The organism is Corynebacterium zhongnanshanii, from assembly GCF_014490575.1.
GTDB classification, from domain to species: domain Bacteria; phylum Actinomycetota; class Actinomycetes; order Mycobacteriales; family Mycobacteriaceae; genus Corynebacterium; species Corynebacterium zhongnanshanii.
Genome location: NZ_CP061033.1, coordinates 1,037,827 through 1,499,199, shown reverse-complemented (window position 1 = coordinate 1,499,199; position 461,373 = coordinate 1,037,827). Strand labels below are relative to the sequence as shown.

Annotated in this window: 401 protein-coding genes, 11 tRNA genes and 2 pseudogenes (2 of these 414 cut by a window edge); 280 read left to right on the top strand and 134 right to left on the bottom strand. The window is 61.5% G+C overall.

Features of this window, described 5'->3' with window-relative positions; translation table 11 throughout:
* On the top strand, nucleotides 1–393 hold the 3' portion of the coding sequence (gene mfd / locus IAU67_RS06720; RefSeq protein WP_151841921.1) for a transcription-repair coupling factor. It extends 3,321 nt beyond the left edge of the window; the window shows 393 of its 3,714 coding nt (coding positions 3,322–3,714); its start codon lies off the left edge, out of view; its stop codon occupies nucleotides 391–393.
* A gap of 27 nt (nucleotides 394–420) precedes the next feature.
* On the top strand, nucleotides 421–1,770 hold the full coding sequence (locus tag IAU67_RS06715; RefSeq protein ID WP_151841920.1) for a MazG nucleotide pyrophosphohydrolase domain-containing protein: 1,350 nt from the start codon (nucleotides 421–423) through the stop codon (nucleotides 1,768–1,770).
* Here IAU67_RS06715 and IAU67_RS06710 read toward each other — a convergent pair.
* The 3 genes from IAU67_RS06710 to IAU67_RS06700 are packed head-to-tail and all read right to left on the bottom strand — an operon-like array spanning nucleotide 1,767 to nucleotide 4,349.
* On the bottom strand, nucleotides 1,767–2,663 hold the full coding sequence (locus tag IAU67_RS06710) for a metal ABC transporter permease (RefSeq protein WP_225723470.1): 897 nt from the start codon (nucleotides 2,661–2,663) through the stop codon (nucleotides 1,767–1,769). The genes IAU67_RS06715 and IAU67_RS06710 overlap by 4 nt on opposite strands.
* A gap of 3 nt (nucleotides 2,664–2,666) precedes the next feature.
* On the bottom strand, nucleotides 2,667–3,434 hold the full coding sequence (locus IAU67_RS06705; RefSeq protein WP_151841919.1) for a metal ABC transporter ATP-binding protein: 768 nt from the start codon (nucleotides 3,432–3,434) through the stop codon (nucleotides 2,667–2,669).
* A gap of 12 nt (nucleotides 3,435–3,446) precedes the next feature.
* Nucleotides 3,447–4,349 carry a metal ABC transporter solute-binding protein, Zn/Mn family gene (locus tag IAU67_RS06700; protein WP_151841918.1) on the bottom strand — a complete coding sequence of 301 codons (903 nt, stop codon included), beginning with the start codon at nucleotides 4,347–4,349 and terminating at the stop codon, nucleotides 3,447–3,449.
* 220 nt (nucleotides 4,350–4,569) lie between these two features.
* Here IAU67_RS06700 and IAU67_RS06695 point away from each other — a divergent pair, with 220 nt between their 5' ends.
* The 9 genes from IAU67_RS06695 (at nucleotide 4,570) to IAU67_RS06655 (ending at nucleotide 12,777) form a co-directional block, all read left to right on the top strand.
* Nucleotides 4,570–5,316 carry a metal-dependent transcriptional regulator gene (locus IAU67_RS06695; RefSeq protein WP_151841917.1) on the top strand — a complete coding sequence of 249 codons (747 nt, stop codon included), beginning with the start codon at nucleotides 4,570–4,572 and terminating at the stop codon, nucleotides 5,314–5,316.
* Complete coding sequence (locus IAU67_RS06690) at nucleotides 5,309–6,145, top strand: lysozyme family protein (RefSeq protein ID WP_151841916.1); 837 nt, start codon at nucleotides 5,309–5,311, stop codon at nucleotides 6,143–6,145. Before IAU67_RS06695 ends, IAU67_RS06690 begins: the two co-directional genes overlap by 8 nt.
* Before the next feature lie 55 nt (nucleotides 6,146–6,200).
* On the top strand, nucleotides 6,201–7,478 hold the full coding sequence (gene eno / locus IAU67_RS06685; RefSeq protein WP_151841915.1) for a phosphopyruvate hydratase: 1,278 nt from the start codon (nucleotides 6,201–6,203) through the stop codon (nucleotides 7,476–7,478).
* An 86-nt stretch (nucleotides 7,479–7,564) separates the two neighbouring features.
* Nucleotides 7,565–8,341: an FtsB family cell division protein gene (locus IAU67_RS06680; RefSeq protein ID WP_225723469.1), complete on the top strand. Its 777-nt coding sequence runs from the start codon at nucleotides 7,565–7,567 to the stop codon at nucleotides 8,339–8,341.
* Between the two features lie 59 nt (nucleotides 8,342–8,400).
* A complete protein-coding gene (locus tag IAU67_RS06675; protein ID WP_151841914.1) occupies nucleotides 8,401–8,973 on the top strand; it encodes a DUF501 domain-containing protein in 573 nt (190 codons plus the stop codon).
* Between the two features lie 55 nt (nucleotides 8,974–9,028).
* Nucleotides 9,029–10,006 carry a Ppx/GppA phosphatase family protein gene (locus tag IAU67_RS06670; RefSeq protein WP_151841913.1) on the top strand — a complete coding sequence of 326 codons (978 nt, stop codon included), beginning with the start codon at nucleotides 9,029–9,031 and terminating at the stop codon, nucleotides 10,004–10,006.
* A 122-nt stretch (nucleotides 10,007–10,128) separates the two neighbouring features.
* A tRNA-Leu gene (locus IAU67_RS06665) sits at nucleotides 10,129–10,202 on the top strand.
* Between the two features lie 43 nt (nucleotides 10,203–10,245).
* A complete protein-coding gene (locus IAU67_RS06660; RefSeq protein ID WP_151841912.1) occupies nucleotides 10,246–12,015 on the top strand; it encodes a bifunctional ADP-dependent NAD(P)H-hydrate dehydratase/NAD(P)H-hydrate epimerase in 1,770 nt (589 codons plus the stop codon).
* Nucleotides 12,016–12,030: 15 nt separating this feature from the next.
* Entirely contained in the window at nucleotides 12,031–12,777 is a 747-nt protein-coding gene (locus IAU67_RS06655; protein ID WP_151841911.1) for an SDR family oxidoreductase, read from the top strand.
* Nucleotides 12,778–12,847: 70 nt separating this feature from the next.
* Here IAU67_RS06655 and IAU67_RS06650 read toward each other — a convergent pair whose 3' ends face one another.
* Together IAU67_RS06650 and IAU67_RS06645 are read right to left on the bottom strand one after the other, a co-directional pair.
* Nucleotides 12,848–13,735 (bottom strand): class I SAM-dependent methyltransferase, encoded by an 888-nt coding sequence (locus tag IAU67_RS06650; protein ID WP_151841910.1) that lies wholly within the window; start codon nucleotides 13,733–13,735, stop codon nucleotides 12,848–12,850.
* Nucleotides 13,736–13,834: 99 nt separating this feature from the next.
* Entirely contained in the window at nucleotides 13,835–15,433 is a 1,599-nt protein-coding gene (locus tag IAU67_RS06645) for a succinic semialdehyde dehydrogenase (protein ID WP_151841909.1), read from the bottom strand.
* 244 nt (nucleotides 15,434–15,677) lie between these two features.
* On the opposite strand from IAU67_RS06645, the gene IAU67_RS06640 reads away from it, so the two are divergent.
* Both IAU67_RS06640 and IAU67_RS06635 read left to right on the top strand, forming a co-directional pair.
* Complete coding sequence (locus tag IAU67_RS06640) at nucleotides 15,678–16,565, top strand: Bax inhibitor-1/YccA family protein (RefSeq protein ID WP_151841908.1); 888 nt, start codon at nucleotides 15,678–15,680, stop codon at nucleotides 16,563–16,565.
* Nucleotides 16,566–16,969: 404 nt separating this feature from the next.
* The gene (locus IAU67_RS06635) at nucleotides 16,970–18,175 is read left to right on the top strand and encodes a hypothetical protein (protein WP_151841907.1); all 1,206 of its coding nucleotides are present in this window, start codon (nucleotides 16,970–16,972) and stop codon (nucleotides 18,173–18,175) included.
* Between the two features lie 654 nt (nucleotides 18,176–18,829).
* On the opposite strand, the gene IAU67_RS09975 is transcribed toward IAU67_RS06635, so the two are convergent.
* The 3 genes from IAU67_RS09975 to IAU67_RS06615 form a co-directional block, all read right to left on the bottom strand.
* On the bottom strand, nucleotides 18,830–21,676 hold the full coding sequence (locus IAU67_RS09975) for an ATP-dependent RNA helicase (RefSeq protein WP_225723468.1): 2,847 nt from the start codon (nucleotides 21,674–21,676) through the stop codon (nucleotides 18,830–18,832).
* A gap of 180 nt (nucleotides 21,677–21,856) precedes the next feature.
* Complete coding sequence (gene greA, locus IAU67_RS06620) at nucleotides 21,857–22,378, bottom strand: transcription elongation factor GreA (protein WP_151841906.1); 522 nt, start codon at nucleotides 22,376–22,378, stop codon at nucleotides 21,857–21,859.
* Nucleotides 22,379–22,454: 76 nt separating this feature from the next.
* Nucleotides 22,455–22,934, bottom strand: coding sequence for a DUF4307 domain-containing protein (locus IAU67_RS06615; RefSeq protein ID WP_151841905.1), 480 nt, complete (start codon nucleotides 22,932–22,934; stop codon nucleotides 22,455–22,457).
* Between the two features lie 238 nt (nucleotides 22,935–23,172).
* Between IAU67_RS06615 and mca the strand changes: the two genes are divergently transcribed.
* From mca to IAU67_RS06600, 3 genes are read left to right on the top strand one after another with little or no spacing between them, the layout of a single operon-like run.
* Nucleotides 23,173–24,051 carry a mycothiol conjugate amidase Mca gene (mca, locus tag IAU67_RS06610; protein ID WP_370451972.1) on the top strand — a complete coding sequence of 293 codons (879 nt, stop codon included), beginning with the start codon at nucleotides 23,173–23,175 and terminating at the stop codon, nucleotides 24,049–24,051.
* On the top strand, nucleotides 24,048–24,494 hold the full coding sequence (locus tag IAU67_RS06605; protein WP_225723467.1) for a hypothetical protein: 447 nt from the start codon (nucleotides 24,048–24,050) through the stop codon (nucleotides 24,492–24,494). The genes mca and IAU67_RS06605 overlap by 4 nt, the downstream gene beginning before the upstream one ends.
* A gap of 32 nt (nucleotides 24,495–24,526) precedes the next feature.
* The gene (locus tag IAU67_RS06600) at nucleotides 24,527–25,324 is read left to right on the top strand and encodes an isoprenyl transferase (RefSeq protein ID WP_151842416.1); all 798 of its coding nucleotides are present in this window, start codon (nucleotides 24,527–24,529) and stop codon (nucleotides 25,322–25,324) included.
* A gap of 10 nt (nucleotides 25,325–25,334) precedes the next feature.
* Here IAU67_RS06600 and coaA read toward each other — a convergent pair whose 3' ends face one another.
* Complete coding sequence (gene coaA / locus IAU67_RS06595) at nucleotides 25,335–26,324, bottom strand: type I pantothenate kinase (protein ID WP_151841903.1); 990 nt, start codon at nucleotides 26,322–26,324, stop codon at nucleotides 25,335–25,337.
* Nucleotides 26,325–26,433: 109 nt separating this feature from the next.
* Between coaA and glyA the strand changes: the two genes are divergently transcribed.
* Genes glyA through IAU67_RS06580 form a run of 3 tightly spaced genes read left to right on the top strand, consistent with a single transcriptional unit; the run spans nucleotide 26,434 to nucleotide 29,195 of the window.
* Complete coding sequence (gene glyA / locus IAU67_RS06590; RefSeq protein ID WP_151841902.1) at nucleotides 26,434–27,735, top strand: serine hydroxymethyltransferase; 1,302 nt, start codon at nucleotides 26,434–26,436, stop codon at nucleotides 27,733–27,735.
* Between the two features lies 1 nt (nucleotide 27,736).
* Nucleotides 27,737–28,366, top strand: coding sequence for an isochorismatase family protein (locus IAU67_RS06585; protein ID WP_151841901.1), 630 nt, complete (start codon nucleotides 27,737–27,739; stop codon nucleotides 28,364–28,366).
* 10 nt (nucleotides 28,367–28,376) lie between these two features.
* Nucleotides 28,377–29,195 (top strand): enoyl-CoA hydratase/isomerase family protein, encoded by an 819-nt coding sequence (locus IAU67_RS06580; RefSeq protein WP_151841900.1) that lies wholly within the window; start codon nucleotides 28,377–28,379, stop codon nucleotides 29,193–29,195.
* Nucleotides 29,196–29,287: 92 nt separating this feature from the next.
* Here the strand turns inward: IAU67_RS06580 and IAU67_RS06575 are convergent, their stop codons facing one another.
* The 7 genes from IAU67_RS06575 to IAU67_RS10085 form a co-directional block, all read right to left on the bottom strand.
* The gene (locus IAU67_RS06575; protein WP_151841899.1) at nucleotides 29,288–31,477 is read right to left on the bottom strand and encodes an ATP-binding cassette domain-containing protein; all 2,190 of its coding nucleotides are present in this window, start codon (nucleotides 31,475–31,477) and stop codon (nucleotides 29,288–29,290) included.
* Between the two features lie 70 nt (nucleotides 31,478–31,547).
* Nucleotides 31,548–32,276 carry a molybdate ABC transporter substrate-binding protein gene (gene modA, locus IAU67_RS06570; RefSeq protein WP_225723466.1) on the bottom strand — a complete coding sequence of 243 codons (729 nt, stop codon included), beginning with the start codon at nucleotides 32,274–32,276 and terminating at the stop codon, nucleotides 31,548–31,550.
* A gap of 88 nt (nucleotides 32,277–32,364) precedes the next feature.
* Complete coding sequence (gene moaC / locus IAU67_RS06565) at nucleotides 32,365–32,835, bottom strand: cyclic pyranopterin monophosphate synthase MoaC (protein WP_151841898.1); 471 nt, start codon at nucleotides 32,833–32,835, stop codon at nucleotides 32,365–32,367.
* Between the two features lie 17 nt (nucleotides 32,836–32,852).
* The gene (locus tag IAU67_RS06560) at nucleotides 32,853–34,256 is read right to left on the bottom strand and encodes a molybdopterin molybdotransferase MoeA (RefSeq protein WP_187767875.1); all 1,404 of its coding nucleotides are present in this window, start codon (nucleotides 34,254–34,256) and stop codon (nucleotides 32,853–32,855) included.
* A gap of 57 nt (nucleotides 34,257–34,313) precedes the next feature.
* On the bottom strand, nucleotides 34,314–35,441 hold the full coding sequence (gene moaA / locus IAU67_RS06555) for a GTP 3',8-cyclase MoaA (protein ID WP_151841896.1): 1,128 nt from the start codon (nucleotides 35,439–35,441) through the stop codon (nucleotides 34,314–34,316).
* On the bottom strand, nucleotides 35,438–36,604 hold the full coding sequence (locus tag IAU67_RS06550; RefSeq protein ID WP_151841895.1) for a ThiF family adenylyltransferase: 1,167 nt from the start codon (nucleotides 36,602–36,604) through the stop codon (nucleotides 35,438–35,440). The genes moaA and IAU67_RS06550 overlap by 4 nt, the downstream gene beginning before the upstream one ends.
* Nucleotides 36,601–37,572: a molybdenum cofactor biosynthesis protein MoaE gene (locus IAU67_RS10085; protein ID WP_151841894.1), complete on the bottom strand. Its 972-nt coding sequence runs from the start codon at nucleotides 37,570–37,572 to the stop codon at nucleotides 36,601–36,603. Before IAU67_RS10085 ends, IAU67_RS06550 begins: the two co-directional genes overlap by 4 nt.
* A 139-nt stretch (nucleotides 37,573–37,711) precedes the next feature.
* Between IAU67_RS10085 and IAU67_RS06540 the strand changes: the two genes are divergently transcribed.
* On the top strand, nucleotides 37,712–37,969 hold the full coding sequence (locus IAU67_RS06540) for a MoaD/ThiS family protein (protein WP_151842414.1): 258 nt from the start codon (nucleotides 37,712–37,714) through the stop codon (nucleotides 37,967–37,969).
* 189 nt (nucleotides 37,970–38,158) lie between these two features.
* Here IAU67_RS06540 and IAU67_RS06535 read toward each other — a convergent pair whose 3' ends face one another.
* Nucleotides 38,159–39,334 carry an acyl-CoA dehydrogenase family protein gene (locus IAU67_RS06535; RefSeq protein ID WP_151841893.1) on the bottom strand — a complete coding sequence of 392 codons (1,176 nt, stop codon included), beginning with the start codon at nucleotides 39,332–39,334 and terminating at the stop codon, nucleotides 38,159–38,161.
* A gap of 734 nt (nucleotides 39,335–40,068) precedes the next feature.
* The gene (locus IAU67_RS06530; RefSeq protein ID WP_187767991.1) at nucleotides 40,069–40,395 is read right to left on the bottom strand and encodes a DUF5997 family protein; all 327 of its coding nucleotides are present in this window, start codon (nucleotides 40,393–40,395) and stop codon (nucleotides 40,069–40,071) included.
* A 122-nt stretch (nucleotides 40,396–40,517) separates the two neighbouring features.
* Here IAU67_RS06530 and IAU67_RS06525 point away from each other — a divergent pair, with 122 nt between their 5' ends.
* The 3 genes from IAU67_RS06525 to IAU67_RS06515 all read left to right on the top strand — a co-directional run bounded on the left by IAU67_RS06525 (nucleotide 40,518) and on the right by IAU67_RS06515 (nucleotide 42,675).
* Nucleotides 40,518–41,276: a LysR family transcriptional regulator substrate-binding protein gene (locus IAU67_RS06525; protein ID WP_187767874.1), complete on the top strand. Its 759-nt coding sequence runs from the start codon at nucleotides 40,518–40,520 to the stop codon at nucleotides 41,274–41,276.
* Between the two features lie 145 nt (nucleotides 41,277–41,421).
* Nucleotides 41,422–42,000 carry an LGFP repeat-containing protein gene (locus IAU67_RS06520; protein WP_151841891.1) on the top strand — a complete coding sequence of 193 codons (579 nt, stop codon included), beginning with the start codon at nucleotides 41,422–41,424 and terminating at the stop codon, nucleotides 41,998–42,000.
* 78 nt (nucleotides 42,001–42,078) lie between these two features.
* Nucleotides 42,079–42,675 (top strand): GNAT family N-acetyltransferase, encoded by a 597-nt coding sequence (locus IAU67_RS06515; protein ID WP_225723465.1) that lies wholly within the window; start codon nucleotides 42,079–42,081, stop codon nucleotides 42,673–42,675.
* Nucleotides 42,676–42,717: 42 nt separating this feature from the next.
* Here IAU67_RS06515 and IAU67_RS06510 read toward each other — a convergent pair whose 3' ends face one another.
* The 3 genes from IAU67_RS06510 to glpX all read right to left on the bottom strand — a co-directional run bounded on the left by IAU67_RS06510 (nucleotide 42,718) and on the right by glpX (nucleotide 46,896).
* A complete protein-coding gene (locus IAU67_RS06510) occupies nucleotides 42,718–44,232 on the bottom strand; it encodes an MDR family MFS transporter (RefSeq protein WP_225723464.1) in 1,515 nt (504 codons plus the stop codon).
* A gap of 140 nt (nucleotides 44,233–44,372) precedes the next feature.
* Nucleotides 44,373–45,773 carry a class II fumarate hydratase gene (locus tag IAU67_RS06505; protein ID WP_151841890.1) on the bottom strand — a complete coding sequence of 467 codons (1,401 nt, stop codon included), beginning with the start codon at nucleotides 45,771–45,773 and terminating at the stop codon, nucleotides 44,373–44,375.
* 157 nt (nucleotides 45,774–45,930) lie between these two features.
* Nucleotides 45,931–46,896, bottom strand: coding sequence for a class II fructose-bisphosphatase (gene glpX / locus IAU67_RS06500; protein WP_225723513.1), 966 nt, complete (start codon nucleotides 46,894–46,896; stop codon nucleotides 45,931–45,933).
* A gap of 229 nt (nucleotides 46,897–47,125) precedes the next feature.
* On the opposite strand from glpX, the gene IAU67_RS06495 reads away from it, so the two are divergent.
* A complete protein-coding gene (locus tag IAU67_RS06495; protein WP_151841888.1) occupies nucleotides 47,126–47,755 on the top strand; it encodes a DUF4245 domain-containing protein in 630 nt (209 codons plus the stop codon).
* Here IAU67_RS06495 and IAU67_RS06490 read toward each other — a convergent pair.
* Both IAU67_RS06490 and xseA read right to left on the bottom strand, forming a co-directional pair.
* Nucleotides 47,752–48,069 (bottom strand): exodeoxyribonuclease VII small subunit, encoded by a 318-nt coding sequence (locus tag IAU67_RS06490; RefSeq protein WP_151841887.1) that lies wholly within the window; start codon nucleotides 48,067–48,069, stop codon nucleotides 47,752–47,754. The two genes, IAU67_RS06495 and IAU67_RS06490, sit on opposite strands and share 4 nt — an antisense overlap.
* 39 nt (nucleotides 48,070–48,108) lie before the next feature.
* A complete protein-coding gene (xseA, locus tag IAU67_RS06485; RefSeq protein ID WP_225723463.1) occupies nucleotides 48,109–49,434 on the bottom strand; it encodes an exodeoxyribonuclease VII large subunit in 1,326 nt (441 codons plus the stop codon).
* 62 nt (nucleotides 49,435–49,496) lie between these two features.
* Here xseA and IAU67_RS06480 point away from each other — a divergent pair, with 62 nt between their 5' ends.
* Nucleotides 49,497–50,483, top strand: coding sequence for a 4-hydroxy-3-methylbut-2-enyl diphosphate reductase (locus IAU67_RS06480; protein WP_151841886.1), 987 nt, complete (start codon nucleotides 49,497–49,499; stop codon nucleotides 50,481–50,483).
* A gap of 13 nt (nucleotides 50,484–50,496) precedes the next feature.
* Here the strand turns inward: IAU67_RS06480 and IAU67_RS06475 are convergent, their stop codons facing one another.
* The 4 genes from IAU67_RS06475 to IAU67_RS06460 all read right to left on the bottom strand — a co-directional run bounded on the left by IAU67_RS06475 (nucleotide 50,497) and on the right by IAU67_RS06460 (nucleotide 54,916).
* Complete coding sequence (locus IAU67_RS06475) at nucleotides 50,497–51,390, bottom strand: DUF6542 domain-containing protein (protein WP_151841885.1); 894 nt, start codon at nucleotides 51,388–51,390, stop codon at nucleotides 50,497–50,499.
* A gap of 20 nt (nucleotides 51,391–51,410) precedes the next feature.
* A complete protein-coding gene (locus IAU67_RS06470) occupies nucleotides 51,411–52,946 on the bottom strand; it encodes an AI-2E family transporter (RefSeq protein WP_187767872.1) in 1,536 nt (511 codons plus the stop codon).
* Between the two features lie 117 nt (nucleotides 52,947–53,063).
* Complete coding sequence (metS, locus tag IAU67_RS06465) at nucleotides 53,064–53,228, bottom strand: methionine/alanine import NSS transporter subunit MetS (RefSeq protein ID WP_151841883.1); 165 nt, start codon at nucleotides 53,226–53,228, stop codon at nucleotides 53,064–53,066.
* A 17-nt stretch (nucleotides 53,229–53,245) separates the two neighbouring features.
* On the bottom strand, nucleotides 53,246–54,916 hold the full coding sequence (locus IAU67_RS06460) for a sodium-dependent transporter (RefSeq protein ID WP_151841882.1): 1,671 nt from the start codon (nucleotides 54,914–54,916) through the stop codon (nucleotides 53,246–53,248).
* Between the two features lie 233 nt (nucleotides 54,917–55,149).
* On the opposite strand from IAU67_RS06460, the gene ychF reads away from it, so the two are divergent.
* Nucleotides 55,150–56,235: a redox-regulated ATPase YchF gene (gene ychF, locus IAU67_RS06455; protein WP_151841881.1), complete on the top strand. Its 1,086-nt coding sequence runs from the start codon at nucleotides 55,150–55,152 to the stop codon at nucleotides 56,233–56,235.
* A 20-nt stretch (nucleotides 56,236–56,255) separates the two neighbouring features.
* Here ychF and IAU67_RS06450 read toward each other — a convergent pair whose 3' ends face one another.
* Entirely contained in the window at nucleotides 56,256–56,660 is a 405-nt protein-coding gene (locus tag IAU67_RS06450; RefSeq protein ID WP_151841880.1) for a hypothetical protein, read from the bottom strand.
* A gap of 94 nt (nucleotides 56,661–56,754) precedes the next feature.
* Here IAU67_RS06450 and IAU67_RS06445 point away from each other — a divergent pair, with 94 nt between their 5' ends.
* Nucleotides 56,755–57,261 (top strand): 2'-5' RNA ligase family protein, encoded by a 507-nt coding sequence (locus IAU67_RS06445; RefSeq protein WP_151841879.1) that lies wholly within the window; start codon nucleotides 56,755–56,757, stop codon nucleotides 57,259–57,261.
* On the opposite strand, the gene IAU67_RS06440 is transcribed toward IAU67_RS06445, so the two are convergent.
* From IAU67_RS06440 to thiC, 7 genes are read right to left on the bottom strand one after another with little or no spacing between them, the layout of a single operon-like run.
* Nucleotides 57,258–58,136, bottom strand: coding sequence for a bifunctional hydroxymethylpyrimidine kinase/phosphomethylpyrimidine kinase (locus IAU67_RS06440; RefSeq protein ID WP_151841878.1), 879 nt, complete (start codon nucleotides 58,134–58,136; stop codon nucleotides 57,258–57,260). The two genes, IAU67_RS06445 and IAU67_RS06440, sit on opposite strands and share 4 nt — an antisense overlap.
* Complete coding sequence (locus IAU67_RS06435; RefSeq protein WP_151841877.1) at nucleotides 58,133–59,338, bottom strand: ThiF family adenylyltransferase; 1,206 nt, start codon at nucleotides 59,336–59,338, stop codon at nucleotides 58,133–58,135. The genes IAU67_RS06440 and IAU67_RS06435 overlap by 4 nt, the downstream gene beginning before the upstream one ends.
* Nucleotides 59,338–60,120 carry a thiazole synthase gene (locus tag IAU67_RS06430; RefSeq protein ID WP_151841876.1) on the bottom strand — a complete coding sequence of 261 codons (783 nt, stop codon included), beginning with the start codon at nucleotides 60,118–60,120 and terminating at the stop codon, nucleotides 59,338–59,340. The genes IAU67_RS06435 and IAU67_RS06430 overlap by 1 nt, the downstream gene beginning before the upstream one ends.
* Nucleotides 60,121–60,126: 6 nt before the next feature.
* Entirely contained in the window at nucleotides 60,127–60,327 is a 201-nt protein-coding gene (gene thiS / locus IAU67_RS06425) for a sulfur carrier protein ThiS (RefSeq protein ID WP_151841875.1), read from the bottom strand.
* The gene (gene thiO / locus IAU67_RS06420) at nucleotides 60,324–61,451 is read right to left on the bottom strand and encodes a glycine oxidase ThiO (protein ID WP_151841874.1); all 1,128 of its coding nucleotides are present in this window, start codon (nucleotides 61,449–61,451) and stop codon (nucleotides 60,324–60,326) included. The genes thiS and thiO overlap by 4 nt, the downstream gene beginning before the upstream one ends.
* A gap of 12 nt (nucleotides 61,452–61,463) precedes the next feature.
* Nucleotides 61,464–62,279, bottom strand: a complete 816-nt coding sequence (locus IAU67_RS06415; protein WP_151841873.1) for a thiamine phosphate synthase — start codon at nucleotides 62,277–62,279, stop codon at nucleotides 61,464–61,466.
* Entirely contained in the window at nucleotides 62,260–64,080 is a 1,821-nt protein-coding gene (thiC, locus tag IAU67_RS06410) for a phosphomethylpyrimidine synthase ThiC (RefSeq protein WP_151841872.1), read from the bottom strand. The genes IAU67_RS06415 and thiC overlap by 20 nt, the downstream gene beginning before the upstream one ends.
* A 321-nt stretch (nucleotides 64,081–64,401) precedes the next feature.
* Between thiC and IAU67_RS06405 the strand changes: the two genes are divergently transcribed.
* The 3 genes from IAU67_RS06405 to IAU67_RS06395 all read left to right on the top strand — a co-directional run bounded on the left by IAU67_RS06405 (nucleotide 64,402) and on the right by IAU67_RS06395 (nucleotide 67,294).
* A complete protein-coding gene (locus IAU67_RS06405) occupies nucleotides 64,402–65,151 on the top strand; it encodes a sulfite exporter TauE/SafE family protein (protein ID WP_151841871.1) in 750 nt (249 codons plus the stop codon).
* A gap of 96 nt (nucleotides 65,152–65,247) precedes the next feature.
* Entirely contained in the window at nucleotides 65,248–65,901 is a 654-nt protein-coding gene (locus IAU67_RS06400) for a hypothetical protein (protein ID WP_151841870.1), read from the top strand.
* Between the two features lie 784 nt (nucleotides 65,902–66,685).
* Entirely contained in the window at nucleotides 66,686–67,294 is a 609-nt protein-coding gene (locus IAU67_RS06395) for a hypothetical protein (protein ID WP_151841869.1), read from the top strand.
* Between the two features lie 209 nt (nucleotides 67,295–67,503).
* Here the strand turns inward: IAU67_RS06395 and IAU67_RS06390 are convergent, their stop codons facing one another.
* From IAU67_RS06390 to IAU67_RS06375, 4 genes are all read right to left on the bottom strand, one after another.
* Nucleotides 67,504–68,379, bottom strand: coding sequence for a patatin-like phospholipase family protein (locus IAU67_RS06390; RefSeq protein ID WP_151841868.1), 876 nt, complete (start codon nucleotides 68,377–68,379; stop codon nucleotides 67,504–67,506).
* 22 nt (nucleotides 68,380–68,401) lie between these two features.
* Nucleotides 68,402–69,310 carry a DUF808 domain-containing protein gene (locus IAU67_RS06385; protein ID WP_151841867.1) on the bottom strand — a complete coding sequence of 303 codons (909 nt, stop codon included), beginning with the start codon at nucleotides 69,308–69,310 and terminating at the stop codon, nucleotides 68,402–68,404.
* A 63-nt stretch (nucleotides 69,311–69,373) separates the two neighbouring features.
* Entirely contained in the window at nucleotides 69,374–71,125 is a 1,752-nt protein-coding gene (locus tag IAU67_RS06380; RefSeq protein WP_151841866.1) for a hypothetical protein, read from the bottom strand.
* A gap of 84 nt (nucleotides 71,126–71,209) precedes the next feature.
* Nucleotides 71,210–71,833, bottom strand: a complete 624-nt coding sequence (locus IAU67_RS06375; RefSeq protein WP_151841865.1) for a DUF4232 domain-containing protein — start codon at nucleotides 71,831–71,833, stop codon at nucleotides 71,210–71,212.
* A gap of 288 nt (nucleotides 71,834–72,121) precedes the next feature.
* On the opposite strand from IAU67_RS06375, the gene IAU67_RS06370 reads away from it, so the two are divergent.
* Nucleotides 72,122–73,291, top strand: coding sequence for an acyl-CoA dehydrogenase family protein (locus IAU67_RS06370; protein WP_151841864.1), 1,170 nt, complete (start codon nucleotides 72,122–72,124; stop codon nucleotides 73,289–73,291).
* A gap of 86 nt (nucleotides 73,292–73,377) precedes the next feature.
* On the opposite strand, the gene IAU67_RS06365 is transcribed toward IAU67_RS06370, so the two are convergent.
* On the bottom strand, nucleotides 73,378–73,812 hold the full coding sequence (locus IAU67_RS06365; RefSeq protein ID WP_151841863.1) for a hypothetical protein: 435 nt from the start codon (nucleotides 73,810–73,812) through the stop codon (nucleotides 73,378–73,380).
* A gap of 244 nt (nucleotides 73,813–74,056) precedes the next feature.
* On the opposite strand from IAU67_RS06365, the gene IAU67_RS06360 reads away from it, so the two are divergent.
* The 5 genes from IAU67_RS06360 to IAU67_RS06340 all read left to right on the top strand — a co-directional run bounded on the left by IAU67_RS06360 (nucleotide 74,057) and on the right by IAU67_RS06340 (nucleotide 78,442).
* Nucleotides 74,057–74,473, top strand: coding sequence for a DUF3151 domain-containing protein (locus IAU67_RS06360; protein ID WP_151841862.1), 417 nt, complete (start codon nucleotides 74,057–74,059; stop codon nucleotides 74,471–74,473).
* A gap of 447 nt (nucleotides 74,474–74,920) precedes the next feature.
* A complete protein-coding gene (locus IAU67_RS06355) occupies nucleotides 74,921–75,994 on the top strand; it encodes an LGFP repeat-containing protein (protein ID WP_225723462.1) in 1,074 nt (357 codons plus the stop codon).
* Nucleotides 75,991–76,350, top strand: a complete 360-nt coding sequence (locus tag IAU67_RS06350; protein ID WP_151841860.1) for a hypothetical protein — start codon at nucleotides 75,991–75,993, stop codon at nucleotides 76,348–76,350. Before IAU67_RS06355 ends, IAU67_RS06350 begins: the two co-directional genes overlap by 4 nt.
* Before the next feature lie 3 nt (nucleotides 76,351–76,353).
* Nucleotides 76,354–76,746, top strand: a complete 393-nt coding sequence (locus IAU67_RS06345) for a hypothetical protein (RefSeq protein WP_151841859.1) — start codon at nucleotides 76,354–76,356, stop codon at nucleotides 76,744–76,746.
* A gap of 1,189 nt (nucleotides 76,747–77,935) precedes the next feature.
* Nucleotides 77,936–78,442, top strand: coding sequence for an RsmD family RNA methyltransferase (locus IAU67_RS06340; RefSeq protein ID WP_151841858.1), 507 nt, complete (start codon nucleotides 77,936–77,938; stop codon nucleotides 78,440–78,442).
* A 90-nt stretch (nucleotides 78,443–78,532) separates the two neighbouring features.
* Here IAU67_RS06340 and IAU67_RS06335 read toward each other — a convergent pair whose 3' ends face one another.
* Entirely contained in the window at nucleotides 78,533–79,219 is a 687-nt protein-coding gene (locus tag IAU67_RS06335) for an Rv1157c family protein (protein WP_151841857.1), read from the bottom strand.
* Nucleotides 79,220–79,502: 283 nt separating this feature from the next.
* On the opposite strand from IAU67_RS06335, the gene typA reads away from it, so the two are divergent.
* The 6 genes from typA to IAU67_RS06305 all read left to right on the top strand — a co-directional run bounded on the left by typA (nucleotide 79,503) and on the right by IAU67_RS06305 (nucleotide 87,164).
* Nucleotides 79,503–81,419, top strand: a complete 1,917-nt coding sequence (typA, locus tag IAU67_RS06330; RefSeq protein ID WP_151841856.1) for a translational GTPase TypA — start codon at nucleotides 79,503–79,505, stop codon at nucleotides 81,417–81,419.
* A 61-nt stretch (nucleotides 81,420–81,480) separates the two neighbouring features.
* Nucleotides 81,481–83,307 carry an ABC transporter substrate-binding protein gene (locus tag IAU67_RS06325; RefSeq protein ID WP_151841855.1) on the top strand — a complete coding sequence of 609 codons (1,827 nt, stop codon included), beginning with the start codon at nucleotides 81,481–81,483 and terminating at the stop codon, nucleotides 83,305–83,307.
* Nucleotides 83,291–84,226: an N-acetyl-1-D-myo-inositol-2-amino-2-deoxy-alpha-D-glucopyranoside deacetylase gene (gene mshB / locus IAU67_RS06320; protein WP_151841854.1), complete on the top strand. Its 936-nt coding sequence runs from the start codon at nucleotides 83,291–83,293 to the stop codon at nucleotides 84,224–84,226. Before IAU67_RS06325 ends, mshB begins: the two co-directional genes overlap by 17 nt.
* Before the next feature lie 498 nt (nucleotides 84,227–84,724).
* Nucleotides 84,725–85,048 (top strand): ferredoxin, encoded by a 324-nt coding sequence (gene fdxA, locus IAU67_RS06315; protein ID WP_151841852.1) that lies wholly within the window; start codon nucleotides 84,725–84,727, stop codon nucleotides 85,046–85,048.
* A gap of 100 nt (nucleotides 85,049–85,148) precedes the next feature.
* Nucleotides 85,149–86,297 (top strand): succinyldiaminopimelate transaminase, encoded by a 1,149-nt coding sequence (gene dapC / locus IAU67_RS06310; protein WP_151841851.1) that lies wholly within the window; start codon nucleotides 85,149–85,151, stop codon nucleotides 86,295–86,297.
* 3 nt (nucleotides 86,298–86,300) lie between these two features.
* A complete protein-coding gene (locus IAU67_RS06305) occupies nucleotides 86,301–87,164 on the top strand; it encodes a pseudouridine synthase (RefSeq protein ID WP_151841850.1) in 864 nt (287 codons plus the stop codon).
* 459 nt (nucleotides 87,165–87,623) lie between these two features.
* Here the strand turns inward: IAU67_RS06305 and dapD are convergent, their stop codons facing one another.
* Nucleotides 87,624–88,580, bottom strand: coding sequence for a 2,3,4,5-tetrahydropyridine-2,6-dicarboxylate N-succinyltransferase (gene dapD, locus IAU67_RS06300; protein ID WP_151841849.1), 957 nt, complete (start codon nucleotides 88,578–88,580; stop codon nucleotides 87,624–87,626).
* 21 nt (nucleotides 88,581–88,601) lie between these two features.
* Nucleotides 88,602–89,987: an amino acid permease gene (locus IAU67_RS06295; RefSeq protein ID WP_187767871.1), complete on the bottom strand. Its 1,386-nt coding sequence runs from the start codon at nucleotides 89,985–89,987 to the stop codon at nucleotides 88,602–88,604.
* Between the two features lie 39 nt (nucleotides 89,988–90,026).
* On the opposite strand from IAU67_RS06295, the gene dapE reads away from it, so the two are divergent.
* The 5 genes from dapE to IAU67_RS06270 all read left to right on the top strand — a co-directional run bounded on the left by dapE (nucleotide 90,027) and on the right by IAU67_RS06270 (nucleotide 95,014).
* A complete protein-coding gene (dapE, locus tag IAU67_RS06290; RefSeq protein ID WP_151841847.1) occupies nucleotides 90,027–91,190 on the top strand; it encodes a succinyl-diaminopimelate desuccinylase in 1,164 nt (387 codons plus the stop codon).
* Nucleotides 91,191–91,265: 75 nt separating this feature from the next.
* Entirely contained in the window at nucleotides 91,266–92,225 is a 960-nt protein-coding gene (locus IAU67_RS06285) for an LOG family protein (RefSeq protein WP_151841846.1), read from the top strand.
* A gap of 38 nt (nucleotides 92,226–92,263) precedes the next feature.
* Complete coding sequence (locus tag IAU67_RS06280; protein ID WP_151841845.1) at nucleotides 92,264–92,566, top strand: DivIVA domain-containing protein; 303 nt, start codon at nucleotides 92,264–92,266, stop codon at nucleotides 92,564–92,566.
* A gap of 19 nt (nucleotides 92,567–92,585) precedes the next feature.
* Complete coding sequence (locus tag IAU67_RS06275) at nucleotides 92,586–94,058, top strand: leucyl aminopeptidase family protein (protein ID WP_151841844.1); 1,473 nt, start codon at nucleotides 92,586–92,588, stop codon at nucleotides 94,056–94,058.
* Nucleotides 94,059–94,132: 74 nt separating this feature from the next.
* Nucleotides 94,133–95,014 carry a methyltransferase domain-containing protein gene (locus tag IAU67_RS06270; RefSeq protein WP_151842410.1) on the top strand — a complete coding sequence of 294 codons (882 nt, stop codon included), beginning with the start codon at nucleotides 94,133–94,135 and terminating at the stop codon, nucleotides 95,012–95,014.
* 35 nt (nucleotides 95,015–95,049) lie between these two features.
* On the opposite strand, the gene IAU67_RS06265 is transcribed toward IAU67_RS06270, so the two are convergent.
* Nucleotides 95,050–96,510 (bottom strand): GH32 C-terminal domain-containing protein, encoded by a 1,461-nt coding sequence (locus IAU67_RS06265; protein WP_225723461.1) that lies wholly within the window; start codon nucleotides 96,508–96,510, stop codon nucleotides 95,050–95,052.
* 44 nt (nucleotides 96,511–96,554) lie between these two features.
* Nucleotides 96,555–97,283, bottom strand: a complete 729-nt coding sequence (locus IAU67_RS06260; protein ID WP_225723460.1) for an O-methyltransferase — start codon at nucleotides 97,281–97,283, stop codon at nucleotides 96,555–96,557.
* Nucleotides 97,284–97,484: 201 nt separating this feature from the next.
* Between IAU67_RS06260 and sigE the strand changes: the two genes are divergently transcribed.
* The 3 genes and pseudogenes from sigE to tatB form a co-directional block, all read left to right on the top strand.
* A complete protein-coding gene (sigE, locus tag IAU67_RS06255) occupies nucleotides 97,485–98,141 on the top strand; it encodes an RNA polymerase sigma factor SigE (protein ID WP_151841843.1) in 657 nt (218 codons plus the stop codon).
* Nucleotides 98,142–98,228: 87 nt separating this feature from the next.
* A complete protein-coding gene (locus IAU67_RS06250) occupies nucleotides 98,229–98,591 on the top strand; it encodes a zf-HC2 domain-containing protein (protein ID WP_151841842.1) in 363 nt (120 codons plus the stop codon).
* Between the two features lie 4 nt (nucleotides 98,592–98,595).
* Nucleotides 98,596–98,982, top strand: a pseudogene (tatB, locus tag IAU67_RS06245) (Sec-independent protein translocase protein TatB); the annotation flags it as partial.
* 139 nt (nucleotides 98,983–99,121) lie between these two features.
* On the opposite strand, the gene IAU67_RS06240 reads toward tatB, so the two are convergent.
* From IAU67_RS06240 to IAU67_RS06230, 3 genes are read right to left on the bottom strand one after another with little or no spacing between them, the layout of a single operon-like run.
* On the bottom strand, nucleotides 99,122–100,252 hold the full coding sequence (locus IAU67_RS06240; RefSeq protein WP_151841840.1) for an Mrp/NBP35 family ATP-binding protein: 1,131 nt from the start codon (nucleotides 100,250–100,252) through the stop codon (nucleotides 99,122–99,124).
* A 43-nt stretch (nucleotides 100,253–100,295) separates the two neighbouring features.
* Nucleotides 100,296–100,853 carry a DUF1003 domain-containing protein gene (locus tag IAU67_RS06235; protein WP_151841839.1) on the bottom strand — a complete coding sequence of 186 codons (558 nt, stop codon included), beginning with the start codon at nucleotides 100,851–100,853 and terminating at the stop codon, nucleotides 100,296–100,298.
* Between the two features lie 21 nt (nucleotides 100,854–100,874).
* Nucleotides 100,875–102,152 (bottom strand): magnesium transporter MgtE N-terminal domain-containing protein, encoded by a 1,278-nt coding sequence (locus IAU67_RS06230; RefSeq protein ID WP_151841838.1) that lies wholly within the window; start codon nucleotides 102,150–102,152, stop codon nucleotides 100,875–100,877.
* Nucleotides 102,153–102,217: 65 nt separating this feature from the next.
* Between IAU67_RS06230 and IAU67_RS06225 the strand changes: the two genes are divergently transcribed.
* The 3 genes from IAU67_RS06225 to IAU67_RS06215 all read left to right on the top strand — a co-directional run bounded on the left by IAU67_RS06225 (nucleotide 102,218) and on the right by IAU67_RS06215 (nucleotide 103,487).
* On the top strand, nucleotides 102,218–102,442 hold the full coding sequence (locus tag IAU67_RS06225; RefSeq protein ID WP_151841837.1) for a hypothetical protein: 225 nt from the start codon (nucleotides 102,218–102,220) through the stop codon (nucleotides 102,440–102,442).
* Nucleotides 102,439–103,077 carry a hypothetical protein gene (locus IAU67_RS06220; protein WP_151841836.1) on the top strand — a complete coding sequence of 213 codons (639 nt, stop codon included), beginning with the start codon at nucleotides 102,439–102,441 and terminating at the stop codon, nucleotides 103,075–103,077. Before IAU67_RS06225 ends, IAU67_RS06220 begins: the two co-directional genes overlap by 4 nt.
* Before the next feature lie 149 nt (nucleotides 103,078–103,226).
* On the top strand, nucleotides 103,227–103,487 hold the full coding sequence (locus IAU67_RS06215; RefSeq protein WP_151841835.1) for a hypothetical protein: 261 nt from the start codon (nucleotides 103,227–103,229) through the stop codon (nucleotides 103,485–103,487).
* A 143-nt stretch (nucleotides 103,488–103,630) separates the two neighbouring features.
* Here the strand turns inward: IAU67_RS06215 and IAU67_RS06210 are convergent, their stop codons facing one another.
* The 3 genes from IAU67_RS06210 to IAU67_RS06200 all read right to left on the bottom strand — a co-directional run bounded on the left by IAU67_RS06210 (nucleotide 103,631) and on the right by IAU67_RS06200 (nucleotide 111,720).
* On the bottom strand, nucleotides 103,631–107,374 hold the full coding sequence (locus IAU67_RS06210; RefSeq protein WP_151841834.1) for a multifunctional oxoglutarate decarboxylase/oxoglutarate dehydrogenase thiamine pyrophosphate-binding subunit/dihydrolipoyllysine-residue succinyltransferase subunit: 3,744 nt from the start codon (nucleotides 107,372–107,374) through the stop codon (nucleotides 103,631–103,633).
* 88 nt (nucleotides 107,375–107,462) lie between these two features.
* A complete protein-coding gene (locus IAU67_RS06205) occupies nucleotides 107,463–110,843 on the bottom strand; it encodes an ABC transporter ATP-binding protein (protein WP_225723459.1) in 3,381 nt (1,126 codons plus the stop codon).
* 88 nt (nucleotides 110,844–110,931) lie between these two features.
* Nucleotides 110,932–111,720, bottom strand: a complete 789-nt coding sequence (locus IAU67_RS06200) for a hypothetical protein (protein WP_151841832.1) — start codon at nucleotides 111,718–111,720, stop codon at nucleotides 110,932–110,934.
* A 169-nt stretch (nucleotides 111,721–111,889) separates the two neighbouring features.
* Here IAU67_RS06200 and IAU67_RS06195 point away from each other — a divergent pair, with 169 nt between their 5' ends.
* The 4 genes from IAU67_RS06195 to IAU67_RS06180 all read left to right on the top strand — a co-directional run bounded on the left by IAU67_RS06195 (nucleotide 111,890) and on the right by IAU67_RS06180 (nucleotide 118,174).
* Nucleotides 111,890–112,492: a hypothetical protein gene (locus IAU67_RS06195; protein WP_151841831.1), complete on the top strand. Its 603-nt coding sequence runs from the start codon at nucleotides 111,890–111,892 to the stop codon at nucleotides 112,490–112,492.
* Between the two features lie 172 nt (nucleotides 112,493–112,664).
* Complete coding sequence (locus IAU67_RS06190) at nucleotides 112,665–113,981, top strand: FAD-dependent oxidoreductase (RefSeq protein WP_151841830.1); 1,317 nt, start codon at nucleotides 112,665–112,667, stop codon at nucleotides 113,979–113,981.
* A gap of 63 nt (nucleotides 113,982–114,044) precedes the next feature.
* Nucleotides 114,045–116,318, top strand: coding sequence for a DEAD/DEAH box helicase (locus IAU67_RS06185; protein ID WP_151841829.1), 2,274 nt, complete (start codon nucleotides 114,045–114,047; stop codon nucleotides 116,316–116,318).
* A 35-nt stretch (nucleotides 116,319–116,353) separates the two neighbouring features.
* Nucleotides 116,354–118,174 carry an alpha/beta hydrolase family protein gene (locus tag IAU67_RS06180; protein WP_151841828.1) on the top strand — a complete coding sequence of 607 codons (1,821 nt, stop codon included), beginning with the start codon at nucleotides 116,354–116,356 and terminating at the stop codon, nucleotides 118,172–118,174.
* 36 nt (nucleotides 118,175–118,210) lie between these two features.
* On the opposite strand, the gene IAU67_RS06175 is transcribed toward IAU67_RS06180, so the two are convergent.
* From IAU67_RS06175 to putP, 3 genes are all read right to left on the bottom strand, one after another.
* Nucleotides 118,211–118,696 carry a hypothetical protein gene (locus tag IAU67_RS06175; protein ID WP_151841827.1) on the bottom strand — a complete coding sequence of 162 codons (486 nt, stop codon included), beginning with the start codon at nucleotides 118,694–118,696 and terminating at the stop codon, nucleotides 118,211–118,213.
* A 57-nt stretch (nucleotides 118,697–118,753) separates the two neighbouring features.
* On the bottom strand, nucleotides 118,754–119,446 hold the full coding sequence (locus IAU67_RS06170; RefSeq protein WP_151841826.1) for an HNH endonuclease family protein: 693 nt from the start codon (nucleotides 119,444–119,446) through the stop codon (nucleotides 118,754–118,756).
* A gap of 99 nt (nucleotides 119,447–119,545) precedes the next feature.
* Nucleotides 119,546–121,126: a sodium/proline symporter PutP gene (putP, locus tag IAU67_RS06165; RefSeq protein ID WP_151841825.1), complete on the bottom strand. Its 1,581-nt coding sequence runs from the start codon at nucleotides 121,124–121,126 to the stop codon at nucleotides 119,546–119,548.
* A gap of 107 nt (nucleotides 121,127–121,233) precedes the next feature.
* Here putP and IAU67_RS06160 point away from each other — a divergent pair, with 107 nt between their 5' ends.
* From IAU67_RS06160 to IAU67_RS06145, 4 genes are all read left to right on the top strand, one after another.
* Nucleotides 121,234–124,305: a DEAD/DEAH box helicase gene (locus IAU67_RS06160; RefSeq protein ID WP_151841824.1), complete on the top strand. Its 3,072-nt coding sequence runs from the start codon at nucleotides 121,234–121,236 to the stop codon at nucleotides 124,303–124,305.
* A 61-nt stretch (nucleotides 124,306–124,366) separates the two neighbouring features.
* Nucleotides 124,367–125,257, top strand: a complete 891-nt coding sequence (locus tag IAU67_RS06155; RefSeq protein WP_151841823.1) for a hypothetical protein — start codon at nucleotides 124,367–124,369, stop codon at nucleotides 125,255–125,257.
* Nucleotides 125,254–126,450 carry a metallophosphoesterase family protein gene (locus IAU67_RS06150; protein ID WP_225723458.1) on the top strand — a complete coding sequence of 399 codons (1,197 nt, stop codon included), beginning with the start codon at nucleotides 125,254–125,256 and terminating at the stop codon, nucleotides 126,448–126,450. The genes IAU67_RS06155 and IAU67_RS06150 overlap by 4 nt, the downstream gene beginning before the upstream one ends.
* A complete protein-coding gene (locus IAU67_RS06145) occupies nucleotides 126,447–129,287 on the top strand; it encodes an AAA family ATPase (RefSeq protein WP_151841822.1) in 2,841 nt (946 codons plus the stop codon). The genes IAU67_RS06150 and IAU67_RS06145 overlap by 4 nt, the downstream gene beginning before the upstream one ends.
* A 54-nt stretch (nucleotides 129,288–129,341) precedes the next feature.
* Here the strand turns inward: IAU67_RS06145 and IAU67_RS06140 are convergent.
* Nucleotides 129,342–129,414: transfer RNA gene (locus IAU67_RS06140), tRNA-Arg, on the bottom strand.
* 60 nt (nucleotides 129,415–129,474) lie between these two features.
* Here IAU67_RS06140 and argS point away from each other — a divergent pair.
* The 4 genes from argS (at nucleotide 129,475) to thrB (ending at nucleotide 134,970) form a co-directional block, all read left to right on the top strand.
* Complete coding sequence (gene argS / locus IAU67_RS06135) at nucleotides 129,475–131,127, top strand: arginine--tRNA ligase (RefSeq protein ID WP_151841821.1); 1,653 nt, start codon at nucleotides 129,475–129,477, stop codon at nucleotides 131,125–131,127.
* A 71-nt stretch (nucleotides 131,128–131,198) separates the two neighbouring features.
* Nucleotides 131,199–132,596, top strand: coding sequence for a diaminopimelate decarboxylase (lysA, locus tag IAU67_RS06130; RefSeq protein WP_151841820.1), 1,398 nt, complete (start codon nucleotides 131,199–131,201; stop codon nucleotides 132,594–132,596).
* A gap of 107 nt (nucleotides 132,597–132,703) precedes the next feature.
* Complete coding sequence (locus tag IAU67_RS06125; protein ID WP_151841819.1) at nucleotides 132,704–134,038, top strand: homoserine dehydrogenase; 1,335 nt, start codon at nucleotides 132,704–132,706, stop codon at nucleotides 134,036–134,038.
* Between the two features lie 5 nt (nucleotides 134,039–134,043).
* Nucleotides 134,044–134,970 (top strand): homoserine kinase, encoded by a 927-nt coding sequence (gene thrB / locus IAU67_RS06120; RefSeq protein ID WP_151841818.1) that lies wholly within the window; start codon nucleotides 134,044–134,046, stop codon nucleotides 134,968–134,970.
* 45 nt (nucleotides 134,971–135,015) lie between these two features.
* On the opposite strand, the gene IAU67_RS06115 is transcribed toward thrB, so the two are convergent.
* Together IAU67_RS06115 and IAU67_RS06110 are read right to left on the bottom strand one after the other, a co-directional pair.
* Nucleotides 135,016–135,669 carry a DedA family protein gene (locus IAU67_RS06115; protein WP_151841817.1) on the bottom strand — a complete coding sequence of 218 codons (654 nt, stop codon included), beginning with the start codon at nucleotides 135,667–135,669 and terminating at the stop codon, nucleotides 135,016–135,018.
* 6 nt (nucleotides 135,670–135,675) lie between these two features.
* Entirely contained in the window at nucleotides 135,676–137,370 is a 1,695-nt protein-coding gene (locus tag IAU67_RS06110; protein WP_151841816.1) for a long-chain-fatty-acid--CoA ligase, read from the bottom strand.
* A 227-nt stretch (nucleotides 137,371–137,597) separates the two neighbouring features.
* On the opposite strand from IAU67_RS06110, the gene rho reads away from it, so the two are divergent.
* The 30 genes from rho to IAU67_RS05960 all read left to right on the top strand — a co-directional run bounded on the left by rho (nucleotide 137,598) and on the right by IAU67_RS05960 (nucleotide 166,768).
* Nucleotides 137,598–139,430, top strand: coding sequence for a transcription termination factor Rho (gene rho, locus IAU67_RS06105; protein WP_151841815.1), 1,833 nt, complete (start codon nucleotides 137,598–137,600; stop codon nucleotides 139,428–139,430).
* Nucleotides 139,431–139,432: 2 nt separating this feature from the next.
* Nucleotides 139,433–140,509, top strand: coding sequence for a peptide chain release factor 1 (prfA, locus tag IAU67_RS06100; protein WP_151841814.1), 1,077 nt, complete (start codon nucleotides 139,433–139,435; stop codon nucleotides 140,507–140,509).
* A 4-nt stretch (nucleotides 140,510–140,513) separates the two neighbouring features.
* Nucleotides 140,514–141,398 carry a peptide chain release factor N(5)-glutamine methyltransferase gene (prmC, locus tag IAU67_RS06095; RefSeq protein WP_225723457.1) on the top strand — a complete coding sequence of 295 codons (885 nt, stop codon included), beginning with the start codon at nucleotides 140,514–140,516 and terminating at the stop codon, nucleotides 141,396–141,398.
* A 27-nt stretch (nucleotides 141,399–141,425) separates the two neighbouring features.
* Nucleotides 141,426–142,085: an L-threonylcarbamoyladenylate synthase gene (locus IAU67_RS06090; protein WP_151841813.1), complete on the top strand. Its 660-nt coding sequence runs from the start codon at nucleotides 141,426–141,428 to the stop codon at nucleotides 142,083–142,085.
* 11 nt (nucleotides 142,086–142,096) lie between these two features.
* The gene (locus tag IAU67_RS06085; protein ID WP_370451931.1) at nucleotides 142,097–143,260 is read left to right on the top strand and encodes an MraY family glycosyltransferase; all 1,164 of its coding nucleotides are present in this window, start codon (nucleotides 142,097–142,099) and stop codon (nucleotides 143,258–143,260) included.
* Entirely contained in the window at nucleotides 143,226–143,699 is a 474-nt protein-coding gene (locus tag IAU67_RS06080; protein WP_151841812.1) for a Cg1360 family ATP-synthase-associated protein, read from the top strand. The genes IAU67_RS06085 and IAU67_RS06080 overlap by 35 nt, the downstream gene beginning before the upstream one ends.
* A 443-nt stretch (nucleotides 143,700–144,142) precedes the next feature.
* The gene (gene atpB / locus IAU67_RS06075) at nucleotides 144,143–144,940 is read left to right on the top strand and encodes a F0F1 ATP synthase subunit A (RefSeq protein WP_151841811.1); all 798 of its coding nucleotides are present in this window, start codon (nucleotides 144,143–144,145) and stop codon (nucleotides 144,938–144,940) included.
* 108 nt (nucleotides 144,941–145,048) lie between these two features.
* On the top strand, nucleotides 145,049–145,291 hold the full coding sequence (locus tag IAU67_RS06070) for an ATP synthase F0 subunit C (protein WP_151841810.1): 243 nt from the start codon (nucleotides 145,049–145,051) through the stop codon (nucleotides 145,289–145,291).
* 79 nt (nucleotides 145,292–145,370) lie between these two features.
* On the top strand, nucleotides 145,371–145,934 hold the full coding sequence (locus tag IAU67_RS06065; RefSeq protein ID WP_151841809.1) for a F0F1 ATP synthase subunit B: 564 nt from the start codon (nucleotides 145,371–145,373) through the stop codon (nucleotides 145,932–145,934).
* A gap of 5 nt (nucleotides 145,935–145,939) precedes the next feature.
* Nucleotides 145,940–146,758: a F0F1 ATP synthase subunit delta gene (locus IAU67_RS06060; protein WP_151841808.1), complete on the top strand. Its 819-nt coding sequence runs from the start codon at nucleotides 145,940–145,942 to the stop codon at nucleotides 146,756–146,758.
* A gap of 59 nt (nucleotides 146,759–146,817) precedes the next feature.
* On the top strand, nucleotides 146,818–148,455 hold the full coding sequence (gene atpA, locus IAU67_RS06055; protein ID WP_151842405.1) for a F0F1 ATP synthase subunit alpha: 1,638 nt from the start codon (nucleotides 146,818–146,820) through the stop codon (nucleotides 148,453–148,455).
* A gap of 57 nt (nucleotides 148,456–148,512) precedes the next feature.
* A complete protein-coding gene (locus tag IAU67_RS06050) occupies nucleotides 148,513–149,493 on the top strand; it encodes a F0F1 ATP synthase subunit gamma (protein WP_151841807.1) in 981 nt (326 codons plus the stop codon).
* A gap of 2 nt (nucleotides 149,494–149,495) precedes the next feature.
* Complete coding sequence (gene atpD, locus IAU67_RS06045) at nucleotides 149,496–150,941, top strand: F0F1 ATP synthase subunit beta (protein ID WP_151841806.1); 1,446 nt, start codon at nucleotides 149,496–149,498, stop codon at nucleotides 150,939–150,941.
* A 12-nt stretch (nucleotides 150,942–150,953) separates the two neighbouring features.
* Nucleotides 150,954–151,328, top strand: a complete 375-nt coding sequence (locus IAU67_RS06040) for a F0F1 ATP synthase subunit epsilon (RefSeq protein WP_151841805.1) — start codon at nucleotides 150,954–150,956, stop codon at nucleotides 151,326–151,328.
* 147 nt (nucleotides 151,329–151,475) lie between these two features.
* A complete protein-coding gene (locus IAU67_RS06035) occupies nucleotides 151,476–151,889 on the top strand; it encodes a DUF2550 domain-containing protein (protein WP_151841804.1) in 414 nt (137 codons plus the stop codon).
* Between the two features lie 78 nt (nucleotides 151,890–151,967).
* On the top strand, nucleotides 151,968–152,648 hold the full coding sequence (nucS, locus tag IAU67_RS06030) for an endonuclease NucS (protein WP_151841803.1): 681 nt from the start codon (nucleotides 151,968–151,970) through the stop codon (nucleotides 152,646–152,648).
* 35 nt (nucleotides 152,649–152,683) lie between these two features.
* Nucleotides 152,684–153,580, top strand: coding sequence for a tetratricopeptide repeat protein (locus IAU67_RS06025; RefSeq protein ID WP_151841802.1), 897 nt, complete (start codon nucleotides 152,684–152,686; stop codon nucleotides 153,578–153,580).
* A gap of 58 nt (nucleotides 153,581–153,638) precedes the next feature.
* A complete protein-coding gene (locus IAU67_RS06020) occupies nucleotides 153,639–154,511 on the top strand; it encodes an ABC transporter ATP-binding protein (protein WP_151842404.1) in 873 nt (290 codons plus the stop codon).
* Nucleotides 154,501–155,388 carry an NUDIX hydrolase gene (locus IAU67_RS06015; protein ID WP_151841801.1) on the top strand — a complete coding sequence of 296 codons (888 nt, stop codon included), beginning with the start codon at nucleotides 154,501–154,503 and terminating at the stop codon, nucleotides 155,386–155,388. The genes IAU67_RS06020 and IAU67_RS06015 overlap by 11 nt, the downstream gene beginning before the upstream one ends.
* A gap of 6 nt (nucleotides 155,389–155,394) precedes the next feature.
* Nucleotides 155,395–156,615, top strand: a complete 1,221-nt coding sequence (locus tag IAU67_RS06010; protein ID WP_151841800.1) for a THUMP-like domain-containing protein — start codon at nucleotides 155,395–155,397, stop codon at nucleotides 156,613–156,615.
* A gap of 93 nt (nucleotides 156,616–156,708) precedes the next feature.
* Complete coding sequence (locus IAU67_RS06005) at nucleotides 156,709–157,497, top strand: electron transfer flavoprotein subunit beta/FixA family protein (RefSeq protein WP_151841799.1); 789 nt, start codon at nucleotides 156,709–156,711, stop codon at nucleotides 157,495–157,497.
* Nucleotides 157,498–157,519: 22 nt separating this feature from the next.
* Nucleotides 157,520–158,473: an electron transfer flavoprotein subunit alpha/FixB family protein gene (locus tag IAU67_RS06000; protein WP_151841798.1), complete on the top strand. Its 954-nt coding sequence runs from the start codon at nucleotides 157,520–157,522 to the stop codon at nucleotides 158,471–158,473.
* Nucleotides 158,474–158,618: 145 nt separating this feature from the next.
* Nucleotides 158,619–159,653 (top strand): iron-siderophore ABC transporter substrate-binding protein, encoded by a 1,035-nt coding sequence (locus tag IAU67_RS05995; protein ID WP_151841797.1) that lies wholly within the window; start codon nucleotides 158,619–158,621, stop codon nucleotides 159,651–159,653.
* A gap of 21 nt (nucleotides 159,654–159,674) precedes the next feature.
* Nucleotides 159,675–160,643 (top strand): FecCD family ABC transporter permease, encoded by a 969-nt coding sequence (locus tag IAU67_RS05990; RefSeq protein WP_151841796.1) that lies wholly within the window; start codon nucleotides 159,675–159,677, stop codon nucleotides 160,641–160,643.
* Nucleotides 160,640–161,662, top strand: a complete 1,023-nt coding sequence (locus IAU67_RS05985; protein WP_151841795.1) for a FecCD family ABC transporter permease — start codon at nucleotides 160,640–160,642, stop codon at nucleotides 161,660–161,662. Before IAU67_RS05990 ends, IAU67_RS05985 begins: the two co-directional genes overlap by 4 nt.
* On the top strand, nucleotides 161,659–162,450 hold the full coding sequence (locus tag IAU67_RS05980; protein ID WP_151841794.1) for an ABC transporter ATP-binding protein: 792 nt from the start codon (nucleotides 161,659–161,661) through the stop codon (nucleotides 162,448–162,450). The genes IAU67_RS05985 and IAU67_RS05980 overlap by 4 nt, the downstream gene beginning before the upstream one ends.
* A 4-nt stretch (nucleotides 162,451–162,454) precedes the next feature.
* The gene (locus IAU67_RS05975) at nucleotides 162,455–163,336 is read left to right on the top strand and encodes a siderophore-interacting protein (protein ID WP_151841793.1); all 882 of its coding nucleotides are present in this window, start codon (nucleotides 162,455–162,457) and stop codon (nucleotides 163,334–163,336) included.
* 18 nt (nucleotides 163,337–163,354) lie between these two features.
* Nucleotides 163,355–164,581 (top strand): cysteine desulfurase family protein, encoded by a 1,227-nt coding sequence (locus IAU67_RS05970; protein ID WP_151841792.1) that lies wholly within the window; start codon nucleotides 163,355–163,357, stop codon nucleotides 164,579–164,581.
* Nucleotides 164,582–164,595: 14 nt separating this feature from the next.
* A complete protein-coding gene (gene mnmA / locus IAU67_RS05965; protein ID WP_151841791.1) occupies nucleotides 164,596–165,726 on the top strand; it encodes a tRNA 2-thiouridine(34) synthase MnmA in 1,131 nt (376 codons plus the stop codon).
* Complete coding sequence (locus IAU67_RS05960) at nucleotides 165,719–166,768, top strand: hypothetical protein (protein ID WP_151841790.1); 1,050 nt, start codon at nucleotides 165,719–165,721, stop codon at nucleotides 166,766–166,768. The genes mnmA and IAU67_RS05960 overlap by 8 nt, the downstream gene beginning before the upstream one ends.
* Nucleotides 166,769–166,806: 38 nt before the next feature.
* Here IAU67_RS05960 and ligA read toward each other — a convergent pair whose 3' ends face one another.
* The gene (gene ligA / locus IAU67_RS05955; RefSeq protein WP_151841789.1) at nucleotides 166,807–168,837 is read right to left on the bottom strand and encodes an NAD-dependent DNA ligase LigA; all 2,031 of its coding nucleotides are present in this window, start codon (nucleotides 168,835–168,837) and stop codon (nucleotides 166,807–166,809) included.
* 667 nt (nucleotides 168,838–169,504) lie between these two features.
* Here ligA and IAU67_RS05950 point away from each other — a divergent pair.
* The 4 genes from IAU67_RS05950 (at nucleotide 169,505) to ilvA (ending at nucleotide 174,354) form a co-directional block, all read left to right on the top strand.
* Nucleotides 169,505–170,569 carry a hypothetical protein gene (locus tag IAU67_RS05950; protein ID WP_187767869.1) on the top strand — a complete coding sequence of 355 codons (1,065 nt, stop codon included), beginning with the start codon at nucleotides 169,505–169,507 and terminating at the stop codon, nucleotides 170,567–170,569.
* A gap of 47 nt (nucleotides 170,570–170,616) precedes the next feature.
* A complete protein-coding gene (locus IAU67_RS05945) occupies nucleotides 170,617–171,285 on the top strand; it encodes a 3'-5' exonuclease (RefSeq protein WP_151841788.1) in 669 nt (222 codons plus the stop codon).
* A gap of 76 nt (nucleotides 171,286–171,361) precedes the next feature.
* Nucleotides 171,362–172,789, top strand: a complete 1,428-nt coding sequence (locus tag IAU67_RS05940) for a cation:dicarboxylate symporter family transporter (RefSeq protein ID WP_151841787.1) — start codon at nucleotides 171,362–171,364, stop codon at nucleotides 172,787–172,789.
* Nucleotides 172,790–172,812: 23 nt separating this feature from the next.
* Nucleotides 172,813–174,354 carry a threonine ammonia-lyase, biosynthetic gene (ilvA, locus tag IAU67_RS05935; protein WP_151841786.1) on the top strand — a complete coding sequence of 514 codons (1,542 nt, stop codon included), beginning with the start codon at nucleotides 172,813–172,815 and terminating at the stop codon, nucleotides 174,352–174,354.
* Nucleotides 174,355–174,401: 47 nt separating this feature from the next.
* Here the strand turns inward: ilvA and IAU67_RS05930 are convergent, their stop codons facing one another.
* A complete protein-coding gene (locus tag IAU67_RS05930; protein ID WP_151841785.1) occupies nucleotides 174,402–175,064 on the bottom strand; it encodes an ACT domain-containing protein in 663 nt (220 codons plus the stop codon).
* A gap of 27 nt (nucleotides 175,065–175,091) precedes the next feature.
* Between IAU67_RS05930 and gatC the strand changes: the two genes are divergently transcribed.
* The 5 genes from gatC to IAU67_RS05905 are packed head-to-tail and all read left to right on the top strand — an operon-like array spanning nucleotide 175,092 to nucleotide 179,955.
* On the top strand, nucleotides 175,092–175,400 hold the full coding sequence (gene gatC, locus IAU67_RS05925; RefSeq protein WP_151841784.1) for an Asp-tRNA(Asn)/Glu-tRNA(Gln) amidotransferase subunit GatC: 309 nt from the start codon (nucleotides 175,092–175,094) through the stop codon (nucleotides 175,398–175,400).
* A 7-nt stretch (nucleotides 175,401–175,407) separates the two neighbouring features.
* The gene (gene gatA, locus IAU67_RS05920; RefSeq protein WP_151841783.1) at nucleotides 175,408–176,904 is read left to right on the top strand and encodes an Asp-tRNA(Asn)/Glu-tRNA(Gln) amidotransferase subunit GatA; all 1,497 of its coding nucleotides are present in this window, start codon (nucleotides 175,408–175,410) and stop codon (nucleotides 176,902–176,904) included.
* Nucleotides 176,904–177,575, top strand: a complete 672-nt coding sequence (locus IAU67_RS05915; RefSeq protein ID WP_151841782.1) for an NUDIX domain-containing protein — start codon at nucleotides 176,904–176,906, stop codon at nucleotides 177,573–177,575. Before gatA ends, IAU67_RS05915 begins: the two co-directional genes overlap by 1 nt.
* An 18-nt stretch (nucleotides 177,576–177,593) precedes the next feature.
* Entirely contained in the window at nucleotides 177,594–178,916 is a 1,323-nt protein-coding gene (locus tag IAU67_RS05910) for an MFS transporter (RefSeq protein WP_151841781.1), read from the top strand.
* A 10-nt stretch (nucleotides 178,917–178,926) separates the two neighbouring features.
* Nucleotides 178,927–179,955: an ATP-dependent 6-phosphofructokinase gene (locus IAU67_RS05905; protein WP_151841780.1), complete on the top strand. Its 1,029-nt coding sequence runs from the start codon at nucleotides 178,927–178,929 to the stop codon at nucleotides 179,953–179,955.
* 50 nt (nucleotides 179,956–180,005) lie between these two features.
* Here the strand turns inward: IAU67_RS05905 and IAU67_RS05900 are convergent, their stop codons facing one another.
* A complete protein-coding gene (locus tag IAU67_RS05900; protein WP_187767868.1) occupies nucleotides 180,006–180,797 on the bottom strand; it encodes a DUF4261 domain-containing protein in 792 nt (263 codons plus the stop codon).
* 99 nt (nucleotides 180,798–180,896) lie between these two features.
* On the opposite strand from IAU67_RS05900, the gene gatB reads away from it, so the two are divergent.
* From gatB to IAU67_RS05885, 3 genes are read left to right on the top strand one after another with little or no spacing between them, the layout of a single operon-like run.
* Nucleotides 180,897–182,414, top strand: coding sequence for an Asp-tRNA(Asn)/Glu-tRNA(Gln) amidotransferase subunit GatB (gatB, locus tag IAU67_RS05895; RefSeq protein ID WP_187767867.1), 1,518 nt, complete (start codon nucleotides 180,897–180,899; stop codon nucleotides 182,412–182,414).
* Nucleotides 182,415–183,911, top strand: a complete 1,497-nt coding sequence (locus tag IAU67_RS05890) for an ABC transporter transmembrane domain-containing protein (RefSeq protein ID WP_151841777.1) — start codon at nucleotides 182,415–182,417, stop codon at nucleotides 183,909–183,911.
* Nucleotides 183,912–183,934: 23 nt separating this feature from the next.
* Nucleotides 183,935–185,674, top strand: a complete 1,740-nt coding sequence (locus IAU67_RS05885; protein WP_151842403.1) for an ABC transporter ATP-binding protein — start codon at nucleotides 183,935–183,937, stop codon at nucleotides 185,672–185,674.
* Between the two features lie 21 nt (nucleotides 185,675–185,695).
* On the opposite strand, the gene IAU67_RS05880 is transcribed toward IAU67_RS05885, so the two are convergent.
* From IAU67_RS05880 to IAU67_RS05860, 5 genes are all read right to left on the bottom strand, one after another.
* Nucleotides 185,696–186,331 (bottom strand): LysE/ArgO family amino acid transporter, encoded by a 636-nt coding sequence (locus tag IAU67_RS05880; RefSeq protein ID WP_151841776.1) that lies wholly within the window; start codon nucleotides 186,329–186,331, stop codon nucleotides 185,696–185,698.
* Between the two features lie 34 nt (nucleotides 186,332–186,365).
* Complete coding sequence (locus IAU67_RS05875) at nucleotides 186,366–186,869, bottom strand: VanZ family protein (protein WP_151841775.1); 504 nt, start codon at nucleotides 186,867–186,869, stop codon at nucleotides 186,366–186,368.
* 62 nt (nucleotides 186,870–186,931) lie between these two features.
* Nucleotides 186,932–188,779 carry a dihydroxy-acid dehydratase gene (gene ilvD, locus IAU67_RS05870; RefSeq protein WP_151841774.1) on the bottom strand — a complete coding sequence of 616 codons (1,848 nt, stop codon included), beginning with the start codon at nucleotides 188,777–188,779 and terminating at the stop codon, nucleotides 186,932–186,934.
* Entirely contained in the window at nucleotides 188,780–189,328 is a 549-nt protein-coding gene (locus tag IAU67_RS05865) for a PH domain-containing protein (RefSeq protein ID WP_225723456.1), read from the bottom strand.
* Between the two features lie 21 nt (nucleotides 189,329–189,349).
* Nucleotides 189,350–190,957: a mechanosensitive ion channel family protein gene (locus IAU67_RS05860; RefSeq protein ID WP_151841772.1), complete on the bottom strand. Its 1,608-nt coding sequence runs from the start codon at nucleotides 190,955–190,957 to the stop codon at nucleotides 189,350–189,352.
* Between the two features lie 189 nt (nucleotides 190,958–191,146).
* On the opposite strand from IAU67_RS05860, the gene IAU67_RS05855 reads away from it, so the two are divergent.
* The 4 genes from IAU67_RS05855 (at nucleotide 191,147) to IAU67_RS05840 (ending at nucleotide 195,919) form a co-directional block, all read left to right on the top strand.
* Entirely contained in the window at nucleotides 191,147–193,009 is a 1,863-nt protein-coding gene (locus IAU67_RS05855) for an acetolactate synthase large subunit (protein WP_151841771.1), read from the top strand.
* Entirely contained in the window at nucleotides 193,009–193,515 is a 507-nt protein-coding gene (gene ilvN / locus IAU67_RS05850; RefSeq protein WP_151841770.1) for an acetolactate synthase small subunit, read from the top strand. Before IAU67_RS05855 ends, ilvN begins: the two co-directional genes overlap by 1 nt.
* Nucleotides 193,516–193,630: 115 nt before the next feature.
* On the top strand, nucleotides 193,631–194,647 hold the full coding sequence (ilvC, locus tag IAU67_RS05845) for a ketol-acid reductoisomerase (RefSeq protein WP_151841769.1): 1,017 nt from the start codon (nucleotides 193,631–193,633) through the stop codon (nucleotides 194,645–194,647).
* Between the two features lie 48 nt (nucleotides 194,648–194,695).
* On the top strand, nucleotides 194,696–195,919 hold the full coding sequence (locus tag IAU67_RS05840) for an aminotransferase class I/II-fold pyridoxal phosphate-dependent enzyme (protein ID WP_151841768.1): 1,224 nt from the start codon (nucleotides 194,696–194,698) through the stop codon (nucleotides 195,917–195,919).
* On the opposite strand, the gene IAU67_RS05835 is transcribed toward IAU67_RS05840, so the two are convergent.
* The 4 genes from IAU67_RS05835 to IAU67_RS05820 all read right to left on the bottom strand — a co-directional run bounded on the left by IAU67_RS05835 (nucleotide 195,916) and on the right by IAU67_RS05820 (nucleotide 199,880).
* On the bottom strand, nucleotides 195,916–196,941 hold the full coding sequence (locus IAU67_RS05835; protein ID WP_151841767.1) for a zinc-dependent alcohol dehydrogenase: 1,026 nt from the start codon (nucleotides 196,939–196,941) through the stop codon (nucleotides 195,916–195,918). The two genes, IAU67_RS05840 and IAU67_RS05835, sit on opposite strands and share 4 nt — an antisense overlap.
* A 194-nt stretch (nucleotides 196,942–197,135) precedes the next feature.
* Nucleotides 197,136–197,867, bottom strand: coding sequence for an ATP-dependent dethiobiotin synthetase BioD (bioD, locus tag IAU67_RS05830; protein ID WP_151841766.1), 732 nt, complete (start codon nucleotides 197,865–197,867; stop codon nucleotides 197,136–197,138).
* Nucleotides 197,864–199,240, bottom strand: coding sequence for an adenosylmethionine--8-amino-7-oxononanoate transaminase (gene bioA, locus IAU67_RS05825; RefSeq protein ID WP_151841765.1), 1,377 nt, complete (start codon nucleotides 199,238–199,240; stop codon nucleotides 197,864–197,866). The genes bioD and bioA overlap by 4 nt, the downstream gene beginning before the upstream one ends.
* A gap of 40 nt (nucleotides 199,241–199,280) precedes the next feature.
* Nucleotides 199,281–199,880: a VanZ family protein gene (locus IAU67_RS05820; RefSeq protein WP_151841764.1), complete on the bottom strand. Its 600-nt coding sequence runs from the start codon at nucleotides 199,878–199,880 to the stop codon at nucleotides 199,281–199,283.
* Nucleotides 199,881–199,994: 114 nt separating this feature from the next.
* Between IAU67_RS05820 and IAU67_RS05815 the strand changes: the two genes are divergently transcribed.
* A complete protein-coding gene (locus IAU67_RS05815; protein ID WP_151841763.1) occupies nucleotides 199,995–201,104 on the top strand; it encodes a GTP-binding protein in 1,110 nt (369 codons plus the stop codon).
* A 96-nt stretch (nucleotides 201,105–201,200) separates the two neighbouring features.
* Nucleotides 201,201–202,790 carry a phosphoglycerate dehydrogenase gene (gene serA / locus IAU67_RS05810; RefSeq protein WP_151841762.1) on the top strand — a complete coding sequence of 530 codons (1,590 nt, stop codon included), beginning with the start codon at nucleotides 201,201–201,203 and terminating at the stop codon, nucleotides 202,788–202,790.
* Here the strand turns inward: serA and efeB are convergent.
* From efeB to IAU67_RS05785, 5 genes are all read right to left on the bottom strand, one after another.
* On the bottom strand, nucleotides 202,787–204,043 hold the full coding sequence (gene efeB / locus IAU67_RS05805; protein WP_151841761.1) for an iron uptake transporter deferrochelatase/peroxidase subunit: 1,257 nt from the start codon (nucleotides 204,041–204,043) through the stop codon (nucleotides 202,787–202,789). The genes serA and efeB overlap by 4 nt on opposite strands.
* Nucleotides 204,043–205,185: an iron uptake system protein EfeO gene (gene efeO, locus IAU67_RS05800; RefSeq protein WP_151841760.1), complete on the bottom strand. Its 1,143-nt coding sequence runs from the start codon at nucleotides 205,183–205,185 to the stop codon at nucleotides 204,043–204,045. Before efeO ends, efeB begins: the two co-directional genes overlap by 1 nt.
* A gap of 39 nt (nucleotides 205,186–205,224) precedes the next feature.
* The gene (efeU, locus tag IAU67_RS05795; protein WP_151841759.1) at nucleotides 205,225–206,115 is read right to left on the bottom strand and encodes an iron uptake transporter permease EfeU; all 891 of its coding nucleotides are present in this window, start codon (nucleotides 206,113–206,115) and stop codon (nucleotides 205,225–205,227) included.
* Between the two features lie 147 nt (nucleotides 206,116–206,262).
* Nucleotides 206,263–207,864: a hypothetical protein gene (locus IAU67_RS05790; RefSeq protein ID WP_151841758.1), complete on the bottom strand. Its 1,602-nt coding sequence runs from the start codon at nucleotides 207,862–207,864 to the stop codon at nucleotides 206,263–206,265.
* Nucleotides 207,857–208,654, bottom strand: a complete 798-nt coding sequence (locus IAU67_RS05785; protein ID WP_151841757.1) for an ABC transporter ATP-binding protein — start codon at nucleotides 208,652–208,654, stop codon at nucleotides 207,857–207,859. Before IAU67_RS05785 ends, IAU67_RS05790 begins: the two co-directional genes overlap by 8 nt.
* A gap of 90 nt (nucleotides 208,655–208,744) precedes the next feature.
* Here IAU67_RS05785 and IAU67_RS05780 point away from each other — a divergent pair, with 90 nt between their 5' ends.
* The 4 genes from IAU67_RS05780 to IAU67_RS05765 all read left to right on the top strand — a co-directional run bounded on the left by IAU67_RS05780 (nucleotide 208,745) and on the right by IAU67_RS05765 (nucleotide 213,253).
* Nucleotides 208,745–209,764: a 3-isopropylmalate dehydrogenase gene (locus IAU67_RS05780; RefSeq protein WP_151841756.1), complete on the top strand. Its 1,020-nt coding sequence runs from the start codon at nucleotides 208,745–208,747 to the stop codon at nucleotides 209,762–209,764.
* A gap of 75 nt (nucleotides 209,765–209,839) precedes the next feature.
* Nucleotides 209,840–211,711 (top strand): DUF294 nucleotidyltransferase-like domain-containing protein, encoded by a 1,872-nt coding sequence (locus IAU67_RS05775; protein WP_151841755.1) that lies wholly within the window; start codon nucleotides 209,840–209,842, stop codon nucleotides 211,709–211,711.
* A gap of 1 nt (nucleotide 211,712) precedes the next feature.
* Entirely contained in the window at nucleotides 211,713–212,366 is a 654-nt protein-coding gene (locus IAU67_RS05770) for an exonuclease domain-containing protein (protein ID WP_151841754.1), read from the top strand.
* Nucleotides 212,367–212,446: 80 nt separating this feature from the next.
* The gene (locus tag IAU67_RS05765) at nucleotides 212,447–213,253 is read left to right on the top strand and encodes a fumarylacetoacetate hydrolase family protein (RefSeq protein ID WP_151841753.1); all 807 of its coding nucleotides are present in this window, start codon (nucleotides 212,447–212,449) and stop codon (nucleotides 213,251–213,253) included.
* A 16-nt stretch (nucleotides 213,254–213,269) separates the two neighbouring features.
* On the opposite strand, the gene IAU67_RS05760 is transcribed toward IAU67_RS05765, so the two are convergent.
* Nucleotides 213,270–214,415: an isochorismate synthase gene (locus tag IAU67_RS05760; RefSeq protein ID WP_151841752.1), complete on the bottom strand. Its 1,146-nt coding sequence runs from the start codon at nucleotides 214,413–214,415 to the stop codon at nucleotides 213,270–213,272.
* A gap of 34 nt (nucleotides 214,416–214,449) precedes the next feature.
* Nucleotides 214,450–215,154, bottom strand: coding sequence for an SDR family oxidoreductase (locus IAU67_RS05755; RefSeq protein ID WP_151841751.1), 705 nt, complete (start codon nucleotides 215,152–215,154; stop codon nucleotides 214,450–214,452).
* 50 nt (nucleotides 215,155–215,204) lie between these two features.
* Here IAU67_RS05755 and IAU67_RS09960 point away from each other — a divergent pair, with 50 nt between their 5' ends.
* Nucleotides 215,205–216,686, top strand: a complete 1,482-nt coding sequence (locus tag IAU67_RS09960) for a GNAT family N-acetyltransferase (protein WP_151841750.1) — start codon at nucleotides 215,205–215,207, stop codon at nucleotides 216,684–216,686.
* A 53-nt stretch (nucleotides 216,687–216,739) separates the two neighbouring features.
* On the opposite strand, the gene IAU67_RS05745 is transcribed toward IAU67_RS09960, so the two are convergent.
* The 7 genes from IAU67_RS05745 to IAU67_RS05715 all read right to left on the bottom strand — a co-directional run bounded on the left by IAU67_RS05745 (nucleotide 216,740) and on the right by IAU67_RS05715 (nucleotide 227,579).
* Nucleotides 216,740–217,501 carry an ABC transporter ATP-binding protein gene (locus IAU67_RS05745; RefSeq protein ID WP_151841749.1) on the bottom strand — a complete coding sequence of 254 codons (762 nt, stop codon included), beginning with the start codon at nucleotides 217,499–217,501 and terminating at the stop codon, nucleotides 216,740–216,742.
* The gene (locus IAU67_RS05740; RefSeq protein ID WP_187767866.1) at nucleotides 217,498–218,598 is read right to left on the bottom strand and encodes a FecCD family ABC transporter permease; all 1,101 of its coding nucleotides are present in this window, start codon (nucleotides 218,596–218,598) and stop codon (nucleotides 217,498–217,500) included. Before IAU67_RS05740 ends, IAU67_RS05745 begins: the two co-directional genes overlap by 4 nt.
* A complete protein-coding gene (locus tag IAU67_RS05735) occupies nucleotides 218,588–219,646 on the bottom strand; it encodes an ABC transporter substrate-binding protein (RefSeq protein ID WP_151841748.1) in 1,059 nt (352 codons plus the stop codon). The genes IAU67_RS05740 and IAU67_RS05735 overlap by 11 nt, the downstream gene beginning before the upstream one ends.
* A gap of 795 nt (nucleotides 219,647–220,441) precedes the next feature.
* The gene (locus IAU67_RS05730; protein ID WP_151841747.1) at nucleotides 220,442–221,401 is read right to left on the bottom strand and encodes an SMI1/KNR4 family protein; all 960 of its coding nucleotides are present in this window, start codon (nucleotides 221,399–221,401) and stop codon (nucleotides 220,442–220,444) included.
* A gap of 33 nt (nucleotides 221,402–221,434) precedes the next feature.
* Nucleotides 221,435–225,133: an HNH endonuclease gene (locus IAU67_RS05725; protein WP_225723455.1), complete on the bottom strand. Its 3,699-nt coding sequence runs from the start codon at nucleotides 225,131–225,133 to the stop codon at nucleotides 221,435–221,437.
* Nucleotides 225,134–225,328: 195 nt separating this feature from the next.
* The gene (locus IAU67_RS05720; protein WP_151841746.1) at nucleotides 225,329–226,222 is read right to left on the bottom strand and encodes an AbfB domain-containing protein; all 894 of its coding nucleotides are present in this window, start codon (nucleotides 226,220–226,222) and stop codon (nucleotides 225,329–225,331) included.
* Nucleotides 226,223–226,292: 70 nt separating this feature from the next.
* Nucleotides 226,293–227,579, bottom strand: a complete 1,287-nt coding sequence (locus IAU67_RS05715; protein WP_151842400.1) for an LGFP repeat-containing protein — start codon at nucleotides 227,577–227,579, stop codon at nucleotides 226,293–226,295.
* A 359-nt stretch (nucleotides 227,580–227,938) separates the two neighbouring features.
* On the opposite strand from IAU67_RS05715, the gene IAU67_RS05710 reads away from it, so the two are divergent.
* The 7 genes from IAU67_RS05710 (at nucleotide 227,939) to IAU67_RS05680 (ending at nucleotide 234,136) form a co-directional block, all read left to right on the top strand.
* Entirely contained in the window at nucleotides 227,939–229,057 is a 1,119-nt protein-coding gene (locus IAU67_RS05710) for a CE1 family esterase (RefSeq protein WP_225733015.1), read from the top strand.
* A gap of 20 nt (nucleotides 229,058–229,077) precedes the next feature.
* Nucleotides 229,078–230,568: a glutamate--tRNA ligase gene (gene gltX, locus IAU67_RS05705; RefSeq protein ID WP_151841745.1), complete on the top strand. Its 1,491-nt coding sequence runs from the start codon at nucleotides 229,078–229,080 to the stop codon at nucleotides 230,566–230,568.
* A gap of 178 nt (nucleotides 230,569–230,746) precedes the next feature.
* Nucleotides 230,747–230,818: transfer RNA gene (locus tag IAU67_RS05700), tRNA-Gln, on the top strand.
* 1 nt (nucleotide 230,819) lies between these two features.
* Nucleotides 230,820–230,892, top strand: a tRNA-Glu gene (locus tag IAU67_RS05695).
* Between the two features lie 357 nt (nucleotides 230,893–231,249).
* Nucleotides 231,250–233,160 carry a hypothetical protein gene (locus tag IAU67_RS05690; RefSeq protein ID WP_151841744.1) on the top strand — a complete coding sequence of 637 codons (1,911 nt, stop codon included), beginning with the start codon at nucleotides 231,250–231,252 and terminating at the stop codon, nucleotides 233,158–233,160.
* Between the two features lie 8 nt (nucleotides 233,161–233,168).
* On the top strand, nucleotides 233,169–233,822 hold the full coding sequence (locus IAU67_RS05685; RefSeq protein WP_225723453.1) for an ABC transporter ATP-binding protein: 654 nt from the start codon (nucleotides 233,169–233,171) through the stop codon (nucleotides 233,820–233,822).
* Nucleotides 233,819–234,136: a lactococcin 972 family bacteriocin gene (locus IAU67_RS05680; RefSeq protein ID WP_151841742.1), complete on the top strand. Its 318-nt coding sequence runs from the start codon at nucleotides 233,819–233,821 to the stop codon at nucleotides 234,134–234,136. The genes IAU67_RS05685 and IAU67_RS05680 overlap by 4 nt, the downstream gene beginning before the upstream one ends.
* Here IAU67_RS05680 and IAU67_RS05675 read toward each other — a convergent pair.
* Entirely contained in the window at nucleotides 234,128–234,568 is a 441-nt protein-coding gene (locus IAU67_RS05675; protein WP_151841741.1) for a carboxymuconolactone decarboxylase family protein, read from the bottom strand. The two genes, IAU67_RS05680 and IAU67_RS05675, sit on opposite strands and share 9 nt — an antisense overlap.
* Before the next feature lie 96 nt (nucleotides 234,569–234,664).
* Between IAU67_RS05675 and IAU67_RS05670 the strand changes: the two genes are divergently transcribed.
* Nucleotides 234,665–235,843 (top strand): CynX/NimT family MFS transporter, encoded by a 1,179-nt coding sequence (locus IAU67_RS05670; RefSeq protein WP_187767865.1) that lies wholly within the window; start codon nucleotides 234,665–234,667, stop codon nucleotides 235,841–235,843.
* 220 nt (nucleotides 235,844–236,063) lie between these two features.
* Nucleotides 236,064–236,732: a copper chaperone PCu(A)C gene (locus IAU67_RS05665; RefSeq protein ID WP_187767864.1), complete on the top strand. Its 669-nt coding sequence runs from the start codon at nucleotides 236,064–236,066 to the stop codon at nucleotides 236,730–236,732.
* A 64-nt stretch (nucleotides 236,733–236,796) separates the two neighbouring features.
* Here IAU67_RS05665 and IAU67_RS05660 read toward each other — a convergent pair whose 3' ends face one another.
* Nucleotides 236,797–237,306: a lipoprotein LpqH gene (locus IAU67_RS05660; RefSeq protein ID WP_151841738.1), complete on the bottom strand. Its 510-nt coding sequence runs from the start codon at nucleotides 237,304–237,306 to the stop codon at nucleotides 236,797–236,799.
* A 48-nt stretch (nucleotides 237,307–237,354) separates the two neighbouring features.
* Nucleotides 237,355–237,981, bottom strand: a complete 627-nt coding sequence (locus tag IAU67_RS05655) for a lipoprotein LpqH (RefSeq protein WP_151841737.1) — start codon at nucleotides 237,979–237,981, stop codon at nucleotides 237,355–237,357.
* A gap of 207 nt (nucleotides 237,982–238,188) precedes the next feature.
* Here IAU67_RS05655 and IAU67_RS05650 point away from each other — a divergent pair.
* From IAU67_RS05650 to IAU67_RS05620, 7 genes are all read left to right on the top strand, one after another.
* A tRNA-Glu gene (locus IAU67_RS05650) sits at nucleotides 238,189–238,264 on the top strand.
* A 399-nt stretch (nucleotides 238,265–238,663) separates the two neighbouring features.
* Nucleotides 238,664–240,208 (top strand): Re/Si-specific NAD(P)(+) transhydrogenase subunit alpha, encoded by a 1,545-nt coding sequence (locus IAU67_RS05645; RefSeq protein WP_151841736.1) that lies wholly within the window; start codon nucleotides 238,664–238,666, stop codon nucleotides 240,206–240,208.
* A gap of 3 nt (nucleotides 240,209–240,211) precedes the next feature.
* On the top strand, nucleotides 240,212–241,699 hold the full coding sequence (pntB, locus tag IAU67_RS05640; RefSeq protein ID WP_151841735.1) for a Re/Si-specific NAD(P)(+) transhydrogenase subunit beta: 1,488 nt from the start codon (nucleotides 240,212–240,214) through the stop codon (nucleotides 241,697–241,699).
* Between the two features lie 145 nt (nucleotides 241,700–241,844).
* Nucleotides 241,845–244,790: a DEAD/DEAH box helicase gene (locus IAU67_RS05635; RefSeq protein ID WP_151841734.1), complete on the top strand. Its 2,946-nt coding sequence runs from the start codon at nucleotides 241,845–241,847 to the stop codon at nucleotides 244,788–244,790.
* Nucleotides 244,790–249,409: a DNA methyltransferase gene (locus IAU67_RS05630; protein WP_151841733.1), complete on the top strand. Its 4,620-nt coding sequence runs from the start codon at nucleotides 244,790–244,792 to the stop codon at nucleotides 249,407–249,409. The genes IAU67_RS05635 and IAU67_RS05630 overlap by 1 nt, the downstream gene beginning before the upstream one ends.
* Nucleotides 249,410–249,436: 27 nt before the next feature.
* Nucleotides 249,437–255,931: a DEAD/DEAH box helicase gene (locus IAU67_RS05625; protein WP_151841732.1), complete on the top strand. Its 6,495-nt coding sequence runs from the start codon at nucleotides 249,437–249,439 to the stop codon at nucleotides 255,929–255,931.
* Nucleotides 255,932–255,952: 21 nt separating this feature from the next.
* Nucleotides 255,953–258,235 (top strand): UvrD-helicase domain-containing protein, encoded by a 2,283-nt coding sequence (locus IAU67_RS05620; RefSeq protein ID WP_151841731.1) that lies wholly within the window; start codon nucleotides 255,953–255,955, stop codon nucleotides 258,233–258,235.
* Nucleotides 258,236–258,262: 27 nt separating this feature from the next.
* Here the strand turns inward: IAU67_RS05620 and IAU67_RS05615 are convergent, their stop codons facing one another.
* Nucleotides 258,263–258,967 (bottom strand): type 1 glutamine amidotransferase domain-containing protein, encoded by a 705-nt coding sequence (locus IAU67_RS05615; protein WP_151841730.1) that lies wholly within the window; start codon nucleotides 258,965–258,967, stop codon nucleotides 258,263–258,265.
* A gap of 52 nt (nucleotides 258,968–259,019) precedes the next feature.
* Between IAU67_RS05615 and IAU67_RS05610 the strand changes: the two genes are divergently transcribed.
* The gene (locus IAU67_RS05610; protein ID WP_151841729.1) at nucleotides 259,020–260,303 is read left to right on the top strand and encodes an alpha/beta fold hydrolase; all 1,284 of its coding nucleotides are present in this window, start codon (nucleotides 259,020–259,022) and stop codon (nucleotides 260,301–260,303) included.
* A gap of 20 nt (nucleotides 260,304–260,323) precedes the next feature.
* Here IAU67_RS05610 and IAU67_RS05605 read toward each other — a convergent pair whose 3' ends face one another.
* The gene (locus IAU67_RS05605; RefSeq protein ID WP_151841728.1) at nucleotides 260,324–261,049 is read right to left on the bottom strand and encodes an IclR family transcriptional regulator; all 726 of its coding nucleotides are present in this window, start codon (nucleotides 261,047–261,049) and stop codon (nucleotides 260,324–260,326) included.
* Between the two features lie 65 nt (nucleotides 261,050–261,114).
* Between IAU67_RS05605 and leuC the strand changes: the two genes are divergently transcribed.
* Together leuC and leuD are read left to right on the top strand one after the other, a co-directional pair.
* A complete protein-coding gene (gene leuC, locus IAU67_RS05600) occupies nucleotides 261,115–262,560 on the top strand; it encodes a 3-isopropylmalate dehydratase large subunit (protein ID WP_151841727.1) in 1,446 nt (481 codons plus the stop codon).
* Between the two features lie 25 nt (nucleotides 262,561–262,585).
* Nucleotides 262,586–263,173 (top strand): 3-isopropylmalate dehydratase small subunit, encoded by a 588-nt coding sequence (gene leuD, locus IAU67_RS05595; RefSeq protein ID WP_151841726.1) that lies wholly within the window; start codon nucleotides 262,586–262,588, stop codon nucleotides 263,171–263,173.
* A 35-nt stretch (nucleotides 263,174–263,208) separates the two neighbouring features.
* Here the strand turns inward: leuD and IAU67_RS05590 are convergent, their stop codons facing one another.
* Both IAU67_RS05590 and IAU67_RS05585 read right to left on the bottom strand, forming a co-directional pair.
* Nucleotides 263,209–263,598, bottom strand: coding sequence for a hypothetical protein (locus IAU67_RS05590; protein ID WP_151841725.1), 390 nt, complete (start codon nucleotides 263,596–263,598; stop codon nucleotides 263,209–263,211).
* Nucleotides 263,599–263,711: 113 nt separating this feature from the next.
* Nucleotides 263,712–264,740, bottom strand: coding sequence for an NUDIX hydrolase (locus tag IAU67_RS05585; protein ID WP_151841724.1), 1,029 nt, complete (start codon nucleotides 264,738–264,740; stop codon nucleotides 263,712–263,714).
* Nucleotides 264,741–264,933: 193 nt separating this feature from the next.
* Between IAU67_RS05585 and IAU67_RS05580 the strand changes: the two genes are divergently transcribed.
* Nucleotides 264,934–265,932 carry an NAD(P)H-dependent glycerol-3-phosphate dehydrogenase gene (locus IAU67_RS05580; protein ID WP_151841723.1) on the top strand — a complete coding sequence of 333 codons (999 nt, stop codon included), beginning with the start codon at nucleotides 264,934–264,936 and terminating at the stop codon, nucleotides 265,930–265,932.
* A 19-nt stretch (nucleotides 265,933–265,951) separates the two neighbouring features.
* Entirely contained in the window at nucleotides 265,952–267,136 is a 1,185-nt protein-coding gene (locus tag IAU67_RS05575; RefSeq protein ID WP_425321386.1) for a D-alanine--D-alanine ligase family protein, read from the top strand.
* On the opposite strand, the gene IAU67_RS05570 is transcribed toward IAU67_RS05575, so the two are convergent.
* The gene (locus IAU67_RS05570) at nucleotides 267,133–268,119 is read right to left on the bottom strand and encodes a DUF3515 domain-containing protein (RefSeq protein ID WP_187767863.1); all 987 of its coding nucleotides are present in this window, start codon (nucleotides 268,117–268,119) and stop codon (nucleotides 267,133–267,135) included. The two genes, IAU67_RS05575 and IAU67_RS05570, sit on opposite strands and share 4 nt — an antisense overlap.
* A 73-nt stretch (nucleotides 268,120–268,192) precedes the next feature.
* Between IAU67_RS05570 and IAU67_RS05565 the strand changes: the two genes are divergently transcribed.
* The gene (locus tag IAU67_RS05565; protein ID WP_151841720.1) at nucleotides 268,193–269,206 is read left to right on the top strand and encodes a thiamine-phosphate kinase; all 1,014 of its coding nucleotides are present in this window, start codon (nucleotides 268,193–268,195) and stop codon (nucleotides 269,204–269,206) included.
* 72 nt (nucleotides 269,207–269,278) lie between these two features.
* On the opposite strand, the gene IAU67_RS05560 is transcribed toward IAU67_RS05565, so the two are convergent.
* From IAU67_RS05560 to IAU67_RS05555, 3 genes and pseudogenes are all read right to left on the bottom strand, one after another.
* Complete coding sequence (locus IAU67_RS05560; protein ID WP_244960824.1) at nucleotides 269,279–269,989, bottom strand: tyrosine-type recombinase/integrase; 711 nt, start codon at nucleotides 269,987–269,989, stop codon at nucleotides 269,279–269,281.
* 57 nt (nucleotides 269,990–270,046) lie between these two features.
* Nucleotides 270,047–270,151, bottom strand: a pseudogene (locus IAU67_RS09955) (hypothetical protein); the annotation flags it as partial.
* A gap of 173 nt (nucleotides 270,152–270,324) precedes the next feature.
* Nucleotides 270,325–270,570: a hypothetical protein gene (locus IAU67_RS05555; protein WP_151841719.1), complete on the bottom strand. Its 246-nt coding sequence runs from the start codon at nucleotides 270,568–270,570 to the stop codon at nucleotides 270,325–270,327.
* 295 nt (nucleotides 270,571–270,865) lie between these two features.
* On the opposite strand from IAU67_RS05555, the gene IAU67_RS05550 reads away from it, so the two are divergent.
* The 12 genes from IAU67_RS05550 (at nucleotide 270,866) to lysX (ending at nucleotide 286,443) form a co-directional block, all read left to right on the top strand.
* Nucleotides 270,866–271,498 carry a uracil-DNA glycosylase gene (locus IAU67_RS05550; RefSeq protein WP_151841718.1) on the top strand — a complete coding sequence of 211 codons (633 nt, stop codon included), beginning with the start codon at nucleotides 270,866–270,868 and terminating at the stop codon, nucleotides 271,496–271,498.
* 71 nt (nucleotides 271,499–271,569) lie between these two features.
* Nucleotides 271,570–273,042 carry a DAK2 domain-containing protein gene (locus IAU67_RS05545; protein ID WP_151841717.1) on the top strand — a complete coding sequence of 491 codons (1,473 nt, stop codon included), beginning with the start codon at nucleotides 271,570–271,572 and terminating at the stop codon, nucleotides 273,040–273,042.
* Between the two features lie 12 nt (nucleotides 273,043–273,054).
* Entirely contained in the window at nucleotides 273,055–275,235 is a 2,181-nt protein-coding gene (locus IAU67_RS05540; protein ID WP_151841716.1) for an ATP-dependent DNA helicase RecG, read from the top strand.
* Between the two features lie 48 nt (nucleotides 275,236–275,283).
* Nucleotides 275,284–275,490, top strand: coding sequence for a biotin/lipoyl-containing protein (locus tag IAU67_RS05535; protein WP_151841715.1), 207 nt, complete (start codon nucleotides 275,284–275,286; stop codon nucleotides 275,488–275,490).
* Nucleotides 275,491–276,090 (top strand): 16S rRNA (guanine(966)-N(2))-methyltransferase RsmD, encoded by a 600-nt coding sequence (gene rsmD / locus IAU67_RS05530; protein ID WP_151841714.1) that lies wholly within the window; start codon nucleotides 275,491–275,493, stop codon nucleotides 276,088–276,090.
* A gap of 39 nt (nucleotides 276,091–276,129) precedes the next feature.
* Entirely contained in the window at nucleotides 276,130–276,615 is a 486-nt protein-coding gene (coaD, locus tag IAU67_RS05525; RefSeq protein WP_151841713.1) for a pantetheine-phosphate adenylyltransferase, read from the top strand.
* Nucleotides 276,616–276,693: 78 nt separating this feature from the next.
* Nucleotides 276,694–277,446, top strand: coding sequence for a DivIVA domain-containing protein (locus IAU67_RS05520; RefSeq protein WP_151841712.1), 753 nt, complete (start codon nucleotides 276,694–276,696; stop codon nucleotides 277,444–277,446).
* Between the two features lie 74 nt (nucleotides 277,447–277,520).
* Entirely contained in the window at nucleotides 277,521–278,117 is a 597-nt protein-coding gene (locus IAU67_RS05515; RefSeq protein WP_151841711.1) for a YceD family protein, read from the top strand.
* Between the two features lie 15 nt (nucleotides 278,118–278,132).
* Nucleotides 278,133–278,879, top strand: coding sequence for a ribonuclease III (gene rnc / locus IAU67_RS05510; protein WP_151841710.1), 747 nt, complete (start codon nucleotides 278,133–278,135; stop codon nucleotides 278,877–278,879).
* Entirely contained in the window at nucleotides 278,876–279,739 is an 864-nt protein-coding gene (locus tag IAU67_RS05505) for a PhzF family phenazine biosynthesis protein (protein ID WP_151841709.1), read from the top strand. The genes rnc and IAU67_RS05505 overlap by 4 nt, the downstream gene beginning before the upstream one ends.
* Nucleotides 279,740–279,749: 10 nt before the next feature.
* Nucleotides 279,750–283,226: a chromosome segregation protein SMC gene (smc, locus tag IAU67_RS05500; protein ID WP_151841708.1), complete on the top strand. Its 3,477-nt coding sequence runs from the start codon at nucleotides 279,750–279,752 to the stop codon at nucleotides 283,224–283,226.
* 31 nt (nucleotides 283,227–283,257) lie between these two features.
* Nucleotides 283,258–286,443: a bifunctional lysylphosphatidylglycerol synthetase/lysine--tRNA ligase LysX gene (lysX, locus tag IAU67_RS05495; RefSeq protein WP_151841707.1), complete on the top strand. Its 3,186-nt coding sequence runs from the start codon at nucleotides 283,258–283,260 to the stop codon at nucleotides 286,441–286,443.
* On the opposite strand, the gene IAU67_RS05490 is transcribed toward lysX, so the two are convergent.
* Complete coding sequence (locus tag IAU67_RS05490) at nucleotides 286,406–287,692, bottom strand: alpha/beta hydrolase-fold protein (protein WP_187767862.1); 1,287 nt, start codon at nucleotides 287,690–287,692, stop codon at nucleotides 286,406–286,408. The genes lysX and IAU67_RS05490 overlap by 38 nt on opposite strands.
* A 74-nt stretch (nucleotides 287,693–287,766) precedes the next feature.
* Between IAU67_RS05490 and ftsY the strand changes: the two genes are divergently transcribed.
* The 7 genes from ftsY (at nucleotide 287,767) to trmD (ending at nucleotide 296,032) form a co-directional block, all read left to right on the top strand.
* Complete coding sequence (gene ftsY / locus IAU67_RS05485; protein ID WP_151841705.1) at nucleotides 287,767–289,212, top strand: signal recognition particle-docking protein FtsY; 1,446 nt, start codon at nucleotides 287,767–287,769, stop codon at nucleotides 289,210–289,212.
* A 178-nt stretch (nucleotides 289,213–289,390) separates the two neighbouring features.
* Nucleotides 289,391–290,728 carry an ammonium transporter gene (locus tag IAU67_RS05480; protein ID WP_151841704.1) on the top strand — a complete coding sequence of 446 codons (1,338 nt, stop codon included), beginning with the start codon at nucleotides 289,391–289,393 and terminating at the stop codon, nucleotides 290,726–290,728.
* A 77-nt stretch (nucleotides 290,729–290,805) separates the two neighbouring features.
* Nucleotides 290,806–292,395 carry a signal recognition particle protein gene (gene ffh / locus IAU67_RS05475; RefSeq protein ID WP_151841703.1) on the top strand — a complete coding sequence of 530 codons (1,590 nt, stop codon included), beginning with the start codon at nucleotides 290,806–290,808 and terminating at the stop codon, nucleotides 292,393–292,395.
* 194 nt (nucleotides 292,396–292,589) lie between these two features.
* Complete coding sequence (rpsP, locus tag IAU67_RS05470; RefSeq protein ID WP_151841702.1) at nucleotides 292,590–293,096, top strand: 30S ribosomal protein S16; 507 nt, start codon at nucleotides 292,590–292,592, stop codon at nucleotides 293,094–293,096.
* Nucleotides 293,097–293,244: 148 nt separating this feature from the next.
* Nucleotides 293,245–294,588, top strand: a complete 1,344-nt coding sequence (gene gdhA, locus IAU67_RS05465) for an NADP-specific glutamate dehydrogenase (RefSeq protein ID WP_151841701.1) — start codon at nucleotides 293,245–293,247, stop codon at nucleotides 294,586–294,588.
* Nucleotides 294,589–294,598: 10 nt separating this feature from the next.
* A complete protein-coding gene (gene rimM, locus IAU67_RS05460; protein ID WP_151843456.1) occupies nucleotides 294,599–295,180 on the top strand; it encodes a ribosome maturation factor RimM in 582 nt (193 codons plus the stop codon).
* Entirely contained in the window at nucleotides 295,181–296,032 is an 852-nt protein-coding gene (trmD, locus tag IAU67_RS05455; RefSeq protein WP_151843457.1) for a tRNA (guanosine(37)-N1)-methyltransferase TrmD, read from the top strand.
* Here trmD and betA read toward each other — a convergent pair.
* Nucleotides 296,029–297,813, bottom strand: coding sequence for a choline dehydrogenase (betA, locus tag IAU67_RS05450; protein ID WP_151841700.1), 1,785 nt, complete (start codon nucleotides 297,811–297,813; stop codon nucleotides 296,029–296,031). The genes trmD and betA overlap by 4 nt on opposite strands.
* Nucleotides 297,814–298,123: 310 nt before the next feature.
* Here betA and betT (IAU67_RS05445) point away from each other — a divergent pair, with 310 nt between their 5' ends.
* The 12 genes from betT (IAU67_RS05445) to IAU67_RS05390 all read left to right on the top strand — a co-directional run bounded on the left by betT (IAU67_RS05445) (nucleotide 298,124) and on the right by IAU67_RS05390 (nucleotide 312,802).
* The gene (gene betT / locus IAU67_RS05445) at nucleotides 298,124–300,295 is read left to right on the top strand and encodes a choline BCCT transporter BetT (protein WP_151841699.1); all 2,172 of its coding nucleotides are present in this window, start codon (nucleotides 298,124–298,126) and stop codon (nucleotides 300,293–300,295) included.
* Between the two features lie 67 nt (nucleotides 300,296–300,362).
* A complete protein-coding gene (locus IAU67_RS05440) occupies nucleotides 300,363–301,901 on the top strand; it encodes an aldehyde dehydrogenase family protein (RefSeq protein WP_370451970.1) in 1,539 nt (512 codons plus the stop codon).
* A 9-nt stretch (nucleotides 301,902–301,910) separates the two neighbouring features.
* Complete coding sequence (gene betT, locus IAU67_RS05435; RefSeq protein ID WP_151841697.1) at nucleotides 301,911–304,055, top strand: choline BCCT transporter BetT; 2,145 nt, start codon at nucleotides 301,911–301,913, stop codon at nucleotides 304,053–304,055.
* A 20-nt stretch (nucleotides 304,056–304,075) separates the two neighbouring features.
* A complete protein-coding gene (locus IAU67_RS05430) occupies nucleotides 304,076–306,391 on the top strand; it encodes a Tex family protein (RefSeq protein ID WP_225723452.1) in 2,316 nt (771 codons plus the stop codon).
* A gap of 119 nt (nucleotides 306,392–306,510) precedes the next feature.
* A complete protein-coding gene (gene rplS / locus IAU67_RS05425; protein WP_151841695.1) occupies nucleotides 306,511–306,852 on the top strand; it encodes a 50S ribosomal protein L19 in 342 nt (113 codons plus the stop codon).
* A gap of 98 nt (nucleotides 306,853–306,950) precedes the next feature.
* Nucleotides 306,951–307,703, top strand: a complete 753-nt coding sequence (gene lepB / locus IAU67_RS05420) for a signal peptidase I (protein WP_225723508.1) — start codon at nucleotides 306,951–306,953, stop codon at nucleotides 307,701–307,703.
* A gap of 10 nt (nucleotides 307,704–307,713) precedes the next feature.
* Nucleotides 307,714–308,340, top strand: a complete 627-nt coding sequence (locus IAU67_RS05415; RefSeq protein WP_151842397.1) for a ribonuclease HII — start codon at nucleotides 307,714–307,716, stop codon at nucleotides 308,338–308,340.
* 37 nt (nucleotides 308,341–308,377) lie between these two features.
* Nucleotides 308,378–308,686, top strand: coding sequence for a DUF2469 domain-containing protein (locus IAU67_RS05410; RefSeq protein WP_099297575.1), 309 nt, complete (start codon nucleotides 308,378–308,380; stop codon nucleotides 308,684–308,686).
* Nucleotides 308,687–308,831: 145 nt separating this feature from the next.
* The gene (locus IAU67_RS05405) at nucleotides 308,832–309,191 is read left to right on the top strand and encodes a YraN family protein (RefSeq protein ID WP_151841694.1); all 360 of its coding nucleotides are present in this window, start codon (nucleotides 308,832–308,834) and stop codon (nucleotides 309,189–309,191) included.
* A 3-nt stretch (nucleotides 309,192–309,194) separates the two neighbouring features.
* Complete coding sequence (locus IAU67_RS05400; RefSeq protein ID WP_151841693.1) at nucleotides 309,195–310,742, top strand: YifB family Mg chelatase-like AAA ATPase; 1,548 nt, start codon at nucleotides 309,195–309,197, stop codon at nucleotides 310,740–310,742.
* On the top strand, nucleotides 310,735–311,877 hold the full coding sequence (gene dprA / locus IAU67_RS05395; RefSeq protein ID WP_151841692.1) for a DNA-processing protein DprA: 1,143 nt from the start codon (nucleotides 310,735–310,737) through the stop codon (nucleotides 311,875–311,877). Before IAU67_RS05400 ends, dprA begins: the two co-directional genes overlap by 8 nt.
* 10 nt (nucleotides 311,878–311,887) lie before the next feature.
* On the top strand, nucleotides 311,888–312,802 hold the full coding sequence (locus tag IAU67_RS05390; RefSeq protein WP_151841691.1) for a tyrosine recombinase XerC: 915 nt from the start codon (nucleotides 311,888–311,890) through the stop codon (nucleotides 312,800–312,802).
* 3 nt (nucleotides 312,803–312,805) lie between these two features.
* Here IAU67_RS05390 and IAU67_RS05385 read toward each other — a convergent pair whose 3' ends face one another.
* On the bottom strand, nucleotides 312,806–313,315 hold the full coding sequence (locus tag IAU67_RS05385) for a M23 family metallopeptidase (RefSeq protein WP_151841690.1): 510 nt from the start codon (nucleotides 313,313–313,315) through the stop codon (nucleotides 312,806–312,808).
* A 429-nt stretch (nucleotides 313,316–313,744) separates the two neighbouring features.
* On the opposite strand from IAU67_RS05385, the gene rpsB reads away from it, so the two are divergent.
* The 5 genes from rpsB to IAU67_RS05360 all read left to right on the top strand — a co-directional run bounded on the left by rpsB (nucleotide 313,745) and on the right by IAU67_RS05360 (nucleotide 317,748).
* Nucleotides 313,745–314,533, top strand: coding sequence for a 30S ribosomal protein S2 (rpsB, locus tag IAU67_RS05380; protein ID WP_151841689.1), 789 nt, complete (start codon nucleotides 313,745–313,747; stop codon nucleotides 314,531–314,533).
* A 63-nt stretch (nucleotides 314,534–314,596) separates the two neighbouring features.
* Nucleotides 314,597–315,415, top strand: coding sequence for a translation elongation factor Ts (tsf, locus tag IAU67_RS05375; protein ID WP_151841688.1), 819 nt, complete (start codon nucleotides 314,597–314,599; stop codon nucleotides 315,413–315,415).
* 189 nt (nucleotides 315,416–315,604) lie between these two features.
* Entirely contained in the window at nucleotides 315,605–316,306 is a 702-nt protein-coding gene (gene pyrH, locus IAU67_RS05370) for a UMP kinase (RefSeq protein WP_223111913.1), read from the top strand.
* 22 nt (nucleotides 316,307–316,328) lie between these two features.
* Nucleotides 316,329–316,886, top strand: coding sequence for a ribosome recycling factor (gene frr, locus IAU67_RS05365; protein WP_151841686.1), 558 nt, complete (start codon nucleotides 316,329–316,331; stop codon nucleotides 316,884–316,886).
* A 10-nt stretch (nucleotides 316,887–316,896) separates the two neighbouring features.
* Entirely contained in the window at nucleotides 316,897–317,748 is an 852-nt protein-coding gene (locus tag IAU67_RS05360) for a phosphatidate cytidylyltransferase (protein ID WP_151841685.1), read from the top strand.
* Here IAU67_RS05360 and IAU67_RS05355 read toward each other — a convergent pair.
* Nucleotides 317,745–318,116: a LapA family protein gene (locus IAU67_RS05355; RefSeq protein ID WP_151841684.1), complete on the bottom strand. Its 372-nt coding sequence runs from the start codon at nucleotides 318,114–318,116 to the stop codon at nucleotides 317,745–317,747. The two genes, IAU67_RS05360 and IAU67_RS05355, sit on opposite strands and share 4 nt — an antisense overlap.
* Before the next feature lie 69 nt (nucleotides 318,117–318,185).
* On the opposite strand from IAU67_RS05355, the gene rlmN reads away from it, so the two are divergent.
* The gene (rlmN, locus tag IAU67_RS05350; protein ID WP_151841683.1) at nucleotides 318,186–319,298 is read left to right on the top strand and encodes a dual-specificity RNA methyltransferase RlmN; all 1,113 of its coding nucleotides are present in this window, start codon (nucleotides 318,186–318,188) and stop codon (nucleotides 319,296–319,298) included.
* 44 nt (nucleotides 319,299–319,342) lie between these two features.
* Here rlmN and IAU67_RS05345 read toward each other — a convergent pair whose 3' ends face one another.
* Complete coding sequence (locus tag IAU67_RS05345) at nucleotides 319,343–319,747, bottom strand: DUF2631 domain-containing protein (protein ID WP_225723451.1); 405 nt, start codon at nucleotides 319,745–319,747, stop codon at nucleotides 319,343–319,345.
* A gap of 109 nt (nucleotides 319,748–319,856) precedes the next feature.
* Here IAU67_RS05345 and dxr point away from each other — a divergent pair, with 109 nt between their 5' ends.
* From dxr to ispG, 3 genes are read left to right on the top strand one after another with little or no spacing between them, the layout of a single operon-like run.
* Nucleotides 319,857–321,041 carry a 1-deoxy-D-xylulose-5-phosphate reductoisomerase gene (dxr, locus tag IAU67_RS05340; protein WP_151841682.1) on the top strand — a complete coding sequence of 395 codons (1,185 nt, stop codon included), beginning with the start codon at nucleotides 319,857–319,859 and terminating at the stop codon, nucleotides 321,039–321,041.
* Complete coding sequence (locus IAU67_RS05335; protein ID WP_151841681.1) at nucleotides 321,026–322,288, top strand: M50 family metallopeptidase; 1,263 nt, start codon at nucleotides 321,026–321,028, stop codon at nucleotides 322,286–322,288. The genes dxr and IAU67_RS05335 overlap by 16 nt, the downstream gene beginning before the upstream one ends.
* A 56-nt stretch (nucleotides 322,289–322,344) precedes the next feature.
* Entirely contained in the window at nucleotides 322,345–323,505 is a 1,161-nt protein-coding gene (gene ispG / locus IAU67_RS05330) for a flavodoxin-dependent (E)-4-hydroxy-3-methylbut-2-enyl-diphosphate synthase (RefSeq protein ID WP_151841680.1), read from the top strand.
* Here ispG and IAU67_RS05325 read toward each other — a convergent pair.
* Nucleotides 323,495–324,178: an ABC transporter ATP-binding protein gene (locus IAU67_RS05325; RefSeq protein WP_151841679.1), complete on the bottom strand. Its 684-nt coding sequence runs from the start codon at nucleotides 324,176–324,178 to the stop codon at nucleotides 323,495–323,497. The two genes, ispG and IAU67_RS05325, sit on opposite strands and share 11 nt — an antisense overlap.
* The gene (locus tag IAU67_RS05320) at nucleotides 324,172–325,002 is read right to left on the bottom strand and encodes an ABC transporter permease family protein (RefSeq protein WP_151842395.1); all 831 of its coding nucleotides are present in this window, start codon (nucleotides 325,000–325,002) and stop codon (nucleotides 324,172–324,174) included. Before IAU67_RS05320 ends, IAU67_RS05325 begins: the two co-directional genes overlap by 7 nt.
* A gap of 125 nt (nucleotides 325,003–325,127) precedes the next feature.
* Between IAU67_RS05320 and IAU67_RS05315 the strand changes: the two genes are divergently transcribed.
* The 5 genes from IAU67_RS05315 to IAU67_RS05295 are packed head-to-tail and all read left to right on the top strand — an operon-like array spanning nucleotide 325,128 to nucleotide 330,045.
* Nucleotides 325,128–326,168, top strand: coding sequence for a sensor histidine kinase (locus tag IAU67_RS05315; protein ID WP_151841678.1), 1,041 nt, complete (start codon nucleotides 325,128–325,130; stop codon nucleotides 326,166–326,168).
* Complete coding sequence (locus IAU67_RS05310; protein ID WP_151841677.1) at nucleotides 326,165–326,794, top strand: response regulator; 630 nt, start codon at nucleotides 326,165–326,167, stop codon at nucleotides 326,792–326,794. The genes IAU67_RS05315 and IAU67_RS05310 overlap by 4 nt, the downstream gene beginning before the upstream one ends.
* Before the next feature lie 23 nt (nucleotides 326,795–326,817).
* Nucleotides 326,818–328,644, top strand: coding sequence for a penicillin-binding transpeptidase domain-containing protein (locus IAU67_RS05305; RefSeq protein ID WP_151841676.1), 1,827 nt, complete (start codon nucleotides 326,818–326,820; stop codon nucleotides 328,642–328,644).
* Entirely contained in the window at nucleotides 328,637–329,497 is an 861-nt protein-coding gene (gene map / locus IAU67_RS05300; RefSeq protein WP_151841675.1) for a type I methionyl aminopeptidase, read from the top strand. The genes IAU67_RS05305 and map overlap by 8 nt, the downstream gene beginning before the upstream one ends.
* An 8-nt stretch (nucleotides 329,498–329,505) precedes the next feature.
* Entirely contained in the window at nucleotides 329,506–330,045 is a 540-nt protein-coding gene (locus tag IAU67_RS05295; protein WP_151841674.1) for a carboxymuconolactone decarboxylase family protein, read from the top strand.
* Here the strand turns inward: IAU67_RS05295 and IAU67_RS05290 are convergent.
* From IAU67_RS05290 to IAU67_RS05280, 3 genes are read right to left on the bottom strand one after another with little or no spacing between them, the layout of a single operon-like run.
* Nucleotides 330,014–330,838 (bottom strand): SDR family oxidoreductase, encoded by an 825-nt coding sequence (locus IAU67_RS05290; RefSeq protein ID WP_151841673.1) that lies wholly within the window; start codon nucleotides 330,836–330,838, stop codon nucleotides 330,014–330,016. The two genes, IAU67_RS05295 and IAU67_RS05290, sit on opposite strands and share 32 nt — an antisense overlap.
* Nucleotides 330,839–330,847: 9 nt before the next feature.
* Entirely contained in the window at nucleotides 330,848–332,233 is a 1,386-nt protein-coding gene (gene mtr / locus IAU67_RS05285; RefSeq protein WP_151841672.1) for a mycothione reductase, read from the bottom strand.
* A gap of 13 nt (nucleotides 332,234–332,246) precedes the next feature.
* Nucleotides 332,247–333,191: an alpha/beta hydrolase gene (locus tag IAU67_RS05280; RefSeq protein ID WP_225723450.1), complete on the bottom strand. Its 945-nt coding sequence runs from the start codon at nucleotides 333,189–333,191 to the stop codon at nucleotides 332,247–332,249.
* A 118-nt stretch (nucleotides 333,192–333,309) separates the two neighbouring features.
* Here IAU67_RS05280 and mqo point away from each other — a divergent pair, with 118 nt between their 5' ends.
* Nucleotides 333,310–334,794, top strand: coding sequence for a malate dehydrogenase (quinone) (gene mqo, locus IAU67_RS05275; RefSeq protein WP_370451924.1), 1,485 nt, complete (start codon nucleotides 333,310–333,312; stop codon nucleotides 334,792–334,794).
* Here the strand turns inward: mqo and IAU67_RS05270 are convergent, their stop codons facing one another.
* Entirely contained in the window at nucleotides 334,795–335,955 is a 1,161-nt protein-coding gene (locus tag IAU67_RS05270; protein WP_151841669.1) for a protein adenylyltransferase SelO family protein, read from the bottom strand. It abuts the gene before it with no gap.
* A gap of 33 nt (nucleotides 335,956–335,988) precedes the next feature.
* On the opposite strand from IAU67_RS05270, the gene cobA reads away from it, so the two are divergent.
* A complete protein-coding gene (cobA, locus tag IAU67_RS05265; RefSeq protein WP_225723449.1) occupies nucleotides 335,989–336,723 on the top strand; it encodes a uroporphyrinogen-III C-methyltransferase in 735 nt (244 codons plus the stop codon).
* Here cobA and IAU67_RS05260 read toward each other — a convergent pair.
* Together IAU67_RS05260 and yaaA are read right to left on the bottom strand one after the other, a co-directional pair.
* Entirely contained in the window at nucleotides 336,712–337,914 is a 1,203-nt protein-coding gene (locus tag IAU67_RS05260) for an HNH endonuclease signature motif containing protein (RefSeq protein ID WP_151841667.1), read from the bottom strand. The genes cobA and IAU67_RS05260 overlap by 12 nt on opposite strands.
* 106 nt (nucleotides 337,915–338,020) lie before the next feature.
* Nucleotides 338,021–338,767 (bottom strand): peroxide stress protein YaaA, encoded by a 747-nt coding sequence (yaaA, locus tag IAU67_RS05255; RefSeq protein ID WP_151841666.1) that lies wholly within the window; start codon nucleotides 338,765–338,767, stop codon nucleotides 338,021–338,023.
* Between the two features lie 29 nt (nucleotides 338,768–338,796).
* Between yaaA and IAU67_RS05250 the strand changes: the two genes are divergently transcribed.
* Entirely contained in the window at nucleotides 338,797–340,554 is a 1,758-nt protein-coding gene (locus tag IAU67_RS05250; protein WP_151841665.1) for a proline--tRNA ligase, read from the top strand.
* Here the strand turns inward: IAU67_RS05250 and IAU67_RS05245 are convergent.
* Nucleotides 340,538–341,440, bottom strand: a complete 903-nt coding sequence (locus IAU67_RS05245; protein WP_151841664.1) for a DUF4439 domain-containing protein — start codon at nucleotides 341,438–341,440, stop codon at nucleotides 340,538–340,540. The two genes, IAU67_RS05250 and IAU67_RS05245, sit on opposite strands and share 17 nt — an antisense overlap.
* 16 nt (nucleotides 341,441–341,456) lie before the next feature.
* On the opposite strand from IAU67_RS05245, the gene rimP reads away from it, so the two are divergent.
* The 8 genes from rimP (at nucleotide 341,457) to IAU67_RS05205 (ending at nucleotide 349,462) form a co-directional block, all read left to right on the top strand.
* Complete coding sequence (gene rimP, locus IAU67_RS05240) at nucleotides 341,457–341,969, top strand: ribosome maturation factor RimP (protein ID WP_151841663.1); 513 nt, start codon at nucleotides 341,457–341,459, stop codon at nucleotides 341,967–341,969.
* Between the two features lie 30 nt (nucleotides 341,970–341,999).
* On the top strand, nucleotides 342,000–342,989 hold the full coding sequence (gene nusA, locus IAU67_RS05235) for a transcription termination factor NusA (RefSeq protein WP_151841662.1): 990 nt from the start codon (nucleotides 342,000–342,002) through the stop codon (nucleotides 342,987–342,989).
* A 73-nt stretch (nucleotides 342,990–343,062) separates the two neighbouring features.
* Complete coding sequence (locus tag IAU67_RS05230) at nucleotides 343,063–343,377, top strand: YlxR family protein (protein WP_342355605.1); 315 nt, start codon at nucleotides 343,063–343,065, stop codon at nucleotides 343,375–343,377.
* Nucleotides 343,378–343,482: 105 nt separating this feature from the next.
* Nucleotides 343,483–346,119, top strand: a complete 2,637-nt coding sequence (gene infB, locus IAU67_RS05225) for a translation initiation factor IF-2 (RefSeq protein ID WP_151841660.1) — start codon at nucleotides 343,483–343,485, stop codon at nucleotides 346,117–346,119.
* Between the two features lie 29 nt (nucleotides 346,120–346,148).
* The gene (rbfA, locus tag IAU67_RS05220; RefSeq protein ID WP_151841659.1) at nucleotides 346,149–346,589 is read left to right on the top strand and encodes a 30S ribosome-binding factor RbfA; all 441 of its coding nucleotides are present in this window, start codon (nucleotides 346,149–346,151) and stop codon (nucleotides 346,587–346,589) included.
* Nucleotides 346,579–347,892 (top strand): MATE family efflux transporter, encoded by a 1,314-nt coding sequence (locus IAU67_RS05215; protein ID WP_151841658.1) that lies wholly within the window; start codon nucleotides 346,579–346,581, stop codon nucleotides 347,890–347,892. Before rbfA ends, IAU67_RS05215 begins: the two co-directional genes overlap by 11 nt.
* 62 nt (nucleotides 347,893–347,954) lie before the next feature.
* Nucleotides 347,955–348,782 carry a metallophosphoesterase family protein gene (locus tag IAU67_RS05210; protein WP_151841657.1) on the top strand — a complete coding sequence of 276 codons (828 nt, stop codon included), beginning with the start codon at nucleotides 347,955–347,957 and terminating at the stop codon, nucleotides 348,780–348,782.
* Complete coding sequence (locus IAU67_RS05205; protein ID WP_151841656.1) at nucleotides 348,779–349,462, top strand: 4'-phosphopantetheinyl transferase family protein; 684 nt, start codon at nucleotides 348,779–348,781, stop codon at nucleotides 349,460–349,462. The genes IAU67_RS05210 and IAU67_RS05205 overlap by 4 nt, the downstream gene beginning before the upstream one ends.
* Here the strand turns inward: IAU67_RS05205 and truB are convergent.
* Nucleotides 349,459–350,355 carry a tRNA pseudouridine(55) synthase TruB gene (truB, locus tag IAU67_RS05200; RefSeq protein WP_151841655.1) on the bottom strand — a complete coding sequence of 299 codons (897 nt, stop codon included), beginning with the start codon at nucleotides 350,353–350,355 and terminating at the stop codon, nucleotides 349,459–349,461. The two genes, IAU67_RS05205 and truB, sit on opposite strands and share 4 nt — an antisense overlap.
* A gap of 33 nt (nucleotides 350,356–350,388) precedes the next feature.
* Here truB and IAU67_RS05195 point away from each other — a divergent pair, with 33 nt between their 5' ends.
* From IAU67_RS05195 to IAU67_RS05130, 14 genes are all read left to right on the top strand, one after another.
* Complete coding sequence (locus tag IAU67_RS05195) at nucleotides 350,389–351,378, top strand: bifunctional riboflavin kinase/FAD synthetase (RefSeq protein ID WP_187767860.1); 990 nt, start codon at nucleotides 350,389–350,391, stop codon at nucleotides 351,376–351,378.
* A gap of 67 nt (nucleotides 351,379–351,445) precedes the next feature.
* Nucleotides 351,446–351,715: a 30S ribosomal protein S15 gene (gene rpsO / locus IAU67_RS05190; protein WP_151841653.1), complete on the top strand. Its 270-nt coding sequence runs from the start codon at nucleotides 351,446–351,448 to the stop codon at nucleotides 351,713–351,715.
* Between the two features lie 150 nt (nucleotides 351,716–351,865).
* Entirely contained in the window at nucleotides 351,866–354,166 is a 2,301-nt protein-coding gene (locus tag IAU67_RS05185; RefSeq protein ID WP_151841652.1) for a polyribonucleotide nucleotidyltransferase, read from the top strand.
* A gap of 38 nt (nucleotides 354,167–354,204) precedes the next feature.
* Nucleotides 354,205–354,948, top strand: a complete 744-nt coding sequence (dapB, locus tag IAU67_RS05180) for a 4-hydroxy-tetrahydrodipicolinate reductase (RefSeq protein ID WP_151841651.1) — start codon at nucleotides 354,205–354,207, stop codon at nucleotides 354,946–354,948.
* A gap of 2 nt (nucleotides 354,949–354,950) precedes the next feature.
* Nucleotides 354,951–355,706, top strand: a complete 756-nt coding sequence (gene thyX, locus IAU67_RS05175) for an FAD-dependent thymidylate synthase (RefSeq protein WP_151841650.1) — start codon at nucleotides 354,951–354,953, stop codon at nucleotides 355,704–355,706.
* A 65-nt stretch (nucleotides 355,707–355,771) separates the two neighbouring features.
* Nucleotides 355,772–356,680: a 4-hydroxy-tetrahydrodipicolinate synthase gene (gene dapA, locus IAU67_RS05170; protein ID WP_151841649.1), complete on the top strand. Its 909-nt coding sequence runs from the start codon at nucleotides 355,772–355,774 to the stop codon at nucleotides 356,678–356,680.
* Nucleotides 356,681–356,704: 24 nt separating this feature from the next.
* Nucleotides 356,705–358,687 carry a ribonuclease J gene (locus IAU67_RS05165; RefSeq protein WP_151841648.1) on the top strand — a complete coding sequence of 661 codons (1,983 nt, stop codon included), beginning with the start codon at nucleotides 356,705–356,707 and terminating at the stop codon, nucleotides 358,685–358,687.
* 4 nt (nucleotides 358,688–358,691) lie between these two features.
* Nucleotides 358,692–359,345, top strand: coding sequence for a TIGR03085 family metal-binding protein (locus tag IAU67_RS05160; RefSeq protein WP_225723448.1), 654 nt, complete (start codon nucleotides 358,692–358,694; stop codon nucleotides 359,343–359,345).
* A 65-nt stretch (nucleotides 359,346–359,410) separates the two neighbouring features.
* Nucleotides 359,411–362,197 (top strand): FtsK/SpoIIIE family DNA translocase, encoded by a 2,787-nt coding sequence (locus IAU67_RS05155; protein ID WP_151841647.1) that lies wholly within the window; start codon nucleotides 359,411–359,413, stop codon nucleotides 362,195–362,197.
* Nucleotides 362,198–362,386: 189 nt separating this feature from the next.
* Complete coding sequence (locus IAU67_RS05150; RefSeq protein ID WP_151841646.1) at nucleotides 362,387–363,388, top strand: TerC family protein; 1,002 nt, start codon at nucleotides 362,387–362,389, stop codon at nucleotides 363,386–363,388.
* 2 nt (nucleotides 363,389–363,390) lie between these two features.
* Nucleotides 363,391–363,987, top strand: a complete 597-nt coding sequence (gene pgsA, locus IAU67_RS05145) for a CDP-diacylglycerol--glycerol-3-phosphate 3-phosphatidyltransferase (protein ID WP_151841645.1) — start codon at nucleotides 363,391–363,393, stop codon at nucleotides 363,985–363,987.
* Entirely contained in the window at nucleotides 363,980–364,507 is a 528-nt protein-coding gene (locus IAU67_RS05140; RefSeq protein ID WP_151841644.1) for a CinA family protein, read from the top strand. Before pgsA (IAU67_RS05145) ends, IAU67_RS05140 begins: the two co-directional genes overlap by 8 nt.
* Before the next feature lie 38 nt (nucleotides 364,508–364,545).
* The gene (locus IAU67_RS05135) at nucleotides 364,546–364,905 is read left to right on the top strand and encodes a helix-turn-helix domain-containing protein (RefSeq protein WP_151841643.1); all 360 of its coding nucleotides are present in this window, start codon (nucleotides 364,546–364,548) and stop codon (nucleotides 364,903–364,905) included.
* A 51-nt stretch (nucleotides 364,906–364,956) separates the two neighbouring features.
* Nucleotides 364,957–365,796, top strand: a complete 840-nt coding sequence (locus tag IAU67_RS05130) for a PspA/IM30 family protein (protein WP_151841642.1) — start codon at nucleotides 364,957–364,959, stop codon at nucleotides 365,794–365,796.
* Between the two features lie 3 nt (nucleotides 365,797–365,799).
* Here the strand turns inward: IAU67_RS05130 and IAU67_RS05125 are convergent, their stop codons facing one another.
* The 3 genes from IAU67_RS05125 to IAU67_RS05115 are packed head-to-tail and all read right to left on the bottom strand — an operon-like array spanning nucleotide 365,800 to nucleotide 367,748.
* The gene (locus tag IAU67_RS05125; protein WP_225723447.1) at nucleotides 365,800–366,444 is read right to left on the bottom strand and encodes an energy-coupling factor transporter transmembrane component T family protein; all 645 of its coding nucleotides are present in this window, start codon (nucleotides 366,442–366,444) and stop codon (nucleotides 365,800–365,802) included.
* Nucleotides 366,441–367,151: an energy-coupling factor ABC transporter ATP-binding protein gene (locus IAU67_RS05120; RefSeq protein WP_151841641.1), complete on the bottom strand. Its 711-nt coding sequence runs from the start codon at nucleotides 367,149–367,151 to the stop codon at nucleotides 366,441–366,443. The genes IAU67_RS05125 and IAU67_RS05120 overlap by 4 nt, the downstream gene beginning before the upstream one ends.
* Before the next feature lie 3 nt (nucleotides 367,152–367,154).
* A complete protein-coding gene (locus tag IAU67_RS05115) occupies nucleotides 367,155–367,748 on the bottom strand; it encodes a biotin transporter BioY (RefSeq protein ID WP_187767859.1) in 594 nt (197 codons plus the stop codon).
* A gap of 86 nt (nucleotides 367,749–367,834) precedes the next feature.
* Between IAU67_RS05115 and IAU67_RS05110 the strand changes: the two genes are divergently transcribed.
* The 5 genes from IAU67_RS05110 to IAU67_RS05090 all read left to right on the top strand — a co-directional run bounded on the left by IAU67_RS05110 (nucleotide 367,835) and on the right by IAU67_RS05090 (nucleotide 372,232).
* Nucleotides 367,835–368,050 carry a DUF3046 domain-containing protein gene (locus tag IAU67_RS05110; RefSeq protein WP_151842392.1) on the top strand — a complete coding sequence of 72 codons (216 nt, stop codon included), beginning with the start codon at nucleotides 367,835–367,837 and terminating at the stop codon, nucleotides 368,048–368,050.
* A gap of 190 nt (nucleotides 368,051–368,240) precedes the next feature.
* Nucleotides 368,241–369,359, top strand: coding sequence for a recombinase RecA (gene recA, locus IAU67_RS05105; RefSeq protein ID WP_151841639.1), 1,119 nt, complete (start codon nucleotides 368,241–368,243; stop codon nucleotides 369,357–369,359).
* 5 nt (nucleotides 369,360–369,364) lie between these two features.
* A complete protein-coding gene (gene recX / locus IAU67_RS05100) occupies nucleotides 369,365–369,961 on the top strand; it encodes a recombination regulator RecX (protein WP_151841638.1) in 597 nt (198 codons plus the stop codon).
* A 41-nt stretch (nucleotides 369,962–370,002) separates the two neighbouring features.
* Complete coding sequence (miaB, locus tag IAU67_RS05095) at nucleotides 370,003–371,535, top strand: tRNA (N6-isopentenyl adenosine(37)-C2)-methylthiotransferase MiaB (RefSeq protein ID WP_151842391.1); 1,533 nt, start codon at nucleotides 370,003–370,005, stop codon at nucleotides 371,533–371,535.
* A complete protein-coding gene (locus tag IAU67_RS05090) occupies nucleotides 371,528–372,232 on the top strand; it encodes an Rv2732c family membrane protein (RefSeq protein WP_151841637.1) in 705 nt (234 codons plus the stop codon). Before miaB ends, IAU67_RS05090 begins: the two co-directional genes overlap by 8 nt.
* On the opposite strand, the gene IAU67_RS05085 is transcribed toward IAU67_RS05090, so the two are convergent.
* Nucleotides 372,229–373,569 (bottom strand): DUF349 domain-containing protein, encoded by a 1,341-nt coding sequence (locus IAU67_RS05085; RefSeq protein ID WP_151841636.1) that lies wholly within the window; start codon nucleotides 373,567–373,569, stop codon nucleotides 372,229–372,231. The two genes, IAU67_RS05090 and IAU67_RS05085, sit on opposite strands and share 4 nt — an antisense overlap.
* A gap of 115 nt (nucleotides 373,570–373,684) precedes the next feature.
* Here IAU67_RS05085 and miaA point away from each other — a divergent pair, with 115 nt between their 5' ends.
* Both miaA and dapF read left to right on the top strand, forming a co-directional pair.
* Nucleotides 373,685–374,602 carry a tRNA (adenosine(37)-N6)-dimethylallyltransferase MiaA gene (gene miaA / locus IAU67_RS05080; protein ID WP_151841635.1) on the top strand — a complete coding sequence of 306 codons (918 nt, stop codon included), beginning with the start codon at nucleotides 373,685–373,687 and terminating at the stop codon, nucleotides 374,600–374,602.
* Between the two features lie 10 nt (nucleotides 374,603–374,612).
* Nucleotides 374,613–375,473 (top strand): diaminopimelate epimerase, encoded by an 861-nt coding sequence (gene dapF, locus IAU67_RS05075; RefSeq protein WP_151841634.1) that lies wholly within the window; start codon nucleotides 374,613–374,615, stop codon nucleotides 375,471–375,473.
* Here the strand turns inward: dapF and IAU67_RS05070 are convergent.
* Nucleotides 375,470–376,273, bottom strand: a complete 804-nt coding sequence (locus IAU67_RS05070) for a hypothetical protein (protein WP_151841633.1) — start codon at nucleotides 376,271–376,273, stop codon at nucleotides 375,470–375,472. The two genes, dapF and IAU67_RS05070, sit on opposite strands and share 4 nt — an antisense overlap.
* A 48-nt stretch (nucleotides 376,274–376,321) precedes the next feature.
* Here IAU67_RS05070 and hflX point away from each other — a divergent pair, with 48 nt between their 5' ends.
* A complete protein-coding gene (gene hflX / locus IAU67_RS05065; protein WP_151841632.1) occupies nucleotides 376,322–377,776 on the top strand; it encodes a GTPase HflX in 1,455 nt (484 codons plus the stop codon).
* Nucleotides 377,777–377,796: 20 nt separating this feature from the next.
* Here the strand turns inward: hflX and IAU67_RS05060 are convergent, their stop codons facing one another.
* On the bottom strand, nucleotides 377,797–378,615 hold the full coding sequence (locus tag IAU67_RS05060; RefSeq protein ID WP_151841631.1) for a DeoR/GlpR family DNA-binding transcription regulator: 819 nt from the start codon (nucleotides 378,613–378,615) through the stop codon (nucleotides 377,797–377,799).
* 48 nt (nucleotides 378,616–378,663) lie between these two features.
* Nucleotides 378,664–379,488: a transcriptional repressor LexA gene (lexA, locus tag IAU67_RS05055; RefSeq protein ID WP_151841630.1), complete on the bottom strand. Its 825-nt coding sequence runs from the start codon at nucleotides 379,486–379,488 to the stop codon at nucleotides 378,664–378,666.
* A 248-nt stretch (nucleotides 379,489–379,736) separates the two neighbouring features.
* Between lexA and IAU67_RS05050 the strand changes: the two genes are divergently transcribed.
* Both IAU67_RS05050 and nrdR read left to right on the top strand, forming a co-directional pair.
* Nucleotides 379,737–380,195 carry a hypothetical protein gene (locus IAU67_RS05050; protein ID WP_151841629.1) on the top strand — a complete coding sequence of 153 codons (459 nt, stop codon included), beginning with the start codon at nucleotides 379,737–379,739 and terminating at the stop codon, nucleotides 380,193–380,195.
* 33 nt (nucleotides 380,196–380,228) lie between these two features.
* Complete coding sequence (nrdR, locus tag IAU67_RS05045) at nucleotides 380,229–380,705, top strand: transcriptional regulator NrdR (RefSeq protein ID WP_151841628.1); 477 nt, start codon at nucleotides 380,229–380,231, stop codon at nucleotides 380,703–380,705.
* On the opposite strand, the gene hrpA is transcribed toward nrdR, so the two are convergent.
* Nucleotides 380,702–384,631: an ATP-dependent RNA helicase HrpA gene (gene hrpA / locus IAU67_RS05040; RefSeq protein ID WP_225723445.1), complete on the bottom strand. Its 3,930-nt coding sequence runs from the start codon at nucleotides 384,629–384,631 to the stop codon at nucleotides 380,702–380,704. The genes nrdR and hrpA overlap by 4 nt on opposite strands.
* Nucleotides 384,632–384,787: 156 nt before the next feature.
* Between hrpA and IAU67_RS05035 the strand changes: the two genes are divergently transcribed.
* The gene (locus tag IAU67_RS05035) at nucleotides 384,788–385,765 is read left to right on the top strand and encodes a hydrogen peroxide-inducible genes activator (protein WP_151841627.1); all 978 of its coding nucleotides are present in this window, start codon (nucleotides 384,788–384,790) and stop codon (nucleotides 385,763–385,765) included.
* On the opposite strand, the gene IAU67_RS05030 is transcribed toward IAU67_RS05035, so the two are convergent.
* Nucleotides 385,762–388,320 carry a DEAD/DEAH box helicase gene (locus tag IAU67_RS05030; RefSeq protein WP_151842389.1) on the bottom strand — a complete coding sequence of 853 codons (2,559 nt, stop codon included), beginning with the start codon at nucleotides 388,318–388,320 and terminating at the stop codon, nucleotides 385,762–385,764. The genes IAU67_RS05035 and IAU67_RS05030 overlap by 4 nt on opposite strands.
* Nucleotides 388,321–388,401: 81 nt before the next feature.
* Nucleotides 388,402–389,331, bottom strand: a complete 930-nt coding sequence (locus IAU67_RS05025; RefSeq protein ID WP_151842388.1) for a PAC2 family protein — start codon at nucleotides 389,329–389,331, stop codon at nucleotides 388,402–388,404.
* 285 nt (nucleotides 389,332–389,616) lie between these two features.
* Between IAU67_RS05025 and IAU67_RS05020 the strand changes: the two genes are divergently transcribed.
* Nucleotides 389,617–390,846, top strand: a complete 1,230-nt coding sequence (locus tag IAU67_RS05020) for a DUF4192 family protein (protein ID WP_187767857.1) — start codon at nucleotides 389,617–389,619, stop codon at nucleotides 390,844–390,846.
* Here IAU67_RS05020 and galE read toward each other — a convergent pair.
* From galE to IAU67_RS04990, 6 genes are all read right to left on the bottom strand, one after another.
* Entirely contained in the window at nucleotides 390,843–391,874 is a 1,032-nt protein-coding gene (gene galE / locus IAU67_RS05015) for a UDP-glucose 4-epimerase GalE (RefSeq protein WP_151841625.1), read from the bottom strand. The genes IAU67_RS05020 and galE overlap by 4 nt on opposite strands.
* A 3-nt stretch (nucleotides 391,875–391,877) precedes the next feature.
* A complete protein-coding gene (locus tag IAU67_RS05010; protein WP_151841624.1) occupies nucleotides 391,878–392,600 on the bottom strand; it encodes an iron-dependent transcriptional repressor DtxR in 723 nt (240 codons plus the stop codon).
* Nucleotides 392,601–392,652: 52 nt separating this feature from the next.
* Nucleotides 392,653–393,678 (bottom strand): sigma-70 family RNA polymerase sigma factor, encoded by a 1,026-nt coding sequence (locus IAU67_RS05005; RefSeq protein WP_151841623.1) that lies wholly within the window; start codon nucleotides 393,676–393,678, stop codon nucleotides 392,653–392,655.
* Nucleotides 393,679–393,839: 161 nt separating this feature from the next.
* Nucleotides 393,840–394,295, bottom strand: a complete 456-nt coding sequence (dtd, locus tag IAU67_RS05000) for a D-aminoacyl-tRNA deacylase (protein ID WP_151841622.1) — start codon at nucleotides 394,293–394,295, stop codon at nucleotides 393,840–393,842.
* Nucleotides 394,292–395,881: a DUF7782 domain-containing protein gene (locus IAU67_RS04995; RefSeq protein ID WP_225723444.1), complete on the bottom strand. Its 1,590-nt coding sequence runs from the start codon at nucleotides 395,879–395,881 to the stop codon at nucleotides 394,292–394,294. Before IAU67_RS04995 ends, dtd begins: the two co-directional genes overlap by 4 nt.
* An 11-nt stretch (nucleotides 395,882–395,892) precedes the next feature.
* Nucleotides 395,893–396,303, bottom strand: a complete 411-nt coding sequence (locus tag IAU67_RS04990; protein WP_187767968.1) for a DUF3099 domain-containing protein — start codon at nucleotides 396,301–396,303, stop codon at nucleotides 395,893–395,895.
* Between the two features lie 59 nt (nucleotides 396,304–396,362).
* Here IAU67_RS04990 and IAU67_RS04985 point away from each other — a divergent pair, with 59 nt between their 5' ends.
* A complete protein-coding gene (locus IAU67_RS04985) occupies nucleotides 396,363–396,605 on the top strand; it encodes a DUF3039 domain-containing protein (protein WP_151841620.1) in 243 nt (80 codons plus the stop codon).
* Between the two features lie 37 nt (nucleotides 396,606–396,642).
* A complete protein-coding gene (locus IAU67_RS04980; protein ID WP_151842386.1) occupies nucleotides 396,643–398,376 on the top strand; it encodes a DEAD/DEAH box helicase in 1,734 nt (577 codons plus the stop codon).
* Between the two features lie 10 nt (nucleotides 398,377–398,386).
* Here the strand turns inward: IAU67_RS04980 and IAU67_RS04975 are convergent, their stop codons facing one another.
* Together IAU67_RS04975 and ppgK are read right to left on the bottom strand one after the other, a co-directional pair.
* Nucleotides 398,387–399,886, bottom strand: a complete 1,500-nt coding sequence (locus IAU67_RS04975; protein ID WP_370451969.1) for an RNA polymerase sigma factor — start codon at nucleotides 399,884–399,886, stop codon at nucleotides 398,387–398,389.
* Nucleotides 399,887–400,025: 139 nt separating this feature from the next.
* Nucleotides 400,026–400,790 carry a polyphosphate--glucose phosphotransferase gene (ppgK, locus tag IAU67_RS04970; RefSeq protein ID WP_151841618.1) on the bottom strand — a complete coding sequence of 255 codons (765 nt, stop codon included), beginning with the start codon at nucleotides 400,788–400,790 and terminating at the stop codon, nucleotides 400,026–400,028.
* A gap of 46 nt (nucleotides 400,791–400,836) precedes the next feature.
* Here ppgK and IAU67_RS04965 point away from each other — a divergent pair, with 46 nt between their 5' ends.
* Nucleotides 400,837–401,868, top strand: a complete 1,032-nt coding sequence (locus tag IAU67_RS04965) for an inositol monophosphatase family protein (protein WP_151841617.1) — start codon at nucleotides 400,837–400,839, stop codon at nucleotides 401,866–401,868.
* Nucleotides 401,869–402,010: 142 nt separating this feature from the next.
* Nucleotides 402,011–402,307 (top strand): DUF4193 domain-containing protein, encoded by a 297-nt coding sequence (locus IAU67_RS04960; protein WP_151841616.1) that lies wholly within the window; start codon nucleotides 402,011–402,013, stop codon nucleotides 402,305–402,307.
* 33 nt (nucleotides 402,308–402,340) lie between these two features.
* Here the strand turns inward: IAU67_RS04960 and IAU67_RS04955 are convergent, their stop codons facing one another.
* Entirely contained in the window at nucleotides 402,341–402,847 is a 507-nt protein-coding gene (locus IAU67_RS04955; RefSeq protein ID WP_151841615.1) for a DUF3093 domain-containing protein, read from the bottom strand.
* 158 nt (nucleotides 402,848–403,005) lie between these two features.
* Between IAU67_RS04955 and dut the strand changes: the two genes are divergently transcribed.
* From dut to dxs, 5 genes are all read left to right on the top strand, one after another.
* A complete protein-coding gene (gene dut / locus IAU67_RS04950; RefSeq protein ID WP_151841614.1) occupies nucleotides 403,006–403,455 on the top strand; it encodes a dUTP diphosphatase in 450 nt (149 codons plus the stop codon).
* A 3-nt stretch (nucleotides 403,456–403,458) separates the two neighbouring features.
* Nucleotides 403,459–404,196 (top strand): DUF3710 domain-containing protein, encoded by a 738-nt coding sequence (locus IAU67_RS04945; protein ID WP_151841613.1) that lies wholly within the window; start codon nucleotides 403,459–403,461, stop codon nucleotides 404,194–404,196.
* A 53-nt stretch (nucleotides 404,197–404,249) separates the two neighbouring features.
* Nucleotides 404,250–404,888: a DUF3159 domain-containing protein gene (locus tag IAU67_RS04940; protein ID WP_151842385.1), complete on the top strand. Its 639-nt coding sequence runs from the start codon at nucleotides 404,250–404,252 to the stop codon at nucleotides 404,886–404,888.
* On the top strand, nucleotides 404,885–406,288 hold the full coding sequence (locus IAU67_RS04935) for a class I SAM-dependent RNA methyltransferase (protein ID WP_225723443.1): 1,404 nt from the start codon (nucleotides 404,885–404,887) through the stop codon (nucleotides 406,286–406,288). Before IAU67_RS04940 ends, IAU67_RS04935 begins: the two co-directional genes overlap by 4 nt.
* A gap of 139 nt (nucleotides 406,289–406,427) precedes the next feature.
* The gene (gene dxs / locus IAU67_RS04930) at nucleotides 406,428–408,350 is read left to right on the top strand and encodes a 1-deoxy-D-xylulose-5-phosphate synthase (protein WP_151841612.1); all 1,923 of its coding nucleotides are present in this window, start codon (nucleotides 406,428–406,430) and stop codon (nucleotides 408,348–408,350) included.
* On the opposite strand, the gene IAU67_RS04925 is transcribed toward dxs, so the two are convergent.
* Nucleotides 408,347–408,949 (bottom strand): DUF3000 domain-containing protein, encoded by a 603-nt coding sequence (locus IAU67_RS04925; RefSeq protein WP_231699733.1) that lies wholly within the window; start codon nucleotides 408,947–408,949, stop codon nucleotides 408,347–408,349. The two genes, dxs and IAU67_RS04925, sit on opposite strands and share 4 nt — an antisense overlap.
* 171 nt (nucleotides 408,950–409,120) lie before the next feature.
* Between IAU67_RS04925 and hemE the strand changes: the two genes are divergently transcribed.
* The gene (gene hemE, locus IAU67_RS04920) at nucleotides 409,121–410,248 is read left to right on the top strand and encodes a uroporphyrinogen decarboxylase (protein ID WP_151841610.1); all 1,128 of its coding nucleotides are present in this window, start codon (nucleotides 409,121–409,123) and stop codon (nucleotides 410,246–410,248) included.
* The gene (locus IAU67_RS04915; protein ID WP_151841609.1) at nucleotides 410,245–411,648 is read left to right on the top strand and encodes an FAD-dependent oxidoreductase; all 1,404 of its coding nucleotides are present in this window, start codon (nucleotides 410,245–410,247) and stop codon (nucleotides 411,646–411,648) included. Before hemE ends, IAU67_RS04915 begins: the two co-directional genes overlap by 4 nt.
* On the opposite strand, the gene msrB is transcribed toward IAU67_RS04915, so the two are convergent.
* From msrB to IAU67_RS04900, 3 genes are all read right to left on the bottom strand, one after another.
* Nucleotides 411,645–412,070: a peptide-methionine (R)-S-oxide reductase MsrB gene (msrB, locus tag IAU67_RS04910; protein WP_151841608.1), complete on the bottom strand. Its 426-nt coding sequence runs from the start codon at nucleotides 412,068–412,070 to the stop codon at nucleotides 411,645–411,647. The genes IAU67_RS04915 and msrB overlap by 4 nt on opposite strands.
* Before the next feature lie 35 nt (nucleotides 412,071–412,105).
* Complete coding sequence (locus IAU67_RS04905; protein WP_151841607.1) at nucleotides 412,106–413,395, bottom strand: glycosyltransferase family 87 protein; 1,290 nt, start codon at nucleotides 413,393–413,395, stop codon at nucleotides 412,106–412,108.
* Between the two features lie 119 nt (nucleotides 413,396–413,514).
* A tRNA-Val gene (locus IAU67_RS04900) sits at nucleotides 413,515–413,586 on the bottom strand.
* Nucleotides 413,587–413,779: 193 nt separating this feature from the next.
* On the opposite strand from IAU67_RS04900, the gene IAU67_RS04895 reads away from it, so the two are divergent.
* The 25 genes from IAU67_RS04895 (at nucleotide 413,780) to IAU67_RS04775 (ending at nucleotide 434,769) form a co-directional block, all read left to right on the top strand.
* Nucleotides 413,780–413,852, top strand: a tRNA-Gly gene (locus tag IAU67_RS04895).
* A 23-nt stretch (nucleotides 413,853–413,875) separates the two neighbouring features.
* Nucleotides 413,876–413,950 (top strand) — tRNA-Val (locus tag IAU67_RS04890).
* A 36-nt stretch (nucleotides 413,951–413,986) separates the two neighbouring features.
* Nucleotides 413,987–414,059, top strand: a tRNA-Gly gene (locus IAU67_RS04885).
* A 53-nt stretch (nucleotides 414,060–414,112) separates the two neighbouring features.
* Nucleotides 414,113–414,184, top strand: a tRNA-Cys gene (locus tag IAU67_RS04880).
* A 55-nt stretch (nucleotides 414,185–414,239) separates the two neighbouring features.
* Nucleotides 414,240–414,315: transfer RNA gene (locus IAU67_RS04875), tRNA-Gly, on the top strand.
* Between the two features lie 184 nt (nucleotides 414,316–414,499).
* Nucleotides 414,500–415,045: a copper resistance CopC family protein gene (locus IAU67_RS04870; RefSeq protein WP_225723442.1), complete on the top strand. Its 546-nt coding sequence runs from the start codon at nucleotides 414,500–414,502 to the stop codon at nucleotides 415,043–415,045.
* A gap of 15 nt (nucleotides 415,046–415,060) precedes the next feature.
* Complete coding sequence (locus IAU67_RS04865; protein WP_151841606.1) at nucleotides 415,061–415,390, top strand: hypothetical protein; 330 nt, start codon at nucleotides 415,061–415,063, stop codon at nucleotides 415,388–415,390.
* A 30-nt stretch (nucleotides 415,391–415,420) separates the two neighbouring features.
* Nucleotides 415,421–416,617, top strand: a complete 1,197-nt coding sequence (locus tag IAU67_RS04860) for a Dyp-type peroxidase (RefSeq protein WP_151841605.1) — start codon at nucleotides 415,421–415,423, stop codon at nucleotides 416,615–416,617.
* Nucleotides 416,618–416,742: 125 nt separating this feature from the next.
* The gene (gene thrS, locus IAU67_RS04855; RefSeq protein WP_151842382.1) at nucleotides 416,743–418,740 is read left to right on the top strand and encodes a threonine--tRNA ligase; all 1,998 of its coding nucleotides are present in this window, start codon (nucleotides 416,743–416,745) and stop codon (nucleotides 418,738–418,740) included.
* 72 nt (nucleotides 418,741–418,812) lie between these two features.
* Nucleotides 418,813–419,346 carry an HIT family protein gene (locus tag IAU67_RS04850; protein WP_151842381.1) on the top strand — a complete coding sequence of 178 codons (534 nt, stop codon included), beginning with the start codon at nucleotides 418,813–418,815 and terminating at the stop codon, nucleotides 419,344–419,346.
* Nucleotides 419,347–419,349: 3 nt separating this feature from the next.
* The gene (gene pgsA / locus IAU67_RS04845; RefSeq protein WP_151841604.1) at nucleotides 419,350–420,024 is read left to right on the top strand and encodes a phosphatidylinositol phosphate synthase; all 675 of its coding nucleotides are present in this window, start codon (nucleotides 419,350–419,352) and stop codon (nucleotides 420,022–420,024) included.
* 3 nt (nucleotides 420,025–420,027) lie between these two features.
* Complete coding sequence (locus tag IAU67_RS04840) at nucleotides 420,028–420,972, top strand: phosphatidylinositol mannoside acyltransferase (protein ID WP_151841603.1); 945 nt, start codon at nucleotides 420,028–420,030, stop codon at nucleotides 420,970–420,972.
* Nucleotides 420,969–422,120 carry a glycosyltransferase family 4 protein gene (locus IAU67_RS04835; RefSeq protein ID WP_151841601.1) on the top strand — a complete coding sequence of 384 codons (1,152 nt, stop codon included), beginning with the start codon at nucleotides 420,969–420,971 and terminating at the stop codon, nucleotides 422,118–422,120. The genes IAU67_RS04840 and IAU67_RS04835 overlap by 4 nt, the downstream gene beginning before the upstream one ends.
* Nucleotides 422,121–422,131: 11 nt before the next feature.
* Nucleotides 422,132–422,599 carry a hypothetical protein gene (locus tag IAU67_RS04830; RefSeq protein WP_370451968.1) on the top strand — a complete coding sequence of 156 codons (468 nt, stop codon included), beginning with the start codon at nucleotides 422,132–422,134 and terminating at the stop codon, nucleotides 422,597–422,599.
* A 68-nt stretch (nucleotides 422,600–422,667) separates the two neighbouring features.
* The gene (locus tag IAU67_RS04825) at nucleotides 422,668–423,549 is read left to right on the top strand and encodes an acyl-CoA thioesterase (RefSeq protein ID WP_187767966.1); all 882 of its coding nucleotides are present in this window, start codon (nucleotides 422,668–422,670) and stop codon (nucleotides 423,547–423,549) included.
* A 40-nt stretch (nucleotides 423,550–423,589) separates the two neighbouring features.
* Nucleotides 423,590–424,342, top strand: a complete 753-nt coding sequence (locus IAU67_RS04820) for a YebC/PmpR family DNA-binding transcriptional regulator (RefSeq protein WP_151841595.1) — start codon at nucleotides 423,590–423,592, stop codon at nucleotides 424,340–424,342.
* A 130-nt stretch (nucleotides 424,343–424,472) separates the two neighbouring features.
* Nucleotides 424,473–424,970: a crossover junction endodeoxyribonuclease RuvC gene (ruvC, locus tag IAU67_RS04815; protein WP_370451967.1), complete on the top strand. Its 498-nt coding sequence runs from the start codon at nucleotides 424,473–424,475 to the stop codon at nucleotides 424,968–424,970.
* Nucleotides 424,971–425,011: 41 nt separating this feature from the next.
* Nucleotides 425,012–425,644, top strand: coding sequence for a Holliday junction branch migration protein RuvA (gene ruvA / locus IAU67_RS04810; protein ID WP_151841593.1), 633 nt, complete (start codon nucleotides 425,012–425,014; stop codon nucleotides 425,642–425,644).
* Between the two features lie 9 nt (nucleotides 425,645–425,653).
* Nucleotides 425,654–426,745, top strand: a complete 1,092-nt coding sequence (ruvB, locus tag IAU67_RS04805) for a Holliday junction branch migration DNA helicase RuvB (RefSeq protein ID WP_151841592.1) — start codon at nucleotides 425,654–425,656, stop codon at nucleotides 426,743–426,745.
* Nucleotides 426,746–426,750: 5 nt separating this feature from the next.
* Nucleotides 426,751–427,062, top strand: a complete 312-nt coding sequence (gene yajC / locus IAU67_RS04800) for a preprotein translocase subunit YajC (RefSeq protein WP_151841591.1) — start codon at nucleotides 426,751–426,753, stop codon at nucleotides 427,060–427,062.
* A 181-nt stretch (nucleotides 427,063–427,243) separates the two neighbouring features.
* Nucleotides 427,244–429,010 carry a protein translocase subunit SecD gene (gene secD / locus IAU67_RS04795; protein WP_225723506.1) on the top strand — a complete coding sequence of 589 codons (1,767 nt, stop codon included), beginning with the start codon at nucleotides 427,244–427,246 and terminating at the stop codon, nucleotides 429,008–429,010.
* Nucleotides 429,010–430,209, top strand: a complete 1,200-nt coding sequence (secF, locus tag IAU67_RS04790; RefSeq protein ID WP_151841589.1) for a protein translocase subunit SecF — start codon at nucleotides 429,010–429,012, stop codon at nucleotides 430,207–430,209. Before secD ends, secF begins: the two co-directional genes overlap by 1 nt.
* A 59-nt stretch (nucleotides 430,210–430,268) precedes the next feature.
* Complete coding sequence (locus IAU67_RS04785; protein ID WP_187767965.1) at nucleotides 430,269–431,867, top strand: ABC transporter substrate-binding protein; 1,599 nt, start codon at nucleotides 430,269–430,271, stop codon at nucleotides 431,865–431,867.
* On the top strand, nucleotides 431,860–432,435 hold the full coding sequence (locus IAU67_RS04780) for an adenine phosphoribosyltransferase (protein ID WP_151841587.1): 576 nt from the start codon (nucleotides 431,860–431,862) through the stop codon (nucleotides 432,433–432,435). Before IAU67_RS04785 ends, IAU67_RS04780 begins: the two co-directional genes overlap by 8 nt.
* Before the next feature lie 60 nt (nucleotides 432,436–432,495).
* The gene (locus tag IAU67_RS04775; RefSeq protein ID WP_151841586.1) at nucleotides 432,496–434,769 is read left to right on the top strand and encodes a RelA/SpoT family protein; all 2,274 of its coding nucleotides are present in this window, start codon (nucleotides 432,496–432,498) and stop codon (nucleotides 434,767–434,769) included.
* A 68-nt stretch (nucleotides 434,770–434,837) separates the two neighbouring features.
* On the opposite strand, the gene IAU67_RS04770 is transcribed toward IAU67_RS04775, so the two are convergent.
* Complete coding sequence (locus tag IAU67_RS04770; protein ID WP_151841585.1) at nucleotides 434,838–435,725, bottom strand: peptidylprolyl isomerase; 888 nt, start codon at nucleotides 435,723–435,725, stop codon at nucleotides 434,838–434,840.
* 122 nt (nucleotides 435,726–435,847) lie between these two features.
* Here IAU67_RS04770 and IAU67_RS04765 point away from each other — a divergent pair, with 122 nt between their 5' ends.
* Both IAU67_RS04765 and hisS read left to right on the top strand, forming a co-directional pair.
* Nucleotides 435,848–436,525 (top strand): MBL fold metallo-hydrolase, encoded by a 678-nt coding sequence (locus IAU67_RS04765; RefSeq protein WP_151841584.1) that lies wholly within the window; start codon nucleotides 435,848–435,850, stop codon nucleotides 436,523–436,525.
* A gap of 32 nt (nucleotides 436,526–436,557) precedes the next feature.
* Entirely contained in the window at nucleotides 436,558–437,862 is a 1,305-nt protein-coding gene (hisS, locus tag IAU67_RS04760) for a histidine--tRNA ligase (RefSeq protein WP_151841583.1), read from the top strand.
* Nucleotides 437,863–437,940: 78 nt separating this feature from the next.
* Here the strand turns inward: hisS and ypfJ are convergent, their stop codons facing one another.
* Complete coding sequence (gene ypfJ, locus IAU67_RS04755; RefSeq protein ID WP_151841582.1) at nucleotides 437,941–438,888, bottom strand: KPN_02809 family neutral zinc metallopeptidase; 948 nt, start codon at nucleotides 438,886–438,888, stop codon at nucleotides 437,941–437,943.
* A 121-nt stretch (nucleotides 438,889–439,009) separates the two neighbouring features.
* Between ypfJ and aspS the strand changes: the two genes are divergently transcribed.
* The 20 genes from aspS to carB form a co-directional block, all read left to right on the top strand.
* A complete protein-coding gene (gene aspS / locus IAU67_RS04750) occupies nucleotides 439,010–440,809 on the top strand; it encodes an aspartate--tRNA ligase (protein ID WP_151841581.1) in 1,800 nt (599 codons plus the stop codon).
* A 6-nt stretch (nucleotides 440,810–440,815) separates the two neighbouring features.
* Entirely contained in the window at nucleotides 440,816–442,084 is a 1,269-nt protein-coding gene (locus tag IAU67_RS04745; protein ID WP_225723441.1) for a phosphotransferase, read from the top strand.
* Complete coding sequence (locus IAU67_RS04740) at nucleotides 442,084–443,472, top strand: replication-associated recombination protein A (RefSeq protein WP_151841580.1); 1,389 nt, start codon at nucleotides 442,084–442,086, stop codon at nucleotides 443,470–443,472. Before IAU67_RS04745 ends, IAU67_RS04740 begins: the two co-directional genes overlap by 1 nt.
* Before the next feature lie 71 nt (nucleotides 443,473–443,543).
* A complete protein-coding gene (gene alaS / locus IAU67_RS04735) occupies nucleotides 443,544–446,207 on the top strand; it encodes an alanine--tRNA ligase (protein WP_151841579.1) in 2,664 nt (887 codons plus the stop codon).
* A gap of 2 nt (nucleotides 446,208–446,209) precedes the next feature.
* A complete protein-coding gene (gene ruvX, locus IAU67_RS04730; RefSeq protein WP_151841578.1) occupies nucleotides 446,210–446,689 on the top strand; it encodes a Holliday junction resolvase RuvX in 480 nt (159 codons plus the stop codon).
* Between the two features lie 67 nt (nucleotides 446,690–446,756).
* Nucleotides 446,757–447,911, top strand: a complete 1,155-nt coding sequence (gene mltG, locus IAU67_RS04725; RefSeq protein WP_151841577.1) for an endolytic transglycosylase MltG — start codon at nucleotides 446,757–446,759, stop codon at nucleotides 447,909–447,911.
* Nucleotides 447,912–447,929: 18 nt separating this feature from the next.
* A complete protein-coding gene (locus IAU67_RS04720; protein ID WP_151841576.1) occupies nucleotides 447,930–448,835 on the top strand; it encodes a shikimate dehydrogenase in 906 nt (301 codons plus the stop codon).
* A 22-nt stretch (nucleotides 448,836–448,857) separates the two neighbouring features.
* On the top strand, nucleotides 448,858–449,322 hold the full coding sequence (locus IAU67_RS04715; protein ID WP_151841575.1) for a hypothetical protein: 465 nt from the start codon (nucleotides 448,858–448,860) through the stop codon (nucleotides 449,320–449,322).
* A 12-nt stretch (nucleotides 449,323–449,334) separates the two neighbouring features.
* On the top strand, nucleotides 449,335–450,567 hold the full coding sequence (aroC, locus tag IAU67_RS04710; protein WP_151841574.1) for a chorismate synthase: 1,233 nt from the start codon (nucleotides 449,335–449,337) through the stop codon (nucleotides 450,565–450,567).
* A complete protein-coding gene (locus IAU67_RS04705; RefSeq protein ID WP_151841573.1) occupies nucleotides 450,567–451,073 on the top strand; it encodes a shikimate kinase in 507 nt (168 codons plus the stop codon). The genes aroC and IAU67_RS04705 overlap by 1 nt, the downstream gene beginning before the upstream one ends.
* An 8-nt stretch (nucleotides 451,074–451,081) precedes the next feature.
* Nucleotides 451,082–452,167 (top strand): 3-dehydroquinate synthase, encoded by a 1,086-nt coding sequence (aroB, locus tag IAU67_RS04700; protein ID WP_151841572.1) that lies wholly within the window; start codon nucleotides 451,082–451,084, stop codon nucleotides 452,165–452,167.
* 52 nt (nucleotides 452,168–452,219) lie between these two features.
* Nucleotides 452,220–452,660 (top strand): type II 3-dehydroquinate dehydratase, encoded by a 441-nt coding sequence (aroQ, locus tag IAU67_RS04695; RefSeq protein WP_151841571.1) that lies wholly within the window; start codon nucleotides 452,220–452,222, stop codon nucleotides 452,658–452,660.
* Between the two features lie 6 nt (nucleotides 452,661–452,666).
* Nucleotides 452,667–453,758, top strand: coding sequence for a M24 family metallopeptidase (locus IAU67_RS04690; RefSeq protein WP_151841570.1), 1,092 nt, complete (start codon nucleotides 452,667–452,669; stop codon nucleotides 453,756–453,758).
* 80 nt (nucleotides 453,759–453,838) lie between these two features.
* Nucleotides 453,839–454,402, top strand: coding sequence for an elongation factor P (efp, locus tag IAU67_RS04685; RefSeq protein ID WP_151841569.1), 564 nt, complete (start codon nucleotides 453,839–453,841; stop codon nucleotides 454,400–454,402).
* 29 nt (nucleotides 454,403–454,431) lie between these two features.
* The gene (nusB, locus tag IAU67_RS04680) at nucleotides 454,432–455,001 is read left to right on the top strand and encodes a transcription antitermination factor NusB (RefSeq protein ID WP_151841568.1); all 570 of its coding nucleotides are present in this window, start codon (nucleotides 454,432–454,434) and stop codon (nucleotides 454,999–455,001) included.
* Nucleotides 455,002–455,165: 164 nt separating this feature from the next.
* Nucleotides 455,166–455,768: a bifunctional pyr operon transcriptional regulator/uracil phosphoribosyltransferase PyrR gene (gene pyrR, locus IAU67_RS04675; protein WP_151841567.1), complete on the top strand. Its 603-nt coding sequence runs from the start codon at nucleotides 455,166–455,168 to the stop codon at nucleotides 455,766–455,768.
* 7 nt (nucleotides 455,769–455,775) lie between these two features.
* Nucleotides 455,776–456,729: an aspartate carbamoyltransferase catalytic subunit gene (locus IAU67_RS04670; RefSeq protein ID WP_151841566.1), complete on the top strand. Its 954-nt coding sequence runs from the start codon at nucleotides 455,776–455,778 to the stop codon at nucleotides 456,727–456,729.
* 17 nt (nucleotides 456,730–456,746) lie between these two features.
* The gene (locus IAU67_RS04665; protein WP_151841565.1) at nucleotides 456,747–458,102 is read left to right on the top strand and encodes a dihydroorotase; all 1,356 of its coding nucleotides are present in this window, start codon (nucleotides 456,747–456,749) and stop codon (nucleotides 458,100–458,102) included.
* A gap of 123 nt (nucleotides 458,103–458,225) precedes the next feature.
* Entirely contained in the window at nucleotides 458,226–459,362 is a 1,137-nt protein-coding gene (carA, locus tag IAU67_RS04660; RefSeq protein WP_151841564.1) for a glutamine-hydrolyzing carbamoyl-phosphate synthase small subunit, read from the top strand.
* A gap of 56 nt (nucleotides 459,363–459,418) precedes the next feature.
* Nucleotides 459,419–461,373: the 5' portion of a carbamoyl-phosphate synthase large subunit gene (gene carB, locus IAU67_RS04655; RefSeq protein WP_151841563.1), read on the top strand. Its footprint extends 1,366 nt past the window's final position; only the first 1,955 of its 3,321 coding nucleotides appear in the window; it begins with the start codon at nucleotides 459,419–459,421; the stop codon falls past the right edge of the window.

The window sequence follows — 461,373 nt, the reverse complement described above, 5'->3', positions numbered from 1 at the left end:
GACGAGGAGGGAATCCACGCGGTTCTGGAGGAGCTGCGCGACCGCTACGGCACGCCACCCGAGCAGATTCAGCTGCTCGCCATTCTGACCAGGCTGAGGATGCTGTGCCGCGACCTGAAAGTTCACGACATTGTGCTGACCGGCCAGAAGATCAGCTTCAGCCCCATTGACCTGGCCGATTCCGGCCAAGTTCGCCTCAAGCGTCTGTTCCGTTCGGCGCAGTACCGGGCCACAACGAAGATTGTGTTGATACCGCTGCCGAAGAAGGGAGAAGGCATGCGGGCGGTGCCGCTGGCCGGGGTAGAACTGGTGCAGTGGTGCTCTGACGTGCTCACTCAGCTGGCGGGAATCCCAGCCCGCGATATGACAGGCGCCCAGCCTGCCCACACGTAGCGCCTGTGGCGGGGTATGATTCCCGTTATGGCTGTCGTACTTCTAGACCCCCGATTCCCTGCAATGATCCCTGTGGAAGCCGCCAAGCTTCTCCAGGGTGATGTTGCGTACACCGAAGAAGTGCCCATTCGCGTCCGGTGGGTCATCGCCGATCTGGGTGGTCATGTGGTCGACGAAGCCGATGTTCTGGTCACCACGGACATCACCAACGAAGCGGTTCATGAGCACCTCGACGAGGGCGAAGAGATCATCAAGGCCCCGTCACTGCTCGTGGAGATCGAAGGCGATCGCGAACTGCTCGCCGGTCCCGCGGGGGCTAGTACTACCGGTGGTACCGACAGCAACGTCCCCGCCCGCGCGGACGGTTCTACCTATGCAGACGCTGCCGCCTACGCAGACGGCACTCAGCCCGGAGGGGTACCCGCGCCCAACACCGACCAGATCCAGCAGTCCGGCGCAGGTGTGGTGGACGGATCGATCGTCGGGACGGACCAGCACACAGCCACAGTGGCAGGTTTGAGGAGAACCACGCGGACTGAGGTGCCGGCGTCGGTAATGGATGAATTGGAAGACGCGGTGGCGCTGATGGCGCGCGCACTACGTCAGGGAGCGTGGGAGAAGGAGCAAACCCACAGCTCGCTGATGACGTACCTTCGCCAGGAAACCGACGAGCTGGAGCGCATTGTCAGCATCGCAGCGCAGTACGGCGCGGGTGGGAAGCCGGCGGCGTCCAAGCCGGAGTGGCTGGAGCAGGAGCTGTGCGAGGAACTGTCCGACATTTTGCTGCAGGTGCTGTTCCACGCGGAGATCGCTAACCGGCGCGGCTCCTTCGACATCGGGCACGTTGCCGGTGCGCTGGCGGTGAAGCTGCGTTCCCGCGCGCCGTACCTGTTTGAGGATGTGGAGCGTGCGGTGTCCAAGGCCGAGCAGGACCGCCTGTGGGCCGCGGGCAAGAAGGCGGAGAAGGACAAGCGGGTCGAGAAATTCGGCGAGTCCTACCGTTCCTTCGTGGATGCGAAAAACAATTCCGACGCCGGCTCCACGTCCGCGCAGTCCTCGTCCGCAGCTCAGTCTGTTGTTGGACGGCAGGAGCCGGAGGCGTCGCAGTTCCCGGCGCAGAATGCACAGAACGCGCAGGCGGCACAACCAGCACAGCCGCAGAATGCACAGCCCGCGGGACTGTCCGGCCTGGCCGAGGCGGACAAGGTGATTCGTGAGGCACGCGAGATGGGGATCTCCGATATGGAAATCCCCACTGATATTCGTTACCCCATGGTTGGGTTGGAGCTGGACGCGCCGGGTCAGGCGGAGAAGCGCCTGCTGGATGCGGTGCAGAGTTTCCGAGCGCACCTGGCGGAGCGTCAGCAGAACTCTTAGGCCTGCGGCGCTTCCTCGGTCTTTGCCGCCCGCGGCGTAGTGCCCTTCAGTGCCTTGCCCCGCGCGCCGATCCGCCGAACCAGCACGCCTTCGCGCGGTGCGAACAGCCACACCAGAATAAAGACCATAAACTGCAGCAGAATGATGCCTCCACCAGGGGAGACGTTCAGGCCTACGCTTCCCAGCAGGCCGGCCACGCTGCAGACCACCGCGATGCTGGGTGCGAGCACCAGCATCACACCGAAACGCCGCGTGAGCAGATAGGCCGTAGCACCCGGGGTGACCAGCATCGCCACCACCAGGATCGCACCCACCGCCTGGGCGGCGCTGACCACCACAAACACCAGCGCGGTTAGCAGAATCCAGCGCACAACCCGCACGGGGAATCCCGCCATCGCGGCGTGCAACGGGTCGAAGGCCCACATCGTGAGAGCCCGGCGCCCGAAGAGGATCAGCGCCACGGCCGCAGCGCCAAATCCCACCACTTGCCACTTCACGGATTCGCTGATGCCCAGCAGGTTGCCGAACAGGATCTCCTCCAAATGTCCGGTGCCCGGCGTGCGAGAGATGAGCACCAGCCCCAGCGCGAAGAAGGCGGTGAACACGATGCCGATGGTGGTGTCTTCCTTAAGCGTGGTGCGGGTTTTGAGCCCATTGACCACACCCACCGCAATCAGCGACGCCACGAACGCACCGACCGCGTACGGCAGCCCGGCGATGTAGGCAACTACCACGCCGGGGAGCAGGGCGTGCGAGATGGCGTCGCCCAGCAGCGACCATCCCACCATGATGAGCAGGCAGCTCACCAGCCCCGCGGCGATGGCCATCGCTACCGCCACGATGAGTGCGTTGTGCATAAAGGGGTAGCTGAGCATGTCAATCAATGCGGTCACGCTTTAGCCCTCCTGTGCTTCTGATTCGATCGTATGAGCCGACGCCCAGCCGTACGTTGCCATGAGGTTCTCCTTCGTCAAGGTGTCCTCCACGTCGCCTTCAGCGATGACCGTGCGGTTGAGCATCAGGACTGAGTCCGCGAGCCGCGGCACTTGGTCCAGGTTGTGCGTGGCGATGAGCATCGCCACGCCCTGATCGCGCAGGCTGTGGAGCAGTTCGATGAGCGAGTGTTCGGTGGCCTGGTCCACGCCGGCGAACGGCTCGTCGAGCAGGATGATGGTGGCTTGCTGGGCGAGCCCCCGGGCCACGAAGACGCGCTTCTTTTGCCCGCCGGAGAGTTCGGAGATGTGCCGGTTGGCGAGGTGTTCCAGGTCCACGGCTTTAAGGGCGTCGCGGACGTGCTGGCGTTGTTGTGCGGTGAGTCGCCCGATCCACTTGTTTTTCGCCCCGGCGAGCACGCCGGTTTGCACGACCTCTTTGACGCTGATGGGGAAGTTCCAGTTGACGTCATCGTGTTGGGGAACGTAGCTGATTTTTCCGCGCCCTCCGGGGATGTCCACGGTGCCGTGCACATGGGGCACTAGGCCCATGAGTGCTTTGAAGAGGGTGGATTTGCCGGCACCATTGGGGCCGATCAGGGCTTTGATATGGCCGTGATAAAGGGAGAGCGAGGCGTCGAAGAGGGCGGGGGAGGAAGTCGGGCTATAACGGACGCGCAAGCCCTTCGCGGTCAGAGCGGGGATGGGCGCGGACGTGGATGTGGACTGCATAGGTGACGTGGGTTATTTCTTTTTCAGGCCGTTGACGATGGTGGTTGTGTCGTGGGTCAGGAGGTCAAGGTAGGTCGGCGCGGGACCGGAGGAGTCCGTGAGGGAGTCCACGAACAGCGTGCCGCCGTCGGAGGCTCCGGTGGCCGCGAGCACCTGGTGTTGCGGCCCGGTGTTGACGGTGGATTCGCAGAACGTGGCAGGGACCTTGTTGCGTTTGACGGTTTCGACCGCGCCGTTGATCTGGGAGGCGGTGATCTCGCCGTCGGCGTTGACCGGCCAGATGTAGCCCTCCTTCAGGTGGAAGTCCTTGGCGAGGTAGCTGAATGCTCCTTCGCAGGTGACCAGGGTGGCATTGGGGATGGTGGCCAGTTCGTCGGCAACGTCGTCGCGGACCTTCTGGATCTTATCGCGGTAGGTCTGAGCGTTGCGGTGATAGGTCTCGGCGTGTTCTGGGTACTTCTCGGCCAGGGCCTTTTCGATGTTGCTGACGTACTTCTGTGCCACGGTGGGGCTCATCCAGGCGTGGGGATTGGGTAGGTCGCTGCCGTCGATGGGGATGGGGGTCACGCCATCGCTGGCGGTCACGCGGGTGGCCTTGCTGGATTTGTAGAGCTGTTCGGCCCAGTTCTCCAGGCCGAGGCCGTTGGTGATGATCATGTCCGCGTGGGCGGCTTCTTTGATGGTGGCGGGTGTGGGTTCGAAGCCGTGGATTTCGTCGCCGGGTTTGGTGAGGCTGGTGACGGTGGCGGTGTCCCCGGCGATGTTTTCGGTGATGTCTTGGAGGATGGTGAAGGTGGTGCTGATGGTGGGCTTGCCGTCGGCGGAGTTGGTGGTGTCCGAGCAGGCGGTGAGGCCTAGGGGGAGGGCCGCGATGAGGAGTGCGGCGGCTGCACGGGTGACGTGGCGAAGGGACATGGTTTTCCTTGGTGTGATCGAAGGTGTTCTGCCATTAAATCATAAAAGTTCAATGCATTGAACTCTGGCACGAAGGCTAGCCTTAGTAGAAGTGTTTGTCAATAACGTTTGTCAATAAGGGGTGGGGTGTTCAGTGGGGCGATTAGTCCGGCGGGTAGCGGTGGTGCGTGCGTGCACAGCGCGTGCACGCGCGCACTCACACGCAAGTACACTGGCACCCATGCATATCGATGACCTGCCAGATCGCACTCAGGATTACCTGAAGAAGATCTACGACCTGCAGGAATGGGGACCAGGTGCCACCCTGTCCTCTCTGGCGGAACACATGGGCCAACGGAAATCCACCACCAGCGAAGCCATTAAGCGCCTCGTCGCCCAAGATCTGGTGGAGCACGCCCCCTATGGTGATATTCAACTCACCGACCAAGGCACCACCATGGCTCTGGCCATGATCCGCCGTCATCGCATGATCGAAACCTACCTGTGCACGGAATTGGGCTACTCCTTGGATGAGGTCCATGATGAAGCCGAGATCCTGGAGCACGCCGTGTCCGAGCGCTTCTTGGAAAAGATCTCCGCCGTGATGGGGCATCCCACCCGCGATCCGCACGGCGACCCCATCCCCGACGCGCACGGCAACCTGCGCACCCCACCCACCCTGGGCCTCCGGGAGGTGGAGCCGGGCGAGCGCGTGTACATCGACCGCATCAGCGACCGCGAGGGCGACCTGTTGAAGTACCTCTACCAGCATGGCGTGCAGCCGGGTGTCCAGGTGGAGATGCAGCCCCGGGTGTTCGCGGACATGGCGGAATTGTCCATTATCGACGCCGACGGCCAGGTGCACTCGAGAGTCCAGCTGCCATCCTCCAGCTTGGGAGCTGTGATGTGTCGGCGCGTGCAAGAGGCGGACCTGCAGGCTGACCAGGTGCCGGACCTGCTGGCCGGCGTGAAGGGTGATGATGAGTAAACGCCGTGGCCAGGGCCTCCTCGTAGGCAGCCTGGTCTCCATCGCCGCGATCGTCGGAGTGATCGCTCTGGTGGGCTACCTGGTCGCGGGCGTGCTCGGCGGGCAGGACTGGAACCGTTCGCAGCGCCTCCCGATCCCCGATGACGTCCCGCCCCGCGCCGCCACCCCAGCTCCGGAGATGGACCTGGCTGCCGGTGGGCGCACGGCTCTGCAGTTGCACGCGTGGGCGCAGGCGGGGTCGGAAGATCTGGGTATTCCGGTACAGGCTCTCATGGCGTACGGCCAGGGTGAGGTCTACGCGCGCTACAACCTCCCCGACTGCAATCTGACGTGGAACACGCTGGCCGCGATCGGTTTTGTGGAGACCCACCACGGCGCCTACAACGGCAAGGGTTACGGCCACACGGAACTGGATGACCGCGGCAACGTGGTCGGCACGTCCCGCGGCGACGGCTCGGGAACCATCGTGGGTCCGCAGCTCAACGGCGACGGCTTCGCCGAGGTCGGGGACACCGATGACGGCATCCTGGACGGCGACAAGGACTTCGACCGCGCCGTGGGGCCAATGCAATTCATCCCCGAAGCCTGGCGCATGTATGGAACCGACATGGGCGGGGGTAGCCCGATCCGCGACTACACCGGAAATCCCCAGAATATTGACGACGCCGCCGTGGCCGCCGCACGCCTGCTCTGCTCGCACGAGCGCGACCTATCCACCCCAGAAGGGTGGACCTCCGCCGTTCGGGGGTATAACCAAAGCAACGAATACATGCTAAATGTCCGCGACGCGGCGGCGAACTATGCCCTGGGGCAGCGCGCCCACGGATAAACCTGCAATAATAGGGGCGTTCATCACCTAACTGCTGCCAAGGAGGCGCACACACATGGCTGAAATTATGCAGATCATTGCACGTGAGATTCTGGACTCCCGCGGTAACCCCACGGTTGAGGTTGAGGTGGGACTGGACGACGGCTCCACCGGCCGCGCTGCCGTTCCTTCCGGCGCCTCCACCGGTGTTCACGAGGCTCACGAGCTGCGCGATGGTGACGACCGTTACCTCGGCAAAGGCGTGACTCAGGCTGTCCGCAACGTCATCGAGGAGATCAATGACGAGCTGGTGGGCCTGGAGGCAGATGACCAGCGCCTGGTCGACAACGCGATGATCGCCCTGGACGGCACCGCCAACAAGTCCCGCCTGGGTGCTAACGCACTGCTGGGTGTGTCCATGGCAGTGGCCCACGCCGCCGCTGAGGCAGCTGACCTTCAGCTGTTCCGCTACATCGGTGGCCCGAACGGCCACGTACTGCCTGTTCCTATGATGAATATCTTGAACGGTGGCGCTCACGCTGATTCCGGCGTGGACGTTCAGGAGTTCATGATTGCTCCTATCGGTGCGGAGACCTTCTCTGAAGCTCTGCGCATGGGCACCGAGGTGTACCACAACCTGAAGAAGGTCATCAAGGACAAGGGCCTGTCCACCGGCCTGGGTGACGAGGGTGGCTTCGCCCCCTCCGTGGAGTCCACCAAGGCTGCCCTGGACCTGATCGTGGAGGCTATCGAGGGTGCGGGCTACAAGCTGGGCGCCGACGTTGCCCTGGCGCTGGACGTGGCATCCTCCGAGTTCTACAAGGACGGCAAGTACCACTTCGAAGGCGGCGAGCACACCGCCGAAGAGATGGCGAAGGTCTACGAGGAGCTCATCAACGAGTACCCGATCGTCTCCATCGAGGATCCTCTGCAGGAAGACGACTGGGAGGGCTACACCAACCTCACCGCAGCCATCGGCGACAAGGTGCAGATCGTGGGCGATGACTTCTTCGTCACCAACCCAGCCCGCCTGAAGGAGGGCATCGAGAAGAAGGCCGCCAACGCGCTGCTGGTGAAGGTGAACCAGATCGGTACCCTGACCGAGACCTTCGACGCCGTCGAGCTCGCTCACCGCAACGGCTACCGCACTATGATGTCCCACCGCTCCGGTGAGACCGAGGACGTCACCATCGCAGATCTGGCCGTGGCACTGAACTGTGGTCAGATCAAGACCGGTGCACCTGCTCGCTCCGAGCGTGTGGCGAAGTACAACCAGCTGCTGCGCATCGAGCAGTACCTGGAGGACGCAGCTGTCTACGCTGGCCGCGACGCATTCCCTCGCTTCCAGGGCTAGTGTTCCCACAGTGCGTTCTACTTTCCGGCGGTAGGCCGGTGTGGTGCGCACGGAGACCCGCGTGATCGCGGGTATGCTGTAGGCATATGACTCCACAACCACGCAAGAGCTCGAACCCCGGCTCACGAACCCGCGCGAACCAACGCGCCGGTCGTGGCCGGGGTTCCTCTGCGCGTGACGCTCGGCGTGCAGCGCGGCGTGAGGAGCGGATGGACCGGGATGTGCGGCAGCAAGACGAGCGGGATGAGCGCGACGCGCAGCCCCAAGAATCACGGGGCTCGCTTCCTCAGGCGAGGTCTGTGGAACGGCAGGCTCGGCGTCGGGCACAGGCACGGCAAGCACCCGCCCGCCTGGCACGCAACTTCGTGCAGTTACCCCAGCGCATCAACCCAGGAGTCACGGTGTTCACCGCATTGCTGGTGGCATTCCTGGCATTCTCCATCGCGCAACCCCTGCGGAACTACTTTGAGCAACGCTCCCAGATCGCGGAGTTGGAGAGCAAGATCACCTCGCAGGAGCAGTACAAGGCCGAATTGATCGAGGAGATCAACCGCTACGGCAACGAGAACTACATCAAGGAAGTGGCACGCACGCGGCTGGGCTTGATCGAGCCTGGGGAATCTGCGTTCAGGATCATCTCGCCGAAGATCAAAGCCAATGGTCAGGTGGGTGCTGAGGGCTCGGATTTCGTGCCGGGCGAGGAAGAGCCGACCGCGCCAGCGCCGTGGTACGAGCAGCTCTGGGATTCCATCAGCGTGCCGGAACACGAATCCGTGGTTGATGACAACGACGAAGACGGCCCCGCGCTGAAACTGCCGACGGTACCGCAGGCGGGGGATCCGCCACCGCCGCCGAAGAACTAGGTGGCTCCGGCCGCGAGTAGGTGAGTGGCTGTAGGACGCATCGTCTAAGCTAAAGGACGATGAGTGAATACACGGATGACAAAAGCAGCGTGACCGAGGCTGACCTGGACATTATGGAGCAGCAGCTGGGCCGGCGCCCCCGTGGCGCGGTCGAGGTCAGCTACCGCACCCCCGATGGCCAACCGGCCGTGGTGAAGACCTGGCCTAAGCTGCCTGATGGCACGCCCTTTCCAACGCTGTACTACCTGACGGATCCGCGTCTGACGGCCGAGGCATCCCGCCTGGAAGTCGCCGGCGTGATGAAGACCATGCAGGAGCGCCTGGGCAACGATCCCGAGCTGGCGGCCGACTATCAGCGCGCACACGAGCACTTCTTGGCCCAACGCAATGCCATGGAGTCCCTCGGGACGGACTTCTCCGGCGGCGGCATGCCCGATCGCGTGAAGTGCCTGCACGTGCTCATCGCGTATGCACTGGCCGAGGGGCCGGATCGCGTGAGGTTGGGAACCGAGGCGGTGGCGTTGGCTGCGGAGAATAACCCGAAGCTCGTGGGCACGGCGCTGCCTACCGACTGGCCGACCAGTGAGGAGCTGGGGACGTCGATGCAGGAAGCGTCGGTAGAGACGGACTAGAAGGTAGCGCCAATAAACGAGACAGACGGACTAGCGCAGCATGGAGGACAAGCACATGGCACCACAGAACACAGGCACGGCACCGCGGTACGCGGCCATTGATTGCGGCACCAACAGCATTCGTCTGCTGATCAGCGAAGTGCGCGAGGACGGCACGCTGCGGGAGCTGAACCGCGACAACATCATCGTGCGCCTGGGGCAAGGGGTGGATGCCACGGGGCGGTTCGCGGATGAGGCTTTGGGCCGCGTGGAGGATGCGCTGGAGATCTACGCGGATCGGATGGTGGAGTATGGCGTGCGCGACGTGATGATGGGCGCCACCTCCGCTACGCGCGATGCGTCCAATAGGGAAGAGTTCTTCGAGATCACCCGCAGGCTGTTGGGTCGCGTCCGCGAGGGTGCTGTGGCGGAGGTTATCAGCGGCGAGCAGGAGGCGCGCCTGTCCTTCCGCGGCGCGGTGATGGACCTGCCGCAGACCAGCGCGGATTCCCTGGATACCACTTGCGTGATCGACTTGGGCGGCGGCTCCACCGAGTTTGTGGTCGGCGGCACGCAGGCATATTCCGCGGACATGGGCTGCGTGCGCCTCACCGAACGCCACCTTCAGACGGTGCCGCCGAAGGAATCCGAAATATCCGACGCCCAAGCTACCGTCGCGAAACTCCTCGCCGAAGTAGAGCAGTACGTGGATCTGACTAGCGTGACACGCGTGGTGGGAGTGGCCGGCACGATGACCACGCTGTGCGCCCTGGCCCAGGAGCTGGAGAGTTACGAGCCCGAGAAGATCCACATGCACACGCTACCCCTGGCGCGTCTGAGGGAGGTGGCGATGAACCTAGTGCCGCTCACCCCGCAGCAGCGGATGGAGTTTGGGCCGATGCACCCGGGCCGCGCCGATGTGATCGGTGGAGGTGCGCTGGTGGTGGAGGCGTTCACTCGGCGATTTGAGGAGCTGGGGCTGACGGACATCACCATCAGCGAGAAGGACATCTTGGATGGCATTTTGGCTGAGGTGATTGACCGCGCGCGGTGATCGGCTGCGCGATGATCGCCGCTAGCAGAGGGTCGTTTTCTGTGGCCTGCGCGTCCGTGCGCTAAGATGTTCCATGGTCTTCGCACCACGGTTGTGTGACCACGATTGACGTGTTAAGGCTAGCCCCTATAGCCCAATTGGCAGAGGCAGTGGACTTAAAATCCATTCAGTGTCGGTTCGAGTCCGACTGGGGGCACAGTGCACATTCGGCTGTAGGGGTGTTCGCTAGACTTGCTGGCATGATGTACCTCTACACAGCGCAGCAGGTTCGGGATGCCGAATGGCCACTTCTCAACGAGCAAGCGGAGCCGGACGAGCTGATGCGGTTGGCCGCTGCGCGCGTGGCGGATGTGGCGCGGGTGATGCTCGCGGAGGACCGTCCACTCATCGCGGAGAGCGATGATGTGCTGCTGCTAGTGGGCCCTGGGGGCAATGGTGGGGATGCACTGTATGCCGGTGCAGAGCTGCTGGGGGTGCGCAATGTTCATGCGGTTCTTGTGGCGGATATGCAGGAGCCTGCCGACCACGAACCCGACCGCGAACCCGCCCATGCACCTGCGCGGGAGGCATTCACGGATGCCGGCGGCGTGGTACTACAGGAGATACCACTTCCACATGACTACCGGCTGATCATCGATGGCATTTCAGGACTCGGCAGCGGCCGTCCCCTTGACGAACCCATTGCCGAATTACTCTCCGACGCCCACAGTTCCCGTATCCCCATCCTCTCTATTGATCTGCCCAGTGGCGTGGCGGCGGACACCGGGCAGGTGCCCGATCCCGTGATTGTGCACGCCCGGGGCTTTGATGCGTTGGATGCCCAGTGGGCGGTGCAGAGGGTGCCTGCCCATGTGCAGGCCACGGTGACTGTGACGTTTGGCGGCCTTCGCCGCGCCCATGGTTTGGCTCAGCACGAGTGCGGGCAGATTGTGCTTGTTGACCTGGGTTTTTCGCGTCCCGTGCGACCATTGTCCGAAGAGCTGTGGGCTCAGCAGGTGGCGGGACAGGAGGCCTTGAGCTTCATTCAGCTCCCCAGCGATACGCCGTACCGCTTTGATTTTTCTTCTGTGCCGGGCATATTGTCCAACAATGCGCCGCAGAGCGACCTGGAGATGGATTCCTTGCGCGCAGTCATCGCGTCCGAGCCGAGCCCCCGCGCCCACAAGTATTCCGGTGGCGTGGTGACCGTGTGTGCCGGCAGTGACAAGTACCCCGGCGCCGGCCAGCTGTGCGCGATTTCCGCGATGAAGGCCACCAGCTACGGGGTGCGTTTCGTGGGGGACTCCGTGTCCACCAATAACCTGCCGCCGGAGATCCTCCGGGTGACGGATATGGTGCACCGCTTCCGCTCTCATGCCTACGCGGTGGGCCCCGGACGTGGGGTGGAGCAGCGGTCCATCCTGGAGCTGAGCTCGGTGCTGTCTACTCCCGATCCCGTTGTCATTGATGCCGACGCCATCAGCATCCTGGCTCAAGAGGAGGACATCCGGACGCAGGTTCGCGATCGCGAGGGTTTGACGGTACTCACTCCTCACGAGGGGGAGTTCCTCCGCCTGGCGAAGATTCTGGGAGAAGGGGAGGGCTTCCTGGAGGACAGGGTGGGGGCTACGGTCAAGATGGCTTCTGAGCTGCAGTGTTATGTGATCTTGAAGGGGCGCGCGAGCGTGATCGCCACGCCAGGAGGATCCGTCACGGTGGTGGATGCTGGGTCCTCGTGGGCGGCGACCCCAGGTTCCGGTGATGTCCTCACCGGAATCCTGGGGGCGTACATCGCCCAGGTGCCGGGGATTGTGAAGGATCTGCAGGATATTTTCCCGGAGCTGGAGGATGTGGAAGCGACCCAGGATGTGCAATTTATGCAGCACATCGTGGCGGCGGTCATTGTGCATTGCACTGCGGCGCGATGCGGCGCGCGGACTGAGTTCGGGTCAGCCCCGGTATCGGCTAGCGGAATTGTGAATGCGATTCCGGCAGCCACGGCATTGTTAGGACAGCCGCGGCATTGTTAGGAAAGGAATAGATCAATGGCTACAGCACGTGAACAAGGTCGCCCAATCGCGTTCATTACCGGAGCGACGCGTGGTATCGGATATGAGATAGCCAAGACTCTTGCCGGCGACCACCACCTCATCATCGGCGGCTCCAACGACACAGCCGTTGAGGTAGCCAAGGAGTTCCCTAGCGCGGAGGCATTCGTGGCGGACCTGGATGACATTGAATCCCTCCAGCACGCTGTGGAAAAACTCGAGTTGGACCGTCTTGACGTGCTGGTTCACTGCGCCGGCGTGGTGTCTCACCTTCCCGTGACGGAGACCACGCATGCGCAGTGGCAGCATGCGTTTAATGTGAACTTCTTTGCCGTGGCGGAACTGACTCGGCTTATGGTGCCGGCGTTGACTGCAACACCCGCTGCAACGCCGACTGCAACTACGGGTAGTGGCACGTTGCCCGCGGTTGTGAGCATCAATTCTGGCGCGGGCTTCCACTCCTCGGTGGGGTATGGGCCGTATGCCAGCACGAAGTTTGCGTTGCGTGCCTACACGGATGCGTTGCGTGAGGAGTACCGCGGAAAGCTCCGCGTCATCTCCATTCACCCAGGAAAGACCCATTCCGATATGCAGCGTGAGATTCAGGATCTGCGCGGCAATGCGTATGAGCGGTCCGAGTTCGTGGACCCGGCTTCCATTGCGCAGGCGGTGCGCTTCGCGTTGGATACGCCGCAGGACGCGATGGTGGAGAATCTGACGATACGCCCGATCAACGGGAAGTAGTGGCGTCGTAGTTGCGACTGCGCCGTCGCAACGGTGGGGTAGGGCACGCGAGGCCGCCACGGCGCAGCCGCTACTGCTTGGTGGTGACAAAGATCTGCGTTCCGGGGAAGATCGCCCCGCGTAGTGGTGACCATTGGCCCCACACCTCGGCGCCGTCGGTCCATTCCGGTTCCACGACGTCGTGAAGCGCCAGGCCCGCCGACGCAAAACCGCGCACCCAGTCACCGAAGGTGTGATGGTATTCCACGTAGGTCGTGGTCTGCGCGGAGTCCGGCTCCTGCGCGCTCTGCTCGTGCTGCGCGGCGTGGCCTGACTCGCCTGGCGCCTCCTGCTCCCGGTACTCCCGCTGCCAATAGGGAACGCAGGCCATCAGGCCTTCCGGGCCTGGGTCGTCGAGGAATACCCACGCGAACGGGTTGTTCGCTGCAATGACCAGTCGACCTCCGGGGCGCAGGATCCGAGCGCTTTCCCGAAGAGCAGCGGCAAGATCCCTCACGAACGCGAAGGCGCCAAAGGAGGAAAACGCCACATCAGCCTTGCCGGTGGCGACCGGCAAGGCCAGCACATCGGCTTGCGCGCGGTGCAGCACAGTGGGCTGTGCGCGGTGCAGCCGAGAGTTGCCGGAAGCCGTTCCGCCGCCGGCCTTTGCGGCTGGAGCTGCTCCAGTGCCTGCCACGGCAGCTCGGTCCATCCCTTGCCACAGCATGCCAGCGCTAATGTCTGTAGCGAGCACCCGCGCCGTGGGGAAGCGCTCCGCTAACCAGCGGGAGCACGCAGCCGTTCCGGCTCCGATCTCCACAACCGTCTGGCCAGAGACATCTCCGAGCAGCTGCGCCTCACGCTCGTGAAGGCGCTCCGGGCACCAATAAAACTCCGAGAGATAGTCGGAATGTTCGGCGACATAGCGCTGGGCGTCGGAATCCCAATGGGCACGGGCGATCTGGCCATCAACAGTCATAATGGCGCAAGTCTACAGCCCCACTGCGAAGAGTCTACAGACCCGCTGCGCTGAGGCCCTAGCCGCTATGCTCAGGCCCTAGCCACCGCATCACAGCAACTACGGCAGAACCCGCAGCTTCTTACCCACAAGCATCGCCTGGGCCATGATGGTGCTGTACGCCTTCCGGCTCAGAGCCTCCGGGCCGCGGATGCTCATGAAGCGCTGCTCAGAGACATTGCGGCTGGCCGTGTACTTGATCAGGCCTTCCTCGCCGTGGCGGTGGGACATGCCGGATTCCTTCATGCCGCCCATCGGGTTGTCGATGGACGCCCACGCCGCCATGTACCCGTCGTTCAGGGACACCGAGCCGGCCTGGATCTGCGATCCGATCCGCCACGCGGTCTCCGACTGCGCAAACACCGACGCGTTGAGACCATATGCAGTGTCATTCGCCTTCTCGACCGCATCCTGAAGATCGGACACAGGCTCGATGTACACCACCGGCCCAAACACTTCCTCCGTGCGCAGCCGCGCATCCTCCGGCACATCAACCATCACGGTCGGCTCGTAGAAGTACGGGCCCAAATCCGGCCGCGCGCGACCACCCGCGATGATAGTCGCGCCCTTCGCCCGCGCATCCTCCACGTACTCCGTCACCGTATCCAATTGATCCTTCGACGCCAAGCTTCCCATCTGAACCTCCGGATTGAAACCGGGACCAATGCTCATTGCCTTCACAGCGTCTGAGAACTTCGCCACGAATTCGTCATAGGATCCGCGCTCCACATAAATACGCTCGATGGAAACGCACAGCTGACCCGAGTTGGAGAAACAACCAATCACGATATTGCGCACGGCGTAATCCATGTCAGCATCATTCGCGACGATGAGAGGGTTCTTGCCGCCCAACTCCGCCGAGTAGCCCACCAGGCGCCGTCCCACAGTCTCGCCCAGAATCTTGCCGGTCTTGGTGGAGCCGGTGAACATCAGGTAGTCACACTGTTCCGCGATGGCGGTACCGACCACACGGCCACTTCCCGTGACAAGTTGGGCTAGGTCGCGAGGGAGGCCGGCGTCGAATAATAATTTAAAGGCGAGCAGGGCAGTGAATGGAGTATTGGAATCAGGTTTCGCGACCACCGCATTTCCAGCCAACAGGGCGGGAATGGCATCGCCAATCGACAGAGACAACGGGTAATTCCACGGGGAAATCTGACCCACCACACCCAAAGGTTCGCGCTGCTCACGGGACTTAATGAGCACAGGAAGAGCCGTCGACCGGGAGCGCTCGCGCATAAACTTCTCCGCATTATTCGCGTAATAACGGGCATTATTCGCAATATCCAGAACTTCATCCATCGCCGTGGCGCGGTTTTTACCCGTCTCCAGCTGGACCAGATCAGCCAGCAGCTCGCGCTGCTTCAACACAGAATCGTGGAAACGGCTGAAAATCTTCTTACGCTCAGAGAACGGAACGTGGCGCCAGGAACGCTGCGCGCGACGCGCGATGCGGAACGCCTCAGTCACATCATCTTCGGTACCGGAGGCCACCCAGCCCAGCGTCTCGCCGGTGAAGGGGATCTCGACGGTCAGGATCGAGCCATTGGGGTCCAGCTTCGGCGTGCTGGTGGACACGCGGGCGTTCGCGGACAGGTCACGCAGTTCTTCTTCAACATCAGACGGCAAGGGGCCAAGGGGGAGTCGCTTCAGGTTCATAGTTAGGGAGCGTACCGAAACATGCGTGCTGCTGTGGCGCTTTTGGTTGCAAGAGGGAAATTCTTTGAGATGTGGCTGGGTGATGGCAAGGTGCGAAATGGTTTTAGCTACCCCCAATGCAACCAGGGAACAAAACCTATAAGTCGTACGTTGTACATATCGAGCGGTGACATACACCCGAGCTTCTGAGGCTTCACACCCGGAAGCGTCTTTGAATGACCAGCACAACAACGGAAGTGACTATATGAAAAGCTCAAACCCCTTCATGAGTTCGCTGGCCAACGATAACGGCCAGCGTAATCCATTCACACAATCTAACGGACAGGCCGGACAGCAGGGAACCAACCCTTACGCAACGTCGGCGCGTGGGGGTGTCGCCACCGCCGCTCACCAGTACGGAGCACAGGACGCCGCTAACTACGGCTCCGCCGGAAGCGCCGACCGCCCCATGACCGTGGACGATGTTGTTGCTAAGACGGGCATTGTGGTGGCCGTGATCGTCGCGCTGGCTGCGGTGAACTACTTCATTAACCTCTCCAACCCAGGCCTCGGCATGATCCTGACCTTCGTGGGCATGATCGGTGGCCTGGTCGCCGTGCTGATCTCCAGCTTCGGTAAGAAGTACGGCTCGGCACCTGTCACCTTGGCATACGCGGCGTTCGAGGGATTGTTCGTCGGCGGCTTCAGCTTTATGGTCACGGGCATGAACGTAGGAGGTGCCGACGCCGGGGCCCTCATCGCCCAGGCTGTCCTCGGAACCTTGGGAGTGTTCGTGGGAATGCTCTTTGTGTACAAAACCGGGGCAATCCGGGTGACCCCGAAGTTCACGCGCTTCATGGTGGGCGCGCTGATTGGTGTTCTGGTTCTCGCCCTTGGAAACCTGGTGTTCGGACTGTTCACCGGCTCCGCCGGCCCACTGCGTGACGGAGGCCCGCTGGCTATCCTGTTCTCCCTGGTGTGCATCGGCTTGGCAGCGATGAGCTTCCTGCTGGACTTCGACCAGGCTGACAAGCTGGTACGCGCTGGCGCTCCATCCAAGATGGCCTGGGGCGTTGCCTTGGGGCTGGCTGTCACGCTGGTGTGGTTGTACACCGAGATCCTGCGCTTCCTGTCGATGCTGAACAGGAACTAGCAGGGAGCGCAGCGCGCTGCGCTCGCTGCAAGCTGCGCACCATAACGTGCTGTGCAGCAACGCACGCGCATTCTCGCTCCTGCAGCAACGCCCGCGCAGGCTAGCTTACGCAGCCCAGCTCGCGCACTAACGCGTGCGCACTAAACCCGTTGGTGGAACCCCACCAACGGGTTTTTCGCGCCATCACTGTTGCTGATCACTTTTGCCCAGCGCGTCAGCGACCTGTGCTCAGCACGCCATCTCTTCTGGGGGAGGTTTGGGGGAGGGAAGCTGGGCGTCGAATATAAAAAGGGGCACGCGGAGTTATCCACAACGTCACACGGACCCTGCCACGCCCGCGAGTTATCCACAGGTTTCGCGGAGCCCATTGCGGCGCGGCGCTGCGCGCTGGCAGAGTAAGGCACATGGGAAGGGATCACCTCATGCCCATCGCCGCGACCAGCGTGTCCCGATGGGAAGCACAGAAAAAGTACACGGCCATCAGCCACGGAGTGCTGGTGCCTGCGAATGAAGCGGCCCACGGGCTTACGCAGGTCACGCGCACGCGCGCGTACCACCTCAGTAATCCGAGCTCCGTCGCGACGCATTTCTCGGCGCTAGCATGCAGCGGGCTGACGCTTTGGGTGGATGAGCAGCCGACCAGTTTCGTGACACACAGCGACAATGCGGTCAGAGCGCTTGTGAAAGTGCGCGAGAGAGGTGTGGGTGGGAATGGCGCGAGCGGTGAGATTGTGAGGCGCGTACCCTTCGGCAAGAAGGCAGACTCTGGGCACGCGATTCCTGCGGACAACCGACTAGTGCTGAGGCGCAGAAGCGCCGATGCCGCGCCACTGCCCACCCATGCGCCGGACGCGCAGCTGCCCGGCATGTACGTCCTGCGACCCATGGCGGCGTGCGCTGGAGTGATAGACGCCTTGAGCCACGGCCGCGTGCACGTCGAACCATGGAGAGTGCCGTACACGGCTGAGCTCAGCCAGGACTTCGTGAGGAGTGTGCAGGTCATGGACGCGGTGCGTCGGTTTTTGGTGCCGCAGATGCGCAAAGATATGGCCTGCGCCGAAGCGAAAGGTTTGGTGAATGGGAAGCTGTTTGCTCAGGTGTGGGAGGTTTCGAGTGCGGAGGCGGACTCGCCGCAAGAAACCATCATGAGGCTGATGGTGCAGAGCATCATGAACGCCATGGCGCGGAATGGGGTGAGCGTGAGTGCGGGTGCTGGTGGCAAGGGTGATGCTGGTGGTGGCAAGAGCGCTGCTGGCAAGAGCGGTGTGCCTAGATTTGAAGTGATTCCTCAGGTGGAGCTTCTGAAGCATGGGAGGCGGATCACGGCCCTTGACCTGCTGGTTGTGGAAGTAGGAAGCCGCCTGTGGGCGCATCTGCAGACTTCGAAGAGCGTCGAGCTAGTGGGAAATGCCCAGATGTGGGCACGTTCTCGGCATGTTGGACTTCAATACGACGGGGTGCATCACCTCGATAGATCTCAGCGTGATTTTGATACAGCTGTTGGAGTGGTGTGCGATGAGTTCGGCGTAAAGGTGCAGCGTGTGACAGTCGGTTTGCTGCGTGAAGATGAGCTGAAGGCTGTGATCGTGCGAAAGCTTGGGTTGCTCTAGCTTGCTGAGTTTTAGTGCGGGAGCTTGCTGAGCTCTAGCACGGGAGCTCTGGCGCAGAGACTTCGATACTGTGAGAGCTTGGTGGACTCTAGCTTGCTGAGCTCTAGCACGGAAGCTTGCTGGGCCCTTGAGCAGCACGCTTCGATGTGGCGTGAGTTTTGTGAGGCTAGAGCCAGTGACTTTGCAAAACCAAAGGTCACGGGATTGCGAAAAGGGTGGTGCAATGTGAGCGCAACTGCTGAGGCAGCAGATGCGGTGAAACTGCAGTGATTTCGCCAAAATCACTGCAGTTTTGGCGCATTTCCTGCCCCACCAACCGCGGTGTCCTATTCGGAGCGGGGGTGAACCGTGGAAGTGGGGCAGCGTGATGTTGTTCGGCGCGGTGCTAGGCAAGAAGTGGAGTGCGGTGCTGTGTGGAGCAGTGCCGGGTAAAAAGCGCAGCGTGATGCTATTCCGAGCGGTGCTGGGGCAAGAAGAGAAGCGGCGTGATGTGGGGCAGCGCAGTGTTGGGTGAGGGAAGCTGGACAAGTAGTGCAGCGCGGTGTGGGTCACCGCAGTGCTGGGCAAGTAGTGCAGTGTAGTGAGCTGCGGTGTGCTACTGGGAAGAAAGCTCAGCTCAGCCCAGCACACCGCATCTCATCGCACCCCAGCCCATCAAAGCCGCTTCTTCGTCTTCGACGTCGCCACTGCGTTCCACGGATCTTCCGGCCAAGGATGCTTCGGGTAGCGCCCGCGCATATCTGCGCGCACGCCGCGGTATGCCCCGGACCAGAAGCTTGCTAAATCATCGGTCACTGCTAGTGGGCGTCCAGCTGGGGAGAGTAAGTGAAACTGTACCTTCATACCTGCATATTCTGGCGATTCCACCAGCCCAAAGCATTCCTGAAGCTTCACTTTCAGCACAGGTCGCCCCGTCGAATAGTCCACCGCGGGGTGCGAACCGGACGGCACCTCCACATTGGCGGGCGCCAAGCTATCCAGCTCAAGGGCCTCCGGCCACGGCAGCACGCGTTGGAGTGCCGCATGCATGTCGACGGCCGCCCGGGATCCGCCGGCGATAGCCTCAAGCTCTGGCCCCAGCCACTCCAGGGGTTCCAGGGTGGAGAAGTCTTTCCCCAAATCAGGCCACGGCGCTCCCAATTGCGCGTGCAGGAAGTTCACACGATCCCGAAGCTGGCGGGCTTGCGCGGACAGTTCGAACATCGGGAAGTCTGTGAGCCCGTGTTGTCTGATGTGTTGCGCGAGCGCGTCCACGGCGTCGTCCTTAGGTAGTGCACAGGGCGTGGAGGACAGTTCAATGGCGCCGGCGGTGCGTATTTTTCGCCCGCGTAGCGCCCCGCCTTCCACCGTGGCTTCGAGGGTTTCGCGCACCGGCAGGATGCGCAGGGCGTCGCGTTCGCTGAGTCGCGCGGCGGCTCGGATGGTGGCTGACGCGGAGTGGGTGCGCGCACGGCTTCGGGATACGTCGGCGATGGCGAGCCATGGCGCGCCCGAAAGCCCCAGGTCAGCGGGTAGGGTTGCGCGTGTCCCCTGCGCGAGCAGGTACTCGTCCGTGGTGCCGACGCGCCGGGCGATCCGTTGGGGATACGCGAGAGCCGTGACGACGCCGGGCTCACGTTCACCCCAGAACTCGCCCGACTGGGGGCTGTACGTCGCGCCAGCATGAGAGGCGGAGGTCTCGTCGGTGTGGGAACTAGCGGCATGGGAGCCGTGCGAACCATCGGGACGCTCGTTGGATGGAGAGGTAGATTGTGTCTCGGCGGGGGAGTTGGCGTTGAGGGAGGCCAGCATCGCTCGAAGCCTCCGAGCCTCCTGCGCATGGGCCTTCCTGCGGTTCGCGTGCTTCGTGACCCCAGCGGCAAGCTGCCCCAGGTCACCTCGCGGCGAGTCCGCCAAAGAAGCGACAACATCCGCGGCAGCGGGTCCGCACATGAGCAACGCCCTGCCCAGACGAGGGTCAACCGGCAATAGCGCCAGGGCGCGCCCCAGGTTAGTGATGCGCAGTTCATGCAGCTTTTCCATCGCACCGCCTGCGCGCGCGAGCGCAGGAGTTGCACCGCCTGGGCTCGATGGAGGCTTCGAAAATCCCGCGCCACTTCCGCCAGGCGCGTCGTGGCCATCTGCCGCGGACCCTCTGCCCACTCCGCCTACTCCGCTACCTGCACTCACTCGGCCAGCCGCGACCTCGGCACCCTCCACAGCCCCGAGGCTCGTGAGCGTCGCGATGGCGTCCGTCATCGCCGCGTCAGCGGGTGCGTCCGGTAAGGGGAAGTCTGCTCCGGCTCCCCAGCTGAGCATGACGAGGGCGGCGTCGGATAGGTCGGACGTCAGGATTTCGGCGGTGATGTCCGGCGCGGCGTTGGAGTAGTCGGCGGCGCTGTAGGCGCGGATGACGGTGCCGGGCCCTTCGCGGCCTGCGCGACCGGCGCGTTGGTCGGCGGTGGATTGCGCGCAGCCGAGCGTCACCAGCCCGGTCATCTGCCGCGTGTTGTCGCGCCGCGGGACGCGCGACAGCCCCGAATCCACCACGATCCGCACGCCGGGCACGGTTAGCGATGATTCCGCGATGGAGGTGCTGACGATGATGCGTGCGTTGCGGGTGTTGCGTAACGCGTTGTCCTGTTCCTTCGACGCCAACCCTCCGTGCAGGCGGCGCACCTCAATCGTGGAGCGTTCTTCGATATGGCGTGCGACGATCTCGATTTCGCGCTGACCTGGGACGAAGACCAGCGCTGAGTGTTGCCGGTGGTGTTGCTCCACGGCCTGGATGGCTTGGTCGGCGAGGAAGTGGAGGAACTCGCGGGTGCATTCTGCGCGGCCTGGGTGCGGTTGGTAGGTGATGTCCAGCGGATGTGTGACGGCGGGGGTGCTGAGGATCGGACTAGTACTACGGGTAGTGCCAGTGGCCAGGAGGGACGCGAAAGCGTGGGAGTTCAGTGTGGCCGACATCGCGAGGAGGCGGAAGTCCTCGCGCAATTGAGCCAATTCGATGCACATGGCCAGGACCAGGTCGGTGTCTAGCTGCCGTTCGTGCACTTCGTCGATGATGACGGCCGCCACGCCGTCGAGGGATGGGTCTGCGAGGAGGCGGCGCAGCAGCACACCCGGGGTGACGAATTCCACCAGGTCGCCGGGGGTGTGTTCGCCTTTGATGGAATAGCCCACGTGCGTGCCGAGGGTTGAGGGGCCGCTGAGGTGGCCGAGGCGGCGCGCGGCGGCGCGGACCGCCACGCGCCGCGGGGCGGTCACGATGACGGTGCCGTCGATATGGTTCGCGTGGAGCCAGTGTGATACCGCCGGTGGTATCAGGGTGGTCTTTCCTGTGCCCGGCGGTGCCTGGATAACAGCAGTGGTGCTGTTATCCAGGATGTCCCAGAGTTCTCCGAGGGATTGAAAGACCGGGAGTCCTGCGCCGATGCTCTCCAGATCGAACGGCGCGGAGTTCGTGCTGGTGAACGGCGTGGAGGTCGGGTTGTCGGACGGGGTGCTTGCGTTACTCATCTCGAACTCCCGTTACGTGCGCAGGCACCGTTGGTACGCATTGTGCACAGGCACCGCAAGTACTCGCAGGCACCGTTGTACGCATTGCGCGCGGCGCACCGCATGCGTGTGTGCCGCCACCGTACGCGCGCGCCGCCACCGTACGCGCGCGCAGGTACCGTCGATCCACGAGAGCGCGAATTACTGCTGGGAGCGGGGAATATCGCGGTCGGCGTCGTATGGCTCGGCCTTGACCAGCGTCACCTGCACCTCTTCGCCACTCGGGGTGGAGTAGGTGCGGGTTTCGCCTTCCTTGGCGCCAACGATCGCGGCGCCCAGAGGGGCGTCGGTGGAGTAGGTTTCCAGGTCAGGGTTGGAGGATTCCAAACCGCGAGTACCGATCAGGAAGGTCTCCTTGTCGTCCTCGTCGCCGTCGTAGTACACGTGCACTACGGTTCCGACCAGGGCCACGCCGGACTCCATCGGAGCCTCACCGATGGTGGCGTTGTCCAGCAGCTCCTCCAGGTACGCGATGCGAGCCTCTTCCTGGCCCTGCTGCTCACGTGCGGCGTGGTAGCCACCGTTTTCCTTCAGGTCGCCCTCTTCGCGGCGTTCGTTAATCTCGGCGGCCAGCACCGGGCGGTTCTCACGCAGGGCGGTCAGCTCACTGTGCAGGCGGTCGTAGGATTCCTGGGTAAGCCAGGTTGTTTGGTTCTCAGACATGATCAAAAGTCTAACATGCAAGGTCGCGCGGGGTCGCGACTAGTTCTGCTTCGTGCAGCGCCGCCCCGGCTTGCCGCTAGTTCTGTGTCTCCGGAGTCAAATATGGCGGCAGGTCGGAGGAGCAGCCGTAGACCTTCGCGGCGTGGGCGCGCTCGCGCGTTGGCATGGTGGTTTCTACGCGGACAGTCTTGTCGCCTCCGGCGGGCAGGGCGATTTCGCGACGGCCGACGTCGTTCTTCTCGTAATCCAACGCGTAAATAATGCAGTAGGCGGGTTTGGACGGGTCATCGCGCGTGATGTCGATGCTTGCCTTGATTTCGTGATCGGAGACCACCGAGCCGCCCGTCTCCACTGCAGTGACATCCACCGTGGACTGGTTGCGAAGCATCGCCACGATGTACACCACGGCCGCCAGCATCATCGCAGCAAAAACCACGGCCAGGATCTTGCCGGTGAAGGTTCCACCGGAGCGCTTCCCGTAGCGCGCTTTCGGAGTGGACGGGGAGCCTGCCTGAGGAGCAGTGCCTGATGTGCCTGCGGTGCCTGATGCATTCATGATGTGTCCGAGTTTATATCACGCAGGTTTCGATCCACTAGCCCAGACCAAGTAAATTGGATGGACAGTAAGAGCAACGCTATAACAGCAACACACAAGCAACACTGACCCCTGTGAGATTCTGAAGGTTCCAGTTATCGTGCATTCTCCTCATTCCGAGCAGCCCGCCGGCCAGAAGTATCGTGTCTTGGCGATTCACGCCCACCCGGATGATGAATCCAGCAAAGGGGCGGCCACCATGGCGCGCTATGTCGACGAGGGCCACCGTGTCAAGGTTCTGACCTGCACGGGCGGTGAGCGTGGGGACATTTTGAACCCGTACTATTCCACGGATGGCCAGCTGGGCGGCTACGACGATTTCGAAGGCTTGAGCCTGTTTTCCGACCTGGATCCTTTGATGCAGATGCGCATTCTGCGCCAGCGTGAGATGGCCGATGCCGTGGACGTGTTGGGCGTGGAGCACGAGTGGCTGGGCTATGTTGATTCCGGTTTGCCGGAGGGGGATCCGCTGCCACCACTGCCGGAGGGCTGCTTTGCGTTGCAGGATCCGCAAGTTATCACGCAGGATGTGGTGAAGGTGATCCGCACGTTCCGGCCTCATGTGATTATTACCTACGACGAAAACGGCGGCTATCCTCACCCAGATCACTTGATGGTGCATGCGGTGAGCATGGAAGCCTGGAACGCCGCCGCTGATCCCACCTATCATCCTGAGCTGGGCGAGGCGTGGGAGGTGTCCAAGCTGTATTACACCCACGGTTTTGTCCGGACGCGTTTTGAGCTGCTGACGGATTACCTGCAGAATCAAGGCGTGGAGCTGTCTGAGACGGTGCAGGAGCATCTGCGCCTGTGGCAGTCTGCGCCTGACATTATGCAGAGGGTCACCACGCAGGTGCCGGTGGGGGATTGGTTTGAACGACGCGATGACGCGTTGCGTGCCCACGGAACCCAGATCGATCCCGAGGGCGCGTTCCTATTCTGCTCTGCGGATATTCAGCGGAAGGTGTGGCCTACCGAGGAGTTTGAGCTGGCGAGGTCGCGCGTTGGTGAGTTGCCACAGTACAGTGAACCCTACGAGCATGACCTTTTTGAGGGTCTAGAAGGAGTAGCACAGTGAACTCTGCAGTTGTCGCGCTGAGCAATGCGCAGTTGTATGCCACGGATCTGATGGTCTTTGCGCAGGATCAGAGCAATCGGGGTCCGATGGGCCCGGAGTTCGGCAAGGCCGGCCCGATGGGTTTGTTTGTGATCGTGGCGCTGACCTTGGTGATTTTGTTGCTGGGCTTCAACATGAACAAGCGCATTCGCCGTATGGAGCGTCGTAAGGCGTTTGCGGACAAGTGGGGCATTGACCTGTTCGACAAGGAGGCGCTGGAGGCGAAGATGGAGGAGGAGGGCTTCCACGAGACCGTGGGCCGCTCCAAGGTCATGTACGCCCGTACTGAGGTGCCGCAGACCGATGATCGTTTCCTTCCGTCGTCCGGGACGCTGAAGGGACCTGATGCCATCGACGCCGAGCGCAACCAGTCGAAGTCTGGTTCCGCAGAGGACCGCGACTAGTTGTTCAAGGTGTGTCCATGTCCTCGTCCAGCATGAAGATACCCGCAGTGAAGGTGCCCGGCGTGAAGGTTCCCAGTCTTTTGTATCCAGCCTATGAGGCGCAGCTGGTGCGCGCTTTGAAGGGGAAGTCGATCCCTCAGCATGTGGCGATTATGTGCGATGGAAATCGACGCTGGGCGCGCGAAAATGGCTTCACCGATGTTTCTCACGGTCACCGTGTGGGTGCGAAGAAGATCGCGGAGATGTGCAGCTGGTGCGATGAGATGGGCATCGAGACCGTGACTGTGTACCTGCTGAGCACGGAGAACCTACAGCGCAGTCCGGAGGAGCTGAGCTTGCTGTGCGACATCATCGGTGATGTTGCCGACGAGCTGGCCGGCGACCCGGCAGGCTTCCGGCTTCGTACCGTGGGCCAGCTGGACTTGTTGCCGGATACGCTGCGCAGCCGCCTGCAGCGTAGTCAGGAAAAGGCTGCAGAGCATACCGGTGTGCGGGTGAATGTGGCCGTGGGTTACGGGGGCCGCCAGGAGATCGTGGATGCGGTGCAGAAACTGGTGGATGAGCTGGTGGCCGATGGGGTGGCGCCGGAGGAGCTGTCGGAGAAGATTACCGCGCAGGCTCTGGGGGATCACATGTACACGTCCGGTCAACCGGATCCGGATCTGGTGATTCGTACGTCTGGTGAGCAACGCCTCAGCGGATTCTTGCTGTGGCAGTCTGCGTATTCGGAGATTTGGTTTACGGACACGTACTGGCCAGCGTTTCGGCGCGTGGATTTTCTGCGGGCGCTGCGGGATTATTCGCAGCGGCACCGTCGCTTCGGAAAATAAGCGGCAGGCGCTACACCTTGCGCATCCGAACCTTCTGCACCAGATGATCCGGGCCCTTGCGCAGCACCAAGGACGCCCGCACCCTCGTGGGCAGGATGTTCTCCATCAAGTTGGGGAGGTTCACCGTCTGCCAGATCTCGCGGGCGACGAAGCTCGCCTCCTCATCACTCAACTCCGCGAAATGGTGGAAGTGCGCCTGGGGATCTTGGAACGCAGTGTTCTTTAACTTCAGGAACCTGTTGATGTACCAGTCTTCGATGTCCTCGCGCTTGGCGTCGACATAAATGGAAAAATCAAACAGGTCACTGACCATCAGCGTTGGGCCCGTCTCCAGCACATTGAGCCCCTCCACGATCAAAATATCGGGGCAATCGACCGTCACGAATTCGTCGGGGATACGGTCGTACGCCTCGTGGGAATATACCGGCGCGGTCACATTGCGGCGGCCGGACTTCACTTGCGTGACGAAGCGCAGGAGCGCGCCCTGGTCGTAGGACTCCGGGAAACCCTTGCGGTGCAGCAAGCGGCGCCGCTCCAGCTCCTCGGTGGGGAAGAGGAAACCATCGGTCGTCACCAAATCCACCCGCGGGGAGGACTCCCAGCGCTGCAGCAACACCTGCAACACACGAGCCACCGTGGACTTGCCCACAGCCACCGAACCGCACACTCCAATGATGTACGGGATCTTCGGCATGGTCTTGCCCAGGAACTCCTCCGTGACGCGATTGAGCTGCTTGTGGGCCTCCACGCGCAGGTTGATCAGGCGCGATAGGGGCAGGTAGACCTCGGAGACTTCTTCCAGGTCGATCTCATCACCGATGCCGCGCAGGCGCTCCAGCTCACATTCCGACAGCACCTGCGGCATCGCTTGGCGGAGTCCGCGCCACTGGGTGCGGTCGAACTCGATGTACGGGCTCGGCGCGGCTGAGGTGGAGCCGTGGTGTGATTCCTGCGGAAAAGCAGGCTGCGCTGCATGCGGGGAGGACCCAGTGGACGTCATGGCATCAATTGTGCACCTAAACGGGGTCAATGGGAAAATTGCAATGTAGAGGATAAAGGTTAGACTTTTCAGGAAAACCATTTCCCTTCTTCGAAAGGCCCATTGTCTGATGACTGAAACGCCACAGAACAATCAGCTGCAGCACAACATCCCACTCAGCGAGTTCGACCCCGAGGTAAACAACGCCATCGCCGGCGAGCTGAGCCGCCAGCGCAACACCCTGGAGATGATCGCCTCCGAGAACTTCGTCCCCCGCGCAGTGCTGCAGGCACAGGGCTCCGTACTGACCAACAAGTACGCAGAAGGTTACCCAGGCCGCCGCTACTACGGTGGCTGCGAGCACGTAGACATCATCGAGGACCTGGCACGTGACCGTGCGAAGGCTGTTTTCGGCGCGGAGTTCGCGAACGTGCAGCCACACGCCGGTGCGCAGGCTAACGCTGCAGTCCTGATGGCGCTGGCCAACCCTGGCGATAAGATCATGGGCCTGTCCCTGGCACACGGTGGCCACCTGACCCACGGCATGCACCTGAACTTCTCTGGAAAGCTCTACGACGTTGTTGCCTACGAAGTGGACCCAGAGACCTTCCGCATTGACATGGACAAGGTGCGCGAGCAGGCGTTGAAGGAAAAGCCACAGGTGATGATCGCAGGTTGGTCTGCCTACCCTCGCCACCAGGACTTCGCGGCCTTCAAATCCATCGCGGATGAAGTGGGCGCCAAGCTGTGGGTGGACATGGCTCACTTCGCAGGCCTCGTGGCTGCGGACCTGCACCCATCCCCAGTGCCACATGCAGACGTGGTGTCCACCACCGTGCACAAGACCCTGGGCGGTCCTCGCTCCGGTCTGATCCTGTCCAAGCAGGAGTACGCCAAGAAGCTGAACTCCGCTGTCTTCCCGGGACAGCAGGGTGGCCCGCTGATGCACGTGGTGGCAGCGAAGGCTGTGGCGATGAAGGTTGCTCAGACTGAGGAGTTCCGCGACCGTCAGCGCCGCACCCTGGAGGGCGCCCAGATCATCGCTGAGCGCCTGAACGGTGAGGACACGAAGGCTGCCGGCGTGCAGGTGCTGACCGGTGGTACCGACGTGCACCTGGTCCTGGCAGACCTGCGTAACTCCGAGCTGGACGGCCAGCAGGCTGAGGATCTGCTGCACGAGGTGGGCATCACCGTTAACCGCAACGCCGTGCCGTTCGACCCACGCCCACCCATGGTGACCTCCGGCCTGCGCATCGGTGCCTCCGCACTGGCATCCCGTGGCTTGGATGCTGCCGCCTTCACCGAGGTTGCTGACGTGATCGGCACCGCCCTGGCTGGCAACGCTGACGTGGAGGCCCTGCGCGCCCGCGTTTCCAAGATCGCTGAGGACTTCCCGCTGTACGAAGGCCTCGAGGAGTGGAAGCTGGCCTAGCATGACCGAGATGAACGACGCCACAGCGCGCTCCTCAACAGCCCTCATTGTCGTTGACGTCCAGAATGACTTCGTGGATGGTTCGTTGGCAACGGGGCGGGGCGCGGCGGTGGCGTCGTTGATCACTGACCATCTGCGTGCAACCACCTATGGCGTGGTGGTGGGCACCAAGGATTGGCATATTGACCCGGAGGGGCACTTCGCGCCCGAGGGCGAGGAGCCCGACTTTGTGACGACCTGGCCCGTGCACTGCGTGGCGGGGTCTCGCGGCGCGCAGCCTCATGCCAATCTGGACACTGGTCTGATTGAGCAGTGGTTCCTCAAAGGGGAATACACGGCCGCCTACTCCGGTTTTGAAGCCCACCGTGACCTGAGCGCAGATACGGCTCGTGACGGGGACGCGGCGAGTGACCAAGACGTGTTGTTGGGGGAGTGGCTACGCTCTGCTGGAATCACCGACGTGACGGTCTGCGGAATCGCCACGGAGTTTTGCGTGCGTGCCACCGCGCTGGATGCTTGTGAGCAGGGCTTTGGGGTCACCGTGCTGCGCGAGCTGTGCTCACCGGTGAACCCCGACGCATCTGAGGGTGTTTTCCGTGAACTTTCGGACGCCGGTGCCCGCGTCCAGTAGCGTGGGTTCTATGACAGAGCAGACTTCAGACAACGCCACCCCATCCCTCGTGCAGATCGAGGACGCGCACGGCGTGCGCACCATCACCATCAACCGGCCAGACGCCTTCAACTCCCTGAACAAGGAGCTGCGCCTGGCTTTGATCAGCGCCTTCCGTACCGCGGCTACCGATGCCGCGGAGGCTGGAAGCTCCGTTCGCGCTGTGGTTCTCCGCGCTGCTGGACGGGCCTTCTGTTCCGGACAGGACCTGAAGGAGCAGCTGCAGGACACGAAGAATAAGACGGGTCTTGAGAAGGTTGTAGAGGAGTACAACCCGATGATCGAGGCTCTGTTGGACATCCCGGTTCCCACCATCGCCGCTGTACAGGGACCTGCCGCCGGTGCCGGCTGGGGCATTGCGATGGCCGCAGACTTCCGCATCATGAGCAGCGCCGCATCCTTCAAGGGAGCTTTTACCGGCGTGGGCTTGGCAGCGGATTCGGGTCTGTCGCAGTCCCTGGTGGATACTGTCGGGCGCGCCCGTGCGCTGCAGATCCTGCTGTTGGATCAGAAGATCGGTGCTGAGGAGGCGTTGTCCCTTCAGCTGGTGCAGCAGGTGGTGGACCCTGAGGTATTGGATGATACGGTGGCAGCCTTCGCTGCGGGCCTGGCGTCTGGTCCGACCGCGTCGTACAAGGAGATGAAGGCGCTGGTGAAGCGCGCGTCCGAGATCAATGCGGCTGCTGCCGCGGAGGCTGAGGCGCAGGAGCGGTTGTTCCACTCCGAGGACCATGCGGAAGCGGTGACTGCGTTCGTGGAGAAGCGGAAGCCGAACTTCGCGGGCAAGTAGCGCTTGCCGCAGCTGCTGGATGAGGCGCCGGATGTGCTACTGAGCAGCTGCCGGGGCGCCAGGGCACCGGGGCGCCGGGCGTCACAACGGCACTATCTGATCGTCACCGCAGTGACCGCAATCCGTGCGGTCACTGCGTCCCCTGGAGTGAGGGACAGCTCCGTGAGTGTGTGGAGGGAGACCAACGCTCGGATCACAGTGGGCTGCTGTGGCATGTGTGCACCTTCGGTACCCTGGGGTTTTTCGGTGCTTTCAGCCCCTTCGACGCCAGCGGGTAGCAGGGCAATCGAGACCACACTGTGGCCCGTGCGCGCATCCGTGTCCAGGTACTGAACCACTCCGGGGAGAGTATTCACCGGCGGGGTGGAGTCTGCGGGGTTGGAGTTCACGGGGGCGGAGTTCACGGCGCTTGAACCCGGCGCAGCAGGGATGTCGGAAACAGAACCCTGGTCTCGCGTGATGGAGACCGCTGAGGCCTCGAAGATGACGGTCCCGGTCAGGCATGTCTCACCCGAGCAGGTCTCATCCGAGTATGTCTCACCCGAGCCCGAAGTGCCTCGGCTCGGAACCCCCACGAACCTCACAGAGCCACCGGCCTCACCGCCAGGAACCCGGACCGCCACGAACTCATCACCGTCACTGATTACGCGTCCGTCCACGCACCCATCCGCGCCGCCGTCCACGTGTCCGATCACGCGCCCATCCACACGGTTCAATCCCATCATCGACGCCGCGAACTCCGTCGCAGGGCACGCCAGCGCCTGCTCCACGCTGTCCACGGCCACCACCCGGCCCTTCTCCATCACGGCTACCGAGTCCGCAAGTGTGGCGATATCCGCCGGATCATGGGAGATCAGTAACACAGTAAGCCCCCGAAGCTGCTGGAAGATCGCCCTCCATCGACCCGCGCTAGCGTGATCCACAGCCGCCAGAGGCTCATCAAGAATTAGCACTCGCGGCCGTGCCGCGAGCGCTCGCAGCAGGGCAACCTGGGCTGCCTGCCCACCGGACAGCAGCGGCACGGGGGTGTCGGCCACGTCGCTGAGGCCTGCGGCGTTGACCAGTTTCCAAGCTTCGTCCGTGTTGCCGCTGACCATCGCCACCGCCTTTAATGCTGTGGTGGTGGAGGGCAGGCCCGGATCCTGCGTTAACAGGACCACACCCGGTCGCCGTCCGCGTGCTGCGTCCCCTTCGAAGGAGACGCGAGCTCCGGTCCAGCCACCGGTCACGAGCTGCGCCAGCGTGCTCTTGCCGGCCCCGTTGTCCCCGATGATCGCGGTGGTCTGCCCGCCAGGAAAGCGCGCCGTCCACGCGGCGCCGCCCTTATCCGTGGCGTGAATCTGGACCGCAGGTCCCAGCCCCGCGCCCTCGTCCGGAAGGATGTGGCGGGCTGTGAGAACCCGCGCCACGGCGTCGTTATTAATGGGCGGGAGCACCACAGCGCCGGGGGTTACGGGTGTGCGTAAGCTGCGGCGTCGTCTCACAAGGGCGCGCACACCCTGCGGCGCGAAGGCCAGAAGAATCGCCGCGACAGCCAGCAGAATCAGCAGCACCGCCAGCACATAGGCGTGATCGGGGTTGAATTCGCGCGTCAGGTACACACCAATCGGCAGCGTCCTCGTCACGCCGGGATAGGAACCGGCGAACGTCAGCGTGGTCCCGAACTCACCCAGCGATCGCGCCGCAGCCAGCCCCACCGAACTGCCGATCGCAGGCGCCAGGGCGGGCAGGGTGATGCGCCACAGGATAGCGCCGCGCCCCATACCTACCCCCGACGCCGAAGCCTCCACCGTCCGCGGCAATCGCCCGATGGCGGCGTCCATGGTGACGATCACAAAGGGCAGCGCGATAAACACGTGCGAGAGCACCACAGCCGGGAACGTGAAGGCGAAGTCCTGGCCCAGCGCATTCAGGACGGGAGTGGCGAGGCCCGTCGCCCCGAAGGCCGCGCTGAGCGCCAAGCCTCCCACCACCGGGGGCAGGGCCAGCGGCAGATACATCAGCAGCCGCAGGATGAGGGTGCTCATGGTTCCCGCGCGCAGAGCATTGAGCCACAACGCGGCCGCCACCCCGAGGGGCACCGCGATGGCCGTAGCTTGAACGGTGGAAAAGATCGTCACCTTGAGGAGATCGATGGTGTCTGGTTGCGCCAGGACCGTGCCGACCTCGCCCCAGGGCACCCTGAGGGACAGCGCCAGCAGCGGCACCGCGATCAGCAGGAGGGCCAGTGCCGCCAGCGCTGTGGCCGCCGGGGCGGGGCGTTGGTGGGCGGGAGCAATCATGACTGAAAGTGTAGCGGCTAGCCCTCACACACCCTGAGTGACAGTTAACTTGCTGGGCTGATACAGCTGGTTAATCCGCTGGATGAAACCCATGGGAGGACCACAGGCTGCGCGCTGAGTTGCCGGATAGGTATGTGACGAGTTCGGCGGCGCGCTGCTCACGTGTCGCTGTGCTGTGAGTCGTCACTGCCGCATAGAGGGTGTTGGCGTGCTGTTCAGCACGAGGGATGGGGATGGAGGTGACGCTGTCGGACGCCGCGGCGGCGTCGGTGGAATAGACCCACCCCGCGTGAGCCTGCCCGGACGTCACCTTGCCCAGCACGTCAGACACAGATTGTTCCAGCGACGCCGCCGTGAGATGCAGCCCCAGGTCCTCCTGAATTGCCTGCGACGTCCGGCCACACGGCACTTGCGGGGCGCAGAGCACCAGGCGGTGAGAGGACAGCGCCTCGTCCACATCGGTAATGCCCGCAGGATTGCCCTTCGGCACCACCATCACCATCGTGTTTGTGGCAACGGCGACGGGATCGCGTACAAGGCCCTGTTGAACTGCCGCATCCATCGTGGTCTTATCCGCGGTGATGAGCACGTCGGCCTGGGCGCCGTCGGCCAGCTGCTGCAACAGACCGGAGGAACCACCATTGACGATGGTGAGGGGGTGATCCCATTCCTTCTGCAGGTCCTCGTTCACCACCCGCGTGGAGGCAGCACCGAACACCGTGAGTGTGTCCGGGTCCTCCGCCTGCTGCGAGCCCGTGGTGGATGGGGCGCACGTGGACAGTGCAAGGGATAGTGCCACGCATAATACCAGGCACAGTGCTGGACTTAGCGACACCCACAGTGCCATCGAACGCCGCGCGGCGAGGCCTCCGGAGACAGGCGTTCTTTTAAAGCTCACGGGACCAATCTCCAGAACGTCCCCCGGACTTCGCCGTGATTCCACACGTGCGAATGTATGCGCTGCGATCCACTCCCTTGACCATGTCGATTACATTCAGCGCCGCAACGGACACAGCCGTGAGTGCCTCCATCTCCACGCCCGTGCGATCGGCCGTGCGCACCGTCGCGGAGATGGCGACGTGATCATCCTTGATTTCCAGCTCCACCGAGCAGCCGTGCACCCCGATCGTATGAGCCAGGGGCAGCAGCTCGGGCACCTTCTTTGCCGCGGAGATGCCCGCGATGCGTGCCACCGCCAGGACATCACCTTTGGGGACAGTGCCGTCGCGAAGAGCCTGCAGCACCTCAGGGGAGCACGCTACCTGCCCGACCGCCGTGGCAGTCCGGACCGTGGGTTTCTTGTCGGTGACATCCACCATGTAGGCGGAGCCGCGATGATCGAGATGAGTGAAGTCCATGGTGAATGTGAGCCTTCCTAGCCGCTGGTCACGATAACCGACACGATATCACCCGGCTGCACAGACGGGCTGGGGTCGGCCTCCACGATGACGATCCCGTCCAGATTGCCGAGCGAGCCAACGAAATGGCTGCCCAAATGGGACTCCGAGTAGGGGAGGGCCACGGGGAACAGCTGCTCGACTCCCCGCTCAGACCCGCGTTCAGACCCGCGCTGAAGATCCTGCGACTCCGCGAACTCTAACCGCACCGGCACAGCGCCCGTACGATCTCCCGAGCTGGGGAAACGAGCACCAGCCACCGCCGGGATCACCCGCCGTGGCTGTGCCCCCAACCCCTGCAGCGCATCCAAGGCAGGCCGGACGAAGATGTGAAAGCTCACCCACACCGCCACCGGGTTTCCTGGCAGACACACCAGCATCGCCTTGTTCCACCGCCCCAACCCCTGCGGCTTCCCCGGCTTCATGTTCACCGGGCCGAACCACACGTCCTTTTCCTCACCCACCTGACGCGTGACATCGAACGCTCCCGCAGATACGCCACCGGTGGTGATGATCATGTCGTGCCGTTGGCTCAACTCATCCAGCGTGCGGGAAAACTCCTCAGGCTCATCCGATGTGTACGCCACGGTCACCTGGCTGTATCCCGCCTGACGCAGCAATGCCGCAAGCATCGGACCGTTGGAGTCAGGGATCATCCCCTCGGCAAGCCCACCCCGTATAGCCGCCGGGTCGAGAAGCTCATCCCCGCTGGAGACTATGGCGATGGAGGCTGGGCGTCGGACGGAAATATCAATCGTACCGGCCGAAATGAACGCGGCGATCAACCCCGCATCAACTCGCGACCCCGCCTGCGCAATCAGGTCACCGACCTGGATATTCGCACTTCGAGGACGGATGGCGGCGCCACCCACCTGATGGATCGTCACCTCAGTCGGCAGCGGATGCGGGTCGGCGGGAATGTTCGTGAACTCCACGGGAATCACCAGCACGTGATCCAGGTCCTGCTCGCGGATCGGCGCACCCGTCATGATGCGCACGGCGTGGCCCGGCGGGACGGCGCGTGCAGCATGCCCGGCGGGGACATCGCCAGCCACGGGAAGAGTGATGGGCAGAGCCACCGGGGACTGCTCGCTGCCCAGCACATCCTCCCGACGGACCAGGAAACCGTCCATCGCGGAGTTGCTCCACGGCGGGATCGGCAGGCGCGCGTGCACGGCTTCGGCGAGGTACAGGCCTGCCGCCTCAGGGGCGCTGGCCAGTGCCGTGTCCGTAATCTTGCATTGTTCGGCCAGGGCGATGGTCTGAGCGTAGTGCTCCTCGATGGAGCGGTAGCCCTGCGCGCCGTGCGGGTGCGTTGGCGGGCAGCACCCATCTGCGTGCGTGTTGTGCGTGTGCACTTGATCTGCGTGCGCCTGATTCATCGGTTGCTCCTCCCGCTCTGACTTATTTGGCCTGCTCAGCCTCTCCAGCATCTGTATTTACCCGCCGATAGCGGACATCAGCCTCTGCGGCTGCAGGAAATCCGGACGGTCAATGCCATGGCCCGGCAGCTTGCCCCACATTGCCACGCGCCACATGTCCGCCAGCTCCCGGTCGCTGGCGCCTTGCCGCAGCGCCTGCCGCAGCGAAGTTTCCGTCCGGGCGAACAGGCATGTCCGGACCGCGCCATCGGCTGTAAGGCGGGTGCGATCGCACGCGCCGCAAAAGGAATGCGTGACCGACGCAATCACGCCGATCGTCCCCTGCAGCCGCGCGCTGTCCTGCCCGCGCGCCGTGTCCTGCTCGCGCCCATCGTCGCGCGCCACCGCCGTCCACAGCTCCGCCGGCGCCGACCCACGCGGCTCCACCACCGGGGACAGGTGAAAGCGCTCGCCCAGCCGCTCCAGGATCTGCTCGGCGGTGACCATGTTGTCCCGACGCCACTGCTCACGTGGCCCCAGCGGCATCTGCTCAATAAACCGCAGTTCAAGGCCATGTTCCAGGCAGTATTTCGCCAGCGGCACAATATCTTCTTCATTGGTGTTCGGCATCACCACAGCGTTGATTTTCACGGGATTCAGCCCCGCTGCAACGGCCGCCTCGATACCCGCCAGCACATCTTCCAGGCGATCGCGCCGGGTGAGTGTGGCGTAGCGCTGCCGGTCGATCGTATCCAGGGACACATTCACGCGATCCAGCCCCACCCGTGCCAGCGCCGACGCGCGTTTGTCCAACCCCAGCCCGTTGGTGGTCAGCGCCGTGCGCACGGGCTGCCCCAGGTCGGTGGTCAGCTGATGCGTAGCCGCGATGATGTCCTCCAGGCCGCGCCGCAGCAGCGGCTCACCGCCGGTGAAGCGCACGTGCCGGATGCCGAGTTCCTCCACCGCGATGCGGATGAGGCGAATCACCTCGTCGTTGCTGAGCATCGTGTCTTGCGCCATCCAGTCCAGCCCTTCCTCGGGCATGCAGTAGGTGCAGCGCAGGTTGCAGCGGTCGGTGAGGGATACGCGCAGGTCCCGGGCTACGCGCCCGTAGCGATCGTCCAGGACTGGGCTGGCTAGGGCGTCGCGCCGCTCGGCCGCGCTGGGGGCAGGCGGGGAGGGGGTGCCGAGGGCCACAACGCTCATGCCGTGTCCCCCTCGCCGTTGGCTGCCTGTGAATCCTGATGAACAACGACGCCCAACTCTCCCGCCCGCGACACATTCCGCGTGAGAGGACCGCCTCGATCTGCGTGCGCATGAATACCTCCCGCCAAGCTGACCAGCCCCGATGCCCCGAGCTTCTGCCACACATCGATGGCGGTTGCGCTGCGCACGCCCGCGGCGCAGTACACCACGGCCGGGCCGGTGATCGCCAACGCGGAAGGATTCTCCGCTAAGGCACTTAAGGGAATGTGGATGGCGCCAGGGATGAAGGCGGCCTGGAACTCGTGGGCCTCGCGCACGTCGATGAGCGGCAGGTCACCCGTGTAGCATGCCTGCGGCACCTCGGTGGTGGTGAGGATCTCATCAACCACCGGCCCGTGCGCGATGATGCGCTCAGCAACCGACGGGTCGGCCTGCAGGGGGACGAAGTCCCAGCTGGCCTCCAAGGAATCGAAAATTCCGATACGCCCCATCAACGGTTCGCCCACACCCGTGAGAAGTTTGATGGCCTCCAGTGCCATGGCGCTTCCCACCACTCCCACGATTGGGCCCAGGGTTCCGGCCTCGGCGCAGTTCGGAACGCTCCCCGGAGCCGGCGGATGTGGATATAAGTCCTCGTAGATTGGTCCGTGACCCGCCCAGAACACACTGAGCTGCGCCTGGAATCCCAGCACCGAGCCCCACACGTGGGGAATGCCGCGCCGGGCGCATGCCGCGGAGGCGATGTGCCGTGTGGGGAAGTTATCACTGCCGTCGAGAACAACGTCCGCGCCCTCGAGCAGCCCATCGGCGTTGGAATGCGTCAGCCGGCAGCAGTGCGTGGTGACCTGGATGGTCGGGTTGATCGCCAGCGCGGCCTCGCGCGCCGAGTCCACCTTGGCCCGCCCCACGGCACGCGTGGGGTGGATGGTCTGGCGATGCAGGTTGGATACGTCCACCGCGTCGTCGTCGATGAGGATGAGGCGCCCCACCCCAGCCCCGGCGAGGTATTGGATGGCGGGGGAGCCTAGTCCGCCGGCGCCGATGAGTGCCACGGTTGAGGCCGCGAGTGCCTCCTGGGCCTCGGCCCCGAAACCAGTGAGCGCGACCTGGCGGGCGTAGCGCTCGGCCTGCGTTGCCTGTTCGGCGTTGTTGTATTCACTCATTCCAACCCCACCCACTGGGCTGAACCATCGCTGAGCTGCTGCTCCTTCCAGATCGGGACCTCAGCCTTTACCCGATCAGTCAGCAGGGAGCAGGCGGCGAAGGCCTCCGCGCGATGAGCAGAGGCGGCAACCACAGCAAAAGCCACGTCGCCAATGGCTAAGTGCCCAATGCGGTGAGCTGTCCACAGGCGCACGTTCGGGTAGGCGCTGGCCACCTCCTCGGCGACGCGTTGGATCTCCGCGTCCGCGGTGGGGTGGCAGGTGTAGTCCAAGGACAGGACTGAGTGGCCGGCGTCGTGATTCCGGACAACCCCGTGGAACGTGACGACCGCCCCATCGGCCTCGGTGGCGGTCTGGGCCACGGCGGCGTCCACCACGTCCTCGATCGGGGTGGACATGATCGAGGCGTGCAGCACCGTGCCACCCGGAGCCATGCCATCCGCCGGCCCCGTGCCACCTGTGGCCGTGCCGGCTGCCTCAGAACCATGCGAGCCCTCCAGACCCACTAGATCCACCAGATGCTGCAGCACCGGCTCCAGCGTGGCGATCCCGTCTTTCACCCCGCCGGTGGACCCCGGAAGCGTCATCACTACGGTGCTGCCAGCAATGCCCGCGACCGCGCGAGAGGTGATCGCCAGCGGCGTGTGCGCAAGGCCCCGTGCAAAGAAATCCTGCACCAGCCCAGGCAGCGGTTTGGTGATGTGAGGCGTGACAGCCTCCACAGTCAGATCGTCCGAGGTGACGCCTGTGCCGCCCGAGGTGAGCAGCACAGATGGCGGGTTGTGACCCAGTGCGCTGTCCACGGCGTGGGCTATGTGGGCGTCGGGGACAACGATGGCATCCGGGGTGGTGAAGCCGTGAGCGCGCAGGAATTCCACGGCGATGGGGCCGGAGCGATCGTCGTACACTCCGTGGGCGGCGCGAGTCGACGCGACGATGACCAGTCCGGTTCGCTGACGTTCACTCATGCTCACTCCTCATGTTGCGCGCGCGATATCATGCGATAGCTGGCCACCGTAGTGCGCGCAGCCGAATCGTCATCCACCCTACCGAACCGCCCCTACACTCCACAGTGTTGTGGCGGCGCTAGGCTTAATCACCATGAGCATCTCCGTCCATTACTTCGCTGCTGCCAAAGCCGCTGCGGGTACGTCGCAGGAACTCATCGAGGACGTCCCTGCCACGCTCGCTGATCTGATTGCGCTGCTCGGGAGTCGCCACGCAGAGATGACCGACGCCGGCCTTGCTCTCGCAGAGGTTCTCACCCAGTGCAGCTTCCTTGTGGACGGCATGCGCCGCGATCAGGACGCGGCCTTGGAAGGCGCCAGCCGGGTGGATGTGATGCCCCCCTTCGCCGGCGGGTAGTGCGGGTATCGAAGGCAGCGAGTCTTGTGGGGGGGGGGGGGAGCCTTTCGCAGTGCCGATGGCTTGCGGAAGCTTGCGCAGACGGCAAAAGCCGCCCATCCTCCCCGAAGGAGGATGAGCGGCTGGGCTTGCTGCCTCTAGGGAGGCGAGCCTGAGCCTAGAACTTAGGCTTTAAGCGCACTGTGGGGCTTACTTGTCGCCCTTTGCCAGACGGCGGGAGATGATCTCGATCATGATCTCGTTTGGACCACCGTAGATTGGCTGAACGCGGGAGTCCAGGTAGTGGGTAGCGATTGGGTACTCCATCATGAAGCCGTAGCCACCGTGCAGCTGCAGGGCCTCGTTGACAACCTTGATCTGCAGCTCGGTGGTCAGGTACTTGGCCATAGCGCCGGTGACCTCGTCCAGGGTGCCGTTGACCTTCTCCACGATCGCAGCGTCCACGAAGGACTGTGCGGACTGGATCTCGGTAGCCATCTTGGCCAGCTCCCAGCGGTATGCCTGGTGGTCGATCAGGCGGTTACCGAAGGTCTTGCGATCCTGGGAGTGCTTGTACACCAGGTCGAAGGCGCGGCGAGAGGTTGCCACGGAACCAACGGCGATGGACAGACGCTCCTGAGCCAGGTTGGTGCGCAGGTAGCCGAAGGCGGCACCCTCTTCACCCAGCAGGTTCTCCTTAGGGATGCGAACGTCTTCGAAGGACAGCTCAGCGGTGTCCTGAGACTTCAGACCAACCTTCTTCAGTGGGCCGGTCTTGGTGTAGCCCTCCATGCCATCTTCGATGATCAGCATGGACACGCCAGCGCGGCCAGCTTCTGGGTTGGTGACGGCAACAACCAGGGTGAAGTCAGCCTGGACACCGTTGGAGATGAAGGTCTTGGCGCCATTCAGGATGAAGTCGCCGTTCTCGTCCTTGCGAGCAACAGAGCGGATACCGGCCAGGTCAGCACCTGCGCCAGGCTCGGTCATAGCCAGTGCGGCGATCTTCTCACCGGAGCACAGTGGCTTCAGGAAGCGCTCCTTCTGCTCGTCGTTGGCGAAGCGGTCCAGGTAAGGGATGACCAGGTCGTTGATGGTCTGGATTCCCACGATCACGGAACCGGAGTCAGCCTCAGCCAGCTCCTCGGACAGGATGGCGTTGAAGCGGTAGTCGCCGGCCTGTCCGCCGCCACCGAACTCCTCAGGAGCCATCATGCCCAGCAGACCCTGCTGGCCGGCCTTCTCGAACAGGGAGCGGTCGCAGTAGCCCTGCTCGTGCCAGCGCTCAACGTTTGGCTTGACCTCTGCGTTGACGAAGTCGCGGCAGGCCTCGCGGAACATGTTGTGCTCTTCTTCGAAGATGTTACGTGGCAAGAAATTCTTCATAGTTCTGTTCTTCCTCTCAACCACCCGTGCCGCCTGGTGGGGCAGGGGCGACTTTGACTGTTGTGAACCACTTGTGCATGTGGCCTCATCGCTGACGCGACCAGCGCTTCAGCCGATGGGCTTACATGAAAGTGTGACGCTCATCTCGCGTTACTAATGAAAATAGTACCATCGTTGCGCTGGTCGTGAAATTTCCGCTCAGGGAAGGGGGTTGGGTGGGTGGAGTGAGGGGCATCTGGGGTGGGTTTGCCAAATTTTTTTCAAAAATATTTTAAGCCTGCGACCTGGGTATTTCCGCTAGATTGACCCATTTGGAAACATGAATGTTGCGAAATGTCTTGACATGCTAGGTAAGCATTAGCTAACTTAGTGAACGTGTCAAGGGCTAGTCACCCGAGGCGCACTGCAGTTGTGGATAAGCCAACAGTACGAACACTCCCTAGTTCGCCCATGCAGAGGTTTTCTCTCTTCTCCCTCTCGCAAGGCTGCGGTTTTGGATGTTGTACCAGGCTTCGAAAGGTTCACTGCCCACGGACTCGTCACCCGTAGGAAGTTCACGGTGGATCTTTTAAAGAGGGAACACTTCTCAAGGCTCGTCACCTTGGTTCCCGCAGTATTTGAGGGTGCATCCCACGCCACTGAGGTGGTGGGGGATGCACCCTTCCTCCTTTTGTGCGGCGCTTTTACGTGGCAGCCGCCATCGCCGCGCAGCGCGTGTCACAGCGCCGCGGCCGCTACTTCTTCTGGTTGTCCCGTTCTTCGGCCAGCTGGCGTCGGGATTCACGGAGCCAATCCGGCTGATGTTCCAGCAGCGCCTTGATCTCCGCGGTGGTCAGCGCCTGGTCCATCCCATGCTTCTTCAGCGCCGTGATGGTTATTCCCAACTTGCGCGCAACCTCCGGCCGAGGATGCGGACCTTCGCGCCGCAGCGTCTCCAACCACTCAGGCGGGTTCTTCTGCAGCGCCACGAACTCCTCGTGAGACAGCGGGTGATCTTGGAACTCCTGGGGAGCCGCAGGAAGGTGAATTCCCAGCTTCTTCGCGGCGGTCAGCGGCTTCATCGGAGGGCCGGAGTGGGACGCCGACGTGGACGCCTGAGTATCTGTAGTCATGTGTGTCAGCATAAACCATCACAATTGCGGCGGGAACCTGCAGTGTCGATGCTGCGGGCTACACTGAGTCCATGCCTTCTGCACCCCAGCCAGCATCCTCGCCGCAGCAGTCACGCACGCCTCAACCCGTGCGAGGCCAGCGTTGTACTCCTTCTCGTTCGGCCACCGAGTACCTGAAGGTGGTATTCAGCCCCGGCGTGGTCCCCGACAAGTGGTTCTCCCGCTTCGACGAACGCACCCGCGGCTGGTGTGCCGCCGGTGCACAAGTGGACGACCCCATGAAATACATCCGGTCCGGCGCGGCTGATATCGCCCTCGTGCGCCTGAGTGCCGCCCAGCAGGACGCCGGGGAGGACTACCACCACGTGCGCCTCTATGACGAGCAACTTGGGGTGGCCGCGCCAAAGGAGCATCCGATCAAGGTCATGGATTCGGTAACGCATGCCGAGCTGTCCGACGAAATAATCCTCTATCACACGCCCCTCGATGGACGTGTTGATATCGACGCCGTGCGCGAGGCCCTGGGGGTGGTCGGAGCAAATGTTGGAGTGTGTATTGCTCCGAGGCCGCTACTGCGCGCCGTGAATCAGCCACGCGTGGTGCATCGGGATCTTCTTCAGCCCACCGGAATCGGCGGTACCCGTGTGGCTGTGGTGTGGGCGAAAGAGCGTGATGACGAGGTGATTCAGGACTTCGTGGGGATCTGCCGCGGGCGTGGCGCGGGGTCCAGTCGACAGGCACTGACCAAGGCCCGTGTACGGCGCGGAAGTGCTAACACAGGGAGTGCCCAGAGCGCAGCGAAACGGAGAAAAAAGAAACAGCGGGGGTGAAACCTGGGTGAAACGTCGGTACGCTGGATGTAGAACGAGCCACACGATGGCTTGACCATGCGAGTGGAAACACGCGTGAAAAGAAGAGATGCAGTCCACCACAGGACGCGTCAGAGATAGATTTCTCCAGGAGGGAAAGACCTTAATGTTTACTTCTATGTCCCGTAAGGCCGCTGCTGTTGCTGCTGGCACCATGCTGCTCGTTGGCGCTGCAGCCTGCTCCGATAACAACGACTCCGTAGAGGACAAGGCCAACGAGGCCACCGCTGCTGCCGGCTCCGCTGTGGATGACGCGAAGGACAAGGCCAACGACGCCAAGGATGGCGCCCAGGACAAGGCCTCCGAGGCGTCCGACGCCATGACCAGCGAGAACGCGGACGAGCTGCCTGAGGAAACCAAGACCGTCTGGGAAAACGAGGGCGGCGCTGAAGGTCCATGGGGCGACGTAAAGTCCTCCGAGTCTAACGACAACGGCGACGTGCTGACCACCTTCGACAGCGGCAACGTCATCGTCTACTCCAAGGACAACGGTGCTGTTCCAGTCATCGGTAAGATCGCCGAGACCTGGATCAACGGTGGTGGCCTGGACAACGAGGTTGGCCTGCCAACCGCACCAGAGAAGGGCGACGCAGCCTCCGGCTGGACCCAGAGCTTCACCAAGGGCCACATCGAGTGGTCCAAGCAGGACGACGGCAAGTACTCCGACACCGTTGTGAAGCACTAAGAGCCTGACGGATTGTGCTCAACACCGCCGCATCCAGTGGATGCGACGGTGTTTCTTTTTTCGGTAGGATCGTCCACTATGACATCCCCTCGTGGTGGCTCGCAGGCCACGTTTGAGATTCGCCCCATGGTCGAGCGCGACTATCCGCAGGTCGCCGAGATCCTCCAGCACGGTCTGGATTCGGGATTGGCAACCTATGAAGTGGAGGCCCCACAGTGGGAGGACTTCACCCGACATCGCATCATGGATCTCGCCTTCGTGGCTGAGTGCAGTGAGTCGGGCGCGATCCTGGGCTGGATCACCGCCACGCCGGTGAGCCATCGTGGAGTGTTCGACGGCGTCGTTGAAGACAGCGTGTACGTCTCTCCCGAGGCAGCTGGGCGCGGCGTGGCAGGGGCACTCCTCGATAAGCTCCTGGAATCCGCAGCGGATCAGGGCTATTGGAAGCTGCATTCCAGCATCTTCCCGGAAAACAAGGGGAGCATCAAGCTGCACGAATCCCGAGGATTCGTGCACGTGGGAACGTTCCGTGCGATGGCTAAGATGCCCCATGGGCCCTATGAAGGGCAGTGGCGCGATGCCTACACCATGGAAAAGATCGTCGAAAAAGGCCCGGCGTGGAGTGAGGTGGACTCGCCACACGTGGCCGCGCACGAGCTGCCCACTCAGGAGTAGCTGAGCGGCTGTACAGGCCGGCAGCACTACGGCCGCGCAGCCTTATTCGATCGTTTCCTTCAGCGTTTGATGTTTGTTGAAGGACAAGACCAGCGCGCCAGCAAGGGCCGCAGGAGCCATACAGAGCAGAATAGGAACCAGTGCGTCGTTATAAGAGCCCACGATCACGTGAAAGATGGGCTCAGGCAAGCGCTGTACGCTGTCTGGCGTGAGGCTGTGCAGCATGCCTTCGGAACGCTGTGCCAGCTGAGCGCCCTGCGTACCCATGGTCTTGATGGCCGCTGGCATACGCTCGGCCAACAGATCCTGGAGCCTGTGCGTGAATACGGAACCAATGACAGCTGTACCGATGGCGCCACCGATCTGGCGGAAGAAATTGTTCGTTGCGGTGGCGGTGCCCACCATGGTGATGGGGAAGGCGTTTTGAACAATGAGAACCAGAATCTGCATGACCAGCCCCAGGCCCACGCCCATGATGGCCAGCACGGTGCCCAGGCGAAGAAGGGAATCCTGCTCGGTGAATTGACCGAAGAGCACCATGGCAAGAGCCACGATCACCATGCCTACCACTGGGTACCACTTGTAGTTTCCAGTCTGGGAGACCCTGCGTCCCGAGATAGTGGAGGTGATGATCATGCCGGCCATCATCGGGATCATCATCAGGCCCGCCGCGGTAGGCGACATGCTGTGCACCATCTGAATATAGGTGGGCATGTAGGCCAGCGTGCCGAACATCACCACGCCCACGATGGTCCCCCCGATGGTGGACAGCGTGAAGTTGCGTACCCTGAACAGACCCATAGGGACCAGTGGGTTCTCGACGCGGCGCTCTACTACCACGAAGATCGCCGTGGCCACTGCCGTGACGGCGATGAGGGTGAGGATCATGGCGGAGCCCCACGGGTAGTCGCGTCCGCCCCAGGTGATGAACAGAATCAGGCAGCTGGTAGCGATCGCGAGGAAAATGGCGCCCAGGTAGTCGAAGCGTGCCTGACGGTGGTGCCGCGGCAGTTTCATGAACGGAATTACCATAGACAAGCACAGCAGACCCAGGGGGAGGTTAAACCACAGTGCCCAGCGCCAGCCGGGGCCGTCGGTAAAAAAGCCTCCGAGCAGTGGGCCCAGCACGGAGGATAAGCCGAACACCGAGCCCATGATGCCCATGTATTTGCCGCGCTCGCGGGCGGGGATGACGTCGGCGATGATGGACTGTGAGCCGATCATCAGGCCGCCGGCGCCTGCTCCTTGAATACCGCGGGCGATGATCATCATGGTCATGTTCTGAGCCAGGGCGCCTACTGCGGAGCCGGTGAGGAAGAGAACAATGGCGATGATGTAGAGAGGTTTGCGCCCCACTTGGTCGCCCAGCTTGCCGTAGATGGGCATTCCGATGGTCATGGTCACCAGGAAGATGGTGATGACCCAGCTCATGTGCTCCACGCCGCCGAGTTCGCCGACGAGCGTAGGCAGGGCGGTGGAGAAGATCATCTGTCCCAGTGAGGACATGAGCATGCCGAGCATGAGGCATGAGAAGACGATTTTGGTGTTGCTGTTCACTCTTTGCCAATGTACACGTGATTTTGCAGTCAGTGCAATTTTTGCGGCGCGCCCCACCTAAACAAAATGCTCGACGAAAACGCCAGATTTTCTCCGAAAATCGGCGTTTTCGTCGAGCAATTTGTGACGGTCGCTAGTGCCTACTTATCGCGGTCCGTGTTCGCCATAGCCAGCACGTCCAGGCGCTTGTCCAGCTCTTCCTCGGTCAGCTTGTCGCCGTCCACGAAGCCCAGATCAATCACGGTCTGACGGATGGTCTTGCCTTCCTTCAGCGCGGTCTTCGCAACCTTTGCCGCGTTCTCGTAGCCAATGGCGGAGTTCAGCGGGGTCACGATGGATGGAGAGGACTCAGCCAGGGTCTGCATGCGCTCCACGTTTGGCTCGATGCCGTCGACCAGCTTCTCAGCGAACACACGGGAGGTGTTCGCCAGCAGCTTCGCGGACTCCAGAACGTTGCGCGCCATCATCGGGATGAACACGTTCAGTTCGAAAGCACCCTGGGAGCCACCGAAGGTGACGGCGGCGTCGTTGCCGATGACCTGCGCTGCAACCTGAGTTGCGGTCTCACACAGCACAGGGTTGACCTTGCCCGGCATGATGGAGGAGCCTGGCTGCAGATCAGGTAGGTGAATCTCGCCCAGGCCGGTCAGTGGGCCGGAGCCCATCCAGCGGATGTCGTTGGCGATCTTGTTCAGGGAAACGGCGATGGTGCGCATCGCGCCGGAGAACTCCACCAGGCCATCGCGGTTTGCCTGTGCCTCGAAGTGGTTCTCTGCCTCACGCAGCTCGGACACGCCGGTGAGCTTCACCAGCTCTGCAGTGACGTTCGCACCGAAGTCAGCGGGCGTGTTCAGGCCGGTTCCTACAGCGGTACCACCAATAGGCAACTCGCCGAGGCGTGGCAGGGTAGCCTCCACACGCTCGATGCCAGCGGCGATCTGGCGTGCGTAGCCACCGAACTCCTGGCCCAGGGTCACAGGAACAGCATCCATCAGGTGGGTGCGTCCGGACTTCACCACGGACTTCCATTCCGTGGCCTTCTTCGCCAGGGACTCCTGCAGAACCTTCAGGCCTGGGATCAGGTCGTTGACTGCCGCGATGGTGGCAGCAACGTGGGTGGCGGTGGGGAAGGTGTCATTGGAGGACTGACCCATGTTCACGTGGTCGTTCGGGTGAACCTCCACACCATTGGCCTTGGCGATGGACGCGATGACCTCGTTGGTGTTCATGTTGGAGGAGGTGCCGGAGCCGGTCTGGAACACGTCGATGGGGAACTCCGCGTCGTGCTTGCCGTCGGCGATTTCCTTCGCGGCGCTGATGATGGCGTCGGCCTGCTCGTCGGTCAGCAGTCCGCGGTCCTTATTCACCTGTGCACAGGCTGCCTTCAGCAGACCCATAGCGCGGATCTGCGCGGATTCCAGTGGGCGGTCGGAGATCGGGAAGTTCTCCACGGCACGCTGGGTTTGTGCACGCCAGAGTGCGTTGACGGGGACCTTAACCTCGCCCATGGTGTCATGTTCAATGCGGAATTCTTCGCTCATGAGTGTTTGCCTTTCTCGTGTGATTATTTCTTGTGTGATTGTTGCCTTCACCATTATGGCCTACATGGCCACGTTGGCGTAAGTATTGCCTAAGTGGAGCCTCAGCTGAGACCACGCCGAAGCACCAGCCCGAGCCTCAGCCGACCCGAATGAGTACTTAGCTGGTGTAGTCCTGCACCGCGTACTGCTGGAGCTTGGCCAGCTGATGCACGGAGTCGATGTAGCGGATCGTGCCGGAGCGGGAACGCATCACCAGGGATCGGGTGGTGGCGAAGTTCTTGCTGTAGCTCACGCCGCGCAGCATGTCGCCGTTGGTCACGCCGGTAGCGACGAAGTAGCAGTGTTCGGAGTTCACCAGGTCGTTGGTGGTGAGGACTCGGGACAGGTCGTGTCCGGCGTCGATGGCCTTCTGGCGTTCTGCCTCGTCCTTTGGCCACAGCTTGCCCTGGATTTCTCCGCCCATGCACTTCATGGCGGCGGCGGTGATCACGCCTTCGGGGGTGCCGCCGATGCCCATCATGATGTCCACGGAGCTCTGCTCGTCGGGTTGGGCTGCGGCGACGGCGCCTGCCACGTCACCGTCTCCAATCAGGCGAACCTTGGCGCCTGCTGCACGGATGTCGCGGATGAGGTCTGCGTGGCGTGGTCGGTCGAGTACCACCACGGTGATGTTGCCTGCTGACGTTCCCTTTGCCTTGGCCACCGCGTTGATGTTGTGCGCCACGGGGGCTTCAATATCTACGACGCCCACGGCCTCCGGTCCCACAGCGATCTTTTCCATGTAGAACACTGCGGAGGGGTCGTACATGCTGCCGCGCTCTGCGGCGGCGATGACGGAGATGGCGTTGGGGCGTCCTTCGGCCATGAGGGTGGTTCCGTCGACGGGGTCTACGGCGATGTCGATGGCTGGGCCGCTGCCGGTGCCGACCTGCTCGCCGTTGAAGAGCATCGGTGCTTCGTCTTTTTCGCCTTCACCGATGACAACCACGCCGTCCATTTCGACGGTGTTGATGAGGGAGCGCATGGCGTCCACGGCGGCACCGTCACCGGATTCTTTCTGTCCGCGGCCTACCCATTTTCCGGAGGCCAGCGCCGCAGCTTCGGTGACGCGTACCAGCTCCATGGCGAGGTTACGGTCTGGGGCTTGCGGGTTGGGGGAGATGGCAGGTTCGACGGGGGCAGAGGTTTGTCCGTTTGGGGTTTCGGAGCTCATGGGCACCAGCTTTCGTGTCTACTCATGTCTAAGAAGGTCACTCTTACCCTTCTATTGTTCCATCTTTGCCTCTGAGATTGTGGATCCCTAGCCCACCTATTTAAGGGGAAGTGGTTTCTGGCTTGGGTGGTGGTTCATAATGAGAGGCGTGCAGATCGAAAAGCCTAGAATCTTTCAGTCGTCCCGAGACTTCCTGTTGTCCATCGGTGTGCTTCTGTTCGCCATGTTCCTGACCGTGGGTTTTACGGGGTTGTGTTCCTTTAATCCTGGTCCTGCGGAGCGTTCCGGTGAGGTGCAGAAGGTGGATGCGGCCACGTTCCTGGGGCTCGAGGCGCGGTCCGTGGATTATCCGATTGTGTTGCCTGAAATGCCTGAGGGCTGGGTTGCAAACTCTGCTCGGCGCACCCAGGTGGGGGATCAGCCAGGCAGTCTGGTGGGCTGGGTGATCGACGGGAAGGATTACATTTCCCTCACCCAAACTGCCGCCGACATGAAGGCTGCGGCGTTTCCTGATGATTCCGCCCGTTCCGAATCTAGCGTGGAGAAGATCGACGCCGGCGCGGAAGGCGCCCTGGAGTGGCACGTATACACCGGTGATGACGTGCGTCCTCGGTGGGTGGCGGACCGGGGGGATCACCGCTTGATCCTTGAAGGCATGGCAGGTTTCGAGTCCATGAAGACTGCCGCTGAGCGCGTGAGCACAGCGAAGCCCATCGACACGGACAAGTCGATGACCGCGCCACAGACTAGCGAGGCAGCGTCCAGCTAGCCCTCACTGTGCGTGGCGTTGCCTCCCTGAGGAGCTGACTGTCCACCCTGCGCTGAATTCCCCTGAGCCGAATCGCCTCCGTGGCGTGCGGCCAGGGCTTTTTCAATGCGGCTGGACGCCCCGTCCAAGTAGTCCTCGCAATAGGCGGCGAGCTCCTCGCCGCGCTCCCAATAATTGAGGGACTCCTCCAGAGACATCTGCCCGAGTTCGAGGATGCGCACAACCTCCACCAATTCATCGCGCGCTTGCTCGTAGGTCAGCTCCCGAAGTGGGCGGAACTTCTGCTGATTATTCTGAGTAGTCTGATCTGCCATTGTGTGTCCTTACCTAGCCTCGTTGTGTTTGTGTAGCTTTTAGTCTTGTTCGGGTGCATCCTGCTGCACTGGTGTATCTTGCACCGGTGCCTCGCGCGCCGACGCCTCCCGGCCCGGCGAACGCGTCACCGCCATCGCAGCAGCCGTGATCGAACCATCGGCCACGCGAATCCTCAACTGCGAGCCAGGGTTCACCTCATCGACCGTGGTCACAACATGAGTATCCGACCCATCCCGCGGCACCACCTGCACAATGGAATAGCCACGAGCCAGCGTCTGCGACGGCCCCAGAGCATTGACCTGCGCTTTCAGAGACGTCACCTGCGAACGCATATCACGCACAATCACGCCTAACGCCCGATCTTTACGCTGATAGGCCTCGGCTACCAGCTGCTGCTGTTGCTGAACGGGCAACAGTGGGTTTGCCATCACCGGGCGGCTTCGCGTGTGTTCCAGCCCGCGCCGCTCCTGCTGAACCCACGCCCGAAGCGCGCCGCCGGCGCGCTGGCGGAGATCGACCAGTTGGCGTCGTTCAACAACAACGTCAGGCACGGCTCTTTTCGCAGCATCCGTGGGCGTGGCAGCACGCACATCGGCCACGTTATCCAACAGAGGATTATCCGGCTCGTGACCAATCGCGGAAATCACCGGCGTGCGCATCCGGGAGACATGGCGCACCAACGCCTCCTCGGAAAACGGCAGCAAGTCCTCCACCGAGCCACCACCGCGAGCCACAATAATCACGTCAACCGCAGGGTCCTGCTCCAACTCCGTTAGGGCCTGGACCACCTCAGGTACGGTATTCGGCCCCTGAACAGCGGTGTTGATCACCCGGAACTTGACTTCCGGCCAGCGCTCCTGAGCAACCGCCAACACGTCACGCTCCGCAGCCGACCCGCGGCCCGTGACCAACCCCACCGTCGTCGGCAAGAACGGCAACGGAGACTTCATCCGCGGATCAAACAAGCCTTCCGCGGACAAGGCCTTCTTCAGCATCTCAATGCGCGCCAGCAACTCACCAATACCCACTGGCCGCACCTCGGTGACCCACAACGAAAACGAGCCACGGCCCGCATAGAACGCGGGCTTGCCGTACATCAACACCCGATCCCCATTGCGCAACGGCGTAGGCAGACTCTGCGCAAGCTTCGTGCTCAGCGTGACCTGGACACTGGCCTCCCGCTCGACATCCCGCAACGTGATATAGGACAACTTCCACGTGGGCTTGATGTTCACCTGCGTGATCTGGCCTTCGACCCACACAAAACCCAAACGCTCAATCCAGCCTTTGACCTGTTGATTCAGCTGACTGACCGGCCACGGAGACTCCGCCGTATTGGCTCCAGAATGCATGGGAGAATTCATGGTCACCATTGTAAGAGATAGCCCCTACATCCACATGAATACAAAATCGAACATGACGTACGATGGGGGACATGACTGCCCCAAGCACAACTGACAAAAAGGTGTACCTGGCTGCCCCGCGCGGATACTGCGCAGGCGTTGACCGCGCCGTAGAAACAGTAGAAAAGGCGCTCGAAAAGCACGGTGCGCCGCTGTACGTCCGCAAGGAGATCGTGCACAACAAGCACGTGGTGAAGACGTTCGAGGAACGCGGTGTGATCTTCGTGGACGACACCCACGAAGTGCCAGAGGGCTCCAACGTGGTCTTTTCCGCCCACGGCGTGTCCCCGATGGTGCACGAGGAAGCGCGCCAACTGCAATTAAAGACGTTCGACGCCACCTGCCCCCTCGTCACCAAGGTTCATGGGGAAGTGAAGCGATTCGCGCGTCAGGGGTACCAGATCATCCTGATCGGCCACCACGGCCACGAGGAAGTGGAAGGCACCGCCGGCGAAGCCCCGGACGTTGTGCACCTGGTTGACGGCAAGGAGGACGTGGACGCCCTGGAGTTCGACGAGAACACCAAGCTGATCTGGCTGTCCCAGACCACCCTGTCCGTGGATGAAACCATGTCCACGGTGAAGCTGTTGCGCGAGAAGTTCCCCCACATCCAAGACCCTCCAAGCGACGATATCTGCTACGCCACCCAAAACCGTCAGGTGGCCGTGAAGGCGATTGCTCCGAAGGTGGATCTGATGATCGTGGTCGGTTCGCAGAACTCCTCAAACTCCAAGCGTCTGGTTGAGGTTGCCCTGCAACACGGATCCAAGGATGCTCACCTGGTGGACTACGCAGAACAGGTGGAAGAGGGCTGGTTCGACGGCGTGGAAACCGTGGGAGTGACCTCGGGCGCGTCGGTCCCGGAGATCTTGGTGCGTGGAGTGCTGGAGATGCTCGCGGAACGCGGCTTTGGTGACGTTGAGGAAGTGACGACCGCCACCGAAGACCTCATTTTCTCCCTGCCACGGGAGCTGCGGCCGGCACGCACCAACCGGTGCCAGGAGAGCTAACTCGTCAGGAAAGTTAGTCTTCTTCGAGGCGGAAGCCGTCCACATCCTGGTGCTTGCCGAGGTCCTTGAGGCTTCGGCGCTGGATGTGTTCGCGGCGCTGGAGAGGCTCACGGCGCTGCAGCCGCGGAGTTGTGGTGGGGGTGCTCCAGGTGCGCTGGGCGCGATCCACGGAGTTGCGCTCCTCTGCAGAGGAGCGCTTGTCATCGGAGGAACGAGAGCCCGAGGGGGTAGGGGTCTTTGGAACTTCAGTCCAGCGAGGGGAGCTGGTGGAACGGGTTGACTCGCTAGAGCTTCTGGACTCCCTGGAGGTCGAAGACGTGGCAGAACGTTCAGGGGAATCCTTGTCGGTGCGTGCGCTGTCCTCATCGGCGGCTGCCCGGCCCGCGCGTACACGAGCGTAAGAACTAAGATTGCTGCGTTCACGCGCGGCTCGGCGTCGGCGCATATGTTCCTGGTAGGCAAGGTGGCGAGCCAGCTCCTCCCGGTAGAGCCACCACCGCACCAGCGCGATGACCACGCAGGCGAGGAACGGGAAAATCAACCACAAGAAATGGGAAACGGCCGGGTACATCGCATTAATGATGAGTGTGCGACGACCCGAGCCGGGATGCTTCGGAGTGGAAATCCACCCTACAATGACTGTGCCCGCCACGAAATACAACGGCAGCGATGCAACAGTGAGAAATAACCCTCGTGCCTCAACAAGCACGGTGGTGACAATCGCGACCACGGCGAAAATCACAAAGAAAGATTTTGTTACGGCTTGAGCGTCTGTACCCAGCACAATGCCCGTGATGATCACTGCAAGCATGATCAGCACAGGGGACCACACTGGGAAGGGAGCCTGCTTCATTGGCTTCGGCTCCCGCAGTTGGCCACGGCGCTTTTTGTCTGTGGTAGTAGTCACGAAGGATTATCGTACACGGCTTACTTATCGTTTCCGCGTAGCTGATTAAGAATTTGGTTGTTCAAGATGTTTTTTCTTAAGTCCAACCAACGCTGAGTATTTTGCTCGCTGCGTTCAGCGGTCAGCGATCCGGCAGTGGTAGCGAAGTCGATATCCTGAGCGGTTCGCTCACCGGTGGCGAGGTCCGTCAGGTCACCCATGTAGCGCAACACCACCATGATCATCGCAGCAACCGGCACAGCCAGGAACGCGCCTACGATGCCGAAGAGTGTGGAACCGATCGTCACGGCCAACAGAATGACTACTGGGTGAACGTTCATCGCACGGGACTGCAGCACCGGCTGCAGGACGTTACTCTCCAGCTGCTGAACCAGAATGATCAGAGCCAGCACAAGCAGCGCGTTCGTCAGGCCATTGGCAACCAGGGCGATCAAGACAGACAGCGCACCGGCCGTGATGGCACCGACAATCGGGATGAATCCCGCGAAGAAGGTCAGCACCGCCAGCACACCTGCCAGTGGCACGTTCAGGATGACCAAACCAAGACCAATGAAGAACGCATCAATGAAGGACACGATCGCCTGGGTGCGGATGAAGCCACCGAGGGTGTTCCAGCAGCGGGTCAGAACCTCGGTCAAGTGCCAGCCCACGCGCCGACCCGTCACGCGGCGGATCATCGGAAGGAACTTCTCGCCATCCTTCAGGAAGAAGAACGTCAACACCAGCATCACCAGAAGGGTGGCCATCGCGGACACCGTTGCCGAGCCTGCGGCAGCCAACTGAGAGGTAATCTCGCCGGCTCGTTCCTCCAGCCACTGGGTGGCCTTCTCCAGGCCCTCGTTGAACTGGGACTCTTGCAGATTCAGCGGAGGTCCCTGCAGCCATTCCTGGACCTTCTGGACACCATCGGTGGCCTGGTTAATCAGCGTTCGACTTTGGTCAACGGCAGATGGTGCGATAGCCCAAAAGACTCCGATGACAACCGCGAAGAATCCCAAAATGGTTGTGAAGACAGCCAATGCATTGGGGACGCGGAGATTGCGGAGTGTGCGCACCACAGGCCACAGCATCGTACAGACGATGAGGGACAACAGGACAGGAAGCACGCCAGCCCAGAGCTTGCCGAAGGCAAGGGCTGCCAAGTAGGCGGCACCAATCAGAATGATGAAACGAACACACCAGCCGGTGAACCAACGCACCGAAGAGCCGATGACCTCAGCGCGGTCACGCAGTTCCGGCCGCAAATCTTTGTCGATCTCCTGAGACTCGTTGATGGGGGTTGTGCTGGTCTTGTCCGATTCGTCTGTGTGTGACTCGTCGGAGGATTGCGCATCAGGACCGTGTGTGTCGTGATGGGCTTCCAGGATCTCTTCGTTATTGCCGTGAGTTTCGGCCTGAGTACGCTGGTCCTTTTCTTCCTTCATGGACACAATCTGATCTTCAGGAAGAGGCAGTTGGGTCTGAGGGTCCAACCGATCGGAACCAGCGATCAGATCAGCTAGGTCACGACCGTTGACGTGGTCGCGGGGATCACCCTGATTTTTACGTGAAGTCATTCTGCTATTGTGCATGAAAAGGCACCGCACTGCACGCATTACGCGTGCAGTGCGGTGCCTTTATTCAGAAGTGACGCTGTAGCCGGTGGCTCATGTGAAGCCACGGTAGCGGCCAGGCTACATAGGGTGCTTCATCAGAGAATCGTCGTCGGTGCCGGGGTAATCACCAAGGTCGCCGCACGTGTCGTCGTCGGTGCGGGTCAGCAAGGTGACAGAGACGGCCAGCCCACCCCAGATGACGATGATGAAGAGGATCATCAGAATAAGAGCAGATGCTTCCATGAGGTACTCTTCCTTTCCTAGTTCTTGGGGGTTGAGGCGTTCGAGGAATCGGCATCGGCGGTGTTTGCATCCGCGGCGGCTGCGGTGCCAGCGCCCTGAGCTGCTGCGACGAGGAGGTTCGGCTCACCGCGCTTGCGGCCTTTGATAGGAACACCGAAGTCCGATGTAGCCAGACCGTTCAGGTAGTTGTTGCCTCGGTAGGCCAGCAGGCTGAACACGATGCTGGCCACGAAGATCAGGGCAACGGCGCCCCATCCATAAGCCAGCAGCTGGCCGGAGCTGTAACCTTCGTACGGCTCGTCAATGAGGGTCATGATCTCCTTGGCCAGGAAGTAGATCAGGACCAGCGGAGTGATGACGAACACGCATGCCTGCCACACAGGTCCTACACGAACGGAGGACACCGCGTTGATGTGCTGCTCCATTTCGTTGCGACGGCCCAGGATCCATCCCGTGGTCAGCACGGCTGCCACTGCGCCGATGACGATGCCCAGGTTGTTGGTGAACTTGTCCACGATGTCCAGCGTGGCCAGACCGGAGGTCACGGAGAACAGGATGCAGGAGATGACTGCCATGACGGAGCCGGCAGCCAGGGCTGCAGTGCGACGGGTGAGATCGAACTTGTCAGCAACGGCGGAGATCACCACTTCCATGATGGAGATCAGGGACGTCACACCGGCCAAGAACAGGGATCCGAAGAAGAACACACCGAAGACTTCACCAAACGGCATCTCGTTGATGATGGTGGGGAAGGCCACGAAGGCCAGGCCAATACCACTCGATACGGTCTCGGACACGGGAACGCCCTGCTGCTGCGCCATGAATCCCAGCACGGCAAACACGCCGATACCTGCGAGCACCTCGAAGGAGGAGTTCGCAAAGGCGGTAACCATGCCGGTGTTTGTGAGGTTGGTGCGCGGCTTCAGGTAAGACGCGTAGGTGATCATGATGCCGAAACCAATGGACAGGGAGAAGAAGATCTGGCTGTACGCCGCGATCCACACAGAAGGGTTAGACAGGGCGGACCAGTTCGGCGTGAAGAAGGCGTTCAAGCCCTCCAGTGCGCCGTCCAGGAACAGGGCACGCACAACCAGGATCAGGAACAGGACCAGCAGAACGGGGATGAAGAGGCTGGACACTTTACCGATGCCCTTGTTGATGTCCGTAGCCAAAGCCAGGATACAAATGATCCACACGATCACCATGGTGATCAGCACTGGAACCACAAACTCGCCCGAGAACACGCTGCCGGTGTCCGCACGCAGGAACTCCTTGGAGAAGTGCGTGTCCGGGGAGGTGCCCCAGGCCTTGTTGATGGACTTGATCGTGTACAGCAAAGCCCAGGCGATGATGGCGGCGTAGTAGATAGCGATGAAGAAGTTCACGCCAGCCTTAAACCATCCGATGGGCTCCGCATAGCGGTTGAGGCGGCGGAACGCCAGGGGAGCGGAACCGCGGAAGCGGTGGCCAAAGGCAAGGTCAAACCACAACAGCGGGATACCAGCGGTCAGCAGCGCAACCAGGTAGGGGATCAGGAAGGCCCCTCCACCGTTGTCATATGCCACGTACGGGAATCGCCAGATATTTCCCAGGCCGACGGCGGAGCCGATGGCGGCCATGAGGAACACAAGACGTGTATTGAAAGTTGCTCGAGTGTTTCGAGCACGGTTTTCCGTTGAAGACGTCATAGGAATCTCTTCCGTAATAGGTCTCGCCTGCACGCACGGTGGGAGCAGGCGAGAGTCACCAATTAGGGTGTTCACACCTTATATCACCGCCCTCACACTTCAGGGCATTTTCGGAATGGAAACTGCAAACTTCCAGCCAGTCTGAGTCAAAATGCCCCCACGCGGGGCACACGTCGGGGCGCAAGCCTTAGCCCGTCGTGTCTCTGTATGGGGGACACGATACGATGAGGAGCGTGACTCTAACTCTCGGAATTGTTGGACTGCCTAACGTGGGCAAGTCCACGCTATTTAACGCACTGACCCACAACGACGTGTTGGCCGCGAACTACCCCTTCGCGACCATCGAGCCCAACGTTGGTCTGGTGGAACTGCCGGACCCACGACTGCGACGCCTGGCCGACATCTTCGGTTCCGAACGCATCCTGCCTGCCACCGTGTCCTTTGTGGACATCGCCGGCATCGTGAAGGGTGCCGCCGACGGTGAGGGCATGGGTAACGCCTTTCTCGCCAATATTCGCGACGCCGACGCGATCTGCCAGGTCGTCCGCGCATTCGGTGACGATAACGTGATTCACGTGGACGGGCGCGTCGATCCGGCGTCGGATATTCAGGTCATTGAGACGGAGCTGATCCTGGCTGACCTGCAGACGGTAGAGAAGGCCATCCCGCGCCTGGAGAAGGAAGCGCGGAAGAATAAGGAATTGGCTGACCAGGTGGATGGTGCGAAGAAGGCTCAGGAGATCCTTGAGGATGGCCGTACGCTGTCCTCGGCTGCGGTGAAGGGCGAGATTGACCTGTCCACAGTGCGCGATCTTCACTTCCTGACCGCGAAGCCGTTCCTGTATGTGTTCAACTCCGACGAATCCGTGCTGACGGATGAGGCGAAGAAGCAGGAACTGCGCGATCTGGTTGCCCCGGCTGACTGCGTGTTCCTGGATGCTGCGACTGAGGCGGAGCTTCTGGAACTCGACGAGGACGAGGCGGCGGAGCTGTTGGCCTCAGTGGGACAGGACGAGCCTGGCCTGCAGACCCTGGCAAAGGCCGGTTTTGCGACCCTCGGCTTGCAGACCTACCTCACGGCAGGCCCTAAGGAATCCCGCGCATGGACCATCAAGCAGGGCTCCACGGCGCCGCAAGCTGCGGGTGTGATTCACACCGATTTCGAGCGCGGCTTTATTAAGGCGGAAATTGTTGCCTTCGATGATTTGGACCAGTTGGGTTCGATGGCGGAGGCTCGTGCGGCTGGAAAGGTTCGTCAGGAGGGTAAGGACTACGTGATGCACGACGGAGACGTCGTTGAATTTAAGTTCAACGTGTAATGACAGGAAATCGGGTGCGATTATTCTCCATTAACTCCCACAAGATAAAACTCGAGGGTTCCGGTCCGACGAGTGTGAAGTAAATCTTCGAGCATTATTTTCGGAACAATGACAGAATCATCGGGCAGAAGAATGCCGTGCCCGTCCAGCCCTGCTGTGGCCTGGTCGAGCCTTTTCCAGCGAGCAGGAATATAGCGCTTGATCAACTCACCAATAGTGACCTCGTAGCACGTCATGAGGTCCTTGTCGGCTCCGTTTTCCGCGTCTGTCTCCGTGTGTGCGAGGATATAATCTTCCAGGAGACGCAACGCCGCGGTGAGAGTCTCTGTCTGATGTGTGTCAATATCGTTGAGTATGGAATTGACTGTGTCGGGGGCGCATTGCGTGGCTGAGAAAATGCATTCGATATCTGGTAGATGGTGCATGGGATAAATCCTGACGGTTGTGACAAGACGCTTCATCACTAAAATACAGAAATTGACACATCGAGGCGACATTTCAAGGAGGTGGAATGAGACTGTGACCTCACCGGATAACATCCTGCTGCACCTCAGCGAGCCCCACGAAGCCTATGTGCGGGAGCTTTTCGACCAGCTTGAGGCGCGAGGCTTCCCCCGCCAGAATCAAACGCCGCACATCACCATCACTTTTTCCCCGGCGATGGACCCCGCCACCGTGAAGCGCGCCTCCCAGATACTGCCGCCGGTGATTCCGGCGCAGTTCGAGCGCCGCGGCGTGGTGGTCTACGGAACGAAGAGCAAGCAGACCGTAGCGTGGCTGTTGGAAACCACCGACGAGCTAGAGCAGGCCGCCCGCGAGCTCAACGTTCTGAACCCGGACGGCCGTGGGGATCGCTGGTCGCCGCATCTGACCGTGGGGCTGCGCCTGCCCCGGGCCGTGGTGCCGGACTACATCCGGGCGTTGGACGAGCTCACGTCCCCTCACTTCAAGAAACTGGACGCGGTGCGCGCGGGCCTGTGGAGCCCCGCCGCCCAGCGCTACACGCCGTTCGCCGGCGAGTGCTAGCGATAGAAGTGATGAACCGGGCCGTGTCCCCGCCCGACCTGTAATTGATCCGACGCCGCAATCGCCCCACGCAGCCATGTGGTCGCCCAGCTCGCCGCATGATCGAGGTCACCCACGGCTAGCTTCGTGGCCAGGGCGCTGGAGAGGGAACAGCCGGTGCCGTGCGTGTTGGTGGTGTTGATCCTTTCGCACGGGATCCACAGCGTGCTCCCGTCGGGCCTCACCAACACGTTGTCCGCCTGGGATCCGGAGAGGTGCCCGCCCTTGACTAGTACGGCTGGGGCGGAGCCGTGGCGGAGGGATCCGGAGTCCGCGACCTGGTGCTGCCAGCGTTGGGCCAGCTCCACGGCGTCGTCCAGGCTGGTGATGGAGTGCTCAGACGAGCCTTGGTTGTCTTGGTCGCGCTGGATGCCGTTGTCATCCTGGACATTGCTGATGACTTCCAGTTCCGGGATATTTGGCGTGATCACGCGCGCGTAGGGCAGGAGTCCCTGAAGTGCCTCCATGGCTGAGTCGTCGAGGAGGCGTGCACCCGAGGTCGCGATCATGACGGGGTCCAGCACAACCGGCACCTGGTTCAGCTGAGGGTTGCGGTCAAACCATTCTTTGACCGTGGTGATCACCTCGGTTGTGGCCAGCATGCCGATCTTGATTGCGCCGATCTGGATGTCATCGCTGATGGCTTCCAGCTGTGCGGTGAGGAAGTCCGTATCTGGCACGTGCACCGCGGTGACACCGCAGGTGTTTTGTGCCGTCAGGGCTGTAATCACCGACATGCCATAGCCTCCGGCGGCGGAGATGGCCTTGAGGTCAGCTTGGATGCCCGCGCCGCCGGAGGGGTCGGAGCCTGCGATGGAGAGGATGTTCGGGATCATGTTTTGTCCTCGTGGGTTGTCGTGTCCTGGGTCGTCGTGTCCTGGTGCATAACCTGTTGGTTCTGTTCGAGCACCCGGTGAGCAGCGGCAATGCCGCCGGGAAGGTCCAGGAGCGTGGCCAGGGAGCCGAAGCTTTCCACGAAGCGTGCGCTGCGCCGGCCCGAGGCACACATCACCACAGTGGGCCGCTCGTCATACTCCTGCCATGCCCGGAGGAACTCCTCCTGGTCATTGATGGTGCTCAGAGGAATATTCACACTGGGTACGCCGAGCGGCTCCGGAGGCAGGCTGTCCACCACCACCTCGTGAGGCTCACGAATATCCACCAGCACAGCCTCCCCGGACCGCACGCGATTCAACAGCTCGCGCACCGTTTCATCGGCCGGGTGCTCCTCCGGGACGATATCCTGCCGCTGATGTTGTCCCAGAGAGGTCTCTAGCGTCCTACCCGGATCCGCCGCCACGGTGTAGCTATGAAAGCGTGCGCCCAGTGCCTCATAGGACGTGACCTTTCCCTGTACCTGCTCAAGGCCCGTGATCCACAGGATCGCAGCGGTGGTCATCAGGCCAGCGATCACGCTGGTGGTCACACCCAGCACCCCAGCGGTGGCGCAGTCGGGAACGGATCCCGCGTCGGGCGACTGGGGGAACAGATCCCGCAAGCCCACACCCCTGCCGTCGCGAGCATTCGCACCGGAATGCCACACCGCCACATCGCCATGGAAGCGCAGAACGGTTCCCCAGACCAGGGGAGTGGAGGTAATCTCACAGGCGTCTGCCACCAGGTACTTTGTGGCGAAATTGTCGCTGCCGTCCAGCACAAGATCCGCATCCGCGCACAGCTGCACCGCATTGTCCACGGTCAGGCGCTTCTGCACCGTCTCAATCTGAATGCCCGGCTGTAACTGCCGAGCCCGCTCGGCTGCCACTGCGACCTTGGGCTTGCCCACGTCCTCGGCACCGAAGAGGATCTGCCGGTGAATGTTCGTCAGATCCACCACGTCATCGTCGATGAGCGTGATGCGCCCCACCCCCGCGGCCGCGAGTTGCTGCAGCGCCGGGCACCCCAAACCGCCCGCGCCGATAATCAACACATGCGCCTGATGCAGCGCTACCTGCTGCTCCATGCCAAAACCGGGCAGGTTCAGTTGGCGCGCAACACGCTTCAACTCGTCTGCCGGAAGCTCCGTGTGGTCACTCATCACAACACCTGATCTTCCCAGCTCGCCAACCCCTCAAAACTGGAAGAGGCCAGCGCGTGCTCCCGCTTCGGAATGCGGCCGGCACTGCGTGCCAAGCGCCCCGCCTCCACGGCCTGGCGCATCGCGTGCGCCATCGTCACGGGGTCCTGGCAGCGATTCACCGCGCTGGCCAGCAGCACGCCGTCGCAGCCCAGCTCCATGGCCAGGGTGGCGTCGGACGCGATGCCCACGCCGGCGTCGAGAATAATAGGAACAGAGGCGCGGGAACAGATCAGCTCAACATTGTGCGGATTCAGGATCCCCAAGCCAGTCCCGATCGGCGAGCCCAACGGCATCACGGCAGCAGCACCCACATCCTCCAGGCGGCGGGCGGCCACGGGGTCGTCGGACGTATACGCCAAAACGGTGAAGCCTTCGTTGACGAGCAGCTCGGTGGCGTCGACGGTTTCCAGGACATCCGGAAGCAACGTGTGATCGTCAGCAATCACCTCCACCTTGACCCAGGTGGTGCCCAGCGCCTCCCGAGCCAACTGCGCAGTCAGCACCGCATCGCGCGCAGTCCGGCAGCCCGCCGTGTTCGGAAGCGGGGCGATGTCCAGGCGCTGCATCAGGTCAAACACGCTCTCGCCAGCATGCTGACCAGCACGGAAACGCCGCATGGCCACGGTGGTGAGCTGAGTGCCGCTCGCCACCAAAGCCCGCTCCAACATGTCCATCGAGCTGGCCCCGCCCGTACCCATGATCAGGTGGGAGTGAAAACTCCGGTCCGCAATCGTCAACATGATGGGTTAGCCTCCCTGAACCGCGAGCAGAATATCGGCGCTATCGCCATCGCTGACGGCACGATCCCACTGCGATGCCGGAACAACCTGGCCGTTGAGCGCCACGGCCACGCCGGCGCTGTCCTCCTGGCCGGTGACGTGCTGGACAAGGTCAGCCACGCTGCCACCGGGCCAGGTGGTGGATTCTCCGTTGAGGGTGATGGTCATTGCTCATCCTTTCGTTCGTGGGGGAAGTGTGTGCTGCGCCAGGGGTCGCATGCGCTGAAGTCAACGCCCGTCGCGTGCTGAAGATCCTCGCCCTCCAGCAGCGCGCGCGTTGCCCTGGCCGCCAGGCTGGACAGCAGAATACCGTGGCGGAAAAAGCCTGTCGATACCGTGATCTGATCCGAGATCTTGCCGAAATACGGCAGGTCATCGGGCGTTCCGGGGCGGGTTCCGGCGGTTGCCTCCAGGAAATCACACTCCTCCAACCCCGGCACCAGGCGGATCGCATCGCGGAGCAGTTGGTGCACCCCCTCTACCTGCGGGGCCGGCCGCCCATCTTCGCGGCTGGTGGCGCCGATGGCGATGGTCCCGTCGATCGGCCGGGGGATCACATACACCGGCCGATCCTCCACGAATCCGCGCACCACCTTCCGCACAATCGGTGTGTTGTTCGGGGTGCGCACCCGCAGGATGTCGCCGTACACAGGCCGCAGGTCAAGCGTGATTCCATGCGGAGCCAGCAGGTCCGCTGCCGCTACGCCGCATGCCACGATGACGTGGTCGCCGTCCACTCTGCGGCCGCTGGCGGTGATGACCTGCGAGCCGTCGATCTCACAGGCACGCTCGCGGACGATGGCGCCCTCCCCCAGGTGCTGAAGGATTGTCTGCGCAAAAATACGCGGCACCACCTGTACGTCACCCGGGATGTGCACCGCGCCGGAGATCTGAGGGGACAGCGCCGGCTCGAGCTGCCGCGCCTGCCGCGTGGTGATGAGCTCCACATCCATCCCGTGCGCCTGCTGGTGGGCTGCCAGCTCGCGAAGGTGGGTGCCGTCCGCACGATCGCCGGCAACGAGGAGTGTGCCGGTGGCGTCGAACCCGGTCCGCGCATCGGCGGGTAGGCGGCCGAGCAGGTCCGGGTACAGCCGCGCCGCCGCGATCATCAGCGGGTACAGCGGTTCCTGCCCGTAGACGACTTCCGCCGCGGGTGCCAGCATTCCTCCTGCGTGATATGTTGCTCCCGACGCCGGGCTCTCGTCCACCAGCGTCACCTCATGACCTGTGGCGTGTAGCTCAAGGGCCGTGGCCAGCCCGATCAGGCCGGCGCCAATAATTGTGACTCTCATTGATTGCCGATCTTAGCGACTCTGGGTAACAGACCGCTGCCCGGCGCGGAAGTTGCTGCGCAGGGTGCGAACATAGTTCTCGGGATCCTCGGCATTCATGATGCCTCGAACCACGGCTACTCCAGCCACGCCGGTGGTGGCGAGATCCGCGGCGTCGTCGGCAGTCACGTCACCAATGGCGACCACGGGCACGGCGGAGGCGCGAACGATCGGGGGGTAGCCCGCTAGTCCCAGGGGCGTGCGACCGGAGCGTTTGGTGGGGGTGTCCCGGAAGGGGCCGCAGCCGATGTAATCCAGTACGTCGGCATGCTCGTTGGCGGCGTGGACCAGGTCCAGGGTGCCGGTGGTGAGGCCGATGATCGCGTCGGGCCCGAGGAGCTGGCGCACCGCGGTGACGGGCAGATCGTCTTGTCCTACGTGCACGCCGTGGATGGGAAACCCTTGGGCGCGCAGGGCCAGCGCGATGTCCACCCGGTCGTCGATGAGGACGCGAGGGGAGTGGGCTTCGGCGCCTGCTCCGGCGGGGGATGCAGCCTCGGCGGCCACCTCAGCGACAGCCTCGGCCACGGCGGCGCCCAGCTGAAACAGCTCCCGCGCGCTGATCGGCTTGGAGCGCACCTGGATCACGCCGGCGCCGCCACGAGCCGCAGCCACTGCCCGGTCCACGATGGTGCGCGGATCGCCGGCGCCGGTCACGAAGTAGGCGGAGTAGTCCACCGCGGGCTTTGCCGCAGAGTTCCCCGCAGCCAACCGTGTCACGTCCGAGCCACAGCCGTGCCGGGCCTGACTATCGCGAAGCACGCCTTCGTCATTGTTGCTCTTCGACATAAATGTCGGATCCTTGCTCCTTAAACTTCTTCGCCATGGTCTGTTCCCCAGCGGCAGCCTCGCGCACTTCGGGATCCACAGGAGAACCTACACCCGGCATGCCCAGGTCCGCACCGAAGGTGTCCCGAATATCCTGGCTGATGCGCATCGAGCAGAACTTCGGGCCACACATGGAGCAGAAGTGCGCGGTCTTGGCAGGCTCCGCCGGCAGCGTCTCGTCATGGTACGCCTCGGCGGTTTCGGGATCCAAGGACAGTGCGAACTGGTCGTGCCAGCGGAATTCAAAGCGGGCTTTACTCATGGCGTCGTCCCACGCCCGGGCACCAGGGTGCCCCTTGGCCACGTCGGCGGCGTGCGCGGCGAGCTTATAGGTGATCACACCGGTCTTCACGTCGTCGCGGTTCGGCAGGCCCAGGTGCTCCTTTGGCGTGACGTAGCACAGCATCGCCGTGCCGCCCATGGCGATGTGCGCGGCGCCGATCGCAGAAGTGATGTGGTCGTATCCCGGCGCGATATCTGTGACCAGGGGGCCGAGCGTGTAGAACGGCGCGTCGTGGCACCAGTCCTGCTCCAGCTCGTTGTTGGCCTGCACCATGTTCAGTGGCACGTGGCCCGGGCCTTCCACCATGACCTGCACGTCGTATTCCCAGGCGCGTTTGGTGAGCTCACCAATGGTCTTGAGCTCGGCGAACTGTGCCGTGTCATTCGCGTCGGCCAGGGAGCCGGGACGGAGGCCATCGCCCAGGGAGAACGCCACGTCGTAGTGGGAGAAGATCTCGCACAGCTCGTTGAAGTTCTCGTACAGGAAGGATTCCTTGTGGTGGGCGAGGCACCAGCCGGCCATGATGGATCCACCGCGGGAGACGATGCCCGTGACGCGTTGGGACGTCAGCGGGACGTAGGGCAGCAGAACTCCGGCATGGATGGTCATGTAGTCCACGCCCTGCTCACATTGTTCAATGACCGTGTCGCGGAAGATGTCCCAGGTCAGGTCCTCTGCCACACCGTTGACCTTCTCCAGCGCCTGGTAGATCGGCACGGTTCCGATCGGGACGGGGGAGTTGCGGATGATCCATTCGCGGGTGGTGTGGATGTCATCGCCGGTGGACAGGTCCATGACGGTGTCTGCGCCCCAGCGGGTGGCCCACTGCAGCTTGGATACTTCTTCGTCGATGGAGCTGGTGACGGCGGAGTTGCCGATGTTGGCGTTGATTTTGGTGAGGAACTTCCGTCCGATGATCATCGGTTCGGATTCCGGGTGGTTGATGTTGTTGGGGATAATCGCACGTCCGCGGGCTATTTCGCTGCGTACGAACTCTGGCTCGCAGTGCTCACGCAGGGCGACGAACTCCATCTCCTTGGTGATGACTCCGGCGCGTGCGTAGGCCATCTGAGTAACCCGACGCCCAGCCTGCGCCCGCAGCGGCTTCCTTTTTTCTCCGCGCCATTCTTTGGACGCTTCGCCGCGTCGCTCCGCGCCGCGGCCGTCGTCGGCGAGGTTGCGTTCGCGTCCGTCGTAGGCTTCCACGTCGCCTCGTTCGAGGATCCAGTCCTGACGTAGCGGCGGGAGTCCCACGTGGGAATCTGCCTCGGGTCCGCGGGTGCGGTAGACGCGGAAGGGTTCGTTGGGGCCGGTGGGAGAGTCGTCCAATTCAATGGCGGTCTCTGGGACCTCGAGTCCATGCTCGCAGATGGGAGCGTAGGAGTGCTTGGGGTGGATCTCGCCGGCGTTGGAGCGGGTCTCCTGGTTGCCGTTGCGTGGCGTGGAGTTATCTGAATCTGGGTGTGTTGCAGCAGCCATCGTGCTGCACCTCTCTTCCTTCGCTGGTTCTAACCAGACAGGTTCGGACGGTTGTAGCGCGGTATCAGCTGCCATCTCAGCCCGGTTCCTCCGGGCCCCCGTGGGGTGGATTTGTGCACAAGTATTCAGTTGTGGAGTTTTCAGTTGTGGATATTTCACATATCGCCCTTCCAATGTAACCGATCACGAGAGGCGCGGCATAGGCGGTGGGCTTGAGGCAGGGGTGGAGTGCTTGCCGCGCACGGTGGCCGCGGCATGAGAGAATGTTCACTCGGTGCATGATTGCCCATGCCTTAGACCACTGACGAGGAGTAAGAACCTATGAGCGGAGCACTGCTCATCATCACCGTCGCATGCGCGATCTTCATCGGCTCGACCATGCAACGCATCGGTGGAATGGGCATGGGGCTGATTTCCGCGCCTTTGCTGAGCGTCATCATCGGACCCGTGCAAGGAATTTTGCTGGTGAACGTTCTTGCGTGCATCAACGCCGTGATGAACTCCTGGAGCATGCGCCGCGGAATAGATTGGGCCATGGTGCGGCGCATGGGATCCGTCATGGTGATCGGCTCACTGTGCGGCTCGCTGCTCATCCGGGGAATCTCCATCCCCGCCCTTCAAGTGGTGGTGGGAGCAGCCATCGCAGTGGCTCTGCTGATCGTGATCCTCGGGAAGAGATATGTCCCGCCGGTCAACGGCGCTGCCCCGGCCCTGGTCACGGGAGCGATCGCCGGCTTCACCAACACCTTGGCGGGAGTCGCCGGGCCCGTCATCACCGTGTACGCCCAAGCCGCACAATGGGACCACAGGCGGCTGGCCTCCACGCTCCAACCACTCTTCGCCATCTCAGGCGGCTTAAGCTTCCTGGTCAAAGAACTCACCGGTGCCGCATCACTCGGAGAGGTGCCCTGGGCCATCTGGCCCGCTTGCATCGTCGCCATGATCCTGGCCATCGCACTGGGCTCACGCCTCGCCACGCGCATCAACAGAGAGACCGCACGGCGACTCGCCTTCATCCTCGCCTTCGCCGGAGCCTTCAGCGTGCTCGTCCGAGGCCTCCTCGCCCTCTAAACAGTCGCGCAGCGCACCGCCCGACCAGTAGGGTAGAACACTAATGCTCACGCCTCGGGAGGAGAACGCTGGGCGTCGAATATAAAGGAGAAAGAGATGCTACACGCGCTCAGCTTCGCGCTGTTAGACTCCGTGAACCTGCTGCTCATCGGCGTGCTGTTCGCGCTCGGCATCATGCACCCCACCGTGCGTGCATACCGGAAAATCGCGGCCGTGCTGGTGGTGGGCGACTGGTTCGGCGTGCTGCTGCTGTCCTTCATCACGATGGTGATCTTCGGCGGGATTGGTGACCTGGTGCAGAGCGCGCTGGAATCGCCGTGGGTCGGCATCCTACTGATCGCGGTGGGGCTGCTGAGCATCGTGGCTACGATGCGCGGGGGAGACTCCTCAGCCATGGTCGATAAACTTGCCGCACCGCTGCGGCAGGCATCGCTGCGCACGTTCCTGGTGGGGATGGGGCTCGGACTGATTCAATCAGCGACGTCGATACCCTTCTTCGTGGGGCTAGCGTTTCTCTCCACGGCGGGCTTTCCGCTGGTCGTGACGTACCTTGGGCTGTTTCTGTACGCGTCGCTGGCGCTGAGCCTGCCGACCATCAGCGCGGTGCTGGTGGGGCTGGCTGTCAGGGCGCCGAAGAGCCCGTTCGGGCAGATGTTGGTGGCCATGAGGGCGCGGCAGGACCTGGCGACGGCGTATGCGGGCTACGCCATCGGCGTGGTGCTGATCGTGCTGGGTGTGGTGATGCTGTAGCCGCGCCGGGTGTACCGGGACGTAGTGCCGGTCGTTACGCCTGCTACTGGGCTCGGTGTAGGAGGTACCGGCACAACCATAGGATTTTGTGGCATGTCTGGGGGTGTTTTCCCAGGTCGTCATTTTCCACGTGCGAAATAATCCTATGGTTGTGCCATCGTCGCCACATCGACTGCGGAGACAGCTGCGTCTTCAAGCTGGGGAGCCCCCGTCGACTCATCCTCCCCGGTTCCCTCCACACGATTCCAAGAAAAAGTGAACCTTTTTCGGCTTACGGAAGTCTTATATAGGGAGAAAAGAATCTGACCAACACGCGATGTAGGCACACTAGGGGGATGTCATGTCAGTACATGGGGAAAGCCGCAGGTCAGTCACCCCGCCGCACGAACGACGCGATCAGGCGATACCGCACATCATTGCGCTGAGAGATCTGGCTGCGGACGAGCGCAATAGATTCACCAAGCATGCAGCACAGCTGGGATTCCACCGCTATGCCCGAGGGGTGTACCTAGAAAGAGATAAAATCCGACATCTAGATGATCGTGATCGTAAGACACTGGTGATTGCAGCAGAACGCATCTGCAATCCTCAGGCGATTGTCTGTGGACTCAGTGCAGCGCACCTACTGGGCCTACCTATGAGCTATTCAGAAGAACCCGAGCGAGTAAACCTTGGATACCTAGTCCCTAAACGAAAAGTCCATGGCAGGTCCGTCGATCGGAAATTGTGCGCTGGGGCGGTCCATCATGCGATTCCCGTGGCAACAGTCTGGGGAGAAATCCGCGTGACTTCAGTGGCGCATACGATTGTGGATGTCGCCAGGTGGGAATCGCTAGAAGCTGCTGTGGTGATGGGGGACTACGCATTGAAAAGAGGATTGTTAAAGCGGAGTGAACTCGAAGCCGCACTCGGTGATGCGAGGGGATGCTCGGGGATTAAACGAGCTCAGCACCTTTCTGGTCTTGTGAGCAGCAAGTCAGAGAGCCCTCGTGAATCAGAGCTCAAAGTTCAGATGTGGGAGGAAGGCCTTCCAGCGCCGCTGCAGCAGGCGGTCATTTGCCGTGCCGACAATGGGCTTTTTGTGGCGCGTGCCGACTACTTATTTGAGGAGGAACAAGTGGCGGTCGAATACGACGGTGAGGGGAAGTACCGCGGGCAATACTCCCAAAAGTCCCTGCAGGAGGTGCTTCTTGAAGAACGGCGCAGACAGACGTACCTGGAGAACCTAGGAATCTGTGTGATTCGTGTTGAACGGCAGAGTTTCAGGAACGGGCTGGGAGTGAGGGACATTCGCAGCGCACTAGAAAGCCGGAAGGGGCTGTGCGAACCAAAGCGCTTCGTTATCGGAGGCGGTGAACTTGCTTGGCGGAAGCCGCGGAGAAGAAGGCGATAGTGTTTCGGTCGGAGGTTTTGGCAAGGCTCGTGGCACAACCATAGGATTTTGTGGCATGTCTGGGCGTGTTTTCCCAGGTCGGCATTTTCCAAGTGCGAAATAATCCTATGGTTGTGCCACTGAGCTTCAAGGCCGCGCCTCATGGGCGCCGCCGCGCCGGGCAGCGCGCCGGGTGGCGGGACAGGCTGCCTAGGCGCGCTTTTGCCGCGCTAGGACTCGATGAACCGCATCCAGTCGTCCCACTCGTTCAGCGTCTGCACCACACCGTAATTGAAGGCCTGCTCCAGGCGGTCGAAGTTGCGCTCGGTATTCGCGATCTTCATGCGGTCGGGATAGAACACGTGCGCCTTGCCCTCAGCTTCCAACTTGTCGATCAGAGCCACCGACGCGTTGTAGCGCTCGTGGCGCGTGATCATCGCCTCCGCCACCACGGGACGGTTGCGCAGCAGCCGCCGGATCATCTGCGGGCTCCGGGGAGGTTTCCTCTCATAACCGCGAGGCCGGGTGCGCAAGATGAGCAGCTTCTCGAAGCCGTCGTCCAGGGCAGCTTGGGTGATCAATCCGCCGGATTCTCCCAGGGCGCCATCCACGTATTCCTCTCCGTCGAACTCGGGGACGGGCATGAGCCCCGGCAACGTGGAGCTTGCCCGTACTCTCTTCATGAGCTTGGGCATGGTGTCCATGTCCTCACGGCTCCAATTGATGGTCTCTCCCGTGCGGGCATTCATGGCCGCGATGCGCAAGGGCGTGTCGCTTGCGGCGAAGGTCTCGAAATCGTAGGGCAGCGCTTCGTCGGGCAGGCCAATTTGCTCGTAGATGTATTCGGCGTTGAAGTATCCGGTGCCGCGGAGGAAGGACTTCACACCACCGGTGGAGGGGTCCGCGCCGAGTTCCACAAAGCTCTTGCGGTTGCGTTCCCTGGATCTGGACAGGAAGTTGACGGTATGGGTCGCACCGGCGGAAATACCGCCGACCCAGCCGAACTTCACGTCTTCGGCAAGGAGCCGGTCGATACAGCCTGCGGTGTAGGCGTTGCGCATACCTCCGCCTTCGAAGACGAGTGCGACGTTGGTGGCATCAATCATGTGATCCTCCGTGTCTAGTGTTTTAATGCTTCTTCCCTGGGAGAAGATGGATTATCCCCACAATGATAAATCCTGCAACAAGTCCGAAGATCATGGAGAAGAAGGTCTCGACGATCCATTGCACCACCGAACCCAGGTGGTGGATGCTCTCCACGATGTGGTGCACGGTGTGGTACGGCCAGTGCCAGCCCAGCTCGTCAGTGCCGACCAGCAGGATGTGGCCTCCCACCCACAGCATGGCGAAGGTTCCGATCACTCCGATGGTGGCCAGGACCTTCGGCATGGCGTTTACCATGCCTTGCCCGAACTTTTGAAGTCCACCTCGGTCCTGTCGGGCGAGGTGCAGTCCGATGTCGTCCATCTTCACCAGCAGACCAACCACGCCGTACACGCCCAGCGTGACGATCAATCCCACGATCGCCAGGACTGCGGCGCGCATGCCGAGGCTCTGGTCGGCCACCTCGTTCAAGGAGATCACCATGATCTCCGCGGAGAGGATGAAGTCGGTCATCACCGCGCTTTTGACCAGGGAGTCTTCATCCTTGGCCTTTTCTTCATGGCTCTCGGCATGACCGCCGCCGAAGAGTTCCACGATCTTCTCCGCCCCTTCGAAGGCCAGATAGAGCCCTCCGCACATGAGCAGTGGGGTGAGCGCCCACGGCGCGAAGGAGGACAGAAGCAGCGCGATGGGCAGAATGATCAGCAGTTTGTTGACCAGGCTGCCTTTGGCGATGCGCCAGATGATGGGGATTTCCCGGGCGGGGGATACTCCGTCGACGAATTTGGGTGTGACGGCGGCGTCGTCTACCACCACGCCGACTGTTTTGGCTGTGGTTTTTCCAGCCATGGCGCTGACGTCGTCGATGTTTGCTGCTGCGGTTCGTGCGATGAGTGCTACGTCGTCGAGTAGCGCTACCAGCCCACCTGCCATGTTGTCTCCCGGTTGGTGTGTGACGTCTTGTCTACTGTTCTCCTAGACGTCGTGCGTGCTCACCTATTCTGCCAGAATGAGCGGCCCGACCGCGCCGGCGCCGATGCACACGCTGGCGTCTGGCGCTGGATTGTGCACGTCGATTCTGATTAACCCTCCTCCGCCGGAGACTCTGACCCATTGCGTAGCGAGCTCGGTTCCGATGGAGGCGTGGCTGGCGCGCGCTTCGGCGTCGGATAATGTTTCCAGTCCGTTAGGCGTGGTCAGGGTGACGGTCGTGTGCGGGTGAGTGGCGGCGGCGTTGAGTTCCCATGTCCATTCGCCGAAGGGGAGGTCGTTGTCGATGTGGATGAAGCCGCTGTGTCCGGCGTAGATGCGTGTGCCGCAGCTGGGTTCGTTGCCGGGGCTCGTGCGGGAGAATCCGCCGACGCGCCCTTCGGTGAGTCGCCCGTGGTCGTCGATCATGGTGGGGCGGTCGGTGGCGTCGGCAGAGCCATGGCCGGTGATGTTGCCGATCAGGTTGTAGGGGTGCAGCACGGGCAGGAGGATGTTCAGCGGTGCCTGTTGTTGCAGCATGGGTTGCGGGTGTTCGCGGATGGACGTGCGGAGGTTGGTGAGGTAGTCGCGGGTGGGGTCGTCCTTCCACGCCCATGTCCAGGTGGCCAGGGAGAGGGTGGAGGAAACGATGAGCAGGGTGGTGATGATGGCGGTGCATACGTTGTTTTTTATATTCGACGCCGGGCGCGCGCTCGTTGCAGCCACCAGAACAATCGTGGCTGTCCACCAGTCGGCATAGTAGTGCATGCTGCGCAGGAGTACGCCGGAGGTGTGCTCGCTGTCGCGGGTGCTGTGCAGCAGCCAGAGCAGGGCAGCGAGGTAGGCCAGGGAGATGCCGAGGGCACAGAGTGTGCGGCGGGGGTGAGGAGAGCGGCGGAGAAGAAGGAACAGCGCTGCAAGGATTGCGATGACGGACAGCGCGCTGAGGATGAAGGGGGTGGCTGCGTAGGCTTTCGCGGGTGTCCAGCGTTCCCAGCCCCAGGGTCCGCCGAGTGTGCCGGGGAGGATGGCTTGGGTGAGTGCGTCCGGCAGGGCCTCCATGAGGCCGGAGGGGTGCGCGTCGTGTTCGGCAGTGTGGGAAAGGGTGGCATAGAGCGCGATCCAGCCTGCCCAGAGTGCGCAGGCTGGACCGAGGGGGAGGAGCTGCGCGCGCGGTGTGCGGCGCAGGAGGAGCACTGCTGCGATCAGTGGGACGATGGTGAGGCATTTCTCGGTGAAGAGCAGGCCGGCGAGCAGGATGAGGAGGGGGAGTAGCCAACGCCGGGTTGTTGTGCAAGTTGTTGCGCGGGTTGTTGCAGGGGATGCTGCGCGAGGCGAGTCCGGCGCGAGGAGGGCCCACAGCATGCCCGCGGCACACAGCTGCCAGGCGTAGGCGTTGAGGGCGGCGGACCACCAGCCGGCAGCGTCCATGAGGAAGGGGGAGAACACCAGTGCTGCGAAGGTCAGCCTCTGCGCGTGGGGGTGGTGTGGGAGCAGCAGGCGCACCACGGGGATCCAGGCGAGTGCGCTGGCGAGCGTGAGTGCCACGATGATGAGGGCGGGGAGCCACCACGCCAGGGGTGCGGCGTTGTGGACGAGGACTTGGACCAGCGCGGAGGCGGGCATGAGGTGGCCGTCGTAGAGCCTGAACAGGGAGTGTTCGCCGGTGAGGCTTAAGGGGCTGAAGTGTGCGGGGATGACCAGGTCGTCCCAGTAGAGGGTTCGTTGGCTCAGCTGGAGGACGCGGGCACACAGCGCGAACACGAGGATCCCAAGCATGGTGGTTACCCTACCTGGCACGGGTGCAGAGTGTTCCCTTTTTGGCGTTTTGCGCTGTGTAGCGTGCGGTGATGTATGCGCCGATTAAGCGTCAGACGTTACGGGGAGTACCTTGAGGAGCTTCTCTTTGCCGTGGCATCCTTCCAGGTCATTGACCTTGATGAATGCGGAGGCGGTTTCGTTGGGCGGGTACACGCGCAGTCCGTCGGCGAGCGTGGGCTGGCATTCGTGGGGAGGGAGGGCACCGGCGTTGGTGAGGCTCACGGCTGCGGTGGCGGTGGCTTCCGGCGCGAGGGTGACGGGCTTGGGCTTCACGCCGTTCTCACGTTCGGCGGCCTCGCCCAGCTGGGTTCCGTTGTTGTCGGTCACCAGGGATACCCCTGGATAGCCTTCCAGGGTGCACTTTTCGTCGCCGATGTTCTTAAAGACAATGTCGAAGTCCTTGGAGCCGGCTGCGCCTTGGAGGTTGGCAACGCTCAATTCCAAGTTGGAGGTTTTGCATTGCGACGTGCGTGGTGTGTCTCCAGTGGGTTCGGCCTGGGTTTCCTGGCGGGTTGCGGCGCTGGAGAACTCAGCTTCGTTGGTGGTGTTGTTTTCTGCACACCCAGTGAGCCCGAGGGCGGCGGAGGCCACAAGAACAACTGCTGCGCTACGGCCGTGACGGCGAGCCTGGGAGCGCTCGTTCAGACGGGGTGAGTGGAAAGTCATGCACCTAAAGTATCTGGAAGAGGTGGAACATGAAAGTGATATGTCGAAATATGGAGCCTCAGAGGCAGATTGTGTCCGAATTGTAATCAGTAGCTGATGTACAGCTCTTATGAGGGTGCGGGAAAAGGGCGGGATGGCGGCGATGTGGTGCAGGATTGGCAGCGCGATCGTGCCAATCCGCCACTCGCTACCCCCAGAACGCTCTAGGGCTTCTGCAGTCTACAGGCGGAAACAGATAACATGATGAGAAAGAACTCAGTCGCCACTATTCGAAGGGAATACATAGGCATGGGATTTAACCCAGATTTCGATCTTTTCCAGCTTCCAGAGGAATACCTGGAGCTACGTGCAGCCATCCGCGATCTCGCTGAGAGTGAGATTGCTCCTCATGCGAAGGACGTGGATGAAAACGAGCGTTTCCCACAGGAGGCCCTGGATGCCTTGAATGCTGCGGGCTTCAATGCGTTGCACGTTCCCGAGGAGTTTGGTGGTCAGGGCGGCGATTCCCTGGCGGCTGTGATTGTTATTGAAGAGGTTGCTCGCGTGTGTGCCTCCTCCTCCCTGATCCCCGCGGTGAACAAGCTGGGTACGATGGGCCTGATCCTGAACGGCTCCGAGGAGCTGAAGAAGGAAGTGCTGGGTGACATCGCCCAGGGTGCGATGGCTTCCTACGCTCTGACAGAGCGCGAAGCAGGCTCTGACGCAGCATCCATGAAGACCCGCGCTGTGCGCGAGGGCGACGAGTGGGTCATCAACGGCTCCAAGTGCTTCATCACCAATGGTGGAAAGTCCACCTGGTACACCGTGATGGCCGTGACGGATCCGGAGGCTGGCGCCCGCGGAATCTCCGCGTTCATGGTGCACAAGGATGATCCAGGATTCTCCGTGTCTGGCTACGAGCACAAGCTGGGCATCAAGGGTTCCCCCACGGCCGAGTTGCTCTTCGAGGATTGCCGCGTTCCTGCGTCACGCATGATCGGTGAGGAGGGAACCGGTTTCAAGACCGCCCTGCAGACCTTGGACCACACCCGTCCAACGATCGGCGCGCAGGCGCTGGGTATCGCCCAGGGTGCGTTCGACGAGGCCGTGAAGTACGTCAAGGAGCGTAAGCAGTTCGGTAAGGCCATCGCCGACTTCCAGAACACCCAGTTCATGTTGGCGGACATGAAGATGAAGATCGACGCCGCACGTCTCATGATTTACACCGCGGCATCCAATGCTGAGCGTGGTGTTGCAGAGGGCGGAGAGAAGCTGGGCCTGATGGCTGCAGGTTCCAAGGCTTTCGCCTCTGATGTGGCCATGCAGGTGACCGTGGATGCGGTTCAGCTGTTGGGTGGCTACGGATTCACCCGCGACTTCCCGCTGGAGCGCATGATGCGTGACGCGAAGATCACCCAGATCTACGAAGGTACGAACCAGATCTGCCGCATGGTGATGGGCCGCCAGATCCTGGGCTAGAGTCCGGGATACGTAACCGGGCGCCCCTCTGGGGCGCCGCTTACATGTGAGGCCTTCTTAGAAGATGTTGGCTGCTGTGCAGGATGTCAGCGGGCGACACATTCTCTATTCCCAGTGTTCGGGATTTTGTCGACGATGGACGCAGAGCCGGTGGCCAATTGCTCTGCGGAATAGCACGACTGTGTCATTCCCAAGCCGGTTGTCTCGCCGATGGGTTTGACATGTGCCCAACCGCGGCCGTTAAACACCATGACTGCGATCCAGTCAGTGTTTGGCTGGCCCACTCTTGCTATATGGCCATCACAATCCATGACACTCGGATTGGGCATGGGAGCGACGCCCTGCATAGCCTCCGTGGTGCATTCGCCCACGGGGTTCGGCGCCGAAGCCTCGTGGTCCTCCTGGGGCGCTTTAGCCTCTTCTGACGGGGCCTCAGACGTGGGGTTCACGTCCTCAGAGGAATCACGCTCCGAATCAGCCGAGTCTTCCGAATCGGGCGAACCTTCCGAATCCGTGCTCACAGCCGAGAACTGTGCCTGCGGTTCGGGTGAGTCTTCGTCTGAGCCGCACGCACTGATACATAGTCCCGTGCTGAGGAGAAGCGTGAGAAGTAGAGGTTGTTTGGTAGGCCGCATAACGTCGCTTTCTTAGCTTTGTTTCATCTAAGATTAAGGTACTAGTTAGGTTAAGGCCTGCGCCACTGGGGTGGGATACTCATCGGGTGCGCTCCCCATACTTCCCATGAAAGTCCCTACAATGGGGGCCATGGTTGAGATGAAAGATATGATGGCCCCGCCTCCAGTGAAGCTTCCCGAAGAGAATATTCCTGCGGATATTGGCGTTGAGACCGCACTCAAGCACCCCGAAAGCCCTTTGGTCTGGGCGACGATTGCTGAGCGTGCCATCGGGAGTGCCGAGACCGATGATCAGCGGGTTGCTGCGTATGCGGCTGCTCGGACAGGCTACCATCGTAGTTTGGATCGTTTGCGTGCCAATGGTTGGAAGGGTTGGGGTCCGGTGCCTTTCGACCATCGCCCAAATCAAGGGGTGTTGCGCGCTATTGCGGCCTTGGCGTTGGCGTCGAAGATGATTGACGACGATGCCGAATACGACCGCTGCCGTCAGATGCTGTCCGACGCCGACCCCTCGTCCGTACAGTCTCTCATCGACGACAAACTGTAGCTGAGAACAGCGATGAGGAAGGGTGAGACCTCACGTTATTTCTTCGCGCATCTATGGTGAGGGAGGCGTGTTGCGCACCCTCGTTCGGGTGACCACTGTGAATTTGGCCACATAGCAGACGTTTCGTGTAGGATAGTGTTTAATTTACTTTCCCTAACATTTTTATGACGGTGGTTGTCATGCGTCCTGTGATGAAATTTCTCAGTCTGGTCTTTGCGGCCGGGACGGTTCTAGCGACGGTTCCTGCATCTCAGGCGCAGGATATGAAAGATGAAAGCACCCAGATTGGGGACATGCTTGGAGAGATAGAAGAGATAGATACCACAGTGACCGCTCCTGATCGTGAGGGTTTGGTGCCTGGTGAGGCAGGGTGTGGGTTTTCGTGGGGTGGGGCAGGATTGTCGGACGTATTGGCCGAGTCCTTTTAGGGTGTGTGGTGCGATTCGGGTGAAGTATGAGCAATTAGGTGGGCCGCAGATTTTTTTGACGTGGCCGAAGTCGGATGAGTTGGGTGTTCCGGATGGTGTGGGGCGGCGTAACGAATTTGTGAATGGATTCATTTACTGGCATCCAACTACCGGAGCGCACCCGGTTACTACTCACTTTTCTACCGTGTGGGCGCGTAATGGTTGGGAGGCTGGTCGGATGGGGTATCCGGTCAGTGATGAGTATGGTCTTGGTGATGGTGTGGGTCGTCGGCAGGATTTTCAGGGGTCACATGTGTTTGGCTCGTTGGCGGGGTTGGCGTCTGTTGAGGGTCGGATCTTTGATCGATGGGTTGAACTAGGAGGTGAATCCGGGCAGATGCTGGGTTATCCAGTTGAGGATGAAAAGCCGACTCCTGATGGTATCGGGCGGTACAGTAGGTTTGTGTGGGGATTTATATACTGGACGCCGGAGACTGGTGCGCATCCTGTGTATGGTCCTATCTTGGCTCAGTGGGCTGCCGGTGGTTATGAAAAAGGTCCGTATGGCTATCCTATTTCCGATATTCAAGGAGATCCCAACGGTGCAGACAGTCAAGTTTTTCAGAGAGGAAATATAAAAATTCCAGGGATTCCGTCACCTACCTACACAGAGTTGTCGGAGTATATTCCTCCTGGAGAACAATTCCGGTCGCCCGGTGAGTTTAAAGTAATTGGTGATAATTATGAAAATATGCTTGAGTGCTGGGGTAAAAATGATCATAGGATTTTGACGATTTTTCATCATACTGGCGAGCGTCTGGACTGTGGAGGATTTGATCATATTTCCCAAAAGCATATGCCGAAGAAGAAGTTCATAACTAAGCAGATATGGGAGGACTTTCAGACGTGTGTTGCTTACACTTTGTTTTCTAGTGAGCCTTCTGATAGAGAGAGTCAGCCGGGTACGTACATACGCACAAGGTTTAATACTTATTCAAATGTTCGTAGTTATGTGATTGTGTGGTCGGATACCAAATTGATCCGAACAGCTTTTACTGAAGATGATCGAAAAGGAAGGGATTGGGGCGGATGTCGGAAGGGTCTGATCAGATGATAAATTTAGATCCCGAATGGGGTGTTGAGTGGGGAATTTGGGGAGGTCGGACGGAGGAAGAAGTGCGAAATAGTCCAGGATTTGCAACCCCCCAGTACTTAGGGCTGTCTGAAGAATTAACGCAACGTTTAAGGGGTTGGAACAGGGCCTGGCTTGATAATTATGTTGGTCCTGATAGAAAGTTTGTTGAGGGGCATCATTCTAATAATAAGAGGGGCTTTTCTGAAGATTTTGACCTTGATGGCTGGATACGTGAGGGTTTTATTATTGCTAAGAATTTGGAACGTGAAACTGGATATGGCGTACGTCTAGGGTTTACTAGTTATCTTAGCAGGTACTCTTCTTTTAGAATGTGAAATATGTTTATTGATGAAAATTGTAGTTGCGTTGCTATCTATCCTGATGTGGTAAAGCCTGATGGGGTCTGGGGTGTTGGGGAAAAGGAGTTGAAAGCCTTCCAGGCGGCGTGTAATGAAAAAGACCCGAAGATTCTGGGTGATTTGAAAGATTGGATTAGGCAATGGGAGGAGAACTTCTATACTGAGTATCTTGAAAAGTATCATCAGGTATGGGAAACGGGCTTCGACGTGCTTGAGTGGGTTGCGGAAGGCGATAGAATCTCCGACCTTATAGAGTCTGAAACTGGCTATAGGGTAGCGAGGGTATATAGAAGATACGAAGATTGTGTGCAGGTTGATGATGCGCTTAAAGGAAGGTGGCGTCCTCGCTATCGGTCTCACTATGGGCGCTGATTGCCCATGTTCCCCTGGTTGCATTTGAGCCGCGCTCTATTGTTCATAAGGAAAAATGAGGCGTCCTAGGGCTGTGAGAGTGTACGAACTAAATAGGAGACAATGGGATCCGTGGGCACTATGAGGTTTGATTAAGAGACCAAGGACCGTGCGCTGTGCTTGTACTACGAGGTGGTTGCTGAGGTGGGCGCGGCGAAGCTTGGGGTGCGCCGCAAGATCGGTGGGACGCTGGATATCAACCCGGCCACACTGAACAACTGGATCCTTAAGGCCGAGAAGGAAGCAGTGGTTTCCTCGGGCGTTGCCGAGCGGGACAAGGATGCCGAGATTGCCTGGTTGCCCAAGGAAGTCAAGCAGCTGACAGAGGGCAACCAGATTGTGAGGTTGGCATCGGCTTTTCCCCCAGGCGGAACTCGACCGCAAACGTACAGTAGCCGTGGAGTTTCTCCATGCCCACCGGCACTTGTATTCCATCGAGCGGATGTGCCAGGTCCTTGTAGAGCACCAACACCGTATTTCTCCTGTGACCTATTATCGGTATCAGGCACGTAATTGTGGCCCTACCGATGCCGAGCTGGACGAAGCGTACGAGGCAAACCACCTCTAAAACCTGTGGGTTGCCAATCGTCGGGTCTATGGGTGCCGCAATCTGTGGAAGGACCTGATCAGCGGTGGGTGGCAGATTTTGCCTATGTCTACACCAAGCAGGGCTGTTGCTAGGCTGCGTTTGGTGCCGACGTGTATACGCGCAGGGTGCTGGGCTATAGTGTGGCCGAGTCAAAGGGGCAGGAACTTATATTAGGACCAGGTATAATACCTGGTCACGCGTGCGAAGTTTTGTTATAATATGGTCTAATATGAAACTTATTAGACGGCATACACTAGAGGTAATGAGGGAAGGAACTGGGGCGGATGTCGGAAGGGTCTGATCAGGTGATAAATTTAAATCCCGAATGGGGAGTTGAGTGGGGAATATGGGGAGGTCAGACGGAGGAAGAATTACGAAATAGTTCGGGGTTTGCAAGCCCTCAGAGTCTTGGATTATCTCCGGGATTAACGAAACGCTTGAGAGACTGGAACAAAGCGTGGCTTGATAACTATGAGGGTCCGTGGTTAGAAATATCTCAAGAAGCCTTCTGTAACACTTCGCGAGGTTTTTTGGCGGATATAAATTTGAACGAGTGGATCCGTGAAGGCTTCATTATCAGTCATCAGCTCGAGCAAGAATCAGGGTATGTTGTCGAAGTTGGGTTCGCAAGAAGCCTCTGTGCAAATTACAGCAAGCAAAAGGGTGCTCGTGATTAGCGACGGAAACATTTATTACATTGCTCTCTACCCTGATGTAGATAGGCCTGACGGTATGTGGGGTGTGAATCAGGAAGAACGCGCTGCTTTTCTGGAGGAGTGCTCTGCAGTGATACCAGAGGTTGTCGAAGACTTGCATCTGTGGATTCAACAGTGGAAAGAGCGTATCTATGACGATCCTGCTCAGGACTATCGACGGACACGGAATCCTTATTCTGAGAAATATGCTCTGGCCTGGAAAGAGTTAATAGATGAACGCGGCTGGTTAGACGAAGGCGACCGCATCTGCGATGCCATCGAGAGTAATACCAGATATAAGGTAGCGAGACTGTACCAAGGATATCGGGAACATAAGACCTACCGGAACGGTAAAGTGAGAGATCAACAATGAGGTGCCCAGCGTCGATATGACGCTGGACACCTCATCGTTGTGGCAGTGTGCGCGCCTGATGGCTAAAGCTAACCACCCGGAGTGCGTGGTTTAAGGAACCTGGATAACTCCGGCGGTGGGCAGGAAGTTGCAGGTGCTTGGAGCTGCATCCTTGTTGTTTACGGTGAATCCGCCATCAATGTAGGCGAGCACGGTGCCTGGACCGGTCTGGGCAGCACCGTTGACGGTGCCAGGGCCTTCTGGGTTGATTCCGTTGAATCTCAGTGGGGTAACGCCGCGCTTGCCGTTGTTGATGTTGACCCAGTGAACATTCATCTGGGAGTGCTGTTCCTTGGCAATGGTTCCGGTGCCCAGGCCGGTGAACACGAAGTTCACTTCGCCTGGCGCGACGCCTGGGAGTGGCAGGTTGGCTGGACCAGGGACCGCTGCTGCGGTGCCGACGGCGTTGTTCTTGCCGCCGATGCAGTTCTGGGAGATGGTTGGCCATGCGAACTGGGTGAAGTGTGGGCCGTTCTTAGGGATCGGTACTCCCTTGCCTTCCTCGCCGCGGAAGAAGCCAACAAGCTTGGTGAGTGCTGCTCCAACCTGTGGTGGAACGTTAGGGTTCTTGGTGAATTCTTCGATGGCGTTCAGGGTTTCGGCATTGGGGCGGCCGAGGTGATCCAAGGATCCTACCTGTGCGTTAGCAGTTGCTGGGGCGATCAGCGTAGGTACTGCCAGGGCGCAGGCGGTGCTGAGGCCCACAAGGGCGCGAAAAGATCGTTTGGTGATAGACACGGTCAACCTCTCAAATTGGTGAACATCACGAGTAACATTAACCACATTAGTCACTTTGTTCACATCTGTCATGCTGTATGATCGTTTTGCTTACATTAGCACCCCTAGCCTCGGATGTCATCACAACGAAGAAATTTTTAGAGATTCGGGCAAAAGAGCCTCTGGCCAGCACGGATGACAGTAACACGCAGGGCGCTACCGCCTGTCGAATGGATCGAACCTGGGGTGAGGGGGTAGAATGCTGTGGTTAAACTTTTCCCCCACATAAGGAAGATTTGGGATCTTGGCTAGAACTGAATTCCGTAATGTTGCCATCGTCGCACACGTTGACCACGGTAAGACCACCCTGGTGAACGGCATGCTGGAACAATCCGGTGCCTTCGGCGACCACGGCGAGCACACGGATCGCGTGATGGACTCCAATGATCAGGAACGCGAGCGCGGTATCACGATCTTGGCGAAGAACACCGCCATTCACCGCAAGGGTCTAGGCAAAGACGGCGGCGACCTCATCATCAACGTGATTGATACCCCAGGCCACGCCGACTTCGGTGGTGAGGTTGAGCGCGGCATCTCCATGGTGGACGGAGTGGTTCTGCTGGTCGACGCCTCCGAAGGCCCACTCCCGCAGACCCGCTTCGTGCTGACCAAGGCTCTCGAGGCCAAGCTGCCGGTTATCATTTGCGTCAACAAGACCGACCGCCCGGACGCCCGCATCGACGAGGTCGTCACCGAGTCTCAGGACCTCCTGCTAGAGATCGCGGCAGGCCTGGAAGATGACGACGCCGCCGCGGCCGCCGAAGAATTGCTCGACCTTCCTGTGCTCTACGCCTCCGGTCGCGAGGGCAAGGCGTCGACGGAGAATCCAGGCAACGGCAACGTGCCCGAGGCAGAGGACCTGCAGGCCCTGTTCGACGTCATTTACGACGTGCTGCCTGAGCCGTCGGCGTCCGTGGACGGCCCACTGCAGGCGCACGTCACCAACCTTGACTCGTCCGACTTCCTGGGCCGTATCGCCTTACTACGCATCTACTCCGGACAGATCAAGAAGGGCCAGCAGGTTTCCTGGATCCATTACGACGAAGACGGCGCACAGCACATCAAGCAGGTGAAGGTTGCAGAGCTGCTGCGCACCGTGGGCTTCGAGCGCCAGCCGGACACGGAGGCCATCGCCGGCGATATTGTCGCCATCTCCGGTATTTCGGACATCATGATCGGCGATACTATTGCCGACGTGGACGACCCACAGCCGCTTCCACGCATTAAGGTCGACGAGCCAGCCATCTCCATGACTATCGGCGTGAACACCTCTCCGATGGCAGGCCAGGGCGGCGGCGATAAGCTGACCGCCCGCATGGTGAAGGCCCGCCTGGATCAGGAATTGATCGGTAACGTCTCCATCAAGGTGCTACCTACCGAGCGTCCCGATGCCTGGGAGGTTCAGGGCCGCGGCGAGATGGCTCTGTCCGTGCTGATCGAGAACATGCGCCGCGAAGGCTTTGAGCTGACCGTTGGAAAGCCACAGGTTGTGACGCAGGTCGTGGACGGCAAGACCATGGAGCCGTACGAGATGCTGACCGTGGATTCCCCATCCGAGTTCCAGGGTGCGATCACCCAGCTGCTGGCTACCCGCAAAGGCCAGATGCAGACGATGGATGTCCGCGAAGGCGACTGGGTGCGCATGGAGTTCCGCATCCCAGCCCGCGGCCTGATCGGTTTCCGCACCCAGTTCTTGACGGAGACCCGTGGCGCAGGTATCGCCAACTCCATCTCCGATGGCTGGGATGAGTGGGCCGGCGCCATTAAGTCTCGCCCCACGGGATCCCTGGTGGCTGACCGTTCCGGACAGATCACCGCCTATGCACTCCAGCAGCTGGCTGACCGCGGCGACTTCTTCGTCGAGCCAGGCATGGAAGCCTACGAGGGCATGGTTGTGGGTGCGAACAACCGTGATGAGGATATGGACATCAACATCACGAAGGAAAAGAAGCTCACCAACATGCGTTCTGCCACGGCAGACGCCACGGTCACCCTGGCCAAGGCCCGCACCCTGTCTTTGGATGAGGCACTGGAGTTCTGTGGCAACGACGAGTGCGTGGAGGTTGGACCGAACGTTCTGCGCGTCCGCAAGACCATCCTGAACGCAACCGAGCGTGCTCGTGCACGCTCCCGCGAGAAGCAGCGCAACAACAAGTCCTAATGTAGGGGCTGTATGGTACTGGTGACAGTGAGCCGGTGAATGACCCAAGGAGGCACGTGGAGTGACGAAGAGTAGTACTGCGCGTGCCTTCGTGGCGTCTGTGGCAGCGGCACTAGTGCTGGCATCCTGTTCCGCCCGCCCGAGCGACGCTCCCACGGTCGAGGACCGCATGCCGGCCGAGCAGAACTCCCAATCTGCCCGCACGAACAACGAGGCCAGGGAGAAGGCGGAGCACAAGGCTCAGGAGGAAGCCCGCCGGGTGATCCGCGTGGGCGTGGACTCCTTCACCGGCAACCTGAATCCGCACATGAAGGGCAATCTGGATCCGGTGGTGTCCGCCATTTCGGACCTGACCCTGCCCAGCGTGTTCACCGCCGGCCCGAAGGGCCTGGTGATGGATAAGGACCTCGTGGAGTCCGTGAAGCCGGACGACGAGGAGGCCCCCACCCGCGTGACCTACACGCTGACCTCGGCGGCGCAGTGGTCCGATGGCACGCCGATTACCGTCAGCGATTTCCAGTATTTGGCCGAGGAACTGGCCGAGGAACCCGCGGCGGCGGAATCCGGCCTGTATCAGCACATTAAAACCATCGAAACCAGCGTGTCCTCTACGCATTTCACGGTGGTGTTCGATCAGCCATTTACCTCCTGGAAACGCCTTTTCCACCACTTATTGCCTAGCCATATTTACCGCGGGGAAAATCGCCCCTTTGCCGAAATGATGCGGGAGGCCTCTGCTGCGTCCGGTGGTGCTTACGCGTTGAAACATATCGACGCCGGGCGCGGGTTCGTAGAACTCCAACGCAATGACCGGTACTGGGGTGAGGAACCGGCTGCGACGGATCGCATCCTGTTCACCAGCGTTCCCGATATCAACACCGGCGCGCAGATGCTGCGCACCAAGCAGATCAACATGTTGGTGCAGCAGTCCGAATCCACCACGCAGCTCACACTGAACCAGCTGAAAGACGTGCAGCAGCGCAGTCTGGTGCGGCCGGTGCAGCTCAACCTGGTCTTAAACTCCCAGAAACCGGGCCTGACCACTAGCTCCGCCCGGGCACACATCCTCAGCAGCATTCGCGCCCGGGAAATCGGGCAGATCGTGGCACAGGATATGGACGCCGAACGGCCTGAATGGCAGGTCTCGCCGAGCGCTTCTCATGCTCCCAAGCGCGCGCACTTCACCGCGGACGAACCGCTGGTGATCGCGGCTCCGCAGGAAGACCAGAAGGCAGTGGTGGCCGCCCGTACGGCCGCGGACCAGCTGAGCCAGGCGGGCATTCCGGCGCGTGCCGTGCAGCAGGACTCAGTGGAATTATTTTCCCGAACATCCACGAAGGATGCGCCCGATGCAATTGTGCTGTGGCAGTATTCTCCTTCTGATTTAGGGGACTATGTATCCCAATTCCAATGCAAATCTGGAAAGGGGAAGAATGCTGAGGAGCCGCACGCTTCGGCGTCGTCGGAAAAATTAGACGATCACTCCGAATCACAGGGCGAGCACGCACATCCATCACACGGGCAGGACAGCACCTCGCGTGCTACGTCGCTGCCGCCGGTGCAGGAGGGAGACGTGCCACTCGGCGGAGGCAACGTGTCCGCGCTGTGTGACAACGACATCAACGCCCTGCTCGCCAAGCTCGAGGCCGGGGACGAGGACCTGCGCGGCTCCCGTGAAGAGCTGAACACGCTCATCGCCGAGCAAGCAGTCGTGCAGCCCCTGCTGGGAAGCCGCAGTAGCGTGGCGCGGGCGAAGGTGTTGCAAGGCCCCACCAACGAGTTGGCGGAGTGGCCGATCACCTCCAGCGCGGGAATCTTCGCCACGGCTCATCAGTGGACGATCGACCCGCTGGCTGACACGAAGGAGAATCATGACAGGCACGGATAACGGCAGCACACCCACCATCGTCGCCGTTCACGCGCACCCCGACGACGAAGCCATCTGGACCGGCCTCGCCCTCGCCAAAGCCGTGCGGCTGGGCGCGAAGGTCATCAACGTGACCTGCACGTTGGGGGAGGAAGGCGAGGTCATCGGGGACGAGCTTGCCCGATTAGTGACCGACGCTCAGCGCCCCGACGGGACCGGCCTGCTGGGTGGCTACCGCATTGCCGAGCTCCAGCGGGCCCTGACGTCTCTGGGAATCGACGCGAGCCCTGTGTTCCTGGGAGGGGTGGGGCGCTGGCGGGACTCCGGGATGGAGGGAACGCCGTCCATCGAACACCCGCGGGCGTTTGCCCATGTGGATAACTTCGACGAGGAAGTTCAGCAGCTCACGCAGCTGCTGGAGGAACTCCGACCCGACATTGTCGTCACGTATGCCACGGATGGCGGGTACGGCCACCCGGATCACAAGCGCGCTCATCGCGTGACGCACGCCGCGGTGGAACGGCTGGATGCGGCGATGAAGCCACGCCAGATCCTGTGGTGCGTGAGCGACCGGCTGGCCATCGATGACGGGCTTGCGGGCGTGAGTGAGGACGAGATTCCGGAGGGCTGGCGCTTCGGTGAGGTGGCCGCGGTGGACCACAGCGAGGTGGACTTCACCATCCATGGCGCCAGTCAGGACCTGGCCGCAAAGGCCGCGGCGATGGCAGACCACGCCACGCAGGTGGTGGTGGATGGGCCGGTGTTCGCGCTGTCTAACCAGATTGTGCAGCCGCTGTTGGATACGGAAGCTTATACCGTGGCGTTCACTGCGCCCGGGGAGGATAGGGACTACGCACAGCGGTTCTTCGAGGGCGAGGCTGCGACGGACAAGACGGCCGAGACGGTGACGGGTTTCATGACAGAAAGTGACGAGTTCTAGTGCATAAGGACACCAGCGAACCCCACTGGGGCGACCCCACCCGGTCCCAGGCACGGCGGGATGTCACGCGGAAGGAAACCATTATGGGGCTATCCTGGCTGTCGGTCGGGATCCTGTTTGGTCTGTTTGTGGAAATCCTGTACGTAGGTTCTAGGATTACCGTGGGTGGAACCGGAATACCTGTGCCGTGGACCATACTCTTCGCGTTTTTCTTTAATCGCTCTATTTCGAGGATCGCGAAGCTGTGGACTGACAATCCGCTGGTCGCGGCGATTCCTTTCCTCCTGTGGACCTTCGGTTTCATCGCGTTGACTGCGTGGCCAACCGTGGGTATCACGGGTGACCAATTAGTGCCACAGACCGTTTGGTCTATATTGGTATTTATAGCCGGTTTGGCTGGAGGAGCGTGGCCGTTGCGACCACGCTTCCCGGATTTGGGCACCCCACAGCCAACCGCTGCCACAGTGCGACAAACTAGCAAGTGAGAAAGAAGAGATAATGACTTACACCATCGCACAGCCATGCGTTGACGTCATGGACCGAGCATGTGTTGAAGAATGCCCCGTTGATTGCATCTACGAGGGCAAGCGCTCCCTGTACATTCACCCTGACGAGTGTGTGGACTGTGGTGCTTGCGAACCCGTCTGTCCTGTGGAAGCCATCTTCTACGAAGATGATGTTCCGGAGGAGTGGGAAGAGTTTAACGACGCCAACGCAGCCTTCTTTGACGACTTAGGCTCTCCCGGTGGCGCGGCCAAGCTGGGCCCACAGGACTTTGACGCTGAGCTGGTGGCTGCCCTGCCACCTCAGAACGAAGAATAAGAACAGCTATTGACCAGCTACTGACCACCGTCGAACGCAGCATTAGCGCGTGAGTCAGCAGCTGCGTCGTACACGACACAAGAAAAGCAGACATCGCACCATGGCACCCACTCGCATCCCCGTCGCCCAACAACTCCCGGATTTCCCCTGGGATTCCTTGGCGGAGGCAAAGGCAACGGCGCAGGCATACCCGGACGGGATTGTCGACCTGTCGGTCGGAACTCCAGTTGACCCTGTAGCTCCGCACATCCAGTTGGCTTTGAGCGAGCACGCAGCGCAGCCGGGTTACCCCCAGACGAAGGGTACCCCGGAGCTGCGCGCGGCGATTGTGGGTGCGATGGAGCGGCGCTATCGCGTGACGGGCCTGGACCCGGAGCGTGCCGTGTTGCCGGTGGTGGGCACGAAAGAGGCAATCGCCTGGCTGCCGACTCTGCTGGGCATTGGTGAGGGCCACACCGTGGTGATCCCGGAGTTGGCATACCCCACCTATGAGGTCTCAGCGAAGCTCGCCGGGGCGACCGTGGTGCGCAGCGACTCGCTGCTGAAGTTGGGGCCATCCACGCCGTCGTTGATCTACATCAATTCCCCGGCGAATCCTCATGGCAAGGTCTTGGGGGTGGCACATCTGCAGAAGATGGTGGAGTTCGCGCGCCAGCGCGGCACCATCATCGTGTCCGACGAGTGCTACCTGGGTCTCGGATGGAATGACAACAACTCCAGCGAGGATTCTGCCCGGCCGGTGTCCATCCTGGATCCCGAGGTGTGCGGCGGGGACCATACCAACCTGATCGCGGTGCATTCCCTGTCGAAGACTTCCAACTTGGCGTCCTATCGTGCAGGCTGGCTGGCCGGTGACACGCAGCTGATCCAGGAGCTGTTGGAGGTGCGCCGTCACGCGGGCCTGATGAACCCCGGTCCTATTCAGTCGGCGATGATCGCGGCTCTTGAGGAAGATGGCCACGAGATGCTGCAGAAGGATCTGTATCGTCAACGCCGAACCGTGTTGCGCGCGGCACTGGAGCAGGCTGGCTTCAGTATCGATTACTCCGAGGGTGGCCTGTACCTGTGGGCGACCGAGGGCCGCAATTGCCGGGAGACGGTGGACCGCCTCGCTGCCATTGGCGTGCTGTGCGCACCGGGGGACTTCTACGGCCCGACGGGCGTGGAGCATGTGCGCATTGGCCTGACTGCCACGGACGAGAAGATCGACGCCGCCGCGCAGCGCATCGCGACGTTGCTGTCGAAATAACTCGTGTCTCGCTGGCGGCCTACGCCACGGCAGGGAGTATCGGCGCAGCGCGTGGTGCTGCGGGGCCACGTGCCTGCCGATGGTGTGGAGTACTGGGCGGCTGGTGCCGGGGATTCACCCTTTCCTCCGGGGACACTGCTGGAACCGCTCACAGCTCTGGATGTTCCCACTCCGGCATGGTTTCACCCGCAGGTGCATGAGGAGCCGGACTATCTTCTGAACCTGGATATTCCCGTGCTGTATGAGTCGCGGGATGTTCTGGTGGTGGATAAGCCCCATGGGTTGCCGTCCACACCCAATGGCTCGTTGATGCGGGCGAATGCGCAGACGATGTTGCGCGTGCACCGTTCAGAGATGGATCTGGTGGCGGCGCATCGGCTGGATCGCCTGACAGGGGGAGTGCTGCTGTTATCGCGCAGGCCGGACACCCGAGGCTTTCTGCAGACTCAGTTTCTGCGGCGCACTGTGGCTAAGACCTATGTGGGACGCTCAGTCGTGCGGGTCGCGGGATTTGAACAGGAGACGGTGGTGGAGCTGCCGATGCTCAAGATCAAGGACGTACCCCAGGTGAGGGTGGATCCGGCGGGCAAGCCCACAAGAACCCGGGTGCGGTTGCTGGGGCGCACGGAGGCGGGGGAGTGGGAGTATCTTCTGCGTCCGGAAACGGGGCATACGCATCAGTTGAGGGTGCTGATGAATCATCTGGGAGCGCCGCTGGTGGGGGACAGTACGTACCCGGTGTATCGGGCGACGGATTTTAGTAATGAGGCGCTACGGACCGAACCGCGTTTGGGCTTGCGGGCGGTGTCCCTCACTTTTCGCGATCCTGCTGAGGGAGAGAGCACAGTAAAAATCACACAAAAATAGACGTTTGCGAACTATTTTTTCAAATCTATTGATTTTGTGCAAAAAATGGGCTAGAGTGAAATAATGACTCAGGAAATATTTCAGTCCGTCCTGGCAGGTCGTCTCAATACACCAGCAGCGAACGCATCGCAGTGGGTGCGGCGATTGTCGGGATTCTCGTCGCCGTCATCGGCGCCTTCGTGATCAACGATAACGATCTATATCACTGGTGGGCTGTCCTTGGCTGTGGGATTGTGGCGCTTATCTTCGGTATCCGTGCGAAGTCCGTCAAGCTGGCTGTTCTAGGAGTGTATGTCATCCTTCTTCCCCCGGTCTTCTTATTCGGATCCTGGGCAATATACACACTCATACATCTGTAGTGCTTACCTCGCAGGTAGTGCCTACCCCGTAAAAATGATGAAGCACCCACTGATAATTCAGTGGGTGCTTCTTGGTGAAAAATAAGGCGCGGTCAGACGCTTAATTCTTGTGCAGATCCTCGTTGAGCTCCACAGCATTGGTGTTTACTACGGCCTCCACTTCACCGGAGACGGAGTTGCGTCGGAACAGAATGCTAGACTGCCCGGACAGTTCCGCAGCCTTCACTGCAGCGCCCTCCTCGGCGCCCACAAGCTCAGCCACAGCACCGCGGACCACAACCTTGGTTCCGTAGGTGAGATACAGCCCAGCTTCCACGGTGACGTCATCGCCAATGGAAATGCCGATGCCGGAGTTAGCACCCAGCAGGCACCGCTCGCCCACGGAAATGACCTGCTTGCCGCCGCCGGACAGGGTGCCCATGATGGAGGCGCCGCCACCCACGTCGGAGCCGTTGCCCACAACAACACCACCAGAGATACGGCCTTCCACCATGGAGCTTCCCAAGGTGCCGGCGTTGAAGTTTACGAAGCCCTCGTGCATCACGGTCGTGCCCTCAGCCAGGTGCGCGCCCAGGCGTACGCGGTCGGCGTCGCCGATGCGCACACCGGTCGGCACCACGTAGTCCACCATGCGTGGGAACTTGTCCACCGAGTACACGGTCACAGGACCGCGCTCTGCCTGCAGGCGCTCGCGCACCGCAGCAAAGCCCTCCACCTTGCAGGGGCCGTGGTTGGTCCACACAACATTGTTGAGCTTTCCGAACACCCCATCCAGGTTGCAGCCATGAGGCTTGATCTCACGTCCGGAGATCAAGTGGAGGCGCAGGTAGGCATCGAACGTGTCCGCAGGGGCTGCCTCAAGATCCTCGATGACGGTACGAACATGCACGCGGGTGGTGCCGCGAACCTCATCAGTGCCGGCCAGGGGACCCTCATGAGATTGTTCGGTACCGGAGGCCGTGGCGTCGGTCGACAATGCGAATTCGGTGAACAAGACGTCGAGGACATCGCCCTCGGCGGTCAGGGTTGCGTATCCAGTTCCAATAGCTCCAGTCATGGTTGTCGATACTACCTTTCTTTACGCCTCGGGGGTGTGAGCAGGGTTCTTCGAGCGGCCGGCGATGACGAGGCCCAGGACGGACAATGCCACGAAGGTGCCGATGGCGAACAGTAACTGCGGGCGAGCGTCGCCATCCCACAGCATCAGGGTTGCCAAACCGGCCAGGAGAATCACGGTAATCCACGGAAGTACGGGGTAACCCCACATGCGGACAACCAGCGTGCCTTCGGCTTCCAGCTCGGGGCGCAATTTAATTTCGGACAACGTGATCATCGCCCAGATCACCAACAGTGAGCCACCCACAATGTTGAACAAAATGCCGATCAGGTTATCGGGGCCCCAGAATTGCAAAGCCACGGACACGAACGCGAAAATCAGGGAGCTGTACACTGCAACATTGGGAACGTGGGAGCTATTCACGGACGTGAAAATGCGTGGAGCATTGCCCTGCTGGGCAAAGGAGAAGACCAGGCGAGACGTGGCGTAAATCTGAGCGTTAAACGCGGACAACAGAGCCAGCACAATGATGACTTCCATGAACGGAACCACACCGGGAATGTTCGCCAGCGCCAACACGCGGGTGAATGGGGAGTCGGAGGCGCCGGAGGCCTCACCCATGGACTCATACGGCAGCAATGCCGTAATCAGAAAGACGGAGCCCAGGTAAAACACGGAAATACGCCAAATCACCGCACGCGTGGCAGAGGCAATGGAGCGCGACGGATCCTCGGATTCAGCAGCGGCGATGGTAATGATCTCGATGCCACCGAACGCGAACGCCACAGCCAGAAGGCCCGTGGCCACACCCGGAATGCCATGGGGGACAAAGTCAGAAAAGTGCGACAGGCCCGGGGAATCGTAATTCGGGAAGAGTCCAAAGAACAGCCCGAAGCCGATCAGCATGAATGCCGCAATCACGGCCACCTTGATGAAGGCGAACCAATACTCAAATTCACCGAATCCGCGCACACCCGCTAAGTTCACGATGGAGAAAAACAGCACGGCAATCAGCGCAGGGAGCCACGGCTGCACCCCAAACCAATTCGCCATAATTGCCGAGGCGCCGGTGATTTCCGCGCCCATCACCATAATCAGCATGAACCAATACAGCCAGCCCAAACTAAAACCGGCCCAATTGCCGAAGGCGTAGGTTCCATAGGTGGCGAATGTGCCGGAGGCCGGCCGCGCGGACGCCAATTCGCCCAGCATCTGCATCACGAAAATAACGATGACTCCAGCGACGATATAGGACAACAGAACCGCGGGTCCGGCAGCCTGGATTCCCTTGCCCGTGCTGAGGAACAGGCCCGCGCCAATGGCCGAACCCAGTCCCATCATGGTCAGGTGGCGCGTTTTCAGATCGCGGCCTAGCTCCTGATCTTGTGTGGGTGTAGAAGTACTCATAGAAGCATTAGAACACACGTCACGTAGCATGGATGATTGATGATCCCCCCAAAAAACACTGATTCTCTAACCCCGCCCGCAGCGCAGACCCTGTGGGACGCTCTGAACAACGGCCCCGTGGAGCTCACCCGCGCGCTCGTGGACATTTACAGCGAGTCTCACCACGAGCTGGAGATCGCCGATGCCCTGGAGCCTGTGCTGCTCTCCATTCCGCAGGTCGAGGTGACCCGGCGCGGCAACACGCTGGTGGCGTGGACCACTCGCGGGCTTGCCGAGCGCGTGGTGCTGGCCGGTCACATTGATACGGTTCCTCCCGCGGACAATCTGCCCAGCCGGCTGGTGCACGATCCGGAAGCCGGCGAGGACGTGATTTACGGGTTGGGCAGCGTGGACATGAAGTCCGGGTGCGCCTGCTACCTCCATGCGTTTGCGACCATGGCCCAGGACGAGGACCTGACTCGGGACATCACCCTGGTGCTGTATGAGGGGGAGGAGGTCGCCTCCCGTTACAACGGACTGAACCACCTGGTCTCGTCCGATCCGGATCTGCTGCAGGGTACCGTGGCGTTGCTGGGTGAGCCGTCCGGCGGGCTGATCGAGGCGGGATGCCAGGGGACGATCCGCGTGAAGGTCACCGCCCACGGGGTGCGCGCCCATTCCGCCCGCTCGTGGCTGGGTGATAACGCGCTGCACAAGTTGGCGCATGTCCTGGTGCGTGTTGATCAATTCGACGCCCAAGTGGTCGACGTGGACGGCCTGGAATACCACGAAGGGCTTAATGCTGTGATGGCTGAGTCGGGCGTGGCCACGAACACGATCCCCGATGAGGCCTGGGCTTTTGTGAACTTCCGCTATGCTCCGCACCGTACCGCCGAGCAGGCCTTGGATCTGTTGTTTGAGGTGATGGGTGTGGGCACTCCAGATGCGCCAGCTGAGGGGTTCAGCCTGGAGATCGACGATATCTCTCCGGCGGCGGTGCCTGGGTTGGACCGTCCGGCGACCGCAAGCCTGGTGGCAGCGACCGGGGGTAATGTGCGCGCGAAGTTCGGTTGGACCGATGTTGCCCGCTTTACCCAATTGGACATCCCTGCGGTGAATTTTGGGCCGGGGGATCCCGGGCTGTGCCACACGAAGGACGAGCATTGCCCGGTATCGCAGATCCGTCAGGTCAGTGAGCAGTTGCTGAGCTTCCTGCGAAGCTAGGGTCTGCTGCGCGCGTGTGGTGGGGTGAGAGCCGTCGCCGAGCGAGGCTGGCGTGAGCAACGTACTGTGAGAGCCATGAGCGACAGTACTTCTTCGTCCACATCATCCACATCAGCATCGGCATCGACGCCGTCATCCAAGCCACAGCGCGATTTCGGCTACCGCGGCCCTGTGTTGGTGCGCGGTCGTCAACGCGAGAGCGCCGACCGCTCTACCACTGATAAGCGCCTGCTGCGCCCACAGCCCCACACGGACTGGCTGCACACTGACCCGTGGCGCGTGATGCGCATCCAATCGGAGTTCGTGGATGGCTTTGGCGCGCTGGCGAAAATTCCTAAGGCCATTACTGTGTTTGGCTCAGCCCGGATTGATGAGGACCACCAGTACTACCGCACGGGCGTGGAACTGGGAAAATTGATTCACGAAGCCGGCTACGCCACTATTACCGGCGGCGGCCCGGGACTAATGGAAGCCGCGAACCGAGGAAGTTGGGAAGCTGGAGGCTTGTCGATTGGCCTGGGCATCGAGCTTCCTATGGAACAGGGCTTGAACCCCTACATCGACTTAGGCTTAAACTTCCGATACTTCTTCGTGCGCAAGACGATGTTCCTGAAATATTCCCAGGCCTTCGTGTGCCTGCCGGGCGGTTTCGGCACCCTGGATGAACTCTTCGAAGCGCTGGTGATGGTGCAGACAGAGAAGGTGGAACGCTTCCCGATCATCCTGATCGGCACGGAGTTTTGGGGCGGGCTTGTGGACTGGATTACCACCCGCCTGGTGGAGGAGGGCATGATCGCGCCGGAGGACGTGGACCTCATTCACGTCACCGATGATCCTGCTGAGGCTGTGAACTTTTGTGTGGCGGTGCACCAGCATCAGGAAGACGAGCGCCGCATTGAGGACTTGAAGGTCCGCCAGGAGGAGCTTCGTCAGGAGCAGGAAGAGCTGGCTGCCACGCTGGAGCACTTGGGTCAGCAGCGCGATGAGTCGCGGGGCCATCAGCGCGACGAGCCGAGGGATCAGCAGCGCGGCTAACGGTGCCTCTGTAGGGCCCGGGATGTAGATTATTAACTATGTTTTGGATCGTGTCTCTCCTCGGAGCTGTGGTGTTCGGCGCCCTTCTGACGCTGGTGCTCGGCACCGTCGTGGGGCGTCAGGAAGATTACCCGCCACGCCTGGAGGAGCCGGACGCCCAAGAGCCGTGGAAAACCCTCATGGACGCCCCGATCACAGCCTCCTCGGTCCAGGAGATACAGTTCGCGCAATCCGTGCGCGGGTACAACCCACAGCAGGTTGATGCGTATCTGGAACGGATTTCCGCCCGCCTTGAACAGCTGGAACGCCAGCCTCACCACCACAACACACACGACAGTTAGAAAGGTTGTTCTGTTTCACATGTCTGCCCTGCCACGAATCCCACAGCCCACCGTCACCATCGCAGTGGGTGACGCAGTCGAAGGCAACGAGGTCATCTCCGCCCGCATCGTCGTGGACGACTGTGTAGGAACGGTGGAGCTGCGCCTCGATCAGGCTGGGCAGTCTGTGGAATGGGTGACGGGCGTTCCCGCAGACCCCACTCCCGACCACGACCTGACCGATAGTGCCGAATTCTCCGACGACGGATGGCGCGCCGCTGGTGGCTCGCTGGTGCGTCGTATTTCCACGCAGATTGAAGGCCACCCGGTGCGGGCGAAGAAACATCTCGTGCAGGTGCGCGTCCCGGACACCGCGACAGTCACCAATGTCCAGTCCTTGGTGATAGGCCTGGTGGTGGGCAATCACACCCTCGTGACCTCGCACACCAAGAAGGCGCGTGTTCAGGCCGTCAATATCGTCTTCGAGCACACGGACCCGTCCCGCGTTCAGGCGCTTAGCGAGGCCGCAGCCCACGGCGAACGCCTGGCACAGGCCACGTGCCTGGCACGTGACCTGTCCAATACCCCCAGCAACATTAAAACGCCTGAGTGGCTGGCCAACAAGGCCCTCACCGCGGTGGAGGACATCCCGGGCGTGAAGGTGCGCGTGCGTGATAAGGCGTGGCTGAAGTCCAAGGGCTTCGGTGGAATCCTCGCGGTGGGTGCCGGATCCAAGCACAAGCCCGCGCTGGTGGAGATGGAATGGAACCCGGATAGGGTGGGCCAGCGGCGTCGACGGAAATCGGTTCTGCTGGTCGGCAAGGGCGTGACCTTTGATACTGGAGGTATTTCTCTGAAGCCCGCCGCAGGCATGGGCTCCATGCGCACGGACATGACCGGCGGGGCTAGTGTCCTGGCGGCCTTCCGGGCCTTGGCACAGATGCAGGTGCCGCGCCGGGTGGTGGCGCTGATCCCTATGGCGGAGAACATGGTGGATGGAAAGTCCTATCGCCCCGGTGACGTGGTGGAGCACTACGGTGGCATCACCACCGAGGTGTCCAACACGGACGCCGAGGGCCGGATGCTGCTGGCCGATGCCGTGGCGTATGGCACGAAAAAGTACAAGCCCTCCACTGTGGTGACGCTGGCGACTCTGACGGGCGCGGCCAAGCTGGCCCTGGGCCTGCGTGTGGGTGCTGTATTCGCCCCCAACTGGGGCAAGGGCGTGAAACTTGCCCGACGCGGCGCCGTGGTGGGCGAGCGGTGGTGGCCGATGCCGATGCTGGAGTACCTGGAGGATGCGGTTGATTCCACCGTGGCGGATGTGCACCAAACCCCGAAGGGGCCGGGTGCTGTGACGGCGGCGATGTTCCTGCGACGCTTCACCCGCGGTGTGCCTTTCTACCACCTGGATATCGCGGGCCCCGGCCGCGCTGAGTCCACGTTTGACGAGATCACCCCACTGGGAACCGGATTTGGCGCCCGTACGCTGATAAATTGGTTGTCCCGCTAAGACGCGGTGCCCCCACGTGCGCTACAGTGAATGGCATTGAGCAAAAATAGTGATGATTGGATGGTCTTAAAGCAGTGCTTGCTGATGTGATTGACCTCTTGGCGGATCCCGTAGATGGCACTCCGTTGGCCGCTGGCGATGATCAGTGGCGCACGCTGGTGTCCCCATCTGGGCATAGCTACGACGTTGCTCGTCAGGGTTATGTGACCCTCGCCGGCGGCTCTGGCCTGCGCTACAGCGGTGACGATGCCTCCATGATCGATGCGCGTGAAACCTTCCTCTCTGGCGGCCATTTCGCGCCGTTTGTGGAGGCCGTGTCTCACAACGTAGAGCAGGTTCTGGACGACGCCCAGGTCTCCCAGGACGCCCAGCCCGCCCTGGTGGAGGTCGGCGCCGGCACGGGCTACTACCTGTCGCACGCACTGGACCTGATTGAGGGCTCCCGCGGCATTGGTATCGACGTGTCCACGGCCGCCGCGAAGCGTCTGGCGCACGCGCACCCACGCGTGGGTGCCGTGGTAGCCGATGCGTGGTCGACCTTGCCCATCCGTTCTGGTTCTATCGACGCCATCGCTGTGGTCTTCGCTCCACGCAATGCGGCGGAATTTGCGCGTATCTTGGCCCCGAAGGGGCAGGTGGTTGTCTTGACCGCTGAGGTGGGTCACCTCGCGGAGCTGCGTGAGCCTCTGGGAATCATCGATGTGGAAGAGGGTAAGGTGCAGCGCATGATTGCGCAGGCCTCTGGCCACTTGGTGCCGGTGGGGGAGTCCGAGGTCATCGAGTTCACGATGAAGCTGGATCAGGCGTCCATCGCGGCGCAGATTGGGATGAGCCCGTCGGCTCGGCATATTCACCCTGATGTGCTGCAGGAGCGGATTGCGGCTCTGCCGGAGACGATGGAGGTGACCGCCCGCGCGGCGATCACCCGTTTGGCGAAGGCTGACTCCGCGAACTAAGGCAGAAGCCGCGGACGCCCGCTCGCGTTCGCGGGTTAGTCGTCCTCGCCGGTACCAGCCAGGCGCATCTGCAGCTCCTGTCCATTCGCGGAGAAGGAGCCGATCACTCGGGCGCCGCCGGTGGTAGCGATCTCCATGCCCTTGAGCTTGCGATCTACAGCGATCGTCGCGGTCAGCGTGGTGGCGCCGCCGTCGGCATAGACCTCGCAGAGAGGGCCGTCCACGAAGATGGTGATCGAGTCCGAGTCTGCGTCTGCCAGGGGAGCAGTGCGTGGCTGCTTGCCCGGCACAACGAGCGTGAGCTCCTTATCGGAGTAGGTGACGGTCGCCAGGGTCTGGTCGGCGGAGTTGATGATGTCCACCACCACACTGCCGTTGTGAGCATCCAACTGTGCCGTCCAGATCAGGCCCAGGTTGGAGAAGTTCTTCACTGCACGGGGTGCGCCAATGATGTCCTGGAAGAGCTGACCGTCCGTCAGCGTCAGGTTGCGTGGAGAGCTCAGGCAGTTTGCCCACTGATCATCCTCGGAGGGGTGCGCTCCTACGAGCCCGATCAGGATGGGGGGATCGTTCTGGATGATGCGTGGACGGGTGAAGTCATAGCCGTAGTCCAAGATAGCTAGGGGCTTGTCCGCCTTAAAAGACGCTCCGGTCAAGGTACCGACGATGTATCCGGCTACCTCGCCGTCGGTGGTGCCCACGAGGTTGTCTTGCGTGGGGTAGGTAATAACCACCACGTGCTTGTTATCCCCGGTCTCCGAGTCCGTCATGCGAACGATGCGCGGGGCGAACAGCCTGCCCTGCGGCAGCTCGGCTTCAGGGGAGATCTCCAGCGGGCCGATCACCGTCCAGTCCTGGCGGTTCAAGGAGCGCAGCACGATGATCTCTGCATCGGTGGTGCCGCTCAGCGACAGAGCCAGCATCAACCACGGAGCATCCGGGTCCGAGTCATCGTGGATCACGGACGGGGTGACGAGCTGACCTACAGGGTAGGCGCTGTCGTCTACATTAATGGGGCCCAGACGAGTGACGTGTGGGTCGATGGTGGAGGGGTCGTCGGAGCAGTCCACGGCCTCCTCGAGGTTCTCGATGAGAGCGCGCTGGATAGTGAAGGTGCGTGCGCCTACCTCGTTGTGGGGAACATTGTTACCCTGAAGCTCTGGGTTATTGGTGGTGTCAGCGCCCTGGGTGCTGACGAAGAACAGCTCCACGCTGGTGGAGTGTGTTTCTTCGTGATTGAGGGGGATGGAGGATCCGGCGAGGATGTCGATTTCATCGCCTTCGGGGGAGAGGACATCGTCGCACACATCCCAGCCATAGGACAGTACTGGTGCATATTGGTGCGCCCACCGAGAGCCGCTGGTGGGGCGTGGGCGGAATTGATGGAATACGTGCATTGCGCCGTTGACAATGACGGCACCGGCGGGCGCTTCCAAAACGCCCGTTTCTGCGGTGAGGTGCAACTCTGGACGGTGGGAGGACGAGCTTATATGCATAGTCTCCACTTATACCAGCGTTTGAGCACTGATGGAGGGGGTAATTATTCGGCGACCTTCGTGATGAGAGTCAGGCCGGCACCGAGGGGAAGGCGGCACACGTGAGCGCCTTCTATAGCGCGGATGTCGGCGTCGGCGGTGCGGGCGGCAACGATGTCACGGTCGGTGCGGGAACCATCGGCAACCAGTCCGTCCATCAGGGAATCTAAAAGGATGAGCACACCGCCGGGGCGGAGTGCGGGCAGCGTCGAGTGTGCAGTGGCGGCTAAATCTTCCACGGCGCATTCAGCAATGGCGATGTCGTAATTGTCGTTGGTGAGGCGACTCACCACGTCGAGGGGGCGGCTGGGGAGGAAACGGAAGGCGTTGGAGGGCAGCTTCGCGCTCGAGAAGGCCTCCTTCGCGAGCTGCTGGTGCGTGACATCTGGCTCAATGCACGTCAGGTGTCCCGTGACGGGGGAGCCAGCCATAAATCCTCGGGCCAGCAGCAGACCCAGCACGCCGCTGGCGGGGCTCATAATAATGGCCGACGGCTGGTGCTCGCGTTGGGCGGCCGCAGCTGCTTGGCGGGCGGCGGTGAACTCAAGGAACTCCGCGGTGGCTGCATCGGGGGTGTCTAAACCGAACTCCTCGGCCGCCTCGAGTGCCGCGCCCAGTGCCTGGAGCACCGTGGCGGTGGCTGAGCTGTTGTCGACCGTGGCGTCCTGGCTCTGGCGGGTGGTCTCGATGTACGACAGGAGGGAGTCATAACCAGAAGTCTTTGCTACATTCACATGCCCCACACTAGGGGAGAAATGGTGGTGAAAGCCGCAGGCGTGGGCGTTTTTCTAGACCTTGTTCAAAATATGAAACCCAAGTAAATAGGTGTGACGCGTGGGAAAGGTGGCACGTGGGAGTCGCTGGGGTAAGGTGTGCTGGCATTCACAGCCAATTGCCAGCGAATCGAAAGTGGGCTAGTACATTGGTGCTGAATAATGAGAACCATGACTGCGCCCCTGCTTCCGTACCCCGCCGAGGAGATCCACGCCCAGGAGACCCTGGCTCCGAGCACCGCCGATTTCGACGCCGGGGTGGGCGTACTGCCCAGCTGGGGAGAATTAGTAGCGCAACATGCCGATAGTGTCTATCGTCTCGCGTATCGGCTGACCGGTAATCGCCACGACGCAGAAGACCTCACCCAAGATTGTTTCATGAGGGTGTTCCGTAGCCTGAAGGACTACAAGCCAGGAACCTTCGAAGGATGGCTTCACCGCATCACCACGAACCTTTTCCTCGATATGGTTCGGCGTCGATCTCTCATCAGGATGGAAGCACTTCCCGAGGATTACGACCGCGTGGAATCCCACCGGGCGGGCGAAGTCCAACCCGAAGAGGCATTCGCCATGAACAACCTGGACCCCGCCCTCGAGCAGGCGCTGGACACGCTGACACCTGAGTTCCGCGTGGCCGTGGTGCTGTGTGACGGGCTGGGTATGAGCTACGACGAGATCGCGCGTACACTTGGCGTGAAGATGGGAACAGTTCGATCCCGCATCCACCGCGCTCGTACGCAACTGCGCGCCCAGCTGGAGCAGAGCAGCGAAGGTGGGCTGACCTTCATTGGGGCTGACGGGGCTGACCCCACAGCCTGAAACCCCACAATAAGCAGTAACCCCTGACTCACAACGGCCCTGAACCACCAGGGACACCGTGACGGCGAGCGAAAGGCGACATGGACTATGGACGGTTTATCCATTGAACATCTCTCCCCTGAAGCAATCGCAGCCTTGGTGGACGGGGAACTAACCAGAAAAGCCGAACACCGCGCCAAGATTCACCTGGTTCACTGCAAGGAATGCCGCGACGAGGTCAACACGCAGCGGGAAGCCGCCCAACGGCTGCGGGACAACACCTGCCCCATGAGTGCCTCCGGAACCCTCATCGAGCGCCTCAACGCCATCCCGGCGACCTACCAATCAGAGGCGGGAGAATCCGAACGGGATAAGCACCACAACATCGGAACGGACGGCCGACGCAAGCCGGAAACCCTCCCGGACGCCGTGGATCTTCTCTTGCGGAAGCTCGGAACCCTGCTAAGGTAAACACGTGTTTTCGAATGTTGGTTGGGGAGAAATCCTCGTTCTTCTGATCGTCGCTCTGATTGTTATCGGGCCAGAGAGGCTGCCCGGCGTGATCAAAGAAGTTCGAGCTGTTCTTCTGGCCATTCGTAATGCGGTGGGGCAGGCCCGCCAACAATTGGACAACGAATTTGGCGACGAGATTAAATCCATAGCCGAGCCCCTGAACGAGCTCAATAATGTACGCCGCATGGGGGCGCGAGGATTCATCACCCAGACCCTGTTCGATGGGGACGAGACTTTCCTCACTCCGCTAGATGAAGCGAAAAAGTCCGTGCAATCCACGGTTAACAGCGTGAAGAAGCCGAACCTGAGGGACTTCGCCAAGGGGTCGGCGGGCGTTCCATCCAGCGAGAACAAGGCCGTGCGAGACGTCGAGGTGCCGCCCGGGCCAGAGAGCCAGGACACCCCGGCAGCATCCCCGTCCGCCGACTCCATGACCGCATCACCCGATAAGTGGGACGATGTGATCTAAAAGGTGCGCTGGGCGTCGGTTATTTGCGGGTCACACCCAGGTTCAGGCTCTTGCCCGCCAACGACGAACGACGCAGCGACAGGTGATCGGCGATGCCACCAAAGGCAATGGCAGCCTCGGACTGAGGCTCCGAGATCGCGATCGGGTTACCCAAGTCGCCACCGATGCGCAGGTTCGGATCCAGCGGAATCTGACCGAGCAGCGGCACCTTCGCGCCAGAAATCTGGGTCAGACGATCCGCCACCACTTGGCCGCCGCCGGAACCGAAGATCTCGTTCTTCGAACCATCCGGCATCACCATCCAGCTCATGTTCTCAATCACGCCACCGATGCGTTGGCGGGTCTGCTGTGCAATCGAGCCCGCACGCTCCGCCACCTCAGCGGCCGCGGCCTGAGGAGTGGTCACGATCAGCAACTCCGCATTAGGAACCAGCTGCGCCACGGAAATGGCCACGTCGCCGGTGCCTGGGGGCAGGTCCAGCAGCAGGATGTCCAGGTCGCCCCAGAACACGTCACCCAGGAACTGCTGGATGGCGCGGTGCAGCATCGGGCCACGCCACACAACGGGGGAGTTGTCGCCCACGAAGTGCCCGATGGAGATCATCTTCACACCGTGGGACTGCAACGGCATGATCATCTCATCAACCTGGTGAGGTTTGTCATGAGAACCCATCAGGTGAGGAATGGAGTGGCCGTAGATATCCGCGTCCACGATGCCGACCTTCAAGCCGCGCTTAGCCAAAGAGACCGCCAGGTTCACCGTCACGGAGGACTTGCCCACGCCACCTTTACCGGAGGCGACGGCGTACACGCGGGTGGTGGAATCTGGTTGTGCGAAAGGAATGACGGGATCGGCGGCGTCGCCCCGGACCTTCTTACGGATCTCGCGGCGCTGTTCATCACTCATCACATCCGTGGTGACTGTGACGGACTCCACGCCGGCTACGGACTCCGTGGCCTCGCGGGTCTTCTCCGTCAGATGCGATTTCATAGGACAACCGGCAATGGTCAGATAGATTTCTACGGCAACGTGAGTGCCGTCGATGTCGATAGATTTGACCATTCCCAAGTCCGTAATAGAACGGTTGAGCTCGGGATCCTCTACGCGGGACAGCGCGCTGCGGACAGCGGATTCGGTGATTTCAGCCATAACGACCTCCAGCTTAGTCCTTCATAGGGGAGTGACAAATCTGTTACTGCGAGCTACCTCGCGACCCGCCGTGCTCCTCCTCCGGGCGCAGCGAACTCTCATCGGCGCGATGGTCATCCAGCTTGTCATCGATTCGGGTCAGAAGATCGTTCAAATCCTCCAACTCCTTACGCAGATAATCGCGCGTCACCGTGTCATTCACGGCCAGCCTCAAACCGGCCAACTCGCGCGCCAAGAATTCGGTATCGGCTTTTGTTTCGGCGGCCCGGCGTCGGTCTTCTTCCAGGGACACACGGTCACGGTCATCCTGCCTGTTCTGCGCAAGCAAAATCAACGGCGCGGCATACGCCGCCTGCGTGGAAAACGCCAGATTCAGCAAAATGAACGGATACGGATCCCACGACCAGGCAAAAGCGCCAATATTTAACAGTACCCAGACCACAACAATGATCGTCTGATAGGCAAGATATTTACCCGTGCCCAAAAAACGAGCGATCGATTCAGCGCTCCGCCCAACGGCATCACCGTCTAAATCCACGCTAAAACTACGCTTTTTCGTGGTAGGGGTATCAAGCTTCGTACGCTTTAGATTCTGAGCCATAGGTGGGTGTTCCTTGGAAAGCTAGTTGAAGTGGGTATTAGAGCTGACTCGCCAGTCCTGTTCACGCCAGTCATCCGGCAGGAGGTGGTCAATCAGGTCGTCGACGGACACTGCGCCCAACAGATGGCCGTCCTCATCCACCACCGGACCACAGACAAGATTATAGGTGGCAAAATAACGCGCCGCGGTCTCTTGGGAATCTTCCGCAAACAACGCAGGCAATTCCAGATCCAGGATCCCGCCCACCAGGGAGGACGGCGGCTCACGCAGAAGCTTCTGCAGATGCACACAGCCCAAGTACTTGCCGGTCGGGGTGGCCTGCGGAGGGCGCGCCACAAACACCAGGGAGCTCAAAGAGGTAGGCAGCTCCGGGTTACGGGCATGCGCCAGGGCCTCGGCCACGGTCGCCTGGGGCGTGAGGATGATCGGCTCAGGGGTCATGATCGCACCCACCGTCTCCGGGGAGAAATCCATCAGGCGGCGCACCGGGGCGGATTCCTCAGGGTCCATCAATTCCAGCAGGACATCGGACTGTTCATCGGGGAGTTCTGCCAGGACGTCGGCGGCGTCGTCCGGGTCCATTTCCTCCAGCACGTCCGCGGCGCGTTCCAAATTCAGGTGGCTTAAGATTTCGGCCTGATCATCGTCGGGCATTTCCGCGAGCATATCGGCCAGCAGCTCATCATCCAGCTCCCTGGCGATATCGAAACGGCGGCTCTGGGGGAGATCCAGCAGTGCATTCGCGGCGTCCGCTTTGCGCAGATTCTTAAAGGAGGCAATAACCTCCGCATTAAGGTCCACCGCGCCCGTTCCGCCGGCGTGCAAGCCATGGACGTGATTAAAAGGAAGAATAGTTACGCTATTACGCCGGCCCAGCCGCCCGCGCTGAATCACCGCCACCGAACGAATCTCCCATTCGCGATTACGCGTGCGCGCGATTTCCACGTCCGTAATCTCCAAGGCCTTTCCGTGCAGCTCTTCATGCTCCGGATCGTCTGTGTGAATCTTCGCACCCACCAGATCGTCGTGGAGGCTCAACTCACCCGCGCGGGACTTAAACGGGCGCAGGTTGATGTTGGAGGACACGCTGGTGACGTCGGACTCCGTGATCGCGGAAATGCGGCCCATCGGCAGGAAAATCCTGCGCTTGCCCGCAACCTCCACCACCATGCCCAGCACGGTGCCCCGTTTGTCGTGGATCGTGATGACCACGTCGCGGATACGGCCCACGGATTCTCCGTCGGGGCCTATCAACACCATTCCCGCTAATCGTCCGGCAAACACGCGAAGATTGTTCATAACTGACCATGATACGGTTTGGCCGCTCCAGTCTCTAACTTGCGCGAGCCTGTAGAATCTTCGACATGAGATTTCTTGCCCGCCTTGTCGCAGGTGGTCTAGTGGTGTTCGCCGTGGTGCTGTACCTGATTGCCAATCCGGCGTGGGTGGCCCATGCCATCGGTGCGGCCGTGGCGCTGCTGGCCATTGGCATCGACGGGCTGTCGCGCCGCCAGGGCCGTGCCAGCTGGGTCTGGAATCTGCTGGCGGTTGTGGCGTTTGTGGGCGTGTACTGGGCGGTGTGGCTATGAGTAAACCGATGCGGCAGCGGCGTGCGCAGCCTATCCGACGCGTGGGGGCCGCGTTGTGCGCTGCGATGACTGTGTTCGGGGCGACCTCGTGCAGCCTGTTCGACGCCGAACCTCCCTTGGTCATTGGCGTCACGACGGAGAGCCCGGCGTCGGGTATGACGGACGCGCACGCGCGTGACCTGGCGGCGTACTACGGGTATTGGCTGAGCGAGCGCAAGATGAGGGAACGCGACGAGGCCCGCGCGGTGGAGGAGGTTCCCGTGCGGGCGGAGGATCGCTGGGAGGCGGTGCGCTCTGGGCAAGTGGATCTGGTGTTTGGGTGTACCGGCGAGCTGCTGGATAGTCTTGATGCGCATAAGGCTCAATTGTTGAGGAAACTTTATGCGGAGCAGGAGAATCCGGATCCAACGGAATGGCGAGATATTTCCAACACCACGTTGCTGTCTACTCTGCCCGCGGAATTGGCGGCGAGTATTCCGGGGGAGGCGCATGGTTGTGCGGATGATTCTTTGCCGCAAAATCTGATTGCGGTATATGCCAAGGGACTTATGAGCCGAGAGCAGCGTGTGGCTGTGAATAATGCGACGGCGGGTATGGATTTTGACCGGTCGATGACGAGTTTGCTGAATAGCTAAGCGGCTATTGGGTCTTCACTATTGCATAGCGACTTAACTTAGCCTAACGTAAGTCGTGTTGGTAATGGTTGTGAGATCGAGTGTAGTCAGACTGAGCGCAATCAGACTGAGTACATTGAAACTGAGCGCAGTGAAAGAAGGCCAGGCATATGGCAGAGCAGAGAAAATCTTATAGAAGAACCGTGGGCAAATGTCTACTTATTGCATCACTGGCAGCGATGTTTCTGTGCGTCGCATACCAGGATAAGGCTTGGGTTCACGAACACTATCAAACTGTTGTGTGGGTGTCTTTGCCGCTAGGCTTTGTGGGGGTTGGCTTAATGGCGGAGCGTAAAGGTTTGAGATTTGTGTGTGCCGCTGTGACCGCCATCGTTGTTGTGGTGGGTTCACTGTCGCTGATCAGTGCGTAGGTTGTCGCACGGGTTGTAAAGGGTCTGGCTGCTTCTTCTGCGGCTAGCCCCGCGCTCTCCACAACAAAAAGTTCGCTCAAAACGCCAGATGTGGGGTCACATCTGGCGTTTTGAGCGAACAATTTGTACAGGGGAGGGGTTAGCTATTCGAAGGCTTCCTCCAGCAGCTGCTTCTGCTCCAGCTGGTGAACCTTTGCCACACCCGTAGCCGTGGAGGACTGAGCGCGGCGGGACACACGCTTCATCTGCAGACCCTCGATGTGCTCAGGGAGGTTCAGAGCCAAGAATGGCCATGGGCCCTGGTTTGCCGGCTCGTCCTGTACCCAACGCACTTCGGCGTTCGGGTAGTTTGCCAGCGTCTCCTTGATGCGGTTAAACGGAATCGGGTGGAGCATCTCCACACGGACGATGGCCACATCGTCGCGCTCATCCGCAGCGCGCTTCTTCTCCAGATCCCAATAGATCTTTCCGGAGCACATCAGGACAGTCTTGATGTCCTTGTTCTCGCCGTTCTGGTTCGGATCGTCGATCACGGACTTGAACTTCTTGACCTCCGTGAAGTCCTCGATGGAGGACACTGCGGCCTTGTTGCGCAGCATGGACTTCGGGGTGAAGACCACCAGTGGGCGCTTCAGGGAGCCCAACGCGTGGCGGCGCAGCAGGTGGAAGTAGTTCGCTGGGGTGGATGGCTGGGCGATCGTCCAGGAGCCCTCCGCGGACATCTGCAGGAAGCGCTCGATGCGTGCAGAGGAGTGGTCCGGTCCCTGGCCCTCGTAGCCGTGTGGCAACAGCAGCACCAGGCTGGAGATCTGGCCCCACTTGGCTTCACCGGAGGAGACGTATTCGTCGATGACGGTCTGTGCACCATTGGCGAAGTCACCGAACTGTGCTTCCCAGGCCACCAGGGCGTCCTTGTTACCCACGGAGTAGCCGTACTCGAAGCCCATGCCCGCGTACTCGGTGAGGGCGGAGTTGTAGGCCGCGAACTTACCGCCGTTGCCAGCCTCCTCGGCCAGCACCTCCAGTGGGGAGTAGCGGTCGTGATCCTCGTGGTCGAACAGCACAGCGTGGCGCTGCGTGAAGGTTCCGCGCAGGGAATCCTCACCCGCCAGGCGAACAGTCTTTCCGCCTTCCACCAGGGAGCCAAAGGCCAGGAGCTCTGCGAAGCCCCAGTCGATGTTGCCCTTGCGAGACATGTCGTGGCGGCGCTTGATCACAGGAGCCACACGTGGGTGCGGCTTGAAGTAATCAGGTACCTCGTAGAACAGGTCGCCGATCTTTTCGATCAGCTCGCGGTTGATGTTGGTCTCCAAACCGTGTGGCAGCTCCTGGGAGCTGGTGATACCACTCTGTTCCTTCGGCTTAGCTCCCTTCTCTGCCTCACGGACCTGGTTAAAGACGGTCTCCAGCTGCTCGTGGAAGTCTCGCTGCACGCGCTCGGCGTCGTCCTCGGACAGGTCTCCACGGCCGATCAGCGTCTCCGTGTACTGGGCGCGGGAGGACTGCTGCTCGTTGATGATGTTGTACATCAGCGGCTGGGTCATGGATGGGTCGTCGGCTTCGTTGTGGCCGCGGCGACGGTAGGCGATCAGGTCGATGAAGACGTCCTTGCCGTAGCGGTTGCGGTAGTCCACAGCCAGGCGTGCAACCCACACACAAGCCTCAGGGTCGTCACCGTTGACGTGGAAGACAGGGCAGTCGAAGCCCTTGGCCAGGTCGGTGGAGTAGTGGGTGGAGCGGCCGGCGTCCGGCGTGGTGGTGAAGCCAATCTGGTTGTTCACCACGATGTGGACGGTGCCGCCCACGTCGTAGGCGTCCAGCTTGTAGAGGTTGATGGTTTCCTGGACGATGCCCAGGCCGGCGAAGGCGGCGTCTCCGTGCAGCAGCAGCGGCATGACCGTGTTGTTCCGGGCGATCTTGTCCGCCTTGGCGCGGGCAATACCCTCCATCACAGGGTTCACCGCTTCAAGGTGGGATGGGTTTGCTGCCAGGTAGACATCAATTTCGCCATCGCCGAACATCTGGTCGTAGTGGCCGGTCGCACCCAAGTGGTACTTCACGTCACCGGAGCCACCTGCGGCGGCAGGGTCGATGTTTCCTTCGAACTCGGTGAAGATCTTGGAGTACGGCTTGCCCACGATGTTGGCCAGCACGTTCAGGCGGCCGCGGTGTGGCATACCGATCACAACCTCGTCCAGGTTCGCGCCGGCGGCCTGGTCGATAGCGGCATCCATCATCGGGATCAGGGTCTCTGCGCCCTCCAGGGAGAAGCGCTTCTGTCCCACGTACTTGGTCTGCAGGAAGTTCTCGAAGGCCTCCGCGGAGTTCAGCTTCTGCAGGATGAACTTCTGCTCAGCCGGGCTGTAGGTCTGCTGGCCGGCTTCGATGCGGTTCTGGAGCCATTGGCGTTCCTCGGCGTCCAGGATGTGCGCGTATTCGCTACCGACCTTCAGGGTGTAGGACTTGCGCAGCGTGGCGAGCACCTCGCGCAGGGTCATGGTCTCGCGGCCGGCGAAGCCACCGACGTTGAAGGTGCGGTCATAATCCCACAGGGTCAGGCCGTGGGTCTCGATCTGCAGGTCCTTGTGGGACGGCTGCGGGAGACCCGGCTGGGTCCAGTGCAGTGGGTTGGTGTTCGCGATCAGGTGTCCGCGGGAGCGGTACGCCTCGATCAGCTGCATCACGCGGGTGGACTTGTCCACACCGATGTTGGGGACGTCCTGGGTCCATCGCACAGGGGCGTAAGGAACGCGCAGGGCTTCGAAGATTTCATCCCAGAAGTCATCGTTGATGAGCAGGCGGCTCATGGTGCGCAGGAACTCGCCGGACTCCGCGCCCTGGATGATGCGGTGGTCGTAGGTGGAGGTGATGGTCACCAGCTTGCCGATGCCCATCTCGCCCAAACGGTCCTCGGAAGCACCGGCGAACTCGGCAGGGTAATCCATGGAGCCCACCCCGATGATCGCGCCCTGGCCCTTGGTCAGGCGTGGCACAGAGTGGCGGGTTCCGATGCCGCCGGGGTTGGTGAGGGAGATGGTGACTCCGGAGAAGTCATCCATGGTGAGCTTGCCTTCTCGGCCGCGGCGTACGACGTCCTCGTACTTCTCCACGAATTCGCTAAAGGACAGGCTTTCTGCTTCCTTAATGGCGGCCACAACCAGGGAACGGGATCCGTTCTTGGCGGTCATGTCGATGGCCAGGCCAAGGTTGATGTGCTCTGGGGTGACCAGGGTGGGCTTGCCGTCGACGACCTCGTAGGCGTTGTTCATGTCTGGGTGAGCCATGACTGCCTTGACCAGAGCGAAGCCGATGATGTGGGTAAAGCTAATCTTGCCGCCGCCGCGCGCGGTGAGCGTCTCGTTGAGCATCGCGCGGTTTTCGAACATGAGCTTGGCGGGCATGTCGCGCACGGACGTGGCGGTGGGGATCTCCAGGGAGGCGTCCATGTTCTTCACCACGGCCTTCGCGGAGCCCTTAATAGCCTTCTTACCTGGCTCCGGCGCCTCAACTGGCCCCTTCGGCGCCGGTGGGACAACGCGGGAAGGGATCGCGGGGGACGCGCTAAATTGGGCGGCCGAGGCGTCGTTGGATGCCTTGGCTTCCTTCTTGGTTTGCCCTGCGCTGGATCCTGCGCCCGTCGCAGTGGAGCGGGATTGGGTCTGTGCCGAGGCAGCGTTGGTTGGTGCCGCCTGTGTTGCGCCTTGTGCGTTGTTGTGGGAAGGCGTTGAGGCAGCGTTGTTCGCTGCCGATGCGCTAGACACACCGTCCTGTGGGTTCTGTGCGAAATAGTCGCGCCATTCCGCGTCCACGGACTGTGGGTCCTGCTTGTATTGCTGGTACATCTGGTCTACCAGCCATTCGTTTTGGCCGAAATTCACACTGCTCACAGCAGGTCCTCGCCTCTTTCTTCAATGACTACAGTCTTGGTTGCCCACCCTACCACTGTGATGGGGTGGTCTTCCGTGGGCGAAAATCTCACTTGTCTGGCGTGGCGTGCGCGGCGTCCCACAGGCGTTTGTACTGGCCACCTCTGGAAATGAGCTGGTCGTGGCTTCCTTGTTCCACGATTCTTCCGTGGTCCATGACCAGGATGGTGTCCGCGCGTGCTGCGGTGCGGAGCCGGTGGGCGATGATGATGGTGGTGCGGCCTGTGCTTGCCCGTGTGATGGCGTCCACGATCTGCTGTTCTTCACTGTCTTCGATGAGTGCAGTGGCCTCGTCGAGCAGCATTATCGCAGGTGTAAGCAGTTCTGCCCGTGCCAGCGCGATGATGTGTTTCTGGCCTGCGGACAGCCCGCGGCCGCCTTCACCGACGTGCCCGTCGAGGCCTCCGGGGATGGTGGCGAGGATGTGTTCGCCGTTGATTCTGCGGATGGCGTTCATGATGTCCGTGTGGGTTGCGTCATGTTGGCTAAACGCTATGTTGCTTCTCACAGATCCCACAAATAGGTGTGGTTCTTGGGGCACTGTGCCCACATGTGTGCGCCACTGACTTAAGGAAATGTTTCTAAGGTTACAACCATTGACGGTGATGATGCCGTGTGTCGGGTCGATGAGACGGTTGACCATGCGGATGATGGTGCTCTTACCCGCCCCTGTGTGGCCGACGATCGCCGTGGTGCCGCGGAACTCGTGGTCGATGTCGATTAATGGAATATCCGACGCCGAGCCTGCGTCCCCACGCGGATAGTCAAAAGTCACGCCGTTGAATCGGATGGTTGGCGGGCGCCCGCCGAGATCTGGCAGGGGGTCGCTCCCGGAGACGATCGTTGGCTGCTCGGCGAGGAAGCTGTTGATCCGGGTCCAGCTGACTCGTGCTTGCTGGTAGCTATCGAAGACGTGCGAGAGCTGTTGGATGGGGCTGAAGAACAGGGAGAGGTAGAGGCTAAACGCCACCAGCGTTCCAGGGGAGACGTTGTGTGACGCGCCCACGGCCAGGACGGTGGCCTGCGCGATGTAGGTGATGGTGTTGAGCGTGGGGAAGTAGAGGGAGACCGCGGCTTGACTTCGGGTGCGTCGGGTGACGTAGTCGCGGGATTGCTTCTCCAGAGTGTTCTGCAGGGCGGGACCATAGTGGTAGGCCTGGCTGGTGGTGAGCCCCATGAGCGCTTCCTGAAAGACGGCGTTGACATGGGAGATTTGGTTCCGAGCGCGCGTGTAGAGCGTACGGGATACGCGCCGGAAGATGATGGTGATGCCGATGATGAGCGGCAGGAAGGCCGCCACGGCGGCACTGAGAGTGGCGTCCGTGGCCAGGAGCATGCCGAAAATGCCGAGCAGCATGGTGGTGGAGACGATGGCCTGGGACAGGCCGGACTGCAAAAACGTGCTTAAGGACTCGATGTCGGTGGTCAACCGTGTCATGATGCGGCCGGAGGCCTGACGATGAAACCACAGCAGATCCATGCGGGTCAGATGCGCGAACATGCGTTGTCTCAGGGCGAAGAGCAGCTTTTCTCCGGTGATGCTGGTGAGCAGCGTGTTGGCGATGGCCGCGATCCAGGAGAACACCACCACGGCCAAGGCGACTGCCGCGGTAACCCAGAGGACCTGTTCGTGCTGGTGCTGCACTCCCGTGTCCAGGGCGTGACGGATGAAGGTGGGAAGGCTAATGTCCGCCAGTGCGGTGGCCAGGAGCGTGAACGCGACCGCCACGATGAACCCGGGAGCGAGCCCGAGCAGAGTCCGCATCGGCACCGGCCCGGTGGACTCCCTTCCCGGAAGGTGGGGAACACCCATAGTCTGTATCCAGCGGGGCACTTCCGGATCTTCTGCGCGCTGTTCGGCAGTGGCACTCGAGGCACGTTTGTCAGAAGCGCGGGTTGCCTCGGACGTACCGCCACCCGGCGCGTTCGGGAGATCCAGGAACTGGTCGGGATGGCGGAAGCCACCGTCGGCACGGTGGCTGATCGCCACCACAGTGACCTGGTTCTGCTCGGTAGCGCTGCTCAAACGAGACAGTATTATTTCTTCGGTGGAGTGGTCGAGCGCAGAGGTGGCGTCGTCGAAAATAATCATCGACGGGCGGCGCAGAACGGCGCGGGCGATGGCGATACGTTGGCGCTGGCCGCCAGATAAGGTCACGCCGCGCTCGCCCACGATCGTGTCCAGGCCACCCAGTTCGTCGATGAAGTCGGTGGCGCAGGCGATGTCGGTGGCGCGGCGGATCTCCTGGTCGATGGTGCAGGGATCATGGGGGAGGCCCAGCAGGATGTTGTCCCGGATGCTGGCGGAGAAGAGGAAAGGCTCGTCCATGACGATGACGGGCCGATGGTCCTCCCGGATGTCTAACAGCGGACCGAACTGCGTGTTGAGAGTGGATGCAGTCTTGCTGTTGAGCCCCGCCAGCGCGTGCGCCAGGCGCGTCTTCCCGCTGGCCACGGAGCCGCGGACGATGGTAGTGGAGCCCGCGGGGATGTTGATGGGGACGCGGGCGTGGCCCAAGTCCACCGTGCCCGTGATGCTGAGCGCCTCCGACGGGATGATGGAGCCCGTGGGGCGCGGGGGAGCGTCGATGACCTCCAGCACACGGTCCACGCTGGCCTGGGTGGTGTGCAGGTTCACCACCATCGAGGCGCACTGGCGTGCCAAGCGCGACAGCATGGTGATGTAGGTGGCCACAGATAAGAACTCGCCCAGGGAGATCACGCCATGGAGGGCCAGCCAGCCGCCCACGGCGATGGTGGCGACCAGCGCCACATTGGGAACCGCAGCCAGCGCCGGCTGAAAACGCGCGTTGATCGCAGCAAGATGCACGTTGAGGGACAACAGCGCCCGGGTCAGGCGATCGTAACGCGTTGCGTGTCGGCCTTCTTGCGCGAAGCTTTTGACCACCTGGATGCCCGTGACGGTCTGCTCCACATGCGTGGCCACCGTCGCCGCTTGTTCGCGCACGCGCGCGGTCGGCTGATAGAGATCCGTGCGCGAGCGCTTCCCGATCCAGATCAGCAGCGGCGCAAAGATAAGGATAAGAAGCGCAATCGGTGGCGAGATCCACAGCACTACCACCGTGATCAGGGTGAGCTCCACCACGCTATTGAGCAGGAGGGGAAGCATGGCGGTCGTCACCTGGATCGCGTTGAGATCGGAGATCGACCGGGACACCACATGACCCGTCCCGGAGGACGCCGCGCGCTGTTCATCCACGCTGTGCACGGCACGGAACAGCTGGCTGCGTATGCGGTGCTGTGTATGAAAGGAGAACACGCCAGACAAAAATCGCCGGCTGGCTTGCAACGCAAAGCGAGCCAGAGCCGCGCCGATGAGCAAGGGGATCGCCGCGTGGGAACCGTCCAGGCTCGCGCCCATCAGCAGCGGAAGCGCCACATCCACGAACGGCAGTAGCACAGTAAACACCACAATGGACGCGAGAGTCCAGCGATTGCGCGGGGCGAATCGTCTGAGAACTGTGAGCATGGAGGACGTGGGGTGTGATGCGGGACGCTTAGGCGTCGTTGTTCGATCCCGCGATGGCACGCTGGGCTTCCGGAGAATTAATAAACCCGTGCACGTGCTTAATCATTTCCTTTGCGATCGCCCGATTCGCGCTAGCGCCCAGAACAACACCGACGCCCAGCGGTAGGACCTTGCGGAACATGGACTTCTTGAGGCGCTTGCGTAGCTGACGGAAGGCCATGCGGCCCAAAATGGAGTTGGCCTTCATGAGCTGAGGCCTGGAGGATCGGCGAAGGTCCCGGAGGGACTTCACGGAGCTTAGCGCGCCCTCTTGGGTGAGGGCGGCAACGATCTCCTTATCGTTGGCGCCGTAGACAGCCAGGAACACGATGGTGCGGCGGATCTCTTCGTCGCTGGTGTCCATGCCGTGCAGCTCGGCGCTGGCGATCGCGTAGGCAGCGCAGGCTTCCAGCAGGAGGACGGCCTCGCCGGCGATGCCGGCCAGAGACAGCGCGGTGCCGATGCCGGGGAACGCGGCCACGGAGCCCGTACCCGCACCCGTGGTGGTGGCGGCCATCAGGAATTGCTTATCCAGCTGCTCCTGTTGTTCGGCGAGGGACTTATCGGGGTGCTTGTCCTTGATGCGCTGAACATAGGAGGAGATCGCGGGACCTTGGACCTTCACCACCCGGTCGATGGTACTGAAGAACATCCGAGCGACCTTGTCCTTCGGGTAGTTCTTGTTGTCGGGGTCGATCGGATCCTGTGCGGAGGTCGTCGAGTCCTTGGTGTCTGGGTTGTTGTCCGCATTCTTACGGTTCTTGCCAAAGAGGGCCATGCATTCTCTCCTCATGAAGGGGTTCTACGTCATTGTACGGATTCTTGGCACACAAGCGGGCGCGCTGCAGCGGCCTGGGCGCTACCATGGGAGACAACGCCCGTGGGGCGTAACCAATGACAGCTCGACATGGGTTGTCGTGGTTTTTCCTGGAGAGGGAAGGACGGCCATGGGATTTTTTGAAGATATTGCCGCGGCGTTGGACGACGAGGGAATTGAGTCCCGTTTTAATCATGGAACGCTGTTTGTTCCCATCGCCCCAGAGTTGGAAATCCAATTTGAGGAGATTTCTGCGCCCATTTCTGCTGCGAATGTGTTTTTAGCTCGGTCGGACGGATGGGATGCCGATGAACTGAATCCGGAATTTGACCCCGCGTTAGTGGCAGTGGTGTTTTCGGTGGACGCTGCGGTGGAGGCGGTGGCCCAACACATCGCAACCGATGAGATTGTCAGCGTGTTGGACTCGTTGGTGGATAGCGCCGATGACCGGCTATCGGACCTGGACTTTGAACAAGATGAGCATAATCCCCTGCAGGTCACGGCGCCCGTTGCAGAGCACTCGCACGTCGTGGTGGAATTGCTCTCCGACGCTCCGGAGCTGACCGCGCAGGTTCAGTTTGTGACTGCCGGGGTGGAAGACGAGGAGCTGGAGGAAGAAATCCTGGAGCTGGGGGTGTTTCACGAGGTGGACCAACTCTTTGCGGCACTCGAGGTTGCCGCCGCGCAGGCTCAGTATTGGGAGGAACTGCTGGTTCCTCTGGAAGATCGATAAGCTCCCGGAGCATCAGGAGAAACCCCTCACATGTGTCATGCGGGGGCAGAGCGCTGCTCGGAGTCGTGTGTTGCGAAGGGGTGCGCTGCAGGCCGTGGGCTAGCATGTCCCTATATGCCTCATAGCGCTGTGGTGGCTTTGGAGTGCATCACCACACAGAAAGGTGGAGACGATGACGGATATCGCCATCATTGGCGGCGGCGTGGCAGGGTTGGCGGCAGCACGAACCCTGCGCACAAAGGGCTATCGATGCGATATTTACGAATCCACAGGCGAGCTCGGCGGGCGCGTGCGCAGCGAATACTTCGATGACATCACCGTGGATTATGGATTTCAGTGGTTCAATTCCTGGTACCCCTCGCTGAAAGAAATCCTGGGCAGTGGGGAATACGAAACCCTGGACGTCTGCAATTTCAAACCGGGAATCCAAACACTGACCGACAGTGGCATGGCGATGTTCGCGGACCCGATTCGCGCTCCACGTTTGGTTCCCGCCCTCATGCGTTCCCATGTGCGCTCGGCGATGACCTTTAAAGAGTTCATGCGCTTGCAACGCTGGATTGGGTCCGAGATCCCCCATCGCTCCAGCCTGGAAGTGCGCAGTATTCGGGATGCCAAGGCTGCCTGTGACGTGAGCGTGGCGGAGTCTCTCGACCACCGGGGTGTGACGGGGCGTATGAGAACCTGCGTGGTGGACCCCGTGATCGAAGCGTTCATGGTGGATAAGGAAGGCCGCTCCTCGGCGACGTTCGCGAAATGGATGATCGGCACTCTGCTGCGCGGAACCTTTGCCGTCCCACGTTTGGGCATGGGGGAGCTGACATCCATCATGGCTCGCGTCCATGGAATGGTCACCCACCTGAACGCGCACATTACGGGTCTGACAATCCTGGACAACGGAGTGCGGGTGAGTGTTGATGGTGCGCCGGATGCCACCTACCGCAAAGTGATTCTCGCCTTGCAGCCTTCGGAGGAAAGGAGCCTGTTGGAGTCCATTGGGTGGCTCCAGCCTCCACTGGAGAGCGTGGGCTGCAGCACGTGGTGGTTCGTTTCTGATGAGCCCATTGATGATAACGGCCTGATTACCGTCGATGGCTGCAAGCGAACTCCCATTTCCGTGGCCGCGGAGGTGACGTCCGCATCACCGGAATACGCGCCGGGCAGGCATCTTGTTGCCGGTTCCGTGGTGCACAATTCGCCGAATGATTCCATCTCAGACCTGCCGACAGACCTCGAGATGCGGCAGCACCTCGGACAGTTGTTTGATGTGGACTCCTCCCGCTGGGACCTGGTCACGCGCCACGATATTGCGGAAGCCAAGCCGATCATTCCGCCTACCCGAGCGGTGTCCAAAAAGGGGCAGAAGTTCTGCGTGGACGAGAAGGTCTTTTTGGCCGGGGTGCAGTATGCAACGCCAACGTTGGATGGCGCGATTCGTAGCGGACAGCGTGCCGCCCAGCATGTGGCGAATGCCCTCGATACGCCCTGATGCACCGTCATACACGCGTGCGAAATCGCTTTTTTCGCAGGTAACCCGTAACATCGATGGGTAATGAGTAAAACTGAAAACGTCACCGGCGACGTGAACGAGCCGGTCAACGAGAATCTGGATACTCAGAGTGAACTGCGTAGCGAGCATGTAGATAGCCCGCTTGATGTGAATGACGTGCTGGCGCACGCATCCAGCGATGTCGCTGACGAGGCAGTAATTTCTGAGAACGCCGAAAACGCTGAGAATGAGAAGAGCGCTACTGACCAGGTAGCGGAAGAAACGAGTAACACCCCCGCCACGGATGACATCCCCACCACGGAAGAATCATCCACCGAGGAAGAACCATCCGCTGAAAGCCCCCACGGTTTCGAGGGGCTAGGCCTGCCAGAGCGCGTGCTGAACGCCGTGAAGCAGGTCGGATTTGAAGAACCTTCACCTATTCAAGCCGAGACTATTCCTGTGCTGATGGACGGCCAGGATGTGGTGGGCTTGGCACAGACGGGTACGGGTAAGACCGCAGCGTTCGCGCTGCCAATCCTGTCGCGTATTGACCTGTCCCGTAAGGAGCCTCAGGCTTTGGTGTTGGCCCCCACGCGTGAGCTGGCGCTGCAGGTGGCTGAGTCTTTTCAGTCTTTTGCCGAGCACCTGGGCGGCATTCATGTCCTGCCAATCTACGGTGGACAGTCCTACGGCGTGCAGCTGTCCGGACTGCGCCGTGGAGCCCAGATCATCGTCGGTACTCCCGGCCGTGTGATCGATCACCTGTCGAAGGGCAGCTTGGATATTTCCCAGCTGCGCTTCCTGGTGCTGGACGAGGCCGATGAGATGCTGAACATGGGCTTCCAGGAGGACGTGGAGCGCATCCTGGAGGACACCCCAGAGCAGAAGCAGGTGGCCCTGTTTTCCGCCACGATGCCGCAGGGGATTCGCCGGTTGTCCCGCCAATACCTCAATGATCCCCAGGAGATCACGGTCAAGGCAGCACAGCGGACGAATAAGAACATCGAGCAGGATTACCTGCTGGTGAATCACCGCAATAAGCTGGACGCCCTGACGCGCATTCTTGAAGTCACTGAGTTCGAAGCCATGATCATGTTCGTGCGCACCAAGAACGAAACTGAAGAGTTGGCTGAGCGTCTGCGCGCCCGCGGCTTCAATGCTGCGGCAATCAACGGCGATATCGTCCAGGCCCAGCGTGAGCGCACGGTGGATCAGCTGAAGGATGGTCGCCTGGACATTCTGGTGGCGACGGACGTTGCCGCCCGCGGCTTGGACGTCGACCGCATCACGCACGTGTTCAACTACGACATCCCGCACGATACCGAGTCCTACGTGCACCGCATTGGCCGCACCGGCCGCGCAGGCCGCTCGGGCCGCGCCATCTTGTTTGTGACTCCTCGAGAGCGCCGCCTGCTCAAGGCCATTGAGCGCGCCACGAAGTCCCACCTCAACGAGATTGAGTTGCCCAGTGTGGATGAGGTCAACGAGTCCCGTAAAGACAAGTTCCGTGAGGCCGTGGGGGAGCACCTCGACGATCCACAGATCGGCATCTTCCGTGAACTAGTGACGGAGTACGCAGAGTCCAACGATGTGTCTCTGGAGCATGTGGCGGCGTCCCTGGCTGTGCAGCTTCAGGCTGGCGAGGACTTCCTGCTGAAGGAAATGCCGCAGCAGGAGCGTCCGAAGCGTAATCGCGATGACCGCTATGGTGATAGCGGCCGTAAGGGTGGCGGTTCCTTCCGCTCCTTCGAGGAACGTTTCAATAAGGAGGCTCCACGCGTCGCGGATCGCAACGGCAATGAGCTTGCCGTGTACCGCCTGAGCGTTGGTCACCGTCAGCGTGTGCGCCCGGGTGCGATCGTGGGCGCGATTGCTAACGAAGCCGGTTTGAACTCGAAGGACTTTGGCCGCATCAGTATTTTCCCTGAGCACTCCCTGATCGAGCTTCCGGCGGACCTGGATGATGATGTCTTCCGCCAGCTGGACCAGACGCGCGTGTCCGGCCAGTTGATCAACATTGAGCCAGATCCGGGCCCACCGGCCGGCCGCCCTGCCGCGCATCGCCGCAACGACCGCCGCGACGACCGGGGTGGCGACCGACGAGATGATCGTCGTGGCGGTCGTAACTTCCGCGACCGTAACGACCGACGCGGTGACCGTCGTGATGACCGCGATGGCGACCGACGAGATGATCGTCGTGGCGGCCGTAACTTCCGTGACCGCAACGACCGACGCGATGATCGGGGCGGTGACCGCCGCGGCGGTCGCAGCTTCCGCGATCGTAACGACCGGCGTGGTGGGCGTCGGGATGATCGTCGCCGCGACCGCTTCTAGGGACGCACCCACGCATTCGATAGAATGCATGAATTATGCGTCACACCACCTCACCCTCCTTGTCACCTGATGGGTCCGCCATCGCCTACATCGTTCGCGAAGGCGGCTACCCCTATGCCGTTCAGGCTGAAGTGACGGGTGAGGGGATCGGCACAGAACGTCCGGTGCAATTGCCGGTCGAGGGGCCGGTGACCCGTGTGCTGCATTCGCCGGACACCAAGTGGGTGGCCTGCGAGGTCTCCCCGAAGGGCTCCGAGCGCTTGGAGACCTTCATTGTCTCCACCGACCCCGTGATCCCGGACGCTATCCCGCTGCGCCATACCTACGACGCCCGCGCGTCCCTCGTGGAATGGGATCGCGGGCGCTTGGCGATGGACGTGGTCGCCGTGGATGGCGTGTCCGAGGCCCGCCTGGTAGATCCTGAAAACTCCCGTTCGGTGGTGATGGATCGCCGCCTGGATTCCATGCTTGTGGCGTCCGAGGCGGGCTACTGCCTGATGCGCGTGGGCCCGCGCGGCAATCGCGAGCTTCTCCTGGTCACCCCCGATGGCCAGTGGATGCCTCTGCTGCCCCCGGAGCCGGGCGCGACCACGGACCGGGGTGTGATCCTGCCGATTGATGAGGAAACCCTGGTGGTTCTGGTGGTGTCCGACCACGGCGCTGATCGGCGTCGAATCTTACGCATCGTGGTGGAGCTGGCCCACGACGGCCAGCCGCGCCCGGTGTGCCGCCAGGTGGAGGAGCTCATCAGTAACCCCGATGCGGACGTGGACGAGTTCGTCATCAGTGAAGACCTATCCACCGTGGCTGTGCTGTGGAACCAGGCCGGCATCTCCACATTGGAGCTGTTGGCGCTGGGGGAGGAGCAGCGCGTGCAGGTCCGTCGCGCTGTGGAGCTGCCGGGCATGGTGGCAGCACATCTGTCGATCACGGACGACGGCGGCCTGCTGTCCCTGACCGTGGAGGGGCCCGGCCTTCCTCCGACGGTGGAGGTGCTGCGCATCGACGTGGGCCGGGTGGAGCCGTTGGATCCGGAGCGGACCGAGCGTCTGGAGGAGCAAGCCCGCCAGGCTGATTCGCCGGAGTTGGTGCATTACACCGCGCGCGATGGGCTGGAGCTTTCCGGCTGGTTGTATATGCCCGCCGAGCCTGCGGAGAATCGCCCGGTGTATATCCATCTCCACGGCGGCCCGGAGGGGCAGTCGCGCCCCAGCCACCATGACGTGTTGGCCGATCTGGTCAGTGCCGGAGTGACCGTGTTTACCCCCAACATCCGCGGGTCGCAGGGCAATGGACGTGCGTTTGTGCACGCCGATGACCGTTACGGGCGATTTGCTGCCGTGGATGATGTTGCGGATACTGCCTCTTTTTTGCTCGACGCCAACCTCGCGTCCCCCGGCCGCATCGCCGTGGGAGGTCGCAGTTATGGCGGATTCTTGGCGCTGTTGGCGGCCGCCCGCTACCCGGAGATGTTCTGTGGTGTGGTGGATGCCTGCGGCATGACGAGTTTCGAGACGTATTACGAGTCCACGGAGCCGTGGTTGGCCTCGGCGGCGTCCCCGAAGTATGGCTATCCGATGCACGACGCGGAGTTGTTGCTGGAGATTTCGCCGCTGTATAAGGCGCGAGAGTTGGTCACGCCGATTCTGTTTATTCACGGCGCGAACGATACAAATGTGCCCTTGCAGGAATCCCAGCAGCTGTATGACGCTGTGGTTGATGCGGGGCACACCCCGGAGTTTTTGACGGTTCCGGGGGAGGGGCACCAGTTTGTGAAGCCGAAGTCGCGCCGGCTGATTGCCGATACGATGCTGGACTTCTTGAGAACGATTCGGTGCCTTGAGTCAGCTGATTAGTGGGCCAGCTGATAAGCGAGCTGGCTCGGTGAATTCTTAGAAGAACATCAGCACCGCGGTGATGAACCACAGCAGGTTGAAGATGCCGCCGAACATTGCGGCCTGACCTGGGATCTTGTCCACGTCAACGTCGCGGAGCTTCTCCTCTTCACCAGGGGTTGCTGGGTCATCGCCAGGCTCCTGAGCGCCCGCGGCGAGCACGGCCACGCGCTGCTTCGGGATGACCACGGCCACCAGCAGAACCCATGCGATCACGGCCAGCAGGATGGCGGCGTGGAAGTTGTAGCGCTGCATGGCGCCCTCGACGGTGAACCATGCTGCAATACCTAGAACCGGCACCAGCAGGGAGATGTAGCCGTAGGTGCGGGTGATGCCTGCCAGGATGCGCAGGGCTCCCTTCGCGGCAGCGTCGCCGGCGATGGCACGGCGGAACTGCGGCGCGAACATGGAGGTGGAAATTGTGACGGGGCCGATGAGGAGGATGGCGGCCAGGACGTGAAGAATCACCATAATGTTATCCATATGCTCTACTTTGTCAGATGAGCAGGGCTTTGTCAGATTAGCCAGGCCTTCGCACTCTTAGAGGCCGCATGCGGCGCGGGCCGTGCGCTCGTCGGCGCGGGTGATGGCGAGCCCGTAGACCGCCGACACGTGGATGTACCGTGCCGCATAGGCGCAGTGCTGTCGCGGATCCGGCGGCATCCAGGCGGACAGGGTGGCATCGGATTTGGTGCGGTTGATGGTGGAGTCCACCGCGACGAGGTTGAGCTGGGCGTCGTTGGCAAAATCGCGACGACGCTGCGACGTCCACGACCACGCACCCAGGTCCCACGCGGCGGACAGGGGGACAATGTGGTCGATATCGACGTGGGTGGGGTCCATCGCTCGCCCAGTGTAGGGGTCAAGCTGCGGATGCGCGACGCCGAGCTCACGGCGGTCGCGGCAATCGTGCAGGGCGAAGGTGTCCTGCAGAACGGCTTCACGGGTGGTGCAGAGCTGGCCGGTGTGCTGATTGAGCGAGTGGGCCCAGCCATGGCCGAACTGGTCGCGATCGTAGCCAAGCACTTTGGGGCGCACGGCGATGACGGTGAGCGTGGAGAGGTCATGCGTCAGCGACGCGGCCAACTCTGGCGGGGCGGGAGGGGTACGCTGCGGGAGAAATAGCAACAGGAGGGAGGTCGCGGTGCAGGCGGCGAGGAAGCCGCGCGCAGGGGAGAAGTGCACACAGAAGAGGCGTGCACGACGGATGAAGACAGAAAGGAAACGCCACATGCAGTATTAGACTGCAGTGGCGCTTGTAAGGTTCACTTTTTTATTCCCGCGAAGGGTGTATTCCCGCGCGGTAGTCCCGCAAGGGGAACAGCCGTGCCCTTAGGCCGGCTGCTCAGCGGGATTCTGCTGCGTCGTTGGCAGCGCGTAGTTCGGGTCCTTGGCAACCTGAACCGCCTTATCGAAGGTGGAGGTCACGGTCTCGTCCGGTGCCTTGGTGATCAAGGTGACGACCACCATGGCGATGACGTTGGCCAGCACACCTGGGACCATCTCGTAGAGGCCGAAGGGCTTGTCCATGATTCCGAAGGACTCCAGACCACCCCACAGGAACGCGACCACGGCACCGGCAACCAGACCAGCTCCAGCGCCTGCGGCGTTGAGCCGGCGCCAGTACAGCGCACCGACGATGACAGGGCCGAAGGCGGAACCGAAACCAGCCCAGGCGAAGGACACGAGGGCCAAGATACCGGCGTCCGGGTTCAGGGCGATCAGTGCCGCGAACAGTGCCACGGCAATTACTGCGATGCGGGACAGGTTCTTCAGAGCGTTGTCGGAAGCCTGCTTGTTGATGAGGCCCTTGTAGATGTCCTCGATCAGTGCGGAGGCAACCACCAGCAGCTGGGAAGAAATGGTGGACATGATCGCTGCCAGCACAGCGGTCAGAACCAAACCGGCGATCAGTGGGTGGAACAGAATGCGTCCCATGTCCAGGAAGATCGTCTCAAAGTTCTGCTTATCCACGATGGAGATGCTGGGGTCCATGCCGAAGTAGGCCGGTCCGATGGTGGCTACCGTCACGGCGCCAACCAGGCACAGTGCCATCCAGCCCACACCGTAGGCCATACCCGCGCGGGCGTCGGACGGCTTGCGCAGAGCCATGAAACGCACAATGATGTGTGGTTGGCCGAAGTAACCCAGGCCCCAGGCCAGGTTGGAAATGATGACCACGCCACTGACTCCCGCGAACATGGAGAACCAGTTCGGGTTAGCCTCGATCAGGTTCGCTCCATAGGAGTGCTGAGTCTGGTAGGTCCAGATCTGGCTTGGGTCATCCATCGCCATCAGCGCGAAGATAGGCACCGCGATGAGCGCCAGGAACATGATGAGTCCCTGCACCATGTCCGTGTAGGACACAGCGGTGAAGCCACCGATGAAGGTGTAACCCACCGTCACGGCGGCGATGATGATCATTCCGGTCAGGTAATCACCGTCGAAGGTCGATTCGAAGTAGCGTCCACCTGCAACCATGCCCGAAGAGACATAGAAGGTGAAGAACAGCAAAATGATCAGACCGGATGCTACTCGCAGGATGTGGGTTCTGTCATTGAAGCGGTTTTCCAGGAAGGACGGAACAGTAATGGAGTTGTTCGCGACCTCAGTGTACGCACGCAGACGTGGAGCCGTGATCTTCCAGTTCACGGCAGCGCCCACGAGCAGGCCGATTGCCATCCACAATTCTCCATAGCCGGACATGTAGAGGGCACCTGGCAGGCCCATCAGCAGCCAACCAGACATATCGGAAGCGCCAGCGGACAATGCTGCGACGAATGGGTGCAGTGTGCGCCCACCCAGCATGTAGTCCTCGTACTCGTCGGTGTTCTTGTAACCATAAAGTCCGATGAGCAACATGGCGCCGAGGTAGATAACCATGGCAATGACGAACCATGTTTGTTCAGTCATAAAAACTCTCCTTAGGGTTCCGACCGACCATATCATATGACCTGTGTTCTATTTTGAGTCTTTTGTGATGTGAGTCATGTAGGAGGGGACTGGTAGAACTTTCAGGTATGAGTTACACCCACCTCGTTCATGCCTTCGCACCGGCCTCCGGTGGCATTCACGTGTGGGTAGAGCAAGTAGACGGCCACTCCGTGGTGCTTGATCCGCGCACACTGGACCGGACGAGCCTGCCCCACGAGCTCTTTGAACTGGTCATTTCCCGTCCCATGCGCCGCAGGGGTATGCATACCCTGGCCTCGCCGAAGGGTCGGATTGTGGAGATCCAGGTTCCCACGCTGGCCTTCACGCCACAGGAAAGCGTGGCGCTGATGACGGCACTGTGTTCCTATATCAATACAGCGGCTACCGAATCTGAGGGGAAAACGCCCGAGGAGATAGGTCTATCTCCAGAAATACTGTATCTGTGCGACCTTTTTGCCTTCGCCGATTCTCTCGTGCGCTCGGGACGCATCATGTTTCGGACGGACTTGGTGGAGCGGACGTGGTATCCGCGCTGGGTGGTCTCTGCCGCCGGTGACCATCACCGCGTGATAGAACGCTTTGAGCGCGTGCTGCCCGGAGTCTTGTCACGCAACGGCACCGATGTTCACGCTGTGCTGGATGATTTTATCCACTGGATTGCTGTGGAACATCTCGGCCGTGCCCAGGGGTTGCACGAGGACTTAAGCGTTGAGTTTGTGGAGGCACTCGCCACGGGAACTGAATCGTCCCGCGTGAGCTCCAGGACCATGGAGGCTCTGGCTGAGTGGCGCCGTTCTGCTGCACGGAAAGCCACCGAGCTCACGCTCATGCTGTCCTCGCCGCAGGACACCGTAGAAAACATGGAGAAACGGCACTGGCGGCTGGGCTTCGCGCTGTCCACCAACGGTGGCCCAGTCACGCCGCTGGTCGCGGCGGAGACGCCTGAGCAGACCCGAACCATGGTCGCCAGATTCGTGGACGATCTGGTGAAAGCCTGGCCCGAGCTGCGGCCAGCCCTAGATGCGGTGTACGTGTGGGCACAACCCGGTTGGTGGATCCCCGGACCGGACATTGTGACGGGGGATCCGTTGCGTGATCGCATGGTTGCCATTGGGCTCACTCTTGACCAGGTGGCGGAGCTGCTGGATACTCGCGCGGCAGAACTCAAGTCCCGAGGGATCAACGTGATGATCCCTCGGGAGTGGATCGCGCAGCGGCCGTCGGTACGTATTCGCACCACCGCAGTGGGGGATGGGCCCGGCAGCGGCAAGCTGGGGCTGGATCAGCTCATGAACTTCAGCGTCAGCATCTCCCTCAACGGTCAGGCTGTGGATGAACGGGTTGCCCGAGAGATGGTGAACTCGGCGTCGTCCATTGTGAAGATCAATGGGAAATATGTTCACCTTGACCAGACAACCTTGCGGCGCGCTCGGCAGTGGATGGATGTACTGAAGGAATCGGCGAAGGAACGCAGCGGACAGCAAGACCTGGCGGCGGTGACAGTACGCGATGTGCTGGAGGCCAACGCGGCATCCCAGGACGATCGCGAGGACGAACACGAATTCACGGTGATCACGGACGGATGGGTGGATCAGCTGCTCACCCACGACAACCGGGTGGAGCCGCCCCAGAATATCGAGCTACCGGAGACGGTCGTGACACCCCTGCGTGAGCATCAGCTCAGGGGCGTGAAGTGGTTGGCCTGGATGTTGCAGCATAACCTTGGGGCCATCTTGGCTGATGACATGGGTTTGGGGAAGACGCTGCAGATCTTGGCGCTCGTGGCGTGGGAAAAAGCGCATCGGGCGGAGGAAGGACAGGCGTCCGTCACCACGTTGGTCATTGCGCCAACCTCGGTGCTGAACGCCTGGGTGAGTGAGGCGCGTACGCACGTTCCCAGCCTGAAGATTTTGGTCGATCATGGGCCTCGGGCGCCGGAGTCGCTTGCAATGTATGAGCAGGCGCCTGAAGAAGCGCCGGATATTGTGCTCACCACCTATGGCCGCGTGGCGCGCAACCCTGAACGCTATCGCGGGCAGAGGTGGGGCAGGGTTGTGGCCGATGAGGCGCAGGCTATTAAGAATCCGAACACGAAACAGTCGCGCGCGGTGCGCAGTATTGATGCGTATCACCATATCGCTCTGTCGGGAACTCCCGTGGAAAATAAACTGGCGGACCTTTATGCGCTGATGGATTTTGCGAATCCTGGGATTTTGGGCAGTGCTCCGGCTTTTCAGAATCGTTTGGCGATCCCCATTGAGCGCTATCAGGATCCCGACGCCACGGCGCGGTTAAGAAACCTGGTGCAGCCGTTTATTTTGCGACGGTTGAAAACGGATGAAGAGGTGGGGCTGGATCTACCGCCGAAGCAGGAAATTGTGGAGACCATTGCGCTCACCGCTGAACAAGCGGCTCTGTACGAGGCGTATATCAGCCGGTTGGAAGAGGACATGCATCGCGGAACAACGGGTCGGCGTGCGATGATTTTGGGGGCGTTGGTGCGGATTAAACAAATTTGCAATCATCCGGTGCATTTCACCCAGGATGGATCGGGAATCTTGAAAGATGGAAAGCATCGCTCTCATCGCGTGGAACGGATTTTTGAGATTCTTGAGCAGGCTCGGACCGATGGCAGAAAGGCATTGTTGTTCACTCAGTTTCCCACGTTCGGATCACTGCTCATTCCGGAGATGGAACAGCATTTCGGCATGAAGATTCCTATGCTTCATGGCGGATTAACCAGAGCGCAGCGTGCGCGGATGGTGGAGGATTTTCAATCCCCCGATGGGCCGCAATTCATGGTGCTGTCCGTGAAAGCCGGCGGCACGGGAATTACCTTGACGGAGGCTAGTGTGGTCATTCACATCGACCGCTGGTGGAACCCCGCGGTGGAGGATCAGGCGACCGATCGCGCTTACCGCATCGGGCAAAATAAGGACGTGACTGTGTACAAACTCGTGGCTCAGGGAACGCTGGATGAGCGCATCAACGATCTGATCATGGGCAAACGCGAGCTGGCCAGCACCGTGGTCGGGGCCGGGGAAGGATGGATTGCCGATTTATCCGACGCCGAGCTGTCCGAATTGTGGACCCTTCGTACAGGCTCGGACGAACCGTTACATCGGTTCAAGCGTGGAGGTGAGGACAGTGGTCACTAGGCCAACGAATTCCTATGGCCGGGGTCGCCGAGGCCGCAAGCGGATCGATGACACGGTAGTGATGGCAGATTTTGGAGCGCGCCGACGCGCCGAACAGCAGGCTGAGATCCGCCGCCCCGCCGTTCCACGCTCTGGCGGCAATTGGGCCTCCACTACTTTTATGGACCTGGCGCTCGAGGGGGCGGATCATGGAAGGGTGACGCGAGGTCGGGACTATTTCCGCGCAGGACATGTTCTCTTTGTGGCCTGGTCGACCGATCACCTGGTGGGTTGGGTGAAGGGCAGTCAGCTCGAGCCCTTTGAGGTGACGATGACCCTCAATCCGATGGATGAGGACACGAAAGATGCCGTGGCGACGCTGCTCGGAAGCTCGCCGAAGGTGTTGCATGAGTACATGGTGGGGCGTCCGCCGTCGATTCTGACCACGCCCTTGTTGAGCGCGATTGCAGGGCGCCACTGCGACTGCCCGGATCGCATGCCTGTCTGCAAACATATTGTGGCTGTGGCGATGCGTTTTGCACGGGAGTTGGAGGAGAGCCCGTTAGAGCTGCTGCACCTGCGTGGCATTGATCCCCAACCATTCAAGGACGCCTTGGCGAGCGGAGAAGCTCTGTGGGGACCGTCGGAAGGTCCCTCGAAGCCCCGGCTTCTGGAGGATCCGCAGCCGGAACAGATGGTGGATCCCCGAGCTTTTTGGGGGAGAGGCTCCACGGCAGTGAGCTGGGATCCACCTGACGTGGAAGAGGGGATGGAACTGGGCGAGCGGGAACATTTGATGGCGGCGTTAGAGTCCGTGACGTGGACGCACATTGACCAGTTGGATGCCTCGTATCAGATCGACCGCTGCTATGAAACCTTAGAAAACGCAGAACCTTTGTTCGATTATTCAGCTCGGATGTCTGAGGTGTATGAGATAAATGACCCAGACAACGAAGAAAGGGATGACTTGTGAGCACACACGCCAACCACCTCCGCATCCTGCACACCTCAGATTGGCAATTGGGCATGTCGCCCAGTTTCTTGGGTGAGGAAGCACGCCCCCGATACACCTATGACCGCCTGGTCGCTGTGAAAAGAGTTCTCGCCGAAGCCGAGGCGCAACAGTGCGATGCGGTGGTTGTGGCAGGGGATGTCTTTGATAACAACTTCCTCAAGCCCGAGGTGTACCAGCGTGCGCTGGACATCCTGGAGGACGCAGAGCTGCCCGTGTTTCTCCTTCCGGGCAACCACGATCCTTTGGACGCCGCCAGCATCTATCGCACCGACGGGATCCAACAGCTCAAGAATGTGACGGTACTGGTTGACTCCACGCCGATTCAGCTGGAGCGCTTGGGGGAGGGAGCCGCCCGGATCGTGGGAGCACCCATGCGTTCCCGCCATGTGAATGTGGACTTGGTGGGTCAGGCGTTGGATACTCTCACAGCACCTCAAGATTCCACCATCACGGTTCTGGTGGGCCATGGTGCGGCCATTGCCTTCGGAACTCCAGAGCCCGAGCACATCGACATTGCGCGAGCCGAGGAGGCCTACCGGCGCCGTGTGGTGGACTACATCGCCCTCGGTGATACCCACTCCGCAATGCAGCTCGACCAGGATGGTGTGATCTGGTACTCCGGCTCGCCCGAGGTGACGGACTACCGAGAGTCCGATGGTGGCGGAGAGTCCAATTCAGGCAAAGCACTGATCGTGGACATCACCGTGGAGGATCCATCCCACCCAGCAGACGTCGCAGTCCGAGAGATCACCATCGGCCAGTGGGCGTTTCAGGCGCTCAGTGCAGAGGTCAACAATAGGCAGGACGCTGAACGTTTCATCGAAACATTAAAAGCCCTCCCCAATAAGGCCCAGACCTCGGTGAAATATTCACTGTCGGGAGTGGTGGATGTGGATACCTACGCCTGGCTGGATTCCATGGCAGAACAGACGGCGCCCAAGTTTGCAGCCCTGTATCGCCGCACCAGAACGTGGTCCCTCTACACCCGCCCCAGCGACGAGGAGCTGAGCGGAGAGGCCTTCGGTGACGGCATCGCAGGAACCGTGGCACACCGCCTGGCGGAATTGATCGACGCAGGAGACACGCGAGCCAGCGACGCGCTGAACCTGCTGTACAAGCTCTCCCAAGAAATGAAGGTGACGGAGCGATGAACCCCTCTGTCGACCAGCCCGAAAAGGATAGAACTAGCGGACTTCACCCGGCCTTGCGCGTGGAGGAAATCCAGCTGAAGAATGTAAAGGCCATTGACCACCTCATCGTCCGTCCGCAGGCCACCGGCGTGACCGTTATTCATGGCGATAACGAAACAGGAAAGTCAACCATTATCGAGGCCTTCCACCAACTCTTGGCGGGCAGCGCGCTGACATCACAAAAGGCCGACGTGAAGGCCTTAAGACCCGTATCTCGGGACGAGCAGCCCGATGTGCAAGCCACACTGCAGATCGGCCCCTATCACCTCACCTATCGCCGGGTGTTCGCCGGCAAGAAATCCAAGGCGGAACTCCGGGTGGATGCACCCCACGTTGAGAACGTGACGGGAGTGGAGGCCATTAATCGCTTTCAAACGATTCTGTCCTCCTATTCCGATGAATCCTTGCGCAGTTCCATGAGCGTGAAGCAGGGCGACATTTTGCGCATCGAGGAGTTGTTTAAGCACAACAGCCTGAGCCAGGCTATCGGCCGTGCGAGCACTACCGAGGAAGCTGCCGCACCTTCCGTGGCTGATGTGGCGATGGACGCTGACACCCAACAACTCATTGATCGTGCGCGCGAAGTTCGGGGAAAATACTTCACACCGAAATCGACCAACACGTACACGAAGGCTTTTAAAGCTCACGTCGACGAGCTCGCCGAGGCAGAACAGGCATTGCACACCGCTCGTGAACGCATGAGTGAAGCTCAACGGCACGCGGAGACCATTCAGCGAGCAACGCTATCGCTCAAGAATCTTGCTGAAGAGAAACAGAAGCTGACGCAGCGTCTCCAGGAACTGGAACAGTTGCTGGAGCAGGCACAGAGCAAAGAACGAGAATTGGCGCAGGCTGCAGAACAGGTCACTGCGGCGCAGTCTGCGGTCGATGAAGCCCGATCTGTCCAGAACAAACGCCGTGCGTTGGTCGAGGAGATTGACTCCCATACCCGCGCACTTGCAGCACTGGACGTGAAGCTGCAGGAGGCCACCAAGGCCACGGACGCAGAGAAGCGTGCACGGGAAGCGCAACGCAGCTCCTTGAAAAGCATCCGCGTGGAGTTGAACGTGGCCCAAGCCTTGCGAGAACTCTTGCGGGCACGAACCGATGCAACCCGGTGTGCCCAGCGGCGCGATGACGTGGCGCAGAAGGTAGACGCAGCGACATCCCTTGATCGTCAGCGCATTGAACTGACACAGCGCATTGACGAGCTTCCTGTGGCCTCGGACATCCTGTCCGAGATCCAGGAGAGGGCGCATGACTTCACAGTGAGCACCGCACGCCGGGACGCCGCCGCCACGACCGTCCACATCGAGGGCCCAGCGGGAGCGACAGTCGGCGACGGCGATCGTGACTGGCCCCTCGGCGATGATGGAGTGGACATCACCGTAGGTTCGCGGAGAACCTTCACCCTGGGCGACTACCGTGTCACCGTCGCGCCGGCTGGCCACGCCGAAGACCTGGAGGAGAGCGTTCACTTTGCTCACGATCGGTTGGTGGCCAGCCTCAAGAAAGCGGGAATCCACCTGGAGGAGCCACTTACCTCTGGCGAAGCATGTGCGCGCGTGGTCGAGGAGGTGAGGCAGAGCGCTACACGGCGAGCTGCGCTTACCGCGCAGCTGGATGAGGTGATGGGGGATCTACGTGAGCTTCTAGGATCAGCATCCCTGGCACAGCGCCAACAGGAGCTTGAGGAACTGGAGGCGCAACACCGCCAGGCGCACGACACGGTTGCGACCGCTGAGCGCATGCTTAGCCTAGAGCACGACAACTATGCTCACCAGGCGGAGTCTCCAGATCTGAACCTGGAGGAGCTTCGCTCCCGTGAGTTCTTCGATGAGCAGTGGATCAAGGATCTTCGTGAGCGCATTGATGACGCAGAGCGGGCGGACAACAGCGCTGTGGAGCGGTGCGAGGCCGCACAGTCGAAGGCAGAAAGCGAGTATGCCACCGTGCGTAGCGCCCTGGAATTGCGCACTCAGGATCTTGCCGCCGCACGGGAGGCACTGAGCGATGATGACCTGGAGGCGCGCATTGCGGAAGCGAGCGCTGCCCTGGACACAGCTGTACAGAACAAGCAACAGGTAGAGTCCTCCGTGGACGGGGTGGACTCGCCAGAGATGCTGGCGTCCAAGGTCAACGGCAAACGTCAGGCGCTGCGCGACGTGGACCGTCGAGAGCGCGAGGAAGAGCGCTCTATCGACATCGCACGCCACGAAATCGACAGCGCGGGTGGAACCGCGGAAGACGTTCAGGAAGCGGAAGCGCGCTATGAACACCTGCGACAGTCCGTGCATTCAGCCGAAAGCCAAGCCGAGGCAGCCAACCTACTGGTGGAGCTGTTCGACCAGGCCTACGAGGACGTGATGGTTCAGTACCAGGCCCCGTTCCTGGACGAGTTCACTTCACTGGCCAAACGAATCTTTGGTACAGGCGTGACCTTCGAGTTGGGGCAGGACCTGTCTGTGACCAAGAGAATCATGAATGGGGAGGGAATAGCCCTCGATCAGCTGTCGGGAGGTGCCACGGAACAGATCGCCATGCTCTACAGGCTTGCCGCCGCAAGCCTCATGGGTAGGGGAGAGTCCGTCCCCATCTTCCTGGATGACACGCTGGGATACACCGATGAGTTCCGCACAGAGAACATGAACGCGGTGCTGGCCCTGATGGGCAAGGAGCACCAGATCATCGTGACCACCTGTGATGCACGCAGGTTCTCGTCGGTGGCCGGGGCATACACCATCAGCATCGACCAGGCGAAAAGTGACCGATCCGCCGTCGCAGCGCACGGGGAGTAAAAACAAGGGGTGTGCACGCACCTGCATGGTGCGCGCACACCCTGATAAAAAGTGTGCCCCCGAGACGATTCGAACGTCCGACCCCTGGTACCGGAAACCAGTGCTCTATCCCCTGAGCTACGAGGGCAAGCAACCAACTGTATGGCTACGAGAAGACAGTCTAGCATGACTGATATTGTTGATAACCGTGACTCCAGCTGAACTCTCAAATCTCATCACCGAAACCACCCGCGCGGTCCTGAACAGCCACGATCTGGACAGCTCCGTTGTTCCCCACGCCGCAACCGTGGAACGCCCCCGCAACCCCGAGCACGGTGACTACGCCACCAACATCGCCATGCAGGTCGCGAAAAAGGCCGGCACGAACCCACGCGAACTGGCCACGTGGCTCGTCGAGGACTTGAGTGGCAACGACGGAATCACCGAAGCCTCCGTAGCAGGCCCCGGCTTCATCAACATCCGCCTGGCAGCCGCAGCCCAAGGCAAAATTGTGGAAGAGATCTTGAAGGCAGGGGACACCTTCGGACACGGAGATGACTTCGCCGGCAGCACCATTAACCTGGAATTCGTCTCCGCCAACCCCACCGGCCCCATCCACCTCGGCGGAACCCGCTGGGCAGCCGTCGGCGATTCCCTGGGCCGGGTGCTCAGCGCCCGCGGCGCCAAAGTCACACGCGAGTACTACTTCAACGACCACGGCGCGCAGATCAATCGCTTCGCCAAGTCCCTTCTCGCGGCAGCCCAAAGCAACCCCACGCCTGAGGACGGCTACGGCGGCGACTACATCCAGGACATCGCCCAGCAGGTCACCACGGCACACCCCGAGTGGAACACCCTGGGTGACGAGGACATGCTGGAACTGTTCCGCGCCGAAGGCGTGGAGCTCATGTTCGCGCACATCAAGCGCACCCTCGCGGAGTTCGGCACGGAATTTGATGTCTACTTCCACGAAAACTCCCTGTTCGAATCCGGCGCCGTGGACAAGGCCGTGGACACCCTGAAGGGCAACGGCAACCTCTATGAACAAGACGGTGCCTGGTGGCTGCGCTCCACCAACTTCGGCGACGACAAGGACCGCGTGGTCATCAAGTCTGATGGCGACGCCGCCTACATCGCCGGTGACATCGCCTACATCGCCAACAAGATCGAACGTGGCCACGACCTGTGCATCTACATGCTGGGCGCGGACCACCACGGCTACATCGCGCGCCTGAAGGCCGCTGCCGCCGCACTGGGTTACGACGCCAACCAGGTGGAGGTCCTCATCGGCCAGATGGTGAACCTGGTCAAGGACGGTAAGGCCGTGCGCATGTCCAAGCGCGCAGGAACCGTCATCACGCTGGATGACCTGGTGGAAATGATCGGCGTGGACGCCGCCCGCTACTCGCTGATCCGCAGCTCCGTGGACTCCACCCTGGATATCGACATGGATCTGTGGGCATCCCAGTCCAGCGATAACCCAGTGTTCTATGTGCAATACGGGCACGCTCGCCTGTGTTCGATTGCCCGGAAGGCGAGTGAGCTGGGCGTCGGATATGACGACGCAGATTTGTCGCTGCTGACCCACGAGCGTGAGGGAGATTTGATTCGCACCTTGGGCGAGTTCCCGGAGGTCGTTCAGTCCGCCGCTGAGCTGCGCGAACCGCACCGCGTGGCGCGTTACGCAGAGCAGCTGGCGGGCACGTTCCACCGTTTCTACGATGCGTGCCAGATCCTGCCGAAGTCCGACGAAGAGGCGACCCCCATCACGGGCGCTCGCCTGGCCCTGGCCGCAGCGACCCGCCAGACCCTTGCCAACGCGCTGACATTGGTGGGCGTGACTGCACCAGAGCGCATGTAGACCACGCATGTAGCACAAGCATGTAGAACAACGTCGGTAGAAAATCGTATGTAGAAAGCAATGGACGTCCTATGGATCCTGAAACTCACTTGCACTCTGAACCCCTGAAGCAGAAGATTTCCTCAGCTGCGGAGTTCAACCGCATTCCTGAGGCGGTCTACCCCGTGGACACCGTGCGCACCCCGCAGGGGTCCGTGTCCATCGCGGGCGTGGACCTGACGGACATCGCCGAGGAGTACGGCACCAGTGCCTTCGTAATCAACGAGGATGATTTCCGCGGCCGATGCCGCGCACTCGCCGAGGCGTTCGACGGTGGAGAGCGCGTGCACTACGCGTCTAAGGCCCTGCTCACCCGCGAGATTGCTCGCTGGGTGAAGGAAGAAGGCCTGGCGTTGGACGTGGCGTCCCAGGGTGAGTTGGCGCTGGCCTTGGCCGCGGAGTTCCCCGCCGACCGCATCACGGTGCACGGCAACAACAAGTCGGATGAGTTCCTCTCTCTGGCGATCACCAGCGGCGCGGAGTTGATCGTGGTGGATTCCCTTCAGGAGATCGACCGGCTCTCTGCGTTGGCGCAGCAGCACCAGCGCACGCAGGATGTGCTGATCCGCGTGACCCCTGGCGTGCACGTGGACACCCACGAGTTCATCGCCACCAGCCATGAGGATCAGAAGTTCGGATTCTCCTTGGCCGCCGGGGTGGCGCACGACGCTGCCGTGCGGACGGCCGCGGCGCCGGGGCTGCGCCTGCGCGGCTTGCACTGCCACGTGGGTTCCCAGGTGTTCGAAGCCTCCGGTTTTGCGCTGGCGGCCGAGCGCCTGCTGGGATTCTGGTCCCAGCTGCTGGATGAGCTGCCCGCCGACGCCACCGCGTCCCTGGACACCCTGGACCTGGGCGGCGGTTACGGCATTGCCTACACCGCGGATCAGGAGCCGTTGAATGTGGCGGTGGTTGCCGAGGACCTGAAGAACAAGGTGGCCGAGGCTGCGAAGGAGGCCGGTGTTCCATACCCGAATTTGAACGTGGAGCCCGGCCGCGCGATCGCTGGTCCGTCGATGGTGACCCTTTATCGCGTGGGCACCGTGAAGGACGTGCCGGTCAACACCAAGCTGTCTCGCCGCTACATCTCCGTGGATGGCGGTATGAGCGACAATATCCGCCCCGCGCTTTACCAGGCCGAATATGATTTCCGCGTGGTCAACCGCGAGGTCTCTGGCCGTGTGATCCCCACTCGCATCGTGGGATCGCACTGTGAGTCCGGGGATATCCTTATTAACGACGCCCAGGTTCCCGATGATGTGCAGGTGGGCGATTTGATCATGGTTGGCGCCACCGGCGCCTATTGCTATTCCATGGCCTCGCGTTACAACATGATGCTGCGCCCGCCGATCATTGCCATTAAAGATGGGCAGGCGCGCGTGATGGTTCGCCGGGAGACGCTGGAGGACATCTTAAGCTTGGATGTGTTCTAATCATCGATTCTAAGCATCGAGTAGAACAGTTCGATCCCGGGCGCGCGTGTGTGCGTGCAATGGCCTACACTTTAAGCAGTTCCATTAACAACCCCCAAGGATGAAACATGACCGATACAACCACTTCCACCTTCAAGCCAGGCAAGGGCGCCGGCGCGACCGTTGGCGTAGCTGTTCTGGGCATGGGCACCGTCGGCACGGAGGTGCTCCGTCTGTTGGAGGAGCGCAAGGATGAATTTGCTGCTCGCATCGGCGGAAACCTCGAGGTCCGCGGTATTGCCGTATCCGATTTGTCGAAGCCGCGTCCCGGTGTGTCGAAGGACTTGTTGACCGACGACGCGCTGTCGTTGGTCAAGCGCGAGGACATTGATCTGGTGGTGGAGGTCATCGGTGGTATTGACTATCCACGCCAGGTGGTTCTGGCCGCTCTGCGCGCAGGAAAGGCTGTGGTGACGGCCAACAAGGCTCTGATCGCCGCGCATTCCGAGGAGCTGTCCGAGGCTGCTGAGGCTCAGGGCGTGGACCTGTTCTTCGAGGCCGCTGTGGCCGCGGCCATCCCTGTGGTGGGACCGCTGCGCCGGTCCCTGGCTGGTGACAAGGTCGATACCGTCATTGGTGTGGTCAACGGCACCACCAACTTCATCTTGGACGCGATGTACAGCCGCGGCGCCTCTTACGAGGAGATGCTGGCCGAGGCCACCGCTCTGGGCTACGCGGAGGCCGACCCCTCCGCGGATGTGGACGGCTACGACGCGGCATCCAAGGCCGCCATCTTGGCGTCCCTTGCGTTCCACACCCGCGTGACCGCCGACGACGTGCACACGGAAGGCATCCGCACCATCACGGTGGAGGACATTGAGGCAGCCAAGGCCGCCAACTCCACCATCAAGCTGCTCGCTATCTGTGAGCGTCTGGTGGACGAGCAGGGCCAGGAGTCCGTGTCCGCCCGCGTCTACCCCGCGCTGGTCCCAACCTCCCACCCGCTGGCGAGCGTCAACGAGTCCTACAACGCCGTGTTCGTAGAGGCAGAATCGGCAGGACGGCTGATGTTCTACGGCAATGGTGCGGGAGGCGCACCGACGGCGTCGGCAGTATTGGGCGATGTGGTGGCAGTTTCCCGCAACATCGTTCACGGCGGCCGGGGACCCGGCGAGTCCACCTACGCGCGTCTGCCCATCGCTGACTTCGGCGATGTGCTGACCCGCTACCACGTGGACATGCACGTGGACGACAAGGTGGGCGTGCTGGCCGAGGTGTCCAACGTGTTCTCTGAGCAGGGAGTATCCATCCGCGCGGTGCGCCAGGAGGGCCTGGAGGAAGGCGCTCGACTGGTGGTCATCACTCACCACGCCAAGGAGGCGGACCTGGAGGCCACGGTGGAGCGTTTCAAGCAGCTGGAGAGTGTGAAGGCTGTCCGGTCCGTCATCCGCATGGAGGGTTAATCACAGTGAGCACGGAGATTCCGGTTGGTCGCACCGCGACGGTGAAGGTTCCCGCGTCCTCGGCCAATCTTGGCCCTGGGTTCGACACCCTGGGCCTGGCGGTGGGGCTCTACGATCACGTGGTGGTGGAGGTCATCGACTCTGGCCTGGAGGTGGAGGTCACCGGCGAGGGAGCCGGCGAGGTTCCGCTGGATGAACGCCACCTGGTGGTGCGCGCGATACGCGAGGCGTTGAAGGTCGCGGACGTGAGCGTGCGGGGGCTGAAGGTGCGTTGCCAGAACAGCATTCCTCAGTCTCGTGGCCTGGGTTCTTCGGCGTCTGCTGCGGTGGCCGGTGTAGCTGCGGCGAATGCGCTGGCGGGCAACACCCTGTCCGATCAGCAGATGGTCCAGATCGCTTCCACGTTTGAGGGGCATCCGGATAACGCCGCGGCATCCATCCTGGGCTCCGGCGTAGTCAGCTGGACGAATGTGCCGATCGACGGCCGCACCGCGCCGCAGTACTTCGCCGCGCCGATTAACGTGCACCCGGACATCGTGGTCACCGCCCTGGTCCCTGACTTCCACGCGTCCACCGAAGCCGTGCGCCGGGTGCTGCCGAGCGACATTTCTCACCTCGACGCCCGGTTCAACGTCTCCAGGACCGCCGTCATGACCGTGGCTCTGCGTGATGACCCGTCGCTGCTGCTTGAGGGAACGCGCGACCGTATGCACCAGACGTATCGTGCGGAAGTGCTGCCCGTAACCGCGGAGTGGATCAACCGCCTGCGCAACCTGGGCTATCCTGCGTTTTTGTCCGGAGCCGGCCCGACCGTGATGGTGCTGGACACCAAGCCGGTGGCCTCGGAACTGCTGGAAGAGGCCCGCCAGCGCGGTATGCGCGTCCTCGAGTTAGAGGTGGCGGGCCCCGTGGAAGTATCCGTTTCGGGCTAGGCCTTCATCGCCCGTTTCGGGCTAGGCCTTCATCGTCCTTCCGGACTAGGCCTTCTTCTCCTTCTTGAACCATTTAAGGATCACGCCATACAGTGCAGGCACGACGGAGGCGAGCACGATGACCAGGAAGATTGCTTCAATATTGTTCTTGACGAAGTCAATCTCTCCCAACAGGGCGCCGAGCCCCACCACGCCGGCGCCCCACAAGACAGCACCGATGGCGTTGTACGCCACGAATGTGCGGTAATGCATGCCCGCCATGCCGGCGACCAGCGGGGCATAGGTGCGGACGATGGGAACGAAGCGGCATAGAATCACGGTGATGGGGCCGTGCTTGTCGAAGAAGTCCTCCGTCTGCGTGACGTACTCCCGCTTGAAGATCTTTCCGTCGGGACGTTGCTCTAGGTACGGGTTCAGTTTGTGTCCGATCATGTAGCCCACCTGGTCGCCGAGAAACGCGGCAATGGGGGCTACCACCATGATGAGCCACAGCGGTGCGAAGGGGTCCGGCTGCCGGGCGAGCAGCCCCGCGGTGAAGAGGAGGGAATCACCGGGCAGGAAGGGGAACAGCAGCCCGGATTCGATGAACACGATAAGTGCCATCGCGGCAAGAATGGCATCGCCGAAAGGGCCTGATCCGCTCAGAAGCACCATGGGATCTGCCCATTCAGGCCCCAGTGCCATCACAGTTTCACTCATGGAACCTTAGAGTACTCTCGAGATATCCACAATGGCGAAGCGGTCCGCGTTTTCCAGCTTTCTTAAAAGCTTTTTATCGTATTTGCTCACCGAGGTCTTCGGCAGAGTATCGACGAAGGTGTAATACTCCGGAACCATCCAGCGGGGGACCTTCGTGCCGAGCGTGCGCGCGAGGTCTTCTGCCATGGCATGGGCGGCGTCGGAGTCCTTGTCCTCAGTCGGCACGGTGCTCTGGTCCTCCAGGTGCACGACCGCCAGGGGGCGCTGACCCCATTGTTCGTTGGGTACGCCGATGACAGCCACTTCCACGACCGCCGGGTGTTCCATGAGGTAGTTCTCCAGCACCGCGGAGTAGATCCATTCGCCACCGGAGCGGATGATGTCATTTTTACGGTCGTGCACGGTGAGGAACCCGTCTTTGGTGACCGTGGCGATGTCGCCGGTGCAGAACCAGCCGTCCTCGGTGAAGCGCTCGGGCCTATCGCGGTGGTGGTAGCGGGCGGTGATGGTGTTGCCCCGCACTTGCAGCTCGCCGGTGGTGCGGTCATGCGCGGGCAGCACATGACCGTCATCATCCACCAGGCGGTACTGCATGCCCACGGAGAAGCGGCCCTGGGATTCGCGATAGCGGGCGCGGGCCCTGCCCGCGACTCCTGCGGGCGGGTGCGCCACGGTCCCCACAGGGCCGGTTTCCGTCATGCCCCAGGCATGGATGATGTCCACGCCGTAGAGCTCTTCCCACTGCTCGATCAGAGCGGCGGGCACGGGGGAGCCTCCGGAGTAAATCTCCCGCAGGCTCATGCGCGTGGGCTTGTGGATGAGGTAGTGCTGCAGCAGGTTGATCCACATGCTGGGGGCGCCGTGGGCCTGGCGGGGCATGGCGTCCTCAATGACGTGCGCCAGGTGGGCCGCCGAGGCCGTGCGGCCGGTAAACACCAGCGGCGTGCCGCTCATGAACGCGGCCAGGGGAACGCCCCAGCTTAAGACGTGATAGATCGGCACGGAGCACAAAAACTTCTGCCCATTGCGGATACCGAAGCCGTCGGCGGTGCGCAGCGTTTGAGAATGCAGCCACAACGAACGGTGAGAGTACACCACGCCCTTGGGATCGCCCGTGGTGCCCGTGGAGTAGCAAATCGCCGCGGGGGACTTCTCATCCAGTTCCGGCCAGTCGTAGTGCGTGGGGCGTCCGTCCAAGATGTCTTCGAAACCGTCCACGCGGATGCCCAGATCCTTCACGGCCTCCCGAACTCGGCGGACCTCTGCGAGGTTGGAGCCGATCAGGATGATTCCCTCCACGGTGCGGCACTCGGGCAGCATGGCGATGAGGTCGTCGGCAAAGCGCGGGTCGCACACAATCACGCGGTCTTCCGCGTGATTGATGACGTACTTCACTTGGCTGGTGGCCAGCAGCCGGTTGATGGGGTGGAAGACCGCCCCCATGGCCATTGCGCCCAGCATGGTTTCTAGGTGCTCGTTGCAGTTGGACATGTAGGTGGAGATGGTATCGCCCACGCCAATGCCGTATTCCTCGGTCATGACGTGTGCCAGCGCCGCCGCGCGCGCCGCGATTTCTGCGAAGGTGGTGTGGTCCGGTTCTGCTGTGGAATAGGTGTCAACCGTGGTGTGTCCGTGCACCGTGGCCCCGTAGTCCAGTATTCGGGCGATGGACAGAGGAACATCCTGCATCGTTGACTTCATAGTTACGTAGCCTACATTCCGTGCCCTGAAAAGTGTGCCTCGATGTGGTTGGTGCTATGCTGGTGCTTAACTTCGGTGAGATTGCCCTTGCTTTTGCTTTTCTCCGGTAATCCCCAAGGATCCCTTATTCTTGAGCGCGCCGTATCTATGCGTGCGAATCACATATTTTTAAACCACAGTTGAGACGCTGGCGTGCACTTTTTCCGCCAGTCGATGGAAGGACTTTCGTGAGCCTGTCCGAAATTTTGGCCCGCGCAGAAGCCAATGGCCTGAATTCTTTAAAGCTCCCTGAGCTCAAGCAGATTGCCGTAGCTCAGGGCATCAAGCGCACCTCTGGCGTGCGCAAAGGGGAACTGATCGCGGCTATTGAAAACGCTGGGGGGCGTTCCTCCGCGCCTGCACCGCAGGATGCTCCGCAGGAAAAGAAGCAGGAGGCGCCGCAGGAACGTAGCCAGGAGGCTTCCGGGACGGACTCCCAGGATGCTGCGAATGGCCGTCCGGCTCGCCGTGTGCGTCGCCAGATCGTTCGCCGCTCCGGCGCTGCTGGCCGCGACGACCAGGGAAATGCGTCCGATGATTCCCCCAACGACGCCGAGCCTCAGTCCTCGAAAGCCCGCGACAAGGGAGAGCCGGCGTCGGATAATTCGGACAACAACAGGGATCGCGACAACCGGGACAATCGCGACAACGGCCGACACAATCAGCGCGACAACAACCGCAACAACAATCGGGACAACAACGACGATGATGAGCGTGGTGGGCGCCGCAACCGCCGCAACCGTCGCAATCGTCGCAACCGAGGCGATCGTAACGGCGGGAACGGTAACAATGGCAACAACCGTAACGACCGGAACAACGACAACCAGCCCGTTGATCCTGAAGACCTGACCAGCATCAGCGGCATTCTGGACTTCGCAGACCAGAACACGGCCTTCATCCGCACCTCCGGCTACCACGCCGGCCCCACAGACGTGTACGTGCCGATCAACACCGTCCGTAAATACGGCATGCGTCACGGCGACGCGATCACCGGCACTATCCGCAACCGCACCAACGGAAACAACGGCAACAATGGTGGCCACCAGCGCGGCCGCAACCGTCAGAAGTACACCCCCATTTACCAGGTGGAGACCGTCAATGGGCTCAGCCCGGATGAGGCGAACAAGCGCCCGCACTTCAACAAGCTCACGCCGCTGTACCCCAACCAGCGTCTGCGCTTGGAGACCGATCCGAAGATCCTGACCACGCGCGTGATCGACCTGATCATGCCGATCGGTAAGGGCCAGCGCGCCCTGATCGTATCCCCGCCGAAGGCCGGTAAGACCACGATCATGCAGGACATCGCCAACGCGATTACCCGCAACAACCCCGAGTGCTACCTCATGGTGGTGCTGGTGGACGAGCGTCCCGAAGAGGTCACCGACATGCAACGCTCGGTGCAGGGCGAGGTCATTGCCTCCACGTTCGACCGCCCGCCAGGGGAGCACACCAACGTGGCGGAGCTGGCTGTGGAGCGCGCCAAGCGCCTGGTGGAGCAGGGCAAGGACGTGGTGCTTCTGCTGGACTCCATCACCCGCCTGGGCCGCGCATACAACAACTCCTCGCCGGCGTCCGGACGCATCCTGTCCGGTGGTGTGGACTCCAATGCGCTGTACCCGCCGAAGCGATTCCTGGGTGCTGCCCGAAACATTGAGAATGGCGGATCCCTGACCATCATCGCCACCGCCATGGTGGAGACCGGATCCGCGGGTGACACCGTGATCTTCGAGGAGTTCAAGGGAACCGGCAACGCGGAGCTGAAGCTGGATCGCAAGATCTCCGAGCGTCGCGTGTTCCCAGCGGTGGACGTGAACCCGTCCGGCACCCGCAAGGACGAGCTGCTGCTGAACCCAGAGGAAGCGCGCATCATGCACAAGCTGCGTCGCATCCTGTCTGCACTGGACTCCCAGGCCGCTATTGATCTGCTGATCAAGCAGCTGCGCAAGACCAAGAACAACCGCGAGTTCCTGATGCAGGTCGCAAGCTCCGCGCCGCTGGCCGGTGAGAGTGAGGAGGACTAATCATGGCAGAGTCACCATCGATGGTTGATGACATCCTGGCTGAGTACCAGGGCTTGGAGATGCAGCTCAGTGATCCGGAGCTGCACAACGACCCCGCTGCCGCGCGCAAGGTCGGTAAGCGTTTTTCCCAGCTGCAGCCCATCATCCAGACCCACGAGAAGCTGACCCAGGCCCGCGAGGACCATGAGGCAGCAGTGGAGATGGCCTCCGAGGACAAGGAGTTCGCGGAGGAAGCCAAGCGCCTCGAGGAAGAGATCGAGCAGCTCCAAGAGCAGCTCACGGACCTGTTGGCTCCGCGCGATCCGCACGATGCTGATGACATCGTGATGGAGATCAAGTCCGGTGCCGGCGGGGAAGAGGCAGCCCTGTTCGCCGGTGAACTGGCCCGCATGTACCAGCGCTACGCCGAGCGGCACGGCTACTCCACGGAGATCCTGGGTCTCAATGAAACGGATCTGGGTGGTGTGAAGGACATGACTCTGTCCATCCGCGCGAAAAACCCGTCCCGCGACGGCGCCTGGTCCGAATTCAAGTTTGAGGCCGGCGTGCACCGCGTGCAGCGTATCCCAGTGACAGAGTCCCAGGGGCGTATCCAGACGTCTGCCGCCGGTGTTCTGGTGTATCCGGAGCCCGACGAGGTGGAGGACGTGGAGATCGACGACAAGGACATCCGTGTGGATGTGTACCGCTCCTCCGGTAAGGGCGGTCAGGGCGTGAACACCACGGACTCCGCCGTGCGCATCACCCACCTGCCCACAGGCATTGTGGTGACCTGCCAGAAGGAGCGTTCGCAGATTCAGAACAAGGCCCGCGCGATGCAAGTCTTGGCAGCGCGTCTGCAGCAGATGCGCGAGGAGGAGGCCGCCGCGGAGGCCGCTGAGGATCGAGCGGCGCAGATCCGCACGATGGACCGCTCGGAGCGTATCCGCACGTACAACTTCCCTGAGTCCCGTGTGTCCGACCACCGCATTGGCTACAAGGCCAACAATTTGGATGCCGTGTTGAGTGGCGATTTGGATGCGCTGTTCACCGCGTTGAAGGAGGCGGATCGCCAGCGGCGCCTTGAGGCGGAAGGCTAGTTTCGTGGCTGGGCGTGGCACGGTGTCCGAGGCTCTCCGGGAGGCTGCCGCACAGTTGCAGCAGGCTGGGGTGGCCTCGCCGTTGGTGGATGCGCGTCTGCTGATGGCTCATGTGCTGGATGCCGAGCCCACGCAGCTGTTCCTGCTGGGGGATGACCCCGCGCCGAGCGAGGTGTGGCCGCTGGTCCGCCGCCGTGCCGCCCGTGAGCCGTTGCAGCACATCACGGGCCGGGCATGGTTTTATGGCCTGCCGATGCTGGCGGAACCGGGTGCGTTTATTCCTCGCCCGGAGACCGAACTGCTGGTGGACTGGGCCGTGCGGACGATCCGGGAGACCGGTGCGCGCCGCGTGCTCGACCTGTGCACCGGACCTGGGACGATTGCGCTGGCCGTGTCCTCTCAATTCCCCGACGCCCAGCTTTCCATCACCGCGGTGGACATTGACGCCACGGCTCTGGATTTTGCCGGCCGTAATCATGCTTATCTTCAGGATCAGGGCTTGGTGCCCGGAGGAGTGAGGTTTGTGCAGGCTGACCTGTCCGATCCAGGGAGTATCGAAGTTTTAGGCTTTAGCGAGGACTATGACGTGGTGCTGTGCAATCCTCCGTATGTTCCCGAAGAACCTGGGGCCTATGAGGACTCGGTGGAGCCGGAGGTCCTGGCGGATCCACATCACGCTGTGTTTTCAGGCGCCGATGGGATGGAGCTGATGCCGCACATCGTGGCGGCGGCGCGCGCGGCAGTGAAGCCCGGTGGGGTGGTGGCCATTGAGCATGATGACTCGACCGGCCCCGCCACCCTGGCGCTGTTGGAGGACGGCTTCGAGGACCGCGAGCAACATTATGACCTTACTGAACGCCCACGCTTTGTGAGCGCGCGTAAGATATAGGCGATCACGAAAGGTTTTATCACCCCTATGGCACAGCGAGTAGACGCAACTGACCCCCAGGACCGACAGCAGGCGATCCAGATTGCTACCACCGCGGTCAAGGCTGGGCGGTTGGTGGTCTTGCCCACGGATACTCTGTATGGCATTGGCTGCGACGCTTTTAACAACCGTGCCGTGGAGAAGCTGCTGCAGGCCAAGCACCGTGGTCCCGATATGCCGGTGCCAGTGTTGGTGGGCAGCTGGAGCACCGTCCAGGGGTTGGTGCAGAACTACACCTATGACATGCGCAGGCTGGTGGAGGCGTTTTGGCCCGGCGGCCTGAGTATCGTGGTGCATCAGGCCCCCAGCCTTCCGTGGAACCTGGGCGATACGCGCGGCACGGTCATGCTGCGCATGCCCCTGCACCCTGTGGCCATTGAGCTGTTGCGGGAGACCGGCCCCATGGCTGTCTCCTCTGCGAACATTTCCGGTCAGCCGCCGGCAACGACAGTGCAGATGGCCGAGGATCAGCTGGGCGAGTCCGTCAGCGTGTATATCGACGGCGCCGACGCCACCGTGGGGACAGCCTCCACCATCGTGGACCTGTCCAGCGGCCGGCCCCGCATCTTGCGCGAGGGAGCAATTACCGCCGAACAAATTGGCGAGGTGTTGGGCATGAGTGCCGAAGAATTGCGTGGGGACATCTAGACGGTAGGTGAATGATGGGCGTTGGTGTACCACTGCGCGAGCTAGGGCTTGTGCTGCTGTTGGCGGGAACGGTGACCTACCTGGTCACGGGGATCGTCCGTCACATTATGGTGCGCTACGGCCGCATGGAGGCCCCGCGCGACCGCGATGTGCACAGCACGCCTACGCCGCGCTTGGGTGGCGTGGCGATGTTCACCGGATTGATCGTGTCCGTGGTGGTGGCGGCGCAGCTGCCTGCCCTCAACAGAGGCTTCCCGCCTGTCACCCCGGATATGGCTGCCGTGATTATGGCCGCCTTCGTGATCGTGGTGGTGGGAATCCTCGACGACCTGTATGACATCGCGTGGTGGTTAAAGCTCGGCGGCCAGGTGGTTGGCGCCGTGGTGATGAGTTTGATGGGCCTGTCCTGGTATCTCTTGGCCCTGCCTTTCGGCGACGGAACCACGCTGGTGCTCGACCAAGTCCAGTCCACGATCTTGACGGCGCTACTGACGGTCACGATCGTCAACGCCATGAACTTTGTGGACGGCCTGGATGGGCTAGCTGCCGGACTGGGGCTGATTGCGGCCTCCACGATCCTGCTGTATTCCCTCACGATCCTCTACGACCAGGGTGGAACGGTCTCCGCCTATCCGCCCGCGATCATCTCCGCCGCGCTGGCCGGCATGTGCATGGGCTTTTTGCCCCACAACTTTTCCCCGGCCCGCATCTTCATGGGGGACAGTGGCTCCATGCTGATTGGGCTGTTGCTGTCCGCTGCGTGCGTGTCGGCCTCCGGCCGCATCAACATGTCCCTGTTCGGTGCCGCGGACATGTTCGCATTGATGTCCCCGGTGATTGTGGTGGTGGCTGCCCTGAGCATCCCGCTGCTGGATCTGCTGATGGCGGTGGTGAGGCGTCTGGCGGCCGGCAAGTCGCCCTTCGCCCCGGACAAGGAACACCTGCACCACCGCCTCCTGCGCCTTGGCCACAGCCAAAAGCAAGTGGTGCTGGTGCTCTACGCGTGGGTGGCCGTGGTGGCCTTCGTGGCGATCGGCTCCACCATCTTCCCCACGGGATTAACGCTGGTTATCTTCGGTGTATCGCTTTTGGCCGTTCTGGCGATCACGGTCATTCCCCAGTGGTCTAGACTGAACAACCATGAGCGAACACAACGCGAACACTCCAGCACATGATCGGCCTGCGGACCTGCCTGAACTCAACGATGTGAGTCAGGTCGACGACCAGGTGTGGCCGCTCACCCGCGCCGTCCGCAACGGAAGCATTGCCGTGGCCGCGCTGATCGTGGTGTCTCTCATGTTCTGGGGTGCAACGAACGACCTTCCCGGATTGTGGGGCGCGCTCATCGGAGGCCTGATTGGCGGAAGCTTCATGCTGCTCACGGTGTGGGTGGTTCTGCTGAGCGCCCGGACTACCCCCACGCGGACCCTGGTGATTGTCCTGGGAAGCTGGCTGCTCAAGATGGCTGTGTTCCTTGGGATCATGATCTTCATCCAGGACATGGACTTCTATTACCGACCGGCGTTTGCCGTGACGACCATCCTGGCTATGATCGCGGCCCTGGCAACGGAGACGTATGCCGTGACCCAGGCGCAGCGCCTATACGTGGGCTAGGCCTGCGCGCACGCTAGAACTCCGCGTGCAGGAGGCCCGTGCGTGGGCGGAGGCCGGGGGGGGAGGAGAGCCTGGCGTCGGTTTGTATTCGGCGACGGGGGAGCACAGCGGGGGACATAACGGGCGGCGTCACCGGTGACTTATACCACTTTTTGCAGGGGTGGGGTGAAGTATCTAGCAGAAAAACCCAGTGCATCCACGGTTTTTCATGGAGAACTGGCCGCCTGCAGGGTAACACTCACCCAATCAAAGGGGGTGGCAACGGGAGTTTCGGCGGGCGGAATGATACAGTTTCCCTAGGCCAATGTGCCCACCGGTCTGGCTTGGACGTGCGACGGAGTCCTTGCAGGCTGGACATCACAAAAGACCTCCATCGCACCGCCTGAATACTTATTCTCGCGGCCCAATCACGGGAGAGAACGCTGAGCGTAACAACCTTGGCCATGAAGGGCGAGTTTCACGCGCCTTCATTGGAACACGAATTCTTCCCGGGGCATGTGAATGGGGACCTTTGGTTTAATGAGTTCGCCAACGGAGCCTTCGCGCTCGACAGGCTGATGCTCATTCGTATCCTGATGATTGTGCTGGTTTCAGCATTCTTCTTCTTTGCGATGCGCAAGCCAAAGCTGATCCCAAGCGGCGTCCAGAACTTCGCTGAGTTGGCTCTGGATTTCGTACGTATTCACATCGCGGAGGATATTTTGGGAAAGAAGGAAGGCCGACGTTTCCTTCCACTAATCGCTGCGATCTTCTTTGCTGTTCTTGCTGTGAACGCGCCAACCGTCATCCCTGGGCTCAATATCTCGCCATCTGCGCGATTTGGATTCCCAGTGGTGCTGGCTCTCATCGCCTATGTGACCTTCATCTACGCAGGCGTGAAGCGCTACGGACTCGGTAAGTACATCAAGTCTTCGCTGATTATTCCTGGATTGCCACCATTTCTGTACCTGCTTGTGGTGCCAATCGAGTTCGTTTCCACATTCATCCTCCGTCCAGCCACTCTGGCCATTCGTCTTATGGCCAACATGCTGGCGGGACACCTCATTCTTGTCATGCTGTTCTCTGGTACGAACTTCCTGTTCTGGCAGATGAACGGTTGGACCCTGCTGTCGGCAGGTACTCTGCTCTTCGCAATCGCATTCAGCCTTTTCGAGCTCATGGTGATTTTCCTGCAGGCGTACATCTTCGCTCTGCTGGCCGCTGTGTACATCGAACTGTCTCTGCATGCTGACGAGCACTAAGCCTGGCGCCAACGCGGTCCACAGACATAACTAAAAACTCAACTAGCTCGACCAGAACTTCATAGACCAAGACAGCTGGTCGAACACCAGAAAGGTAATGGAAAGCACATGAACGACATCCTCCTCCTCGCGCAGGACACCACCACCACCTTCAAGGGCCTCGGTGCAGTCGGCTACGGCCTGGCAGCAATCGGCCCAGGCATCGGTGTGGGCCTGGTTGCAGGCAAGACCGCTGAGGCTATGGCACGCCAACCAGAGATGGCCGGCCAGCTGCGTACCACCATGTTCCTGGGTATTGCATTCACTGAGGCACTGGCCCTGATCGGCCTGGTCGCTGGCTTGATGTTTTAGTTGATGCTTCGACTGAAGTGCTCCACACTTCAGACAAGCAGTTGAATTCACTACTAAACAAATCTGAAAGCTAGAGACTATGGCGAACACATTTTTGCTAGCGGCTGAGGAGCACCTCCCCTTGGAGACGGCTCCTAGCCCGCTCGTGCCACCCCTGTATGACCTCGTCTGGTCCCTCATCCCATTCATTGTGATCCTGGTGGTCTTCTGGAAGTTCGTTCTTCCAAAGTTCCAGGAAGTATTGAACCAGCGCGAAGATCAGATCGAAGGTGGCATCCAGCGCGCCGAGGCTGCTCAAGCAGAAGCCAAGGCTGCTTTGGAGAAGTACAACGCTCAGCTCGCTGAGGCACGTACCGAGGCCGCACAGATTCGTGACGATGCTCGTAACCAGGGTCAGAAGATCATTGCTGACTCCAAGGTTCAGGCAACCGAAGAATCCAACCGCATTATCGAGGCTGGCAACAAGCAGCTGGAGGCACAGCGTTCCGCAGTTGTCTCCGATCTGCGCAAGGAGATGGGCGAGAACTCCATCAGCTTGGCAGAGCGTCTGCTGGGAGAGCAGCTCTCCGATGATGTTAAGCGTTCGGGCACGATCGATTCCTTCCTCGCTGACCTGGATAACGTCGGCGCCGCTGGGAAGTGATCGGTATGCACGCAGCGAGCCGTGAGGCATTAGAACGACTTAGCACAGCCCTCGATAAGGGGCTGAACGAGTCCAACGAAACCGTCGGCGTAGGCGCCGTCATCGGATCCGAGCTGTTCGACATCGTCGACATCCTGGATTCGGACCGCACCCTACGTGTCGCAATGGTTGACCAGTCCAAGTCACCAGCAGAGCGCTCCGCACTCGCGGAAAACCTCTTCGGTGGCAAGGCATCCGCAACCACTGTGGAAAACGTTTCCGCTGCTGTTGCTCAAACCTGGTCCAATAGCCGTGACTTCCGCGCCGGATTGGTGCAGTTGGGACGTCGCGCCCTGCTGCGATCTGCTGAAGGGCAGGGACAGCTGGACCGTGTTGAGGATGAACTCTTCCGTTTGGCCCGTATCATCGAGCGCGAGCCACAACTGGAGCTTTTGCTCGCAGACCGCGCGGTATCGGCAGATGCCCGCCGCGACCTGCTGGCGAAGGTTCTCTACGGAAAGGTCACCTCTGTCACAGAAGCGCTGGCATTGCAGGCCGTGGGCCGTTTGCAGCAGCGTCCAGTCGAAGAGCTTGACGCTCTGTGTGATGAGGTAGCACAGCTTAAGGGCGCCGAGGTTGCACGTGTCCGTGCTGCGGCACCGTTGGGCGAACAACAGCAGTCCCAGCTGGCTGACAAGCTGGAAAAGATTTACGGTCGTAAGATTTCAGTACATACCGAGGTTGACTCCAGCCTCCTCGGCGGTGCTGTTATCCGAGTTGGCGATGAGGTCATCGACGGATCCACTGCAGGTAAGCTGCAGCGCCTCCGTCGCAGCCTCGTTTAAGGCCGGCCGAAAGTAATAACGAGTACATGCTGGAAGACAATACCGAGAGCAGGAAGAACATGGCGGAGCTGACGATCTCCTCCGATGAGATCCGTAGCGCGATTGCGAACTACACCTCGAGCTACTCCCCGGAGGCCTCCCGTGAGGAGGTCGGCGTGGTCACGACGGCAGCTGACGGCATTGCCCAGGTGAGCGGCATGCCATCTGTAATGGCTAATGAGCTGCTCGAGTTCCCAGGTGGCGTAATTGGCGTCGCCCAGAACCTCGACACCGACCAGGTTGGTGTTGTGGTCTTGGGTAACTACGAGTCCCTTCGCGAGGGCGACGAAGTTAAGAGGACCGGCGAGGTTCTCTCCATTCCGGTCGGGGACAAGTTCCTCGGTCGTGTTATCAACCCACTAGGCGAGGCTATCGACGGCCTTGGTGACATCGAGAAGGAAGAGGACCGCGTCCTCGAACTTCAGGCACCATCCGTGTTGATGCGCCAGCCAGTCGAAGAGCCGATGCAGACTGGCATCAAGGCTATCGACGCAATGACCCCCATTGGCCGTGGCCAGCGTCAGCTGATCATTGGTGACCGTAAGACCGGTAAGACCTCGGTCTGCATCGACACCATCTTGAACCAGCGCGCAAACTGGGAGTCCGGTGACCCAAGCAAGCAGGTTCGCTGCATCTACGTAGCAATCGGCCAGAAGGGTTCGACCATCGCCTCCATCCGTAAGACCCTGGAGGAAAACGGTGCGCTGGATTACACCACCATCGTTGCAGCCCCAGCGTCTGACTCCGCTGGATTCAAGTGGCTGGCACCGTTCGCAGGTGCTGCACTGGGCCAGCACTGGATGTACCAGGGCAAGCACGTTCTGGTGATCTACGATGATCTGACCAAGCAGGCAGAGGCCTACCGTGCGATCTCCCTGCTGCTGCGTCGCCCACCAGGCCGTGAGGCATACCCAGGTGACGTGTTCTACCTGCACTCCCGCCTGTTGGAGCGTGCTGCAAAGCTGTCCGATGACCTCGGCGGCGGTTCCTTGACCGCACTGCCCATCATTGAGACCAAGGCAAACGACGTGTCTGCCTTCATTCCAACCAACGTTATTTCCATTACCGATGGTCAGGTCTTCCTGGAGTCCGACCTGTTCAACCAGGGTGTCCGACCAGCTATCAACGTTGGTGTGTCCGTGTCCCGTGTGGGTGGTGCCGCACAAACCAAGGGCATGAAGAAGGTATCCGGTTCCCTGCGTCTGGACCTGGCTGCATACCGTGACCTGGAAGCCTTCGCAGCTTTCGCGTCCGACCTGGATGCAGCGTCCAAGGCTCAGCTGGAGCGCGGTAAGCGCCTGGTGGAGCTGCTGAAGCAGAACGAGACCAAGCCACAGACGGTGGAAGACCAGATGGTGTCCATCTACCTGGCCGGCGAGGGCGAGTTCGACACCGTTCCTGTTGAGGACGTGCGTCGCTTCGAGGCTGAGCTGCTGGATCACCTTCACGCGAACGCATCTGGCGTCTACGACCAGATCGCCGGCGGTCAGGCCTTCAGCGATGAGTCTCAGCAGACCCTGAAGAAGTCCGTTGAGGAGTTCAAGCGCGGTTTCCAGACCACCGATGGCAGCTCGGTGATCAACGAGCCAGAGCCAGAGGCATTGGCTGAAGAAGACCACGCTAAGTCCCAGATCACCGTGTCCCGCAAGTCCAAGTAAAGGACTAGGTGTAGCACAGTGACCACAAATTACGGACAAGAAGGGAGGCGATAGTCAATGGCAAATCTTCGTGAACTGAGGACACGCATCAAGTCCGTGAACTCAACTAAGAAGATCACCAAGGCTCAGGAGCTCATCGCCACCTCGAGGATTACCAAGGCACAGGCTCGTGTGGAGGCTGCTCAGCCCTACGCGGATGAGATCACCGCTGTGATCCAACGCTTGGCGTCCGCAAGCTCCCTGGAGAACAAGATTCTTCAGGAGCCAGCGAACGCGAAGCGCGCGGCCATCCTGGTGGTCTCGAGTGACCGTGGCATGTGCGGCGGCTACAACAACAACGTCTTCAAGAAGACTGCAGAGCTTCGCAAGAAGCTACAGGAGGAAGGCAAGGAAGTTGTCCTGTACATCGCAGGCAACAAGGGCGTGACCTACTACAACTTCCGCGCAGAGAACTTCGCGGGCGCATGGACCGGGTTCTCCCAGGACCCCGAGTACCAGCTGACCCACGATCTTCGCCACCACCTGATTGAAGGCTTCGTCGCCGGTTCCGAAGGAACCACTCAGTGGCGCGAGGGCCTGCGCAGCGAGGAAGGCCAGGGCGTACAGGGCTTCGACGAGGTGCACATCGTGTACACCAAGTTCGAGTCCATGCTGACCCAGACCGCTCGCGCGCAGCGTCTGCTGCCCATTGAGACCGTTGTTGAAACCGAAAAACTTAACCTGGGTGACGACATGGTCAGCGACAAGGTTGACCACGTGTCCGCCGAAGTTGAGTTTGAGCCAGACCCAGACACGTTGCTGGATGCGTTGCTTCCGCAGTACGTATCCCGTGGCATCTTTGCATCCATGCTGGAGGCCGCAGCGTCTGAATCTGCTGCCCGTCGTACCGCCATGAGCGCGGCTACCGACAACGCGACCGACCTGGTCAAGCAGCTCTCTCGTGTTGCTAACCAGGCGCGTCAGGCACAGATTACTCAAGAAATCACAGAGATCGTCGGTGGCGCATCCGCGCTCGCCGATAGCGGAGAAAGCGATTAATTATGACTACAGCAATTCAGGAGCAGGGCACTTCTGCACCGACTGCTGCGGGCCGCGTCGTGCGAGTCATCGGCCCTGTGGTCGATGTGGAGTTTCCACGCGGCGAGCAGCCGGCTCTGTTTAACGCTCTGACCGTCGAGGTCTCCCTCGAGGCAGTAGCAAAGACCATCACCCTGGAGGTCGCACAGCACCTCGGCGACAACCTGGTGCGCGCCGTGTCCATGGCACCTACCGACGGCCTGGTCCGCGGTGCCGAGGTGAAGGACACCGGCAAGCCAATTTCCGTTCCCGTTGGTGACGTCGTGAAGGGCCACGTGTTCAACGCACTGGGCGACTGCATCGACGAGCCAGGCCTCGGCCGCGACGGCGAGCAGTGGGGAATCCACCGCGAGCCACCAGCCTTCGACCAGCTCGAGGGTAAGACCGAGATCCTGGAAACCGGCATTAAGGTCATCGACCTGCTGACCCCATACGTGAAGGGCGGCAAGATCGGCCTGTTCGGTGGTGCAGGTGTGGGTAAGACCGTTCTGATTCAGGAAATGATTACCCGTATCGCACGTGAGTTCTCCGGAACTTCCGTGTTCGCCGGCGTGGGTGAGCGTACCCGTGAGGGCACCGACCTCTTCCTGGAAATGGAAGAGATGGGAGTTCTCCAGGACACCGCCCTGGTGTTCGGCCAGATGGACGAGCCACCAGGAGTGCGTATGCGTGTTGCACTGTCCGGTCTGACCATGGCGGAGTACTTCCGCGATGTTCAGCACCAGGACGTGCTGCTGTTCATCGACAACATCTTCCGTTTCACCCAGGCAGGTTCCGAGGTGTCCACGCTGCTGGGCCGCATGCCTTCCGCAGTGGGTTACCAGCCAACCCTGGCTGACGAGATGGGTGTTCTGCAGGAGCGAATCACCTCCACGAAGGGTAAGTCCATTACCTCCCTTCAGGCCGTGTACGTTCCAGCCGATGACTACACCGACCCGGCACCAGCAACCACCTTCGCCCACTTGGATGCAACCACCGAGCTTGACCGTGGTATCGCCTCCAAGGGTATTTACCCAGCAGTGAACCCACTGACCTCCACCTCTCGTATCCTCGAGCCAGGCATCGTCGGTGAGCGTCACTACGCTGTGGCACAGCGCGTGATCAACATTCTGCAGAAGAACAAGGAACTGCAGGACATCATCGCAATTCTGGGTATGGACGAGCTGTCTGAGGACGACAAGGTGACCGTTCAGCGCGCACGTCGCATTGAGCGCTTCCTTGGCCAGAACTTCTTCGTTGCAGAGAAGTTCACCGGCATCCCAGGCTCCTACGTTCCGCTGGAAGACACAATCGATGCGTTCGAGCGCATCTGCAACGGTGAATTCGATGCTTACCCAGAGCAGGCCTTCAACGGCCTGGGTGGTCTGGACGACGTCGAGCGCGAATACAAGAAGCTGACCGGAAAGTAAGGGGAATCGCACATGGCTGAGATTGCCGCACAACTGGTCTCCGTGGAGCGTGCGCTGTGGGTTGGTACCGCAACGTCCGTTATCGCACAGACCACTGAGGGTGAGATCGGCGTGCTCCCTGGTCACGAACCAATGCTCGGCCAGCTGGTCGACAACGGCGTTGTGATCATCCGGACCGGCGAGGGTGAAAAGCTTGTCGCTGCGGTACAGGGAGGTTTCCTCTCCGTGTCCAGCGAGAAGATCACCATCTTGGCGGATTCTGCGTCGTGGGCCTCTGAGGTCAACGAGGCGGATGCTCAGCGCCGCGCCACGGAATCCTCCGATGAGCGCGAAAAGGCGATCGCTGAGTCCGAGTTGCGCGCTGTGAAGCGACTCCAGGAGAAGTAGCCTTTGTGATAACAAGGCTGGTCCCAGGACCTTAAGTGAAAAACACCCCCGAGTAATCGGGGGTGTTTTTTCGTTTGTCACGAAGTTGTTTCCAAACCCACTGGGGAGTAATTTATTGGCAAAAGAGAGAGCAGGAAACGGGGACTGATGACGTTCGTAGTGTCCTTCTTGGTGGTCGTTGGCATCTGTGCCATGGCCTCCGCGGCGTGGCGATTTTTGACCTTGCGTACCAAGGGATTCCCCGTGGTCGTCCGCAGCCTTCCCGGTGAGGAAGGCCGGCATTGGCGATACGGGGTTGTAGTGTATTCACCCAACGCACTGCGCGTCTACAAATTGCGGTCGCTGCTCCCGCGAGCAGATTTTCACCTGAAACGGCTGAGCACGGAGATCGCTGGGCGTCGGCAGGTCAAGGCCGTAGAACGGCACATTCTGGAATCCTCGTTGCACATCGTGGAATTGCAGTGCAATAAAAAATCTTTGGAGCTCGCCCTGGATTCCCAGGCCGATACGGCGCTGGTGGCGTGGCTGGAGTCCCGCCCCTCGGAGCGGCGCGTGCGCTAACCCGGTGCGTGCACGGATTCGGCTCGGCAGCGCGCATGGGCCACGCTGAAGAATGACCATGCGCTACGCTAGGGGATTATGCGTCTTGTCATTGCTGACTGCCAAGTTGATTACGTGGGCCGTTTATCTGCTCATCTGCCGAAGGCCACGCGTTTGATTATGTTAAAGGCCGACGGCTCCGTGTCCGTCCACGCGGATGATCGCGCGTATAAACCGCTCAATTGGATGACCCCGCCGTGTTTTCTCACCGAAAGCCCGCTGCCGGAGAGCGACGAGGGGCAGTTGTGGATCGTCGAGAATAAAAAGGGCGAGCAATTACGCATCCAGATTTTTGAGGTGCATTCGGACTCGGAGTTTGAGCTCGGCGAGGACCCCGGCCTTGAAAAGGATGGCGTGGAGACGCATCTGCAGGAATTGCTCGCGGAGCAGATTGAGGTACTGGGGGAGGGGTATCGCCTCATTCGTCGTGAATATGCCACCCCCATTGGGCCTGTGGATCTGTTGTCCCGCGACGCCGACGGCGCCACCGTTGCAGTCGAGGTGAAGCGCCGCGGGGGTATCGATGGCGTGGAACAGCTCACGCGCTATGTGGAACTGTTGAACCGGGATGAGCTGCTGGCTCCGGTGTCTGGAGTTTTCGCCGCGCAGGAAATTAAGCCGCAAGCGCGTACCCTGGCGGAGGATCGAGGTTTTCGGTGTGTGATTTTGGATTACGACGCCATGCGCGGTACCGAATCCGATGAGTTGCGATTGTTTTAGAGCCTAATTTTTCTCGCGTGTAAGGAGCTTTGTTCATGACTACCCCTCGCCGTTTTGCTGCTGGTGCGGTGGATCTTGGCCAATTCGGCCAGGCCGCACAGAAGTCACCACACTCGTCTCCACAGTCGTCACAGTCCGATGCGGGGCAGGTGTCCCTGTGCGCAGCTGTTACCCCGGAGACGTTTGAGTCTGACCTGGTGATGCCCTCCACGAAGGTGGTTGTCGTGACACAGGTGGGCTCGGCCCGCTCCACGGAGAGCGATCAGATGCGGGGCTATTTTCAGCAGATGGTCAATCAGCAGGATGCGGAGAACTTGTCCGAGGTGACGTGGTTGTTCCGCTATGTGGATGTGGACCAGCACCCCGAGATCGCCCAGGCGTTTAAGGTGCAGGCTGTGCCGACGGTGATCGCCCTGGCTGCGGGGCGTCCACTCACGCAGTTTGAAGGGGCGCAGTCGCCCGATCAACTCCAGCAGTGGGTGGGCGCTCTGCTCCAGGCCACGCAGGGCAAGCTGCCAGGCCTTGCTGAGGAACAGCAGGATCCGCGTATGGCGCAGGCTGCGGACTATCTGGAAGCCGGGGAGGTAGACGCGGCGCTGGCTGTTTATGACTCGATCCTGGCTGAGGAGCCGAAGAACCAAGAGGCCATCGCAGCCCGAGCGCAGGCACTGCTGCTCGCGCGGATGAGCAGTGAGGAGTTTTCGGACACGTCCGCCGAAGAGGCGACCGATCCGTTCGTGAAGGCCGACCGGCTGCTGGTGAGCAACGACAAGGTCGGGGCCTTCTCCGTGCTGGTGGATCACATCGTGGCTACGTCGGGTGACGAGCGCGAAGAGGCGAAGAAGCGCCTGTTCGAGCTGTTCGCAATGTATGAACCAGGGGATCCAGACGTGATCGCCGCGCGCACAGCGATGGCGAGCGCCCTGTTCTGATTCCAGCGGGGCCCGCCACCGTGGGGTCTTCCACATGGAGATCTCACTTTGTGGCACGATGGAACCCGTGACTGATTACACCAACCTGATCTCTGCCCCGTCCACTGCAGCCGCTGCAGAGGAGGACGTGGTGATTGACATGAAGGGCGTGTCCGTTGTGCGCGACGGCCGTACCATCTTGCACCCCATGGACTGGCAGGTTGAGGTGGATGAACGGTGGGTCATCATTGGCCCGAACGGGGCGGGCAAGACCACACTCATGAAGCTGGCTGCCGCCCAGATGTTTCCCACGACCGGCACTGTGAAGCTGGTGGGAGCACAGATGGGACGCGTGGATCTGCGCGAGATTCGCACGTCGATTGGCATGTCCTCCTCCGCCATGGCGCACCGCATCCCAGGGGATGAACTGGTGGAGGACATCGTGATCTCCGCCGGCTACGACGTCCTGGGACGGTGGCGGGAAGAATACGATGACATGGACCGCGAGCAGGCCTACGAGATCATGGAGAAGGTCAGCGCCATTCACCTGGTGGGGCACAAGTGGATGACCCTGTCCGAGGGAGAGCGCAAGCGCACCTTGATCGCCCGCGCGTTGATGACGGACCCCGAGCTGCTGCTGCTCGACGAGCCGGGCGCCGGCTTGGATCTAGGAGGCCGCGAGGACCTCGTCGCCCTGTTCACCGACTTGGCCCAGGACCCGTACTCCCCGGCGATTGCACTGATCACGCACCATGTGGAGGAGATCCCACCGGGATTCACCCACGCGATGTTGCTGGATGAGGGACAGGTTGTGGCCCAGGGAATTATCGACGACGTCCTGACGTCCGAGAACCTGACGCGCGCCTTCCACCAACCGATTGAGATTCGCAACGACGACGGCCGCTGGTTTGCCCGGCGTGTGCGCACGGGAGGGAGCCACCGTGAACGATAGTCTTCTCGGTCCCGTGGAGCCGCGGCATGCGTCGACGGTGATTCTGCTGAGGGACACCCTGTCCGGGCCTGAAGTGTATGTGCAGGAACGCGCCTCCACCATGGCGTTTTGCGCAGAGATGACCGTGTTTCCCGGCGGTGGTGTGGATGCCCGCGACAAGAACTCCGAGCCGGAGATCCGCTGGCAGGGCCCTCCCGTGGAGTGGTGGGGTTCCCGCCTGCAAAAGGATGAGGCTATGGCCCGGGCGCTGGTGTGCGCTGCGGTGCGGGAGACCTTTGAAGAATCGGGAACCCTGTTGGCCAGCCACGAGGACGGCACCATCGTGGCAGATACCGCCTCGTTCCAGGCGGAGCGGAAGGACCTGGAGGCTCACCGTTTGAGCTTTTCGGACTTTATGCACCAGAACAACCTGGTGTTGCGTTCGGATCTCATGCGTCCGTGGGCTAACTGGGTCACGCCGAAGGAGCAGCCGATCCGCTATGACACGGCCTTCTTCGTGGCTGCGATGCCGGAAGGGCAGAGCACGTGTGCGGATACTCAGGAGGCGACCTCGACGGGCTGGTTCCGTCCCTCCACGTTGCTGGACGGGTGGCGTTCCCGAAAGATCAGCCTGATGCCTCCCACCTGGGCGCAGCTGAAGCTGTTGGACACGTTCCGCACGGTGGATGAGGTCCTGGAGTTTTCGGCGAACCTCTCGGTGGATCCGGTGCTGGAGGAGCCGATCGATCTTCCGTATATGGCCGAGTATTACCTGATGGAAGCGCAGATGTATGGCCGTCCGAAGCGTCAGTTTGCTCCGGGTATGAAGTTCGCCATTGATCCCGAAGAGTTGCCGGCGCATCCTTTCGAGGACCGCCCTGGGTTCTTTTTCGAGTAGAGAGCTATGGCTTTTGACCGCGACGAACTGAACTTTCTGTGCGCTCACCCGGAGGCTATCGCCGAGGCATCCCAGCACGAGCTGACACGGACCTCCATGATGAAGGACATGGGGGTGCTGAAGAAGAGCTACGGGGACTACGCCCGGGCGGTGGTGGAGGCAAGCCTTGCCCGGCGCAGCCTGGAGGCCAAGATCGGGCCGGGCGAGTGGCTGGCCGATAGTGATTCCGCCCAGCAGGCCACGCCCGGTGCCGTCGCGCGCTTCCGTGCCGAGTACCTCCGCAGCCTGGGTGCCACCCGGGTGACGGACGTGACGTGCTCGATAGGCACGGAATTGTTGTTCTCGCAGGTCCCCGCGGCGGGCTCGGATCTGGATGCGTCTCGGGTACGCATGGCCGTGCATAACACACGCGGGTGCTCCCAGGTTCTGGGCGTGGCGCAGGCCGATGCGCTGCAGCCTGTGTGGACCGGAACCGCTTTGACGAACGGGCCTGCCGGGGCGGGGGAGAGCTCCTCGGACATCGTGATCGCCGATCCCGCGCGCCGCAACTCCTCGGGCCGCATCGCGCGCCTCGACGAGGTGCGCCCCACCCTGCCGGAGCTGGTCGAACGCTACCCGCGCCTGGTCGTGAAGTGCGCCCCGGGCATCGACGTGAAGGATGTCTCCGACTGGGCGGGACAAGTTGATTTCATCTCCGTCGGGGGCGACATGAAGGAGGCCAGTGTGTATTCGGCGCCGGTGGTGGGCAGGCCGGCGTCGGATATTCTTCGGCGGGCGGTGGTCATCGGTGACAATTCGGGCACGACGTCGAGGGACATTTGGACGTCCGATATGCCCGACGAGGGTTGTGACGTGCGGCCAGTCGGGAGCTTCATCGTGGAACCCGACGCCGCCCTCATCCGCGCAGGCCTCGTGAGACACTACGGGCACGCCCACGGCCTGTGGCAGCTGGATTCCCATATCGCATTCCTTTCCGGCGATACGGTGCCGCCAGGGGTGCGCGGGTTCGAGGTGCTGGAGCAGGTGCCGCTGCGCCAGGTCAAGGCGGCGTTGGCGGCGCGCGGGGTGGGTAGCGCCGAGATTCTGATCCGCGGGGTGGACCTCGATCCGGACGTGCTGCGCAAGAAGTGGAAGCTGAAGGGAAAGGCCGCGGTGAGCGTGATTATCGCCCGGATTGATGCTGAAGACCAGAGGATGGCCTTCATCTGCCGTCCTGTGCGGGGGTAGTAATAAATAAATAGTTGCTTGCTTGTGGCAGAGGTCACCGAAGCATGGGTAGGATGGCCTACGACAAATACACCCGAGCAGGAAGGCCAACGAATGTCGAACATCGTTGTTCTGGTCAAGCAGGTGCCGGACACCTACTCCGAGCGCAAGCTCACCGAAGATGACTTCACCCTGGACCGTGACAGCGCAGATGCTGTCCTGGATGAAATCAACGAAAACGCTGTGGAAGCAGCTCTTCAGCTCAAGGAAGCTGATGACTCCCGCAACGTGATCGTGCTGTCCGTGGGACCATCCCGCGCCACCGAGGCTCTGCGTAAGGCTCTGTCCCTCGGCTGCGACGAGGCGATCCTGGTGACCGACGAGTCCCTGGCTGGCTCCGATGCGCTGGGAACCGCATGGACCATCTCCAACGCGCTGAACCAGATCGAGGACATCGAGCTGATCATCGCTGGTAACGCTTCCACCGATGGTGGAGCTGGCTCCATCCCAGGTCTGCTGGCTGAGTACCGTCAGATCCCAGCCCTGACCCACATGGAAACCCTGACCGTTGAAGGCGGCAAGGTGACCGGTAACCGCGTGACCGAAGAGGGCGTTTTCGGCCTCGAGGCACCAACCCCAGCCATCGTCTCCGTGACTGAGAAGGCGAACACCCCACGCTTCGCTGCTTTCAAGGGCATCATGGCTGCAAAGAAGAAGACCATCAAGGAACTGTCCATCGAGGAAATCGGCGTAGATGCTGCCAACGTTGGTCTGGCAAACGCCACCACCTCCGTGTCCGCTTCTACCCCGAAGCCACCAAAGTCTGCTGGTGAGATCATCACCGACGAGGGCGAGGGCGGCAAGAAGCTGGTTGAGTTCCTGGTCAAGGAAAAGCTGGTTTAAGGACAAGAGGGAGATAACAACTATGACTAACGTATTGGTACTGGTTGAGCATGGTGAAGGTGAACTGAAGAACACCACCCTCGAGCTCATCACCGCAGGCCGCGCATTCGGAACCGTGGGAGCTGTCGTTGTGGGCGCTCCAGGCTCCGCTGAGAAGCTTCAGGGCGCACTGGCAGAGGCTGGTGCAGAGAACATCTACGCTGCTGAGTCCGACGAGGCAGAGAAGCTGCTGGTTACCCCAGCCGTAGACGCTCTGTCCGGACTGGCTGCCAACCTGCAGGTTCCTGTTCTGGTTGCTGCCACCGCCACCGGCAACGAGATCGCTGGCCGTGTGGGTGCCCGCGTGGCCTCCGGCGTGATCTACAACGCCTCCAACGTCACCGCTGAGAAGACCGCCGAGATCTCCATCTTCGGTGGTGAGTACACCGTGACCGCATCCGCAGCTGGTGCATCCCCAGTGTTCTCCGTGCGCCCAGGCTCCGTGGACCCAGAGCCACAGGGTGCCGCAGGTAACGTTCAGGCTGTGGAGCTGCCAGGCGCAGGCCCAACCGCCGTGACCATCACCTCCTTCTCTCCAGCGGAGCAGGGCGACCGCCCAGAGCTGACCGAGGCAAACATCGTTGTCTCCGGTGGCCGTGGTGTTGCAGGTGCCGAGGGCTTCGAGACTACCGTCGAGCCACTGGCAGACGTGCTGGGTGCTGCCGTGGGTGCTTCCCGTGCCGCCGTGGACGCGGACTTCTACCCAGGCAAGTTCCAGGTCGGCCAGACCGGTGTGACCGTGTCTCCAAACCTGTACGTGGCGCTGGGTATCTCCGGTGCTATTCAGCACAAGGCAGGTATGCAGACCTCCAAGACCATCGTTGCAGTGAACAAGGACCCAGAGGCTTCGATCTTCGAGATCGCAGACTTCGGTGTTGTGGGTGACCTCTTCGATGTTGCACCTCAGGCTACCGAGGAGCTGAAGGGCCGTAAGTAAGCCTGTCGCGCTCATCGCGTAAACGAGCCGCCGGCGTACTCCCGTGAACAGGGAGGTACGCTGGCGGTTTTTCTTATGCATTCTCGATCGTGCTATAAATATAGCCACGCCTAAAATAGGGCAACCTAACTTTTTGGAGAATGACATGAACGCACCTCGTTTCGTCGCCGCCGCAGCCGCAGCGCTACTCGCGCTGTCCGTTGCAGCGTGTTCCGATAACCAGCAGAACACCACGGCATCGAACTCCTCCGATTCCACCTCCGGAGAATCCTTCACCATCACCCACGCCTTCGGCGAGACCACGATCAACGGCACGCCACAGCGCGTTGCCACAGTGGGCTGGGGTAATCACGAAATCCCCCTCGCGCTCGGCGTTGTTCCCGTCGGCATGTCCAAGGCCACCTGGGGCGATGACGACGGCAACGGCATCCTCCCCTGGGTGGAGGACAAGCTCAAGGAACTCGGCGGGGAACAGCCCGCGCTCTTCGACGAAACGGATGGCATCCCCTTCGAACAGGTTGCAGACACCAAGCCCGACGTAATCCTGGCTGCATATTCCGGCTTGACCCAGGAGGACTACGACAAGCTCTCCAAGATTGCCCCAGTGGTGGCTCAGCCGGGTGAGGCCTGGGCGACCACCTTGGAGCAGATGAACCTCATGGACTCCCAGGGCATCAACAAGGCAGAAGAAGGCAAGAAGCTGGACGAGCAGCTGAAGGCCCGCGTGGCAGACGCGATGAAGAAGCACCCAGAGTTGGAGGGGAAGAAGGTTCTGTTCACCTCCTTCGGCACCGCTACTGACGGATCTAAGATCGGTTTCTACACCACCGATGATCCACGCATGGGCTTCCTGGCCGATGCCGGCCTGGGAGTGCCCGAGGTGGTGAAGAAGGCCGCTGAGGAGTCCAACCAGTTCTATGTGGAGCGCTCCCTGGAAAAGCCGGAGCAGTTCGAGGATGTGGATCTGATGGTCGCCTATGGTGAGGATGATCCGAAGGCCAACGAGAAGGCCTTGAAGAAGATGCAGAAGGATCCGCTGTTCAGCCGCATCCCAGCCATCAAGGAAGGCCGTGTGCTCTTCCTGGGTAATGGTCCGCAGGCGGCAGCGACGAACCCGTCGCCGCTGGCGCTGGAGTGGGGCATTGATGAGTACTTCACGAAACTCAGCGACGTTCTGTAGGGCATCCACGCGTCCACGTTCATGAAACATATTTTGCTGAGCATTGTCCTGGTGGGGCTCGCGATCATCGCCAGCATCACTCTGGGCGTGAGAGACATCTCCCTGCAGGACGTGATGGCGGCCGCGCAGGGCCACACGGAGACTGCCGGCCAGGCTGTGGCTGCGGCACGCCTTCCGCGCACGGTGCTGGGCATCGTCGCTGGTGCGGCGCTGGCCACCGCGGGCGTGGCGTTCCAATCCATCACCAGAAACCCCCTGGCTGATCCCGGCATCTTTGGCGTGCTGCACGGCGCCGCTCTCGCGGTGGTGCTGGGCATCACCTTTGGTCTTCACGCGCCGTTCCTCCTGGCCGTGCTGGGCGCTGGCCTGGCGGGCGTGTTTGTGTTCGTCATCGGTTCCATGGGACCTGGTGGCGCCACACCGCTGAAGCTGGCCCTGTCGGGTGCCGCCACGGCCGCGGTGTTGGTGAGCCTCATCCGTGCGGTATTGCTTCCGCAGTCCCAGGTGATGGATCAATTCCGTCACTGGCAGGTGGGTGACATCGCGGGCGCGCAGTGGGACACCCTGGCCGTGGCCGCGCCGGTGATGGCGCTGGCGCTCATTCTGCTGTGGAGCCAGGCGGGCGGCATGAACGCCCTGGCCCTGGGGGATGAGGCGGCCACGTCCTTAGGCCTGTCCGTGCCGCGCGTGCGCATCCTGGTGGGCGCTGCGGGCATCGTCCTGTGCGGCATGGCCACGGCCCTGTGCGGCCCGATCACCTTCCTGGGGCTGATCGTGCCTCACGTGTGCCGCATGCTGGCAGGTACGAACCACCACGTCCTGGTGCCGTTCGCCGCGCTGATGGGCGCGTTCGTGGTGCTGGTCTCGGACACGGCGGGTCGCATGATCATCCCGAACACCGAAATCGCCGTGGGTATCCTGATGCCGCTGCTCGGTGCACCCGTGTTCGTGTGGATCGTCCGGACGTTTAAGGTGCGTGAGCTGGCATGACGAATCCTGTGCTGACCGCCCACGATATCCGACGCCACCAGCGCCGCGCCCGCATCCGCTCCTGGTGTGTGACGGTGGCTTTACTCACCGTGATGACCACCTTGGCGTGCTGCCTGCTGATGATGGGGGAGACCTTCTATCCGATGAGCCAGGTACTCCAGGTGATCCAGGGCAAGACCGTGCCGGGAGCGTCCTACACGGTCGGTGAGCTCCGCCTGCCCCGAACCATCCTTGCCGTACTGGTGGGGCTGGCGCTGGGAAGTGCCGGTATGAGTTTCCAGACGATGCTGCGCAACCAGTTGGCGAGTCCCGACATCATCGGGATTTCGGCTGCGGCCAGTGCCGTGGGAGTCATCGGTATCACCATGTTCCACCTGGACCAGTGGGCCGTGTCTGCGCTGTCGCTGGCCGGAACGCTGGCGCTGGCCGCCGCGATGTACGCCTTCGCGCACGGTGGCACCCGGCTGATCCTGACCGGCATCGGTGTGGGCGCGTTCATGAACTCCATCGTGGTGTTTGTACTCTCCCGGGCCAACGCGCCGGACCTTCAGGCGGCCTCCCGCTGGATGGCCGGATCCTTGAACGTGGCCTCATGGGACATCATCGTGCCCGTGGCGGTGTTCGTGGCCGTGTTCCTTCCCGCGTTGATTGTCCTGACCCATCACCTGTCCGTGCTGCGTTTGGGCGATGAGCTGGCCACCGGACTGGGGCTGAACACCGGACGGACTCGCCTGGTGATCATGAGTATCGCGGTGTTCCTCATCGCCGTGGTGACGGCCGCGGTGGGGCCGATCGCGTTCGTGGCGTTTATGGCCGGGCCGATCGCCGCCCGACTGCCACACACCAACAGCGTGCTGACGTCCGCGCTGGTGGGGGCGATCCTCGTGCTGGGTGCCGATGCGCTCGCACAATTGGTGTTGCCGTATCGCTACCCCGTGGGCGTGGTGACCGGCGCCTTGGGCGCCCCCTTCTTGATCTACCTGTTGATCCGCACCACGAAGAAAGGAGCAGGTCTATGACCACGTCTCACAGTCTGCAGGCTCAGGATGTGACCCTGCACTATGGCGATCGGGTGATTGCCCAAGACTTGTCTCTATCCATCGCGCCGGGAAAGATCACCTCGATCATCGGCCCTAACGGGTGCGGGAAGTCCACCCTGCTGAAGTCCCTGGCCCGGCTACTTCATCCCTCCACCGGCCGGGTGGAGTTGGACGGGAAGAAGCTTCAGGAGTGGGGATCGAAGGAGCTGGCTCGAACGCTGGGCCTGCTGCCGCAGACCCCGCTGGCGCCTGAGGGCATCACGGTGGTGGACCTGGTGGGCCGTGGCCGCACGCCGTACCAGGGGATGCTGGGCCAGTGGAGCAGCGATGACTACGACGCCGTGGCGCAGGCCATGACCATGACCGGGGTGGCGGAGCTCGCCGAGCGCAGCATCGAGGAGCTCTCCGGCGGGCAGCGCCAGCGGGTGTGGATTGCCATGGCCCTGGCTCAACGCACGGATGTGCTCCTGCTGGATGAGCCCACCACGTATCTGGACGTGGCTCATCAGCTCGACGTGCTGGATTTGCTGAAGGAGTTAAACCTCACCCATCAGACCACCATCGTCATGGTTCTGCACGACCTCAACCTGGCCGCCCGCTACTCGGACGAGTTGGTGGCGATGCGCGACGGCGCGATCGTCACCTCGGGCACGCCCGAGCACGTGGTCACACAGGACAATGTGCAACGCATCTTTAACGTGAAATCTCAGGTGATCACAGATCCAGTCTTTGGATCTCCCTTGGTCACCCCGATCGGAAGGTATTGATACTATGGCTTTTTCACCCATCCCGTGCACCGTGGTGCGCAACACCAAGCTGTCGCCGAGCTTTCGCCGGATCACGCTGGGCGCCCCAGGTTTCGGGCCAGCAGGCCCCATCTACGATTTGCGCGTCAAGCTCTTGATTAGCGACGAGCCCCTGCCGAACGTGCCCGACTGGCACTCCCACCTGTCGGTGGCGCAGCGCGAGGCTCTGCGCACCTATTCCATCCGGGACCGCCGTGTGAAGGATAACGGCGATGTAGAGATCGACATCGACTTTGTGGATCACCCGGGCGGCCTGGCCAGCGAGTGGGCCGCGGCCTGTGAGCCCGGCGACACCGTGGTGGTGATCGGCCCGCCGCTGGATGACGCCTCCGGCATGGGCATCGAATTCAACCCCGGCGATGCCACCACCGCCTACCTCCTGGGCGACGAAACCGCAGCCCCCGCCATCGCCCGGACGGTGGAGGAGTGGCCCGATGGCGTGACTGGTCACGCCTTCATCGAGGTGCCGAGCGCCGAGGACATCCTGGATATCGAGACCCCCGACGCCTGCGAGGTGACCTGGCTACCGCGCGAGGGCCGTGCTCGAGGTGCGGCGATGCAGGACAAGCTCTCCGAGCTTCTCGGGTTCACGGTTGCTGAGACGGAGGCAGCCTCCCGCGAGGACGCGTCCGGCGACGATCAGGAGATGCTGGTGTGGGAAACCCCTGCCTACAGCTCCTCCGGTGAGGACCTCCAGGCCCCGCAGGAAAGCCGACCCGACGAGTGCTACTACTGGATCGCCGGAGAATCCTCCGTGGTGAAGGCCATGCGCCGCGACGCCGTCCGCAACGCCGGGGTTCCGCGCTCCATGGTCTCCTTCATGGGCTACTGGAAGGACACGCACTAAAGCGTATACTCGTGTGCCGTGACTACCACCGCCTCGACCACACACCCCAGCCAACCACGGCGCATCTTCGCTGATTACGCCGCCACGGCGCCGCTGCGTCCGGAGGCGATCGAGGCGATGGAGCAGGCCCATCATCTGCTGAACCCCGCGGGCCACTATGCCTCTGGCCGCACGGCCCGCGCCGTGCTGGAGGAGGCCCGGGAGCAGGTGGCGGAGCTGCTTGGCTGCGATCCCGTGGAGGTGATCTTCACTGGTTCCGGCACCGAGGCGGACAACATCGCGATTCAAGGGCTCGCCTTCGCCTCACGGCGGTTGCGGGGCGCGACCGCCGTGGTGAGCAGCGGAATCGAGCACCCCGCCGTGCTGGAATCGGTCCAGTGGCTCACGCACCTGGGCTTTGAGCACCGCGAATGGGCCGTGGACCAGCACGGCCGCGTGGACGCGGACACGGACCTTCTGGACGCCGACGACGTGGCCGTCGCCACGTGCATGTGGGCGAACAACGAAACCGGAAACCTCCAGCCCGTCGAGACGATCACCCAGCGACGTGCACAACACCGCCGCCAGGGCAGTAGCCACGCGGGCGCTATGCCGTTCCATATCGACGCCGTCCAGGCCGTCGGCCACGTGCCGGTCGACTTTCATGCCCTTGGGGTGCAGACCCTGGCCGCCAGCGCGCACAAGTTCGGCGGGCCCAAATCCGCCGGGATCCTCCTCGCCCGCAGGGACGCCCAGATCGACAGCCCCCTGCGCGGCGGCGGCCAGGAACGAGGGCTCCGCTCAGGAACCGCCAACCCGCAGGCGGCGGCTGGGGTGGCTGCGGCGCTGGCGGCGTCGTATAAGACAATGGAACAGGACCACGCCCGCGTTGCCCGCCTCCGGGACCACGTGGCCGAGGTCGCGCGGGGCATCGACGACGTACGCGTGTGGACGCAGGACCCCGCCCTGCACGGCCACCTGCACGTGAGTTTCCCCGGCGCGGAGGGAGATTCCCTGATCATGCTGCTGGACGCGGCGGGGGTGGATGCCTCCACGGGGTCGGCGTGTAGCTCCGGCGTGAACCGGGCCAGCCACGTGCTCACCGCGATGGGCGTGCCGGTGGACGTGGCGCGTGGGGCGCTGCGCATCACCTTAGGAACAGCCACTACCGACGAGGACGCGCGACGGATCGCTGGCCTGTTGCCCGAGGTCGTGGCGCAGGCTCGAGCCGCCGGAATGGCATTTGGTGATAAATCAACTAGATAGGTAGGGTGCAAGGCATGCGAGTAGTAGCAGCAATGAGTGGCGGGGTGGACTCCGCCGTTGCAGCAGCCCGTGCCCTGGAGGAAGGACACGAGGTCATCGGCGTGCACCTGGCCCTGTCCCAATCCCCCGAGGCCGTGCGCGCCGGGTCGCGTGGATGCTGCTCCCTGGAGGACTCGGCGGACGCGCGCCGGGTGGCCGATAAGCTGGGGATCCCTTTTTATGTGTGGGACTTTTCCGATCGCTTCAAGGCAGACGTGATCGACGACTTCGTGGACTCCTACGCGATCGGAGAGACCCCGAATCCGTGCCTGCGCTGCAACGAGAAGATCAAGTTTGAGGCCTTGCTGGATCGCTCTATCGCCTTGGGATTCGACGCCGTCGTGACCGGTCACTACGCCCGGTTGAAGGACGGGGTGATGCGCCGCGGGATCGACGAGAACAAGGACCAGTCCTACGTGCTGGGCGTGCTGACCGACGAGCAGCTGGCGCACTGCATGTTCCCGGTGGGGGACACGGTGAAGCCGGAGATCCGCAAAGAGGCAGCCGAGAATGGCTTTGGTGTGGCGTCCAAGCCAGACTCTCACGACATCTGCTTCATCCCCGATGGGAAGACCCAGGCTTTTCTGGGATCCCGGATCGGGCTGCGCCCCGGCCTGGTGAAGGACCAAGAGGGGGAGACCCTGGCCAGCCACGACGGCGTGTACGGCTTCACGATTGGTCAGCGCAAGGGGCTCGGCCTTCCCCGCGAGGGGCTGGACGGCACCCCGCGCTATGTGACCGACATCGACGCGGCGACCGGTACCGTGACCATTGGCCGCAGGGAAGATCTGAAAACCAGGTCTATCGTGGCCGATCGTTTGAAGCGCTTGAACCCCGACGTTCACGGGCGTGAGTTCCGCTGCGAGGTCCAGGTCCGTGCACACGGCGGGGTGGTGCCGGCCATCGCGCGCCTGGTGGACGACCCCGACCCCGTGACCCCGGCCGGCCGGGAAAAGAAGGCGGACGAGGCGCCGTGGCGCCTGGAGCTGGACCTGCTGGAGCCGTTGGATGGCGTGGCCCGCGGGCAATCCGCCGTGGTCTATCAACCCGACGCCGACGGCGACATCCTCCTCGGCTCCGGAACCATTCGAGCCACGCATGCCTGAGGAAGTGTCCACGAGCCCGCACGAGGAGCGTGAGCGCTACGGCTGGTGGGAGAACACCATCACCCCGCACACCGACGTGCACGCCGCGTGGAGCAGCGCGTTGTCCCGTAGCGTTGACGTGGACGAGGACACCGGCGCGCCTTCTACCCTCGGGTTTATCCGCGTGGACCACCTGGAACGCTCCCTGCTGGCCACTAGCGCGAGCATGGCCCAGCTTCCCCTGCGCACCAACCCGCGCGGCTGGGAGCTCACGGCCCACCCCTCCTTGGAATCCCGCCGTACCGCGGGATTCCTGCGTGAGGCCACGGACGTTGCCGAAGAACTGGTAGCAGGACACGCGCAGCGGATGCTGCTGCACGTGCTGGGGCCGTGGTCCTTCGGAGTAAGCGTGGAATATGCGGGTCACCCGCTGCTGCGCGACAAGCCCGCCTTCCGCGACTGCGCCCTGTCCCTCGGGGACGGGGTGCGCGAGTTCGCCGGTCAGCTGCGAGCTTCCTTAGGCGTGGACGTGAGCATCGTGTTGCATGAACCCCGCGTGAGCGAGGTTTTGGCCGGCGTGCGCGGAGCCACAGACTTTGAGCACCTCCCGCCGGTGGACCGCGAGCACGTGCGTGGCGTGTGGCAGCGCTTCCTGAGGCAGGTGGACCTGCCGGTCATTCTCGACTGCGAGGGCGAGCTTCCTCAGCAGCTGGGAGAGGGGATCGAGGGCTTCGAGCGCGTGGTGATTCCTGCCTCGCAGGCACGCACCACCGCGGGCAAGGATTTCGTGGGAGACCTGTTGGCACGCGGAGTGCGGATCGGATGGGTGCCTGGGGGACGTGAGCTGGGCGTCGGGGGAAAATCAGGGGCGAGTGCCGTGGAGCAGCAGGCGGCGGCGATCGCGACGGACGTTGTACGCCAGTGGGATCAGTGGACGCTGGAGCCGGAGATGCTGCCGCACGCGCTGGACCTCGTGGTGCCCGAGGGCGTGCGCAGTGTGGCCGAGGCCAGCACACAGGCGGCGATCATTCGGAGCGCTGCCGCGCTGATCTGGCACAACTAGCGGGTCATGGCTGGGGCGCCGCTGTCACGGCCTTATGGCTACAGACCCAGGAGCTCCTTGAAGCCCGCTTCGTCCAGAACCGGCACGCCCAACTGCTCCGCCTTCGTGAGCTTGGAGCCCGCCTTCGCGCCGGCGACCAGGTAGTCCGTGTTCTTCGAGACACTTCCGGCGGCCTTCCCGCCACGCGACTCGATGGCCTCCTTGGCCTGGGAGCGGTCGAACTCCTCCAATGTGCCGGTCACCACAATCGTGAGGCCCTCCAGTGTGGCCTCGGGAAGGTCGTCCGGCTCAGGCAGATCCTCCTCCATCCGGACCCCGGCTGCAGCCCAGGCCTCCACGATGTCCACGTGCCAGTCCACCGTGAACCAGTCGGCGATGGACTGGGCGATGGTGGCGCCCACGCCATCGATCTCGGCCATGCTCTCCGGGCTGGCCTGGCGGATCTTCTCCAGAGAGCCGTAGTGCTTCGCCAGGGCCTTCGCCGCCGTGGGGCCGACGTGCCTGATGGACAGCGCCACGATCACTCGCCACAGGTCCACGTCCTTGGCAGCCTGCAGCTTCTCCAGCAGGGTTGTTCCTTGCTTATTCAGAGCGCCGGAACGGGTGGTGTAGGCACTCGTTCGTTCCAGGTCCTCGGTGGTGAGGGAGAAAAGAGTGGACTCGTCGCTCAGCACACCCGAGTGGATCAGGTCGTAGGCGGCCTTTTCCCCCAGGGCGTCAATGTCGAAAGCGCCCCGCCCGGCGAGGTAGGTCAAGCGCGTGTGCAGCTGGCCGGGGCAGCGGCGGGTGTTGGGGCAGCGCCAGTCGGCGTCGCCTTCCTTCGAAGGAGCCAGGGGCGTGCCACATTCCGGGCACAGGGAGGAGAAGATGAAGGGGCGTTCGCGTCCCGTGCGGGCATCCTCCACGGGGCCTAGGACCTCGGGGATGACCTCGCCGGCTTTGCGGATCATGATGGAATCACCCAGTTGGATGCCCTTACGGTGCGCCTCCGAAGGGTTGTGCAGCGTCGCCATGCTGATGGTGGAACCTGCAACATACTTCGGCTCCATCACGGCATACGGCGTGGCCCGGCCGGTGCGCCCGATGCCCACGCGGATGTTCTTCAGTACGGTCATCGCCTCTTCGGGCGGGTACTTGTAGGCGATCGCCCAGCGGGGAGCGCGGCTGGTGGTGCCCAAGGAAAGCTGGTCGGCGAGATCGTTGACCTTAATGACCAGGCCATCCATCTCGTGGGTGGCGCTGTGGCGATGCTCGCCCCAATACGTCACCTCGCGCAGCACTTCCTTCGTGCTGCGCAGACGCTTGGTGTAGGGGCTGACGGGCAGCCCCCAGGATTCGATAGCCTGGTAGGCGTCCCACTGGCTGTCCACGTCGAATCCCTCGCGGGCGCCGATGCCGTGGCAGATGAGCTTCAGCGGGCGCTTGGCCGTGTCCTCTGCATTCTTTTGGCGCATCGCACCGGCGGCAGCATTGCGGGGGTTGGCGAACATTTTGAGCCCCTCGGCCTGGCGCTGGGCGTTCATCGCGGCAAAGTCGTCCACGTCGATGAACACCTCTCCGCGGATTTCCACGAGCTCCGGGATGTTGTCACCCTGAAGGGTGTCCGGGATGTCGGACAGTGTGCGGGCGTTGTGGGTAATGTCTTCGCCGGTGGTTCCGTCACCGCGGGTGAGGGCTAGCTCTAGCTTGCCTTGGATGTAGAGCAGGTTGATGCTGGCGCCGTCGATCTTGAGTTCAGTGAGGTATTCGCTGGCTGGGGTGCGGTCGAGCCACTGCTGGAGCTGCTCGGTATCGAAGACGTTGTCCAGGGAGAGCATGCGCTCACGGTGGTTCACATTGCGAAAAGCTGTGCTGGTAGGGGGAGCGGGAGCCACTTCCTGTGTGGGGCTGGGGCCCGTGACGGCCTCGGGGTGCTCCTCCTCGAAGTTCTTCAAGTCGGTGAGGAGCTGGTCGAAGTCCGCGTCCGAGATCTCCGGCGTGGCGTAGTAATACTGGTGCCGGTGGTGGCGCACCTGCTCGGCGAGGCGTTGCCAGTGTTGGGTGAGTTCGGTCAGCGAAGGGTCAGTCACGATATGCCATTCTACGGTGTGAGCGTGTGCGGTCGCGGGAGTTAGTTGTGAAAACATTATGTGATCACCGGGTGTGCGAGTGGGCTGGATCACGTGTCGGGTCGGTCTAGGTAACACAAGGGGGTGGGTAAAACAATGGGAAATATAGATATATCGCGTGTGAGCGCCCCTCTAGCGCTGGGTGTTCGTTCTTTCGATTATTGAATTATCAGGTGCGACAGCGCCGTGAAGGGTGTTCAGGTGGGGCGGGGTCGAGCGTTAGCGTAAAGGAACCTCAAGGCAAACACCCAAGACAATGTGAAAGGAATAACCTTATGTTGTTCGACGCTCTGACTCTCCAGGCAAACGGCTACCTCTTCGGCGATGACCAAGAACTCTTCGTCCCCGCCGACAACACCAACCGCATCGCCGAGGACATGCTGATCTAAAGCTCATCCTTACAGATGCTTAAGCCAGGACCTGTGCGGGTCCTGGCTTTTCTTAGTGAAGTGCACGGCTATATGCAACCTGGATGGGGAGGGGGAAGGGAAACGCCCTGGTCAGCTCAATAGTGGTCTTTTGAGGTCTACTCTGAGATACTACACATGTGAAAAGTAGGAGTATAAGGAAAGGCTTAGCAGCGCCTGTGGCACTCGCTGCACTTTTCTCATACCCTGCACTCGCCGCCGTGGCCGATGCACAGCCGACTGACACCGACCAGCCAACTGCGGAGACGTTCATCGTCGACGACATTGATGAGTCCGGAATAGTGTTGCGCGACCCCTGTGCAGAAGATCTGGAATGCGACGGTCAGTGGGATCCCTCGGAATCAGATGAGCCGGACACTCTCAACGAGGTCGATCCTGGCCTTGAGATTCCTCTCAGTGATACCTCCGTTATTGATGCCTCTGATTTTGATTTTGAACCGTTGGCGGATCTAGATGAAGAGACGCCAGCATCACAGCCGGCACCTGACCCTCATCAACCGGATGACTCATACGTCATTCCGATCACCGGGGGTCCGTCTCATAACCATGGACATGATCATGGAAACGTTCATGGCAGTAGTGCAAGGCCGAGCGGTCATAAGCCCGGTGGTTCAGACAAAATTGGGAAGCCTACGAAGCCTTCCAAGCCGTCTAACCCGGACAAGCCTGCGATGCCGGACAAGCCTTCTGACAAGCCTGCGAAGCCGGAGAAACCCGCGAAGCCTTCTAAGCCATCCACAAAGCCACGTCCACACAAGGATGCCCCTCACAGAGGAACGGGCGGATATACTGTGGATTCTCTTCTGGCTGCCCTTGCGGAATCTCCTCGCGGTCACGAGCGGGTGAATACCAAGAAGTTCTTGCGCCCAGCAACCACCAACGAGGTGCGGCGGCGTGAATTGGAAGATCTCATCGAACAAGCATCCACGAACCCACGGGCAGCCCGGCAACTGCAAAGGGCGCGCGCTCGGGGCGAGGTCGTTCCCAAGGTGTACACAGGCCATCGTGACGATGAGCTGCGTCCACGAGGTGAATCGTGGGCATGGTCAGCCCAGAGCGCCCCGAAGAAGCACGCGCCTGGTGAACCAGATGCAGCTGAGTCAGAATCAACCCCTGGAGGCTTCGCGGTGCTGTCCCACGGCGACATCTCGCCTTTACCGCGCACCCCAGTGGGATTCCTGAGCCTGATCGCCTTTTTAGGGGCCATTGGGCTGGGCGTGGCCATTGGGCCTGCGATGTGGGGTCACTTCACCCGCAAGCCATGATGCTTGCGCATCGGGGTGTGTGACCCCTAGCCACTAGAGTGGTGAGCATGAACGGATTCGACCCCTCACACATGCTCAGCTTCGACTTGGAAACCACCGGAGTGGACCCCACAACTGCACGCATTGTCACCAGTGCGCTGGTTACCATCCGTGGGCGTGAGCGCCAGGACCTCGAGATGCTGGCCGACCCCGGCATCGAGATTCCCAAGGCCGCCAGCGACGTGCACGGAATCACCACGGACTATGCCCGCGAGCATGGTCGCGATCACGAAGAAGTTCTAAAAGAAACAATAAATCGCATTCGTGAGGGGTGGTCTCAGGGGGCAACGCTCATTGTCTACAACGCCCCCTATGACCTCTCCGTGCTGAAGTCCTTGGACCCCTCATTCACGATCGACGGCCTGGTTGTGGATCCGCTGGTGATCGACAAGAAGATGGACCAATACCGCAAGGGGAAAAAGACCTTGGAGAGCGTCAGCGAGCACTATGGAGTGCCGGTTGAGAATGCGCATGAAGCCACGTCAGACGCCATTGCTGCGGCTCGCGTGGCCTGGAAACTCAGCCGCGCCTACCCTGAGATCGTCTCCATGACTGGCGATGAACTCATGCACGCACAGGCTACGTGGCACTACGAAGCACAGACCGATCTGCAGGAGTACTTCACACGCATTGGCAAAGAGGCGGACGTGAAAACGTCCTGGCCGCTGATTGTGTAGTGGTTGGAGGCCACAGGGGCGTAACATTCTGTCTGACGCTTTCACGACTTGTGTCCACACAGAAAAGAGAAGACCCATGGCATCCACACACGACCGTGGTAATGGTCCGCAGATCGCGGCATCCTCAAAGCCGCGCAAGGACCACACGCACTGGCTATACATCGCAGTGATCATCGCCGTTATTGGCGGTATCGTCTTTGGGCTGGTTGCCCCCAGCATTGCGATCAACTTCAAGGTTCTCGGAACGATGTTCGTGAGCCTGATCAAGATGATCATCGCTCCTGTGATTTTCTGCACTATCGTGCTGGGCATCGGATCAGTCCGTGCGGCAGCCTCCGTGGGTAAAGCCGGCGGAATCGCCCTGGCATACTTCATCACGATGTCCACCCTGGCGCTGGGAGTGGGCCTGATCGTGGGAAACCTGCTTCAGCCCGGAGACGGCCTGAACGTGGGTCACACCGGCGGTGATGCGAGCGCCCTGATCAAGAAAGCAGAAGGCAACCACGAGGGTCTGGTTGGATTCGTCCAATCCATCATCCCCGAGAGCTTCTTCAGCGCCTTCACCTCCGGATCCGTTCTCCAGGTGCTCTTCATCGCCCTGCTGGTGGGCTTCGCCACCCAATCCATGGGGCCGGCAGGGGAGCCGATTCTGAACTTTGTGGCGATGCTCCAGCGCCTCGTTTTCAAGATCCTGTCCTGGATCCTGTGGCTCGCCCCCATCGGCGCCTTCGGTGCGATCGCTGGCGTGGTTGCGGGCACGGGACTGGACGCAGTCATCCAACTGGGTGTGCTGATGCTGGGCTTCTACATCACCTGCGTGGTTTTCGTCTTCGGAATCCTCGGCCTGGTACTCCAGGTGTTCACCGGCTTTAGCATCTTCAAGCTGGCGAAGTACCTGGGTCGTGAGTTCCTGCTGATCTTCGCCACGTCCTCCTCCGAGTCCGCTCTGCCGAACCTCATGCGCAAGATGGAGCACATCGGCGTGGACAAGTCCACCGTCGGCATCGTGGTACCCACCGGCTACTCCTTCAACTTGGATGGCACAGCCATCTACCTGACGATGGCAGCCATCTTCGTCTCGGACGCGATGAACATGCCGATGACCATTGGCGAGCAGATCGGTCTGCTGGTCTTCATGATGATCGCCTCCAAGGGAGCCGCCGGCGTGAGTGGCGCCGGTATCGCCACCCTGGCCGCGGGCCTGCAATCGCATCGCCCAGAGCTGCTGAACGGCGTGGACATCATCGTGGGTATCGACCGCTTCATGTCCGAGGCTCGCGCCCTGACGAACTTCGCCGGTAACTCCGTGGCTACTCTCCTGGTGGGAACGTGGACCAAGACCGTCGATAAGGAGCAAGTCCACCGCGTGCTGAACGGGGAGGATCCGTACGTTCCCGGCGAAGACGATGGTCATGACGTGAACCTGGCGTATCCGTCGGTGGAGAACCCGGCAGATGACCTGCAGCCAACCCCGCAGGTGAACCTCAAGGACTACGAGAAGTAGCCGTGGAACTATAATCGGCAACCATGTCACTGACTGGTGCTGATTACCTCAAGCAAATCGTGGCCGCCCCTGTCTATCGGGCGGCCATTCACACGCCACTGGAATCCATGAAGGCGCTCTCCGAGCGACTGGGAAACACCGTCTTCATTAAACGAGAAGACCTGCAACCCGTGCACAGCTTCAAGATCCGCGGTGCATTCAACCGGATGGCACAACTCAGCGAGACCGAGCGCGCCGCCGGCGTGGTGGCCGCCTCTGCGGGCAACCACGCCCAGGGGGTGGCCCTGTCTGGTCGCGAACTGGGGATCCGCACCATCATCGTGATGCCGGTGACCACGCCGACCATTAAAATCGACGCCGTCCAGGGTTTTGGCGGCGAAGTCCTGCTGCACGGCTCGAACTTCGATGAGGCCAAGGCCAAGGCCATTGAATTGTCGGAACGCGACGGCATGGTGTTCGTGGCTCCCTTCGACGATCCGGCCGTCATCGCCGGCCAGGGCACCCTTGGCCTGGAGATCTTCCAGTCCCTGCCCACGGTCGACCGCGTCTTCGTTCCCGTGGGAGGCGGCGGAATCGCCGCCGGCGTGGCCGTGCTTTTGAAGCAGCTCAATCCTGACATTCGCGTGATCGGTGTGGAGCCGGAGGAGTCCGCGTGCTTGAGCGCCGCCCTGAAGGCAGGCCGGGCTGTGACCCTGGACCACGTCAGCCTCTTTGCCGAGGGCGTGGCCGTGAAGCAGATCGGTGCAGAGACCCTGCGTCTGTGCACCGAGTACCTGGACGACGTCATCACCGTGTCCTCCGATGAAATCTCGGCGGCCACGAAGGATATCTACGACGACACGCGCGCCATTGCTGAGCCCGCCGGCGCCGTGTCTCTCGCCGGCTTGAAGCGCTACGTTGCAGAGCACAGCATCGCGGGGGAGACCCTGGTGAACATCCTGTCCGGCGCGAACATGAACTTCCACTCCCTGCGCTATGTCTCCGAACGCGCGGAGCTGGGCGAAGGCGGCGAGGCCATTTTCGGAGTGACCATCCCAGAGGTGGAAGGATCCTTCCTGAAGTTCTGCCGCGTCTTGGGTGGTCGCGCCGTGACCGAATTCTCCTACCGCGTGGATGAGCGCGAGGGCGAACGACCAGCCCGCATCTTCGTGGGTGTGAAAATCACCGAAGGCGCCAAGGAGCGCGCCGAGATTATGAAGGACCTCGAGGCCGCAGGCTACGGAGTGGTGGACCTGTCCGATGATGACATGGCCAAGGAGCACGTCCGCTACATGATCGGCGGCAAGCCGCCGACTCATGTGGACGAGACCCTCTACAGCTTCGAGTTCCCCGAACACCCTGGTGCACTCCAGCGATTCCTCGAGGTGCTGGGAACACGCTGGAACATCTCCATGTTCCACTACCGTTCCTTCGGCATGGATTACGGCCGCATCCTCACGGCGTTTGAAAACGTGTCCGCGGATCCGGACTTCCAGGAGCACTTGACGCAGCTGGGCTACCACGCCACGGACGTGTCCGACAGCGAGGCCTACAAGTTCTTCCTGCAGCCTTCCCAGAGGGCTTAAGGCGCCATCCTTAATTCTCCTGATGAGCTCACTAGCTCATCAGCCCATCAGCTGAAGAACGCACCCACGATGGTGCCCACCTGGCGGAGATGCTCCACCTCGGACAGCAGGAAGTCCGGGCCGCCGGGGCGCCCGATGACCAGGATCAGGTCCGTTCCCTCTACCGGCGTGGCCGCCAGCGCAGAGTCCATCACTGACCAGTTGGGTGGGATCCAGTCCTCACGTTCGGGGCGCAGCACCCGAGCCTCCTCCACGGGAGGTGCATCCAGCACGCGGCCGTTATCTTCGGGGGCGGCGTCGGAGGCAGCCACACGATGGGTATTGGGCGTGGTCTTTAGCATGATCGCCCACCCAGCCGTCATGGACTGAGGCAGGTCCTTCATCATGATGCTCAGGGCATGATCCAGTTGGCGTCGTCGTTCTGCAACGCCCGCAAGCATCTGCACCTGGCCTCGACGGTCAACGGTGCCGGAGTACGGGCGAATGGAATCCACGTACACACCGTCAATCTCCTGTGCGGCGGTGATCAACGCATCGGGAAGACGACCAGACGGCAGGCTGACCACAATATCGTCAATGACCTCACCAGTTTCATCGTGCCCGACGATGTCCACGCCGCGGATGTCACCGCCGACCGTCCCCAGCGCTGCAGCAAGCAGACCCAGGGCACCCGGCAAATCGGGCATACGGACACGCATCAAAAAAGACATGTGCCCCAGTGTACTAGAGTGGACTACATGTCTGAGATTTCCCGCGACGACGTTGCACACCTGGCCCGCTTGGCCCGCTTGACGCTCACAGAACAAGAATTGACGGAATACGCCACCCAAATTGACGGCATCGTGGAACATGTTGCCGCCATCGGGAAGGTAGACACCACCGGCGTGAAGCCGCTCAGTCACCCAACGCAAAACGTTGACGGTGACGTCTCCGTCATGCGAGACGACGTAGTGATCCCATCGCTGACCGCACAGCAGGCGCTGGACCAGGCTCCAGAGCAGGCAGAGCAGCGTTTCCAAGTTCCACAGATCCTGGGTGGGGAGTAAAAAGAAGATGAATTACGTAGTAGGCGAATACAACGAATCCGATTACACCACGTGGACCGCCGCAGACCTGGCGGAGAAAATCCACGCCGGTGACATCACCTCCGTAGAGGTCACGCAGGCACACCTGGACCGCATTGAATCCCTCAACCCGGACATCAACGCGTTCCTGCACGTGGGACCTGAGGCGGCGCTGGAGGCGGCGAAGAAGGTCGACGACGCCATCGCGGCCGGCGACAAGCCCGCCTCCGCTCTGGCTGGCGTTCCTCTTGCCCTGAAGGATGTCTTCACCACCACGGACGCGCCGACCACTTGCGCCTCCAAGATCCTGGACGGCTACATCAGCCCCTACGACGCCACGGTCACCAAGAACCTGCGCGACGCAGGCATCCCGATCCTCGGCAAGACCAACATGGACGAGTTTGCCATGGGCTCCTCCACCGAAAACTCCGCCTATGGCGTGACCCGCAACCCTTATGACACGGAGCGCACCCCCGGCGGATCGGGCGGTGGATCCTCCGCCGCGCTGGCCTCCGGCATGGCACCCCTGGCCATCGGAACGGACACGGGTGGTTCCATCCGCCAGCCGGCAGCACTGACGAACACCGTGGGTGTGAAGCCCACCTACGGAACCGTGTCCCGTTACGGCCTGGTTGCCTGCGCCTCCTCCCTGGATCAGGGTGGCCCGACCGCCCGCACCGTGCTGGACACCGCGCTGCTGCACGAGGTCATCGCCGGTCACGACGATCACGACTCCACCTCCTCCCGACGCCCCATCGCCCCCGTAGTTGAGGCAGCCCGCCAGGGAGCCTCCGGCGACCTCAGCGGAGTGAAGCTGGGCGTGGTGAAGCAGTTCGAGCGCCCCGAGGCCTTCCAGTCTGGCGTGCTGGATCTGTACCACGCGAACCTGGAGCAGCTGAAGCAACAGGGCGCAGAGCTGGTGGAGGTCGACTGCCCGAACTTCGATCACGCCCTGAATGCGTACTACCTGATCCTGCCGTGTGAGGTGTCCTCCAACCTCGCCCGCTTCGATGGCATGCGCTATGGCCAGCGCAAGGGCGACGACGGAACCCACTCCGCCGACGAAGTGATGTCCCTGACCCGCGCCGAAGGATTCGGCCCCGAGGTCAAGCGCCGCATCATGATCGGCACCTACGCCCTGTCCGTGGGCTACTATGACGCCTACTACCTGCAGGCACAGCGCGTGCGTAACCTGATCGCCCAGGACTTCCAGAAGGCCTACAGCCAGGTGGACGCCATCGTGGCGCCCGTGACCCCATCCACCGCCTTCAAGCTGGGGGAGAAGGTGGACGATCCGTTGGCGATGTACGCCTTCGACCTGTTCACTCTGCCGCTGAACCTGGCCGGCGTGTGTGGCATGTCCGTCCCCGGCGGCTTTGCGACAGACACGAACCTGCCCACCGGCCTGCAGATCATGGGACCTGCCCACGGCGACGACATTCTCTACCGCGTGGGTGGAGCCTTTGAGGCAGGTCGCGCCAGCTAATGCACACGGGCGATGGTTGGGCAGTAGCCGCGGACGGTTCCCGGATGTGGGGAACCCTCGGCGCCGCCGGCCTATGCCTGTTTTCCCCGGATAACCGCGTGCTCATGCAACACCGTTCCGTCCTCACCGTCCAAGGCGGAACGTGGGCGCTACCCGGGGGAGCGATCGAGGTCGGGGAGAGCGCCGTTGAGGGCGCCCTGCGGGAGAACCACGAGGAGACCGGCATTGATCCAGCGCTGATCACCGTGATGGGCTCCGTGGTCACCACGCGCCGGGAGGTTGCCTATGCTCTGGCCCGCCGTCCGGTCCTCCCGGAGGACGAGCCTCTCCTGGCCGAGGCCCACCCGTCCAATGCATGGCTGGAACGCAATCCCATCGTTCATCCCGAGCATGGATCCCACCTGATTTACGGCCTGGGCGAGCAGTACTGGTGGGAGTACCAAGACACGTCTGTCACCGAATGGTCCTACACCACTGTATTGGGGCGCGCGCCCTCCGAGCTGTCCGTGGCCACCACGTGGGAGTCCGACGAGCTGCGCTGGGTCCCCTGGAATAACGTGGAGGACCTGCCGCTGATGCCTGCGTTCGCCGCGAGCCTCCCACAGCTCCGCGCTGCGCTGCGCGAACTGGACCACAACACGAACGAAGCCCCGAACCGGGATGCGGACTAGGGCTACACAAAGGGTGTGATGATGACACAAGCCTGGCGTGCCCTCTCCGCCTTGTGCGTGGGCTTTTTCATGATCCTGCTGGATCAGTCCATCGTCTCCGTGGCCACGCCCGCGATCCAGGAGGAGCTTCAGGCCAGCTATTCCCAGGCAATGTGGGTCCACAGCGTCTACCTCCTGACGTTCGCCGTGCCCCTGCTGGTGATGGGCCGTTTGGGGGACAGGTGCGGCCCGCGCAGGGTCTACCTGTGTGGTCTTGTGCTCTTCACCGCATCCTCCGTGGTGTGTGGCCTGGCGCCCGGTATCGAGGTGCTGATCGCCGGCCGTGCCACCCAGGGGGTGGGCGGTGCCATGATGGCGCCGCAGACCATGGTGGTCATCAATCGTGTGTTCCCTCGGGACAAACGCGGTGCCGCCCTGGGCGTGTGGGGCGCGGTGGCCGGCTTGTCCAATCTTCTGGGTCCGCTGCTCGGAGGCGTGATTACCCAACTGGCGAGTTGGCAGTGGATCTTTTTGATCAATGTCCCCCTGGGACTTGTCACGCTGGCGCTGGTGCTGCGGTGGGTTCCGAACCTGGAGACCACCCAGTCCCGCATCGATGGCCCGTCCATCGTGTTGTCCATCGTGGGTATTTCCTGCGTGGTGTTTTCAATCCAGGAACGCGCCCATGTGTGGTTACTTGCGGCGGGGCTGGTGCTTGCTGTGATGTTTATCCGACGCCAAGCGCGCCTGTCCGAGACCGCCCTGTTGCCCGTGGGCCTGTTTCGTCGTCGGCATTTCTCCTTTGGCAATGTCTCCATCTTCGCGATGGGCTTCACGATCGCCGGCATGATGGTGCCCGTCATGATGTACCTGCAGGATGTGCAGCATGTGAGCCCCCTGGCTGCGGGGCTGATGGTCACGCCGATGTCCATCATCGCCGGGGTGCTGGCGCCGTATGTGGGGCGGCTGGTGGATCGCCAGGATCCGAGGCCCGTGTCCATGGCGGGTTTCCTCATGATGGCAGTGGGCGTGGCGATGCTGGTGTTCTGCCTGCGTCCGGAGGTGTCCGCATGGTGGGTTACCGGCGCGATGGTGGTGCTGGGCTTCGGTAACGCGTGCGTGTGGTCGCCTAATTCCACGCTGACGCTGCGCGATCTTCCCGGGGAAGTGGCTGGTGCCGGCTCGGGCATGTATAACTTCATGCGCCAGCTGGGCGCGGTTACGGGAACGGCCGTGCTGGCTGCGGTGCTGCAAGCTCGGGTTGATATGGGTAGCGCCGCCGCGTTTGCTGAGTCCTTGGTGCCGGCGCTGGTGATGTTGTGTGTGGGCTTGTGGGCTGCATCGCGGGCGAAGGAACAGTAGTATCGAGGGCATGCGTATTGCGACCTTGACCAGCGGTGGTGACTGCCCAGGGCTGAACGCCGTGATCCGGGGAATTGTCCGAACGGCAGCAACTCACGGCCACACGGTCGTAGGTTTTGAGGACGGCTGGGAAGGCCTACTGGAAGACCGCCGAGTCCAGCTCTACGACGACGAGCACATCGACCGCATTTTGCTACGCGGTGGCACGATCCTGGGCACCGGTCGCTTGCATCCCCGGGACTTCATGGCGGGAATTGACCGGGTGAAGGACAACCTCCGGGATGCAGAGATCGACGCGCTCATCCCCATCGGTGGTGAAGGCACGTTGAAGGGCGCGCGTTTTCTCCACGACAACGGCGTCCCCGTGGTGGGTGTGCCCAAGACCATCGATAACGACGTCAACGGCACCGATTATACCTTCGGTTTCGACACCGCGGTGGCCGTGGCCACGGACGCGATTGATCGCCTGCACACCACTGCCGAATCTCACGATCGCGTGATGATCGTGGAGGTCATGGGCCGCCACGCAGGATGGATTGCCCTCCACGCGGGCATGGCCGGTGGCGCGCACGACATTCTGATCCCCGAGTTTCCCTTTGACATTGATGACGTGGAAAAGCGGATGGCCAGGCGATTCCAGATGGGTGAAAAATACGGCATCATCGTTTTGGCCGAAGGCGCGCTGCCGAAAAAGGGATCGTTCCACACCAAAGATCGGGAAGTGGACGAATTCGGGCACGAAAAGTTCCAAGATATTTGCGGTGAATTGCGCAAAGAATTGGAAAACCGTCTGGATATTGATGTCCGCTCCACGGTTCTTGGTCACATCCAGCGCGGAGGAACCCCCACGGCCTTCGACCGGGTCCTCGCCACGCGCTTTGCCGTGAATGCCACCCAAGCCGCCATGAATGGCGACTTTGGAAAGGTGGTGGCCCTCAAGGGCGAAAACATTGAGCTCATCGATTTCGAAGCGGCCGTGGGGGAGCTCAAGGTTGTCCCAGAGAGTCGCTACCGCACTGCAACGTCTCTGTTCGGCTGAGTACCTGCTCGGCTGATCAGGACCCCCCTTAGCGCTAAGCTGCGCTCCCCTTAGAGGGGAACGTGCACAGCCGGAATAGTGGGATCCGAAATGTAGGGGCCGGCTGTGATGGAGAGAGGTTCGGCGTCGGGCTCAAAGGCAAACGTATCGCCATCCTTCAGCGCATCCACCAACAGTGCGTAATTGACCACATTGAGCATGGAATAAAACAGCTTCGTGGGATCCTGCGTGGAATCCACGGCCATAATCTCCGGGTGGCCCGCGCACACCATGCCCACCGTGTAGGCGGTAATGCCGCGCTCGCCCTGGGTGAGCCACACGCTGGTGCTAAACATCGCGGGATCATTATTGGTCACTGCCTCCACAAACACACGCGGAGAAATGGTCACGTCTCCCACCGTATTATGAATAGCCTCCACGCCCTCCAATGCGGCCAGCGCCGCCGTGGCCTGGGCATGAAGCATAATCTCGTGTAACCGAGGCTCACGGAATTGCTTGGCTTTTGCCGTCCATTCATTATCGGGAAGGATCGACAGCATAATCTGGGCGCTCACCTTCTCCAGGCCAGAGGGGTCCTCGGTCAGCACGGGGTGGAGCTCATACGTGGTCTGAGGATCCTGAGGCGGGGCATCCAGCACCATGGCGTGCACCAAATAGTGATCATCCAGTTCCACGGCCACGGCGTGTTCCGTGTTCTTCTTCTCGCCCAGACGGGGGCCAAATGTTGCCGCTAATACCTGCTCAATCTCGTCACGCGTAGGAACGCGGGACAGCAACAAGATATTCAGCAAAGGGTGCCGAATGAAAGACTGATCAATGAGGTGGGGAGTTTCGGTAGTCATGCCCTTCAGGGTACAAGGCGTACGCGGCATCGCGAGGGCACATCGGCAATTCACGACCTCACAGTTACACAGAGCCAGATACGTATTAAGATGGCACACATGACTGCGCCTGTGTACGACTACTCAGATGATGTACTGGATTTCGACGAGGTTCTCGAGCACTTCGACCCCGTCATGGGTATGGAAGTTCACGTGGAACTCGCCACGAAAACGAAGATGTTCTCCACGTCGTCCGCCGAATTCGGCGACGATCCTAACTCCAACGTTGATCCATGCTCCCTGGGACTGCCCGGTGCACTGCCCGTGGTGAACAAGCAGGGCGTGGAATGGGCCATCAAAATTGGCCTGGCGCTGAATTGCTCCATCGCCCCTTACTCCCGCTTCGCCCGGAAGAACTACTTCTACCCGGACCAGCCGAAGAACTACCAAATCTCTCAGTACGACGAGCCCATCGCCTACGACGGCTACCTGGACGTTGTGCTGGAGGACGGCACCGAGTGGCGCGTGGAGATCGAGCGTGCGCACATGGAGGAGGACACGGGCAAGCTCACCCACCTCGGTGGCGCGGACGGCCGTATCCATGGCGCCACCGCATCCCTGGTGGACTGCAACCGCGCAGGTGTGCCCCTCATCGAGATCGTGACCAAGCCCATCGAGGGTGCGGGGGAGCGCGCCCCTGAGGTCGCCCGGGCGTACGTCACCGCACTGCGCGAGCTCGTGAAGGCTCTGGGAGTGTCCGACGCACGCATGGACCAGGGCTCCATGCGTGTGGACTCCAACCTCTCCCTGATGAAGAAGGGAGCCACGGAGTACGGCACCCGCACGGAGACCAAGAACATCAACTCTCTGAAGTCCGTGGAACAGGCCGTGCGCTTTGAGATGCAGCGCCAGGCTGCGTGCATCCTCAACGACGTGGAGATTGTCCAGGAGACCCGCCACTACCAGGAGACGGACGGCACCACCTCCAAGGGGCGCCCGAAGGAGACCATGGCGGACTACCGCTACTTCAACGATCCCGACTTGCCACCCGTGCTGGCCCCCGAGGAGTGGGTGGAGGAGATTCGTTCCACCCTGCCGGAGATGCCATGGATCCGCCGCGCCCGCATCCAGGAAGAGTGGAAGCTCAAGGACGAGGAGATGCGCGACCTGGTGAACGCCGGCGCACTGGACCTGATCATCGAGACGGTGGAGGCAGGCGCGCAGCCATCGGAGGCTCGCTCCTGGTGGGTTGCCTACCTTGCCGGAAAGGCCAACCAGCAGGGCGTGGAGCTTGACGGACTGAACATTACCCCGGCTCAGGTGGCACGTGTCATCGAGCTCGTGGGCGAGGGCAAGCTGACCAACAAGCTGGCGCGCCAAGCCGTGGACGGCGTGCTAGAAGGCGAGGGCGACGTCGATGAGGTCGTCGCTTCCCGCGGCCTGGAGGTCGTGCGTGATGACGGAGCTATCGAGGCCGCCGTCGACGAGGCACTGGCCGCCAACCCAGACATCGTGGAGAAGTACAAGGCCGGAAACACCAAGGTCACCGGCGCGATCGTTGGCGCGGTGATGAAGGCCACCAAGGGTAAGGCCGACCCAGGCCAAGTGAACCAGCTGATTGCTAAGAAGCTGAGCTAGGTGAGTACGTGGCGATGGTTCGCTCCTGCGCATCCGCCACGCACCGCCCATCAACTCCACCTGGAGAGGTGGAACGCAGACCGCCGCGTGGGTTGGGACATGCTGACGTCCTACCCCGCGGCGGTTGTGGGCATTGTGGCGGGAACCGTGACGGACGCGGCGACAGGCGCGTTGACCTCCTTGATCGTGGGGCGCATCACCGACGGCGGGGCACTGCTCATTCCCTGCCTGCTGCTGGTGCTGTGCCTCTTCTGCGCATGGCTGGGCTCCATCACCGGCGACGCGTTGACGGACCTCTCCGAGGCGCGGGCCGTCCATGATCTGCGTCTGTTGCTCACCGGCCGCCTGATTCAGGCGGGCAGGCCGGTCCATTCGGGCACCGTACTCAACACTGTGGACGAGGATTCCAAGCAACTGGGGCAGTTGAAGCAGATCCTTAACTTTCCGCTGGTGATGCTGGGCTTTCTCTTCGCTTCGGCTGTCACGTTGTGGGCAGCCTCACCCTGGATATCGCTGCTTCTGGTGCTGGGCGGGGCAAGTACCGCGGTGACGAGCTATGTCACGTCCGCCCCCATTGCCCGGGTCGCCCGTCAGCGGCGCGTGGAGGAAAGCCGCGCCATTGCGCTGGCCACGGACGTGGCGCAAGGCTCCCGCGTGATCAAGGGACTGGGCGCCGTGGACATTACGCGCCGCCGTTTCGACGAGGTGACCGACCGCGCATTGCGCGCCATGCTGACCGACGCCACAGTGTCCTCCCTGGTGATGTTCCTTCGACAATTGGTGCCCACTGCCTTCACCATCGCCGTGATCGTCCTGGGCGGCTGGCTCGCTCACGCGGGCGCGATCACCTCCGGGCAGCTGCTGACGACGGTGCTGTTGGCACCGCCGTCGCTGATGGTGACGGGGCAGTCCCTGAATGTCATGGCTGACTTGTGGGGCAGGGGCATGGCGGCGTCCACGCGCGTTCGCGAGCTTCTGGAGGAGCTGGAGGCGCAGCCCGAGGACGTAACGGGCGAAGTCGCGCTACCCGAGGGACTCACAGTCTGGCATGCGGAGACGGAGGACAGCCTGGCGGAGGTCCATCGCCGGGTGGCTGCGCTCACGCGGGATGGGGCAGTGGCGGCTCCCCATACGGTGTCCGTGTTTGAAGGCACGCTGCGGGATAACATCTGGGCCGCGGACGAAGAAGACCAGCTTGCCGCCCTGCATGTGGCCGAATGCGGAGACATCCTTGCTCGTCTCGGCGGGCTCGAGGGGCTCATTGGGGAGGCCGGCCTGACCCTCTCCGGCGGCCAGCGCCAGCGCGTGGCTTTGGCGCGCTTTCTGGCCGCCCGTCCCGCCGTGCTCATTCTGGACGAGCCGACCACCGGGCTGGACGCGGTCACCCTTGACCGCGTGGCCCACAACGTGAAGGCCATGCGCCAGGGTTATACCACCGTGGTCATTTCCACATCCCGTGCTTGGCAGTCCGTGGCGGATCAGGTGGTGCGGCTGTGAGTGATGCTCTGGCTCCCGCCTCCATGAGACAGTCCGCGGCGTTTCTGGGCACGCTGCCCAGCCGCCCGCGGGCACGCTGGATTTTTGCGAGTGTGCTGTCCTTCGGCACGGTGGTGCTGTGCATGCTGGCCAGTGCCAACCTGATGGGCTTTGCCGTCGACATTATTGATGGACGGTCGATCCCCCTCATCGGGGACAACTTCGCCCTGCTGCTCACCGTCATTGCCGCGGCCTTGCTGGTGGAAAACCTGGCGCGCTCGGTGAGTAACTATGTGCTGCTGTCCAAGGTCCGCGCGCTCAGCGTGGACCTGCGCCGCGCGGGCCTGGCGAGCGTGCTGCGGGCGCCCGCCCCGCAGGTCCTTGAGCTCGGCACCGGAAACGTCATCACCCGCCTGACCAAGGACATTGACCAGGCGGTGATGGTCGCCACCATCATCGGCCTGCGCCTGGTGGTGACGCTGCTGATCTTCCCCTTCACCGTGGTGTCCATGCTGTTCATCAGCCCGTGGTATCTCCTCCTGTTTATTGCGGGCGCGTTGATCGTCTGGCCTGCCTTGCGCCGGATTCTTGAGGTCTTGCCGCCGACTGCCAACGCTGTCTCCGCCGCGGAGGCCCACCGCAATAACTTGGTGCTGGATACCGTCCGCGGCCTTCCCACGCTGCAGGCTCTGCGCCGCGGCCCGTGGGCACTGCAGCGCATGGAGCGCGGTTCCTGGGATGCGGTCCAGGCTCACGTGCGCCGGATCCCGTTGTTCATCCGCCTGATGGCCGTGGGGCATGTGGTCTATGGGATCTTGCTGATCGGCACGATCGCTCTCAACGCGGTGCTGGTCCACCAGCAGCAGCTGAGCATCGGCGCGGCGACTGCAGCGACTGTCCTGGTGGTGCGCCTAGAGATCCACGTGTTCAACGTGCTGATGTTCGCAGGCCAGATCCAGGAATCCATGGTGGGTGTGGGCCGCGCGGTGGCGTTGGCGACGATGGCTCCGGAGGATCACGCCCACCACCCGGAGCCCGTCACCGCACCCGCCGTGGAGCTGCGCGATGTCACTTTCGCCTATCCCACGGGCGCCCCGGTGGTGGAGTCGCTAAACCTGGCCCTGCACCCGGGCACCACCACGGCGTTGGTGGGCACGTCCGGGGCGGGCAAGTCCACCGTCGCCTCTCTCATCGCGGGGCTGCTGCAACCGACGCGCGGCACGATTGTTGTGGGTGGCCATTATATTTCCGATATATCCGACGCCTGGCTCTCGCACACCGTGTCCCTCGTCTCCCAGGAGGTGCACCTGTTTTCCGGAACGCTGCGCGAGGATCTGCTGATGGCGGGGGAACGCTCGGACCAAGAGCTTCTGGATGCCCTGGCCATCACGGGCCTTCGGCCTGGCACGGCGGGGTGGCGCAGGGCCTTCCCCGAAGGATTGGATACACTCATCGGGGCGGGGGCGGAGCCTGTGGCGCCTGAGGTTGCCCAGCAGATTTCCCTGGCGCGGGTGATCTTGAGGGATCCGCCCGTGCTCATCATGGACGAAGCCACGGCGGAGGCCGGCTCCGATCACGCACGGTCGCTGGAGCAGGCCGCGGCGGTTATCGCGAAGGGGCGCACCAGCGTGGTGGTGGCCCATCGCCTGGACCAAGCGATGCTGGCCGACCGAGTGCTGGTGATGGAGCAGGGGCGCATTGTGGAAGACGGCACGCACCAGGAACTGGTGGACCGCGGCGGAAAGTACGCTGAGCTGTTCCACCGCTGGGAGGGGCAGCAGTAAGCCACCGGCTTGGCCCAGACCTCAGAGTGCATTCAGCGCGAGGTTGAGTGCCACGGCAAGAATGACACAGCCGATCGCACAGTTGATCCACGTCCACACCCGTGGGCGGGACAGCGGCTTCGACAGCGCCGCCGCGCCAAACCCCAGTACAGGGAACCAAAGCAGAGTGCCGGCCATGCTCCCCAGTCCCAGCGACAGCTGCTCTCCGGGGAAATGAGTTGAGAGGCTTCCTAGCATCACTAGGGTGTCCACGTACATCGCGGGATTGAGCCAGGTCAACGCGAGGGCGGTGGTGACGGCGCGCCGAGTGGGCGATGGCTGGGCGTCGGGATTGATAGGATCACGCACAACGTCGGTGGGGGACAGCGACGAGGAAGAAAAGGCCTCCCGGAAGCTCGTCCAGGCGAACCACACCAGATACGCTATGCCACCCCACATCAGGATCGGAACGAGTGCGGGGTAACGCGTGAACAGTGCACCCATGCCGGCGAGCGAGGCGATAATCATGACGAGGTCAGACAGAATGCAGACCATCAGCACAGGAATCAGAGCTTCGCGTTTGATGCCTTGCTTGATGACCAGGGCATTTTGTGGGCCGATGGCCACGATGAGTGAGATCCACAGGGCAAACGCTTGCGCGGCCACAGAAAAGCTCACTGGATTTCCTCCTCGATGATGCTCGAGCTGGTTGTTAGTTGGTGAGGGCCATCAGGGCAAGGATGGCCAGCGACGAGACAAGGATAATACCTGTGACGGCGCCCCGAGCAGGCACCGAGAGGCGACGGGCTAGCAGCGCGCCACACACGGCACCGAGGGTGTTGAAGAGGACATCATCGATGTCCGAGTAGCCCAGGGCGAAGATGTACTGCAGGGTTTCGATGGACAGGCTAATTGCAAGGCCGATCAGTGCCACGACGCGGAGGGAACTGCGGCGATGGAGATTCATCAGCAGGAAGCCGAGGGGGAGAAAGAGCAGGATATTCCCGAAGGTGTTGGTCAGTGGCGCGTACCAGACGGTGGGACGGAACCAGTCGTTGAAGAGGATGAAGTCCAGGGAACGCTGGTTGTGCGCCTCCGTGGACCACAGTCCTGCCAGGGAGACCAGGCTCTTGCCGAGGGTGAGGATAAACACCACAACCGACACCACACCGAGTGTGATGCCGGTTGCCTGGCGGGTTGCGAGGGCTCGGGTCATACCTCACATCATAGGGGTTAGCACACTAATTCATAAGTGCTAGCGCGCAAGAGCATAGGGTGCTAGCGCACCTCGCGCACGGCGCCCTTGTCCGCGGACGTCGCCATCGAGGCGTACGCGCGCAGCGCCTTGGTGACGGTGCGCTGACGGGTGGTGGGGGTCCATGGCTTGTCGGAGGCTTCCATCTCCTCGCGACGGCGCGCAATCTCCTCGTCGGAGATCTGCAGCTCCAGGCGGCGCTCGTGCACGTCGATGAGGATCGGGTCGCCATCACGAACCAGTCCGATGAGGCCACCGTGGGCAGCCTCAGGGGAGATGTGGCCCACCGAGATTCCGGAGGAACCACCAGAGAAGCGGCCGTCGGTGATCAGCGCACACTTCTTGCCCAGGCCGGAGCCCTTAAGGAAGGCAGTGGGGTGCAGCATCTCCTGCATGCCAGGTCCGCCGGACGGTCCCTCGTAGCGCACCACGATCACATCTCCTGGCTGGACCACCTTGTCCAGGATCACGCGCACGGCGTCCTCCTGGGACTCCACTACCAGGGCCTTGCCCTCGAAGTGCCAGACGTCAGGGTCGATACCGGCGGACTTGATGACGGCGCCGTTTTCGGCCAGGTTGCCGCGCAGGATGACCAGTCCGCCATCGGCGGTGTAGGCGTGCTCGGCATCGCGGATCACACCATTGGTGCTGTCCGTATCGAGTTCAGACCAGCGGTTGGAGGTACTGAACGGCTCCGTGGTGCGCACGCCACCTGGTGCGGCGTGGAACAGCTCGATGGCCTCCTCGGAGGCCGTGCCGCTGCGGATGTCCCAGGTGCCCAACCACTCATCCAGGGAGGACGCGTGGACGGAGTGCACACCTTCGTTGAGCTTTCCAGCGCGCTTCAGCTCACCCAGGATCGCGGGGATTCCGCCACCGCGGTGCACGTCCTCCATGTGGTAGTCCGAGTTCGGGGAGACCTTGGACAGGCAGGGGACGGTCTTGGACAGGCGGTCGATGTCGTACAGGTTGAAGTCCACCTGTCCCTCCTGAGCCGCAGCCAGGATGTGCAGCACCGTGTTCGTGGAACCACCCATGGCCATGTCCAAAGCCATCGCGTTCTCAAAGGCCTCGCGGGTGGCGATGTTGCGGGGCAGGACAGACTCGTCGCCATCGCCGTAGTAGCGCGTGCACAGGTCCATAATGGTGTGGCCGGCCTTGGTGAACAGCGCCCGACGTGCCTCGTGCGTGGCCAGCGTGGAGCCGTTACCCGGCAGGGACAGACCCAGGGCTTCGGTCAGGCAGTTCATGGAGTTCGCGGTGAACATACCGGAGCACGAACCACAGGTGGGGCAGGCCGCGGATTCCACCGTCAGCAGAGACTGAGCGTTGACCGCATCCGAGGCGGACGCGGAAATGGCCGTGATCAAGTCCGTGGGCGCCTGAGCCACGCCATCAACAACCACAGCCTTGCCGGCTTCCATCGGTCCACCCGAGACGAACACCACGGGGATGTTGAGTCGCATCGCGGCGTTGAGCATGCCGGGGGTGATCTTGTCACAGTTGGAGATACACACCAGGGCGTCCGCGGCATGGCCATTGACCATGTACTCCACGGCGTCGGAAATCACCTCGCGGGACGGCAGCGAGTACAGCATGCCCGCATGACCCATGGCAATGCCATCGTCCACGGCAATGGTGTTGAACTCGCGGGGAACACCACCGGCTTCACGCACAGCGTCAGCAACGATCTCTCCCACGTCCTTCAAGTGAACGTGGCCAGGAACGAACTGGGTGTAGGAGTTGGCGATCGCGATGATGGGCTTATTGAAGTCATCATCGGTCATACCGGTGGCGCGCCACAGGGCACGGGCACCGGCTGCGTTACGGCCTTGGGTGGTGACTGAGGACCTCAGAGAGATGGCGTTCATTTATTCTTCTTCTTTGGATGTCTTGTGTGCGGATTTCTTGTTGTGTTGCTCAGCGTATTCAGCGCGTCGCTGAGCCTCATATTCTGCATAGTCGTCTTTATCCATCAAGACTGCATAGCCGTCTTTGTGGACAACCTGCACTTTGTCATGGGCGGCCTCGCGACCGGCGGTCACCGGGTCAGGAATTCTACCCTGGCTGGCCTTATTGAGCTCCACGAGGGAATTGAAGGTGACACCGGGGAGCCAAAACTTCGTCTCATCTGTGCGCACCGCATATCCACGTCCGTTTTTCGCAATGAGTACGCCGGAGAAGTCATCCCAGCTCACGGACTCATTGGACTTCAACAGGTAGCGCGTGGACAAGCCCTTGTCCGTCACGATGGTGCGCACGCGCAGAACCCAGACGATAAACAGTAACGGCAGAATCGGAACCCAGAAGAACCACTTGATGTTATAGCCAGTGAACATCAGGCAGATCAAAAACATAATGGCCGCGCCCAGAAGGTGTTCCCTGCTCGGGCGAATCACGGTGGTTGGGTGTGAGCTCATGGGTTCCATTTAATCAGTTGTTTAGGGATTGGTTGCAATTGGCTCTGATTGGCTATCGCCGTTGCCAGTCTGGCCAGCAGACGAGTCCTGTCCACCAGTGCCATTGGAGTTATTGCCTGACTGGGACTGTCCCGTAGAACCAGCGCCCCCGGAATTATTGGAGGTGGGTTCCCGCTCAGAATTATCGGAGCCGGAGTTCGGGCGCCCGTTGCTCTCCGTCGGCGTGCCGCGCTCCACCGTGCCGGTCTGCGCGTTCGGATCCTGTGTGGAGGTGGAACCCGCGGTGTTCTCCGCAGTGGCCTCCGCCGGTGCGGTCTCCGTGGCGCTGGGGGTTATCTCCTCACTGGACGCCGCGGTACTGGTCCTCCACCGATCAGGATTGAGCAGTCCGGCATCCGCACCTTCTGGATTGGCGGAAAACAGCGCCAACGTTCCCAGAATTAACAGAGTAATCAGCAAGACCGTGGTCGAGGCGCGCATGCGGCCACCCACACTCAAGGTGTCCTGGACAACATCCTCCGCGCTCGGACGTGCAGGGGACTGCTGGCTGGTGTCCCTGTCCCACTCGTCCGAGAACGCAGGCCTTCCTGGGCCATCGTCAGACGTGGCGCGAGCCACCTCCTCAAGTCCCTCCGTGGTGTCCGAGTGTGCCTCGGTGGTGGAGGCCTCGGCGTCGGCAGAAGGGGAGGAGGACGGCGTGGAGTCCTCAGCGGAGGCAGTATCGGTAGCAGCATCGGCGGCATCGACGGGCAGCGCGTGGGAGGACTCGGCGAGGGTGAGCCCGGTGACGTCGGGCGTGTGCTCGTAACGGTCCCAGAAGGTGTTCAGTAACGCGGCACGGATGACGCGCTCAACGGCCCACTGCCGGGCAGGATTGACCTCCACGTTGATGCGGGTGGTCACGGTCCACGGCTGGCCCGCGGTGGCCGGAGGGTTGATGGACATGGCGGGCCAGATATCGAGTTCGCCGGTGACATCGCGGCGGATGGAGGTATCCTCCAGGGCCTTCATCGTGGCGGTTTTCAGGGCTTCGTTGAGGTCCTTCATCGTCTCACCGGGGCGCAGGGGGATCTGCATGTCCACCACCGCGCGGGACCACTCCTGCGAGAAGTTGGTGATCACGCCGGCGGAGCCGTTGGGAATGGTGACGACCTCGCCGGTGGAGGTGCGGATTTTGGTGGCGCGCAGCGTCAGGGCCACCACGGTGCCCGAGACAGAGTCCGAGGTTCCGTCGAAGGAGACGAAGTCACCCACGCCGAACTGGCGCTCTGAGATGATGAAGAATCCGGAAAGGAAGTCGCCGATGACGGACTGGGCACCGAAACCGACGGCCGCGGAGACCACGGTGGCGGGGATGGCCGCGCCCATGGGAGGCACGCCCACGTTGGTCAAGGCCAACATGATGATGGCGAAGTATGCCACAGCCTGCAGGACGTACACCAGGGCACCCATCAACGCCAGGGAGGCCTTGGTGGATTCTTCACCCTCATCGAGTTTGCGGGACAGGATGCGGTTCAACAGCCTGCCGGCGCGCGGGATGAGGATGGCTAAGACCAACAGTGCGGCTAAGGGGATGCCGTGGTCGATCAAGAGACCCCATATTTTGAACAGGAAGAACTTGAAATCCATGCTTGCCACACTAGCGCGTACGTCCTACACAGCGTGGCGTGCTAAAGTGCCCCATGTTTCATTCTGTGGGAAATACATAACCATCATTTGGGAAAACTATGGTGAATGGGGGTATAGTTGTTTGCGACCCCGCCAGCGGCCATATAAGCTGGCTCACGTTTTGTCCGTACTAACAGGAGCGAATTACCCGTGACTGACGCATCACGCTCGCAACCAAGCCCAGCAACTGTGGCGAAGAACAACAGGTCAGGCAGCCCTGAGCGTATCAATGGCGCCCAGGCTATTGTCCGTTCCCTCGAGGAGCTGGGAACCGACGTTGTCTTCGGCCTTCCCGGCGGCGCCGTACTGCCCCTCTATGAGGCGCTGTACTCCTCCGAGAAGCTCAATCACATCCTGGTCCGTCACGAGCAGGGTGCCGGACACGCTGCGACGGGCTACGCCCAGGTCACGGGCCGCGTGGGTGTGTGCATCGCCACGTCGGGCCCCGGTGCGACCAACCTCGTGACCCCCATCGCGGACGCCAACATGGACTCCGTTCCGCTGGTTGCCATCACCGGTCAGGTCGGTCGGCAGCTGTTGGGTACGGATGCGTTCCAGGAAGCCGACATTCGCGGCGTGACCATGCCCATCACGAAGCACAACTTCATGGTGACCCGCCCCGAGGACATCCCGGGCGCGATCGCCGAGGCATTCCACGTGGCCTCGACCGGACGCCCCGGCGCCGTCCTGGTGGACATCCCGAAGGACATTCAGAACGCTGAACTGGACTTCGTGTGGCCACCCGTCTACGACCTGCCGGGATACCGTCCGGTCACCACGCCACACTCTCGCCAGATCGAAGAGGCTGCCAAGCTCATCAGCGCCGCGGAACGCCCGACGTTGTACATCGGTGGCGGAGTGATTAAATCCGACGCCACCGACGAGCTCATCCGCTTCGCCGAGGCCAACGACATCCCGGTCGTCACCACCCTCATGGCGCTGGGCGCATTCCCGTACAGCCACGAGCTCAACATGGGAATGCCGGGAATGCACGGAACCGTGCCGGCTGTGGCTGCGATGCAGAAGTCCGACCTGCTCATCACCATTGGCGCCCGATTCGACGACCGCGTGACCGGCCAGCTGGAGAGCTTCGCTCCTGACGCGCAGGTCATCCATGCCGACATTGACCCTGCGGAGATCGGCAAGATCCGTGAGGCACAGGTGCCGATCGTGGGCGACGCCCGCGAGGTGCTCACCGCGCTGCACGAGGCGATGGAGGACCTGGACCTGCCGAAGCCTGAGACCGCCGAGTGGTTGCGCTACCTGAACAAGTTGAAGACCGACTTCCCACGCGGCTACGAGGAAAACCCGAACGGCAAGCTGGCACCACAGTTCGTCATCAACACGCTGTCCAAGGTTGCAGGACCTGACGCTATCTACGTGGCCGGCGTGGGACAGCACCAGATGTGGGCTGCACAGTTCGTGGACTACGAAAAGCCTCGTACCTGGCTGAACTCCGGTGGTCTGGGCACGATGGGTTACTCGGTTCCTGCGGCCATGGGTGCGCAGGCCGGCGACCCCGACGCCACCGTGTGGGCCATCGATGGCGATGGTTGCTTCCAGATGACCAACCAGGAACTGGTGACCTGTGCCGTGGAAAATCTGCCGATCAAGGTTGCCCTGATCAACAACGGAAACCTGGGCATGGTTCGCCAGTGGCAGACCCTGTTCTTCGATGGTCACTACTCCAACACCAACCTGAAGCCGAAGGAAGAGTACCTGCCGGACTTCCTGATGCTGGCTGAGTCCATGGGATGTGCTGCGTTCCGTGTGACGAAGGAAGAAGAGGTCGAACCAACGATCCGCAAGGCCATGGAGATCAATGACCGTCCCGTGGTGATCGACTTCATCGTGGGTGAGGACGCCCAGGTGTGGCCGATGGTTCCCGCCGGTACGTCCAACCAGGCTATCCAGTACGCTCGCGATCTTCGCCCGCTGTTCGACGACGAAGAGTCCGCCGCTGAAGATCCCGCAGAAATCCACGAAGTAGTTGAAGAAGGTGAGCAGAACTAATGGCAACCATCCACACTCTGTCTGTTCTGTGTGAAGACGTCGACGGCATCATGTCCCGCATCACGGGCATGTTCACCCGCCGCGCATACAACATCATTTCCATCAGTTCTGGTCGCACCGAAATCGACGGCATCAACCGCATCACGATCCGCGCGGAGGCCGAAGAGCACGTGATGGAGCAGATCACGAAGCAGCTCAACAAGCTGATTCCGGTCATCAAGGTGTCCCGCCACGATCCTGAGGCGATTGTGGCCCGTGCGTTGATGCTGGTGAAGGTGTCTGCGGACAACTCCACCCGCGCTCAGGTGGTGGAGTCCGCCAAACTGTTCCGCGCGCACGTGGTGGATGTGGGGCCGGATTCTGTCATCATCGAATGCACCGGAACGTCCACGAAACTGCAGGCGCTCCTGGATGTGCTGGAGCCGTTTGGTATTCGTGAATTGGTGGAGTCCTCCATGACCGCGATGAGCCGTGGCCCGAAGGCGATGTACCCCTCCAAGCTGTAGCCGTGGATGCGGCCGGTGAGGCCGCACCACAGTTCCACTATGTGGAATAAATATCCCAATTGATGAAACGATCTGATAGAGTAAGCAACCAGATCGACGAAAGGAAGTAACCACAATGGCAATCGATGTTTTCTACGACAAGGATGCTGACCTGTCCCTGATTCAGGGTAAGAAGGTTGCAGTGATCGGCTACGGCTCCCAGGGTCACGCACACTCCCAGAACCTGCGCGATTCCGGCGTTGAGGTTGTTATTGGTCTGCGCGAGGGTTCCAAGTCCGCAGCGAAGGCTCAGGAGGCCGGCTTCGAGGTCAAGAACACCGCTGACGCCGCTGAGTGGGCAGACGTCATCATGCTGCTGGCTCCAGATACCTCCCAGGCTCAGATCTGGAACAACGACATCGCTCCGAACCTCAAGGACGGCGACGCAGTCTTCTTCGGACACGGCCTGAACATCCACTTCAAGCTGATCGAGCCAGCTGAGAACATCACCATCGGCATGGTAGCTCCAAAGGGTCCAGGCCACCTGGTGCGCCGTCAGTTCGTCGACGGCAAGGGTGTTCCTTGCCTGATCGCCGTGGACCAGGACCCACAGGGCAACGGCCGCGACCTGGCTCTGTCCTACGCATCCGCCATCGGTGGTGGCCGCGCAGGCATCATCCCTACCACCTTCGAGGCTGAGACCGTCACCGACCTGTTCGGTGAGCAGGCTGTGCTCTGTGGTGGTACCGAGGAACTGGTCAAGACCGGTTTCGAGGTTCTGGTTGAGGCTGGCTACGAGCCAGAGATGGCCTACTTCGAGTGCCTGCACGAGCTGAAGCTGATCGTGGACCTGATGTTCGAGGGCGGCATCGAGAACATGAACTACTCCGTGTCCGACACCGCAGAGTTCGGTGGCTACCTGTCCGGCCCACGCGTGATCGACGCCGGTGCTAAGGAGCGTATGAAGGACATCCTGACCGACATCCAGGACGGCACCTTCACCAAGCGCCTGGTGGCCAACGTCGAGGGTGGAAACAAGGAGCTGGAAGGCCTGCGCGCATCCTACAACGATCACCAGATCGAGCAGACCGGTAAGAAGCTGCGCGACCTGATGAGCTGGGTCAAGGTTGACGCTCGCGCAGAGACCGCCTAAGTCCTTCGCACACACTACGGCAGTAGTGGCGCCTACTCACGGTCATTGATGGATCACTCCGAGCAGAGTCCCACGAAGAGTCTCAGTCAGGACGTTCCAGCCTCTATCCGCCAACGCAACACAGCGTGGGCAGAGCAAGGGCTGGAACGCTCTACCTGGGAGTTTTCTTCCCCTCAGGAGCCGATCGCAACCATCGATGGCCGTGAGTTTTTGCTATTCTCCTCCAGTAATTACCTGGGCCTGTCCGCCCATCCCCAGGTGAAAGCCGCGGCACACAACGCCATCGATCAGAGGGGAACCGGATCCGGTGGCTCACGCCTGACCACAGGAACGCTGGACATTCACCACGCCGTGGAGCGCTCCCTAGCCGAATGGCTGGGCTATGAATCAGCCGTGTACTTCGCCACCGGCTACCAAGCAAACGTGGGGCTCCTGACAGCGCTCGCGGATTCCACCGCCACCATCTTTTCCGACGAACGCAACCACGCCAGCATCATCGACGGGTGCAGGTTGTCTCGGGCGCGCACTGTCATTTACCCGCACTGTGGCGTCGGAGAATTAGATGAGGCACTAGCGACGCATCGAGTACGCACACAGTCCTCGAGTGACCACCCTGCGGGGCCCATGTTCGTGGTGACGGACGGATTATTTTCCATGGATGGGACGGTTGCACCCACCGCTGAGCTCGTGGAGGTTGCGCACCGCCACGGGGCATGGCTGATTGTCGACGAGGCGCACAGCCTGGGAACCTTAGGCCCCACGGGGCGGGGACTCGGCGAGGAGACCGGTGCCCGCCCCGATATCGTGGTCGGCACCGCTAGCAAAGCCCTGGGTAGTGAGGGTGGGTTCGTGTGTTGCGATACGCAGACCGCACGGCTGCTGCGGAATCAATCCCGCCCCTATGTGTACTCCACCTCGAACGCGGCCGGGGTGATGGCTGCAACGGGGGCGGCCCTGGAGCAACTGCAGAACACGCCTGCGCTGGTGGAGCGCTTGCAGGACAACGTGGAGTATCTGACGCAGCGGGCCTCGGAGTATCTGCATCCGGGGCCTCATCCGCACAGCCCCATCATTCCGCTTCATGTGGGAGATGAGGCGCACGCGATGGAGATCTCGCACGGCTTGCGGGAACGCGGAATCCACGTGCCAGCGATCCGTTATCCCACGGTGGCACGCGGATCCGCGATGTTGAGGGTGACCGTCATGGCCACCCATACTCGGGAGCAGATCGACACATTAGTGGATACGCTCCACGATGTGTGGACTCGCTAGTAGCGAATCACACGGCGGCCGTCGATGCCGCCCTTGAGCAGGCCATCGAAAACATCGTTGATGTCATTCAGCTGCACTTCCTTGACGGTCGGCTTGATCTTGCCGCGTGCATAGAAGTCCAATGCCTCCTCCAGGTCCTGACGGGTTCCCACCAGGGATCCGCGGATGGTCAGGCCCTTGAAGACAATGTCGAAGATCGGTGCCGGGAACTCTCCTGGAGGCAGGCCGTTGAACACGATGGTTCCGCCCTTGCGTGCCATGCCGATCGCCTGGCCGAAGGCTTGCGGGTGCACGGCCGTCACCAGGATGCCGTGGGCACCGCCATTGGTGTAGTCGGCCACTGTCTCGGCAGGGTCCTGCTCCTTGGCGTTGACCGTGAACTCGGCGCCGTGCTTCTTCGCCAGCTCCAGCTTGTCGTCCGCCACGTCCACGGCGATGACGCGCATGCCCATCGCCACGGCGTACTGGACGGCAATGTGGCCCAGGCCGCCGATGCCGGAGATGACCATGAACTGGCCCGGCCGGGTCTCAGCGACCTTGAGGCCCTTGTAGACCGTCACGCCGGCGCACAGGATTGGTGCGACTTCGATGGGGTCGGAGCCTTCGGGGATGCGTGCGCAGTAGCGCGTGTCCACCAGCATGTATTCGCCGAAGGAGCCGTCGACGGTGTATCCGCCGTACTCGGCGTTGTCGCACAGGGTCTCCCATCCGGTGCGGCACTTTTCGCAGGTGCCGCAGGCGGACCAGAGCCAGACGTTTCCGACCATGTCGCCGATGTTGACGGTGTGCTCGCCAGGACCGAGCTTGACGACCTCGCCGACGCCTTCGTGGCCAGGCACGAATGGGGGAGTGGCCTTGACGGGCCAGTCACCTTCGGCGGCGTGGACGTCGGTGTGGCAGATTCCGGAAGCGACGTTGCGCACCAGTGCCTGGTTTGGGCCTGGTTCGGGGAGGTCCACTCCGCGGACGTTGAGGGTGGGGCCGAATTCTTCGACCACTGCGGCAGAGAATTGTTCAGTCATGGTGGCATCCTTTCGTGGAAAAGCATGAGCGGTTGATTTCCATTCCAAAATTAGGAAGGTGTGGCTATGCTTTCTACTCCGGTTACCCCTGACTGGAGGGGGATGAGATGCGCGCGGGGATGTTTATCCAGGTGGCGGGCACGGCAGAATAAAAGGTGCGATTGAACGATTACCCCCGTGATACTGGCTAATTGTTAATGATTTTCGAGTAATGATTCTATTTTTAACCAATTTCCTGACAGAAACTGTTCTTGAGGGAGTGCGCCTGCCCCGGCCGGAAGTGCGCCCAGCCACGGTGCCGCGGCCCCGGAAGAGAAGTGCTGCAGGGTGATGCGCGTCGCCAGGTTCTTCTCGCCGCTGAGATCCTGAGGCACGCTGCCGCCAATGAGCCCCGCGCACTGCACACCCCGGCTGCTCAACGCCTCCAGGGTGAGCGCCGCCGCGTTGAGACTGCCCAATCCTGTCGTGGTCACCACGATGATGGGGATGGAGAGTGCCGACGCCAAGTCTGCCATCGTCCAGGCGTCTCCCTCATCATCCAGCCCGATGTTGACCAGCAGCCCGCCGGCGCCTTCGATGAGCACCCAGCCATCCTCGCCGGCCGCTGCGTGAATCTCCTCAATTCTCACGAGTGCATGGGACAGCCGCAGAGGAGGGCGGCCACTGACCACTGCCGCATCCAGTGGCGCCAAGGGATCGGGGTAGCGTGCCAGCTCGTGGACGTGACGGGCCCCGGTGAGAGCGGCAATAGTGGCCGCATCGCCAGTGGCATTCCTCTCGGACACCGGCTCACCCGTCTGGGCAAGCTTGACGATGTGCACGCCGTCCAGCCCATCGCTGTGAGCGCGCGCAATGTGGCTGGCCAAGGCGGCGGTGGCCACCGTCTTGCCCACATCCGTACCAGTTCCGGTGATGGCAACAATCATGAGAGTCCTTCCCCGGGTGTGTGAGCAGCCACGACTGCCTGCATCGCCCGGGTGATCGTGGCGATGTGCTCGCTGGTGCTGATGAATGGCGGCATGGTGTAGAGCAGCCTGCCGAACGGACGCAGCCACACGCCGTGCTCCACCACGGTGCGGGTGGCAAGCGCCATATCCAGAGGCTTGCGCATCTCCACCACGCCGATGGCCCCGAGGCAGCGCACGTCGGCGACAGCCGGGTGATCGGCGAGTCCCTCCAGGCCATCACGAAGCTCCTGCTCAATCCTGGGCACGGACTCTTTCCAGTAGCCGCTGTCGATCAAGTCGAGTGCGGCACACGCCACCGCGCACGCCAGAGGGTTGCCCATGAACGTCGGCCCGTGCATCAACGCCCCGCCACCAGTGGGGCTGTCAATCGCGCGGGCAATCCACTCGGCCGCCAGGGTGGCAGCGAAGCTCATGAACCCGCCGGTGAGGGCCTTGCCGAGGCACAGAATATCTGGCGCTACACCTGCGTGATCGCAGGCCAGGACGCGTCCGGTCCGCCCGAATCCCGTGGCGATCTCGTCGAAGATCAGAACGGTGGACGTCTCCGTGCACAGCTCGCGTAGGTGGCGCAGTAGCTCGGCGTCGTGGAAGGTCATGCCACCAGCGCCCTGAACGATGGGTTCCACGATCACGCCGGCGATGTCGCTATCCGGGCGGACAAGTTCCGCGCGCACGGTCTCCATGTAGGACTGCAGGTGTGCGCTGCTGCTCCCGCGCGGCGGCGGGGCATCCACGAACACTTGAGGACGTAGCACGGACCCCCACAGGGAGTGCATGCCGTTGTCAGGATCGCAGACGGCCATGGGGCCTTGGGTGTCCCCGTGGTAGCCGCCGCGCCAGGTGAGGAAGCGGGTCTTATCCGGGCGCCCCAGGCCTCGTTGGGCCTGAAGGGCCATCTTCAGGGCTACTTCGATAGCCACGGAGCCAGAATCAGAGAAGAACACGCTGTCCATGCTGGGGCACAGTGAGATGAGCCTCTCGCCGAGCTCCACGGCGGGCGCGTGGGTGAGTCCGCCGAACATGACGTGGCTCATCGTGTCTATTTGCCGATGCGCGGCGGCCGTGATGTGAGGGTGGCCGTGTCCGTGTGCTGCGGCCCACCATGAGCTCATGCCGTCGATGACGCGCTGCCCACTGCCGAGGGTGAGGTGCACGCCGTCGGTGGAGTCCACCACCAGGTTGTCGGTGGGGGATGTGCGGGGCGCGTAGGGGTGCCACAGGAACTGCCGGTCGCCGTGGCGGATAGCAGCCTGGGTGGCGCGAGCCGTGCGCCCTGATGTGTTGGACTCAGCGTGGGACGAGGCAGCATGGAATGAGCCAGAATTGAACATAGTTCAACTCTAGTGTGTCGGCCCGTCACCTGGGCGTGGTTTAGTTAACCTCCACAACCTTATCCGGGTCACCGAGGCGCTCCCCGAGCCCCACCAGAACCGCAAAGACAATGCCGAGCGCCAGTGCGAGGGACACCCATGCCCACCGGCCGCGTGGGCCAAAAATCTTATCCGACGCCGCTGCAATCACTCCGCCCAGCGCCGCGCCGAACGTGTTCATGATGAGGTCGTCGATGTCCGTGAAACCGAGGGAGAAGATGTATTGGGCGGCCTCGATGGCAGCACTGGTGCACATCCCGATGAGGGTGGTGAGCACGATCGTGCGCGCCACGCCGCGTGAGGAGGCGTGCCCCTGAGAAGACGCGTGGCCGCGAAGCAGGAAGTAGAGCAGCATGCCGAAAGGCACGAAGAAGGCGATGTTGCCAACGTATCCGAACAGGGGAGCAAACCAGCTATCGCCTCGGCTGAACTCGCCGAACAGCTGCAGGGATATGCCCTGCTGCCGTTGGTTGTCCGGATTCCAGAGATAGCCGATCTGATAGAAGGCTTTAAACATGGTGAGCGCAAGGACAACCGCGGTGTAGGCCGCGAGCGCGAGGAGAGTGAGCCAGCGGGGTGGGGTGGAGGTACGTGTGGTCATGATGAGGGTGAACTGTTCGGGTTGTTTTTGGATAATTAACATCCACCCTAGCAGTGAGCCCTCACACCTCTCATTTATTGGTAGGAGTTTTCATGACCGTGTACAGTCTCTCCCATGAAAAACATTTCCAATAAAACACCCGTGACAATCCTCTCCGGATTTCTCGGATCCGGCAAAACCACGGTCCTCAACGACATCCTCGCCAATCGAGAAGGCCGCCGCATCGCCGTCATCGTCAACGATTTTTCCGAAATTAATATCGACGCCGCCCTCATCGCCGGAGAAGGTCACCTTACTCGCGGGGAAGACCGCTTCGTGGAACTCACCAACGGGTGCATCTGCTGCACCCTCCGCGAAGACCTGGTGGAATCCGTGGGCGAGCTCGCCAAGTCTGGCGACTACGACCACATCGTCATCGAATCCACGGGCATCTCCGAACCCATGCCCGTGGCCGCCACCTTCGAATGGCAGTGGGAGGACGGTACCCGGCTCGCCGACGTCGCCCCCATCGACACCATGGTCACCCTCGTGGACGCCAACCAATTCCTCACCCAGATCGGCCACAAACAAAAACTCGTGGACGAAGACCTCGGAGCCACCCCCGACGACGAGCGCACCATCGCCGACCTCCTCGTCGACCAAGTGGAATTCGCCGACAAAATCTACATCACCAAAGCAGACCTCATCCCCGAGGCCCGCTACCACGCCACCTACCAGATCCTGCGCCGCATGAACCCCCGCGCCACCATCGAGAAGATGGAACACGGGCGAGTTGTCAGAAACGATGGGGGACGGCACACGGTGGCGTCGGATATCTTAGGTGCGCACCTGTACGACGAAGATACGGCGCGCGCCTACCAGGGGTACATGGACGAATTGACCAACCCCCACACGCCGGAAACGGAGGAATACGGCATCAGCTCCGTGGTCTTCACTGGCGACCGGCCCTTTGATCGGGAGAGACTCATCGAGGCGCTACGCTCCACCAGCGGACTGGTGCGCTCCAAGGGGTACTGCTGGATCGCAGACAGTATCGACAAGGTCCAGGTATGGCACCAAGCGGGTCCTGACCTGCGTATTCAAGCAGCAGGATTCTGGCAACAGGTGGACCTAAAGCCCGGAAACGAAGTGGTTCTCATCGGCGTGAACTTCGATGCAGACCAAGCGGTTCGAAAATTCCGGGAGGCCATGCTGACGGATGAGGAGGTACGCGCTATTCTGTAGGGGTCGCACGTCACATTTGGCAGGCGTGGTCCACCTGTATCACGGCGCGGTCGTTTCGTGGTAGAGGCGCAATATTCCATTCCAGGAGATAAATTCGTGAGTACCAACCGTCCAGTTGTCCTCATTGCAGACAAGCTTTCCCAGTCCACCGTTGACGCACTGGGAGATTCCGTAGAAGTCCGTTGGGTAGACGGACCAAACCGCCCAGAGCTGCTGAAGGCAGTCGTCGACGCAGACGCCCTGCTGGTCCGCTCCGCCACCACCGTTGACGCGGAGGTGCTGGAAGCCGCTAAGAAGCTGCAGATCGTCGGACGCGCAGGCGTGGGCCTTGACAACGTCGACATCGACACCGCCACGGCCAAGGGTGTGATGGTGGCCAACGCCCCAACCTCCAACATCCACTCCGCCTGCGAGCACGCTATCTCCCTGCTGCTGGCCACCGCCCGCCAGATCCCCGCAGCCGACAAGACCCTGCGCGACGGAGAGTGGAAGCGCTCCTCCTTCAATGGCGTGGAAATCCTCGGCAAGACCGTCGGTATCGTAGGCTTCGGCCACATCGGCCAGCTGTTCGCCCAGCGCCTCGCGGCCTTCGAGACCGACATCATCGCCTACGACCCGTACGCCAACCCTGCACGCGCTGCACAGCTGGGCGTAGAGCTGGTGGAGCTGGAAGACCTCGTGGCACGCGCGGACTTCGTCACCATCCACCTGCCTAAGACCAAGGAAACCGCAGGCATGTTCGACGCAGACCTGTTGGCTAAGTCCAAGAAGGGCCAGATCATCATCAACGCCGCCCGCGGTGGCCTGGTCGATGAGCAGGCACTGGCAGACGCCATCAAGTCCGGTCACATCCGCGGCGCAGGCTTCGACGTCTACGCCTCCGAGCCTTGCACCGACTCCCCACTGTTCGAGCTCCCAGAAGTTGTGGTCACCCCACACCTGGGTGCATCCACCGTGGAAGCACAGGACCGTGCCGGCACCGACGTTGCAGCCTCCGTGCTGCGCGCACTGGCTGGCGACTTCGTTCCGGACGCCGTGAACGTCTCCGGCGGAAAGGTCTCCGAAGAGGTTGCCCTGTGGCTGTCCCTGGCCACCAACCTTGGCCGCGTGGGTGGAGCCCTGCTGGGCGCTGCCCCTGCCACCGTTCAGGTCACCGCGCGCGGTGAGCTGTCCACCGAGTCTGTTGACGCCCTGGGCCTGGCCGCACTGCGCGGCGTGTTCTCCGGCGTGATCGACGAGCAGGTCACCTTCGTGAATGCACCAAAGATCGCCGAAGAGCGTGGAGTAACGCTGAAGGTGGAGAAGGCCGATGAGTCCGTCACCCACCGCTCCGTCCTGGAGGTCAATGTCATCGCTGCCGACGGCACCAACGCCGTGGTCACCGGTGCCCTGACCGGCCTGGAACGCGTAGAGAAGATCGTGCGCATCAACGACCGTGGCCTGGACCTGCGCGCGCAGGGCTCCAACCTGTTCCTGGTCTACGGAGACCAGCCAGGCGCCCTGGGCACGGTAGGAACCAAGCTCGGCGCCGAGGGCATCAACATCGATGCCGCAGCACTGTCGCCTAACGATGGTGACTCCACCGCAACCCTGGTGCTGCGCGTGGATAACACCATCCCTGAGGCTCTGCTGGAGGAGATCTCCGCAGAGCTCAAGGCAGAGTCCGCTTTCCAGCTGGACTTCTAATCGAATAGCTGCGTACCCCAATCCTCCCCATCAGCCAGCCCGCGAGGGCAGGCGAAGATGGCGGAGGATTCGTAGCGTACGTACTCATTCATCTTGTCGTTGCGGGACAGCTTCATCTGAATAGGGATGAAGCTTTCCGCAGGTCGGGCAGCGTATGCGATGAAGAACAGGCCCGCGGAGATGTGCCCGAAGCTATCGGAGCCCTCCACGAAGTTGTAGGCCCTTCGCAGAATGCGCTGCCCGTCGTTATTATCCGGGTGAGCCAGGTAGACGTGAGACGTCTCCGGAACCGCAGGCTCCGTTCCCATCACCAGGTCCAGAGGCACGGTATCGTGCTCCTTCGCCGGGTCATCGGCGGTGCCCATCGGCGCACCGGACTTGCGGTAACGCCCGAAGGTCTCCTGCTGATCCTTCAAGGTTTGGCGATCCCACACCTCCAGCAGCATGCGCACGCGGCGCACGCACATGAAGGAACCGCCGTCCATCCAGGTGGGTTCGTCCGACCAGACATAGCTGTCCATGTCGGCGGTTTCCTCGCCCTTGATGTTGCGGGTGCCGTCCTTAAACCCGAACAGGTTGCGTGGGGTGGACTGCTCCTCGCTAGTGGAGCTCGCGCGGCCGTAGCCCAGCTGCGACCAGCGCACTTCCACCACGCCGCTGCCCGCGCGCGTGAGATTGCGCACCGCGTGGACAGCCACCTGAGGATCGTTCGCACAAGCCTGAATCACAATGTCGCCGTAGCACAGCTCCTCCACCAACTGGTCGGAAGGGAACTTCGGCAGCGGCTCAAGCTGTGCCGGCTTCTTCTTTTTCAGCCCGAAGCGGTTATCGAACAGGCTCGGGCCGTAGCCGATCGTGATGGTCAGCTGGTTGGCGGCAAGATCGGCGGCTTCGCCGGAATCCGACGGCACAGCGTACTCGCTGATGTCATCCTGAATCCCATTATTTTTATCCGACGCCGGCTCGCCCGCGCACATGTGCGCGGCCATGCCGGTCCATTGGGTCAGCAGCTTCTTCAGATCCTCGGCCTTCGCGTCCTTCAACACATCCAGCGCCACGATGTGCAGGTTCTCCTGCTGCGGGGTGGCAATGCCGGCCTGATGAGGGCCGTAGAACTCGACGGGGGCTTCCAGTTCCTGCGCCTCGGCGTCGGAGGAATTAAAGGCGGCGACGGCGGCGGCACCGCCACCGACTGCCACGGCGCCCAAGCCCGCACCGGTCAGGAAGGTACGACGGGAAAAAGACGTGCTCATTAGCTCGTCACCTTTTCTTGAACAGCGGAGACCTTCTCCGTCAGCTGGTCCAGAGCCACAGACAGCTCCTTGCGCTGGGACTCGTTGACCTTCTCGTAGCTGATGAAGCCGTCGCCCTCGCGGTACTTATCCAGCAGCTTCTGCACAGCATCGAAGCGCTTGTTGATCTCCTCCAGGAGGTCCTTGTCGCGCTCCTGCAGAGGCTTCTCCAGGGAGGCGATGGCGGCCTTGGAACCATCCAGGTTTGCCTGGAAGTCATAGAGGTCCGTGTGGCTGAAGATGTCCTCTTCGCCGGTGATCTTGCTGGTAGCGATCTCATCCAGCAGACCCTGAGCACCGGAGGCGATCTGAGCGGGGGTGACGGAGTAATCGTCGGCGTTCACACCATCGACCAGCTCGGCCACGTCCTTCTTCAGCTGCTCGGCCAGCTTCTTGGTCTCGTCGGTGATCTTGCCCTTGGTGAACAGGTCCTTCTCGATCGGGTGGAAGCCGGTCCAGTCGTCGCCATCGGCAACGTCAGCCTCACGCAGGTCGATGCGAGGATCGAGGTCATCCGGGAAGGACTCGGCAACAGGCTCAATGCGCTCGTATGGGGTGCGGGCGATCGGGTAGAGCTTCTTGGCGGTCTCTACATCGCCGGAGTCGATGGCTGCGGTGAACTCATCCACCTGGGACTGCAGGGCCTTGGTCTGACTGCGGACGTAGTCCAGGTAGCGGTCCACGGCCTCAGACAGGGCTGCATCGCCCTCGGCGAGGTTCACGGAATCACCCGTGACCTTCAGTGGCCCCTGGATTCCTTCTCCGACCATGCCAGGCTTGCACTGGGTGAGGTAGGAGCCGGCTTCCTGGATCTCCACCACCAGGTTACGGGTGGCGCCTGGGCCGATGTTCTCCACCTCGCCCAGGATGCGGCCGGCCTCGGTGAGGACGTAGAACTCATTGACCTTCGAACCGTTGTTGGTGATAGTGAAGGTGTTGGTACCGGTCGTTGCGTCCGTGGTGCTGAGCTCGCAAGCGGTGTCCGTGGCGGCAACGGTGATGGCTTCGCTGGTGTCTGCCTTGTCCGCGCAGGCGACCAAAAGGCCTGGGATCAGCAAAAGGGGAGCGGCAACGCGAATGGTTTTGAATGGCTGAGTAGTCATGAGGACTTCTTTCTATCCGATGTAATCCGAAGAGAGTGGTTAACGAGCGGTGTGCTCGGATGTGGTGTCAGCGGATGCTGCTGGAGCATGGGCCTCGGTGGCTTTAGCCTCGGAAGCCTTGGTCGTGGAGGCCGTGGCCTTGGTGGACGGAGGCTTCAAGAAGAGGACCATCGCGACAACCAGGTACACTGCCCATCCGATGAAGGACAGAAGTGTGGGTTGAGGGACGATGTTAAACATGCCTTCCAGCAGGGATGCGTACCACGTTCCTGGGGTGAGCACGGCACTGATGTCAAAGGCGTATGTGTGCACGCCGGGCAGCACACCTGCCTCTTGAAGATCACCGATGCCGTAGCGCAGGATTCCCGCGGCAACGATCACCAGCAGGATTCCCACCACCTTGAAAAACACCGCAAGGTTGATCTTGATGGCACCCTTGTACATGGCCACACCCAGGACAACGGCGATAGCCAGGCCGGCTGCGAGTCCCAGGATGGGTGTGGAATTGTCGCTGGTGATGCTGTCGAACACCAACAGGATGGTCTCGATGCCTTCGCGGGCCACCGCGATGAAGGCAACAAACCACACGGCGCGTGGGCCGATGGCACTGTCCATCTTTCCTTTGAGCTCTGCTGCGATGTTGTGACCAGCCTTGGACATCCACAGCAGCATCCATGTGATCATGGCTACGGTGATGAGGCTGGCGATACCGCCGATGAGCTCTTGGCCGATGGTGGACAGCGTTTTCGTTCCGAAGTGGATTCCGGCAAACGCCGCCAGGGTGACAATCAGTGCTGTGGCTACACCTGCCCACAGCCAGGGGAGTTCTTTTGTACGTCCCGTTTTCTTTAGGTAAGCAGCCAGGATCGTCACGATCATGGTTGCTTCAAGGCCTTCGCGCAGGCCTATGAGGAAGTTTGCGTACAGCACGCTAAATTTCCATTTCTCTTGAACAGTCAAGGCTAACGCTGGTTTGCCTTAGCCTGTCCTTAGCGTAAGGACAATTCTAGTTAAGCCAGTTCTGTACTTTTTTTCAATAAGCCATGCCTGAAGTGTGTCCAAAAGTGGGTAGCACACCTATGCCCACTGACGGACGCGGAAGAAAAGCCTGGGCCATGCGGAGGTGAGGCGCTTGGTTGCCATCGCCATCATTCCCCACACAACACCCACGGTGACGGGGATCTGAATGAGTAGTCCCAGCCAGGCGTTGTCGAGCATCACGTACGCTACAATGCCTGGGACCACCATCACCATGATGGCCAAGGAGAACGTTCCCATAAGTACTGCGGCGCCAGCGCTATTGTTGTTCTTCTGAATGTGGAGTGTGCCCTTGGGCTTGGCGGTGGGGGAGGGCGCGAGGACTGCACAGAACAACCCCAGGGCGATGTTCATCGCCATCACCTGAACCGCGAGCCCCACGACAACAACCCACAACGGGGAAAAGTGGTGCAGAACGCCCAGTGCACTGCCGATGAGTGCCGTCCAGCCCAGCATCACCGTGGCCCCAGCTGCCCAGCGGGACCACAGGAAGGCGCGGGCAGGAACACCGGCGGCCAGGTGTACCCAGTTGGCGGGTCCGTCCATGCCGATGTCATTGGCGAGGAAACTACCAGAGGCCACGACGACAAAACCCAGGCTGAACCAGGTCATGTAGTGGTCCTCGCCGGTCATGCCGAGAAAGAAGTAGGCCACACCCATGAGAGGCAGCATGATCATGTTGGCCAGCTGGCGTGTATCGCGAATCCAGTAGCGCAGCGCGCGGGAATACAGAGCGCCGAATTGGCCGGGCCGCGCCCAGGGAACCAGGATCGTGCGGTGGGCACGGCGCGTGATCTCCGCGCCGCCCCGAGAGCGAGCAATCGGGTGCCGGATCATGGAGCGCACAGCCCGATGCCACAACCACACCGCTACCGTCACGCTGAGCAATGCCACGAGACCATGCCCCAGGATTGTTCCCGCTGAAGTGCCGTCCGCGACGGTCGCTGGGGCCCCTGCGGCAGCGGCGGCGGCGAACGGCGTCCACCCTATGATCGGCAGAAGGGAGGACACGGCGTCCACGGGGCTGGCGTCCGTCGTGGTCTGCAAATACACCATGAAACCAACCAGTCCGCCCATGAGCACCACGGTGGTCAGCACCGCCAGGCGCTCCTGCAGCTTCGTGCCCTCAATGCTGGTGAGGGCTTGGGAGACGGCCTCACCCAAGGCCACGGTGATGAGTAACTGTGCCACGCACGCTAGCGTCCACCACACGGCCTGCACGCCACCGAAGACCACGGATCCTATGGCCGCCATGATGAGCGTATTGACCACGCTGATGAAGGCCGTGGAGTGGACGAACGTGCCGAGCATCAAACCCACGAGCACTTCGCGGCTGGACAGCGGAAGGGTAGCGAGGTGCCGGGGCTCCACCTGGGTTTCAGACGAGGGATAAAGAAGGGCTCCCAGCAGGTAGACAGTACAGCCCAGCGCCATGGTGAAGATGAAGCCGCTGGGGTCCCCGTTGTCCTGGTACAGCACGGCGGAAAAGATGCCCAGGCTCACGCACTGGCCGACAACGAGCACGCCTACCAGGATCGTGCCGATCAGGGTGGGAATGGATGTGCTCACCGTGCGTTTCCACAGCACCCACTGGAGGGAGAGCAGGGTGCGGGTGGTGTGATTCCAGACGATGCTAGTCATGCTGATCATCCAGCCAGGTCAGGCTGCCCTCCGTCACGTGACGGGCACCCACCAGCTCTACGAAGCGGTCCACCAGGGGCTTGCCCTGCGCCAGTTCCTCTAGTGGTCCTGCAGCGCGCACGGTGCCCTCGTTAACGATGGCCACGTGATCGCACAGGTTCTCCACTAGCTCCATCACGTGGGAACTCATCACTACGGTGCCTCCTGCGGTCACATAGCGGCGCAGGATCTGGCGAATGACCTGCCCGGAGACAGGGTCGACCGCCTCAAAAGGTTCATCCAGGATCAACACTCTCGGGTTGTGGAGCAGGGCACCCGCCAACAGAATCTTCTTGGTCATACCCGCCGAGTAGTCCGCGATGTACTTGCGCTGGGCGCCCTCCAAATCCAGGGCGCTCAACAGGTCGTTGGTGCGCTGGGTGATATCCTCCGGCGACAAGCCGCGAAGGTTGCCCAGGTAGCTGAGGTACTCGCGCCCACTCAGCCGGTCGAACACATCCAGGGAATCGGCGAGTAGCCCGAAGTGTTGCTTCGCAGAAATCAGGTCATCAGGGTTGCTGGACCATATATCGTGGCCGCAGATGGACACGCGCCCGGCGTCGGGTTCTAAGAGGCCTGTGGCGATCAGGATCGCTGTCGTTTTACCGGCCCCGTTGGGCCCGACCACGCCGTAGAAGCTGCCGCGGGGGATATCCAGGGTGAAATTGTTGAGGGCGTAGTGCATGCCGAAGCGTTTGGACACGCCGATGAGGGACAGTGCGGGCGAGTGGGCGTTCGGGCTGGGTTCCATAGTGTGGAGTCTAATGCGCTATAGGGTGTTGCGTTGGGCTTTCTGCTACAGTGACTGTGATCCAATATGTGAGACTAAGGAGTCCATAGAATGAAACTCGCTGTGATTGCCGGCGATGGCATCGGCACCGAAGTGGTCCCAGAAGCCCTCAAAGTCCTCCGTGCCCTCCGCGATGACATCGACACAACCGACTACGACCTCGGAGCCCGCCGCTACCTCCGCAACGGCGAGACACTCACGGACGCAGATCTGGATTCCCTGAAAGAACACGACGCCATCCTGCTCGGCGCCATCGGCGACCCCCGCACCGTGCCCGCCGGTGTGCTGGAGCGCGGCCTGCTCCTGCCACTGCGTTTCAAGCTAGACCACGCGGTGAACCTGCGCCCATCCAAGCTGTACCCGGACTCCACCAGCCCACTGGCCAACCCCGGCGACATTGACTTCGTTGTGGTGCGCGAAGGCACCGAAGGCCTCTACTGCGGCAACGGCGGCACGCTGCGCGAAGGCACCGACCAGGAAGTGGCCACCGAAGTCTCCCAAAACACCTACTACGGCGTGGAGCGCGTGGTCCGCGACGCATTCGAGCGCGCCCAATCCCGCCGCAAGAAGCTGACCTGGGTCCACAAGACCAACGTGCTGGTCAACGCCGGTGGCGTGTGGCAGCGCGCCATCGAAACCATTGGTGCCGAGTTCCCCGAAGTCACCGTGGATTACAACCATATCGACGCCGCAACGATCTACATGGTCACCAAACCACACGAATACGACGTGATCGTCACGGACAACCTCTTCGGCGACATTCTCACCGACCTGGCGGGTGCCGTGACGGGAGGAATTGGTTTGGCAGCCTCCGGCAACATCGACCCGTCCCGCCGTAACCCCTCCATGTTCGAGCCGGTGCACGGATCCGCGCCAGACATCGCGGGACAGGGCATCGCTGACCCGTGCGCCACCATCCTCTCCGCGGCGCTGATGCTGCGGCACCTGGGTGACGACGCGAATGCTGAGGCGATCGAGAAGGCCGTCCTGGATGAGGTCTTGAGCCGCGATGGCTCCCCGATCAAGACCTCCGAGGTGGGCGACCGTATCGCTGCGGCAGTGAAGGGCTAGCACTACGCCCTTTCTGCATCAAAACACTTTCCCAAACCCACCCGCTCCAGCCACGGCACCCGCTACACTTCACCTATGTCGGTCGAAATAGAAGAGGTCCGTGGCTTCCTCGCGCAGTTCCCGCCCTTTAGCTCCCTCGATGAGCAGGCCTTAGCCACCGTCAGCCGCTCCATGGAGATCCGCTATGCCAGCCGCGGCGACACCCTCGTCACGGCCGGCCAACCCAACGATTACGTCCACGTCATACGCTCCGGCGCCGTAGATGTGATGGATAGCGAGGGCGTGCTGCTGGACCGCCGCGAGGCCGGGCGTTCCTGCGGCTATTCCACGCTGGTGGGGGAGAATTCCTCCCTGTACACCATGGTGTGCGTGGAAGATAGCTTGATTCTCATGTGGCATCGCAGCCACTTTGCGCCCATCGCGCAGCACTATCCGGAAGTAGCCCGCTATTATGCGGGCCTATCCGTGCGCATCAAAGCAGCTGCCCAGAGCCTGCACCAGGAGTCTCATTCGGATGCCCTGCGCACGCAGATCGGAAGCTTCTCCATCAAAAACCCCGCACACATCGGCCCCGAGGTTACGGTTCAGAGGGCGGCCCAGACCATGGAGGAGATGAACGTATCCTCCCTGCTGGTTGTGGATGGGGGCACGCTGGACGGCGATCTGTTGGGTATTGTCACGGATCGCGATCTGCGCCGCGTGGTGGCCGATAGCTTGTCGAACGAGGCCAGCGTCTCTGAGATCATGTCCACCTCTCTGCGTACGGTCACCAGCGATCAATTGGTGTTTGAGGCTCTGCTGATCCTCACAGAGCTGCGCATCCACCACCTTCCCGTCGTGGACGGTGGAAAGATCACGGGCATTGTCACCGCGGCGGACATCATGCGCCTGATGCAGGCCAACCCGCTGTACCTGACCGGGGACCTCTCCCGGCGAGAGTCGCCCGAGGAGATGGCCGAGGTGTACACCCAGGCCCATCAGATGGCGGTGCGCTTCATCGAGCGCGGCGCCAATCCAGCAGAGGTCACGGGCCTGCTGACGGTGGTGGCCGATGCGATGCTGCGTCGCCTCGTGGAGCTTGCGCAACGCAGTCTGGGGCCTGCGCCGATTCCGTGGGCGTTTGTGGTGTTGGGAAGCCAGGGGCGCCGGGAGATGGGCCTGGCCAGTGATCAGGACAACGCCTTGATCTTGGATGATTCCTTTGACGAGGAGCAGCATGGCGCCTACTTCGAGCAGTTAGCCGAGTACGTGTGCCAGGGGCTGGCGACCGCGGGCCAGGCCCTGTGCCCGGGCGACATGATGGCTACCAACCCGCAGTGGCGGATGACCGTGGGGCAGTGGCGTACCGCGTTCCATGGCTGGATCACGGCTCCCGGAGGGGACGCGCTGCTGTACGCGCAGACCTTCTTCGACATGCGCGCGGTGTGCGGTGACGTGGAGCTCGCCGAGGCGGTTCATGCGCAGGCGATGGAGTCTGCCCAGGGCAGCCCCCGCTTGCATGCCCAGTTGGCGGCGTTGGCGGCGCGCCGGGAGCCTCCGGTGGGCATTTTCCGGGGCCTGGTGGTGGATCGTCGTGGCGAGTACCGCAACACCCTTGATGTGAAGAAGGGCGGTACGGCGGCGATTGTGCAGATGGCTCGGTTGTTTGCCATCGTGGGCGGCCAGGATGTGCTGGGGAGCGTGGCGCGCATCGAGGCGGCGTCGGCGTTGGATCATCCTCCGGTGTCCCCGCGCAGTGCGGAGGATCTGCAGGCTGCGTTGGAGTTTCTGAACACACTGGTGCTTCGTCATCATGCGGAGCAGGTGCGCCGGGGCGAGCAGCCGGATTACCACATCAATCCGCAGCACTTGCCGAAGTTGGATCGTGAGCACCTGCGGGATGCGTTCCAGATCATCAAGGGGTTGCAGAATGCGTTGTGCCTGAAGTACCCGGTGCGGAGTATGTAGGATGGCAAGATATTTTCGATCTCGACGCCGGGCGTACGGTGCCTTGGAGCGTTTCTATAGCATTCCCGGCCCGTCGAAGGGTACGGCGCTGGATCAGGCTCCGTTGTTGGCGGTGGACGTGGAGACCACGGGCTTAGATCCGCGGAAGCATCGAATGCTGTCCATCGGATGGGTTCCGATCAATGGGCGAGGCATTGCTCTGCAGGGAGCCGGCTATTGCCTGATTAATACGTTGGGGGCTGGGTCGGTGGGGGAGTCCGCCACGATTCACGGCCTGACGGATGAGGCGTTGGCGTTGGGTGTGAGCCCGGTGGCGGCGATGGAGCAGCTGTTGGAGGCGCTGGAGGGCCGGGCATTGGTGGCGCATTTTAGCTCGATTGAACGCGACTTCTTAAGTGCGTTGTGCCGCGAGCATTTCGGCTCAGGATTGTCGGTGCCGGTGGTGGATACGTTTGAGCTGGAGCGACGGCACATGGAGCGTATGGGGACGTTTCCGCGGGGTGAGGATCTGCGGTTGCCTCGGGTGCGCGAACGCTACGGTTTGCCGCGGTATTCCTCCCATAATGCCCTGACCGATGCGTTGGCGTGTGCGGAGCTGTATCTTGCGTTGGCCGCCCGGTCGCGGGCAACAACCGTGGGCGGGATGCTTGTGTGAGCTCGGGGTGATGCTTCTATAGATAGCTCTAAGTAACCCCAAGCGCGCGAGCGTGGAGGGGTGCGCTAGAGTGATAAACCATGCGTATTGCCCGAATTGCTCACCCAGAGGGAATGGCTTTTGCCATCATCGAAGGTGGTCAGCCAGACGGAACTGGTGCCACCTGTAGAGAGATCGAAGGCCACCCATTTGCCCAGCCGGAGTTCACCGGAAAATCTTGGCCTATCGAAGATGTTCGACTGTTAGCCCCCATTCTTCCCTCCAAGGTTGTTGCAGTTGGCCGCAACTACGCCGATCACGTCAAGGAAGTGTTCAAGCAGGGCGCTGAGCACTTGCCTCCAACGATCTTCCTGAAGCCACCCACAGCGGTGGTGGGCCCTGAGGCTCCGATTCGCATCCCTGAGTGGGCTACCAAGGTGGAGTTCGAAGGCGAACTGGCCATCGTGATTGGCAAGCCCTGCAAGGACGTAAACCGGAACAACTGGAAGGACGTTGTGCTGGGCTTCACCATCGTCAACGACGTCTCCTCCCGTGACCTGCAGTTCGCCGATGGTCAGTGGTCCCGCGCCAAGGGCTTGGATTCCTTCTGTCCGCTGGGCCCGTGGATCGAGACGAACGTGGATGGCATCGAGATCGATAACCTGCCTATCAAGGCTCACTTGACCCACGACGGCACCCGCGAAACCAAGCAGGATTCTAACTCTGAGCAGATGATTAAGACGATTCCAGAGATCGTCGAGTGGGTGTCCGAGGCCTTCACCCTGCTGCCGGGCGACGTGATTTGCACGGGTTCCCCTGCAGGTACGGCGGAGATGGTTCCAGGCGATCGCATTGAGGTGGAGATCCCTGGCCTGGGTACCCTGGCGAACCCCGTCGAGCGGTACTAAACGCGGTACTCATCCGCTAGACCACGCGCAGCGCTGCCGGCACATTCAGTGCCCGCAGCGCTGTTTGCAATTTAGCGCTGGTTTCGTCGGTCTCGGCGTTGGGGGAGGAGTCCACCACAATGCCGCCTCCAGCCCAGGCTCGGGCATTGTTGTCCTCCACCATCGCGCAGCGGATGGACACCATGTACTCGCCATCGCCGGTGGAGTCGCACCAGCCCACAAACCCGGCATAGAACTCCCGTGGCTCTTCCACCTCCGTGATGATGCCCAGCGCGTCGTCGGTAGGCGTGCCGCCGATCGCGGGAGTGGGGTGCAGCATCAGGGCCAAGTCCAGCGCGGAGTAGTCGTCGTCCTTGAGCCGCCCGCTGATGGGCGTGCCCAGGTGGATCATCTCTGAGGTTTCGTGAATGGACGGGGTGGCGGGGATCGTGAGGGATTCGCAGACCGATTCCAGCACCTTGCGGTAGTGATCCACCACGTAGCGATGCTCGTCGAAGTCTTTGGAGGAGTGCATCAGATTGCGCGCGGTGGCCTCGTCCACGGACAGGGTGCCGGTGCGTGGGGCGGACCCAGCCAAGGGGAAGGCGGAGATGTTCCTGCCGCTTCGACGGATCAGGACTTCCGGGGAGCTTCCCACGAACATAGCATTGACATGCTCGTCGCGCCCGGTACTGGACAGATCCACGGCAAAGCCGTCGCGGTTGGCCGAGAGATCCAGGAATCGCGCCGCAATGAGCAGCGGGTCCGGGGCGTGCTCGTAGGTCACGTCCACGGCTCGCGCTAGCACGACCTTCTCTAAGCGGGTCTGCGCGATGGTGGCTACGGCTGCCGCCACCGTGGCGCGGTGTTCGTCGGGGCTGGTTGCCGCCTCCACGGAGGTGACGGTGAGGCTCTCGGCTGCTTCCTTGCCTCGGAAGAACGCCGGTGGCTCCAGAGGCCCTTCGGCGCGGATCACGCGTTCGGGCTCCACCAGGGCGCTGCGCTCCGAGGTGTTGAAGGGAACGGCTCCCACCACCAGGTCTACGTCGCGGTCGCGCAGTGCCGTGGCCGCCTCGAAGGGGTCCGTGAAGGAGCTTTTCGCGCCTTGGGTGCGCAGGGAGCGATCTGGTCTGGATAGCAGAAAGTCCGGGGCGGTCCCCGGCTTGTTCTGCTTAAAACTCATGCGCCTGAGTCTACCGAACGCTCACACAACGGGCTTAGCCGCGTCCGAGGTACGGCATGCCAGCAGCCGTGAGGGTCACCTGATCTGCACTGACCGTGAGCGGCAGGTTCGCGAGGGCCACGATCATGCGCCCAGCTTCGATGGCATGGAACATCGGCTCCTCACCGGTGAACGCCCCCAGAAGATCAGTCTTGGCATTACCGATGTCGAGCTCGGTGGCGACGATGCCCAGCCCACGTCCGTCGAGGCTCAGCGAGGTGGTGAGGCTGGCGATGGCGGCCTTCGTGGCGGCGTACGTTGCCGCAGCCGGGCGAGGGGAGTGGGCTGCGATAGATCCGTTGTTGATGATTCTGCCTCCACCCGTGTCCGCCATGTGGGCAAAAGCAGCCTGGGAGCACAGGAATGTTCCGCGGAGGTTAGTGGCCACGGCGGCGTCGAACTGTTCGATGTCGATGCTGTCGATCCGCCCGGTAGGTCCCGGAACTCCGGCATTGTTGATCAGCACGTTGATATGCCCGTAATGGGCCACGATCTGGTCAAAGGTGGAGCGCACGCTTTCGGCATCTGTGATGTCGCAGATAAACGCGCGGTGATCTCCGTCCGCGCATTCACCGAGCGTGTCTTGCAAGGTTTTTTCCGTCCGCCCCACCGCGGCGATGGCCCAGCCATCGGCAGCCAATGCAGTAGAAAACACGCGGCCTAGTCCGCCGCCGGCACCCGTAATCACAGCAACTTTCATAATCGAACAGTGTAGCCGCCTGTGTAGCCCGAACACCCTAAAATGGAGTTATGCACTTAGGCCCTCGCCCCACAGACATTCCCGTGAACTCCTTTTCCCAGCCCATAGGGCCCGCCGTGGACAACTGGTCTCCACGGCCGTACCCGCAGGGCGTTGTGCTCCACGGGCGTTATTGCCGCGTGGAACCACTCGGCATGCACCACGTGCTGGATCTGGCCCGCGCCTTCGAGGCCTATCCCGATTCCCGCTGGCGAACCTACCTACCCATCACGGAGGGAGAGGATCTGCGCGATGTGTTCGCCTTTAACGTCGGCCAATCCGATCCCCTTCACTTCGCGATCATCTCCCTGGACACCGGCGCCGCAGTGGGCACCGTGGCGCTGATGAGCCAGAAGCCGGAGCACGGCAGCATGGAGATGGGCTGGGTCATGTATTCCCCTCAGCTGGTGCGCACCCGTGCCGCCACCGAGGCCCAGTACCTGTTGATGCGCTATGTGTTCGACCAGCTGGGCTATCGCCGTTACGAGTGGAAGTGCGATTCCTTGAACGCCCCCTCTAAGGCAGCGGCCCGTCGCCTGGGATTCATCGAGGAGGGGACGCTGCGCAACGCCGTAGTGTATAAGGGTCGTTCGCGGGATACTACGTATTTCTCCATGACGGATCAGCAGTGGACCGGCCGCAGGGGCTTCGACGGGGTCCGGGCGGGCTTCGAGCGCTGGCTGGATCCCCGCAACTTCCACCAGGGCCAGCAACGCTATTCCCTGGCCGTGATGAGGGCGTTTACTGCAGTGAACTGCAGCATCGGCCAGGAGGACTGGGCAACCGCCGTCGCCGAGACCCCCTTTCAGCGCGTGGAGTTGTGGTGGCCGTTCACCACCCCGGTGCCGCAGCAAGACCAGGTGGAGCAGCTCATCAGCACGCTCAGCGACAACACTAAGCAGCTCGTGGCCTTGAACATCTACGGGGGCGACCTCGCCGCGGGGGATCGGGGTGTTCTGCATGCCGAGCCGGACACGCAGGGTTGGGTCGATGTTCTGGAGAAGATCCACCGGGCCACCGGGGTGCGCCGATTCAACCTGTTGCTGGGTCGCGGTGGCAATCAATTATCCGACGCCCAGCGCGATGCCTTCACAGCCCTCGCCAACGCCGTGGGCCACCGATTTTCTGGGGTAGTGATGGTGGAACCATTAAGCGGGCTGGAGGATTACCCTGTGACATCCCTTGCCGAGGCACAGCCGCTGCTGGGCGATCATGCCGGCCTTCTGCTAGACGTCTACCACCTTGCTGCTCAGGGGCAGTCATGGGAGGACATCACCCAGGCTCTGCTCGGTACAGACGGAGGCACAGAAGACAGCACAGAGGCGAACACAAGCGAGCCAAGCACACACCTCCTGGACCGCGTGGCGCACGTGCAGTTCGCCGATGCACCCGGCCGCGGCGCGCCGGGAACCGGGGACCTGGACTGGCAGTCCATCGTGGAGGATCTGCGCGCGTGGGGCTACTCGGGTGACATTGTGCTGGAGCACCTGTAGCGGGTGCTTACTACTGGCGCTCACTACCTGCGCACATCGCCTACGCGCACCACCTAGGCACTGAAGGTGATGAGCGGGCAACCGTGAACCGGATGCGTGGAGATTACCGCATCCACGCCGTAGACCTCGCGGATAAGCTCGCTGGTGAGTGCCTCGGCCGGCGTGCCCAGGGTGACCACACTCCCCTGCGCAAGGACCAGCACACGATCGCAGAACATCGCCGCGAGGTTCAGGTCGTGGAGCGCCACGATCGCCGTCGCCTCCAAGGAGGAGACCAGCTTCAGCAGCTCCAGCTGGTGCTTAATGTCGAGATGGTTGGTGGGCTCATCCAGAATCAGCTCCTTGGGCTGTTGAGCCAGCGCACGGGCGATGTGCGCCCGCTGTCGTTCGCCTCCCGATAATTCATTCCACAGCCGATTCTCCATGCCCGAAAGGCCCGTGCAGGTGAAGGCGTGGTGGATGGCGAGATGGTCGGCGTCGGTCTGTCCTCCCCATCGGCTACGGTGAGGGATCCGGCCCAGCCGCACCACGTCGCCCACGGTGACATCCACGGCACTATCCGCATGCTGGGTAACCACGGCGACGGATTGGGCGAGTTGCTTGTGCGGGATACGTGACACGGCGCGTTCATCCAGGGTAACCACGCCCGTGGTGGGGCGGTCGAAGCCGGCGAGCAGGCGGATCAGCGAGGACTTGCCCGAGCCGTTGGGACCCAGCAGGCCCAAGGTTTCGCCGTCTCGGACCTCCACAGTCACGCCGTCGACCACCAGGTTCCCGCCGCGATTCCAGGACACGTTGTTCGTGCTGAAGCTCATCGGATGCCCTTCCTTTTCACCAATAGTGCAACAAAAACAGGCACGCCCACCAGGGCTGTTCCCACTCCCGCGGGCAGTGGGGTGGGGCTGAAGATGACGCGGCTGAGGGCGTCCACCCACACCATGAACAGGGCACCAGCGATGACAGTCACGGGGATGAGGCTGGAGTGTGTGGGGCCCACCAGCAGACGGCCGGCGTGGGGGAGGACCAGCCCGATAAACCCGATGGCACCGGCAACGGAGACTAGCGTGGCAGTCAGCAGTGCGGTCAGCGACAGCAGGGCCAGGCGCGCCAGTGGCACGTTGATGCCCAGTGACCCTGCTACGTCGTCGCCGAAGGTGAAGGCGTCCAGCACATGGGCGAAGATGCAGCATAGCGCTACGGCCACGGTGACCACGGTGAGGCACAGCCACACATCCTTCCACCTCACACCCTCCAGCGAGCCGAGGAGCCAAAACATCACGCCGCGGGTCTCATCGGAATCGGCGAAGGCAAAGATGATGAGGGAGGTCACGGCGGAGAAGAGCTGGGTGGCAGCAACACCGGCGAGCAGGATGATGGATCCGGTGCCGCCAGCCATGCGGGCGATCCACAGTACGGTGGCGAAGCTGATCATCGCTCCCACGAAGGCGCCAAGGGATAGGCCTACCGACAGCCCGCCGATGCCCAGCACACCCACGACCACCGCGCCGGTGGAGGCGCCGGAGGAGATCCCCAGCACATAGGGGTCAGCGAGTGGGTTTTTCAGCAGAGATTGCATGATCACACCGCACAGGGCCAGGCCTGCGCCGCAGCACGCGGCCACGAGCGAGCGGGGCAGGCGGTCCTCCCACACGATGGCATCTTCAGACCTTCGGACGGGAATGTCCGTGGAGAAGAGATGGTTGGTGAGGATGTCACGCACGTTGACCAGGGAAATATCTGCCGTGCCCAGGGTGATGACCATGCCGATCGACGCCAACAGCGCCACGAAAGCCACGGCCGTGATGAGCAATGCTTTGAGCACTCGGGCGCGAGGTTGCTCGGCGCGGGAGAACGGTGCAGGTGTATCACCGGAAGCCACACGCGGGTCAGCAGTGGGCGCGTTACTTGTCATGGGCTTCCAGGTAGGCGGCGATCTTTTCCAGGGCGTCGGCAAAGCGGATGGAGGGGTTCAGCTCGGCTCCGTGGAGTGTGATGAAGTGTTCATTCTTGACCGCATCCATGGTTTTGGTGACGGGGTCGGTGGCCAGGAACTCCTTCTTATCGGCTAGCTTGTCGCCGGGAAAGCGGTTGCGCTCCAGGTCCCCAAGGACCAGGATGTCCGGGTTTTTGTCCACAACGTCTTCCCACGTTGCGGCGATCCAGTCATCCTTTTCGCTTGCGAAGATGTTGGTCAGGCCGGACTCCTGAGACAGGATGTTGCCGAACCCGTAGCCACCGGAAAAGTAGGGGGTTTTGGTGTCCGCGAACCAGAAGCCCACGGTTTCACCGTGGGAGTTGATCTTTTCTTGGGCCAGAGCCACGCGATGCTTCAGGTTGTCGATGAGCTCCTGGCCGCGTTTGCTGACATCGAAGATTTCCGCAATGACTTCGATATCCTTGTAGATCTTGTCTGCGGTCAAGGGGGTGGTGCGGGTGCCGCCGCCGTTAATCATGAGGGGGCCTTCGCAGTCCGCGTAGGACAGCAGCGCTGGGGTGTCGGTTTCTCCGAAGCGGTCCCGGGTGGCCACTCCGCCTTCCTTCTTGTAGTGGCGGCCGAAGGAGCTGACCACCAGATCAGGGTCCTTGTCCATGACGGCTTCGTAGGTGGGGGCGTTGTCGGACAGGCGCTCAACGGTGTTGTTAGCTTCTTCCAGTTCGGGCAGGACAGGATCTGTCCACGATGCGGTGCCGACCATGTGCTCCTGGAGCCCTAAGGAGAGCATGATTTCGGTCATGCCTTGGTCCAGGGAGACCACGCGCTCGGGAACCTTCGTGAATGTGAACCGTTGTCCGCAGTTGTCTACGGTGAGCGGGAATTGAGTTGTGCCCTCTGCCTTCGCGGCAGTCACGGAGCGGGAGGATTCGTGGGAGCTGACGGGTTCAGATTCGCCACAGGCTGTGAGGAGCAAGGTAGCAGTGAGGCCGCAGGAGAGCAGTGCGGCGCGAGGGGAGAGGGCCATGGTGTCCTTTCGGGCAGTGGTTTAAGGATTGTTCTCAGCGTTGTAGCGAGAGTCTGCGATCACATGCGCTGAGGTGGATGACATGCCCCGAGTGGTGCATGAATCTCTGAAAGGATAGCCATATTTAGGGTTGCCTAGGATAACTCAACTGTGCGGCCCGAACGCTGTCCTGCTCTTTTGGGGAGTTGTGAGAGAAAAATCACGTTCCCGTCGGTGTGCACAAGCTGATGCGCGAGGATGCCCGTGGAGAATCGAAGAGTGCTGAGGTTATCGCCGAGCCTCGTTCCACCAATTCACCCATTCGCATGTCACGATCGATACGTCCGTCAACTCGCTCCACTTCCTGCTATGGATGAGATGATGCTCCCGTACTGTGATCTGTGATCTTCAGTGGTGAAGCAGTGTAGTTGTTTCTACCGCAAACAATGGAATGGTTCAGAGTCTGCAGCGGCAACGCCTCGGTACGCATCGGATCAGACAGCGCCCACCCGGCAATCCGATGAGAAAATCAGAGTGCAGATCCTTACGCTTCTCCGCTCGTGTGCTGACAGGGCTTCTTCAACGTCAAGCACTTGAACTTGACCGAGCAACGATCCCGGTTCAAATCGATGAACTAGATCATTTCCGACGTTGTGGGTCGAGAACTGAGGCGAAAAGCCGGGGCAGCCTTCACGATGAGCGGCCTGCGTCTATTGGCGAGCTGTCTGCCATGAAACCCCTAGCTGTGAGGCTACCGCCTGGCACACGGCCTGCATCGACAAGGTTTCCGCCGCGATGCGGTGTTATCTCCCGCCGTTAGCGGAAGGTCTCCACTAGCCACTCGATGTAGTCATCTTTAAACCTGTATCCATCCGGAGTCTCAACAAGAACGCCCGAGCTAGTCCGGCGTTCCCACCATACATCATTAGCCTTCCGAAAGGAGACTAATCCGGACCAACCGTGCTCGCTCAAAAAAATCCCATGCAAAAGATCAGCTTCATTTATTGCGCCATTTTCACTTCCGCCACGAGGGGCAAGCCAAGACTCCAAGCTATAGTGACCGCCGAACGGCTGCGAAAGAAAGAAAAGAAGATCCTGAAAACGACATGATTCCTCCTGACAATACATTTGTAAACAATCCTTACTAGCAATTCCCTCCGCAGCGCGCCGAAGGATCATCTCCATATCCTCATAAGGGCTTGCCGCAATTGCCTTGCGCAACATTTCCCCTAAAGAGCCATGCCGTGCCAAATATAACCCTTCTTGACCTCTATACTTTGAAGCCTTACCATTGTACTCAGCGGATGGCTCCAGCATCTCCAAAAACTCAGTAAACGACTCCGCGATAAGCGTAAATTCTCCAGGGAAGTCATTGTTTAAATATAAAATGGAGTGCACGGGAAACTCTTCGAGATCATAATTAATCACAATGCACTCGTGCATGCCAGAATCAAAATTTCCGATCAGTAACACCTCAGAAGGTATCTCCCACTCTTCAGCCAGGAAAATGCCAGCTTCAGTCAAATCCTGATCATAATCATCTGGATGACCATTGCCGAGAATCAACTCCACCTCAGACTCTAACTCTTCGCCATGAGCAAGCTGGATACCTGGGAGAACTGCGTTCTTCCCGCTAAGCTCACCTCCTCCGGTTTGCATAATGAACTTGCGGTAGTCCTTGGGAAGCTTACGCCCAATCTTCTTCTCTATCGCCCGAATGCGAAAAATTCCACAGGGCTTACCTGGGTACATTAATTCAATATCTGAAAAATTCATGAAAACTCCTTAGATTTCGTTGATGAGGTCGGGTTACACAGCTTGCTTGCCCCAGATAGCCCAGCCACCGGTATGGCGAACCACCTGATGCAATTCCCGAGGTATGAGCTGCATCCGACCTGTTTCTTCATGATGATGCCATACAAGACGGTGTTTCTTTCGGAAATCCTTATCGATTCCGATGGCGTCATCAGCTGCCTTAACATCTTTATACCGGGAACCCTGGGGCTTGATGGTAACATCCGGTATCTTTCCGGATGGAATGCCATATTCTTCCGGTTTTGCTATGTTGTTATCGAAGATTGGGTAGCCCTTCTCGCTGAAGTAAATATCACCGTATTGTTCGTGGAATCCTTTCGGCATCCTCGAGACATCACCGTTGCGCCACTTACCACCAGCATACCGCGCATTGATCGGGTATCTGTTTGTTCCGGGGACTTTCTTAACACCCGGGGGTATCGGACACTTCTTAACAACCGGCGACCACGGCGGCGCACGCCCTGGCCTGCCCACCAACCACTCTTGCTGCCCGTGCGGCGTCGATCTCGACCACCCCGCGCCGCGCTGCAGCACACACCCAGCCGGCACCAACGCATCATCCAACACCGCCCGGAAACGCGACGTAGCAAGCGTGGCCTTAATATCCCCAATCTTGCCCACCAGCTTCTTCATCACCGGCAACGCCTTACCCAATTTCGCAATTTTACCTATCGGCAACGCTCCCACCGCCGCCCACAAACACCCGGAAACATCCCCCTTAAAACAATCCAACACATCCTTAATCCCCACCACATCCAACAACACATCCAATGCCTCAGCCCCTACCTGCTGCTTAATCGCATCCAACAGACTCGTCGGGCGGGCCTGCACCTCACCCTCAGCAGCCGCCGCCCGGTACTGCTCCTGCTCAGACAACTGTTTCTCCCACGCAAACCCATAGGCCTGCTGCGCCGCCAGCCCAGCCCGATGAGCATCCACGCCCGCCGCATCAGCCGAACGACGCGCCTGCCCAGCAGCCCCCGCCGCCAGTGCAGCCGACTCGTACCCTTGAGCAGCAAAACTTGCAGCCTGATCCGCATTCCCCGCAGCCTCACGCGCATCACGACCAGCCTGATCCGCCGCCGCATGCGCGCGCTGCTGCTGATGCACCGCAACCTGCAACGACTCACCCGCCTTTCGCGCATGATCCGCCGCCGCTACCGCCGAACGTTGCGCCTGACCAGCCCACCGCGCCGCCTCAGCAGCATACCGACCAGCCTGATCAGCCTGGCCCTGGGCCATCACAAACCAACGCTGAGCCTCGGCAGCATCCTGACTGGCCTGCTGAGCCGCCGTAAAACCCCTCTCCAACACACTCTGAATATGCTCATCATGACTCACACGCTGCGCATCCGCCGCTGCACGACGCGCAGCCTCCACAGCAATAAACTCATTCAGACCCTCCCGATCACCTAACACTGCAGCCTCCGCCGCAGCTTTGACCTCCGGGCCACCCGTCCGAGCAAGCTCATACGCCTGCCGCAGCTGATCCTCAAACACAGCACGCTCAAAACCGCCACCACGAACAAAGGCCTCCAACGCCTCCGGCGTATTAGCCCGCAACGCCTCATCAGCCGCCGCAGTAACGGCATCCCCGCCCGCACCACGCAATTGCCATGTCCGTTCCAGCAACCCTGGCTTGCGCAACTGCGGCAACTGATGATCAACAAACTCTCGTAAAGCCTCCCCACTGTCATAACTGACACGATCAGCAGCCTCCCGTACTCCAGGATCAGGATCATTGAGAGCCACAAACTCCACTTGAGCGTGCGCATCAATCACCACCGCCTGCTCAAAATCCTCAACAAAGGCCCGGACATCCTCATCACGCCCAGAGACCAACGCCACAGCCGCACTACCCGCCACCGCAGGAGTGCCCACCTCAACCGCACTGACTGCCAACTGCCTCACCCGAGCCACATCCACCCCAGCACCATCCGAGCCGGACGCTAACGCAGCCAACTGCTCCATATCAGCCGCGAGCCTGTCCTGCTCAGCCCGCTGATGTTCCTCTAGCTCATCCTGGGCATCCTGTGCTGCTCGGGCCTGCCGGGCTTGATCTTTTAAAAACTCAGCTTCCTGCGCCAAACGCTGATCCGCCGCTTCACGCGCCACCGCACTGATCTCCACCGCAAGCTCCACCGCCTCCACAGCCTTAACCGCAGCCTCCTGCGCATCCCGCGCATTATCCCCAGCCCGCTGCGCAGCCAGGCCAGCCTGACCCGCAAACACCGCCGCATCCTCGGCCGCCACACCACTACGCTCAGCATGCACAGCCGCCTCACCCGCCGCCGCCCGCGCCTGAGCAACCAACCCACCAATACGACCCACCAACCCATCAACCTCACCAGCCGCCGCCCGCGCCCGAGACGCCGCCGCCCGCGCCCGCGCGGCACCCTCACGCGCCTGAGCCGCCACACCACCAACACCAGCAGCAGCGGCAGCCTCACCCGCCGCAGCAGCCGCCGCATCAGCATTCACCGCCGCCGACGCCGCCGCCCGTCCCGCAGACCTGGCAGACCCCGCGGCCGCATCCGCATGCACAAACGCCTCCGCAGCACGCCGCGCCGCCGAGGCGGCATCCCGAGCCTGCTCCGCAGCCACACGCGCCTGAGAAGCCACCGAGGCATCCACCCCCGCCGCCGACGCCCGCGACAACGCCACCTGAGCCGCCACACGCGCACGAGAGGCCGCATGCGCCGCACGCGCCACCGCATCCGCAGTAAACCGCAACGCCTCACGCGCCTGACCCGCAGCCACCACCGCCTGATCCGCCGCCACCGCCGAACGCTCAGCCAACCGGCCCGCAGACTCCGCCGCCCGACGACCACGATCCTGCGCCCGATCCGCCGCCACCGCCTCATCACGCACCCGACCTAACGCCGCTTTCGCAGCCTCAGTAGCACGACGAGCCTGATCCGCATTCTGCGCAGCCGCATCTGCCTGCTGCCGCGCCCGCTCAGACTCACCCACCGCCGCATCCACCAACTCGGACACACTCACCGTCTCCGCATCTTGTGCTGCAGCCACAAACTGCCCATACCGTAAAAACGTCTCAATCGCCGTATCCGAGCCCACCCGAATCGCCTCAGCAGCACCCGAAGCCACCGTCGGTTGAGCCGAACGTGTTAACGCATACACCTCACGACGCCGATCATGACGCCTAGCCACCTCCAACCCTGAGGCCGCAAACTCACCCAACGCCTCAGCAGAATTGAGCTGCAACGCAGCATCCGCAGCCTGCTTCACACTCGAACCCTCCCGCGCAGCCGCGGCCTGCCACGCCACCGCCCGATCATCAACCACCTGCGCCTGATCCCACCGGCTGGTGATAAACTCCACCAACGCCTGCTCACCTCCGGCATCCACAGCATCCTGGGCCGCAGCCTGCACCGCCGGGCCACCCACCGCCGCAACAGTCACCACAATCTCACGAAGATCCTGCACACGAGCCTCAACCAAACCACCACCAACATAGGCATCCCACTGCTCATCCCCACCACCCAACACCACCTCCGCCGCCGCACGCGAAGCCACAAAACCACTACCCAACATCGACACCGCAAACTCCCGAGCCTGCTGCCGATCACCCACCCGACCCACAACAACCAACCCCTCAGCCGCCGCAACCTCCCCAGCCCACGACACCTGCACCCCCACCACCACAGACACCACCACACTGACACACACCACGCACCACACACGACACGCACGAGCTACACGGGATAACACAGGCATCTCACGATGCGCGCGGGACTCAGTTGTGCGGGTGTGCGGCATGTAGGGCTGCTGTGGTGGGTGGCGATGATTCATCTCGACGATCTCGTTTTCTTTACTCCATGGGCTTGTGTCAACGACTCGAACATCACTGTCACTGTCGTACGGTGGTTAGGGGCGTGCCAGGGCTTGATCGCTGAACCATCGACTGCTAGCAGAATTCACCGCAGCCAGGCCCAATCCACCTCCAGGGGTGACAGCTAGGGCTGTGTTGCGATCCGCAGCCCATGTCAGGCGGGTTGATGTCACCACTGACGTGTCAGCCGTGGCGCACCATGTGGCATGAGCTGGCGTGGGATGGGCAGACAAGGACACGGATGTCCGGCTGGTGGCCTGCAGGTACGTCCCCGGGTAGGCGGCTGATTCCAATGAGATGCACGCGGGATCAGACAACCCAGTGGTCACCAGGAACGATCCGTCAAGCCGGTCAGGAAAGGAACTGTTACGTGTCAGGTCTGATGTGGTTGCACCAAGCCAACTCACGCGGGCAACGCGTCCGAACGTGGCAGGGGAGGCCGAACGCAACGACACGTAGTTCGGTGCACCTGGTGCCCCTGGCGTCAGCGACGTAGTGGACGCTCCCGTGCTGGTGGCTACCGGGGAGACGTGGAGTTCAACGATGGTGGATCCGGCGTTATTGACATCGACGCTGCTGACCTGTCCAGGCTGGACTGTGGCTTGCCAGTAGACAGCTCCGTGGGGCAGCTTGAATGCGACGCTGACTGGGACAGTGAGGTTATTGACCACACCGTAGGACCCGGTGAGGTGCATCGCTGCCCAACCAGTAGGCCTGGCCAGCGCAAAGCAGGCACTCAATGACGCCAGGGAGGATGAATCCACACGGATCTGTTCCGCCCGGGCACCGCAATGCTCGGTGATGATGCCACCATCCCCGGCAAGGATAGAGACTGCCTCCTCGGCGGTGGCAGCAGGTAGGGCTGCACTACTGGCAACAACAGCAACAGCGGCAATAATGCCACGGCGCAGCAGCGATGACACAGACATATTGGTTGGGGTAACTCTTTCTTAGGACAACAACTTAAAAAGATGAGGGTGGCTGACGGTAGGGCGCCGATCAGCGGTGTGCTGTCACCGGCCCATAGACGGTGGTGGCTCTCGGCAAGGCGGACCGCAGGGTGTTGGCCATGGTGGAAAACACGTGTGTGCCCACGTGATCAGAAATGAACGGGCCTGCAACCCGCGAGGTAGAGGTCTCACCGAAGGCTTCCACGATCATGCGGATCCAGGTTTTATCGGATCCTATATAGGCCTTCCGGAGACCATCATCGGCGAACACCACCTCTGATTCTGCGGTATCCGGGGCAGTGACCGTATCGAATCGAATATTGAGGATTCTTCCCTGTCCCTCCGGGTGACCTGCCTGCGTGGTCACAGAAAAGCCTGTATCCGACATCCGGGTAACACGCACCTGGCCTGTACCTCCACCGGCCGTGGGAAGAGCACAGGTGGTTCCCACTGTCACAACATCAGGGCAACCCGGAACAGGAAAATACTTTCCCATATGCTGAGTCACTTCACGATGAACACCAGCCGGATGCACCTCCGGGGCCTGACTCGTCGTCAACAGGGGGTAAATCTGCCGATAACTGGAATAGGCAGCGTTATCAAACCGCGGCAACACCATGCCCGTCGGGGCGAAGATCTGAATAGCTCCTCGCTGAAAATCCTGCCTCACGCTGCCATTGACTTCATATTTGTCAGAAATGGGATAGCCCAGTCTTCCTGCTTCCCAGCCGGTGGCCGCCCACACATCAAAAATATCTTTCGTGACAATATGTGCCCCGGTTGCGGCCGACCAGTAAATAAAGCCATGATCGAAACGATTAAACCTGCCACGACCATCCGGAGTGATGAGCTCATCCGTGCGGGGATAGCCAAGAGGACCTGTTTCCCATCCTTGAGAAGCCCACTTATCCCGGATCGCTCCACCGATCTGATGAGCATCACTGGCAGGCGACCAGTAGACAGAACCACCCTGGAAATGATTAAAGCGACCAACCCCATCGGGAGTCGGCAGCTCATCCGTGATCGGATACCCCAACACAGAGTGCTCCCAGCCACCACGCGCCCACGCATCCCGGATACGACCTTCCACCGCGTGAGCAACACCCCGATCCACACCCGGATGCCAATAAATCGACGCACTATTACGAAAATGCTGAAAACGCCCATTATTAGCAGCAATAGACTCAGGGGTAGTGGCAAACCCAAAATGATGCACCCCACCCAGACGATGAAACGCCTCTTCAATCCTGCCTAAAATAGGATGCCCAAACACCACCGTCGCGCCCGCAACCGAGGCGGCCAAACACGCCGACACAAGTGTCGCCACCAGGGCCATCAACCAGCGAGTCCATGCACATCCTCCAGTTAATTGTTGAGGAAAACTATACACGCCGCAGATAATAACCCACTGAAGACTGGCATGTATAGTTTTTGTGCACTATGTTATGTTTTCACACTTATACACGTTTAAACCTGCAGGTCATCAGCCACTGGGGTTCAGCCGCTCGGGGGTACCCACTAGAGTCTGGTCACGAGATCTCAGCCATCAAGGCTTGACCTTTGCAAGCCTTCCATGAGTACGGTGCCCGCGGCGCCATCTCAGGACTGGGAGAGAAAAATCACGTTCCTATTGTGTCGTTGTGGCCAGAAGCTAAAAGGAACGTTAATGTTACGTATGTGAAGTATGTTAAGTATGTGAAAAATGTTAAAGATGTGATTGTCTGCGCGTCGGCTCTGACCGCCGGAACCGGCCTGTTTGCAGCGCCCGCAGCAGCTCAGGATAATCCCGCTCCCATAGAAGCCCCCGCTCCCGCTCCTCAGAATGTGGTGCCACCCGAGCCGGCGCCCGTGCCTATGCCTGAGCAGCCTGCACCTGCTCCAGAAGCACCCGCTCCGGAAGCGCCAGCGCCCGCTCCCGACGATGCAGCGCCAGAAGCGCCAGCCGAAGAGCCGCCTGCGCCGGAGCCTCCAGCTCCATGGGCGCCCCCGGCAGACTTCCGCTCGGCGTCGAATATGAAGGATGCAACGCCTGGAAAGGCGGCGTCGGTCGATTTCGCTCAGGCTGACGGCACCACCCGCAACGCCCTGATCTCCGTCACACAGAATTACGACCCCGCCCGTCCCGTGCCCATCCTGTTCGCCTTCGGCGGTTGGAAGGATTCCCCGGAGAACTTCCGCAACTACGCGCGGCTCAACACGACCGGCGCGGCAAACGAGGCCATCGTGGTCTACCCCCGCGCCATTGAGAATGCGTGGGAAGGCGCCCCGTACGCGGTGTCGCAACGGGGGCAGGACGTGGCGTTCATGCGCCAAATCCTGGCCGAGCTGCAAGGCCACTTCAACGTGGACGCCAACCGCGTCTACGCCATCGGCATGTCCAACGGCGGCGGATTCGCAGCGAACTTCGCCTGCCAGGCCCCGGACATGCTCGCAGGCATCGTCACCGTCTCCGGCGCCTTCTATAACCCCGTCAACGAGGGTTGCGCGCCCGAATCCGTACCTACCCTCATTATGCATGGCGACGCCGACCGGCTCACTCACTATGACGGTGGCACTCTGCACGACGCTCCATACCTGCCTGTGCCGACGCTGTATCAGTCCATCCAACAGCGCAATGGCTGCAGTGGAGCCCCTCAGGTCAGCGAGCTGGTCAACAACGTGGAAGTGATGCGCGGAACCGGTTGTGCGGACGAGGCTGTTCATTGGAAACTGCGTGGTCAGGACCACACGTGGTGGTGGGCTCCTGACACCGCCAACGTGGCCTGGGACTTTCTAGCACGGCAGAGCAAGCTGCACCCAGGCCCGGCGGCGTAGGGCAGGTAAAGTGAGTACCCATGAGTGATGTACGCGTACGATTTTGCCCTTCTCCCACCGGAACCCCCCACGTCGGCATGGTCCGCACGGCCCTGTTCAACTGGGCCTACGCCCGGCACACCGGCGGAAAACTGATTTTCCGCATCGAGGATACGGATGCCGCCCGAGACTCCGAAGAGTCCTACCAGGCCATCATCGACTCGTTGAAGTGGTTGAACCTGGGATGGGACGAAGGCATCGAGGTGGGTGGCCCGCACGAGCCGTACCGCCAGTCCCGCCGCATGGACATCTACGCCGAGGTACTGGACAAGCTCAAGGCCTCCGGCGACGTCTACCCCGCATACTCCACCGCGGCAGAGGTAGAAGAGCGTCACAAGGCCGCCGGTCGCGACCCGAAGCTGGGCTACGATAACTTCGACCGCGACTTGACCGAGGAACAGATCGCGGCATTTGAAGCGGAAGGCCGCGAGCCTGTCTGGCGCCTGCGCATGCCTGATAACCGCACGTACACGTGGACGGATCTGGTGCGTGGAGAGATGAACGTGGACGGCAAGACCGTCCCTGACTTCGTGGTCGCACGATCCAATGGCCAGCCGCTGTACACGCTGGTTAACCCGGTGGATGACGCGCTCATGGGGATCACCCACGTGCTGCGCGGCGAGGACCTGCTTCCGTCCACTCCTCGCCAGATCGCCCTCTACGAGGCGCTGGTGCGCATCGGCGTGGCCCAGCAGGTACCGACGTTTGGACACCTTCCCTTCGTGATGGGTGAAGGCAACAAGAAGCTGTCCAAGCGCGATCCAGAGTCCAACCTGTTCAACCACCGGGACAATGGCATCATCCCCGAGGGCATGCTGAACTACCTGTCGCTGCTGGGCTGGTCCCTCTCTGCCGACGAGGATATCTTCTCCATGCAGCAGCTCATCGACAACTTCGATGTTGCTGACGTGAAGCCCAACCCGGCCCGCTTCGATCAGAAGAAGCTGGAGGCCATTAACGCTGACCACATCCGCCTGCTGGATCTGGAGGACTTCACCACGCGCCTGCGCGAGTACCTGGAGACCTACAAGGACTTCCCGGCGGACTACCCAGCCGACAAATTCGCCTTCGCCGCAGAGCTAGTGCAGACCCGCATCAAGATGTTGGGCGACGCCCACGGCCTGCTGAAATTCCTGGTGACCGCAGATGAGGATCTGGTTCTGGATGAGAAGTCCGCGAAGAAGAACCTGAAGGAAGACGCAGTAGAGGTTTTGCAGGTGGCGATTGCTCAGCTGGAGGGATTGTCCGAGGAGGAGTTCCGCACGGAAAACATTGAGCACGCTCTGCAGTCGAAGCTTATTGAGGAGATGGAGCTCAAGCCTCGCAAGGCCTATGGAGCGCTGCGTGTGGCCATCTCTGGTGCCGCTGTGTCCCCGCCGCTGTTTGAGTCCATGGAGCTGCTGGGGAAGGAGTCCACGCTGGCACGCCTGAAGGCGGCTCAGGCTCAGACTCCCTATGTGGCGGAGCAGTAGCCCGCCATAAAACGCGCGTTTTGAGCAGCGTTTCATGTGAGTAAAAAGTGCTTATGACCAGGGGATTTGCATTCATGTAATTTCTCTGGTTATATTTACTCTCGTTGCACGGACAGCGAACAGAGTCCACCGGTAAGAAATTACCTCGGGGAGTTTGCTTGCTGAGCAGCACGAACAATGGCCTATGGTGTAATTGGCAACACTACGGTTTCTGGTACCGTCATTCTAGGTTCGAGTCCTGGTAGGCCAGCGCCCCGTTCGTCTAGCGGCCTAGGACGCCGGCCTCTCACGCCGGTAACACGGGTTCAAATCCCGTACGGGGTACAAGATAAGAACTCCCGATCCACATCAGGATCGGGAGTTCTTCGTTGTTGTATATCTCTTGTTAAATGCTGTGTATTAGTTTAGGCTAAGTTTGGTTAAAATCCTGTGGGTTCTTTGAGGAGATGACATGGCGCCACGAAAAAGTACTCGCCACTGTAGGCGGATCTCCGAGAATTGGGACTGACATTGGATTTCTCGAAGTCGCATGATGTACAGCAGCGCCGGCGTGTCTCGGCGCTGTCTGGTACACAATTAATTCGGTGCGCCCTGGTGCTTGTTATCACCCTCGGCGCAGTTCTGGGATTCTGGGCCAGCTCAACTATCGAGCACTCCGAGATGGCTGGTGTGAGGTCTGTTGTGCAGATTCAAACATTCGCGCCGCACGATCAGGGAGGGGATTCCTCAGCGGATTCTCTTGTACGTGATCTCGGCAGAATCGTTACCGAGCATGACGCGACAATCCTCGTTGAAATCCCAACGCTCGAGGGGCGAGTGGCTTACGCTGCAGGCGATAAGGCTGAAAGCTGGATACACAAGGGTTATCAAGGACTGCCTGGGACACCTCCATTAGATGTGCGGCCACTGGAGGACTTGCCTCACGGTGATTATCGGCAGATGTTCGAGGTCATCGGTGGAGACGACGTTCTACAAGAGCTGGTATCTTACTTGGACGCCCGCGGAGTGACCTATCACATTCCGGAGAACCAACAGTGGATGTACCTGTTGGGAGGCACCGCATTAGGGAAAATGGCAGCCCTGATGATAGGCATTGGCTTTGTCCTGGTCTTTGTTGGGATCGTTCTTAATTCCCACACCGATGCGGTGCGAAGGCTGCATGGAATCGGATTGTTGAGTCGTGCGAAAGCGGAGCTCTCTGCTGCGAGAGGTACCTTACTTACCGCCACTAGTGCCGCTGTTGTTCTGGTCGACGTACTCCTGTGGTGGTATTCCAATACTGCTTCTGCATACCAACTTGTTCTTTTCCAAGCAGCTTTTATTGGCATCGCGCTTGTGGCGTGCATCTTCGCGTTGTTTGTGGGTCTTTTTCTCTTAAAGATCGCCCCTGTGGTGCAGCTATTAAAAGGAAAGCTTCCCGCAAAGTCTGTTTTGGTGAGTATGTTTGCCGTACGCATAGGTGCGTGCATTGCTGTTGCGTCGCTGTCTATTGGAGCACTGAACTATACAACTGAGTGGAATGAGCAAAAAGACGAGGTAGACGGTTGGCGGAATAGTCCTTCGGCGTATGGCCTTACTCTAAGCGGTGCTAGGAAATTGGAAGATCTCCACGAAGCAAGTGGCCGTCTTGCGAGCCATATGAGGGACATCTCCTCACAGAATCGACTGCTGTACGCTCAATTTCGAGATTCCGGCATGACCCCAGGCAGCCATCTTGATAGGGACATCATGGTGTATAACACCACTGCTGCCGAAAACTCACTTTCAGGTGAAGTGAGCCGTAGCTTCGGTGAGCAGCCTAGAGATAAACAACCGTTGGTGCTTGTGCCGGATTCACTGCCAGCCGCAGTGGATAGTCATGAGCTGCTGGCGCCGATTGTGGGAGAGGCCAGGGTACACACGGCTGTTTACCGTGCCGGTGATTCCCGTGCACGGACCTGGGAAGTGGGGCTGGATGAGTGGATGAACCGTGCTGAAACCCATGATCCTATTGTGGTTGTGATGCCTAATGACCTGATTGGCCTGTCCGATCGCAACCTCGTCGCGAGCGTCACACAACATGACGTTCTCCTGAGTTCTTATGATGATTTTCAACGCTTGCACGATGACCGAGAAGTCGGAAGCTTCGTGCGCGCAGCGGTGCCGATGAGCCAGACGTGGTCCCAGCATCACCAGGCCATGGGAAGGATTCTGTGGGTCTATGTTGGTGGATTTGTTGCCACTGTACTGCTGTGCTGCATCGCCTCGTTGGCTGTGTGGTTGAGCTTCATGAAAGTGTTCCACCAGCGGCTTCGAGCCGCGTACCTGCATGCGCGGTGGCCAATTCGGCCTCTCCTGACTGCACTTGGTGCCGAGCTCATAGTGTGTGCCTGCGTGTTGTATTTCTTATTCACTCGTGCGGCAACCGCGCGAGCGTGGGAGGCTGGTGGCTCCGCCGAAGGTGCCGCGGACCCGGCATTGATTGCGCTGTTCCACGTCCCCAGTAGCGCGTGGTGGATAACGCTGGCACTGTTCGTTAGTACAAGCATTCCTGCAAGCGGCCTTGTCCTGGGGCGAAGGACGCAGCGCTCACTCGTAGTGACAAGGAGATGACTTCCGCAATGACTGTCATGGTTTCGGTAAAAAATGTCTCGAAGGCTGTCGGAGAGAAGAAGCCACGCCGAAGGCTGTGGGAAAAGCTGAGCTTCGATGTGTCCTCCGGCGAATTAGTGAGCGTCACAGGGCCTTCGGGGTGTGGCAAATCCACGCTACTCAATTGCTTGGGGTTGCTCGACCGGCCTGACAACGGCGACATTGACATCAAAGGTATCCCTCTAGCATCCGCTTCCGCACGGCAGCGGATGCGTATGCGTCGAGAATCTGTGGGCTATCTTTTTCAGGATTATGCACTAATTGATAACGATACCGTCCGCCAAAATATCGCCTTAGGCAGTCGTGCACGAGGACGACAGCTCACCGAAGACATTGCCCAAGCGTTGGCCGAAGTGGGGCTAGAGGGCTACGAGAACCATCGTGTGTATCAGCTCAGTGGCGGTGAGCAACAGCGTGTTGCTATTGCGAGGCTTTCAGTGCGAAAGCCCGAGGTTATCCTGGCTGATGAGCCCACAGCGTCCCTGGATAGAAGTAACGCAGCCTCTGTGCTCACGCACTTAAGAACACTGTCTGACCACGGTGCGGCGGTCATCGTAGTGAGCCACGATCCCTGGGTCATTGCGCAGACGGACCGAACGATAGAACTAGGAGAAAACTCATGAAGAAAAAGAAGACTCTGTGGGCCGGGCTCGCCGGGGCAGCACTGCTGCTCGGTGGAGGGGGCTATCTTGTCCTGGGAGGTTCTGAGCAAGGAGCGCAGACGGTGTATCCCCACGAGGGCGGGGAGTGGGATTTTGGATCCTCGGGCGGACGTACCTGGTCAAACTTTAAGCATGACGCACCACATAGCGCATCCGTTCGGGGCCATCAGTTTGTGGACTCTGGCTGTGTGGCAGGAGATTCCTGGGCGCGTGCGGAAGCCCCGTCCCGCTGGTTGTCCGCCCTAGGGGATGAACAGAATAAGTCCCTATGCTGACGGGTCCTTCGGGCCAAGCTCCGCTTCCAGCACCTCTTGCGCGACCTTCATCGCGGACAGCGCCGCCGGGGCGCCACAGTATCCCGAGGAGTGAATGATCGCCTCCGTGATCTCCTCTCGGGTCAGCCCATTAGCCAGCCCACCCTTAATGTGGCCGCGCAGCTCCTGAGTGGCGCGCAGCGCCACCAGCATCCCGATGTTGAGCAGGGAGCGATCCCGCTTCGACAAACCGTCACGTGTCCACACGGACCCCCACACGGTCGCCGTGACGTGCTTTTGCAATTCCTCGCCATCGGAACCGGCCGCGCGCTCCAGGGCCGCGTCCACAAAATCGTCACCCATGACCTCTCGGCGGACGCGGATGCCCGCGTCGTAGCGTCCATCCTCAGTGTGATCGGAGTTGTGTGCTGCAGAAGATTGTGAATCGCTCATGTGACCACTGCTTACCACAGCGCGGCGATCTCAGTGGGTAGAACACATCGAACCCGGGTGAAAGTAACCGAAAGTAGGGGAGTACAAATGGTAGATATGTCTACTCAACGCTCCTTCGGTTTAGCTCTCTTGGGATTATTCTTACTTGCTGCAAACCTTCGCATGGCGCTGACTTCCGTGGCGCCTGTGGTGAGTGACATCCAAGCTGACCTTGGTCTCACGGGAGCGCAGGTGTCCATCGTGACGTCGCTGCCGTTGTTGGTCTTCGCGATTGTTTCGCCCCTGGTGCCTCGTTTGCTCGTGCGCTGGGGGATCGAGCGCACGCTGATCGCCGGCACAGGACTGCTGGCCGTGGGCTTGATCGTGCGCTCGCTCCCGGCTGCCGCGTTGTTGTGGGTGGGTACCGGCTTCATCGGCCTGGCTATCGCCACTTTGAACGTGACACTTCCCGCGCTGGTCAAGAGGGACTTTCCCGACCGCATCGGTTTCGTGACGGGTACCTACGCGGCCGTGCAGGCGGGATTCGCTGCCATCGCCGCGGGACTTGCAGTGCCCATCTCCCATGCCTCCGGGTGGGGAGAGGCGGGATGGCGACTGGCCACCTCCGTGTGGTGCGTCATGGCGCTGGCAGCATTCGCGCATCTGATTATTCAAGGGCGCCGTGCGGGGCGTGAGGCCGGCGTCGGTACGGTTCCCAGCAGCAGTTTCAACCCGTGGAAACATCCCCTGGCGTGGGCGATCACGGGATTCATGGGGTTCCAGTCCGCCATGTTCTACGTCATCGTGGCGTGGATGAGCTCCATCGAACAATCCATGGGCATCAGCGCGGGCGCCGCCGGCGTGCACCAGGCGTTCATGAACATCGGCAGCCTGGTCGGTAGCTTCAGTTGCTCCGTGCTGCTGAGCCGCCTGCGTGGGCAACGGGCGATCGTGGTCGCCATCGCCGTCATGATGGGTGTGCCGCTGATCATCCTCATGCACGCGCCACAGATTGCCGGGCTGCTGATCTTCGTGGAAGGTATCGCCTGTGGCCTTGCCTTCGCCTTAAGCCTCTCCCTGTTCGCCCTGCGTTCTCGCAAACCCGAAACCGCCGCGGCGCTGTCCGGCATGGGGCAGGGCATGGGCTATGTCATCGCGGCCAGTGGACCGATCCTGTTGGGTGCTGTGCACGACGCCACCGGCCAGTGGACTTCGGGACTGTGGATCATGGTGGCTGTCTCGGTGCTGTGCTTGCTGTGTGGTCTGGCCGCCGCGAAGGATACGACCGTCGACTAGCTCTATGCCCGCAGGGGTCTGTGTCCATAGATACCCCGAGGCTCGCACAGTGTGTTGCTCTAACCCCAAAGGCGGGCAACGGGCCGGCCGCGCTGACGCATACCTGGCTAGACTGAAGGTGTCACAGCCTGGTTGTGTTACCCCCAGGTGCCACGACTGTGCTGCACGCGGCTCACCGAGGGTCGCTGTGCGACAACATATAAGGAGAGATTATATGCGCATGAAGAAGTCTGCGTTTGCCGTTGTATCCGTTCTAGCCCTGGGTGGTAGCCTCGCCGCCTGCAGCTCCGACGACGCTGAGGAGGCAAAGAACTCTGCATCCTCCGCCGCATCGTCGGCAACGTCCGCGGCATCCTCCGCGATGTCCTCCGCATCGGAGTCCGCGAAGTCCAGCACCGGCCTGACCTTCGAGAACGGATTCTGCAAGGCGAAGCCATCCGCAGATAAGGCCAAGGACGGCGAGATGGCTGACATGACCGCCTGCTTCGGAACCCTGGTGAACAACACCGATAAGGACATCACCATCACGGGCTTCTCCATCGAGGACATGAAGGACGAAGGTGCTACCTTCGAGCTTCACGAGGTGGTTGACGGCAAGATGCAGAAGAAGGAAGGCGGCTTCGAGATCAAGGCCGGCGAGTCCAAGGAGCTGAAGCCAGGTGGCGAGCACCTGATGGTGCTGAACCTCCGTGATGACGTGGAGCCAGGTGACGACCTGACCATCGTCTTTGAGACCAAGGACGGCGAGACCTTTAAGACCGAGGTTGAGGGCCGCGAGATTGGTGCGGGCAACGAGTCCTACGGTTCGGATGACCACGACCACGACGGTCACGATCACGACCACCACGACCACGATGGTCACGACCATGACCACCACGACCACAACTAGTCCCATCTAGTTGTTGCTCGGAGCCCTTCAGAGCTGCCCGAGCTGATCTGCCCGAGTGTTCGTTTTAGTGTTCGCTCGGGCAGGTGAGCTCCAGCTCGAAGGGCACCAGCTTTTCTGGGGCGTCCTGGTCCTGCGTGTCCTGGTCCTGGTTATCCAGCCGGGTCATCTGTCCCTCGCCCTTGATGCTGTAAGTTCCATCGGATTCGCCGGCGCTGGCGGATCCGATTTTTCTGTAGGGGCTATAGGTGAAGTTGAAGGTGGAGTTGTCGCTAATGGTGATGTCCTCCACGAACGTGCCGTCGGGGTTGATGAGCGCGGTGATGTAGTTGGTGGGGGCCGCGTCCTCACCCCCGTCCTGCTGGGTGTGGCCCACGGTGATCTCCTTCAGGCCGCCGTTGTCCGTGCAGGTGACGGTCGGGTCGTCGGTCTGGAATTGCTCGCCGTCCAGGGTGGCCGTGTACATCACCGCCCTGGCTTCCTCCCGACCGCAGGCGCCGAGGGAGATGAGGAGGACCGACGCCCCCAGCGCGCCGTAAAGTCGCTTCGCAAACGTGGGGGAGATGTGTGTGGTCATGGGGTGGATGGCTCCTGTCGTGGGAGGGGAGAAATGAGCGGGGAGGCTTTAGGGGCAGGTGATGTCGAAGCTGAAGGGCTTGGTGCCTGCTTCGTTCATGGTCTTGTAGTCCACTTCGAGGGCATCACCGGCGATTCGGTAGGTCTTGTCGCCGATCCGCTCCAAGGTGGCGTGGCCCTGGTTGGAGGCGGTTTCCACCACGTAGCCCCGGGAGGTGGCGCCGTCGCCGAGGGAGACGGACATGAGGCGGTCATTGCCGTTGAACTGTGCCGCGGCGAAGCGGCCCGGCTGGTCGCCCTGGCCGGTGGCGGTGATTTGCGTGAACTGTGCTTCCGAGTGGCATTCGATGCGTGGGTTCACCACGTCGAAGGGTTGGTTATCCAGCTGGCCTACAAACGGTGCAGCCGCGGGAGCGGCTGGGGGCTTTCCTTCCTCAGGGTTATCCTCGGGACGGGGTGCGTCCTCGGCGTTGGGGTCGGCCGGGTGCGCGGGATCCTCGGGGGTATCTGAGGCGGTGGGTGGCGCGCTGGCGTCGGAGGAAGGGGAGGACTGGGACGCAGAGCTTGACGCAGTATCGTCAGCACTGTCGCCCGTGAACTTGAACACCACGACGAGGCTGATGAGTACGATGATGGCGAACAAGGCAGCGATCAGCATTCGGACCTGTTTATTCATAGCAGACCATCTTAGCCAATTATGGGCGAGCGGTTGAATGCCGATGGGGAGCGGCGGCAGGATACGGCCTGTGACCTGGGGATTAGGTAAAGGTGGGGAGGGTGTGTAAAGTTTTTGGAGTTCCGAGCGAACAGTTCCTAGAGAACAGTTCTTAGAGAACACTGCACAGTGGAGCGCTTCGAGAAGAAGTGCTCGGACAGTGTGAACGCCCCGTTCGTCTAGCGGCCTAGGACGCCGGCCTCTCACGCCGGTAACACGGGTTCAAATCCCGTACGGGGTACCAATCGATCAGCAACCGCCGACCATGTGTCGGCGGTTGTGGTGTATCAGCGGGTGTGGCATTTCCGCGCAGGGGGTGTGGGAAACCACCCCCGGGCGTTACCCCATAGGGTAGGGGCCATACGCTGGACATTCTCGGATATTGGGATAAACGGGGGTAGTTTTCTCAAATCGCGGTACACATTCTCGCGCCTCTCCTATAGTTTTAGAACTACCTACATTCTGACCTAATTGTGCTCGCAGTCACGCCAGAGCCAGGCCCCGAACGGGCACAGGCTGGCGTGCGTGCGGGGACAGATCACTCACGCACAACGTGCCCTGCTGCCTATGCTGTCGCGCGCCATCACATAGAGGCGCGCCGCACGGGGAGCACGGGTGTTGTGTGAACTAGAGGAGCCTTCCCTTGCTTATTGGTATTCCGAGAGAACCAGCCTCCCTGGTTTCGGCCACCCCAGACACCGTAGGCAAGCTCATCAAGCTTGGCTACGACGTTGCCGTTCAATCTGGAGCGGGCGACGATTCCAACTACCCCGACTCTCAGTACGAAGAAGCCGGCGCGCGTATCGTCGGCGAAGAAGTGTGGCAGTCGGACATTATTACCGCTCTCGACGAGCCCACCGCAGAGCAGCGGGCAGATCTGAAGCCAGGCGCGGCTCTCATCGCCCGTCTTGCTCCTGCGCGCAACGAGCAGCTGATCCAGGAGTTCGCGGACAAAAACGTCACCTCCATCGCCATGGACACCGTGCCGCGTATCAGCCGTGCGCAGTCGATGGACGTGCTGAGCTCCCAGGCGAACATCGCCGGCTACCGCGCCGTGATTGAGGCTGCCAACACCTTCGGCCGCCTGTTCACCGGTCAGGTGACTGCAGCCGGTAAGGTGCCGCCAGCGATCGTCTACGTGATTGGTGCGGGTGTGGCCGGACTGGCCGCCATCGGTACCGCCAACTCCATGGGTGCGATCGTCAAGGCTACGGACTTGCGTCCGGAGACCGCCGAGCAGGTGGAATCCATGGGTGCGGAGTTCGTTGCTATCCAGGCCGAGACCGAAAAGTCCGAGGACGGCTACGCCAAGGAGATGACCGCGGACCAGGCCCAGGCTGCCGCCAAGCTTTACGCTGAGCAGTCCGCCGCCGCAGACATCGTCATCACCACCGCGAACATCCCGGGCCGCAAGTCTCCCGTGCTGTTGACCGCAACGGACGTTGCAGCCATGAAGCCCGGCTCCGTGATTGTCGATATGGCCGCGGCTAACGGCGGTAACTGCGAGCTGACCGTGCCGGGTGAGATCACCGTCACCGATAACGGTGTGAGCATCATCGGCTACACGGATCTCGCTGGTCGTCTGCCTGCACAGGCATCCCAGCTGTATGGTCAGAACATCGTGAACCTGCTGAAGCTCATGACCCCAGGCAAGGATGGCCAGCTGGTCTTCGACCTGGAGGACGAGATCGTTCGCGGTATCACCGTCACCCATTCCACCGGGGAAGCAGCCGGATCTGCCGATATTCTGTGGCCGCCACCACCAGTGAAGGTCTCTGCTGCGCCTGCGCAGCCAGCGCCCGCAGCTGCTGCTGCCGCTGGCGAGCAGGCCGAGGAGGCTCCTACCAAGAAGTCCGGCGCGTGGAAGGTCATCGCCGCACTGCTGGGTATCGCCTTGATTCTGGCCAGCCCCATGCAGGTTGCCGGCGAATACATGCTGCTGATGCTCGCGATCGTGGTGGGCTTCTACGTGATCACCGCGGTGACGCACAAGCTGCACACCCCGCTGATGAGTGAGACCAACGCCATCTCCGGCATCATCCTTGTTGGCGCAATCCTACAGGTCGGTAGCTCGAATATCGCGGTTGCTGCCCTAAGTTTCGTGGCGATTGTTGTGGCCTCTATCAACATTTTCGGTGGCTTCTTCGTCACCCGCCGCATGCTCACCATGTTCGACGGAGGTAACTAACCCATGAACGCTCTTTATTTCGCACAGGCTGAGGCTACCTCTAAGGTGAGCCCCACCGTCCTGGAATGGACGGATAAGATTACGAACCTCGCGTACATCGTTGCAGCGCTGCTGTTCATCCTGGCGCTGGCCGGACTGGCCAAGCAGCAGACCGCATCCCGCGGTAACCGCTTCGGCATGGCAGGTATGACCATCGCGCTCATCGCGACGATCGCCAAGGCTGTCATTAACGCGAACGATGGGGGCGACGCCACCAACGGTCCAGTTGTCACCGTTCTCCTGATCGCTGTGGCGATGCTGCTGGGTGCCGCCATTGGTATCCCACGGGCGAAGAAGGTCGAAATGACCGAAATGCCCGAACTCATTGCGATGCTGCACAGCTTCGTGGGACTTGCGGCAGTGTTGATTGGTGTGAACTCCTTCATCCAGCCCGATGAGAAGACCAAGGCCATCGAGGCCTTCCACCTGGGTGAGGTCTACCTGGGCGTGTTCATCGGTGCTGTGACCCTGACCGGTTCCATCGTGGCGTACCTGAAGCTGAGCGGAAAGATGAACGGTAAGCCACTGGTGCTTCCTGCTCGTCACCTGCTGAACCTGCTGGTAATCATCGTGTCCCTGGTGGGCATGGTTGTGTTCATTGCTTCCGGCCACGACAACCAGGTCCTGTCCTGGATCGCGCTGGTCGTGATGCTGGCCCTGGCTCTGTTCCTGGGATTCCACCTGGTTGCCGCCATCGGTGGTGGCGACATGCCAGTGGTTGTGTCCATGCTGAACTCCTACTCAGGTTGGGCAGCTGCCGCCGCTGGATTCATGCTGGGCAACCCCCTGCTCATCATCGTTGGTGCGCTGGTTGGTTCCTCCGGTGCCTACCTGTCCTACGTCATGTGCCAGGCAATGAACCGCAGCTTCGTGTCCGTGATCCTGGGTGGCTTCGGTGGCGAGGCTGCTGCTTCTGACGACCGCGAGTACGGCGAGCACACTGAGGTTAACGCGGCGGAGACCGCGGAGCTGCTGAAGGGTGCGAAGACCGTCATGATCACCCCGGGCTACGGCATGGCTGTGGCGCAGGCTCAGTACCCAGTGGCCACCCTGGTAGAGAAGCTCAAGGCTCAGGGCGTGGACGTTACGTTCGGTATTCACCCTGTTGCTGGCCGCTTGCCTGGCCACATGAACGTGCTGCTGGCCGAGGCCAAGGTGCCGTACGACATCGTGCTGGAGCTGGATGAGGTCAACGACGACTTCGCCGACATCGACGTTGTGCTGGTCATCGGTGCAAACGACACGGTGAACCCGATCGCCGAAGAGCCTGGCTCGCCAATTGCCGGCATGCCTGTGCTGAAGGTGTGGGAAGCAGACAAGGTCATCGTCTTTAAGCGTTCCATGGGCTCCGGTTACGCCGGCGTGCAGAACCCGCTGTTCTTCAACGAGAACACGGACATGCTGCTCGGCGATGCAAAGAAGACCGTGGAGGAGATCATCTCCCACCTGTAGAGCCTGACTGCGCTAAGGTTGCGCACGCTCAACGACAGCCGCCGATCACCGCTGGTGATCGGCGGCTTGCTCTATGGGGAAGAAAAGATAACCAAACTATTGAAAATTATCGATTCTGCTCCAACACTGCTGATATTGTTTCATCATGAGTTCAGCCACTCCTGCCCAGAGTTCTCATGATTTAAGCCAGCTTGCTCCGGGAGTCACCATTCAATGCCGTGACGAGCAATGGCTGGTGAGTAACGTTGCCCGCACCACGGACGGTTTCCGTGTTCGTGCCCGTGGCGTGAGCGATTACGTCCGAGATACGACCGCCACGTTCTTCACCGCTCTCGATGACATCATGGTCTTTGATCCCGCCAACGTGACCGTGCGTGCAGATAATTCGCCGCATTTCCGTCATACTCGGCTGTGGCTGGAGTCCACCCTGCGCCGAACTCCAGTCCCGTTGCATCAAGAGGAGCCGGAGGTGTCAGCGCACATGCTGGCAGACCCGCTGGAGTACCAGCTTTCTGCGGTGAAGAAGGCATTGTCTGCTGAACGTATCCGTCCGCGTGTGCTGCTTGCCGATGCTGTGGGTCTGGGAAAGACTCTTGAGATTGGCATGATTGTCTCCGAGTTGATTCGCCGCGGTAGGGGAGAGCGGATCCTCGTGGTGACGCCGAAGCACGTGATGGAGCAATTCCAACAGGAGCTGTGGACTCGTTTCGCAGTGCCGTTGGTGCGCTTGGATTCGCAGGGAATCCAGAAAGTGCGGCAGAAATTACCTGCCTCGAAGAATCCTTTCACGTATTTCCCGCGAGTTATTGTCTCGATGGATACGTTGAAATCGCCGAAGTATCGAGCACAGCTGAACAAGGTCCGTTGGGATGTGGTGGTTATTGATGAGATTCACAATGCCACTAATGCTGGCTCGCAAAACAATGAGTTAGCGCGCACATTGGCTCCGACTACGGAGGCGTTGATTTTGGCGTCCGCAACTCCACATAACGGCCGAGAGGATTCTTTCAAGGAGATTCTGCGTTTGCTGGATCCCTTGTCCGTGCTGCCGGATGGGAGCATTGACAAGGAGGCGGCTAAGAAGCTCATTATTCGCCGCCATCGAAACTCGCCGGAGGTTGCCTCGATTGTGGGGGAGAAGTGGGCCAAGCGGCTGGAGCCGCGCAACATTGCGGTCCCGGCTTCCTCGGAGGAAAACGCTGTAGCTCGGGTCATTGCGGAGGACTGGGTACATGGAACGGCCGGCGATCGTCTTTTCCCATGGACCTTGGTGAAGGCTTATCTATCCTCACCGCGGGCACTGACCGAATCGGTAGAGGCACGCATGCGTTTAGGTAAGCCTGAGGAGCGTACCAAGCTGCAGCGACTACTCGACATCAATGACAAAGTCACGGCCGATACCTCAGCAAAGTTCGCAGAACTCATCAATTACCTCACCTCTATCGGCGTGAAGAAGGGTTCGGATCGCCGCGTGGTGATCTTCTCGGAGCGGGTGGCAACCCTGAAATGGTTGCAAAAGAACGTGTCCAAGGCTCTGAAGATGCCCAAGGATGCGGTCAAGATCATGCATGGTGGTCTGTCGGATGAGGAGCAGCTGGGGCTCATCGACGAATTCAAGCGCACCGATACTGCCTTGCGGGTGTTGATCACCGGAGATGTGGCGTCGGAAGGTGTTAACCTCCATGCGCAGTGTCATCACCTGGTGCACTATGACATCCCATGGTCCCTCATCCGCATTCAGCAGCGCAACGGCCGCGTAGACCGTTATGGCCAGGAGCATTCCCCGGAGATCACCGCGCTGTTGCTTGACCCGCAGGATGCGAGCTCGATCGGTGAGATTCATGTGCTTACTCGCCTCATCGAGCGTGAGTACGCGGCAAACCAGCTGTTGGGCGATGCCTCACCACTCATGGGCAAACACAACCCCACCGCGGAAGAGGATGCTATCCGCTCGGTGTTGATGGAATCCAAGCGATTCGATGACGTTGTGGCCAACCCGGAAGAGCTCATCACTGAAGACGAAGATACTGACGAGCTCGATAGCATCTGGGCCTTGCTGGCATCAGACAGTGAACTGGACCTTGGTGACAACGAACTCGGTACAGGGGCCGGATCTATGGAGAACGAGTCGGCGCACGATGGTCCCGTCTCCTTGTCCTATGGCCCTGGTGTACGTCACAGCCTGTACGCCGCGGAAAACGATTATCTTGAAGATGCCCTTAATGAGGCCTACCACGACGAGGCCCATGCTAAGCCTTCCGCTGGTGGCGTGGACTACATCGAACACGATAACAGCATTGTTGAGCTGACCCCGCCGAAGGATCTGCGCCGCCGCTTCGATTACCTACCACAGGACTATGTCTCGTATCGCAAGGTAACTGAACGCCTCATGTTGGCAACCTCCAAACAACGCGGGAATGAACAACTAAAAGCCGCAAGGGAGGGAGATTCGGAAAAGTCGTGGCCACGTGCCCACTTCCTGGGTCCATTGCACCCCGTGACAGAATGGGCAGCCGATCGTGCGCTGTCCGCCATGGAGCAAAGTGAGATCCCCGCTGTCTACGGCGATGTCGAAGAGCCAACGCTGTTGCTCATGGGAACACTGACGAACTCGCGCGGCCAGATTCTCTCGCGCATGTTCGTTGTCGCAACGGAAGGGCCGATGGGCTTCGACGTTCCAACCGGTCTCCAGGCGGCGAACGTTGAAATCCAAGAGGACGTCTATGCATGGCTGCGCGACATTGGTCTGGTCACCAATGCCATCAACCCAGGCGGGCTGATCGTGCCGGACAATGCAGACAAGCTCATTGCGGCTGCAGTCAGCACAGCACAGCAGCACCTTCAGTGGGTCATGAAGGCCAATGAAAAAACCGTCACCCGCCGCATTGATGACTGGAAGCGCCGTGAGGATGCCTGGTGGTCAGCCAATTCAGGTCAGCTAACCCTCAGAGCCACAAACACCACGCAGCTCATTGAGCGAGAAGAAGAATTGCTCAAGTCCATGGCCCCAGAGCGCACCCTGGTGCGCCCCTTGGTCCTCGTTCTTCCTGCCCCGTCCACGACCTCCTCTAATTCAGTAAAGGCACTCTAATGGCAGATTTTGATTCCATCATCAATGTTGAGGAATGGATCTCTGATTACTACCTGACCACAGATGAAAAAGGCAGTTCCTTTGGCAAACGCGTTGACAATGCCCGCAAGGATTGGAGCGCCCACGATAAGCGCAGCAACTCTGCGCCGTCACCGCTTGCCCGTCTATCCTCCCGCAGGGAGGAACTCCAAACCGTGCTGTCGTCGTTGGAGGAAGAAGCAGCGGAGGAAACCCTCCATAAGGTGTATGACTTGGTTTCTGAAGCCTTCGGCTATCCGCCATTGCGCCGTGTAGAGCTGGCACGAAACGGCCAGCCGTTATCCTTTAATGCTGCAACCGACGCCGCAGGTAGCGTTGTCATCCTCCGCGCCGGGCAGCTCGCCGCATTGGAAGATACCACCACCGTGGCTCCGTTGGGGGTTGCCCCACAGTTAGCGGAGAAGCCCCTCGACATCACCACATATAAGCTGGTGGGGGAGATTTTCTTGGCCGAACAAGCCCCGGACATGATTGTCATCCTCGCCGGAACCTGGGTCATGCTTGCTGAGCGGGAGACCTGGCCGTTGGGGCGCTACCTCGCTGTTGACCTGGGCCTTGCAATCGAACGCAATGATCAACGAGCCAAAGGCGAGCTTCCACGAGTGATTGCCATCTTGGCCAACGAACACGTCACCCGCGGGGCTGATGGCACCACCTGGTGGTTGGATACGTTGGCCGAAGCTCGCGACCACTCTGTCAAGGTTTCTGAGGAACTACGTGGCGCCATTAAGGCCTCTATCGAAATCATTGGTAACGACGTTCTTCAACGCCGTCGCCACCAAGCACACAACCTCACCACCCCTCCTGACATCAACGGAAACGAACTAGCTAACCAAGCGCTACGCTACCTTTACCGCATTCTTTTCCTTCTTTTTGCGGAATCCTCTCCTGAACTACAAATTCTGCCTACTGGTGATAGTGATTACGACGCAGGCTACGGCCTGTCCCGCCTGCGTGAACTCATCTTGACTGAGCCGACCACTCACCGCGCGCAGAATGGCACACACCTGTATGAGAGCCTGCAGCTTCTGTTCGATCGAGTGAATCGCGGGCACGATCCGCGTAGTGAGGACGCCCCTGCATTCGACGCTACCGCAACTGAAGAGGGCCTGGAGTTCCGCAACTTGGATGCGGACCTGTTCAAGAGTGAGGCCACCAGCTACATCGATGAGGTCAAGCTCTCAAACCTGGCGCTGCACAAGGTCCTGCAAAACCTTCTGCTGACCAAGGAAAAGCGGGGCAGTGACCGTGGATTTATTTCGTACGCTACCCTCGGCGTGACTGAGTTGGGCCAGGTGTACGAGGGCCTGATGTCTTATACCGGCTACATTGCTCAGGAAGATCTTGTGGAGGTAGCCAAGCATGGCGATCCTTCCAAGGGCTCGTGGGTGGTTCCTGAAGCTCACGCGCAGACCTTGCCACAGGATTCGATTGTGTATGAGGACAGGGAGAACGAACACGGTGGCGTAGAGCGGGCCATGCGCACGCATGCGCGCGGCAGTTTTGTCTACCGTCAGTCTTCCCGCGACCGTGAGCGTTCCGCTTCGTTTTACACACCGCCGGTGATTACTGAGTTCACCGTGGGACAGGCCATTGAAGAATTGGAAGCTACTGGCCGTATCGAGCGTGCCGATGACATCCTCACGCTGGCAATTTGTGAGCCCGCCATGGGCTCCGGCGCCTTCGCCGTGGAGGCCGTCAACCAGCTGTCGGAGCTGTACTTGACCAAGAAGCAGCAGGAAACAAAGGCAGAACTCCCCAGTGAGAACCGCGCCCAGGAACTGCAGAAGGTAAAGGCGCACATCGCACTGCACCAGGTCTACGGTGTGGACCTGAACAAGACTGCGGTGGAGCTGGCGGAGATTTCCCTGTGGCTGAGCACAATGACTAAGGAACTTAAAGCCCCTTGGTTTGGACTGCACTTGCGCCACGGCAACTCTCTTGTTGGTGCCACCCGGTCCACTTTCGGGACTAAGGACGTTACTACCAAGGCCTACCTGAAGAACACCCCACAGCATCATTCGGTGAAGGACATCGCCGCGGCTATTGACGCACACGAGTCTGATCTCAAGCCTGCCGGGCGCGTCCACCACTTCCTTGTCCCGAGCCAGGGCTGGGGTGCTGCGGCTGAAGCCAAGGATTTGAAGGACATTGCTGCCGAGGACATCAAGGCGATGAAGGCCTGGCGCAGCAGTATCCGCAAGGGCCTCACCAAAACCCAAGCCAAGCTGGCTTCCCGCTTGTCGGCCCAGGTGGAAAAGCTGTGGGAGCTGGCCCTGATCCGCCAACGCATTGCCGAGGACCAAGTCCGCCGCGACCTGGACTTGTGGGGTCAACCGGAGGGCACCATGAAGCGCACTGCGGTGGTGACCCGCGACCAGGTGGAGCAGGAGCTGCTGAAGAACAACGAGGGCGCCTACCTCCGCCTGCGCACGGCCATGAACGCGTGGAATGCCCTGTGGTACTGGCCCGTCACCGGCACTGATGAGCTGCCGGATATAGACGAATACCTGGCCACCATGGAGGATCTGCTGGGAACCCCGCATGAGGAGAAGAGGCGCCGGAGTTTCAACCCGGACCAGTTTGCCTTTGGTTTCGACATGACCTGGGAGGAGTTGGACTACGTGGAGTCCCTGGACCGCTCCACCTCTGGCCGCAAGGACTTCGATGAGGTCCTTGGCGCCCACCCGTGGCTTGTCACCGCGAACACCATTGCTGAGGAACAGGCCTTCTTTCACTGGGACCTGGATTTTGCCGTGGTCATGGCCCAGGGCGGCTTCGACTTCCAAGTGGGTAACCCGCCATGGGTGCGGCCCCGCACGGATGTAGACGCGTTGCTATCTGAACATGACCCATGGTTCAGCTTGGCGAACAAGCCCACCCAGGCTGAGAAGAAGGCACGCCGTGAGCTTCTTGCTGCCGATGGCGCCGTGGCGGAGACCCTCTCTAAAGGCCTGGCGGAAGCGGTGGTGACCTCTGCCGTGCTGGGCGACGTCACGCGCTACCCACACCTGCGCAACCAACAGCCGGATCTCTACCGTGCGTTCATGGAACGCACCTGGTCTACGATGGCCGCAGACGGCGTGGTTTCCCTTATCCACCCGGAGTCCCACTTCACAGAGAAGAAGGCCGCTCCACTGCGCGCGGGCGCTTATCGACGGCTGCGCAGGCATTGGCAGTTCATTAATGAGCTGGTTCTTTTCGATGTCCATGATCTCGTAAAGTACGGAATTCATGTTTATGCAGGAGCGAAAGAACGTCCGAATTTCATATCGGCATCAGCTCTCTACCATCCGAAAACTGTTATCGATTCTCTGGTGCATGATGGAACTGGTTCCCTGCCTGGTTTCAAAGATGATAACGATAAGTGGGATGTTCGCCCTCACCGAGACCGTATCATTACCGTGGATGAGGACACGCTGCAGGTGTGGAACTCCATCATCGAAGACCCCGGGACACCTCTGTTAGAAACCCGCACGGTGTACTCGGTCAACAGTGAGGCCGCAGCTGTCCTGGCCAAGCTCGCCGAGGCGCCGAGAATCAAGTCGCTTGGTCTTCAATTTTCTGGCGGTTGGCACGAGACTGCCGATAAAAAGCGTGGATACTTCGATACGTCGTGGCAGCATCCCGAGTCCTGGGAAGACGTCATCCTACAAGGTCCGCACCTTGGTGTCGCCACGCCGATGATTAAGCAGCCGAACCCAACGATGAAACACAACCAGGACTGGTTCGAGATCGATCTCGAGGCCATGCCGGAGGACTTCATCCCGGCAACAGCGTATCGTCCGAATAAAAGCATCGCGACTTATGGGGATGACTATGGATATTGGTCTTCAGGGGATGAAAGCTTCCCGATCCGCTCACATTATCGTGTTGCGTGGCGGCAGATGGCGGCGCTCACTGGATATCGAACTTTGTATCCAGCTTTGATTCCGCCTGGATCTGCGCATGTTAATGGAGTAATTTCTGCCGGTATTCCAGGAGTAACACAGTCGGAATTGATACCACTTTTTGGTGGATATAGCTCGTCGATTCTTGCGGATTTCCTGATGCGAAGCATTGGATCCCACCTGTGGCCCTCAATCGTTGAAAATGGTCCTCTCGTAGCAGACGGTTTATTTGTTGAAGATATTTCGAAACGCTTTTTACAATTGAATGTTCTGACGGAGAATTATGCTTCCCTGTGGGAAGAAGTCGTCGGCACCCCGTGGACCCGTGATGTCGCACTGCGGAATGCTCGTGAGCGCTGGCATGCCCAGAATGAAATCGATGCGATGGTCGCGTTGTCACTCGGCGTGACTTTGGAAGAGCTGCTGATGATCTACCGCACGCAGTTCCCCGTGATGCGGCGCTACGACCAGGAGGACCTCTACGATGTCAACGGCCGTAAGGTAGCCGGGGACGTTGCCAAGCTACAGAAGAAGCTTAAAGACGGTGAGGAGCTGAGCCTGGCCGAACGCACCTGGACCCACCCACAGTCCGGAGTGGCTTACGTCTTTGAATATCCCTTTGCACCGCTTGATCGCGAAGCGGATCTGACTGCAGCGTATGAAAAGTACGCGGCGATGATGGACCAATAAATTACGAACCCACTGGAAGTTACGCACATGTCAAGCCTGATCCCCACCCACGCCGCAGACTACATCGTGGATGGCCTATCCGAATACCTGACTACCACCTTTGCTCTGTCGGAGGACCTCACTGCTCAGCAACTGCGTGATTTCCTCCTCGCTCCGGAAGGTGGAATGTTCTATGGGCCGTACGTTCGCACACGCCTGCCGTATGCGCCTGCGAGTGATTGGTCAGGGATTCTGGGATGGTTGCCCGACTATTTTAAGCCTTACCGTCACCAGGCAGAAGCGTTTGCGCGGCTACGCTCCGTGGATGTCACTACTGGTGAAGACCACCGGCCACAGCCAACGCTGGTCGTCACCGGCACAGGCTCGGGTAAGACAGAGTCGTTCCTCTATCCGATCTTGGATCACTGCCGACGAACTCAAGGCAGCGGGATTAAGGCGTTGATTCTGTATCCGATGAACGCTTTGGCCTCCGACCAAGAACGCCGCTTGGCGGAGCTGATTTCTTCGGAAGCGGCACTGGCCGGAGTGAGTGCTGGTTTGTACACCGGTGAGGTGCCCACAGGTGGCCGAAGAAAAATATCAGAAAATGGATTGATCACGGATCGCTCCGTGATGCGCGATACCCCGCCGGATATTCTGCTCACTAACTACAAGATGCTGGACCAGCTGCTGCTGCGGCCGGCAGATCGGAGCATGTGGGAGAAATCAGCCACCTCGTTACAGTACTTGGTCCTGGACGAATTCCACACCTACGATGCAGCGCAAGGTACGGACGTGGCGATGTTGCTGCGCCGCCTGGGACTGATGCTCAAAAGGTTTCAGCCTGCTGGTTTCTTGTCCGAGAATGAGGCCGCCCGTCCGCTGGGGCGTGTAACTCCGGTGGCAACCTCGGCAACGCTCGGAGGTACTGCCGGCGAGTCAACGGATATGGTGGATTTTGCTTTCACTGTCTTCGGTGAACGACTGTCGGCTGATGCGGTGGTGGGGGAGACGCTCCTCAGCGTGGATCAGTGGGTGGAGACAATCCCCGAACTGGTTGGTGAAGAGGTGGAGCCAACACCCACACCCACAGTAGAACAGATGCAGGACGTGGTGGATCGGGTGAATGAATCTACTACTGCGGGCTCCGTAGACTACGACGTGGCCGTGCATGAAGCTCTGTCGGTTAGCGTGTTCGGTGCCACCTCGCCACTTGGAGTGGCGGCGGCCATCGCAGCGATGGCGGGAAATGAATTGGTGCACAATATCTTGCGGGAGGCAGCAACGCCGGTGCCTTTGGTGGCCGGTGAACACGGAGTGCCTGGGCAAGAGCGAGTACAGCCGCTGGTGGAACGGGTGTTTTCGGCATCCGTTCTGCGCAATCATGGCGCGTTGGCCGCGGAGTTTCTAGCAATCATACTTGCCGAAATGGCGCACCTGCGGGCGCAGTTTGGCGCGATGCGCGGGTGGGAGGGAAAGAAAATCCCGGGCGTGGAAACACACCTGTGGGTACGCGAGATCTCCCGCATTGATAGGGCAGTAGGAGCCGGCGCAGGGAGTATGTTCCGCTGGTCCGATGATAATGGTCTTAATGGGGCGTCGGCAGTAGCACAAGGCGCGGGAGTAGTGAGTCATGCCTGGTTGCCAGCGATTTACTGCCGCCACTGTGGCCGCTCGGGATGGATGTTTGCAGTACAGCCAGGTGGGGATACCTATGTCACCGCGCCACAAGAAATCCGAAAACTATCCATAGGGGCAAGGGAACGGCTGCGGCCACTCATTGATGCCACCAGTGAAGTTGCACAAGAGGTGTTGCGCACGGAAGATGACCGATCACGAGTGCGTTGGCTCAATTTGGAGAAGTCGAGATTGGAGGACGCTGCGCTGGATGAAGAGACCATAGAGGAATCACCAGTGGTGCCAGTGCTGACATATGCCGGTGAAGACATTGAGGAGCGCGCTAAGGAACAGGAATGCCCCTCCTGTGGTGAACGCGATGCCATTAGGTACTTGGGTTCTTCGGTGGCCACATTGTTGTCCGTTGCCCTGAGCAATGTCTTTGGAATGGATTCATTGTCTTCAGCGGAAAAGAAGACGTTGGTTTTTGCTGATTCCGTTCAAGACGCCGCTCATCGGGCTGGATTTGTGGAAAACCGCGCCCGCGCATTTGCCTTGCGTTCACGCATGTGGCGGGCAGTGCGTGGGCTGATAGCGGAGTCACAGGAAAGCTCGAGTGACGATGATGCCACCACGAGTAGTGGTGAAATTGGCGTGCGGCTGGACCGCATAGCGGAGCAGATGGTTGGTCATGCACTAGCAGAGTCCGACCCGTTGATGCAGTCCAGGGCGTTATTTGAGTTGTTACCACCGCAGCTTAAGAAGTCTTCGCGATACCGGGCGGTGTGGGAAGATGGTGCCACTAAAACACAGCGCGACTGTGCCTTGGAATCGTTGCGTAAACGACTGGGCATTGACTTAGCTTTAGAGTTCGGTGATCGCGTAGACTTGCCGCGCTCTATGGTCACGACCGGCACACTCAGCGTCGCGGTCGATGTTCCAGATTCAGTGCTGCTGGAGGCCGCTCAAGCTGCTGCAGACACGCTGTCCACCGACGAGGAGTTGCTGGGGTGGGCACGCGGAATCGTGGAATTCATGCGTATCCGCGGCGGCATTGACCACCCGTGGTTCCAAGAATACCTACGTCACGATTGCAACCCGTGGAGGCTTAATCGCCGCGAGGCACGCGCACGTGGAATCCCGGCTTTCGGGCGTGGCGAAGCACCACATTTTCCACGGGCGGGTACTGCCCTTAAAGGCGCAATTGCCAAGCGGGATAACAGCGCAACGATGTCTCTCGGCTCTCAAAAAGGATGGTATGCACGGTGGACAAAGAAAGCGCTGGGAGCTTCGTCAGGCAGCGCGTTCGACGCAGCGAATCAAGTCACCGCATTATTCCAGCAGCTTAAAGACGCAGAGGTTGTGCGTTCTGTTCCCACCGCCACTGGTGGTCATGTCTACGCGCTTGCGCCGTCGATGATCGTGGTCCGCGAGGAGCCACAGCCGAAACTCCTGGAGTGTCCGGCGTGCCATCTGCGCGTGGGCGTTGATGCGGGTGCACGCGCGGCGTTGACTGGTGTTTCTTGCTTTACCGCAGGATGCGACGGACATTTTACGCAGGTTCAGGTGGAGGACAACTATTACCAGCGGCTCTATCGCTCCGTGAATACACGTACCGTCGTAGCGGCGGAACATACAGGACTTGTACACAGGGATAAGCGCAACAAGATTGAGAAACAGTTCAAGATGGCCGTGTCGGAACAACCGGCTGATGCGCCCAACGTGCTTGTGGCAACACCGACGTTGGAGATGGGTATTGATATCGGTGACCTTTCAACTGTCATGCTCTCTTCCATGCCCCGATCCGTGGCGAGCTATGTACAGCGAGTGGGCCGCGCCGGGCGTTTGTCTGGAAACTCATTGATCGTGGCCTTGGTACGCGGACGTGGAACTGCGTTAGGCAAGCTGGAACACCCGCTGGAAACCATTGGCGGTTCCGTGACCGCGCCGGCGGCTTACCTGTCTGCGCGCGAGATCATGCACCGCCAGTTCTTGGCCTATGTGCTTGAAAGTACCGCGGTGCTGGAAGAAACAGCCGAGCTTACGAACGCACGCGATGTGTTTTCCAGCTCGGGTGGGGCTTTGGTGAATGTTCTCGAAGAGACTGCGTTGCAAGGACTGAAGGAGGCAGTAGACCGCTTTGTCGCCACGCTATCCGAGCACACCACGGATGATGTCATTGAGGAATTGCGTGCCTGGGCCCTGGCTGGAACTTCCGATGCACACGGGCAGAATGCCCAAGGTTATGGTCTGGTTGCCGAAGTGCAACATGCCAGGAAGCGCTGGGAAGACACCAACCGGCTGCTCGGTGAGCGCAAGTTTGTGCTGGAGCAACGAATGGGCGAGTTGGATCTTAAAGCTGAACACGCTGGCGCAGAGGACGATGAGCTGCGCAACAAGCGTGATGCCACAGCGGTGTCACTGCGGTTTGTGACTGCTCAGCAAAATGAACACACCAAGGAATACTGGATCAGCGCCATGGAGCGCTACGGTCTGCTTCCAAACTTCACGTTGCTTGATGACACTGTGGAATTTGAGCTGGCGGTCTCTTCCTTCAATGAAGACATCCAGCAGTTTGAGATGGAAAAGCTGACATATAACCGCGGAGTGTCTTCGGCACTGACGGAATTAGCACCGGGAAATACCTTTTACGTGCAAGGCGTGGGGGCACAAGTGGATTCGGTCCATCTGGGTGAACACCACTCGGCTATTACACAATGGCGTCTGTGCCCGGAGTGCTCTTATTCTGAGGCCACGGGGGCGGTATTGTCCGCGGATGAGGCCGCTGCGGTGGATGCACCGATGGTAGGCCAATGCCCAGCCTGTGGAAGCCACAGCTTTGCGGACCGCGATCAATTGATCGACGTGGTCGAGATGACCAAGGTGTACGCCACGGTTGACGCGGCGCGTTCAGCGATTAGCGACTTTGCGGATGACCGCGCTTCGCAGCGCTATCAAACACAGCTTAGTTTTAGCGTGCCCGAGGGCGGTCGAGGTGCAGCCTGGTATCTATCCGGCTCTGGGTTCGGTATCGAGTACCTGCCGCACGCCCAACTGCGCTGGCTTAACCTTGGCCGCATGGGCGGCGGAGCTAAGCGGATGCTTGCGGGACAAGAGAAAGAATCCCCGCTGTTTCGGGTATGCGAGCACTGCGGCCATCTAGACTCAGAGGCCGGTTCTAACTCCTGGCGCGACCACGCCGCGTGGTGCAAACACCGGGATGCCCACGAGGAGCATTCCCTGACCTTTGCATTGGGGCGCACGCTGGGGACGCAGGGCGTGCTGGTGCACCTGCCGGCACTGTTGTCCATGGTTGAAGCGACCACGGTGCCCTCCCTCATCGCGGCATTGAAGCTGGGATTTAAGGAATATCTAGGCGGCAACCCGGACCACTTGGATGTGGAAGCTGTACGTGTGGAATCCGATGGCATCCCGGTAGATATGCTGCTTATTCATGACACAGTGCCAGGTGGAACCGGATATCTGGCGCAGTTTACAGATCCGGATAATGTGCGTGGTTTGTTGGAAGTGGCATACCGCCGATTGCGCACGTGCCATTGCTCGGATGAAGATCGTGGGTGTTGCCCCTCCTGTCTGCTGCCTTTTGCGCAGTCCTCCCACATTTCGATGACCTCGCGTGCAGCTGCGGTGGTGGCATTGTCCAAGATTTTGAGCGATGACATGCATCTGCCTGTTGATGCAGATCCACTAGCAATTTCTTGGGACAGGCACATCACCCAACACAAACCGGAGCACACCACGCAGTCCAAGCTGGAGTTGCGTTTTGTGGAGCAGTTGCGCGAAGACCTTAAGGCTATGAACGCCATCGTATCGGAGGCGATGCACGGCAACTACGCTCATTGGACCATCAATTTCCCGGGGTCTCCGCACGTGTGGATCATGCGCGAACAGGTAAACCTCGGCGTGACTGTTCCTGACATCTTGTTCAGTACCGCTGACCCAGACATACGCGATATTGCCCTATACCTTGATGGTGCAGCCTTCCATGTCAGTGAGGCCCACAATCGAGTTAAGGATGACTTTGACAAGCGCAATGCGCTGTTCAGTCAGGGTTATCTGCCGTGGACACTCACCTGGGGTGATATCGATGCCCGCAAGGCAGTAGTCGCGAATGAGCCACAGCCACGTCCGGTGTGGGAGGACCCTTGTGTGCGCGAAGCGATTCACCGAACGTCCAAGGGCTCTGATCTCAGTGACGAAAAGGCTGCTTTCATTTACGGCGATCCCATGACGCTACTCCTGCACGTTCTCCTTGCTCCCACATTTTCCTGGAGAGATGGAGCAGCACAGGCGCTTGTTGTGGCCGCATGGCGTGGGCGCCAAGTGGGTCGACAGCGAGAGATCACCTACCTTGACGCCGTCACCATGCGGTTCGGAAGACCGAAGAACACCCTTACCTTCGATGCTTCGAAGGTCGGCCAAGACGTGGACGCGTGGAAGCTGTTTGTCACCCTGAGCAATCTGGTTTACCTCAGTGGACGCAATAATAGCGAGGTCGTCGTCCACGAATCCGCAGCGGAACAGCAAGCGATTGAAGTTCTGCGAACGCCTGAAAGTGAGCCAGTCACGGCCACAAGAACTGGTGGTTTGGGCGTTCAGGAGCCGGCGGAACTCACCGGTGTGTGGCAGGAGGCCGCCCAAGAGTTCGATGACGAGCCCGGCGTTATCAAGGCTCTGCGTGCCCTTGCGGCCAGCGGGTTGCCCGTACCCGCACCCGATAGCGTAGGAGAGGAACTTGCCGGAATCCCGGCAGTAGTTCATTGGCCTAAGGCTAAGGTTGTGCTTGCACTCACTGAAGATGCTGAAGACCTTCGCTCAGAACTTGCTGCCAAGGGTTACCTTGTCGTTGCCGCTGAGTTTGACGCGGTCCCCAACGAATTGAGTTCAGCACTAAATGAGAACTAAGAGCAGAAAAGGAGAAACACAATGACTATTTCTGTTGGCTTTTATAAAGCCGTGAAAGACCGTTACGGATTAGGCTCCCAGATCCAGGAGTTCTACAACAAGCTGGTGAGCAATCCAGAGAGTCCGTCACTGCATGTGGAGCGTGTGGCTAATGCAACCGATAAGCGTGTACGAACCGCACGGGTGACGGATAAATATCGTGCTGTTCTCTTCGAGCTGCACTATGAAGACATGACGCAGTTCATCGTGGTGGACATCCTCAATCATGATGATGCCTATGATCTGGCTACCTCCAAGTCATTGGTGATTAATGAGGTTAATGGCGTGCCTAAGCTGGTGGATGTTCCCACCGCGCACGCAGAGGTTAGTCGTGCAGAAATTGAGTCGCGTGCCAAGGCTTTGGCAGCAGAGAAGGTGGCCCGGTACCATGCCGAGCAGTCGGTGAAGGAATCTGATGCGAAGTCGTCAGACGCAGCGCCAGAGGTGTCGCCACGCGAAGCGCTTGAGCAGGAGGGCATTACCCCACAGCAGCTTCATGAAGAACTGGGCCTGAGTGCCGAGACTCTTGCTTTTATCGACCAAGCGCATAACAACCCAGAGCTGGAGGCTCTCCTCGAGTCTTCTGCACCATGGGAGCACGATGCCGTGATCGGCCTGCTCGCGGGGCTGAGTATCGCTGAGGTTCGTGAGGAACTGGCCCTTACCCGGGTGGAGGAGACTGACACCGATGAGGCGCTTCTTGCCGGTTTTGCTTCACCAGCGGCCCGGATGGAGTTTGTCATCGACCCTGGGAACGAAGAACTGGCGGACATCATTTCAACCGGAAGTTTTGCCGAGTGGCGTGTTTTCCTGCACCCGAGCCAGCGCCGCGCAGTTACTGCGAATCATTCCGGCTCAGCCCGTATTACCGGTGGTGCCGGTACCGGAAAAACAGTTGTGGTGGTGCACCGCACCAAGCACCTGCTAGAAGCTAATAAGAATGCACGCATTCTGCTCACCACATACACCCGCGAGTTGGCCAATTCCATCAAACAACAAGTCAACGAGCTGAAGTTTGATTACCAAGAAGCTGCTGTGCATGGAGCACCCGGTCTCTGGATCAGTGGCATAGACGCCCTTGCACACTCAGTTCTTCATAACGCACGCACAGATGAGCTTAGTGAAGCACTGTATGACGTCTTAGGCATCACCGGTGACTTCACTCCGTCCGCGTTGTCCGACAACGAGCAAAAAGCTTTGTGGAGGGAGGCCGTTGACCTTAAGGGTCAGGACCTAGATCCCACAAAGTCTCACCACACGTTCCTTTCTCAGGAATATGCGTCTGTGATCCTTACCCATGGCATTACTGATGAGAAGGGCTATCTGAGGGTACGCCGAACGGGACGAGGCACCTCGTTGTCTCGCCAGGAACGCAAGATTGTGTGGTCGATCGTTGAGCTCTTCCACGCTAAGTGCGCGATGCTCCAGAAACTCACCTATGCCGCGTGCGCCAGTGTAGCCGCGCACATAGTCGAGCACCGTTACCAAAAGGACGCGATGTTTGATCACGTTCTTGTTGACGAGGCTCAGGACTTCCACGCGGGACACTGGCGCTTCCTGCGCGCTGTCGCGAAGAAGGGGCCGAACGACATCTTTATCGCCGAGGACTCTCACCAGCGTATCTATGGACAGCGCCTGGTCCTACGCAACTTTGGCATTGAGACTCGTGGTCGCGCGACAACGAAGCTGCGCGTGAACTATAGAACGACCGCGCAGAACCTTGGATACGCTACCGCCATCCTCGAAGGGGATAACTGGATTGATTCCGAGGAACAGGAAGACAACCTGCACGGTTACCACTCAGTGCGCCAAGGGCCGGCCCCCGTCATCGTGAACTCTGACACCAAGGCGCAAGAGGCTGAAACGTTAGCGCGCTACATCAAGCAATGGACTGCGGATAGCAGTAACGTATCCATCGGCGTTTTGGTCCGTAGAAAAAACCGCAAGGAAGAAATCTCCACTCAGCTGGGCGAACATGGGATTTCAGTGAGCACCGGCCGCCGTGCTACTACGGATCGTCCTGTTGCAGTGATGACGATGCATAACGCCAAGGGCTTGGAGTTCACCCACGTGATTCTCCTAGATGTCAGTGCGGACGCATTGCCTCAGCATTATTTGCTGAAGGGCTTGGCTCCCGCGGAACGTGAAGACTCTTGGCAGCGCGAGCGCGCCTTGCTGTACGTGGCGGCGTCGCGCGCCCGTGATGTTCTGTTGGTGAGCATTGTGGGAGAGGCCTCGAAACTCTTGCCGGCTGAGGCTTCCTAACTGTGGGGCGTTTCTTTAATCGCCCCCTTAGCAGACAGCCCGAATAAGCTCGTCTGCCAGCTGCGCCGAGGACTGCGGATTCTGCCCCGTGAACAGCGCCCCGTCCACCTTCGTGTAGGGACGGTAGGGCAGAGCGGCCTTGTGGAACTTAAGCCCGGCCTCCACAAGGCGGTCCTCCAGCAGCCATTTGGTATTCCGAACGTTCGGGTTCAGCATTTCCTCCACATTGGATAGCGCCGTGATGTTCTTTCCGGCAAAGGGGGTGCGGCCGTCCGAATCCACGGTGGCCAAAATGGCCGCAGGTGCGTGGCACACCAACCCCAGAATCTGATTGTTGGCCAGGCGTTCGCTCAAGATTGTGGCTGAATCCTCATCCGTGACCAGGTCCTCCATCGGCGCGTGACCGCCGGGGTAGAACACCACGTCGTATTCCTCGTGCGTGGCGGCAGCATCCTTCAAAGAAATGGTGTTTTCTAGAACATCCCGCAGGGCGTCGAGTCGCTTCCGGAACCCATTCGTCTTGGGCGGCAATCCACCGGCGAGCCCCAGGGACACCTCATCCACCACCGGGGTTTTTCCTTCGGGGGAGGCGACGGTGATGTCAAAACCGGCGGCGTCGAACAGGTCATAAGGGACCACGAACTCCTCGGCCCAGAACCCCGTGGGCTGCGTCTTGCCCTCCTTCAGGGTGAGTTCGCGGGCGGCGGACATGATGAATAGTGCTGTGCTCATGCCTTCGAGCCTACCGATCCTTGATGTAGGACGTAGGGAATAGACTGTCCGCATGACTGCGATACGTGAAAGCCGCCGATTCGGCCACACCCTCCGTGAGCACGTGATTGAGGTGCCGTGGGACCCGTTTGATCCCGCTGCCCACGCAGACACCTTCGAGCTTTTCGCCCGCGAAATCATCCCTCCCGGCGGCGAGGACCTGCCCGTCTTGCTGTATCTGCAGGGTGGGCCGGGCTTTCCCGCGCCGCGCCCGGCTGAACCCGCCGGCGTGATCGCGAAGGCCTTGGAGCGCTACCGCGTGGTGCTGATGGACCAGCGGGGCACGGGGCGTTCGCACCGCATTGACCGACGTAGCCCCGCTGTCGACCGTCGTGCGGATCGTTTGGCGTTGCTGCGCCAGGAATATATTGTGTCCGACGCCGAATCTCTTCGCGAACACCTCGGACTCAAAAGATGGTCCTTGTTTGGTCAGAGCTTCGGAGGGTTCTGCATCACCACCTACCTCTCTATGTGCCCTGACAGCGTGGATCGCGCGTTTCTCACGGGTGGGCTACCTTCGGTGACCAGGGGAGTAGCCGACGTGTATCGCTCCACCTACGGCAAGCTCGCTGTCCGGCATGAGCGCTTCTTCCGAGAATGCCCGTGGGCGGAGAGCCGCATAGCGGAGATTGTGGATCATCTGGATAACTCCGATGAGCGGCTTCCCACGGGCGAGCGTTTATCGTCGCGGCGTTTCCGCACCATCGGCATTGAGCTGGGGCGCGGGCACGGCTTCGATACCCTGGCCTACCTGCTGGAGGACCCCTTCCGGGTCGTACGAGGGGAGAAGTTCCTGAAGACCGATTTCCTGGCGGATGTGGGGTCTCGTGTGAGCTTTGAGGACGGCCCGTTGTACGCCACGATCCACGAGTCCATCTACGGTGGCGTGGCGGGCCACACCCAGACCAGGTGGGCGGCGCACCGTGTGCGCGAGGAATATGAGGAGTTCGCAGAAGAAACCACGGGCAGGATCTTCCTCACCGGCGAGCACATCTACCCGTGGCAGTTCCAGGAAGATCCGGCCTTGCACGCTTTTGCGGACGCGGCTGAAGAGTTAGCGCAGCGATCGTGGGAACGCTCGCCCTATGATGTGGCGGCGCTGGGGGAGGCGCAGGCTGTGGCGTCGGCGGCGATCTACGTCGATGACATTTTTGTGCCGTTCGAGGAATCTCTGGAGACGGCAGCGGCCTACCGAGATCTCCGGCCGATGATCACGAACGCGTTCCAGCACAACGGCATTGCACACGACGGAAAGGGGATCATGAGTGAGCTGATGAGACTGGCTGATGACCACTAGCCTCGCAGGGCTGTAGTGGACTAGCCTCGCAGAGCGATGTCGAACTCCCGAGCTGCGCGGCGAAGGATAGGGCCGAACTTTGTGGCAGGGTGCGGGCCCATACGATCGACAGGCCCGGACAGGGAGAGGGCTGCGATCATGGTACCGCTGGCGTCGAATATAGGGACGGACGCGGAACCCAGCGAAGGATCACGTTCGGCGGAGGATTCGGCAATTTCGGTGGCGCGGATCTCCGCAAGATCGGCGGCAGTGAACGCGGCGTGCGGCAAGACCTGAGACAGTAAGGTATCCGAGGCGTACGCCATAAGGATTTTGGCGGCGGAGCCGGCGGCGAGGGACATGCGGTGTCCGACGGGGACGATGTCGTGCAAGCCTGTGGACGGGTTAGCGTTGGCGATGCACACGCGATCCAGCCCGGAAATGCGGTAGAGCTGGACGGATTCGCCGGTTTCCGCCAGAAGCTTCGGCAGGATGTGCTCGGCGGCCTCCTCCAGGCGCGAGTTGGAGGTGGGTGCCATCTCAGTGAGCGCCGGGCCAGTGGTCCAGGCGCCATCGTGGTCGCGTTCGATCAGTCTATGCTTTTCTAAAGCGACGGCGATGCGGTGTGCTGTGGCGCGTGGAAGACCGGTGATGTCGCACAGATCGGTCAGGGTTCTCGGTTCTGCGGAAATGACCGTGAGGATGAACACCGCGCGGTCGAGAACCTGGATGCCGCTCGTTGCAGGCACTTCGCTATTCTGTCCCATAATCTGATATTATACATTCCATTCCGTGGAACAGGAAAGTAAAAGTACTTCACAGAGGAGAGAACGTGACCAACGAACCCTTAACCCTCGCCGAAAAAGTATGGCGAGACCACGTCGTATCCCCCGGTGACAACGGCGGGCCAGACCTTCTCTACATCGACCTGCACCTCGTCCACGAGGTGACCTCTCCCCAGGCCTTCGACGGACTGCGCCAGGCAGGCCGCCCCGTACGCCGCCCGGACCTCACCATCGCCACTGAAGACCACAACGTTCCCACTGTCGGAGTGACGACCGGCAACCTGCTGGAAATCCAGGAGCCCACCTCCCGGCTTCAGGTCTCTACCCTGCGCGATAACGCGAAAGAATTCGGCATTCGCCTGCACCCCATGGGCGACATCGAGCAAGGCATTGTCCACCAGGTGGGACCACAGCTGGGCCTGACACAACCCGGCATGACGGTAGTGTGCGGTGACTCCCACACCTCCACCCACGGCGCCTTCGGCTCCATCGCTATGGGCATCGGAACCTCCGAGGTTGAGCACGTCCTGGCTACCCAAACCCTGCCCCTGAAGCCCTTCAAGACCATGGCTATCGAGGTCAGCGGTGAACTGCAGCCGGGCGTGACCTCCAAGGACCTGATCCTGTCCATCATCGCCAAGATCGGAACCGGCGGTGGCCAAGGCTACATCATCGAGTACCGCGGCGAAGCTATCGAAAAGCTCTCCATGGAAGCCCGCATGACCATCTGTAACATGTCCATCGAGGCAGGCGCACGCGCCGGCATGATCGCACCGGACCAGACCACCTTTGACTACCTGGAAGGCCGCCCGCACGCGCCGAAGGGCGAAGAGTGGGACAAGGCCGTGGAGTACTGGAAGTCCCTGCGCACCGACGAGGACGCCACGTTTGACACCGTGGTGGAGATCGACGGTTCGGCACTGACTCCCTTCGTGACCTGGGGAACCAACCCAGGCCAGGGCCTGCCACTCAGCGAATCCATCCCGCAGCTGGAAGACTTCACGAACGATTCCGACCGTGCAGCCGCAGAGTCCGCTATGGAATACATGGGACTCACGCCGGGAACGCCACTGCGCGACATTGCCATTGACACGGTGTTCTTGGGGTCCTGCACCAACGCGCGGATCGAAGACTTGCGCATCGCCGCGGAGGTGCTGAAGGGACGCACGGTGTCCAACGACGTGACCATGCTGGTTGTTCCGTCCACCGCGCGCGTGAAGGCTCAGGCAGAAGAGGAAGGTCTGGACAAGATCTTCGAAGCCGCTGGTGCACAATGGCGTACCGCCGGATGCTCGATGTGCCTGGGCATGAACCCAGATCAGCTCCAGCCAGGGGAGCGTTCCGCATCCACATCCAACCGAAACTTCGAAGGCCGACAGGGCAAGGGCTCCCGCACTCACCTGGTGTCCCCACCAGTGGCGGCTGCCACGGCAGTGCTTGGCCACCTGGCATCACCTGCGGACCTGGAGCCGGTCGCGTCGGCATCCAACTAAAGACGAGAGACAAGAAGTTACGACGATGGAAAAATTCACTACTCACACTGGCGTTGCCGCGCCGTTGCAGCGCAGCAACGTCGATACCGACCAGATCATCCCAGCTGTCTACCTGAAGCGCGTCACCCGCACCGGATTTGAAGACGGCCTGTTCGCGGCCTGGCGCAAAAACGAAGACTTCGTGCTGAACCAAGAGCCATACAAGAACGCATCCGTGTTGGTGGCGGGCCCAGACTTCGGTACCGGCTCCTCCCGCGAACACGCTGTGTGGGCGCTGATGGACTACGGATTCCGTGTGGTGCTCTCCTCCCGCTTCGCGGATATTTTCCGCGGTAACTCCGGCAAAGCAGGCCTGCTGGCAGCGAAGCTGGAGCAGGAGGACATCGAGCTGATCTGGAAGCTGCTGGAGCAAACTCCCGGCATGGAGGTCACGGTGAACCTGGAGGACCGCATTGTCTCCGTGGGAGAGAACGTGTTCCCCTTCGAGGTTGATGACTACACGCGCTGGCGCCTGATGGAAGGCCTGGATGACATCGGGCTGACCTTGCGGGATGAAGAGGCTATTTCTCACTTTGAGGCTGAGCGTGCGTCCTTCAAGCCAAAAACCCTGTAAATTTTTGTGGGTTTTAGGCCGTTAACACGTAGGCCTTAAGACGAGAAAATCAGTTTCTCTAAAAGCACAGTCACGCAGCCATAGATGATTGTTGCTATGGCTGCGGCGGCCACGGGCGTGATGAGAAAACATATCACGATGAAGGCGAACAGCGCCTCAATAAGCTCTTGACCTGCTTTATTGTGGGTCGGGAGCAGTTCTATTGACATGCGTGCTGCCAGGAATTCCGCCGCGAGGCTACAGGGGAGGAAAAGTATCACGAGAAGCGCGATGGATATCGGAGACTGCATGTGTGGTTGCCATTCTGCCCCTGGAAAGAAACACACCGTACCCCAGAGAATGAGGGCAAAAGGGATAGCGAGAATTGCTCCTAGTATCCTTGCTAGTCCTATTGCTCCGAGAGTATCTTTACGTTCTTTTCTCACACTATAGAATACTACTCAAAAACTAACCTGTGAGGGCGCTTTTGCATAATCTTTCGCGGGCGCCAGGCTGGGGTGAGGAGGCTCGGACAGAGGTGAAGAAGAATATGGCGCAGCTACTTCACCGGAAACGGGGAGGCCAAATAGTCCGCGCCCACCAGCTTGTCTCCAGAGAAATGGAGCACCCACGCGGAGGCCTTTTTCACGCGAATATCGTCTACTACCAGCACCTCAGGATCCAACAGTCGCTCCAGGATGCCTGGGATGGCAGTGCCTTGAGACACGATGGCAGTCACAGACTTCAGCGGCGCGGAGGTGACCGTGTCAATCAGTGCCTCGACAACCGCCTCCGGGTTCTCCTCGAAAGCCGCATCGCCAAAGCGAGGATCCACCTGGACATCCAACCCCAGGGCGTCGGCCAGCGGTTGCGCGGTGTGCTGGCACCTGTCGGGCTCGGCCGAGACGATGGCATCAGGCTGGTAGCCCGTGAGTTGTGGAACTAGCAATTCCGCCTGGCGGCGTCCCTTTTTCGCCAGCGGGCGGAGGTTATCGTCCCCGCCCCAGCCTTTGCGATCATGAGCTTTGGCGTGGCGAATGAGGATCACGCGGCGATCACACTGGCGGGTGACATGATCCACGCCCGACAGGATGACCTCGCGGTCCAGGTCGTAGCTCACCAACTCGGCAGCCTGGGCGGCGGGAAGCCACCGCAGTTCGTCTACCTCATCATTGGCCACGAATTCACCACTGAGTACCTGCGCGGTCCAGTAGTAGACCACCTTCGTACGGTCCTTCACGGGATACTTCACGAAGCCCAGCAGCCAGCCCAAGCGCGGGCGCAATCCTGTTTCCTCGAAGATCTCACGGACTGCGGTACCCGTGAGGTTTTCGCCCGCGTCCACCTTTCCTTTAGGCAGCGACCAGTCGTCGTAGTGAGGACGGTGGACTACCGCTACCTCGAGCTCCTCGTCTTTACCTCCGTCGGCTGTGCGGTCGGCAATGCGCCAGAGGAGTGCACCGGCTGCGAAGGTGGGCTTCGCGAATTCCTGTGCTGGTTTCGATCCAATGCGGGACACATGGCCAACTTCGTGGTGTGCCAAAGCAATGGAGGTGGATAGGTCGCCGGTCCCGTTGTGGGAAATCACGTGTGAATCCTTTCACAGCCTTGCGGTATGTTTGTATGAAACTATTGCCCAATATCGTATAACGAGCTCTTGGGTACGTGCATAACCGTGCACACCACAGTCTCATGGCGTAACCGTCACGGTGAACACGTTACGGCCCCCAAGTCAGTGGGGTCGCACACAGAAGAACACACAGAGGAAAGCGACAACAGCAATGCAGGTAGCGGTAATGGGTGCCGGGTCGTGGGGAACGACCATGGCCAAGGTGTTCGCAGATGCCGGCAATCAGGTTCGCCTGTGGGCTCGCCGGCAGGAAGTATCCGACGAAGTCAACGCCCAGCACACCAACTCCCGCTACCTCGGCGACATCACACTTCCCGAGAATCTCCAGGCCTCGTCTGATGCGGGGGAGTGCCTGGAGCAGGCGGACATCGTGGTGCTGGGTGTGCCCTCACAGACCCTGCGCGATAACCTCCAGCAGTGGCGGGGCTACATCGGCGGGGCGGCGTCGGTCGTTTCCCTGGCCAAGGGGATCGAGCACAGCACAGGGCTGCGCATGAGCCAAGTCATTTCGGACGTGGCCGACGTGGAGCCGGAACGCGTGGCTGTGTTGACGGGCCCGAACCTGGCGAAGGAAGTGGCCCAAGGCCAGCCCGCGGCAACCGTGGTGGCCTGCGTGGATGAGGATCGCGCCAAGGTCATTCAATCGGCCGCAGCGGCCCCGTACTTCCGCCCGTACACCAACACGGACGTCATTGGCTGCGAGATCGCCGGAACGTCGAAGAATGTGATCGCGTTGGGCTGTGGAATGGCCGCAGGCATGGGCTTTGGCGATAACACCGCGGCCACCGTCATTACCCGTGGCCTGGCGGAGACCACGCGTCTGGCGCTGCAGCTGGGCGCGGATCCTCGGACGTTGGCGGGTCTCGCCGGGATGGGGGACCTGGTGGCAACGTGCACCTCCCCGCTGTCGCGCAACCGCAGTTTCGGCGTCCGGATGGGCAAGGGGGACACCCCACAGCAGGCAGCGGAAGCCACGAAAGGTCAGGTTGCGGAGGGCGTGATTGCGTCGGAATCCATCGTTGCGCTGGCGGCCCAGCACGACGTGGAAGTGCCGATCGCCGAGGCAGTAGCCGCGGTGTGCCATCACGGCATGGATGTGGAGGACATGGTCATGTCCCTGCTTGGTCGCTCCCGGAAGTCCGAACTGTAGGCCTGTAGAATCGTTGAGCGTGACTACTACCTCCCGTGATTCTGTGACCAACCCGACCGCAACAACCACCGCAACGCCCAGCGCAACTGCCGGCGCCACCGCCGCTACACAGCACGACCGCACCCCCTTGCGCGTGGTGGTGCTCTACGGCGGCCAATCCACGGAGCACTCCGTGTCCTGCATTTCCGCCGGCGCGATCATGGACCACCTGGATCCCGAGCGGTACACCGTCATCCCCGTGGGCATCACCCAGGATGGCGCGTGGGTGCCGGGGCAGTCGGATACCGCACAGCTTCGCGCCGAGGGTCGGACAATGCCCACGGTGGAGGATCAGGGCACGCACCTGATGCCGGTGCTGGGCCAGGCTGCCGGTGAGCCGGGGGAGCTGCGTGTGGTGACCGGTCAGCAGGCCGGCGAGACGTTCGCTTCCTTTGACCTGGTCTTTCCCGTGCTGCACGGAGTCAATGGTGAGGACGGTACCGTGCAGGGACTGCTGGACCTGGCGGGCATTCCCTATGTGGGCAACAGGGTTCTCGCCTCCGCCGCGGGCATGGACAAGGTGTTCACCAAACGCCTGGCCCGCGTGGCGGGGATTCCCGTCGGCCAGGAGATCGTGCTGGAGCAGCAGCGGCCGCTGACCGCCGAGGAGCAGGAGCAGCTAGGTCTGCCCGTGTTCGTCAAGCCCGCCCGCGGTGGCTCATCCATTGGCATCAGCAAGGTCGATCGCTGGGAGGACGTCGATGCGGCCATTGACCTGGCCTTCGCCCACGACTCGAAGGTGCTGATCGAGTCCATGATTCATGGCCGGGAAGTGGAGTGCGGCGTGCTGCAGCACCCTGATGGCTCCCTGGTCGCGTCCGTTCCGGCGATGCTGGAAGGTACGGAAGATGGCGCGGAGGGATTTTATGGATTCGACGCCAAGTATGTCGACTCGACAGTCTCCGCCTCCATTCCGGCCCCGTTGACCGAGGAGGATACGCGGCAGGTTCAACAGTGGGCGATCGAAACCTTCCGGGCACTCGGCTGCGAGGGCTTGGCTCGAGTGGACTTCTTCGTGACGAAAAACGGCCCCGTGCTCAACGAGATCAATACCCTGCCTGGATTCACCCCGATCTCCATGTACCCGCAGATGTTCCTGGCTCAAGGTATGGAGTACGAGCAGCTGCTGGACACGCTGATCCAGCGCGCTCGCGTGGCCCGCTAGTTGGTGCTGTTCTCCGACTTCTCCGGCGCGAGCGTGTCAGCCACCGTGTCCGTGATCGTGGAGATCACCTCGTTGCCCTCGGAGCCTGGCATGGACAGAGCCACGATGGCCTCGCGTCCTAGCGCGAACCACCGGCCGGAGGTGGACCCGCGCGCCAGGCCCGGTTCGTCGAACCAGGGAACCTCGCCCACCTGGCTGAGTACTGCCCCTGGCGTGTAGCTGTCGGGAAGTTCCACGCCACACCGCACCACGATGGGCTCCTGGCCGTCGGCCAACCACGTGCGGGACTGGCTGGGAGCGCCCTTGATGGCGGAGGTATCCCTGAGTGTGTAGTCACCGATGGTCTTCGGCAGCGCGTCTAAAAAGCGCGTGCACTGCTGAGGGTGGCCGTCGCCTTCCAGCCGCGTGGAGGACAGGGGGAACGGCTTCGGCTTCGGCGCCTTGGAGGTATCAATGTGGACAGCCAGCGCGGAGCTTGCGTCCTCCAGCGCGGTGCCGATGGGCGCCTCCGTGGTGATCGCGACCGTGGGAGCGCCACCCAGCTGGTAATACGTCCGCATGTGGGAACCCGGTGTGGCGTCCATGACGGTCAGCCAGTGAACGTCCTTGATGGTGTTCGTCTTGGACAGCACCGTGTACTGGTCAGGGGCGTACACTCCACAGCGCAGCGTGAGCTGTTGCCCCTTCGCATTCTTATACGCCTTGGTGCCCTCCGGCGCGGGATCCACAATATCGACGTTTTTAAACGCCCCTAGCGAGTCCGGCAGGTTAGCGATGACGTCGTCGCAGGCGCGCGAGCCAGCCTCCGGGGCGTCAATGGGGCTCACCGCAGCGGGAGTGTAGGTGGTGCGGTCCGTCATGATCCGCGCCCCGGCGATCACTGCCACGATGAAAGCCACTGCCAGGATGATCGATAACACGACGGCAAGCTTCGGAGGGGTAGTGTTGTGAGGGTCTTGGGGTGTCTCCGCTGCAGTATCCACAGTGGACATTGTAGGAACGGGCTCCGTGAGATAGGAAATTATTGTGTTTTGTGCCGAGTTGTAGGTTGCCACCATGCCCCATGCGATTGATGCGTTAGATCCTTCTGCCCTCACCCTGTCCGAGGCGGGTGAGGCACGCACGATTCGCGCGATCCGCCAGGCCGCCCCCAGCGACCTCAATGGGGACGACGCCGCCGTGATCCCCACAACCGGCACCAATTCCCGCATTGTGTGCTCCACGGACATGCTGGTGGAGGGCCGCCACTTCCGTTTCGACTATTCCACCCCGCACCAGGTGGGCCGCAAGGCCGTGGCCCAGAACTTCGCCGATATTCAGGCCATGGGCGCCCGCCCTACCTCCTTGCTGTTTGCCCTGGCCGCGCCGCCGGACATGCTGCTGCGGGATGTTCAGGAGATCGCCCGCGGAATGTACCACGCCGCCATTCCCTGGGCCGCCGAGCTCGTCGGTGGTGACGTGGTGCGCAGTGACACCCTGGTCATCACCATCACCGCCGTCGGCGAACTCACGGGACCTGATGCCCCCTTAACCCTCGACGCCGCCTGCGTGGGACACAGAATCATTGCCCACGGGAACGTGGGATGGTCGGCCGCAGGTCTGGACATCCTCCAGGCCTGCGGCGGCCGCGACGGCGTTCCGGACGACCCCATCCTGCGCACGTTGGTGGACTGGCACTGCGCCCCGGAGTTTCCCGTGGGACGCGGCTTCGTGGCACGCGCCACGGGAGCCGCCAGCCTCACGGACATCTCCGATGGGCTGATCCGCGATGTCACCGCCATGGCTGAGCGTTCGGGCGTGGTATTCGACCTGGACCGAGAGGCCCTCGTGCCCTCTCGCGAGCTGCGTCACGCCCAGCAGTTCCTGGCGGACAAAGGTATAGACATAGACCCTTGGGACTGGGTCTTGAACGGGGGAGAGGACCACTGCCTCGTGGGAACCACCGATACCCGCATGCCCAGCGGCTACCGCCACCTGGGATGGGTGCGTAGCGCACACGACGTCACGGACACCCCCGTCCTGCTGGACGGCGCACCCGTCACCAACGACGGCGGATGGGAATCGCTATGACCTCCCATGAAATACTCCTGACCAGTGCAAACACCACCCTAGAATCCTAACGCCACGACATTCCCACGACGCTCACACAAGCCCACGGAACGCCACGTCGTCAAGGTCGCCCTCGAACAGGTCGGCGTACACATCCAACGTCATCGACGCCTGTGCATGGCCGAGTTGGCGTTGCACAACCTTCACGTTCGCGCCCTGGGAGACAAGCAGCCCAGCAGCGACGTGGCGCAGCCCATGCACAGTGACATACGGAAAGCTCGGATCATCGCTCATGGCACGCTTCACGGCGCCGTAAAACCATGAATGATGGGTGGGCAGTTGCATGTAACCGCCCGTGCTGTTTGTCCACAGCAACGCGTCGGGTGACTTGCCTTTCATGAGGGGGGCGAGCATGTCCATCACGAACGCTGGCGCGGCTACGGTGCGTTTCTCGTGGGTTTTCGGCGTCCCGACGTGCACGGTGGAACCGACGGTGACAGCAGCTCTCTCTACCCGGATACGCCGGCGCGCCTGGTCGATGTCTCCAGCCCGGAGCGCTACGGCTTCGCTCCAGCGCAGGCCTGTAGTTGCCAGCAGCCAGACAAGCTCACGGTGCCTTGTGCAGTGATCAGTGAGAAACTTCACCTGCTGGGCGGTGAGGTACACGCGGCGTGGCTCTGCTCTGCGGGGGAGTTTCACGCCACGCGCCGGGTTGGAGGGGATGAGGCCGTCCTTTACGGCGGTGTCGAGGATCATGGCTAGGCAGGTGTGGAAACGGCGGACGGTTGATCCAGCTAGTGACATGCTGGAGACCCACGTTTGCACGTCGGATGGTTTGATGTCTCCGATTGCCCACGTTCCCCAGTGGGGTTGGATGTGGACGCGCCAGGATTGTTCGGTTACGTGGCGGCTGGAGGGTTTGAGGTGTGTTTTTGTGGCGAGCCACGTGGTGCCGAGTGTGTCGATGGTGGTTTTCCGAGCGGTGGGGTCTACCCACCCGCCGGTGTTGATGTGGACGGTGTTTTGTGCTGCCCAGGCTTGGGCTTGGTCTTTGGTGGTGAAGCCTTGTTTGGTTCGGCTGGTGCCGTCTGGGGCGCGGTATTGGACGCGCCAGGCGTAGCTTTTGGCTTTTTACATTTTTAATGCTTGCCATGGGTGGTGGGGTGGTTTTTGACGGGGGAGCCTGGCCGGTTGGCGTGCCAGGCTTTGACGGCCTCAGCGTCCCAGAGGGGTGTGCGTTGGTCGAAGTGGGCAATGGGGTCTGGAGTGCGGCCTTGGGCGGTGTAGGTGGTCCAGGTGCTCGGTTTGATGTCGCAGTGTGCGGCGCATTCTTTGACGCGCCATAGTTCGCGGCCGGTGTCTGCGTCGGTGATGATGGGGCGCATTAGTGGGTGTCCTTTCGGTAGCTGCGGACGATTGAGGCTGTTTCAAGTGCCAGCGCGGTGAAAATGATGATGGCTGCGATTGCTACGGGTATGGTCATTGCGTTTCCTTTTCGTGTGCTAGGTTGGGGGTAGCCCCCCCGGTCGAGCTAGCTTCTATCTAGTTCGACCGGGTGGCTATTTTTTGGGCTTGGCTTCCAACTTTTTCATCTCCGTTTTATGAGACAAGATGATCTTGGCTGTTTCGTTCGCTAGCTTCCAGGCGGTGGCTAGAGATATAAGCCAGATAGGAATTTACATGAGCTCTATTCACCCTGCATGGGAACTGCCCGACACCACCCCAGTCCTGCAGGCCGTTCGGCGACGCACGCCGGAGGAACGCACGCTTCCGGCGTCGGAGAAAATAATGAGAGCATTCCGCAACGATCCCCGCGACGTCCGCGTGGTGATCGTGGGACAAGATCCCTATCCCACCCCCGGCGACGCCATGGGCCTGGCCTTTTCCAGCAACGCCACGAGTATCCCGAAATCGCTGCGCAATATCTATAAGGAATACGAGGACGACCTCGGCCTGCCCGCACCGCAGCACGGCGACATCTCCGCATGGGCGGACCGGGGCGTGCTGCTGCTCAACCGCGTGCTCACGGTGGAGGCGGGGCAGGCCGGTGCCCACCGCAACCTCGGGTGGGAAGCCATCACCGAAGCCGCCGTACGGCAGGTGGCCCGCAACCCGCACCTCGTGGCGATTCTCTGGGGGAAGGCGGCACAATCGCTGGTACCCATCATCGGCGAGAAGCGCTGCATCTGCAGCCCCCACCCCTCACCGCTCAGCGCATACCGCGGATTCTTCGGCTCGAAGCCCTTCAGCCGCGCCAACGCTCTGCTCCAAGAGCAAGGCGGAGAAGCGATCGACTGGCGGCTACCGGCCTGAGGCGTGTGGCAGTCCTCACAGGCACGGCAGTAACGACAACCGTGTAAGACGAACACGATAAGCTGACACACATGGACGAGCACCTCGATGGCCCACTGATCGAGCAGTGGGCGCGCCGGGCGACAACCGGGTTACAGAATCATCAGGCTGACATCAACAGCCTCAATGTGTTCCCGATTCCGGATTCCGATACCGGCACGAACATGGCCCTGACGATGGGCAGCGCCGTGCGCGCGATGGACGAGGTGCTGGAGGCCGCGGGGGAGGAGCGTAGCGCGAGCCTGGTGGAGGTGACGAACGCCCTGGCTAAAGGTGCTGTGCTGGGGGCGCGCGGCAACTCCGGGCTGGTGCTGAGTCAGGTGCTGCGCGCGCTGGCGGAGAGCGCCACCCGGGGTCCCATCGACGGTGATGCGCTGGCCACCATGCTGGCTCACGCGTCCGACTTTGCGCGCGAGGCCATTTCCACGCCAGTGGAGGGGACCGTGATCTCCGTGCTGGCGGCGGCGGCCGAAGGGGCGCAGGCTGCGGTGGAGGAGTCTCTGAGCTTCTCCGAGATCGTGCGGCGGTGCTTGGACAGCGCCGAGGTGGCGCTGGAGCAGACGCCCCAGCATCTCGACGTGCTGGCGCAGGCCGGTGTGGTGGATGCCGGAGGTAAAGGGTTCGTGGTGATGATGCAGGCGCTTGCTGACCTGGTGGAGGGGGCGCCGGAGCTGGAACATGAGGTGCAACCGCACGCGGTCGTGCAGCAGGAAGTGGAGGTGATGTTTGCCTTCGAATCGGACGACCCGGGTGTGCGTGATGAGATGCGGGGGATCCTGGAGGACCAGGGCAACTCCGTGGTGGTGGGGCCGATCAGTGCTACCCAGGTGATGATGCACGTGCACACACGGCACGCCGGGCCCATCATCGAGAAGGCCTTTGCGTTGGGGCGTGTTTCGGGTCTGCGGATTGAGGTGCTTCCCCTGGTGGAGGACGCTACCGCATCGCCTGCTGCCACGCTGCCCATCATCGCTTTGTGCCCGGAGCCTGGCGATGCAGACGGCGGCGTGCGTGAGCTCTTCGAGCAGTTGGGCGCACAGACCGTCAGCAGCGAGGCGGATATCGGCCGCGTGCTGGCCTCTGCGCACGAGCCCACGCTGGTTCTGCTGAACGGCCAGGATGCCTCCCTGGTGCGGGAGAGGGCCGCCGACCGGCAGCTTGAGTTCATCGAGACCTTCTCCATCGTGGGCGGATTGGCCGCCGTGGCTGTGTTCGACGCTACGGCAGACTGGGAAGACACCGTGGATGACATCATCACTGCCGTGTCCACGCAGCGCACCGTGCACCCCGAGTACCAGGTGGTCTGCGCGTCCCTGCCGGCGTTCATGGACGAGCTGCTCGGCGATGGTGGCGAGCTTATGACCCTCCTGTGGGATGGGGACGAGGCCGTGGAAGCCGGAGTATCCCGCGCAATCGACCACATCAAGACTCACCACGAGGGGTTGGAACTACAAGTCATCCACACCCCGGGGCTGGGCCTACCAGTGGAAATTGGCGTGGAATAAGGGGGAGGACACATGCTGGGCTGGATAGATCGTCGACCACTGGGATTGTTGGTGAGCCCCGACCGGGCGCGCACGCTCTCCGCAAAGCCAGGCCTGAAAACGGTCTACGACCTCCTCACCAACTACCCGCGTAACTATGCGCGGATGGGCGACCCCACAGCCATGGAACCCATGGAACCGGGGGAGATGTACACCTGCGTGGCGGAGATCCTCCACGCCCAGGAGAGGGAGAACTACTCCGGCCGCGGACCGCGCCGCTACATCACCTTCTCCTTCAGCGATGGCGTGGTGCGGCTGGACTCGGCACTGTTCGGCAACCCCGCGATGCACCGCAGCGTGTTGGTCCCCGGCTCTATCGTGCTGCTCTACGGGAAATTGGATATTTTCAACGACCGGTGGCAGCTGAAAAACCCCTCCTACGTGTCCATGTTCCCCGCAGACGGGGCGCGCTTTGGCGCCTATGGCCCTTTGAAAACCATCGTGGACATCACCGGGAGCGAGGCCGAGGCGCAGAAGATCCTGAACCGTCCGTGGTTGCCTTTCTACGGCCGACGCAGCGGCACCACCACCGCTGAGCTCACCGGTGTGGTGAACCAGGTGCTGGGCCAGCTGGACCCGATCCCCGAAGTGCTCCCCACCGGGGAGGACGCTCCGGCATGGCCCGCGGACCCGGAGGGGGAGCAGATGATCCCCCTGGATTCGGCCCTGCGTCAGATCCACCAACCCCCGGCGGAGGGGCCGCACGCCGCGCTGTTCCGCCTGAAATTCAACGAGGCGCTGTCCTTGCAGCTGGTGATGGCCCTACGGCGCGCCGACGCTACCGTGCGCTCCGGCTTCGCCATGGCTATGTCCGAAACCTCGGACAGCGCCCGCGCCAGCATGCTCGCCCACCTGCCGTACACCTTAAGCCCCGGCCAGGAACACGCCGTGGAGACCATCTCCGCGGCACTGCATTCCGATACGCCGGCAAACCTGATGCTGCAGGGCGATGTGGGTGCCGGTAAAACCATCGTCGCACTCCTGGCGATGCTCCAGGCTGTCGACGCCGGCTATCAATGCGCCTTCATCGCTCCCACAGAAGTGCTCGCCGCCCAACACGCCCGCACACTCGTGGAACTCCTAGGCTTAAGCCCCGAAGGTTCCCGCGTGGGCGTGACATTGCTGACGGGATCACAGAAGACCTCCGAACGAAAGGCTGCGCTGCTGGACATCGTCAGTGGCCAGGCCGATATTGTGGTCGGCACCCATGCGCTGATCCAGGACACCGTGGAGTTCTTTAACCTAGGCCTGGTGGTAGTGGACGAGCAGCACCGCTTCGGCGTGCGTCAGCGCGACTTCCTGCGGGAACGCAGCCCCGCGGATGCCACGCCGCACATGCTGGTCATGACCGCCACCCCGATTCCCCGCACCGTGGCCATGACCATGTTCGGTGACCTGGAACCAGTACGCCTCGAGGGCCTGCCGCAGGGCCGAGGAGAGGTGTCCACGGTGGTGGTTCCCCTGGGTAATCCGGCCTGGTTCCGCCGCATCTGGACCCGCATGGCGGAGGAGGCGGCAGTGGGCCACCAGGCCTTTGTGGTGGTGCCGAAGATCGAAGGCGAGGACGGGGTGGAATCCTGGGCAGAACGCATCCGCACCACTTTCGCACCGCAGCTTCAGGTGGGGATGGTGCACGGCCGCATGCCCGCCGAGGACAAAGACGAGATCATGCAAGCCTTCGCAGCGGGGGAGTATGACGTGCTCGTCGCCACCACCGTGATCGAAGTGGGCGTGGACATCCCGAACGCCACCATGATGGTGGTGATCGACGCCGAAAACTTTGGCGTATCCCAGCTGCACCAGTTGAGAGGGCGAGTAGGCCGTGGAGCCGCAGATGCCGTGTGTTTGTTGGTGACCGGTATGGAGGAGACTTCGGCGTCGTATCAACGATTAATCGCGGTGGCAGACACACACGACGGTTTTGACTTGGCCGAGTTGGACCTCAAGCAGCGCACGGAGGGGGACGTTCTCGGGCAACGGCAATCGGGCAGCACAGCGCGGCGCGTGGACCTGCTGGACCTCTCCGAGGACGGGGAGATTATCGAGGCGGCGCGCGACTACGCACAAGAATTGGTGGCCTGGGACGCCGAGCGCGCGCGGGAGCTGGTGGCCGATATCGAGATCGAGGATCAGGAATATATCGAACGGGCTTAGCCCACGGGACGGCCGGGTGTGTGAGGGAGAGGCGGTACACTAAGCCCCATGAAGATTTACGCGCCCTTCGCCGGAGTGGTCCGATATTGCGTGGCCGATGGCGAAGAAGTGACCACAGGGACCGAGCTTGCCACGGTGGAGGCGATCAAGCTGGAGGCACCCGTGTTGGCACCGGCGCCAGGGACCGTGAAACGCACCCAGCGGGAGGACTTCGTGAACGTTCAGGGTGGCGACGAGATTGTGGAGATTGTGTAGATGACACGCATTATTGCGGGAACGGCACGCAGCCGCAGGATTAAAGTGCCTAGCGAAGGGACCCGGCCCACGTCAGACCGGGCGCGCGAGGGGCTGTTTTCGTCGCTGCAGGCGCGCGTGGGTTTCCAGGATCAGGTGGTGCTTGATCTCTTTGCTGGGTCCGGCGCGTTGGGGCTGGAGGCGTTGTCCCGGGGCGCGCGGAGCGTGACCCTGGTGGATTCCAGCCCGCAGGCTGTTGCGACCATCAAGCACAACATTCAGGTGGTGGCCAAGGAACTGCCGAAGGACTCCGCGCGGGTGGTGGAAGCGAAGGCTTCTACGTTCGTGGCGGGCGCGCAGCAGGGGCACTTCACCATGGTGCTGGTCGATCCACCGTACGACCTGGACGACGATGCCGTGCACGACATGCTGTGCGCCCTGCAGCCGCTGCTGGCAGACGATGCGATGGTGGTAGTGGAGCGGCACCGGGACTCGGCGCAGACCCAGTGGCCGGACGGGTTTGAACCCACCAGTCAGAAGTTGAAAAAGCGTACTTTTGGAATAGCTCGCTTTGATATGGCTCTGTGGCGCCGTGTAGCCCATGCAGAGATGAACGAGTAACGAGCAACGAGTAGCGAATAGAGACTGGCGAGGATTTCAATGCGAGTTGTATGCCCCGGATCTTTCGATCCTGTGACCAATGGCCATCTGGACATCTTTACCCGCGCGGCGGCCACCTTCGATGAGGTGACCGTGCTGGTGACCTACAACCCCAACAAGTCCGGGTTGTTCGATGCCGAGGAGCGGATGGACCTGATCCGTCGTTCTATCGACGCGCTTCCCAACGGCCCGACAAACATCACGGTGGATAAGTGGGATTCCCTGCTGGTGGATTACCTGAAGAAGCACGATATTCAGGCGATGGTGAAGGGACTGCGCAGTTCCCTGGACTATGAATACGAACTGCCCATGGCCCAGATGAACCAGCGCCTGTCTGGGGCGGAGACGTACTTCCTGCTGACCAACCCGGACTATGGCTATGTGTCCTCCACGCTGTGCAAGGAAGTGGCGAAGTACGGCGGGGATGTGTCCGGTCTGATGCCGGAGCCCGTGGTGGAGGCTATGCGCGCTAAGTTTTCGTCCTAGGGAAGCGTTCCTCACAATTTTTCAGGAACCCGTGTGTCCTATCGTGACTTGTGTGACTGATGTTGCATGATGGGATGCATGTACAAGACTTTCCAGGGTATGGATGACCTCCAGCACATGGTGGAGCAAGCCTACAGCGTGCCGATGACGTCCAATTGCATGGTTCCGCGACGCGACGTCCTCGACATTCTCGACGAGATGCGCAACGCCATCCCCGTCGAGATGGATGACGCGCAGGACGTGTTGGATCACCGGGACGGCATCATCGACGATGCGCAAAACCACGCGGACACCTTGATCTCCGACGCGGAGAGGGAACGCGACGACATCCTCGCCGAAGCTGAGGCACGTGCTGCCAAAATTATTGACGACGCCGAAGCGCGCGCCACCCAGACCGTCGCTCAAGCGGAAGACCGCGCCGAAACGCTGGTGGAAAACGCCCGTCGTGAATACGAGACCGTCACGTCCCGCGCCGAGGCTGAAGCCAACCGCCTGATCACCAGCGGTAACGAGTCCTACCAGCGTTCGGTGGATGAAGGTTTGGCGGAGCAGGCTCGCCTGGTGTCCGAGTCCGAGGTTGTACGCATCGCCCAGGCGGAGTCCCAGCGCATCGTGGAGTCCGCGCACGCCGATTCTGACCGCCTGCGGACCGAATGCGACCGCTACGTGGACTCCACGCTGGCCGAGTTCGAAAACACCCTCAACGCCACGTTGCGCACGGTCACCAGGGATCGCGCGGCGCTGCGCAAGGGAGCCGGAGTGTCCGGACACGCGCCATCGCGCACCTCTCGGGAACCACGGGATCACCGCTACGAGGAGCACGCCGACTAAGCCTGCTGGTTGCTCCCGCTGTGAACCCAGCGGAGATTCGCACGCCAGTGCCCACTCAGGGTACAAATGTAGCTATGAGCAACCCATTCGTGATCGAAGTGTCCGACGTTCCTACCGGCCTGAGCGAACCTGTTGAGGCGACCGGTCCCTCGCCGGTTCGCTGGGGCGGAAACATGTTGGCGGTCGAGGAGAATACCCCGGTGGAGGTTCACGGCACGTTAAGCAACCTGGGTGAGGCCGTGCTCATTAACGCGCAGGTCCAGGCGGCCGCCGCCGGCACCTGCAGCCTGTGCCTTCAGGACATCCAGACCACCTTCGACTACACCATCAATGATGTCTTTGGCTTCACCGAAGACTTCATCAGTGGCGACGATGCAGACGACGAAGACGGCGAGCCGCTACTGGTCAAAGACGGCACGATCGATATCACGCAATTGGTCCTGGACGAGGCCGGCCTGAACGCGCCGTTTAGCCCCGTGTGTGAAGATTTCGGACAGCACTGCGTGGAGGAAACCCCCACGCCGGCCGGAACCGTGGATGGTGCCTTGGCCGTGGGCGGCGAATCGGCCCGACCGGAAGGCCTCGACGGTGAGGACGCCGACGAGGAACCCATCGATCCACGCTGGGCCGCGCTGAAGAAGTTCACCGTGGACGACCAAGAATCCAAGTAGGGAAGGATACAATCTGTGGCCCGCAAACGGCGCTTAACAGGGGAGCCCGCGCTGCACGCAGCGTATAACAAGACCGATCACGCCCCATTGCTTGAGGCGTGGGGCGTGAGCTTGAGCGATGATATCTTGCGCCTGGCGCTCACACACCGCTCCTTTGCCAACGAGAATGACAACCTCCCCAACAATGAGCGCCTGGAGTTTTTGGGCGATGCGGTGCTGGGCGTGTCCGTGGCCGAGCAACTGTATAAGCAATACCCACACAACACTGAGTCCGACATCTCCAAGATGCGTGCCTCCGTGGTGAACATGTACGCCCTGGCTTCCGTGGCCCGCGAGCTGGGCCTGGGTCAGTACATCCTGCTCGGCCGCGGCGAGCAGCGCACCGATGGCGCAGATAAGGACTCCATCCTTGCGGATACCGTGGAGGCCATCCTGGGTGCGATCTACCTGGAGCAGGGCTTCGAGGTCGCCCGCGCAACAATCCTGCGCATTTTCGCCAGCCGCATCGACGCGGCGGAGGTGAAGGGCCGCACCATGGACTGGAAGACCACCTTGACTGAAGAGCTGGCCGGTCGCCGGATTCAGGTCGAGCCCATCTTCACCATCACCGTGGAGGGGCCTGAGCACGATCAGACGTTCCACGCGGTGCTCAACCTCACGGGCCTGCTGCAATCCACGGGAACAGGGAAGACCAAGCGCGAAGCCGAACACAAGGCTGCGGCTGCGGCGGTGAAGCTGCTTCGTGATGGCGGAGAGTCATGACCAGCCGGCGTTTTAGCCAGGTCGACGTCTTCGGTCAGGATCCCGGCACGGGCAATCCCGTGGCCGTGGTGCTGGACGCCGAGGGGCTCGATGACGCCACCATGCGCCGATTCTCCGTCTGGTCCAACCTGTCTGAATGCACCTTTGTGCTGCCGCCCACCGATCCCGGCGCGGACTATCGCGTGCGCATTTTCAGCCTGAACAAGGAATTGCCCTTTGCCGGGCACCCCACGCTGGGAACCGCCCGGGCATGGCTGGAGGCAGGTGGTGCGCCCCGCACGCCGGGAACCATCATCCAGCAGTGCGAGGCAGGCCTGATCCCCATCACCATCGACGGGGACACGCTCGCCTTCCAAGCCCCTGAACGCTTGCGCACGGGCCCCGTGGATGCGGACCTGGTCGCGACCCTGAGCCAGATGTTGGGAATTGACCGCAGCTGCATCGTCGACGCCGAGTGGCTCGACAACGGCCCAGGCTGGGTGGGGCTCCTTCTGGATAGTGCGGAGACCGTGCTCTCCTTAAAGCCCGACGCCTCTCAGCACCCAGGCCGCTGGGACATCGGAGTGATCGGGGCGCACGCCGTGGCGTCGGAGGACAGTCAGGAGCCAGCGTGGGAGGTTCGTGCCTTCTTCACCGAAGGCACCGAGCCCCTGCGCGAGGATCCCGTGACCGGCAGCCTGAACGCCGCCGCCGCACAGTGGCTGCTGTCCACTGGGCGCGCCACGGCCCCCTATGTTGCCGCCCAGGGCACCGCGATCGGGCGTGCCGGGCGGGTGCACATCACGGCCGATGAGGATCAGTCTGAGATCTGGGTTGGCGGTCGCGCCACCAGCGTGATTCAGGGAACCATCACCTTGTAGACTGTTACGCGTGTATCTCAAATCCCTGACCCTCAAAGGCTTTAAGTCGTTCGCGCAGCCAACGACCCTCAAGCTCGAGCCAGGGATTTGCGCTGTGGTGGGACCCAACGGCTCTGGAAAATCCAACGTGGTGGACGCCCTGGCATGGGTGATGGGCGAGCACTCCGCCAAGACTCTGCGTGGCGGAAAGATGGAGGACGTGATCTTCGCCGGCGCGGGCGAGCGCAAGGCCTTGGGCCGAGCAGAAGTCACACTGACCATCGATAACTCGGATGGCCAACTGCCCATCGAGTATTCGGAAGTCTCCGTCACGCGCCGCATGTTCCGCGACGGCGCTTCAGAATACGAGATCAACGGGACCAAGTCCCGTCTGATGGACATTCAAGAGCTCCTGTCGGACACCGGTATCGGCCGCGAAATGCACGTGATCGTGGGTCAGGGACGGCTCGCCCAGATCCTGGAGTCCCGGCCGGAGGAACGACGCGCCTTCATTGAGGAGGCGGCCGGGGTGCTGAAACACCGGCGTCGAAAGGAAAAAGCGCAGAGGAAACTGGTGAACATGCAGGCGAACCTCGACCGCCTGCACGACCTCACCGACGAGCTGCACAAGCAGCTGGGGCCCCTGGCGCGGCAGGCGGAAGCGGCGAAGAAGGCCTCCACCGTCCAGGCCACCATCCGCACAGCCCGCGTGCAGCTGGCGGCGCACCAGGTGACGCAACTATCCGCGAGCCTCGAGGACACGACCCAGCGAGCCCAGCAACTCAACGAACAGCTGGAGGAGCTCCAGCAAACGGTCGAGGTGCACTCGGAAGAGCTGGCGATCACCGAGGAAGAGCTGCGCACCGCCCTGGAAGAAGCCGAAAGTGCCAAGAACCTGTGGTATCGCCTGTCGGCGGTCTCCGAAAAGAATGCCGCGACCGTGCGCATCGCCGCGGACAGGGCCGAATCCACGGCAGACGCGGTGTGGACCGGACCCGATCCCGACGAGATCCTGGCCCGGGCGGAGGCAGCAGAGCTCGAACAGCAGGCCCTGGACGAGGCCGTGGAGATGGCCCAGGAGAGCCTGGAGTCCATCAGGGAATCTGTCCTCGAGGCAGAAGATGCCGCCCGCGAGGCCGAACGGGAACACCTGGCCCAGGCCCGGGCCATCGCGGATCGCCGCGAAGGCGTGGTGCGCCTGCTCGCGCAGCACGAGGCAGCCACGGCCCGCGTGGACAACGCGCGCACCCAGCTGGAACGCGCCGCGGAGTCCGTTGAGCACTTCAAGGAGATGCTGGACTCCATGGACGACGAGCGCGCCCAGGCGCGCGATGCCGTGGAGGAGGCAAGCGGCGACTTTTCCGGGCTGGAAGAGGATACCGCACGCGCGGAGCGGGAAGCAGCCGGGGCCGAAGAGCGTTCCGAGGCGCTTCGGGCGCAGCAGCTGCAGCTGGAGAAGGACATCGCCCACGGACAGGCCACCCTTGCTGCGTGGCGGGAGCGGTTGCGCCCCTCTGACGGCGCCGCGGTGGCCGTGGAGGCGGCGGAGAAAGCAGGCGTATCGGCTCGGTCGATCGCGGATGCTGTCGCAGCTCAGTCGGGCTGGGGTGCGGCACTTGCGAGCGCCCTGGGCGCTGCCTCGGATGCGGGCGTGATCGCGCCGCTGGAGGACTCCATCGTCACCACGCTGGAAGATGCTAACGCCGGCCGCGCCGTCCTGATGGAACCCCGGGCAGATAAGAATACCTGGAGGCTGGACCTCACCCCGGCAGCAGGGCAGTGGCTGCTGGACCTCATCGACTGCCCTGAGGAGTTGCAGCACGCGCTCACCAGCGTGCTGGTGGACGTGGTCGCGGTGGAGTCCGGAGACGAGGCCCGGCGGGTCGTGGAGCAGGATTCCCGCCTGCGCGCCGTCACGCGTACCGGTACCCTCTACGGGTCCGGTTGGGTCGCCGCCGGCACAGGTGGGGCCTCCAACGCCGTGGAGATCGCGGAGAACATCGCCCAGCTGGAGGCGGAGGTGGAACGCACACGCTACACCCTGGACGACCTCCAAGGGCAGCTGCGCGGAGCCTTGGATGCGGCGAATGACCTGCGCACCACGGCGGCGTCGGCCAGGGCAAAGGTTCAGGAGCAACGGGCCGCACGCGTCGCCGTAGAGCAGCACTACGCGGCGGTGGAGAAGCAATACACGGCGGCGGAATCCCAATGGCAGCGTGCGGCGCAGCAACGCGACGCGGCGGAGCAGGCCTTGAACGCCGCCGAGGAGGAGTTGGCGGAGCTCAACGACCGCGTGTCCCGGGTGGAGGACGACGATCACCCCGAAGTTGCCTCCACCGCCGAGCGTGACGCGGCCGCTCAGGCGCTGACCCAGGTGCGTTCGATGGAGACCGAGGCACGGCTGGCGTTGCGCACCGCGGAGGAACGTGCGGAGGCCACGCGGGGCCGTGCCGATGCCCTCCGACGCCAAGCGCGCCACGAGCAACAGTCTCGCGAACAATTTGAACGTTCTCAGCAGCGAAAGGCCGCTGTGCGCGTGATGGCCCAGGCCGTGCACACGCAGGCTCGGCGCGTGGAGCAACGCATCGCCGCGGCACTGCTGAACGCGGAGGCGCAGCGCAGCACCACGGAGCAGACCCTGAAGCAATGGCAGGCTGCCCTGGCGCAGCAGAAGGATAAGCTCTCGGCGTTGCAAGCGCAGCTGGGCCGCGTAAACAATGCGGCGCACGAGGCGGAGCTCGCGCGCACGCAGGCTCAAGTGAAGCTGGAGCAGGCGCTGAACCACGCGATGGAGCAGCTGGCGATGAACGCCGAGCAGCTGCTGTCCGAACAATTACCGGACGATTTCGATGCCACCGAGACCCGCGCGGAGCTGAAAAAGGCAGAGAAGTCGCTCAATTCTCTGGGTAAGGTCAACCCTCTGGCCTTGGAGGAGTACAAGGCGCTGGAGGAGCGCTTCACGTTCCTGTCCCAACAGCTGGACGACGTGGAGCAGGCGCGCAAGGACCTGCAGGATGTGATTCAGGACGTGGATGACACGATCCTGCACCTGTTTACCGACGCGTGGAAGGACGTGGAGGCGGAGTTCCCGCGGGTGTTCCAGACGCTATTCCCGGGCGGCCAAGGGCGGCTGGTGCTCACGGAGCCCGATGACATGCTGACCACCGGCATTGAGGTGGAAGCGCGCCCGCCGGGCAAGAAGGTCAAGCGCCTGTCCCTGCTGTCCGGTGGAGAGAAGTCCCTCACCGCGTTGGCCATGCTGGTGGCTATCTTCCGCGCGCGGCCGTCCCCGTTCTATGTGATGGACGAGGTGGAAGCGGCGCTGGATGACGTGAACCTGCGACGACTGATCGCTCTGTTTGAAGAGCTGCGGAAGGATTCCCAGCTGATCGTCATCACGCACCAGAAACCCACGATGGATGTGGCCAATGTTCTGTACGGCGTGACGATGCGTGGCGATGGTGTGACGCGCGTTATTTCGCAGAGAATGTCCCGTTCGAATACCTAATGTATGGGGTGGGGCGTATAACTATCGTGTGATGAAAACTCGCTCTGGATTCTTCCCACGCTACATCGGCACCTCCATCTGGCTGTACGCGCTGCTGTCTTTGGGGATGACGATTTCGCGTGCGGTGGAAAGCCGCTTGGGCTACCTGGCGTACATCCTGGATCTGGCGTTTTTGCCCATGCCGGTGGACTCCATCGCCTGGTCGGTGATTCTTTTCCTCCTGGGGTTGGGGCTCTCCCGGGGTAAAAGGCTGGCGTGGTGCATAGCGATCGGCGGGTTGGCGCTGCTCAACGGCGCGAACATTGCAGTGATGCTCGCTGATGAGAACACGCGCATTGATCACCACTACTACGGTCCACTGTTCTATTTGGGCGTGGCTGTTCAAGCCTTCTTCCTTGTCCTGATGCTTCTTCGCCGTCATGACTTCGCGGTGAGGACGCGCGAGGGTGCAGTGGGCCGAGCCTTAAGCGTGTGGCTGGGGGGAGTTGTGGCCGTGTTCCTGATCGGCTCGCTGCTGGTCCACTACTGGCCGGGCACACTCAACGGGCACCACCGCTATGGGTGGGTGGCCAATCATGCGATGGCCTTTTCCATCGTTGATGGCGACCTGTTCCAGGGACACCCACCGCTGTGGGTGTCCCTGGTGATATCGCTGCTCTCCGCAATAGTTCTGATTGCCGCGATGGTTACGCTGGTGCGCTCCCAGCAAGGCGAGAACACGATGTCCGAGCAGGACGAGCAGGCCGTGCGGGCGCTCCTCGGGGCGTTCGGTGCCGAGGATTCTCTGGGCTACTTCGCCACGCGGCGCGATAAGTCCGTGATCTTCGCGCCCAATGGAGCGGCGGCCGTGACCTACCGCGTGGAAAACGGGGTGAGCCTGGCTAGTGCCGACCCCATCGGTGAATCCGCCCATTGGGATGCCGCGGTCCAGGCATGGCTGGAGCACTCCATGACCTATGGCTGGACTCCCGCGGTCATGGGCGCCAGCGAGCGGGGAGCGGCCGTCTATGAACGCCACGGGCTGCGCTCCCTGCACCTGGGCGATGAGGCCGTGGTGTACACGGATTCCTTCCGCCTCAAGACCCCGGTGATGAAGCCGGTGCGCCAGGCCATCTCCCATGCGGAGCGCTTCGGGGTGCAGCTGCGCTTCCGCCGCCACGGCGAGATTTCTGCCGACGAGTTCGCAGCCATTTCCCAGCGGGCGGACGCCTGGCGCGACACCTCTGACGAGCGCGGCTTTTCCATGGCCCTGTCCCGCCTGGGTGACGAGCAGGACGGCCGCTGCCTTCTGGTGGAAGCGCTGGTGGATTCTGAGCCGGTGGCCATGCTGTCCTTCGTCCCGTGGGGACCGTCGGGCCTGTCCCTGGACCTCATGCGCCGCGGCCCGCAGGCACCCAACGGAACCGTGGAGACCATGATTGCGGGAGTGTGCACCCACGAGGACCTCAAGGTCAGCCGAGTGTCACTCAACTTTGCGGTGTTCCGCGAGATCTTCGCCAGTGAGGACAGGGTAGCGGTGGGCGCCGTGACGCGCTGGACGCGTAAGACCCTCAGCATGCTCTCCAAGCGCTGGCAGATGGAGTCCTTGTATAAGTCGAACCAGAAATATCAACCGCTGTGGCTGCCGCGGTACCTGTGCTTCCCCGATTCACTATCCCTGGGAAAGGTAGGCATGGCGTCGGCACGGGCAGAGGGATTCATCCCGGATTGGACGGGGCGGGATACGGTGCACAACGCGGTGCGGTCCCAGCCCGAGGCACAGTGGGCGCTGCACTATGTCCGCGACGCCCAACGCACCACGCAACGCAGAGTCAGCGAGCAATCCCGGATTCGCCACGACAAGGCACAGCACCTGATGGAGCGGGGGATTCAGCCGTGGCCGGTGGCGGTGGCGCCGAGCATCACGTGCGCAGACGTGGCCACGGCCGAGGCTGGGCGCCAGGTGCGGGTATCCGGACGTGTCCTGAGGCGCCGTGATTTCGGCGGTGTGCTGTTCCTCGACATTCGCGACGCCCACGGCAGCGCACAAATCTTAAGCGAAGGCAGTGCTCGGCAGGAGTTCAAGGCCATTGATCTGGGGGACATCATTGCGGTGGACGGGACCATCGGGGCGAGTCGGAATGGCACGTCGTCGGTGATGGCGGAATCACTCACGGTGGAGGCAAAGTCCCTCCATCCGCCAGCCTCTCAGCAGGATGCCGTGGGCACCGTGGTGGCGAGGCTGACTGCCCGCAACGCCGTGACCACCGCGTTTCGGGAGGTCCTGCGCGACGGCGGGTTCATGGAAGTGGAAACACCGATTCTGCAACGGGTGCATGGAGGCGCCAACGCGCGGCCCTTCACCACGCATCTCAACGCCTATGACGTGGACCTGTACCTGCGCATCGCTCCGGAGCTGTATCTGAAACGGCTGATGGTGCAGGGCGCGGAGAAGATCTTTGAGTTGGGGCGCGTGTTTAGAAACGAAGGCGTGGACGCCTCCCACAATCCGGAGTTCACGTCCCTCGAGGTCTACGAGGCGCACGGTGATTACACCACGATGCGAGTCTTGGCAGAGCAACTGATTAAGGCCGCGGCCCGTCAGCTGCACGGCCAGGAGCTGGTGCATGCGCCCGATGGGACGCACGTGTCCATCGCGGAGCCGTGGCCGGTGAAAAGCGTGTGTGGCGCGATCAGCGAGGCGGTCAGCGAGGAATTGGGCACGAAGGTGGTGGTGGACCACACCACCCCGGTGGAGGAGCTACAGCAGCTGTGCGACCAGCTAAGCATCGACTATCGCGTGTCCTGGGATGAGGGACAGCTGATCGAGGAGCTCTACGAGACGTTCGTGGAGGCCCGGACCACGCTACCCACGTTCTACTGCGATTTCCCCACCTCGGTCTCGCCACTCACCCGGCAGCACCGCACCACTCCAGGGCTCACAGAACGGTGGGACCTGGTGGCCTGGGGCATGGAATTGGGCACTGGTTATTCGGAGCTCACTGACCCACTAGAGCAACGCCGCCGCCTGGAGGACCAGTCCCTCAAAGCCGCCGGTGGCGACCCCGAAGCCATGGAGGTGGATGAGGAGTTCCTCCACGCCCTGGAAATCGGCATGCCGCCCACCGGGGGGCTGGGGCTGGGCGTGGATCGGATCATCATGCTGCTCACGGGTACCCCAATCCGGGACGTGTTGGCCTTTACGTTGGCAGACCGCCACGGGAGATCACAAGGCTAAAACTGTGCTCGAGGGCCTGGCGCCACGCCTCGAAGTCGTGCCCGCCGTCCACGATGGTGAACGTGGTGTTCGCCCCGGCGCGTTGTGCAAGCTCGTTGAGTCTCTTCAGGTCCTCCGTCGGCTGATCGTCGTCCTTACCTGCCACGAAGTGGCCCACGAGGTCAGGGTGCGGGGAGCGCGTGAGGATGGACTCTGGGTTGCGCTCGTCGAAGAGCTCTTGGCTGCCGTCGAAGTATCGGCTGACAGTGGACTGGTGGCTGAGGCCGTCGTTGGGGGAGATTTCGCCCGAAAAGTCCAGGAATGTTCCGTAGGCCTCGGGCCGGTTGAGGATGGTTTGCAGCGCACAGGTGCCGCCGTAGGACATGCCGCCCAAGGTCCACGTGTGCTGATCGGGGGCCGCGTTGAACTGCTTCTTCAACCAGATGGGCACATCTTCGGCGACGAACGTGGTGATCTTCGCCTCGGGCGAGTCCGTGCACAGCGGATTGCCGAAGGTACTACCCGTAGTATCAATGGATGCGATGATGGGTGCTAGCCCGCCGTGCTGCCGTTGGTAGCGGTCGGCCAGCTCATCGGCGTGGCCGTTGGCGAACCATTGTTCGGGATCGCCGGGGGAACCGGGCATCAGCACCAGCACGGGCAGCTGTGGCCGGGGCTCACTAAACCACGCCGGTGGCAGGTAGACCACGGCGTCGCGAGAATTAAATCCCGACGCCGGCGCGGGCGGCTGATGGCGCACCAACACACCATGGTCTCGTAATCCGGAGCGGGGCGGCTTCCATGACGGGAGCGGGATGCTCTTTAAGGCGGCGGGAAGGTCGTCCACCGTGGCGGTCTCCAGGTCCGCCTTAGTTTCCAGTGCGTGGACGGTGGGGTAGAGCACGTAGGCCTGGTTCGCGAGAAGCAGGGTGCCGATGAGCGACAGTGCCAGGGGTGCCACGCCCAGAAGAGAACGCCAATGCATGAAGATGCTGGCAGCGAACGTGAGCAGGCAGCAACCGCACAGCGTGATGGCGAGGATGACGATGGGTTTGAGTTCGTCGAAGGTCATCTTCAGCACCAGCTCGATCGCCAGGACCACGGCCAGCGCGATGCCGATGCTGATGCCCCACGCGATGGCGATGGTTTTGAGGCGTTTGCCTGACGGGACGATGAGGGCGGTGCCGATCAGTCCGAGGATGATGCACACCCAGCTCACAATCGTGATGGGTGTGCTGACAAGCGATAAAGATCGCAGCGTATCCAGCATGGTACTCATCCTAGCGCCGTAAAGCCCTGTGTTCATTGCACATGAGCGCCAGTATTGAAGTACAACTGGTAGGTATGAACGTTACGTCGTGGATCATTGTTGGTGTTGTCGCGCTCCTGGTGATTGTGGGGCTGCTCATTCTGCTGGGCTTGAAGCGCAGCAAGGCGAAGCAGGTCTCCTTCCAGAAGAAGGATGAGCTGGAGCAGAAGAAGCCGTCCAGCGGTGACTACAAGGCCCAGGGTGGGTTTAACTTCACCTCGGGCGGCACTGAGGAGGCAACGTCCACTATCGGCGGTGTGACGGTGACGGATCCTGTGGGGGAGAAGGAGAAGGTCGCTGAGCCTCAGCTGGAGCCCGTTCAGCACCTGGATGATGAGGTGCTGGATGTTCCGGAGCGGCCCGTCGAGGCGCCGGAGCCAGAGCCTGCTCCAGAACCCGAGCCAGTAGTAGAGCCCCAGCCAGAACCAGAGCCAACCCCAGAACCAGAACCCGAACCAGCCCCAGAGCCAGACATCTCCGATGAGACCGTTGAGGTATCCGAGGACTCCACCCTGGTGGACGTCCCCGAAAAGACGGAGTCCGAAACCCGCGAGGAGATCGCCCCTGTCCAGGGCCGCCTGGGCAAGCTGCGCGGAAACCTCGCGAAATCACAGAACGTCATCGGCCGCGGCGTGCTGGGCATTCTGTCCGCGGGTGACTTGGATGAGGATGCCTGGGAGGAGATCGAGGACACTTTGATCATGGCGGACCTTGGCGCTGCAACCACCATGAAGGTGGTGGAGGACCTGCGCGAGCGCATCGCTGTGCAGGGCGTGTCCAGCGAGGAAGAGGCGCGCGCGATGCTGCGCGAGGTGCTTATTTCCGCCGGCAAGCCGGAGCTGGATCGTTCGATCAAGGCGATGCCGTACGAAGGCAAGCCAGCCGTGATCATGGTGGTGGGTGTGAACGGAACGGGTAAGACCACCACCACGGGCAAGCTCTCTCGCGTGTTGGTGGGCATGGGCAACAAGGTGCTGCTGGGTGCGGCGGATACGTTCCGCGCCGCCGCGGCTGACCAGCTGGAGACCTGGGGGCGCCGCGTCGGTGCCGATACCGTCCGAGGTAAGGAAGGTGCCGATCCTGCCTCCGTTGCCTTCGACGCCGTCGCGACCGGCATCGACCAAGGCGTGGATGTTGTTCTGGTGGATACCGCCGGGCGGTTGCACACCTCAGTTGGTCTGATGGACCAGCTGGGGAAGGTCAAGCGCGTGGTGGAGAAGAAGGCCAAGGTGGACGAGGTTCTGCTGGTGCTGGACGCCACGGTGGGCCAAAACGGTTTGGCGCAGGCCCGGATTTTCCGGGATGTGGTGGACATCTCCGGCGTGGTGCTGACCAAGCTGGATGGTACGGCCAAGGGCGGAATTGTGTTCCAGGTTCAGGAGGAGCTGGGCGTTCCCGTGAAGCTCGTGGGCCTGGGTGAGGGTGCCGATCATCTGGCGCCATTCGAGGTGGAAAGCTTCGTGGACGCGCTGCTGGGATAGCATCCTCACTGGTTACGTCCTCACACACTCACAACTTTCGACTCATGAAACCTGCTGTTAACAACAGCAGGTTTTCTTTTATCTGCATGAAACATTCGCGCACCATGATCGGAAACATTGACGGTGTTTACTTCACTTCGTACACCATGAGTGATGTTTTGACGTAAAGGACGAGAGTATGACTCCCGAACAAATTTCACTGGCCAGTGGCAATAGCGCGTGGATGTTGGTCTCCGCGGCCCTGGTGCTTCTGATGACTCCGGCACTGGCCCTGTTTTATGGCGGCATGTCGCGCCAAAAGTCTGCGCTGAACATGATGATGATGGTCTTCGGATCCATGGGCGTGGTGGGCGTGCTCTACATGCTGTGGGGATGGTCCATGTCCTACGGAACCCAGTCCATCGCCGGAATCTTTTCCAACCCACTGGAGTTTTTCGGCCTCACCAACGCCATCGTTGATTCCGACGGTAAGTACGTTGTGGGAGCCAATGGCTACGCGAACGTGATTGATATTGCATTTCAGGTGACGTTCGCCATGATTACCGTGGCGATTATCGCCGGATCCCTGGCCAATCGCGTGAAGTTCCGCACCTGGATGGTGTTCGTCGCCATCTGGATCACCGCGTCCTATTTCCCCATGGCGCACATGGTGTGGGGCGGCGGCTGGCTCGGTGACGGCGAGCGCTCTGTGGCAGCATTGCTGTTCGGAACCCACGAGGAAAGCGGCGAGCTCGTCGCGAACATTCAGCCGATCGACTTCGCCGGTGGCACCGTGGTGCACATTAACGCCGGTGTTGCTGGCCTGGTTCTGGCCATCATCATTGGCCGCTCGATGGGCTTCATGGAAACCAAGGAACGCCCCCACAACCTGCCGCTGGTGATGTTGGGTGCAGCGCTGCTGTGGTTTGGTTGGTTCGGCTTCAACGCCGGCTCCGCATTCGCCGCAGATGGCATGGCGGGACTGGCATGGGTGAACACCACGGCGTCGACCTGTGCGGCGATGTTGGGCTGGCTGGCGGTCGAGCGCATCCGGGATAAGCACGTGACATCGCTGGGCGCGGCGTCGGGTGTGGTGGCAGGTCTGGTGACGATCACGCCGGCAGCAGGAGACATGACCCCGCTGACGTCCATCATCATCGGCTTCATCGGCGGCATGCTCGCCGCGGTGGGCGTGGGCATGAAGTACGTCTTCAAGTTCGACGACTCCCTGGACGTGGTGGGACTGCACCTGGTTGCTGGAGTATGGGGCACCATCGCCTGCGGCCTCTTCGCGACCGATACCGGACTGTTCACCGGAGGTGGCGTAGAAGGCGCGAAGCTGCTCGTGGTGCAGATCCTCATCACAGTCATCGCCGCCGTCTACTGCGCTGTGGTCACCACAGTGATCGCGTTGATCCTGAAGAAGACCCTGGGCTGGCGCATTAGCAGCGACGAAGAGAGCGTGGGAATCGACACCTCTCACCACGGTGAAGAGGCCTACAACTACGAGTTCCAGGACTCTTCAGTGAAGCTTTAGGTTTACTATCTCCCTCGCTGTTACAGTGGGGGAGATTACTTATTGTTCACCATCGTTGTAGGGAGACGCGTTCAACCGTGTTTGAGTCGCTTTCAGATCGCCTGTCAGGTGCCCTCAAGGGGCTTCGTGGCAAGGGTAAGTTGACCGAGGAAGACATCAACACCACAGCCCGGGAGATTCGCCTGGCGCTGCTGGAAGCCGATGTGTCCCTTCCCGTGGTGCGCGCGTTTATCCAGCGAGTGAAGGAGCGTGCCAACGGCGCGGCGGTGTCCGAGGCGCTGAACCCAGCGCAGCAGGTCATCAAGATTGTGAACGAGGAACTCCAACAGATCCTGGGTGGGGAGACCCGGCGCCTGCACTTGGCGAAGCACCCGCCCACAGTGATTATGCTCGCCGGTCTGCAGGGTGCCGGTAAGACCACGCTGGCCGGAAAGCTAGCGAAGCACCTGTCGAAGCAGGGGCACACGCCGATGCTGGTGGCGTGTGACCTTCAACGTCCGGGTGCGGTTCAGCAGCTGCAGATCGTGGGTGAGCGCGCCGGCGTGGCCGTGTTCGCCCCGGACCCAGGCACTAGCCTGGAGTCCCACGACCACGAAATGGGCACGTCCCATGGTGATCCGGTCGAGGTGGCTCAGCAGGGTATTGAAGAGGCCTACCGAACCAAGCATGACATCGTCATTATCGATACCGCGGGCCGCCTGGGTATCGACCAGGAGCTGATGACGCAGGCCCGCAACATCCGCGATGCCGTGGAGCCCGACGAAGTGCTGTTCGTGATCGACTCTATGATCGGTCAGGATGCCGTCACCACCGCCGAGGCATTCCGCGATGGCGTGGACTTCACCGGTGTGGTCCTGACGAAATTGGATGGCGACGCCCGCGGTGGTGCTGCTCTGTCGATCCGTGAGGTCACCGGCAAACCCATTATGTTCGCCTCCACGGGTGAGAAACTGGAAGACTTCGATGTGTTCCACCCGGACCGCATGGCCAATCGTATTTTGGGCATGGGTGATGTGCTGACCCTGATCGAGCAGGCTGAGCAGGTTCTGGATCAGAAGAAGGCCGAGGATTCTGCCGCCCGGATGATGTCCGGCGAGCTCACGCTGGAGGACTTCCTGGATCAGATGATGATGATCCGCAAGATGGGGCCGTTGGGCAACATCCTGAAGATGCTCCCGGGTGGCTCGCAGATGTCCAAGATGGCGGACATGGTCGACGAGAAGCAGCTGGACCGCATCCAGGCCATCATTCGAGGCATGACCCCTGCGGAGCGTCAGGATCCGAAGATCTTGAACGCGTCTCGCCGCAAGCGCATCGCCAATGGTTCCGGTGTGTCTGTGTCCGAGGTCAACCAGCTGGTGGACCGCTTCTTCGAGGCGAAGAAGATGATGGGCAAGGCCATGAACCAGTTCGGCATGGGCGGTGGAATGTCCGCCACGAAGAAGCAGAAGAATCACCGCAAGGGCAAGAAGGGGAAGAAGGGTAAGAACGCCCGCAACAACCGTCGCGCTCAAAACCCGCAGATGCCAGGCATGGGTGGAATGCCGGGAATGCCGGGCATGGGCGGGGGAATGCCGTCGATGAAGGACCTGAAGAAGATGCAGGAGGAGCTGCCCCCAGGGTTCGACAACATCGACCTGTCCAAGCTGAACTTCCCGAAGAAGTAGGACGCGCCGGTGCCACCGGCTTGGAAAAACGGGCATCTGCTACTAGTATATTTCGAGTTGTCTGTGTAACACCGTCCTCGACCACGGTCGACCGGTGGTCACGCGCAGCATAAACATCAAGGGCTGAACCGGCCCGCCACACTCAGGTGGCGGGTGACTGAACTGCCCAGTGACCACGACTGAAGGAGCCAATCATGGCAGTAAAAATCAAGCTGCAGCGCTTGGGTAAGATCCGCAACCCTGAATACCGCGTTGTTGTTGCTGACGCACGCACCAAGCGTTCCGGTAAGGTTATCGAGAACATCGGTATCTACCACCCAACCCAGGAACCTTCCCTGATCCGCATCGACTCCGAGCGTGCACAGTACTGGCTGGGCGTTGGCGCGCAGCCAACCGAGCCTGTTCTGGCTCTGCTGAAGGTGACCGGCGACTGGCAGAAGTACAAGGGCCTGCCAGGTGCAGAGGGAACCCTGAAGGTTGCCGAGGAGAAGCGTTCCAAGCTGGACATCTTCAACGAGGCTCTGGCTGAGGCTGCTGAAGGCCCAACCGCTGAGGCCATCACCCAGAAGAAGCGCAAGGCTAAGGAAGAGGCAGAGGCTAAGGCTGCTGCTGAGGCCGCCGCTGCGGAAGAGGCTGCTGCGAAGGAAGCTGAGTCCGAGGCTGCAGACGCAGACGCTGAAGAGGCTGCAACCGAGGAATAATCCTTCCTCATTCTTGTGAGAGCAAACCGACCTTCGGGTCGGTTTTCTTGTATGTTCTTATATTTTTTTGTCTCTAAGGGGTAGCGCTGCCTATAGGCAATCTGGAAAGATATGAAGAGTCTTGTTTACCCTCTTAAAGGAGATGCGCATGAGCGTAGAAGCAACTGTCCAGAAGTATTACCAGAAAGTTCTGCAGCGAAACCCTGGGGAACCTGAATTCCACCAAGCTGTACACGAGGTATTGGACAGTCTGCGTTATGTCTTGGCTAAGGACCCGTTCTATGCAGAGCAGGGTCTGTTGGACCGCATGACAGAACCAGAGCGTCAGATCATCTTCCGGGTGCCGTGGGTTGATGACGCAGGAAACGTTCAGGTCAACCGCGGTTTCCGCGTTCAGTTCAACTCCGCCCTGGGCCCCTACAAGGGCGGACTGCGTTTCCACCCGTCCGTGAACCTCGGCATCATCAAGTTCCTCGGCTTCGAGCAGATCTTTAAGAACTCCCTCACCGGCCTGCCCATCGGCGGCGGTAAGGGTGGATCTGACTTCGACCCGAAGGGTAAGTCCGACCGCGAGATCATGGCATTCTGCCAGTCCTTCATGACCGAGCTGCACCGCCACATTGGTGAGTACCGCGATGTCCCTGCCGGCGACATCGGAGTGGGCGGCCGCGAGATCGGCTTCCTCTTCGGACAGTACCGCCGCATGGCCAACCAGCACGAGTCCGGTGTACTCACCGGTAAGGGCCTGACCTGGGGCGGATCCCTGGTGCGCACCGAGGCCACTGGCTACGGCACCGTGTACTTCACCCAGGAGATGATGAAGGAGCACAAGGAGCGCCTGGACGGCGCCCGCGTGGTGGTCTCCGGCTCCGGAAACGTGGCCGTCTACGCCATCCAGAAGGCTCAGGAACTGGGCGCTACTGTGGTGGCATTCTCTGATTCCTCCGGATACGTTCACACCCCAGATGGTGTAGACGTTGCCCTGCTGAAGGAAGTGAAGGAAGTCAAGCGCGAGCGTGTCTCCGACTATGCACGTCAGGTTGACGGCGCAACCTTCCACGAGAACGGAAATATCTGGGAGGTGGAGTGCGACGTTGCTCTCCCATGTGCGACCCAGAATGAGCTGGACGGCGAGTCCGCCCGCACTCTGGCAGACAACGGCTGCAAGTACGTGGCCGAGGGCGCGAACATGCCTTCCACCGCAGAGGCCATCGAGGTGTTCCGCAAGCGCAACATCAGGTTCGCCCCAGGCAAGGCAGCCAACGCCGGCGGTGTGTCCACCTCCGCGCTGGAGATGCAGCAGAACGCCTCCCGCGATTCCTGGAGCTTCGAGTACACCGACAAGCGCCTCCAGGGCATCATGCGTAACATCTTCCAGAACTGCTCCAACACCGCCGCGGAGTACGGTCAGGAAGGCGACTACATCATCGGCGCCAACATCGCCGGCTTCAAGAAGGTAGCTGACGCAATGCTGGCGCAGGGCATCATCTAAAGTAATCTGCATGGAATTGCAGATTGGTCGGGTGATTAAGCCTCACGGCGTCCGCGGCGAAGTGGTCGTGGACGCCACCACCGATATGCCGGAGGAACGGTTCGCCCCAGGCACCGTCCTCACCGGCAAGCAATCGGGGAAAGAAGTACAGCTGACAATCACATCTGTGCGCCCTCACCAGGGCCGCCTGCTGGTCTTCTTCGAGGAGATCCCCGACCGCACCGCCGCAGAATCCCTGCGGGGCTTGCGTTTCTTCGCACAGCCCATCGTCGATGAGGACGAGGAGGCCTTCTACGATCACCAACTGGAGGGCCTGCGTGTCCTCACCTGCGGTGCCGTGGACGAAGAGACCGCCTACGCCCGGGCGTACGAGGGCGCGCAGCCAGAGCCCATGGACATTGGGGAGATCACCGGTGTGCAGCACACTCCGGCGGGCCAGCTCCTGGAGGTCACCATCGACAAGGATGCGGACCTACCCACCGCCGGAGACGTGGTCTTGATCCCATTTCGCCATGCCATCGTTCCCATCGTGGACCTGGACAACGAGGCCTGCGTCATCACTCCTCCCGAGGGCCTGCTGGAGCTGCGATAGATGCGCATCGACGTTCTCACCATTTTCCCCGAGTACCTCGAACCCCTGCGCCACGCCCTGCTGGGCAAGGCGATTGAGCAGGGGCTCATCCAGGTAGGCGTGCACAACCTGCGGCAATGGACGACGGATGTCCATCAGTCCGTGGATTCCCGGCCCTGCGGGGGCGGGCCGGGCATGGTCATGAAGCCGCAGGTGTGGGGCCCCGCGCTGGACGATGTGGCGGCTGGCACCGGTCCGGCGGCCGACGCAGCCGATCTCACCACGAGCATGGAACATAAGAGGAATCTGTCGAATGCGGCACCGTCGGCGTCGGGGGTAAAGGATGCAGATAACGTTGCGGGTGATCATCGCCCCTTGTTGATTGTCCCGACGCCGGCCGGCGTTCCCTTCAGCCAAGACATGGCCGAGCGGTGGTCGCAGGAGCAGCACGTGGTGTTCGCCTGCGGGCGCTACGAGGGGATCGATCAGCGCGTGGTGGATGATGCCGCCCAGCGCTACCGCGTGGAAGAGGTCAGCATCGGCGATTATGTGCTGATCGGTGGGGAAGTGGCCGTGCTGGTGATGGCCGAGGCGATGGTGAGGCTGATCCCCGGGGTGCTGGGCAACCAGGCCAGCCACGAAGAGGATTCCTTCCAGGACGGCCTGCTGGAGGGCCCCAGCTATACGCGCCCGCGGAGCTGGCGAGGGCTGGAGGTTCCAGAAGTGCTGTTCAGCGGCAACCACGCAAAGATTGAGCAGTGGCGCCGTGAACAATCCTTGAAGCGCACGCGCGAGCGGCGCCCCGATCTGCTGGACCGGGTGGAGCTCAGCGCGCGCGACAGGGAGTATCTGGACGGCCTCGACCAGGTTTAGTGGTCCGCGCCCGGGATGGCGTGGACGTGGTCGCGGATCTCTTCGCCCTCTGCGTAGAGCGGCATATCCTTCTTGGCCTGGTAGAACGGCAGGTTGATGGGATCCAGCGGCTTGCGGCCGCGGATGAGGTCGGCGGCCTTCTCCGCCAGCATCATCACCGGCGCGTAGATATTACCGTTGGTGATGATCGGCATGACGGAGGCGTCCACCACGTAGAGGCCCTCGGTTCCATGGACCTGCATGGTCTCGGGATCCACTACGGCCATGTCATCGCTGGCCGGGCCCATCTTGGCGGTGCAGGAGGGGTGCAGTGCCGTCTCGCCGTCGTTGCGGACCCATTCCAGGATCTCCTCGTCGGTCTGGACGGAGGGCCCTGGGGAGAACTCGCGGGTTCCGTGCTCCGCCATGGCGTCCGTGGACATGAGCTCGCGGGCTTTGTGCACGGCCTCCACCCATTCGCGCCGGTCCTGTTCGGTGCGCAGGTAGTTGAACAGCATCTTTGGCTTCACGTGCGGATCTGCGGACTGGATACGCACCCAGCCCTTCGTGTCCGAGAACATGGGGCCCACGTGCCACTGGAAGCCGTGCTTCACCTTGGCTGGGGTGCCGTCGTAGCGCACCGCCATCGGCAGGAAGTGGAACATGAGGTTCGGGTAGTCCTCGTCCTCGTTGGACCGGACAAAGCCACCGGCTTCGAAGTGGGACGTAGCCACGGGGCCCTTTTTGGTCAGCAGCCACTTCAGGCCCATGAACGGCCAGCGCCACTTGTGCAGATAGGGCTGGGAGGAGTACTCGGTATCCACCTCGTACTGGATGTAGACCTCCAGGTGGTCTTGAAGGTTTTCGCCCACACCGGGAAGATCCTTCACAACCTCCACGCCGTGTTCCTCCAGCAGCTTGCGTGGACCCACGCCGGAGAGCTGCAGGAGCTGAGGGGTGTTGATCGCGCCGCCGCACAGGATCACCTTGTCAGCGGTGACGCGGTGCAGTGCGCCCTTCCATTCGTATTCCACGCCGGTGGCACGGGTGCCGTCGAAGAGGATCTTGGTGGTGAAGGCGCGCGTGCGCAGGTCCAGGTTCTTCCGGTCCTTGATGGGGTGGATGTAGGAACGGGCGGAGGAGGCGCGGCGACCGTGCTTGATGTTGCGGTCGAAGGGAGCGAAGCCCTCCTGGCGGTAGCCGTTGACATCGTTGGTCAGGTGGTAGCCGGCCTCTTGGATGGACTTAAACAGGGACTGGAACAGTGGGCTGGTGGCGGGGCCGCGGGACAGGTACAGCGGGCCGTTGTGGCCGCGGCGGGGGTCCTTGGCGTCGGCACCCTTGGCGGTTTCCATCTTGTTGAAGTAGGGCAGGCAGTGGGCGTAATCCCAGTTCTCCATGCCAGGTAGGGCGCCCCACTTTTCGTAGTCCATGGGGTTTCCGCGCTGGAAGATCATGCCGTTGATGGATCCAGATCCGCCGAGGACTTTACCGCGGGCGTGGGGAACGCGGCGGCCGTTCATCTCTGGTTCTGGTTCGGTTTCGTACTTCCAGTCGTAGTGTTTGTTGCCGATGGGGAAGGAGAAGCCGGAGGGCATGTGGATGAGCAGATCCCACAGGGAGTCCATGCGGCCGGCTTCTAGGACCATGACGCGCTGGTCGGGATCCTCGGTCATGCGATGGGCCAGGACAGAACCGGCTGAGCCGCCTCCGACGATCACAACATCGCGGTGGGTATCGTGCACAACCTCACCGGTTGTATCGTTCGTGGACTGAGAAATCAATTTTTTGAATAGTCCCATAAAGTATTATTCCTTCCGCTGGGGTGACGCAGGGATTGTATGGGTAAATGACATTCAGAAATAGTTAAAATCTGAACGTGATAAATCTAATCTGCGTGGCCGTTCTGACTCAGACAAGTATGCCAGAAAGTTTTCGGGCGTGCAGAAGGGCACGTCACCGCGTGCTGTATCGTTTCAGAAGTTGCCCTGATCTCCCCCTGTGACTTATATCACCATACATAATGCGGAGGGTTGGAAAACTGTGTATGGTCGATAAAGCTACTGTCTATCTTTTGACGTTTCTATTCATTATCACTGTGAGGATTTTGTTGTGACAGACCATCATCCACCTGGAGCGGACGCTCCAGACACCCGCGTTATTGTGGGGGACGCACCCGTGGATCAGGGTGGCACCACTCAGGAACCTGATTCAGATGCGATTCGCGTGAACTGGCGAGTCTTCCTCGCCTCCGCGGCAGGCATTCTTGCCATTGCGCTATGGGCCTTCTTCGGTCGCGACAGCGCGGAGAGAACCCTGGGAGACATCACCGGCTGGATTTCCACCCACTTGGGCTGGTTCTACATCCTGACCGCCACCGTGGCCGTGGTGTTCGTGCTGTCTCTCGCGTTTTCCAGCGCGGGACACATCCGCCTGGGCCCGGACCACTCCCGCCCGCAATTCCGCCTGTTTTCCTGGTCCGCCATGCTGTTTGCCGCGGGCATCGGCGTGGACCTTATGTTCTTCTCCGTCGCCGAACCGGTGACCCAATATATGATGCCGCCGGAAGGCGCCGGCGAAACCCGCGAGGCCGCTGAGCAGGCCGTGGTCTGGGCACTCTTCCACTACGGCGTGACCGGCTGGGCTATGTACGCGCTCATGGGCATGGCCTTTGGCTACTACGCCTACCGCCTGCACATGCCGCTGGCGATCCGCTCCGCGCTCTACCCCCTGATCGGCAAGCGAATCCATGGACCTGTTGGCGACGCCGTAGACGTGGCAGCCGTCATGGGCACCGTGTTCGGCATCGCCGCCTCGTTGGGTATCGGCGTGGTGCAGCTGAACTACGGCCTGCACCTCATCTTTGGCGTGTCCGAGGGGCCGACCTGGCAGATCATCCTGGTGGTCGCCGGAGTAGGCATCGCCATCCTGTCGGCGGTCTCCGGTGTGGACAAGGGCATCAAGCTGCTGTCCGAGATCAACGTCTACCTGGCGATGGGACTGGCGCTGTACGTGGTCATCGCCGGAAAGACGTCCTTCCTCTTCGACGCACTGGTCATGAACATCGGCGACTACGTCTCCCGCTTCCCAGGCATGACCATGGACACCTTCGCCTTTGCCGAGGACAAAGCGGCGGTGACCGAATGGATGGGCGCCTGGACCCTGTTCTTCTGGGCATGGTGGGTCGCCTGGGCGCCCTTCGTGGGACTGTTCCTCGCCCGGATCTCCCGCGGCCGCACACTGCGCCAATTCGTGGTCGGAACACTCACCATCCCGTTCCTATTCATCCTGGGCTGGTTGAGCTTCTTCGGCAACACTGCCCTGGAACGCGTCATCGGAGGCGATCAGGACTTCGCCCAACGCACCATCGACGCCCCTCAGCAGGGCTTCTATGACCTGCTGTCCGGATTCCCCGGCGGTGCTGTGGTCATTGTGCTCGCCACCGCGATCGGGCTGCTGCTCTACATCACCTCCGCAGACTCCGGCGCGTTGGTCACCGCCAACTTCACTTCGAAGACCTCGAACGCCTCCCAAGACGGCCCGAAGTGGCTTCGCGTGTTCTGGGCTGCCCTCGTGGGAGTGCTCACCATCGTCATGCTGCAGATCGACGGCGTGGCCACCGTCCAATCGGCCACGATCGTGATGGGCCTGCCGTTTGCCGTGGTCATGTATCTGGTGATGCTGGGATTGGTGCGCTCCCTGCGCTTGGAGTCCCTCCAGAAGGAGGCCCGCAGCGTCTCGCTCCACGCCGCGATGTCCGGCCGTACCGGCGGATCCGGAACCAACCACAACCAAAATTGGCGACGCCGCCTCTCCCGAGCCAACACCTGGCCATCGGCCGACCGCGCTCAGCACTACCTGGACACGATCGCCCAGCCGGCGATGGCTGCCGTGGCCGAGGAGTTGAAGGACAAGGGCATTGAGGCGCAGATGATCGCCTCCAGCGTTCAGAGCTTGCCCGTGGGGCAGCTGGATCTGTACTTGCCCCTGGGGGAGGAACAGGACTTCCGCTACCAGATCTATCCCATCGAGCATCCCGTGCCGAGCTTCACACGAAGCACTGGCAAGGATCACAAGTACTACCGCCTGGAGGTGTTCGACCGCACGGGATCCCTGGGATACGACATCTTTGGGTACTCTCGCGAACAGCTCATCGACAACATTCTCGACCTCTACGAGCGCCACCTGGAGTTCCTCCACATCCAACGCGACCTTCCCGGCACCTCCGATCTCTCGGACGGCGCAGCGCCCGTGCGCGAATGGGCCGAGGACACCCCGGACTAAGCAACCACACCCTAAGGATTATTGAATGACTTCTACCACTCCTATCTTTGACCCCACCACGTGCGACATGCTGCAGGACGTGCACGCGAACCCCGGTAGCCCTGCGTCCCTCTACATTGATGGCCAATGGGTGCCCGCCGCCGATGGCGAGACCCGGACCATCACCTGCCCGGCCGACCGCTCAGAGGTCGGGGTGGTCTCCGAGGCCTCGGAGCAGGACACCGAGCGAGCCATTGCCGCCGCCCGTCGCGCCTTCGATTCCGGTGAATGGTCCAGTGTGCCCGCCTCGGAGCGCGGCATGATGCTCATCAAGGTCGCCCAGATCATTCGCGAGCGCAAGGACATCTTCGCGCATGCAGAGGCGGCCGATACCGGCAAGCGCCTGGCCGAGGCATATATCGACATGGACGATATCGCCAACGCCTTTGACTACTTCGGCACCCTCGCGCAACACCAGGCTGGCCGCGTGGTGGACCCGGGGGACCCGAACGTCCGTTCCCGAATCGACGCCGAGCCTGTTGGTGTGTGCGGCCTCATTACCCCGTGGAACTACCCGCTCCTCCAGGTGGCGTGGAAGGTCGCACCGGCGCTGGCCGCCGGAAACACCTTCGTGTTGAAGCAGGCGGAGCTGACTCCTCACACGGCGATGCTGCTCATGGCGGTGCTGGAGGAGGTAGGCGTTCCCGCCGGCGTGGCCAACCTCATCACGGGCGCGGGCGCCCGCTGCGGAAACCCCCTGTCCACCCACCCGGATGTGGACATGGTGTCCTTCACTGGCGGGCTGGCCACCGGCAAGATCATCGCGCGCAATGCGGCCGAGACCGTCAAGCGCGTGGCGCTGGAGTTGGGCGGCAAGAACCCGAACGTGATCTTCGCCGACGCGGACTTCGACGCCGCCGTGGATAACGCCTTGAACGGCGCCTTCGTCCACTCTGGCCAGGTGTGCTCGGCGGGTTCGCGCATCGTGGTGGAGGAATCCATCCACGATAAGTTCGTGGAGGCGCTCGTGGCTCGTGCCAAGGCCATCAAGATCGGCGGCCCGCTGGACGAGGCAGCGGAGACCGGTGCCTTGATCTCGGCTGAGCACCTGGACAAGGTGGCAGCCTATGTCGATGAGGCTCGCAGCCAAGGCGCAACGATCGCCTGCGGTGGGCGTCGGGCAACAGAGGAAGACAACGACGGCAGCCACTCCACCGGACACACTGACCTGACAGGCGGCGAGTTTTACCTGCCGACCGTCATCGACCACTGCACCGCGGAGATGGACTGTGTCCACGCGGAAGCCTTCGGCCCCACGGTCACCATCGAGACCTTCCGCACGGAAGACGAGGCAGTTGCCATCGCGAACGACACCGAATACGGCCTGGCCGGCGCCGTGTGGAGCTCCAGTCAGGCCACGGCCGAGCGCGTCGCGCGGCGTCTGCGCCACGGCACCATCTGGATCAACGACTTCCACCCCTACCTGCCGCAGGCGGAATGGGGCGGCATGAAGCAGTCCGGAAACGGCCGTGAGCTGGGGCCGACGGGACTGGCGGAATACCAAGAGCACAAGCACGTCTACACCAACATCGCCCCGGCGGTGACGGGCTGGTTCGCACAGAAGTGAGGTTGAGCCGTGAGTGACAGAGACATCACCGAAGAGGAATCCACCCCGCACGCCATCGTGGGCACCGTGTCCGAGGAGTCCGCGGGTGAGGCGCAGGCGCACGAGAACAAGCCCAACTGGGTGGTGGTCGGCTTCACCGCGGTGTTCACCATCGCCGTGAGTATCTGGGCCTACGTCAGCTCGTCTTCGTTTGAGCACGTGGTTACCGCAACCACCGGCTGGCTGACCGGGAACCTGGGCTGGCTGTACGTGGGAACCGTGGCCATCGTGCTGGGGTTCATGGTGTGGATTGCCGTGTCCAGCGCGGGCAATATCCGGCTGGGGCCCGATCATTCACGGCCGCAATACTCCCTGTTTTCCTGGTCGGCGATGCTGTTCGCCGCGGGTATCGGCATCGGTATCCTGTTCTATTCCGTGGCTGAGCCGATTGCGCAATACGTGAACCCTCCCGTGGGGGAGGGGCAATCCCAGGAGGCGCTACAGAATGCCGTGGTCTGGACGCTGTTTCACTACGGCATCTCCGGGTGGGCGCTGTATGCGCTGATGGGATTGGCTTTTGGTTACTACGCCTACCGCCTGAACATGCCTTTGGCCATCCGCTCGGCGCTGTATCCCATCATCGGCAAGCGCATCCACGGGCCGGTGGGGGAGGCTGTGGACGTGGTGGCCATGCTGGGAACCATCTTCGGCGTGGCTGCCTCCCTGGGTATCGGCGTGGTGCAGCTGAACTTCGGCTTAAACCTGATCTTCGACCTGCCGGAAAACGTGGGCGTTCAGATCGCGCTCATTGTCCTGGCGATTGGCGTGGCGACCCTCTCCGCCGTCTCCGGCGTGGACAAGGGCATCAAAAGGCTGAGCGAGATCAACGTCTATCTGGCCTCGGCGCTGCTGGTGATCATCCTGGTGACCGGCCGCACGGGATTCCTGCTGGACTCGTTGGTCAAGAACATGGGCGACTACCTCTACAAGCTGCCCCTGTGGTCCTTCGAAACCTTCTCCTACAGCCAAACCCCCGAGGCCACGCAGCAGTGGATGTCCAACTGGACCCTGTTCTTCTGGGCCTGGTGGGTGGCATGGGCACCGTTCGTGGGATTGTTCCTCGCCCGCATCTCGCGCGGGCGAACCTTCCGCCAATTCATCATCGGCACCCTGATTGTGCCCTTTCTCTTTCTCGCGCTGTGGGCGTCGTTTTTGGGCAATGCGGCCCTCGACCGCGTCCAGAGCGGCGATCGTGACTTCCTTGAGGCCACGGTCAACAGCCCCGAGCGCGGCTTCTACATGATGCTGCAGGATCTGCCGCTGGGCACGTGGGTGATCGTCCTGGCGCTGGTGACGGGCATGCTGTTCTTCGTCACCTCGGCGGACTCCGGCGCGTTGGTGATGGCTAAGTTCTCCTCGACCTCCCACGATCCTCAGCACGACGGTGCCCCGTGGATGCGCATCCTGTGGTCCGTGTCCGTAGGTGTGCTGACCATCGCCATGCTGCAGGTGGACGGCATCAACACCCTCCAGATGGCCACGTTGATTGTGGGCATGCCGTTCATGATCGTGATCTTCCTGATCATGCTGGGGCTCGTGCGGTCGATTCGGCGCGAGAAGGCCCAGCTGGAATCCCGCGCCGTGGCGCTGCACTCCGCGATCTCCGGCCGCACCGGGGGCGTGGAGGACCAATGGGAGGAGCGCCTGGATCGCTCCGTCAGCTTCCCCGATGCGGACGAGTCCAACGAGTACATCCGCACCATCGCCGCCCCCGCGCTGGAGGACGTGGCGCGCGCCCTGGAGGATCGTGACTACCGGCCCACACTTCTGATCCGCCAGGACACCGAGACGTGCGTCCAACAGCTGGACCTGTCCGTGCCTTTCGGCGAGGACCCGGCGTTCCGCTACCAGCTGTTCCCCCTGAAGCACGACGCCCCCGGCTTCCATCCTGGCGAGAAATCATATATTCGCCTGGAGGTCTTCGGCATGAATGGTTCCCTGGGCTACGACGTCAACGGCTACACCAAGAAGCAGCTCATCAGCAACGTCCTGGACCTCTTCGACCGTCACCTGGAGTACCTGCACATGCAGAAGGACTTCCACGGGACATCGGACTTGAGCGAGTACCAGCAGGACGCGCCCGAGTGGAATGCGGACTTCGGGACGCAGCAGTAGCGACCGCTAGAATGGCTGGAATGAATTCGAACTCGATTGCTCAGAAGATCGCGCAGGAGTTGCAGTGCCAGCCCCAGCATGTCCAGGCCGTCATTGAACTGTTGGACGAGGGCAGCACCGTTCCGTTTATCGCCCGCTACCGCAAGGAACTGACCGGCGGGATGGATGATACTCAGCTGCGTTCCCTGGAACAGCGGCTGACGTACCTGCGCGAACTGGAGGATCGGCGCGCCACCGTCCTCAAGGCCATCGAGGACCAGGGCAAGCTCACCGACGAGCTGCGTGCACAGATTCTGGACGTGGATACCAAGGCACGCCTGGAGGACCTGTACCTGCCGTACAAAACCACCCGCCGCACCAAGGCCACCATCGCGCGCGAGGCTGGCCTGCAACCCCTGGCCGACCTGCTGCGGGAGGGGACTGATCGTGATCCTGCCGAACTCGCCGCCGAGTACATCACCGAGGGATTTGACGACGCCAAGGCGGTCCTCACCGGAGCGCGCTCCATTGTCATTGAGGAATTGTCCACAAACGCCGACCTGGTGGGCTCCATCCGTGAAGAGTTCTTTGAGCGAGGATACGCCCAGGCGTCGGTGGTGGCGGGGAAGGAAGAGGCCGGCGCGAAGTATCGCAACTACTTCGACTTTCACGAGCCGTTTTCCAAGCTTCCCTCACACCGCATCCTGGCGTTGTTGCGCGGAGAATCCGAAGGCGTGCTGCAGGTGAACTTCGAGCCGGGGCACCCCGATCAGCTGGACGAGGCGCACGAGTATTTCCAAGGGCGCATCGCTCACCTGGCTGGTCTGGAGGCCACCGGGGACGCCGCAGATAAGTTCCGCGCCGAGTGCGTGCGCTTTGGCTGGCGCACCAAGCTGGCGGTGAGCTCCGCCGTGGACACCCGCGTGCGTTTGAAGGAGCGTGCGGACCAGGCGGCGGTGGAGGTGTTCTCCCGCAACCTGAAGGATCTTCTTCTGGCGGCCCCCGCAGGCCAGCGCGCGGTCCTGGGATTGGACCCGGGCTACCGCAACGGCGTGAAGTGCGCGGTGGTGGATCGCACCGGCAAGGTGCTGGACACGGTCATCGTGTATCCGCACAACGGCCAGGCGCGCTGGGAGGAGGCGCGCATGATCCTGGCGCAGCTGGCAGCGAAGTACTCCGTGGAGCTGCTGGCCGTGGGCAACGGGACAGCCTCTCGGGAAACCGAGAAGCTGTCCCGGGAGATCTGCGAGCTCATCACGCAGGCGGACGCGGCCGTGCGCCCACAGACGGTGATCGTCTCCGAGTCCGGTGCGTCGGTCTACTCGGCCTCCGAGCTGGCGGCCGAGGAGTTCCCGGACATGGACGTGTCCCTGCGTGGTGCGGTGTCCATTGCACGCCGCCTGCAGGACCCGCTGGCGGAGCTTGTGAAGATTGACCCGAAGTCCATTGGCGTGGGTCAGTACCAGCACGATGTGAACCAAACGCTGCTGGCCCAGGGCCTGGAGGCCGTGGTGGAGGACGCTGTGAACTCCGTGGGAGTGGATGTGAACTCGGCGTCCGCGCCGCTGCTGCGGCGCGTGGCCGGAGTGTCCTCCACGGTAGCGGACAACATCGTGGCCTACCGGGATGAACACGGCGCCTTTGCCTCCCGCAAAGAGTTGCTCAAGGTGCCACGGCTCGGCCCGAAGGCCTTCGAGCAGGCCGCCGGCTTTTTGAGGATCCAGGGTGGCACGGACCGCCTGGACTCCTCAGCTGTGCACCCCGAGGCATACCCGCTGGTGCACAGGATCGTGGAGTCCACGGGGCTGGACGTGGATGCCCTCATCGGCAACAGCGCGGTGCTGACATCCTTGCGTCCCGCGGACTTCGCCGACGAACGCTTCGGTGTACCCACCGTGACGGACGTGCTGGCGGAGCTGGACAAGCCGGGCCGCGACCCGCGCCCACGCTTTGCCACCGCTACCTTGAAGGAGGGTGTGGAGAAGGTTTCCGATGTCACACCGGGCATGATCCTGGAGGGCACCGTGACCAACGTGGCTGCCTTCGGCGCCTTCGTGGACATCGGAGTGCACCAGGATGGCCTGGTGCACGTCTCCGCCATGAGTGATCGTTTCGTCTCTGACCCGCACGAGATTGTCTCCTCAGGCCAGGTGGTGAAGGTCAAGGTGATGGATGTGGATGTGCAGCGCAACCGCATCGGACTGAGCTTGCGCCTCAACGACGAGCCCGGCGGTGGTGCTCCCGCGGGAGAGCGTCCCAAGAAGCGGTCCCAGAAAAAGCAGCAGAAGCAGAACAACCAGCGCGCGGCGTCGGGTTCCATGGCCGACGCGCTGAAACGCGCAGGATTTGGCCGCTAGTTCGGCATATGGCATAATATCGGGGTTCATATGTTGTGGGTACGAACCCGTAGGCGCACGCTGATCGTGAAAAGCCGCGCAGGATCCTCTATCCAGACGAGACTTAAGGTTACTTCAGAATGCACATTCTTGATAAGGTCGATGCAGCTCAGCTGCGCGACGACATCCCAGACTTCCGCCCAGGTGACACCCTCGACGTTCACGTGAAGGTGATCGAGGGCACCAAGTCCCGTATCCAGGTGTTCCGTGGCGTTGTGATCCGCCGCCAGAACTCCGGTATCCGCGAGACCTTCACCGTCCGCAAGGTGTCCTTCGGCATCGGTGTGGAGCGTACCTTCCCGGTTCACTCTCCCAACATCGACCACATCGACGTCCTGACCCGCGGTAAGGTTCGCCGCGCGAAACTGTACTACCTGCGTAACCTGCGCGGTAAGGCAGCCAAGATCAAGGAAAAGCGCTAAGAGCTGCCGCCTTCCCGCCGCACCCAGCTTGTCGTTGGGTGCGGCGGTTTTTGCGTATCTAAGCCCTGTGTTGTGCCCAGGGACTGCTAAGCTGTTCTATCGTGACCGATTCTCAAGATGCGAAGCCCAGCACCCCGGACAAGAAGAAAAAGACGTACCCCTGGTGGGTGGAGATGCCCATCATTATCGTGGTGACGCTGCTGGTGTTGGGCGCATTCAATACGTTCGTGGGACGGATGTATCTGATTCCTTCGGAGTCCATGGAGCCGACCTTGCACGGCTGCGCGGGCTGCACCCCGGACCGGATCTTTGTGAACAAGCTGGCCTACGTGGGCAACAATAAGCCGAAGCCTGGCGAGGTTGTGGTGTTCGTGGGCGAGGATTCCTGGAACTGGAATTACACCACCCAGCGCTCTGATGTGGCTCCGGTGCGTGCCTTGCAGAACGCCGCCTCCTATATCGGCATCGTCGCTCCGGATGAAAACACGCTGGTCAAGCGCGTGATCGCCACTGCGGGCCAGACCGTGCAGTGCCTGGAGGGGGACCCGGGGATCATGGTCGATGGCAAGAAGGTGGATGATTCCTACATCATGCGCCCGGCGGCGAATCCGATCGATACCACGTTGGGCTCCGAGGCCTGCCAGGGCAATTACTTTGGCCCGGTGACGATCCCGCCGGATCACCTGTGGATGATGGGCGATAACCGCACGAACTCGCTGGATTCCCGTGGCCACATGGGCGACGAGCTACAGGGCACCATCAGCATGGACCACGTTGTGGGCCGCGTGGAAGCCATCATCCTGCCGTTCGATCGCATCTCGAGGGTTAAATCCCTGCCTGTCCAGGGCTAGCCCCATGGATTTGGAACGTCAGCTCTATGCGGCGGGTTTGGGGCCCGTCGCGGGTGTGGACGAGGCTGGCCGTGGTGCGTGCTGCGGACCGATGACCATTGCGGCGTGTATTCTCCCTTTTCATGTCGACGCCGACAGTTTCCCGTCCTGTCTGGCTGGCTTACAAGATTCCAAGAAACTGACTCCTCGGCGCCGCGCGGCTCTCTTCGACAGCATCGTCGAGGAGGCCGTGAGCTATTCCATCGTGATGATTTCTGCCGCCGATATTGACCGGTGGGGTGTTCAGCACGCGAATGTCTCCGGCATGCGGCGCGCGGTCGCGCTGCTGGACACAACCCCGGGCTACGTGCTGACGGACGCCGTGAAGATCCCGGGGCTGGCCCAGCCGCATCTTCCGGTGCTGAAGGGGGACCAGATGGCCGCGAGCATCTCGGCGGCGTCGATATTGGCGAAGGTAGCGAGGGATCGCCACATGATCGAGCTGGACGCCGAGTACCCGGAGTACGGTTTGGCGGGGCACAAGGGGTACGGGACAAAGACGCATATGGCTGCGGTGAGTCTGCATGGCGGAACCCCGGAGCACCGCTACACTTACAAAAATGTGGCCCATGCGCACGCGCTGTGGTCATCAACATAGTCACTACGCCAGATGGGAAAGGGCGGCGGCCAACACTATGAGCGCTGAGGAACTTGACGACTACGAGGCAAACGTAGAACTGTCCATGTATCGCGAATACCGCGACGTGGTGAGCCAGTTTTCCTATGTGGTGGAAACCGAGCGCCGTTTCTATCTGGCCAACGCGGTGGAGCTCATTCCACGTAACTCTGGGGGAGAGGTCTACTACGAAGTCCGCATGTCCGACGCGTGGGTGTGGGACATGTACCGCCCGGCGCGTTTCGTGCGCTACGTCCGCGTGATCACCTACAAGGACGTCAATATCGAGGAGCTGGATAAGCCGGAGCTGCAGCTGCCGGAGAACTAACAGCTCAGTTTTCCACAGGGGCCGAGTTATCCACAGAGTCCTGGGCGTATGCCAAGGTGCGTGGGTGGCTCGGCCTTCGTGTGTATATCCCCTTGACTAGCCTGGCGCCCGATGATATTCATGCGAGACACAGGGGGAGAGGCCGATGACCAGGCACCAAGGGGACGCCGGAGAGGCTATGGCCGCGGAGTATTTGGAGCGGCAGGGCTATGAGATTGTCCAGCGCAACTGCGTAGTTCAGGTAGAGGGCTTCCGGGCTGAGATTGACATCGTGGCGCGGGATCCGCAGGCCCAGCAGGTGGTGTTTGTGGAGGTGAAGTTCCGTGCCACGGAAGCAGACGGTGCGGGCGTGGGGGCGATTACGCCGACGAAGCTGCGGCGGATGCGCAGAGCGGCCGGGGTGTGGCTGAGCCTGCATAGGCCGGCCGAGAGGTGTTCTCCCCGGGTGGATGTGGTGGACGTAGGGCCGTGGGGGATCCGCGAACACCTCAAGGATGTGTGGTAGGCCATGGGGATTGGACGTGCATATAGCGTGGCACTGGAGGGGCTTCACGGGGTGACCCTCACGGTGGAGTGTGACATCTCCCGCGGACTTCCCGGGATTTCCGTGGTGGGGATGGGGGATGCGGCCGTGGTGCAGGCTCGCGACCGGATCCGCTCGGCTCTGCGCAATAGCGGGATTGAGTGGCCGGGGTCGCGGACGGTGCTAAGCCTGTCACCGGCGGACCTTCCCAAGCACGGCGCGAGCTTCGACGTGGCCATGGTGTGCTCCATGCTGGTGGCGAGCTTGAATGATTCCCAGCCCTCCCTGGACATCAGGCACAGGGTGGAGGAGTCCATCATCATCGGCGAGCTGGGGCTGGACGGAGGCATACGGCAGGTGCCCGGTGTGATCCCCAAGGTGGTGCACGCGGCATCCGAAGGCTTCCGCTGGGTGGTGGTCCCGGATGCGAACGTGGACGAAGCGCAGCGGGCGGCGTGTCTCTGCGAGGCGGAGGCACCGCAGATTGTTCCCGTGGCCACGCTGCATCATCTGGTGCAATGGATGGACTCAGGGGCGGTGCGGCAGAAGCTCGCGGGGTTGGAGCAGTCAGAAGGTATGGCACTTCCCACCCAGCCGGACATGGGGGATGTGGCGGGGCAAGTGGCTGCGCGGCGCGCGGTGGAGGTTGCCGCCGTGGGCTCTCATGCACTGCTGATGACCGGACCGCCGGGCAGCGGAAAATCCATGCTGGCCCAGCGTCTGCCGGGCATCCTCCCGCCGCTGACCAGGAAAGAGCAGGCTGAGGTGGCGAGTGTGGCGTCCTTGGCAGGGGCAGGCACAAGGCTTGAGGCGATCTGGCAGGGCCGGCGGCCCTTCATCGCGCCGCACCACACGGTCACGCAGGCAGCGCTCATCGGAGGAGGCGGCTATCCCCGCCCCGGCGCGGTGAGCCTCGCCCACCACGGGGTGCTGTTCATCGACGAGGTGGCGGAGGCCAACCCGCGGGTGTTGGACGCCCTGCGCGTGCCCATGGAAACCCGCCGCGTGGACATCATGAGGAACCGGCGAGTGGTAGAGTTTCCCGCGAACTTCCAGCTGGTGCTGGCGGCCAACCCGTGCCCGTGTGGGGCGGAGAGGGAAGCGGAGTGCCGCTGCCCGGCAGGTGTAAGGCTGCGCTACCAGCAGCGCTTGTCCGGCCCTGTGCGAGATCGCATTGATATCTATGCCACCACCCAGGGCTCCACCAGCATTAATCTTCTGGAGGCGAGCTCCCAGGACAGTAGCGAGGTGATCCGGGAGCGGGTTGCCGAAGCCCGCGAACGAAGTATCCACCGCTGGGGTGCACCCAACGCTCTGGTGCAGGGCAAGGTCATCCGCCGCGAGTACCCTGCCGACGACAGCGGCATGGTGACGCTGCAGGATCTGCTTCTACACGGAGATCTCTCGCAACGCGGAGTGGACCGGGCACTGCGCGTGGCGTGGACGTTGGCCGACATGGACGCCGTCGAGCGCCCCTCCGTAGGCCACGTGCTGGATGCTGTGGAGCAGTTTGGGGGAGCGCAGCATGTTTAATCTGCAGATCCTGGAGGATCCGTCCACGGCCTGGGCATACCTGCGCCGGGTGGTGGAGGCCTCCCACCCCGTGGTGAACTCCCTGCTGGACACAGGCCTTCCCGTCAGCGAGGTCGCCATGGCCATCGCCGAGGCCAACCCACGGCTGCCGCGCGAGTTGTTGGAGGCAACACAAGCGCGCCGGGCGGTGGACCCCCGCCCGGACATGGAGTGCGCGAGCAGGCGGGGCTGGCGCCTCATCACCCGGGAGTCCCCGGAGTGGCCGGAGAGTTTCGGCTCGGCCTTCGTGACCCAGGAGCTTAACGTCCACAGCCTCAATAGCGCGGTGCGGGGCCTGCGCTTCGCGCCCTTCGCGGTGTATGTGGCGGGGCCGGGCGACCTGTCCACACTCGCCAGGCACAGCGTGACCATGGTGGGCACGCGGGCGGCAACTCGCTACGGCAGCGAGGTCGCCGCCGAATGGAGCGGCCAGTTCGCCGCGCACGGGCTGACGATCATCTCCGGTGGGGCTGAGGGGGTCGACGCCTGCGCTCACCATAGTGCGCTGTCCCGGCGAAGTCCTACGGTCGCCGTGATGGCAGGCTCCCTGGATCGCCCTTATCCGAAAAAGCACTACGAGTTGTTCCGGCAGATCGTGGACAGTGGAGGAGCGCTGGTCAGTGAATATCCGCCGGATACCGCGCCGGCGCGCCACCGTTTCCTCACGCGCAATCGGCTCGCGGCAGCGCTCGGCGGGGCGACAGTTGTGGTGGAAGCCGCGTTAAGAAGCGGGGCACTGAACACACTGAACTGGGCCAACTCGATGAACAAACCCACCTTTGCCGTGCCGGGGCCCGTCACCACGGTGGGTTCGCAGGGATGTCTCAAGGCCATCCAGGAACAACGCGCCCAGTTGGCGCGCACCGCAGCGGAGATCATTGAGGTGCTTCAGGGCACGCAGCTGAGCCTTGAGCTGTCCGGCCCGTCCCTAAGCTGGGAGCAGACCGCCATCATCGACGCCACCCTCCGGCCCGTGGAGGTCGAAGAGATTCACAGGGACACCGGCCTGCCGATGGCGATTGTGGTGCGGCAACTGCGAACCCTCAGTTCCATGGGGCTGGTGAGACGGGTGGGAAACCAGTGGCAGAGAGTGTAACTTGAGGGGCATGGCCCAGATCCCCAGTCCCCAGGAGGCAGTGCAGCTCTACGAAGAGCACCTGCGCTACGTGGTGGGCCGCAGCGAGAATACGATCACTGCCTACCGCAAGGATCTCACCGCCGTGGTCGAGGGGCTAGATAGCCTCGAGGACTACACCCTGGATCACGCGAGGGACTGCCTCGGCTACGCCGTCGATGGTGGCGCTAGCCGCGCCACCATCGCCCGGCTCGTGAGCTCCATGAAAGGCTTCGGGAGCTTCCTTGCCCACAAACAGTGGCTCCCGGCCAACCCCATCGCGAGCCTCAAAGCTCCCAAAGCCCAACGAGTCCTCCCGCGCGTGCTGCGCACACACCAGGCAACCGACCTGCTCGACGAGCTCTCCGAACGCGCCCGCGACCCAGAAGCCCCCGCCACGTTCCACCGCGATCGCGCCATGCTGGAACTGCTCTTTTCCACCGGCATCCGTGTGTCCGAACTGGTGGGTGCGGACATCGACGACTGCGACCTCTCCCAACGCCTGTTGCGCGTGACCGGTAAAGGCAACAAAACCCGCGTGGTTCCCTTCGGCACGGCCGCCGCAGAAGCCCTGACCCGATGGCTCGACGTTCGCCGGGAGTTCCACGTGGACTCGAAGTCCGGCGCAGCCCTCTTCCTGGGCGTGCGCGGAGGACGGATCGACCAGCGCCAAGTCCGCAGCGTTGTCCGCGAACTCACCAGCCTGTCGGACAGCGGACCCACGCTCTCACCCCACGGCCTGCGGCACTCCGCCGCCACCGCCATCCTGGAGGGCGGCGCGGACCTGCGCGCCGTGCAGGAAATCCTGGGTCACTCGTCGATGGCGACCACACAGATCTACACCCACGTCGGCACCGAGCGTCTCCAGGCCGTGTTCCGGCAGGCCCACCCTCGCTCCGGGCACTAGGCGCTAGCGCTTCAGCACGATAGTCGGTTCACCCAGCAGCGTGAGCGGATCGATGTAGGTGTCCTTACCCACCTTCGCGCCCCAGGACAGCCCCTGCGAGGCCCGCGTCGTGTGCTCCGCATCCACCAGCCACCCCAGCGTCTGACCGCGGCGCACGCGCTGGCCCGCCGCCACGCCCGCCCGCACCGGCTCATACGTGGTGCGCAGCCCATCGGGGTGCATCACCGACACCACAGGCGTGCCCGCGACCACGCCAGCGAAGTACACCACACCGCCGCGGCTGGCGTGGATCGCCTGACCAGGACGCGCCGCCAAATCGACGCCACGGTGCCCCGCTATCCAGTTCTGCTCTGGAATGTCGGCAGGCCTCATCACAGCACCGGGCACGGGCCGTGCATGGGTTGCGGAGAAGGGGGACGGCGCGCCGTGGGCGTCGGCAGAAAAAATAAAGAACACCGCCAGCGCACACACGGCGATAAGCGCGGGCAGGCGTGGGAAAAATACACGAGTCATGGACACAGCGTGGACGACGCGCGAGCCTCCCGTAAAGGCCCCATCCACTATTCGGCGAAATCTGTGGAAAACTCCGCGCGTTATTCACAGGACACGGCAGGGCACACTTGAAGAAAGTGCAGGCTATAGCGTAGTCTGATGCAAGCAGTATGCGCTGTTTCCCGCACGAAACGTTGCCCGCGAATGCAACCGCAGGTCACAGGCTACTGACTACGCGTGGGTAATTCGTACCTCTTCCATGTCTGACCAGCACGGTCCCAGATTTTTCTGGGCAACTATGGTGAGCCACACCCCAAGAGAAGACCCACTAGGGTGGCGAAAAAATCGTCACAGGAAAACCGTCAAACCCCCAAACTGTGAAAGCGAGGAAGGGGCGGCGTGGAGCACATACGACCTCCACAGCGAGAGTGAAGCCGCCCCTGTAACACCATGGCTGTTGTTACTTTGCGCCAAATGCTCGACGCTGGTGTCCACTTCGGTCACCAGACCCGCCGTTGGAACCCAAAGATGAAGCGCTTCATCTTCACCGACCGCAACGGCATCTACATCATCGACCTGCAGCAGACCCTGACCTACATCGACGAAGCATTCGAGTTCGTCAAGGAGACCGTTGCCCACGGCGGCAACATCCTGTTCGTAGGTACCAAGAAGCAGGCCCAGGAAGCCGTGGCAACCGAGGCTGAGCGCGTGGGCATGCCCTACGTCAACCACCGCTGGTTGGGCGGCATGCTGACCAACTTCCAGACCGTTGCCAAGCGTCTGTCCCGTCTGAAGGAACTCCAGGCAATGGAGGAAGCAGAGGACGGCTACAAGGGCCGCACCAAGAAGGAAGTTCTGATGCTGACCCGCGAGCGCAACAAGCTGGAGCGCGTCCTGGGCGGTATCTCCAACATGTCCAAGGTCCCATCCGCACTGTGGATCGTTGACACCAACAAGGAGCACATCGCGGTTGCTGAGGCACACAAGCTGAACATCCCCGTTGTGGCCATCCTGGACACCAACTGTGACCCAGACGTTGTCAACTACCCAATCCCAGGCAACGATGACTCCATCGGTTCCGTTCAGCTGCTGTCCAACGTGATCTCCACCGCTGTGGAGGAGGGCCGCAAGGTTCGCGCTGAGCGCCAGGAAGCTGCTGCTAAGGACGCTGCCGGTGACAAGCCAGCAGCTGCCGAGGCCACCGAGGCCCCAGCAGAAGAGACCCCAGCAGCAGAGTAAAACCTGCGCTACTCTATTGAGCGAACCCAACACTTCCACACACTAGAGGAGGATCGCCCCACCATGGCGAACTACACCGCCGCAGACGTAAAGAAGCTGCGTGAGATCACCGGGTCCGGAATGATGGACTGCAAGAAGGCTCTCGAGGAGGCCGAAGGCGACTTCGACAAGGCCATCGAGATCCTGCGCATCAAGGGCGCCAAGGACGTCGGAAAGCGCGCAGAGCGCTCCGCATCCGAGGGCCTGATCGCCGTATCCGGCAACACCATGATCGAGGTCAACGCTGAGACCGACTTCGTGGCCAAGAACCAAGAGTTCATTGACTTCGCCAACAAGGTTGCTGAAGCTGCTGCCGCCGCTAAGGCAAACTCCCGCGAAGAGCTCGAGGCCGTTGAGGTCGACGGCCAGTCCGCTGCAGACGCTCTGCAGCAGCTGTCCGCAAAGATCGGTGAGAAGCTGGAGCTGAAGCGCGCTGTGACCGTTGAGGGTGACAACGTTGCTGTGTACCTGCACCACCGTTCCGCTGACCTGCCACCAGCAGTGGGCGTGCTCGTGACCTACACCGGTGACGACGCCGCAGCTGCCAAGGGCGCCGCAATGCAGGTTGCCGCTCTGAAGGCTAAGTACCTGTCTTCCGAGGATGTTCCTGAGGAGATCGTTGCCAAGGAGCGCGAGATCGCAGAAGCAACCGCACGCGAAGAGGGCAAGCCAGAGGCCGCCCTGCCAAAGATCACCGAAGGCCGTCTGAAGGGCTTCTTCAAGGATGCCTGCCTGCTCGAGCAGCCATCCGTGACCGAGTCCAAGAAGACCGTTGCACAGGTGACCGAGGAAGCTGGTATCACCCTGACCGGCTTCGTCCGTTACGAGGTTGGCCAGGCCTAAGAGGTCCAGCTCACCGCGTGAACCCGAACCTGCTACGTGCAGGTTCGGGTTTTCTTATATCTTCGGATGTATGATGTAGGGCGATCAAGTGAACCCCATCCATATCCGATCCAAAGGAGCACCGTGAGCAGCACCGTAGGCGACAATGCACAGGGACAGGAACAACAGCGCGCTGGATACAAGCGCGTGATGCTGAAGCTCGGCGGTGAAATGTTCGGCGGCGGCAAGGTGGGCATCGACCCCGACGTGGTGCAAAACATCGCCCGCCAGGTCGCCGAGGTATCCAAGTCCGGGGTAGAGGTGGCCATCGTCATCGGCGGAGGTAATTTCTTCCGCGGCGCGCAGCTGCAGCAGCGCGGCCTGGACCGCTCCCGCTCTGACTACATGGGCATGCTTGGCACGGTCATGAACTGCCTGGCGCTCCAGGACTTCCTCCAGCAGGAGGGCGTGGACTGCCGCGTGCAGACCGCCATCCAGATGACCCAGGTGGCCGAGCCGTACCTTCCGCTGCGCGCCGACCGTCACCTGGAGAAGGGCCGCGTGGTCATCTTCGGTGCGGGCATGGGCATGCCGTACTTCTCCACGGACACCACCGCCGCCCAGCGTGCCCTGGAAATCGGCTGCGAGGTTCTCCTCATGGCCAAGGCCGTTGACGGCGTGTACGACGATGACCCACGCACCAACCCGGATGCCACCATGTTCCACGACATCACCCCTCGGGAAGTGATCGAACGCGGCCTCAAGGTGGCCGACGCCACCGCTTTCTCCCTGTGCATGGACAACAACATGCCCATCCTGGTGTTCAACCTGCTGACCGACGGCAACATCGCCCGCGCTGTCTCCGGCGAGCAGGTGGGAACCCTGGTGCAGTCCAACGATGGCACCGCATAACGCTCCTGGTAGGTTAGTAACCATGATTGACGATATTCTTCTGGACTCCGAAGAGCGCATGACCAGCTCCGTTGAGCACGCTCGCGAGGACCTCACCACCATCCGCACCGGCCGTGCCAACCCGGCGATGTTCAACGGCGTGATGGCTGAATACTACGGCGCGCTGACCCCCATCACCCAGATGGCCACCATCAGCGTTCCCGAGCCACGCATGCTGCTCATCAAGCCATATGAGCAGAGCCTGATGAACGATATCGAAAACGCGATCCGCAACTCGGACCTGGGCGTGAACCCCACGAACGACGGTCAGGTTCTGCGTGTCACCATCCCGCAGCTGACCGAGGAGCGACGCCGCGAGCTCGTGAAGATGGCGAAGTCCAAGGGCGAGGACGCGAAGATCGCGATCCGCAACATCCGCCGCAAGGGCATGGAACAGCTCGGAAAGATTCAGAAGGATGGCGAAGCGGGCGAGGACGAGGTGAAAGCCGCTGAGAAGGAGCTCGAGAAGGTCACGCACAACTACGTCACCCAGGTGGATGCCCTTGTGTCCAACAAAGAATCCGAATTGATGGAAGTCTAAACGAGGACCGATGGCTGCTCCAAAGCCAAAAAATGGCGCCGGTCGTAATCTGAAACAAGCGATCGGCGTGGGAGTTCTCCTCGGCGCGCTGGTCATCGCATCCCTGATGAACCCCATCGCGTGGTACCCCTTGGTGGCCATTGCGGTGGGGCTTGCCACATATGAAGTGTGGCGCCGCCTGCTGGAGGCCGGCTATGTGGTGAACCTCCTGGTGTGCGTCCTCGGTGGCCAGGCGATGCTGTGGCTCTCCTTGCCCTTCGGTACCTCCGGGCTCATCGCGGGCTATGTCACCAGCGTGCTGGTGCTGATGGTGACGAGGCTGTTCCATTACGGGCGTAACTCGCCCCCGCACAATTACGTGCGCGATGTGGCTGTGGGAACGTTCATCATGACGTGGATTCCGCTGTTTGCCACGTTTGCGGCGATGCTGTCCCGGATGGAAAACGACAGCGCAGATGGCGTGATGTTTATCCTCACGTTCATGATCTGTGTGGTGGCCTCCGACGTGGGAGGCTACGCCTTCGGCGTGTTCTTCGGCTCCCACCCGATGGCTCCGGCCGTGAGTCCCAAGAAGTCCTGGGAGGGCTTCGCCGGTTCCATCGTCACCTCCATGGTGGCGGGAACGTTGTGCGTGGTGTTCCTCCTCGAGGCTCCGTTCTGGATCGGGATTCTCCTCGGCATTGGCCTGGCGATCTGCGCCACGCTCGGCGATTTGGTGGAATCGCAGTTCAAGCGAGACTTAAAGCTCAAAGACATGTCTCACATGCTGCCAGGACACGGCGGGCTGATGGACCGCATGGATGGTCTGCTGCCCGCCGCAATGGTGACCTGGGTGGTGCTGAATATCATCAGCTCCGTCTAGCGACGGGTGACTTGGCGTCGCAATTGCATGATGCGCACGCCGCCCACCAGAGCCATCACCAATGCGCCGATAATGGCGGCCAGCAGCATACCCACGCCAATGGGGAAGTTGAGGTTCCAGGCGAAGAAGGTGATCTGCGCGCTCTGTTGGTTCTGAAGGATGAATACCAGCAGCACGATGAGCAGGAAGATGCCCAGGATCAGGGCAACCCAGGTGCTTCCCGCGATCGTCCGTTCCACCTCAGGGGTGGTTTCCTGAACAGGGGTCTCCTGAGGCTCGAACGAGGGGGTGTCCACCGGTGTCGTCTCCTGAGGAAACTCTGCGAAAGGATCAGTGGACTCATTCGGTTGAGGATGTTGATTCGTCATGAGACCTATTCAACCATAATTTCTTAATTCCCCTGTGCCACCCTCAGCCATGTACTATTGGGCACCATCATGGGTACACCAGTAACGCTTCAATTTTCCGCTCCCAAGCGCGGGATGCCACCTGTACATCTCGCTGATCTTCACCGCGAGGACATCCAAACTCGCGTTCAGGACCTAGGCCTGCCCAAGTTCCGCGCGGATCAGATCATTCGCCAATATTATGGCCGCCTCCAAGGCGATCCCCTCAGCATGACGGACCTGCCAGAGGCGAAGAGGGAATCCGTTAAGGAGGCGCTGTTTCCCGATCTGATGCACCCGGTGCGTTCTCTGAATACCGACGATGGCGAGACCCGCAAAACCCTGTGGCGCCTTCACGACGGCACCATGCTGGAGTCCGTGCTCATGCGCTACCCGGACCGCGCCACTTTGTGCATCTCCTCCCAGGCCGGCTGTGGCATGGCCTGCCCTTTCTGCGCCACGGGCCAGGGAGGGCTGGATCGTAACCTGTCGGTGGGGGAGATGGTCGAGCAGGCCCGCTACGCCGCCGTGGCCATGCGAGACGGTGAAGTCAGCGGTGGCCCGGGCCGCCTGTCCAACATCGTGTTCATGGGCATGGGCGAGCCTCTGGCGAACTACAAGCGCGTGGTGGAGACCATCCGCAAGATCACCTCGCCCGCTCCGGAGGGCTTTGGCATCTCCCAACGCAACATCACCGTCTCCACCGTGGGCCTGGCACCGGCGATCCGGAAGCTGGCGGATGAGGACATGAAGTGCCGCCTGGCCGTGTCCCTCCATACCCCCGACGACGAACTTCGCGACGAGCTGGTTCCCGTCAACAATCGGTGGTCTGTGGCCGAGGTGCTGGACGCCGCCCGTTACTACGCGGATAAATCCGGCCGCCGGGTGTCCATCGAGTACGCCCTGATCCGCGACATGAACGACCAGCCGTGGCGTGCCGAGCTGTTGGGCAAGAAGCTGCGTGGTGCCCTGGGCAACCAGGTGCACGTCAATGTGATTCCGCTGAACCCCACGCCGGGCTCCAAGTGGGATGCGTCCCCGAAGGAGCGTCAGGATGAGTTCGTGCGCCTGGTGGAGGCCCAAGGGGTGGCGTGTACCGTCCGCGATACCAAGGGGCAGGAAATCGCGGCTGCGTGTGGGCAGCTCGCCGCCGAGGAACGATAATAAAAAAGACCGCCGATCAACGGCGGTCTTTTTAAGAAGTGGTACTACTTCTTGATGTTCAGAGCCAGCAGCTCTTCATCGGAGAGGTCCGCGTAGGCTCCGGTGAGGTTCTTCTGGTCAGCGCTCCAGTTAGGCTCGATGTGACCCACTGGCTTGTTGTTCGCGTGCAGGCGAGTGGACTGCTTACCTGGAAGGCCGGTCACCATGATGGTGGTTCCAATGAAGCACACAACGGCCAGGACGATGAGGTAGATGTTCTCAACGTTGCCGTGGTGGTTACCGAACAACATGGCCAGCAGGAACAGGCCACCGCAGATACCTGCGGTTGCCATTGCTCGAGTGGACAGCGCGCTCCAGCCCCAGGCTGCGCTTGGCACGTCGTCGGTCGAGACGCCGTTGTGAACTTCAGCTTCCTTCTTGTGGGACGCCACGATTCCTCCTGATGTCAAAAAATTCTATCCCCGCCATTTTGTCATAGATCTGCTGAAAATAGCGCATCATCGCCGGGACAGTCCCGAATTTAGGTGTGATTTTTGGGGTGAGGCTAGACTAGCTGACGTGAATAAGACACGAGTTGTTGTTCTTGGAAGTACCGGTTCGATCGGAACGCAGGCTCTTGAGGTCATTGCACACAACGCTGATCGCTTTGAGCTTGTGGGCATCGCCGCGCAAGGCTCCCAGCCCGAGCTGCTGGTCGAGCAAGCGCGCCAGTTCGGTCTTGCCGCCGACCACGTGGCGGTGGCGTCGGAGCGTTCTGCGGACATCATCGACGCCGAACTGGACGGACACGTGATCCGCGGGGTGGATTCCGCCCGCCAGTTGGTGGAGAGCTGTGCGGAGACGCTGACGGACAACGACGTCATTTTAAACGCGCTGGTGGGCTCGCTGGGGCTGGATGCCACCCTGGCGACGCTCGCCACGCGGGCGAAACTTGCGCTGGCCAATAAGGAATCGCTGGTGGCGGGTGGACACTTGGTGCTCGACGCCGCAGATCCCGGCCAACTGGTGCCCGTGGATTCCGAACACTCCGCGATGGCTCAGTGCCTGCTGGCCGGACGTGCCGACGAGGTGGACACGCTGGTGCTGACGGCCTCAGGCGGTCCGTTCCGTGGCTGGACCCGAGAGCAGTTGGAGCCTGTGACGCCGCTTCAGGCTGCCCAGCATCCGACGTGGTCCATGGGGCAGATGAATACGTTGAACTCTGCATCCTTGGTGAATAAGGGGCTGGAATTAATTGAGGCGAGTTTGCTGTTTGGCATTCCCGCCGAACGCATCGAGGTGACGGTCCACCCTCAGTCGATCGTTCATTCCATGGTGACGTTTTGCGATGGTGCGACGATTGCCCAGGCTTCGCCGCCGTCCATGAAGCTCCCGATTTCCCTGGCGCTCGGCTGGCCGGATCGCGTGCCGGACGCGCAGCCGAAGCTCGATTTCCGGCAGGCTGCCACGTGGGAGTTTGAGCCGCTGGACGACGAGGTCTTCCCGGCCGTGCGCGTGGCCCGGGAGGCCGTAACCGCCGGTGGAACTATGCCCGCGGTCTACAACGCGGTGAACGAGGAAGCAGCCGTGGAGTTCTTGAACGGGCGCTTGAGCTTCCCCCGCATTGTGGACACCATCGAGGTGGTCATGAGCGACCTCACCCACCTCGCGGCGCAACCGCGCGACCTTGAGGACGTCCTTGCTGCCGAACGAGAGGCCCGCACGAAGGCCCATGAGAGGATGCAACCGTGGCTTTTGGACTAGGAGTCCTGCTATTCGCGGTGGGGATCATGTTCTCCATCGCCTGGCACGAATTGGGTCACATGCAGGCAGCACGCATGACCGGCATGCGCGTGCGCCGCTACTTCGTGGGCTTTGGCCCCACCATCTGGTCCTTCACCCGTCCCTATAAGGGCAAGACAGGTGGAACCACGGAGTACGGCGTGAAGGCCGTGCCCCTGGGAGGCTTCTGCGACATCGCGGGTATGACCCTGCTGGATGAGGTCTCCGAGGACGAAAAGCCCTACGCCATGTACCGGCAATCCGCGGTGAAGCGCATCTTCGTGTTGCTGGGCGGCATCATCATGAATGTCATCCTGGCGTTGGCGATCATCTACGGCGTGGCCATCAAGTGGGGATTGCCGGACACTTCCGTGGTGTTCACCCCCACCGTGGCGGAGACCGCGTGTGTCTCGCAGTCTCAGAATGCGGACGGCACGCTGGAGCCCTGCACAGGGAACGGCCCTGCCGAACAATCCGGTGTGCGCGCAGGGGATACCTTCACCCGCTTCAACGGCGTGGACACTCCAGATTTTCAGGCGTTAACCCGGGAGATCTCGCGCGTGGCGTCGGATAATAAGGACACACACGCGGCAGGGGATCACATCAGCGTGCCCGCGACGGTGGATCGTGGCGGCCAGGCGGTGGACCTGACGGTCCAGGTTGAGCTGGTGGAGCGGCTGAACACCGCCGGGAACACCATGCTGACCGGCGCCATCGGCATCAAGGCCAAGCAGCCGGAGTACACGATTCTGGAGTACAACCCGGTCACCGCAGTGGGCGGCACGGCGCACTTCGCCGGCACCATGGTGAGCCAGACGGTCGAGGGAATGATCGCGATCCCGGAGCGCGTGCCAGGCCTCGTGCGCTCCATCTTCGGTGGCAATCGCGAGCAGGATTCGCCTATGTCTGTGGTGGGTGCCTCGCGCGTTGGCGGCGAGCTGGTGCAGTATGAGCAGTGGCAGACCTTCTGGATGATGCTGGCCAGCTTGAACTTGTTCCTGGCGGGATTCAACCTGCTGCCGCTGCCGCCACTGGACGGCGGGCACATCGCCGTGGTGCTGTGGGAGAAGATCCGCGACTTCTTCCGCAGGCGCCGAGGCTTGGCACCCGGTGGTCCTGCCGATTACACCAAGCTCATGCCGCTGACCTACGCCGCGACGGTGGTGCTGATGGTCTTCGGCGCGATGGTGATTGTTGCTGACGTGGTGAATCCCATCAAGTTGTTTTAGCGCGCGTACACTAGAGCCCAGTCATACACTCACAAGGAAGAGGTAAGAGCACCCCTATGTCCGGAATTTCCCTGGGTATCCCCGACGGCCCTCCACCAGTGCTGGCACCGCGGCGTAAGACCCGCCAGTTGAATGTTGGCGGCACCTGGGTGGGATCGGATCATCCGATCACAGTGCAGTCCATGACCACCACCAAAACCCACGACGTGAATGCCACCCTGCAGCAAATTGCCCAATTGACCGCTGCGGGCTGCGACATCGTGCGTGTGGCGTGCCCGAAAACTGTCGACGCCGAAGCTCTGCCCGCTATCGCGAAGAAGTCCCCGATCCCCGTGATCGCCGATATCCACTTCCAGCCGAAGTATATTTTCTCCGCGATTGATGCTGGGTGCGCCGCCGTGCGCGTGAACCCCGGAAATATCAAGGAGTTCGACGGCCGAGTGAAGGAGGTAGCGAAGGCCGCGGGCGATGCCGGTATTCCGATCCGCATTGGAGTGAACGCGGGCTCGTTGGATAAGCGCCTGCTGGAGAAGTACGGTAAGGCCACTCCGGAGGCCTTGGTGGAGTCCGCTCTGTGGGAGGCGTCCCTGTTTGAGGAGCACGGATTCGGGGACATCGCGATTTCCGTGAAGCACAACGACCCCGTGGTGATGGTGGATGCCTACCGCCAGTTGGCAGCGAAGTCCGATTACCCGCTGCACCTGGGTGTGACGGAGGCGGGGCCGGCGTTCCAGGGAACCATCAAGTCCTCCGTGGCGTTCGGTGCACTGCTGTCCGAGGGCATCGGCGACACGATCCGCGTGTCCCTGTCCGCGGATCCGGTGGAGGAGATCAAGGTGGGGGACCAGATCCTGCAGTCGCTGAACCTGCGTCCGCGCAAGCTGGAGATTGTGTCCTGCCCGTCGTGTGGCCGTGCTCAGGTGGACGTGTACACCCTGGCCGACGAGGTGACCGCCGGCCTGGAGGGCATGGAGTTCCCGCTGCGCGTGGCTGTGATGGGCTGTGTGGTCAACGGGCCAGGTGAGGCCCGCGACGCCGACCTGGGCGTGGCCTCCGGTAACGGCAAGGGCCAGATCTTTGTGAAGGGTGAGGTGGTGAAGACCGTGCCTGAGGATCAGATCGTGGAAACCCTCATCGAAGAGGCCATGCGCATCGCCGAGGAGCAGGGCCTGGAAGCAGTGGAGGGCGCCAAGGCCGAGGTGAAGGTTACCCAGTAGGCTGCAGCACGCGGCCGTCGACGATCTCGACCACGCGGTCGAGCCCCGTGAGCTGTTCCTGATCGTGGGAGACATAGAGCACGGGGATGCCGTCTTCTCGTGCGATGCCGGTGATCAGCTCGGTGACCAGGCTCGCGTTGTCAGAGTCCAGGGCGGCCGTGGGCTCGTCCACGAGCAGCACGTCCGGCTGGTTCATGAGCGCTCGGGCAAGGTTGACGCGCGCCTGCTGGCCACCGGAGAGCTCGGAAACCCGTGCACCAGTTTTGTCGCCGAGACCCACGCGTTCCAGCAGCTCGGCCGCGCGGCGTGTGGTGGCGCGCCACTGAGCGCGGCGAAGTCCCCACGGCCGATCCAGCCTGGCCATCACCTGCAGTTGCTCCTGGGCAGTGAGCGAGGGGAGCAGGTTGGGTTGCTGGAACACGATGCCCACGTGTTCCCGGCGCGTCCGAGCGCCGCCGTTGATGAGGTCGATGCTGTCACCCAGCGTGGCAGTTCCGCTGGTGGGTTTCTGAAGTCCGGCCGCCACGGCCAGCAGGGTGGATTTACCGGAACCGGAGGGGCCGGTGAGCCCCACGACCTCTCCCGGGTCCACGGTCAGGGAGACGTGATCCAGAAGCCTGCGCGTGAGGTTTCCGTCTTGAATGTCCAGGGTGATCTGATTGAGGTTTAGCATGTCAGTGCGCTCCGTGGGTTGATGGACAGGATGGGCTTGATGGAGATCGCGGCGCCGAGCAGCCCCGCGGCCAGGAGGATTAGGGCAGGGGTCGCGATGGTCTGCTGGCTCAGCACGATCGGGATGCCGGAGATCAGACTGCCTGCTCCCAGCGTCACCAGCGTTCCGATGACGATCCCCAGAGCTAGGACTACGAGTGCTTGGCCGAGGGCGTCGACCATAATGACCGGGCGAGAACCACCGAGGGCGGCGGTGATGGCCACGCCACGCAGGCGTTGGATAGTCCACACCGCGAAGAAGGCGCCAAGCACGAGCGCGGAGATGACGTACAGGAGGGTGATCATCAAGCTCAGCGAGCTCTGTTCGCCCTGGTAGGAGCCGGAGGTGTTCAGCGCGTCCTTGCCCTGCAGGGCTGCGGGGTAGTCAGGATCGACTACGCCGAAGGAAGCCGCCCCGGGCATGGCGTCCACCTCGTGGTCGGGTGCCCAGGTGATGGGCTGGTGCTCGAGGTAGAGATCCTCTGGCCCATCGCCGGTCATGTAGATGGTGTCCGGTGTGCGAGCAATGTGGACAATGCGGCCACCGGCGGCCTGGATCTCCTCAGCCTGAGCATCGTCGATGTGGCTGCTGGACAAGCCTGTGCCATTGACGACGACGGCCTTATTTCCCTCAAGCTGATACTGCAACGCGGAGACGGATTGGTGGGACAGGCCTGCGGCCAGCGAGCTCAAGAACGTCACCATGATGGTGATCATCATGATGGTGGTGATGATGAGCGCCGTGCGTGCCTTGGCGGTGCGGAGCTCGGCAAGCCCCTGAAACATGATTCCATTCATAGTCTCCATCCTTGCCTGGCCTGTGGGTTGGCACATCGGGCGCAGGATCGGACTTTAACTCATACTTTTGGTGGAGGTGGAGTGTGAGGGCTGTGCATTAGGCTGGGGGCATCATGGTCAAAAAATTGGATCAGGCCTGGGTGTTTTTAGGCCACGGCCTGCATGTGTTGGTTGCTGCCCTGTGGGTGGTTGCTGTGCTGAACGACGGGCTCAGTGCTGCGGCGGTGGTGTTTGCGGTGCTGTATGCCACGGGGATGTTCATGTCACCCCGCTGGGTGTGGCTGCTCGCGGTGAGCGCGGCGTGGGCGTGGTGGCTGTATGCAGCGCCCTCGGCGGCGTTCGTCGCCTTCGCCCTGTTCTTCCTGGTGGTGCGCTTCCTTCCCATCCGGTGGGCCATCCCTTGCGTGTTCGCCGTGGCGGCTGTGGCGGTCGTGTCGCTGGGCGTGGAGAAGGGCTGGACGCTGGGCGGGGTGATCGGCCCCGTGACCGGAGGCCTGGTGGCGCTGGGCTTGGGCATTGGCTTTCGCATGCTGCGCCGGGAAACCGCCACGGCCGAACGCGCCCGGCTGGCCGGGGAGATCCACGATACAGTCGCCCAGGGCCTGGTCTCCATCCAGATGCTCCTGCACTCCGTGGAGCAGAAGATCGACCGGCAGTGGGGTGAGGTCCCGGAGGATCTGCGCCGCGACCTGCAGCTGGCTCGGCAGACCGCGCAGGCGAACCTGGAGGATACGCGCCGCATCATCGCTGAGCTGCAGCCGGCGCAACTGGAGGGTGCGGACCTTCCCACGGCGGTGCGGTCCGTGGTGGCGTCCACCCCGATGGGCGAGCGGATGCGCTGCACCATCGATGGGGACGCCCGGCCCCTCGCCGCACGAATCGAGGTGGAGATCGTGCGCATCACCCAATCGTTGGTGTCCAATGTGGTGAAGCATTCCCATGCCGACGCCGCCGCGGTCACCCTCACCTATCAGCCAGACGCCGTGCGGGTCGATGTGGTGGACAACGGCCGTGGGTTCCAACCGGATGACGCCAGGCTGAGCCCCGTCGGCTTAGGGGCCGTGAAAAGAAAGGTGACCACCATGGGAGGAACTATGGACATCGAGTCCGAGCCAGGCCACGGCTGTGGCGTGTCGATCGAGGTTCCAGCATGATCCGAGTACTCATCGCCGACGATCACCCCGTCGTCCGCGCAGGCCTGGCTTCCATGGTGGAGGGCCACGACGTGGATGTTGTGGCCAGCGTGGACTCCGCGCAGGAAGCCGTGGAGCTGTGTAGCACCACGCCGGTGGACGTGGTGCTCATGGACTTGCGCTTCGGCGAAACCCCGAACTCCACAACGGGTGATGGCGTGTGGGCCACGGAGCAGATCCGCGCATTGCCGAATCCGCCTCAGGTACTGGTGGTGACCAACTACAGCACGGACTCCGATGTCATGGGGGCCATTAGCGCTGGCGCCGTGGGCTACCTGCTGAAAGACTGCGGCCCCACCCAACTGCTGGAGGGCATCCGCCAGGCCCACCGGGGCGAGACAGTGCTCAGCCCGAACGTCATGGGCAAGGTCATGGGACGGCTATCCAACCCGATCGAAAAGCTCACCGCCCGCGAGCTCGATGTGCTCCGAGAGGCGAGTCTTGGCAAATCCAACCGCCTCATCGCACGCCAGCTGGTGCTCACCGAAGCCACGGTGAAGTCTCATCTGACCCATGTGTTCGCCAAGCTGGGGGTGAACAACCGAACAGCGGCGGTGGCCGTGGCGCGGGAACGCGGAATTCTGTAGACCGGCAGGTAGTGTCAGGACTCATGAGAACAGTTCTTGCAGCGACCACCACCGTCGGCTTGGTTTTCGGCCTGTCCGCGTGTACCCCGAAACCGGATGTGGCGGACGAGGTCGCTCAAGAGTTCCTGTCTGCGATGGCCGCCCGCTCCACCGAGCAGGCCGGAGACCTGACCGATAACCCCCAGGAGGCCCACGACCAGCTGGATCAGACGTGGGAGTCCATGCAGGCCGAGGGTCTGTCCGCGGTCCTGCAGCGGGTGAACACCGACGGTAACATTGCCACCGCAACCTACCGGATGGACTGGAGCCTCCCCGGTGATCGCCACTTTGGTTACGATTCCACGATGAAGCTCACGAAGTCGGGCGACCGGTGGAATGTGCGCTGGCAGCCATCCGTTGTACACCCTGACCTGGGCGCACGCCAGCACATGGAGCTGCGCAAGGTAGCCGCGAAAACCGCCAACGTTGTGGGCAGCGACGGGGCGGTCCTGCTGGAGCCGGGCACGATCACCCGCGTGGTCCTGAACACGGACACGGCCGGCAACGTGGGAGGGGCGATCACACGCATCGCCCGGGAATTGGACGTGTTGCGCGCCGAGGATCCTGCCGTCCCCAACATCGACGCCGACGCTCTCGCCCGAGAAGCCGCCGACGTGGACGGGGACTTTTCCGTGGTGACGCTTGGGGAGATCCCCGGCAAGAAGCTCCAGCGCGCGCTCGACGGCATGAGCGGGCTGCGCTTTAACACGGAAGCCGCGATGGTCCGCCCGGACCCGGGCTTCGCGCCGGACATCATGTCGCGCGTGTCCTCGCTGGTGGAGGACGATCTCAAGGGCAAGGATGGCTGGAAAGTCGTCTCCGTGAACACTGAGGGGGCGGAACTCACCACGCTCAATGAGACCGACGCCCAGCCCGCGCCCAGCGTCCACATCAGCCTGTCCCGGCAGATCCAGCAGGCTGCCCAGTCCGCGGTGGATACCCGCAAGGGCGCGGAGGCGATGATGGTGGTGATGCGCCCGTCGACGGGAGAGATCCTGGCTGTCGCGCAGACGAAGGAAGCCGATAAGAAGGGAAACCTGGCGTTGACCGGCCAATTCCCTCCCGGCTCGACGTTTAAGATGGTCACGGCGTACGCGGGTCTCACGGAGGAGGACCTCACTCCGGATTCGATGGTGGGCTGCCCGGGCACTCAGGACATTGGTGGCCGCATCGTGACGAACTACAACGGCTTTTCCCTGGGCACCACGCCTCTGCAGAACGCGTTTGCGAAGTCCTGCAACACCACGTTCGCAGACATCTCCACCAAACTTGAGCCGGGTCATTTGCAAGAGATCGCGAAGCAATTCGGGCTGGGCGTCGATTATCAGATTGAAGGATTGGACACGATCACGGGTTCGGTTCCCCACGGCGAGACGATGCTGGACCGCACCGAGTCGGGTTACGGTCAGGGCCTGAATCTGGTGAGTCCGTTTGGGATGGCGCTGGTGGCGTCCGCGGCGGCGTCGGGTTCCCTGCCCACGCCCGTGTTGATTCCGGGGGAGGGGCATGAGACGTCCGCGAAGGGGACGGTGCAGGAGTCCTTGAAGCCGGAGAAGATCGAGGAGTTGCGCCAGATGATGCGTGCCGTGGTGACCAATGGTTCGGGCGCGGGAATCGCCGGCGCGGGTGAGGTCTACGGTAAGACCGGTGAAGCCGAGATCAACGGCGGATCGCACTCCTGGTTCGCCGGATACCGCGACGATATTGCCTTTGCCACGCTGGTTGTGCTGGGTGGCGGTTCGGAAAACGCGGTGGGCGTGACGAATAGTTTCTTCAGCAACCTGGACGAGTACAGTGGAGCGCATGACTAGAGCTCCACTTGTACCAGGAAACCCCACCCCGATCCGCCCCGTCGCTCACTCGATTGAACGGCCAGAGTACGCGTGGAAGGATTCCGTACAGGAGGCGATGGGGGAGCCGTATGTTCAGACTCCGGAGACCATCGAGAAGATGCGCGAGGCCAGTCGCATCGCCGCCGAGGCGTTGCGGGAGGCCGGCAAGGCCGTGGCCCCCGGCGTGACCACCGACGAGATTGACCGCGTGGCCCACGAGTACATGTGCGATCACGGTGCATACCCCTCCACGCTGGGCTACATGCACTTCCCGAAGTCCTGCTGCGTGTCCTTGAACGAGATCATCTGCCACGGCATTCCGGATAGCACCGTGATTGAGGATGGGGACATCGTGAACATTGATGTCACGGCCTACAAGAACGGCGTGCACGGGGATACCAACGCCACGTTCTTGGCCGGGGATGTCTCCGAGGAGCACCGCCTGCTGGTGGAGCGTACGGAGAAGGCCATGTGGCGAGGCATTAAGGCTGTCAAGCCTGGCCGTGAGATCAACGTGATTGGCCGTGTGATCGAGGCCTACGCGAAGCGGTTTGATTACAACGTGGTGCGGGACTTCACCGGCCACGGTGTGGGTCCGACCTTCCACAACGGCATGGTGGTTCTGCACTACGACTCCATGGCGTACACCGATGTGCTGGAGGAGGGAATGACCCTCACCATCGAGCCGATGCTGAACCTGGGTGGCCTGGAGTACGACATCTGGGATGACAACTGGACCGTCCAGACCCGCGACCGGAAGTGGACCGCGCAGTTCGAGCACACCCTGGTGGTGACCGAGGATGGATGCGAGGTTCTTACTTCTCTGGAATAGTTAGGAGTATGAATACTCCTGGACCGGCACGATTCCGAGAACTGGGCCTGATCAACGGCAGCATCACCGCCCTTGGCGCCCGGGTTCAGAAAAGAAAGACGCTGGGCGTGTTTGCCACTCTGGGCCGCGCCCGGCGCCTTTTTCGCATGTGGCTGCTGTATTCGGCGATGATGATGCCCTTTGGCTACCTGTCGCGTCAGGATACGGAGCTGATCATCCTGCGCGTAGCGTGGCTGCGCGGCAGCGCCTACGAATCCGACCAGCATCGCGATCTCGCCCGCCGCGTGGGGTTGAGCCCCCAGCAGATCGACGCCGTGCACACCCCAGAACACGGCTTCACCGGCAGGCGCGCGGTTCTCCTCGCAGCCACGGATGAGCTCGTGCGCGACAAGCAGCTCTCGCCGACAACCCGGCTGCGGCTCACTGCAGAGCTCTCTGCCCGCGACCAGGTTGCCTTCGTGATGCTGGTGACGAACTACGACGGCCTGGCCACAGCTCTGGACGTGCTCGGCGTGCCTATCGACGAGCCCAGGCGAAGCCGCGGTTGAGTAGCGTCATGGCGGCCTTGTAGGCCCATGGACAGTTGACCTGCGCCCAGCGGGCGACGGCGATGTCCCTGCTGGTGGTGATGAGGTACTTATTCTTACGCACCCCAGCCCGGATTGCCTGAGCCGCGTCTTCCGGGCTGATGGCGTGCCCCTGGAACAGTGCGGTGGCCTTCTGCACTCGTTTGTTCGACCGGTCCACCCCGTGGATGTCGATGGAATGCACCAGGGGCGTATCCACCGCCCCGGGAGCGACCACGTGCACGTCCACGCCCAACGGCTTCATATCAAAGCGCAGTACCTCGGCCATGCCCATCACCCCGGCTTTGGACGCGGAGTACGCCGCGTGCCACGGCAGGCCTAAGATTCCCGCCGCGCTGGAGACGAAGACCAGCTTGCGGCGGGGCTTGTGTCCATCACCCAGGTAGTGTGCGAAGGCCTCCACCATGTGGATAGACCCCATCAAGTTGATGTCGATGACTTTCTGCCACTTGTCGTGAGGGAGGCTGCGGGCGTCGCCCCACAGGGAGATCCCCGCGACATGATGGACTTCGTCGGGAACGCCGAACTCTGCCACGACCCGATCAGCCCACCCAGTCACCGCCTCGACATCGGCGATATCCAGCACCTCGGTGTCCACGTGGCAGCCCGTGCACTGCCGTGCGGTGTCCGCCAACCCGGCCTCATCCCTGTCGGCCAGCAGCAGTGTTGCGTCAGTAAAGGACAGCGCCAGCGCCCGCCCAATTCCGCTGGCTGCGCCAGTGATGACCACAATGTTTGGTTCCCGATACTTCATGCTGTCTCATTATGGCAGCAATCCTTTAGGATCGGGGGAGGAAAACTCCAATCCCAGCAGAGCGTTTTCCACTACCTCCGTCAGCGCCGGGTGCGGCCAGTACTGGTTTTTGGCGAACACGCGGGCGTCGATGCCAAAGGTCATGGCAGTCACGAACGGCTGAATCAGCGTGGCGGCCTGGTGACCCAGCACGTGCGCGCCCAGGATCTCGCCGGTCTCCGCGTCGGCAATGACCTTCGCGATGCCCACCTGGTCCTCCATGGCCCAGCCATAGGCCACGTCCCCAAAGTTCTGCACCTTCACCGTGACCGTCCGCCCGGTGTCCCTGGCCTGCGCTTCCGTCATGCCGACCGTGGCGATTTGGGGATGCGTAAACACACCCGACGGCACCGCGCGGTGATTCAGTGCGATCAGGTCATCCGGGTGCGCGATGTTGTGCGCCACCACCCGTTGCTCGTTGTTCGCGACGTGCTTCAGCTCGAACTCGTTCGATGCGTCTCCCAGCGCCCACACGCCGTCTGCGCTGGTGTGTCCGTAGTCGTCGACCAGGATCCGCCCGTCGTCATTAATCTCGACGCCGCCGGCCTCCACGTTCAGAGTGTCCGAATTATTGATGCGCCCCATGGCTACGAGTACCTCGTCGGAGATGATCTCGGTTCCGTCGTCCAATGTGAGCGCGATGGAGTCCCCGCGCTCCTCGGCGCGCTCGACCGTGCGGCCGAGCTTCAGGTCCCATTGCGCGGCGGCCTGCTCGTTGAAGCGTTCCACGATCGTGTCGTCCAGCTTCCGCAGCAGGCGAGGGGAGCGGTTGATGACCGTGACGCGGGACCCCAGAGCGGAGAACACGTGGGCAAACTCCACGGCCACGATTCCGCCTCCCAGGATCGTGAGCGTCTCCGGAACCTCCGGCAGGCGCATGATGCTCTCGTTGGTGTGGTGCCGCACGCCCTGGATGTACTCCGGGATGAACGGCCGCGTGCCGGTGGCGAGCACGATCTGATCGCCGGTGATGACCTCGTTGCCGACCTTGAGCGTTCGAGGCCCCACGAACTCGGCGGCCTGCTCGAACAGGGTGATGTTGGGGGTCTCCTCGCCGCGGCGATACTTTGCCCCGCCTTCGGAGATGGGGTCGATGCGCTCGCTAAAGATGCGACGCTGCAGGTCCTGCCAATCCACCTTTTGGACCGACGCCTGCACACTCACGCGCGAGGCTCCCTCGATCTCCCGGATGATATCTGATGGATAGACAAACATCTTCGTGGGAATACAGCCCACGTTGATGCAGGTGCCGCCGAACACCCCCTTTTCGATGATGGCGATCGACAGGTGCTCGTTGTCTGGGCTGGGGATCGAGTTGCCGGATCCGGTTCCGATGATGATGAGGTCGAAGTGCATAACGCGTCCTATCCTAGATCGTTTCTAGCCACCGGGCAGCGTGCTCCAGGGCGCTGGTGCGCACCTGCTCAGGCGAGAGGAACACATCGTGCAGCGCACCCGGAAGGACCACCACCTCGGTCTCGGGGTGTGCGTTGTGCGCGTTTTCCCGCATTTGCGCCGGATTCAAGATGATGTCCGCGTTGTCCGAGCACAGCAGGAGAGTGGGAACACCCGTGTCATAACGGCCGGACTGCAGCTCCTTAATTTCGCTCATCACACCCGCCAGCCAGCTGACGTACTTCGGCCGGGGCTCGAGTGGCTTAAACTCCAGGTTGTAGTCCCACTCGCCGTGCTCCGAGGCGTGCAGCGAGCGGCCATAGGCCGGGTTAATCCCGCCGGGGACGCGCAGCATGGGGGCGCGCTTGGCCAGAATAGGAAAGACATGGGACACGATGGCCTTGGTTACCGGGTCAAACTGCAGCGCAAACCACGGGGAGTTCAACATCACGCCGCTCAGCCGCGCATGCAACTCGGGGTCCTGAACCCGAAGCCGGGCAGCCCACATTGTCACGTCCAGTCCACCCGTCGAATGCCCCACAGCCACCACCTTGGGGTGCTGGTCAGCTAAGAGACGCAGGGTGAGTGAGAGCTCGGCGTCGTATAAAGATTGGGACGACACGTGGTGCCACGTCTGACCAGGGCGCCACGAGCGACCACATTTGCGCAAGTCCACACCGTAGATCGCGTATCCCAACTCGTGGAAATAGCGAGCCACATGGGCCTGGAAAAAGTAGTCGGTCATGCCGTGGACAAAGAAGAGGGCGGGACGGCCGTCGAGTTCTTCCGGCGCATAACGAACAAGCGTGAAACGGATAGGCGTCTCGCCATCGGGATCTGTACCCAACTCCACGAAGGCCCGCTCGAAGCCCTCGCCCAGCTCATCCGGTTCAAAACTCAATTCAGACAGAGTGATCATGCTAGTCATGCTAGTAAAATTCGCGAAACTCAGGGGCACAGTATTGTGATTCTGCCTCAAGAGCGTATTGTGAAAAAGACCCAACAAAAATCGCCTTGTCAAAGGAATGAAGGAAAAAGTGGCATCTACAACCGGAAATAAGGATTCCGTCGACGTACTGCTTATCGGCGGCGGCGTGATCTCCAGCACCCTGTCCATCATGTTGAACGAGCTCCAGCCAGACTGGAGCCAGCTCATTGTCGAGCGGCTGGACGTCCCCGCAGCAGAGTCCTCCGACCCATGGAACAACGCAGGTACCGGTCACTCCGCACTGTGCGAGCTGAACTACACCCCAGAGGTCAAGGGCAAGATCGACATCTCCAAGGCCGTGGGAGTCAACGAGAAGTTCCAGGTCTCCCGCCAGTTCTGGTCCTACCTCACCGAAAAGGGTGCACTGTCCGACCCACGTGAGTTCATCAACAAGGTCCCACACGTTTCCTTCGCCCAGGGCATGGATCAGGTGGACTACCTTAAGGCACGCTACAACGCCCTGAAGGACCACCCACTGTTCCCGAACATGCAGCACTCCGAGGACGAGTCGAAGTTCCGCGAGTTCCTGCCTCTCATGTCCAAGGGCCGCGACTTCAACAACCCGGTTGCCATCTCTTGGTTCGAAGACGGAACCGACATCAACTACGGAGCCTTGACCCGCCAGTACCTGGACTACGTCTCCAACAACGGCGTGACCGTACGCTACGGCACCGAAGTGAAGAACCTGAAGCGCGAAGGTGCCAAGTGGAAGGTCACCACCAAGAACCTCCACACCGGAGACACCTCCGTCATCACCGCCAACTTCGTCTTCGTCGGAGCCGGCGGAATGGCCCTGCCACTGCTGCAGAAGTCCGGCATCCCCGAGATCAAGGGCTACGGCGGATTCCCCGTCTCCGGTGCATGGCTGCGCTGCACCAACGAGGAGCTCGTCTCCCAGCACCACGCCAAGGTCTACGGCAAGGCATCCGTGGGCGCGCCACCAATGTCCGTTCCTCACCTGGACACCCGCGTGATTGACGGCAAGCAGGGTCTGCTGTTCGGCCCCTACGCCGGCTGGACCCCTAAGTTCCTGAAGCAGGGCTCCTACCTGGACCTGTTCAAGTCCATCCGCGCCACGAACATTCCTTCCTACCTGGGTGTTGCCGCCCAGGAGTTCTCCCTGACCAAGTACCTGGTGGAAGAGGTGCTGAAGGACCAGGCTGCCCGCGTGGAATCTCTGCGCGAGTACATGCCGTCCGTCAACGGCGACGACTGGGAGCTCGTTATCGCCGGCCAGCGCGTCCAGGTCATCAAGCCTATTGGCGCACCGAAGTTCGGTTCCCTGGAGTTCGGTACCGCGCTGGTGAACTCCCAGGACGGATCCATCGCCGGTCTGATGGGCGCTTCTCCAGGCGCATCCATCGCTCCATCCGCAATGCTCGAGGTGCTGGAGCGCTGCTTCGGCTCCCGCATCGCCGAGTGGGCACCAAAGCTGAAGGAAATGATTCCTTCCTACGGCACCCGCCTGGCCAAGAACCCTGAGCTGTTCAACGAGCAGTGGGAGCGTTCCCAGAAGGCCCTGAAGCTGGCCTAATTACGTGCCACAGTAGCTTGTGAATCCGGTATCACCTGGCGAGGTGATACCGGATTTTTTGCCTTGTGCATAGGGGTCGCGGAGATCCTCAACAATGTCGTTGAAGGCCTCCATGTCGCCCGCCTCTGCGCGGTTCAAGGCATCCTGCAGCGCATGATTACGAGGCACGACGTGCCCCAACGCGGTGGGATAATCCCCGCATTCTTCGAGAACCTCTTCCCACCTGGGGCCGAGGGCGTCGGTCATTTCACGTTCATAGGCGTGGGCGTAGAGATCGGGGAAACGGCGCAGGTGCTCCTCGGCGTTCTCCGCGGTGAGGGCTTCGGCGAGGCGCGCGAGGTTCCACTGGGTGATGGCGGGCTGCTTGTTGAAAGCGTAGCGCTTGCCCGTATCGACGGAGCTGAAGCAGGCCTCGGGGTCGTAGGCGTCCATGAAACCGCAGGGTCCGAAGTCGATGGCGTCCCCGGCGATGTGCACATTGTCCGTGTTCAAGGCGCCGTGGACAAATCCTAGCCGCATCCATTGCGCCACCAAGGTAGCCTGGCGCTCCACGACCGCGGGGAAGAGTGGGCCAGTGATACCGGAGCGTTGCGCGGCGTAGCTCTCCAGCCGCTGTACCAGCTCGGGGTTGAACATCGCGGCACACTGGAAGGTGCCGATGCGGATGTGGTGGCGCGCCACGCGTACCAAAACCGCACCGGGTGGGAAGGGGAGTCCGGCCGTACCGCGGGGAGTGGTAAGCCGCTCCCCAGTGGCAATGACGGCCAGCACTCTGGTGGTGGGAACACCCATGGTGTGCAAGAACTCGCTGATGACATACTCACGCAACGCCGGGATCAGGGGAAGTCTCCCGTCCGCGCCGAGCTGCGTGAAGGGAGTGCGTCCGCTGCCTTTCAGGTGAATGTCATAGCCGCCCAGCTCGCCTAGGAGCAGGGAACGGCCATCGCCGAGGATGGGGGAGAACTGCCCGAACTGGTGCCCGCTATATGCCATGGCGAAGCCCTCTTTGCCGAGGAGATCCTCCACATCGATGCCCGGGCAGCCGAGCTCGGCGGCCAGGGCATCGTTTCTGATGAGCATGCGTGCCTCGGGAAACTCCTCTCCAACCGTGGGCCGGCAGAGTTCCGGGAAGTGCTGGGCGAAGTCGTGGGTTAGCTGCATGGTCTTAGCATAGGTATGTCTAGGATTGGTGTCATGAGTTTGGGACGAGCAATCTTAATTGGTGGTGGCCCCGGAGCATGGGATTTGATCACTGTGCGTGGTATGCATGCTCTTCAGCAGGCAGACGTCATTCTGACTGATCACCTGGGGCCGTCCCATCAGCTCGACCAACTGTGCGACGTGAGCGCCAAAGAAGTTATAGATGTAGCCAAGTTGCCCTATGACAGGCAGGTCAGCCAAGAGCGCATCAACGAGCTCATCGTGTCCCACGCCCGTGCGGGGAAGATTGTGGCACGGCTGAAAGGGGGAGACCCCTTCGTGTTCGGCCGCGGCTTTGAAGAAGTCGAGGCCTGCGCGCAGGCCGGCGTGCCATGCGACGTCATCCCTGGCGTGACGAGCGCTATCTCGGTTCCGGGCTTGGTGGGTGTACCGGTGACAAACCGAGGAGTGGTTCATTCCTTCACCGTGATCTCTGGGCATGTTCCTCCTGGAAGTCCATCCTCTCTGGTCGATTGGCACGCCCTAGCGCGTACCGGTGGGACCCTCAGTGTGATCATGGGAGTAAAGAACGCAGCCGCGATTGCACAAGCTCTCATGGAGGGCGGTCTGGACGCGGACACGCCAGTGCTGATCGTCCAAGAGGGAAGCTACGAACACGAGCGGTCCCTGCGTACGTCCTTGGGGCTCTTGGGGCAGACCATGAAGGACCAGAACGTGAAGGCCCCTGCCGTGTACCTAATTGGTGAGGTCGCCGGCCTACGCGTGTGACATGTGATCCCATGGCCGGGGTGCCTCGAACGGTGCTTTCTTTCGACGATTGGCTTGCCTTCTGCTGAGTCTTTGCTTGAACGTGGTCCGAGCCAGCGGTCCGTCGGGCAGCGTGCTGACCGTGTGGCCATCGCCGTGGGAGGTCCACGTTTCGCCGCTGTCTGCGTAGCGGGTCACATCCCAAATGCCCGCAGTCTTCAGCTGGTGATGGTGCTTGCACAACAGATGAAGGTTGTCCGTGTGGGTGGGGCCACCCCCGGCGTAGCGCTGGATGTGGTCCACCTCGCACATGTGAGCAGGGATCTCGCAGCCGGGGAAGCGGCAATGGCCATCGCGGGCTTGGACGAAGGCACGCTGGGCGTCGGTGGGTGAGTATCCCTCAGTAGCGGACGGGCCGAGCGTGCGCACACTGGTCACCCTTTCGAGCCATTTCTCGGATACCATTCCCTGAAGCCAGCCACCTGCGCTGAAGAGCTCGCGGGCGGTGGTGCTGATGTTTTTGTAGAGGTTGAGCGTCACGCGAACGTCAGCCTGGCCCAAGATGAGCATTTCCAGGGCGATGTGTGGATCCACGTCGTACTTATGCGCGGTTGCTTGAATGAGCTCATCGATCGCATCGGCTGTCATGCTGTCCGTGGTGAGCGTGATGGCGGTTGTTTGCTCGGCGATCTGACGCATGGTCAGCGCATGCAACTCCTCATCGGGACGCTCTGGCAAAGCTTCCGGACAGAGCGACGTCAGGATCTTCTCCAGCTTGGTGGCTGCGTTTCGTGGGCTGAGGCAGTGCTGGTTCTGGATGCGCGGTTCCAGCGCTGCCACAAGATCGCGTTCCACATCTGCCCTCGCGCGTTCTGGGACTCTGCTGAGGTCATCCAGAAGCCGCGAGACGACCCGTGGCGTGAAGACGCCACTCATAAAAAGCCCGCTCAGAAGAGGGAAGAAGGACAAGACAAGTGCTTCCATCGCGTACTTTTCTGCCTGGTAGCGGGTCAGGCCCGCGCGAGCGACCAGCCGTGAAGCAAAGTCAGGAATGTAGTCCTCGGGTTCGGGCGTGCACATGAGAAGCAGTTCAATGTGGTCGCGGTTGATGCGGCGCGCCAAACATGAGAGCTGGTCCTCGGTATCCTCAATGCGCCAGGATCCGGGCCGGCGCTGAGGTGGCCGCTGGCGGTCAGCGTAGGTGGTAGTCATGGTTCCCCCTGGTGTGTTCCCCTGGTGTAGTTCCTTTCATGTGTAAACCTACCGGGGAGGACATACATTCACGCTGCCTTTAGGTTCTCAAAATCGAACACCCGTTCTAATTTCTGATTACCAACACAAGCTCCCGTGCCTTCTTGCTGGAATACTCAACCTCATGACCTACAGACTCAGCCAGAGCCTTCAGCTCCTCAATAGTCCGCGGATTCTCCTCAGCCTCCGCCAAATCGCGTGCCAATACGCCCTTATAGTGCTTATTAAAGTGGCTGATGACCTTACGGCTGCCATCCTCCTGCACGGACTCCACGCGCACCGTCACCGCGTCGTTCAGTCGCCCCAACTGCTGATATGTACCCGAGCGCAGATCCACCACCAGCTGCTGTTCCGCAACCTCGGCCAATGTCTCCGTAATCGCGGAGCCCCAACGGCTCTTCAGCGTCCGATCATCCAGCTTCACCCCGCCCGACAGTCGATAATGAGGAATGGGATCCTCGGCACCCACCACGCCGAACAACGCCGAACCGATCGCCAGCCGCGAGCGCGCATGATCGGTGAGGGTCGCGGCGTGGAGGGCGTCGTAGAGAACCCCCGTGTAGCGCTCAATCGCGGGCGTGGTGGGCCCGTTGCGCAGCGCTCGATTTTCCTTAATTTCCGACGCCAAAGCCTCCGAAATCCCCAGCACACTCTGCGCTTCCGGCTCGTTGCCGGAGCGGCACAAGCGCATCAGACTGTCAACAAGTTCAAGCCGGATCGGGTTCAGGGAAGGGAAGCTCAACGCGTCCATAGACATGGGTTCGGGGGAGCCACCAAAAGACTTCGTTTCAGAAGGTGGGAGGACAATAAGCATGCCTCCACCATAATGGTAGAGTCATCCGCATGATCACCCGTATGTCCTCTCTTTTCCTGCGTACGCTGCGCGATGATCCCGCAGACGCAGAAGTGCCTAGCCACAAGCTCCTCGTCCGCGCTGGTTACATTCGGCGTGCCGCCCCTGGTGTGTACACGTGGCTTCCTCTGGGGCTGCGTGTACTCCGGAAGGTAGAAGAGGTCGTACGCCAGGAGATGGACGCGATCGGAGGCCAGGAGCTGCTGTTTCCTGCGTTGCTGCCGCGCGAGTACTACGAGACCACGGGCCGCTGGGACGAGTACGGCCAGGCGCTGTTCCGCTTGAAGGACCGCAAGGGTGCGGACTATCTGCTGGGGCCGACGCACGAGGAGATGTTCGCCTCCGTGGTGAAGTCGGAGTACAGCTCCTACAAGGACTTCCCAGTCATCCTGTACCAGATGCAGACCAAGTACCGCGATGAAGAGCGCCCTCGTGCCGGGGTGCTGCGCGGTCGTGAGTTCGTCATGAAGGATTCCTACTCCTTCAACATGGACGACGAAGGGTTGGAGAAGGCCTACCAGCTCCACCGCCAGGCGTATCAGAAGATCTTCGATGCCCTGGGTATTACGTACGCCATCTGCTCGGCAACGTCTGGGGCGATGGGCGGATCGGCGTCTGAGGAGTTCCTGGCTGTGTCCCCGACGGGTGAGGACACCTTCGTGCGTTCCACCGAATCGGAGTACGCGGCCAACGTGGAGGCCGTGAAGACCGTCGCGCCCGCCGAGCGTGATACCGCGGATCTTCCCGAGGCCAAGGTCCATGACACCCCAGAGTCTGAGACGATTGAGGCTCTCGTGCGCTGGGCTCAGTCCGAAGGCCTCGATGTGACTGCTGAGGACACCCTGAAGTGCATCGTGGTCAAAGTTCAGGAGCCCGGGACGGATGAGGAAGGACGTGCCTTTGAGCCTCAGCTGACCGGCATCCTCGTGCCCGGTAACCGGGAGGTAGACATGAAGCGCCTCGAGGCCTCCTTGGAGCCGGCCAGCGTAGAGCTCGCCAGCGAGGAAGACTTCGCGAAGAACCCCTTCCTGGTCAAGGGCTACGTTGGCCCCCGGGGGCTGCAGGCCAACGGCGTGCGCGTTCTGGCTGATCCACGTGTGGTCACAGGAACCGCGTGGATCACTGGTGCGGATGAGAAGCAGAAGCACGTGGTGGGCCTGGTTGCCGGTCGGGACTTCACACCAGATGGCTACATCGAGGCCGCAGAGGTGCTCGAGGGCGACCCATCCCCAGACGGCAAGGGCACGCTGACCCTGGAACGCGGCATCGAAATCGGCCACATCTTCCAGCTGGGCCGCAAGTACACCGAGGCCATTGATCTGCACATCCTCGATGAGCACGGCAAGCGCGCCATCCCCACCATGGGCTCCTACGGCCTGGGCATCACGCGCCTGGTTGCCGTGATGGCCGAGCAGATGCACGACGATGCCGGCCTACGCTGGCCCACCACGGTCGCACCGTTCAATGTTCACGTGGTCATCGCCAACAAGGACGAGGCCGCCAACCGCGCCGCGGAGGAGCTGGCGCAGGCGTTGTCGGATGCAGGCCTTGAGGTGCTGTTCGACGAGCGTCCGAAGGTGTCCCCAGGCGTGAAGTTCAAGGACTCCGAATTGCTGGGCATGCCGTACGTGGTTGTGGTCGGCCGGGGCTTTGCCGATGGTGTGGTGGAGCTCCGCAACCGCCTGACCGGCGAGAAGACGGAGATTCCTTACGAGTCCGCGGTCGAGGAGATCACTCGCCTCGTATAGCCGTCGCGTGCGGGTCCTCGCCGAAGATTGGCTCCAGGCCCGCCTCGCCACGCGCGATGAGCCCCGCCCACCGTGCGTCGAACTCCCGCGCCGTGGGATTATTTCCCATCGACGCCAAGCTTCTCATCTGATGAGTCACCGGCCGAATAGCGGTGTACAGATACCGAGCCGCCTCGGCGGCATTGTGCGGGGTTCCGTCGGGGGAGACGTAGCCCGCCTGCGGCTCTGGCACCTCCGCTCCGAGACTTCCCAGGATGGTGTGAACCTGTCCACGAAGGCTGCGTAAGCGGGTGGCCAGCGAACCCAGCAGATTCTGGTGCGCGCCCCCATCGGCGGCCATGGCCACGCCGGTGGCGTAGACCGCGGCATAGATCAGATCCATAAGATGCGCGAGGCTTTCGCTGTGCTGCTTGTGGCCCGCCGCTACTTCGTCGAGATTCAGCGCCTTAGCTTCGGCCAGCTCCGGAGCCGCTTGGGCGGTCGCCGCCGCGGCGTACAGGCCCGTCAGGGTTCCCCCGGGATCGCCGTCCTGCAGTGCAACCAGCAGGGCTTGTTCCACTGGCAGCGTTGCGGACGGCGTCTCCAATGCATCCACGCATTCCTGCGGCGGGTTGCCGTCCCGGTCAGTACCGCACTGCCGCAGAAACTCCTGCTTCACAATGTCAGCCTGCTCCGCGAACATGGACGCCCACGCGTCACCCTCGGCGCTGCGTTGGACGGCGGCACCGTAGGCGTCGAGAACGCGGGAGTTGAGGTTCACCTTCGGCGTGAACACATCCGTGGTACAGGCCGACGTGGCGACCGCCGTGGTGCCGAGGAGACCTGCGAGGGCGAACAGCTGGCGTCGGGAATAGGGAACGGTGTAGAAGCGCATCACATTCAGCATAGTACTGTCGGTACCTATGGCATTCCCAAGCAAAGAACAAGTGCAGAGTTTTCTTCACCCCGTGATCGCCGAGTTCGGTGTGGAACTCGAAGACGTGGAGGTGGCCAAGGCAGGCGCCAAGTCCCGAGTGAAGGTTCTGGTCGACGCGCCAGATCTGGATGCGGTGGAGGAGATTTCGAAGTCCGTCTCTGAGTCGTTCGACGCGGCCGAGGAGCGCGGCGAGCTGAATTTCGGGCCGGGCTACACCTTGGAAGTGTCCACCCCGGGGTTGGATTTCCCGCTGACCGCCGAGCGCCACTGGCGTAAGAACATTGGACGGCTGGTGAGACTTAAGGATGGGCGAAAGGTTCGCATCGCGCAGGTGGATGGGGAAAACGTGATCCTGATCGCAGCGCAGAAGAAGAACCTGGACGTTTTCCGTCAGCAATTGGCGGAAGTGGCCGGTGCGGTGGTAGAAGTTGAGTTCAACGCGGTACCGCAGCAGGAGGCTCAACTGGTGGGCCTGGATGTGGACGCGTATAACTTCTAACCCCAGCAGTTTTTCTCCCAAGGAGCACAATTGAACATCGACATGGCGGCATTGAAGGCACTGGAAAAGCAGGAGAACGTGCCGCTCGATGAGCTACTGGCGGGGATCAAGCGGGGGCTGCTGGAGGCCTACAGGGGAATCTCTCACTACGACGGCCCGGCCCGCGTGGACATTGACGAGATCAGCGGCACAGTCACCGTCTATCAAATCGAGAAGAACGAGGACGGGGAGGTCATCGGCAACATCGACGACACCCCGACGGACTTCGGTCGCGCTGGGGCCCTGGCGGTCCGTGAGGCCATCCGCTTCCGCATTAATTCCTCTCGCGTTCAGGCGAAGTACGACGAGTACTCGGACCTGCGCTACACGGTAGTCAACGGCATCGTCACGGCCGATGCGCGCGCGAACGAACGCGGCGTGGTGGTGGTCCATCTGGGCACGGAGGCCAACGGCATGGACGGCCAGATCCTGCCTGCTGAGCTGATCCCGGGGGAGAAACTGGAGCACGGAATGCGCGTGCGTGCCTTTGTCACCGATGTGATCAACAACGGCAACCGCAGCGTGCAGATCAACTTGTCCCGCACCCATCCAGAACTGGTCCGTGGGCTGTTTGCGCTGGAGGTTCCCGAGGTGGCGGACGGGTCCGTGGAGATCGTGTCCGTTGCGCGCGAGGCCGGCCACCGCACGAAGATTGCTGTGAAGTCCACGATTAAGGGGCTGAACGCGAAGGGTGCCTGCATTGGTCCGCGGGGCCAGCGCGTCGCCAACATCATGGCGCAGCTGGGCGGCGAGAAGATCGACATTGTGGATTACAGCGACGATCCTGCTGTCTTCGTGGGCAATGCCCTGGCACCGTCGAAGGTGGTTAGCGTGATTGTGACCGACGCCGAGCTTCAGGTCGCGAAAGCCACCGTTCCTGAGTACCAGTTGAGTCTGGCGATCGGCCGTGAAGGGCAAAATGCACGCTTGGCGGCGCGCCTGACGGGATGGAAGATCGACATCCACCCAGACACGGCGTAGGACAGTGGGTTAACAGTTCCCGGCTTTTTCGCGGTACACTTGTGGGTGGTCTTGGGACTTCCAAGGCGACAACATGTCAATGAGTGGGGATGGTGCGTCTGTGAATGATAACCGTCCTCTGAGAACCTGTGTGGTCACGCGTGCGAAACGGCCGCAGGATGGACTGCTGCGGTGCGTCGCTCAGGCGAGTCCGGATGGGACGATGAAGATTGTTCCCGATCCTGACCGTGTGAAGCCTGGGCGTGGAGCATGGATTACACCCACGTTGTCGGTATGGGAAGCCGCCGTGAAACGTCGAGCGTTCGCTCGTGCGTTGAAGTTGTCCACCACCGTGGTGGATGCAGACCCTGTACGTGTTCACTTAGAACAAAAGGAAACCGACCATTGATGAGCGCACGATGAAGCAGCATCAGCGATGATCACGATCAAGTACGGGAGCCGTACGTAGCCGGTGAGATTCTGGCCTGCGGCTCCATAAACCAAAAGGAGAGTAGTGCCCGGAAAGCTACGCGTTCACGAGCTCGCGAAAGAACTCGGAATTACCAGCAAAGAACTTCTCGCCACGCTGAAGGAGCAAGGCGAGTTTGTTAAGACTGCATCCTCGACCGTAGAACCGCCTGTGGTCAAGAAGATGAAGGCCTTCTACAAGGTCGACGAGAAGAAGGATGCCGAGAAGGCTCCGTCTAGTGCATCCAAGCCAGGACCTAAGCCGGGTCCCAAGCCAGGACCTAAGCCTGGGCCGGCAGCACAATCTAGTCCAAAGCCCGCGCCCAAGCCAGGTCCTAAGCCGGGTCCCGGTCCGAAGCCGGGTCCGAAGCCTGGACCTAAGCCAGGAGGCCGTGCGCCTCGAGTGGCGAACAACCCATTCTCCTCCGGCAACGGAGACGGCCGCCCGGCGCCACGCCCACGCGGTGGTCAGGCAACCCCTGGCGACATGCCACGTCCGGGCAACCGCCCCGGCGCGCGTCCAGGCCCACGTCCCGGCGCAAAGCCTGGTCAGGGTGGTGCCAAGGGCCGCGGCTCCGGAGCATCGGAGCGTCAGGGCGGCGGCCGTCGGCCATCGCCGGCTAACATGCCGAAGCAGCCGAACCCAGGCCAGATGCCAGCCCACGCCAGCGGATTCAACGGTGGCTCCGGCGGCGGTCGCGGCAGCGGTGGCCCCGGCGGACCAGGAGGTCCACGCGGCGGCCGAGGTGGGCGTCGGGGAGGCACGGCAGGTGCGTTTGGACGTCCAGGTGGCGCACCGCGTAAGGGACGCAAGTCGAAACGTCAGAAGCGCAACGAGTACGAGGCAATGCAGGCACCATCCGTTGTGGGTGGCGTGAAGCTGCCGAACGGTAAGGGTGCCAGCCTGCGCCTCGCTCGTGGTGCGTCCCTGATGGACTTCGCCGAGAAGATCGACGCCGATGCCGCAGCATTGGTCCAGGCCCTGTTCAACCTGGGTGAGATGGTTACCGCCACCCAGTCCGTGTCCGATGAAACCCTGATGCTTCTGGGTGAGGAGATGGACTACAAGGTGGAGGTTGTCTCCCCAGAGGATGAGGACCGCGAGCTGCTGGAATCCTTCGATCTGCAGTTCGGTGAGGACGAGGGTACGGATGAGGATCTGGCCAAGCGTCCTCCAGTGGTGACCGTGATGGGTCACGTGGATCACGGTAAGACCCGCCTGTTGGACACCATCCGCAAGGCCAACGTGGGTGGCGGAGAAGCTGGCGGCATTACGCAGCACATCGGCGCCTACCAGGTTCCCGTGGACATGGAGGGCGAGGAGCGTTTGGTGACATTCCTGGATACCCCAGGTCACGAGGCCTTCACCGCCATGCGTGCCCGTGGTGCGAAGTCCACGGACATCGCGATCCTGGTGGTTGCGGCGGACGACGGCGTGATGCCTCAGACCGTGGAGGCCATCAACCACGCGAAGGCTGCAGACGTGCCGATCGTGGTGGCTGTGAACAAGATCGATAAGGAAGGCGCTCAGCCGGACAAGATTCGTGGCCAGCTGACCGAGTACGGTCTGATCCCAGAAGAATATGGTGGAGAAACCATGTTCGTGGACATCTCCGCAAAGCAGGGCACCAACATCGAGTCCCTGCTGGAGGCCGTGCTGCTGACTGCGGATGCGTCTCTGGATCTGCGCGCGAACCCGGACATGGACGCCCAGGGCGTGGCCATCGAGTCTCACCTGGACCGTGGACGCGGACCTGTGGCGACCATCCTGGTGCAGCGCGGTACGCTGCGCGTGGGTGACTCCATTGTGGTCGGTGACGCGCACGGTCGTGTGCGCCGCATGATCGACGAGCATGGTCTGGACGTGGACGAGGCTGGACCATCGCGTCCTGTCCAGGTCCTGGGTCTGACCTCGGTGTCCGGTGCTGGCGATAACCTGCTGGTGGTGGACGAGGACCGTACCGCTCGCCAGATTGCTGACCGCCGTTCGGCCCGCCGCCGCAACGCCTTGCAGGCCAAGAACCGTAAGCGCGTGTCCCTGGAGGATCTGGATGCAGTGTTGAAGGAGACGAATACGCTGAACCTGATCCTGAAGGGCGACAACGCGGGTACCGTCGAGGCCCTGGAAGATGCCCTGCTGAAGATCGAGGTGGACGACGAAGTGGCGTTGAACATCATCGACCGCGGTGTGGGTGCTGTGACGGAGACCAACGTCAGCCTGGCGGCTGCCTCCGACGCAGTGATCATCGGCTTCAACGTCCGTGCCGAGGGCAAGGCTACCGAGGTGGCCAACACCGAAGGCGTGGACATCCGGTACTACTCGGTGATCTACCGCGCGATCGAAGAGGTCGAGGCAGCTCTGAAGGGCATGCTGAAGCCTATCTATGAGGAGCGCGAGCTGGGCCGGGCGGAGATCCGTGCGATCTTCAAGGCCTCCTCCGTGGGCCTCATTGCAGGTTGCATGGTGGAGTCCGGCAAGGTCCGCCGCAACGCGCAGGTGCGTCTGGTGCGCGATGGAAACGTGGTTGCCGAGAAGGCAAACATCGATTCCTTGCGCCGCGAGAAGGACGACGTCACCGAGGTGGCGGCCGGTTACGAATGCGGTATGGTGCTGTCCTACCCAGACATTCAGATCGGCGATGTCATCGAGGCCTACGAGTTGGTTGAGGTTCCACGCGACTAGTCGTGTGGTGACAGTGTGAAGGAGAAATAATGGTTGATCACGCCCGTGCCGCTCGCATGGCCAAGCGTATCCAGCAGATTGTGGCCTCGGCGATCGAGCGAGAGATCAAGGATCCTCGCTTGGAGTTCGTGACCATCACGGATGCCCGTGTGACGGGCGATCTCCACGACGCGACGGTGTTCTACACCGTCCGCGGCAAGACGGTCGACGAGGAGCCGAACCTCGCGCAAGCAGAGCGCGCCTTGGAGAAGGCTCGCGGCCAGCTGCGCAAGATTGTCGGCGACCAGCTGTCGGTCCGTTTCACGCCCACGTTGAGTTTCTCCTTCGACTCGGTGCCGGAGGTTTCGGCACACATGGAAGAACTGCTGGCAAAGGCTCGCGCCCAGGACGAGGCGATTCGGGCGCAGGCGGCGCAAGCCACGCCTGCGGCGGATGGTGATCCGTACAAGCCGAGCCGCGATGAGCAGTAGCAGTACCCCCAACGCTAGGAGCATTCTTGCCCTAGCGTTTCCTGCTCTCATTGTCCTGTCGGCCACCCCGCTGTACCTGTTGTGGGATACCGCCGTGGTGGGCAGGTTGGGTGCCCAGGAGTTGGCCGCGTTGGCGGCCGGCTCCACGGTGCTGAGTACCGTCACCACCCAGCTGACGTTTTTGTCCTATGGCACCACCGCCCGCGCCGCGCGACACTACGGTGCCGGGCGGCATGCGGACGCGGTCTATGAGGGCGTGCAGGCCACGTGGGTGGCCGTTGCCGTGGGCGCACTGTTGGTGGCTGGGGTGTTCAGCTTCACGCACCCGATTATGAGCTTCTTCACCCGCGATCCCGAGGTCCAGGACCTGGCTGTGCAGTGGATGCACGTCACGTGCGCGTCCATCATTCCCGCTCTCATTGTGATGGCGGGTAATGGCTGGTTGCGCGGCATGTCCAATACCCGGTGGCCGCTGTGGTTTACGCTGCTGGGCGTGGTGCCGATGGCGGTGACCGTCCCCGTGGCCGTGCGGCACTACGGGATGGTGGGCTCGGCTTACGCCAACGTGTTGGGTGAGTTCATTGTGGCCACCTGCTTCCTGATTGCCCTCGTGCTGCGGTGGAGGGCCGTGGGGGATGGGCGCTCGATGGCGCCCCAGTGGCCGATCATCAAGGCGCAGCTGGTGCTGGGCCGCGACCTCATTGTGCGTTCCCTGTCCTTCCAGGTCGCCTTTATTTCGGCTGCGTCGGTGGCGGGGAGCTTCGGTGCGGCGTCGTTAGCCGCGCATCAGATCTTGCTGCAGTTGTGGAACTTCTTGACGTTGGTGCTGGATTCGGTGGCCATTGCCGCCCAGGCGCTGGTGGGGGCGGCGCTCGGTGCCCAGCGGTGGCTGCATGCCCGCCGCGTGGGCGTGATTGTGCTGCGTTTTTCCATGGTCGCCTCGGTGGTGATTGTGGTGGGGCTCGCTGCGGGTGCGTCGGTGCTGCCGCGCCTGTTTAGCTCCGACGCCGAAGTTCTCGATGCCATGAGCGTTCCATGGTGGATGCTGGTCGTGTTGGCGCTGCTGGGTGGCGTGGTGTTTGCCCTGGATGGCGTTCTGTTGGGGGCGTCCGATGTGGCGTTCTTGAGGACCGCCACGATTGTCAGCGCGCTGGTGGGGTTCTTGCCGGTGGTCTGGTTGGCGAAGGTGTTCGACTGGGGTCTGCCCGGCGTGTGGTGCGGCCTGGTGGCGTTCGTGGCGGTCAGGCTGGTCGCGGTGGTGTGGAGGTTCCGCGGGGATGCATGGATTGTTAACACAAGTTAATTTTTTTCACTATAGTTAACACAGGTATGCACCTGTGGATGGTGGGAGAGAGGCGAACAACCATGAAGAAGCGCACCCTGTGGGCTGTGAGCGATCTTCATATCAACTCTCCCGGCAACAGGGCTCTGATGGACGAACACGTCCAGCCCCAGCACCCCCAGGACTGGCTCATCGTCGCGGGAGACATCGCTGAGAAGATGGAGGTGGTGATCGACGTACTGCGCGAGCTGCGCCAGCGCTTCGAGCAAGTGATCTACGCCCCCGGCAACCATGAAATGTTTTCCCGAAGCCAGGACACCTTCAAAGGCAAGAACAAGTATCAGGCCTTGATCAGCGCCTGCCGCTCCATTGGGGTGCTGACCCCGGAGGATCGGTATCCCGTGTTCGCGGGCCACACCGTGGTGCCCATGTTCACGCTCTACGATCACTCGTGGCGCGATCCGGCGATCACACCCAGCCAGGCCATCGACGCCGCGATCGAAAACGGCTTCGTGCTTACAGACCACTGGGCCATCTCGCCGTTCGAGGACGTTCCGCAATGGTGCCGCGAGCGGCTGAGCTACACGGTGAGCCGGCTGTCTCGTGTTGACGGACCCACCATCTTGGTGAATCATTGGCCCTTGGTGAGAGAAGCAATGCAGGGAATCCCCGCCCAAGATATCGGCCTGTGGTCCGGCACGAGGCACACGCAGCAATGGCCTCGCCGGTACCGCGCCACGGCGGTGATCTATGGGCATCTGCACGTTCCTCGCACAATTTCGCTGGAAGGTGTAACACATGTGGAGGTCTCACTCGGTTATCCCAAGGAAAGACTTCGCACACTGCCACCCAGACTTCACACTCACACGTGGCCATACCCAGTTCTGACAGAGGAGGTGTCCATCCCATGAGGCGCGATGTATTGCTGAAAAACACGCTCATCGACGAGTCTCTGGTGCCCGCGGGCACCCGCTGCGTGGAGATGCACACGTCTTCGGAGAACCTTGACCACTACCTGCTGTTGGACGAAGCGGAACAGGAGCTGGTGGCGCACGCTGTGGATAAGCGCAAGTCCGACTTCGGCGACTCCCGCTGGTGCGCTCACCAAGCGATGCGCGAGCTAGTGCACGATGGTCTGATCATGCGAGGTCAACGCGGCATGCCCGTCTTTCCGGAGGGCATTACCGGATCCTTGACGCATACCGAGGGCTTCCGCGCAGCCATCGTGGGACGTAGCTACCAGTGGAGGTCCTTAGGCATCGACGCCGAACCGGCAACCCACCTGCCCGAGGGAGTGTTCCCGGCCATCGCCCGGCCAGAAGAGCAGCGCCGCCTCCGGCGCCTGGTGCGGCACCACGACATTCCTGTAGTGGATAAGGTCCTCTTCTCCGCAAAGGAAACCACGTACAAGGCATGGTTCCCCCTGACGCGCCGCTTCTTGGATTTCGATCAGGCTGATATTGACATCCGCCCCGATGGCACGTTCACGTCCTATCTCTTGACCCGCCCCGTGCCCGTGCCCTTCATCCAAGGGCGCTGGGCCGTGCGGGACGGCTTCGTGGTGACGGTCGCCGGCGTCGCTCGTACCTAGAGGCCATGCGGGCGGGCTACGAACACGCTCGCCGCGCGGCGTCCCTGCTCCTTGAGCAGAGCCATCGCCTGGCCGCTGGGAGTGACCACCGCGTAGACCTCCTTCCGGCCCACCGGCTCCAGCCACTTACCCATGGCAATGTCGGTGCCCTGCTCCTCGCTGATTTCTCGGGTGGGGAAGCAGCGGATCATCGCGGTGTCCAAGTCCATCGTCAAGGAATTATCCTCCTCCAGCTGCTCCAGCGTGCGGCAGTCGGCGATGTCAAAAGGCCCCACGGACGTCCGACGCAAGGCGACCAGGTGGCCACCCACGCCCAAGTCCTCGCCCACGTCCCGGGCAATCGAACGGATATACGTTCCAGAAGAACAGTGGACGGCCATGCGGACGTCGATATGATCGGGCGCCTCGGCGTCGATGCCTAAAATATCCAGAGAGTGCACGGTGACGGGGCGCTCCGGCAGCACCACGTCCTCGCCAGCCCGGACACGCTCATGGGCGCGCCGACCATCGATCTTGATGGAGCTCACAGAGCTGGGACGCTGCATAATGTCGCCCACCTGACGCGCGCACGCCTGGCGCACACGCTCCTCGGTGAGCCCCGCAGTGGAGGTGGAGGACAGGACATCGCCCTCGGCGTCGTCGGTCACGGTGGACATGCCCAGCCGCATGGTGGCCTCGTAGCGCTTGTCATGGGTGACCACATGCGCCAGGAACTTCGTGCCCCGCTCCACACCGACCACCAACACACCCGTGGCCATCGGATCCAACGTGCCCGAATGCCCCACGCGACGGGTCCCCATAATCCGGCGCAGACGGGCCACAACATCGTGCGATGTCATACCCGCCGGCTTATCCACAAGAACCACACCAGAGGAATCGAGGATGCTACTCATGCAGACCATCATAGGTGGAGTAAAGTTGCGGGGGTGACTATCTGGTATGGACTCGACAGGGTTCCCGAACATTTGGGACGCAACGGAACTGTAGTGACCATCGGTGTGTTCGACGGCGTGCACCGAGGACACCAAGAACTGGTAACACGGGCAGTGGCACGGGCGCGAGAGCTCGACGTGCCCTCCGTCATGTTCACCTTCGACCCGCACCCCACCTTCATCTTCCGTCCCAGCAGCGTGCCCAAGCTGCTAGGCACCGTTGAGCAGCGCGCGCAGCTGGCGCACGACATGGGGATCGACCACGTGGTGGTCATCGGCTTCACCCCAGAGATCGCCTCTTGGAGCCCCGCGGAATACGTGGACCGCGTGCTGGTTGAGCTGCTTAACGCGAAGTCCGTGATCATCGGGCAGAACTTCACCTTCGGGCACAAGGCCTCCGGAACGAGTGAGAGCATGCGTGAGCTGGGGGAGGCGCGCGGCATCGACGTGGACGTGGTGACCCTGCAGGAAGAGGACGAGCACGTCATCTGCTCTACGTGGATCCGGGACGCGCTCGCCGAGGGGAAGGTTGCCGAGGCGATGACCGCGCTGGGCAGGCCGTTTGCCGTGCAGGGTGAAGTGACCCACGGAGCGGGGCGTGGGGGCCGAGCGTTGGGCTTTCCCACCGCGAACCTGTACTTCCAGGACATTTATGCGCTGCCTGCGGATGGGGTGTACGCAGGGTTCGTGACCGTTGTGGATTCCGGCCAGGACGCCGAGAAGGTGGGCACCATGCCTGTGGGACAGCGGCTTCCGGCGGCTATCTCCGTGGGTACGAACCCCACCTTCGGGCACGAACCCCGCAGCGTGGAATCCTTCATCCTGGATCACGAGGCCGACCTCTACGGCAAGGACGTGCGCGTAGAGTTCATCGAACACCTGCGTGGGATGGAAACCTACGAGTCCCTGGATGAACTCATCCGCGCCATCACGAATGATGTTGCGCAGACGCGCCGCGCTGTGCTAAAGTTCCAAGGTCTGTGACTGTGGTCCACGGTAGTTGCAGCATGACCTTTTGCGTGGACTGAAACAACTACTAAGGAGATAATCCATGGCACTGTCCAAGGAGCAGAAGGCTGAAACCCTCAAGGAGTTTGGCCTGCACGAGACCGACACCGGTTCCCCAGAGGCTCAGATCGCACTGCTGACCGTCCGCATCCGTCAGCTGACCGAGCACCTCAAGTTCCACAAGCACGACCACCACTCCCGCCGTGGTCTGCTGCTGCTGGTTGGTCGCCGCCGTGGCCTGCTGAAGTACCTGTCCGAGAACAACGTTGACCGTTACCGTTCTCTGATCGAGCGCCTGGGACTGCGTCGCTAGGCTCATTGTTAGTAAAAATCACGCCACTATCGCTGACGATAGTGGCGTTTTTTGCATAGTAAGGTAGCCTTTTTGACGTACGACCGTTTGAACGCTCAGGCCGGCACCGATGATTTGGCCACGTGAGCGCTCAAGCAGAAAGTTGAGAGCATGAGCCCTCAGAAGAAGAACACGAAGAAGACTACGAAGCCCGCCAAGATCCAGGCGGAATTGGTGGACGACGAAGCCGGCATCTGGCAGGCCTCCGCCACCATCGACAACGGTGATTTCGGACAGCGCACCATCACCTTTGAAACTGGCTTGCTTGCCCGCCAGGCTGACGGGGCAGTGACCGCATACCTGGACGAGGACACGATGATGCTGTCCACCACGTCCTCCTCCAACACCCCACGCGAGGGCATTGACTTCTTCCCGCTGACAGTGGACGTGGAAGAGCGCATGTACGCCGTGGGGCGCATCCCCGGTAGCTTCTTCCGCCGTGAAGGCCGCCCGGGCACCGAAGCCATCCTGGCATGCCGACTAATCGACCGTCCGCTGCGCCCCACCTTCGCGAAGGGACTGCGCAACGAGGTACAGGTCATCGTGACCGTGTTGTCCCTGGACCCACAGGATATGTACGACGTGGTGGCCATCAACGCCGCCTCCGCATCCACCCAGCTGTCTGGCCTGCCTGTATCCGGCCCCGTGGGCGGTGTGCGCATGGCTCTGGTGGCAGACGAGGATCACCCAGACGGCCAGTGGGTAGCGTTCCCCACCCGCGAGCAGGCGGAGCAGTCCGTGTTCGAACTGGTTGTTGCCGGCCGTGTGACGGAGCCAGCGAAGCCGCGCGGCCGTGGCCGCAAGCCAGCCCAGTCCACGCCGAATGTGGCCGTGATGATGGTGGAGGCCGGCGCTACCCACAACGTGGTGGAGCGCATCGCTGAGGGCGCCCCTGCTCCTACGGAGGCCGTGGTGGCCGAGGGCATCGAGGCTGCTAAGCCTTTCATCGCCACCCTGTGCGAGGCTCAGGAGGCTCTGGCGAAGGCTGTGCCGAGCGAGCAGCGCGAACTGGAGCTGTTCCCACCGTTCGGTGCCGACGTGCAGACCGCCGTGGAGGCCGAGGCCCTGGAAGCCCTGGGCGACATCATGAGCATCGCCGACAAGCAGGAGCGTGACGACGCCCTGGCCGCGAACCTGGAGGAGACAGTCGACGCCCTCGGTGACACGTTCCCTGAGCGCGAGAAGGAAATCGCCGCGGCACACAACGACGTCACCAAGCAGCTCGTGCGCCGGCGCATCCTGGAAGATGGTTTCCGCATCGACGGCCGCAAGAGCACCACTATCCGCGACCTCGGCATTGTGGTCCAGCTGGTGCCACGTGCCCACGGCTCCGCCCTGTTCGAGCGAGGCGAGACGCAGATCCTGGGTGTGACCACCCTGGACATGCTGAAGATGGAGCAGCAGATCGACTCTCTGGCTCCGGAGACTCACAAGCGCTACATCCACCACTACAACTTCCCGCCGTACTCCACCGGAGAAACCGGCAGGGTCGGTTCGCCGAAGCGGCGTGAAATTGGACATGGTGCCCTGGCCGAGCGCGCTTTGGTGCCGGTGATTCCCTCCCGCGAGGAGTTCCCGTACACCATCCGCCAGGTCTCTGAGGCGTTGGGATCCAACGGCTCCACCTCTATGGGATCCGTCTGTGCCTCCACCCTGAGCCTGTATAACGCTGGTGTGCCGCTGAAGGCACCCGTGGCCGGTATCGCCATGGGTCTCGTGACCGGCAAGGTGGGTAACAAGGACAAGTACGTGACCCTGACCGACATTCTTGGTGCCGAGGACGCCTTCGGCGACATGGATTTCAAGGTGGCCGGAACCGAAGACTTCATCACGGCTCTGCAGCTGGACACCAAGCTCGACGGTATTCCTTCCGAGGTGCTCGCCGAGGCGCTGGGCCAGGCACGCGAAGCACGTCTGGAGATTCTGGGCCTTATGAACGACGCGATTGACGCCCCCGATGAGATGAGCGAGTTCGCTCCTCGTATCACCAGCGTGACGGTCCCCGTGAACAAGATCGGTGAAATCATCGGCCCTAAGGGCAAGAACATTAACCAGATCACCGAGGACACCGGCGCGAACATCACCATCGAGGAGGACGGCACCGTCTTTATTTCGGCGACCAGCTCCACCGCGGCGGAGGAGGCCACGGAGAAGATCAACGCCATCGCTAACCCGCAGTTGCCGAAGGTGGGAGATCGCTTCCTGGGCACGGTCGTGAAGACCACTGCCTTTGGTGCGTTCATCTCCCTGCTGCCAGGCCGCGATGGCCTGCTGCACATCTCCAATATCGGTGGCGACCGTCGCATCGAGAAGGTGGAGGACGAGGTGTCCGTTGGCGAGAAACTGGAAGTGGAAATCGCCGATATTGATAACCGCGGCAAGATCTCGTTGATTCTGGTCGACGAGGACTAAGGCACCGCACAACGCAATCGAGTGAAGGGAAAGCACAGATGACTAAGGTCGGAGTTTTGGGAGCACAGGGCCGCGTTGGCTCAGCCATCGTGACGGCAGTGGAGGCCGATCCACAGCTGGAGCTGGCCGCGGCACTGGATGCCGGAGACGATCTGCAGCTGCTCGTCGACAATGGGGTAGAGGTCGTGGTGGACTTCACCATCCCCGCCGCCGTGATGGACAACCTCAAGTTCTGTGTGGAGCACGGCATCCACGCCGTGGTGGGAACCACCGGGTGGACCGAAGATCGCTACGCACAGCTTAAAGAATGGCTGGCCGCCAACCCTTCCACAGGTGTGCTGATCGCGCCGAACTTTGCCATCTCCGCAGTGCTCACGATGAAGTTCGCGGAAATCGCGGCACCCTACTTCGAGTCTGCCGAGGTTGTGGAGCTGCACCACCCCAACAAGGTGGATGCGCCTTCCGGAACAGCGGTGCACACTGCAGAAGGTATCGCGCGGGCGCGGGCAGCGGCCGGCCTGGGCGAGCAGCCGGACGCCACCGAGCAGGCTCTGCCGGGAGCTCGCGGCGCTGACGTGGACGGCGTTCCCGTGCACGCTGTGCGCATGACCGGCATGGTCGCGCACGAGCAGGTCATCTTCGGCACTCGAGGACAGTCTCTGACCATCAAGCAGGATTCCTACGACCGTGAGTCCTTCGTCCCGGGAGTGCTGCTCGGCGTCGAAAAAATTGGGTCGCATCCCGGGTTGACGGTGGGACTAGAGCACTTTATGGACCTGTAAGCATGGCCACCATCGCCGAGCTCTCCATCGACCTGGTGGGGCACACCACGTTCGCCCCACCGAGTGATGTGCGGTGGAGTACGGATGCCGCGGACGGGTCCGCCCTGTCGGAGTTCGCCGGACGCGCCTGCTACGAAACGTGGGATAAGCCCAACCCGCACACGGCCACGAACCAGGCCTACGTGCGTCACATCCTGGATGTGGGGCATACTGCGGTTCTGGAGCACTCCTCGGCGAGCATGTACCTCCGGGGCGTGTCGCGCTCGTGCAGCCATGAGATCATGAGGCATCGGCACTTCTCTTTTTCACAACTGTCGCAGAGGTACGTGCCCGCGGAGGAAGCACGCGTGGTAGTGCCGGCGGCAGTGCGGGCTGATGAGCAGCTCACGCGCCTGTTTCTTCAATCCGCCGATGTCGCTCATCAGGCCTACGAAGAGATTCTTCAAGGCATTTCGGCGCAGGGGCTGAATCAAGGGTCCCACGCCGCGGTGCGGGCGAAGCAGGCTCGTCAGGCAGCGCGCGCTGTGCTGCCGAACTGCACCGAAACCCGTTTTGTCATGACCGGAAACTTCCGCAGCTGGAGGCACTTCATCGGGACACGCGCCGCCGAGCATGCGGACCCGGAGATTCGGCGGATCGCAGTAGAATGCCTCGAGAAGCTGAAGCAGATTTCGCCCGAGGTGTTTGATGACTTTAGCGTGGTAGATCTGGTCGATGGTGGCCGCATGGCCACCAGCCCTTATGTCAACGAATTTTAGTGCGCGGCTCACTTAAGCCGTGCCAATTCAACAGTTTGCTATCGAGAAAGGTACTGTGGGGAGCTATGAGTACAGGTATTGTGGCAACGAACGGAGCCGAGCATTTCGGCACGATCTCAGTTGCGATGGTGACTCCTTTTAAGAAGGACGGAACCGTCGACTTGGACGCCGGTGTATCACTCGCTGGTCATCTGGTAGAACAAGGCCTCGATTCTCTGATCCTCGCCGGAACTACCGGCGAATCTCCAACCACTGGAGCATCGGAGAAATTAGACCTGCTCAGAGCAGTACGATCCGAACTGGGAGACAGTGTGAAGCTGGTCGCCGGTGCAGGATCGTACGATACGGCTGCCTCTGTGGAACTCGCCAAGGCCTCTGCTGAGGCCGGCGCAGATTCACTGCTGGTCGTGACGCCTTATTACTCCCGTCCAAGCCAGGAAGGATTGGTTCAGCACTTCACCACGGTGGCAGATGCTGTGGACATTCCTATCTGTCTGTATGACATTCCTTCTCGCTCTGTGATCCCCATCGAACAAGACACCCTGCGTCGTCTTGCAGAACACCCCAACATCCAGGCAGTGAAAGACGCTAAGGGCGATATCTTCCACGCCATGGAACTCATTGAAACCACCGATCTCGCCTGGTATTCCGGCGACGATCCGCTCAACCTGCCGTGGCTTGCCGCGGGGGCAACTGGTTTCATTTCCGTCATTGGACACGTGGCAGCCGCGGAACTTCGCGCACTGCGCAACGCCTATGACGCAGGGGATCTTGCTGAAGCCCGACGCATCGCTGTGTCCCTGGCTCCATTGCAAGAAGCGCAGGCTCGGTTGGGAGGCGTTACATTCGCCAAGGCAGCACTGAAGCTTCTTGGGCATGACGTGGGAGCACCACGCCTGCCCATCCTCGAACCTAGCGATGCTGAATACGAACAGCTCGCTCACGACTTACAACGAGCAGGATTCCTTCAGTAAGGACACCGCTCGTACAAGGGAAATATGACTGAACAACGTTCCAGGGCACGCAAAGTGACCCGGAAGGCTGGTTCTCCTAGCGCTGAGACCGTAGCAGCGGCACAGGAGAACGGCGAAGAGACGAAGAAGAACACGAATAATAAGAACGGCGGGGGACGAAACCGCCGCTCTCGCGGAGGCCGCGGAAACGGTGGCAACGGCGGACGCAACCGCGGAGGTCGCGGGCAGGACAACCAGCGCTCAGGCGCATTGAAGACAATGCAGGGCGCTGACCTCACTCAGCGCCTCCCTCAGCCACCAAAGCTGGCCAAGGGCGATCTGCGCATCGTCGCGTTGGGTGGTATCTCGGAGATCGGCCGCAACATGACTGTCTTCGAGTACAACGGCCGCCTGCTCATCATTGACTGTGGTGTGTTGTTCCCGAGTTCCGATGAGCCGGGCGTGGACCTGATCCTGCCAGACTTCTCCTACATGGAGGACAAGTGGGACCGTGTGGAAGCACTGGTGGTGACCCACGGTCACGAGGACCACATCGGCGCCATCCCATGGATGCTGAAGCAGCGCGCTGATATTCCTATCATCGCCTCTCGCTTCACCTGCGCGTTGATCGCTGCGAAGTGCCAGGAGCACCGTCAGCGTCCGAAGCTGATCGAGGTGGATGAGAACTCCCACGAGTCTCGCGGGCCTTTCGACATCCGCTTCTTCGCGGTAAACCACTCCATCCCGGAGTGCCTGGGCATCGCACTGAAGACTGGTGCGGGCCTTGTTGTCCACACCGGCGACATCAAGCTAGACCAGACCCCGCTGGACAAGCGCCCCACGGACCTGCCCGCACTGTCCCGCTTCGGCGACGAGGGCATCGACCTGTTCCTGTGCGACTCCACGAACGCCACCACGCCGGGTGTGTCCGGTTCGGAGGCTGATCTGGTGCCGACCATCAAGCGTTTGGTGGGCGACGCCAAGCAGCGCGTGATTTTCGCCTCCTTCGCGTCGAACGTGTCGCGCGTGCAGTCCGCGGTGGATGCCGCCGTTGCCGCGGGCCGTAAGGTCGCCTTCAATGGCCGTTCCATGATCCGCAACATGGAGATCGCGGAGCGCATGGGCTACCTGAACGCGCCAAAGGGAACCATCGTCACGATGGACGAGGCTGCAAAGATGGCGCCGCACAAGGTTCTTCTGGTGACCACGGGCACCCAGGGTGAGCCGATGGCCGCCCTGTCCCGCATGGCTCGTCGCGAGCACCGCCAGATCAACGTGAAGGCTGGAGACCTGATCATCCTGTCCTCCTCCTTGGTGCCTGGCAACGAAGAGGCCGTGTTCGGCGTGATCAATATGCTCTCGCAGATCGGTGCCACCGTGGTTACTGGACGCGACGCCAAGGTGCACACGTCTGGTCACGGCTATGCTGGCGAGCTGCTGTTCCTGTACAACGCCGCGCGTCCGCGCAATGCGATGCCAGTCCACGGTGAGTGGCGGCACATTCGCGCCAACAAGGAGCTCGCGATCTCGACTGGTGTGAACCCGAAGAATATTCCATTGGCACAGAATGGTGTGTTTGTGGACCTGCACAAGGGCCACGCCAAGGTGGTTGGTCAGACCACCGTCGGTAACTTGTACGTGGATGGTTCCCGGATGGGTGACATCGGAACCGAGGTTCTGGAAGACCGCACGGCCATGGCCGAAGGTGGCCTGGTGTCCATCACCGTGGTGATCGATAACCGCACCGGCCGTCCTCTGGAGGCTCCGACGGTGAAGACCAATGGCTTCTCCGACGACGCCCGGGACATCGTGAAGGAACTCACCGGTGCCGTGGACAACATCATGTTGGACCTGGCCGGTGAGGGCGAGAACGATCCATACCGAATGGCTCAGAAGATCCGCCGCAAGGTCGGCAAGATCATTAGCGATAAGTGGAAGCGCAAGCCATTCATCGTGCCTACGGTGGTGCCGATGACCAGTGAGATCGTCGAGGAGATCGACGAGACCTTGACGCGGGAGTCTCAGTAGTACCGTGCGCCTTCGCCATGTGCTCGCCTCGGACTTCGCTCGACGTGAGCGTCAGGGCTTGGCCGAGGCCTTGAGGGCCAGCGGCCCGGATGCTCCCACGCTGTGCGAGGGGTGGACCACCAAGGATTTGGTGGTCCACCTGGTCCTGCGCGAATCGCGTCCCGATGCGGCCGTGGGGATGTTTGTCCCAGCCGTGTCCGGCCATTTGGATTCCGTGACGGCGAAGTATTCCGCCTTGCCTTATGAGGAGTTAATTCGGCGCTTTGAAGCGGGGCCTCCCTGGTGGTCGCCGATGAAGCCGCTGGATAGAGTGGTGAACGTCACTGAGAACTTTATTCACCGGGAAGATGTTCGACGCGCTGGGGGAGGGGAGGCGCTGGCCCGACCCTTGGACGACCAGGACCGCGAGCTGTTGTGGTTCTTTATCGATGGCCGCGCGTCCCTGCTGGTGAAAAAGTCCGAGGTTCCCATTGAATTGCGGTGGAAGAACCGGACTGTGCGCTGCGGCGCAGCATCACGCGGCAAGGGTGAGACCTTGACCATTGAGGGCGATCCGCAAGACCTGCTGCTGTGGTTGTTTGGGCGGGATGCTGCCGTGTCCCAGCTGACGATCAGTGATCCGGGCCTGTTTCAGCGCGTGAGTGGCCGCTCAGTCTAGAAGATCGGCGCCACGCGCGTGTTAAAGATGTTACTTATGTGGCACTTGCGACTAGAGTGGAGCGCATGACTGCCAGTAGCCGCCATCCGCAGAAGAAATCGCCCCGGGATTACCGCACCGAGGCCTATGACACCTCGGATTTTCAGCGTACCGGCAGCGCGTTTTCCGCAGTCGGTGCTCTGTTCGGAGGCACGGCGCGTGGACTTGGCTCCTTGACTCGTCGCGCGATGCCCGACCGCGGGGGATATGAGGATGACCACGACTTTTTTGAGGAGACCGACACAGAGGTTATGACGCCGAAGAAGCAGCGCACATCACCCCGCTTCGCTAAAAAGGAGCCACCCGTTGTGGAGCCTGAGGACGAGGAACTCGATGAACCGTCAGGCGTCACGCGTCTGGGCGGAGGGCACGACGGCCCGGCCCTAGCGCTGTTCGCCTTGGCGCTGATCGTCGCCGGAACCCTGTGGTTTACCGTCGGCGGCACCGTGGGTACCGTGGTGTCCGGCATCTTCACGTGGTTCGTGGGCGCAGGCGCCTACATCATCCCAGTCATCCTGCTTGCGGCTGGATGGATCCTGATGGTGGGCATCGACGTGACCCAACGCTCCCTGGGGCGTATTGGCCTCGGCACCGGACTCATTGCGCTGTCCTGCCTGGGCATCATGCACATCGTCGCGGGGCTGCCCACGGAATCGGAACCACGGGCCTCCGCCGGTGGCATCATCGGGCAATTCGTAGGAACGCCCCTGAGCGTGGGCTTTTCCAATTTCATCGCCATACCACTGCTCCTGCTCGCGATCGTGTACGGAGCGCTGCAGCTCACCGGCATGACGTTCGCCGAGGCCTTCCGCGCGAGCCGAGATTACCTGGGGCTTGGGCGTCGGGAATATGAGGATGACCACGCCGACGTCGACGATCTTTACGATGGCGTGGACGAGGAGCTCGACGCCGCCGTGTCCGAATCCCGTACCCCACGTGTACAGCGGAGGCAGCCGCGGGAGGTGGCCCCGGCGGATGAGACGTTGGTCCTGGACTTCTCTCGCAAGATGAAGGAGGAAGAAGAGCGGCCTAAGCGGAAACCTAAGCCAAAGCCTATGCCAGAACCGGAGCCGGAACCGGAACCTGAACCGGAGCGAGACGCAGTAGAGGACTCTCGGGAATCCATCAAGAAGGCGATCATCGCACGCTCGGGGATTGACGCCTCGGCGGTAAAGCCGAAGGAGGAGACTCCTGCGCCACGCGACGAAGCCGTGACCATGTTCGACGGCAGCAACTACCAGCTGCCCAGCGCCGACCTGCTGATCCCCGGTGAGGAATCGAAGGCCCGGAGTGACACCAACGATCGCATGATCGAGGCGATCTCCGCCGTGTTCGAAGAGTTTAACGTGGATGCCCACGTCACGGGCTTTTCCCGTGGGCCGACTGTCACGCGCTACGAGATTGAGCTCGGGCCGGGTGTGAAGGTCTCCAAGATCACCAACCTTCAGTCCAACTTGGCGTACGCCGTGGCTACCGACAACGTGCGTCTTCTGACGCCTATTCCGGGTAAGTCCGCGGTGGGCATCGAGGTTCCGAACACGGACCGCGAGATGGTGCGACTATCTGATGTGCTGCACGCACCGTCGGTCGTCGGTGACACGGATCCCACGCTGATTGGTTTAGGCAAGGACATCGAGGGCGACTTCGTGGCCTCTGCGGTGCAGAAAATGCCGCACCTTTTGGTTGCGGGTTCTACCGGCTCGGGTAAGTCCGCCTTCGTCAACTCCATGCTGGTGTCCTTGCTGACCCGCGCGACCCCGGAGGACGTGCGACTGATCCTGGTGGATCCGAAGATGGTTGAGCTCACGCCGTACGAGGGGATTCCGCACCTCATTACGCCAATTGTGACGGAGCCGAAGAAGGCTGCCGCCGCCCTGAATTGGCTGGTGGAGGAGATGGAGCAGCGGTACATGGATATGAAGGCCGCCCGTGTGCGCCACGTGAAGGACTTCAACCACAAGGTCCGCACAGGTGAGATCACGGCACCGCTTGGCTCCGAGCGCGTGTACCGTCCGTACCCGTTCATCATCTGTGTGGTCGACGAGCTCGCGGACCTCATGATGACCGCGCCGCGGGAGATCGAAGATTCCATTGTCCGCATTACCCAGAAGGCTCGTGCCGCCGGCATCCATTTGGTTCTGGCAACGCAGCGCCCATCGGTGGACGTGGTGACTGGTCTGATTAAGACCAACGTCCCGTCCCGCCTGGCGTTCGCTACGGCCTCCGGTACGGACTCCCGAGTGATCCTGGACCAGAGCGGCGCCGAAAAGCTCATCGGTATGGGTGATGGCCTGTTCATCCCGCAGGGTGCGGGCAAGCCGATGCGCATTCAGGGCGCCTTCGTCACCGACGAGGAAGTCCAGGCCGTGGTGGAAGCGGCCAAGGCGCAGGGCGAGCCGAACTACACCGAGGGCGTGACCGACGATAAATCTTCCGAGGCGAAGAAGGAGATCGACGCCGACATCGGCAACGATCTGGAGGACCTTCTGCAGGCTGTGGAGCTCGTGGTCACGGCCCAGCTGGGATCCACGTCGATGCTACAGCGCAAGTTGCGCATTGGATTTGCCAAGGCGGGACGCTTGATGGACCTGATGGAAACCCGCGGAGTGGTGGGGCCATCGGAAGGTTCTAAGGCGCGCGAGGTGCTGGTGAAGCCGGAAGAGTTGGATACGATTCTGTGGATGATCAAGGGCGCTGATCCTGCGGACGCTCCGAAGGAGGTACGCGACGAGATGGAGGAGAACGCCAGCCAGATCCAGGAGCGCAGTGACACCACCGTGGTGGACGCGGATCCAACCAAGGGTGTTTTTTAGTGTAGACTGGGCGATCGTTGGAGGGGAGTACCCCTAAGTACCCACGACAACGCTGATCGTCAACACGGCACTTTTACCCACACCATGAGGTAGAAAGTTCCCGGTCGCGTTGGCTACTCTTAACTCTGTGAGTGGCGGGGGAGACCTCCGGTTCTTTGACATACGTTCTAGTGACCGGAGGTCCTTTTTATGGAAGTGAATACCCTGACGTGGCTCATTACCTTTGCGGTAGTGGCCGGCTTCTTCATCTTTGATTTTTATAGCCACGTTCGGACTCCCCATGCGCCGACGATGAAAGAATCCGCCCTGTGGTCGCTGTTCTATATCGCGCTGGCCTTTGTATTTGGCGGATTCTTGTGGCTGACCTGGGGAGAGCCAGGCAACCCGCACCAGCACGGTGTGGAGTTTTTCACCGGCTTTATCACCGAAAAAGCCTTGAGTGTGGACAACCTCTTTGTGTTCGCGCTCATTATGTCCAGCTTTAAGATCCCGCGGGAATACCAGCAAAAGGTGCTCCTGTTCGGTATTGCCATCGCATTGGTGTGCCGAGGCCTGTTCATTTGGGCGGGTGCGGCTGTCATTAATGTCTGGTCCGATGTGTTCTACCTCTTCGGCATTTTCCTGCTGTGGACCGCTCTGAAATTGGTGATCGACGAGGTGCGTGGCACCGAGGACGAGGACCCCAACGACATGGTGGTGGTGAAACTCGCCCGCAAGTTCATCCCCGTGTCCGAGAAGTTCAACGGCGATAAGCTGCTGTTTAAGACTAAGGGCAAGACGATGGCCACTCCACTGCTCATCGCCCTGATCTGCATCGGCTTTGTGGACGTGTTGTTTGCACTGGACTCCATCCCCGCCATCTACGGCATCACTCAGGAGCCGTACATCGTGTTCACCACGAATGCTTTCGCCCTCCTGGGACTGCGGCAGCTGTACTTCCTGCTCGACGGATTGCTGGAGAAGCTCGTCTACCTGGGCTACGGTCTGGCGCTGATCCTCGGCTTTATCGGCGTGAAGCTGATTCTGCACGCCCTGCATGAAAACAATCTGCCGTTCATCAACGGCGGTGAGAATGTGTCCGTCTTTGAGTTCCCCACCGAGCTTTCGCTGCTTGTGATCGTGGGAATTCTGGCCGTGGTAACGATCCTTTCGCTGACCGTTGGCCGTAAGAAGGATGCGGTAGACTCTTAAGCGTGCACACGTCACAGGAATTATCACGCTCTAGCTTCGGTCGGTTTGTCCATTCGGTATCACTGCCCAACACGCTGACGGTTATTCGAATTGCAGTGATCCCGGTGTTCCTGTGGCTCATTCTGTCCTCCCAGGATTGGTCCACAGCCACCCAGCCGGATCTCACCATGCGCTGGTGGGCGCTCGGCGTATTTATCGCGCTGATGTTCACGGACCAACTAGATGGCTTCCTGGCACGGCGCTACCAGGTCATCACAGACTTCGGTAAGCTCGCGGACCCCATCGCGGATAAGGCCTTGATGATCTCCGCGTTCGTCAGCCTGAATATCCTGGGCGAGCTGTGGTGGTGGGTGACCGCCGTCATCGTGGTGCGGGAGCTGGGTATCACCGTGTGGCGTATGATTTTGGCGCGCCGTGGAAAAGTGGTGCCGGCGTCGAAGGGCGGAAAGCTCAAGACCGTCCTGCAGACGGTGGCAGTGGCGTTGTTCATCCTCCCGGCGGCCGGTTTCTGGCATGTTGCCGCGGTGGTTTTTATGGCACTGGCCGTGGCGCAGACCGTGATCACGGGCGTGCAGTACCTGGTGGATTCGCGTGATTAACCCCCAGGCCTCTGCGTTGGTTGAGAGATGCCAGTCCACGGGCATCACTGTGGCTACCGCGGAATCGCTCACGGCGGGGCTATGCGCCGCGACGATCGCGGAGGTACCCGGCGCCTCGGCGGTGCTTCGCGGTGGGGTGATTGTCTACGCCACCGAGCTTAAGGAAACCCTTGCCGGGGTGGATGCGCAGCTTTTAGACACTGAGGGTCCGGTCTCTTCAGCGGTCGCTGCGGCACTGGCCCGAGGCGCCGCCGAGGGCTGCGGAGCCACGCTCGGGATCGGCATCACCGGGGTGGCAGGGCCCGAACCCCAGGACGGGCACCCGGTGGGAGAGGTCTATGTGGCCGTGGTTCATCCAGGCGGTGAGTCTGTCCGTTGTATTCAGGATGAATATGAGGACCTCGTGCACAAAGGGGTGCTTAATGACCTGGACCCGGAGGAGGTCCGCGCACGCGTGCGCAGCCTCGCCGTGGACTGTGCGCTCTTCGATGCCTTACGTCTGACAGATCGCGTACACTGATGGGAACAAATCAGACCCGTGGAGCGTTGGGATAAGTGATGACTCAAAATACACTGCTTCTGGAACAGAAGAATACGGCGCAGGCCGCCAAGGTTGAATCACATGCGCCACACATGCCCGCCGCTAATGAACCTCTTCTCCGAGAGGCGCTGGGAGCCACGCTGCGTGACTATCGTGCGCACTCGGGCTTCACCCTTCGTGAGTTGGCGTCCCTGGCGAGCGTGTCCCCGGGCTACCTCTCCGAGCTTGAGCGTGGGTGCAAGGAAGTCTCTTCCGAGCTGTTGGCCAGCGTCTGCCACGCCATGGGCGTGAGTGTAGCGACGATCATCATCGAAGCTGCCTCGATGATGGCTCTGGACGCCGCTGCCGCTGAACTCGCTGCGTCTGTCACACGCTAAGCTTGAGTAATACAGTTGATTCGTACATTGTGAGCTAGGAGCCCACCAACAATGGCAAACCCTTTCGTAAAGGCGTGGAAGTACCTCATGGCGCTGTTCGACAGCAAAATTGAGGAAAACGCCGATCCGAAAATCCAGATCGAGCAAGCCATCCAGGAAGCACAGCGCCAGCATCAGGCGCTCAGCCAGCAGGCAGCAGCCGTGATCGGCAACCAGCGACAGCTGGAAATGAAGCTGAACCGCCAGCTCGAAGAAGTAGAGAAGCTGCAGAAAAACACCAAGCAGGCTCTCACCTTGTCTGACAAGGCGCGCGCCGAAGGAAACACTCAGAAGGCGACGGAATACGAAAACGCCGCCGAGGCCTTCGCCGCCCAGCTCGTTACCGCCGAGCAGTCCGTCGAGGACTTGAAGAGCCTGCACGACCAATCTTTGCAGCAAGCAGCCCAGGCGAAACAGGCTGTGGAGCGCAACTCCATGCAGCTGCAGCAGAAGGCTGCGGAGCGGACCAAACTGCTCAGCCAGCTGGAGCAGGCGAAGATGCAGGAGAAGGTAGCGGACTCGCTGAAGTCCATGAACCAGATCACCGGCGGCTCTACTCCTAACCTTGACCAGGTGCGCGAGAAGATTGAGGCTCGTTATGCCAACGCACTGGGTGCCTCTGAGCTGGCCCAGAACTCCGTTCAGGGCCGCATGGCTGAGGTGGAGCAGGCGGGCATCCAGATGGCCGGTCACTCCCGGCTGGAGGAGATTCGCGCGCAGATGAACGGCGGAGGACACGCCGCGGTGGAGTCTTCTGAGACTCAGGCGGCCATCGAGCAGGGACAGCCTCAGGTTAACGATGTTGCTGACGACGCCGTGGCGCGCCGTATGCGTGAGCTTCGCGGCGAATAGAAACTAGTCGTCCACACCGCGGCTGATCATCGCTTCCCCCAGGGCCTTGGCTCGCACCAAGGTTCGCACCATGAGGGGGATGCCGAAGGCCGTGAGAGCGCGACCAGGGCCCGTGAGACCACGGGCCCTTTGTGCTTCCAGGACCTCAGAGGCCGTGCCCAGCATCAGGGGGATCAGCCGAAGCGTAAGGCTAAAGGCAAGGACGATGGAGTCCACGGGCAGGCCGATGCGTGCGAACGGGCGGAGTGCTGTCTCGAGTGCATCCATCATGTCGGCCACGGTGGTGGTGAGCGTCACCAGAGTTGCTGCAACGACCGCTGAATAGACTCCCAGAATGCTCACCACTCCAGCGAGCACGCCGCTGCGCCAGGCCAGCAGAGCGCCGAAGGGGACGATAAGAACTAATGGCCCGAGGAGCTGGCCACATGCCGTGGCCAGCGGGATGCGTGCAAGAACGTAGCCCCCAAGAGCCAGGCCAAGCGCCGCCGCGCCGCAGGCCAGAGCCCACACAGGCGGGGAGTGGTGGATGGCCAGCGTGCTGACTACCAAGAACAGAATCAAGCCCAGCATCTTGTGCCCCGGCCGGGCGCGATGCAGCACTGTATCACCGGGGACATACACGCCGAGTGGCACATTGTGCGCGCTCACACGTCCTCCGCCTCTTGGCGCTCGACATAACGCTCGATGACCTCGCCCGGGCTGGAGTGCAGAGAATCGTCCACCAGCCGGGAATCCTCGAAGCAGAGAATGCGGTCGTAGTCGTGAATGAAGTCAAGATCGTGCGAAATGACTAGCATTTGTTGGTCGAGTGCGCTGAAGGTACGGGAGACCCGGCGTCGATTTTTAAGATCCAAGAAGGTGCTCGGCTCATCCGCAACAATGACTGACGGCTCCATCACCAGGACCGAGGCGAGGGCGAGCAGTTGCTTCTCGCCGCCGGAGAGGGAGTGGGGAGAGGCATCGGCCAGATGGGTGAGCCCCAGGCGCTCCATCACGGCCTTTGTGCGGGTGCGGACCTCGTGTTGTGGGAGCTTGAAACGCCGGAGGGACAGGGCGATGTCCTCTTCGACGGTGGGCATGATGATCTGGTTGTCGGCGTCGGAGAAAATGAAGCCCACCTGGCGGCGGACGTCACGCGAGTGGCGGGCGACGTCGGTTCCGTTGACGGTGACTGAGCCCGCGGTGGGCTTGGTGAGCCCGTTGATCAGCCGGACGAAGGTGGACTTGCCGGACCCGTTGGTGCCGATGATCCCGATTCTGTGTTCGGTCAGAGTGAGCGTGAGAGGACTGAGGATGGTGCGGGGTGTGGGATGGTGTACGCGGACTTCGGCGTCGGTAAAGGTGAGTGTGGGCATGGTTTAAGCCTGCGATGGCTGTGTGTGGACCGACGGCACCAGATCAGGCACGGCCTTGACCACAGCAGTGGTGATGGCCGCTGCGGCGATGATTTTTACAACGCCGCCGAAGACGAAGGGGCCGTTCGACGCAATGGCGTCCACGAGGGGCATGTCCAGGCGGATAACGAGGCCGATGGAGCCGCAGAGGTATTGGACAAGAATGCCTACGGCGCCGGCGCAAAGGTACCAGAGGAAGCGAACGCCGCTCTTTGTGGGGACACGCTCGGCGATCCAGCCCACGATCAGTGCGGAGACAATATAGCCCACCAGATAGCCAACAGTGGGGCCGGGGAGAGCGGACAGAGTGGTGCGCCAGCCCGCAAGGTTCGGGATACCGACGAGGCCCACAGCGAGGAACAAAATGGTGGCGAGGCTTCCGCGGCGCAGACCCAGAATCAGACCGGCGAGAATGGGGCCCACATTTTGGAGCACAATGGGGACGCCCAGGGAGCCTACGGGGATGGACACGGCCCCTAAGGCGATGATGAGGGCGGCGAACACGGCGATGTAGGCGAGGTCGACGGCGCTGAACGAGGACGTGCGGTGTGTAGTCATGGATTTAATATAGAGCGCCGCTGAACGGTGTTCAACTGGTCTGTCGTGCGCGGGCTGATCGGTGGCCTCGTGTTATGTTCGAAGGCATGCGCAGGACGGAGTTCGACAGGTTAGTTAGGGGCGAGTTCGGGAGCTCGTTTGCCGCATGGATCGAAGGGACTCACGTGATTTCCAGCCTGGGGGATACTGCGGGGCATCTCATCGAACAGGGGTACGACCTTCGGCAAGTGTGGGAGGGGCTTTGTGAGGACTTCGATGTTCCTGAATCGCGCCAGCTCGGTGAGGATGTCGAGGGGTTTTAAAGTAAAGTGTGACGGTGTACGGGTGCCTGTTTATTTTCGAACACAGGTTCGTGTATTATGGTGGTATTCGAACACGAGTGTAGGGCCTGTGGGCTACAACTAGAACACAGAAGAATTAAAAACTATGAACCTTTTCCGCCTCAGCGCAGTCTAACGATGTAGCAGGACGGACAACCCGAAAGGAACTACTATGCCTCCAAAGAAGAAGGCCAGCGCGGCAGGCTCCAACGATCGGACGAAGGCGCTTGATCTTGCGATGCAGCAAATCGAGAAGGACTTCGGCAAAGGCGCGATCATGCGCCTCGGAGACGATGAGCGTCCACCGATCAGTGCCATCTCTACGGGCAATATCGCGATCAACGTAGCACTGGGCATCGGCGGTTTCCCCCGCGGGCGTGTGGTTGAGGTCTATGGTCCGGAATCCTCGGGTAAGACCACCGTTGCCTTGCATGCCATTGCCGAGGCACAACGTGCCGGTGGTATTGCTGCCTTTATCGACGCCGAGCATGCGTTGGATCCGGAGTACGCCCGAGTGTTGGGTGTGGATACGGACGCGCTGTTGGTGTCCCAACCCGATACCGGGGAGCAGGCGCTGGAGATCGCAGACATGCTTGTTCGCTCAGGTGCGATCGACATTATCGTGATTGACTCCGTGGCGGCACTGACGCCGAAGGCTGAAATCGATGGAGACATGGGTGACTCCCACGTGGGACTGCAGGCAAGGCTGATGAGCCAGGCGCTGCGCAAGATGACGGGCGCTCTTCACCAAACCGGCACCACGGCGATTTTCATCAACCAGCTGCGCGAGAAGATTGGCGTGATGTTCGGATCGCCGGAGACCACTACCGGTGGTAAGGCCCTGAAGTTCTACGCGTCCGTGCGCTGCGACATTCGTCGCATCCAGGCACTGAAGGACGGTACGGATGTGGTGGGTAACCGCACGCGTCTCAAGGTCGTGAAGAACAAGGTGTCCCCACCATTCAAGGTGGCCGAGTTCGACATCCTCTACGGAGAAGGCATCTCCCGCGAAGGATCCATCATCGATCTGGGCGTGGAAGCCGGCATCATCAAGAAGTCCGGAGCCTGGTTCACCTATGACGGCGACCAGCTGGGGCAGGGTAAGGAAAAGGCTCGCGACTTCCTGAAGAATAACCCGGATGTTGCCACGAAGCTGGAAGACCTGATTATGCAGGAGATGAAGGTCGGACCTTACGCGGTGAAGAAGGGATCCGCACCTGAGGAGGCAGTAGCTCCGGAGGATCAACCCATCGACCTGGCCCCAAGCTTCGATGACGAGGATGAAGACTAGCCACGATGGTGAAACCGTCTGCGGAGAAGATTGCTCAGCTGCGCTCAGCGATTGAACACTGGGACAGCCAGCATTCTGAACCTCTGATAGATCATGATGAGGAAGAACGCCTGGCCCCGATTAAGCGTAAGGCGGTTGCCCTTATCAACCATCGTGCGCGGAGTAGCTCTGAGCTGCGGAGCCGGCTACTCGACCAGGGCTTCGAGGAACCGTTGGTAGACCGCGTGGTGAACCTCTGTCTCAGCAACGGGATGATTGATGACCAGAGCTTTGCCCGTGAGTGGGTGCGGCAACGCAGCCGAAATCAGAAGAAGTCGGCTGCCGTGCTGCGTCGAGAATTGGCGCAGAAGGGGATCAGCGAACGCCAGATCGAGGACGCGCTCGAGCTCATTGATGAGGGGCAGCAACAATCCATCATGGAAGAGCTGATCGATAAAAAGGCACAATCGCTCACCCATTCGCCGGCTGACCGGAAAGAATACGACAAGTTCCTCCGACGCATGGTGGGTGTGGCGGCGCGACGCGGTTTCCCCCAAGGCGCTAGCGTGGCCTATGCGAAAGTGGCTCTGGAGCGCCGGATCGACGAGCTCGGTCAGCCTTAGGGTTTTCGAGCATAACTAGAGTAGGATCGAGTCCCGTGGCATTGACGACAAATTCGGGTACAAACAACGCAACTGAGCCAACTCCACGTACCTACGAGGTGCGTACCTTCGGCTGTCAGATGAATGTGCACGACTCAGAACGTCTTTCTGGCATGCTCGAAGACTCCGGGTACATCCCCGTACCTGAGGGGGACACCCCCGACGTAGTGGTGTTCAACACCTGCGCTGTTCGAGAAAATGCAGATAACCGACTGTACGGAACGCTCGGCCAGATGAAAGGGGTGAAGGAAAAGCACCCCGGGATGCAGATCGCCGTCGGCGGCTGCATGGCCCAAAAGGACAAGCAAACCGTGGTGGACAAGGCCCCCTGGGTCGATGTGGTGTTCGGCACCCACAACCTCGGCGCCCTGCCCACGCTGCTGGAGCGCAGCGCGCACAACCATCGAGCCGAAGTGGAAATCGTGGACGCGCTGGAAGAATTTCCCTCCGTGCTGCCTGCGAAGCGCGAATCGGCCTACGCCGGATGGGTGTCCGTGTCCGTCGGCTGCAACAACACGTGCACCTTCTGTATTGTGCCCTCCTTGCGTGGCAAGGAACAGGACCGGCGCCCCGGAGACATCCTCGCTGAAGTGCAGGCGCTGGTGGACCAGGGTGTTTCTGAGATCACGCTGCTGGGGCAAAATGTCAACGCCTACGGAGTAAACTTCTCCGATCCCGACCTTGAGCGGGACAGGGGAGCGTTCGCCAAGTTGCTGCGAGCCTGTGGTGAGATCGAGGGCTTGGAACGCCTCCGCTTTACGAGCCCTCATCCCGCGGAGTTCACCGATGACGTGATCGACGCTATGGCGGACACGCCTGCGGTGTGCCCGCAGCTGCACATGCCTCTGCAGTCAGGATCTGACAAGGTCCTCAAGGAGATGAAGCGCTCCTACCGGTCCAAGAAGTTCCTTGGCATCTTGGAACGCGTCCGCGAGCGCATTCCACACGCCGCCATCACCACGGACATCATCGTGGGCTTCCCCGGCGAAACAGAAGAAGATTTCCAGGAGACCCTGCGGGTGGTGGAAGAGTCTCGCTTTACCAGCGCGTACACCTTCCAGTACTCGCCTCGCCCGGGAACCCCCGCCGCTGATTATGAAGGCCAGGTGCCGAAGGCCGTGGTTCAGGACCGCTACGAGCGTTTAGTGGCAGTACAGGAACGCATCTGCAAGGAGGAAAACGCCAAGCTGATCGGCACCCGGCAGGAACTGCTGGTCCAGGCCACCGGCGGCCGAAAGAATGACCAGACCCACCGCATGACCGGTCGTGCCCGCGACGGCCGCCTGGTGCACTTCACACCCATTGACGGCATCCGCCCGGGCGATATTGTTGAGGTAGAGATCACGGAATCCGCTCCGTACTTCTTGACCGCGGACGCCGGGGTGCTCAGCCACCGCAAGACCAAGGCTGGAGACATGTCCGAAGCCGGACAGACTCCGACCACCGCGCCCGTGGGGGTGGGCCTCGGTTTGCCATCCATTGGAAAGCCACTATCCGTACAACAACCACTCAAGGGAGGATGCGGTTGTGACTAAAAAACGCACCCAGAAAACGCCCACCTACCGAACCATCGACGAAGCGTTAGAGACGTATAAGGACGACCTTGCCGGCGCTGAAAAGAAGCTCAACCGCGACATTAACTACACGGCCTTCTTGCCCGCCATGGCGTGCGGACTGCTGGCCGTGTTTCTCGCGTTCTTCCTGCCTCACTCCGGTGACGTGCATGGATACGACGTCCTTTTCGACACGTCGGTGGCGCGGCAGTTCGCAACCACCAACCCAGAGCGGATTTACAGCTGGCTTGCCCTGACTGGCGGTGTGCTCCTCACCTTGGCCACTATCTTTACCCGAGACTGGATTGTCGCCTGGGCTAACTGGGCCGTCGCCGGCGTGGGATGGTTCTACTCCATCATCGCGATCTGGATGCGTCAGTCCCGGCCCACCGCGCCTGTCAATGATCCCCTGCTGTACGGAGACGGACCCAGCTATGGGTTGATCCTCGCGCTGCTCGGCATGACCACCCTCTTTGCGACGCTGAGTGTGCTGCTATTCCGCCGCAGCCCTCTGCAAAAAGCTATCGCTCGCGCGCGGCGGGAAGAGGCCAGCAAAGATGAAGAGGCACTGCTTAAGCAGCAGCGCCTACGCACTGGCCTGAAGCCTCATGCACAGGCCGAGATCGTGGATGACCGTCGCCAGCGCGTGCGCCAGCGACGCGAACAGACCGGGGATTAATTCTCGAGCGCGTCGGTGGCCGCCTGAGCCCATTGGCTCCACTGCGCGGCCTGCTCACGCAGTTGTGCGGCACGGGCACTGTCGCCCCGAGACTCGGCCGCCGCAGCCTCACCGTTGAGTTGATCTACTTTGGCTTGGAATTGTGCGGCTCGGGACTGCACCTCTGGATCAGTCTTTCGCCACTGAGCCTCTTCCGCCTCAGAGACCCTGCGCTCGAGCTGGGCAATTTTGTCCTCAAATTCGCGGACGCGGTTGCGCGGAACAAAGCCAATCTCTTCCCACTTATCCTGAAGGTCCCGAAGAGCAGACTTTGCCTTGTCGAGGCCATTGTCTGGGTTGATCTTCGCGTCGAATTCATCCAACAACGCCTGCTTCCGGGTGGCATTGGCCGCAAACTCCTCGTCCCGCTTGGAGTTCTCCGCCGCGCGTGCGTCAAAGAACTTGTCCTGAGCAGCGCGGAACTTCTCCCACAGCGCATCATCAGCGGCTCGCGGCGCTCGGCCAGCTGCCTTCCACTCCCGCATGAGATCCTTGTAGGCCCGTGCCGTGTCGGCCCAGTCGGTCGAGTCAGACAAAGCCTCAGCGCGTTCAACCAGGGATTCCTTGATGCGCTTAGAATGCGCGCGAGCCTTATCGAGGTCAGAGAAGTGGGAACCGCGGCGCTTGTTAAAGGCCTCGCGGCCGGAAGAAAAACGCTCCCACAGGGCATCATCAGTGGCGCGATCCACACCTCGGATGCTCTTCCATTCCTCCAGCATCGCGTGGAACCGGTCACCTGTGCGCTTCCAGTCCGTGGATTCCGCACCCAGCTTCTCGGCCTCGTCAGCCAGACGCTCCTTCGCGGCCACGGCCTGCTCCCGGCGCTCAACCTTGTTCTGCTCAGCCTGGCGCTCTGTTCCAAAGCTCTGCTCGATGATCGCGGCGAGGCGCTGATCCAAGGAATCGAGATCCCCGATCACTGCGGCAGTAGGCAAGCTTTCCTTCACATGCGTGGCATCCTGACGAATGCGTGCCGCCTCCTCGGGGTGGGTGTCCAAGCGGGCCTCAAGGAGCGCAATCTCGGTGGAGAGATCATCGAAGCGTGCGCCGAAGTGCGCCAGTCCCTCTTCTGGCGTTCCGGCCTTGTACACGCCAACCTTGCGTTCTCCGGCGGAGGTGTTTACCCACGCCGTGCCGTCGGCGTCGACCCGCCCAAAGGCGGAAGGGTCAGACTGGCGCGCCACCGCTGGAGATACCCGCGGCAGTGGGCCCCGCCGTCCAGCAGCCGTGGGCCCCGGCTTCGGGGCGGGCTTCGGACCTGGTTTGGGCCGAGGGGAAGGATTCTGCGGTGTGGTCATAGTCAAAGGCTCCTTGAAAGTGTTCTGTCCAAATTATTCCAGATCATTCGCACCGGCGTATCACTAATCACCCAATGCGGTGACGAAGGCTCTCGTTTTTATAGACTTGGCTTCCATGAGTTCCACTCCAGTGTGCGTTGTGGGCCCCACGGGCTCAGGCAAAACAGCCGTGTCTCTTGCTCTCGCGGAAAAGCTCGATGGGGAAGTGGTCAATATCGACTCGATGCAGCTCTACAAGGGCATGGACATCGGAACAGCCAAGATAACGCTAGAGGAACGCGGGTCTATTCCACACCACCTCTTTGATGTGTGGACCGTGACCGATACCGCCAGCGTGGCCGAATACAGGGCGGCGGCCATCGACGTTGTCGACCATATTATGGCTCGCGGCCACACCCCGATCATCGTGGGTGGATCGATGATGTACGTGCAGGCATTGGTGGACACCTGGGATTTCCCGCCCACGGACCCGCAGGTTCGGGCACGGTGGCAGGCGGAGCTGGAGCGGGTCGGCGTCGGTCGTCTTCATGAGACATTGGCGCAGATCGATCCGCAGGCGGCGTCGATCATTGAGGATAACGATCCACGTCGCACGGTTCGGGCGCTGGAGGTCATTGAGTTGACGGGCAAGCCGTTCGCTGCGTCACAGCCGCCCAAGGATCAACCTCCGCGGTGGGATATGACCCTGATCGGCCTGCACGCGCCGGCGCAGTGGCTGAATCCTCGCCTGGAGCGCCGGGTGCATCAGATGTTTGAGCAGGGGTTGGTGGACGAGGTGACGCGGCTAAAGGACCAGGGACTGGTCAGGGAGTCCACTGCAGGTCAGGCGATCGGGTACGCGCAGGTCCTCGACTACCTGGACGGCGAGTTGAGCTATGAGGAGGCCGTGGAGAAAACCATCATTGGGACGCGGCGGTACGCCCGCAGACAGCGGTCCTGGTTCCAGCGCGACAAGCGGATTCAGTGGATCGACGCGAGTGCCCCGGATGTTATCGAACAGGCATGCGCCGTGGCTGTAGGGGCCCGGGGCTAAACTGGTGCGCATGGCACGCTTTATTAAAGGACATGGCACCGAAAACGATTTCGTGATTCTGGTTGATCCGGACGCGGACCTCAAGCTTGAGGAGACCCACGTGGTTGCTCTGGCCGATCGCCGGGCAGGTATTGGTGGCGACGGAGTGATTCGTGTGGCTCGGGCACAGGCCCTGCTCGACGCCGGGGTGTTGGAAGCTTTGCCCCAGGGGGTGCAGCCTGACGAGTGGTTCATGGACTATCGGAACGCAGACGGTTCTCTTGCGGAGATGTGCGGCAATGGTGTCCGGGTGTTTGCTCACGTCCTAGCTTCCGAGGAGTTGATCGATACCACGAAGGAATGCGGGGTGGGTACGCGCGCTGGACGTAAAACCGTCCAGGTGCACGCGTACGATGACCACAGCGCTGACGTGAGCGTGGGCATGGGGACGCCGGAGCTACGAGGGCTGTCTACAGCGTCGGTGGGGGATTTCCGCCTCGCTGGGCTTGCGGTGGACATGGGAAACCCGCACCTGGCTGCGGTGATCCCGGAGCTCACCGAGGAGGCCCTGGCCGACCTGCCCGTGGACCAGCCGGTGGAGTGGGATGCCGAGTTCTTCCCCCATGGCGTGAACCTTGAGGTGGTCACGCCCCTGAAGGACGATAGCGTCCACATGCGCGTTCACGAACGTGGCGTGGGCGAAACTCGCTCCTGCGGGACGGGGACCGTCGCCGCGACCGTTGCCGCCTTGGCCGACGCCGGGCGCGAGTCAGGAACGGTGACCGTCCATATCCCCGGCGGTACGGTGACCGTTGAGGTCAGAGATGACTCCTCCGTCCTGCGCGGTCCGTCACGCATCGTCGCGCGCGGCGAGACTGACCTTCTGGACTAGTGGCCTCCGCAGCCACAGCCTCCTGAGCCGCATCCGCCAGAACCTCCACAGCCGGGCGCGTCCACCACGGTCGCGGTGAACTGGACCTGACCGGCGATGATGAGTGATCGGGGTGCGCCGGCGTCGTCAATGGCGAGGGACGCGATATCTGCAACATCAGCAGGAATCAGCAGCGTGAAATCGAAGGGCGCGTGGACGCTGCATGCCCAGAACTGTTGGCCGGTGAGCTGGTTAGTGCGCCGACCCACAGCCGAGGTTTCTACCACGATGGATGCGCTGGCGTGAGGGGATGTGCTCCCGGAGTTGAGATCCGTCAGGCCCGTGGCCTCGATCGTGCCTGGTGTTCCAGTGATGCCTGCAGCGGTGAGCATCGAGGGATCAGTGAACACCTCCACCGACGTGGCCAAAGCGGATACTTGCACCTGCTGATACTCCAGAGGCGGCTCATCGGACAGCATGGGCCCCTGGGCAATCGTGGCAGCGACGGAGGCCACCACCGGTGCTTGCTGACCGGAGGTCTGAAGCGCCGGCGAATCGTCCACCACGTCGATCACACCGATGATGTCATCGACCATGCTCACGTGCGCGGAGGTGGATACTCCGCCGAAGTAACTGGCGAACGTTCCGAAGGGCTCCACGGCCATCACGACCAGGCGTGCACCGGAGGCGTCGTCATATTGCAATACCTGACCGCCGCGCACCTCGCCAGAGACGAACAGTTGGCCGCTGGAATAGGCGGTTTCTAAAGCATCTTGCCATCGTGGGAACGCGAGCCCCACGCTCTTCAACTCCTCGATCATGATCCCTACCTTAGTACTGGTGCTGACAACGGTGTATAAAGGCTACTAATGAAAGATTTTGATGAGTACGACTACTCTGAATCCCCTCGACAGGATACATATACGCCAACGATTGGCGAACTTGATCTGGAGGCTCGCTCCAGCTTACGGCGCCTGACCCGCGGAACCAGCACTTACACCGACGAGCAGGCCGACGGTTACGACGTCGAGTATCGTAAACTGCGCCTGGAACGCGTGGTGCTCGTGGGCGTGTGGACCGAAGGAACGGTTCAACAGATTGAAGCCCGTCTGGATGAGCTGGCCGCGTTGGCGGAAACCGCCGGCTCGGAGATCGCCGACATGCTGTATCAAAAGCGCGACAAGCCGGACTCCGGAACATACATCGGAAGCGGTAAGGTCGACGAGCTAAAGTCCATCGTTGCGGAAACCGGCGCGGACACCGTGATTTGCGATGGCGAATTGTCCCCAGGCCAGATGATTGCGCTGGAAAAGGCACTGGACGTCAAGGTTATTGACCGCACCATGCTCATTCTGGACATCTTCGCCCAACATGCGAAGTCCAAGGAGGGCAAGGCGCAGGTTGCTCTGGCGCAGATGGAGTACCTGATTACCCGCGTGCGCGGCTGGGGTGGAGCACTGTCCCGCCAGGCTGGCGGCCGTGCGGGGTCCAATGGTGGCGTGGGTTTGCGTGGTCCTGGTGAGACGAAGATTGAAGCTGACCGTCGCCGCCTGCGCTCCGATATGGCCAAGCTCCGCAAGGAGATCGCCGCGATGAAGACCTCGCGTGAGGTCAAGCGTATGCGCCGTGATCAGGCCACTATCCCTCAGGTGGCGATTGCCGGGTACACCAATGCCGGTAAGTCCTCGCTGATTAACGCGCTGACCAACGCGGGTGTTCTGGTGGAGGATGCGTTGTTTGCCACGCTGGATCCCACTACGCGCCGCGCGAATCTGGCCGACGGCAGGGCCGTGGTCTTTACAGACACGGTGGGCTTTGTCCGCCACCTTCCCACGCAGCTCGTCGAGGCGTTCCGCTCGACGCTGGAGGAAGTGCTGGCCGCAGACGTGGTGCTGCACGTGGTGGACGGCTCGGATCCTTTCCCGATGGAGCAGATCGCTGCCGTGAATAAGGTGATTGGCGAGATTGTCGAGGAGACTGGACAGCCAGCACCGCCGGAGATACTGGTCGTCAACAAGATCGACGCCGCCGATCCGCTGACTCTGGCCGAGCTCAGGCATCGGTTGGACGACGTGGTGTTCGTGTCTGCACACACGAGAGAGGGCATTCCTGAGTTGGAGACCCGGCTGGAGATGTTCCTCAACACTCTCGACCGGGAGGTGAGCCTTCACGTGCCGTTTAGCCGAGGCGACGTGGTCGCTCGGGTGCATGAGTATGGCACGGTCCTGACCGAGGAGTACGACGCCGACGGCACCTGGTTGCGCGTCCGGCTCCCGACCCAGGTTGTGGAAGAGTTGGCGGAGTTTTGCCACGAGCAGCACTAGGCTGCCGGTAGAGGAGGATTTTAGGGGAGCGGCTGGTATTCGTCTGCAAAGACCACGTCCACGTCTTCGTGCCGAAGCGCGTCGATGTACCTGGGGGGCGCGTCTTTATCGGTGACGACCGTGGCTATGTCGTTGATGCTGGCGAAGCTGACGAGGTAGTCGAGTCCGAACTTTGTGGAATCGCATAAGGCCACCACGCGCTGAGCGTTCGTGACCATCGCTCGTTTAATCGCGCCCTCTTGAGCGTCCGGTGTGGACAGGCCGTGTTGCATGGTGAGCGCATTGGTGCCGATGAACGCGACGTCCGCGCGCAACACTCCAATGGCGCGCGTGGCGATGTCGCCCACCACTGCTTGGGATTGGGGACGCACATGTCCACCGATGAGGCGAACATCGCACCGGGGCGCATCGGCCAGCATGGTGGCGATGGGCAGCGAGTTGGTGATGATGTGCACATCCACCGTGTCGTCCTCTGAATGGTTTTTAGCCAGGGAAGCCGCGAGTTCTTCGGCCATCATCGCGGTGGTGGTGCCGGCGTCGATAAAGAGGGTAGATGGGCCCGTGGGGATGGTCTGTAAGGCGGCCTTGCCGATGGCCTTTTTGGCAGCCAGTGCCGCCTTGGAGCGCGTTTCGATGGACGTGGACTCGTTCCGGAAGCTATACGCAGGAACCGCACCCCCATGAACGCGGTAGAGGCCACCCTCGTTGTCTAGGGTTGCGAGGTCTCGCCTGATTGTCTCTGCTGTGACGCCGAATTTTTCAGCCAGTTCAACAACGGTGACCCTGCCGTGTACTGCGGTGAGGGAGGCAATCTGCCTGCGACGTTCTTCTGAGTTCATCAGTGAGGACTCGACCTTCTCCTGTAGAGGGCACGCGCTCCGTGCCACTTAGACCTTGCGGAGAACCGCAACTACCTTTCCGAGAATAGTTGATTGCTCGGCCGGGATGGGCGCGAACTCATCGTTATGGGGGAGGAGCCACAGTCCAGTCTCATCCTTATGGAACTCCTTGACGGTCGCCTCATCATCGATCATAGCGGCCACGAAGTCCCCAAACTCGGCGGTGTTCTGGGACTTCACTGCAACCCAGTCGCCGTCCAAGATGCCCGCGTCTTTCATAGACATGCCCACCACCTGCAGGAGGAACAACTCGCCACTACCGACGAGCTCCTCGGGAAGAGGGAAGTGGGCCTCTACGTGTTGTTCGGCAAGAATCGGATTTCCGGCAGCGATCTGTCCGACGACGGGCACGTAGGTGGCCGTGGGAAGCTCCAATCCTTCAGCGTCTACCTGAGCGGCCTTGGGCTTCCTGCCGGGCTTCGGTTGGTTGCTGGGATCCTCCGCAGACTGGTTGTATGCGCGAACATCCACAGCGCGCGGGCGCTTCAGTTCGCGCTTGAGAAAGCCCTTTTCCTCTAGCTGCGTGAGGTGGTACGAGACCGAGGAGGTGGAGTGTAGGCCAACCGCGTCTGCAATTTCGCGGATGCTCGGCGGGTAACCCCGCAACACGGTGGAGTCTCGAATGACTTCCATGATGCGGCGTTGGCGAGCGGTCAACGTGGCCTTGCCACCTTTTTCAGACGCGCTCTGCTCTGCTGCGCGCTCTTCGGCAGTCTTCTTCGGGCGGCCGCGCCGACGGCGCGGTTGAGATTGTGCCGCAGACGTCCCTTCGAGGGGAGTCACTGTGGCACGAGTGTTTTCAGTCTCTGGCATGGGCTCCTGCCTTCGTTGATGGTGCTGTGCGCTCAACTCTAGCGCAGTTATCGAACAACTTAAAGCATTTGTTCGAAAAAAGTTCACAAAGGTCTAGACGGACTCGAACGCCTGTGCTAAATTCTTCGTTAAGCAGAAAATAGAACATAGAGACGAAGGCGTTCGATTATGTGCACGGCGCTGTGAGGCGCGGATGACAGAATGAATGACAACCGAACGCACCAGTACTCAGAAGGGAGTGGTCACTCGTGACTACGTCATTTACTCAGCAGGTAGAGCGCCAAACGGATCGCAGTGCGGCGCGGCGTGCGATACCCGGATCGATTGCCCGGCTGGATCCTGATATGCGTGTGCAGCAGAAGCCCATGTGGGATGAGCACCAGGCCTCTCTAGAATCGAACACTGCCGGGGCAGGACGTGCTGTTGCTCCGTCGCGCAGTTTAGTGAGCCGTCGGCGTCGCATCGCAGCAACACCGCATACTGTGTTCGAATATTCACATCGGCATTCGCTGATCCAGCGCGTCATGCGGCGAGCCGATATGGTTGCGCGATCGCGCGGTGGTGTTGCAGTCTCCTTGGGGGCTATCGTGTTGGCGCTGGGGTTAAGCCCGGTGTTCTGGAGTGAGGAGCCAGCTCAACCACAGCCAGCGCCCGTGGTTGAGCATGTGAGTATCGACAGCAACGCTGGCGATATCTCACCTAGATAGCCCACGGGACCGGAAGGGGGATAGGATGAACATGTGTTGTGCCCTTCGTGTGGATCCGAATCGTCTCGTGTTGTTGACTCCCGTTCGATCGAACTGGGAATGGCGATCCGGCGGCGTCGCGAATGCGCCGCCTGTGAACATCGCTTTACCACGATCGAACGTTCAGTTCTGCTGGTGACCAAGCGCAACGGGGTGGTAGAAGACTTCAGTAGGGACAAGGTCATCAAGGGCGTACGCCGCGCATGCCAGGGACGAGAAGTTTCTGACGACGCACTGAAGCGACTCGCGCACGAAGTGGAACAAGCGATCCGCGCCGATCACGGATCCCAGGTGCAGGCCCACGATATCGGCTTGGCTATTCTGGGCCCCTTGAGAGACCTGGACGAGGTTGCGTACCTCAGGTTTGCCTCCGTCTACAAATCCTTCGACAGTGCCGAGGACTTCGAGCAAGAGATCGGATCCCTGCGTACCCATCGGCAACAGCGTGGCGGACACGCAGACCAGGACTAGCGGATCTTCGCCAAGGCCTTCCTAATGCGCGGAAGACTCACGGTCCGCGTGGTGCCCAAATGCTGGGCAAAGAGGCTCACCCGGAACTCCTCGATCATCCACCGAACCTCCTTGACCTGTGGGGACGCTGCACGAGTGGACGGGAGCCTGCGTAACGTATCCTCGAGAGCGGCAATCGCCTCCTGGACCTGATCGTCCAGATCAGCCTCGCGGTCCGGATCACGATCCAGCAACTCCAGACGCTCCTTCATCGCCGCCACATAGCGCGGAACATGCTGAAACGGCTGTACACCATGCCGTGCAAGGGCGTGTGGTCCCGCGAAGAACTCCAGCTGCGCGTTCATGTCCTCAATGGCTGCGCCAGACCAACCCTTCAGCTCAGCACGCATGTCGGCCACCGCCAAGATAGCGGGAGCCACAGCTACCACGTACTGCCTCACTAACGAGGGCCCTCGGCGTCGGGCTGAATCGATCACCTCGGCGCAGGTGTCAGGATCACGCACAATCGGCCCCGCGGACATCAGAATATCCTTGCAGGCCACCGTTACAATATCGGCAAGCAGGGGCTCAAAACCGCCTGCAACACCGCTTTCCAGCGCGACTCTCTGACGCAGCGGCAAGCCCTTCAGCATTTGCGGGGCAGAGACGGTACAGGCCGACGTCATAGAGTCCAGCACGAACTTGAACTGTTGGCCTGCAGCAGCCTGCTGCGAGGGGAATGCCTTCAGATCCACACCCTGAGGGGACTTCACCAACGCCGGGTACGTCTCGACAGTCTGTCCATCAATCACGGTGGACATCGTCTCCGGAATCACCCCGATACCGTCGGCATCCCATCGCCCTGCCGAGGCGAGAACATCACCGGTCGATGTGCCACCCGAACGCGAGGAGTGGGCAGCGCCATCGTTCGGCGACGGTGCCTGCCGAGCAGAAGCTTGAGCCACAGCACTCGTGACCTGCGCCTTCAGAGACGTCTGCAAATCAGCCAAAACGCGAGACTTCTTCACCACCTTCCCCCGGCGATCAATCGCCGCGAACTGCATCCTCAGGTGATCAGGCACGCGCTCCCAATTGAAATCCGAGGCAGAAATGCCCACACCACCCAGCTGCCGAAGCGCGTCGGCCAAGGCCACGTCGATTGGGCCATCAAAAGGCACCATGCGCTTTAACGCTTGCTCAGCAAACTGATTCGCCGGCACCACCGAGGTGCGCAAAGCCTTCGGCAGGGACTTGATCAGAACAATGACCAATTCCTGCCTCATGCCCGCCACCAGCCACTGAGCATCGGCAGCGGACACATTGCCGAGCAGCGGCAGCGGAATGCGCATCGTGATGCCGTCATCGGGATCTCCGGGACGGAACACATAGGACAGCTCGAACTCCAGCGAACCCTGCTTCCACGTGTCCGGAAACTCATCGGCCTCCGCGGCGCCTTCGTGAGACTCAATGAGCTTGTCGAGGGAGAAATTCAGTCGCTCGGGATTCTTATGCCGGGCCTTCTTCCACCACGAATCAAAGTGGCGGGCGGAGATAATGTGGTCGGGAAGGCGGGCGTCGTAGAAGTCGAAGAGTGTCTGGTCATCAACGATAATGTCCCGGCGGCGAACCTTATCCTCCAAAGAGCTGGCTTGCTCCAGAAGCTCCAGATTGTGCTTGTAGAAGTGGTGGCGAGTCCGCCAGTCACCCTCCACCAGCGCATGGCGGATGAAGAGCTCGCGGGCAGTCTCCTTATCAACCTTGCCCAGCAAGACAGGCCGATCCGCAATGACAGGCAGCCCCAACAGCAAAACCTTCTGAGTCGCCATGGCGGCGCCCTTCCTGGAAGACCAGTGCGGCTCCGAATAGGTGGTTTTGGTTAGGTGCGGAGCCAACTCTTCCAGCCACTCCGGCGCAATGGGGGCCACAGAGCGCGCGAAGATCTGACTGGTTTCGACCAGCTCGGCAGCCATTACCCACTGTGGCGGCTTTTTAGCCGCGTGGCTGGAAGGGTGGATCACAAAGCGGGAGTTCCGGGTGCCCGTAAACTGCTTCGAGTTTCCCTCACGCATGCCCACATGGGTGAGTAAGCCCGAGAGGATGGATTTGTGAATCATGTCCTCGTTGATGCTGTCCGCGGCGAACACTAATTCACGCACGTGGGGGATGTTCGGGATAGACCAGGACAAGTCCTGAATGACGGTCAGCAGCTGACGGACCAGATCCATCCATTCCCGGATGCGCATGTAGTGCAGGAACTCCTGCTGGCAAAGCTTCCGGAATTGATTACCGGACAGCGACTGCCGCTGTTCCTGCAGGTAGTTCCACAGGCGAAGCACGCCGATGAAATCAGAATCGGCGGCGAAGCGGGCGTGCAGCTCGTCGGCCTTCTGCTGGTGCTCCAACGGGCGCTCCCGCACGTCCTGGATGCTGAGCGCGGCCACGATCACGCACAGTGGTTCCATGACGTTGTTGCGGTGGCCTTCCACAAGCATGCGGGCAAGACGCGGGTCCGTAGGGATGCGCGCCAGGTCGCGGCCGATGGGCGTCAACTCTTGCCTTTTATCCGGGGTGAGCGCCCCCAGCTCCTGCAGCAGGGCAACACCATCGCGAATCGACCGACGATCTGGCGCCTGAATAAACGGAAACTCCTCGATAGACCCAAGATTCAACGCCGCCATGGACAGGATGACGCTCGCCAGGTGCGTGCGCAGGATCTCCGGGTCGGTGAACTCCGGCCGAGCCTCGAAGTCCTCCTCCGAGTACAGCCGGATGGCGATGCCGTCGGCGGTACGTCCACAGCGTCCCGAACGCTGCTGAGCGCTGGCCTGGCTGATGGGCTCCACCGGAAGGCGCTGAACCTTGGTCCTGTGGGAATAGCGGGAAATCCTGGCCACGCCGGTGTCGATCACGTAGTGGATCCCCGGCACTGTCAGGGACGTCTCCGCGATGTTGGTCGCCAGCACGATGCGTCGCCGTGTTCCTTGCGGCTGGAACACGCGATGCTGTTCCGCGTTAGACAAACGACCAAACAGGGGGAGGATATCGACGCCGGGCCCGCGTCCCTTCGCGGTGAATTCTCCCGAGAGCACCTCGGCGGCGTCGCGAATCTCTCTCTCGCCGGAGAAGAAGCACAGGATGTCTCCCTGGCCTTCCCGCATGAGTTCCTGACAGGCTGCGACCAGGCCGTCGAGGGGGTCGATCTCGTCGCGAACGATCTCACCTGTTTTCTCGTTGAGCCTTTCGGTATACAGTGGCCGATAACGCACCTCGACAGGGTAGGTTCGCCCGGACACTTCGATGATGGGGGCGGGTTCGCCGTCGGCATCCTTGAAATGTTCGGCAAAGCTTTCGGGGTCGATCGTCGCTGAGGTGATGATGACCTTCAGATCGGGGCGGCGGGGAAGCAGCTGCTTGAGGTAGCCCAGGAGGTAGTCGATGTTGAGGGAGCGCTCGTGGGCCTCGTCGATGATGATGGTGTCGTAGTCGTGCAAGAGACGATCGTGCTGAATCTCGTTGAGCAGCACGCCATCGGTCATCAATTTCACGGCGGTGTGGGACGAGAGGGTGTCGTCGAATCGTATCTTGTATCCCACGAGGGATGCGGGGTCGCCGATGGTGCAGTTCGTCTCTTCTGCGATGCGCTCCGCCACGCTGCGTGCTGCGATGCGGCGGGGCTGGGTGTGCCCGATGATTTTCCGACGCCCACGGCCCAGGTCAAGACACATCTTCGGGATCTGAGTGGTTTTTCCCGATCCCGTTTCTCCGGCGATGATGACCACCTGGTGGGCGCTGATGGCATCCATGATTTCCTGCCTCCGGTCAGAGACGGGAAGGTCGGGGTACGTCATCGGGGGGATGGTCCGCAACGGGCGGTTTCTACGGTGCCGGGAGTGAGACTTGGCGTGCGTGCGAGGCTTACGAGCGCGGGTGTCCTTGGGCGTGTTCACTGGACAGAGTCTATCAAGTGTTGCTGCGCGACCTCTCACAATGGACGCTGTTGCATAGGCTTAACCTTTGTCGCGAAACATAATTGTTAATATTCTTCACAAGAGAAACTAATTATGAGTAGACTAAGCACATTTGAAGGAAGAAAGGATGCAGCCGTGAGCCCACGCGAGTATCGCCCCACGATCTCTCAACTGAGAACTTTTACGACTATCGCTGAGACCGGTCACTTCGGTACCGCGGCGATACAGCTGGGAATCTCCCAGCCATCGCTGTCTCAGGGTTTGAACGCCTTGGAGATGGGTCTGGGAGCGCAGCTGATTGAACGCTCCACCCGGCGAGTCATCGTCACCCCCGTGGGGCGCAGCCTGCTTCCGCACGCTCGCGCCACGCTGGATAGCCTGGACTGCTTGGTTGCCTTGGCCAAAGGAGGGCACGGGGCGTTGATCGGGGAGTTTACGGTGGGCATCATTCCCACCATCGCCCCGTTCATCCTCCCGGGATTCTTGAAGCGCCTGCCTTCCGAAGCCCCGGACCTTCAACCCCACATTATTGAGGGGCAGACGTCGAGCCTCAGCGATTCCCTGCGACAGGGAAAAATCGACGTGGCGATCATCGCCGGGGGAGAAGACGTGAAGGGACTGGACTCCACTGAGCTGTACACCGAAGAGTTTGTGCTCATTGTGCCGTCGTCTAGTCCGCTGGCTGGACGCCGCGATGTGAGTGTGCGCGAGCTCGAGGCATTGGATCTGCTGCTGCTCGACGAAGGGCACTGTCTGCGCGATCAGGTGCTAAACATCTGCCGCCGCGCGGAACTGAGCACCAATCCTCAGCACGATCGCACCCGGGCTGCCGGATTGTCCACGATTGTGCAAATGGTGGCCGCAGGCCTGGGCTCCACCTTGATCCCGCTGTCGGCAGTGGAAGCGGAGTGCCAACGCCCCGGGCTTGGCATTGCGACCATCAAGGGTGGGGCACGCACGGCGAGTCGGACGGTAGAACTCGTCTACAGAAACAGTTCCGTGCAGGTGGAGGAGTTTAGGGCCCTGGGACGGATCCTGGAAAACACGTACCACGACGTGGTGACACGAAGCCGCGAGATCGTGGAGCGCTCGGTGATGGCACCGCGGCGCTAGCCCTCGACGATCTTGAGCTCGCCCAAGCGCACCTCGCCGGCCTCATCGGTTTCGTCAAGGTCCACCACGCCTTCCAACGCCCACCCATGGTCGCCCTCGGGGTCGTCGATAATCTGGCGAACGAACCAGAAGTTCTTCTCGTCGCCCTCACCTTCACGGATGAGGATCATGTGGGAGGCCCGCGCGGCTGCGTCCAGTCCTACGTCGGCATACTCCTCGAAGTAGTGATCCATGGCAGTCGGCCAGTCTGGGGGCGAGTCCAGGTAGGAGTCCAACGTCTCCAGCTGCTCCTCCTTCTCGAAGGCGAACAACTCCACGTGGCGGAAGAAGTGATTGCGCACCATGCGCTTGAGCGCACGAGGGTTGCTCGTCAGCAATGACGGATCCTCCACTCCGTAGGCCAGCTCCTGGACCTGCTCTTCAGTCAGGCTGGCATCCGGATCGGCCATGGCCGTCCACTCGTCGATGAGGGAGGAATCAACCTGGCGAATGAGCTCTCCCAGCCACACCAGGATGTCCTCCAACTCCTCGGTCCGATGCGTGAGTGGGACTGAATGTTCCAACGTGCGCCAGGCGTCGGTCAGGTATCGCAGCACCACGCCCTCGGAACGTCCCAAGCTATAGGTGGCGATGAGATCGCTGAACGTCATGGCCTTTTCGATCATGTCACGCACCACGGACTTCGGGCTCAATTCAAAATCGCGTGCCCAGGGGTTGCCCTCGCAGAAGGTCTCGTAGGCCTCCTCCAGCTCGTCGGCCAGCGGCTGTGGCCAGGAAATATCTTCCACGATGGCCATCCGCTCGGTGTAGTCCACCCCTTCGGCCTTCAGAGCGGCGATCTCCTCGCCGCGGGCGTGCGCGCGTTGGGCCAGCAGCACCTGGCGCGGATCGTCCAACACGGCCTCGAAGGTGGAGATGATGTCCAGGGTGTATGTCTCCGACTCGGGATCCAACAGGTCCAGCGCGGCCAACGCGAAGGGGGACAGGGGCTGATTCAGGGCGAAGTCGCGCTGCATGTCCTGCGTCAGACGCGCGTTCAGGCCCGACGGTGTGTCATCGGGAAACTCCTCCACAATGCCTGCGTTGATCAGCCCGCGATACAGCTCGATGGTGTGGATAATGGACTTGTTCTGCTTGGCGCGAGAGTCATGGTTGGTGCGCAGAAGATTCTCGAGAGCCTCATAGGTCCATTGCTCGCGCGCCACCACGTTGAGCAGCATGGAGTGAGACATGCGGAACTGGCTCATCAGCTCCTCGGGCTCGGCCACGCTGAGGCGGTCAAAGGTCTTTTCCGTCCACACAACCTGACCCTCCGGGGCTGATTTCTTGCGAAGCTTTTTGAGCTTCTTGGGATCAGAACCGGCGCGTTCGCGAAGGCGATAATTCTCGATCTCGTGCTCAGGAGCTTGAATAATTACCGTTCCCTTGGTGTCATAACCGGCTCTGCCGGCGCGGCCGGCAATTTGATGGAACTCGCGGGATTTCACCAGGCGTTGCTTCACGCCGTCGTATTTTGCAAGACCGGTCATCAGAACCGTGCGAATAGGGACGTTAATCCCCACGCCCAAAGTATCGGTGCCACAAATGACTTTCAGCAGGCCGGCTTGGGAAAGCTTTTCCACCAAACGCCGGTACTTCGGCAGCATTCCAGCGTGATGCACACCAATGCCGCGCCGCAGAAGCCGCGAGAGCGTCTTACCGAAGGCAGAACTGAACCTGAAGGAGCCAATGCCCTCTGCGATCGCCTTCTTGGCTTCTTCATCCACCAGAGACATGCTGGTCAAGGACTGCGCCCGTTCGATCGCCTCCCGTTGGCTGAAATGCACCACGTAGATGGGAGACAGGCCCTCGTGGATCAGGTTCTGAATCGTCTCGTGCACCGGGGTGTAGACGTAGTCAAACTCCAACGGAACAGGGCGCACCGACCCACTCACCAACGTGCTGGTGCGGCCAGTGCGTTCAGAGAGATCTTTTTCCAACCACTCCGTGTTACCCAGCGTGGCGCTCATCAATAAAAACTGTGCCTGCGGCAACTCCAGCAGAGGAATCTGCCAAGCCCACCCGCGGTCGGGCTCCGAATAATAGTGGAACTCGTCCATGACCACTTGGTCAATGCGCGCATTCTTTCCGTCGCGCAGCGCGATATTGGCCACAATTTCCGCGGTGGCGCAGATAATCGGCGCATTGCCATTGACCGTGGCATCGCCGGTCATCATGCCGACGTTTTCGGGTCCGAACGTCTGGCACAAATCGAAGAACTTTTCACTCACCAGCGCCTTAATGGGTGCCGTATAAAAGCTCCGTTGCTTTCGCGCCAACGCAATAAAGTGCGCGGCAATGGCCACCATAGATTTTCCGGAGCCCGTCGGCGTGGCCAGAATGACGTTATCCATCGCCACCAATGCAGTGGCGGCCTCCTCCTGGGCGGGGTAGAGCGTGATCCCACGATCACGCGTCCAACCGAGGAAGGACTCCAAGATCGCGTCATCAACCAGCGATTCTGGTACCTCGTCTAGGTCGGGAAGCAGTTCCGCCAGTTGTGCCGCAATGCCCACGGGACGTCCTTTCTGCGTGGAGGTAATGTAGGTCACCCCTCGTAAGTAGTTACCTCCACTGTACAGAGCCGGTCGGCGCCGCTAGTCGTCGCCGGGCTCCGTGTCCTTATCCGCCACATCCGCTAGGAACGCCTCGAACTCCGCACCCAATTCGTCGCCGGTGGGGATCTCCTCGCCTGGCTGCAACAGGTTGTTCTCCCGACGACGCCGACGTCGCTCCACCTCGGCGTCGTATTGCCCCTCCAGCGCCTGCACCACTTGGGCGATCTCCGGCGAATCCTCCATTTGATTCTCCAGCTGCTGCTGGACGCGGGATTGATCGCCCTCCAAGGCAGACAGGGGGAACTCGCGATCAATCGTGGAGGATACGGCCTGCAGGAGCTTGACCGTGGCCTCTGGGTAATCGTTCGCGGCAATGTAGTGCGGCACGTGGGCGGTCAGCCCAACCGTTTCTACACCGCTGCGGGCGAGTTTCAACTCCGTCTCCAGGGAAGCAGCACCCGGAATAATCATCCTGGAATCCCACGTGGCGAAGTCCTTCAGCAACGCAGGATCCGAGGCATGCGCGGAAACAATCAACGGCCGAGTGTGCGGCACGGTCATGGGCGCAGAGTACAGCGAGACCACGCGGTGGACGTTCAGCCGCCGAGCAAGCTGCACTACAGAATCGGAGAAGGCCTCCCACTTCAGGTCCGGCTCAGGCCCGGCCAGCAGCAGGAAGGGTTGCCCGCTGTCATCTTTCAACACGTGGAGGTTCAAACTCATCCGGTCACTGTCCACAATGCTGTTGTGATCGAGGGTGACTCCAGGCCGGCGTGAGCGGTAGTCCACGAGTTGATCCAGGTTAAAGGATGCAACCAGCTGATTATCCAGTGCCTGGAGCAGATGAGTGCCCACATTTACCACGGCTTGGCCGGCGTCCGCATAGCCCTGAAGAGCGACGATGAGAGGCACAGGAGAATCTGACTGATCACCGTGCACAACGGGGGCGGGGTACTCCAGATCGTACATGTTCTCAGACACGATATGCTCCTTCAAAATTTCCTACACTGTCCCAAAGGTATCGGACAAAGACTAGCAGAGATAGCCAATGACATGGGAAAACTCGCGCTGCCGCGGGAGTTGAATGGGTTTTCCACAGCCCGCGGGTTTTCCACATCAGCCTGTGTGAAGAAGGCTGGCGGCCATCACACTGCCTCTGCACCGTGAGGTGGGGGTGGTTCTATGGTCTCGCTTCATTCATCACACAGCGTAGCCATTGTGCTTCCTGGCTTGGCTTTCGAAAGGTACAACAGCATGACAGACCGAGATATTCCCTCGACGAATAATACCCAGTCTCCCCTCGACTATGAGGAGGACCGCCCCCGCGTGAAATTGGGCGGAAACCCGGGCACCCTCATTGCCAGCATCCCAGCCCTCATGGGATTCACCCCTGAGGAATCCCTGGTGATCGTGGGGCTCTACAACGCCTCGACTACGGGTCGCGCCATGAGGATCGGCCCCATCGTGCGCACAGACCTGGGTATGCGCTCCATCGCCGAAGGAGTGGACCAAATCGTGGCCGTGTGCGACACCCTGAACGAACCCGAGGTCGTGGTGATTGCCGTGTCCGAGGAGGAGGAACTGGCCTGTGGTCTGCTGTCCGTGCTGGGCATGTTCTTCGAGGACAACCTCGTGGGGATCAACGGGCTTCATTGGGTGGAGAAGATCGAGTCTGGCGCTCCCTGGTGCTTCCCGGACGGCGAGATGGGCGGAGTGGTGGAGGATGTGGACGATAACCCACTGCGCACCATCGGGCGATGCAGCGGGGCACTGCAACTCAAGGACCGGGAGGAACGGGAACGCTGGCTGTTGCCCACGATGCCTCGACTCGATACCCGTGAGCTGCTGGCAGAGACTCCTGGGGGTAAGGACGCCGACGAACATACCGACGCCATCCTCGCCGTGACTCGATTACTGTCCGATGTGGTGCTCGGCCACCGATCCTTGGACGAGGTGATTGAGGATCACGAGGCGTTGATGGCGGTGGCGCGGCTGGCCATTGATGAGGACGACCACACCTTCCTGGTGCTCTGTGCCCAGGGAACAGTCAACCCGGTCATGAGGGATATGGTGGCCGAATGTGCGCGGCGCACTCGCGGCAGCATGAGGATTCGGCTGTTGGCGCTGCTCAGCGTCATTCTTGCCTCCAACGACGAGGGATCGTTGGCTCATTTCGTCGCCGCAGGTGCCGCGGACGAATGTGCGGCCCGGTCGCAGAGGAATCACCATGATTGCCTGACCGAGGAGATGCTCGAGGTTCTGCTGGCCACCATGCGTTGTGGGCACCAGCGACAGACCGTGCGCGCTGTGGTGGCGTGCAGCCTGCATCATCTCGCCTCGCTCACACTCGAGCTGTCGGGGGAGTGCGCAGCCGATGTGGTGGATGATGCCGAGGTTGAGGAGCTCATTGAGTGGGCGGAGCAACTCGATGAGGCCCTGGATGTGCTGGAATGGCCGGCAATCACCCGGGCGCTTAACCTCTAATCCTTGGCGCTGTGTGCCCGGTCACCCAGAGCGCTGGTAAAGGCCCACGCGTCCTTCACGATAGTGGTGATGTCGCTGCGTGACGGCGACCATCCCAGCTCCTCGATCGCGCGGGCCGAGGAGGCAACGAGCGTAGCCGGGTCACCGGCGCGGCGCTCGGACTCCACTGCCGGAATGGCGTGGCCGGTGACCTCACGGCAGGTATCAATCACCTGACGCACGCTAAATCCATCGCCGGAGCCAAGATTATAGATACGGTGCGTTCCGGAGACGTTGCTGGACGCGGCGAGGAGGTGGGCGTCGGCCAAATCACGGATATGGATGTAATCGCGCACGGCCGTGCCATCCTCGGTGGGGTAGTCCGTGCCGAAGATGCTGATGGAATCACGATGCCCGAGGGCCACCTGGAGAACCAGTGGGATCAGGTGAGTTTCGATCTCACGGTTTTCGCCCACGCTCCCATAGGCACCCGCAACATTGAAATAGCGCAGTGAGGTCGCGCCCAGCCCGTAGGCCTTCGCGTAGCTGGTGATGATGTGGTCGATCGCCAGCTTGGACGCACCATAAGGGTTTGTGGGCTGCGTGGGCATGTCCTCCGTGATGGGAACCTGCTGCGGTTCGCCATACGTTGCGGCGGTGGAGGAGAACACCAGGTTGGATACGCCGTGTTCCCGCATGGCATCGAGCAAACGAAGGCTGGTGACCACGTTGTGGTGCCAGTACAGGTCTGGCTTCTCCACGGATTCGCCGACGAGGGAGCGGGCTGCGAAATGGAACACGGCGCTCACATCACCGGCGGCGAGTACGTCGCCGATCACGTCGCGGACATCGCCTTCCACCAGTGTTGCGCCAGGAGCAACAGCCTCGCGATTACCGGTGGAGAAGTCGTCGATGATCGTCACCTTATAGCCCTGCTCCACCAGCACATGGGCGCAGACGCTACCGACGTAGCCGGCTCCGCCCGTGACCACCACGTGCGCGCCGGAGGGAAGGGCAGAGGAACTACTCGACGTAGGGGAGTCCGTCATGGATTACTTCACAGCCTTTACCTGAATGGCGTGAGACAACTCGTCGGGCAGGTCGATGTACCCGTTGTCATTGCTCAGGCGAATGCCGTCTTCGGTGTTGACCAGGGTCACCGTGCTGCCGGGACCCATGGACAGCACGGACAGCTTTGCCATGATCTTGTGCTCCACCTGGACGATCTCGTTGATGCTGGCCACGATGACCTCAACGGGCTTGGTGGCGTTCAAATCCGCTGCACGCTGAGCATCAGGGTGGTGGTTTTCCTCCGCTTCGTTCAGCAGTTCCGTGCGGTGCTCATCTGGTGCATCATCCAACAAGACGTCCAGACCGGGGATCGGGTTGCCGAACGGCGAGGTGGTGCGCTCCTTGAGCACGTCAACCAGGCGCCGCTCAACATCATCACCCATGACGTGTTCCCAGCGGCAGGCCTCATCGTGCACCTTCTCCCAGGGCAGGCCGATGACATCGGTGAGCAGGCGTTCGGCTAAACGGTGCTTGCGCATCACAGCGGTGGCTAGCTCACGACCTTCGGCGCTGAGCTTCAGCGAACGGTCCTTGGAAATACTCAACAGACCATCGCGTTCCATGCGGGCTACGGTCTGGCTGACGGTCGGGCCGGATTGATCCAGACGCTCCGCAATACGGGCACGCAGCGGTGGGATCCCTTCTTCTTCCAGCTCGTAAATTGTACGAAGGTACATTTCAGTAGTGTCGACGAGATCTCTCACCAGTTATGGACCTTTCTGTAAAAACTTTTAGCACTGCACATACAGTAGCAGCTTAAAGGGCGTATTCGCGGAGTTTGTCGGCACGATCGCCTTCTCGCAGCTTAGCCATCACTTCGCGTTCTATTTGGCGGACACGTTCACGCGACAGTCCGAAGCGCTTACCGATCTGATCCAGCGTGCGTGGCATGCCGTCATCAAGACCATAACGCAAGCGGATCACATCTTGTTCCCGTTCCTCGAGAGTATCCAGAACTGCGCGGATGTCAGAGTGGCGCAGGGAAGCCACGACCGCGGACTCGGCATCCGTTGCCTCGGAATCCTCGATGAAGTCTCCCAGGGGCGCTTCCTCGTCGGCACCCACCGGCATGTCCAGGCTCACCGGATCACGAGACTGCTTGAGCAGCATTTCGATCTTGTGCTCCTCGATGCCCGACTCTTCGGACAGCTCCTCATTGGTCGCCTCGCGGCCGAGCTGCTGGTACATCTCGCGCTTAATGCGGGAGAGCTTATTGACCTGCTCGACTAGGTGAACCGGAAGGCGGATCGTGCGGGATTGGTCAGCCATTCCGCGGGTGATGGCCTGACGGATCCACCAGGTCGCGTAGGTGGAGAACTTAAATCCCTTGGTGTAATCGAACTTCTCCATCGCGCGGATCAGGCCCAGGTTGCCTTCCTGAATCAAGTCCAGCAGAGGCATGCCGCGGCCCGTGTAGCGCTTGGCCAGGGACACCACCAGACGAAGGTTAGCCTCCAGCAGGTGGCCGCGGGCAGCCTTTCCTTCGCGGGCGAGGATCTTCAGGTCGCGCTTCTTCGCGCGGCTTAAGTCGTCCGAGTTCTTCAGTAGGTGCTCTGCGTACAGTCCTGCTTCGATGCGCTGGGACAGCTCAACTTCATCCTCGGCGGTCAGCAGGGCTGTTTTGCCGATGCCGTTGAGGTAGACGCGCACGAGGTCGGCCGAGGGGTTATCGTTATTTCCACGGCGCCGACCTTTATCTTCAGTTTTCTGTTCGGAATCCTCGACGGTGTCTGTGTTCTCGGTGGAATCGACGGTGGTCTCCTCAAACGTAGAGTTGCTCATTGCACTCAGCCCCTTCATTGGCATCCGAGATGTATATCGATGTATATACCGTTAGTGTGCGCGACAGGTTGCTCGCGCGGTTCTATGTGTGTAACGCATACGTGAAGCACTTTGTTCCCGGCGTCACATACCCGCTCCTCATCACCCCTAGATAGGGGTATCTACTCAGCCTCCACGAGTACAGTATATGGACCTTCGTTCGTGGACTGGACACGCATCATCGCTCCAAAGCGCCCGCTCTCCACATGCAGGCCTCGCGCGCGCAGCGCCTCGATGATGTTGGTGATGATGGGTTCGGCCACCTCGCCAGGCGCCGCGGCAGACCAGGAGGGGCGCCGTCCCTTCGCAGTCGCACCCATCAACGTGAACTGGCTGACCACCAGAATCTGTGCTCCCACGTCCAGCGCCGAATGCGTCCGTGGTTCATCCCACGGCGCGTCACGCTCCGGGAACAGGCGAAGCTCCGCGATTTTCCTCGCGACAGTCTCCCACGCGTCTGGCGAATCCTCCCGCCCGGCGCCGATGAGGGCCAGCAACGCCGGCCCTTGAACTTCGCCGACAACCTCGCCCTCTACAGTGACGGACGCGTGGCTTACGGTACTGATGACTGCCTTCATAGTTCCTCTACTATATCTGCCGGAAGAATCAGGCCGTGTCGCACCAGGTCCACCACGATCGGCGCAAGCGCGTCGGTGAAGGCGTCCCCGTCCAGGCCATTGACCGCAGCATAGAGCTCGGCAGTGTCCCGCAACGTCAACCCATCTGGGTTGATGCCCTTGACGATCGCGGCCACGTGCTGGTCGACCTCGTGACTCCACGCCGGCCCGTCCGTCCTGCTCAGGCGTAGTGCATAATCTTTAAATCCGACGCCCAAGTCTCCATCACTGACGGATACATGTTCCAACGCCAGCGTGGGCCGCGCCGCATACTGCGTATCCAGGACGCTGTGCGCATCCTGACGATCCAACCACTCGGCACGCGCGAACCACTCGCGCGTTTCGTGGCCTAAGAAGGTGCCCGGCTGGAGGGCCTGATCCATCACCTCGAACGTGACCTCGCTGCTGGTTCCCGTGGTGCGCTTCATGTGTACATAGCCCATGCCGATATGGGTGATACCGGCGCCCATGAAATAGTCCAACCAGTCTGCGGTGCGCTTGATTCCCTCCGACGAGCGGGTGTCGATCCCTTCATCAGTGAGCCAGGTGTGAACGTACGTGGTGATGTCCACCAGGTCGCGTTGCACAACCCAGGCTCTGATGTCCTCACCCGGGATCCAGCCCGTGACCTTGGAGGCTGCGGAGTCGGCCTCGGTGAGCGCCCAGGCCGCAAGCAGGTGCGCCGTGCCGTGGTTTGCCAGGTGCTGCGCGGCCTGCTCGACGACCAGTCGGCTGGCGCCATCGAAGTCAAGCGGGGTCTCGCGGTAGCTTAAGCCGCAGTCCGGGCCGATCACAAAGGGCGGGTTGGAGACAATGAGATCGAAGAGCTGTCCCTCGACGGGCTCAAACCAGCTGCCCTCCACCCAGTCGATGCTCGCGTGCTGGGGGAACGCGCAGCGGGCAAACCCTAAAGCGCGGGAGGAGATGTCGGTCGCCGTGACCTCGACGGCGGAATGAGAGGTGGCTAACACGGTGGCAAGAACTCCCGAACCCGTGCCGAGATCCAACACACGAAGGGGTGGGGAGCCAGCGCGCTGGGCGTCGGATACAGGGGGAAGGACGGAGAGTAACGATAACGGGGCATTGCCCACGCCGGGGACGTGATTCGGGGCGGGGGTGCGTGCAGTCATCGAAGAATCCTGATCGCTGACGATGAGCACCTCGGCGCTCTCCGTCCCGCGGGCGGCGACGGGTCGGATGTCGACGGTGATGTGTGCACGGGTGGCGTCGGTGGGCGAGGCCTCGAGCACGCCCGCGGCGAGCAAGCCGTCCACATCGCCGTAGATGCCACGCCACTGATCCAGCGGCAGATCACGGCGCAGGACAACGCCCGCAACGCAGGTGTACTCCACGCTGTCCGGGGCATAGTCACCGTGGTCAACGGCCCACACCGCGCCAGCCGGATTGCCGGCGAGCATGGCGGCGTAGCCCTCGGGGCCCAGCACGGTGGTGAGCATGGTGGAACCGTACCCGCGGTGCGCCAGAGCGGAGACAAACGCACGAAGGGTCTGTTGCGTGGCAGGGGAAGTGGGGTCACAAAGAGTCACGAGGACTTATCCTAACGGTCCTGCGAGCGGCCGTCATGGTCAATCACCACTGGAGCCAGGGACGGCGAAGCGTGAGTCTCGCCGGATTCCAAGGCCGCCCGGCGGGCCGACTCCACCCGAGCCCGATTCTCGCGCACCAGGCCCGGCTTATAGACAGAGCGGGACTTCTTATCGGCCTCGCCGCGCTCATTAGCTAGGAGCACCGCCACCCAGGGCAGTGGCAGGGAAATGCACACAATCACCACTGCGAGCACCTGATTACCCAGGAGCCACCACACCAACCCCGACGCCAGGAACAGCGGGAGGCGAATCGCCTGGAGGATCATATACAGGCGGCGACGCCGGTGCCATCCCTCAAGGGGAGACCTCCGAGCGTCCGTAATCAATTCGACGTCGTGTTCGCGTCTGCCACCTGCAGCCATGGTCTCCACACTAGTACGCAGCTGGAAATTGGGACAGTGACAGGGCATGATGGAACACTGTGAGTACACCAAGCACAACGACAATTGAGCGCCCTGAAGTAACCACTGACCAGCGCAATGACGAGGACACCCCGAAGTTCTTCCACTACGTGAAGAAAAACGAGATCGTCGAATCGGCAGTGATGGGAAACATGGTTGTTGCCCTGTGTGGTGAAACCTTCCCCGTGCGCAAGCAGGCCAAGCCCGGATCCCCCGTGTGCCCTGACTGCGAACAGATCTACCAGTCCCTGCGTAGGCGTTAAAGGGGAGGGAGCTGTCACGTCTACCCACAGTCCCTCGCTGGATCATCTGCGTCTGTGGCAACGCGAAGCCTTACAGAAATACCTGGAGGACAACCCCCAGGACTTTCTCGCGGTCGCAACCCCAGGCGCTGGTAAGACCACCTTCGCGCTGACTACAGCACGCCTGCTGCTGGATACCCGAGTGGTGCAGCGGATCGTCATCGTGGTGCCCACCGAACACCTCAAACTCCAGTGGTCGCTTTCTGCGGCCGCCCAGGGCATTTCCATCGACCCGTCTTTTAGTAACTCCTCGGCCTTCAACCAGGCCTTTGATGGCGTGGCCGTGACCTATGCCCAGGTGGGCATGAAGCCCACCAAGCACTACCAGGTGGCCACCGCGCAAAAGACGCTGGTGATTCTGGACGAGATCCACCACGCAGGAGACGCCAAAAGCTGGGGCGACGGCGTGCGCTTCGCCTACGCGCACGCGGAGCGACGGTTGGCCCTCACCGGTACGCCGTTCCGCTCTGACGATGCGCAAATCCCCTTCGTGCGCTACGAAGACATCGGGGGAGGCGGTCTGCAATCCTCCGCGGACTACACCTACGGCTACTCGGAGGCCCTGAAGGACGGCGTGGTGCGGCCAGTCGTGTTCCTGACCTACTCCGGCACGGCGCGCTGGCGAAACAGCGCCGGGGAAGAATTCGAGGCGCGGCTGGGCGAGCCACTGAACGCTGAGCAGACGGCGCGTGCGTGGCGCACGGCCCTGGATCCGCGCGGTGACTGGATTCCCGCGGTGTTGCAGGCCGCCCACACGCGCCTGCAGCAGCTGCGCGAGCACACCCCCGATGCTGGTGGGCTGGTTATCGCTTCGGACAAGCAGACCGCCCGCGCCTACGCGAAGATCCTGGAACAGCTCAGCAGCACGCCCGTGACCGTGGTGCTGTCCGATGAAGCCGGCGCGTCCGACCGCATCAAGCAGTTCAACGATAATCAGGACGAGTGGTTGGTCGCGGTGCGCATGGTCTCCGAGGGCGTGGACGTCCCGCGCTTGGCCGTGGGCGTGTACGCCACGAGCGCCTCCACGCCGCTGTTCTTTGCCCAGGCCATCGGGCGTTTCGTGCGCTCCCGCAGGCCGGGAGAATCCGCGAGCGTGTTCTTGCCGAGTGTGCCGGTGTTGCTCGAGCTGGCGTCGAAAATGGAAAAGCAACGCAACCACGTGTTAGCCAACCCGGATCGGCCGTCTGACGGGCTCGATGACGATCTGCTGGCGGCGGCGAATCGCGAGCAGAACGAACCGGGCGAAGAGCGCGGTTATGAGTCGGTCGGCGCGGAAGCCGAGCTGGACTCGCTGATTTTCGACGGTTCCACCTACGGCACGGCCACGATGGCGGGCTCAGCGGAGGAGCAGGACTACCTGGGTCTGCCCGGGCTGCTGGATGCCGAGCAGATGCGTACGCTGCTGCGCCAGCGGCAACAGGAGCAACTGGATGCGCGCGAGCGGGATCGCAAGGCGAAGCTCGCGGAGGAGCAGGAGCGCGCGGCGAAGAAAGCCGAGGCAGCTGCCGAGGAGGGCAGCGGCGCGAACCTGCACGCCCGGCGGGTGGCGAGCCAAGAGCTTCCCGCACTACGCAAGGAACTCAACACGCTGGTGTCCATGACCGCGGCGCGCACCGGCAAGCCGCATGGAGCGATTCACAACGAGGTCCGCCGCAATTGCGGAGGTCCCGCGACCGCTCTGTGCACTGCAGAGCAATTGCGGGACCGAATAGCGTACCTGCGACGCTGGTAACGCGGGGCTGCTAGTCCAGGTAGTCGCGCAGCACCTGGGAGCGCGACGGGTGGCGCAGCTTGGACATGGTCTTGGACTCGATCTGGCGGATACGCTCGCGCGTTACGCCGTAGACCTGACCGATTTCATCCAACGTCCGTGGCATGCCGTCGGTCAGACCGAAACGTAGCTTTACGACGCCGGCCTCACGCTCCGACAGCGTGTGAAGGACATCCTGCAGCTGATCCTGGAGGAGGGTGAAGGATACCGCGTCCACAGCCACCACGGCCTCGGAGTCTTCGATGAAGTCACCTAGCTGAGAATCGCCTTCGTCGCCGATGGTCTGGTCCAGAGAGATCGGTTCACGGGCGTACTGCTGGATCTCCATCACCTTATCCACGGTGATGTCCATCTCGCGCGCCAATTCCTCTGGGGTAGGCTCGCGGCCGAGGTCCTGGAGAAGCTCACGCTGGATACGTCCCAGCTTGTTGATGACCTCCACCATGTGGACTGGAATACGAATCGTGCGGGCCTGGTCAGCCATCGCGCGGGTGATGGCCTGACGGATCCACCACGTGGCGTACGTGGAGAACTTGTAGCCCTTGACATAGTCGAACTTCTCCACCGCGCGGATCAGGCCCAGGTTGCCTTCCTGGATCAGATCCAGGAAGGCCATGCCGCGGCCCGTGTAGCGCTTAGCCAGGGATACCACCAGACGAAGGTTGGCTTCCAACAGGTGGTTCTTGGCGCGCCGACCATCGCGCTCGATTTCTCGAAGGTCACGACGGCTCATCGGGGAGAGCTTTTCGCCGGACTCCTTAATCTGGTCCATCCGGTGACGGGCGTACAGGCCGGCCTCGATGCGCTTGGCCAGGGACACCTCCTGCTCCGCGTTCAGCAGAGCCACCTTACCGATTTGCTTCAGGTAGGCGCGCACACTGTCCGCAGACGCCGTGAGCTCGGCATCCTTGCGGGCCTGGCGGAGTGCTGCGGACTCGTCTTCGTCCCAGACGAAGCTACCGTCGTTGTCGTCCTCCTCGGACTCCTCGTCCTCATCGGAATCTTCGTCGGAGAGGTCATCGTCTAGATCATCCTCAAGCCCATCGTCGAGGTCGTCATCCAGATCGTCATCAAGGTCCCCGTCCAGGTCCGGATCCAGATCATCGTCGAGATCTGGGGCGAGGTCGTCCTTGATGTCCTCATTCACGCCCTCGGTGGTCGAGGTGGTCAGCACATCCTCGTCGTCGGTCTTCGCCGCTGCGCGGCCCCTGGCTGCGGTCTTCTTCGCTCCGGTCTTTTTGGCCGTGGTCTTCTTCGCCGCAGTCTTCTTGGTGGCCTTGCGCGTAGTCTTCTTCGCGGTCTTTTTCGCCGCTGTCTTCCTAGCTGCCGTCTTTTTCGCAGCCGTTTTCTTGGCTGCCGTCTTCTTGGACGTCTTTCGAGCAGTCTTCTTGGCAACGGTGCCCGTAGACGAGTCCTGTTGGGTCTCGTCGGATGAGTTCTTCTCTGCCACAGAAGCCCTTTCTCTTAATATAAATGCAGTGTGTGGGCGTTATTTGATGAACGACCGCCTATTATAACGTATGTGTAAAGAATTAGCTTCCCACACCGCCTGTCTGGGGACTGCGGTGGTGACGCTCTCACTCACGTTCGGCCGAGCGTCCATGGCCGCTTTAGGGCTGAATGCCATCCCGTACTGCGATAGCAGCCCCGATTATACCCGCTTGGTTGCGCAGCTGCGCTGCCACGACGGGTTGCTCCACGGTGATGTGCTGTGACCACTTATCGAACTTCCGGGACACACCCCCGCCAATGATGAAGCGATCGGGGCTAAACAGAGCGGAATAACGGTGAAGGACCTGGTCTACCCGGCGGCCCCACTCCTTGTAGCTCAAGTCCTCACGCTCGCGGACTGCAGAGCTCGCCCATTTCTCCGCCTCCGTGTCTCCGAAAGGCAGGTGGCCCAGCTCGGTGTTCGGAAAGAGCGTGCCGTTGTATAGCATGGCCGAACCAATGCCTGTGCCCAGTGTGAGGAGGAGCACCGCCCCACGTTTCGCCTCCTCATCGCCAAGCTCTACCTCTGCGATACCGGCGGCGTCGGCATCGTTCAACACGCTCACAGCGCGACCATCCAGGTGATGGGAGAACAACGCGAGGACATCGGTGCCGATCCAGGATGAGTCGATGTTCGCCGCCGAGCGGGCAATGTGACCGCGGACCACAGCGGGCACTGTAATGCCGACGGGGCCGTCCCACCCGGCCATATCGACGAGCGTGCGCACGACCCCCGCCACTGCGTCGGGAGTTGCTGGTTGAGGGGTTTTAATCTTGAAGCGATCACTGACCAGTTCCCCCGTGGAAAGGTCCACAATGGCACCTTTGATGCCGGAACCGCCGATGTCTACTCCAAAACCGTGATGGGGGTTGTTTTCTGCCATGCCTGCGATCGTACCGTTTTTCGATGTTTCTAGGCATGATGGAGGCATGCGATTTTTCCAGACCGTGAAAGACCTCAATTCCGATCTTCGCCCTGTATCCGATAAACATATTCTGCTGACTCAGAAAAACACTGATCACGCTGTCTATGAACGTTTAAAGGAGTGCGGGGTGGACGCCGCGCATCTGGCTGATGTTGCCCGTGACGTGGCCGCAGAAGCTGCGCGCTTGGTGGAGCAGCGTCGGACAGAACTCGCGCCCGACGGGGGAGGAGTGCGGGCCGCAGCCACGAAGAGCTCTGAGGTGGATCCCGTGACGGTGGTGGACCGCGAATCGGAGACGTTCATTCGCCAGCGTCTGAACGAACGCGCGCCAGGAAGCGCAATCTTGGGGGAAGAGGAGGGTGCGAGCCCCTCCGGCAACGAGCAGGGCTCGGAGAACGCAGGCTATGCGGACGTGCTGTGGGTGGTGGATCCCATCGACGGAACAGTGAACTTTATGTACGGAGTGCCCGCCTATGCCGTCAGCGTGGCGGCAACCTACGACGGCATCCCTGTGGCCGGAGCGATCGCCGACGTCTGTGCAGGCACGGTGTACTCCACGGCCATGGGCGCCAGCGTGATCATCAGCCCCATTGAGGGAGATGGCGAGGCAACGACTACAGCGGATTCGGTCACTACCGTGCCCCAGCCTGGCGACCCCGCCGACCTTCGCACGGCCCTCATCGCCACTGGATTCGCCTACGACGCAGGACGGCGGGCGTCGCAGGCGAAATTGCTCACCCAGGTACTCCCGAAAGTACGTGATATTCGTCGCATTGGCTCGGCTGCGCTGGACCTGGTGAGGGTTGCCACGGGCGAGGTGGATGGCTATTACGAACATGGCCTGGGACCTTGGGATCACGCAGCGGGTAGCCTCATTGCAGCTCGTGCAGGTGCCCAGGTCACGATGCCGCTGTTGAGCGTGGAGAGCAGGGAAGGGGCACCGATCTGTGCGGCGCGGACAAGCATCGCTGACGAGCTGCTCAACCTGGTATGGACGGAGGCTCCGGGGGGAGTTTTACACCCGCTGGAAAAGTAATATGCATGGCGGGGTCGACAACGCGTTGATCGTCATTTATTATCCGCCTTCGAGACAAGGAAATACCCACACACTGTGAGCCCATTGTGACGAATAACGCTGCCTGATCGCAGCGGGGCCATAACACCGAGGAGGATCCGACGTGGCGACTGATTATGACGCACCGCGCCGCCGTGCGGAAGACGATATCGAGACTGACTCCCTCGAGGGTCTGAAGGCGGCAGAAAAGGCGGAGCCGGCTGTGTCTGACACCGATGATGGCGAAATCGTTGAACCATTTGACGTGCCCATGGCAGACCTGTCCGGGGAAGAGCTGTCCGGCGAAGTGATCCCACGCCAGAGCGACGAGTTCACCTGCTCCGTGTGCTTCATGGTGCAGCACCGCAGCCGGATTGCTGAGTCCGACGGCGACGAGTTCGTCTGCCGCGACTGCGCCTAAGAAAGAGACAACGAGCCCGGCGCCATCGACGAGCTAGTAGACCGGGCGTCCCAGCGCATCGACGAGCGCCTGGGGCTCCTTGGTGGAAATGAGCCAGTAGGGGGTGGGGTCGTCGGCGTCGTCCAACACGAACATGGCCATCGTGGGGATCCATGGCTTGTGCACCACAAACGCAGCAGGATCCAGCTGGCGCCCCATGGCCGCCTGCTTTGCGGTGGGTGGGATGACCAGCGACCGGCTCACCACGCTGGCGGGAAGTTGGGCGTCCCCTGCATGCAACCAGATTTCCCCGTCGCTTTCCCGGATAACGGAAATGGTGGTGCGGGAAAACTTCAGCAAGAGCCACAGGGCTAACGCGCCGAACACCACAGCGCAGGCAATGGCGGCCCAGATCTCACGCTGCATTTGAGCCTGATAAGAAATCAACGCCACCACGCCCGTGGCGCCAAGCCACCAGGTGAAAGGAACGGGCTGGCGCTCTGAATACAGTATCTGCTGTGCCCTCGAGGGGGATGGAGATACGGATTCATCCTGTGCCACGGTGTTCCTCAATTCTTATCGCTGGGCGTGAGAAGAATAACGCTCACAGTTTACCCCGTGATACCGCGGAGGTGTTAGCCCACACTGTCTTGCCTGTGGGCAGTTGAGTCTCACGTCCGCATGTTCCGTGTAGGGCGAACCTTGTAGAGTGAAACACTATGACTGAAAAGCTCAGAATTGTCCGCCTGGACAAAGACCTGCCTCTTCCGCGACGCGCGCATCCCACGGATGCGGGCATCGATCTGTATAGCGCAAAGGACGTTATCATCGAACCGGGGAGGCGAGTGCTGGTCGGAACGGGTATTGCCCTGGGCCTGGAGCCGGGAACCGTGGGCTTGATCCACCCCCGCAGCGGACTGGCCCTGAAACACGGCTTGTCCATCGTGAATACTCCGGGCACGATCGACGCCGACTATCGCGGCGAAGTGAAGGTCTGCCTGATCAACCTGGATCAGGAAGAATCCGTCTCGATTCAGCGCGGTGACCGCATTGCGCAGTTGGTTGTGCAGCACGTCGTGCTGTGCGAGGTGGACGAAGCGGACAGCGTGGAGGACCTCGGAGCCACGGAGCGTGGCGACGGTGGATACGGCTCGACAGGAAGGAATTAATCAATGTTTGGACGTAAAAAGAAGCGCGAGAACGAACAACCGCAGCAGAGCGAACAGCCGGCAGTGGACGCTGCAGCGACGCCTGGCACGGCGGAGACGCCTGCGGAGCCTGTATTCGACCCCATCAACGGAGACTTCGGCCCGTTCGATGCCGACTCGGTGGACTACCGTGCCTTCGACTTTTCTGACTTTGCCAAGGGCGGGCTGGACCTGGGCTCCGTTCTGGTGCCAGTTCCTCACGAGGCCGAAGTTCAGGTGGAGATGAATGAGCAAGGCCCCCAGATGATCCACGTGGTGACCCCGTTTGGGCGAGTAACGCCCGTCGCCTTTGCCGCCCCTCGCAACGGCGACCTGTGGTCCGAAGCCGTCGAGGAGATCATCCAGGGCATGACCAACGACGGCATGACCGTCAGCCAGGAGGAAGGCCCGTGGGGTCCGGAAGTGGTCGCGGACGCAGGCAACGGAACGATGCGTGTGATAGGTGCGAATGGTCCGCGCTGGATGTTCCGCCTCACTCTGGCAGGCCCCACGGATCGCGCGGCAGAGCTTGCTGAACTGGCCCGCGGCATTATCAGCAGGACCTTTGTCCGCCGCGGACAGGACCCCATTCCGGCTGGTAACTCCCTGCCCATCCAGATGCCAGAGGCCATGGCAGAGGAGCTGGCCAAGCACATGCAGGAGCGCGCACAGAACGCAGAAGCCGCACAGAATCCCACGCACGAGGGGCCCAGCGACCAGTGACTGACTCACGCACCCCGGTAACACCCCGGGAAGAGGGCACCCTCTTAGAACAGATGGGTGGACTCTCTGGACTGGTCTCCTCCACGCTCCCAGTCCTGGTCTTGGTGCCCATCAACTCTCGTTGGGGGCTCACCCCGGCTCTGCTCGCCGCTGTGGGCGTGGCCTTGGCGATCTTCGTGTGGCGGCTAGTCCGCAAGGAAAATCTTCAGCCGGCCATCTCAGGATTTCTGGGAGTGGCGCTGTGCGCCGTCATCGCGTGGATCATGGGAGACGCGAAGGGCTATTTCGCCTACGGCATTTGGTACTCCCTGGTTGCCGGCATTGTCTTCACTGTGTCTGTGCTGGTGCGGTGGCCGATGGTGGGCGTGATCTGGCGCGGTATCAATGGCGAGGACCAGCGTTGGCGCACCAATAGGGGCGCCGTGAAAGCCTTTTCTCTGGCGACCCTCGCCTGGGCTGTGGTGTTCTTCGCCCGCTTCGGCGTACAGCAGTGGCTGTACGCCCAGGACAACACAGACGCCCTGGGTGTTGCGCGCATCGCGATGGGCTGGCCGCTGACGGTCATCGTTGTGCTCATCACGGTCTTCGCCGTCCGTGCGGCGAATCAGGCTGAGGGCAAGCACAAGCCTGCCACCGCCGAGGTTGAGAACCGTGCCGCTGAGAACCACCCAGAGGAAAGTGACCTGCCGTGATCGATCCTATGGTGAACGCTTCACAGGACACACTCGTGGTGGACACGGATAATCCCGCCCATGGAGGGACGACCGTGGCACGCCACAACGGCCAGGTCATCTTCGTGGCAGGCGCCCTACCTGGCGAGCGCGGGGTGCGGGTGGAACTGGACCCGCAGTCCACGAAGAAGTCCTTCCGCACCGGCCATGCGGTATCCATCGAGCACCAAAGCCCGCACCGCGTGGCACATCGCTGCGAGGCCGCCGCACGCGGCGCCGGCTGCTGTGACCTGGACATTGTGGATTCTCTAGGCTCCCTGGAGTTCAAAACGCGGGTGGTCCGCGACCAACTGGAACGCATCGGGCGCCTGGATGTCGCGAGCCTCGAGAACGCAGGTCGCTGGCATAGTACTGCGCTGCACCCCTCGACGGGATGGCGCAAAAAGGTGCGCTTGGGCGTCGATCGGGAAGGGCGAATAGGCACCCGCGTACGGGGCAGCAGAGACATCATCCCGCTGGCGGAGGCTGTGTGCGCGCAACTTCACCCGACGTTGGTGACAGGATTGGCGGATCAGCTGGAGCGTCTGCAGGCTGCGGAGACGTTCACCCCGGGTGCGGATCTGGTGGTCGCGGTGGGGGATGACGCCACCGAAGATACTGCCGCGCCGTCACGCTCCATCATCGAAGTATCCGACGCCCAGCGCACGAACCCCCGGCGCCAGGCACGCACGAAGCGCCGTGGATCGCGCGGTCGTCATCGCTCGCGTGTTGCGGCAACCCGCCGGGTCCTTGAGGGGCCTGAGAGCATTGAACGCCGCGTGCGCGTGGGTTCTGAAGAACTGGTGTGGGACATTCCCGGAGACAGTTTTTGGCAGGGGCATGAGAACGCTACCCAGTATTATGCCGACTGGATTGCGCGTCACATTCCGCGCGTGGATGGCTCCAGCGGAATTGAGACCGCGGTGGCCTGGGATCTCTATGGAGGTGCCGGGGTGTTTGGGGCGGTGTTGAGCGACATCGTTCCGTGCGGCGTGGTTGAGGTGGTCGATATCGCGTCTGCGGCCACGCGCAGCGGAGAACAGGCCTTGGGGCGCCTCGTCGCGGACGGTAGGGTGCGCTTCACCCCGGGTGATGTCGCAACGGTCGTGCCGACGTTGTGCGGCGCCGATGTAGACCACGAGCTTGTGGCCGCGGTACTGGATCCGCCGCGTGGCGGTGCCGGGGCACGGGTCATCGAGGCTATTGCCGCGGCGCATCCTCGCCACGTGGTGCACATTGGCTGCGACCCGGCCACAGCCGCACGAGACCTCCGAGCCTGGGAGGAACAAGGATATGAGGTACGCGACCTTGAGGTTGTGGATGCTTTTGCCTTGACCCATCATGTGGAGCAGTTGGCCTACCTCACGCCGAAAGTCACGTAACGCGCCCAAGGGATTGACGCCCTCTGAGCCCCCTGGCCAGGACGTTGGCACACTGCAGCGCGGAGCCAACTAGAATGGCGTTCATACTAGTCACAACTGCACGAGACATTTACCCAAAGAATGGAGACGAACCATCAGCATGGGCATTCTGGACAGCATCAATTCACCAGCAGACCTGAAGCGACTTTCTGCTGACCAGTTGGACGAGCTCGCAGCTGAGATTCGCACGTTCTTGATTCACAAAGTCTCCGCCACGGGTGGGCACTTGGGGCCGAATCTCGGTGTGGTGGAATTGACGATCGCCATGCACCGTGTGTTTGATTCGCCCACGGACCCGCTGATTTTCGATACCGGCCACCAGAGCTATGTGCATAAGATTCTGACGGGCCGGCGGGACCTGTTCGACACGCTGCGCCAGAAGGATGGCCTGTCCGGCTACCCCGAGCGCAGCGAGTCACCGCACGACTGGACGGAATCCTCCCACGCGTCGGCCGCTCTGTCCTATGCGGATGGCCTGGCCAAGGCGTTTGAGCAGACGGGCCAAACCCATCGCCACGTGGTGGCTCTGGTCGGCGATGGCGCGCTCACGGGTGGCATGTGTTGGGAGGCATTGAACAATATTGCCGCCGCTCGAGACCGCAACGTGGTGATCATCGTCAACGATAATGGCCGTTCCTACTCGCCCACGATCGGTGGCCTTGCGGAGAACCTGGCCGCACTGCGCTTGCAGCCTGTGTACGACAAGGTCATGGACGGCGGGAAGAATGCGCTGGGACGCATGGGCTGGATTGGCGAGCGCACGTTCCAGGTCATGCATGGTCTGAAGGCCGGGGTGCGCCACAGCGTGTTGCCCACGGAGATGTTCCCTGACCTGGGCCTGAAATACATCGGCCCGGTGGATGGGCACGACAACCGCCAGGTGGAGAATGCCCTGCGCTATGCAAAGGACTACGGCGGACCCGTCATCGTCCACACGGTGACCCAGAAGGGCAAGGGCTTCGATCCGGCCGAGAAGAATGAGGCGGATCAGATGCACGCCACGGGCGTGATTGACCCTGTGACCGGCAAGTCGATCGGCACCAAGGAGGAGGGCGCGCGGTCGTGGACCAACGTGTTTTCCTCGAAGCTGATAGACCTGGCCGGCAAGGATGATTCCCTGGTGGCGATCACCGCGGCGATGGCGGGTCCTACGGGCTTGGCGCATTTCGCTGAGCACTACCCGAACAGAACCTATGACGTGGGCATTGCTGAGCAGCACGCGATGACGTCGGCTGCCGGTTTGGCGCTGGGTGGCATGCATCCTGTGGTTGCCGTGTATTCCACGTTCCTCAACCGTGCCTTCGATCAGATGCTCATGGATGTGGCTCTACTCAAGCTGGGTGTGACAATCGTCCTGGACCGTGCGGGCGTGACCGGCTCCGACGGGCCGAGCCACAATGGCATGTGGGACATGTCGATTGCCAGCATCGTGCCGGGGATTCGCATTGCGGCGCCGCGCGACGGCCAGCGGCTGGAGGAGGCGCTGGAGCGCTGCACGGCGATCCATGACGCCCCGACCGTGGTGCGTTTCCCGAAGGGCAATATCCCGCTGCCCCTGGAGGCTGTGGAGTCCACGCAGGATTACGACGTGTTGTATCGTTCCGATGCTGCCGATCATACAAAGACCGACGCCCACGGCGCGCGTCCAAAAGTGGTCGTGGTCAACTACGGCGCCTTGACCCCGCAGGCTTGTGCTGCAGCTCATGCTGCTGAGGACGCCGGATGGGACGCTGAGGTGATCGACCCGACGTGGGTGATTCCCGTGGCAGACGGGATCGTGGACGCCCTGCGGGGTGCGGATCTGGTGGTCACGGTCGAGGACAACGGCATCCAGTCCGGTGCCGGTGCACACCTGAGCACGGTGCTGAATCAGGCGGGTGTGGACGTCCCGGTTCGCCACATTGCGATACCGCAGGAGTTCCTGTCCCACGCGTCGCGCACCGAGGTGCTGGATGAGATTGGAATGTCGGTGGAGAAGGTCACGCAGCGCGTGGCTGCGTGGGTAGAGGCGCTGAGTTCTTAAGCCGTCGTGGTTCCGAAGCTTAAGCGGGATACCCCTTCGGGAGGAAGTCCTGCCACATTGGCCAGCACCTGGGCAAACGCCTGAACGTGGGCCGCGAGGTCAGTTCCAGTGGCAGTCCAGCTTGCACGCATCTCCAACTGGAATGCTCGCGGGGGACCGCCGATGTCGCCGTACCGCACGGAGGCGGTGGTAGTGACGGTTCCACCCAGGTCTGAGAACTCGCATTCTGGGGAATCTAGTTCTTCGGTCAGCCAATCCCACGCCACGTCGGGCAGGAGGGGATCGGAGGCCACGGTGGCATCCATATCGGCCTGGATGTAAGCCACCATGCGCATTTTGGGAGAGGTGGGGTCCGATCCAGCACCGGTGTCTCCCGCCCACTGGTCTTCGCTCTGGGGGTCGTGAAGGAGGATGAGACGGCCGAAGGCGTCGCCACCGGTGGCCTCGTCAGGGGAGGAAAACTCGGGCACGAAGCCGGATTCGTCACTGAAGCTGTTGCGGACGACTTCCAGGCCAATTGCATAACTCAAGGGAGCGAGATTCCGAGGGGGGCGAATGTCACCGAGGCTGATGCCGGAGCGAACCTGCGCTTGCGACATGGAGCGGATCGCATCCTCGAAGTACTGCGGGGTATCGGTCTCTTGATTCACAAGGTCTAAACCTAGCCTTTAGGGTTGCCGAGTCTCTGGAGGCGCGCCGTGCGTGGTCCATTAACCCCAAACAGTCCTGGCAAATGGGGCTTGTAGGAACCGGCTGGCATAATAGTGCTCATGACAGAATTCGCGCCCTTTGCCCATGATCTTGACGGGGCAGCGGCGGCCCGCCGCGCCGCTCATGACGCCCCTCTTCTGGCCGCTGTGCGGGGTGAGAAACCCTCGCGTCGGCCGGTGTGGATGATGCGACAAGCTGGGCGTTCCCTTCCTGAATACCGGGAGATTCGTGCCAACATCGGGATGTTGGACTCCTGCTTCCAGCCAGGCATTTTGGCGGAGATTACTCTGCAGCCAGTGCGCCGTCACGATGCAGATGCGGCCATCCTCTTTTCGGACATCGTGGTGCCGTTGAAGGCCGCCGGCGTGGACTTGGACATCGTTCCCGGACGCGGCCCCGTGGTGGAGAACCCGGTGCGCACACTGGACGCTGTGAACGCCCTGCCCACCGTGGAGCGGGAGCAGCTGTCTGTCCTGGCGGAGGGCATCGGAGGGGTGCTGGAGGGGCTGCGTCCCGACCAGGTGCTCATCGGTTTTGCAGGCGCGCCGTTCACCCTGGCTTCCTACCTCGTGGAGGGAGGACCCTCGAAGAACCACGAGACCACGAAGTCACTGATGTACTCGCAGCCCGAGGTGTGGCACGCCCTGATGCGCCAGCTCACGCCGACGATCATTCGCTTTCTCCAGGTCCAGATTGAATCCGGCGTGGATGCGATACAGCTGTTTGATTCCTGGGCTGGCTACCTCTCAGCCGCCGACTACCGCGAGTTCGTGCAGCCCTATTCCCAACAGATTTTCGATGCAGTGCGCCCCTATGGAATTCCGATGTTCCACTTTGGTGTGGGAACCGGTGAGCTGCTGGCGGATATGGCGCTGGCCGGCCCCGACGTTGTGGGCGTGGATTGGCGTGTGCCTCTCGATACTGCTGCGAAGCGGATCAACGACGCCGTCGTCGCAGCAGGGGGAGTGAGCGGTTCCAAGGCCCTTCAAGGAAACCTGGATCCGGCGGTGCTGTGTGCGTCACAGGATGCCGTGGCGTCCCATATCCGTCGGATCTGTAGGGAGGCCGACGCAGCCATCGACGCGGGCCATGCCCGCGGTCACGTTTTCAATCTGGGCCACGGCGTGCTGCCGCACACGGACCCGGACGCCATCACTCGAGCTTTTGAGGAGGTTCACCAACTGTGAACACCAACGTTGGCCGCAACACACCGCGGGTAGCTGTCATCGGCGGTGGTATCGCCGGACTTACCGCAGCGTACGAACTGCGCAAGCAATTGGGCCCGGATGCCCGCATTCTCATCGTGGAGGCCTACGACCGCCTGGGCGGCAAGCTCAAGACGGTGAACTTCAGCACCGGACCGGTTGATATGGGTGCTGAGGCCTATCTGGGATTCCGGCAGGATTTCACCGCACTGCTCGAGGAACTGGGGCTGGGCGACGCACTGCGCACCCCATCTGGTTTGCCCAGCGGCCTCTTTGTCGAAGGCGCTCTGGTGGATGCGCCCAAGGATACTGTCATGGGTATCCCGGCCTCCGGCGATGCCGTGCGGCAGGTGCTGGGAGAGCAGGCAGCTCAACGCATCGATGCGGAACGCACCGGTGAGGCCATGACGTGGACGCCTGGGCAGGATACGACCGTCGGTCAGTTGGTGGAGGCGCGGCTGGGACGTGCCGTGGTGGATCAGCTTGTCTCGCCGATGCTCGGTGGAGTGTATTCTTGCTCCGCCGATGATCTCAGCGTCCGGGCAACCGTGCCGCAAGTCGCTGCTGAGCTCGACCGATGGGGCGAGAAGAACTCCCCGTTCTACCTCGTCGATGTGATCGACGCGATCCTGGACAAGCGTCGTCAAGCACCTGCCAGCGGCCCTGTGTTCCGCAGCATTGACGGCGGATACGCGGCCGTAGTGGATGCGCTCATCGACGCGGCCAAGCCTGAAATCCTCTACAACGCGGGCGTGGAATCGCTCAGCCGAACATCGCGCGGATGGTACGTGGAACCCATCGGGGAGTTCGACGCCGCCGTCGTCGCCACGCCAGCACCCACCGCCGGCGTGCTGGTGAAGGATGTTGCTCCTGTTGCCTCCGACGCCTTGGCCTCCGTGGAGCTGGCCTCATCCGTGGTGGTCGGCATGCGTTTGGCGTCGGATCACGGCATCCCGCAGCGCTCCGGAGTGCTGCTCGGGGAGCATGCGCCTACGGAAGCGAAGGCCTTTACCTTTAGCTCCCGCAAGTGGCCGCACCTGAATGTGGAAGGTGGATCGATCGTCCGCGCCTCCTTCGGTACTCTCCAGCAGCCGTGGTACCTCGAAGCCGATGACCGTGCCCTGCTGTCCTATGCCGTGGACGATCTGGAAAAGGTCACGGGTGAGCGCAAACAGCCCCAGGAGTTCTTCGTGCAACGCTGGTGGGGCGGCTTGCCGTGCTACGGCGTGGGGCACATGGAGCGTATGGGCCAGGCCCTCAACGATGTTGAGGGCGTGGCCGGGCTCGCGTTGGCTGGTGCTGCCTATCAGGGTGTGGGCGTTCCCGCGACGGCTCAGTCCGGTGTTGCCGCAGCGCGCAAGATTGTTCAGGACCTGTCTTAAGCCTCTGTATCCAGGGTGAGGCAAATGCTGTTGATGCAGTAACGCAGGTCGGTCGGAGTGTCGTAGCCCTCGCCGGCAAAGACGTGTCCCAGGTGGCTATGGCACTGCGCGCAGAGCACCTCGGTGCGGACCATGCCCAGGGACCTGTCCTCGCGGGTGAGGACGGCGTCGGAGTCTTTAGGGTCGAAGAAGCTCGGCCAACCACAGTGAGAATGAAACTTCTCGGTGGAGCGGAAGAGTTCGGCGTTGCACGCCCGGCAACGGTACACTCCGTGCGTGGTGGTGTCCGTGTACTCGCCGGTGAAGGGGGCCTCTGTGCCGGCTTGGCGCAAAACGGCGTACTCGTCGGGGGAGAGGCGGCTACGCCACTGCTCGTCGGAGAGGGATCGGAAATCAACTGGGTCAAAATCAGCGATGGACATTCTGGTGCTCCTCTATGCAGGGGGATTGGGGGTGGCTAGTTCTCGTCTTGGTAAGAACGAGGATACGGCTGTCGCGAGGGTTTGTGCACCTGCGTGGAGGGGGAAGGCTTTGTCCAGGGCTTTTCTTTCACCGTCCAGACCACAATCATGGTGGTGGCCGAAAGCATGATAAGCGCCCAACCGATAGTCCCCCGCACATTTTCCATGGTGTATCCGAACCATTCAAATTCCTCGGACTTCCAGCTATCTAAGGTGAGGCAAAAATACATGCCCAGCCACGTCATCGGATTATGCATCACCGAGCGGCGCAAAAGAATAGTGAAAAACATGGGCAGGGCTAGCATGGTGTAATACATCTGCCCCAGAGAGCTGAGGAGGAACACTCCGATCAAAATGAGGGACGTGGTGGTTGTGGCCCAAAAAAGCTCTTCGGTGTGCCTCCATTGAAGCAAGAGGAACAGAGCGGTTCCGACCACCAGAGCGCCAAAAATACGCCAGAACCAGGTCATACCTTCGGACCAGCCAAAGTACGCCGCCATGCCCGTGATGGAATTATTGGCATAATCTCTGGTTTCTGCCAGATAAGGCATGAGCTTGGTGAAAAAGTCCTCGGGCGAGGTCATCATTGGCCACGCTGCCAGATTCAATGACAGCGGTATTCCTACGGCAGGAACAAATGTTGCCCATTGTTTTTTGAATAGTGGCAACACTAACAGTGGCGCAAACTGAGGTTTAATGGTGATGGCGAGACCCAGTGCAATGCCGCCAAGCCAGGGGTGTCTGCGTAGTAATCCCCAGAGAAACACGACCTCCAAAAACAGCAGTAAACCGTTAATATTGGAAAACGCCAACGTATTTTGAAGGGACTCTGTGTTAAAGAGAAGCCACACACTACCCGGAAAAACAGGGCTGCTTAGTGGCAGATCAAAGAGTTTCGTGAGAAGCCCACAGGCACAGACCACCGCTATGGCGTTCAGCACAATGTACGCCATGCGGCTGGCGTCTTGTTCCGGCAGCCACGCCAATGGGCTGAGCAGCAGGGTAGCCCCCGGCGAATACAGGTAGTGGGGATCAACCTGCCAATATTGCTCGTTGTAGACCGGGATGCCCTCACGGAAACGGTACAAGGCGCTGATGACCGTGGTGAAGTCGTCGGTCTCCGGGCCGTTAAAGGGCGTGACAAACGTCTTGTGAATAAAGGCGATGAGGGCAAGCGGCCAGAGCGCAAGCGATGCTATCTGGGCGAGCGTTGATCCGTGGGCCAGCGGGACGCGTGGAGGCACGCGACGGCGCTTCGTCGGGACTTTAAGGGCGTGGGCAGACATCGGCTACAGCTTAATAGTTGTGGTGACCGTCCATACAACGCCACGCTGTGCGTGCCCAACAATCTTGACTAACACTTGACTAACACAAGAAAAACCTCCCTGATCAGGGAGGTTATCTGTGGTTCCAACTGGGATCGAACCAGCGACCTTTCCGGTGTGAACGGAACGCTCTCCCGCTGAGCTATGGAACCGTGTAAGCCAGGTGCTCGCGCTCTTGGCTGCGTAATGAATCTAGCATGACTATAACCATAAGTACCAAATTGGCACCCCTACCTGGCGATTTGTAAATTACAGCGTTGGCAGATAGGCTCTTATCTCGCAACTTAAAGTGCAAAGCTTCAGATACAAATCACCTGATTCTTTCCACAGTACGTTAAGTTGCTTGCGGATGTAGCGCAGTTGGTAGCGCATCACCTTGCCAAGGTGAGGGTCGCGAGTTCGAGTCTCGTCATCCGCTCCCATCACACCCCTGTGATGCATGCGCGCTTAGCTCAGCGGGAGAGCGCTTCCCTGACACGGAAGAGGTCACTGGTTCGATCCCAGTAGTGCGCACCAGCCAGAAGATTCACTGGCTTTAACAAAAAGAATCATGCGGATGTAGCGCAGTTGGTAGCGCATCACCTTGCCAAGGTGAGGGTCGCGAGTTCGAGTCTCGTCATCCGCTCACGTTCATTGTTCGATGGACTGATACATGTCAGGCTTGCGAAAGTCGACAGCGGTGGAATGGCTGAGTGGCTTAGGCAACGGTCTGCAAAACCGTGTACACGGGTTCGATTCCCGTTTCCACCTCACACAACTGAAACAGAAACACTAAGACGTTTTTGAATTGGTTGGCGTACCCCATGCGGATGTAGCGCAGTTGGTAGCGCATCACCTTGCCAAGGTGAGGGTCGCGAGTTCGAGTCTCGTCATCCGCTCCACACACCGGGATGGTTATCCATCCCGGTTTTTCTCTGCCTTCACCACTGCATTCATGGTGTGTTGAAGATCACGGAACCTTTCAGCCGCCCAGCCCGACTACTTGAATAACGTGGCATGTGGATCGCACCCGAGCATGAGCATTCCATCCCGGGGCACAAGAAACAGAAAGGCTTACTGGCGACTATGAAGAAGCGCAGCATTACACTGGCACTCAGCACAATCACTACCGCTGGACTGTTGGGAATGGGGCCAGCGTTCGCACACGACTCCGTGGTGAGCTCCAACCCCAGCGCCAATAGCCACGTCACCAAACTGCCTGACACGCTGGAGCTGACCTTCTCCGGCGAGCCGCAGGATGGGTTCAACACCATCGCCCTGTCCAGGAACGGTCAGGTGCTCACCCAGGGTGAACCCACTAGCGATGGTCGTGTCTTGTCGCTGCCTCTCGGTAATGACGTCTCCGAGGAGCCCGGCACCTACACGGTGGGCTATCAGATCACCAGCTCGGATGGACACGCCACCCGAGGCAGCTTCGAGTTCACGCTCGACTCCAAGGATTCCAGCGGCTCCGATGCCGCATCTGAGACCGAGGCTGCCAAGGAGGGGGAGATTTCGGGGGACACCACGCGTGGCGTGCCTACCTGGTTGCTGCCTGTGGGCGGTATCGTCGTCATTGGAGCCGCGCTTATCATGGCTATTGCGCGTTGGCGCGGACTGAAAGACGACTAAACCAGGAGACTATCCGTGAAGAACACCCGCACTGCTGCACTTGCCGCTCTCGCCCTGACCGGCGCTCTCACCCTGTCCGCTTGCACCCCTCCCCACCAGAATGACTCGACGAGCCAGAAGCCGGACACGGCAACCGAGGGTCCAGCTATGCCGTCCATTGACCCGGCTCAGGAGGCACGGTCCACCTCGAGCGCAGAGGCAACCGCCACCGCGCCTGCTGACGAGGCAGCTGAGGCAGAGGCCGGAGCCCAGGACGCCACCAGCATGGAGAACCAAAAGCTGGAGAGCTCCACCAACCTTGGTAACACCGGAAGCCAGTCCACTTCCGGTCAGTACCTCCAGTAACACTGACCAACAAGGAGGCCCACACCTGTAATGAATGACCACCGAATTTCTCGACGAGGATTTTTTGCAGGGGTGGGCCTTGCTGGTGCCGCCACCGTGCTGGCCTCCTGCCAGGAGGACACCCACGCCCAGAGCAAGCGCACCGCCGGGCAACAGGTTGACAGCAACGAACCGATCGCCTTCGATGGCCCCTACCAAGCCGGCATCGAGACACCTCCGCAGTCCAACGCCATCCTCATCGCCTATAACCTAACCAAAAAAGACGCACCGGTTGCTGATCTGAAGAAGGACCTGCGGCGCCTGCTGAAGGTCTGGACGCAAGACGCGCGCACATTGTGTGCTGGGGGAGAGCCCCTGGCTGACCTCGAGCACGATATGAACGAGCCCGGTGCCCGTTTGACCATCACCTTCGGCCTGTCACCGGAGCTTCTCGCGGCGTTAGGCTTGGCGTCGGATTCAAAAATTCCAACGTGGGTGCCCAAGTACGTGGACGGCATCCCCTCATTTCCCACGGATCAGCTACAGAAGCAATGGGTGGGCGGGGACATCATCCTGCAGATCTGCGGCGACAACCTCACCAGTGTGTCCCACGCCGCACGGCATCTCACCCGCGCAGGCGCCCACTACTGCACACCCCATTGGACCCAACGCGGATTCCTGGACGCCCCCGACGGTCACACTCCCCGCAACCTGCTGGGATTCAAGGACGGCACGGCCCAACCGCGAAATCAGGACGACTACGACCACAACATCTGGGACGAATTCGGCGGCACGGCCATGGTGGTGCGCCGCGTGGTATTCGACATCCCCGGCTGGGAGAAACTCAGCAGGAGCGACCGCGAAACCGCCTTCGGCAGGCACGTCGACACGGGCGCGCCGCTCGGGGGTAGCGACGAGTTCGAGGACGTGGATCTATCTAAAACCGACGCCACCGGCCTGCCTGTCATCGACCCGAAGAGTCACGTGGGCATCGCAGCCGGGCTGGGCACGACCATGCGTCGGCGTGCATTTAACTGGGACAACGATGTCACACTGGATGCCGAATCAGGGCTCATATTCATCTGCTTCCAGAACGACCCGGATCACGCCTTCACCCCGCTGCAGCGCAAGCTGGCGGCCAACGACCGCATGAACACGTGGATGACGCACATCGGTTCCGCGGTGTTTTGGATAGTTCCTGGCACCGATGCCGAGTCCTACTGGGGAGAATCGCTCCTGGCAGAGTAGACTAGTTGGGTCAATGGCTGTCACCAGGTATGTGACCGCCTTCTCAAGTTGCTTAAAGGAGCACGAAGACCGTGAGTCAACCCGTTTCTTTCCTCGTACCCGCTGGAGAATCAGCAGGTAGTGCCATGCGCCCACTGGAGCTTCCCAACAAGGGAGCCGACGCCATCGTGTGCGTAAAGGACCCAGAGGGTAACCTGCGCGATTTGGCGTGGACCCCAGCACAGGACACTGAGGTCACCGCAGTGCCAGCCTTCACCGAGGAAGGCCGCTCCGTCATTCGCCACTCCACGGCTCACGTGCTCGCCCAGGCTGTGCAAAAAGAGTTCCCAGGAACGAAGCTCGGCATCGGACCGGCGATCGAGAATGGGTTCTACTACGACTTCGATGTGAAGGAGCCCTTCACGCCAGAGGACCTGCAGCGCATCGAAAAGACGATGAAGAAGATCATCAAGTCCGGGCAGAAGTTCGAGCGCAAGGCCTATGACTCCATCGAGGACGCGCGCGGCGAGTACCAGGAAGAGCCCTACAAGATGGAGCTCATCGACGACAAGGGCAACGTAGACCCCAACTCCGATGAGGCCACCGAGGTAGGGGCGGGGGAGCTCACGGCGTACTCGAACATCAACCCCCGCACCGGCGAGGTGGAATGGTACGACCTGTGCCGCGGCCCCCACGTGCCCACCACCCGGTACATCCCGGCCTTCGCCATCACCCGCAGCTCCGCCGCATATTGGCGCGGCGACCAGGACAATGCCGGACTGCAGCGCATTTACGGTACGGCATGGGAAACGAAGGAGGCGCTGGAGGAATACCAGGCGCTGCTGGAGGAAGCGGAAAAGCGTGACCACCGCCGCCTGGGCGCAGAGCTGGACCTCTTCAGCTTCCCCGACGAGATCGGCTCCGGCTTCCCGGTCTTCCACCCGAAGGGCGGCATCATCCGCCTGGAGATGGAGGAGCACTCCCGCCGCCGCCACATCGAGTCCGGCTACTCCTTCGTGAACACCCCGCACATCACCAAGGGCGAGCTGTTCGAGAAGTCCGGCCACCTGGACTTCTACAAGGAGGGCATGTTCCCTCCGTTGCAGTTGGACGCGGAGTACGACGACGAGGGCAACGTCACCAAGCCAGGCGCGGACTACTACGCCAAGCCGATGAACTGCCCGATGCACAACCTGATTTTCGCATCCCGCGGCCGCTCCTATCGTGAGCTTCCCTTGCGCTTGTTCGAGTTCGGTACGGTATACCGCTACGAGAAGTCCGGCGTGATCCATGGACTGACTCGCGCACGCGGCTTCACCCAGGATGACGCGCACATTTACTGCACCGAAGACCAGCTGGAGCAGGAGCTGACGACGGTTCTGGACTTCATCATCTCCCTGCTGCGCGACTACGGGCTGACCGACTTCTACCTGGAGCTGTCCACGAAGGACCCGAAGAAGTTCGTGGGCTCCGACGAGATTTGGGAGCGGTCCACGGAGATTCTGCAGCGTGTGGCCACCAACTCCGGACTGGAGCTGGTGCCGGATCCTGCCGGCGCTGCCTTTTATGGTCCGAAGATTTCCGTGCAGGCGCGGGACGCCATCGGCCGTACGTGGCAGATGTCCACGGTGCAGTTGGACTTCAACCTGCCTGAGCGTTTCAACCTCGAGTACACGGCACCGGATGGCTCCAAGCAGCGTCCGATCATGATCCACCGCGCCCTGTTCGGCTCCATCGAGCGTTTCTTCGGTGTGCTCCTGGAGCACTACGCGGGCGCATTCCCAGCATGGCTGGCTCCTCACCAGGTCATGGGCATCCCCGTGGCTGACGATTTCAACGGATACCTGGAGGACGTGGCCACGCAGCTGCGTGCGCAGGGCATCCGCGCCGAGGTGGATACCAGCGATGACCGCATGCAAAAAAAGATCCGCAATCACACCACCAGCAGGATTCCGTTCATGTTGCTGGTCGGCGGACGCGATGTGGAGGCAGGCGCTGTGTCCTTCCGTTTCATCGACGGAACTCAGGTCAACGGCGTGCCGAAGGACAAGGCCGTGGAGATGATCGTTCGCTGGGTGGCGTCCCGTCGTAACGAACAGCCCACGAAGGACAACGTGGAGAGCGTTTTGGAGGAACTGGCGTAATCCACACAGCACACCAGGCACCACACTCAACTAAAGGACCACGACGTGACGGACACTTATATTGATCGCGGCATGGGGGATGAACCCCGCCGAGATGATGGGCTACTACGCTTGTGGGCTCCGTACCGCACGGCGTATATCGCCGAAAGTAGTCGCGCGGATGATCCTTTTGTGGAGCTGCCTCAGCGCAGTGATGAGGACGGCCTGATCATTGCCCGTGGGCAGACTGTGTTCTGCGTGCTCAACCTGTTTCCCTATAATCCGGGTCACATGATGGTGGTGCCGTATCGCAAGGTGGCCGATTACACGGAGCTGACCGATGAGGAGACCCTGGAGATGGCGGAGTTTACCAAGCACGCCCTCCGGACGCTGCGTGCCGTGTCCCATCCTGATGCGGTGACGGTGGGCCTGAACCTGGGTAAGGCAGCCGGGGGCAGCGTTCCCGACCATATCCATCAGCACATCGTGCCTCGCTGGGTGGGGGATGCGAACTTCATGATGGTGCTCAGTGGTACGAAGGTGTTGCCCCAGACTCTTCAGGAGACCCGAGCACTGCTGGCCGACGCATGGCCCGGCATAGCCGAGAGCGAAAGGACACACTCGTAGACCATGCTGAGCGTACATGGGAGAAAACCCGCTGCGGTGGTGGTGGAGCCTATCGCCAAGTGGCTGACCCGGATGGGACTCACCCCGAATTCGGTGACCCTCATCGGTACCGTGATTTCGGTGGCCCTGGCGTTGTGGCTGATCCCGACAGGCCATCACTTCGCCGCTGCGGTGCTCATCGGGATTACTGTGGCCACGGATATGGTCGATGGCACCATGGCGCGCTTGCGTGGCGGCGGCACGAACTTCGGCGCCACGCTGGATGCCACCTGCGACCGTATCGCAGACGGGGCGATCTTTGGGGCGCTGTGCCTGTGGTTCGCCGGGATTAACGACGCCAACGTGGTCCCGGATTACCCGCTCATGGCCGTGTGCCTGGTGATCGTGGTCGCCAGCCAGGTCACGAGCTATGTCAAGGCACGCGCCGAGGCTTCCAGTATCAAGATCGTCGGCGGTCTGGTCGAACGCCCGGAGCGGCTCATCATCTCCCTGGTGTGTTTGGGCCTTGACGGTCTAGGGGTTCCTCACGTGCTGGCATGGGGCTTGTGGGTGTTGGCCGCCGGCTCGGTGTACACGGTGGTGGAGCGGCTGGTGATCGCGTCCCGCGATCCCAAGGCTGGCGAGCACATTGCGGCGCCCGCGGGCGCCCGCACCTTCGATCACGCCGAGGACCGATAAGCCGTGGCGGATCTTCGACAACGTATCTCTGCGTGGGGTTATATCGCAGGCTGGAAGGTGACGGCGGCTCTGCCGGACCGTCTGGCTCGAGCGATGTTCAATGGGATCGCAGACCTGGCGTCGAAAAAAGGGACGCAGCCGGAGCAGCTTCGCAAGAATCTCGCGCGCGTGGTGGGGGAGGACAACGTCACGACGGACTTGATGCGCCGGAGTATGCGCAGCTACATGCGCTACTGGCGAGAGGCCTTCCGCCTTCCCACGATGGCGGGGCACGACCTGGCCAACCGCGTGAATGAGGGGTTCGTGGACAGCGGCAATGAGACCGTCCTGGAGGCCATCAAGGCAGGCCAGGGGCTTGTTCTTGTGCTGCCGCACATGGGCAACTGGGACATGGCCGGCATGTGGCTGGTGGATCGCGCGGGCCCGTTTTCCACCGTGGCGGAGCGTCTGAAGCCGGAAAGCCTGTTTGATGCTTTTGTGGAGTATCGCGAGTCCCTGGGCTTTGAGATTATTGCGCACGAGGGTACACAAGAGTCGCCCTTCCACATGCTGGAGAAGCGCCTGAACCAGGGCGGGATCGTCTGCCTCATGGGCGATCGGGACTTAAGTGGTCATGGCGTGCCCGTGCGGTTCTTTGGAGAGACCGCCTTCATGCCGCGGGGTGCCGCACTGCTTGCTCAGCGCACCGGGGCCCGTCTGATCGTGGCTGGTCTGGGCTTTGACGAGACCGCCGATGGGCACGAGCGGTGGGTGCAGCGCGTTCGCGAGATCACGAACCTGGACCGACCCGTCGAGGAGATCGTGCAGGAACAGGCCAGCATCTTCGAGGAGTTTATCTCCGCCCATCCCGCAGACTGGCACATGCTCCAACCGCTGTTTGCCGCTGACCTGTCCGACCGACGCCGTGCGCGCCTCGGACTTGATCCGGAGGGAGGGGCTCGCTCATGAAGGTGGGAATGATCTGCCCCTATTCCTTTGACGAGCCCGGTGGCGTGCAGATTCATGCGCTGGAGCTATGCCAGGAGCTCCAGCGGCGTGGCCATGAGGTGTCCCTGCTGGGGCCTGGGAAGATCCGAGGCAGCCTGCCCGACTTCGTGGAGCTGGGTGGTGCATCCATCCCGATCCGGTACAACGGGTCGGTGGCTCGGTTGAGTTTCGGCCCCCGGACGGTGCGCCGAATCCGGCGATGGATCACCGAGCAGGATCTGGATCTTCTGCACATTCACGAACCGAACTCGCCGTCCTATTCGATGCTCTCGCTGACCCAGGTCGAGGGCCCGATTGTGGCGACGTATCATGCGTCCGCCGATCAGTCGAGGCTGCTGAAGCTGGCCTTGCCTTTTCTGCGCCCGTTGCTGGATAGGATTCAAGGTGGTATCGCCGTGTCCGAGCAGGCCCGCAAGTGGCAGGTGGAGAACTTGTCGGGTGATCCGGTACTCATCCCGAACGGGGTGGACACGTCCCTATATAAGAATGCTGTTGCCCTGGACGATAAGGCTCCGGGGCGTGTGAGGATGATGTTCCTCGGGCGTTTTGAGGAACCACGCAAGGGACTGCACGTCCTGCTGGAGGCATTCCCGGAGATCGTGAAGCGCGTTCCGGAGGTGGAGTTGGTGATTGCCGGTGGTGGCTCCGTGGAGGAACTGGAAAGCCGGTTGGATTCTCTGGGCCTGACTCATTCACAGCGCGCAGGAACAGCCGCCAGCGTGCGCATCTTGGGACGTGTGAGTGATGTGGTCAAGGCGCAGGCCTTGGCGTCGAGTGACATCTACGTTGCCCCGAACACCGGCGGCGAAAGCTTCGGCATCGTCTTGGTGGAGGCGATGGCCAGTGGGACGGCCGTGTTGGCCAGCGATATTCCTGCGTTCGCGGCGGTGGGGCAGCAGGGGCATTCCGCACGGTTGTTCCGCAACGAGGACGCGCAGAGCCTGGCCGAGCAGGCGGTGGATCTTCTGAACGATGCGCAGGAGCGCCACGCGCTGGCGGCCAGGGGAGTGCTGCGCTCGGCGGACTTTGATTGGTCGACGGTGGCCACGCAGGTGGAGCAGGTGTATAACACGGTGGCGACACGGGGAAGGAAGGTGACGCTCTCATGATCACGATTCCGGTGTGGGCCTTGACCATCATAGTGTTCGCCGTGGTGGTTATTGCGGTGGCAGCCCTGATGGCGGTGGGCATGGCCAACCGCCTGAACCGGCTGCATATTCGCACGGACTCCGCCCGGCTGAGCCTGGAGGGTGCGCTGTCGGCGCGTGCGGCGGTCATCGCCGCGGTGCAGCCGGAGCTGTCCGAACAGGCAAAGGCGGCCAGCCGTGTGGTCTTGAAGGCCAGTGACATGAGCGCGCGCTCCGATGCGGAGAACGCGCTACTGACGCGACTGGACAAGGACGTGCTCACCCATCCCTCGTTCATCGAAGCAGCCACGCGGGTGGACCTTGCGGCCAGGTTTTATAACGACGCCGTCGGCGCCACGCTCACGCTTCGGCACCGTCCCGCGGTGCGCGGGTTGAAGCTCGCCGGAAGCGCGCCCTTGCCGGAATACTATGAGGCGATGGCCGCCGGAAATCCGCGGTAAATGTTTCTGCATGCGCGGAGCCCGTTACACTGTTCGTGGACAAGGTCTGGAGTCAACAGGAGAGAGTTGTGACCGAAAAGCACTACCCCCGCATCAATGATGTGTTGGATCTGGAGGCTGTGGATAAGGATATCTTCCGCGGCCAAGTGATCCCCTCGCGTTTTCAACGCACCTTCGGAGGCCAGGTGGCAGCACAGTGCTTGGTCGCCGCGACCAAGACCGTAGGGCCAGAGCACGGAGTGCACTCGCTGCACGGTTACTTCGTGGGGCCGGGGCGTCCCGATATTCCCACCGTGTACCTCGTCGACCGCATCCGCGACGGCCGAAGCTTTGTGTCCCGCAGTGTGAAGGCCGTGCAAAATGGCAAGGCGATTTTTATCATGCAGGCCAGCTTCCACGTCCGCGATGACAATGGCCCGCAGCACTCCGACTTAATGCGCACCGTCCCGGATCCTGAATCCATTACCGTGGATCCGGAAGAGTTGAGCCCCATCCAGGTGGCGATGATGGATGAGTGGAAAGATTGGGATATCCGCATCGTTCCGCAGGATCAATTCGAGCACAACAAGTACACGCCCACCCAGCAGGTGGTGTGGTTCCGTTCGAAGTCCCGCCTTCCGGATGAGGACACAGTGCATGTCTGCACGTTGGCGTACATGTCCGACATGACGCTGCTGAGCTCCGCGCTGGTTCCTCACCGTCACGAGGGCGAGTTCCAGGAAGCAAGCTTGGATCACGCGATGTGGTTCTTGAGGCCGTTTAGGGCCGACGAGTGGCTGCTCTACGACCAGATTTCGCCGTCGGCACACGCGGGTCGCGCTCTGACCCACGGCCGCATCTTTAATCAGCGGGGCGACCTGGTGGCGATGGTGACGCAGGAGGGCTTGACGCGCTACCTGAATAAAGGGCAGGTGGGAGTTCCCATTACGCTGCTCGAGCAGTCCAACTGATAGATTAGTAAGCAATTAATTCCACGAATGAAAGAGGATCATGTCCGGTCACTCAAAATGGGCAACGACCAAGCACAAGAAGGCAGCAAATGATGCCAAGCGTGGCAAGGAGTTTGCCAAGCTCATTAAGAACATCGAAGTAGCTGCACGCACGGGCGGTGGAGACCCTGCTGCGAACCCCACGCTGCAGGATGCCATCACGAAGGCGAAGAAGTCGTCCGTGCCGAACGATAACATCGAGCGCGCTCGCAAGCGTGGCTCCGGTGAAGAGGCGGGCGGCGCTGACTGGGAAACCATCATGTACGAAGGCTATGGCCCGAATGGCGTGGCTTTGCTGATCGAATGCCTGACCGATAACCGCAACCGCGCGGCCACGGACGTGCGCACCGCGGTGAACAAGAACGGTGGCAACATGGCGGATCCTGGCTCGGTGAGCTACATGTTCACCCGCAAGGGCGTGGCGATCCTGGACAAGGGGGAGTACACCGAGGACGACATCCTTATGGCTGTTCTGGATGCGGGTGCCGAAGAGGTCACGGACTTGGGCGAGAAGTTCGAGATTGTGTGCGAAGCCGCTGATATGAACGCCGTGCGTGATGCGCTGAAGGACGCCGAGATCGATTACGACTCTCTGGAGCCTGACTTCCGCGCCTCCATGGAGGTTCCTGTGGATGCTGCCACGGCGAAGAAGGTGCTGCACATCATCGATGTTCTGGAAGATTCCGATGATGTCCAGAACGTGTTTAGCAACATGAACCTCAGCGACGAGGTTCTGGCGGAGCTGGACGCATAACAGTTCCACTCCATTTTTTGGAACACCCGTGCTATATTTGGGTGCGATGAACACTTCGAGTCAGCCGCACCCTCCTCCGCGCCAGCCCGCGGGCGCCCAGGCGCCCCACGCGCCGGTGAGCATTGCTGGGATGCGCGTGATGGGAATCGACCCCGGACTTACCCGCTGCGGCCTGTCTGTGGTGCAAGCAGGTACCGGACGCACCGTGCACCCCATCGCGGTGGGTGTGGTGCGTACGCCCGCGGAGGAGGATCTAGCTCGGCGCCTCCTACGTCTGTCCAATGCAGTGGAAGAGTGGATGGACGACTACAAGCCTGATGTGGTGGCGTTGGAACGTGTTTTCGAGCGCTCTAATGTGTCCACGGTCATGAACACCGCCCACGCTTCGGGGGTTCTCATGCTTGCCGCGGCTCGCCGCGGGGTGGAGGTGTACATGTACACGCCCTCAGAAGTGAAGAAGTCCGTGAGCGGCAACGGCCGCGCCGATAAAGCCCAGATGACGGCGATGGTGACACGCATTCTGGGCTTGTCCTCGCCACCGAAACCCGCCGACGCGGCCGACGCCCTCGCGCTGGCCGTGTGCCATTGCTGGCGCGCACCGATGCATGCGCTCATAAACGATCGTTGAGCCAGCATGCATAAGTCACACAACACATTAGGAGTTGCCTCATGATCGCTTCCCTGCGCGGCACCGTCATTGATAAAGGTCTGGACTTCGCCGTGATCGAGTGTCACGGCGTGGGCTACCTCTGTTCGGCCACGCCCGAGACGCTGGCTCACCTCTCACGCGGTGAGGAGGCGTTCGTGTACACCACCATGGTGGTCCGCGAGGACGCGCAACTCCTGTTCGCCTTTTCCACTACTGACCAGCGCACCATCTTCACGCTACTGCAGACCGTCAGCGGGGTTGCGGCTAAGACGGCGCTGGGCATCATGGCGGTGGTCACCCCCGATGAGCTGGTCCGCGCGATCCGGGAATCAGACCTGAAGACCCTTCAGCGCGCCAGCGGAGTGGGGAAGAAGCTCGCCGAACGCATGGTGCTGGAGCTGCGGGACAAAGTGGGCGCCATCGCTCCCGAGGCAGCGCCCCAGAGTGCAGCCGGGGATCCCCAGTTGCCGGTCGATGTCCACGAGTCCGTCCAGGCCCAGGTCACCGAGGCGCTGGTGGGGCTCGGATTTCCCGAATCCAAGGCCTCCGCGCAGGCACAGGCCAGCATCCAGGCGTTGGTGGAGGCAGGTGCAGATCAGGTGGACGCCTCGACGGTGCTGCGCCAAGCTCTGGCTACGATGGGCACGAAGTAGGGTAGAGCTATGGGTGACGTGGAACGGACAGAGTTTAAGCTCCCGGAGCAGGAACACGCTCCCTCCGGCGGTGGTGCGAACAGCATCAATCCCGACCTCAGTGCGGGCCCCATGCCCGGCGATGGCGATGTGGAAACCTCGCTGCGCCCACGCTCCTTGGGTGAGTTCATTGGCCAGCCCAAGGTCCGGGCGCAATTGGATTTGGTTCTCGGAGGTGCGCGCAGCCGAGGCTTAAGTCCCGATCACGTGCTACTGGCAGGCCCTCCGGGACTCGGCAAAACCACCATGGCCATGATCATCGCCCAAGAGCTGGGCAGCTCCTTAAGGATGACCTCCGGTCCGGCCCTGGAGCGTGCCGGGGACTTAGCGGCGATGCTCTCCAATCTGATGGAGGGTGACGTCCTGTTCATCGACGAGATCCACCGCATCGCCCGCCCCGCCGAAGAGATGCTGTACATGGCCATGGAGGATTTCCGCATTGATGTGATCGTCGGCAAGGGGCCGGGAGCCACCTCCATCCCTCTAGAAATCGCGCCATTTACGCTGGTGGGAGCCACCACACGCGCGGGCATGCTCACCGGACCATTGCGCGATCGCTTCGGTTTTACCGCGCAGATGGAGTTCTATGACGTCTCCGACCTCACCCAGGTCGTGACCCGTGCGGCCGGGATCTTGGGCGTCGATATTCATGACGACGCCGCCGCCGAAATCGCGTCACGGTCTCGTGGAACGCCACGTATTGCCAACCGCCTGTTGCGGCGCGTGCGCGATTTTGCCGACGTCAACGCCGACGGGCGCATCACGGTAGAGATCGCTCGGGCGGCCCTGCTGGTGTTTGACGTGGACGAGGCAGGGTTGGATCGGTTGGATAAGGCCGTCCTGGAGTCCCTCATCAAGGGGCACGGCGGCGGGCCGGTCGGTGTCAACGCCTTGGCTGTGGCGGTGGGCGAGGAGCCCTCAACGGTGGAAGAGGTCTGCGAGCCCTACCTTGTCCGGGCGGGAATGATCGCGCGCACCCCGCGCGGACGCGTCGCCACGGCGGCTGCGTGGAGGCATCTGGGACTCCAACCGCCAGACGATGCCCTGGGTATGGCAAACTAGCCAGCATGGATGCATTACTTATTATTCTGATCATCGCGGTCTTTTTGGGCCTCCCACTACTGCAAATCAGGAAGCAGAACAAGAGGGTCCGCGAGATCCGCGCCTTCCAGGCCACCCTCGCCGTGGGCGATGAAGTGAAAACATCCTCCGGAATTCACGGTGTTGTGTCTGCAGTGCATGAGGCTACCGTCGAGTTGGATATCGCACCGGGTGTCACCACCACGTGGGACAAGCTGGCGATCCTCGAAAAGGTGAACGACCCCCAACCTGAGGTGCTGGAACCGGGCACTGACACGGAAAACGGCAACCCATCGTAGATTTTGAGCTGAAAAGGTCTAAGATCTTAAAGGTTCACTTACTGACACACGCCTGCCGAGTGGCAGTGACGCACAATGCTATTGGAGATTCATCGTGGCTAAGACGACAAAGGGCGACAAGAGCCGTGCAACGTCTCAGCAAAAGAACCCGGCTAAGCACCTCACCCCCAACACCTTTGAGGTGTGGCCCAAGCGTGCGCTAGCCCTGTTCTTGCTGATTGCGATTGTTGTAACCGCGCTTATTGCCTTCACAGGCAATAAGTCATTTGCCCCCAAACTGGGTATTGATCTGCAGGGAGGAACCCGCGTGACGCTGGTTCCTCAAGGTGATCAGCCCACGCAGGATCAGCTGTCGCAGGCGCGATCGATCTTGGAAAACCGCGTCAACGGCATGGGCGTGTCCGGCGCCGAAGTGGTGACCGACGGTAACAACCTGGTGATTAGCGTTCCCGGTGAGGACGCCGGCGAGGCTCGTACCTTGGGCAAGACCTCCAAGCTGAGCTTCCGGGCTGTGTCCCAACCAACCCCGCCCAGCCAGAACTTCCCCCGCGTGTTGGAGGACATGGCGAACCGCTGGGTGGAAAACGGAATCCTGACTCCTGAGGAGGCCAACGCCAAGTTGGCCCAATTCCTGCCGAACTTGGGCAAGTTGGGTATCCAAAATCCTCCCAAGGAGATGAAGGTCACGGAAAAGGCTCCCGCTGAGCCCAAGACGGACAAGGACAAGGATGCGCTGCGCGAGAAGCAGGTGCAGGTGTCCTTAAAGGATCGCCAGTCCGCAGACGCGGATGTTCAGCAGGCCGCCGCGGTATTGCTGCCATGTGACGGGCTAGATCCACTGTCCGGAGCTGATGACCTCTCCAAGCCTCTTGTGGCCTGCTCCAAGTTGGGCGCCCTGATTCTGGAGCCAGCCCCACTGCTGAAGGGGGAGACTGACGAGGAGCACGGTCGCCGCCTGGATGGTTCGATGATCGACACCAATTCTCAGATCACCGGTGGCCTGGATACACGGAGCCAGCAGATGGCGATCACCTTCCGCTTCAAGACCGGTGACGCCACCCCCGGTGGTGAAACCTGGTATGCCCTGGGCCGTGAGCAGCTACAGAAGCAGGTTGCCATCGTGTTGGACTCCGAGGTGATCTCCGCGCCACGCATCCAGTCGCCCACGCCTCCGGGTGAGACCTCCCAGATCACGGGTGACTTCCCAGAGCAAGAGGCAGTCGATATTGCCAACAACCTGAAGTACGGTGCTCTGCCCCTGAGCTTCACCGGAGAAAACGGCGAGCAGGGTGGAACTACTCAGACGATCTCGCCCACGCTGGGTGATGCGTCTCTGAAGGCTGGTCTGATCGCAGGCCTCATCGGCCTGGTGCTCGTATCCCTGTACGCCCTGGCGTACTACCGCGGCTTGGGCTTTGTGGCGATCGTGTCTCTGGTCGCCGCGTTTGCCCTGATCTACGGCTTCATCGTTCTGCTGGGCCGCTGGATTGGCTACAGCTTGGACTTGGCCGGTATCGCTGGTTTGATTATCGGTATCGGAACCACGGCGGACTCCTTCGTGATCTACTTCGAACGCATTAAGGATGAGATCAGGCAGGGCGCCACCTTCCGTTCCGCGGTGCCTCGTGCATGGACGCGCGCCCGCTCCACGATCATCACGGGTAACTTCGTGTCCCTGATCGCCGCGGTGATCCTGTACTTCCTGGCCATCGGCCAAGTGAAGGGATTCGCCTTTACGCTGGGTCTCACCACCTTCTTCGACGTGGTGATCGCGTTCCTGGTGTCCGCCCCACTGGTGATTCTGCTGTCGAAGAAACCGTTCTTCGCAAACCCGAAGGTCAACGGTCTGGGTTCTGCTTTCCGCGCCGCCGAGCGTGAGGCGCAGCGCGCTGCAGTTGCCGGAGCGACGGACACCACTGCACACACCGAGCGAAAGGACTCCGAGTAATGACTACTTCGGCTGATACTCAGAAGCTCGGCTTCTGGAACAAGGTCTACAACGGCGACGGCGATTTTCAGATTGTTCCTCATCGCAAGCGTTGGTTTACGGTGATGGGCCTGCTGTTCGTGTTCTGCGTTGCCGTCATCGGCATCCGTGGCTTCTCCCTCGGCATCGACTTTGAGGGCGGCACCCGAATCTCCATCCCACCATCAGCCACTGCCACGGAGGATCGCGTCGCGGAAGTCTTCCAGGAGGCCACCGGCATCGCGCCTCAGTCCACCACCACGGTGGGTTCCGGTAATGCGCAGGCCATTGAGGTAACCTCCGAGTTGCTCAACGAATCCCAGATTCGCCAGGTTCGTTCGGCGCTGTTTGAGGAGTTCAAGCCGACCGACGCCACCGGCCAGGAGAACCAGGACGTGATCAGTGACTCCACCGTCTCTGAATCGTGGGGTTCCTCCATCACCAAGAAGATGGTTATCGCCCTGGGCGTGTTCCTGCTGGCGGTGTTCCTCTACATTGCGCTGCGGCTTGAGCGCGACATGGCTCTGGCTGCGATCATCTGTCTGATCATGGACATGACCGTGGTCGCCGGCATCTATGCCCTGATCGGCTTCGAGGTTTCCCCAGCAACGGTGATTGGTCTGCTGACCATCCTGGCGTACTCGCTGTACGACACGGTGGTGGTCTTCGACAAGGTCCAGGAGAACACCACCGGGCTGTTCAACAGCAGGCGCTCCACGTACGAGGAGCAGGTGAACCTTGCGGTGAACCAGACCATCATGCGTTCGCTGAACACCTCCATCTTCTCCCTGGTTCCCATCGCTTCTCTGCTGATTGTGGCCGTCTACATTCTGGGCGTGGGTACCCTCAAGGACTTGGCACTGGTGCAGTTCTTCGGAGTGATCGCCGGTACCTTCAGCTCGATCTTCTTCGCCGCCGGCCTGCTGGTGTTCTTCAAGATGCGCTCGGCGAAGTACCGGAACCACGCGCAGAAGGTGCTTGAGGCACGTGCGCAGCGCGAAGACTCTCCAGCAACTGACGCAACATCCACGGAAGCAGTTCAGCAGTCGGCCGCACCCCAGGGCCGTCGAAGCGTCCAGACGCCGACGTCTCGCCCCGTGGCAACCGACGAGCATACCGACGCTGCCGGCGATCACGAGGCACTGCCAGGCGACGGAAAAACCTGGCGCCCAGGGATGTAAACCGTACAGAATCGGCACAGCTCACTCGCACAGGTCACACGGGAGGAATCATGACAACGGTGAAGAGATTCACTGCACACGCCGCACGAGTCGCAACAGCCGTGGTGGGAGGTGTGGTGATTGCCTCCGCGGGCCTGGTGGCATGCTCCTCCGGTGATGGGGACTCGGCCCGCCTGGAGAGCCTGGGCTACGTGGTCCCGAACCCCATCATGACCACGAACGCGGGAACGTCCCTCGGTGTGGCCACCGATGCCGCCAAGGTGTCCGCCCGGCTCTATCCTGGCGCATCCATCGCCGGCCCAGAGGGGCAGCTGCTGCCCAACCCCGATATCGTGACCGCCACGCGCGCCGGCGATGATCCCCGCCGCGTGGACTACGTCATTAACGACAAGGCGCAGTATTCCGATGGCCATCCCGTGGTGTGCGATGACTTCGTGCTCACCCAGGCCGCAAGCAGCGACCCCGCGCTCTTCGGATCGGATCTTCCGCTGTTCTACCAGGTAGAAAGTATTGATTGCGCGCCCGGCAATAAGCAGTTCGCGGTCCACTTCAAGGAGGGCTTCGGCAACCGCTACATGGAGCTGTTCTCTGCGGGAACGGTCATGCCGGCTCACATCGTCGCCGAGAAGGCGGAGGTGGCTGATGTAGTGAGCGCTGTGGCGTCGGAGGATCAGGAGACGAAGACCCGCATCGCCCAAGCATGGCAGGATACGTTTAACGTCACCCGCACGGACCCAGCGAGCGTGCCGACGTCCGGGCCCTACAGCGTGGCTGAGAGGGGAGAGGACGGGCACCTGAAGCTGGTGGCGAATCCGCACTATGCCGGTCCCGCGCCCGTGCAGGATCCGCTGTATGTCTACCCGAGCACCGTGGACGTGACAAAGCTGGCGGAGGACCGCGCGCTAGGCGTGGCGGATCTGGACACGGACGTTCGCCCGCAAGACGTAGGCCTGGATGGCGACGACTGGGTGGTACAGACCCCAATCTCGGAACGCGTGGATACGCTGCGACTCAGCGGCATTAACCAGCTGGAGAGCGAGGAGGCGCGCCGCGCGTTCGGGGAATGCGTGGATCGGGCCCGAATCGCCGCAGACGTGAAGAAGGCCACGGGCATGGACGTGCAACCCACGGGCCTGCGCGTGGTGCCCCCAACGCACGCGCTCGCTCCGCAGCTGCAGCCCACCAACGACGCCGCCATGGCCGTGAACCTCGACAGCGCCCGTGAGCACCTGGGCGGCCAGCAGATCCGGATCGGCTACCTGGATTCCACGCCGCGCTACAAGACCATTGTGGAGAGCATCCAGGCCAGCTGTGCGGACGCGGGAATTGAGGTGCAACCCATCGCGCTCAGCGCCGATAGCTACGGCACGCTGGGGCAGGACTACGACGTGCTGCTGGATACGCGCGGCTCCTTCGGCCGCAATTCCTCCGAAAACACCAACGTGTTCTCCCGCCTGGAGGCCATCCGCGCCTCCGAGGAGAACCTTCAGCGGGACTCCATGACCATCCCCCTGACCACCGAGCCACGCCAGATTGCCGTGGAACACCATGTGGATTATGTCACCGATAATGGATCCGACGCCGGCCTGGCATGGAATATGGATCGCTGGACCGAACAGGATCATCCTGTGGAGAGCACGGAGGATCACCATGAATAACGCGATGCTGTCCTCCCTGCGCCAGGCGCAGGGGGCATTACGGGATCTCACGCGGATTGTCCACGATTTTCCCTCCGAGGGAATCGTGTTCGAGGATCTCACGCCCGTGTTGGCTGACCCGGAGGCCTACCGGGCCATCGTGCGCGTGCTGGCGGAGTTCGCCCGCAGCCAGAACATCGACCTGATTGGCGGTTTGGATGCCCGAGGGTTCCTGCTGGGCAGCGCGGTAGCCTACGAGCTGGGCGTGGGTGTGTTGGCGATCCGCAAGGGCGGCAAGCTACCCCCGCCGGTGCATACCATCAGTTACGACCTGGAGTACGGCTCCGCGCAGTTGGAGATTCCTAGCTCTGGCATTGATCTGCGCGGCAAGCGTGTGCTGCTGGTGGACGACGTGTTGGCGACCGGTGGGACCCTGCAGGCCTCCCGCGAGTTGTTGGAGAAGGCGGGGGCTCAAGTGGCGGGCCTGGCCGTTGTGCTCGAAGTGGACGGGTTGAATGGGCGCGAGAGACTCTCCGATGTTCCGTTGTTCGTTTTGAACACTCACGAAGTATCATCGGGGGATACATAGACGTACCCCGCGACATGTGGGATTGCAGCTGACGGGCTAGAGAAGAGACGGTCACACATCATGAGCAACGAAAAGGGTTCCCTGTGGATGGCGTCGCGCATCGCGCGCAGTCTGACGGGAAGCAGCAAGCAGAAGATCAACCCTGTGATCAGCCCCTTGTTGACCGTGCACAGGCGCTTCCACCCGAAGGCCGACCCGGAGATTCTGAATCGTGCTTACGCGACGGCCGAGCGGTTGCATGAGGGGGTGCAGCGGAAATCCGGCGAGCCGTACATCACCCACCCTCTGGCTGTGGCCACCATCGCCGCGGAAATCGGCATGGACACCACCACGCTCGTGGCGGCTCTTCTTCACGACACGGTGGAGGATACCGACTACTCCCTGGATGACCTGACCCGGGACTTCGGTGAAGAAGTGGCGCGCCTGGTGGACGGCGTGACGAAGTTGGACAAGATGGTCCTGGGGTCCGCGGCAGAGGCGGAGACCATTCGCAAGATGATCGTGGCCATGGCCAACGACCCGCGTGTGCTGGTCATCAAGGTTGCAGACCGCTTGCACAACATGCGGACCATGCGCTTCTTGAAGCCCGAAAAGCAGGCAAAGAAGGCAGAGCAGACCCTTGAGGTGATCGCACCGCTGGCTCATCGCCTGGGCATGGCGACGGTGAAGTGGGAGCTGGAGGACCTGTCCTTCGCGATCCTGTACCCGAAGAAATATGAAGAGATCGTTCGGCTGGTGGCCGATCGCGCGCCGAAGCGCGACCAGTACATCCTGAAGGTGAAATCTGAGATCGAAAGCACCATGAAGCGCTCGGGCGTGGTGGCCGAGGTGGTGGGGCGGCCGAAGCACTACTGGTCGATCTACCAGAAGATGATTGTTCGCGGCCGGGACTTCGACGAGATCTTCGACCTGGTGGGTATCCGCATCCTGGTGGACTCCGTCCAGGATTGCTACGCAGCCGTGGGTGTGATCCACAGCGTGTACCAGCCCATGCCGGGCCGATTCAAGGACTACATCAGCCAGCCCCGCTTCGGTGTGTATCAGTCCTTGCACACCACGGTCATTGGACCGGATGCCAAGCCGCTGGAAATCCAGATCCGCACCCACGACATGCACCACAATGCGGAGTTCGGCATTGCCGCGCACTGGCGGTACAAGGAGACGAAGGGCAGCCACAAGGGCGATAGCGCCGAGGTGGATCAGATGGCGTGGATGCGCCAGCTTCTGGATTGGCAAAAGGAAGCCGCTGATCCGAATGAGTTCCTGGACTCCCTGCGCTATGACCTGTCCACCAACCAGATTTTTGTCTTCACCCCCAAGGGCGATGCGATCACCTTGCCGAACGGTTCCACCCCGGTGGATTTTGCCTACAGCGTGCACACCGAGATCGGGCACCGCTGTATTGGTGCCAAGGTCAACGGAAAGTTGGTGGCGCTGGAATCCAAGCTGAAGACCGGTGACAAGGTAGAGATCTTTACCTCGAAGGATAAGGACGCCGGCCCCTCGAAGGACTGGGCTAAGTTCGTGGGCTCGCCGAGGGCTCGGGCGAAGATTCGCCAGTGGTTCGCCAAGGAGCAGCGTGAAGAGGCTGCCGAAAAGGGCCGCGACTACCTCGCCGCTGAGGTACAGCGAGGAGGGTTGCGCCTGCAGAGGCTCATGACTCCGTCGACCATGCGGGCAATTGCCTCCGAGCTGCGTTACCCAGACATCGAGGCGCTCTACACGGCCATTGGACGCAACGAAGTCTCGGCCGAGCACGTCTGCAAAAACATCATCGAGATGTTCGCCGACGAGGACGAGAACGAGGTCGAGGTTTTCCAGCCGCCGCAGGCGATGCCATCGAAGAACTCGAACACCCCGCAGGAAGGACGAGGCGACGGCTCGGGAATCCTGGTTCAGGGACAGTCGGACTTCTCCGCTAAGCTGGCGAAGTGCTGCACGCCCGTTCCCGGAGATCAGATCTTCGGCTTTATCACCAAGGGCGGTGGCATTTCGGTGCACAGAACGGACTGTACCAACTCGGACAAACTGCACTTGGAGCCCGAGCGCATTATCGAGGTGTCTTGGGCAAGCACGTTCCACAACGCGGTGTTCACGGTCACGATTCAAATCGAGGGCCTCGATCACAACGGTCTGTTGGCTGAGGTCACACGCGTGGTGACGGAGCAGAAGCTGCCGATTGTGGCCACGAACTCTCACACCTCGCCCGATCGCGTGGCGATGATTCGCTTTACCTTCGAGGTCTCAGACACCAAGCAGCTGGGTTATACGATGAATCAGCTGCGCAACGTAGAAGGCGTATTTGACGTCTACCGTCTGACGTCCGGGGGATAGGACATGAACAAAAGCCGGCGCGGAGTGCGCCGGCTTTTAGTATTGCTGGGATCGGTGGTGCTGGGGTTTTAGGAGTTCAGGGTTGCGGACTCGATCTTCACCTCAGGCTCGGGAGCACCATCAGCGCCCTCCTTGACCTTGGTGTCCATGATCTTGTCCAGCGTTGCCAGGCCTTCCTCGGAGATAGTTCCGAAGACGTTGTACTTCGGCGGCAAGGTGGTGTCCTGGGTCACCAGGAAGAACTGGGAACCATTGGTGTTCTCGCCGGAGTTGGCCATGGCCAGGGTTCCACGCTGGTACGTGACAGGGGAGTTCAGGGCATCGGGCTTCACGCCATTGGTGGGGAACTCATCGTTGAAGGAGTAGCCAGGGCCGCCGGTACCGGTAGCGGATGGGTCACCACACTGCAGGATGGCCATGTTCGGACTCTTCACTGCGCGGTGGCAGACCGTGTCGTTGTAGAACTTCTCCTTCACCAGGTGTGCGAAGGAATGCGTGGTGCACGGAGACTGTGAATTGTCCAGGGTAATGTTCACATCGCCATCAGAAGTGGACAGGGTGACACTCTGGGTCCCCGTCGCAGGAACGTTCTCACCCGCAGGGCGGGAGACCTCCTTCGCAGCCTTCTCACCCGCGACGTACTCACAGGTCACGCTGTCGCCATACGGCTCCAGCGGACCCGACGGCATCGCCGCGGTCTTGACCTCCGGCTCGGTGGTGGTGGGGGAGGTGGACGAAGACTGTGCCGTTGCGTCCTCATCGTTGCTGCCTTGATATGTAGCGGCGAACCAGATGCCGCCAACAATCAGGGCCAACACAGCGACCGTGGCGAACACCACCAGCAGGGGCGCGGTTTTCGCCTGGCGCTCGCGGGACTTGATGGCCTTACTCAGCTCGGTGAGTGCCTCATCCTGACGGCGTTCGTGAGGAAGAGAGTTCTTGTCGTTGTCAGACACGGACGGTGACCTTTCGTTGAAAAGACATTCCTCTGTATTATGCCGTATCGAAGCGTCGGGCTCGACGAACACCTCCACGAAAGAGCATGAGCGCTGTATACCACGTGGAGTACAGTGGTGGCATGAATCACACTCCCATTCCCGGACTCCCAGAGACCACCGAGCTGATCGGCTTCGTGGTCGGCCCCTTCGAGACCAACTGCTTCGTCCTCATCGACCACGCCAACACCACGAGCGATGGATCAGCCTCCGCCACAGTGATCGACCCGGGCTACGGAGCAGCCGACGTGTTGGCCACGCTCTCCGAGGAGAAGAACTTCACCGTCACCAACGTGGTGCTCACCCATGGACACATCGACCACATCCGCGACGCCGGCACCCTGGGCGTGCCGGTTCAGATCCACGAACTCGACGAACCCGTCATGACGCAGGACTTAAGCGGCAGCCCCTTCGCTCCACTGTTCGACGTGGACTCCATGAGCCTTCCAGACACAGTGAGTTATCTCGAGGACACCGTAGAGATGGGCGGGACAACCTGGACCGTGCACCACATGCCCGGGCACTCCCCAGGACACGTCATGTTCCGAGTAGACGGGCTCATCATCGGAGGAGACGTGCTCTTCAAGGGCGGCATCGGACGCACCGATCTTCCCTTTAGTTCCCCAGAGGACATGGTGCTGTCGCTAAAGAAGCTGGGCGTCGAATTTAACGATGCAGACGTGGTACTCCCGGGACATGGACCGCAGACCACCATCGGTGAGGAAAAGGCCACGAATTCCTACCTGTCGTCAGTGGTCTAGCCAGCACGTGAGGGCTGCTAAGCTAAATCGCTGTGACTACTAAAGATTCTTCAGGTAAGGCATCCTCGTTCACGGCACTCAAGGCGCCCAAGGGAGTTCCGGACTATTATCCACCGGTTTCCGCGGAGTTCCACGCCATCAAGCAGGCGTTCACTACCGCAGCCCACAATGCCGGCTATGAACACATCGAATTGCCCATCTTTGAAGAAACTGCCCTGTTCGCACGCGGCGTGGGAGAGTCCACTGACGTGGTGTCCAAGGAAATGTACACATTCGCTGACCGCGGCGACCGCTCCGTCACGCTGCGCCCCGAAGGCACCGCGGGCGTGATGCGGGCCGTCATCGAGCACAACCTTGACCGAGGTCAGCTGCCGGTCAAGCTCACCTACAACGGCCCCTTCTTCCGCTACGAGCGGCCCCAAGCGGGACGCTACCGCCAACTGCAGCAGGTGGGTGTAGAGGCCATTGGCGTGGATGACCCGGCGCTGGATGCCGAGGTCATTGCCCTGGCACACCGCTGCTTTACGTCCGTGGGGCTGACGGGCTTCCGGTTGGAGCTCACCAGCCTGGGGGATTCCTCCGACCGTCCCGCATATCGGCAGAAGCTCCAGGATTTTCTGGCGACGCTGCCGCTGGACGAGGCCACCCGCCACCGCGCGCAGATCAACCCCTTGCGCGTGCTAGACGACAAGCGCCCGGAGATGCAGGAGATGCTGGCCGAGGCACCCCTGATGCTGGATCACTTGAGTGACTCCTCCCGCGAGCATTTCGAGACCGTCACCGGGCACCTGGATGACATGGGTATTGAGTACACCATCAACCCTCGCATGGTGCGCGGCCTGGATTACTACACCAAGACCTGCTTCGAGTTCGTCCACGACGGACTGGGAGCACAATCGGGTATTGGTGGCGGAGGCCGCTATGACGGACTCATGGCACAGCTGGGCGGCCAGGATCTCTCCGGCATCGGCTTTGGCCTGGGCGTGGACCGCACGCTGTTGGCGCTGAAAGCCGAGGAGGTTCAGGCGTCCACGGGCCGGCGGGTTGATGTGTTTGGCGTGGCCATGGGTGCGGAGGCTAAGCGCACGATGGTGAGCCTGGTGGATACGCTGCGTGCAGCAGGTGTTGCCACGGACATGTCCTATGGTGATCGTGGTCTGAAGGGCGCCATGAAGGGCGCCGATCGTGCTGGAGCGCTCTATGCTCTGGTGCTCGGGGATCAGGAGCTGGCCGAGGGCACCGTGGTGCTCAAGGACCTGCGCGCTCACGACCAGCGTTCGCTGCCGGTGGAATCCGTGGTCGACGAGGTGCTCCAGGGCGTGGCGCAGGAGCAGTAGCTCTGCCTTGCTTGTGCTGAGTCTTAGCCGTGGCTGCGCCGCGGCTATGTCCGCGTTAGCGGTTGAAATCCTTCGCGGTCAGCGGTTGAAGTCCTGCGCGCAGGACTTCATGGTGCCACCCTGGTAGCCGCGCATGAACCAGTTCACGCGGTCTTCGGCGGAGCCGTGAGTCCAGGCGTCGGGATCCACGTTTTGCCCTGAGTTCTTCTGGATCGCGTCATCGCCGATCGAGCGGGCGGTCGTCACGGCCTGCTCCACTTGATCCTGTGTGAGCGGATCCAACACCGCATTCGGGCCCTTATCCGCCTGGGAGGCCCACAGCCCGGCATAGCAATCGGCCTGCAGCTCGATCTTCACCGCATTGGAATCTTGACCGGGGTTGTCGTAATCGGACAGCCCCAGGGTGCCTTCCAAGTGTTGGATGTGGTGGCCCACCTCGTGCGCGGTGACGTACATCTGGGAGAACGGACCATCGGATCCGCCCATGCGCTTGAGCTGCTGGAAGAACTCTACGGGCATGTAGACAGTGTTATCGCCGGGGCAGTAGAAGGGCCCGGTCTCCGAGGCGTTGGCGCGCCCGCAGCCCGTGGACATAGGCCCTTCCGCGATCGTGAGTTCATTGCGCGTGTACTTAATGCCGGCTTCCTGGGGGAGGATCTCGCCCCAGATCCGGTCCAGGGACTCCTGGGTCGCGAGGATGCGGCAATCGTCATTGTCGTTGGCGTCCTCGAAGGTTTTGCAGTGCTCCAGTCCCGCACCAGAACGTCCCTGCGTCTGCTGGCCAGAATCCCCCACACCGGGAAGCATCCGCGCACCGCCAGAAAAGAGGAACACGGCGATCGCGAAGATGATGAGCCCTGGGATGCCGAACTTCCGCCCGATCATTCCGCCGAGCAGGCTCATGAACATACCACCGCCGCGGCGAGGTCCTCCGCCAAAACCGTTACCGAATCCGCCGGAGCCACCGGAGCCGCCCGTGGATCCTCGACTGCCGTAGTCGTTTCCCAGATTGTTATTGAAAGTCACGTGGTTGATGTTGCCATATTTTGCACGGCCGTGGGGGAAGGCTCATGTGGGATCGCTGGGGTGCGTCCGGTATGCTGAAGGGCTGAACTCAATGAATCCATATCGAAAGGGAAAGCACAAAGTGCTTCGTACTCACCTCGCGGGCGAACTCCGCGCCGAAAACATTGCTCAAGAAGTGACGCTGACCGGCTGGGTTGGCCGTCGTCGCGACCACGGAGGCGTTATCTTTATCGATCTGCGGGATCGCTCCGGCGTGGCCCAGGTGGTGTTCCGCGAGTCCGAGGTTGCCGAACGCGCGCACGGCCTGCGCAGCGAGTTCTGCATCAAGGTCACCGGAACGGTGGAGGCTCGTCCGGAGGGCTCTGCGAACCCGAACCTTGCCTCGGGTGAGATTGAGGTCAATGTCACCGAGTTGGAGATCCTCAACGAGTCCGCCGCACTGCCTTTCCAGATCGATGATCCGTCCACGGCCGGTGGCGAGGTCGGCGAGGAGACCCGCCTGAAGTACCGCTACCTGGACCTGCGCCGCAAGTCCCAGGGCGATGCCCTGCGTCTGCGTTCCAAGGTGAGCCAGGCTGCCCGCCGCGTGTTGGATGAGCATGATTTCACCGAGATTGAAACCCCCACGCTGACCCGCTCCACCCCGGAGGGTGCGCGTGACTTCCTGGTACCCGCCCGCCTGAAGCCCGGAACGTTCTACGCACTGCCGCAGTCGCCTCAGCTGTTTAAGCAGCTGCTGATGGTGGCCGGTATGGAGCGTTACTACCAGATTGCTCGCTGCTACCGCGACGAGGATTTCCGTGCGGATCGCCAGCCGGAGTTTACCCAGCTGGATGTGGAGATGAGCTTCGTCGACCAGGAGGATGTGATCTCCCTGGCCGAGGACATCCTGTCTGCCGTGTGGGAGCAGATTGGCTACACGATTCCTACCCCAATTCCACGCATTACCTACGCCGAGGCGATGCGCAAGTACGGCTCCGATAAGCCGGACCTGCGTTTCGATATTGAGATCACCGAGTGCGCCGAGTTCTTCAAGGACACGACCTTCCGTGTGTTCCAGGCCGAGTACGTGGGCGCCGTGGTCATGGAGGGTGGTGCGTCGCAGCCTCGCCGCCAGCTGGATGCGTGGCAGGACTGGGCGAAGCAGCGTGGCGCCAAGGGCCTGGCCTACATCCTGGTGGGCGAGGACGGGCAGCTCGCCGGTCCTGTTGCGAAGAATCTGACCGACGCCGAGCGCGCGGGCATCGCGGACCACGTCGGAGCGAAGCCTGGCGATTGCATCTTCTTCGCCGCCGGCGAAACGAAGGCCTCCCGCGCCCTGCTGGGTGCGGCTCGCGGTGAGATCGCCTCGAAGCTGGGCCTCATCAAGGACGGCGACTGGGCCTTCACCTGGGTGGTGGACGCACCACTGTTCGAGCCATCCGCGGACGCCACGGCCTCCGGTGACGTGGCCTTGGGCAACTCCTCCTGGACCGCCGTGCACCACGCGTTTACCTCTCCGAAGCCAGAGTTCCTGGACACCTTCGATAGCGACCCAGGTTCTGCCTTGGCCTACGCCTACGACATCGTGTGCAACGGCAACGAGATCGGTGGTGGATCCATCCGTATCCACCGCCCCGATGTTCAGGAGCGTGTCTTCAAGGTCATGGGCATCAGCCAGGAGGAAGCCCAGGAGAAGTTCGGCTTCCTGCTGGACGCCTTCGCCTTTGGCGCGCCTCCTCACGGCGGTATTGCCTTTGGTTGGGACCGCATCGTGTCCCTGCTGGGTGGTTTCGATTCCATCCGCGACGTCATCGCCTTCCCGAAGTCCGGTGGTGGAGTGGATCCATTGACCGATGCTCCTGGTGAGATTTCCGCTGCTCAGCGCAAGGAATCTGGCATTGATGCAAAGGTAAAGAACGCTCAGCACAAGAAGGCCTAGGGTGTCGTGTCTGCCTCTGAGTCCTTAATCGAGTCAACTGTTTCGGTAGCCGAAGAGCTGCTGTCCACACGCTTTGGTGGTACGGCCGAGCTGTCCAATCCGGAGGATTTGGGCGGCTCGGGCGTGGCGACGGTTCTTCGCTGCCGCGTGGCACCGAACCCGTTCCTCCAGGAGCGGTCCGTGGTCATTAAGCGCTTGCCGTTAGATACCGAGGCAGAGCCTAGCGATGGGGCAGAGGCAGCTCGTGTACGCGGTGACGAGTTGAGCCCTAACCAGGTGGCCTTGATCCGTGAAGTAGTGGCGTACCAGTACACCAACACCTTGTCCGAGGCCGCCCGGCCGGGTCCATTGTTGCTTGCGTACTCCATTGATGAGCGCGTCCTAATCCTCTCGGACGAGGGGGACGGGGAGAACTTCACAGATGTTCTCAACTACTTCTCAGACAACGACCGCCAGCAGGCGGTGCGCAAGCTGGGCAAGGCGCTGGGCCGGATGCATGCCCACACGTTTGGGGATACCGAGGCGTTCACCGTGCTCTATCGGCGCCAGTGCCACAAGCACCAATTGGACCCCGCACAGCTGGAGGAGTTCGATCTCAACATTCCCGAATTGATCCGGGGCGGTATGGGATTACTGGAGCACATTGATCCGGAGATTGATCCGGTGGTGACGGAGCTGGCAGAGCGCGCCGCGGACCATCAGCAGCGCCCGGACTTCCAGGCGTTTACACCCTTCGACTTGGCACCGGACAACATCATGCTCACGAAGAACGTGGTGTTTTTGGACTACGAGTGGGCGCGCTTCCGCGAGGTGACATTCGACGTGGCCTGCGTGATTGCGGGATTCCCTCAGGACAATTCCACTCCGGCCTTGACCGACGAGGAGGCCCGGGAGTTCCTGGCCAGCTGGCGGGCGGAAATTGCACCGTCGTGGCCAGAGATCCGTGACGATGAGACGCTGCGTACTGTCATCCTCTCGGCACTCATCGGCTGGTCCTACATGTCCCTGATGATCCTGTACTACGGCCGACTGGCCATTGATCAGCACGCCGAGGAGATCTTGAAGGGCGCAAACCTCGGGTTGGTCGAGGGTACTCATGGTCTCAAGCAGCTGGGCTCTGACCAGTTGGAAGACCTGGCGACCACTGTGGATGCCGTGCTGCGGTTCGCGGAAAACCAGCCGTGCGTGTACACCCCAGCGGTGGTGGCCTACACGGGCCGGTTGATCGCGGCGTTGAAGAGGATGGGCGCCACGCCGAAGTTCCGGGACGCCTAATGGCCGATCTGTTCTCTCCCGACGACGATGCCCCGCAGGCCTCCTCCGCTGCGGCCAACTACTTCCACCCAGGCCTCCACTCGCCCTTGGCGGTACGGATGCGCCCGCGCAGCCTCGATGAGGTGGTGGGGCAGGAAAAGGTGCTGGGTGCAGGTTCGCCGCTGCGCCGGTTGATTGAGGGGCACGGGGAGACCTCCGTGATTTTGTACGGGCCCCCGGGCACCGGGAAAACCACGGTTGCGTCTCTGATCTCCTCGGCCTCCGGCCGGCACTTCGAGTCGCTGTCCGCCCTCAACTCCGGTGTCAAGGAGGTCCGGGCTGTCATCGAGGAGGCCCGTCGGCGCCTGGTGATGGGGGAGCACACGGTACTGTTCATCGACGAGGTGCACCGTTTTTCCAAAACCCAGCAGGACGCTCTGCTGTCTGCCGTGGAAAACAGGACTGTGCTGCTTGTGGCCGCGACCACCGAGAATCCGTCCTTTTCCGTAGTCGCGCCACTGCTCTCGCGCAGCTTGCTGGTGCAGCTGGAGTCCCTGTCCGATTCAGACATCCGGACGGTGCTGCAGCGGGCGATCCACGACGAACGAGGGCTGAACGACGCCGTGGCTCTCGACGACGAGGCGCTGGACTACCTTGTGGCATTATCTGCTGGGGATGCTCGACGAAGTCTGACATACCTCGAGGCGGCGTCGGAAACAACGATCGCAGCGAGCACACGGGGGAACACAACGGACACGCCCGTTGCGGTCACGGCCGAGGATATTCGCCAGTCCATCAACCGTGCGGTGGTGCGTTATGACCGCGACGGCGATCAGCACTACGACGTGACCAGCGCGTTTATCAAGTCCATCCGAGGATCAGACCCGGACGCGGCGCTGCACTACCTGGCCCGGATGTTGGAAGCGGGGGAGGACCCGCGGTTCATTTCCCGGCGGCTGGTGATCCACGCCTCGGAGGACATTGGGATGGCCGACCCCTCGGCCCTGCAGATTGCCGTGGCCGCGCACCACGCGGTGACGTTCATCGGCATGCCGGAAGCGCGCCTCAACCTAGCCCAGGCGACCATCCACTTGGCCACCGCACCCAAGTCCAACGCGGTCATCAGCGCCATCGGTCGGGCCGTGGAGGACGTGCGCGCAGGTAAGGGCCACACCGTCCCGGTGCATCTGCGCGACGGGCACTACCAGGGGGCGAAGGACCTCGGCAACGCGGTGGGCTATAAGTACCCGCACGATGATCCCAAGGGCGTGGTCCCACAGCACTACCTGCCCGATGATCTTCAGGACGCCGTGTACTACACACCCACGCAGCACGGACACGAACGCACCATCTCCGCGCGGCTGGAGAGCCTGCGCGCGATCGTTCGTGGCTGGATACGGGGTAAATAAGGCCTTCACCCCACGGACAGGTAGACTAATTGAGGTCAATTCGCACTATCTGTTAACGAGGTCTAAAAAACGTGCAAACGCATGAGATTCGCCAGCGCTTCATCGAGCACTTTACGAATGCCGGACACACCGAGGTTCCCAGCGCGTCGTTGATCCTGGATGATCCGAACCTCCTCTTCGTCAACGCCGGCATGGTGCCGTTCAAGCCTTACTTCCTGGGCCAGCAAACTCCTCCTTTTGAGACGGCAACCTCCATCCAAAAATGCGTGCGTACGTTGGATATTGAAGAGGTGGGCATCACCACCCGGCACAATACCTTCTTCCAGATGGCCGGCAACTTCTCCTTCGGCAACTACTTCAAGGAAGGCGCCATCACCCACGCCTGGACCTTGCTCACCAAATCCGTGGAGGACGGTGGCTTCGGGCTGGATCCCGAGCGCCTGTGGGTGACCGTGTACCTGGACGACGACGAGGCCGCCGAGATCTGGGAGAAGAAGATCGGTGTTCCGGCCGAGCGAATTCAGCGTTTGGGCATGGAGGATAACTACTGGTCCATGGGTGTGCCAGGCCCGTGCGGTCCCTGCTCCGAGATCTACTACGACCGTGGACCGGAGCACGGCAAGGAGGGTGGCCCGATCGCCGATGACACACGCTACATGGAGATCTGGAACCTGGTCTTCATGCAAAACGAGCGCGGCGAGGGGCTGGGCAAGGGCAACTTTGAGATCTTAGGCCCCCTACCGAAGCAGAACATCGATACGGGTATGGGCATCGAGCGCGTGGCCTGCCTGCTCCAGGACGTGGATAACGTCTACGAGACGGACCTGTTGCGCCCGGTGATCGACGAGGCTGAGCGGCTCACGGGTGCTGCCTATGGATCCGACGCCCAGGCCGACGTGCGGTTCCGCGTGATTGCTGATCATTGCCGTACCGGATTGATGCTGATGCTGGATGGCGTGACCCCCGGCAACGAGGGCCGCGGCTACATTCTGCGCCGTCTGCTGCGCCGTATCATCCGCTCCGCACGCCTGCTGGGAGCACGCGGCGAGACGATGGAGAAGCTAATGGAGACCGTATCCACCACGATGACTCCGTCCTACCCAGAGATCGCGGACTCTTGGGAGCGTATTCGTGCCGTGGCCGTGGGCGAGGAGAAGTCCTTCCTGAAGACACTGGAATCCGGAACGCGACTGTTCGACGAGTATGTCTCCGGCGCGAAGGACCGTGGTGAGACCACCATTCCTGGCGACGTTGCCTTCACCCTGCACGACACGCACGGCTTCCCGATCGACCTGACCATGGAAATGGCCCAGGAGAACAACCTGCAGGTGGACGAAGAGGGCTTCCACGCACACATGGCCGAGCAAAAGGCCCGCGCCAAGGCAGACAACAACGCCAAGAAGCTGGGTCACGCGGACCAGTCCGTGTACCGCGCGTTCGTGGACAACCACGCCACTGTCTTCACGGGGTACACCCAGCTGGAGGATGAGGGCAAGGTGCTGGGCCTCATCTCTGAAGGTGCGTTGGTGGATCGCGCCTCCGAGGGAACGACGGTTCAGATCATCCTGGACCGCACCCCCTTCTACGCCGAGGCCGGTGGCCAGATGGCCGACCGCGGCGTGATCAAGGGCGAGGGCTTTAGCGCCCGCGTGGATGACGTGCAGAAGGTGGGCAAGAAGGTTTGGGTCCACAACGCCACCATCACCGGCGGCACCGTGGCTGTGGGCAACGCGGTCACCAGCCACGTGGACAACGCGTGGCGCCACCAGGCCCGCCAGGCGCACTCTGGCACGCACTTGATTCACGCCGCCCTTCGCGAGGTGCTGGGCCCCACGGCAGTCCAGGCTGGATCTTTGAACAAGCCCGGCTACCTGCGCTTCGACTTCAACTATGGCGAGCAGTTGACGGACGAACAGCTGCGTCGTATCGAAGACATCGCCAACGGCGCGGTGGATTCGGACTACCAGGTCAACACCATCGAAACCTCTCTGGAGGAGGCCAAGGCGATGGGTGCCATGGCGCTGTTCGGTGAGAACTACGGATCGGAGGTCCGCGTGGTGGAGATCGGCGGTCCATTCTCCATGGAGCTGTGTGGTGGTATCCACGTGGAGCACTCCTCCCAGATCGGCCCGATCGCGGTGCTGGGCGAGTCCTCCGTGGCTTCGGGCGTTCGCCGCATCGAGGCGTACACAGGCATGGATTCCTTCCGCTTCCTGTCCGGAGAAAAGAGCGTAGTCAGCGAGCTGGCGACCAGCTTGAAGACCCCAACGGAGCAGTTGCCGGAGCGCATCGATGCTCTGACCGCCAAGCTGAAGGATGCTGAAAAACAGATCCAGAAGTTGCGCAACCAGCAGCTGGCCAGCCAAGTAGGGGACTTGATTACTCAAGGCCAGACCATCGGCGACACGAAAGTGATCGCGTTGCAGCTGCCCGATGGCGTTGCAGCCGGTGACCTGCGCACCCTGACCACCGATGCGATTGGCCGCCTGAGCTCCGAAGCCGCGGTGGTGCTGTTTACCTCCAACGACGGCGGCAAGGTACCATTCGTCGCCGCCGCCACGTCCGCCGCTGTGGACAAGGGCGTGAAGGCCGGCGATTTGGTCAAGACATTCGCGGAGAAGGTTGGTGGCCGCGGAGGCGGTAAGCCAGCACTGGCTCAGGGCTCCGGCACTCAGGCCGAGGGCATCCAAGCTGGTCTGGAGGCCGTCAAGAGCGCTGTCGAGACCGCCCTATAGCGATGGCGGAGACACAACGCCCCTCGCGGGAGACCGACCCTGGCCGTGGCCGACGCCTGGGCTTAGATGTGGGAAGCGTGCGCATCGGCGTGGCGCTGAGCGATCCGGACTGCATCTTGGCCTCGCCGTTGGAGACGGTGAAGGCCTCCATCGACTCTTCCGATGTGCAGCGCGTGGCTGCCCTCGTGGAGGAGAACTTCGTGGTGGAGGTGATCGTGGGCCTGCCGGTTGCCCTGCGCGGCAATCACACCAGCAGCACCCTTGCCGCTGAGGAATTCGCGCGGGACCTTAGCCAGGTTATCGGTGACATTCCCGTGCGGATGGTGGATGAGCGCATGTCCACGATGGCCGCCACCCAGGCCATGCAGGCCTCCGGTGTGAGCGCCAAGAAGGGGCGTTCGCGTATTGATCAGGCCGCTGCGGTGCACATTCTTCAGGGGTGGTTGGACGCACGTCGGCGGGTTATGAACGAGGAATTATAACGAACGTGCAACAATAGGAAGTACTTGACGTTTCTCACGAGTTTTACACGAAAGGCATTGCCACCTCATGAGCCCTACTAGCTCCGTGAAGCCAAAGTATCGCCGACGCCGTCAGCATGCCGCTGCACTGGCCATCGCTTTGGTTATTTTGCTGGTCGTCTGTTCTGGCTTTGTGTATTACAAGCGCAACGTTGTCGGCAACCGAGACTTTGAGGGATCGGGCAATGGAACGACCGTCATGGTGCGCGTGGAACCCGGTGATTCTATTTCCTCCATCGCCTCTGACTTGGTGGACAAGAAGGTGGTGGGCTCCCGGCGTGCTCTCATGAATGCAGCCGACAAGGATCAGCCAAACCTTCAGGCGGGCTACTACGCCATGCAGGAAGAAATGAGCGCTTCCTCTGCACTCGCGGCCCTGGGGGATGAGACGCGGCGTCGGGGCGTTGTCGACATCCCGAACGGCCTCACCCTCGACGACGTCACGGTAGTCAACGGTGAGACACGCAAGGGCATCTACTCGCTCATTTCTGAGCAGACATGCCAGGACGAGCACACGTGCATCAGCCCAGATGAACTGCGTGAGGCCGTGACCTCCACCAGCCCTGAGGATCTGGGCGTGCCGAGCTGGGCCGTGCAGGCCGTCAGCGCTCATGACAATGATCCACGACGCATCGAGGGCCTCATCGTTCCCGGTATCCACCTGTTCGACCCTACCTCGGATGCGAAGTCCATCATGACCTCTATTTTGAAGGTCTCCGCGGAGAACATTGAGAAGACGGGCATCCAGCAGGCCGCAGCAACCGTGGGTCTGAAGCCCTACGAGATGCTGACCGCCGCCTCCCTGGTGGAGCGCGAGGCGCCGGAGGGCGACTTCGACAAGGTGGCCCGCGTGATCCTGAACCGTCTCAACGAAGACATGAAGCTGGAGTTCGACTCCACGGTTAACTACGGACTGGACGCCCAGGAGGTGGCGACCACCACCGCCGATCGTCAGCGGGAAACCCCGTGGAACACCTATGCGAAGAAGGGACTGCCGGATACCCCGATCGCGTCCCCAGGCATTCAGGCACTGCACGCCATCGAGAATCCCGCCGAGGGTGACTGGTTGTACTTCGTGACGATCGACAAGAACGGCACCACAGTGTTTAACCGCGAGTTCGATGATCACCAAAACGCCACGGCGGAGTCCATCCGCAATGGTGTGCTGGACTCCAACCGCTAGGAAGGTACCGAGAAGAGTATGTCCGCAGCTGACGGCGTGCGCGGGGCAGAGCCCGGCACATTCCTATCCATCGAGGAGTTTCTGACGCTCGCGGAGACATTCCCGGACCGACTGTGTGCGGTGTTGGGGCGCCCCATCGAGCATTCGAAGTCGCCGGTGTTGCACAACACGGCGGCCGCAGCGGCGGGCATTGAGGACTTTCTCTACGTGCGCGTGGAGGCCGGAGAGCGCGATGAGGTGTCTCGCCTGCTGACGGACAGTGGGGCGTCCGTGGCCGGGTTCTCCGTCACGATGCCGGGGAAGTCTGCAGCTCTGGAGCTTGCGGATAAGGTGACCGAGCGTGCCACGCGCATTGGCAGCGCGAACACCCTGGTGCCGCAGCCCGACGGCACGTGGTTAGCGGATAACACCGACGTGGTTGGAGTGCAGCGCTGCCTGGAGCACTGTGCGGCTGAGGGAATTGACTACGCCGGAACCCACGCGGTGGTCGTCGGAAACGGGGGAACGGCACGGCCCGCCATCGCGGCCCTCGGGGAGCTCGGGGTGAGCCGGGTGACGGTGCTAGCCCGGTCAGAGCGCGCGCTGCAGGTCCGCGATCTGGTGACCAGCTACGGCATGGAGTTCGAGTGGTTGACCTTCGATGCCGATCAGGTTGCCGAGCGGTGCGCTGAGGCTAGCGTGGTCATCAACACCATTCCGTCGGCGGCGGTCGAACCGTACACGGACCTGTTGGTGCGCGCACGCTCAGTGGTGGACGTGATTTATGATCCCTACCCACCGGCCCTGATTGCCGCAGCGCAGCGCGCGGGCATTCCTCACGCCGATGGTTTGCGTATGCTGGCGGGACAAGCTGAGGAGCAGTTCCGCTATTTCACGGGTCAGTATCCTCCGCAAGGGCTGATGCTGCGAACTGTAGCGCCGTAGATTTTCGGGGGGGGGAGAAGGCGTGCATGGTGATGTGCTGAGTGTGGGGATCGCAGCGCTGATTAGTGGGCTGGTCGTTGCCGCTGCGATCGTGGACGCGGCCACGATGAGGCTGCCGAATGCACTGGTGCTACTGCTCGGCGCGCTGGTGCTGCTGGGGTGCGTCGCGCCGTGGTATCCGGTGTTATCGCTCTCCCATCTGTGGGGAGGGGTGGTGTGGGGTGTGTTCCCCATCCTCATGAACGCGCTGTCGAGCACGCGCATGGTCGCCGCAGGAGATTCCAAATTCGCTGTGTCGCTGGGGACGTTGGCAGTGATGCACAAGCCGTGGGGGCTTCTCGTCGCCATGGGGATCGCCGGGCTGGTGACACTGGCGTGGATCGCGCTGGGCAGAGCCCGCCGGTCGCGTCCGCACGAGCAGACGCGCGTTCCGCACGGTCCGGGGATGGCGGTGGGGACACTGTGCGCCATTGTGATGGGGTGGTAGTAAGATATTCACATGCTTCGATGGACAACTGCCGGCGAATCGCACGGCCAAGCGTTGGTATCACTGGTGGAGAATCTTCCTGCAGGTCTGGAGATTACGCGTGAAGAGATTTCCCGACAGCTCGCCCGTCGCCGCCTCGGATATGGCCGTGGCGCGCGCATGAAGTTTGAGGCCGACGAGGTCACGCTCCTCGGCGGCGTGCGCCACGGCAAGACGCTGGGTAGCCCCGTGGCCATCATGGTCGGCAACACGGAGTGGCCGAAATGGACCACGATCATGTCCTCGGACCCACTGGATTACTCCGATGAGGAGGTCGCGAAGGAGATGTCCAGCGGCCGTGGTGCGCAGCTCACTCGCCCGCGTCCGGGCCATGCGGATTTCTCCGGCATGGTGAAGTACAACCACGAGGAAGCCCGTCCGATCCTCGAGCGCTCCTCGGCCCGCGAAACCGCAGCGCGCGTGGCAGCCGGCACCCTCGCCCGAGCCGTGTTGCGTGAGGTCTTGGGCGTAGAGGTGCTCAGCCACGTCATCTCCATCGGCCGCTCCGAACCTTACGAGGGCCCACTGCCGGAGTTCAAGGACCTGGAGAAAATCGACGCCTCACCGGTGCGCGCATTCACCCAAGACGCTGAAGATTCCATGGTGGAGCAGATCAAGGCCGCGAAAAAGTCCGGCGATACCTTGGGAGGCATCGTCGAGGTGGTCGTCCAGGGACTGCCGATCGGACTGGGCTCCCATGTGTCCGGCGAGCAGCGCCTGGATGCACAGCTCGCCCAAGCGGTCATGAGCATTCAGGCCATCAAGGGAGTGGAGATCGGAGATGGCTTCGAGGAGGCACGCCGCCGTGGATCCGAGGCCCACGACGAGATGCACCGCAATGAGGACACGGGTTCCGTGGAGCGCTTCACGAACCGAGCCGGCGGCCTGGAAGGCGGCATGACCAACGGGGAAACCCTCGTTGTTCGCGCCGCCATGAAGCCGATCTCTACAGTGCCACGCGCCCTGAAGACCATCGACATGACCACCGGTGAAGCGGCTACGGGTATTCACCAGCGCTCCGATGTGTGCGCCGTTCCCGCCGCCGGCGTGGTGGCCGAAACCATGGTGGCGTTGGTTCTGGCCCGCGCGGTGCTGGAGAAGTTCGGTGGGGACTCCATCGAGGAGACGAAGCGGAACTACAAGGCCTACCAGGACTACGTGGCCGAGCGCCTGAACTGGGATGACGCAGAACCAGGATCGTCCTAATGGCGCCCCGCATTGTTCTGGTCGGGCTTCCCGGCAGCGGCAAGTCCACCATCGGACGGCGTTTGTCTCATGCCCTGAACCTCCCGCTAAACGATAGCGATCAGTTGATCGAACAGGTCTATGACGGCCGATCCTGCGGCGAGATCTTCTCCACTCTGGGGGAGAAGGACTTCCGTACCGTGGAGGCGGACGTGATCGCCGAGGCATTAAAGAAAAACGGAATCCTGTCCTTGGGCGGGGGAGCGGTCGTCACCAAGTCCACCCGTGAGCTGCTGAAGGACCATTCCGTGGTGTTCTTGGACATCTCCGTTGACGAAGGCGTGCGACGCACCTCGCGCACGAAAACCCGCCCGCTGCTGGACGTGCCAAACCCTCGGGAAAAATACCAACATCTCTACGACACCCGGCGCAGCCTCTACCAGGAAGTTGCCACCTATACCGTGCGGTGTGATGCGAAGGATCCCCGCCGCGTTGTCACCGACATACTGAATCAAATCGAAGAATAGGACCAACCATGTCACAGGACCACTCGAGCATTCACGTAGCCTCCGCTTCTCCGTATGACGTCCTCATCAGCCGTGGATCCCAGTGGGCCGCGCAGAGCATTGCTGAGGCGCTGCCGAACTCCGGTCGGGTGCTCATCATCCATCAGCCGGCATTGCAGACGCGCGCTGTGGCGGTTGCGGAAGCGTTGGCGTCGACGGGAAAGGACGTCACCTGCTTCCAGATTGAGGACGCCGAAGACGGCAAAACCATCGATAGCGCCGCGCGATGCTGGGACGCGTGCGCGGAGGCCGGGCTGGGACGAGCGGATGCCATCGTGGGCATTGGTGGCGGCGCGGCGACGGACCTGGCCGGGTTCATCGCGGCAACGTGGATGCGCGGAATCAAGGTTGTGCAGTACCCCACCACATTGCTGGCGATGGTAGACGCCGCTGTGGGTGGCAAGACGGGAATTAATACCGAGGCCGGCAAGAATCTTGTAGGAAGTTTCCATGAACCCACCGCCGTGATTATCGATCTGGAGGTGCTGGACACCCTGCCGGCCGAGGAGATCGTGGCGGGTAGCGCGGAGATCATCAAGGCAGGGTTCATTGCCGATACAGAGATTCTGGACATCTACGAGCAGGATCCAGCCGCGGCGCTTGACCCTCGGGGTAGCCTTCCCGAGCTCATCAGCAGAGCCATCACGGTGAAGGCGAACGTCGTTGCTCAGGATCTGAAGGAGTCCAGCCTCCGCGAGATTCTGAACTACGGACACACCTACGGACACGCCGTGGAACACCACGAGAATTACCGGTGGCGCCACGGGCACGCGGTGGCCGTCGGCATGGTTTTTGAGGCAGAGTTGGCGCAGGCGGCGGGTCTGTTGAGCGCCGAGGATGTGCAGCGGCATCGCAGCATTTTGGAGTCCGTGGGCCTGCCCACGTCCTATGGCGCTGCAAGCCTGGAGACCCTCATGACCGCGATGGGACGGGATAAGAAAAACAAGGGCGGGAAAATCCGCTTCGTTGTTCTAGAGGCCGTGGGAAACCCAACGCGGCTGGAGGGCCCGTCAGAGGAATTGCTTCAGCAGGCATATTCACGGACACAGGGTTAATCGCACCAGCTCATCGTCGCAGAGCTCATGTTTATCAAGGAAAAGGTCGCACATGCTTAATATCGTCGTCATTAATGGGCCCAACCTCAACCGGCTTGGCAAACGTCAGCCCGACGTCTATGGTTCCACCACGCTTCAAGACATCGAGGCGGATGTGGCAAATCTTGCCTCCGAACTGGGCGTGCACGTGGAGTTTTTTCAATCCAATTACGAGGGCGCGCTGCTGGAGCGCATTCACCAGGCCGCCGATGACGGGGCAGGGGTGGTTATCAACCCGGGTGCGTTCACGCACACATCAGTGGCGTTGAGGGACGCTTTGGCGGAAATTGCGGACGGCCTGGGCTTTGTGGAGGTTCACATTTCTAATGTGCACGCCCGTGAGCCTTTCCGGCACCACAGTTATCTATCGGATATTGCCCGCGGTGTGATCGCGGGATTGGGCACATACGGTTATAGTGCGGCTGTGCGGTATTTCGCAGAAATGGAGGGCTAACACACCGTGACATCTCACACCATTGATTTTGCTTCTCGCCGTCAGCGTGTCGCTCAGCGCATCTCCGATGCGGGGCATGGCGCGTTGTTGGTCACTGATTTAAAGAATATCCGCTACCTCACGGGGTTCTCCGGCTCACATGCGGTGCTGTTGCTGCGCGCCGACGCGTCGGCAATCATCGCCACCGATGGGCGCTACAGCACGCAGATAAAGCTTCAGACCGGCGAGCCCGAGGACGTGGACATCAGGATCGTCTCCGACGCGTTCGGCGAGGTCATTGGCGCGGGAGACAAGTTCGCGGTCGAGCCGGGGTTGACGGTCGGCCAGGCCGCGCGCATTGGGGACATGTCCAGCCTTTCTGTCCTCACCAATGCGGTGGAGGACGAGCGGCTCATCAAGGACGAGGCCGAGGTGCAGGCCCTGCTGGAGGCGGGCCGCTTGGCCGATACGGTGTGGCAGGAGTTCCTCGCCGACGGTGGGATCCAGGCTGAAATGAGGGAGATCGACGCCGCCGCGGATTTGGAACACCGCCTGCGCCTGGCCGGCGCCGATGCCTTGAGCTTTGACACTATCCTCGCCAGCGGTATCAACGGGGCGAAGCCTCACGCGGGTGTGAGCCAGGACGTGATCGTTCCGGGGCTGGTCACGGTTGATTTCGGTGTGTATCTCAACGGCTATGCGTCGGATCAAACCCGAACGGTATGCGTGGGCCAGCCGAACGATCTCGCTGCCGAACTCTACGACATTGTCTACCGTTCGCAGAAGGCCGGGGAGGAAGCACTTGCTCCCGGCGTGGCACTGCGCGATGTGGATCGCGCCTGCCGTGCGGTCATTGAGGAGGCCGGCTATGGAGATTTCTTCGTGCACTCCACGGGGCACGGTGTGGGACTCGACGTCCACGAGGCTCCGCGGGCAGCTTCCGGTGTGCCGGAGGACAGCGTGTTAAAGCCGGGCATGACAATCACCGTGGAGCCCGGGATCTACCTTCCCGGTCAGACGGGATTGCGCATTGAAAACACGTACATCATCACCGAGGAGGGAGCGGTGAGCTGCCAGGCCTCGCCCACGGAGCTCACGGTGATCGACGTGATAGAATGAGCGCTTGGCTATCAACATAGTGACACACCGCAAGTAGTGGCACCCCTTAAGTAATCTTTTCTGGACAAGGAGTTAGCAACGTGGCAACCACCGCAGATTTTAAGAACGGTCTGGTGCTGAAGATCGACAACAAGCTTCAGCAGATCATCGAGTTCCAGCACGTGAAGCCGGGCAAGGGCCCAGCATTCGTGCGCACCAAGCTGAAGGACGTTGTGTCCGGAAAGATCATCGACAAGACCTTCAACGCTGGTGTGAAGGTGGAGACGGCCACCGTTGACCGTCGCGACATGACCTACCTCTACAATGACGGCACCAACTTCGTGCTGATGGATGTCAAGGACTTCGAGCAGGTGGAGCTGGCTCCTCACTTGATGGGCGAGGGCGCGAAGTTCCTGCTGGAGAACGCCACCGTGCAGGTGTCCTTCCATGAGGGCGAGCCTTTGTTCGCCGAGCTTCCTGTGTCCGTGGAACTGCGTGTGGAGCACACCGATCCGGGCCTGCAGGGTGACCGCTCCAACGCCGGTACGAAGCCAGCAACCCTGGAGACCGGTGCTGAGATCCAGGTTCCTCTGTTCGTGGAGACCGGAAACGTTGTCAAGGTTGATACCCGCGACGGCTCCTACCTGTCGCGCGTGAACAACTAATCAGTCCAGAAACTAGAACTAAAAACACTGTGACGAACAAAGATTCCAAGTTTTCCCGCCTGGGTAGCCGCACCAAGGCTCGCCGCCGGGCGGTGGACATCCTGTACGAGGCTGAGTTCCGGGACATCGATCCGGTAGAGATCGTTGAGGACCGCATCACCCTGTCCAAGGATCCTGACAATCGGGTGAACCCCGTGCCGGAATACACGCAGAAAATCGTCGAGGGCGTGGCGGTTCATCTGGATGCGATCGACGAGGCCATTGCCGTGCACTTGTCCTCCGAGTGGCGCTTGGATCGTCTACCGGCGGTGGAGCGCGCGGTACTTCGTGTGTCCTCCTGGGAGCTCATGTTCCATGGTGAGGATGTCCCCCGCGATGTAGCAGTGAAGGAAGGCATCCAACTGGCCGCGGCCTACTCACACGTGAAGGCCTCCAGCTATGTCAACGCTGTGTTGGACGGCGTGGCCCGGGACATCGATATCAAGGCAGCCGATGCGGCGGTTGCGGCCCGTGAGGCCGATGGCCCCACGGGCCAGGCGGAGGATTTTAACCCCGAGGTAGGGGACTTTATTGTCCCCGAGGATCCGTCCGATACCTAAAGGCGCAGGCTAGGCGCCTCACCAAAGAAATGACCGGCAGCACCATGCTGCCGGTCTTTTTCGTGCCTTCGCTGAATGTCCGCCACCCGTTGTATAGTAAAAGGCGTTGATATTCTTCGACATCCTTTAACGGACCGCACAGAGAGGCGGGAAAGGAGGTCACGATGAACTCGGCAGATTCTGCGGCGGCAGACCATAGCGTTGTCCTTCTGGACAGTGATGATGTCTCCCGCACTGTCGCGCGCATCGCGCACCAAATTATTGAAAAAACTGCCCTGGACTCACACGAGGCTGCCCGGGTTGTGTTATTGGGCATTCCGTCAGGCGGAGTGCCGCTGGCAGCGCGTTTGGCAGAGAATATTCGCACGTTTTCTGGGGTAGACGTGTTCCACGGCTCGTTAGACATCACCCTCTACCGTGATGATCTGCGCAACACCGCCCATCGTGCGCTGAAGCCCACCCATGTTCCCCACGAAGGAGTGGACGGCGCCACCGTCATCCTGGTGGATGACGTCCTGTATTCCGGCCGTTCCATCCGTGCCGCATTGGATGCGCTCCGGGACTTGGGCCGTGCCGGAATCGTGCAGGTCGCCACGCTCATTGACCGCGGCCATCGCCAGCTTCCCATCCGCGCGGACTATGTGGGTAAGAACATTCCCACGGCCTCGGGGGAGGACGTTGTTGTGGAGTTGGCCGAGCTCGATGGGCAGGATCTGGTGACGTTGCATCGCAGCATCACGACCACTCACGGCTCCAGCGAGGGATAGGCAGACTATGAAGCATCTTTTGAGTATCGATGATCTTTCCGCTGAGGAGATCACCCTGCTGATGGATGAGGCCGACCGTTTTCGGGAGGCCTTGGAGGGCAGGGAGGTGAAGAAGCTTCCGACCCTGCGTGGCCGGACGATCTTCACCATGTTTTATGAGAACTCCACGCGTACCCGTTCGTCCTTCGAGACGGCCGGCAAGTGGATGAGCGCGGACGTCATCAATGTCAGCGCGTCCGGGTCGAGTGTGAAGAAGGGCGAGTCGCTCAAGGACACGGCGTTAACCCTCAAGGCCGTGGGCGCGGACGCGATCGTGATGCGCCATCCGTCGTCGGGTGCGGCGCGTCAGGTGGCCGGTTGGCTGGGGGACACGGCCGTGGTGAACGCTGGCGATGGTTCTCATCAGCACCCCACGCAAGCTCTGCTGGATGCGGTCACGATGCGCCGGGAGCTCGGCGAGATCAGCGGGAAGAAGATCGTCATCGTGGGCGACATTTTGCACTCCCGCGTTGCCCGCTCCAATGCGCAGCTGCTCACCACCTTGGGTGCCGAGGTAGTCTTCGTGGCACCACCGACGTTGCTCCCGTTCGGGGTGGATCAGTGGGGCGTGCGCGTCTCCCACTCCATGGACGAGGAAATCCACGACGCCGACGTGGTCATGATGTTGCGCGTTCAGGCCGAACGCATGAATGGTGGGTTCTTCCCATCCCATCGTGAATACGCAACGCGCTATGGATTGTCGCGTGCACGCAGGGAAGCCATGCGCGAGGATGCGTTGGTGATGCACCCTGGCCCGATGCTGCGCGGCATGGAAATTAATGACGATGTTGCCGATCATTCGCGCACCGTGGTGCTCAACCAGGTGACGGCGGGTGTTCATGTCCGCATGGCGGTGCTGTTTACGCTGCTGGTGGGACAGTCAGGCGACGAAGGCCCGGTAGCCTCATCGGCTGGGGTTTAAGGAGAGGAATAGTTCATATGACGAGCCAGAACCAGAATTCTTACCCGGCCACGGGAACCTTGGCGGATCACCCGCGAGGTGCTGACAGTGAAGTGCTCCTCAAGGGCGTGGTGATCTACGGCGAGGGCGAGCCACAGGATGTGTTGCTGCGCGATGGTGTGATCGCGGAGATCGGCTCAGGCTTGAGCAGTGAGGGCGAGACGCTAGACCTTCAGGGCCAGATTCTCCTGCCGGGGCTTGTGGACATGCACGTGCACTTGAGGGAGCCGGGCCGTGAGGACACGGAGACGATCGCCACCGGTTCCGCGTCGGCGGCGCAGGGTGGTTTCACGGCTGTGTTTACGATGGCCAACACCGCGCCCGTCACCGACAACCCATCCATCGCCGAGACGGTGTGGTTCAAGGGACAGAACACAAACCTCTGCGATGTGCACCCCGTCGGTTCCATCTCCAAGGGGCTGGAGGGCAAGGACCTCACGGAGTTCGGTATGATGGCCGATTCCGATGCGAAGGTGCGGATGTTCTCCGACGACGGCAAGTGCGTGGACGATCCTCGCCTGATGCGCCGCGCCATCGAGTACTCCAAGGGAGTGGACGTACTGCTGGCTCAGCACTGCGAAGAGCCGCGACTGACGGAGACGGCTGTGGCGCACGAGGGCGCGACGTCGGCGCGGTTGGGCCTGTCCGGATGGCCGCGCGTGGCGGAGGAATCCATCGTTGCGCGTGACGCGATCATGGCCCGTGACTACGGCGGTCGCCTGCACATTTGCCATGCCTCAACGGAGGGCACCGTGGAGCTGCTGAAGTGGGCGAAGGAGCAGGATATTCCTCTGACCGCGGAGGTCACTCCTCACCACCTGCTGCTCACGGATGAGAAGCTGGAATCCTATGACGGCGTGTACCGCGTCAACCCACCGTTGCGCGAGCAGCGGGATGTTCAGGCACTCCGGCAGGCCCTCATCGACGGAGTGATCGACTGCGTGGCCACCGACCACGCGCCGCACGGCTCGGAAGAAAAGTGCTGCGAGTTTGACCGAGCTCGCCCGGGCATGCTGGGGCTGGAAACGTCGCTGGCGCTGATTGCGCAGATCTTCGTCCTCAATGGAGATCAGGATTGGCGCTTCGTGGCACGCGTGATGTCGGAGCGCCCAGCGGAGATCACCAAGCTGCCGGGACACGGTCGACCGATCGCGGTGGGGGAGCCAGCCAACCTCTGCGTGGTCGATACCTCCGACGAATGGGTAGCGTATGGAGAAGAGATGGCATCCAAGTCTCGCAACACCCCCTATGAAGGAATGACTATGCCCGTGCGTGTGTCCACCACTGTGTTGAGGGGCAAGGTCACGTGCCGAGATGGAAAGGCGAGTGTGTAAAAGCTTTTCAGACCACAGCCTCTTGAACCCCACTGAACTTTTCACGTGTGTTCGCGTGAGTGCCCCTGGTGCTCACCACCCCGAACCCACCATTTCACCTCAACGTGTACTAGAAGGAACATCATGACCCGCACCCCAGCAGCCTTGGTCCTTGCCGACGGACGCATCTTCCGTGGACAGGCCTTCGGCGCAGAAGGAACCACCCTCGGCGAAGCAGTGTTCAGCACTGCGATGACCGGATACCAAGAAACAATGACGGATCCGTCCTACCACCGACAGATCGTGGTCTCGACCGCTCCTCAGATTGGTAACACCGGCTGGAATGATGAGGACAGCGAATCCCATGGCGATAAGATCTGGGTCGCCGGATTGGTCATCAGGGACCTGTCCAAGCGCGTCTCCAACTGGCGCGCCGCCCGCAGCCTCGAGGATGAGATGAACGCCCAGGGCATTATCGGAATCCAGGGCGTGGATACCCGCGCGATTGTGCGCCACCTGCGCACCAAGGGCTCCATCGCCGCCGGAATCTTCTCCGGTGCGGATGTGACCAGCGACGAGGATATGGTGCGCACGGTAGCCTCCCAACCCAGCATGGAAGGTGCGGATCTCGCCGGCGACGTGTCCACCGACGAGGTCTACATTGTGGAGCCTGAAGGCGAGGTGAAGCACACCGTCATCGCCTACGACATGGGCATTAAGAGCAATACCCCTCGCGAGTTCTCCGTTCGCGGTGTGCGCACGGTGGTAGTTCCGTCTGATACCTCCTTCGAGAAGCTTCAAGAGCTCATGAAGGAACACGGTGCTCAGGGCGTATTCGTCTCCAACGGCCCCGGCGACCCAGCCACCGCGGACAAGACCGTGGCTGAGGTCCGCAAGGTCCTGGAGGCGAAGATTCCTTTCTTCGGCATCTGCTTCGGCAACCAGATCCTGGGCCGCGCCCTGGGAATGGAGACCTACAAGCTGAAGTTCGGTCACCGCGGCATCAACGTGCCTGTCCTCAACCACCTCACCGGCAAGATTGACATCACGGCCCAGAACCACGGCTTTGCCTTGAAGGGCACGGCAGGGGAGGTGTTCTCCACGCCATTCGGTGACGCGCACGTCACCCACACCTGCCTCAACGACGGAACGGTCGAAGGCGTAGCGCTGGTGGATGGATCCGCGTTCTCGGTGCAGTATCACCCCGAGGCGGCAGCTGGCCCCCACGATGCCAACCCGCTGTTCGACCAGTTCCTCGAGCTGCTCGACAGCCACAAGTAATCGATCACACAACACTCACAGCGCAGACTTATTGACACAAAGGATTGTGAAAACTCATGCCACGTCGTTCTGACATCAACCACGTACTCGTGATCGGTTCCGGCCCCATCGTGATCGGCCAGGCCTGCGAGTTCGACTACTCCGGCACCCAGGCGTGCCGCGTCCTCAAGGAAGAGGGCCTACGGGTGACGCTGATTAACTCCAACCCGGCCACCATCATGACCGACCCGGAGTTCGCAGACCACACCTACATCGAGCCGATTCAGCCCGAGTACATCGAGAAGATCTTCAAGAAGGAAGCCGACGAAGGCCACAAGGTGGACGCTGTTCTGGCCACTCTCGGTGGTCAGACCGCGTTGAACGCGGCAATCCAGCTGGACCGTCTGGGCATCCTGGACAAGTACGGTGTGGAGCTGATCGGTGCGGATATCGACGCGATTGAGCGCGGCGAGGATCGCCAGAAGTTCAAGGACATCGTGGAGAAGATCGGTGGGTCCTCGGCGCGTTCCCGCGTGTGCCACAACATGGATGAGGTGCACGAGACGGTCGCCGAGCTCGGCTTGCCAGTCGTGGTGCGCCCGTCCTTCACCATGGGTGGCTTGGGCTCCGGTCTGGCCTTCAACCACGAGGACCTGGAGCGCATCGCCGGTGGCGGACTCGCCGCCTCCCCTGAGGCCAACGTCCTCATCGAGGAGTCCATCCTCGGGTGGAAGGAGTTCGAGCTGGAGCTTATGCGCGACGGTAAGGACAACGTCGTCGTCGTATGTTCGATTGAGAATGTGGATGCGCTGGGCGTGCACACGGGTGACTCCGTGACCGTTGCCCCGTCGATGACCCTGACCGACCGCGAGTACCAGATCATGCGTAATCAGGGCATCGCCATTCTGCGCGAGGTGGGTGTGGACACCGGCGGATGTAACATCCAGTTCGCCATCAACCCCAAGGATGGCCGCATCATCACCATCGAGATGAACCCTCGTGTGTCTCGTTCGTCCGCGCTGGCGTCCAAGGCGACGGGATTCCCGATCGCAAAGTTGGCTGCGAAGCTGGCCATCGGCTACACGCTGGATGAGGTGCGCAACGACATCACCGAGGTCACCCCAGCGGCCTTCGAGCCCACCTTGGACTATGTCATTGTGAAGGCCCCACGCTTCGCCTTCGAGAAGTTCCCCGGTGCCGATGACACGCTGACCACCACCATGAAGTCCGTGGGTGAGGCGATGGCCGTGGGCCGCAACTACATCACGGGTCTGAACAAGGTCATGCGTTCCCTGGAGACCAAGCAGGCCGGCTTCTGGACTGTGCCGGATGAGTCCTTCGCGGGCGATCGCGCGACGGACAAGGACGCGGTGCTGGAGGACCTGAAGCGCCCGACCGAGGGCCGCATGTACGACGTGGAGCTGGCACTGCGCCTGGGCGCGACGGTGGAGGAGGTCTACGAAGCCTCCGGTATCGACCCATGGTTCCTGGAGGAGGTCAAGGACCTGGTGGAGTTCCGCCAGCGTTTGATCGACGCCCCCGTGCTCGACGTGGACCTTCTCCGCGAGGCCAAGTACTTGGGCTTGTCCGACCGCCAGATCGCCGCGTTGCGTAAGGAGTTCGCCGGCGAGGACGGCGTACGCTCGCTGCGCTGGTCTCTGGGCATCCGTCCGGTGTTTAAGACCGTGGACACCTGTGCTGCCGAGTTCGAAGCGAAGACCCCGTACCACTACAGCTCCTACGAGCTGGACCCCGAGGCTGAGTCCGAGGTGGCTCCGCAGAAGGATCGCAAGAAGGTGCTGATCCTGGGCTCCGGCCCGAACCGCATTGGTCAGGGTATCGAGTTCGACTACTCCTGTGTGCACGCGGCACTGGAGCTGTCCCGCGCGGGCTACGAAACCGTGATGGTCAACTGCAACCCGGAGACCGTCTCCACGGACTACGACACGGCCGACCGCCTGTACTTCGAGCCTCTGACCTTCGAGGATGTGATGGAGGTCTACCACGCCGAGGCGCAGTCCGGTGACATTGC

Excerpts from the sequence above, each read along its gene's own strand:
- IAU67_RS06715 (WP_151841920.1), top strand. The coding sequence starts at position 421 with ATGGCTGTCGTACTTCTAGACCCCCGATTCCCTGCAATGATCCCTGTG.
- IAU67_RS06705 (WP_151841919.1), bottom strand. The coding sequence starts at position 3,434 with ATGCAGTCCACATCCACGTCCGCGCCCATCCCCGCTCTGACCGCGAAG.
- IAU67_RS06700 (WP_151841918.1), bottom strand. The coding sequence starts at position 4,349 with ATGTCCCTTCGCCACGTCACCCGTGCAGCCGCCGCACTCCTCATCGCG.
- IAU67_RS06695 (WP_151841917.1), top strand. The coding sequence starts at position 4,570 with ATGCATATCGATGACCTGCCAGATCGCACTCAGGATTACCTGAAGAAG.
- IAU67_RS06690 (WP_151841916.1), top strand. The coding sequence starts at position 5,309 with ATGAGTAAACGCCGTGGCCAGGGCCTCCTCGTAGGCAGCCTGGTCTCC.
- eno (WP_151841915.1), top strand. The coding sequence starts at position 6,201 with ATGGCTGAAATTATGCAGATCATTGCACGTGAGATTCTGGACTCCCGC.
- IAU67_RS06680 (WP_225723469.1), top strand. The coding sequence starts at position 7,565 with ATGACTCCACAACCACGCAAGAGCTCGAACCCCGGCTCACGAACCCGC.
- IAU67_RS06675 (WP_151841914.1), top strand. The coding sequence starts at position 8,401 with ATGAGTGAATACACGGATGACAAAAGCAGCGTGACCGAGGCTGACCTG.
- IAU67_RS06670 (WP_151841913.1), top strand. The coding sequence starts at position 9,029 with ATGGCACCACAGAACACAGGCACGGCACCGCGGTACGCGGCCATTGAT.
- IAU67_RS06660 (WP_151841912.1), top strand. The coding sequence starts at position 10,246 with ATGATGTACCTCTACACAGCGCAGCAGGTTCGGGATGCCGAATGGCCA.
- IAU67_RS06655 (WP_151841911.1), top strand. The coding sequence starts at position 12,031 with ATGGCTACAGCACGTGAACAAGGTCGCCCAATCGCGTTCATTACCGGA.
- IAU67_RS06650 (WP_151841910.1), bottom strand. The coding sequence starts at position 13,735 with ATGACTGTTGATGGCCAGATCGCCCGTGCCCATTGGGATTCCGACGCC.
- IAU67_RS06645 (WP_151841909.1), bottom strand. The coding sequence starts at position 15,433 with ATGAACCTGAAGCGACTCCCCCTTGGCCCCTTGCCGTCTGATGTTGAA.
- IAU67_RS06640 (WP_151841908.1), top strand. The coding sequence starts at position 15,678 with ATGAAAAGCTCAAACCCCTTCATGAGTTCGCTGGCCAACGATAACGGC.
- IAU67_RS06635 (WP_151841907.1), top strand. The coding sequence starts at position 16,970 with ATGGGAAGGGATCACCTCATGCCCATCGCCGCGACCAGCGTGTCCCGA.
- IAU67_RS09975 (WP_225723468.1), bottom strand. The coding sequence starts at position 21,676 with ATGAGTAACGCAAGCACCCCGTCCGACAACCCGACCTCCACGCCGTTC.
- greA (WP_151841906.1), bottom strand. The coding sequence starts at position 22,378 with ATGTCTGAGAACCAAACAACCTGGCTTACCCAGGAATCCTACGACCGC.
- IAU67_RS06615 (WP_151841905.1), bottom strand. The coding sequence starts at position 22,934 with ATGAATGCATCAGGCACCGCAGGCACATCAGGCACTGCTCCTCAGGCA.
- mca (WP_370451972.1), top strand. The coding sequence starts at position 23,173 with ATGGCGCGCTATGTCGACGAGGGCCACCGTGTCAAGGTTCTGACCTGC.
- IAU67_RS06600 (WP_151842416.1), top strand. The coding sequence starts at position 24,527 with ATGAAGATACCCGCAGTGAAGGTGCCCGGCGTGAAGGTTCCCAGTCTT.
- coaA (WP_151841903.1), bottom strand. The coding sequence starts at position 26,324 with ATGACGTCCACTGGGTCCTCCCCGCATGCAGCGCAGCCTGCTTTTCCG.
- glyA (WP_151841902.1), top strand. The coding sequence starts at position 26,434 with ATGACTGAAACGCCACAGAACAATCAGCTGCAGCACAACATCCCACTC.
- IAU67_RS06585 (WP_151841901.1), top strand. The coding sequence starts at position 27,737 with ATGACCGAGATGAACGACGCCACAGCGCGCTCCTCAACAGCCCTCATT.
- IAU67_RS06580 (WP_151841900.1), top strand. The coding sequence starts at position 28,377 with ATGACAGAGCAGACTTCAGACAACGCCACCCCATCCCTCGTGCAGATC.
- IAU67_RS06575 (WP_151841899.1), bottom strand. The coding sequence starts at position 31,477 with ATGATTGCTCCCGCCCACCAACGCCCCGCCCCGGCGGCCACAGCGCTG.
- moaC (WP_151841898.1), bottom strand. The coding sequence starts at position 32,835 with ATGGACTTCACTCATCTCGATCATCGCGGCTCCGCCTACATGGTGGAT.
- IAU67_RS06560 (WP_187767875.1), bottom strand. The coding sequence starts at position 34,256 with ATGAATCAGGCGCACGCAGATCAAGTGCACACGCACAACACGCACGCA.
- moaA (WP_151841896.1), bottom strand. The coding sequence starts at position 35,441 with ATGAGCGTTGTGGCCCTCGGCACCCCCTCCCCGCCTGCCCCCAGCGCG.
- IAU67_RS06550 (WP_151841895.1), bottom strand. The coding sequence starts at position 36,604 with ATGAGTGAATACAACAACGCCGAACAGGCAACGCAGGCCGAGCGCTAC.
- IAU67_RS10085 (WP_151841894.1), bottom strand. The coding sequence starts at position 37,572 with ATGAGTGAACGTCAGCGAACCGGACTGGTCATCGTCGCGTCGACTCGC.
- IAU67_RS06535 (WP_151841893.1), bottom strand. The coding sequence starts at position 39,334 with ATGAAGAATTTCTTGCCACGTAACATCTTCGAAGAAGAGCACAACATG.
- IAU67_RS06530 (WP_187767991.1), bottom strand. The coding sequence starts at position 40,395 with ATGAAGCCGCTGACCGCCGCGAAGAAGCTGGGAATTCACCTTCCTGCG.
- IAU67_RS06525 (WP_187767874.1), top strand. The coding sequence starts at position 40,518 with ATGCCTTCTGCACCCCAGCCAGCATCCTCGCCGCAGCAGTCACGCACG.
- IAU67_RS06520 (WP_151841891.1), top strand. The coding sequence starts at position 41,422 with ATGTTTACTTCTATGTCCCGTAAGGCCGCTGCTGTTGCTGCTGGCACC.
- IAU67_RS06515 (WP_225723465.1), top strand. The coding sequence starts at position 42,079 with ATGACATCCCCTCGTGGTGGCTCGCAGGCCACGTTTGAGATTCGCCCC.
- IAU67_RS06505 (WP_151841890.1), bottom strand. The coding sequence starts at position 45,773 with ATGAGCGAAGAATTCCGCATTGAACATGACACCATGGGCGAGGTTAAG.
- glpX (WP_225723513.1), bottom strand. The coding sequence starts at position 46,896 with ATGGAGCTGGTACGCGTCACCGAAGCTGCGGCGCTGGCCTCCGGAAAA.
- IAU67_RS06495 (WP_151841888.1), top strand. The coding sequence starts at position 47,126 with ATGAGAGGCGTGCAGATCGAAAAGCCTAGAATCTTTCAGTCGTCCCGA.
- IAU67_RS06490 (WP_151841887.1), bottom strand. The coding sequence starts at position 48,069 with ATGGCAGATCAGACTACTCAGAATAATCAGCAGAAGTTCCGCCCACTT.
- xseA (WP_225723463.1), bottom strand. The coding sequence starts at position 49,434 with ATGAATTCTCCCATGCATTCTGGAGCCAATACGGCGGAGTCTCCGTGG.
- IAU67_RS06480 (WP_151841886.1), top strand. The coding sequence starts at position 49,497 with ATGGGGGACATGACTGCCCCAAGCACAACTGACAAAAAGGTGTACCTG.
- IAU67_RS06470 (WP_187767872.1), bottom strand. The coding sequence starts at position 52,946 with ATGACTTCACGTAAAAATCAGGGTGATCCCCGCGACCACGTCAACGGT.
- metS (WP_151841883.1), bottom strand. The coding sequence starts at position 53,228 with ATGGAAGCATCTGCTCTTATTCTGATGATCCTCTTCATCATCGTCATC.
- IAU67_RS06460 (WP_151841882.1), bottom strand. The coding sequence starts at position 54,916 with ATGACGTCTTCAACGGAAAACCGTGCTCGAAACACTCGAGCAACTTTC.
- IAU67_RS06450 (WP_151841880.1), bottom strand. The coding sequence starts at position 56,660 with ATGCACCATCTACCAGATATCGAATGCATTTTCTCAGCCACGCAATGC.
- IAU67_RS06440 (WP_151841878.1), bottom strand. The coding sequence starts at position 58,136 with ATGATCCCGAACATCCTCTCCATCGCAGGCTCCGACCCCTCCGGCGGC.
- IAU67_RS06435 (WP_151841877.1), bottom strand. The coding sequence starts at position 59,338 with ATGAGTGACCACACGGAGCTTCCGGCAGACGAGTTGAAGCGTGTTGCG.
- IAU67_RS06430 (WP_151841876.1), bottom strand. The coding sequence starts at position 60,120 with ATGTTGACGATTGCGGACCGGAGTTTTCACTCCCACCTGATCATGGGT.
- thiS (WP_151841875.1), bottom strand. The coding sequence starts at position 60,327 with ATGACCATCACCCTCAACGGAGAATCCACCACCTGGCCCGGTGGCAGC.
- thiO (WP_151841874.1), bottom strand. The coding sequence starts at position 61,451 with ATGAGAGTCACAATTATTGGCGCCGGCCTGATCGGGCTGGCCACGGCC.
- IAU67_RS06415 (WP_151841873.1), bottom strand. The coding sequence starts at position 62,279 with ATGTCGAAGAGCAACAATGACGAAGGCGTGCTTCGCGATAGTCAGGCC.
- thiC (WP_151841872.1), bottom strand. The coding sequence starts at position 64,080 with ATGGCTGCTGCAACACACCCAGATTCAGATAACTCCACGCCACGCAAC.
- IAU67_RS06405 (WP_151841871.1), top strand. The coding sequence starts at position 64,402 with ATGAGCGGAGCACTGCTCATCATCACCGTCGCATGCGCGATCTTCATC.
- IAU67_RS06400 (WP_151841870.1), top strand. The coding sequence starts at position 65,248 with ATGCTACACGCGCTCAGCTTCGCGCTGTTAGACTCCGTGAACCTGCTG.
- IAU67_RS06390 (WP_151841868.1), bottom strand. The coding sequence starts at position 68,379 with ATGATTGATGCCACCAACGTCGCACTCGTCTTCGAAGGCGGAGGTATG.
- IAU67_RS06385 (WP_151841867.1), bottom strand. The coding sequence starts at position 69,310 with ATGGCAGGTGGGCTGGTAGCGCTACTCGACGACGTAGCACTCATCGCA.
- IAU67_RS06380 (WP_151841866.1), bottom strand. The coding sequence starts at position 71,125 with ATGCTTGGGATCCTCGTGTTCGCGCTGTGTGCCCGCGTCCTCCAGCTG.
- IAU67_RS06375 (WP_151841865.1), bottom strand. The coding sequence starts at position 71,833 with ATGACTTTCCACTCACCCCGTCTGAACGAGCGCTCCCAGGCTCGCCGT.
- IAU67_RS06370 (WP_151841864.1), top strand. The coding sequence starts at position 72,122 with ATGGGATTTAACCCAGATTTCGATCTTTTCCAGCTTCCAGAGGAATAC.
- IAU67_RS06360 (WP_151841862.1), top strand. The coding sequence starts at position 74,057 with ATGGTTGAGATGAAAGATATGATGGCCCCGCCTCCAGTGAAGCTTCCC.
- IAU67_RS06350 (WP_151841860.1), top strand. The coding sequence starts at position 75,991 with ATGATAAATTTAGATCCCGAATGGGGTGTTGAGTGGGGAATTTGGGGA.
- IAU67_RS06345 (WP_151841859.1), top strand. The coding sequence starts at position 76,354 with ATGTTTATTGATGAAAATTGTAGTTGCGTTGCTATCTATCCTGATGTG.
- mshB (WP_151841854.1), top strand. The coding sequence starts at position 83,291 with ATGACAGGCACGGATAACGGCAGCACACCCACCATCGTCGCCGTTCAC.
- fdxA (WP_151841852.1), top strand. The coding sequence starts at position 84,725 with ATGACTTACACCATCGCACAGCCATGCGTTGACGTCATGGACCGAGCA.
- dapC (WP_151841851.1), top strand. The coding sequence starts at position 85,149 with ATGGCACCCACTCGCATCCCCGTCGCCCAACAACTCCCGGATTTCCCC.
- dapD (WP_151841849.1), bottom strand. The coding sequence starts at position 88,580 with ATGACTGGAGCTATTGGAACTGGATACGCAACCCTGACCGCCGAGGGC.
- IAU67_RS06295 (WP_187767871.1), bottom strand. The coding sequence starts at position 89,987 with ATGAGTACTTCTACACCCACACAAGATCAGGAGCTAGGCCGCGATCTG.
- dapE (WP_151841847.1), top strand. The coding sequence starts at position 90,027 with ATGATCCCCCCAAAAAACACTGATTCTCTAACCCCGCCCGCAGCGCAG.
- IAU67_RS06285 (WP_151841846.1), top strand. The coding sequence starts at position 91,266 with ATGAGCGACAGTACTTCTTCGTCCACATCATCCACATCAGCATCGGCA.
- IAU67_RS06280 (WP_151841845.1), top strand. The coding sequence starts at position 92,264 with ATGTTTTGGATCGTGTCTCTCCTCGGAGCTGTGGTGTTCGGCGCCCTT.
- IAU67_RS06275 (WP_151841844.1), top strand. The coding sequence starts at position 92,586 with ATGTCTGCCCTGCCACGAATCCCACAGCCCACCGTCACCATCGCAGTG.
- IAU67_RS06265 (WP_225723461.1), bottom strand. The coding sequence starts at position 96,510 with ATGCATATAAGCTCGTCCTCCCACCGTCCAGAGTTGCACCTCACCGCA.
- sigE (WP_151841843.1), top strand. The coding sequence starts at position 97,485 with ATGAGAACCATGACTGCGCCCCTGCTTCCGTACCCCGCCGAGGAGATC.
- IAU67_RS06250 (WP_151841842.1), top strand. The coding sequence starts at position 98,229 with ATGGACGGTTTATCCATTGAACATCTCTCCCCTGAAGCAATCGCAGCC.
- IAU67_RS06240 (WP_151841840.1), bottom strand. The coding sequence starts at position 100,252 with ATGGCTGAAATCACCGAATCCGCTGTCCGCAGCGCGCTGTCCCGCGTA.
- IAU67_RS06235 (WP_151841839.1), bottom strand. The coding sequence starts at position 100,853 with ATGGCTCAGAATCTAAAGCGTACGAAGCTTGATACCCCTACCACGAAA.
- IAU67_RS06230 (WP_151841838.1), bottom strand. The coding sequence starts at position 102,152 with ATGAACAATCTTCGCGTGTTTGCCGGACGATTAGCGGGAATGGTGTTG.
- IAU67_RS06225 (WP_151841837.1), top strand. The coding sequence starts at position 102,218 with ATGAGATTTCTTGCCCGCCTTGTCGCAGGTGGTCTAGTGGTGTTCGCC.
- IAU67_RS06220 (WP_151841836.1), top strand. The coding sequence starts at position 102,439 with ATGAGTAAACCGATGCGGCAGCGGCGTGCGCAGCCTATCCGACGCGTG.
- IAU67_RS06215 (WP_151841835.1), top strand. The coding sequence starts at position 103,227 with ATGGCAGAGCAGAGAAAATCTTATAGAAGAACCGTGGGCAAATGTCTA.
- IAU67_RS06200 (WP_151841832.1), bottom strand. The coding sequence starts at position 111,720 with ATGGCCCTCTTTGGCAAGAACCGTAAGAATGCGGACAACAACCCAGAC.
- IAU67_RS06195 (WP_151841831.1), top strand. The coding sequence starts at position 111,890 with ATGGGATTTTTTGAAGATATTGCCGCGGCGTTGGACGACGAGGGAATT.
- IAU67_RS06190 (WP_151841830.1), top strand. The coding sequence starts at position 112,665 with ATGACGGATATCGCCATCATTGGCGGCGGCGTGGCAGGGTTGGCGGCA.
- IAU67_RS06185 (WP_151841829.1), top strand. The coding sequence starts at position 114,045 with ATGAGTAAAACTGAAAACGTCACCGGCGACGTGAACGAGCCGGTCAAC.
- IAU67_RS06180 (WP_151841828.1), top strand. The coding sequence starts at position 116,354 with ATGCGTCACACCACCTCACCCTCCTTGTCACCTGATGGGTCCGCCATC.
- IAU67_RS06175 (WP_151841827.1), bottom strand. The coding sequence starts at position 118,696 with ATGGATAACATTATGGTGATTCTTCACGTCCTGGCCGCCATCCTCCTC.
- IAU67_RS06170 (WP_151841826.1), bottom strand. The coding sequence starts at position 119,446 with ATGTGGCGTTTCCTTTCTGTCTTCATCCGTCGTGCACGCCTCTTCTGT.
- putP (WP_151841825.1), bottom strand. The coding sequence starts at position 121,126 with ATGACTGAACAAACATGGTTCGTCATTGCCATGGTTATCTACCTCGGC.
- IAU67_RS06160 (WP_151841824.1), top strand. The coding sequence starts at position 121,234 with ATGAGTTACACCCACCTCGTTCATGCCTTCGCACCGGCCTCCGGTGGC.
- IAU67_RS06155 (WP_151841823.1), top strand. The coding sequence starts at position 124,367 with ATGGCAGATTTTGGAGCGCGCCGACGCGCCGAACAGCAGGCTGAGATC.
- IAU67_RS06145 (WP_151841822.1), top strand. The coding sequence starts at position 126,447 with ATGAACCCCTCTGTCGACCAGCCCGAAAAGGATAGAACTAGCGGACTT.
- lysA (WP_151841820.1), top strand. The coding sequence starts at position 131,199 with ATGGATCCTGAAACTCACTTGCACTCTGAACCCCTGAAGCAGAAGATT.
- IAU67_RS06125 (WP_151841819.1), top strand. The coding sequence starts at position 132,704 with ATGACCGATACAACCACTTCCACCTTCAAGCCAGGCAAGGGCGCCGGC.
- IAU67_RS06115 (WP_151841817.1), bottom strand. The coding sequence starts at position 135,669 with ATGAGTGAAACTGTGATGGCACTGGGGCCTGAATGGGCAGATCCCATG.
- IAU67_RS06110 (WP_151841816.1), bottom strand. The coding sequence starts at position 137,370 with ATGAAGTCAACGATGCAGGATGTTCCTCTGTCCATCGCCCGAATACTG.
- prfA (WP_151841814.1), top strand. The coding sequence starts at position 139,433 with ATGGCAGAGTCACCATCGATGGTTGATGACATCCTGGCTGAGTACCAG.
- IAU67_RS06090 (WP_151841813.1), top strand. The coding sequence starts at position 141,426 with ATGGCACAGCGAGTAGACGCAACTGACCCCCAGGACCGACAGCAGGCG.
- IAU67_RS06085 (WP_370451931.1), top strand. The coding sequence starts at position 142,097 with ATGATGGGCGTTGGTGTACCACTGCGCGAGCTAGGGCTTGTGCTGCTG.
- IAU67_RS06080 (WP_151841812.1), top strand. The coding sequence starts at position 143,226 with ATGAGCGAACACAACGCGAACACTCCAGCACATGATCGGCCTGCGGAC.
- atpB (WP_151841811.1), top strand. The coding sequence starts at position 144,143 with ATGAAGGGCGAGTTTCACGCGCCTTCATTGGAACACGAATTCTTCCCG.
- IAU67_RS06070 (WP_151841810.1), top strand. The coding sequence starts at position 145,049 with ATGAACGACATCCTCCTCCTCGCGCAGGACACCACCACCACCTTCAAG.
- IAU67_RS06065 (WP_151841809.1), top strand. The coding sequence starts at position 145,371 with ATGGCGAACACATTTTTGCTAGCGGCTGAGGAGCACCTCCCCTTGGAG.
- IAU67_RS06060 (WP_151841808.1), top strand. The coding sequence starts at position 145,940 with ATGCACGCAGCGAGCCGTGAGGCATTAGAACGACTTAGCACAGCCCTC.
- atpA (WP_151842405.1), top strand. The coding sequence starts at position 146,818 with ATGGCGGAGCTGACGATCTCCTCCGATGAGATCCGTAGCGCGATTGCG.
- IAU67_RS06050 (WP_151841807.1), top strand. The coding sequence starts at position 148,513 with ATGGCAAATCTTCGTGAACTGAGGACACGCATCAAGTCCGTGAACTCA.
- atpD (WP_151841806.1), top strand. The coding sequence starts at position 149,496 with ATGACTACAGCAATTCAGGAGCAGGGCACTTCTGCACCGACTGCTGCG.
- IAU67_RS06040 (WP_151841805.1), top strand. The coding sequence starts at position 150,954 with ATGGCTGAGATTGCCGCACAACTGGTCTCCGTGGAGCGTGCGCTGTGG.
- IAU67_RS06035 (WP_151841804.1), top strand. The coding sequence starts at position 151,476 with ATGACGTTCGTAGTGTCCTTCTTGGTGGTCGTTGGCATCTGTGCCATG.
- nucS (WP_151841803.1), top strand. The coding sequence starts at position 151,968 with ATGCGTCTTGTCATTGCTGACTGCCAAGTTGATTACGTGGGCCGTTTA.
- IAU67_RS06025 (WP_151841802.1), top strand. The coding sequence starts at position 152,684 with ATGACTACCCCTCGCCGTTTTGCTGCTGGTGCGGTGGATCTTGGCCAA.
- IAU67_RS06020 (WP_151842404.1), top strand. The coding sequence starts at position 153,639 with ATGGAACCCGTGACTGATTACACCAACCTGATCTCTGCCCCGTCCACT.
- IAU67_RS06010 (WP_151841800.1), top strand. The coding sequence starts at position 155,395 with ATGGCTTTTGACCGCGACGAACTGAACTTTCTGTGCGCTCACCCGGAG.
- IAU67_RS06005 (WP_151841799.1), top strand. The coding sequence starts at position 156,709 with ATGTCGAACATCGTTGTTCTGGTCAAGCAGGTGCCGGACACCTACTCC.
- IAU67_RS06000 (WP_151841798.1), top strand. The coding sequence starts at position 157,520 with ATGACTAACGTATTGGTACTGGTTGAGCATGGTGAAGGTGAACTGAAG.
- IAU67_RS05995 (WP_151841797.1), top strand. The coding sequence starts at position 158,619 with ATGAACGCACCTCGTTTCGTCGCCGCCGCAGCCGCAGCGCTACTCGCG.
- IAU67_RS05990 (WP_151841796.1), top strand. The coding sequence starts at position 159,675 with ATGAAACATATTTTGCTGAGCATTGTCCTGGTGGGGCTCGCGATCATC.
- IAU67_RS05985 (WP_151841795.1), top strand. The coding sequence starts at position 160,640 with ATGACGAATCCTGTGCTGACCGCCCACGATATCCGACGCCACCAGCGC.
- IAU67_RS05980 (WP_151841794.1), top strand. The coding sequence starts at position 161,659 with ATGACCACGTCTCACAGTCTGCAGGCTCAGGATGTGACCCTGCACTAT.
- IAU67_RS05975 (WP_151841793.1), top strand. The coding sequence starts at position 162,455 with ATGGCTTTTTCACCCATCCCGTGCACCGTGGTGCGCAACACCAAGCTG.
- mnmA (WP_151841791.1), top strand. The coding sequence starts at position 164,596 with ATGCGAGTAGTAGCAGCAATGAGTGGCGGGGTGGACTCCGCCGTTGCA.
- IAU67_RS05960 (WP_151841790.1), top strand. The coding sequence starts at position 165,719 with ATGCCTGAGGAAGTGTCCACGAGCCCGCACGAGGAGCGTGAGCGCTAC.
- IAU67_RS05945 (WP_151841788.1), top strand. The coding sequence starts at position 170,617 with ATGAACGGATTCGACCCCTCACACATGCTCAGCTTCGACTTGGAAACC.
- IAU67_RS05940 (WP_151841787.1), top strand. The coding sequence starts at position 171,362 with ATGGCATCCACACACGACCGTGGTAATGGTCCGCAGATCGCGGCATCC.
- ilvA (WP_151841786.1), top strand. The coding sequence starts at position 172,813 with ATGTCACTGACTGGTGCTGATTACCTCAAGCAAATCGTGGCCGCCCCT.
- IAU67_RS05930 (WP_151841785.1), bottom strand. The coding sequence starts at position 175,064 with ATGTCTTTTTTGATGCGTGTCCGTATGCCCGATTTGCCGGGTGCCCTG.
- gatC (WP_151841784.1), top strand. The coding sequence starts at position 175,092 with ATGTCTGAGATTTCCCGCGACGACGTTGCACACCTGGCCCGCTTGGCC.
- gatA (WP_151841783.1), top strand. The coding sequence starts at position 175,408 with ATGAATTACGTAGTAGGCGAATACAACGAATCCGATTACACCACGTGG.
- IAU67_RS05915 (WP_151841782.1), top strand. The coding sequence starts at position 176,904 with ATGCACACGGGCGATGGTTGGGCAGTAGCCGCGGACGGTTCCCGGATG.
- IAU67_RS05910 (WP_151841781.1), top strand. The coding sequence starts at position 177,594 with ATGATGACACAAGCCTGGCGTGCCCTCTCCGCCTTGTGCGTGGGCTTT.
- IAU67_RS05905 (WP_151841780.1), top strand. The coding sequence starts at position 178,927 with ATGCGTATTGCGACCTTGACCAGCGGTGGTGACTGCCCAGGGCTGAAC.
- IAU67_RS05900 (WP_187767868.1), bottom strand. The coding sequence starts at position 180,797 with ATGACTACCGAAACTCCCCACCTCATTGATCAGTCTTTCATTCGGCAC.
- gatB (WP_187767867.1), top strand. The coding sequence starts at position 180,897 with ATGACTGCGCCTGTGTACGACTACTCAGATGATGTACTGGATTTCGAC.
- IAU67_RS05885 (WP_151842403.1), top strand. The coding sequence starts at position 183,935 with ATGAGACAGTCCGCGGCGTTTCTGGGCACGCTGCCCAGCCGCCCGCGG.
- IAU67_RS05875 (WP_151841775.1), bottom strand. The coding sequence starts at position 186,869 with ATGACCCGAGCCCTCGCAACCCGCCAGGCAACCGGCATCACACTCGGT.
- ilvD (WP_151841774.1), bottom strand. The coding sequence starts at position 188,779 with ATGAACGCCATCTCTCTGAGGTCCTCAGTCACCACCCAAGGCCGTAAC.
- IAU67_RS05865 (WP_225723456.1), bottom strand. The coding sequence starts at position 189,328 with ATGAGCTCACACCCAACCACCGTGATTCGCCCGAGCAGGGAACACCTT.
- IAU67_RS05860 (WP_151841772.1), bottom strand. The coding sequence starts at position 190,957 with ATGGATTTCAAGTTCTTCCTGTTCAAAATATGGGGTCTCTTGATCGAC.
- ilvN (WP_151841770.1), top strand. The coding sequence starts at position 193,009 with ATGGCAACCATCCACACTCTGTCTGTTCTGTGTGAAGACGTCGACGGC.
- ilvC (WP_151841769.1), top strand. The coding sequence starts at position 193,631 with ATGGCAATCGATGTTTTCTACGACAAGGATGCTGACCTGTCCCTGATT.
- IAU67_RS05840 (WP_151841768.1), top strand. The coding sequence starts at position 194,696 with ATGGATCACTCCGAGCAGAGTCCCACGAAGAGTCTCAGTCAGGACGTT.
- IAU67_RS05835 (WP_151841767.1), bottom strand. The coding sequence starts at position 196,941 with ATGACTGAACAATTCTCTGCCGCAGTGGTCGAAGAATTCGGCCCCACC.
- bioD (WP_151841766.1), bottom strand. The coding sequence starts at position 197,867 with ATGATTGTTGCCATCACCGGAACTGGTACGGATGTGGGCAAGACGGTG.
- bioA (WP_151841765.1), bottom strand. The coding sequence starts at position 199,240 with ATGTTCAATTCTGGCTCATTCCATGCTGCCTCGTCCCACGCTGAGTCC.
- IAU67_RS05820 (WP_151841764.1), bottom strand. The coding sequence starts at position 199,880 with ATGACCACACGTACCTCCACCCCACCCCGCTGGCTCACTCTCCTCGCG.
- IAU67_RS05815 (WP_151841763.1), top strand. The coding sequence starts at position 199,995 with ATGAAAAACATTTCCAATAAAACACCCGTGACAATCCTCTCCGGATTT.
- efeB (WP_151841761.1), bottom strand. The coding sequence starts at position 204,043 with ATGAGCACGTCTTTTTCCCGTCGTACCTTCCTGACCGGTGCGGGCTTG.
- efeO (WP_151841760.1), bottom strand. The coding sequence starts at position 205,185 with ATGACTACTCAGCCATTCAAAACCATTCGCGTTGCCGCTCCCCTTTTG.
- IAU67_RS05790 (WP_151841758.1), bottom strand. The coding sequence starts at position 207,864 with ATGACTAGCATCGTCTGGAATCACACCACCCGCACCCTGCTCTCCCTC.
- IAU67_RS05785 (WP_151841757.1), bottom strand. The coding sequence starts at position 208,654 with ATGGAACCCAGCCCGAACGCCCACTCGCCCGCACTGTCCCTCATCGGC.
- IAU67_RS05780 (WP_151841756.1), top strand. The coding sequence starts at position 208,745 with ATGAAACTCGCTGTGATTGCCGGCGATGGCATCGGCACCGAAGTGGTC.
- IAU67_RS05775 (WP_151841755.1), top strand. The coding sequence starts at position 209,840 with ATGTCGGTCGAAATAGAAGAGGTCCGTGGCTTCCTCGCGCAGTTCCCG.
- IAU67_RS05770 (WP_151841754.1), top strand. The coding sequence starts at position 211,713 with ATGGCAAGATATTTTCGATCTCGACGCCGGGCGTACGGTGCCTTGGAG.
- IAU67_RS05765 (WP_151841753.1), top strand. The coding sequence starts at position 212,447 with ATGCGTATTGCCCGAATTGCTCACCCAGAGGGAATGGCTTTTGCCATC.
- IAU67_RS05760 (WP_151841752.1), bottom strand. The coding sequence starts at position 214,415 with ATGAGTTTTAAGCAGAACAAGCCGGGGACCGCCCCGGACTTTCTGCTA.
- IAU67_RS05755 (WP_151841751.1), bottom strand. The coding sequence starts at position 215,154 with ATGAAAGTTGCTGTGATTACGGGTGCCGGCGGCGGACTAGGCCGCGTG.
- IAU67_RS09960 (WP_151841750.1), top strand. The coding sequence starts at position 215,205 with ATGCACTTAGGCCCTCGCCCCACAGACATTCCCGTGAACTCCTTTTCC.
- IAU67_RS05745 (WP_151841749.1), bottom strand. The coding sequence starts at position 217,501 with ATGAGCTTCAGCACGAACAACGTGTCCTGGAATCGCGGCGGGAACCTG.
- IAU67_RS05740 (WP_187767866.1), bottom strand. The coding sequence starts at position 218,598 with ATGACAAGTAACGCGCCCACTGCTGACCCGCGTGTGGCTTCCGGTGAT.
- IAU67_RS05735 (WP_151841748.1), bottom strand. The coding sequence starts at position 219,646 with ATGGCCCTCTCCCCTCGCGCCGCACTGCTCTCCTGCGGCCTCACTGCT.
- IAU67_RS05730 (WP_151841747.1), bottom strand. The coding sequence starts at position 221,401 with ATGAATTTTTCAGATATTGAATTAATGTACCCAGGTAAGCCCTGTGGA.
- IAU67_RS05720 (WP_151841746.1), bottom strand. The coding sequence starts at position 226,222 with ATGTCTGTGTCATCGCTGCTGCGCCGTGGCATTATTGCCGCTGTTGCT.
- IAU67_RS05715 (WP_151842400.1), bottom strand. The coding sequence starts at position 227,579 with ATGGCCCTGGTGGCGACACTTGTGTCGGCGTGTTTGGCCGCCTCGGTT.
- gltX (WP_151841745.1), top strand. The coding sequence starts at position 229,078 with ATGAGTGATGTACGCGTACGATTTTGCCCTTCTCCCACCGGAACCCCC.
- IAU67_RS05685 (WP_225723453.1), top strand. The coding sequence starts at position 233,169 with ATGACTGTCATGGTTTCGGTAAAAAATGTCTCGAAGGCTGTCGGAGAG.
- IAU67_RS05680 (WP_151841742.1), top strand. The coding sequence starts at position 233,819 with ATGAAGAAAAAGAAGACTCTGTGGGCCGGGCTCGCCGGGGCAGCACTG.
- IAU67_RS05675 (WP_151841741.1), bottom strand. The coding sequence starts at position 234,568 with ATGAGCGATTCACAATCTTCTGCAGCACACAACTCCGATCACACTGAG.
- IAU67_RS05670 (WP_187767865.1), top strand. The coding sequence starts at position 234,665 with ATGTCTACTCAACGCTCCTTCGGTTTAGCTCTCTTGGGATTATTCTTA.
- IAU67_RS05665 (WP_187767864.1), top strand. The coding sequence starts at position 236,064 with ATGAAGAAGTCTGCGTTTGCCGTTGTATCCGTTCTAGCCCTGGGTGGT.
- IAU67_RS05660 (WP_151841738.1), bottom strand. The coding sequence starts at position 237,306 with ATGACCACACACATCTCCCCCACGTTTGCGAAGCGACTTTACGGCGCG.
- IAU67_RS05655 (WP_151841737.1), bottom strand. The coding sequence starts at position 237,981 with ATGAATAAACAGGTCCGAATGCTGATCGCTGCCTTGTTCGCCATCATC.
- pntB (WP_151841735.1), top strand. The coding sequence starts at position 240,212 with ATGAACGCTCTTTATTTCGCACAGGCTGAGGCTACCTCTAAGGTGAGC.
- IAU67_RS05635 (WP_151841734.1), top strand. The coding sequence starts at position 241,845 with ATGAGTTCAGCCACTCCTGCCCAGAGTTCTCATGATTTAAGCCAGCTT.
- IAU67_RS05630 (WP_151841733.1), top strand. The coding sequence starts at position 244,790 with ATGGCAGATTTTGATTCCATCATCAATGTTGAGGAATGGATCTCTGAT.
- IAU67_RS05625 (WP_151841732.1), top strand. The coding sequence starts at position 249,437 with ATGTCAAGCCTGATCCCCACCCACGCCGCAGACTACATCGTGGATGGC.
- IAU67_RS05620 (WP_151841731.1), top strand. The coding sequence starts at position 255,953 with ATGACTATTTCTGTTGGCTTTTATAAAGCCGTGAAAGACCGTTACGGA.
- IAU67_RS05615 (WP_151841730.1), bottom strand. The coding sequence starts at position 258,967 with ATGAGCACAGCACTATTCATCATGTCCGCCGCCCGCGAACTCACCCTG.
- IAU67_RS05610 (WP_151841729.1), top strand. The coding sequence starts at position 259,020 with ATGACTGCGATACGTGAAAGCCGCCGATTCGGCCACACCCTCCGTGAG.
- IAU67_RS05605 (WP_151841728.1), bottom strand. The coding sequence starts at position 261,049 with ATGGGACAGAATAGCGAAGTGCCTGCAACGAGCGGCATCCAGGTTCTC.
- leuD (WP_151841726.1), top strand. The coding sequence starts at position 262,586 with ATGGAAAAATTCACTACTCACACTGGCGTTGCCGCGCCGTTGCAGCGC.
- IAU67_RS05580 (WP_151841723.1), top strand. The coding sequence starts at position 264,934 with ATGCAGGTAGCGGTAATGGGTGCCGGGTCGTGGGGAACGACCATGGCC.
- IAU67_RS05565 (WP_151841720.1), top strand. The coding sequence starts at position 268,193 with ATGCCCCATGCGATTGATGCGTTAGATCCTTCTGCCCTCACCCTGTCC.
- IAU67_RS05560 (WP_244960824.1), bottom strand. The coding sequence starts at position 269,989 with ATGTCACTAGCTGGATCAACCGTCCGCCGTTTCCACACCTGCCTAGCC.
- IAU67_RS05555 (WP_151841719.1), bottom strand. The coding sequence starts at position 270,570 with ATGCGCCCCATCATCACCGACGCAGACACCGGCCGCGAACTATGGCGC.
- IAU67_RS05550 (WP_151841718.1), top strand. The coding sequence starts at position 270,866 with ATGAGCTCTATTCACCCTGCATGGGAACTGCCCGACACCACCCCAGTC.
- IAU67_RS05545 (WP_151841717.1), top strand. The coding sequence starts at position 271,570 with ATGGACGAGCACCTCGATGGCCCACTGATCGAGCAGTGGGCGCGCCGG.
- IAU67_RS05540 (WP_151841716.1), top strand. The coding sequence starts at position 273,055 with ATGCTGGGCTGGATAGATCGTCGACCACTGGGATTGTTGGTGAGCCCC.
- IAU67_RS05535 (WP_151841715.1), top strand. The coding sequence starts at position 275,284 with ATGAAGATTTACGCGCCCTTCGCCGGAGTGGTCCGATATTGCGTGGCC.
- rsmD (WP_151841714.1), top strand. The coding sequence starts at position 275,491 with ATGACACGCATTATTGCGGGAACGGCACGCAGCCGCAGGATTAAAGTG.
- coaD (WP_151841713.1), top strand. The coding sequence starts at position 276,130 with ATGCGAGTTGTATGCCCCGGATCTTTCGATCCTGTGACCAATGGCCAT.
- IAU67_RS05520 (WP_151841712.1), top strand. The coding sequence starts at position 276,694 with ATGTACAAGACTTTCCAGGGTATGGATGACCTCCAGCACATGGTGGAG.
- IAU67_RS05515 (WP_151841711.1), top strand. The coding sequence starts at position 277,521 with ATGAGCAACCCATTCGTGATCGAAGTGTCCGACGTTCCTACCGGCCTG.
- IAU67_RS05505 (WP_151841709.1), top strand. The coding sequence starts at position 278,876 with ATGACCAGCCGGCGTTTTAGCCAGGTCGACGTCTTCGGTCAGGATCCC.
- lysX (WP_151841707.1), top strand. The coding sequence starts at position 283,258 with ATGAAAACTCGCTCTGGATTCTTCCCACGCTACATCGGCACCTCCATC.
- IAU67_RS05490 (WP_187767862.1), bottom strand. The coding sequence starts at position 287,692 with ATGCTGGATACGCTGCGATCTTTATCGCTTGTCAGCACACCCATCACG.
- ftsY (WP_151841705.1), top strand. The coding sequence starts at position 287,767 with ATGAACGTTACGTCGTGGATCATTGTTGGTGTTGTCGCGCTCCTGGTG.
- IAU67_RS05480 (WP_151841704.1), top strand. The coding sequence starts at position 289,391 with ATGACTCCCGAACAAATTTCACTGGCCAGTGGCAATAGCGCGTGGATG.
- rpsP (WP_151841702.1), top strand. The coding sequence starts at position 292,590 with ATGGCAGTAAAAATCAAGCTGCAGCGCTTGGGTAAGATCCGCAACCCT.
- gdhA (WP_151841701.1), top strand. The coding sequence starts at position 293,245 with ATGAGCGTAGAAGCAACTGTCCAGAAGTATTACCAGAAAGTTCTGCAG.
- rimM (WP_151843456.1), top strand. The coding sequence starts at position 294,599 with ATGGAATTGCAGATTGGTCGGGTGATTAAGCCTCACGGCGTCCGCGGC.
- trmD (WP_151843457.1), top strand. The coding sequence starts at position 295,181 with ATGCGCATCGACGTTCTCACCATTTTCCCCGAGTACCTCGAACCCCTG.
- betA (WP_151841700.1), bottom strand. The coding sequence starts at position 297,813 with ATGGGACTATTCAAAAAATTGATTTCTCAGTCCACGAACGATACAACC.
- IAU67_RS05440 (WP_370451970.1), top strand. The coding sequence starts at position 300,363 with ATGCTGCAGGACGTGCACGCGAACCCCGGTAGCCCTGCGTCCCTCTAC.
- IAU67_RS05430 (WP_225723452.1), top strand. The coding sequence starts at position 304,076 with ATGAATTCGAACTCGATTGCTCAGAAGATCGCGCAGGAGTTGCAGTGC.
- rplS (WP_151841695.1), top strand. The coding sequence starts at position 306,511 with ATGCACATTCTTGATAAGGTCGATGCAGCTCAGCTGCGCGACGACATC.
- IAU67_RS05410 (WP_099297575.1), top strand. The coding sequence starts at position 308,378 with ATGAGCGCTGAGGAACTTGACGACTACGAGGCAAACGTAGAACTGTCC.
- IAU67_RS05405 (WP_151841694.1), top strand. The coding sequence starts at position 308,832 with ATGACCAGGCACCAAGGGGACGCCGGAGAGGCTATGGCCGCGGAGTAT.
- IAU67_RS05400 (WP_151841693.1), top strand. The coding sequence starts at position 309,195 with ATGGGGATTGGACGTGCATATAGCGTGGCACTGGAGGGGCTTCACGGG.
- dprA (WP_151841692.1), top strand. The coding sequence starts at position 310,735 with ATGTTTAATCTGCAGATCCTGGAGGATCCGTCCACGGCCTGGGCATAC.
- IAU67_RS05390 (WP_151841691.1), top strand. The coding sequence starts at position 311,888 with ATGGCCCAGATCCCCAGTCCCCAGGAGGCAGTGCAGCTCTACGAAGAG.
- IAU67_RS05385 (WP_151841690.1), bottom strand. The coding sequence starts at position 313,315 with ATGACTCGTGTATTTTTCCCACGCCTGCCCGCGCTTATCGCCGTGTGT.
- rpsB (WP_151841689.1), top strand. The coding sequence starts at position 313,745 with ATGGCTGTTGTTACTTTGCGCCAAATGCTCGACGCTGGTGTCCACTTC.
- tsf (WP_151841688.1), top strand. The coding sequence starts at position 314,597 with ATGGCGAACTACACCGCCGCAGACGTAAAGAAGCTGCGTGAGATCACC.
- pyrH (WP_223111913.1), top strand. The coding sequence starts at position 315,605 with ATGCTGAAGCTCGGCGGTGAAATGTTCGGCGGCGGCAAGGTGGGCATC.
- frr (WP_151841686.1), top strand. The coding sequence starts at position 316,329 with ATGATTGACGATATTCTTCTGGACTCCGAAGAGCGCATGACCAGCTCC.
- IAU67_RS05360 (WP_151841685.1), top strand. The coding sequence starts at position 316,897 with ATGGCTGCTCCAAAGCCAAAAAATGGCGCCGGTCGTAATCTGAAACAA.
- IAU67_RS05355 (WP_151841684.1), bottom strand. The coding sequence starts at position 318,116 with ATGACGAATCAACATCCTCAACCGAATGAGTCCACTGATCCTTTCGCA.
- rlmN (WP_151841683.1), top strand. The coding sequence starts at position 318,186 with ATGGGTACACCAGTAACGCTTCAATTTTCCGCTCCCAAGCGCGGGATG.
- ispG (WP_151841680.1), top strand. The coding sequence starts at position 322,345 with ATGTCCGGAATTTCCCTGGGTATCCCCGACGGCCCTCCACCAGTGCTG.
- IAU67_RS05325 (WP_151841679.1), bottom strand. The coding sequence starts at position 324,178 with ATGCTAAACCTCAATCAGATCACCCTGGACATTCAAGACGGAAACCTC.
- IAU67_RS05320 (WP_151842395.1), bottom strand. The coding sequence starts at position 325,002 with ATGTTTCAGGGGCTTGCCGAGCTCCGCACCGCCAAGGCACGCACGGCG.
- IAU67_RS05315 (WP_151841678.1), top strand. The coding sequence starts at position 325,128 with ATGGTCAAAAAATTGGATCAGGCCTGGGTGTTTTTAGGCCACGGCCTG.
- IAU67_RS05310 (WP_151841677.1), top strand. The coding sequence starts at position 326,165 with ATGATCCGAGTACTCATCGCCGACGATCACCCCGTCGTCCGCGCAGGC.
- IAU67_RS05305 (WP_151841676.1), top strand. The coding sequence starts at position 326,818 with ATGAGAACAGTTCTTGCAGCGACCACCACCGTCGGCTTGGTTTTCGGC.
- map (WP_151841675.1), top strand. The coding sequence starts at position 328,637 with ATGACTAGAGCTCCACTTGTACCAGGAAACCCCACCCCGATCCGCCCC.
- IAU67_RS05295 (WP_151841674.1), top strand. The coding sequence starts at position 329,506 with ATGAATACTCCTGGACCGGCACGATTCCGAGAACTGGGCCTGATCAAC.
- IAU67_RS05290 (WP_151841673.1), bottom strand. The coding sequence starts at position 330,838 with ATGAAGTATCGGGAACCAAACATTGTGGTCATCACTGGCGCAGCCAGC.
- mtr (WP_151841672.1), bottom strand. The coding sequence starts at position 332,233 with ATGCACTTCGACCTCATCATCATCGGAACCGGATCCGGCAACTCGATC.
- IAU67_RS05280 (WP_225723450.1), bottom strand. The coding sequence starts at position 333,191 with ATGATCACTCTGTCTGAATTGAGTTTTGAACCGGATGAGCTGGGCGAG.
- IAU67_RS05270 (WP_151841669.1), bottom strand. The coding sequence starts at position 335,955 with ATGCAGCTAACCCACGACTTCGCCCAGCACTTCCCGGAACTCTGCCGG.
- cobA (WP_225723449.1), top strand. The coding sequence starts at position 335,989 with ATGAGTTTGGGACGAGCAATCTTAATTGGTGGTGGCCCCGGAGCATGG.
- IAU67_RS05260 (WP_151841667.1), bottom strand. The coding sequence starts at position 337,914 with ATGACTACCACCTACGCTGACCGCCAGCGGCCACCTCAGCGCCGGCCC.
- yaaA (WP_151841666.1), bottom strand. The coding sequence starts at position 338,767 with ATGCTTATTGTCCTCCCACCTTCTGAAACGAAGTCTTTTGGTGGCTCC.
- IAU67_RS05250 (WP_151841665.1), top strand. The coding sequence starts at position 338,797 with ATGATCACCCGTATGTCCTCTCTTTTCCTGCGTACGCTGCGCGATGAT.
- IAU67_RS05245 (WP_151841664.1), bottom strand. The coding sequence starts at position 341,440 with ATGCTGAATGTGATGCGCTTCTACACCGTTCCCTATTCCCGACGCCAG.
- rimP (WP_151841663.1), top strand. The coding sequence starts at position 341,457 with ATGGCATTCCCAAGCAAAGAACAAGTGCAGAGTTTTCTTCACCCCGTG.
- IAU67_RS05230 (WP_342355605.1), top strand. The coding sequence starts at position 343,063 with ATGTCAATGAGTGGGGATGGTGCGTCTGTGAATGATAACCGTCCTCTG.
- rbfA (WP_151841659.1), top strand. The coding sequence starts at position 346,149 with ATGGTTGATCACGCCCGTGCCGCTCGCATGGCCAAGCGTATCCAGCAG.
- IAU67_RS05215 (WP_151841658.1), top strand. The coding sequence starts at position 346,579 with ATGAGCAGTAGCAGTACCCCCAACGCTAGGAGCATTCTTGCCCTAGCG.
- IAU67_RS05210 (WP_151841657.1), top strand. The coding sequence starts at position 347,955 with ATGAAGAAGCGCACCCTGTGGGCTGTGAGCGATCTTCATATCAACTCT.
- IAU67_RS05205 (WP_151841656.1), top strand. The coding sequence starts at position 348,779 with ATGAGGCGCGATGTATTGCTGAAAAACACGCTCATCGACGAGTCTCTG.
- truB (WP_151841655.1), bottom strand. The coding sequence starts at position 350,355 with ATGAGTAGCATCCTCGATTCCTCTGGTGTGGTTCTTGTGGATAAGCCG.
- rpsO (WP_151841653.1), top strand. The coding sequence starts at position 351,446 with ATGGCACTGTCCAAGGAGCAGAAGGCTGAAACCCTCAAGGAGTTTGGC.
- IAU67_RS05185 (WP_151841652.1), top strand. The coding sequence starts at position 351,866 with ATGAGCCCTCAGAAGAAGAACACGAAGAAGACTACGAAGCCCGCCAAG.
- dapB (WP_151841651.1), top strand. The coding sequence starts at position 354,205 with ATGACTAAGGTCGGAGTTTTGGGAGCACAGGGCCGCGTTGGCTCAGCC.
- thyX (WP_151841650.1), top strand. The coding sequence starts at position 354,951 with ATGGCCACCATCGCCGAGCTCTCCATCGACCTGGTGGGGCACACCACG.
- dapA (WP_151841649.1), top strand. The coding sequence starts at position 355,772 with ATGAGTACAGGTATTGTGGCAACGAACGGAGCCGAGCATTTCGGCACG.
- IAU67_RS05165 (WP_151841648.1), top strand. The coding sequence starts at position 356,705 with ATGACTGAACAACGTTCCAGGGCACGCAAAGTGACCCGGAAGGCTGGT.
- IAU67_RS05155 (WP_151841647.1), top strand. The coding sequence starts at position 359,411 with ATGACTGCCAGTAGCCGCCATCCGCAGAAGAAATCGCCCCGGGATTAC.
- IAU67_RS05150 (WP_151841646.1), top strand. The coding sequence starts at position 362,387 with ATGGAAGTGAATACCCTGACGTGGCTCATTACCTTTGCGGTAGTGGCC.
- IAU67_RS05135 (WP_151841643.1), top strand. The coding sequence starts at position 364,546 with ATGACTCAAAATACACTGCTTCTGGAACAGAAGAATACGGCGCAGGCC.
- IAU67_RS05130 (WP_151841642.1), top strand. The coding sequence starts at position 364,957 with ATGGCAAACCCTTTCGTAAAGGCGTGGAAGTACCTCATGGCGCTGTTC.
- IAU67_RS05120 (WP_151841641.1), bottom strand. The coding sequence starts at position 367,151 with ATGCCCACACTCACCTTTACCGACGCCGAAGTCCGCGTACACCATCCC.
- IAU67_RS05115 (WP_187767859.1), bottom strand. The coding sequence starts at position 367,748 with ATGACTACACACCGCACGTCCTCGTTCAGCGCCGTCGACCTCGCCTAC.
- IAU67_RS05110 (WP_151842392.1), top strand. The coding sequence starts at position 367,835 with ATGCGCAGGACGGAGTTCGACAGGTTAGTTAGGGGCGAGTTCGGGAGC.
- recA (WP_151841639.1), top strand. The coding sequence starts at position 368,241 with ATGCCTCCAAAGAAGAAGGCCAGCGCGGCAGGCTCCAACGATCGGACG.
- recX (WP_151841638.1), top strand. The coding sequence starts at position 369,365 with ATGGTGAAACCGTCTGCGGAGAAGATTGCTCAGCTGCGCTCAGCGATT.
- IAU67_RS05085 (WP_151841636.1), bottom strand. The coding sequence starts at position 373,569 with ATGACCACACCGCAGAATCCTTCCCCTCGGCCCAAACCAGGTCCGAAG.
- miaA (WP_151841635.1), top strand. The coding sequence starts at position 373,685 with ATGAGTTCCACTCCAGTGTGCGTTGTGGGCCCCACGGGCTCAGGCAAA.
- dapF (WP_151841634.1), top strand. The coding sequence starts at position 374,613 with ATGGCACGCTTTATTAAAGGACATGGCACCGAAAACGATTTCGTGATT.
- IAU67_RS05070 (WP_151841633.1), bottom strand. The coding sequence starts at position 376,273 with ATGATCGAGGAGTTGAAGAGCGTGGGGCTCGCGTTCCCACGATGGCAA.
- hflX (WP_151841632.1), top strand. The coding sequence starts at position 376,322 with ATGAAAGATTTTGATGAGTACGACTACTCTGAATCCCCTCGACAGGAT.
- IAU67_RS05060 (WP_151841631.1), bottom strand. The coding sequence starts at position 378,615 with ATGAACTCAGAAGAACGTCGCAGGCAGATTGCCTCCCTCACCGCAGTA.
- lexA (WP_151841630.1), bottom strand. The coding sequence starts at position 379,488 with ATGCCAGAGACTGAAAACACTCGTGCCACAGTGACTCCCCTCGAAGGG.
- IAU67_RS05025 (WP_151842388.1), bottom strand. The coding sequence starts at position 389,331 with ATGTACGATCTGGAGTACCCCGCCCCCGTTGTGCACGGTGATCAGTCA.
- IAU67_RS05020 (WP_187767857.1), top strand. The coding sequence starts at position 389,617 with ATGACAGACCGAGATATTCCCTCGACGAATAATACCCAGTCTCCCCTC.
- galE (WP_151841625.1), bottom strand. The coding sequence starts at position 391,874 with ATGACGGACTCCCCTACGTCGAGTAGTTCCTCTGCCCTTCCCTCCGGC.
- IAU67_RS05005 (WP_151841623.1), bottom strand. The coding sequence starts at position 393,678 with ATGAGCAACTCTACGTTTGAGGAGACCACCGTCGATTCCACCGAGAAC.
- dtd (WP_151841622.1), bottom strand. The coding sequence starts at position 394,295 with ATGAAGGCAGTCATCAGTACCGTAAGCCACGCGTCCGTCACTGTAGAG.
- IAU67_RS04990 (WP_187767968.1), bottom strand. The coding sequence starts at position 396,303 with ATGGCTGCAGGTGGCAGACGCGAACACGACGTCGAATTGATTACGGAC.
- ppgK (WP_151841618.1), bottom strand. The coding sequence starts at position 400,790 with ATGGCAGAAAACAACCCCCATCACGGTTTTGGAGTAGACATCGGCGGT.
- IAU67_RS04965 (WP_151841617.1), top strand. The coding sequence starts at position 400,837 with ATGCGATTTTTCCAGACCGTGAAAGACCTCAATTCCGATCTTCGCCCT.
- dut (WP_151841614.1), top strand. The coding sequence starts at position 403,006 with ATGACTGAAAAGCTCAGAATTGTCCGCCTGGACAAAGACCTGCCTCTT.
- IAU67_RS04945 (WP_151841613.1), top strand. The coding sequence starts at position 403,459 with ATGTTTGGACGTAAAAAGAAGCGCGAGAACGAACAACCGCAGCAGAGC.
- IAU67_RS04940 (WP_151842385.1), top strand. The coding sequence starts at position 404,250 with ATGGGTGGACTCTCTGGACTGGTCTCCTCCACGCTCCCAGTCCTGGTC.
- dxs (WP_151841612.1), top strand. The coding sequence starts at position 406,428 with ATGGGCATTCTGGACAGCATCAATTCACCAGCAGACCTGAAGCGACTT.
- IAU67_RS04925 (WP_231699733.1), bottom strand. The coding sequence starts at position 408,949 with ATGTCGCAAGCGCAGGTTCGCTCCGGCATCAGCCTCGGTGACATTCGC.
- hemE (WP_151841610.1), top strand. The coding sequence starts at position 409,121 with ATGACAGAATTCGCGCCCTTTGCCCATGATCTTGACGGGGCAGCGGCG.
- msrB (WP_151841608.1), bottom strand. The coding sequence starts at position 412,070 with ATGTCCATCGCTGATTTTGACCCAGTTGATTTCCGATCCCTCTCCGAC.
- IAU67_RS04905 (WP_151841607.1), bottom strand. The coding sequence starts at position 413,395 with ATGTCTGCCCACGCCCTTAAAGTCCCGACGAAGCGCCGTCGCGTGCCT.
- IAU67_RS04870 (WP_225723442.1), top strand. The coding sequence starts at position 414,500 with ATGAAGAAGCGCAGCATTACACTGGCACTCAGCACAATCACTACCGCT.
- IAU67_RS04860 (WP_151841605.1), top strand. The coding sequence starts at position 415,421 with ATGAATGACCACCGAATTTCTCGACGAGGATTTTTTGCAGGGGTGGGC.
- thrS (WP_151842382.1), top strand. The coding sequence starts at position 416,743 with ATGCGCCCACTGGAGCTTCCCAACAAGGGAGCCGACGCCATCGTGTGC.
- IAU67_RS04850 (WP_151842381.1), top strand. The coding sequence starts at position 418,813 with ATGGGGGATGAACCCCGCCGAGATGATGGGCTACTACGCTTGTGGGCT.
- pgsA (WP_151841604.1), top strand. The coding sequence starts at position 419,350 with ATGCTGAGCGTACATGGGAGAAAACCCGCTGCGGTGGTGGTGGAGCCT.
- IAU67_RS04835 (WP_151841601.1), top strand. The coding sequence starts at position 420,969 with ATGAAGGTGGGAATGATCTGCCCCTATTCCTTTGACGAGCCCGGTGGC.
- IAU67_RS04820 (WP_151841595.1), top strand. The coding sequence starts at position 423,590 with ATGTCCGGTCACTCAAAATGGGCAACGACCAAGCACAAGAAGGCAGCA.
- ruvC (WP_370451967.1), top strand. The coding sequence starts at position 424,473 with ATGCGCGTGATGGGAATCGACCCCGGACTTACCCGCTGCGGCCTGTCT.
- ruvA (WP_151841593.1), top strand. The coding sequence starts at position 425,012 with ATGATCGCTTCCCTGCGCGGCACCGTCATTGATAAAGGTCTGGACTTC.
- ruvB (WP_151841592.1), top strand. The coding sequence starts at position 425,654 with ATGGGTGACGTGGAACGGACAGAGTTTAAGCTCCCGGAGCAGGAACAC.
- yajC (WP_151841591.1), top strand. The coding sequence starts at position 426,751 with ATGGATGCATTACTTATTATTCTGATCATCGCGGTCTTTTTGGGCCTC.
- secF (WP_151841589.1), top strand. The coding sequence starts at position 429,010 with ATGACTACTTCGGCTGATACTCAGAAGCTCGGCTTCTGGAACAAGGTC.
- IAU67_RS04780 (WP_151841587.1), top strand. The coding sequence starts at position 431,860 with ATGAATAACGCGATGCTGTCCTCCCTGCGCCAGGCGCAGGGGGCATTA.
- IAU67_RS04775 (WP_151841586.1), top strand. The coding sequence starts at position 432,496 with ATGAGCAACGAAAAGGGTTCCCTGTGGATGGCGTCGCGCATCGCGCGC.
- IAU67_RS04765 (WP_151841584.1), top strand. The coding sequence starts at position 435,848 with ATGAATCACACTCCCATTCCCGGACTCCCAGAGACCACCGAGCTGATC.
- IAU67_RS04740 (WP_151841580.1), top strand. The coding sequence starts at position 442,084 with ATGGCCGATCTGTTCTCTCCCGACGACGATGCCCCGCAGGCCTCCTCC.
- ruvX (WP_151841578.1), top strand. The coding sequence starts at position 446,210 with ATGGCGGAGACACAACGCCCCTCGCGGGAGACCGACCCTGGCCGTGGC.
- mltG (WP_151841577.1), top strand. The coding sequence starts at position 446,757 with ATGAGCCCTACTAGCTCCGTGAAGCCAAAGTATCGCCGACGCCGTCAG.
- IAU67_RS04720 (WP_151841576.1), top strand. The coding sequence starts at position 447,930 with ATGTCCGCAGCTGACGGCGTGCGCGGGGCAGAGCCCGGCACATTCCTA.
- aroC (WP_151841574.1), top strand. The coding sequence starts at position 449,335 with ATGCTTCGATGGACAACTGCCGGCGAATCGCACGGCCAAGCGTTGGTA.
- IAU67_RS04705 (WP_151841573.1), top strand. The coding sequence starts at position 450,567 with ATGGCGCCCCGCATTGTTCTGGTCGGGCTTCCCGGCAGCGGCAAGTCC.
- aroB (WP_151841572.1), top strand. The coding sequence starts at position 451,082 with ATGTCACAGGACCACTCGAGCATTCACGTAGCCTCCGCTTCTCCGTAT.
- aroQ (WP_151841571.1), top strand. The coding sequence starts at position 452,220 with ATGCTTAATATCGTCGTCATTAATGGGCCCAACCTCAACCGGCTTGGC.
- pyrR (WP_151841567.1), top strand. The coding sequence starts at position 455,166 with ATGAACTCGGCAGATTCTGCGGCGGCAGACCATAGCGTTGTCCTTCTG.
- IAU67_RS04670 (WP_151841566.1), top strand. The coding sequence starts at position 455,776 with ATGAAGCATCTTTTGAGTATCGATGATCTTTCCGCTGAGGAGATCACC.
- IAU67_RS04665 (WP_151841565.1), top strand. The coding sequence starts at position 456,747 with ATGACGAGCCAGAACCAGAATTCTTACCCGGCCACGGGAACCTTGGCG.
- carA (WP_151841564.1), top strand. The coding sequence starts at position 458,226 with ATGACCCGCACCCCAGCAGCCTTGGTCCTTGCCGACGGACGCATCTTC.